This window comes from Lysinibacillus contaminans (genome assembly GCF_001278945.1).
In the GTDB taxonomy this organism is placed as follows: Bacteria; Bacillota; Bacilli; order Bacillales_A; family Planococcaceae; genus Lysinibacillus; species Lysinibacillus contaminans.
In genome coordinates this window covers 346,030-807,402 of sequence record NZ_LGRV01000003.1, presented here as the reverse complement: position 1 = coordinate 807,402, position 461,373 = coordinate 346,030, and the positions used below count along the sequence as shown (strand labels likewise).

The 461,373-nt window shown below is 37.9% G+C and carries 428 protein-coding genes, 1 other RNA gene, 5 pseudogenes, 4 riboswitches and 6 other annotated features (2 of these 444 cut by a window edge); of the genes and pseudogenes, 93 read left to right on the top strand and 341 right to left on the bottom strand.

The genetic code is table 11. The features are described 5' to 3' along the window. The 4 genes in view from AEA09_RS06190 to AEA09_RS06180 are tightly spaced (at most 4 nt apart) and all read right to left on the bottom strand, a layout consistent with a single transcriptional unit that may run on beyond the window. Window positions 1-216: the 5' portion of an ABC transporter ATP-binding protein gene (locus tag AEA09_RS06190; RefSeq protein ID WP_053583005.1), read on the bottom strand. The gene continues 543 nt to the left of window position 1, outside the view; only the first 216 of its 759 coding nucleotides appear in the window; its start codon is at window positions 214-216; its stop codon lies beyond the left edge, outside the window. 4 nt (window positions 217-220) lie between these two features. Continuing rightward, the gene (locus tag AEA09_RS06185; protein WP_053583004.1) at window positions 221-2,539 is read right to left on the bottom strand and encodes an ABC transporter permease; all 2,319 of its coding nucleotides are present in this window, start codon (window positions 2,537-2,539) and stop codon (window positions 221-223) included. After that, entirely contained in the window at window positions 2,532-2,702 is a 171-nt protein-coding gene (locus AEA09_RS19835) for a hypothetical protein (RefSeq protein ID WP_156312065.1), read from the bottom strand. The genes AEA09_RS06185 and AEA09_RS19835 overlap by 8 nt, the downstream gene beginning before the upstream one ends. Beyond that, window positions 2,695-3,339 carry a TetR/AcrR family transcriptional regulator gene (locus tag AEA09_RS06180; RefSeq protein ID WP_053583003.1) on the bottom strand — a complete coding sequence of 215 codons (645 nt, stop codon included), beginning with the start codon at window positions 3,337-3,339 and terminating at the stop codon, window positions 2,695-2,697. Before AEA09_RS06180 ends, AEA09_RS19835 begins: the two co-directional genes overlap by 8 nt. Window positions 3,340-3,737: 398 nt before the next feature. Between AEA09_RS06180 and AEA09_RS06175 the strand changes: the two genes are divergently transcribed. After that, window positions 3,738-4,235, top strand: coding sequence for an RNA polymerase sigma factor (locus AEA09_RS06175; protein WP_053583002.1), 498 nt, complete (start codon window positions 3,738-3,740; stop codon window positions 4,233-4,235). Next, window positions 4,225-4,872: a zf-HC2 domain-containing protein gene (locus AEA09_RS06170; protein WP_053583001.1), complete on the top strand. Its 648-nt coding sequence runs from the start codon at window positions 4,225-4,227 to the stop codon at window positions 4,870-4,872. Before AEA09_RS06175 ends, AEA09_RS06170 begins: the two co-directional genes overlap by 11 nt. Before the next feature lie 206 nt (window positions 4,873-5,078). Here the strand turns inward: AEA09_RS06170 and AEA09_RS06165 are convergent, their stop codons facing one another. Beyond that, on the bottom strand, window positions 5,079-5,798 hold the full coding sequence (locus AEA09_RS06165; RefSeq protein ID WP_053583000.1) for an ABC transporter permease: 720 nt from the start codon (window positions 5,796-5,798) through the stop codon (window positions 5,079-5,081). Continuing rightward, entirely contained in the window at window positions 5,795-6,658 is an 864-nt protein-coding gene (locus AEA09_RS06160; protein ID WP_245622794.1) for an ABC transporter ATP-binding protein, read from the bottom strand. Before AEA09_RS06160 ends, AEA09_RS06165 begins: the two co-directional genes overlap by 4 nt. Window positions 6,659-7,305: 647 nt before the next feature. Between AEA09_RS06160 and AEA09_RS06155 the strand changes: the two genes are divergently transcribed. Together AEA09_RS06155 and AEA09_RS06150 are read left to right on the top strand one after the other, a co-directional pair. Beyond that, a complete protein-coding gene (locus AEA09_RS06155) occupies window positions 7,306-8,076 on the top strand; it encodes an SDR family NAD(P)-dependent oxidoreductase (protein ID WP_053582999.1) in 771 nt (256 codons plus the stop codon). 21 nt (window positions 8,077-8,097) lie between these two features. Further along, on the top strand, window positions 8,098-8,829 hold the full coding sequence (locus AEA09_RS06150; RefSeq protein WP_053582998.1) for a glucose 1-dehydrogenase: 732 nt from the start codon (window positions 8,098-8,100) through the stop codon (window positions 8,827-8,829). Window positions 8,830-8,865: 36 nt separating this feature from the next. Here AEA09_RS06150 and AEA09_RS06145 read toward each other — a convergent pair whose 3' ends face one another. Beyond that, window positions 8,866-9,462, bottom strand: coding sequence for a TetR/AcrR family transcriptional regulator (locus tag AEA09_RS06145; RefSeq protein ID WP_053582997.1), 597 nt, complete (start codon window positions 9,460-9,462; stop codon window positions 8,866-8,868). 320 nt (window positions 9,463-9,782) lie between these two features. After that, on the bottom strand, window positions 9,783-10,631 hold the full coding sequence (locus tag AEA09_RS06140; RefSeq protein WP_053582996.1) for a pyridoxamine kinase: 849 nt from the start codon (window positions 10,629-10,631) through the stop codon (window positions 9,783-9,785). A 220-nt stretch (window positions 10,632-10,851) separates the two neighbouring features. Between AEA09_RS06140 and AEA09_RS06135 the strand changes: the two genes are divergently transcribed. Continuing rightward, window positions 10,852-11,403: an ECF transporter S component gene (locus AEA09_RS06135; RefSeq protein WP_053582995.1), complete on the top strand. Its 552-nt coding sequence runs from the start codon at window positions 10,852-10,854 to the stop codon at window positions 11,401-11,403. A gap of 884 nt (window positions 11,404-12,287) precedes the next feature. Here the strand turns inward: AEA09_RS06135 and dut are convergent. The 3 genes from dut to AEA09_RS06115 form a co-directional block, all read right to left on the bottom strand. After that, complete coding sequence (gene dut, locus AEA09_RS06130) at window positions 12,288-12,722, bottom strand: dUTP diphosphatase (RefSeq protein WP_053582994.1); 435 nt, start codon at window positions 12,720-12,722, stop codon at window positions 12,288-12,290. A 35-nt stretch (window positions 12,723-12,757) separates the two neighbouring features. Beyond that, window positions 12,758-13,519 (bottom strand): dCTP deaminase domain-containing protein, encoded by a 762-nt coding sequence (locus AEA09_RS06125; protein ID WP_053582993.1) that lies wholly within the window; start codon window positions 13,517-13,519, stop codon window positions 12,758-12,760. A 303-nt stretch (window positions 13,520-13,822) separates the two neighbouring features. Further along, window positions 13,823-14,077, bottom strand: a complete 255-nt coding sequence (locus AEA09_RS06115) for a helix-turn-helix domain-containing protein (RefSeq protein ID WP_053582991.1) — start codon at window positions 14,075-14,077, stop codon at window positions 13,823-13,825. A gap of 799 nt (window positions 14,078-14,876) precedes the next feature. Here AEA09_RS06115 and AEA09_RS06110 point away from each other — a divergent pair. Continuing rightward, window positions 14,877-17,033 carry an ATP-dependent helicase gene (locus AEA09_RS06110; RefSeq protein WP_053582990.1) on the top strand — a complete coding sequence of 719 codons (2,157 nt, stop codon included), beginning with the start codon at window positions 14,877-14,879 and terminating at the stop codon, window positions 17,031-17,033. A gap of 57 nt (window positions 17,034-17,090) precedes the next feature. Here the strand turns inward: AEA09_RS06110 and AEA09_RS06105 are convergent, their stop codons facing one another. The 7 genes and pseudogenes from AEA09_RS06105 to AEA09_RS06080 form a co-directional block, all read right to left on the bottom strand. Continuing rightward, complete coding sequence (locus AEA09_RS06105; protein WP_053582989.1) at window positions 17,091-17,462, bottom strand: recombinase family protein; 372 nt, start codon at window positions 17,460-17,462, stop codon at window positions 17,091-17,093. Between the two features lie 147 nt (window positions 17,463-17,609). Continuing rightward, window positions 17,610-18,254, bottom strand: a complete 645-nt coding sequence (locus AEA09_RS06100) for a hypothetical protein (RefSeq protein WP_053582988.1) — start codon at window positions 18,252-18,254, stop codon at window positions 17,610-17,612. Window positions 18,255-18,437: 183 nt separating this feature from the next. Continuing rightward, window positions 18,438-19,697: an IS66 family transposase gene (gene tnpC, locus AEA09_RS06095; protein ID WP_245622793.1), complete on the bottom strand. Its 1,260-nt coding sequence runs from the start codon at window positions 19,695-19,697 to the stop codon at window positions 18,438-18,440. Beyond that, window positions 19,694-19,963: a hypothetical protein gene (locus AEA09_RS20700; protein ID WP_245622792.1), complete on the bottom strand. Its 270-nt coding sequence runs from the start codon at window positions 19,961-19,963 to the stop codon at window positions 19,694-19,696. Before AEA09_RS20700 ends, tnpC begins: the two co-directional genes overlap by 4 nt. A gap of 68 nt (window positions 19,964-20,031) precedes the next feature. Continuing rightward, window positions 20,032-20,349, bottom strand: coding sequence for an IS66 family insertion sequence element accessory protein TnpB (gene tnpB, locus AEA09_RS06090; protein WP_281176740.1), 318 nt, complete (start codon window positions 20,347-20,349; stop codon window positions 20,032-20,034). Window positions 20,350-20,381: 32 nt separating this feature from the next. Further along, window positions 20,382-20,576 (bottom strand): hypothetical protein, encoded by a 195-nt coding sequence (locus tag AEA09_RS06085; RefSeq protein ID WP_053582986.1) that lies wholly within the window; start codon window positions 20,574-20,576, stop codon window positions 20,382-20,384. Between the two features lie 216 nt (window positions 20,577-20,792). Then, window positions 20,793-22,096: pseudogene (locus AEA09_RS06080) on the bottom strand (IS4 family transposase). Between the two features lie 319 nt (window positions 22,097-22,415). Here AEA09_RS06080 and AEA09_RS06075 point away from each other — a divergent pair. Continuing rightward, window positions 22,416-25,415 carry a metallophosphoesterase gene (locus tag AEA09_RS06075; RefSeq protein ID WP_053582985.1) on the top strand — a complete coding sequence of 1,000 codons (3,000 nt, stop codon included), beginning with the start codon at window positions 22,416-22,418 and terminating at the stop codon, window positions 25,413-25,415. Between the two features lie 210 nt (window positions 25,416-25,625). Here AEA09_RS06075 and AEA09_RS06070 read toward each other — a convergent pair whose 3' ends face one another. After that, entirely contained in the window at window positions 25,626-27,029 is a 1,404-nt protein-coding gene (locus AEA09_RS06070) for an aminotransferase-like domain-containing protein (protein ID WP_053582984.1), read from the bottom strand. A gap of 132 nt (window positions 27,030-27,161) precedes the next feature. Here AEA09_RS06070 and AEA09_RS06065 point away from each other — a divergent pair, with 132 nt between their 5' ends. Further along, window positions 27,162-28,325, top strand: a complete 1,164-nt coding sequence (locus AEA09_RS06065; protein WP_053582983.1) for an aminotransferase-like domain-containing protein — start codon at window positions 27,162-27,164, stop codon at window positions 28,323-28,325. Window positions 28,326-28,421: 96 nt separating this feature from the next. Here the strand turns inward: AEA09_RS06065 and AEA09_RS20430 are convergent, their stop codons facing one another. The 8 genes from AEA09_RS20430 to AEA09_RS06035 all read right to left on the bottom strand — a co-directional run bounded on the left by AEA09_RS20430 (window position 28,422) and on the right by AEA09_RS06035 (window position 35,233). After that, window positions 28,422-28,544, bottom strand: coding sequence for a hypothetical protein (locus tag AEA09_RS20430; RefSeq protein ID WP_281176699.1), 123 nt, complete (start codon window positions 28,542-28,544; stop codon window positions 28,422-28,424). A 363-nt stretch (window positions 28,545-28,907) separates the two neighbouring features. Continuing rightward, the gene (locus AEA09_RS19485) at window positions 28,908-29,144 is read right to left on the bottom strand and encodes a hypothetical protein (protein ID WP_082332574.1); all 237 of its coding nucleotides are present in this window, start codon (window positions 29,142-29,144) and stop codon (window positions 28,908-28,910) included. 165 nt (window positions 29,145-29,309) lie between these two features. Continuing rightward, a complete protein-coding gene (gene bioB, locus AEA09_RS06060) occupies window positions 29,310-30,308 on the bottom strand; it encodes a biotin synthase BioB (protein ID WP_053582982.1) in 999 nt (332 codons plus the stop codon). Further along, a complete protein-coding gene (locus AEA09_RS06055; RefSeq protein ID WP_053582981.1) occupies window positions 30,305-30,898 on the bottom strand; it encodes a biotin transporter BioY in 594 nt (197 codons plus the stop codon). The genes bioB and AEA09_RS06055 overlap by 4 nt, the downstream gene beginning before the upstream one ends. A gap of 3 nt (window positions 30,899-30,901) precedes the next feature. Next, window positions 30,902-32,269, bottom strand: coding sequence for an adenosylmethionine--8-amino-7-oxononanoate transaminase (gene bioA / locus AEA09_RS06050; protein WP_053582980.1), 1,368 nt, complete (start codon window positions 32,267-32,269; stop codon window positions 30,902-30,904). Next, window positions 32,190-32,954: a dethiobiotin synthase gene (gene bioD, locus AEA09_RS06045; RefSeq protein WP_053582979.1), complete on the bottom strand. Its 765-nt coding sequence runs from the start codon at window positions 32,952-32,954 to the stop codon at window positions 32,190-32,192. The genes bioA and bioD overlap by 80 nt, the downstream gene beginning before the upstream one ends. 433 nt (window positions 32,955-33,387) lie before the next feature. Beyond that, window positions 33,388-33,807: a universal stress protein gene (locus AEA09_RS06040; RefSeq protein WP_053582978.1), complete on the bottom strand. Its 420-nt coding sequence runs from the start codon at window positions 33,805-33,807 to the stop codon at window positions 33,388-33,390. A 13-nt stretch (window positions 33,808-33,820) separates the two neighbouring features. Then, the gene (locus AEA09_RS06035; protein WP_053582977.1) at window positions 33,821-35,233 is read right to left on the bottom strand and encodes a SulP family inorganic anion transporter; all 1,413 of its coding nucleotides are present in this window, start codon (window positions 35,231-35,233) and stop codon (window positions 33,821-33,823) included. Window positions 35,234-35,553: 320 nt separating this feature from the next. On the opposite strand from AEA09_RS06035, the gene AEA09_RS06030 reads away from it, so the two are divergent. From AEA09_RS06030 to AEA09_RS06020, 3 genes are all read left to right on the top strand, one after another. Next, a complete protein-coding gene (locus AEA09_RS06030) occupies window positions 35,554-36,096 on the top strand; it encodes a recombinase family protein (protein ID WP_053582976.1) in 543 nt (180 codons plus the stop codon). Window positions 36,097-36,376: 280 nt separating this feature from the next. Next, window positions 36,377-36,841: a hypothetical protein gene (locus AEA09_RS06025; RefSeq protein ID WP_156312063.1), complete on the top strand. Its 465-nt coding sequence runs from the start codon at window positions 36,377-36,379 to the stop codon at window positions 36,839-36,841. 287 nt (window positions 36,842-37,128) lie between these two features. Next, a complete protein-coding gene (locus AEA09_RS06020; RefSeq protein WP_053582974.1) occupies window positions 37,129-37,815 on the top strand; it encodes a response regulator transcription factor in 687 nt (228 codons plus the stop codon). A gap of 46 nt (window positions 37,816-37,861) precedes the next feature. Here the strand turns inward: AEA09_RS06020 and AEA09_RS06015 are convergent, their stop codons facing one another. After that, entirely contained in the window at window positions 37,862-43,015 is a 5,154-nt protein-coding gene (locus AEA09_RS06015) for an AAA family ATPase (RefSeq protein ID WP_156312061.1), read from the bottom strand. A 473-nt stretch (window positions 43,016-43,488) separates the two neighbouring features. Further along, entirely contained in the window at window positions 43,489-44,478 is a 990-nt protein-coding gene (locus tag AEA09_RS06010; RefSeq protein ID WP_053582973.1) for an HD-GYP domain-containing protein, read from the bottom strand. A gap of 357 nt (window positions 44,479-44,835) precedes the next feature. Here AEA09_RS06010 and AEA09_RS06005 point away from each other — a divergent pair, with 357 nt between their 5' ends. Both AEA09_RS06005 and AEA09_RS06000 read left to right on the top strand, forming a co-directional pair. Further along, entirely contained in the window at window positions 44,836-45,534 is a 699-nt protein-coding gene (locus AEA09_RS06005; protein ID WP_053582972.1) for an ABC transporter ATP-binding protein, read from the top strand. Next, window positions 45,527-46,648 carry an ABC transporter permease gene (locus AEA09_RS06000; RefSeq protein ID WP_053582971.1) on the top strand — a complete coding sequence of 374 codons (1,122 nt, stop codon included), beginning with the start codon at window positions 45,527-45,529 and terminating at the stop codon, window positions 46,646-46,648. Before AEA09_RS06005 ends, AEA09_RS06000 begins: the two co-directional genes overlap by 8 nt. Before the next feature lie 369 nt (window positions 46,649-47,017). Here AEA09_RS06000 and AEA09_RS05995 read toward each other — a convergent pair whose 3' ends face one another. The 4 genes from AEA09_RS05995 to AEA09_RS05980 all read right to left on the bottom strand — a co-directional run bounded on the left by AEA09_RS05995 (window position 47,018) and on the right by AEA09_RS05980 (window position 50,579). Next, window positions 47,018-47,452 carry a YfmQ family protein gene (locus tag AEA09_RS05995; RefSeq protein WP_053582970.1) on the bottom strand — a complete coding sequence of 145 codons (435 nt, stop codon included), beginning with the start codon at window positions 47,450-47,452 and terminating at the stop codon, window positions 47,018-47,020. A 444-nt stretch (window positions 47,453-47,896) separates the two neighbouring features. Then, entirely contained in the window at window positions 47,897-48,934 is a 1,038-nt protein-coding gene (locus AEA09_RS05990; RefSeq protein ID WP_053582969.1) for a hypothetical protein, read from the bottom strand. Window positions 48,935-49,069: 135 nt separating this feature from the next. Continuing rightward, window positions 49,070-49,534, bottom strand: a complete 465-nt coding sequence (locus tag AEA09_RS05985) for a MarR family winged helix-turn-helix transcriptional regulator (RefSeq protein ID WP_053582968.1) — start codon at window positions 49,532-49,534, stop codon at window positions 49,070-49,072. Between the two features lie 160 nt (window positions 49,535-49,694). Further along, window positions 49,695-50,579 (bottom strand): AraC family transcriptional regulator, encoded by an 885-nt coding sequence (locus tag AEA09_RS05980; protein ID WP_245622791.1) that lies wholly within the window; start codon window positions 50,577-50,579, stop codon window positions 49,695-49,697. Window positions 50,580-50,679: 100 nt separating this feature from the next. Between AEA09_RS05980 and AEA09_RS05975 the strand changes: the two genes are divergently transcribed. Next, window positions 50,680-51,594 carry a DMT family transporter gene (locus AEA09_RS05975; RefSeq protein WP_053582966.1) on the top strand — a complete coding sequence of 305 codons (915 nt, stop codon included), beginning with the start codon at window positions 50,680-50,682 and terminating at the stop codon, window positions 51,592-51,594. A gap of 195 nt (window positions 51,595-51,789) precedes the next feature. Further along, window positions 51,790-52,836 carry a Cj0069 family protein gene (locus tag AEA09_RS05970; RefSeq protein WP_053582965.1) on the top strand — a complete coding sequence of 349 codons (1,047 nt, stop codon included), beginning with the start codon at window positions 51,790-51,792 and terminating at the stop codon, window positions 52,834-52,836. Window positions 52,837-52,871: 35 nt separating this feature from the next. On the opposite strand, the gene AEA09_RS05965 is transcribed toward AEA09_RS05970, so the two are convergent. Continuing rightward, entirely contained in the window at window positions 52,872-53,504 is a 633-nt protein-coding gene (locus tag AEA09_RS05965) for a LysE family transporter (RefSeq protein ID WP_053584626.1), read from the bottom strand. A gap of 185 nt (window positions 53,505-53,689) precedes the next feature. Between AEA09_RS05965 and AEA09_RS05960 the strand changes: the two genes are divergently transcribed. After that, a complete protein-coding gene (locus tag AEA09_RS05960; RefSeq protein WP_053582964.1) occupies window positions 53,690-54,058 on the top strand; it encodes a rhodanese-like domain-containing protein in 369 nt (122 codons plus the stop codon). 47 nt (window positions 54,059-54,105) lie between these two features. Here the strand turns inward: AEA09_RS05960 and AEA09_RS05955 are convergent, their stop codons facing one another. Together AEA09_RS05955 and AEA09_RS05950 are read right to left on the bottom strand one after the other, a co-directional pair. After that, window positions 54,106-54,846: a tetratricopeptide repeat protein gene (locus tag AEA09_RS05955; protein ID WP_245622790.1), complete on the bottom strand. Its 741-nt coding sequence runs from the start codon at window positions 54,844-54,846 to the stop codon at window positions 54,106-54,108. 66 nt (window positions 54,847-54,912) lie between these two features. Beyond that, window positions 54,913-56,631: a methyl-accepting chemotaxis protein gene (locus tag AEA09_RS05950; protein WP_053582962.1), complete on the bottom strand. Its 1,719-nt coding sequence runs from the start codon at window positions 56,629-56,631 to the stop codon at window positions 54,913-54,915. Window positions 56,632-56,843: 212 nt separating this feature from the next. Here AEA09_RS05950 and AEA09_RS05945 point away from each other — a divergent pair, with 212 nt between their 5' ends. The 3 genes from AEA09_RS05945 to nspC all read left to right on the top strand — a co-directional run bounded on the left by AEA09_RS05945 (window position 56,844) and on the right by nspC (window position 59,768). Beyond that, window positions 56,844-57,050 carry a hypothetical protein gene (locus AEA09_RS05945; RefSeq protein WP_053582961.1) on the top strand — a complete coding sequence of 69 codons (207 nt, stop codon included), beginning with the start codon at window positions 56,844-56,846 and terminating at the stop codon, window positions 57,048-57,050. 352 nt (window positions 57,051-57,402) lie between these two features. Beyond that, the gene (locus tag AEA09_RS05940; protein ID WP_053582960.1) at window positions 57,403-58,632 is read left to right on the top strand and encodes a saccharopine dehydrogenase family protein; all 1,230 of its coding nucleotides are present in this window, start codon (window positions 57,403-57,405) and stop codon (window positions 58,630-58,632) included. Beyond that, window positions 58,629-59,768: a carboxynorspermidine decarboxylase gene (gene nspC, locus AEA09_RS05935; protein ID WP_053582959.1), complete on the top strand. Its 1,140-nt coding sequence runs from the start codon at window positions 58,629-58,631 to the stop codon at window positions 59,766-59,768. The genes AEA09_RS05940 and nspC overlap by 4 nt, the downstream gene beginning before the upstream one ends. 70 nt (window positions 59,769-59,838) lie before the next feature. Here nspC and AEA09_RS05930 read toward each other — a convergent pair whose 3' ends face one another. From AEA09_RS05930 to mce, 5 genes are all read right to left on the bottom strand, one after another. Further along, on the bottom strand, window positions 59,839-60,324 hold the full coding sequence (locus AEA09_RS05930) for a chemotaxis protein CheW (protein ID WP_053582958.1): 486 nt from the start codon (window positions 60,322-60,324) through the stop codon (window positions 59,839-59,841). A 24-nt stretch (window positions 60,325-60,348) separates the two neighbouring features. Beyond that, window positions 60,349-61,464 (bottom strand): M20/M25/M40 family metallo-hydrolase, encoded by a 1,116-nt coding sequence (locus AEA09_RS05925; RefSeq protein ID WP_053582957.1) that lies wholly within the window; start codon window positions 61,462-61,464, stop codon window positions 60,349-60,351. A 166-nt stretch (window positions 61,465-61,630) separates the two neighbouring features. Continuing rightward, on the bottom strand, window positions 61,631-62,593 hold the full coding sequence (locus AEA09_RS05920; RefSeq protein WP_245622789.1) for a hypothetical protein: 963 nt from the start codon (window positions 62,591-62,593) through the stop codon (window positions 61,631-61,633). A gap of 176 nt (window positions 62,594-62,769) precedes the next feature. Further along, a complete protein-coding gene (locus AEA09_RS05915; RefSeq protein ID WP_053582955.1) occupies window positions 62,770-64,317 on the bottom strand; it encodes an acyl-CoA carboxylase subunit beta in 1,548 nt (515 codons plus the stop codon). Window positions 64,318-64,322: 5 nt separating this feature from the next. Then, window positions 64,323-64,736, bottom strand: a complete 414-nt coding sequence (gene mce / locus AEA09_RS05910) for a methylmalonyl-CoA epimerase (RefSeq protein ID WP_053582954.1) — start codon at window positions 64,734-64,736, stop codon at window positions 64,323-64,325. On the opposite strand from mce, the gene prli42 reads away from it, so the two are divergent. Next, the gene (gene prli42, locus AEA09_RS20545) at window positions 64,684-64,956 is read left to right on the top strand and encodes a stressosome-associated protein Prli42 (protein ID WP_342667617.1); all 273 of its coding nucleotides are present in this window, start codon (window positions 64,684-64,686) and stop codon (window positions 64,954-64,956) included. The two genes, mce and prli42, sit on opposite strands and share 53 nt — an antisense overlap. A 20-nt stretch (window positions 64,957-64,976) precedes the next feature. On the opposite strand, the gene AEA09_RS05905 is transcribed toward prli42, so the two are convergent. From AEA09_RS05905 to AEA09_RS05860, 10 genes are all read right to left on the bottom strand, one after another. Further along, the gene (locus AEA09_RS05905) at window positions 64,977-65,954 is read right to left on the bottom strand and encodes an aromatic acid exporter family protein (RefSeq protein ID WP_053584625.1); all 978 of its coding nucleotides are present in this window, start codon (window positions 65,952-65,954) and stop codon (window positions 64,977-64,979) included. Between the two features lie 160 nt (window positions 65,955-66,114). Beyond that, window positions 66,115-66,555: a BrxA/BrxB family bacilliredoxin gene (locus tag AEA09_RS05900; RefSeq protein ID WP_053582953.1), complete on the bottom strand. Its 441-nt coding sequence runs from the start codon at window positions 66,553-66,555 to the stop codon at window positions 66,115-66,117. 184 nt (window positions 66,556-66,739) lie between these two features. Beyond that, window positions 66,740-67,831 carry a methylmalonyl Co-A mutase-associated GTPase MeaB gene (gene meaB / locus AEA09_RS05895; RefSeq protein ID WP_053582952.1) on the bottom strand — a complete coding sequence of 364 codons (1,092 nt, stop codon included), beginning with the start codon at window positions 67,829-67,831 and terminating at the stop codon, window positions 66,740-66,742. Further along, complete coding sequence (gene scpA, locus AEA09_RS05890) at window positions 67,831-69,984, bottom strand: methylmalonyl-CoA mutase (RefSeq protein ID WP_053582951.1); 2,154 nt, start codon at window positions 69,982-69,984, stop codon at window positions 67,831-67,833. The genes meaB and scpA overlap by 1 nt, the downstream gene beginning before the upstream one ends. Continuing rightward, the gene (locus AEA09_RS05885) at window positions 69,981-71,684 is read right to left on the bottom strand and encodes a methylmalonyl-CoA mutase family protein (RefSeq protein ID WP_053582950.1); all 1,704 of its coding nucleotides are present in this window, start codon (window positions 71,682-71,684) and stop codon (window positions 69,981-69,983) included. Before AEA09_RS05885 ends, scpA begins: the two co-directional genes overlap by 4 nt. A gap of 118 nt (window positions 71,685-71,802) precedes the next feature. Continuing rightward, window positions 71,803-73,140: a dihydrolipoamide acetyltransferase family protein gene (locus tag AEA09_RS05880; protein ID WP_053582949.1), complete on the bottom strand. Its 1,338-nt coding sequence runs from the start codon at window positions 73,138-73,140 to the stop codon at window positions 71,803-71,805. Window positions 73,141-73,520: 380 nt separating this feature from the next. Then, complete coding sequence (locus AEA09_RS05875) at window positions 73,521-74,504, bottom strand: alpha-ketoacid dehydrogenase subunit beta (RefSeq protein ID WP_053582948.1); 984 nt, start codon at window positions 74,502-74,504, stop codon at window positions 73,521-73,523. Further along, window positions 74,504-75,520 carry a thiamine pyrophosphate-dependent dehydrogenase E1 component subunit alpha gene (locus AEA09_RS05870; RefSeq protein ID WP_053582947.1) on the bottom strand — a complete coding sequence of 339 codons (1,017 nt, stop codon included), beginning with the start codon at window positions 75,518-75,520 and terminating at the stop codon, window positions 74,504-74,506. The genes AEA09_RS05875 and AEA09_RS05870 overlap by 1 nt, the downstream gene beginning before the upstream one ends. Before the next feature lie 73 nt (window positions 75,521-75,593). Then, window positions 75,594-77,021: a dihydrolipoyl dehydrogenase gene (gene lpdA / locus AEA09_RS05865; RefSeq protein ID WP_053582946.1), complete on the bottom strand. Its 1,428-nt coding sequence runs from the start codon at window positions 77,019-77,021 to the stop codon at window positions 75,594-75,596. Window positions 77,022-77,232: 211 nt separating this feature from the next. Further along, entirely contained in the window at window positions 77,233-78,327 is a 1,095-nt protein-coding gene (locus AEA09_RS05860) for a Leu/Phe/Val dehydrogenase (protein WP_053582945.1), read from the bottom strand. A gap of 304 nt (window positions 78,328-78,631) precedes the next feature. On the opposite strand from AEA09_RS05860, the gene AEA09_RS05855 reads away from it, so the two are divergent. After that, on the top strand, window positions 78,632-78,868 hold the full coding sequence (locus AEA09_RS05855) for a DUF2627 family protein (RefSeq protein WP_053582944.1): 237 nt from the start codon (window positions 78,632-78,634) through the stop codon (window positions 78,866-78,868). Window positions 78,869-78,928: 60 nt separating this feature from the next. On the opposite strand, the gene AEA09_RS05850 is transcribed toward AEA09_RS05855, so the two are convergent. From AEA09_RS05850 to AEA09_RS05820, 7 genes are all read right to left on the bottom strand, one after another. Next, window positions 78,929-79,669, bottom strand: coding sequence for a glycerophosphodiester phosphodiesterase (locus AEA09_RS05850; RefSeq protein ID WP_053582943.1), 741 nt, complete (start codon window positions 79,667-79,669; stop codon window positions 78,929-78,931). Next, a complete protein-coding gene (locus AEA09_RS05845; protein ID WP_053582942.1) occupies window positions 79,662-81,233 on the bottom strand; it encodes a flagellar assembly protein A in 1,572 nt (523 codons plus the stop codon). Before AEA09_RS05845 ends, AEA09_RS05850 begins: the two co-directional genes overlap by 8 nt. A 362-nt stretch (window positions 81,234-81,595) precedes the next feature. Beyond that, window positions 81,596-82,876: a hypothetical protein gene (locus tag AEA09_RS05840; protein ID WP_053582941.1), complete on the bottom strand. Its 1,281-nt coding sequence runs from the start codon at window positions 82,874-82,876 to the stop codon at window positions 81,596-81,598. A gap of 339 nt (window positions 82,877-83,215) precedes the next feature. Continuing rightward, window positions 83,216-83,410 (bottom strand): hypothetical protein, encoded by a 195-nt coding sequence (locus AEA09_RS05835; RefSeq protein WP_053582940.1) that lies wholly within the window; start codon window positions 83,408-83,410, stop codon window positions 83,216-83,218. Window positions 83,411-84,396: 986 nt separating this feature from the next. Beyond that, complete coding sequence (locus AEA09_RS05830; protein WP_053582939.1) at window positions 84,397-84,600, bottom strand: hypothetical protein; 204 nt, start codon at window positions 84,598-84,600, stop codon at window positions 84,397-84,399. A gap of 448 nt (window positions 84,601-85,048) precedes the next feature. Continuing rightward, window positions 85,049-85,759: a hypothetical protein gene (locus AEA09_RS05825; protein WP_053582938.1), complete on the bottom strand. Its 711-nt coding sequence runs from the start codon at window positions 85,757-85,759 to the stop codon at window positions 85,049-85,051. Between the two features lie 236 nt (window positions 85,760-85,995). Continuing rightward, on the bottom strand, window positions 85,996-86,352 hold the full coding sequence (locus tag AEA09_RS05820) for a hypothetical protein (protein WP_053582937.1): 357 nt from the start codon (window positions 86,350-86,352) through the stop codon (window positions 85,996-85,998). Between the two features lie 559 nt (window positions 86,353-86,911). On the opposite strand from AEA09_RS05820, the gene AEA09_RS05815 reads away from it, so the two are divergent. Then, a complete protein-coding gene (locus tag AEA09_RS05815; protein WP_053582936.1) occupies window positions 86,912-87,130 on the top strand; it encodes a hypothetical protein in 219 nt (72 codons plus the stop codon). Window positions 87,131-87,307: 177 nt separating this feature from the next. Here the strand turns inward: AEA09_RS05815 and AEA09_RS05810 are convergent, their stop codons facing one another. The 13 genes from AEA09_RS05810 to nusB all read right to left on the bottom strand — a co-directional run bounded on the left by AEA09_RS05810 (window position 87,308) and on the right by nusB (window position 100,575). Then, window positions 87,308-88,021 (bottom strand): tyrosine-type recombinase/integrase, encoded by a 714-nt coding sequence (locus AEA09_RS05810; protein ID WP_053582935.1) that lies wholly within the window; start codon window positions 88,019-88,021, stop codon window positions 87,308-87,310. Between the two features lie 168 nt (window positions 88,022-88,189). After that, window positions 88,190-88,981, bottom strand: a complete 792-nt coding sequence (gene spo0A, locus AEA09_RS05805) for a sporulation transcription factor Spo0A (RefSeq protein WP_053582934.1) — start codon at window positions 88,979-88,981, stop codon at window positions 88,190-88,192. A gap of 444 nt (window positions 88,982-89,425) precedes the next feature. Next, window positions 89,426-90,373, bottom strand: a complete 948-nt coding sequence (locus tag AEA09_RS05800) for a SpoIVB peptidase S55 domain-containing protein (RefSeq protein WP_053582933.1) — start codon at window positions 90,371-90,373, stop codon at window positions 89,426-89,428. Window positions 90,374-90,499: 126 nt separating this feature from the next. Further along, window positions 90,500-92,191, bottom strand: coding sequence for a DNA repair protein RecN (gene recN, locus AEA09_RS05795; protein ID WP_053582932.1), 1,692 nt, complete (start codon window positions 92,189-92,191; stop codon window positions 90,500-90,502). A 44-nt stretch (window positions 92,192-92,235) separates the two neighbouring features. Beyond that, complete coding sequence (gene ahrC / locus AEA09_RS05790; RefSeq protein WP_053582931.1) at window positions 92,236-92,685, bottom strand: transcriptional regulator AhrC/ArgR; 450 nt, start codon at window positions 92,683-92,685, stop codon at window positions 92,236-92,238. A gap of 101 nt (window positions 92,686-92,786) precedes the next feature. Further along, window positions 92,787-93,605, bottom strand: coding sequence for a TlyA family RNA methyltransferase (locus tag AEA09_RS05785; protein ID WP_053582930.1), 819 nt, complete (start codon window positions 93,603-93,605; stop codon window positions 92,787-92,789). Then, complete coding sequence (gene dxs, locus AEA09_RS05780) at window positions 93,602-95,506, bottom strand: 1-deoxy-D-xylulose-5-phosphate synthase (RefSeq protein WP_053582929.1); 1,905 nt, start codon at window positions 95,504-95,506, stop codon at window positions 93,602-93,604. The genes AEA09_RS05785 and dxs overlap by 4 nt, the downstream gene beginning before the upstream one ends. A gap of 165 nt (window positions 95,507-95,671) precedes the next feature. Then, window positions 95,672-96,553, bottom strand: a complete 882-nt coding sequence (locus tag AEA09_RS05775; protein WP_053582928.1) for a polyprenyl synthetase family protein — start codon at window positions 96,551-96,553, stop codon at window positions 95,672-95,674. Between the two features lie 3 nt (window positions 96,554-96,556). Further along, window positions 96,557-96,790 carry an exodeoxyribonuclease VII small subunit gene (xseB, locus tag AEA09_RS05770; protein ID WP_053582927.1) on the bottom strand — a complete coding sequence of 78 codons (234 nt, stop codon included), beginning with the start codon at window positions 96,788-96,790 and terminating at the stop codon, window positions 96,557-96,559. Continuing rightward, window positions 96,787-98,145: an exodeoxyribonuclease VII large subunit gene (xseA, locus tag AEA09_RS05765; protein ID WP_053582926.1), complete on the bottom strand. Its 1,359-nt coding sequence runs from the start codon at window positions 98,143-98,145 to the stop codon at window positions 96,787-96,789. Before xseA ends, xseB begins: the two co-directional genes overlap by 4 nt. 292 nt (window positions 98,146-98,437) lie before the next feature. Next, window positions 98,438-98,902 carry an HNH endonuclease gene (locus AEA09_RS05760; protein WP_053582925.1) on the bottom strand — a complete coding sequence of 155 codons (465 nt, stop codon included), beginning with the start codon at window positions 98,900-98,902 and terminating at the stop codon, window positions 98,438-98,440. 295 nt (window positions 98,903-99,197) lie between these two features. After that, window positions 99,198-100,055, bottom strand: coding sequence for a bifunctional methylenetetrahydrofolate dehydrogenase/methenyltetrahydrofolate cyclohydrolase FolD (folD, locus tag AEA09_RS05755; protein WP_053582924.1), 858 nt, complete (start codon window positions 100,053-100,055; stop codon window positions 99,198-99,200). 139 nt (window positions 100,056-100,194) lie between these two features. Then, the gene (gene nusB, locus AEA09_RS05750; RefSeq protein ID WP_053582923.1) at window positions 100,195-100,575 is read right to left on the bottom strand and encodes a transcription antitermination factor NusB; all 381 of its coding nucleotides are present in this window, start codon (window positions 100,573-100,575) and stop codon (window positions 100,195-100,197) included. Window positions 100,576-101,058: 483 nt separating this feature from the next. Here nusB and AEA09_RS05745 point away from each other — a divergent pair, with 483 nt between their 5' ends. After that, window positions 101,059-101,892 (top strand): MerR family transcriptional regulator, encoded by an 834-nt coding sequence (locus AEA09_RS05745; RefSeq protein ID WP_053582922.1) that lies wholly within the window; start codon window positions 101,059-101,061, stop codon window positions 101,890-101,892. Window positions 101,893-102,010: 118 nt separating this feature from the next. After that, window positions 102,011-103,180: an MFS transporter gene (locus AEA09_RS05740; RefSeq protein ID WP_053582921.1), complete on the top strand. Its 1,170-nt coding sequence runs from the start codon at window positions 102,011-102,013 to the stop codon at window positions 103,178-103,180. A 47-nt stretch (window positions 103,181-103,227) separates the two neighbouring features. Here the strand turns inward: AEA09_RS05740 and AEA09_RS05735 are convergent, their stop codons facing one another. The 19 genes from AEA09_RS05735 to AEA09_RS05645 all read right to left on the bottom strand — a co-directional run bounded on the left by AEA09_RS05735 (window position 103,228) and on the right by AEA09_RS05645 (window position 122,463). Continuing rightward, complete coding sequence (locus AEA09_RS05735; RefSeq protein ID WP_053582920.1) at window positions 103,228-103,638, bottom strand: Asp23/Gls24 family envelope stress response protein; 411 nt, start codon at window positions 103,636-103,638, stop codon at window positions 103,228-103,230. A gap of 412 nt (window positions 103,639-104,050) precedes the next feature. Continuing rightward, on the bottom strand, window positions 104,051-104,758 hold the full coding sequence (locus AEA09_RS05730; protein ID WP_053582919.1) for an ECF transporter S component: 708 nt from the start codon (window positions 104,756-104,758) through the stop codon (window positions 104,051-104,053). After that, entirely contained in the window at window positions 104,725-106,389 is a 1,665-nt protein-coding gene (locus AEA09_RS05725) for an ABC transporter ATP-binding protein (protein ID WP_053582918.1), read from the bottom strand. Before AEA09_RS05725 ends, AEA09_RS05730 begins: the two co-directional genes overlap by 34 nt. Then, window positions 106,362-107,243 carry an energy-coupling factor transporter transmembrane component T gene (locus AEA09_RS05720; RefSeq protein WP_053582917.1) on the bottom strand — a complete coding sequence of 294 codons (882 nt, stop codon included), beginning with the start codon at window positions 107,241-107,243 and terminating at the stop codon, window positions 106,362-106,364. Before AEA09_RS05720 ends, AEA09_RS05725 begins: the two co-directional genes overlap by 28 nt. Beyond that, the gene (locus AEA09_RS05715) at window positions 107,240-108,079 is read right to left on the bottom strand and encodes a DUF4430 domain-containing protein (protein ID WP_053582916.1); all 840 of its coding nucleotides are present in this window, start codon (window positions 108,077-108,079) and stop codon (window positions 107,240-107,242) included. Before AEA09_RS05715 ends, AEA09_RS05720 begins: the two co-directional genes overlap by 4 nt. Before the next feature lie 26 nt (window positions 108,080-108,105). Then, window positions 108,106-109,596, bottom strand: coding sequence for an S-layer homology domain-containing protein (locus tag AEA09_RS05710; RefSeq protein ID WP_053582915.1), 1,491 nt, complete (start codon window positions 109,594-109,596; stop codon window positions 108,106-108,108). Between the two features lie 128 nt (window positions 109,597-109,724). Next, entirely contained in the window at window positions 109,725-112,733 is a 3,009-nt protein-coding gene (locus AEA09_RS05705; RefSeq protein ID WP_053582914.1) for an S-layer homology domain-containing protein, read from the bottom strand. 157 nt (window positions 112,734-112,890) lie between these two features. After that, window positions 112,891-113,092: riboswitch (cobalamin riboswitch) on the bottom strand. A gap of 501 nt (window positions 113,093-113,593) precedes the next feature. Next, on the bottom strand, window positions 113,594-114,952 hold the full coding sequence (gene accC, locus AEA09_RS05700; RefSeq protein WP_053582913.1) for an acetyl-CoA carboxylase biotin carboxylase subunit: 1,359 nt from the start codon (window positions 114,950-114,952) through the stop codon (window positions 113,594-113,596). 15 nt (window positions 114,953-114,967) lie between these two features. Continuing rightward, entirely contained in the window at window positions 114,968-115,453 is a 486-nt protein-coding gene (gene accB, locus AEA09_RS05695; protein ID WP_053582912.1) for an acetyl-CoA carboxylase biotin carboxyl carrier protein, read from the bottom strand. A gap of 200 nt (window positions 115,454-115,653) precedes the next feature. Beyond that, entirely contained in the window at window positions 115,654-116,211 is a 558-nt protein-coding gene (locus AEA09_RS05690; protein WP_053582911.1) for a SpoIIIAH-like family protein, read from the bottom strand. Window positions 116,212-116,223: 12 nt separating this feature from the next. Continuing rightward, the gene (locus AEA09_RS05685; protein WP_245622788.1) at window positions 116,224-116,553 is read right to left on the bottom strand and encodes a hypothetical protein; all 330 of its coding nucleotides are present in this window, start codon (window positions 116,551-116,553) and stop codon (window positions 116,224-116,226) included. Between the two features lie 283 nt (window positions 116,554-116,836). Then, window positions 116,837-117,748: a stage III sporulation protein AE gene (locus tag AEA09_RS05680; protein WP_053582909.1), complete on the bottom strand. Its 912-nt coding sequence runs from the start codon at window positions 117,746-117,748 to the stop codon at window positions 116,837-116,839. 12 nt (window positions 117,749-117,760) lie between these two features. Next, the gene (locus AEA09_RS05675) at window positions 117,761-118,138 is read right to left on the bottom strand and encodes a hypothetical protein (RefSeq protein WP_053582908.1); all 378 of its coding nucleotides are present in this window, start codon (window positions 118,136-118,138) and stop codon (window positions 117,761-117,763) included. A 5-nt stretch (window positions 118,139-118,143) separates the two neighbouring features. After that, window positions 118,144-118,353: a hypothetical protein gene (locus AEA09_RS05670; RefSeq protein WP_008179863.1), complete on the bottom strand. Its 210-nt coding sequence runs from the start codon at window positions 118,351-118,353 to the stop codon at window positions 118,144-118,146. 81 nt (window positions 118,354-118,434) lie between these two features. Next, window positions 118,435-119,436, bottom strand: a complete 1,002-nt coding sequence (locus AEA09_RS05665) for an NAD(P)H-dependent flavin oxidoreductase (protein ID WP_053582907.1) — start codon at window positions 119,434-119,436, stop codon at window positions 118,435-118,437. A gap of 467 nt (window positions 119,437-119,903) precedes the next feature. Beyond that, the gene (gene efp, locus AEA09_RS05660) at window positions 119,904-120,461 is read right to left on the bottom strand and encodes an elongation factor P (RefSeq protein ID WP_053582906.1); all 558 of its coding nucleotides are present in this window, start codon (window positions 120,459-120,461) and stop codon (window positions 119,904-119,906) included. Between the two features lie 17 nt (window positions 120,462-120,478). Beyond that, on the bottom strand, window positions 120,479-121,540 hold the full coding sequence (locus AEA09_RS05655) for a M24 family metallopeptidase (protein ID WP_053582905.1): 1,062 nt from the start codon (window positions 121,538-121,540) through the stop codon (window positions 120,479-120,481). A gap of 1 nt (window position 121,541) precedes the next feature. Beyond that, window positions 121,542-121,976 (bottom strand): type II 3-dehydroquinate dehydratase, encoded by a 435-nt coding sequence (gene aroQ / locus AEA09_RS05650; RefSeq protein ID WP_053582904.1) that lies wholly within the window; start codon window positions 121,974-121,976, stop codon window positions 121,542-121,544. A 61-nt stretch (window positions 121,977-122,037) separates the two neighbouring features. Next, window positions 122,038-122,463, bottom strand: a complete 426-nt coding sequence (locus AEA09_RS05645; RefSeq protein WP_053582903.1) for a hypothetical protein — start codon at window positions 122,461-122,463, stop codon at window positions 122,038-122,040. A gap of 318 nt (window positions 122,464-122,781) precedes the next feature. Here AEA09_RS05645 and AEA09_RS05640 point away from each other — a divergent pair, with 318 nt between their 5' ends. Further along, a complete protein-coding gene (locus tag AEA09_RS05640) occupies window positions 122,782-123,714 on the top strand; it encodes a DUF1385 domain-containing protein (RefSeq protein WP_245622787.1) in 933 nt (310 codons plus the stop codon). Between the two features lie 44 nt (window positions 123,715-123,758). Here AEA09_RS05640 and AEA09_RS05635 read toward each other — a convergent pair whose 3' ends face one another. Together AEA09_RS05635 and AEA09_RS05630 are read right to left on the bottom strand one after the other, a co-directional pair. Further along, window positions 123,759-124,046: a DUF1450 domain-containing protein gene (locus AEA09_RS05635; RefSeq protein ID WP_245622786.1), complete on the bottom strand. Its 288-nt coding sequence runs from the start codon at window positions 124,044-124,046 to the stop codon at window positions 123,759-123,761. A 22-nt stretch (window positions 124,047-124,068) separates the two neighbouring features. Further along, window positions 124,069-124,518, bottom strand: a complete 450-nt coding sequence (locus tag AEA09_RS05630) for a MarR family winged helix-turn-helix transcriptional regulator (RefSeq protein ID WP_053582902.1) — start codon at window positions 124,516-124,518, stop codon at window positions 124,069-124,071. Window positions 124,519-124,637: 119 nt separating this feature from the next. Between AEA09_RS05630 and AEA09_RS05625 the strand changes: the two genes are divergently transcribed. Continuing rightward, entirely contained in the window at window positions 124,638-126,056 is a 1,419-nt protein-coding gene (locus tag AEA09_RS05625) for a DHA2 family efflux MFS transporter permease subunit (protein ID WP_053582901.1), read from the top strand. A 309-nt stretch (window positions 126,057-126,365) separates the two neighbouring features. Here the strand turns inward: AEA09_RS05625 and AEA09_RS05620 are convergent, their stop codons facing one another. The 3 genes from AEA09_RS05620 to AEA09_RS05610 form a co-directional block, all read right to left on the bottom strand. Continuing rightward, window positions 126,366-127,268: an NAD(P)H-dependent flavin oxidoreductase gene (locus AEA09_RS05620; protein ID WP_053582900.1), complete on the bottom strand. Its 903-nt coding sequence runs from the start codon at window positions 127,266-127,268 to the stop codon at window positions 126,366-126,368. Window positions 127,269-127,406: 138 nt separating this feature from the next. Continuing rightward, entirely contained in the window at window positions 127,407-129,977 is a 2,571-nt protein-coding gene (locus AEA09_RS05615; protein WP_425411995.1) for a vitamin B12-dependent ribonucleotide reductase, read from the bottom strand. A 203-nt stretch (window positions 129,978-130,180) separates the two neighbouring features. Next, window positions 130,181-131,011 carry a lipoate--protein ligase family protein gene (locus AEA09_RS05610; RefSeq protein WP_053582898.1) on the bottom strand — a complete coding sequence of 277 codons (831 nt, stop codon included), beginning with the start codon at window positions 131,009-131,011 and terminating at the stop codon, window positions 130,181-130,183. Window positions 131,012-131,293: 282 nt separating this feature from the next. Here AEA09_RS05610 and AEA09_RS05605 point away from each other — a divergent pair, with 282 nt between their 5' ends. Beyond that, the gene (locus tag AEA09_RS05605; RefSeq protein ID WP_053582897.1) at window positions 131,294-131,677 is read left to right on the top strand and encodes a rhodanese-like domain-containing protein; all 384 of its coding nucleotides are present in this window, start codon (window positions 131,294-131,296) and stop codon (window positions 131,675-131,677) included. Window positions 131,678-132,103: 426 nt separating this feature from the next. Continuing rightward, a riboswitch (glycine riboswitch) is annotated at window positions 132,104-132,180 on the top strand. 195 nt (window positions 132,181-132,375) lie between these two features. Then, window positions 132,376-133,716, top strand: a complete 1,341-nt coding sequence (locus AEA09_RS05600; protein WP_053582896.1) for an amino acid permease — start codon at window positions 132,376-132,378, stop codon at window positions 133,714-133,716. Window positions 133,717-133,808: 92 nt separating this feature from the next. Here AEA09_RS05600 and AEA09_RS05595 read toward each other — a convergent pair whose 3' ends face one another. Next, window positions 133,809-136,685 carry a hypothetical protein gene (locus tag AEA09_RS05595; RefSeq protein ID WP_053582895.1) on the bottom strand — a complete coding sequence of 959 codons (2,877 nt, stop codon included), beginning with the start codon at window positions 136,683-136,685 and terminating at the stop codon, window positions 133,809-133,811. Window positions 136,686-136,841: 156 nt separating this feature from the next. On the opposite strand from AEA09_RS05595, the pseudogene AEA09_RS20225 reads away from it, so the two are divergent. Then, a pseudogene (locus AEA09_RS20225) lies at window positions 136,842-137,227 on the top strand (IS3 family transposase); the annotation flags it as partial. Window positions 137,228-137,468: 241 nt separating this feature from the next. Here the strand turns inward: AEA09_RS20225 and AEA09_RS05590 are convergent. The 11 genes from AEA09_RS05590 to comGA form a co-directional block, all read right to left on the bottom strand. Continuing rightward, complete coding sequence (locus AEA09_RS05590) at window positions 137,469-140,444, bottom strand: hypothetical protein (protein ID WP_053582894.1); 2,976 nt, start codon at window positions 140,442-140,444, stop codon at window positions 137,469-137,471. Between the two features lie 213 nt (window positions 140,445-140,657). Then, window positions 140,658-142,121 carry an aminomethyl-transferring glycine dehydrogenase subunit GcvPB gene (gene gcvPB, locus AEA09_RS05585; RefSeq protein ID WP_053582893.1) on the bottom strand — a complete coding sequence of 488 codons (1,464 nt, stop codon included), beginning with the start codon at window positions 142,119-142,121 and terminating at the stop codon, window positions 140,658-140,660. Then, on the bottom strand, window positions 142,114-143,460 hold the full coding sequence (gene gcvPA, locus AEA09_RS05580; protein ID WP_053582892.1) for an aminomethyl-transferring glycine dehydrogenase subunit GcvPA: 1,347 nt from the start codon (window positions 143,458-143,460) through the stop codon (window positions 142,114-142,116). Before gcvPA ends, gcvPB begins: the two co-directional genes overlap by 8 nt. Window positions 143,461-143,485: 25 nt before the next feature. Then, entirely contained in the window at window positions 143,486-144,589 is a 1,104-nt protein-coding gene (gcvT, locus tag AEA09_RS05575) for a glycine cleavage system aminomethyltransferase GcvT (protein WP_053582891.1), read from the bottom strand. Between the two features lie 213 nt (window positions 144,590-144,802). After that, window positions 144,803-144,895, bottom strand: a riboswitch (glycine riboswitch). A gap of 149 nt (window positions 144,896-145,044) precedes the next feature. Beyond that, window positions 145,045-145,560, bottom strand: coding sequence for a shikimate kinase (locus AEA09_RS05570; RefSeq protein ID WP_053582890.1), 516 nt, complete (start codon window positions 145,558-145,560; stop codon window positions 145,045-145,047). A 197-nt stretch (window positions 145,561-145,757) separates the two neighbouring features. After that, entirely contained in the window at window positions 145,758-146,186 is a 429-nt protein-coding gene (gene comGF / locus AEA09_RS05560) for a competence type IV pilus minor pilin ComGF (RefSeq protein ID WP_053582888.1), read from the bottom strand. Continuing rightward, window positions 146,183-146,497, bottom strand: coding sequence for a hypothetical protein (locus tag AEA09_RS05555; RefSeq protein ID WP_053582887.1), 315 nt, complete (start codon window positions 146,495-146,497; stop codon window positions 146,183-146,185). The genes comGF and AEA09_RS05555 overlap by 4 nt, the downstream gene beginning before the upstream one ends. Continuing rightward, window positions 146,494-146,937 carry a competence type IV pilus minor pilin ComGD gene (gene comGD, locus AEA09_RS05550; RefSeq protein ID WP_053582886.1) on the bottom strand — a complete coding sequence of 148 codons (444 nt, stop codon included), beginning with the start codon at window positions 146,935-146,937 and terminating at the stop codon, window positions 146,494-146,496. Before comGD ends, AEA09_RS05555 begins: the two co-directional genes overlap by 4 nt. Further along, window positions 146,934-147,290 (bottom strand): competence type IV pilus major pilin ComGC, encoded by a 357-nt coding sequence (gene comGC / locus AEA09_RS05545; RefSeq protein WP_053582885.1) that lies wholly within the window; start codon window positions 147,288-147,290, stop codon window positions 146,934-146,936. Before comGC ends, comGD begins: the two co-directional genes overlap by 4 nt. A gap of 12 nt (window positions 147,291-147,302) precedes the next feature. Next, window positions 147,303-148,376, bottom strand: coding sequence for a competence type IV pilus assembly protein ComGB (comGB, locus tag AEA09_RS05540; RefSeq protein WP_053582884.1), 1,074 nt, complete (start codon window positions 148,374-148,376; stop codon window positions 147,303-147,305). Then, window positions 148,354-149,373, bottom strand: coding sequence for a competence type IV pilus ATPase ComGA (gene comGA, locus AEA09_RS05535; protein WP_053582883.1), 1,020 nt, complete (start codon window positions 149,371-149,373; stop codon window positions 148,354-148,356). The genes comGB and comGA overlap by 23 nt, the downstream gene beginning before the upstream one ends. Before the next feature lie 313 nt (window positions 149,374-149,686). On the opposite strand from comGA, the gene AEA09_RS05530 reads away from it, so the two are divergent. Then, the gene (locus AEA09_RS05530; RefSeq protein WP_053582882.1) at window positions 149,687-150,397 is read left to right on the top strand and encodes a helix-turn-helix transcriptional regulator; all 711 of its coding nucleotides are present in this window, start codon (window positions 149,687-149,689) and stop codon (window positions 150,395-150,397) included. 118 nt (window positions 150,398-150,515) lie between these two features. Next, entirely contained in the window at window positions 150,516-150,758 is a 243-nt protein-coding gene (locus tag AEA09_RS05525; protein ID WP_010859821.1) for a DUF2626 family protein, read from the top strand. A gap of 251 nt (window positions 150,759-151,009) precedes the next feature. Here the strand turns inward: AEA09_RS05525 and AEA09_RS05520 are convergent, their stop codons facing one another. After that, a complete protein-coding gene (locus AEA09_RS05520; RefSeq protein ID WP_053582881.1) occupies window positions 151,010-151,654 on the bottom strand; it encodes an MBL fold metallo-hydrolase in 645 nt (214 codons plus the stop codon). Between the two features lie 166 nt (window positions 151,655-151,820). Between AEA09_RS05520 and AEA09_RS05515 the strand changes: the two genes are divergently transcribed. Continuing rightward, a complete protein-coding gene (locus AEA09_RS05515; protein WP_010859823.1) occupies window positions 151,821-152,000 on the top strand; it encodes a DUF2759 domain-containing protein in 180 nt (59 codons plus the stop codon). Between the two features lie 162 nt (window positions 152,001-152,162). Here the strand turns inward: AEA09_RS05515 and AEA09_RS05510 are convergent, their stop codons facing one another. The 4 genes from AEA09_RS05510 to rpmG all read right to left on the bottom strand — a co-directional run bounded on the left by AEA09_RS05510 (window position 152,163) and on the right by rpmG (window position 155,350). Next, a complete protein-coding gene (locus AEA09_RS05510) occupies window positions 152,163-154,058 on the bottom strand; it encodes an LTA synthase family protein (RefSeq protein WP_053582880.1) in 1,896 nt (631 codons plus the stop codon). 285 nt (window positions 154,059-154,343) lie between these two features. After that, window positions 154,344-154,550: a YqgQ family protein gene (locus AEA09_RS05505; RefSeq protein ID WP_053582879.1), complete on the bottom strand. Its 207-nt coding sequence runs from the start codon at window positions 154,548-154,550 to the stop codon at window positions 154,344-154,346. Then, window positions 154,543-155,136, bottom strand: a complete 594-nt coding sequence (locus AEA09_RS05500) for a 5-formyltetrahydrofolate cyclo-ligase (RefSeq protein WP_053582878.1) — start codon at window positions 155,134-155,136, stop codon at window positions 154,543-154,545. The genes AEA09_RS05505 and AEA09_RS05500 overlap by 8 nt, the downstream gene beginning before the upstream one ends. A gap of 64 nt (window positions 155,137-155,200) precedes the next feature. Next, window positions 155,201-155,350, bottom strand: a complete 150-nt coding sequence (rpmG, locus tag AEA09_RS05495; protein WP_053582877.1) for a 50S ribosomal protein L33 — start codon at window positions 155,348-155,350, stop codon at window positions 155,201-155,203. A 159-nt stretch (window positions 155,351-155,509) separates the two neighbouring features. Between rpmG and AEA09_RS05490 the strand changes: the two genes are divergently transcribed. Next, entirely contained in the window at window positions 155,510-155,944 is a 435-nt protein-coding gene (locus tag AEA09_RS05490; RefSeq protein WP_053582876.1) for a hypothetical protein, read from the top strand. A gap of 2 nt (window positions 155,945-155,946) precedes the next feature. Continuing rightward, a complete protein-coding gene (locus AEA09_RS05485) occupies window positions 155,947-156,453 on the top strand; it encodes a hypothetical protein (RefSeq protein WP_053582875.1) in 507 nt (168 codons plus the stop codon). A gap of 38 nt (window positions 156,454-156,491) precedes the next feature. On the opposite strand, the gene AEA09_RS05480 is transcribed toward AEA09_RS05485, so the two are convergent. The 9 genes from AEA09_RS05480 to AEA09_RS05440 all read right to left on the bottom strand — a co-directional run bounded on the left by AEA09_RS05480 (window position 156,492) and on the right by AEA09_RS05440 (window position 165,479). Next, window positions 156,492-157,070, bottom strand: coding sequence for an anthranilate synthase component II (locus tag AEA09_RS05480; RefSeq protein WP_053582874.1), 579 nt, complete (start codon window positions 157,068-157,070; stop codon window positions 156,492-156,494). Next, window positions 157,070-158,452 (bottom strand): anthranilate synthase component I, encoded by a 1,383-nt coding sequence (trpE, locus tag AEA09_RS05475; RefSeq protein ID WP_053582873.1) that lies wholly within the window; start codon window positions 158,450-158,452, stop codon window positions 157,070-157,072. Before trpE ends, AEA09_RS05480 begins: the two co-directional genes overlap by 1 nt. Before the next feature lie 65 nt (window positions 158,453-158,517). After that, window positions 158,518-158,769 (bottom strand) — a binding site (T-box leader). Between the two features lie 45 nt (window positions 158,770-158,814). Continuing rightward, the gene (locus AEA09_RS05470; RefSeq protein ID WP_053582872.1) at window positions 158,815-159,885 is read right to left on the bottom strand and encodes a mechanosensitive ion channel family protein; all 1,071 of its coding nucleotides are present in this window, start codon (window positions 159,883-159,885) and stop codon (window positions 158,815-158,817) included. Between the two features lie 72 nt (window positions 159,886-159,957). After that, the gene (locus tag AEA09_RS05465; protein WP_053582871.1) at window positions 159,958-160,830 is read right to left on the bottom strand and encodes a hypothetical protein; all 873 of its coding nucleotides are present in this window, start codon (window positions 160,828-160,830) and stop codon (window positions 159,958-159,960) included. A 272-nt stretch (window positions 160,831-161,102) separates the two neighbouring features. Continuing rightward, on the bottom strand, window positions 161,103-161,762 hold the full coding sequence (gene phoU / locus AEA09_RS05460; RefSeq protein WP_053582870.1) for a phosphate signaling complex protein PhoU: 660 nt from the start codon (window positions 161,760-161,762) through the stop codon (window positions 161,103-161,105). A gap of 13 nt (window positions 161,763-161,775) precedes the next feature. Next, window positions 161,776-162,609: a phosphate ABC transporter ATP-binding protein PstB gene (gene pstB, locus AEA09_RS05455; RefSeq protein ID WP_053582869.1), complete on the bottom strand. Its 834-nt coding sequence runs from the start codon at window positions 162,607-162,609 to the stop codon at window positions 161,776-161,778. A gap of 12 nt (window positions 162,610-162,621) precedes the next feature. Next, window positions 162,622-163,500, bottom strand: coding sequence for a phosphate ABC transporter permease PstA (gene pstA / locus AEA09_RS05450; RefSeq protein ID WP_053582868.1), 879 nt, complete (start codon window positions 163,498-163,500; stop codon window positions 162,622-162,624). Between the two features lies 1 nt (window position 163,501). Then, a complete protein-coding gene (gene pstC, locus AEA09_RS05445; RefSeq protein ID WP_053582867.1) occupies window positions 163,502-164,449 on the bottom strand; it encodes a phosphate ABC transporter permease subunit PstC in 948 nt (315 codons plus the stop codon). Between the two features lie 61 nt (window positions 164,450-164,510). Continuing rightward, window positions 164,511-165,479 carry a PstS family phosphate ABC transporter substrate-binding protein gene (locus AEA09_RS05440; protein ID WP_053582866.1) on the bottom strand — a complete coding sequence of 323 codons (969 nt, stop codon included), beginning with the start codon at window positions 165,477-165,479 and terminating at the stop codon, window positions 164,511-164,513. Window positions 165,480-165,764: 285 nt separating this feature from the next. On the opposite strand from AEA09_RS05440, the gene AEA09_RS05435 reads away from it, so the two are divergent. Continuing rightward, a complete protein-coding gene (locus AEA09_RS05435) occupies window positions 165,765-165,959 on the top strand; it encodes a hypothetical protein (RefSeq protein ID WP_053582865.1) in 195 nt (64 codons plus the stop codon). 115 nt (window positions 165,960-166,074) lie between these two features. On the opposite strand, the gene AEA09_RS05430 is transcribed toward AEA09_RS05435, so the two are convergent. After that, window positions 166,075-168,279 carry a peptidoglycan D,D-transpeptidase FtsI family protein gene (locus AEA09_RS05430; protein WP_053582864.1) on the bottom strand — a complete coding sequence of 735 codons (2,205 nt, stop codon included), beginning with the start codon at window positions 168,277-168,279 and terminating at the stop codon, window positions 166,075-166,077. A gap of 401 nt (window positions 168,280-168,680) precedes the next feature. Here AEA09_RS05430 and AEA09_RS05425 point away from each other — a divergent pair, with 401 nt between their 5' ends. Further along, on the top strand, window positions 168,681-170,576 hold the full coding sequence (locus AEA09_RS05425; protein WP_053582863.1) for an S-layer homology domain-containing protein: 1,896 nt from the start codon (window positions 168,681-168,683) through the stop codon (window positions 170,574-170,576). 125 nt (window positions 170,577-170,701) lie between these two features. Here the strand turns inward: AEA09_RS05425 and AEA09_RS05420 are convergent, their stop codons facing one another. The 3 genes from AEA09_RS05420 to AEA09_RS05410 form a co-directional block, all read right to left on the bottom strand. Beyond that, entirely contained in the window at window positions 170,702-171,307 is a 606-nt protein-coding gene (locus tag AEA09_RS05420; RefSeq protein ID WP_053582862.1) for a superoxide dismutase, read from the bottom strand. Window positions 171,308-171,563: 256 nt separating this feature from the next. Then, a complete protein-coding gene (locus tag AEA09_RS05415; protein ID WP_053582861.1) occupies window positions 171,564-172,043 on the bottom strand; it encodes a DUF456 domain-containing protein in 480 nt (159 codons plus the stop codon). 65 nt (window positions 172,044-172,108) lie between these two features. After that, the gene (locus AEA09_RS05410; protein WP_053582860.1) at window positions 172,109-173,740 is read right to left on the bottom strand and encodes a Na/Pi cotransporter family protein; all 1,632 of its coding nucleotides are present in this window, start codon (window positions 173,738-173,740) and stop codon (window positions 172,109-172,111) included. Between the two features lie 195 nt (window positions 173,741-173,935). Between AEA09_RS05410 and AEA09_RS05405 the strand changes: the two genes are divergently transcribed. The 11 genes from AEA09_RS05405 to AEA09_RS05355 all read left to right on the top strand — a co-directional run bounded on the left by AEA09_RS05405 (window position 173,936) and on the right by AEA09_RS05355 (window position 183,476). Then, a complete protein-coding gene (locus tag AEA09_RS05405) occupies window positions 173,936-174,445 on the top strand; it encodes a DUF1189 family protein (protein ID WP_053582859.1) in 510 nt (169 codons plus the stop codon). Between the two features lie 52 nt (window positions 174,446-174,497). Further along, a complete protein-coding gene (locus tag AEA09_RS05400; RefSeq protein WP_053582858.1) occupies window positions 174,498-174,839 on the top strand; it encodes a hypothetical protein in 342 nt (113 codons plus the stop codon). A gap of 96 nt (window positions 174,840-174,935) precedes the next feature. After that, complete coding sequence (gene ispG / locus AEA09_RS05395) at window positions 174,936-176,051, top strand: flavodoxin-dependent (E)-4-hydroxy-3-methylbut-2-enyl-diphosphate synthase (protein WP_053582857.1); 1,116 nt, start codon at window positions 174,936-174,938, stop codon at window positions 176,049-176,051. Between the two features lie 12 nt (window positions 176,052-176,063). Continuing rightward, window positions 176,064-176,636 carry a 5' nucleotidase, NT5C type gene (locus AEA09_RS05390; RefSeq protein ID WP_053582856.1) on the top strand — a complete coding sequence of 191 codons (573 nt, stop codon included), beginning with the start codon at window positions 176,064-176,066 and terminating at the stop codon, window positions 176,634-176,636. Window positions 176,637-177,062: 426 nt separating this feature from the next. Then, the gene (locus AEA09_RS05385) at window positions 177,063-177,557 is read left to right on the top strand and encodes a hypothetical protein (RefSeq protein ID WP_053582855.1); all 495 of its coding nucleotides are present in this window, start codon (window positions 177,063-177,065) and stop codon (window positions 177,555-177,557) included. A gap of 350 nt (window positions 177,558-177,907) precedes the next feature. Then, window positions 177,908-179,098 (top strand): YbfB/YjiJ family MFS transporter, encoded by a 1,191-nt coding sequence (locus AEA09_RS05380; RefSeq protein WP_053582854.1) that lies wholly within the window; start codon window positions 177,908-177,910, stop codon window positions 179,096-179,098. A gap of 402 nt (window positions 179,099-179,500) precedes the next feature. Continuing rightward, window positions 179,501-179,965, top strand: coding sequence for a MerR family transcriptional regulator (locus AEA09_RS05375; protein ID WP_245622785.1), 465 nt, complete (start codon window positions 179,501-179,503; stop codon window positions 179,963-179,965). A 42-nt stretch (window positions 179,966-180,007) separates the two neighbouring features. After that, on the top strand, window positions 180,008-181,336 hold the full coding sequence (locus tag AEA09_RS05370) for a hemolysin family protein (protein ID WP_053582853.1): 1,329 nt from the start codon (window positions 180,008-180,010) through the stop codon (window positions 181,334-181,336). A gap of 181 nt (window positions 181,337-181,517) precedes the next feature. Beyond that, window positions 181,518-181,922, top strand: a complete 405-nt coding sequence (locus AEA09_RS05365) for a hypothetical protein (protein WP_053582852.1) — start codon at window positions 181,518-181,520, stop codon at window positions 181,920-181,922. A 138-nt stretch (window positions 181,923-182,060) separates the two neighbouring features. Continuing rightward, a complete protein-coding gene (locus AEA09_RS05360; protein ID WP_053582851.1) occupies window positions 182,061-182,516 on the top strand; it encodes a helix-turn-helix domain-containing protein in 456 nt (151 codons plus the stop codon). Between the two features lie 225 nt (window positions 182,517-182,741). Continuing rightward, a complete protein-coding gene (locus AEA09_RS05355) occupies window positions 182,742-183,476 on the top strand; it encodes a metallophosphoesterase family protein (protein WP_053582850.1) in 735 nt (244 codons plus the stop codon). Between the two features lie 22 nt (window positions 183,477-183,498). Here the strand turns inward: AEA09_RS05355 and cyoE are convergent, their stop codons facing one another. After that, window positions 183,499-184,449: a heme o synthase gene (gene cyoE / locus AEA09_RS05350; protein ID WP_053582849.1), complete on the bottom strand. Its 951-nt coding sequence runs from the start codon at window positions 184,447-184,449 to the stop codon at window positions 183,499-183,501. Between the two features lie 299 nt (window positions 184,450-184,748). Between cyoE and proC the strand changes: the two genes are divergently transcribed. After that, a complete protein-coding gene (gene proC, locus AEA09_RS05345) occupies window positions 184,749-185,549 on the top strand; it encodes a pyrroline-5-carboxylate reductase (protein ID WP_053582848.1) in 801 nt (266 codons plus the stop codon). A 55-nt stretch (window positions 185,550-185,604) separates the two neighbouring features. On the opposite strand, the gene AEA09_RS05340 is transcribed toward proC, so the two are convergent. The 5 genes from AEA09_RS05340 to AEA09_RS05320 form a co-directional block, all read right to left on the bottom strand. Beyond that, complete coding sequence (locus AEA09_RS05340) at window positions 185,605-186,258, bottom strand: alpha/beta hydrolase (RefSeq protein WP_053582847.1); 654 nt, start codon at window positions 186,256-186,258, stop codon at window positions 185,605-185,607. 275 nt (window positions 186,259-186,533) lie between these two features. Further along, the gene (locus tag AEA09_RS05335) at window positions 186,534-187,094 is read right to left on the bottom strand and encodes a hypothetical protein (protein ID WP_245622784.1); all 561 of its coding nucleotides are present in this window, start codon (window positions 187,092-187,094) and stop codon (window positions 186,534-186,536) included. A 300-nt stretch (window positions 187,095-187,394) separates the two neighbouring features. Further along, window positions 187,395-189,572, bottom strand: a complete 2,178-nt coding sequence (locus AEA09_RS05330; protein WP_082332571.1) for a bifunctional diguanylate cyclase/phosphodiesterase — start codon at window positions 189,570-189,572, stop codon at window positions 187,395-187,397. A gap of 364 nt (window positions 189,573-189,936) precedes the next feature. Continuing rightward, complete coding sequence (locus AEA09_RS05325) at window positions 189,937-190,638, bottom strand: O-linked GlcNAc transferase (RefSeq protein WP_053582846.1); 702 nt, start codon at window positions 190,636-190,638, stop codon at window positions 189,937-189,939. 132 nt (window positions 190,639-190,770) lie between these two features. Then, window positions 190,771-191,247 (bottom strand): thioredoxin family protein, encoded by a 477-nt coding sequence (locus AEA09_RS05320; protein WP_053582845.1) that lies wholly within the window; start codon window positions 191,245-191,247, stop codon window positions 190,771-190,773. Window positions 191,248-191,443: 196 nt separating this feature from the next. On the opposite strand from AEA09_RS05320, the gene AEA09_RS05315 reads away from it, so the two are divergent. Together AEA09_RS05315 and AEA09_RS05310 are read left to right on the top strand one after the other, a co-directional pair. After that, window positions 191,444-193,747, top strand: coding sequence for a YhgE/Pip domain-containing protein (locus tag AEA09_RS05315; RefSeq protein ID WP_053582844.1), 2,304 nt, complete (start codon window positions 191,444-191,446; stop codon window positions 193,745-193,747). A 77-nt stretch (window positions 193,748-193,824) separates the two neighbouring features. After that, window positions 193,825-194,334 carry a PCYCGC motif-containing (lipo)protein gene (locus AEA09_RS05310; RefSeq protein ID WP_053582843.1) on the top strand — a complete coding sequence of 170 codons (510 nt, stop codon included), beginning with the start codon at window positions 193,825-193,827 and terminating at the stop codon, window positions 194,332-194,334. Between the two features lie 44 nt (window positions 194,335-194,378). Here AEA09_RS05310 and AEA09_RS05305 read toward each other — a convergent pair whose 3' ends face one another. After that, a complete protein-coding gene (locus AEA09_RS05305) occupies window positions 194,379-194,915 on the bottom strand; it encodes an isochorismatase family protein (protein ID WP_053582842.1) in 537 nt (178 codons plus the stop codon). 199 nt (window positions 194,916-195,114) lie between these two features. Between AEA09_RS05305 and AEA09_RS05300 the strand changes: the two genes are divergently transcribed. Then, window positions 195,115-195,852, top strand: coding sequence for a YwaF family protein (locus AEA09_RS05300; RefSeq protein WP_053582841.1), 738 nt, complete (start codon window positions 195,115-195,117; stop codon window positions 195,850-195,852). Window positions 195,853-195,866: 14 nt separating this feature from the next. Here the strand turns inward: AEA09_RS05300 and AEA09_RS05295 are convergent, their stop codons facing one another. Together AEA09_RS05295 and AEA09_RS05290 are read right to left on the bottom strand one after the other, a co-directional pair. Further along, window positions 195,867-196,319, bottom strand: coding sequence for a GNAT family N-acetyltransferase (locus tag AEA09_RS05295; RefSeq protein WP_053584619.1), 453 nt, complete (start codon window positions 196,317-196,319; stop codon window positions 195,867-195,869). A 179-nt stretch (window positions 196,320-196,498) separates the two neighbouring features. Continuing rightward, window positions 196,499-197,215, bottom strand: a complete 717-nt coding sequence (locus AEA09_RS05290) for a YwaF family protein (protein ID WP_053582840.1) — start codon at window positions 197,213-197,215, stop codon at window positions 196,499-196,501. 192 nt (window positions 197,216-197,407) lie between these two features. On the opposite strand from AEA09_RS05290, the gene serC reads away from it, so the two are divergent. Beyond that, the gene (serC, locus tag AEA09_RS05285) at window positions 197,408-198,496 is read left to right on the top strand and encodes a 3-phosphoserine/phosphohydroxythreonine transaminase (RefSeq protein ID WP_053582839.1); all 1,089 of its coding nucleotides are present in this window, start codon (window positions 197,408-197,410) and stop codon (window positions 198,494-198,496) included. 71 nt (window positions 198,497-198,567) lie between these two features. Here serC and AEA09_RS05280 read toward each other — a convergent pair whose 3' ends face one another. Then, a complete protein-coding gene (locus AEA09_RS05280) occupies window positions 198,568-199,488 on the bottom strand; it encodes a VanZ family protein (RefSeq protein ID WP_053582838.1) in 921 nt (306 codons plus the stop codon). 451 nt (window positions 199,489-199,939) lie between these two features. On the opposite strand from AEA09_RS05280, the gene AEA09_RS05275 reads away from it, so the two are divergent. After that, window positions 199,940-200,470, top strand: coding sequence for a DUF3841 domain-containing protein (locus AEA09_RS05275; RefSeq protein WP_082332570.1), 531 nt, complete (start codon window positions 199,940-199,942; stop codon window positions 200,468-200,470). 147 nt (window positions 200,471-200,617) lie between these two features. Here AEA09_RS05275 and AEA09_RS05270 read toward each other — a convergent pair whose 3' ends face one another. From AEA09_RS05270 to AEA09_RS05260, 3 genes are read right to left on the bottom strand one after another with little or no spacing between them, the layout of a single operon-like run. After that, a complete protein-coding gene (locus AEA09_RS05270; protein WP_053582837.1) occupies window positions 200,618-201,046 on the bottom strand; it encodes a Fur family transcriptional regulator in 429 nt (142 codons plus the stop codon). Further along, complete coding sequence (locus AEA09_RS05265) at window positions 201,043-201,906, bottom strand: metal ABC transporter permease (protein WP_053582836.1); 864 nt, start codon at window positions 201,904-201,906, stop codon at window positions 201,043-201,045. The genes AEA09_RS05270 and AEA09_RS05265 overlap by 4 nt, the downstream gene beginning before the upstream one ends. Before the next feature lie 14 nt (window positions 201,907-201,920). Then, window positions 201,921-202,667, bottom strand: a complete 747-nt coding sequence (locus AEA09_RS05260) for a metal ABC transporter ATP-binding protein (RefSeq protein WP_053582835.1) — start codon at window positions 202,665-202,667, stop codon at window positions 201,921-201,923. 106 nt (window positions 202,668-202,773) lie between these two features. Between AEA09_RS05260 and AEA09_RS05255 the strand changes: the two genes are divergently transcribed. Beyond that, window positions 202,774-203,010 (top strand): endonuclease IV, encoded by a 237-nt coding sequence (locus AEA09_RS05255; RefSeq protein ID WP_053582834.1) that lies wholly within the window; start codon window positions 202,774-202,776, stop codon window positions 203,008-203,010. 446 nt (window positions 203,011-203,456) lie between these two features. Here AEA09_RS05255 and AEA09_RS05250 read toward each other — a convergent pair whose 3' ends face one another. The 3 genes and pseudogenes from AEA09_RS05250 to AEA09_RS05240 form a co-directional block, all read right to left on the bottom strand. Then, the gene (locus tag AEA09_RS05250; RefSeq protein ID WP_053582833.1) at window positions 203,457-204,350 is read right to left on the bottom strand and encodes a deoxyribonuclease IV; all 894 of its coding nucleotides are present in this window, start codon (window positions 204,348-204,350) and stop codon (window positions 203,457-203,459) included. A gap of 12 nt (window positions 204,351-204,362) precedes the next feature. Then, window positions 204,363-205,664, bottom strand: a complete 1,302-nt coding sequence (locus AEA09_RS05245; protein WP_053582832.1) for a DEAD/DEAH box helicase — start codon at window positions 205,662-205,664, stop codon at window positions 204,363-204,365. 246 nt (window positions 205,665-205,910) lie between these two features. After that, window positions 205,911-206,216, bottom strand: a pseudogene (locus tag AEA09_RS05240) (antibiotic biosynthesis monooxygenase family protein); the annotation flags it as partial. 579 nt (window positions 206,217-206,795) lie between these two features. On the opposite strand from AEA09_RS05240, the gene vrrA reads away from it, so the two are divergent. The 6 genes from vrrA to AEA09_RS05210 all read left to right on the top strand — a co-directional run bounded on the left by vrrA (window position 206,796) and on the right by AEA09_RS05210 (window position 211,836). Next, window positions 206,796-207,380, top strand: coding sequence for a VrrA/YqfQ family protein (gene vrrA, locus AEA09_RS05235; RefSeq protein ID WP_053582831.1), 585 nt, complete (start codon window positions 206,796-206,798; stop codon window positions 207,378-207,380). A 290-nt stretch (window positions 207,381-207,670) separates the two neighbouring features. Further along, window positions 207,671-208,639 carry a 4-hydroxy-3-methylbut-2-enyl diphosphate reductase gene (locus AEA09_RS05230; protein ID WP_053582830.1) on the top strand — a complete coding sequence of 323 codons (969 nt, stop codon included), beginning with the start codon at window positions 207,671-207,673 and terminating at the stop codon, window positions 208,637-208,639. Between the two features lie 404 nt (window positions 208,640-209,043). Next, window positions 209,044-210,093: a TRAP transporter substrate-binding protein gene (locus AEA09_RS05225; RefSeq protein ID WP_053582829.1), complete on the top strand. Its 1,050-nt coding sequence runs from the start codon at window positions 209,044-209,046 to the stop codon at window positions 210,091-210,093. 324 nt (window positions 210,094-210,417) lie between these two features. Then, complete coding sequence (locus tag AEA09_RS05220; RefSeq protein ID WP_053582828.1) at window positions 210,418-211,179, top strand: SDR family NAD(P)-dependent oxidoreductase; 762 nt, start codon at window positions 210,418-210,420, stop codon at window positions 211,177-211,179. A 67-nt stretch (window positions 211,180-211,246) separates the two neighbouring features. Then, window positions 211,247-211,465: a hypothetical protein gene (locus AEA09_RS20220; protein WP_053582827.1), complete on the top strand. Its 219-nt coding sequence runs from the start codon at window positions 211,247-211,249 to the stop codon at window positions 211,463-211,465. A gap of 173 nt (window positions 211,466-211,638) precedes the next feature. Beyond that, on the top strand, window positions 211,639-211,836 hold the full coding sequence (locus tag AEA09_RS05210) for a YwbE family protein (protein ID WP_053582826.1): 198 nt from the start codon (window positions 211,639-211,641) through the stop codon (window positions 211,834-211,836). Window positions 211,837-212,000: 164 nt separating this feature from the next. On the opposite strand, the gene hslO is transcribed toward AEA09_RS05210, so the two are convergent. From hslO to ccpN, 18 genes and pseudogenes are all read right to left on the bottom strand, one after another. Continuing rightward, entirely contained in the window at window positions 212,001-212,879 is an 879-nt protein-coding gene (gene hslO, locus AEA09_RS05205; protein ID WP_053582825.1) for an Hsp33 family molecular chaperone HslO, read from the bottom strand. Window positions 212,880-212,899: 20 nt separating this feature from the next. Next, window positions 212,900-213,892, bottom strand: a complete 993-nt coding sequence (locus tag AEA09_RS05200; protein WP_053582824.1) for an LLM class flavin-dependent oxidoreductase — start codon at window positions 213,890-213,892, stop codon at window positions 212,900-212,902. A 33-nt stretch (window positions 213,893-213,925) separates the two neighbouring features. Beyond that, window positions 213,926-214,147 (bottom strand): DUF896 domain-containing protein, encoded by a 222-nt coding sequence (locus AEA09_RS05195; RefSeq protein WP_053582823.1) that lies wholly within the window; start codon window positions 214,145-214,147, stop codon window positions 213,926-213,928. Window positions 214,148-214,250: 103 nt separating this feature from the next. Beyond that, window positions 214,251-215,204, bottom strand: coding sequence for an LLM class oxidoreductase (locus AEA09_RS05190; protein ID WP_053582822.1), 954 nt, complete (start codon window positions 215,202-215,204; stop codon window positions 214,251-214,253). A gap of 31 nt (window positions 215,205-215,235) precedes the next feature. Continuing rightward, entirely contained in the window at window positions 215,236-215,715 is a 480-nt protein-coding gene (locus AEA09_RS05185) for an RrF2 family transcriptional regulator (protein ID WP_053582821.1), read from the bottom strand. A gap of 503 nt (window positions 215,716-216,218) precedes the next feature. After that, entirely contained in the window at window positions 216,219-216,818 is a 600-nt protein-coding gene (locus AEA09_RS05180; RefSeq protein WP_053582820.1) for an NADPH-dependent FMN reductase, read from the bottom strand. 492 nt (window positions 216,819-217,310) lie between these two features. Next, window positions 217,311-218,045: an urease accessory protein UreH domain-containing protein gene (locus tag AEA09_RS05175; RefSeq protein ID WP_053582819.1), complete on the bottom strand. Its 735-nt coding sequence runs from the start codon at window positions 218,043-218,045 to the stop codon at window positions 217,311-217,313. Window positions 218,046-218,169: 124 nt separating this feature from the next. After that, the gene (locus AEA09_RS05170; RefSeq protein WP_053582818.1) at window positions 218,170-218,517 is read right to left on the bottom strand and encodes a DoxX family protein; all 348 of its coding nucleotides are present in this window, start codon (window positions 218,515-218,517) and stop codon (window positions 218,170-218,172) included. Window positions 218,518-218,594: 77 nt separating this feature from the next. Then, window positions 218,595-218,789 carry a Rossmann-fold NAD(P)-binding domain-containing protein gene (locus AEA09_RS19475; RefSeq protein ID WP_082332569.1) on the bottom strand — a complete coding sequence of 65 codons (195 nt, stop codon included), beginning with the start codon at window positions 218,787-218,789 and terminating at the stop codon, window positions 218,595-218,597. Between the two features lie 639 nt (window positions 218,790-219,428). Beyond that, the gene (locus tag AEA09_RS05160; RefSeq protein ID WP_053582817.1) at window positions 219,429-219,653 is read right to left on the bottom strand and encodes a hypothetical protein; all 225 of its coding nucleotides are present in this window, start codon (window positions 219,651-219,653) and stop codon (window positions 219,429-219,431) included. A 14-nt stretch (window positions 219,654-219,667) separates the two neighbouring features. Beyond that, window positions 219,668-220,790, bottom strand: a pseudogene (locus AEA09_RS05155) (Nif3-like dinuclear metal center hexameric protein). Window position 220,791: 1 nt separating this feature from the next. Continuing rightward, window positions 220,792-221,484, bottom strand: a complete 693-nt coding sequence (locus AEA09_RS05150) for a tRNA (adenine(22)-N(1))-methyltransferase (RefSeq protein ID WP_053582816.1) — start codon at window positions 221,482-221,484, stop codon at window positions 220,792-220,794. Window positions 221,485-221,697: 213 nt separating this feature from the next. Then, the gene (gene cccA, locus AEA09_RS05145) at window positions 221,698-222,048 is read right to left on the bottom strand and encodes a cytochrome c550 (protein ID WP_053582815.1); all 351 of its coding nucleotides are present in this window, start codon (window positions 222,046-222,048) and stop codon (window positions 221,698-221,700) included. A gap of 334 nt (window positions 222,049-222,382) precedes the next feature. Continuing rightward, window positions 222,383-222,946: a VIT1/CCC1 transporter family protein gene (locus tag AEA09_RS05140; RefSeq protein ID WP_053582814.1), complete on the bottom strand. Its 564-nt coding sequence runs from the start codon at window positions 222,944-222,946 to the stop codon at window positions 222,383-222,385. A gap of 387 nt (window positions 222,947-223,333) precedes the next feature. Continuing rightward, window positions 223,334-224,461: an RNA polymerase sigma factor RpoD gene (rpoD, locus tag AEA09_RS05135; protein ID WP_053582813.1), complete on the bottom strand. Its 1,128-nt coding sequence runs from the start codon at window positions 224,459-224,461 to the stop codon at window positions 223,334-223,336. A 32-nt stretch (window positions 224,462-224,493) separates the two neighbouring features. Further along, a complete protein-coding gene (gene dnaG, locus AEA09_RS05130; RefSeq protein WP_082332671.1) occupies window positions 224,494-226,329 on the bottom strand; it encodes a DNA primase in 1,836 nt (611 codons plus the stop codon). 209 nt (window positions 226,330-226,538) lie between these two features. Continuing rightward, window positions 226,539-227,351 carry a pyruvate, water dikinase regulatory protein gene (locus AEA09_RS05125; protein WP_053582811.1) on the bottom strand — a complete coding sequence of 271 codons (813 nt, stop codon included), beginning with the start codon at window positions 227,349-227,351 and terminating at the stop codon, window positions 226,539-226,541. 17 nt (window positions 227,352-227,368) lie between these two features. Beyond that, window positions 227,369-228,001: a transcriptional regulator CcpN gene (gene ccpN / locus AEA09_RS05120; RefSeq protein WP_053582810.1), complete on the bottom strand. Its 633-nt coding sequence runs from the start codon at window positions 227,999-228,001 to the stop codon at window positions 227,369-227,371. 746 nt (window positions 228,002-228,747) lie between these two features. Between ccpN and AEA09_RS05115 the strand changes: the two genes are divergently transcribed. Continuing rightward, a complete protein-coding gene (locus tag AEA09_RS05115; RefSeq protein WP_053582809.1) occupies window positions 228,748-230,133 on the top strand; it encodes a glycine--tRNA ligase in 1,386 nt (461 codons plus the stop codon). A gap of 157 nt (window positions 230,134-230,290) precedes the next feature. Here the strand turns inward: AEA09_RS05115 and AEA09_RS05110 are convergent, their stop codons facing one another. Further along, a complete protein-coding gene (locus AEA09_RS05110) occupies window positions 230,291-232,006 on the bottom strand; it encodes an HD-GYP domain-containing protein (RefSeq protein ID WP_053584617.1) in 1,716 nt (571 codons plus the stop codon). Window positions 232,007-233,142: 1,136 nt separating this feature from the next. Here AEA09_RS05110 and AEA09_RS05105 point away from each other — a divergent pair. Next, the gene (locus AEA09_RS05105; RefSeq protein WP_053582808.1) at window positions 233,143-234,579 is read left to right on the top strand and encodes an S-layer homology domain-containing protein; all 1,437 of its coding nucleotides are present in this window, start codon (window positions 233,143-233,145) and stop codon (window positions 234,577-234,579) included. Window positions 234,580-234,600: 21 nt separating this feature from the next. On the opposite strand, the gene recO is transcribed toward AEA09_RS05105, so the two are convergent. The 27 genes from recO to AEA09_RS04970 all read right to left on the bottom strand — a co-directional run bounded on the left by recO (window position 234,601) and on the right by AEA09_RS04970 (window position 261,845). Then, a complete protein-coding gene (gene recO, locus AEA09_RS05100; RefSeq protein WP_053582807.1) occupies window positions 234,601-235,395 on the bottom strand; it encodes a DNA repair protein RecO in 795 nt (264 codons plus the stop codon). A 105-nt stretch (window positions 235,396-235,500) separates the two neighbouring features. Next, a complete protein-coding gene (gene era / locus AEA09_RS05095; protein WP_053582806.1) occupies window positions 235,501-236,418 on the bottom strand; it encodes a GTPase Era in 918 nt (305 codons plus the stop codon). Then, a complete protein-coding gene (locus tag AEA09_RS05090; RefSeq protein WP_082332568.1) occupies window positions 236,405-236,818 on the bottom strand; it encodes a cytidine deaminase in 414 nt (137 codons plus the stop codon). Before AEA09_RS05090 ends, era begins: the two co-directional genes overlap by 14 nt. 117 nt (window positions 236,819-236,935) lie before the next feature. Then, a complete protein-coding gene (locus AEA09_RS05085; RefSeq protein WP_053582805.1) occupies window positions 236,936-237,286 on the bottom strand; it encodes a diacylglycerol kinase family protein in 351 nt (116 codons plus the stop codon). 2 nt (window positions 237,287-237,288) lie between these two features. Further along, complete coding sequence (ybeY, locus tag AEA09_RS05080; RefSeq protein ID WP_053582804.1) at window positions 237,289-237,762, bottom strand: rRNA maturation RNase YbeY; 474 nt, start codon at window positions 237,760-237,762, stop codon at window positions 237,289-237,291. A gap of 12 nt (window positions 237,763-237,774) precedes the next feature. After that, window positions 237,775-239,892 carry an HD family phosphohydrolase gene (locus AEA09_RS05075; RefSeq protein ID WP_053582803.1) on the bottom strand — a complete coding sequence of 706 codons (2,118 nt, stop codon included), beginning with the start codon at window positions 239,890-239,892 and terminating at the stop codon, window positions 237,775-237,777. Between the two features lie 273 nt (window positions 239,893-240,165). Further along, entirely contained in the window at window positions 240,166-241,122 is a 957-nt protein-coding gene (locus AEA09_RS05070; RefSeq protein ID WP_053582802.1) for a PhoH family protein, read from the bottom strand. A 2-nt stretch (window positions 241,123-241,124) separates the two neighbouring features. Further along, complete coding sequence (locus tag AEA09_RS05065; protein WP_245622783.1) at window positions 241,125-242,237, bottom strand: sporulation protein YqfD; 1,113 nt, start codon at window positions 242,235-242,237, stop codon at window positions 241,125-241,127. Then, window positions 242,221-242,484 (bottom strand): hypothetical protein, encoded by a 264-nt coding sequence (locus AEA09_RS05060; protein ID WP_053582801.1) that lies wholly within the window; start codon window positions 242,482-242,484, stop codon window positions 242,221-242,223. The genes AEA09_RS05065 and AEA09_RS05060 overlap by 17 nt, the downstream gene beginning before the upstream one ends. Window positions 242,485-242,538: 54 nt before the next feature. Next, on the bottom strand, window positions 242,539-243,027 hold the full coding sequence (locus AEA09_RS05055; protein ID WP_053582800.1) for a hypothetical protein: 489 nt from the start codon (window positions 243,025-243,027) through the stop codon (window positions 242,539-242,541). A 27-nt stretch (window positions 243,028-243,054) separates the two neighbouring features. Beyond that, entirely contained in the window at window positions 243,055-244,059 is a 1,005-nt protein-coding gene (gene floA, locus AEA09_RS05050) for a flotillin-like protein FloA (RefSeq protein WP_053582799.1), read from the bottom strand. 3 nt (window positions 244,060-244,062) lie between these two features. Further along, the gene (locus AEA09_RS05045; RefSeq protein WP_053582798.1) at window positions 244,063-245,391 is read right to left on the bottom strand and encodes an NfeD family protein; all 1,329 of its coding nucleotides are present in this window, start codon (window positions 245,389-245,391) and stop codon (window positions 244,063-244,065) included. A gap of 444 nt (window positions 245,392-245,835) precedes the next feature. Next, window positions 245,836-246,009 carry a 30S ribosomal protein S21 gene (rpsU, locus tag AEA09_RS05040; RefSeq protein WP_004227078.1) on the bottom strand — a complete coding sequence of 58 codons (174 nt, stop codon included), beginning with the start codon at window positions 246,007-246,009 and terminating at the stop codon, window positions 245,836-245,838. Between the two features lie 115 nt (window positions 246,010-246,124). Beyond that, window positions 246,125-246,796 (bottom strand): deoxyribose-phosphate aldolase, encoded by a 672-nt coding sequence (gene deoC / locus AEA09_RS05035; protein ID WP_053582797.1) that lies wholly within the window; start codon window positions 246,794-246,796, stop codon window positions 246,125-246,127. A 703-nt stretch (window positions 246,797-247,499) separates the two neighbouring features. Further along, window positions 247,500-248,840, bottom strand: a complete 1,341-nt coding sequence (gene mtaB / locus AEA09_RS05025; protein WP_053582795.1) for a tRNA (N(6)-L-threonylcarbamoyladenosine(37)-C(2))-methylthiotransferase MtaB — start codon at window positions 248,838-248,840, stop codon at window positions 247,500-247,502. Between the two features lie 15 nt (window positions 248,841-248,855). Further along, window positions 248,856-249,593: a 16S rRNA (uracil(1498)-N(3))-methyltransferase gene (locus AEA09_RS05020; protein ID WP_053582794.1), complete on the bottom strand. Its 738-nt coding sequence runs from the start codon at window positions 249,591-249,593 to the stop codon at window positions 248,856-248,858. 80 nt (window positions 249,594-249,673) lie between these two features. Beyond that, on the bottom strand, window positions 249,674-250,615 hold the full coding sequence (gene prmA, locus AEA09_RS05015) for a 50S ribosomal protein L11 methyltransferase (RefSeq protein WP_053582793.1): 942 nt from the start codon (window positions 250,613-250,615) through the stop codon (window positions 249,674-249,676). Window positions 250,616-250,636: 21 nt separating this feature from the next. Beyond that, complete coding sequence (dnaJ, locus tag AEA09_RS05010; protein WP_053582792.1) at window positions 250,637-251,758, bottom strand: molecular chaperone DnaJ; 1,122 nt, start codon at window positions 251,756-251,758, stop codon at window positions 250,637-250,639. Between the two features lie 135 nt (window positions 251,759-251,893). Beyond that, the gene (gene dnaK, locus AEA09_RS05005; protein WP_053582791.1) at window positions 251,894-253,735 is read right to left on the bottom strand and encodes a molecular chaperone DnaK; all 1,842 of its coding nucleotides are present in this window, start codon (window positions 253,733-253,735) and stop codon (window positions 251,894-251,896) included. Window positions 253,736-253,805: 70 nt separating this feature from the next. Further along, entirely contained in the window at window positions 253,806-254,375 is a 570-nt protein-coding gene (gene grpE / locus AEA09_RS05000; protein WP_053582790.1) for a nucleotide exchange factor GrpE, read from the bottom strand. Window positions 254,376-254,395: 20 nt separating this feature from the next. Continuing rightward, complete coding sequence (hrcA, locus tag AEA09_RS04995; protein WP_053582789.1) at window positions 254,396-255,427, bottom strand: heat-inducible transcriptional repressor HrcA; 1,032 nt, start codon at window positions 255,425-255,427, stop codon at window positions 254,396-254,398. Window positions 255,428-255,516: 89 nt separating this feature from the next. Continuing rightward, a complete protein-coding gene (hemW, locus tag AEA09_RS04990; RefSeq protein ID WP_053582788.1) occupies window positions 255,517-256,662 on the bottom strand; it encodes a radical SAM family heme chaperone HemW in 1,146 nt (381 codons plus the stop codon). Window positions 256,663-257,127: 465 nt separating this feature from the next. Further along, window positions 257,128-257,994 carry a DUF4179 domain-containing protein gene (locus AEA09_RS04985; RefSeq protein WP_156312055.1) on the bottom strand — a complete coding sequence of 289 codons (867 nt, stop codon included), beginning with the start codon at window positions 257,992-257,994 and terminating at the stop codon, window positions 257,128-257,130. 566 nt (window positions 257,995-258,560) lie between these two features. Continuing rightward, window positions 258,561-259,097 (bottom strand): GNAT family N-acetyltransferase, encoded by a 537-nt coding sequence (locus AEA09_RS04980; protein WP_053582786.1) that lies wholly within the window; start codon window positions 259,095-259,097, stop codon window positions 258,561-258,563. Between the two features lie 49 nt (window positions 259,098-259,146). Beyond that, the gene (locus tag AEA09_RS04975) at window positions 259,147-260,880 is read right to left on the bottom strand and encodes an ABC transporter ATP-binding protein (protein WP_053582785.1); all 1,734 of its coding nucleotides are present in this window, start codon (window positions 260,878-260,880) and stop codon (window positions 259,147-259,149) included. Window positions 260,881-261,291: 411 nt separating this feature from the next. Further along, window positions 261,292-261,441 (bottom strand): hypothetical protein, encoded by a 150-nt coding sequence (locus AEA09_RS19820; RefSeq protein WP_156312053.1) that lies wholly within the window; start codon window positions 261,439-261,441, stop codon window positions 261,292-261,294. 128 nt (window positions 261,442-261,569) lie between these two features. Further along, window positions 261,570-261,845 carry a winged helix-turn-helix transcriptional regulator gene (locus AEA09_RS04970; RefSeq protein ID WP_053584614.1) on the bottom strand — a complete coding sequence of 92 codons (276 nt, stop codon included), beginning with the start codon at window positions 261,843-261,845 and terminating at the stop codon, window positions 261,570-261,572. Between the two features lie 420 nt (window positions 261,846-262,265). Between AEA09_RS04970 and AEA09_RS04965 the strand changes: the two genes are divergently transcribed. Beyond that, a complete protein-coding gene (locus tag AEA09_RS04965) occupies window positions 262,266-263,021 on the top strand; it encodes an SDR family NAD(P)-dependent oxidoreductase (protein WP_053582784.1) in 756 nt (251 codons plus the stop codon). 93 nt (window positions 263,022-263,114) lie between these two features. After that, window positions 263,115-264,380: an MFS transporter gene (locus AEA09_RS04960; RefSeq protein WP_053582783.1), complete on the top strand. Its 1,266-nt coding sequence runs from the start codon at window positions 263,115-263,117 to the stop codon at window positions 264,378-264,380. A gap of 443 nt (window positions 264,381-264,823) precedes the next feature. On the opposite strand, the gene AEA09_RS04955 is transcribed toward AEA09_RS04960, so the two are convergent. The 7 genes from AEA09_RS04955 to AEA09_RS04930 form a co-directional block, all read right to left on the bottom strand. Further along, complete coding sequence (locus AEA09_RS04955) at window positions 264,824-265,780, bottom strand: SDR family NAD(P)-dependent oxidoreductase (protein ID WP_053582782.1); 957 nt, start codon at window positions 265,778-265,780, stop codon at window positions 264,824-264,826. An 87-nt stretch (window positions 265,781-265,867) separates the two neighbouring features. Further along, window positions 265,868-266,437, bottom strand: coding sequence for a TetR/AcrR family transcriptional regulator (locus AEA09_RS04950; RefSeq protein ID WP_053582781.1), 570 nt, complete (start codon window positions 266,435-266,437; stop codon window positions 265,868-265,870). 118 nt (window positions 266,438-266,555) lie between these two features. Beyond that, window positions 266,556-266,708: a hypothetical protein gene (locus AEA09_RS19815; RefSeq protein WP_156312052.1), complete on the bottom strand. Its 153-nt coding sequence runs from the start codon at window positions 266,706-266,708 to the stop codon at window positions 266,556-266,558. 163 nt (window positions 266,709-266,871) lie between these two features. Continuing rightward, window positions 266,872-267,297, bottom strand: a complete 426-nt coding sequence (locus AEA09_RS04945; RefSeq protein ID WP_053582780.1) for a GatB/YqeY domain-containing protein — start codon at window positions 267,295-267,297, stop codon at window positions 266,872-266,874. 609 nt (window positions 267,298-267,906) lie between these two features. Beyond that, the gene (locus tag AEA09_RS04940) at window positions 267,907-268,941 is read right to left on the bottom strand and encodes a DUF1835 domain-containing protein (RefSeq protein WP_053582779.1); all 1,035 of its coding nucleotides are present in this window, start codon (window positions 268,939-268,941) and stop codon (window positions 267,907-267,909) included. Window positions 268,942-269,074: 133 nt separating this feature from the next. Continuing rightward, window positions 269,075-269,491, bottom strand: coding sequence for a YhfM domain-containing protein (locus AEA09_RS04935; RefSeq protein WP_053582778.1), 417 nt, complete (start codon window positions 269,489-269,491; stop codon window positions 269,075-269,077). A gap of 298 nt (window positions 269,492-269,789) precedes the next feature. Further along, window positions 269,790-270,557 carry a formate/nitrite transporter family protein gene (locus AEA09_RS04930; protein WP_053582777.1) on the bottom strand — a complete coding sequence of 256 codons (768 nt, stop codon included), beginning with the start codon at window positions 270,555-270,557 and terminating at the stop codon, window positions 269,790-269,792. Between the two features lie 341 nt (window positions 270,558-270,898). Between AEA09_RS04930 and AEA09_RS04920 the strand changes: the two genes are divergently transcribed. Next, the gene (locus AEA09_RS04920; protein WP_053582775.1) at window positions 270,899-271,102 is read left to right on the top strand and encodes a hypothetical protein; all 204 of its coding nucleotides are present in this window, start codon (window positions 270,899-270,901) and stop codon (window positions 271,100-271,102) included. Window positions 271,103-271,200: 98 nt separating this feature from the next. Here the strand turns inward: AEA09_RS04920 and AEA09_RS19810 are convergent, their stop codons facing one another. Together AEA09_RS19810 and AEA09_RS04915 are read right to left on the bottom strand one after the other, a co-directional pair. Then, window positions 271,201-271,350, bottom strand: a complete 150-nt coding sequence (locus tag AEA09_RS19810) for a hypothetical protein (protein WP_156312050.1) — start codon at window positions 271,348-271,350, stop codon at window positions 271,201-271,203. A gap of 121 nt (window positions 271,351-271,471) precedes the next feature. Continuing rightward, window positions 271,472-271,882, bottom strand: a complete 411-nt coding sequence (locus AEA09_RS04915) for a GNAT family N-acetyltransferase (protein ID WP_053582774.1) — start codon at window positions 271,880-271,882, stop codon at window positions 271,472-271,474. A gap of 1,357 nt (window positions 271,883-273,239) precedes the next feature. Between AEA09_RS04915 and AEA09_RS04910 the strand changes: the two genes are divergently transcribed. Genes AEA09_RS04910 through AEA09_RS04900 form a run of 3 tightly spaced genes read left to right on the top strand, consistent with a single transcriptional unit; the run spans window position 273,240 to window position 276,916 of the window. After that, entirely contained in the window at window positions 273,240-274,697 is a 1,458-nt protein-coding gene (locus AEA09_RS04910; protein ID WP_245622782.1) for a spore germination protein, read from the top strand. Between the two features lie 30 nt (window positions 274,698-274,727). Beyond that, a complete protein-coding gene (locus AEA09_RS04905) occupies window positions 274,728-275,807 on the top strand; it encodes a GerAB/ArcD/ProY family transporter (RefSeq protein WP_053582773.1) in 1,080 nt (359 codons plus the stop codon). Continuing rightward, on the top strand, window positions 275,804-276,916 hold the full coding sequence (locus tag AEA09_RS04900; protein WP_053582772.1) for a Ger(x)C family spore germination protein: 1,113 nt from the start codon (window positions 275,804-275,806) through the stop codon (window positions 276,914-276,916). The genes AEA09_RS04905 and AEA09_RS04900 overlap by 4 nt, the downstream gene beginning before the upstream one ends. Window positions 276,917-277,081: 165 nt before the next feature. Here AEA09_RS04900 and AEA09_RS04895 read toward each other — a convergent pair whose 3' ends face one another. The 5 genes from AEA09_RS04895 to gpr form a co-directional block, all read right to left on the bottom strand. After that, window positions 277,082-277,732, bottom strand: coding sequence for a FusB/FusC family EF-G-binding protein (locus AEA09_RS04895; RefSeq protein ID WP_053582771.1), 651 nt, complete (start codon window positions 277,730-277,732; stop codon window positions 277,082-277,084). A 150-nt stretch (window positions 277,733-277,882) separates the two neighbouring features. After that, window positions 277,883-278,164, bottom strand: coding sequence for a CD3324 family protein (locus AEA09_RS04890; protein WP_053582770.1), 282 nt, complete (start codon window positions 278,162-278,164; stop codon window positions 277,883-277,885). A gap of 870 nt (window positions 278,165-279,034) precedes the next feature. Then, a complete protein-coding gene (gene lepA, locus AEA09_RS04885; RefSeq protein ID WP_053582769.1) occupies window positions 279,035-280,861 on the bottom strand; it encodes a translation elongation factor 4 in 1,827 nt (608 codons plus the stop codon). 99 nt (window positions 280,862-280,960) lie between these two features. After that, complete coding sequence (gene spoIIP / locus AEA09_RS04880; protein ID WP_053582768.1) at window positions 280,961-281,827, bottom strand: stage II sporulation protein P; 867 nt, start codon at window positions 281,825-281,827, stop codon at window positions 280,961-280,963. Window positions 281,828-282,033: 206 nt separating this feature from the next. Continuing rightward, complete coding sequence (gpr, locus tag AEA09_RS04875) at window positions 282,034-283,050, bottom strand: GPR endopeptidase (protein ID WP_053582767.1); 1,017 nt, start codon at window positions 283,048-283,050, stop codon at window positions 282,034-282,036. A 163-nt stretch (window positions 283,051-283,213) separates the two neighbouring features. Between gpr and rpsT the strand changes: the two genes are divergently transcribed. After that, window positions 283,214-283,462, top strand: coding sequence for a 30S ribosomal protein S20 (rpsT, locus tag AEA09_RS04870; RefSeq protein ID WP_053582766.1), 249 nt, complete (start codon window positions 283,214-283,216; stop codon window positions 283,460-283,462). Between the two features lie 97 nt (window positions 283,463-283,559). Here rpsT and AEA09_RS04865 read toward each other — a convergent pair whose 3' ends face one another. Together AEA09_RS04865 and holA are read right to left on the bottom strand one after the other, a co-directional pair. Continuing rightward, window positions 283,560-284,594, bottom strand: a complete 1,035-nt coding sequence (locus tag AEA09_RS04865; RefSeq protein WP_053582765.1) for an acyltransferase — start codon at window positions 284,592-284,594, stop codon at window positions 283,560-283,562. 58 nt (window positions 284,595-284,652) lie between these two features. Then, complete coding sequence (gene holA, locus AEA09_RS04860; protein ID WP_053582764.1) at window positions 284,653-285,663, bottom strand: DNA polymerase III subunit delta; 1,011 nt, start codon at window positions 285,661-285,663, stop codon at window positions 284,653-284,655. A 164-nt stretch (window positions 285,664-285,827) separates the two neighbouring features. Here holA and AEA09_RS19470 point away from each other — a divergent pair, with 164 nt between their 5' ends. Next, entirely contained in the window at window positions 285,828-285,965 is a 138-nt protein-coding gene (locus AEA09_RS19470) for a YqzM family protein (protein ID WP_082332565.1), read from the top strand. Window positions 285,966-285,998: 33 nt separating this feature from the next. Here AEA09_RS19470 and AEA09_RS04855 read toward each other — a convergent pair whose 3' ends face one another. The 12 genes from AEA09_RS04855 to AEA09_RS04800 form a co-directional block, all read right to left on the bottom strand. Further along, on the bottom strand, window positions 285,999-288,191 hold the full coding sequence (locus tag AEA09_RS04855; protein ID WP_245622781.1) for a DNA internalization-related competence protein ComEC/Rec2: 2,193 nt from the start codon (window positions 288,189-288,191) through the stop codon (window positions 285,999-286,001). Between the two features lie 95 nt (window positions 288,192-288,286). Beyond that, window positions 288,287-288,856 carry a ComE operon protein 2 gene (locus AEA09_RS04850; RefSeq protein WP_053582762.1) on the bottom strand — a complete coding sequence of 190 codons (570 nt, stop codon included), beginning with the start codon at window positions 288,854-288,856 and terminating at the stop codon, window positions 288,287-288,289. A gap of 235 nt (window positions 288,857-289,091) precedes the next feature. Then, a complete protein-coding gene (locus AEA09_RS04845; protein ID WP_053582761.1) occupies window positions 289,092-289,739 on the bottom strand; it encodes a helix-hairpin-helix domain-containing protein in 648 nt (215 codons plus the stop codon). A gap of 875 nt (window positions 289,740-290,614) precedes the next feature. Further along, window positions 290,615-291,355: a class I SAM-dependent DNA methyltransferase gene (locus AEA09_RS04840; protein ID WP_245622780.1), complete on the bottom strand. Its 741-nt coding sequence runs from the start codon at window positions 291,353-291,355 to the stop codon at window positions 290,615-290,617. Between the two features lie 2 nt (window positions 291,356-291,357). Beyond that, window positions 291,358-291,702 carry a ribosome silencing factor gene (gene rsfS, locus AEA09_RS04835; RefSeq protein ID WP_053582759.1) on the bottom strand — a complete coding sequence of 115 codons (345 nt, stop codon included), beginning with the start codon at window positions 291,700-291,702 and terminating at the stop codon, window positions 291,358-291,360. Beyond that, the gene (gene yqeK, locus AEA09_RS04830; RefSeq protein WP_053582758.1) at window positions 291,699-292,271 is read right to left on the bottom strand and encodes a bis(5'-nucleosyl)-tetraphosphatase (symmetrical) YqeK; all 573 of its coding nucleotides are present in this window, start codon (window positions 292,269-292,271) and stop codon (window positions 291,699-291,701) included. The genes rsfS and yqeK overlap by 4 nt, the downstream gene beginning before the upstream one ends. Beyond that, window positions 292,240-292,830 (bottom strand): nicotinate-nucleotide adenylyltransferase, encoded by a 591-nt coding sequence (locus AEA09_RS04825; protein ID WP_053582757.1) that lies wholly within the window; start codon window positions 292,828-292,830, stop codon window positions 292,240-292,242. Before AEA09_RS04825 ends, yqeK begins: the two co-directional genes overlap by 32 nt. Before the next feature lie 9 nt (window positions 292,831-292,839). Beyond that, window positions 292,840-293,142: a ribosome assembly RNA-binding protein YhbY gene (yhbY, locus tag AEA09_RS04820; RefSeq protein WP_053582756.1), complete on the bottom strand. Its 303-nt coding sequence runs from the start codon at window positions 293,140-293,142 to the stop codon at window positions 292,840-292,842. A 5-nt stretch (window positions 293,143-293,147) separates the two neighbouring features. Then, window positions 293,148-293,978 (bottom strand): shikimate dehydrogenase, encoded by an 831-nt coding sequence (aroE, locus tag AEA09_RS04815; RefSeq protein ID WP_053582755.1) that lies wholly within the window; start codon window positions 293,976-293,978, stop codon window positions 293,148-293,150. A gap of 29 nt (window positions 293,979-294,007) precedes the next feature. Then, window positions 294,008-295,111, bottom strand: coding sequence for a ribosome biogenesis GTPase YqeH (gene yqeH, locus AEA09_RS04810; RefSeq protein WP_053582754.1), 1,104 nt, complete (start codon window positions 295,109-295,111; stop codon window positions 294,008-294,010). Continuing rightward, window positions 295,108-295,629: a YqeG family HAD IIIA-type phosphatase gene (locus AEA09_RS04805; protein ID WP_053582753.1), complete on the bottom strand. Its 522-nt coding sequence runs from the start codon at window positions 295,627-295,629 to the stop codon at window positions 295,108-295,110. Before AEA09_RS04805 ends, yqeH begins: the two co-directional genes overlap by 4 nt. A gap of 36 nt (window positions 295,630-295,665) precedes the next feature. Continuing rightward, window positions 295,666-296,448, bottom strand: coding sequence for a phosphatidylserine decarboxylase (locus AEA09_RS04800; protein WP_053582752.1), 783 nt, complete (start codon window positions 296,446-296,448; stop codon window positions 295,666-295,668). 136 nt (window positions 296,449-296,584) lie between these two features. On the opposite strand from AEA09_RS04800, the gene pssA reads away from it, so the two are divergent. Next, entirely contained in the window at window positions 296,585-297,085 is a 501-nt protein-coding gene (gene pssA, locus AEA09_RS04795) for a CDP-diacylglycerol--serine O-phosphatidyltransferase (protein WP_053584612.1), read from the top strand. Between the two features lie 90 nt (window positions 297,086-297,175). Beyond that, entirely contained in the window at window positions 297,176-297,883 is a 708-nt protein-coding gene (gene sigK, locus AEA09_RS04790; RefSeq protein WP_053582751.1) for an RNA polymerase sporulation sigma factor SigK, read from the top strand. Window positions 297,884-298,428: 545 nt separating this feature from the next. Here the strand turns inward: sigK and mtnN are convergent. From mtnN to recD2, 16 genes are all read right to left on the bottom strand, one after another. Further along, complete coding sequence (gene mtnN / locus AEA09_RS04785) at window positions 298,429-299,121, bottom strand: 5'-methylthioadenosine/S-adenosylhomocysteine nucleosidase (RefSeq protein ID WP_053582750.1); 693 nt, start codon at window positions 299,119-299,121, stop codon at window positions 298,429-298,431. 61 nt (window positions 299,122-299,182) lie between these two features. Next, entirely contained in the window at window positions 299,183-299,812 is a 630-nt protein-coding gene (locus AEA09_RS04780) for a YrrS family protein (protein WP_053582749.1), read from the bottom strand. 108 nt (window positions 299,813-299,920) lie between these two features. Further along, window positions 299,921-300,409 (bottom strand): transcription elongation factor GreA, encoded by a 489-nt coding sequence (greA, locus tag AEA09_RS04775; RefSeq protein WP_053582748.1) that lies wholly within the window; start codon window positions 300,407-300,409, stop codon window positions 299,921-299,923. Between the two features lie 223 nt (window positions 300,410-300,632). After that, window positions 300,633-301,271, bottom strand: coding sequence for a uridine kinase (gene udk, locus AEA09_RS04770; RefSeq protein ID WP_053582747.1), 639 nt, complete (start codon window positions 301,269-301,271; stop codon window positions 300,633-300,635). Continuing rightward, window positions 301,271-302,551 carry a peptidase U32 family protein gene (locus AEA09_RS04765; RefSeq protein ID WP_053582746.1) on the bottom strand — a complete coding sequence of 427 codons (1,281 nt, stop codon included), beginning with the start codon at window positions 302,549-302,551 and terminating at the stop codon, window positions 301,271-301,273. Before AEA09_RS04765 ends, udk begins: the two co-directional genes overlap by 1 nt. 14 nt (window positions 302,552-302,565) lie before the next feature. Beyond that, complete coding sequence (locus AEA09_RS04760) at window positions 302,566-303,498, bottom strand: peptidase U32 family protein (protein WP_053582745.1); 933 nt, start codon at window positions 303,496-303,498, stop codon at window positions 302,566-302,568. Between the two features lie 5 nt (window positions 303,499-303,503). Next, complete coding sequence (locus AEA09_RS04755; protein ID WP_053582744.1) at window positions 303,504-304,136, bottom strand: O-methyltransferase; 633 nt, start codon at window positions 304,134-304,136, stop codon at window positions 303,504-303,506. Window positions 304,137-304,726: 590 nt separating this feature from the next. Next, window positions 304,727-305,848 carry an endolytic transglycosylase MltG gene (gene mltG, locus AEA09_RS04750; protein WP_053584611.1) on the bottom strand — a complete coding sequence of 374 codons (1,122 nt, stop codon included), beginning with the start codon at window positions 305,846-305,848 and terminating at the stop codon, window positions 304,727-304,729. A gap of 524 nt (window positions 305,849-306,372) precedes the next feature. Further along, window positions 306,373-306,900 (bottom strand): DUF1292 domain-containing protein, encoded by a 528-nt coding sequence (locus AEA09_RS04745; protein WP_053582743.1) that lies wholly within the window; start codon window positions 306,898-306,900, stop codon window positions 306,373-306,375. Window positions 306,901-307,137: 237 nt separating this feature from the next. After that, window positions 307,138-307,446: a DUF1292 domain-containing protein gene (locus tag AEA09_RS04740; RefSeq protein WP_053582742.1), complete on the bottom strand. Its 309-nt coding sequence runs from the start codon at window positions 307,444-307,446 to the stop codon at window positions 307,138-307,140. A 17-nt stretch (window positions 307,447-307,463) separates the two neighbouring features. Continuing rightward, window positions 307,464-307,880 (bottom strand): Holliday junction resolvase RuvX, encoded by a 417-nt coding sequence (ruvX, locus tag AEA09_RS04735; RefSeq protein ID WP_053582741.1) that lies wholly within the window; start codon window positions 307,878-307,880, stop codon window positions 307,464-307,466. Window positions 307,881-307,882: 2 nt separating this feature from the next. Beyond that, on the bottom strand, window positions 307,883-308,149 hold the full coding sequence (locus AEA09_RS04730; RefSeq protein WP_053584610.1) for an IreB family regulatory phosphoprotein: 267 nt from the start codon (window positions 308,147-308,149) through the stop codon (window positions 307,883-307,885). Between the two features lie 87 nt (window positions 308,150-308,236). Beyond that, window positions 308,237-310,897, bottom strand: a complete 2,661-nt coding sequence (alaS, locus tag AEA09_RS04725) for an alanine--tRNA ligase (protein ID WP_053582740.1) — start codon at window positions 310,895-310,897, stop codon at window positions 308,237-308,239. Window positions 310,898-310,977: 80 nt separating this feature from the next. Further along, window positions 310,978-311,190, bottom strand: a binding site (T-box leader). A 322-nt stretch (window positions 311,191-311,512) separates the two neighbouring features. Further along, window positions 311,513-312,946: a 4-hydroxyphenylacetate 3-monooxygenase, oxygenase component gene (hpaB, locus tag AEA09_RS04720; RefSeq protein ID WP_053582739.1), complete on the bottom strand. Its 1,434-nt coding sequence runs from the start codon at window positions 312,944-312,946 to the stop codon at window positions 311,513-311,515. 187 nt (window positions 312,947-313,133) lie between these two features. Further along, the gene (locus AEA09_RS04715) at window positions 313,134-314,840 is read right to left on the bottom strand and encodes a polysaccharide deacetylase family protein (RefSeq protein ID WP_156312048.1); all 1,707 of its coding nucleotides are present in this window, start codon (window positions 314,838-314,840) and stop codon (window positions 313,134-313,136) included. 69 nt (window positions 314,841-314,909) lie between these two features. Continuing rightward, complete coding sequence (recD2, locus tag AEA09_RS04710) at window positions 314,910-317,351, bottom strand: SF1B family DNA helicase RecD2 (RefSeq protein ID WP_053582737.1); 2,442 nt, start codon at window positions 317,349-317,351, stop codon at window positions 314,910-314,912. Between the two features lie 196 nt (window positions 317,352-317,547). On the opposite strand from recD2, the gene hisA reads away from it, so the two are divergent. The 4 genes from hisA (at window position 317,548) to AEA09_RS04690 (ending at window position 320,156) form a co-directional block, all read left to right on the top strand. Continuing rightward, a complete protein-coding gene (gene hisA, locus AEA09_RS04705; protein WP_053582736.1) occupies window positions 317,548-318,315 on the top strand; it encodes a phosphoribosylformimino-5-aminoimidazole carboxamide ribotide isomerase in 768 nt (255 codons plus the stop codon). Then, window positions 318,312-318,599, top strand: coding sequence for a hypothetical protein (locus AEA09_RS04700; RefSeq protein WP_053582735.1), 288 nt, complete (start codon window positions 318,312-318,314; stop codon window positions 318,597-318,599). Before hisA ends, AEA09_RS04700 begins: the two co-directional genes overlap by 4 nt. A 129-nt stretch (window positions 318,600-318,728) precedes the next feature. Further along, window positions 318,729-319,442: a GTP pyrophosphokinase gene (locus AEA09_RS04695; protein WP_053582734.1), complete on the top strand. Its 714-nt coding sequence runs from the start codon at window positions 318,729-318,731 to the stop codon at window positions 319,440-319,442. 48 nt (window positions 319,443-319,490) lie between these two features. Then, a complete protein-coding gene (locus AEA09_RS04690) occupies window positions 319,491-320,156 on the top strand; it encodes a VTT domain-containing protein (protein WP_053582733.1) in 666 nt (221 codons plus the stop codon). Window positions 320,157-320,175: 19 nt separating this feature from the next. On the opposite strand, the gene AEA09_RS04685 is transcribed toward AEA09_RS04690, so the two are convergent. The 4 genes from AEA09_RS04685 to cymR are packed head-to-tail and all read right to left on the bottom strand — an operon-like array spanning window position 320,176 to window position 323,647. After that, window positions 320,176-320,835, bottom strand: a complete 660-nt coding sequence (locus tag AEA09_RS04685; protein WP_053582732.1) for a tetratricopeptide repeat protein — start codon at window positions 320,833-320,835, stop codon at window positions 320,176-320,178. Between the two features lie 50 nt (window positions 320,836-320,885). Then, a complete protein-coding gene (mnmA, locus tag AEA09_RS04680; RefSeq protein WP_053582731.1) occupies window positions 320,886-322,010 on the bottom strand; it encodes a tRNA 2-thiouridine(34) synthase MnmA in 1,125 nt (374 codons plus the stop codon). A gap of 21 nt (window positions 322,011-322,031) precedes the next feature. Then, entirely contained in the window at window positions 322,032-323,177 is a 1,146-nt protein-coding gene (locus AEA09_RS04675) for a cysteine desulfurase family protein (protein ID WP_053582730.1), read from the bottom strand. A 50-nt stretch (window positions 323,178-323,227) separates the two neighbouring features. After that, a complete protein-coding gene (gene cymR / locus AEA09_RS04670) occupies window positions 323,228-323,647 on the bottom strand; it encodes a cysteine metabolism transcriptional regulator CymR (RefSeq protein WP_053582729.1) in 420 nt (139 codons plus the stop codon). Window positions 323,648-323,782: 135 nt separating this feature from the next. On the opposite strand from cymR, the gene AEA09_RS04665 reads away from it, so the two are divergent. Beyond that, window positions 323,783-325,075 carry a replication-associated recombination protein A gene (locus tag AEA09_RS04665; RefSeq protein ID WP_053582728.1) on the top strand — a complete coding sequence of 431 codons (1,293 nt, stop codon included), beginning with the start codon at window positions 323,783-323,785 and terminating at the stop codon, window positions 325,073-325,075. A 529-nt stretch (window positions 325,076-325,604) separates the two neighbouring features. Here the strand turns inward: AEA09_RS04665 and AEA09_RS04660 are convergent. The 23 genes from AEA09_RS04660 to hisS form a co-directional block, all read right to left on the bottom strand. Beyond that, window positions 325,605-327,764, bottom strand: a complete 2,160-nt coding sequence (locus AEA09_RS04660) for a methyl-accepting chemotaxis protein (RefSeq protein WP_053582727.1) — start codon at window positions 327,762-327,764, stop codon at window positions 325,605-325,607. 326 nt (window positions 327,765-328,090) lie between these two features. Beyond that, on the bottom strand, window positions 328,091-328,606 hold the full coding sequence (locus AEA09_RS04655; RefSeq protein WP_053582726.1) for a hypothetical protein: 516 nt from the start codon (window positions 328,604-328,606) through the stop codon (window positions 328,091-328,093). A 221-nt stretch (window positions 328,607-328,827) separates the two neighbouring features. Then, entirely contained in the window at window positions 328,828-329,214 is a 387-nt protein-coding gene (locus tag AEA09_RS04650; protein ID WP_053582725.1) for a hypothetical protein, read from the bottom strand. Between the two features lie 98 nt (window positions 329,215-329,312). Further along, window positions 329,313-330,074: a tRNA threonylcarbamoyladenosine dehydratase gene (locus tag AEA09_RS04645; RefSeq protein ID WP_053582724.1), complete on the bottom strand. Its 762-nt coding sequence runs from the start codon at window positions 330,072-330,074 to the stop codon at window positions 329,313-329,315. A gap of 363 nt (window positions 330,075-330,437) precedes the next feature. Further along, window positions 330,438-331,418, bottom strand: coding sequence for an N-acetylglucosamine kinase (locus AEA09_RS04640; protein ID WP_053582723.1), 981 nt, complete (start codon window positions 331,416-331,418; stop codon window positions 330,438-330,440). A 79-nt stretch (window positions 331,419-331,497) separates the two neighbouring features. Next, window positions 331,498-332,580, bottom strand: coding sequence for a DUF871 domain-containing protein (locus AEA09_RS04635; RefSeq protein WP_053582722.1), 1,083 nt, complete (start codon window positions 332,578-332,580; stop codon window positions 331,498-331,500). Window positions 332,581-332,613: 33 nt separating this feature from the next. Beyond that, window positions 332,614-333,885, bottom strand: coding sequence for a PTS sugar transporter subunit IIC (locus tag AEA09_RS04630; RefSeq protein ID WP_053582721.1), 1,272 nt, complete (start codon window positions 333,883-333,885; stop codon window positions 332,614-332,616). Between the two features lie 47 nt (window positions 333,886-333,932). Beyond that, window positions 333,933-334,253 carry a PTS sugar transporter subunit IIA gene (locus tag AEA09_RS04625; RefSeq protein ID WP_053582720.1) on the bottom strand — a complete coding sequence of 107 codons (321 nt, stop codon included), beginning with the start codon at window positions 334,251-334,253 and terminating at the stop codon, window positions 333,933-333,935. 12 nt (window positions 334,254-334,265) lie between these two features. After that, a complete protein-coding gene (locus AEA09_RS04620) occupies window positions 334,266-334,577 on the bottom strand; it encodes a PTS sugar transporter subunit IIB (protein WP_053582719.1) in 312 nt (103 codons plus the stop codon). A gap of 279 nt (window positions 334,578-334,856) precedes the next feature. Continuing rightward, window positions 334,857-336,044 carry a GNAT family N-acetyltransferase gene (locus AEA09_RS04615; protein ID WP_245622779.1) on the bottom strand — a complete coding sequence of 396 codons (1,188 nt, stop codon included), beginning with the start codon at window positions 336,042-336,044 and terminating at the stop codon, window positions 334,857-334,859. A gap of 32 nt (window positions 336,045-336,076) precedes the next feature. After that, a complete protein-coding gene (ptsP, locus tag AEA09_RS04610) occupies window positions 336,077-337,795 on the bottom strand; it encodes a phosphoenolpyruvate--protein phosphotransferase (protein WP_053582718.1) in 1,719 nt (572 codons plus the stop codon). After that, window positions 337,789-338,058: an HPr family phosphocarrier protein gene (locus tag AEA09_RS04605; protein WP_053582717.1), complete on the bottom strand. Its 270-nt coding sequence runs from the start codon at window positions 338,056-338,058 to the stop codon at window positions 337,789-337,791. Before AEA09_RS04605 ends, ptsP (AEA09_RS04610) begins: the two co-directional genes overlap by 7 nt. A 19-nt stretch (window positions 338,059-338,077) precedes the next feature. Further along, window positions 338,078-338,794: a sugar isomerase domain-containing protein gene (locus tag AEA09_RS04600; protein WP_053582716.1), complete on the bottom strand. Its 717-nt coding sequence runs from the start codon at window positions 338,792-338,794 to the stop codon at window positions 338,078-338,080. A 4-nt stretch (window positions 338,795-338,798) separates the two neighbouring features. Beyond that, complete coding sequence (locus tag AEA09_RS04595; RefSeq protein WP_053584608.1) at window positions 338,799-339,521, bottom strand: GntR family transcriptional regulator; 723 nt, start codon at window positions 339,519-339,521, stop codon at window positions 338,799-338,801. A gap of 14 nt (window positions 339,522-339,535) precedes the next feature. Next, window positions 339,536-340,711: an N-acetylglucosamine-6-phosphate deacetylase gene (gene nagA, locus AEA09_RS04590; RefSeq protein WP_053582715.1), complete on the bottom strand. Its 1,176-nt coding sequence runs from the start codon at window positions 340,709-340,711 to the stop codon at window positions 339,536-339,538. Window positions 340,712-340,951: 240 nt separating this feature from the next. Next, on the bottom strand, window positions 340,952-342,823 hold the full coding sequence (locus tag AEA09_RS04585; protein WP_053582714.1) for a PTS fructose transporter subunit IIABC: 1,872 nt from the start codon (window positions 342,821-342,823) through the stop codon (window positions 340,952-340,954). 173 nt (window positions 342,824-342,996) lie between these two features. After that, window positions 342,997-343,908: a 1-phosphofructokinase gene (gene pfkB, locus AEA09_RS04580; protein ID WP_053582713.1), complete on the bottom strand. Its 912-nt coding sequence runs from the start codon at window positions 343,906-343,908 to the stop codon at window positions 342,997-342,999. Continuing rightward, entirely contained in the window at window positions 343,905-344,657 is a 753-nt protein-coding gene (locus tag AEA09_RS04575) for a DeoR/GlpR family DNA-binding transcription regulator (RefSeq protein ID WP_053582712.1), read from the bottom strand. The genes pfkB and AEA09_RS04575 overlap by 4 nt, the downstream gene beginning before the upstream one ends. A gap of 321 nt (window positions 344,658-344,978) precedes the next feature. Next, on the bottom strand, window positions 344,979-346,691 hold the full coding sequence (gene ptsP, locus AEA09_RS04570; protein WP_053582711.1) for a phosphoenolpyruvate--protein phosphotransferase: 1,713 nt from the start codon (window positions 346,689-346,691) through the stop codon (window positions 344,979-344,981). Further along, window positions 346,685-346,954 carry an HPr family phosphocarrier protein gene (locus AEA09_RS04565; RefSeq protein WP_053582710.1) on the bottom strand — a complete coding sequence of 90 codons (270 nt, stop codon included), beginning with the start codon at window positions 346,952-346,954 and terminating at the stop codon, window positions 346,685-346,687. Before AEA09_RS04565 ends, ptsP (AEA09_RS04570) begins: the two co-directional genes overlap by 7 nt. Before the next feature lie 996 nt (window positions 346,955-347,950). Beyond that, a non-coding RNA gene (ssrS, locus tag AEA09_RS19465) (6S RNA) lies at window positions 347,951-348,153 on the bottom strand. Between the two features lie 193 nt (window positions 348,154-348,346). After that, the gene (gene aspS, locus AEA09_RS04560) at window positions 348,347-350,116 is read right to left on the bottom strand and encodes an aspartate--tRNA ligase (protein ID WP_053582709.1); all 1,770 of its coding nucleotides are present in this window, start codon (window positions 350,114-350,116) and stop codon (window positions 348,347-348,349) included. 19 nt (window positions 350,117-350,135) lie between these two features. Further along, complete coding sequence (hisS, locus tag AEA09_RS04555) at window positions 350,136-351,401, bottom strand: histidine--tRNA ligase (RefSeq protein WP_053582708.1); 1,266 nt, start codon at window positions 351,399-351,401, stop codon at window positions 350,136-350,138. Window positions 351,402-351,554: 153 nt separating this feature from the next. Continuing rightward, window positions 351,555-351,797 (bottom strand) — a binding site (T-box leader). A 163-nt stretch (window positions 351,798-351,960) separates the two neighbouring features. Here hisS and AEA09_RS04550 point away from each other — a divergent pair. Next, window positions 351,961-353,532 (top strand): N-acetylmuramoyl-L-alanine amidase family protein, encoded by a 1,572-nt coding sequence (locus AEA09_RS04550; protein ID WP_053582707.1) that lies wholly within the window; start codon window positions 351,961-351,963, stop codon window positions 353,530-353,532. 46 nt (window positions 353,533-353,578) lie between these two features. Here AEA09_RS04550 and AEA09_RS04545 read toward each other — a convergent pair whose 3' ends face one another. The 8 genes from AEA09_RS04545 to recJ all read right to left on the bottom strand — a co-directional run bounded on the left by AEA09_RS04545 (window position 353,579) and on the right by recJ (window position 362,728). Beyond that, on the bottom strand, window positions 353,579-354,472 hold the full coding sequence (locus tag AEA09_RS04545) for a manganese catalase family protein (protein WP_053582706.1): 894 nt from the start codon (window positions 354,470-354,472) through the stop codon (window positions 353,579-353,581). 50 nt (window positions 354,473-354,522) lie between these two features. Next, window positions 354,523-354,738 (bottom strand): DUF2642 domain-containing protein, encoded by a 216-nt coding sequence (locus AEA09_RS04540; protein ID WP_053582705.1) that lies wholly within the window; start codon window positions 354,736-354,738, stop codon window positions 354,523-354,525. Window positions 354,739-354,815: 77 nt separating this feature from the next. Next, window positions 354,816-355,256 carry a D-aminoacyl-tRNA deacylase gene (dtd, locus tag AEA09_RS04535; protein ID WP_053582704.1) on the bottom strand — a complete coding sequence of 147 codons (441 nt, stop codon included), beginning with the start codon at window positions 355,254-355,256 and terminating at the stop codon, window positions 354,816-354,818. 96 nt (window positions 355,257-355,352) lie between these two features. Further along, window positions 355,353-357,548 (bottom strand): RelA/SpoT family protein, encoded by a 2,196-nt coding sequence (locus AEA09_RS04530; RefSeq protein WP_053582703.1) that lies wholly within the window; start codon window positions 357,546-357,548, stop codon window positions 355,353-355,355. A gap of 204 nt (window positions 357,549-357,752) precedes the next feature. Then, window positions 357,753-358,667, bottom strand: a complete 915-nt coding sequence (locus tag AEA09_RS04525) for a pseudouridine-5'-phosphate glycosidase (protein WP_053582702.1) — start codon at window positions 358,665-358,667, stop codon at window positions 357,753-357,755. Window positions 358,668-358,671: 4 nt separating this feature from the next. Next, complete coding sequence (locus tag AEA09_RS04520) at window positions 358,672-359,763, bottom strand: carbohydrate kinase (protein ID WP_053582701.1); 1,092 nt, start codon at window positions 359,761-359,763, stop codon at window positions 358,672-358,674. 107 nt (window positions 359,764-359,870) lie between these two features. Continuing rightward, window positions 359,871-360,383: an adenine phosphoribosyltransferase gene (locus AEA09_RS04515; RefSeq protein WP_053582700.1), complete on the bottom strand. Its 513-nt coding sequence runs from the start codon at window positions 360,381-360,383 to the stop codon at window positions 359,871-359,873. Window positions 360,384-360,409: 26 nt separating this feature from the next. Further along, window positions 360,410-362,728: a single-stranded-DNA-specific exonuclease RecJ gene (gene recJ / locus AEA09_RS04510; RefSeq protein ID WP_053582699.1), complete on the bottom strand. Its 2,319-nt coding sequence runs from the start codon at window positions 362,726-362,728 to the stop codon at window positions 360,410-360,412. 420 nt (window positions 362,729-363,148) lie between these two features. On the opposite strand from recJ, the gene AEA09_RS04505 reads away from it, so the two are divergent. Both AEA09_RS04505 and AEA09_RS04500 read left to right on the top strand, forming a co-directional pair. Continuing rightward, window positions 363,149-363,943, top strand: coding sequence for a MerR family transcriptional regulator (locus AEA09_RS04505; protein ID WP_053582698.1), 795 nt, complete (start codon window positions 363,149-363,151; stop codon window positions 363,941-363,943). 109 nt (window positions 363,944-364,052) lie between these two features. Beyond that, window positions 364,053-364,885, top strand: a pseudogene (locus tag AEA09_RS04500) (lysostaphin resistance A-like protein). A gap of 211 nt (window positions 364,886-365,096) precedes the next feature. Here the strand turns inward: AEA09_RS04500 and trpA are convergent. Genes trpA through AEA09_RS04470 form a run of 6 tightly spaced genes read right to left on the bottom strand, consistent with a single transcriptional unit; the run spans window position 365,097 to window position 370,899 of the window. Continuing rightward, window positions 365,097-365,888, bottom strand: coding sequence for a tryptophan synthase subunit alpha (gene trpA, locus AEA09_RS04495; protein ID WP_053582697.1), 792 nt, complete (start codon window positions 365,886-365,888; stop codon window positions 365,097-365,099). Continuing rightward, window positions 365,888-367,096: a tryptophan synthase subunit beta gene (gene trpB, locus AEA09_RS04490; RefSeq protein ID WP_082332563.1), complete on the bottom strand. Its 1,209-nt coding sequence runs from the start codon at window positions 367,094-367,096 to the stop codon at window positions 365,888-365,890. Before trpB ends, trpA begins: the two co-directional genes overlap by 1 nt. Then, entirely contained in the window at window positions 367,093-367,710 is a 618-nt protein-coding gene (locus AEA09_RS04485; protein WP_053582696.1) for a phosphoribosylanthranilate isomerase, read from the bottom strand. Before AEA09_RS04485 ends, trpB begins: the two co-directional genes overlap by 4 nt. After that, window positions 367,707-368,498, bottom strand: coding sequence for an indole-3-glycerol phosphate synthase TrpC (gene trpC / locus AEA09_RS04480; protein WP_053582695.1), 792 nt, complete (start codon window positions 368,496-368,498; stop codon window positions 367,707-367,709). The genes AEA09_RS04485 and trpC overlap by 4 nt, the downstream gene beginning before the upstream one ends. Beyond that, window positions 368,495-369,526, bottom strand: a complete 1,032-nt coding sequence (trpD, locus tag AEA09_RS04475; RefSeq protein ID WP_053582694.1) for an anthranilate phosphoribosyltransferase — start codon at window positions 369,524-369,526, stop codon at window positions 368,495-368,497. Before trpD ends, trpC begins: the two co-directional genes overlap by 4 nt. Then, on the bottom strand, window positions 369,526-370,899 hold the full coding sequence (locus AEA09_RS04470; RefSeq protein ID WP_053582693.1) for a chorismate-binding protein: 1,374 nt from the start codon (window positions 370,897-370,899) through the stop codon (window positions 369,526-369,528). Before AEA09_RS04470 ends, trpD begins: the two co-directional genes overlap by 1 nt. Before the next feature lie 118 nt (window positions 370,900-371,017). Then, window positions 371,018-371,234 (bottom strand) — a binding site (T-box leader). Window positions 371,235-371,571: 337 nt separating this feature from the next. Between AEA09_RS04470 and AEA09_RS04465 the strand changes: the two genes are divergently transcribed. After that, on the top strand, window positions 371,572-373,257 hold the full coding sequence (locus AEA09_RS04465) for a methyl-accepting chemotaxis protein (protein WP_053582692.1): 1,686 nt from the start codon (window positions 371,572-371,574) through the stop codon (window positions 373,255-373,257). A 587-nt stretch (window positions 373,258-373,844) separates the two neighbouring features. Here AEA09_RS04465 and secDF read toward each other — a convergent pair. After that, window positions 373,845-376,112 (bottom strand): protein translocase subunit SecDF, encoded by a 2,268-nt coding sequence (secDF, locus tag AEA09_RS04460; protein ID WP_053582691.1) that lies wholly within the window; start codon window positions 376,110-376,112, stop codon window positions 373,845-373,847. A gap of 301 nt (window positions 376,113-376,413) precedes the next feature. After that, a complete protein-coding gene (locus AEA09_RS04455; RefSeq protein WP_053582690.1) occupies window positions 376,414-376,722 on the bottom strand; it encodes a post-transcriptional regulator in 309 nt (102 codons plus the stop codon). Window positions 376,723-376,815: 93 nt separating this feature from the next. On the opposite strand from AEA09_RS04455, the gene AEA09_RS04450 reads away from it, so the two are divergent. Continuing rightward, on the top strand, window positions 376,816-378,333 hold the full coding sequence (locus tag AEA09_RS04450; RefSeq protein ID WP_053582689.1) for a putative polysaccharide biosynthesis protein: 1,518 nt from the start codon (window positions 376,816-376,818) through the stop codon (window positions 378,331-378,333). Here the strand turns inward: AEA09_RS04450 and AEA09_RS04445 are convergent. The 8 genes from AEA09_RS04445 to AEA09_RS04410 all read right to left on the bottom strand — a co-directional run bounded on the left by AEA09_RS04445 (window position 378,330) and on the right by AEA09_RS04410 (window position 385,415). Further along, entirely contained in the window at window positions 378,330-378,965 is a 636-nt protein-coding gene (locus AEA09_RS04445) for a DUF421 domain-containing protein (protein ID WP_053582688.1), read from the bottom strand. The genes AEA09_RS04450 and AEA09_RS04445 overlap by 4 nt on opposite strands. Window positions 378,966-379,062: 97 nt before the next feature. Further along, window positions 379,063-379,338, bottom strand: a complete 276-nt coding sequence (gene yajC, locus AEA09_RS04440) for a preprotein translocase subunit YajC (RefSeq protein WP_053582687.1) — start codon at window positions 379,336-379,338, stop codon at window positions 379,063-379,065. Window positions 379,339-379,468: 130 nt separating this feature from the next. Beyond that, window positions 379,469-380,614 (bottom strand): tRNA guanosine(34) transglycosylase Tgt, encoded by a 1,146-nt coding sequence (gene tgt / locus AEA09_RS04435; protein WP_053582686.1) that lies wholly within the window; start codon window positions 380,612-380,614, stop codon window positions 379,469-379,471. 118 nt (window positions 380,615-380,732) lie between these two features. Beyond that, window positions 380,733-381,773: a tRNA preQ1(34) S-adenosylmethionine ribosyltransferase-isomerase QueA gene (queA, locus tag AEA09_RS04430; RefSeq protein WP_053582685.1), complete on the bottom strand. Its 1,041-nt coding sequence runs from the start codon at window positions 381,771-381,773 to the stop codon at window positions 380,733-380,735. Window positions 381,774-381,791: 18 nt separating this feature from the next. Further along, the gene (gene ruvB / locus AEA09_RS04425; RefSeq protein ID WP_053582684.1) at window positions 381,792-382,796 is read right to left on the bottom strand and encodes a Holliday junction branch migration DNA helicase RuvB; all 1,005 of its coding nucleotides are present in this window, start codon (window positions 382,794-382,796) and stop codon (window positions 381,792-381,794) included. A gap of 18 nt (window positions 382,797-382,814) precedes the next feature. Next, a complete protein-coding gene (gene ruvA, locus AEA09_RS04420; protein ID WP_053582683.1) occupies window positions 382,815-383,435 on the bottom strand; it encodes a Holliday junction branch migration protein RuvA in 621 nt (206 codons plus the stop codon). A 149-nt stretch (window positions 383,436-383,584) separates the two neighbouring features. Beyond that, window positions 383,585-384,448 carry a phosphotransferase gene (locus tag AEA09_RS04415; RefSeq protein ID WP_245622778.1) on the bottom strand — a complete coding sequence of 288 codons (864 nt, stop codon included), beginning with the start codon at window positions 384,446-384,448 and terminating at the stop codon, window positions 383,585-383,587. 4 nt (window positions 384,449-384,452) lie between these two features. Beyond that, the gene (locus AEA09_RS04410) at window positions 384,453-385,415 is read right to left on the bottom strand and encodes a LysM peptidoglycan-binding domain-containing protein (RefSeq protein WP_053582682.1); all 963 of its coding nucleotides are present in this window, start codon (window positions 385,413-385,415) and stop codon (window positions 384,453-384,455) included. A 141-nt stretch (window positions 385,416-385,556) separates the two neighbouring features. Between AEA09_RS04410 and AEA09_RS04405 the strand changes: the two genes are divergently transcribed. After that, the gene (locus tag AEA09_RS04405) at window positions 385,557-386,090 is read left to right on the top strand and encodes a transcription repressor NadR (protein ID WP_053582681.1); all 534 of its coding nucleotides are present in this window, start codon (window positions 385,557-385,559) and stop codon (window positions 386,088-386,090) included. Between the two features lie 86 nt (window positions 386,091-386,176). Here AEA09_RS04405 and AEA09_RS04400 read toward each other — a convergent pair whose 3' ends face one another. The 41 genes from AEA09_RS04400 to AEA09_RS04205 all read right to left on the bottom strand — a co-directional run bounded on the left by AEA09_RS04400 (window position 386,177) and on the right by AEA09_RS04205 (window position 430,658). Next, window positions 386,177-387,340 carry a globin domain-containing protein gene (locus AEA09_RS04400; protein WP_053582680.1) on the bottom strand — a complete coding sequence of 388 codons (1,164 nt, stop codon included), beginning with the start codon at window positions 387,338-387,340 and terminating at the stop codon, window positions 386,177-386,179. Between the two features lie 229 nt (window positions 387,341-387,569). Beyond that, complete coding sequence (locus tag AEA09_RS04395) at window positions 387,570-387,959, bottom strand: thiol-disulfide oxidoreductase DCC family protein (protein WP_053582679.1); 390 nt, start codon at window positions 387,957-387,959, stop codon at window positions 387,570-387,572. Between the two features lie 22 nt (window positions 387,960-387,981). After that, window positions 387,982-388,860, bottom strand: a complete 879-nt coding sequence (pheA, locus tag AEA09_RS04390; protein ID WP_053582678.1) for a prephenate dehydratase — start codon at window positions 388,858-388,860, stop codon at window positions 387,982-387,984. A gap of 103 nt (window positions 388,861-388,963) precedes the next feature. After that, a complete protein-coding gene (locus AEA09_RS04385; RefSeq protein WP_053582677.1) occupies window positions 388,964-389,419 on the bottom strand; it encodes an ACT domain-containing protein in 456 nt (151 codons plus the stop codon). A gap of 24 nt (window positions 389,420-389,443) precedes the next feature. Continuing rightward, the gene (gene obgE, locus AEA09_RS04380; protein ID WP_053582676.1) at window positions 389,444-390,733 is read right to left on the bottom strand and encodes a GTPase ObgE; all 1,290 of its coding nucleotides are present in this window, start codon (window positions 390,731-390,733) and stop codon (window positions 389,444-389,446) included. A 5-nt stretch (window positions 390,734-390,738) separates the two neighbouring features. Next, entirely contained in the window at window positions 390,739-391,266 is a 528-nt protein-coding gene (locus tag AEA09_RS04375) for a Spo0B domain-containing protein (RefSeq protein ID WP_053584605.1), read from the bottom strand. A gap of 147 nt (window positions 391,267-391,413) precedes the next feature. Further along, window positions 391,414-391,713 carry a 50S ribosomal protein L27 gene (gene rpmA, locus AEA09_RS04370; RefSeq protein WP_342667613.1) on the bottom strand — a complete coding sequence of 100 codons (300 nt, stop codon included), beginning with the start codon at window positions 391,711-391,713 and terminating at the stop codon, window positions 391,414-391,416. Next, window positions 391,710-392,066 (bottom strand): ribosomal-processing cysteine protease Prp, encoded by a 357-nt coding sequence (locus AEA09_RS04365; RefSeq protein ID WP_053582675.1) that lies wholly within the window; start codon window positions 392,064-392,066, stop codon window positions 391,710-391,712. Before AEA09_RS04365 ends, rpmA begins: the two co-directional genes overlap by 4 nt. 16 nt (window positions 392,067-392,082) lie before the next feature. Beyond that, complete coding sequence (rplU, locus tag AEA09_RS04360; RefSeq protein ID WP_010860053.1) at window positions 392,083-392,391, bottom strand: 50S ribosomal protein L21; 309 nt, start codon at window positions 392,389-392,391, stop codon at window positions 392,083-392,085. Window positions 392,392-392,405: 14 nt separating this feature from the next. Beyond that, window positions 392,406-392,482: a sequence feature (ribosomal protein L21 leader region), on the bottom strand. Window positions 392,483-392,527: 45 nt separating this feature from the next. Then, window positions 392,528-393,145 carry a zinc metalloprotease gene (locus AEA09_RS04355; RefSeq protein WP_245622777.1) on the bottom strand — a complete coding sequence of 206 codons (618 nt, stop codon included), beginning with the start codon at window positions 393,143-393,145 and terminating at the stop codon, window positions 392,528-392,530. Next, the gene (locus tag AEA09_RS04350) at window positions 393,129-393,680 is read right to left on the bottom strand and encodes a peptidoglycan DD-metalloendopeptidase family protein (RefSeq protein WP_053582674.1); all 552 of its coding nucleotides are present in this window, start codon (window positions 393,678-393,680) and stop codon (window positions 393,129-393,131) included. Before AEA09_RS04350 ends, AEA09_RS04355 begins: the two co-directional genes overlap by 17 nt. A 277-nt stretch (window positions 393,681-393,957) precedes the next feature. Beyond that, the gene (gene minD, locus AEA09_RS04345; RefSeq protein WP_053582673.1) at window positions 393,958-394,755 is read right to left on the bottom strand and encodes a septum site-determining protein MinD; all 798 of its coding nucleotides are present in this window, start codon (window positions 394,753-394,755) and stop codon (window positions 393,958-393,960) included. A 1-nt stretch (window position 394,756) separates the two neighbouring features. Next, entirely contained in the window at window positions 394,757-395,425 is a 669-nt protein-coding gene (minC, locus tag AEA09_RS04340) for a septum site-determining protein MinC (RefSeq protein WP_053582672.1), read from the bottom strand. Between the two features lie 27 nt (window positions 395,426-395,452). Then, the gene (gene mreD / locus AEA09_RS04335; RefSeq protein WP_082332562.1) at window positions 395,453-395,977 is read right to left on the bottom strand and encodes a rod shape-determining protein MreD; all 525 of its coding nucleotides are present in this window, start codon (window positions 395,975-395,977) and stop codon (window positions 395,453-395,455) included. After that, window positions 395,977-396,888 carry a rod shape-determining protein MreC gene (gene mreC, locus AEA09_RS04330; RefSeq protein WP_053582670.1) on the bottom strand — a complete coding sequence of 304 codons (912 nt, stop codon included), beginning with the start codon at window positions 396,886-396,888 and terminating at the stop codon, window positions 395,977-395,979. Before mreC ends, mreD begins: the two co-directional genes overlap by 1 nt. Window positions 396,889-396,901: 13 nt before the next feature. Further along, entirely contained in the window at window positions 396,902-397,921 is a 1,020-nt protein-coding gene (locus tag AEA09_RS04325) for a rod shape-determining protein (protein ID WP_053582669.1), read from the bottom strand. A gap of 318 nt (window positions 397,922-398,239) precedes the next feature. Further along, a complete protein-coding gene (gene radC / locus AEA09_RS04320; RefSeq protein ID WP_053584602.1) occupies window positions 398,240-398,911 on the bottom strand; it encodes a RadC family protein in 672 nt (223 codons plus the stop codon). 32 nt (window positions 398,912-398,943) lie between these two features. After that, window positions 398,944-399,537: a Maf family protein gene (locus AEA09_RS04315; protein ID WP_082332669.1), complete on the bottom strand. Its 594-nt coding sequence runs from the start codon at window positions 399,535-399,537 to the stop codon at window positions 398,944-398,946. Between the two features lie 100 nt (window positions 399,538-399,637). Further along, complete coding sequence (locus AEA09_RS04310) at window positions 399,638-400,267, bottom strand: hypothetical protein (protein WP_053582667.1); 630 nt, start codon at window positions 400,265-400,267, stop codon at window positions 399,638-399,640. Between the two features lie 393 nt (window positions 400,268-400,660). Further along, on the bottom strand, window positions 400,661-401,920 hold the full coding sequence (locus tag AEA09_RS04305; RefSeq protein WP_053582666.1) for a bifunctional folylpolyglutamate synthase/dihydrofolate synthase: 1,260 nt from the start codon (window positions 401,918-401,920) through the stop codon (window positions 400,661-400,663). After that, on the bottom strand, window positions 401,917-403,212 hold the full coding sequence (locus tag AEA09_RS04300; protein ID WP_053582665.1) for a bifunctional folylpolyglutamate synthase/dihydrofolate synthase: 1,296 nt from the start codon (window positions 403,210-403,212) through the stop codon (window positions 401,917-401,919). Before AEA09_RS04300 ends, AEA09_RS04305 begins: the two co-directional genes overlap by 4 nt. Before the next feature lie 274 nt (window positions 403,213-403,486). Beyond that, entirely contained in the window at window positions 403,487-403,891 is a 405-nt protein-coding gene (locus AEA09_RS04295) for a hypothetical protein (RefSeq protein ID WP_053582664.1), read from the bottom strand. A gap of 92 nt (window positions 403,892-403,983) precedes the next feature. After that, window positions 403,984-404,084: riboswitch (cyclic di-GMP riboswitch) on the bottom strand. Between the two features lie 122 nt (window positions 404,085-404,206). Continuing rightward, the gene (locus AEA09_RS04290) at window positions 404,207-406,852 is read right to left on the bottom strand and encodes a valine--tRNA ligase (protein ID WP_053582663.1); all 2,646 of its coding nucleotides are present in this window, start codon (window positions 406,850-406,852) and stop codon (window positions 404,207-404,209) included. 173 nt (window positions 406,853-407,025) lie between these two features. Next, window positions 407,026-407,291, bottom strand: a binding site (T-box leader). 265 nt (window positions 407,292-407,556) lie between these two features. Beyond that, window positions 407,557-408,246 (bottom strand): valyl-tRNA synthetase, encoded by a 690-nt coding sequence (locus AEA09_RS04285; protein WP_082332560.1) that lies wholly within the window; start codon window positions 408,244-408,246, stop codon window positions 407,557-407,559. Window positions 408,247-408,280: 34 nt separating this feature from the next. Further along, window positions 408,281-408,727, bottom strand: coding sequence for an SRPBCC family protein (locus tag AEA09_RS04280; protein ID WP_053582662.1), 447 nt, complete (start codon window positions 408,725-408,727; stop codon window positions 408,281-408,283). 449 nt (window positions 408,728-409,176) lie between these two features. After that, window positions 409,177-409,719 carry a TlpA family protein disulfide reductase gene (locus AEA09_RS04275; protein WP_082332559.1) on the bottom strand — a complete coding sequence of 181 codons (543 nt, stop codon included), beginning with the start codon at window positions 409,717-409,719 and terminating at the stop codon, window positions 409,177-409,179. A gap of 385 nt (window positions 409,720-410,104) precedes the next feature. After that, the gene (gene hemL / locus AEA09_RS04270) at window positions 410,105-411,397 is read right to left on the bottom strand and encodes a glutamate-1-semialdehyde 2,1-aminomutase (RefSeq protein ID WP_053582661.1); all 1,293 of its coding nucleotides are present in this window, start codon (window positions 411,395-411,397) and stop codon (window positions 410,105-410,107) included. After that, complete coding sequence (gene hemB, locus AEA09_RS04265; RefSeq protein WP_053582660.1) at window positions 411,398-412,378, bottom strand: porphobilinogen synthase; 981 nt, start codon at window positions 412,376-412,378, stop codon at window positions 411,398-411,400. Window positions 412,379-412,383: 5 nt separating this feature from the next. Continuing rightward, window positions 412,384-413,139 carry a uroporphyrinogen-III synthase gene (locus tag AEA09_RS04260; RefSeq protein WP_053582659.1) on the bottom strand — a complete coding sequence of 252 codons (756 nt, stop codon included), beginning with the start codon at window positions 413,137-413,139 and terminating at the stop codon, window positions 412,384-412,386. Next, window positions 413,129-414,061 (bottom strand): hydroxymethylbilane synthase, encoded by a 933-nt coding sequence (hemC, locus tag AEA09_RS04255; RefSeq protein WP_053582658.1) that lies wholly within the window; start codon window positions 414,059-414,061, stop codon window positions 413,129-413,131. The genes AEA09_RS04260 and hemC overlap by 11 nt, the downstream gene beginning before the upstream one ends. 18 nt (window positions 414,062-414,079) lie before the next feature. Beyond that, window positions 414,080-414,907 (bottom strand): cytochrome c biogenesis protein CcsA, encoded by an 828-nt coding sequence (ccsA, locus tag AEA09_RS04250; protein ID WP_053582657.1) that lies wholly within the window; start codon window positions 414,905-414,907, stop codon window positions 414,080-414,082. Window positions 414,908-415,185: 278 nt separating this feature from the next. Further along, entirely contained in the window at window positions 415,186-416,559 is a 1,374-nt protein-coding gene (gene hemA / locus AEA09_RS04245; protein ID WP_053582656.1) for a glutamyl-tRNA reductase, read from the bottom strand. 224 nt (window positions 416,560-416,783) lie between these two features. After that, window positions 416,784-419,705: a vWA domain-containing protein gene (locus AEA09_RS04240; protein ID WP_053582655.1), complete on the bottom strand. Its 2,922-nt coding sequence runs from the start codon at window positions 419,703-419,705 to the stop codon at window positions 416,784-416,786. Between the two features lie 17 nt (window positions 419,706-419,722). Next, window positions 419,723-421,168, bottom strand: coding sequence for an S-layer homology domain-containing protein (locus AEA09_RS04235; protein ID WP_053584599.1), 1,446 nt, complete (start codon window positions 421,166-421,168; stop codon window positions 419,723-419,725). Between the two features lie 93 nt (window positions 421,169-421,261). Then, complete coding sequence (locus tag AEA09_RS04230) at window positions 421,262-422,914, bottom strand: hypothetical protein (RefSeq protein WP_053582654.1); 1,653 nt, start codon at window positions 422,912-422,914, stop codon at window positions 421,262-421,264. 166 nt (window positions 422,915-423,080) lie between these two features. After that, window positions 423,081-423,254, bottom strand: a complete 174-nt coding sequence (locus tag AEA09_RS19455; protein ID WP_082332558.1) for a YjfB family protein — start codon at window positions 423,252-423,254, stop codon at window positions 423,081-423,083. Between the two features lie 120 nt (window positions 423,255-423,374). Further along, window positions 423,375-423,959: a ribosome biogenesis GTP-binding protein YihA/YsxC gene (yihA, locus tag AEA09_RS04225; protein ID WP_053582653.1), complete on the bottom strand. Its 585-nt coding sequence runs from the start codon at window positions 423,957-423,959 to the stop codon at window positions 423,375-423,377. Window positions 423,960-423,963: 4 nt separating this feature from the next. Beyond that, window positions 423,964-426,288 (bottom strand): endopeptidase La, encoded by a 2,325-nt coding sequence (gene lon / locus AEA09_RS04220; protein ID WP_053582652.1) that lies wholly within the window; start codon window positions 426,286-426,288, stop codon window positions 423,964-423,966. Window positions 426,289-426,524: 236 nt separating this feature from the next. Further along, a complete protein-coding gene (gene clpX / locus AEA09_RS04215; RefSeq protein ID WP_053582651.1) occupies window positions 426,525-427,796 on the bottom strand; it encodes an ATP-dependent protease ATP-binding subunit ClpX in 1,272 nt (423 codons plus the stop codon). Between the two features lie 218 nt (window positions 427,797-428,014). Beyond that, window positions 428,015-429,304, bottom strand: coding sequence for a trigger factor (tig, locus tag AEA09_RS04210; protein ID WP_053582650.1), 1,290 nt, complete (start codon window positions 429,302-429,304; stop codon window positions 428,015-428,017). A gap of 364 nt (window positions 429,305-429,668) precedes the next feature. Beyond that, entirely contained in the window at window positions 429,669-430,658 is a 990-nt protein-coding gene (locus AEA09_RS04205) for a CDC27 family protein (RefSeq protein WP_053582649.1), read from the bottom strand. Between the two features lie 236 nt (window positions 430,659-430,894). Here AEA09_RS04205 and AEA09_RS04200 point away from each other — a divergent pair, with 236 nt between their 5' ends. Beyond that, a complete protein-coding gene (locus tag AEA09_RS04200) occupies window positions 430,895-431,350 on the top strand; it encodes a hypothetical protein (protein ID WP_245622852.1) in 456 nt (151 codons plus the stop codon). Between the two features lie 39 nt (window positions 431,351-431,389). Here the strand turns inward: AEA09_RS04200 and AEA09_RS04195 are convergent, their stop codons facing one another. Beyond that, window positions 431,390-432,400, bottom strand: a complete 1,011-nt coding sequence (locus AEA09_RS04195) for an LLM class flavin-dependent oxidoreductase (protein WP_053582647.1) — start codon at window positions 432,398-432,400, stop codon at window positions 431,390-431,392. Between the two features lie 165 nt (window positions 432,401-432,565). On the opposite strand from AEA09_RS04195, the gene AEA09_RS04190 reads away from it, so the two are divergent. From AEA09_RS04190 to AEA09_RS04165, 6 genes are all read left to right on the top strand, one after another. Further along, window positions 432,566-433,408 (top strand): DUF2785 domain-containing protein, encoded by an 843-nt coding sequence (locus tag AEA09_RS04190; protein WP_053582646.1) that lies wholly within the window; start codon window positions 432,566-432,568, stop codon window positions 433,406-433,408. 822 nt (window positions 433,409-434,230) lie between these two features. Then, a complete protein-coding gene (gene qoxA / locus AEA09_RS04185; protein WP_053582645.1) occupies window positions 434,231-435,151 on the top strand; it encodes a cytochrome aa3 quinol oxidase subunit II in 921 nt (306 codons plus the stop codon). Between the two features lie 27 nt (window positions 435,152-435,178). Continuing rightward, window positions 435,179-437,122 carry a cytochrome aa3 quinol oxidase subunit I gene (gene qoxB / locus AEA09_RS04180; RefSeq protein ID WP_053582644.1) on the top strand — a complete coding sequence of 648 codons (1,944 nt, stop codon included), beginning with the start codon at window positions 435,179-435,181 and terminating at the stop codon, window positions 437,120-437,122. A gap of 1 nt (window position 437,123) precedes the next feature. After that, entirely contained in the window at window positions 437,124-437,723 is a 600-nt protein-coding gene (qoxC, locus tag AEA09_RS04175) for a cytochrome aa3 quinol oxidase subunit III (RefSeq protein WP_053582643.1), read from the top strand. Then, a complete protein-coding gene (gene qoxD / locus AEA09_RS04170; RefSeq protein WP_053582642.1) occupies window positions 437,723-438,007 on the top strand; it encodes a cytochrome aa3 quinol oxidase subunit IV in 285 nt (94 codons plus the stop codon). The genes qoxC and qoxD overlap by 1 nt, the downstream gene beginning before the upstream one ends. 128 nt (window positions 438,008-438,135) lie before the next feature. Continuing rightward, window positions 438,136-438,726: a hypothetical protein gene (locus AEA09_RS04165; protein WP_053582641.1), complete on the top strand. Its 591-nt coding sequence runs from the start codon at window positions 438,136-438,138 to the stop codon at window positions 438,724-438,726. Window positions 438,727-438,977: 251 nt separating this feature from the next. Here AEA09_RS04165 and AEA09_RS04160 read toward each other — a convergent pair whose 3' ends face one another. From AEA09_RS04160 to AEA09_RS04150, 3 genes are read right to left on the bottom strand one after another with little or no spacing between them, the layout of a single operon-like run. Continuing rightward, entirely contained in the window at window positions 438,978-439,712 is a 735-nt protein-coding gene (locus AEA09_RS04160; protein ID WP_053582640.1) for a response regulator transcription factor, read from the bottom strand. Next, window positions 439,696-441,486: a sensor histidine kinase gene (locus AEA09_RS04155; protein ID WP_053582639.1), complete on the bottom strand. Its 1,791-nt coding sequence runs from the start codon at window positions 441,484-441,486 to the stop codon at window positions 439,696-439,698. The genes AEA09_RS04160 and AEA09_RS04155 overlap by 17 nt, the downstream gene beginning before the upstream one ends. Continuing rightward, entirely contained in the window at window positions 441,476-442,627 is a 1,152-nt protein-coding gene (locus AEA09_RS04150) for an autoinducer 2 ABC transporter substrate-binding protein (RefSeq protein WP_245622776.1), read from the bottom strand. The genes AEA09_RS04155 and AEA09_RS04150 overlap by 11 nt, the downstream gene beginning before the upstream one ends. A 139-nt stretch (window positions 442,628-442,766) precedes the next feature. On the opposite strand from AEA09_RS04150, the gene AEA09_RS19805 reads away from it, so the two are divergent. Then, window positions 442,767-442,937 (top strand): hypothetical protein, encoded by a 171-nt coding sequence (locus AEA09_RS19805; protein ID WP_156312040.1) that lies wholly within the window; start codon window positions 442,767-442,769, stop codon window positions 442,935-442,937. 325 nt (window positions 442,938-443,262) lie between these two features. On the opposite strand, the gene rhaA is transcribed toward AEA09_RS19805, so the two are convergent. The 8 genes from rhaA to AEA09_RS04110 form a co-directional block, all read right to left on the bottom strand. Continuing rightward, on the bottom strand, window positions 443,263-444,519 hold the full coding sequence (gene rhaA, locus AEA09_RS04145) for an L-rhamnose isomerase (RefSeq protein WP_053582638.1): 1,257 nt from the start codon (window positions 444,517-444,519) through the stop codon (window positions 443,263-443,265). Window positions 444,520-444,546: 27 nt separating this feature from the next. Next, window positions 444,547-444,861: an L-rhamnose mutarotase gene (gene rhaM, locus AEA09_RS04140; RefSeq protein WP_053582637.1), complete on the bottom strand. Its 315-nt coding sequence runs from the start codon at window positions 444,859-444,861 to the stop codon at window positions 444,547-444,549. After that, entirely contained in the window at window positions 444,858-446,318 is a 1,461-nt protein-coding gene (gene rhaB / locus AEA09_RS04135; protein ID WP_053582636.1) for a rhamnulokinase, read from the bottom strand. The genes rhaM and rhaB overlap by 4 nt, the downstream gene beginning before the upstream one ends. A gap of 18 nt (window positions 446,319-446,336) precedes the next feature. Further along, window positions 446,337-448,400, bottom strand: a complete 2,064-nt coding sequence (locus AEA09_RS04130) for a bifunctional rhamnulose-1-phosphate aldolase/short-chain dehydrogenase (protein WP_053582635.1) — start codon at window positions 448,398-448,400, stop codon at window positions 446,337-446,339. Window positions 448,401-448,476: 76 nt separating this feature from the next. Then, window positions 448,477-449,544, bottom strand: a complete 1,068-nt coding sequence (gene rhaS, locus AEA09_RS04125; protein WP_053582634.1) for a rhamnose ABC transporter substrate-binding protein — start codon at window positions 449,542-449,544, stop codon at window positions 448,477-448,479. Between the two features lie 46 nt (window positions 449,545-449,590). After that, window positions 449,591-450,595, bottom strand: a complete 1,005-nt coding sequence (locus tag AEA09_RS04120) for an ABC transporter permease (RefSeq protein WP_053582633.1) — start codon at window positions 450,593-450,595, stop codon at window positions 449,591-449,593. Between the two features lie 2 nt (window positions 450,596-450,597). Next, window positions 450,598-451,632 carry an ABC transporter permease gene (locus AEA09_RS04115; RefSeq protein WP_082332557.1) on the bottom strand — a complete coding sequence of 345 codons (1,035 nt, stop codon included), beginning with the start codon at window positions 451,630-451,632 and terminating at the stop codon, window positions 450,598-450,600. After that, window positions 451,617-453,128 (bottom strand): sugar ABC transporter ATP-binding protein, encoded by a 1,512-nt coding sequence (locus tag AEA09_RS04110; protein WP_245622775.1) that lies wholly within the window; start codon window positions 453,126-453,128, stop codon window positions 451,617-451,619. Before AEA09_RS04110 ends, AEA09_RS04115 begins: the two co-directional genes overlap by 16 nt. A 284-nt stretch (window positions 453,129-453,412) precedes the next feature. Between AEA09_RS04110 and AEA09_RS04105 the strand changes: the two genes are divergently transcribed. Continuing rightward, window positions 453,413-454,264: a DUF6612 family protein gene (locus AEA09_RS04105; RefSeq protein WP_053582631.1), complete on the top strand. Its 852-nt coding sequence runs from the start codon at window positions 453,413-453,415 to the stop codon at window positions 454,262-454,264. Between the two features lie 691 nt (window positions 454,265-454,955). On the opposite strand, the gene AEA09_RS04100 is transcribed toward AEA09_RS04105, so the two are convergent. Both AEA09_RS04100 and AEA09_RS04095 read right to left on the bottom strand, forming a co-directional pair. Further along, window positions 454,956-456,422, bottom strand: a complete 1,467-nt coding sequence (locus AEA09_RS04100; protein WP_053584596.1) for a protein adenylyltransferase SelO — start codon at window positions 456,420-456,422, stop codon at window positions 454,956-454,958. A gap of 68 nt (window positions 456,423-456,490) precedes the next feature. Further along, window positions 456,491-457,018, bottom strand: coding sequence for a D-glycero-alpha-D-manno-heptose-1,7-bisphosphate 7-phosphatase (locus tag AEA09_RS04095; protein WP_053582630.1), 528 nt, complete (start codon window positions 457,016-457,018; stop codon window positions 456,491-456,493). 163 nt (window positions 457,019-457,181) lie between these two features. Between AEA09_RS04095 and AEA09_RS04090 the strand changes: the two genes are divergently transcribed. Further along, window positions 457,182-458,033: a DegV family protein gene (locus AEA09_RS04090; RefSeq protein WP_053582629.1), complete on the top strand. Its 852-nt coding sequence runs from the start codon at window positions 457,182-457,184 to the stop codon at window positions 458,031-458,033. A 138-nt stretch (window positions 458,034-458,171) separates the two neighbouring features. Here AEA09_RS04090 and AEA09_RS04085 read toward each other — a convergent pair whose 3' ends face one another. The 4 genes in view from AEA09_RS04085 to mtnK are tightly spaced (at most 15 nt apart) and all read right to left on the bottom strand, a layout consistent with a single transcriptional unit that may run on beyond the window. Next, window positions 458,172-458,705, bottom strand: a complete 534-nt coding sequence (locus AEA09_RS04085; protein WP_053582628.1) for a 1,2-dihydroxy-3-keto-5-methylthiopentene dioxygenase — start codon at window positions 458,703-458,705, stop codon at window positions 458,172-458,174. A 15-nt stretch (window positions 458,706-458,720) separates the two neighbouring features. Further along, on the bottom strand, window positions 458,721-459,386 hold the full coding sequence (locus AEA09_RS04080) for a 2-hydroxy-3-keto-5-methylthiopentenyl-1-phosphate phosphatase (protein ID WP_053582627.1): 666 nt from the start codon (window positions 459,384-459,386) through the stop codon (window positions 458,721-458,723). A 15-nt stretch (window positions 459,387-459,401) separates the two neighbouring features. Then, window positions 459,402-460,598 (bottom strand): 2,3-diketo-5-methylthiopentyl-1-phosphate enolase, encoded by a 1,197-nt coding sequence (locus tag AEA09_RS04075; RefSeq protein ID WP_053582626.1) that lies wholly within the window; start codon window positions 460,596-460,598, stop codon window positions 459,402-459,404. Window positions 460,599-460,611: 13 nt separating this feature from the next. After that, a protein-coding gene (mtnK, locus tag AEA09_RS04070; RefSeq protein ID WP_053582625.1) for an S-methyl-5-thioribose kinase crosses the window boundary here: on the bottom strand, window positions 460,612-461,373 show its 3' portion. It continues 414 nt past the right edge of the window; 762 of the gene's 1,176 nt are visible here — the last part of the coding sequence; its start codon lies beyond the right edge, outside the window — the gene reads right to left on this strand; its stop codon occupies window positions 460,612-460,614.

Below are 461,373 nucleotides of genomic sequence, written 5' to 3'. Positions count from 1 at the left end.
TAAATCCCTCTCGTCAAAAATGACCTTTCCGCCGTTTACGCTGTCCATTCCACTCAGCGCAAACATCAACGTTGATTTCCCCGAACCTGAAGGTCCCATTACTGCAACAAACTCGCCCTCATTTATTTCAACAGACACTCCGTCGAGAACATTGTGCTGTTCATCGCCCTCGCCGAAAGATTTTACTATATGATCACCGATAATAATCTTCTTCATATGCCTACTCCTTTATATTTTCGGAAATTTTTACTTGTCCCGCGCCTGAAGTGCCGATCATTGTTGCGATAAGTACCGCGCATATCATCAATAGCGGACTAAACAGATACGCCGAGAGCGGATTGACCGCAAACTTAAACGTCGACGCTCCAAACAAGGAAATAATCGCGCCCACAAGTACTTCTCCGAGAGTATTTGCCAGAAGTGTGCCGAGAACAATTCCGACAATTAGAACGAATACCGAACGTGAAACATACTGCGCCTTAATATCTGAGTTTGTAAAACCGAACGCCTTCATTACTGCAATGGAATATCTGTCTTTTGCGACAAGCATTTTCATAAATATCAATGTAACTAGGACCGTTATAACCAGCGCAACGACGATCGCAGCATTGGAGGCCTTGTCGACGGAGCTTATTGTCGAGCCGAATGTCTGTGTAACAAATTCATCAATGTCTGAAACCTTTGCAAAATCAATCATGTCCGCATATTCCGAAACCTTTTTTTCGACTAGAGAGTTATCCGAAAGCTCCGCACAGATAATGCTCCACATAATGTCTGCCGAATTGTCGGTAAAAACAGCCTTTGCGGTTTTTCCGCCGTTGGTAATGTCGGAATATATTCCGCTTATCGTGAGTTTTTTCTCTTTCCCCTCAATCACTAGTGTAATGACATCGCCGATCTTTTTGCTCAGCTCATCTGCGTTCAAAGTCGAAAGTGCAATTTCTTTTTCTGCGAAGGGTGCTCTGCCCTCAGAATATTCAATAGGGAATATCGAATGGTCGCCGAGTTCAACTTTTATATTTCCCTCCGATTCGTCTTCCATTTTTACTTTGAATGTTTTTGTTGTAAGGACGGTATACTTCGAAATCGTATTGTCGCTGTTCATCTTCTTTATAATTTCAGCACCTTTTTCAGAGATATTGTCGGTCTGCTGAATATCAATGCGCATATCGTAGTTTCCAATCCCCATATATTGAATGAATCCTTTTGAGGAAATCGTGTTGTAAAGGTTTTGCGGAACAATAATGATAAATGACGAAATCACAAGCACTGCAAGCATCGTGGTGTAAAATCTTTTCCTTGCGAGAACATCTTTGATACCAAGGAAAATATTCGTGTGAAGCAACCTGTTTCTACTCAGGTAAAAACCCTTTGTGCCCCTGTTTTTTTCCTGTGTAGTACCATAGCGTATTGCTTCCGCAGCGGATATTTTCCGAAAGCGTCTCAGCACGAAACTTACATATGCAATAATTGCTAGGAATACAAGCAGTATGCCGAGTATGCCGAAAAGTACGGCAAAAGAAGAATTTTCGCTTTCGCCCATATAAAGTCGTATATTTTCAAGAAGAATACCTTTAAACATAATCGAAAGTGCCAAACCAAGAATACTCCCAATCGCCGCAATCGCTGCGTATTTCGCTAGATAAATCTTTTTCATGTCAGAAACTCGCAGCCCTATTGCCTTCATGACACCAATCTCGCGGTAGTCGTCTTCGATTTTAGCAAGGAGCGTAAAGCGTATGCACATAAATGCAATTGCAACAACAAGTGCGCTTATAAGAAGTATGACAGCAATCATCATCCCGTCGGAAAGTGCATTTATCAATTTTAAAAGTGGATATGTAATCGTTGGTCCGTTCGCTTCAAGTCCTGCGGATGCATAAGCCATTTCAAATGCACCAAGCGCCGACAAATCCTTTAATCTGAACTCAATCAGATACTCGATACTTCCCAAGCTTTTTATAGCAGCGTAGTCATTTTTGCTGACGAGAAATCTCTTTGAGGCGGAGAGAGTAGAATTCATCTGCGAATCGCGGAGAAATCCTGCAACGGTAAATTCCTCCCTGCCTATAACTGCCTTGTCACCGACCTTTGTGGTGTTGTCCTTCATATAGGTTACTGGAACATAAAGCTCCCCATCGGATACGTTGATAATGTTTCCGTTAAGATCAAGAAGATAATCGAATTTATCACTCTGTATGCTGAAACCGTTATCCTGAACACTATTCGCAAGCGAACTACCGCCCAAAATAGTCTGCGCACCGTCTAAATTGAGAAATTCTATCACCTGAAAATCATCGACTTTGTTATTTCGCTCTGCAAAAGTTGTAAGCCGCGCAATATCAATTTCACCTGAATGCATCTGCATAAAATGTGGAGTTTTAGCTTGTTTCATAAGCGTATCTAGTGCGCCCGAAAGATTGATGACAAGTATCGCCGCGAGCGAAACAAGCATAGCCGAGACAGCAACAAATATCATTGTTGTCAGCGTAATTACTTTGCTCTTTAAAATGTCATTGCGAATTATTCTGTTATACATAAGCCACCTCTTTTTCAAGCTTTTTTACTGGCGATTCCTTTCCCGTCTGCTCAAAAACATAAACCGCAATCCCAAATGCCGTAAGCCCGCTTCCTATCGCTAAAATACATTGTCCCGACCACAAAAGATGAAATTTCCTGAAGGATTGCTTAAAATTATTCATCTGTGCCACCATTTCCGCTACCAAACATCTGCATAACGACGGATATTAGACTTCCGCTTTCGGCACCAAGTAGCCTTTCAACGTTAAAAACAAAGGCTTGCATGCGGGAAGCGCGCTCATCGCTCGTCATTTCAACCATATCATCATCAAAAACGGTATTCATATATGCCACAACCATTTCCATACATTCATATGGGAATGGCGTGCTGAACAGTCCTTGCTCAATGCCCTCGCGGATTATTCCCGTCAGTATCGGGGGAACGCCGTTGATTATGACCTTTTGTATTTTCTGATGCATAAGCGCGTTTTGCGGCTTATGAATGTGCTCCATAATTTCCTCACTGCTTTTGCCACTTATATTCAGAGCCATTACAACTCCAATAATGCGTTCGTTTAAGGAAAGACTTTTGTCTGCACCAATTTTCTGTGCCGCGCCTAAAAGACTGACACTAATCCGCTCAATCAGCGCGTCCATAATATCCTCCTTCGACTTGAAGTGATAATACAGCGTTCCCCGCGCAATTCCGACCTTTTCGAGAATATCATTTGTACTTGTGCCGTCAAAGCCCTTCTGCCCAAAAAGCTCATCTGCCGCGTCAAGAATTTCGTTCCTACGTTCCTCAGCTTCTTTTCTCATTTTCACCCCTCCTTACAAACCGACTGTCTGTCGATAAAATTATAACATTCTACTTTAAGTTGTCAATATACTATTCTTAATTTTCTAACAATTAATTCAGAATTTGAACTGTTGGAATTTCCGGACTGATCATACCGTTATTCTCATTGAACATTGAATAATGAACAGTGTTTTACTATGAAAATGACAGCTATTTCAATTCCCCACAATAAAAACATTTTAGAATATTCCAATCTTTTTCATTGGTGGAAAATGATAAGATAAAATTATTGAGGCGCAAAAATGAATAAATAAAAAAATTGTTGTAACGAATCAACAAATTTTTGGATATATAGATGATTGGCTTTCAAAAGACTTGGTTCAGAATAGCAAAATTCTCATTAGAAAGGAGGTAAATCGTGGATAAAGAAAATATATATCAAGAATATGGGGACTTTATTTTCAGGTATTTATTAACCCTTACAAATGATAGTCAATCTGCTGAAGAATTAACGCAAGAGACGTTCTATCAAGCCATTAAGTCCATTGACAACTTTCATCATAACGGAAAAGCAAAATTTTCAACATGGCTATGTTCAATCGCCAAAAACGTGTGGTTACAAGAAATGAATCGCGAAAAAAACAAGCACCAGTTGGTGAACTCATTAAGTGATGAAACGCCTAACTTTTATAATTTAGAAGATGAATATTTTAAAAACGAAGACAAAATTAGTTTTTATAAAAAAGCGCAACAACTAAGTGAGATAAACCGTGAAATACTTTATCTCAGATTATTAGGTGATTTATCTTTTAAAGAGATTGGCTCCATTTTGGGAGGAACAGAAAACTGGGCAAGAGTAACATTTTATCGTGCAAAACAACAAATCAGAAAAGGTGGGGAAAATTATGAATCATAGCGTTTTTAGAGATTTAGTCCCGAGCTACATAGAAAATTTAACAAGCGAAGAGACAAATCAACAAATAGAAAAACATATGGAACAATGTGAGGATTGCCGACAGTATGTAAAGGACATGCAGGAAGACTTGTTGGTAGAACGTACCCATGAGCAAAAAAAGGAGGAGAAAAATATCGACTTTTTAAAAAAGGTACGATCAAAAAACAGGAAAAAGATTCTCATTATTGTAGGATCACTACTATCCATTTTCATTGGTTGTTTCTTCTTCTTTGACAACATGTGGATTGCAGATGAAAAAGATGTGCAAACAACAGTTCAACAACAAGGTACAACGGTTACGCTGTCCTTTCAAACGAAAAATGACAAGCGATATATTTTACCAATGAGTTATAGGGGACAGAAGTATATCGAAGAGATCATTATTTATGAAAAATGGAATGATTTTTCAGAAATATCCAAGATAGTAAAAGACGGAAGTCCTGTCACATTTATATTTTTAGATGAAAATACATTATCACTGGGCAATGGTGAAGAAAAGAAACTGACAGACGAAGACAAAATACTCATTCGATATAAAAATAGTACAGAAGAGATCCTATTAAAGGATTTATACAATCCTGAAAATAAAAGAAAATGATAGGAACATGGATAAACTAGTAACTACATTAATCCTAGTTTATTCACCGACCAATATAAAATCCCGCAGAAAAGCTAGCAAGTCAGCTTTTCTGCGGGATTCTCTTTTTCACTTAAAGTATTCTAATTCTTTCATTATACTTGCTTCTATTCTTTCTCTCAGTTCATCTTGCGAAAAAGGAACTTCAAATCCAATGTGGATGAGGATTATTCAGTCGTATGCAATCGTCCGAGTCTCCATGTACATAACAATAAAGCAATTAAAATCGTTAACATGAACGGGAACATAGACATCATCTCCCATTGATTTGCACTTAAATTCAAATAGCCCCAAGTTGCAGGAAACACCTTACCAATCATTTGCATGAAATTTGGCAGCATATCAATAGGAAACATAATTCCTGAAAGCATAACGGAGGGTAGAAATACTAGCTGTGAAACCATTGTTAACTTTGAAGTACTTTTCACAAACAATCCGAGTATCACACCTACAGAAAGAGAGGTAATAATAAAAAGCTCCAGCGTCACAAAATAGCGGAATAGATTTGAAGGGACACTCGCATCAAAGACAATTTGAGCGATAAAAAATAGAATAATGCTCATAATTGATAGATGAATCAGTCCAGAAATGAAATTATTTACCGCTCCTGTCCAAAGTGGTACGCCACCAACCCTATATGCTTTCCTTATATCACTGTTGTAAAACTCTACAAGAGATGTAGGTGTACCTATAATTGCACCCATTGTTACACCAAAAACCGTCATAGATTGAATAAGCGTTTTATAAGCATTAGGATCAATTGAAGTAAAAATGCCACCCATGAATAAAAAGAAAATGAGTGGGATAATATAATAAGTTAGTAATATACCTTTACTTCGAAAGTCCAACTTCCATTGCAGGCCGATTCCATATAGAAATGCACTCATACCTTTACCCCTTTCGCAATATGCATAAAACTTTGTTCTAAGCTAGTGTGTTCAATTTTTAAATCCTGCATAGAATTGTTTTGCTCTCTTAACAATGTTGTTAATTCATATAATCCGTCTTCTAGTTTATTCGTCTCGAATATCTGGTAACCTTGTTGTTCTCCTATATAGGAACAAGATACGAGATCAACCATTTCTAGGGGATTAGCTAATTTAATATGCACTCTATATTTATCTTGATTTTTCTTTGTTAGCTCATACACCGTACCTATAAAACCGATATCACCGTTCTTCAGTATTGCCAGGCGATCACAGAGTTCCTCAACTTCAGCCATGTCATGACTTGACATGACAACTGTTTTCCCTCTTTTTTTAAGTTCTTTTATTTCTGCATGCAATGCTACCCGCCCCTCTACATCGAGACCTGCTGTAGGCTCATCAAGAAAAAGTATATCCGGATCACCAATCATTGCCATGACTAAATGTAATCTCCGTTTTTGACCTGTTGATAGTTCTTTATATTTCTTATTTAAAATCAAATCTACATTCAACCTTTGAACAAGTGCCATATCAATAGTAGTAGAGTGCCATTTGGTAATTAGTTTTATTGCTTCAATTACTTTAATGTTCGGAGGCAATGATGCTGTTTGAAGTTGCACACCAATTTTCCCGTGAGTTTCTATCGTTCCATTATACTTACGAAGTCCTTCCATACATTCAATAGTTGTGGTTTTCCCAGCTCCATTGGTGCCAATTAAGGCAAAAATCTCTCCACGTTGAATGGCAAAAGATATGCCGTTAAGTACCATTTTATCGCCATATTGCTTTGTCAATGAGTCGATATTAATTATCGTAGTCACCAAAATCCCTCCACTTTTGAAATGCAAACACTAAATCAATAAAAGTAAGCCACGATTACTTGATTAAGATGATAATGAACATACTATTTCAGCTATTTATAAGGCATTCATTTGTACAGAGAAACGCTTCTTATTCATTATATCTAATATTTATAAATATAGTTAAATATTACAAAATCAAACTATTTTATTGGAGGTGTCAATATTTTCATGCAAATGACAATCCCATGTGATAATTTATGTGAAATTATTACATAAAAGGATGTATTCTTTTTTCAAAAAATGTTTCAGTGGTCAAAAAATCCCGAATAGGGTCACTTTTTTAAAGTGTCCACTATTCAGGTTCAGTTCAGTACCAGGAGGTGCTGCGTATTTAATATACTTTTTAAATCTCAGAATTACTTTTCAATTACGTCGCATGTCGATTTCATCCAAAATGTTAACAAAGCCTATCAAGTAAAACCTCATTTCAAAAAATCTTCAAATTTTACTTTACATTTACATGTAATATGTCTATAAAACCATACTTCTTTTTTGTTGACGATCGTAATGCTTCTCACATTACCATACATTTTAAATAACTACTTTAAGCAGTTTTTCGCTGTTTAACACATAAAAGTAGTTTAATTGAGAGGGTGGGAGAAAAAATGGGACGATTACAAAATAAAGTTGCTATCATTACAGGTGCTGCTAGTGGCATGGGGTTAGCCGCTGCACAGCTATTTGCAAAAGAAGGTGCAAAAGTTGTTGCAACCGACATTACACAGGATATTTTAAACGAAAAAGTAAATGAAATTGTAGCAAACGGAGGAGATTCCATTGCACTAACATTGAATGTTGCTGACCAAAACTCGTGGCAAAAAGTGATTGATGAAACAATCGCAAAATACAGTAAGATTGATATTTTAGTAAATAATGCAGGCATCCATATCGCAAAAGGTGTACTTGAAGCTGAGCTAGACGATTGGAATAAAGTAATGTCCATCAACACGACTGGTGTATGGCTTGGTATGAAAGCTGTTATTCCATACATGCAACGAAATGGAGCTGGCTCTATCGTCAATACTTCATCTATCGCGGCAATTATCGGTGGTATTGCAGATGGTGGTGGAGCTGCCTATAGTGCTTCAAAAGGAGCCGTTCGCGCACTGACAAAACATACTGCACAAAACTTTGCAAAAGATAATATTCGTGTGAACTCTGTACACCCTGGCGCAATTTATACGGGCATGGCAGCGGCTGCAGGTATTAAGGCGCAAGAAGAGATGGGCGCACATTATCAAACGTTCGCACCTTTAGCACCGCATGCAGGTGAAGCAATCGACATTGCAAATGCCTACTTATATTTAGCAAGCGACGAAGCAAAATTTGTTACGGGAATTGAATTAGTTGTTGATGGTGGCTGGACAACTAACTAAGAATTGGAGGTGCTGATTAATATGGGACATTTAGATGGTAAAGTAGCAATTATTACAGGTGCTGCACGAGGAATGGGCGCAACTCACACGCGACGTTTTGTCAAAGAAGGAGCAAAAGTTGTTTTTACGGATATTTTAGAAAAAGAAGGGCAAGCATTAGCCGATGAACTTGGTAATAACGCTTTATTTATAAAACATGATGTAACAAACGAAGAAGATTGGATAGAAGTCGTACAAAAAACAGAGGACATATTCGGACCTGTAAGCGTACTTGTCAACAATGCAGGTATAGACTTGCCAGAAGTGAACTTAGAAGATGTACCAATTGCAACTTACGAAAAAGTAATTGCGGTCAACCAAAACTCGGTGTTTCTCGGCATGAAATCTGTAACGAGTTCGATGAAAAAGGCTGGTGGTGGATCAATTGTTAATATTTCATCGTTAGCTGGTATTATCGGGGCATATAAAAAAATTGCTTATACTGCTTCTAAATTTGCTGTTCGTGGTATGACAAAAGCTGCTGCACTTGAGCTAGGTGTTTATAAAATCCGTGTCAATTCCGTACATCCTGGTTTCATTAAAACGGATATGACCAAGCATTTAATCAGCCCCGAGCTTGAACAGGCTTTCCCTCTTCGTAAAGCTGGGGAACCAGAAGAAGTAACAAACTTAGTACTTTATTTAGCTTCAGACGAATCTAGCTACTCTACTGGTTCTGAATTTATCATCGATGGTGGCTTAGGCGCACAATAATCAATTCACTTGAAAGGGCGTGTAAGTCACGTCCTTTTATTTTTGATGTGCCATAATACGAACCGTTTGTATTGGAAACTGCAAAGCTTGTACTAAAAGCTTAGAAAATTCTTCACTTTCTATTGGGAAATCTGCTATGATCCAATCTATTATTAAGCCAATAATACCGTATGCAGTATAACGATTCATGACATCATTATTCATTGCACCGTTCGTCAAATCGAAATCATCCTTGTATAGTTGAATGATCACTTGTTTCATACGCTCACTAAAATCAATTTGAATATTTCCCCCAAGCAATCCTTGGTAATACCTTCTATATTCCTGTAAATGCTTTAGCGTGTAAATCGGTTCGTTCACCATATACTGCACTTCAATCGTTTTCTTCCCTACATACGGCTGTCGATATACCTTTTTTAACTTTCGAAATAAAAAGTCAATAATCTCATGCAACAAATCATCCTTTTTTTTATAGTGGCTATAAAAGGTTGCTCGACTATATCCAGCTCGCTCAATCATGTCTTTAATCGTAATTTGTTCATACTTCTTTTCTTTCAACAATTCAAAAAATGCATCATACAAATCGAGCTTTGTTCTTTGGACCCTTCGATCTAAATATTGAAAATCCGCCATGCCATCACTCCACTCTTTATAATGAATTGCGAGTCTTTATATGAATATAGTATAAGAGTTAAACTTATTTACAATTCGACAGTAAGGGTAAGAAAACACTGAATGTTGCCTTTAATTATTCCCGTTATTTTTGAATTGCTTCTAGCGATCCTAAACTTTCTTGTACTCACTCAACTGTTAATTGATGAATCACAATAAAGCGGTTAGCTTTGGTTCAGAGGACACTCTTTTTATTTTGAGCGCCCACAAGAAATCTCTATGCACAATTAAATGACTGGGTCAGTTCAAAGCATACTCATGTTATAAAGAGTCTGAGATTACTAAAGCAGCATTCGCAAAAATTGTTCAAAATTCACGCCTGCCTCACGCGGAACTTGCTCCTTCGACGTAGCTTCAATTGCAGCGGCTAAAAACGTCTCTGCCAACTTCATCGATTCTACTAAATCCTGCCCGCGCATCATGCCACCCATAATGACTGATGCAAACAAATCGCCTGTGCCTGAATAACTCTCACCGTTATAGTCGCGGATACTATAAAATAAACGATCTGCATCGACATACATATTGCCTACATAACGCTTGTTCGCATCTACTGGCGGCGGATTTAAACCGGTAATAATGACATTTGCCCCAGTTGCCTGCTGCAGCTGATGGCCCGCTTCATCTAGCGCCTGAAAATAATCTGAATCGTCTTGATAGCTCTGTAGCTTCTCATACGACAAACCTGTAAGTAAGCAACACTCTGTAACATTTGGTGTAATAATGTCTGCACGCTTCACTAGCTCCTTCATACGATCAAGCAAGTCGCCTGTAAACATTTTATACACCTCGCCCATATCCCCCATCACTGGATCGACAAGCAGCTTCGTTTCACTCGAATGAAACACGCTTAAAAACTGAAAGATGTTATCGATTTGCTCTTTTCCTGTCACAAAGCCTGTATGAATGCCATCAAAAGTCGCACCAAGCTTGCTCCACTCATCCACAAAAATGTCCATCTTTGACGTTAAATCCTTACAATAAAAACTCGGATACCCTGTTTGCGCCGTTAAAATCGCAGTTGGCAATGGTACTGCCTGAACCCCCATCACTGACAGCACAGGTATCGCAGCTGTTAACGAGCACTTCCCAAAGGATGAAATATCCTGAATTACTGCAACTTTTTTCATCATACTCTCCACCTAACTAATACTGCTTATACTCTCTTCATCGTATCATAATTAGAAAGATGCGAAAATACACTCAACTTCTTTTCGAGAGATGAAAATTTTTATACATGAAAAATCAATCTGACCTTTAATATTTTTACTAAATTGACACTTTTATAATAGTCAGTCCTTTGCTAAAGTAGGAATTATCAAAAAATTCATTATAGTGAGGAAGATACAGATGCAAAGTGTACAAAGACACACCTATATAAAACCACGCACTGATACCTTTGATTTAGTGATTACAGCAATTTTAGCAGCACTTGTTTTCGTTGCCACCATGTTCATCAATATCAGACTCCCATTCGGTCAAGGCGGGCTTATCCATTTAGGAACATCCATGCTTTTCATCTCGGCGATTTTATTCGGCCCTAAAAAAGGGGCACTTGCTGGAGCAATTGGGATGGGATTATTTGATCTTGTAGGTGGTTGGTTAATTTGGGCACCAACCACAATTATCTCTCGCGCATTACAAGGCTTTATTGTTGGGAAAATCGCTTGGTCTAATGGATATCGAGGCGACAATATGGGGTTAAACATTTTAGGAGCAGTCGTTTCAATGCCCGTGATGATGGCCGTATACTACATCGGGCAAGCAATCATGTTCAAAAGTTGGATTGCGCCCCTGGCATCAATGCCAGGGGACCTAATCCAAAACGTTGTCGGTTTACTCATCGCGATTCCAGTATGTATCGTGCTGAAAAAAACACCGTACTTCAAAAAGAATTTTTAGTACGTTCAAAATAAACACGTCATCTATCTTGCTGTTTTGCTTGCAGCATAGATGACGTGTTTTTATAATTTTCTAAAATACACTTTCCTGAGGAACCATGATTTATAACTTATATTCCGCGATCGCTGTAAGACTTGGACATATTGATGTAGCGACAACTCTAAACATATATAGTCACTTATATCCAACAACGAAAAAGGAGCTGTTATCGATATAGAAAACGACTTCAAACCTGTTCGAATTTTTTCTAATCTAATCTTCTAAAATACCTCTAATCTAATGTGTATAAACTTTTCATTTTATATTATCAGTATTCTCGAAAAACGAAAAACATCACAAAGTCTTATGTTTAAAGGATTTGCGATGTTTTTCAACTGGTTCAAACTTTTTCTATCTGAATCATATTACGTCCCAGGAGGGAATCTAGCATCCTGCTAAAGCATTGATATTACTAGATTTTCATTTATGATGTGTAGAGAAAAATATATGAATATTTATTCTATATTTATGCATACTATCTTACTGAATCAGCTGCTCTTATAATTTTCATTTTTCAATACCAATGTTACGAGTATTTATTAAGTTCATCACACTTAGATCGCGATCCAACAAATCATTTACTTCTGCTGCTACTTGCTGAACAAATTCATCGAAGTGTGTGTTTATCTTAAAAGCTCAACCTTTGATTTCCAAGGTAGTTGAGATGTATTAGTAATGAGGGATTCGAACCCCCGACCGACTAAAGTTAAACTACTATTGGGATGCTGCACCTTATCAATCAAACTCATTCATATCAAAGGCTTGGACAGATTATAATTTACAGTTTATTTGTTGTAGAGATTAGAACAAAACTCTAACAAAGTTTTACTTATATACTCAGCATATTACTTTGTACCAGTAGAACCAAAACCACCAGTCCCTCTATCAGTATCACTTAGTACAGCAATTTCTTTAATTTCCACTTGCATTACAGGAGCAATAACCATTTGTGCAATTTTCATATGCTTTTCAACAACAAAATCAGATTTGCCATGATTAATTAAAATTACTCCAATCTCTCCTCTATATTCTTCATCAATAGTACCTGGAGAATTTAATACAGTAATACCATGTTTTAAAGCTAAACCGCTTCTTGGTCTAATTTGTGCCTCAGTGTTAGAAGGTAATTCAATTGAAATACCTGTTTTAATTAATTTATACTCACCAGATGAAATAACTACATTTTCAATAGAAAATACATCAAAACCTGCGTCTGTTGGATGTGCTTTAACAGGTAATTTAGCATCTGCAATACTTCTTTTTATAAATAGATTTTGCATGAATTTAAGCTCCCTTTCTTAAATGGGTTATACCTCTAGAAATTAGATAGCCATTTAATTACTTTTGGCAAATGTTTAATTAGTTCTCCAATAATAGCCCCTAATACCAATAGCATTGCCGGATGCATAATAAAATTATTAAGTTTCCTCAAGGGAGTATGAGCTTTTAATTGTTTATATGGATCTGATCCAGACATGTTATTGATAATTCTAAATGGTGTTCTATGGTCTGTTCCATCTAAATATTGTTTTTGATCTATAGTCAACCTACTCATATCAAACCTTTTATATATATCTTGTCTACTCGCAGCAATTTCAACATGATCTTTAGAAGCCTTTTTATTAAGATAATCAAAGGTTAGTGTAACTATACCATCTCCAACATCTATGCTCTGATCATACTTTGAGTTATTTGTCATAGAAATTAATGATAAACCACACCATTTAGGATCTAATGTAGTAGAGATATTACTTAAACCTTTAGCTGATAAAGAAACTCTCGAATGATATGTTCCACTAATTTTTCTAGACACCCATATCGCTTCTTGAGTTAAAATGTTTACAGTCTCCCCTCTAGGTATCTTTATCACCCCATTATTAGCTGCTAGTGTACCAGGAATTTCAACTTGAGTTTGTGATGCCCCATCTCCTATTACTTTCCTCTCTGCAGAATACCAAGCATATTCACTTGCAGTTAGATTTATAGAGCTCCCATTTATATTCTCCAACTTCAAAGGATGTATTGCTAAATCTTTAGCTTTTATAATTTCTTTAAATATATCTCTGTTACTAAGCATAGTTTCCTCCATTGTCATTAAAATATATATGCTTCAAATTAGATAAAACTTTTCTCTTTGAGCCTACCATTAATTATAATGGTATGATATTCAAATTACTGCAAATACTTCAATAAAAAATATGTGCTCTTAAAAGTTAATAATTCTATTTTTTCATTATATTGATTGTCAGTATAAATAATATTGTCAATTTCAACAAAAACCTTCTCCAAGAAACAATTCACAGGATTATAAACACACACTGTCTGATTCTCACCTTTATTAAACTTAACTGCTTTTAATAGCGTTCTATCGCCAAATTCCTTATTCACTAATCACTTTACCTACTTGTTGCCTTGTCAGTCCCACAAGCTCTCCAATCTTCTCTTGTGAAACGCAAGAATAACCATCATTATCTGTAAAACTAGCAATTACTAATAAAACCTTTAAAGCAGATGGAGATAAATCCCTTAATCTCCCAGATGCATTAAAATCTTTATCTAAAGATACATATACTTTGAAGTGTTCCTCATCATATTTATCTTGCATACAATGTAATAGAATGAATGGCTGTTGCATTTGCTCTTTTTCTGAATATGTTTGAGAAATATAATTTTTAGCTTTGTCACATCAGTTGCTGAGTCTTTCGAGCGCTAGTCATGCTCATAGAGGCTCGATGTTAAGCCTATCGAAGGATATTGTAATAAAGTACTTTCGTGAAGAGAGTGGATCAATCCTTAAGATGTGAAGTGGTCATAACTCGCAACAAAGAATGAATCGAACCCACTCAAAAAGATCCAACACATGCTCCTGCGCCCCTGAACAAGCCATTTGACACGTTTATGACTGCTTCACCTCAGCTCATTAAAAAGTTGATTTTACTCAATTTCTATTGAGCAAAGTGAAGTGGCTTCAAACCGTATAAATTAAAGGTTAAATAGATTAGGTTACGTTCATGCACCCTTAGAGATTCACCCTGTCAACTTAGAAGAAAGATACACCTTTAATGCTGTTCTCAGTGACTTTTCTGTGATTCCAATATAGCGTAGAGTTGTTTTCTGCTAGCTGTGGTTAAAGATTTTTATTAGTGTAGCCACATCTTTTGTTGCTTTTAGTACGTGTATCCAAATGTTTTTCCCATTGTATGAGTACTAATGGACTGATTCCCAATCATATAAATACGGTAAGCTTGTGTAGTTGTAATGTGTCCTTCGCCTTTTATACTTGGAAACAAATACATCATATTTACTGATAATGTAGTAGGTGAAGGAATGTTATACAACATTATCATAATTGAATAATTAACTAATTTAACAAAAAATACCTTTGGATGATATAATCTCACTAAACTATTTCAATTTAAAGAGGTGAACAAGTCTTGTTTGAAAAATTATTAAATGCACTAAACGAAAAACAACAACAAGCTGTAACAGCTACTGAAGGGTATATAAGAATTATCGCAGGTGCTGGTTCTGGAAAAACTAAAACATTAGTAAATCGCTATGCTTATTTAGTTGAAGCCTTGGGTATATCTCCTAAAAATATTTTATGTGTTACTTTTACAAATAAGGCCGCAGCAGAAATGAGAAAAAGAGTAAAAAGCCTTTTAGGTAATAGCAATGATGGATCTTTAATTTGTACATATCATGGCTTTTGCGTAAAAGTTTTGAGAGAAGACATTCACCATATTAACTATCCGAAAAATTTTATGATTCTTGATGAAGATGACCAAAAAGATATTTTAAAGGAAGTTTATGAGGAATTAGGATTAACAATTAAGTTTATGAAGTTTGACGATGTCCTTAAGGCTATAGGTTTCTTAAAAATTGGATATGACTATGTAGAGTCATTAACAAACCCATTAGCTAAAATTGAAATACCTGCTGAAACTCCTATGCTTTCAAAAGTAATCTCTTTGTATTTAAAGAAGCAAAGAAAGTACTTCGCTTTAGATTTCCAAGATTTAATTAACTTTGTTCTTTACTTATATGAACAAAATACTGAAGTTCAATTAAAATGGCAAAATCAATTACATTATATTCAAGTAGATGAATTCCAAGATAGTAGCGGTAAACAAATTGGATTAGTGAATATATTAAGTGCTACACATAAAAATCTATTTGTTGTTGGCGACCCAGACCAAGCAATTTATACTTGGCGAGGTGCGAAGCCTGCGTATTTAGTTAATTTCCATAAAACTCATGAACCTTGTGAAACTATCATCCTGAATGAAAACTATCGTTCAACACCTGAAATTTTAAATCTAGGGAACTCAATTATTAAAAATAATAAAGTTCGAATCGACAAAGACCTTTTCACCTATAATAATAACGGTGTAGATGTTATCCATTATCATGGAAAAAAGGAATTTGAAGAAATAAAATATATTTCAGAAACAATAAACTCTCTTGTAGAAAAGGATGGAGCTAAATATAGCGATTTTGCTATCATCTACAGAGCTAACTATAATTCCCGTTTTGTAGAACAAGGTTTTATGAGAGCTAATATTCCTTATACAATGTTCAGCGGTTTCAAGTTCTTCCAAAGAGCAGAAATTAAAGACTGTATAGCTTATTATAAAATGGTCCTCTACGCAGATGATTTATCATTACTAAGAACGATTAATAATCCTAAACGCAGCTTCGGTAAAACTAAAATTAATTGGTTAAAGCAACAAGCAGAAAATGATAATTTATCGTATTATGAAACTCTTCTAAAATACAAAGAAGAACCGAGCTTCAATAAAACTAAAGTTAAACAGTTTATAGATACAATTGAAAAATATAAAAAATTGTACAGTAGTCTAACAATTTCTGAGTTATTAAGAGGTCTATTAGATGATTCTGGCTATGATGAGGAATTACGTTTAAGCGGAGACCAAGAAAGAATTGATAATGTAAGTGAATTACTATCATCTATTATTACTTTAGAAGCCGAATACGGAGAAAAATTAGAATTAGACGATTATTTACAACAAATTGCATTATTTAGTGATAATGACAGAGAAGTAAACAAAAATTCAGTAAAACTTATGACTATTCATACAGCAAAGGGGTTAGAATTCCCTTATGTATTTTTAGTTTCGTTTAATGATGGAGTATTACCATCTTATCGTTCTTTAGATAAAGGGAATGAAAATGGTCTTGAAGAAGAACGACGATTAGCTTACGTTGCTATCACAAGAGCTATGAAAGCATTTTATATGACTGAATCAGAAGGATTAACGAATTACGGTAAAAGAAAGTTTCCTTCTCGATTCCTCTTTGAAATAAAGCAAAATCTTTTTACTCGTTTAGGTGTCATTGAACAAGAATTAATAGACGAAGCAATGGAGGCTTTTAAACAACCAAGTGAAGAAAAAGAAGTTATTAGTACTGAAAAGTTTAACGTGAATGATAAAATTCTTCATTCAGTATTTGGCGAAGGGATTATAAAAGAAATAAATGAAGATGATAATCAATATATTATCCATTTTTCAGAAAAAGATATTTCTCGACCACTTTCTATGAACTTCAAAGGATTAACTAGGGTATAATCATATATTACGATGCACAATGATAACTGTGCATCGTCTTTTTATATTAAGATTCACTTATAATTTTATATACATTAGTCTACCAATGTTATATTCCTTTACAATATCAATTGCACGTTCACCAGCTTCAAATAATGCTCGAACTCTTTTCTTTGTTTTTTCACCAATTAGTGGTCTTCCACAAATTCTCCCTCTCTTATGTGCCGCTTCTAACCTTGCTTTTATTCTTTGCTGAATATATCTCCTTGTGTTGCTGCTTTTCATTGCATTAGATAACTCCACACGTTCATACTTCCGACTCGATACTTTCTCTACATATAAAACTAGTGCCACTCCTCTTTGTTCTGCATAATTCTGAATTGTACGCTCCTGCATGTCTAAATTTTGTTCTTCTGTGCTTACACGGTAATAACCAATAATTCTATTCAATACATAAACCACCATTATTTAGACTTATACCTTTTATGTACCATTTATAATAGCCGCGTTTATTAACGAATCCACTAAAAAAGTGAGCACAAACGTTAATTTATACTCTGGTCTGAAAATGTCTACTAAACGAAGGTTTTATAGATGTCAACGTATCTTATATTTATTTAAAATTTCTCTAGATTCCTCTAGGATTTCTTTCATCTCTTTTACAATAGCATCGCATCTTTGTAATGTAGGAGAATCGAGTAACTTTACATTATTTACTTTTTTTACCACCACCCTTACACTACTGTATGCATGATTCCATTTCTCAAATATATACATCGTTATAGTAGATATACTGAATAAAATAGGTAGTGTATATGTATAATTTATATCAGCAAGAGTAATCTTAAAAAATCCTTCTAATTCCTTAATAATAAAAGATTTATTTGAGTTTTCTTCTGCATTAGGAACATAAAACTTAACAAGTGCATTTATAATGATTATCGAAAAAACGCTAAAATATCCCGATATTTCTTTTAAAGCTATAAAAGTACTTTTAGATACATAGTATTTCTTGAATATGTAATAGTAAATTAAAAGAGTAAATAAAATAGAAATTACGGCTGGCATTAGAAAAACAAATGTCGTCCACAAGATACTAGTAAAATATTCTCCATGGTTCCTAATATGTATAACTAAACAAAAAATAAATGCATATAAAAATGTAATTAAAGTTAATCCCATATAGCTTAATACAAATGCAAAGGAATTTTGTTTCTTTTTTTTGTACTCTATATAATCCATAATCCCCCACCTACTTCAACTACATTTCATTTTCTCATATTTTGTCGTATAAATAAAACTCCGATTTCATTTACATGCCGAGTAGAATCAGAGTAAGCCCGAATTCAAAAAAATAAGCGCACCTCACGGCACTTACGACAAATAGCCAGCTTTCAGATGATTTTTTTCAGATAGCTGGCTTGATTATGCACATGTAGCTCGAATCGACCCGAACCAAGGCATGTATTCTTGTAATAATTCTGGTTGTTGATGAATTGGAATATTAGGTAAATCCGTCAAAATCTTGACGAGGTATTTATAGAAATCTACGCCATTGGCTTTTGCGCCCGCCTCACTGACAGAGAAGAGCCAGTTCTTCCTTCCAATCACGGTTGGACGGATCGCATTTTCGGCTGGGTTATTATCGATTTCGATTTGCCCATTATACAAAAATACTTTTAGTTCATTTCTTCTGTTCAACGTATACTCTGTTACTGTGGCTAATGCGTTTTTGCCAAAGAATTGAGACTTTTCGAGCCAGTTAAAGAACTTCCGAATGATCCGTTTTGCGTAGCGCCATCTCATGTTTTGACGTTTCTTCGGTGACAGCCCCTTGAATTTTTGCTCTAAGGCATAGAGCTGATTACAGTAGGCCAAACCAATTCGTCCGTTCTTGCTATCGACTTTTAACCAATAACGTCGAACGTGCGCCCAACAGTTGGCGAATGTAATGTTGGGTAACTTATCATAAGCGGAATAGCCATCACAAATAATGGTGCCCTCAAAGTTGACCAAATATTTTTCTAATACCGTTCGGCTTCTCGTTAACGCATGTTCAAATAGAATGATTACTGGCCCCTCAGTTGGGACTGTTCGGAATATCCAGTTATACGCGTTTGATTGCGCTCGCTTTCCATCAGAACGATTCAATACTTGGGCAACCGTTTCATCCATATGAAGCAGCGTTTTGACCGAAAGAACATTTTTTATCTCGTCATAAATTGGTAATAGCCATTCTTCCGCAGCACAAATCACCCAATTCGAAAGATTTTTATCATTGGTGATTAACCCCGTATGTGCCCATTCTTTTACTTGACGATAAAGTGGTAGGTAGAGTGAGAATTTATCATAAATGACTTTCGCCAACACCGTTGGCCCTGCAATGCTACGAGGAATCGCTGCCATCGGCGCTTTCCCACGCTGAATAAACTGATTTTGTTCACGATCTTTTTTACATTGCTCACACTCATAGGCATGCTCAATATGCTGCACACGCACAAACTTGGCCGGAATAAACGCTGCTTCTTCACGGGCAATTGTGGAGCCGATTTCATGTAGCTGACTTTGGCAACAGTCACATTGGAGATTTACTGGATGATGGTGAATTTCTTCCACTTCCACACCTTCTACGAATGAATCGTTACGCTTTTTCTTTTTATTTAAACGGGTCACTGTATACGTCACAGTTTCCGTGCTTTGTTCTTCTGTTTGCTCAGATACATTAAAAGACGGATCCTTATCGAATAATGAACATTGTCCATCTGGTGCTTGGTATTTTGACTTCTCCGAGCGCGAACCATAAATCGTTTGGTTAACTGGCGAACTTGTTCAGACAAGTATTTATTTTGAGCGAGTGACACATCTAACTTTTTAGAAAGCCCTTCGTTTTGTTGCTTCATAAAAGCGAGTTGCTCCTCTAATAAGTGAATTAATTTTTCTGTTGTTTCCATACTCATCTTGTTCACCACATTTCCGTTCAAATAATAGGTGGTTAATTATACCATTTAGAAAGCGGTGATTAAAAGACACTTTTTGTAAATTTCGGAATTGCCCTCGGTTGTTGAAGAGATAAACCTTCCAATAACCAACGCAATTCTTGTTGGGATAGATTTCGTACTTCCTTTTCATTTTTGGGCCATTGCAGCCTGCCATTGTCTAGACGTTTATAAATACGCGCAAAGCCGTCACCGTCAAAATAAAGATACTTATAGCGGTCCTTACTTGTACCTGAAAATAAGAATATCGAGTCACTATAAGGGTCTAGTTCAAACGAGTCCTGAACGAAGGTCGCTAGACCGTCAATCCCTTTACGCATGTCAGTTTTCCCGCAGACAATTTAACTATTTTGCACGCGCGTAAAATCGTGCTTCATTTTTGAATCAGCTCCTTCATTACAGCTTGAATGATGTGCTCATCTACGCCATTGAAGAAGGAGATTTCGCCCGCAGCAGTTTTAATCACACAGCTTGGCCCAGCTGTCTGTTGGAAAGAATGAGTCGAGGGTGTTTCAGTTGGTAGGGGATCCAGTTTAACTGGAATAATGGTTAATTTGTTAGTTGACATAAGGAAAGCACCTCCTTTCATAGATACATCTATCGTACCGGAGGTGCCAGGTTGTTTATATGCGTTATTTGATTACGGGCTTACAGACTAACAATTGTTTGAGGGTTTATTATTAACATGAATGGGATCAGTATATTTCTTCAGGTTCATTATAATGAAAAACAACCAAAGTACCTCCCTCTAGTAAAGGATACTTTGGTTTAAATAGTAAATTACTCAAACTTCGCACAATGAAATTGGTAAATAAGCCTTGATATAACTAGGAAGGCCGGTAATCCATTGCTGAAGTTGACTTTTGATGAGCTTTTGAATCTTGTGATTGATATGTTTCAACGCACCTTCAAAAAGCTCGATTAGTTGCTGTAATGCTACAGCCCAATCCTTTTCGTTGATTTCATCGCATAATTCATAAAATAGTCCGCCTATTGTGCGTTGATCCGTGTGACAGAGATTTTGCCATGACAGAACATTGTAACGTGCAAAAACAATGGTTGTATGACTAATGAGCAAGTCATACGATGTGCCTTGGAATTCTTTTTGTAGGCGTAGAGTGATTTCGTCGCCTTAAAGAAGACTTCGATATCCCAACGCATCCCGTAAATCCGGATGATTTCTCGTTTCGAAAGTGTAAAGTCAGTGCTGAGAATCGCCAGCTATTCACTTTTCTTATTACGGTTTTGGATGAAGACAATCTTTACAGGTACGCCATTCTTCAAGGTAACTTGGATGGAATGTAAAATGTCTTTTGGCCCTTGTACAGGCATCGCAACGTTGTACAGCTCTTTTAAAGAAAAGCTACGGTCGTTTACTAGATAATGTTGTTTCGTTGGTTTGACCATGCCTAGGGCAATCACGGATTGAACTAGTGGTGCGTGTGTAAACCAGCTACCCATGAGCACATACTGAGCCGTTACACCTGCTTGTAAAGCACGATCAATCATATTTGGCACAAGAGACGGTGCTATTTCTAATGCTTCGATCCGGCGCTTATAGCCAGAAGTACGCTTATCAATCTGTTCCGAAATGCCATTCATTTGTGCCTTTTTTGAACTCAGTAAAGCAAAATCAACTGGCATAAATGTCGCACCATCTGACCAGCCCAATGTAAGCATCTGAAAGCCTTTATAGAAACGTTTACCGGTCGAAGAATGGTCACGACAACGTGCGAGTAATTCTACCTTTTTACTGCGATTGCGGTCGTACATGGAGTCATCTACAATGAGTACTTTTGGTCGATCTGCGTTGGTAAGCTCACTTACTTTTTGGATGGTGTGTGCACTCAAAAGCGTAAAAAATCGACGCCATGCAAACTTCGAATAGTTTAAGAAACGATAAACTGTATCTTTCGCTGGATATTGGTCACCCCTCTTACTTTGACGTAAGGTGAACCAGCTTTTGTGTTGAAATACGAGACAAAAGACAAGGTGAAACAAGTAGCTTGTCGAAAAGCCAAAGCCTTTTATAATCCCTGCGTTTCGTAAATGTTTATTGATTTCTAATTCACGAAATACGTGATGAATTTCTTTTGGTAGTTGATTATTTTGGTAGTTTCTGTTTTATCATAGTGGAAGCACCTCTTCTGCTTGGTAGTGTTTTCTAGACAATCACACTATACCAAAGAATGAGATGCTTTTTGTATACCTAAAAATAGTGTCAAGGAACATAAAACCATTACAGTGCACCTTACAGCCAACTGCTTGGGGCTGGTTTATCTAGCCGCGAAGTTTGAGATATTACTATATTAAATTTCAGTTATCGATACTTAATTAAACTTTCCCTAATATGATTCATGTTATAATTCAATAAATAACCAATTGTGTTTTTTAAAGGAGATAGTTTATGATAACCTTCGGAATTTTACATTTATCAGATTTACATATCAGTTCTAAGGAAGACCCTAGTAATAAAGAACTTCGTCAAGAACTAATTAAAGACATAAAAAAAATGCAAACTACTAAGAATATACGAATAGACAGTATTGCGATGACTGGTGATGTAGTAGATAAAGGTGGAGATCCTAGAGCATTTGATTTAGCTTTAGAATTTTTTGAAAATCTGTGTAATGAATGTGATATTAAGAAAGAGAATATAATTTTTGTCCCTGGAAATCATGATATTCCTAGAAGAAGCAGATTAGTAACCTCATTAATTGAGGATGATTTTTATGATGAAGATATATCAACTGAACATTGGGAATCTTTAAAAATACGATTTAAAGATTTCGAAAATTTCACCACCCTTTTAACGGGAAGAACAGATTTTATTGATAGTAACTTAGGGAGTGGGACAATCACGCTTGATATAAATAATTTTAAAGTTAAGTTTCTTTTATTAAATTCTTCTTGGAGTACTGTCGGGGAAAGTGATTATAACAATTTACTTATTGGTAAATGGCAACTTGAAAGACTTAAACAACTATCAAAAGCTTCCGAGAATGGTGACTTAACTTTTTTATTAATGCACCACCCAATAGATTGGTTAAGAAATGAAGAAAAAGATCTATTAACACAAAATCTTATCAATAACCAAGATTTATATACTAATTTTATTCTTCATGGTCATATCCATGACGGGAAATTTGAATCATATTCAAATCCAGATGGTACTATAAGAAGCTTGGTAACTGGTATTGGATATCCTGATAAATCTCAAAAAGGACCAGGAATATCAAAAAATAGTAAATGCAGATATTCAATTTACAATTTCAATTTAGATGAAAATAAAATTCAATTTTATTTACGTGTCTCTAATGAATACGGGAAATTTGTATCAGATACTAATCTTTATGCTAAAGCAGGAGACAATGGTGAATTTGAAGATTATATAAGATTCCCCTCGTATAACGAACAATTTCAATTAGCAACAATCAAACAAACTTATGATATTTCAAATGTCAAGGTCGATTCCATTAAAAGGGTTTCTGATTGGGTTGGACGAGAAGATGAATTAAAATTAATAAAATCAAAAAATTTATCAGCTTTAGCAATTACAGGTACAGGAGGACAAGGTAAATCAGCATTAGCTTCTGAAATATTAAGGCGTTACACTCAAAAAGGAAATACTCAATTTGACGTCGGAATATGGATTGATTGTAGGGAGTTACCAGATTCATTACACTATAAAATAATTGAAACACTTGATAAAATTTCGGGTGGAAAAGAAAGCTCCTTACTTTATAAAGATGAACAATTAAAAGATACCGTTAAAAGGTTTGGAGATTATTTATCTAAACATAAATTATTACTGGTGTTTGATAACATAGACGCTTATATAAGATTGGATACTGAGGGTCCAGCAGTTGAACTCGAACCTTTTTTAAATTGTATTTTAGAAACTAACCATAATAGTCTAGTGATATTTACCAGTAGACCTTCATTAATTCATCATAGTTCTGACTTTTATAACCTTCGATTAGGTGGATTGTCTGAAAAGGATGGTATTGAATTTTTCAAAAAAAGAGATATTAAACTAGAAAATAATAACTCCATTGACTATTGCAAAAAAATTATTGAATTAACTAAAGGACATCCTTATTGGCTTGGATTAATTGCTGGTCAATTAGATAAAGGTAGCGATAATTTTAAAACTCTTGTGCGAAATTTTTCACTTAACAATGTTCCAGAACGAAGAAGAATTCAGGAATATTTTAAAAATATATGGGATCAACTAAATAATGATAGACAAAAATTATTGAGATATTTGGTAGAGGCACACAGGCCATTAACTGACTCAGAAATATTAATTTTGGACAAAGGACCTCATAAAATAAGACAAGAGTTGCGTAGACTTGAAAGACTTGGCTTATTGGAACCTCATTCAAATCTCCATGACGAAGAGGTTCTATATCAAGTACACCCACTTGTAAGGGAATTTATTCATGAAACTTTTACTACTCAAGCCCAAGAACAATTCGTCCAAAAAGTTTTGTATGTATTTTTACCAAAAACAATAGTGGATATGTTATTTACTAATCCTTCAAACATTACTGCTATTGAATCTGTTACCCCTTCAGCTATACTTGAATCTTTAGAGACATGCTTAAATTCAAGAAATACTTCAAAAGCACTTACTTTAATAGAACAGTATCAATATATAATACAAAACAGCGGCTTCCATCACCAATTTTTGTCAGTTGGATGTAGAATTTTAGATAGCATAGATTGGGAAGAAGAGAATTTAGTTAACAACTTTAGATCACAACAATTTTTAGATAATATTATTAATCAACTCATTCATATGGGAGATAGTCGATTTGAAATTTATTTAAAACAGTATGAAAGCTTAGTAGAATCAAATACTAAAAACTATTTGAAATATCTAGCCTTATTAGCGGATGTTGAATGGAAACTAAGAAATTATGAATCAACTATAAAATATTCATTTCAATACGAAGATTTAGCCGGGAAATTAGATGATACAACCGGTATCATTGACGTTAAATATTCAAGAGCTTTAGCTTTAAGAGATTCTGATAAAGCAGATGAAGCTTTAAGCCTCTTTAATGAAGTTAGAGAAACTAGATCCGAAGATGATAAGGAATACTTAGGGAATTGCGCCAAATGTTATCATAAATTAGGTGATTACGATAATGCAATTAAATATCTCAATAAATCACTAAAATTACTTTTAAAAGATAATACCTATCAATCACGTACTAATCTTGGCTATGCTTATCTTTGGTTTTCCGAAATTATGTATGATCAACATAAAATCAGTGAAGCCAAAGAATATCTTGAAAAAGCCGAACAAATTTGGCGTGAATACGCCCCAGGATTACTATATATTGTTGAAGATAAATACAACTTGTTTGCCGCCAATAAAAATTGGGTAAATGTCTAAAATTTTCATTTAAATTATAAACGCATTACAAAAAAGCGTTACATTTAAAATGTAACGTTTTTTATATTTATACAAATAATTTATCAACTTCTTTATAAAGATTAACAGTAAAATAGGCTTTTTCATGTTTAAATAATATACTTAAAAAATTTACTGTTCCATATTCACTCTTTAAAAACGAGTGCCTTCTTAACGAAACATTCCCTCCACTCAATCAACAAACGCATAATCCCCATCACTCTCCAGCAAATCCTTCAACACCTTCAACCCCTGCTCAAGTTCCGCACTACTTTCCGGTGCCGTCACTGCCAATCGCACAGCATTCACAGGCTTCGCATTTCCAACAGCAAAACGTTCAGCCGCATATACTTGTACACCCGCTTTTGACGCGAGCAGTTCGAACTGCATACCTGTAAATTTCTCCGGCAATAGGAGCCATCTGAAAATACATTCCGTATCCCCTAGTACTTGATAATCACTTAAGTAATGATCGACAAGGGCGTTTTGCTCTTTGGTATACAATCGCTGCTTTTCTAAAATGGTATGGGTGATCCCTTCTTGGATGAGCCTAGATGCTAGTTCCACCATCATTGCTGATACGGAAATATTCATATTATAAAGCGTCTCCACAATTTTCTTTTTATAAGCTACTGGTGTGACGATAAATGCTAATCGTAGTCCTGGTGAAATGGCTTTTGACATACTTGCGATATAGATGACCTGTTCCGGTGCATAGCTAGCAATCGGTGCTACAAGATCTTCCTTCAACAGACTATAAATAGCATCTTCAATCACAATTAAGCCCGTCTGTCTCGCTACTTCGCCGATCATTTTTCTTGTTTCAATAGACATCGAATGTGTCGTTGGATTATGAAAATCAGGAATGACATATAAGCCTTTGATATGCTCATTTTTGCATGCATACAAAAGCCCTTCCTTTGTTATTTCTCCGTCCTTTTGCTGAATGGCAACTAGCTGAATACCTAGCATGTTAGCAGCTGTTTTAATTCCGGCGTAGGTGATTGGGTCAGTACCTATCCGATCTCCCGGTTGAAATAGCGCTAGTAACGATCCCACAATGGCATTTTGCCCACCCGCTGCCAGTATAATGGGCTGGTCAGTTTGATAGCCTACCTTTTCAAAAAGACTCTTTGCCGCTTCTGTTTGCCAGGCGCTCCCCTCTGGTCGTCCGTACTGAAATAACTTACTGAAGTTCGGATTACTCAACATTTTTTTCATATACTGCGTAATTTCTTCATTCCCATGATTTGCTGGTAGTACTGAGCCCATTTCGATCATGTGGGAAGAACCACTTGCTGGTAGCAACATTTTATTTGTTGTCGCATCAGAGGAAACAAATGTGCCACTACCAATGGATGCGTAAATAAGCCCCTTTTGTCCGCATAGTTTAAATGCTCGTGAAATCGTGCTTAAATTAACATCCAAAAAGTCGGCAAGCTCTCGTTGTGGTGGGAGCTTTGTTCCAGGTGCAAGCTTTCCTTCTATAATTTCTTGCTCTAACTGATCTGCAATCGCTATATAAAGTGGTACCGAAATATCGCTTAAATCCGGCTTCCAACTCATAGGGTACTCTTCAAATGAATTTACTGGCATAATTGGTTACTCCTTTGATGTACTTAATTTGCATACAATATTATAATTGTCTTGCATACAATCATAATATTGTATGCAACAGATTACAATGGTATAATTTCTAAAAAATCAGAAAAAGAGGAATGATTCATTATGCAATACTCAGATAGAATACTAAATACCCCTTCATCATTTATCCGCAATATTTTAAAAGTGACAGATTCAAAAGACGTGATTTCTTTTGCAGGCGGACTTCCAAATCCAATCTCATTCCCAATCGATGCATTGAAGGCATCTGTTGACCATGCGATTGGTGAAAATGGTAGTAAGCTATTCCAATATTCTTCTACACAAGGCTATGCGCCTTTACGTGAATACATCGCAGCAAAATATCAACGCGTACATGGATTAGATATTCAGCCAGAAGATGTATTTATCACAACAGGTTCACAACAAGCACTAGAATTAATCGGAAAAGTACTGATTAACAAGGGCGACGGTATTATCATGGAAGAACCAGGTTACCTAGGGGCTATTCAAGCATTCACTCTAAGCGAGCCAACGTTTTATCCAGTGACACTTGAAAACGACGGTCTGAACCTAGAAGAGCTAGAAAACGCTCTACAACAAAAAAATGTGAAATTCGTTTATACAGTACCGAACTTCCAAAATCCAACGGGTCTTACATACTCAAAAGAGAAACGTGAGCAAATTTGCGAGATACTCTCAAAATATGATGTAGCATTGATCGAGGATGATCCATACGGCGAGCTTCGTTTCCAAGGCGAACCCCTTCCATACATCGGTGCCGGTAAATTAGAGAACAGTATTTTACTTGGCTCATTCTCTAAAACAGTGACACCAGGTATGCGTTTAGGCTTTATCATTACGAAAAACAAAGAGTTAATGCAGCATATTGAAACGGCAAAACAAGCGTCTGACTTGCATACAAACATTTTCTCTCAATATGTCATTTATGATTACTTAGCAAATAACGAATATACAGAACACGTAAATAAAATCATTGCTCTTTACAAAGAACAATCAGATACTATGCTTGCGGCGATGGATGAGTTCTTCCCAGCACATGTAACGTATACAAAACCTGAGGGTGGAATGTTCATTTGGGCAACGATGAATAACGGAGCTACAGCGTTAGAAGTGTTCGAAAAGGCGATGGAGCAAAAAGTTGCCTTCGTTCCAGGTGACCCATTCTATACTTCCAAGACAGGTGTTAACACACTGCGTCTCAACTACACAAATGCCACTCCTGAAGTTATTCGTGAAGGCATTAAACGTTTAGGTAGTATTCTATAACACCGATTTGGCGTCTCATCATTCGTGAGGTGCCTTTTCTTATGTATAAAAAAATCCCGTAGCCACTAAATCGCTACGGAATACTTAAATGGCGTACTATTTCGTATAAGTTAAGACAGCGTTCCTGTCGAATCCTGCCATTGCTTTTATTGCTTCATCTTTGTCTGCATACTCAAAAATACGAATATTCTTTTTCTCAAATACAGTAATAACCCACATTATTAAATCCCCCTTTTTATTTTTTGTAATATAACAATCACTTAAAATGTGATACGTAGGTCAAACTGACTTATAAAAACTTCTTGCTTAATTCCTATTATATGTCGGATTTTTCAGTAATGAATCTATATGTGAAATTTTTCACAAATCATTCAAATTCAAAACGCTTTCATTGAACAATTTGTGAAAGCTGCAATTTTTAATGCATAAAAGTTCTTTTTTGTTTACCGTCTTAAACAAACAAAGGCCGATTATTTCAACAAGTATTTTGCAATATGCCTTAATACATGGTGAAGAAAAGCATCCAAGCAGCACTCGATCCAAATAATATTATGAACCCCGAGAGTATTTCCCCCATGCATTTTAATGCTTGAGCGAACTTGAGGCCAGGTTGAGCGACTTCGGCTCCAGGTTGAGCGACTTCAGCTTCATGTTGAGCGACTTCAGCTCCAGGTTGAGCGACTTCAGCTCCAGGTTGAGCGACCTCGACTTCAGGTTGAGCGACTTTGGCTTCAGGTTGAGCGACTTTGGCTTCAGGTTGAGCGACTTCGGCTCCAGGTTGAGCGACTTCGGCTCTAGGTTGAGCGACTTCGGCTTCATGTTGAGCGACTTCAAGCCTCCGTCGAAAATATCTAGACTTTGATCAAAAATTTATACTTTCTTACTCAATAAGAAAAACCGAATGAGCGCCTTTTCCACGACGCACATACGGTTTTTCAATTTCGATAATAATTTTGTAGTAGTTTTTAATAAAGATGTTAGATCTTACGAACAAAACGCTTCTTCTTGCTTTTGTGTTAACTCAATTTCAAAGCCTAAATCTTCTAACATGCGGTAATCACTGTTCGCTTCTTGTCCCTCAGTTGTTAAGTAATTCCCTACGAAAATACTATTCGCCGCGTACATACCTAGTGGCTGAAGTGACCCAAGATTCACTTCACGACCACCTGAAATACGAATTTCTTTCGATGGATTGATATAGCGGAATAGCGCCAACACTTTTAAACAATACCGAGGATTTAATTCTTTTGTACCTTCAAGCTTCGTGCCATCAATTGCATTTAAGAAATTGACTGGAATTGAATCTGCATCTAATTGATGAAGAGCACGCGCAATTTCCACAACATCCTCCCTCGTTTCCTTCATGCCAATAATGGCACCTGAGCAAGGTGAAATGCCGTGTTTTTTGGCAATTTCAACCGTATTCACACGGTCCTCATACGTATGGGACGTTGTAATATACGAGTGATGACGTTCGGATGTATTTAAGTTATGGTTGTAGCGATCGACACCCGCTTCTTTTAATTGCTGTGCTTGCTCATCTTTTAGTAAACCAAGGCAAGCACACACTTTCAATCCGTACTTTTCTTTAATTTCTTCGACTGCTTCACTGACCACATTAACGTCCTTACGTGTTGGACCACGACCACTTGCCACAATGCAATATGTACCAATTTTATTTTCAAATGCACGTTTAGCCCCTTCTAAAATTTCTTCTTTCGTAATGAAGGGATATTTTTCTATCGGTGCTGATGATTTTGACGACTGCGAGCAATAACCGCAATCTTCTGGGCAATATCCACTCTTTGCATTTAGTATCATATTCAGCTTTACTTTTTTTCCATAATAATACTTACGAATCGCAAAAGCACCATCCATTAATTTTAATAGCTCATCATCGTCACTATTTAATATTGCTAATGCCTCATCATTACTAATGATTTTCCCTGTAATAACTTCCTCTGCTAACTGTAACCAATTCATAATACACTCCCCTTTTTCACTTGTACTATTTTTAACGCTCTCGAAGAACGAAATACTTTATAAAGTCGTTCAGCTAAAAGTGCAGCTGCAATTGCTAAGCAAAAGTCTGCGACAATGCTATTTAAAAAGCCAACTAAGAAAATATGTGACCAGCTCGTTTTCACGTGTAACCAGAAATTCAACGATACATATAAATAAGGTACGGCCACTGCATAAATAATGATGAGGCCTACAATATTTGCACCAATAAAGTGTTTTTTCGTTGGTAACTCTACTTTTTCAATCATCCAACCGATGACAAGCGCGGCAAGCGCAAAGCCAATCAAATAACCAAATGTGGGTTGTAACACATATGTGATGCCTCCACCTTGTGTAAAAACCGGTAATCCAGCTAAACCAATACCGATATACACTAGCTGGCTTTGAAATCCATGGCGACTACCAAGTAAGCACCCTGCTAAAAAAACAAAAACAATTTGTAATGTAAACGGCACTACCGGTAACGGTACTTTAATAAATGCACCAATTGCAGTTAAAGCAGCAAACATCGCAATCATGACGAGTGATAGCGTCGATTGTCGTTTCAACATACATTAGCCCTCCCTCTCCCAAAAGAATTGCTCCATTATTTCTTTCGTCGTCTCAATCATGAAACTCATCTCATCATCCGTAATCACATACGGAGGCATAAAATACAAAATATTCCCAAGCGGACGAATGAGTAACCCTTTAGCTAAAGCTCGTTTGTAAATTTGATAACCTATGCGCTCCTCACTTGGCAGTGGCACTTTCGTTTCTCGATTCGCTACAAGCTCAATTGCCCCTACAAGCCCAACTTGCCTATATTCTCCAACATACGGCAAATGACAAAAAGCTTCTGTTGCTAACTTGCGCATTCGTTCACCTTTTGTTTGCACAATATCGATATAATGCTCTTCTTCAAACATCGTCAATACTTCTAGTGCTACACGGCAAGCTAATGTATTGCCGGTATAACTATGTGAATGTAAAAATGCTTTCATTGTGCCATAGTCATCATAAAAAGCGTCATATACTTTATCTGTTGTTAACACCACGGATAACGGTAAATATCCACCCGTTAATCCTTTTGACAAGCACATGAAATCCGGCGAGATATTCGCTTGTTCACAGGCAAACATTGTCCCTGTACGTCCAAAACCTACAGCTATTTCATCTGCTATTAGATGGACATCGTATTTTGTACATAATTCCCGCAGTCGTTTTAAATAAATAGGCGGATACATTTTCATACCGGCTGCTGCTTGAATAAGTGGCTCAATAATAACGGCTGTAACTTCCTCATGATGTTCTGCAAGCTTTTCCTCTACAAAGCCGATGCACTGCGCTTGGCAACTCTCTGGCTTGTCTTGAAAAGGACAACGGAAGCAATCAGGTCCCTGCGCACGTACTGTATCCAGTAAAAGTGGCTGATACACTTCGTTATAAAGATCTACCCCACCGACTGACAAAGCCCCCAGCGTTTCACCGTGATACGCATCCGTTAAAGCAAGGAAGCGTTTTTTCTTCGTCTTACCGCTTTGCATATGATATTGAAAGCTCATTTTCAATGCGACTTCAATTGCTGCCGATCCGTTATCTGCAAAAAACACTTTATTTAAACCCTCTGGTGTTAGAGCTACTAATTTTTCCGCAACCTTAATAGCTGGCTCATGCGTAAAATTTGCAAAGATTGCATGTTCCAATGTAAAAGCCTGCTCACTTAATGCTTTGCTAATACGCGGATTGGCATGCCCAAATAAATTCACCCACCAGGAAGACACCGCATCTAAATATCGATTGTCGTCCTCATCATAAAGCCAGACACCTTGTCCTTTTTTGATAACGATTGGTGGGAACTGTTCATAATCTTTCATTTGTGAGCAAGGATGCCATACATGTCGTAAATCTCTTGTTTGTAATTCTGATAATGCTTGCTTCATGACGTAACAGCCTTTCCCATAATGTGGTGTGTTCGATGTTGTATGAGACAACCTCTCCAATATCTTTTAGCTTTGGTATCGTTGCATGTGGTAATGGCTGATGTTGTAAAATTGTCTGGATATTATTTTGCTCCATCGAGGTACTTGTATTGCTGTTAAAGACTAGCCCAAGCACTTCGATATGTCGTGTACGTAACGCCTCTAGTGTAAGTAACGTATGATTAATCGTCCCAAGTGTCGTACGCGTAACAACAACAACAGGTAGTTTACTTTGTACAATGACATCAAGCAGTGTTGTATTCCCTAGCACATCTAACGGTACAAAAAGCCCTCCTGCGCCTTCACAAATCACAACATCATTCACTTGCTGTAGGACTTGTATTTGCTCTAATAAACGCCCACCGTCTATTTGCTGTCCCTCCAGTTGTGCAGCAAAATGCGGAGAGGCCGCTTCTTTGAATGAATATCCATTCAAACTCTCTCGTTCAAGCGATTGCAAAGAATACTTTTGATACATCATCGTATCGTAGTAATAGGACTCCCCATTATCAATCACTTCACCCGTTTGTACAGGTTTATACGGTGCCACCCGAAGACCATGCTCCTGTAATTGGCGCATTAACAATGTGGTGACACACGTTTTTCCAACATCGGTATCTGTTCCAACAACCCAAAAATGTTGCATCGTTAACCTCCCCCTTAATTTAAGTTAACCCATTATATAAAATAAGTTAACACATTTATTTTCATTTTGTAAATGCTCTTTCTAACTTTTCACAAAAAACCCTCTTTTATCACTAAAAAACGGATAATATTAAAGTAACTTGATTCATCACCAGAAGTCGTGGATGACATTTGATTAAATAGCGTATCGAGTATAGATTGCTTGTTGATTGGAGTGGAGGTTGGGCGAGTGAAGCGGCTCAACGGACGCCCCTCGGAAAGCGTCCAACCGGAACGGAAATCAACCCCAAGTTATGGTGATGAACCAGTAACTTTTATTAAACTATTTGGTATTCAAAAAAAACACTAGATGCTTACCCTCTAAAGGTAAAAATCTAGTGTTTTTTCATTATTTGTATTGCTTAGGAAATATAAAGTAATTCACTTACCGCATCTTATTTAACCATTAATACAGGGCATTGCACGCGTTTCATGACTTTATGACTCACGCTCCCTAACACCATCTCTTGCAAACTATTTAATCCTCGACTACCGATAACAAGGAGATCTACATTGTGTGCATTCACATACTTCACAATCTCAGGACCCGGTGTACCACGAAGAATCGTGATCTTATAGCGAATTTGCTCTTCCTTACAAAGTTGCTCGATTTTCATCGTCTTTTGCCTGCGCATAAGCTCTAAAGCCCCAGTAGAGCCTGCATGCAGTATTTCATTTTTTACTTTTTCAAAGTCTGCTACGTATACGATATCCACGAGTGCTTCTTCATGAAGCTTCGCGATTTTACATGCCTCTTGTGCTGCACGAAATGCATTTTCCGAGCCATCTACTGCAAGAACGATATACTGATACATAAGCAACGCCCCCTTATCCAAGTAATTGTTTATATAACTTTGTACTTAACGTATTCAAGCCTCGTACTTCTACTTCTTTTCCTTGCTCCTCTAGCTTTGTCACAACTTTTAGTAGGCTACCAACTGCCGACTCATCCCATAAATGGCTGTTTGAGAAATCTAGCACGACCGTAGATGCTTCCACATGCTCTAGTGCATTTTGAAAGCTCTCAGTTGAAGCGAAAAAAAGTGGTCCTTCTATATAATACACATTTTCTTTGATTGACATTTTTATTTTTGAAATTTTCGCCACAAAGAATATAGCACTTATAAAGACGCCAAGGATGACGCCAATTGCTAAATTATTCGTCCATACAACAGTAGCTACCGTTACGAGCATAACAAAAGCGTCCGCTTTCGGTGCAGTCATTAAGTATTTGAACGAGCCCCAATCAAATGTGCCAATACATACCATGACCATAATGCCGACTAATACTGCCATCGGAATTTGCACTACCAAATCGCCGAGCACAATGATTAAAAACATTAAAAACGCACCTGCCATAAATGTTGACAGACGACCACGTCCACCAGATTTTACATTGATGACCGATTGCCCAATCATTGCACAGCCTGCCATACCCCCGAAAAATCCTGTTATAAAGTTTGCCAATCCTTGTCCACGTGCCTCTTTATTCTTATCACTTTTCGTATCGGTCATTTCATCAAGAATCGAAGATGTCATCAAAGATTCCAGTAAACCAACAATTGCTAATGCCACAGAATAAGGCAAAATAATACGTAAAGTTTCGAATGTCAACGGAATTTGGGGAAAGAAAAAGGATGGTAGACTTTTCGAAATTGTCCCTACATCACCTACTGTTTTCAGCTCAAAACCATTAAACATCGCTATCGCTGTTAAAACCACAATCGCAATTAACGGCGCTGGTATTGCTTTCAAAAAGCGTGGCACCAAATAAACAATGATAAGCGTAACGGCAACAAAGATATACGTCGTCATCCCGCCCCCAAAAATATGTGGTATTTGTGCCATAAACATTAAAATAGCGAGTGCATTAACAAAGCCAATCATTACTGCATTTGGAATAAAGCGCATAAGCTTTGCAATTTTAAAAACGCCAAATAACATTTGAATAATCCCTGTCAAAATGGTTGTAGCTAGTAAATAATCAAGACCATATTCTTTCATCAAGGGCATCATAACAAGTGCCATCGCCCCTGTAGCTGCTGAAATCATTCCTGGTCTGCCACCAAAAAACGCTACAATTACAGCTATACAAAACGAGGCATATAAACTTACCATTGGATCGACCCCTGCAATAATTGCGAAAGCTAGTGCTTCTGGAATAAGAGCAAGTGCAACCACAATGCCAGATAAAATATCTCCTCGTATATTTCCAAACCATTGTTGCTGATATGTTTGCATATATGTACTCCTTCATTTCAATTAACCTCGGCGTAATTATACCTGCCGCTGCGCTTTTGGTACAAAAAACAATGCGTCTAGATTTTGAATTGTGCATAGCTCTGCGTAATGCAGGTCAGCCTCCACTTTCAAAACCCATGACTTCAATCCGAGACTTTAACTGATTCAAAGGGTGTTTAGAAACCCATTAAATAGATATTTATCCCACCAATTATGGGAGATAGGAATCCTACACTGAATCATGTTAAAATTAACTCAACTATCATAGCATTTAGATTCCCAAAAAGGAACCTTTATGGAACGATTCGGAGCGATAATTGATGATTTATGGCTATAAAAGACCTCTCCTAAATGACGAACAAGCTGAAAAACAACTCGTGAATATAAATTACGATCAAATCGTGTGCGAGCAACATAGCTCACCAAAGAAACGACACGCGCTTGAGCAACTAATGATGGAATGGCAGCAAGATGATATCGTCATTGTGCAGCGTCTCGCAGTTCTAGCAGACTCCATGCATCAACTACTCGATATTCTGCATGTTGCCAAAAGAGACGGTGTTACTCTACAATTTTTACACGAAAAGATCACTAGTAATAATTTATACGACATGCAACTCGTCAATCTAGTTGAGCACTTCGCAAACTTCCAATCGGAAAATATAAAGCAAGCGACTTCACTCGGACTTGCTTTAGCAAAGAAAAACGGTAAAAGCTTAGGTCGTCCGAAAAAATCTGATAATAACTTAAAAAATGCTATGACGATGTATCATAGCGGCGACTACACGCTAATGCAGATTAAAGAACAAACAGGTATCAGTAAATCCACACTATATCGGTATTTAGATCATTTTGAGAGATAATCAATCTCCATTATTAAAGAACTCATAATGAGCAAATTAGTAAAAATTCACTTCCATCTAATAAAAGGGAGACTGGATCCTATCAATGGATGTAAGTATTCTTTATAAAAAGCTCATTGATTGAAGTAGAGGTTGGGCAACTCCTGAGAGATCAGCGTCAGAGGTAGAGCCCCTGGAAAGCGCCCAGCCGGAACGGAAATCACCCCCATGTTTTGGCGATGAACCTTTTTAAAGGGTTTTTACCATTTCATGTAGTATTTAATTATACGGGGGTGGCTGTTTGTTAAGACTATTTAAGGAAGCCGAAAAGACTATGGATACATATGAGCGCGCAGGTTTCATTTTGAAATCTCTGCTCACCTATGAATTAAAAGATTTACCCGTGCGCTATGAATTTTGGTATCGTGTCGCACTTCGACTAGAGGAATATCGAACGTTACAGAATGAACACCGCGCGAAAATTTCGATGTACTCTGCAGTTGGTCGCTTTCATCAACTACAATATGAGGCGACAAAGCAAAGGTATGCAAAACTTGAAAGACTTACGGATATTTATAAAGTGTTTTGTATTGAAGAGGAACGTGACAACTTAAATCACCGTCTTTCCTTTTACAAAGAAAATATCACATCACTATATGAACATATCCACAATAAAGAGCTTTATAGTTACTGTGACCACGTGCAACATCAGTTTTGGGAAGCAGTAAGTGAAGACATACTAAACACAATTGCCCACCTAGACTAAACTAGGCGGGCAATTTCATTTCACTAATTTATCTATTTCTCTCTCAATTAAACGCTGAAGTCGCGCGCGATTTACCTACACAAAGCTCTTTAGCACATGGAGCAGATCATGATACATCTTCCCTATATCAAGTAAGTAAAATTGGGGGAATCACTCTTGTAATGGACGCTGTTATTCGTTTTTCATATGTTCTATTTCCTAGTAAATAATAATCATTTCACTGGGTCTCCATTCACTTATTATACAAAATTTAGTATATTAAAAAGATAGAAAGGAGGGTCGAAGAAATGACCAATGAAAAAATATTGATTGTAGAAGATGATGTCGATATCATGGAAGTGTTATTTCTTTCTATTAAAAGTGCAGGCTATGAAGTAATACAAGCCTCAACCATTTCTAAAGGTTGGGAAGCTGTTCAAACGCAACATCCTGATATGATCTTACTTGATGTTAATCTACCCGATGGTAATGGATTTGAGCTAGCGGGAAAAATTCGTGAAATTTCTGACGCTGTCATCATTTTTTTGACAGTAAATAGCTTAATTGAACATAAACTAGAAGGCTTTGATGTGGGTGCAGATGACTATATAACAAAACCATTTATTCCAAAAGAATTAATAGCACGTATTCAAGCACATTTAAAAAGAAAAATACCTTCACAAAAAGAAAACATCCTACATACCGGTAATTTAAGCATACATTATGACCAATTGGATATTTATAAAAATGGTGAATTACTTAATTTATTTACAAAAGAGAAAAAGCTATTACTTTATCTTATTGAAAATGCCAATATTGTATTAAGTGTCGACCAACTCATTAACCAGGTTTGGGGATATGATGGTGTAGCAGACTCAAAAACCCTTTCTGTCCATATCAGTACTTTACGACGAAAAATTGAGGATACACCTGCTAAACCACAGCAAATTCAAACCATTCGAGGATTCGGCTATAAATTTGTTGATAAACCATAAAAAAGCGTCTAGATTAAAATACACTAGACGCTTTTATTTTACTTCATTAAGATCGTACTATCTCATTCTCACTCTTTTCTGCTATAAGTGGTAAGACAAAGCTAAAGCGTGACCCCTTATGTTCTATGCTTTCAGCAAAAATAGTCCCATTATGTTGAGCAAGTATATTCTTGCAAATAGCAAGTCCAATCCCATTTGAATTCTCATGATTAATATTCGATGCACGGTAATAATTGTCGAAAATGAAAGCTAATTCGCTTTCAGGAATCCCAATACCACTATCTTCTATCGAAAAGATTAGATTCTCTTCCTCAACAAACATCGAAAAACGAACACTTCCATCATCTGTATATTTTATGGCATTTAACATCAAATTTGTAACCACTTGTTTTATCCGATGTACATCAATTAATACACAAGCTTCCTGATTCCCATATAGATTTGCACTATAATGCAAACCAGATTTTTTTATTTCCTCTTCGTATTGTTGTTCAAATTGTGCATAGAGTTCAGCCACTTTTATTTTCGTGAATGTATACTCTGCCCTTCCTGATTCTAAATTTGCTAAATCGAATAAATCTTGAATTAATAGATTTAATGATAATAGGCTTTCCCTACTTCTCAGTAAATATTTTTCTATTTGGTCTTCTTCAGAAATAACACCATCTAATATTAATTCAATGTAGCCTAAAGTAGATGTTAAAGGGGAGCGTAATTCATGTGAGATACTGTGCATTAAAGTTTTTCGCTCAAGTTCATTTTTTTCTAAACGATTATTTGCGTTTTTTAAATGTTTATTCATCTCATCTAATTCTTTTGTACGTTCTTGCACGCGATTTTCTAATTCCTCATAGATTTGAGCATTTTCAATTGATACGGCAATTTGCCTAGAAATCATTTTTAACAAATCCACCTGGGTAGAATTAAATGCATCTGTCATTAATGTATTTTCTAAAAATAATAGTGCAATTACTTCGCCTTTATGATGAATCGGTAAACAAAGAATGGACTTTGCTGTTGGTGGAAAACCTTTTAACGTATTATGACTTTGAGCATTCTGGATAATGATATGCTCTTCGCTTTGTAAAACATAACGTACAACAGCCTGCATACTTTCGTTGAGAAGATTGATGGCTTGATTTTCAAACATCGTAAAAGCTGCTTCACTCGCTTCTGCTTTTGCTAAAACAACTAATTGATTTTTAACATTTCTGATAAAATAACCAATATCCGCTCCTGCATGCTTTAATAAGGTAAACAACATTTTTCGCAATAAGTCTTCCATACGAATTTCTTTTGCAAGAGACTGTGTTGTCTCGAAAACTGTTAGCATATCAAATGATAGTGGCACTTCATTTTGAGACTGCACACGAGGCGTAAAATTCACCTCATATAGATTCTCCCAGAGTTGTGCAACTGTCTCTGCTCCCCATTGTCTCAAGTTCTGAATGCCGCGTAAAATATATGCTTGTGCCATTTCTTGATTTTGATGGGACACATAGTAATTTGCTGCACGTTCACAAGCAACTGCCTCATCCTGTACAAAGTGATGCATTTTGGCTAATTGAATCGCACGATCATAATAGAGAACTGCTTCTCCCTCAAGCCTTTTCATACGACAATTTTCCGCCAATAATAATACATATAGATGTTCAAAATTTTGAGGTGCAAATTTAGACCACTTTTTGAATTTACGTATACTTTGTCTAATTTCACGACGATACACGCTTTTCTCCTCATTTGAGCATGTCCGCTCATGTATACTATGAAATTGCCACAAAGCACGGTAAAAATAATACAGAGGTGATAACAGTAAAGTATAAGTATCTTTCACAGGCTGATTTAATGCCTCCATAATCACTAATGCTTGCTTTTCATTTCGAAATAAAAAAGACATTTGTAGACGTATGGCATAATGCATGATCGTAATGGCTGGCTGATCTTTTATTGTAAGTGGATAGTCCCAAGTGACAGCTATATCAGAATGACTGAGTACATCCATCCATAATTTTAATTCTTGCAAAAAATCGACAGACAATTGCATAGTATTTGTGGGGAAAATCTGTTGCTGACGTCTTATTTCAGCGCTAAGTTCTTGAATTGAATCCCCACGTATAAGTTGCGTTGCACAAATAAAACAAGAGCTGGCAGACACAAAATGATGCCTTCCTATATCTTGAGAATTCTGCTGGGCTTTCGTGATATATTGAATATTTTTATCATAAGAATTAGTCCAATGATTAATAAACACACCATATACAAAATAAATATGACCTTTTATATACATATTATTTTGATTGTCCGCAATTGTAATCGCCAGTTTTGCAAACCTAGAAGCTTGCTTAATATCCCCAAATGCCACATTTAATAATATGGCATAATTGATGAACACGATAGCGCTCGATGAGGACGTACCGTATTTTAACAGAAGGCGCATTCCTCTCATTAATAACATACCTGTTAAATTTGCATTAAGTACATAGGAATTACCTGTCATATTAATAATCATTTGAATTAATAAATCGATTTCTTTATTTTCTATTGGCGGTAAGTTTAATAATTTTTGAGTAGACTTATTTTTCAATGCGGCCTTTAACAATAACAACTCTTTGGCCAATTGTAACTTTGTCGGTTCTTCTCGAATATTCATTTCGCTTACACGTAAACCCTCAAAACCTGCTTCCACTCCAATAATTTTATTTTCTGATTCAATGTATAACATTGTTTTCAAATTATAAATCGTTAATAATTCTAATACGGTTGAGGAATGATTCAAGGCCTCTTGTAAATGTATTTCAGACAATTCATAATGCCCTATTAAGTATTCACATTCACCTAATTGTGCATATATTTCTAAAGACTGCTCTCGTAATTCACTCCAATGATTAGGGGGTAATAATTCAACGCTTGTTGTCAAAAAATATAATGCATTTTCAAATAGCCCTGCTTTTTTAGCATTAAAACCTAGTGTAAAATTCCACATCGCTATGTATTGTTTCTCTTCAGCACTTAGTAGATGTTTGCAGTAATTAAAATGTTTTACAGCTTCGTTCAAATGAAGGCTTCCCTCGATATCTTGTTCATTTTCTGTCAGTAATTTACCAATGTTATAATGTATTTTCGCTCGTTCTTCATTTGGTAAGCTATAGTAGGCTACTTGCTGAATGCGATCATGCACAATTCTAAATTTCAATGAAAACGCATGTAAAATCCCTTCATGTTCAAACGTACTTGCCCATTTAAAATGCGCATCTAATGATACGATAAACCCTTGTTCCATAAGGATAGCTAATTCATTTAATAAATTTTCCGAAGAAATAGATAAAAGTTTTGCCAACGAACTAAACTCAAATTGGGTACCAAAGCACGCAACAATTTGTAAAATCTCACGCGTATCCTCTGCTAAAAACTCGATTCTATTTTCGATAAATAACAACAATTCATTGTTTAAAAAATCTTGATTTAACTTTTCAAGATTGAGTTGCCACTTTTTCTCCTGCTGTTCAAAGTATATGATATGATCCCGTTGAAAAGTTCGAAAAGCTTCCTTTACAAATAACGGGTTTCCTTTCGTTAAAATCTGAAGTTGCTTTGCTAACAGTGAAAAAGTATTTGTTTGCGCGTTAAGAGACTCTTCCAACCACATTCTTATTTCTTCTTCAGATAATAATTGAAGCGTAATAGTTTGATAGCTTTGTAAATGAAATTGCCAATCTACAAACTCTTTGAAATCGGATATACCTTCAGGTCGATATGTGCCAATTAATAAAAAATAGCCTGCACGATGCTGCTCATAAACTTGCTTTAACATCTCAATAGAGCTACTGTCCGCCCATTGAATATCATCAACAAACCAAACAATCGGTCTTTTCTGCAAGGCAAACGTCAATAAGATCTTCTGAATAGAGGAGAAAATAAATGCATGTAGCTGCTTTGTGGTTCCTTGCTCATCGGGCATGACAATACTACTAACATCTGAAAACCACTTAAGCTCAGGCATTAGCAACATCAGTTGGTCCGTATAAACTAACTTTACCTCACTAAATAAACTTCGCCATAAATCGACGGATTTTTCACCTTCTACATATACTTGTTTAAGTAAACTTCTTAATGGTTGAATCATAGGTGCAAAAGTTGTCTCTTGCTGTAGTTGGTCATATTTACTTTCAACAAAATAACCTTTTGAAGACACGATTTCATTTTTCAATTCATGAACAAAGGCCGTTTTTCCATAACCAGAGCTTCCAGAAACAAACACAATTTTTTTATCACCATTTTCAACCTGCCGATAGGTATTTTGAAGCTCCTCAATTTGAGTTTCTCTTCCAAACAAATTACTCGTTAGTCCCATATTTAAATTAACATCCTGCAAACCTAACTCGAAGGATTCGAGTGTCTCCCCCTTTTTAAATCCATGCTGAATTTTTAATAAGTCCTCTTTTAGCCCAAAGGCACTTTGATAGCGTTTTTCAGGATCCTTTTCAAGTAGTTTTTCTATTACTTTTACTACTTCCGGTGATATTTCAACATTTAGCTTTGTCAGCGAGGTAGGCTTTTTAGTAATAATTTCATAAACTAAATCAACAGAATCCATTGCTTGAAATGGGAGCTGTCCACTAAGTAGTTCATAAAAAATAACACCTAAGGAATATAAATCAGTTCGATGATCAATATCTCTATTTAGCCGTCCTGTCTGCTCTGGAGAGAAATATGGTAGATGCTCCATCCGCTCATGTGGATTATCAGTTGCTATAGGCAAATCCAAATCATACTTCGAACTGTACTCTGAACTAATTAGTTTGATTTGAAACGAAGTTGGGTTTATAAGAATGTGTTGCGGATTTAAATTTTGGAAAAATATACTCTTCTGCTGTAAGTCGATACAGGCATTTGCTAATTCAATCGCAATTCGTAAAAAATGATGAATAGAAAGAGTATTCACACTTTTTAAGCCAATTCCATTAAAGTCCTCAAAAAGAATAGCAAATTGTTTGTCAACGTATTCTAGAGTTATTGGTTTTAATATCCAAGGGTTTTGTTCTTTTGCAAACAATGAAAATTCATATTGCAACTTTGCTCTTTTCTCCGCTGAACTTTTATGTAAACTCTTGATCAGAAGCGTACTGTCAAACTCACTCATATACTTTCTCTGTAAAGTCCAATCCACTGTAGATTGTAAAATCATATTTTGACCAACCATTGCCTACACCTGCCTATATCTCTATTATGATTGCACTATTTACTTCGTCACAGCCTAATAATCTTTTAAATTCCGCTCTATATCTACTTATCTAAATTCTTCACCCGCAAAACTAGAGATACATTTTCTCAATAGTTGTTCGCAAATGTCTTATAAATTTGATTTGTGCTCTTGGCATTAGATTGGCTCAAACTCTTTATATAAAAAATGGTTCGTCATCATAACTTGGGTTGATTTCCGTTCCAGCTAGGCGGCGTCCAATGAGCCGATTTACTCTCATCGACAAGCAATCTAAAATCGATACGCTCTTTAATCAAATATCTTCCCCGACTTTTGGTGATGAACCACAAATAAGAATAAATACTTTTGCGCAGTATTCTCGTGAATATTGTTCTTTCAATTTTTTAATAGCACCTCTTAAATAATTGAATACTCAGAAATTATAAAGTGCAATTGTTCATGTAATTCAGCATTTAATGAACAGTCCGTCGAAAGTCCGAAGGTAAGATAAACAATTTATTCATATCCAGTCTTTTTTCAGAAGGCAACAATGGATGGATTCCAATAAAGTCTACAAATCGCTCAAAAAGCTCTTCATCCAATAAATGTTTTTCCTTATACATCGTAGCGATTGCTTCTGCAGCACCTATTTCATCTTTGTATGGTTGATTTAGCGTGATAGTGGAGTATATATCTATTAATTGCAAAATCAAAACTTCCATTGGTAGTGCGGCAGCTGTTAATCCCTCTGGATAACCTGAGCCATCTATTCGTTCATGGTGTAACTTTGCTAAGTAGGCTACGGATTCTAACTTTACCTCACATAATATCTCATAACCGTCTTGTGTATGTTCTTTCATCTTATCAAATTCTTTGTTTGAAAGCTTATCTTCTTTTTTTAAGATATCAATAGGCGTTTTTAATTTCCCGATGTCATGAAATAAAAAGCCGATCGCATAATTTTCTAAATTTCGTATGCCTTCCCTTTTGGCAAATAACGTACATAGCGTAAAAACATCTATCGCATGCATATATGAATAGTAATCATGTCTTCCTAAAGCAAGTAGCATTGCTCGGTAGCGAACATTCTTCATGTATTTTTCAAATAAATCACGTACATAAATAATATCTTCCAGATCTTTCGGTGCATACCCATAGCGAATTTCAGGGCTTAATTCTGCTAATGCTAGTAAAAAATTCGGGTTATGCCTTGAATCCTCAATGACAATTTTTTTTTGCAATTCAACTACATTTTCAGGAACTAATAAATTTTCTTCTTGCAGACACTCTACTTCATTAGATTGAATACATACAAATTGTATCCTATGTTTTTTCAATAACGAAATAATTCTTGGATTTAATGCACTGCCTTTTTTCATAAGTATTTGATTTCCTACAAAGAGATCCTTCCCCAGCACCAATCCATCGTGCAAATCCACGATTTTCATTTTAGTGACTTCCAAAATAAACACTCCTTCTGTATTTGGTCTTACCTAAATATACAAACGTAAGGTTAAATTCAGGTTAAATTTTTCAAAATTTTAAATTAATTTAAAATATAGTAAATAAATTTACAATCCATGAGGATAAACATAAAAGATTTTATCAATTCACTATTTTTCTTAATGGTAAAGTACGAGGTTTTCTTTTAAGAAACAACCTACAAAATCCTTATTTCATCATACTAATTTCGTATATACCACCAGAACATGGATTTCTGGTATGGATATTTAAAAAAATTTTTTTCAGATAATTCATTATTAAACGAAACTCTTTCTACATATTTTCCGTAAGCATATGTAGAAAAGGAGTCGAACTATATGAGCATTGAAGTTGCTATACATAGAGGCGGGTACCAAGAACAGGAAGCAGTTATTTCTAATATTGAATTTAATGTACAAAGTGGTGAGCTTGTTGGGTTAATTGGTTCGAACGGAGCTGGCAAAAGTACAACACTTCAGGCAATTATGGGGGTCCTCCCCTTTATGAAGGGGCAAGTCTCGATTGATGTATACGGTTATGTGCCGGAGCGACCAATAATATATGAGTATTTTACTTTATGGGAACATATTGATTTTTATATGCGCACAGTTGGGAAAGAGCAAAATTTGACGGTACGTGCGCATGAGTTACTAGAGATATTTCATTTAGCAGACAAGTTGCATGAATTTCCAACCTCTTTTTCGAAGGGTATGCAACAAAAGGTGATGCTCATTTTAGCGTTCCTTGAAAACCGTTCAACATATATTTTGGATGAGCCGTTTATGGGACTAGATCCACAGGCCATGCGTAAGTTACTACATATTTTAGAGGACTTAAAGAATGAAGGCGCGGCAATTTTAATGAGTACCCATGCTCTGGATACCGCAGAAAAAATTTGTGACCGCTTCGTGCTGATTGACAATGGGTATATTTTACAGAAAGGAACGCTAGAAACACTGCGAGTAACAGTAGCACTGGAGAAGGGATCACTTCTGGATGTTTTTGATGCGTTACTTGAGGGCAATGCCCATGGTTAATTTATTTCAAACAAGAAGAAAATTAGAGAGACAGAATAACGTCAAGCTTCTCGCAAGCATTGTTGACTGGACAATTGCACTCTATATGATCTTACCTGGAGCTATTATTGGCTTTTTTCTATATAAAGATTTTGTCACGGATGTAGAAACACTTTGGGTGGCACAAGTTCCACTCGTTATTTGGATGGTGCTATTATTTTTCATCACAAGTATGCCAACGATTCGGACATATTTACAGCGTGCAGATCGCTTGTTTTTAATACAGGACAGTAGGCAGATGACCCAGTTAAAACGAGCCGGATTCACTTGGACATTGACAAAACATTTGTGCCGAATTGTCTTTTTTCTCGCATTACTAGTACCAATCTTCATAAAAGTCCATCACCTGACAACACTAGATTTACTGATTTATCTACTGCTATTTTTCACTGCAAGCTTTTGCAAAAACTTGGTCCACTTACGAATACAAATAAAGTGGCAGCAATTCTGTATTTCATTTGTTGTCTGGGTGGCTGGTATCGCGTTATTTTTATACGTATCACCCGTAGTGATTGCCCTCATATGCATGGTACTTTGCATTGTCAATTACATGTATTATGAACGACATTTTGTGCAAAGCATGAAGCATTTCGACCAATTAGTTGAACTCGATCAAGTCGAATTTTACAAATGGCAAAGTACCATTTTCAATACAGCACCAGAACTTCGCAGCATGCTGGCACCAAAAATGAAGAAACCTCGATTTTTATGGACAAATTCCAAGCGTATGTTTAGTCACTCAGATTATTTTATCGAGGAATTACTATGTAAAACGATGCTTCGTCAATCGCAGTATAAATGGGGCTATCTTCGTCTATTATTTACGGGCATTGGGTTCATTATAGTAGTACCAGTTTGGGTAAAATTTGTACTTTTAATTTTACTTTTCTTCGGCCTACGCACCTACATGAAGTCTATACTCCAGCAAACATTTGAACATAAAGTATGGACGATTTTTCAAGTATCCGAAGAGCAAATGCAACGAGCACGTACACGTCTACTAAAAGGCTTCGTTGATTTCCCTATTCTAATAGTCTTTGTAATGGTTGTTGTTTATTTAACTGGCTATTCGTAAAATGTAGTGGATATGTAACTTGCTATGTTTTCTTTTATTTACATTGGTAAGATTTTTTTCAGTAAAGAGAAAAGAGAGTTGAATATAATAAAAAAGTCCAAAAAAATTTAAAAAGGACGGCGGGACTGCCCCCGACAGTATAGACAAATAAAAAAAGCATCTTCGATTTAAGATATACTACAACGGCAATCGTAGAACAAACTGGCAAAGACTTTAAAAAATATTATAACTATATCCGAATTCAATCGAAACTAAACAACCAGTTGCCGTTACAATACCGACAACTGGTTGGATAAATGATTTTTTGACCTTCGTCTCATATACAGTGGCAGTATCATTGTATATTGAGGCTTTTATATTACATTTATGCTAATTCAATCCCTTAGTTGACAGAGTAAATTTTTGTAGATAATCCGAACTAAGGCTATAAGAAACAACTTTCTCCTTGTACTGCTTGACTACATCCACGTGATTATCGGAACTATAAACAAAGAAATTAACATCTTTTTTGCCACTTTTTACGTTGATGACAAATGGTTTAACATTAGTCTCTGGATGTAAAAATAATTTTTCATTGCCTGGAAATATATAATGTTTTTTTAAAAAGTTGGCTTCATTAAAGTATTCAGTATATTTATTTTTTTCTTCCTCTTCTAAATTCTTTCCGTTAAATGTTACAGTAACATCTTTTGAATCCAGTTTTTGATGAAGTTCAAATTTACTTAAAAGCCATGCCACAACTGCACTTGGAGGACTCATTAACACTTTAATAAGAATTCCAAACACTACCAAAATCCATATCATATCATATCAACTCCTTCAGTAGTGATATCTGGTTACTAATATACCTATAGGTACTCATTTTAATAGCATACAATATAGTATCACAAGAGTAGTAATTGTCAAACGGCGGCTTTTCTTCAATAAGACAACATAACGAGCCTCAACAATCGGGTGCTTTAATGGAACAAAAATAAACTACCATATTATTTCTATTAAAGTAGTAGGTTGATTTCCGCGGTGGGATGCTCGCTTTCCGCAGGCAAGCACTCGAGCACCCTCCGCTATAATCAACAAAAAAGCAGGTACAAATGCTAGTATTGAAAATAAAAAATAAGCAATTCCTAGTAATGAACAACCCATTATTCCCCTAATCAACACACCTGATCTCACTACTTACTACGAATACGCTTTTAATTCAAAATGAAAAGGTGAATGCCTGCATCTAAGCTGGCACCCACCTTTCCCTTATCCATTATTCACCATTCCCTGCACAAGTGTATTTCTAAATTCCTGCACTTGATCGGCTTTGATCGCTACTTTTTTATATTGTTTTTTTATGCCAAACATAAAAGTCACATCAATAGGTTCCTTCATATTTAATATAAACTGAGGGTGCACCTTGTCAAAATCACGAGCCACAAAATCAATCGTATCTTTTGATAATTTACCCTCTACTATCTCTTTGTCTTCAATTATTTCTTCGATATCCGCAAAACAAATTTCTGTTCGCTTCATTAAACCCATTGACAAATATAGCTTATCTTGCGTTACATAAACAGGATTTAAGCGTATCGCCTGCATATCTGCTAAAAAAAACACAACCGAATATATATTGAATATCAGTAAAATAATTGAAAGTACCATTGATTTTTCATGAAGCCACCAATGGATACCCATTGTCTCAATGACGATGGCATGAATAATCATAATTTGAAAAGCGATATAACTAGAATTTTGATGCAAGGTAAGACCAGGTTTTACTTTTCTCTTCCAGCTAGCTAAAGCATAATAAAACATTAAAAACTCCGCACAGATTATTTGAATAATTGGATGCTTTGGTGCATGTTGTTCAACAGATTCTGCAAATGAAAACATATCTGGCAATGTACTCGCCCTAACATCTGCTATAATCTTGGGCATGTAGCGAACAAGTGTCACCACGAGTAGTACTTCCAAAAGGAGTAGCGCGCCTTCAATCGCAAAACCAACCCATGTAACAGCAACAAAAGGTTTTAAGTACTCCATCGGGATTATAAAACGCGCAGCAATACAGCCTGTAGCAGCTAATAGAATTGCTTGTTTAACAGAAAATTTCCGTTTATATAGCATAAATAATACGGGCATTACAACGACAAAATCAATCAATGACCCTACAACAACACCCTGTGATTCACCCTTGATAATGGATAGACCAAAACCAGTATTGTACAGCGTGTAATTACTTACTAATACTAATAGTAAAAATGCTAACCATACGTTCTGCTTCTTCTTTAATGCAACCATTCGTATCTCTCCCCCACTACACTTATTGTTTCCTACACGTCAAAATGGAATCAGCTGTGTTAATAGTTTTCTTAGGCATCTCAAATTGAACGGTAACATTCACATCTCAACAACAAGTCCTCTAGAAAGTCTTTCTTACTCTTCATTTATTGCCCTCTCTTTCAACACAATTCCATTTAACTTCTCAATTATGTATTTCAATTGCTCTAATTCACTCATTTCCAACTTTGAATAATATTTCGAAACGATATACCGTTTTATTTCTTCCTCTTTTTCGAAATACTTGACGCCTGCTACATCTAATTGCACAAAGATTTCACGGCGGTTTTCTGAGTTAATTTGTCTTGAGAGGTAGTTCTGCTCCTCTAGCTTACTAACAAGCTGACCAACAGCACTTGATGTGATATTCAGGAATTGTGCAATTTGACCAATCGTCACATTCGAATTTTTTTTAATAAAATCAATAAGGATCATTTGCTTTGCTGATAGATCATCTGTCACTAAATGTTGGTGTACTTTTATAAAATGGCTATCCATCGAATAAATCGCATCATTAATATCCTGAACTAGCTGATATGTTTTTTCTTGTTGTTGTGTCATTTATCCTCAAATCCTTAAAGTGTAATTAATAGTAAAGGTAACTTTACTATTAATTACACTTTACCATCTCATCCACAATTGTCAATGACTGTAATAAAACGGATGCATACGATTTGCATCCGTTTTACCTATTTTAAATTCGCCTGTGTATCCTCGCATTCTACAAAAATGCTTTCCGATATGCATAAGGTGTGTATCCCGTATAACCTTTAAATTTTTCAATATAAAAACTTACTGTACTAAATCCAGTTTCAACAGCAATTTCTGTAATGGAAAGTTCCTTGTTCCGTAATAATTCCATGCTTTTCTGTAGTCGATAATGAAGTAAATACTCAAATACTGTCATGCCAACCATTTTCTTAAAAAAACGGCTACACTCTGCACGACTTAAAAATACATGTGCTGCCAGTTCATCTAGTAACACTTTTTCCATAAAGTGTGTATGTAAATAATCAATCATCTGCTTCACTCTCTCATGCTGCACAATGTTTGAAATGCTTAATTGTTCTTCCATCAATGCAGATTGCTCCAACAAGGACTCCCATATATGTAATAGCCCACGCCATACCTTCAGCTCGTAAAACTGCTTTCGTTCCTTTAATAATTTCGCTACAGCCTCTATTTCACACGCCACATCATCAGACAATTTCACAAAAGAACGTCTCCCCTCAATCACATACGGTAATACAAATTGAGTAGCAATGATACTTTCTTCATGTCCAGCAAGCATAGATGGATCCACATTTATACAATAAAATATGGCCTCATCCACCTCAAAAGGCTTACCCTCATGAAAACGGCCCGCATTCACAAATAACCCTTCGCCCGCTTCCAACACAAAAGACTCATGCCCTACTCGGTATAATATGCGACCTGTTTTTACGTAGACAAATTGAATTTCCTTGTGCCAATGTAATGGTAAAAAATCTGTCCTGTCTAACCGTAAAACTGTTTCATATAGTGCCACAGGAAATGATTTTGAACCATGTGAGGTTAATTCCTGCAAGTCCTTCGCTAATTTTATATAAGTTAACGCCAATTTCATCACCTCAATATATTGATATTTTTAAAGCTAAACACGATATTTTTTCCTGTTAGTACTTACTATAATCAGTATATATTGATAGTTTAGGAGATGTTACAGCATGAATCAACTAGTACAGAAAAATAAAACAATTGGTTTTATCCTCGTTATTTTAGGCGCAAGCTTTTGGGGTATTGGTGGTACGGTAGCACAACGTCTATTTCAGCAAGAAAATATTGAGGTAGGCTGGCTTGTTTCAAGTAGACTGTTACTTGCAGGTATTTTACTCATTTTTATCTACAAATTCACGCATAGAAAAGACTCTATTTTTGTCATTTGGCGAACGAAAAAAAATGCGTTTAGACAGATTCTGTTTAGCTTAGTCGGCATGCTTGCCGTGCAGTATACATACATGGCTTCTATTTCGCTTGGTAACGCAGCTGTAGCGACAATGCTACAATATTTAGCACCACTTTTCATTATGGCGTACTATTTACTAACTCGGCAAAGTTCGCTAACTAAGCACGATGGAATTGCTGTAACATTAACACTGATTGGAACATTTCTGTTGCTGACAAACGGCTCGCTTTCCACTTTTTCTGTTCCTACGATGGCTATTTTATGGGGTGTTTTATCGGGGCTCTCAGTTGCATTTTACACATTGTATGCTGTACCTCTCCTGCAGCAGTTCCACTCGCTCCTTGTCGTTGGTTGGGCAATGCTCATCGGGGGCGCTACCATGAGTATTTTCCATCAACCGTGGCAGATTAATCTATCGTCTTGGACATTTGAGACAATTGGCTACTTCACTTTTATCGTGATTTTTGGCACGATGTTTGCCTTTTGGTTTTACATCGAAAGTTTACACTATCTATCACCAAAGGAAACGAGTTTACTTGGTAGCTTAGAACCACTTGCAGCGGTCGTGACAAGTGTCGTGTGGCTACATATCGACTTCGGATTTTACCAGTTACTAGGAACACTTTTAATATTATGTATGATTTTATATCTTACTACCTTTCAAAAAAACACCTAAAAACGCAATAAAGTGTCAAAAATACTCTTGCAGCGCTTTTAAATCAGAAATTTCAAAAAACAAAAGGATATTAATGCCTATATTAACTTTTTAAATCTGTGAAATTATACACAAAAATTACATATTTCATGTAGCAAATTCTCTACCTTGTACCTTATACTGAAAATAATATTTAATTACTAAGGGAGAATTTAGATGGAGAGAAAAGTGATATTTTTTGAAGTGCAAGGCGGCAGTGATAAAGGAGCAGACGGCTATCGTAAAGATACAATGCCAATGGTTGATGCTTTAAAAGAACGTGGTCAGGATGCTGAAGTGATATTCTTTGATGTTACAAAAAAAGATGAAATTTTCAATTATGTTAAAGAGAATGGTATCGCTTATATTTCACGCATTAACCCAGGTAATCTTCAGCATGAAGCGGAGTATTTCGATATGCTACGTGACTTATGCGCAGTTGGCGTAATCGGCATGCCACATCCTGATGCGATGATTGGTTATGGTTCTAAAGACGTTCTCTCGAAATTAGTGTCGACAAACCTCGTGCCAGACGACACGTTTGCCTATTACACAATCGAAGCATTTAAAGCACAGTTCCCATCAGCACTTGCTATCACTGAACGCGTATTAAAGCAAAATCGTGGTTCAACAGGCGAAGGTATTTGGCGCGTAAAATTAGTAGAGCCACTTGCTGAAGGTGTTACAGAAGTGCCACTTGATGCAGCAATTAAATGTACCGAAGCGAAAGACAATCATGTAGAATACTGGAAGCTTGGCGAATTCATGTCATTTTGTGAACAGTATATTACGGGACAAAACGGTATGTTAATCGATATGCGCTTCCTACCTCGTATTACAGAAGGCGAAATCCGCTTATTTATGCTACATGATAAACCAGTTCATGTTGTACATAAAAAGCCTGCTGATTCTGAGGATGCCTTTAGTGCTACACTTTTCTCAGGTGCACAATATCGCTATGATTCACCAGAAAAATGGGAAGATCTTGTACAAAACTTCTTAACTCAGCTGCCTCAGGTGACAAACTTACTTGGCAACTATAACCTACCACTCATTTGGACAGCGGACTTCATGTTGGATACAGACGACGCAGGCAATGACTGCTATATTTTAGGAGAAATGAACTGTTCATGTGTGGGCTTCACGTCTGAGCTAACACTTGCACATCAGGTAGCTGAAGAAATTTTATCTTGTATTGGTGACATTGGAATGATTTCAGCTTAAATGTTAAAAAAGTGCGACAAAAGCGTCGCACTTTTTTATATATAGACTCGAATAGCTGTGACAAATTCATACATGAAATAACAAGCAAAGCCCAGCAATAGTACTCCTGCAGCAATCGTTAGCCATTTAATGGCGGTACGATTCATCGCCTTTCGTGTCAACGAAATAATGGCCATTAAGCCTACATCATGAAGTAAAATACCACTTAACACACCGGCTGCGACAATGAGGAAATTTTTCGGTTCTCCTTGATCATACGAATTTGCGAGTACAACTCCAAAAACATTCACCCAAAAAACGAGATTCCCCGGTGATACTGCTACAAGTAAACCATTACGATAAGAACTAAAAAAGGATTTTGTCACCTTTTCCCCCGATAATGTAATTCCTTGATCGGCATTTTTAATGGAATCAAACCCTAAAAACAGTAAAAAACCTGCCCCAATAAGCCACATTGGGATTTGAACAATCGGCATTGCTAATATAGAGGCAAGCCCCATGTACAAAGCACAAATTAACAGCAAATCAATGGTCATGCCACCTAGCCCAACCGCCCATCCATGCATAAACCCATTCTTTAGCCCTTGCTTCGTCATTTCTACGGTAATTGCACCTACTGGCATTGCGATTGCAAGCCCTACCAATACATACGCTACATACAAACTCAAAGAAACAGTTCTTTCAAACAATCAAATACGCTTCATTCGTCCGTTTATAAGATTATAATAGCATAAATATACATAATTTCAATTAATTTTAAATTATTATTCACCTTTAGGGCCATATTGACTTTTTGTATTTCTCAACGTATTATACCCTGGCAGGTATCAAATAAATTCATGGAGGATTTCCCATGCAGAAAATATTTATATCACTTATAGCCTTATTGTTGATAGCTGGTTGCTCTAATAGTCAAGAATCCTTTGAAACGATTGATATTACTACGATTGAAGATAAGGTCGCGGATGGTTGGAAAATTGTAGATGTTCGTGAGGTTGAAGAATTCGAGAATGGGCACATTCCAAATGCTATTAATGTTCCACTTTCTTCAATATCGCAAGGTGAACACAGTGTACTTGAGCAAGATCAGAAATACATCGTCATTTGCCAAAGTGGTAATCGTTCTCAAAAAGCAAGTGAACAACTACATAAAGCAGGCTTTCAAGTACTCAACGTCAAACAAGGCATGGGCTCTTGGACAGGTGACATCGTTAGTCCATAATGAAAAATGCGAAGCTCCTCTTAATAGTAAGAGAAACTTCGCATTTTTTACAACATTTGTTTTTTCCACTGCGCAAGTACATCTTTAGACTTCGCAAGTTCAACTTTTAATGCAATCTGCTTGGCACTGCAACGCTTTTCTGCCTTCAACCATGCCTCTTCAAGCGCAGGTAAATAGCTTAAGTTTTTCGTGGATGCCACAAGCTGCAACAAAATATTCCCTTGAATAAAATGCCAGCGTGGGTTCATTTCATCTAACAGAATCGCCTCTTCAATCAAGCGAAGAGCTAAATAAGGGCTTGCCTCTATACGATTGATGAACTTTGCAAAGGCACCCCAGTACAGTGCTTTATTTGGTTGCAATTTAATCGCTTCTGCATATTGTGCCATCGCTTTATCATTTTCTTTCGCTAATAAAAAATACTCAGCCATCGTATAATAGGCATTGGCCTGCGTCTCCACTGGTCCTGCTAATAATTCATCCACAACCTTGCCAAATTGCTCCGCATCCTGACTACCAACATACGCAGCAACTGCATCACGCTCTGGATACGATTCATCCGTCCGCTCAACACTTTGCTTTAACTTCTCAGCAGTCGGACTTGGCATATTTTCGTAGCCATTAGCTTGTAGAAGTGCTACATGCTGTTGCACCGTGGCAAACGATGGATCCGTCGCAAATGATTCAACCTCTAGTAGTGCTTTCGCTACTGCATAACTTCCCTTCACTTTCCCACTTACAAATAATTCATTGATATATTGCACTTGCTCGTCAAACTGTTTAATCACTATAAAATCCTCACCTTCACTTAAAGAAAAAGTCTTTCGTTAAGTTTACCATCTTTAAAGAGAAAATTAGCTATTTTCTTTCAATTTGAAAGTCTCAACATATTTTTCGAGTTCCTGTGCCATGAGAGTAGTTTCATTCGAGCTTTGAGCCACCTCATCTATGCTATCGGTTGTTTGCTGGGCAGCAACGGAAATATGATTCATCGTTTCTTCAATTTCTTGTATAGTCTCAGTTAATTGTTGAATCATGTGCACAACATGTGTAGATTTCTCTGTTTCTGCTGTCATCAAATCAGAAATAACTGTAATTTCATCCACTGTTTCTGCAACTGCCGATGAAATATCACTGAGTGACTGCGCTGTTAACAGAACTGTCTCTGCGCCTTTTTCAATGTGTTGCGTATTGTTTGTTGTAGAAGAAATTACATGCTGAATATGTTCCATAATGTCTTGAACGAGTTTTTCCACTTCTAAAACTTCTCGATTAGATTGTTCCGCAAGTTTTCGTACCTCATCTGCAACTACCGCAAAGCCTTTACCTTGTTCGCCAGCTCTAGCCGCCTCAATAGATGCATTAAGTGCTAATAAGTTCGTTTGTGTAGCAATACCCGCAATAGAGTTCGTAATATCTTGAATTTTCGTTGTTGATGTAACTAAATTTTGAATTGTATGACGTACTTCTTCTGAACCGCTACGAATTAACTCCATATCGTGACTAATGTCCTTTGCACGAAGCTCCCCTTCAGCAGCAATTTTCATTGTTTGATTGGAGTTTTGAACAGTATAATCTGCTTTTGTTTTCATATTTCGCATGTCTTCAGCAAGAGATGTTAATATTTCTGTTGCATTTACTGCATGATGCATGCCATCCGTTACGGCCGCTGTTACTTCCCCAATGTTATTGGCTACGCCCTGGACGGTATCCGTCATTTCATTCAGCGTAATTGTAGTTTCACCTGCATTACCCGTCAATTGATGAGAAGTGGAACGCATTGTTAATAGTATATTTTGCAAATTAACTGTCATTCGATTTAAGGTGCGACCTAAATCTCCCACTTCATCATGACTTTTCACCTGTGATTCAGAAACTGCTAAATTTCCGTCTGCAATTTGTTTCGCCTGTTCAATCAGTTGGCTAATCGGCTTCACTTTTCGACGAATTAAGAACCCCGTAACAATCGAAGCTAAAAGCATTGGAATGATGCTAAGTAAAATTCCGTTACGTACGACATCCCAAGTTCTTTCTTTTACAATGTTCGCATCAAAATCAATTACACTAATGGCAATAATTTCTTTGCTCGTATCATGATCTTTAAAAATTGGTGCATATCCTGATAGACGATCCATTCCCCCAAACGTATATGGTTCAGAATAGGTTGGATGTTTCATCTCAAGTAACATCTTAATGGCTTCTTCATCTATCTGAAAAGAATCACCAGGTGCAAAGCCCTTAGCGGCAAGCTGATCATCAAGTGCAAGCAATGTTCCGTCAAGATTTAAAATATACTGTGTTTGGAAAATATCTTTATGACTGGTTGTCCAGTTAAGTTCACTACTGATTTTATCCATCACTGCACGATCTCCTGTAAGCGCTTTATCGATATCCACAGGACGAATTAAACCTGTCGTAATATTGGCACAGCCATATGCCTCCACACCAGCAGCATCATATAATTTATTATAGGCAGTTATGTATGTAGCGAGCGAAGTAATGCCAAGCATTACAACAAGAATTCCAGCAATAATTGTTCCGAGTTGAAAAGTTAATGAATTTTTTAATTTCATGATTCATTCGCTCCCCTTTCTTGTAAGAATCTATGTAACTTCATAATTTTCTACCATCATACTACAGAAAGATGTATTTAAAAAGAATCTTTTATTCTTTTTTTAGTTTATAATCGCAAGAAAAACTTTCTTAATTATCTGAATTATGAGATAATAGCAAGAAAATCTCCTTACCGCAAGAGGAGCAAATTACATATAAGGGGGGTATTGATATGAGCAAATTCACTAACTTTTTATCGCTTTTCATCGGAAATATGTTAACGCTTGGAGCAATTTTTGTGTATGCTACTCAAAGTCAAACGAAAGTCGAGCTTGGCACGTATGGATTAGTGATGGTGCTCTTTAGTACTCTCTTAATCACTGTTTTTTATGTATGGAGTGATACGAAAAAACCTATGATAAATCGATTTTTAGAATGAATTATACCATACTCTACAATCCCAGCTCTTTTAAATAGGTTATGTTAATCAAGGATATTGCGATTCAGCACAACTTCAACATTGCCTGAAATATTAGCTGGTAAATTCTGCCAGGACTCGGAGATAACCTATAAAACTTTAAATGAAGGTGACTCAAGTAAAAATTGAGCCACCTTCTTTTTTGTACTAAACGCTTCCATTTTTAAAGAACTCCTCTTTGAAAATGGATGTTTTTTGTTGAAAAGTATATTTTTTTGTAAAAAAAATAAAAACAATGATTGTGACTTGAAAAAATTTTCTGTATAATCAGCTTGTTTGAAAAATACATTTATATGAACCTGGGGGTAGACAATTGGGTAAAGCATTGATTATAGGAGCTGGCGGAGTTGCCAGTGTGGTAGTTCACAAGTGTGTACAGAATTCGGAGGTATTTGAAGAAATCTGTATCGCAAGTAGAACTGTTTCAAAATGTGACGCTCTAAAAGAAAAACTAGATGGCGGAAAGACGATAATTCATACCGCACAGGTAGATGCAGACAATACCGACGAACTGATCGAGCTTATTAAAGGCTTTGGACCAGACGTAGTCATTAACGTTGCACTGCCTTACCAAGACTTAACGATTATGGATGCTTGCTTAGCTACAGGTGTGCACTATGTGGATACTGCAAACTACGAGCCACCTGAAACGGCAAAATTTGAATATAAATGGCAATGGGCTTATAAAGAAAAGTTTGAAAAAGCTGGTCTGACTGCGCTACTTGGTAGCGGCTTTGACCCAGGCGTAACAGGCGTTTTCACAGCTCATGCACAAAAACATGAATTCGATGAGATTCACTATATCGATATCGTCGATGCAAATGCCGGTGACCACGGCTATCACTTCGCAACAAATTTCAATCCAGAGATCAATATTCGCGAAATTACAGCGAATGGTCGTTATTGGAGAGAAGGCGAGTGGATTGAAACAGCACCACTTGAGAAAAAAGAAGTATATAACTTACCAGAAATCGGCCCTAAAGATATCTATCTTCTGTATCATGAAGAACTAGAGTCAATCTCTAAAAATATTAAAGGTTTAAAACAAATCCGCTTCTGGATGACGTTCTCTGAGAAATACTTAACACATTTAAAAGTGTTAGAGAACGTTGGTATGACATCGATTGAGCCTATCGAATATGAAGGCAAGATGATTCAACCAATTCATTTCTTATCGAAAGTATTACCAGACCCAGCTTCACTTGGGCCACGTACAAAAGGAAAAACAAATATCGGCTGTATCGTTCGTGGACTCAAAGATGGCAAGGAAAAAACATACTATGTATACAATGTGTGTGACCATGAAGAATGCTATAACGAAGTGGGTTCACAGGCAATTTCATACACAACTGGCGTACCAGCGATGATTGGCGCAATGCTTGTGATGAACGGTACATGGCAAAAGCCAGGTGTTTACAACGTCGAAGAGTTCGATCCAGATCCATTCATGGATGCATTAAATAAATGGGGTCTTCCATGGCAAGAAAGTCATAACCCTGAGCTACTTGACCTTGAAGAAAAAGCTACGGAACTAAGCCGATGAAACCTATTGACTTCACAAAAGTCCCTTCCCCTGCATACGTAGTGGATGAAAGACTATTAACTAAAAACCTAGAGCTTTTAAAATCTATTCAAGATCGTACGGGTTGTCGTATTTTACTTGCACTTAAAGGATTTTCGATGCATTCGACATTTCCTTTAGTCGGTGAATACTTAGCTGGTATTACGTCAAGTTCGCTATTTGAAGCGCGACTAGGCTATGAAAAAATGGGCAAAGAAGTCCATGTCTATGCACCTGCTTATGTAGAACATGAAATGGACGAACTACTTGGCTATGTTGATCACATTGTCTTTAACTCATTCAGCCAATGGGCACAGTATAAAGACAAGGTTCAAAATTTCGGTACGTCAATTGAATGCGGTATTCGAGTTAACCCTGAATACTCTGAAATTGAAACTGCACTTTATGATCCTTGCTATACAAATTCTCGCCTTGGAACAACCTTAGCAAATTTCGACAAGTCACAACTTGACGGTATAGACGGCTTACACTTCCATGCAATGTGCGAGCAAAACTCTGATACGTTGGAACGTATTATCAAAGTTGTAGAGGAAAAATTCGGTGACGTCTTGCACCAAATGAAGTGGTTAAACTTCGGTGGTGGTCACCATATCACACGTGATGATTACGACGTAGAGAAACTTGTTGGCATCATTAACTACATTCAGGATAAATATGACCTACAAGTGTATTTAGAGCCGGGTGAAGCCGTAGCCCTAAATACAGGCTATTTAGTGGCCACAGTACTGGATATTCAGAAAAACGGCATGGACTTAGCTATTTTAGATACATCTGCCACATGTCATATGCCAGACGTACTAGAAATGCCCTACCGTCCTGTTATTATCGACGCAGGGCAACCAAATGAGCTAACACACACGTATCGTCTTGGAGGGCTTACATGCCTTGCTGGGGATGTTATTGGGGACTATTCATTTGAAGAGCCACTTAAACCAGGTGATCGTTTGGTTTTCACAGACATGGCCCATTACTCCATGGTGAAAAACCATATGTTTAATGGTGTAAACCTTCCTTCAATCGTTTCTTATAATGACGAGGAAGGCATCAAAATCATTCGTGAATTTAAATTTGAAGACTACAGCGGTCGTCTTTCTTAATTAATTTAACGCAATATTTCTCATCTTCGTTTTATTACTAGGATGATCATAAAAAAAAAACGTAGAGCTCTTAAGCTTCTACGTTTTTTTCATTTTCAATCATCTTGTGTAAGTAGTTAATAATCTGACGAATACCATCAAGTGAGTTTACCAATACTTTCGGATCCACAAAAGTGATCATACGATTTTCTAGATTTGCAACGGCTGTAAAATAGCGTGTCTTTGAATAATTAACAAGACCTACTTGCTTTAAAACAGACTCATCAAAATCAAGAATTTCCTTCGCTTCCGTCACAAGTAAACCATAATTCACCACATCCGTATTTAATATGATAATACGAGAAGCATCCCCATTCGTCGAACGATTATATAAAATCCGCTCAAAATCGAGCACAGGGATAAGCTCCCCACGATTTCTCGTAAAGCCTAATAAATAATTCGGCAAATGAGGAATAGGTGTTACACGGTCTAGCTTTTCAATGGATATAGCCTGCTCTACGGGTACTGCATATTCTTCAGTCCCACATGCAAACACAACAGCCTTTATACTTTCCATACGTTCACATCCTTCAATCTGATGTTAATTTTTTGTAGATTCCTTTACGATTTCCACAAGTAAATCTGCCAATTTCTCTAGTTCTTCAACCGGAATTTTTTCATTAGTAGTATGAATATCTTCGTAACCAACAGACAGATTTACTGTCGGAATACCGAAGCCAGCGATGACGTTCGCATCAGAGCCACCACCTGAAATGCCAAGCTGTGGTGTACGGTCAATATTTCGTGCAGCTGCCATGGCCACTTGTACAACCTTATCTGTTTCAGTCACACGGAAGCCAGGGTACATTAACGTCACTTCCACCTCAGCACGTGCACCAAGTGAAGCCGACACCTGCTCAAATGTATCTTGCATATGCTTTGTTTGTGCATCTAGCTTATCTTTGTCTATCGAACGAGCCTCTGCTAAAATCGTTACTTCATCACAAACGATATTTGTTGCTTGACCACCTTCGAAACGACCAATATTCGCAGTTGTTTCTTCGTCCAAACGACCAAGCTTCATTTGTGCAATACATTTCGATGCAACTGTAATCGCAGAAATTCCTTTTTCCGGTGCGACACCAGCATGTGCCGTTTTACCGATGATTTTAGTGAAAATTTTCGCTTGATACGGTGCTGCTGTTACAATCCCTCCAACTTTACCGTCGCTATCAACCGCAAAGCCATATTTTGCATTAATTTTTGAAGGGTCTAATTCTTTTGCTCCAACAAGACCACTTTCTTCACCTGCAGTTATGATAAATTCAATATCTCCATGCGGAATATCTTGCTCTTTTAAGCGTTTTACCATTTCAAATAAAGCTGCAAGTCCAGCCTTATCATCCGCACCTAAAATTGTTGTACCATCAGAAACGATATAACCGTCTTCACGGATAGACGGTTTAATGCCTTTCCCCGGAACAACTGTATCCATATGTGAAGTAAAGTAGATAGGTTCTACATCTAATGTACCCTTTAATGTTGCAATTAAGTTACCTGCCCCATGGCCATTACGAGTATGAGCATCATCTTGCTCCACAGTAAATCCAAGCGCTATTAATTTATCTATTAAAACCGGCGCAATCTCTTGTTCATTTTTTGTTTCTGAATCGATTTGTACGAGTTCAAAAAACTCTTCTACTAAACGACTTGTCATATTGTAGGACTCCCTCGGTTTTTATATTTTCCATGTTATAGTATCTTCTACATTTTATCATAATGAACGTAAGGTTAAAATCAAACGCTTTGCCTAATGTACTAAGTTTAGGGATAGATAAAAAAAGTCTGTGAGAAAAACGGCTGAACGCTTCCCACAGACTCTATTAAGCTTGTAAAATTTCTATTTGCTCCTGTTTGAGCTTCGCTAAATATTCATCAGCCTTATTTCGCTTGTCCTTTAAACGCCTTATTGTATTGTGGACATCGTCTTGTACTCGCGAAACCTGCTCTCTAGCTGTTGATATTTTAGAATGTACCGACCATGCAGAAAAAATATCATCAAAAAAGTAGTCTGCAAATTTTACAAATCCATCTGTTTCGACATGCAATGATTGCGTATTCATTTTTTGCACATCTAGTAGTTCGTTTTGGAAGCGTTGCAAAGCTATTTGTGCATTGTGAAGATAGCTCTCGGACTTATCGAGCGCATCATGCTTTAAATGAGTCGCCAGTAATCCACCTCCGAAAAAGGTATCCCATGTTGAATAACTTCCTGCCGAATGAAGAGAAGCCGCCGCATGCCCTAGTGCTGAGAGTGCTACATCGCCTGCTTTCTCTGCCTCAATAATTTCTTTAATCAATTGCTTTGTCAGGATTTCCTCATCAACTATCTGCTCAAGTTTCTGCGCTTTCGCAGGCGCATGTATTTGTAGATACCCTTTTTTCTTTGCCTTTAGATGAGATAAAGCCTCTTGTAGCAATGGTTGTTTGATTTGTGCTAATTTTTTAGTTACTTGTTCGAGGTCTTTTATTAAATCTTTATCTATCTTTTTTGCTTCTTTTATTTTTAATTCTAGCACTGCCGCTTTATCTATTTTTTCTGCACGAAGCTCGTCCTGTTGACCCGTCCATGTACGAATCATATTCATAAACGAAAAACCTTCTAGCTTATCGAGTTTCAGGCGAATTTTATTGAGTGCCGCTGTGTTACCAGCAATATCCTGCTTCGCATGCTCGATTTGCCCTTCAATCAGAAGTTCCTGCTCACTGAGCCTTTCATAATTTCGGATTTGTGCATGAATCATTTCTTGCTCTTTTTGTAGTTGCAGCCATTCCACCCGCCTCATCTCCCTCTATAATATATACGGATGAAAAGGATAAAAGTTTCAATTTTCTGTTATTTTTATCACATTTCTTTATTATGAGCAATTTTCTATTCTCTTTAAGCTAAATTATCAAACTCAAACCCTATCAAAACAAAAACCCAGCACCAAAATGGCTACTGAGCTTGTCCATCCAAATCTTATAGTGGAATGTTTCCGTGTTTTTTCTCTGGACGTGTTTCTTGTTTGTTTGAAAGCATGTCTAATGCTTGGATCAACTTGATACGAGTATCGCGTGGGTCTATTACATCGTCTACCATACCACGAGATGCTGCAACGTATGGGTTTGCAAACTTTTCTTTATACTCTTCGATTTTTGCTGCACGCGTTGCTTCTGGATCTTCTGATTTCGCGATTTCACGTGCGAAAATGATGTTTGCTGCACCAGCAGCACCCATAACAGCGATTTCAGCATTCGGCCAAGCGAATACAAGGTCAGCGCCGATTGCTTTAGAGTTAAGGGCTACATATGCACCACCGTATGCTTTACGAGTGATTACTGTAATTTTCGGTACAGTTGCTTCTGAGTATGCATAAAGGATTTTTGCGCCGTGACGAATGATACCACCGTGCTCTTGTTTAACACCTGGGAAGAAACCAGAAACGTCTTCAAATGTGATGATTGGTACATTATACGCATCACAAGTACGAATGAAACGAGCTGCTTTATCTGAAGAGTCAATATCAAGACCACCAGCTAAAACTTTTGGTTGGTTACATACAAGACCCACTGATTCACCTGCGATACGCGCAAAACCAACTACTACGTTTCTCGCAAATTCAGCGTGAACTTCCATGAACGAACCTTCGTCCACTACCTGTTCAATAACTTTACGTACATCATATGGACGAGTTGTTTCGATTGGCATAACATCCACGATTTCTGGACGGTAATCGTCACCCTCTGGCTTCGGTTGACGAGGTGCTTTTTCTTTATTGTTTTGTGGTAAGTAGCTAAGTAATTGTTTAATTTGATCGACAGCAGCTTCTTCTGAAGGTGCACGGAAATGAGCATTACCACTAATCGCATTATTTACTTTAGAACCACCAAGGTCTTCAGCAGAGATTTTTTCACCAGTTACTGTTTCAATTACTTTAGGTCCAGTAATGAACATTTGAGATGTTTTATCAACCATTAGAATAAAGTCAGTAATCGCCGGTGAGTAAACAGCACCTCCTGCACAAGGTCCCATGATAACTGAGATTTGTGGGATTACACCAGAATAAATTGAGTTACGGTAGAAAATGTGACCATACCCATCAAGAGAAAGTACGCCTTCTTGGATGCGCGCGCCGCCTGAATCGTTGATGCCGATAAATGGTGTACCATTTTTAGCTGCAAGATCCATTACAGTAGCCATTTTTTTAGCATGCATTTCACCAAGTGCACCACCGAATACAGTGAAATCTTGAGAGAATAAGTATACTGGACGACCGTTAATTTTACCGAAACCAGTTACAACACCATCACCGGGACCTTCTAACTTCTCCATACCAAAGTCTACTGTTCGGTGTGTAATAAATGGGTTAATTTCGAAAAATGTACCTTCATCTAGTAATAATTCAATACGCTCACGAGCTGTTAATTTTCCTTTTTCATGTTGCTTCTCGATGCGCTCATAGCCGCCACCTAGTTCAATTATCGTCTTACGGTCATACAGGTCATTAATTTTGTCGAACATATCCATATTAATCACTTATCCCCTTTTCCACTTTTATCGCATAATTCGTATAGCACACCGAATGATGATTTTGGATGCATGAAAGCAACCTCAGCACCACCTGCACCCGGTCCTGGTTCTTCTGACAAAAGACGTACACCTTTTTCACGAAGCTCAGCCATGCGCTCACGAATTCCTGTTACACCGAATGCTACGTGGTGAATGCCTTCGCCACGTTTCTCGATGAATCCGTGAATCGCACTTTTTTCACTCATTGGTTCTAGCAACTCAATTTTCACGTTACCAGCATCGATGAACGCAACACGAACCTGTTGAGATTCAACTTCTTCTACTTTAAGTAACTTTAAGCCTAAAATTTCTGTATAATATGTAATGCGTTCATCAAGATCGCGCACCGCAATCCCGATATGGTCTACTTTCTCCATGGTGACATCTCCTTCTGTTATGGTACATACCTATTTTACAGATTTTTTTGTCAAAACTCTACTACTTGAGAATTTTTTCAGATTTGCTAAACTATTTATAAGAAAAGAAGGAGAGAACGAGCATATGAGCAATAAAAAATTTCAAAAAATCGTTGTTTATGCAATGATTATTATCATGTTAATTTCATCGCTTGCTTTTGGTTTATCAATGCTGGTATAAGTAAATGAGGCGCGTCCACACTACTGTGTACGCGCATTTTTTACCTTCAACCCTTCAAAAGACTGCTTAATTTCTAAATAACGATCCATCTCCTCGATAAACTGGTAGAGTGCTGCTTGTGCTAAAAATTCCTGATGATCTTTAGGCAGTGGTAACTGCGCAAATTCCTTCTTCACAAGCTCTAACTTTTCTCGAAAATGATACGCTGTATTTCCAGAATGTACGTTATCTGCCAAATCCTCCATGAAGTCCGCTACAAGATCGGCCTCTTGTACTATAACAGGAAGTGCAGTCACTTTTGGTAATACACGTTCAATTATTTCAAGTTGCTTCTCACGCATATCAAAATAAACATAATAATTATTTTCACGTCGCAAAAAATGATTTTCTACATCTTTAAACGCTAGTGACTTCGCAGTATTTAATGCTTGAACAGCCTCAATAATTTCTCGGCCGTCCCAGAGGGTATCACCCTCTCTTAAGTAGGAAACAATTTCTTTGAAAATTTTGCGGTATAGTTCTTCCACATTGACACGGTAATACTCTAACTCTTTACCTATATCTCCCATATGCATATTAATCACTATTCCCGTGGTGAAACCAATAGCCATTAATGCGAGTTCATTATAAACCAGCCCCATTGAAAAGCTTTCAGCTGAGTAAACATGCAAAATAATAACCGCACTCGATACAAAGCCGTCTTCCACCTTTAACGACACGATCGTCGGGATATAGAGCAGTAGCATCCCTGCTAAAGCAAGTGGATGATAACCAAATAACTCAAAAAACATAAATGCATAAAGCATGCCAACAATACCTGAAACAAGGCGTGTATAAGCGGATTCAAGAGATTTCTTTTTTGTCGGTTGTATACATAAAATTGTCAAAACGCCAGCTGAAGTATTAAAGTCTAAGTTGAAATACTGTGCAATAGCTATCGCAATAGCCGTACCAATTGCAGTTTTTAATGTACGATAGCCGATTGAAAATTTTCTCAGGGTCAACTGCCTCCCATCTATGCAGGCTTTATAAGGATTTTACATCCATTACAAAATTAGCTTACCCCTCAATCCTCCGACTTATAAATATGAGCCAATATTGCAAAAATTAAAAAGAAATTGAGGCTAAAGCGCATAAAGCGCCTTAGCAAAACTTTACTTAAAGCTCATCACAATATTCTTCGAAGTTTGCTTGCAGATTTGTCACAACGGACATTGGATCATGACCTTCGATTTCATAACGGCCAACTTCTGCTACTACTTGTCCATCTTTTAATAGAACAAATGATGGAGAAGATGGTAGGTGGTCTTCGCCGAAGTGATAACGAGCCGCCGCCGTTGCTTCTTTATCTTGCCCAGCAAATACAGTTACAAGGTGGTCTGGACGTTTATCATAATGTACGCAGTTTGCTGCAGCTGGACGAGCGATACCGCCGGCGCAACCACATACTGAATTCACCATTACTAAAGTTGTTCCTGGGCGTGCGAAAGCCTCTTCAACAGCTTCCGGTGTACGAAGTTGTTCGTAACCAGCAGCCTCCATTTCTCCGCGCGCTGTTTTTAAAATTTCTTGCATAAATAAATCATAATCCATGTTCATAAATGATACGCTCCTTTCAAGTTTGAGCCAATGATCGCTGCAAAAGTATCCATAAGAAAGCTTTTTAGGTTACCTTTGCGCCGCTAGTATTCAACAAAATTTTTGTCGAATTGATACATCTCTTATCATAGCAGTAAGTTACGATTTTGTGCACCTACTTGCGCTTAAAATGAGTGCATTATTTCTATATATTGTCGTCGCAGAACAAACTATCAACACCTTGAGTAACCGTCAATTGTCCATTAAGGATTTGACGCTCAAGAAGCTGTACTTGTTCTTTACGTGCAGGATCACCATAAAATGAATCAATTAAATGGTCGGTAATCATCGATTGGAACCATTCTTTTGTTTGATTTTGACGTCGAATTGACCAAAAATTATTCGCTACGACTGTTTGTTTAAATTCACCAATCGTGTCCCAAACTTTGTCTAGTCCTCGGTTTTCCCATGAGCTGACTGGTAATGCAGTAGACATCCACCCTGGAGTTGCAGGTTGTAAGAAGTGTAAAATTTGCTTATACTCGGAAACAGTCTTTTTCGCAAGACGTACATTGTCACCATCCGCTTTATGCACAACAATCGCGTCAGCTAACTCCATAATGCCCTTTTTCATACCTTGTAGTTCGTCTCCAGCGCCCGTTAAGACAAGCAATAAGAAAAAGTCAACCATACCTCGGACGTACGTTTCACTTTGCCCAACACCGACTGTTTCAATTAAAATCACATCATAGCCCGCTGCCTCGCAGACAAGCATTGTTTCACGCGTCTTTTTGTGGACACCCCCAAGGGTACCTGCTGACGGTGAGGGACGGACGAATGCATTTGGCTTTTTCACGAGCTCTTCCATCCGTGTTTTATCACCTAAAATACTGCCTCCCGATAATGAAGAACTAGGATCGATTGCAAGAACTGCTACCTTTTTCCCCATGTCACATAGCATCGTACCGAAAGCTTCAATGAACGAACTTTTCCCTGCACCTGGCACACCAGTAATTCCAATGCGGATACTGTTTCCTGTATGCGCTAGAAGCTCTTGTAATAGCTCTTGTGCTTGTGCCTTATGATCAGCATTCGAGCTTTCAATGAGCGTAATTGCTTTCGACAGTTTCGTACGAGAGCCTGCACGTACTTCACGGGCAAGCTCTTGAATATCTATTTTTTCTACTTTTTTCTTTCGGAATTTTTTAGGTGTACCGGATTGCATACCGTCGTGAGCTGCCTCAACGCCATCCATAACAAAAAGCGCACTTTCTTCTATTCCTTTGTTTTTGTCCATTATTCAGACACTTCCTCATACCCTAAACGTTTGTAGATTTCTTCGATAATTTTTTGTGCAGATACTGGAATTACTGTACCTGGTCCAAAGATTGCTACTGCGCCAGCTTCATAAAGGAATTCGTAGTCTTGTGCTGGAATAACGCCTCCAACGATAATGATAATATCTTCGCGACCTAGTTTTTCAAGTTCTGAAACTAGTGCTGGCACTAATGTTTTATGTCCAGCAGCTAATGATGATACGCCAATACAATGAACGTCATTTTCTGCTGCCATTTGCGCTGTTTCCTCAGGCGTCATAAATAGTGGCGAGATATCTACGTCAAACCCTAAGTCAGCATAGCCAGTCGCAATAACTTTTGCGCCACGGTCATGGCCATCTTGCCCCATTTTTGCGACAAGAATACGCGGGCGACGGCCTTCATTTTCTTTAAACTCTTCAGTCATTTGTTGAACTTCTGTAATTTGCTCTGCGTCAGAGAAGTTTGCAGAATATACACCCGAGATTGAACGAATAATCGCTTTATGACGACCAGAAACGGCTTCGATAGCATCAGAAATTTCACCAAGAGAAGCACGTGAACGCGCTGCATCAACTGCTACGGCTAGTAAATTTTCTTCACCATCTTGTGCTGCTTTAGTCAGACGCGCTAAATGTTTTTGTACTTCTGCTTCATCACGAGCTGCTTTCATTGCATCTAAGCGCTCGATTTGTTTTTGGCGTACAAGAGTGTTGTCAATATCAAGAATATCGATTGGTTCTTCTTTATCTAGACGGTATTTGTTTACACCGACAATTGTTTCTGATTTAGAGTCGATTTTCGCTTGGCGTTTTGCCGCTGCCTCTTCAACTTTCATCTTTGGAAGACCTGTTTCAATTGCTTTCGCCATTCCACCTAGCTCTTCAATTTCTTCGATTAAAGCCCATGCAGATTTTGTGATTTCATCTGTTAATTTCTCAACATAATACGAACCGCCCCATGGATCGATTACTTTCGTCATACCCGTTTCTTCTTGTAAGAATAGCTGTGTATTACGAGCGATACGCGCAGAGAAGTCTGTCGGAAGTGCGATTGCTTCATCTAATGCATTGGTATGTAGGGATTGTGTATGCCCCATCGCTGCTGCATTTGCTTCGATTAATGTACGTGTCACATTATTGAATGGATCTTGCTCAGTTAAAGACCAACCAGACGTTTGTGAGTGCGTTCGTAAAGCTAATGTTTTTGAGTTTTTCGGATTAAACGTAGACATCATTTGTGCCCAAATACGGCGAGCTGCACGCATTTTAGCTACTTCCATGTAATAGTTCATGCCGATTGCCCAGAAGAACGATAATCGCGGTGCAAAGGCATCGATGTCGATACCTGCTTTAAGACCCGTACGTACGTATTCGAGGCCATCCGCTAGTGTATATGCAAGCTCGATGTCGTTTGTCGCGCCAGCTTCTTGAATATGATAACCAGAAATAGAAATCGAGTTGAATTTCGGCATAAATTTCGCAGTAAACTCGAAAATATCTGCAATAATTTTCATCGACATTGCTGGTGGATAAATATAAGTATTACGCACCATATACTCTTTTAAAATATCATTTTGGATTGTTCCTGCTAATAAGTCAGGTGAAACCCCTTGTTCCTCAGCAGCTACGATATAGAATGCAAGGATTGGTAAAACCGCACCGTTCATTGTCATCGAAACTGACATCTGATCTAGTGGGATTTGGTCAAATAGAATTTTCATATCTTCTACAGAGTCAATAGCTACCCCTGCTTTACCTACGTCACCTGTTACACGTGGGTGATCAGAGTCATAGCCACGGTGCGTTGCTAAGTCAAAGGCAACAGAAAGACCTTTTTGACCCATCGCAAGGTTACGTTTGTAAAATGCATTCGATTCTTCTGCTGTTGAGAATCCAGCATATTGACGTACTGTCCAAGGACGTGCTACATACATAGTAGGGTATGGTCCGCGTGTGTTTGGTGCAAGTCCAGCCACGTCATTTAAGTGTTTTGCATCTGCGATATCTTCTTTTGTGTAGATATCTTTTATTTCAATACCTTCATTCGTCATGAACATTTCTTCAGACGCCTCAGGTGCATCCGCTGTTAATACTTTTTCGATTTCAACTGTACTAAAATTTGGCTTGCTCATCGCTCTACCTCCTTCATGCTAGCAGACACAGAGTTTAATTTTTCAATGATGTTTTGTCCCGCAAAAATAAAGCCATTTAAGCCATTTGCTAACCATGCTTCTTCTTCGTCTTTAAATTTACCGGCTACGTCTACTACAACACCTTCAGGTTTACCCGCTAAAATTGCCGGTAACAATTCTTTTGTATTGTCGTCGTTTGCTGCAATCACAACATATTTCGCTTCTGTTGTATGTAACCAAGCTACTGCTTCATCTGCTGTTGCAATTTGACCACTTAATTCTGGTACTAAACCAACTGTATTTAAGAAACCCGATACGAAATCTGCACGTGGTTTCGAACTTTTTAGTGAACCTAATGTTAAGATTCCTGTTTTCGCGTCAGCCGCAGTCATTTCAGCACGTAATTGCTCAAAAGGAATAGCAATGCGCTTAATATCTGCAAACAGTGGATTTGTTGCGTTTTCAAGAACGTCTGCTGGATTTGCATAAATATTCGTACCGATTAATGATTGTTTACGTGTTTGTACTGCTTTTACACGTGCTTGATAAGAAGCTTCTAACTCTTCTGCTAATTTACCAGATGCTATGTAAGCGTCAATACCACCAGCTGCTTCAATATCTAAAAATAATGCCCATGCCTCTTTCACAAAGTCCGCAGTTAAAGATTCTACAAAGTATGAGCCACCTGCTGGGTCAGTTGTTTTTAAGACATTCGTTTCTTCTCTTAATACTAATGATACGTTACGCGCAATACGAACAGATTGCTCTGTTGGTTTTGTTAGCGCATCGTGGGGGTGAACTGTAAAGATATCCGCACCGCCAATTAGACCTGAAAGCGCTTCATTTGCTACACGTAGTAGGTTGACATAAACGTCTAATTTAGAGAAACTGCGAAGTGAAGTTTCCGCTAATGTTGGTATTTTTATATTTTCTGTGACACCATATGCTGATGAGAACGCTTTCCAAAGAACTTTAAAAGCACGAAGTTTTGCGACTTCTGTAAAGAATTGCGTATCAACGGCAAATGAAACGTAGAATTTCTTTGCAAATGCTTCAAAGTTTTCTGCTTGTTCTGCATATTTTGCTGCTGTTGCAAGCGCATAAGCTAATTCTTGTACAGCATGTGCTCCTTGATTGTGATAGAAGATTGTATCTGCGCCATAAGTTCGTACATTTGGGAAATCCGCAAGTATAACTGGCTCTTTCGATACAATATAACCTTTTACTGCTTCTCGTTTGCTAGCATCAATTTTATTGAATACTGCTAGTAATGGGTCATTAGCATGTTCAACCGTTATTTTAAATGAATATTCCGATAAATAAGTAGCTAATTGTGCTATTACTTTTTCAGACCAATCAAAGTTTACACGACTATCAATTGTCACAACTTCATTACCTCGAGCTAAGCTTTCATCAAGTTGACCAAAGAAGGCTTCACTAGAATCTGCATACACTTGCTGAGCCACACTAAATACAGAAGAATTTTGTAGGGAACGGATTGTGGCAACTTGTTTTTCAAGATCTTCACCAAGTTTTGCAACAAGACTTTCTTGTGTGTATAGTGGTTCAAGTGTAATTCCTTCACTTGTTTTCGTTAAAAGAGACTCGAATGGTTTCCCTTTTAAAGCTTTGATTGCTGCATCTTGCCATTCTGAATAGGATGGCTTTTCAAATTCAATATTTTTCATGTTGTTTGACATGCGGTCGCTAATAGCTTCCCCCCTTAGTAGTTTCTATTTGTTATTCTACCTTACAAATTGCGTGTCGAAAAGCATAAAAAAACCGGAAACCGTTATATAACAGGTTTCCGAGTAAATGTCAGTAGACAGACGTCGAAGATTTATTTGTGTTTTCGAGGATTTCTTTCACTCTATTTAGAAATTTCCCACAAATCAAACCATCTAATATCCGGTGGTCTAAAGATAAACATAAATTCACAATATCTCTTGCAGCGATCATACCACCATGTAAAATGACCGGCTTTTTAACAATACTTTCCACTTGAAGAATAGCTGCTTGAGGGTAATTAATGATGCCCATAGACTGCATAGAGCCAAAAGCGCCCGTATTATTTACAGTAAATGTTCCACCCTGAATATCATCCATAGCTAATTTTCCAAAACGTGCTTTTTCTGCAAGGTCATGAATTTCTCTTGCGATGCCTTTTATCGATTTTTCGTCAGCGTGTTTTATAACAGGCACGAATAATGCATCATCCGTCGCCACAGCAATGGAAATATTAATGGCATGCTTTTGAATTATTTTGTCATCTGCCCAAACAGTATTCAACATTGGGAATTCTTTTAATGCTTGCGCTACTGCTTTCACAAAGAACGCGAAATACGTAATATTATAGCCTTCTTTTTGTTTAAACTCAGTCTTTATACTATCACGATAGGTCACTAATTCGGTTACATCTACTTCCATCATCATCCATGCATGTGGTATTTCCTGTGCACTACGAACCATATTATTTGCGATAGCACGGCGCACCTTCGTTACTGGAATTTCAATATCCCTACCTTGTGCTGCTGGTTGTGGTGAAGTTGATTTTTCGTATGGGTTTGTTGCAGGTGCAGATGAAATAGTATCTGCATTCGTTTGGATTGATACAGTTTGGGATGGGATATTTGTCGATATGCTCCCTGCATCTATATACTGCTGTATATCTTTACGCGTTATACGGCCACCCTCACCTGTTCCCATAACTTGATCTAGTTCAACGTTGTGCTCCTGAGCTAGACGTAGCACCGCAGGAGAATAGCGTGCTTTATCAGAACGTACTGTTTTCTCCGTCTGTACCAATGACGGTAATGGTTTTGGTGTTTCTTGTTTTTTCTGTACACCTGCATTTAAAATAGCTGAGCTCACCGCTGACTTTTTTGGTGGTGGTGGCGGTGGTAATTCGCTGTCACTAGCGATTTCGATGGAACAAACGACTGAACCAACTGGTAGCGTTTGCCCTTCTTCCGCTAGAAGCTCGGAGATAACTCCTTCAAAGGAAGATGGAATTTCAGCATTTACTTTATCTGTGACAACTTCTGCTAATGGGTCATATTTTTTTACCGTATCGCCTGGCTGTACGAGCCACTTTTCAATCGTGCCTTCTGTTACACTCTCTCCAAGCTGCGGCATTGTAATATTTTGAATCGCCATCATCTATTCCTCCCATCAATTACGCCTCGGCGTAATTGTACCTGCCGCTACGCTTTCGGTACAAAAAAATCTGCCGCTGACGCTTCGTTATCACTTCGCTTTCGCGCAGATAAACATTGCGTCCAGATTTTGAAGTGTGCTTGGACCTGTGTGATGCAGGTCAGTTAGCCATTGCTCCTGTCGCCCCGCTTTCGGGCAGATAAATTGTCGCATGGATGCGACGTACTTAGGCTAACATCCTTAGCTACCTTTCAAAATCTGTGACATCCGCCGGAGGCTTTAACTTTATTCAGTAAGCGTTCCTTCGCCCACTGAATAGACAATACAAATCAGTATTCATCTCACCACCTATTGAGGTAGGAATCTTCTACTGAAAAATGTTAAAATGCAGCTAATTCGCGCATCGCTCGTTCTACTTTATCAGGATTAATCATAAAAAACTTTTCCATTGTCGGTGCATATGGCATAGCAGGTACATCAGGGCCTGCCAAACGCTTAATGGGTGCATCTAATTCAAATAAGCAGTGTTCAGCAATTATGGCCGCAACTTCGCTCATAATACTACCTTCTTTATTATCCTCTGTGACTAGTAATACTTTGCCTGTTTTACTTGCCGCCTCTATAATTGCTTCTTTGTCCAGTGGATACACAGTGCGAAGATCTAAAACATGAGCAGAAATACCGTCTGCAGCCAGTCGTTCCGCTGCTTGCAAGGCAAAATGCACCGCTAATCCGTAAGTAATCACTGTGATATCTTCACCCTCACGTTTAACATCTGCCTTACCAATCGGCAACGTATAATCATCTAATGGTACTTCACCTTTAATAAGACGATACGCACGTTTATGCTCGAAAAACAACACTGGATCTTCATCGCGAATAGCTGCTTTTAATAAGCCCTTTGCATCGTATGGTGTTGACGGAATAACAATTTTCAAGCCTGGCGTTCCAGCAAAGAGAGCTTCCACTGATTGTGAATGATACAGTGCTCCGTGAATCCCACCGCCAAATGGTGCTCGTATCACAATCGGACAAGACCAATCATTATTCGAACGATAACGGATTTTCGCTGCCTCTGACACAATTTGATTCACTGCTGGCATAATGAAATCCGCAAATTGCATTTCTGCTATCGGGCGCATTCCGTACATAGCCGCCCCAATACCAACACCTGCAATAGCACTTTCAGCAAGTGGTGTATCTAAAACACGATATTCACCAAATTGATCGTAAAGTCCAGCTGTTGCTTTAAATACGCCGCCTTTACGACCAACATCCTCCCCTAAAATGAAAACACGTTCATCACGTTCCATTTCTTCCTTCATCGCTAACGTAATTGCATCAAGATAAGACATAATTGCCATTACACGTCACCTCCGTCCGTTGGTGCATACACATACTTCAAGGTATCCTCTGGTTTTGCATATGGTGCTGCTTCTGCATAATCTGTCGCATCATTCACCTCAGCCATCACGCGATCTTCTATTTCAGCACGAAACGCATCGTTCATGATACCCGCTTCACGCAAATATTTTTCAAATAAAACCACTGGATCTTTTGCTCTACCTTCTGCAATATCTTCAGCAGTTCGGTACTGGCGATCATCATCATCTGAAGAATGTGCTGTTAAACGGAAGGTCACCGTTTCTATTAAGCTCGGGCCACCTCCATTACGCGCACGCTCAGCTGCTTCCTTCACAACTTTATATACTTGCAATGGGCATTTACCATCTACAGTAATACCCGGCATTCCGTAACCAATAGCGCGGTCCGATACTTTTGCACAGCCTAACTGCCGTTCTACCGGCACAGAAATCGCATACTGATTATTTTCTACCATTATAATGACTGGTAACTTATGCACACCCGCGAAGTTAGCCCCTTCATGAAAATCGCCTTGGTTAGACGATCCCTCACCAAGCGTCACAAATGTTATGAAATCTTCTTTTTGCAGACGTCCCGCTAATGCAACACCCACTGCATGTGGCACTTGCGTCGTTACCGGTGATGAACCCGTTAAAATACGATTTCTCTTTTGTCCAAAATGCCCAGGCATTTGACGCCCCCCTGAGTTTGGGTCTTCTGCTTTCGCGAAAGCTGATAACATTAAATCTCTCGGCGTCATTCCGAAATGTAAAACTACACCCATATCCCGATAATACGGTGCAATATAGTCTTTATTTTTATCTAGTGCGAATACAGCACCCACTTGTGCCGCTTCCTGTCCTTGACAGGAAATTACAAACGGAATTTTTCCTGAACGATTTAATAACCACATACGTTCATCTAAGCGTCTTGCCATTAACATTGTTTCAAACATGGCAAGTACATCTTCATTTGTTAACCCTAATTCTTCATGTCTAATTTGAACTTCTTGCATACGAACACCCCTTTCGTATTGTTAAGCAAATCATTAGTTACTCAGGCACTGCCTGCTCACCGCTGACATCTTGTTAAAAATGAATGGCACGATTATCTACAGCTAACGCAGATTCCACTAAAACCTCATTTAATGAAGGATGAGGATGAATCGCTTGGCTAATTTCCCACGGTGTGGCATCTAACAGTTTTGCAAGCGATGCCTCCCCAATTAAATCTGTCACATGTGGTCCTATCATATGAATACCCAAAATATCGTTAGTTTGTTCATCTGCTATAATTTTCACAAAACCGTCTGTTTCACCATTGACTAGCGCCTTACCTATCGCTTTGAATGGGAATTTCCCTATTTTCAATGCATACCCTTGCTCAATAGCATTTTTTTCAGTTAAACCGATACTCGCCACTTCGGGATAGGAGTACACACATTTTGGGACTTTCAATGGATCCAATGCTTCTGTTTTCCCTGTTGCAATATGTTCAATTGCCAACAATCCTTCATGTGAAGCAACATGCGCAAGTTGTAACCCACCAATAACGTCTCCAATTGCATACATATGGGACTCTTTCGTTTGGTATGTTTCACGCACTTTGATAAAACCATTTTCTACTTCAATGTCTGTATTTTCTAAACCAAAGCCTTGTGTATTTGCTTCCCTTCCTACACAAAGTAGTAACTTATCTGCCTTGAACTGTTCTTCTTTTCCTTCTACATGCGCAGAAATGAAAACGCTATCATTTTCAACTTTAAAAGTAGAGACATTTAACTTTGCATTCGTAACAAAGCGTACGCCTCTCTTCTCGAGTTGCTTTGTTAATTCCTTCACTACATCCGTATCTTCCGCTGGTAAAACCGTTGGACCGAATTCCACAACCGTTACGTCAACACCAAAATCACACAACATCGAGGCCCATTCAATCCCAATCACACCACCACCAATGATTAGTAATGACTTTGGCAATGTAGACATCATTAGTGCATGGTCTGAGTTCATCACATAGTTGCCATCAACCTGTAGTCCATCTATTCCCCTTGGCTTCGAGCCTGTTGCAATAATTACATTCGCAGGTAGCAGCATTTCATTTTCTTCACCATTATAAAACTCTACAGAGATCGTGCCAGGCATTGGTGAAAAAATGGAAGGCCCTAAAATTCGACCGATTCCTTCGAACACATCGATTTTCCCTTTTTTCATTAAGGTATTCACACCTTGACTAAGCTGTTCAACAATTGCTTGCTTTCTTGCCTGTACTTTGTCAAATTGTAATGTTACCCCTTCTATTTCAACACCGAATTCAATTGCCGTTTTATTGGCCATTCGATAGACCTCAGCACTACGTAGAAGCGCTTTACTAGGAATGCAGCCTTTGTGTAAACATGTACCACCAAGCTTTTCACGTTCAACTATTGCTGTTTTAAGACCTAGCTGAGCTGCACGAATAGCTGCTACATAACCCCCGGTACCGCCACCAACAATCACAACGTCATAATTTTGAGCCATAAACAATTCCCCCTTTTATCTATAAAGAGGAGAGGTCGATCAATTACACCTCCGCGTAATTGCGTCAGGAGACATTATATTCATTCAATCGGCATTTGCAATTGCCACTTCGATTTCAGTGCAAAACATTTGTGGCTGAAAATTCGTTTTTGTCACTAAGAATGTTTGATGAATGAAGATAAATCGACTTCTCATGACTAATTTGCTGTCATTAACGACCGTGTAAAATATTTTTCTCATTTTTTAAAAACTGGCTACGAGATTTTGCCACTCGCGCAATTCGATCTTCTGCTAATCGATTCGCTGCTATATATGTCGGTATATTGTCTCTCTTTGAAATACTAAATATTTTTTCGATACTATCATAAATACCCTCAACGCGCTTCATTGCACGATCTTTGTCATAGCCGTAAAGCTCATCTGCTACGTTAATAACGCCCCCTGCATTAATTACATAATCAGGTGCATAAACAATACCGAGTTCATGTAATTGATCGCCGTGACGAGACTCCTGTAATTGGTTATTTGCAGAACCAGCAATTACTTTTGCTTTTAACTGAGGAATTGTGTCATCATTTAAAATTGCACCTAGTGCACATGGTGAGAAAATGTCCACGTCTTGCACGTAAATCTCATCTGGTGAGACTGCTGCTGCACCGAAATCAGTTACAACACGGTCTATTGCCGCTTGATTAATATCAGTAACAATTAGCTTTGCGCCTTCATTATGTAAATACTCGCAAAGTTTATAAGCTACATTTCCGAGCCCTTGAACTGATACTGTACGTCCATCTAATATATCTGTGCCAAATGCTTCTTTTGCTGCTGCCTTCATACCACGATATACGCCGAAAGCCGTTACAGGAGACGGATTACCAGATGACCCAAAAGCAGGTGAAATACCTGTTACGTAATTTGTCTCTTCGTGGATTAAATCCATATCTGTAACAGTCGTACCAACGTCTTCTGCAGTAATATAACGTCCGTTCAACCCTTGAATAAAACGCCCTAATGCACGAAACATTTCTTCATTTTTATCTGTAAAAGGATCGCCAATGATTACAGTCTTCCCACCACCAAGATTTAAGCCGGCTGCTGCGTTTTTATACGTCATGCCACGCGCTAAACGTAGTGCGTCCTCAATCGCATTTTCCTCAGTAGCATATGTCCACATACGCGCACCACCTAGTGCTGGTCCAAGTGTTGTATCATGGATAGCAATAATTGCTTTTAGTCCTGATGCTTCATCTTGGCAGAATACTACCTGTTCATAATCATACTTTTCCATATACTTGAAGATTTCCATAAAAACAGCCCCTTTGCTTCAGAAAGTTTACATGAGATGCTAATCTTATCAATCATAAATAATAGTAAAAATTATTTGAAATGGAAAACTATGTTCCATTTAATTTTACAATACTGACAATTTCATAATTTCGCAACTATTATTACATTTTCTCTTTTAAGAAAGAATCTTCTAAAGATTCAGTATATTTACCTCTTATTTATTCCACATTAAACATGTTTATAGCCTTTTTGCTAACCACGACATTTCTTGACATTCCTTCGTCCGCAGGTACAATTAGAAATAGGTAAGAGGAGGGACATGCATGGCTCGTTTTGCTGCATTTATCGTAATGCTAGTTCCCGGTCTTATGGCTGCGGGTGGCATTAAATTTATGCGTGATACATTATTCGGTAAGCTCATCTCACCTTTCCCATTTTTATGGCTACAATTTGTTGTTGGCATCATTTTCTTCGTTGTCGGCTTTGGCTTTTTCGCAGGATTTTTACTACACCGCGATCGAAAAAAAGGAAAAGTGGCTCCACGCTTCCAAAAAAAATAAAAATAGCTATCTACTAAACCGAACTGTTTAGTAGATAGCTATTTTACTTTCACAATAGTGCTATTTAATGGAAGCAGCACGTTTTTGTTCTTTTATCACTTTATCCGGAAAATCTGTAATCCAACCAATTACAACCGGATGCGGATTCACTATAAATTTTTCGCTACTATCAATGGCGTAAAAGCGACATTTTTTCTCGTTTGCTACACAGGCCTCCAGATAGCGAGGCTTATAATATTTTTTATGTGCATGCACACTGTCAATCGCCTGATAATCCCTTAATAAATCCCAGTTTAACTTTTTCGTGGCAATTAATGCTGTTTCAAATTGCGGCGCATGCTGCTTCACCACTTTCAACAACTCATAATGAAAGGATGAAAAATGACTACCTACAGGCAATTTAAGCCCCTTTAGCATGCGAATAAGTGCATCTGTATTTTCTAACATTGTAGATTTCAGCTCAATGTTAAGCGGCATTTGACGCTGATTTGCCCATATTAAAACCTCTTCAAAAGTTGAAATTTTATATGTGGAAAAAAAGCGTTTCCATGGCTTACCTAATTTAAACCGTTGTAACTGTTCGAGACTACATTCATTCACGAGCTTATTACTACCTGCTAATCGAGAAAGCTGTGGATCATGATACACAACCGGTACGCCTTCCTTTGAAACTTGAATATCTAACTCAATACCGTCAGCACCAAGTTCCCAAGCCTTTTCAAAAGCTCTCAAACTATTCTCTAGTGCATGTGCTGAAGCACCTCGATGGGCAAAGACAGGTACGTAGTCATCACTACACATTTAATTCACCAAACTCTAATATAAATTTACCGTTTGTCATTTTACTTAGGATAGAGGATTTTTTTCCAATTTGAATATAGGTTCCAGAATAAGCTTCTTTCGTCACCGTGATTTCTTCTTTTCCCGCATGCCTTAATTCATCCATCATTAGCTTAATTTCACGATCAATTGTAACAGCTTCTGCTTTCAATTTAGACAAAGCTTGCTTCGTTTCTTCAAACGCTGCAACTTGCTGTGTATTCATTTGCTTGATGACAGGTAGCAGGCTTTTAATTTTATCTTCATAGCTTGTAATTTCTGTCTGTAATTGCTTCAACTGTCCAGCTCTCTCTTGCATTTTGGCATAGCTTTCCTGCTTATTGACACTCTCAATAACTAAATCTGTTCTACGTTCTAGACGATTCCCAGATATAGCTGTGACAATTGTGCTTTTCGCTACTGCTCGACCGCCGATGATTTTCCCTTTACGTTCATCCACGAAAATAGAATGTGCTTCAAGCTGTGAACCTAATGCATAAAAGCCAATGTGAATACTATCTGAAGCGACTAAATTGGCTTCATTCACATGCTTTACAAAGATATTTCCACCCGCTTCAACACGCGTCGAACCCAGACCAAAAATGCCTCCTCGAATATAGACATCCCCTTCAATTGACTTTATGAGCTTAGCACCACTTACGCCTTCAGCCCCTTCAATAGAAATGTCCCCGGTTGCAATGACTGTATAACCTGCAGTGATAGTACCTCGAATACTTAATGAACCATTAAACTCAAGGTTTCCTGTTTCTACACCTACATCACCATGGATTGGTAAATGTCGATTGACACCAATCATGCCTTTCACATCATCTAAAACACCAGCAATCTTTGAACGAATAACGATTTTACCTTCTTCTTCCACTTCGTATGCCGATTTTTTATCGTAGCGAATCGGAAAATCTCGGCCGGGTGCTGCCGGTATGATTTCACCTAATATGTTTTTCCCTGGTTCACCTGCAGCAGCAGGAATTTTCTCGCCCAGCCAAGATCCTTCTGAAATTTCAGAAATAAAGTTCATATCATAGTAATCTGCTTTTCCATCATCACGAATGACAGGCTTTCTCTCAGGCTTTGGTAAGTATGTAATCTGTGCATCTGTTCCTGCTACAGGTGATGAACCTTGAGCAATTAAAAATGCCTTTCCTGGTTCAATCATTGAAATATCAAAATCTAATATGCCCTCAACAATATCATTGTCAGCGAGTGCCTCTAGAATTTGCTGTTTCAACTGATCCTTGTTTTTTTGAATATAATCCATTGTTTCATATATAAATACAGAGGCAGACATTTTATCTCTTGCAATCTCAGCTTCTACATTTGGAAGCCACCGCCCAATTTCAACTGGACTTACGCTCTCTGTCGTTAATACATTTTTTAATACAGAAAAATTGGATAATTTTAATCGGGGATGATTTCGTAAAATTCCATCGAAATCTTTTAAAGGAAAGCCAGCACTAAAAGTAACTATATACACTTTTCCATTATCTTCAGATATTTCAAAATTATCATTTCGAACTAAAATCACGTTATCTCCTCCTTCCCTCTATATGTAATAAGTATATACAATCTATTTACATTTGTTTAGAGACATTTGACCCTGCCTACAAGGAAAATACTCCTATTTATATGTAATTTATCATATTTAATTTATTTTCATGGAGTTTTCTCTATAAGCATGGTTAAAATGTCTATCACTTTAATTATACAGATAGTCAACTAACACTAGTTTATATTATTTGTAAATTATCCCAAAAACCTAATGATTATTTCTTCTACATGATCATTCTACTATTCCTGTTGATAGCTAAACTGCTTTTCAACAGTACAGCAAATAATTGTAAATACAAAAAAATGGGCCATCCTATTGTAAGGACAGCCCATTGTGCTTTAATATCGAAGTTTTCGCTTATCTGTTTTAATGATGGACGACGCGATAATGACGAAGCCAAGCATTAATATAAAGATTAAATCGAGTAAACCCGTATGCATCGACACAGTAAATACTGTAATCACAAATGCGTAGGCTACTGAATGGAAACTACGAATGCCGCCCTGCTTCACTTTATTATAGATTAGTGAAATTAATACACCATACAATAAAAAGCCAATTGCTACTAATAAATAACCACCGTCTAGGAATAGCTGACCAATAAACGTTGGTGTTGTTGTTCTGGTTTCGCGAGTTATATTTTTACCTTTTTCTATACTTATTGAATTTACAACTTCCGTTACCTTCATACGAGGTGAAATTTGTTCACCTGGTAAAATAGTATTAAAGATACCACGATGCAATTCACCATTTAAGTAGCCTTCCTCTTTTGTATACTCAATAATTGTACTTAATACAATATGACCTGTTACACTCTCCGCATTTAATGCAAGCATCCATTTTGGTGTTAAGTTTACCTTTTGCTCAGCAGTTAACAGTTTCTTTCTTTCCTCTACTGACAATTCAACTTCTGGTTGGTCACGCCTATTATGTTCCTTCGTTATATCTTCTGTAAGGACACGTATGAAGCCAAACATCGAGAATGCCACAGCAATTACGAATAATGCTGAAAGGAACCATGTCAATTTCACACGTTTTACAACGAAGTGGAAAATAATAATACCTGTAAATAACATAATTATTAACGGCGTACGATAACCCATTAATAAAAATAAGAACATTACAACCGCGAAAATCGAACCAAAAACTAATGCCTTTTTCCATGTCATTTTCTGCTCTAAAATCATTTTGTACGAAAGTAACAACAAAACCCCGAACCATAGTAACTGACTAAAGAAATTTAACTTTGGATCCAGGTTACGACGATTTTCCTCATCAGAAATCCCTAAGCCACCGCCAAAAATCATCATTAAATAGGAGCCTAATCCGAGTATTGTTAAGAAAATAACAAAGTGAATCACATATTTACCTAAGAACGATAATCCAAATGATGGTATCGTCCACTGAAGCTTATCAATTAAATATACACCTATGTAATAGCATACAAGCGCTAAAGTTACAACTGGCCAAATCGACTCTCGGATATTAAATAGTTCAAATCTATGCCAATCGAATAAGCTTGTAAAGAAATACAGTAATAATATAAAAGGCAAGAAGAAATACGGTGAAAACGTATCTATTTTATTAACCTTTGTTAAAACTTTTTTTAGTTTTTCCATATATGTAATACATCCAATTTAGATGTTATTTCCCTCCCCTAGGATGAACCAGTAGTAGCTTAACACAACCTCGTCCATTAATTTTTTTACAATATACATAAATTCAATTATAGCATGCTTACGCCTAGACTTGCACAAAATATTTCATAAAAAATCAATAATTACCTTTTTATTCAAAAGTTAATGTACAACATTCTTTTACAAAAAATAACACACTTATTTTACCTCAACAGAAGTTTATCGGTAATAATCCTGTATGGTGTCATTGCCTACAACCTAACCACACCAATATCTAACTCATCATCTTTCCATTGCAAATATTTAATGAACACCCTCTATTTAATTTCCGTAACCCCACATCCAAGTAAGGATTGTGACAATATATGTGAATGAAATTGTTAACCATATTGCATTTTTGTCAATATTCGCTTTGCTGTCTTTAAAAAGTTTTTGTATAATAATCACCAAATTCACACAAAAAACTACTGCAAATATTGGGTTTAAGAAAAAACCTAATGCCATAAATGTCTCCATATAAAGCTCTCCTCTCGTTTCATACTGCAACTGCCCGATTCTGAATAAAAATTCTAACCATTCTAATCTTACTCGGTTACATCTGATTACACACTAATAAAAAACGAACTAAACACTTAGTTTATTCCTCTTTTGATTCCATTTCATTTGCCCTAATGTAAAACATATCAGAATATTTGGATATATTATAGATTCATGGACACGCTTCGGTTAATTCAATAGAATTGAGATTACGAGAGGACGAGTCCGTCAATAGACCAAAATACCCACGAACTATATCGTAAAGAAAAAAGGCTAAAAACGTCTATAACCCTCTCTAACCTCCGTTGAATTACCCTAATAATCCCGTTCAATTTAGCGACGCTATTCCATCAATGATAAATACTTCACTTAGCGATGCAAAACGCCTGTCAGCTTGATTTAGAAAGGCAAGACAATGCGCTGTGCGTTTGTTTAATCAAAACTGTTTTCTAAACGATTGGTGCTATTCAATTGTCGAAGCAGTTTAGTTGAATAAGAAGGCGTAGTGGGTTATTTTAATATAGTTATACCAAAGTAGAATTATAAATTTCATCTCTATACTGATTGAATATCTGAAAGATAATGTTCAGCTTTACGTATAGGAAGGAGGAACATACTTTTGAAAGTATTTGATTTGTTTGCATTACCCATTCTAGGTGGCTTATTTCTTCTTTTATTAAGTTTCATCTATATAATTATGGGTGGGGTGTTCCGAAATAAAAAAGAAAAGTAATTCTGGTTATTTTATTAGATTTGAATTATTTACTGGCTCCGCAAGTATTGTGATTGAGGTTTTATGTCGGCTTATTTATTCAGGATATTACGGAACAATATGAGGAAATTAATAAATAGGATAATCCACTAGTGATTACGATAAAAATAAGAAAGCTAGGCGTGTCAACGCCTAGCTTTCTTTGACCATTATTGGCGCAGACTCTAGCGTTGTGTATATTGCTAGTCATAATTCAATTGATTGCTACAAAAACAAAAAATTCAATCGCTATATATAACGCTGTTGATCCGTAATGCCAATAACGCAACTCTGAATCTTCACCGAAAAAATATGCGTCTACTTGCTTAGCATTATTAGCGGCTGCTATCGTTAGTAATTTAATGTACGCCTTCTTATATTTTTCGCTCAAACGACTGTACTGGTACTTTGTGTTCAATTACTTGTTTCATGAAAAAATCCCAAAAAACGAATCAAGCTACAATAAGTAACGACCGCATTTGCTAGTGACATGGTGACGTCTTTGCGCAAAAATGAATGCCTATGTTTCAGAAACTAACTTAACAGAATCTAAATCATAGACAGCCATTGCCACATAAATCCGTCATTTGAGGTTTATGTATGCCCTTGTTAGTGTGAGATTGCTCTCGATACACTTAGTTCCTACTTCTGCCCCCGAAACGTCTTATCGTCTGACACACACTCTCATAACGTGTATCGTAAATTCTTATCCTAAAGAATAAAGCAGCAATCTCAAGAGAGTTAATTTATTCAAGGATAGGAAACTGAATAAAACATGATTGCTGTTAAACCAACATTCATGGGTTTTAAAAAGGGTGTCTATAAGTCTAAAAAAAGGGATGGCAAGCATCCCTCTTAAAAAATCATTACTTTATTATTTGAATAAAATCGCTCTTGCCCGTTACTAAATCATATACCAATTTAAAATCATTGCTGAAAGGAATTCCGTTATCATCATCAGTGCTTCCAGAAACAGTAAAGGATATTTCTAATCGATTGTTCTTATTTTCTGTTACACTGTAGTGTTTTGCTCTGCCACCTGCCCCATAGCCTCCTTGCTCTACTTGTCTAACATTCATTTTAATGTTCTCGTTAATCTTATCCTCTACATCTTTGCTTGCAAGTCTTCGAACTTGAGGGTATTTAGTAAGATGGTCATAATTAGCCCACGAGATGTGCGCACCATTCTCTTTTACTTGCTTCTGAATTAAATCTGTCGGCACTACCTCATATTTAGAAAGGTTTGACTGCTGTACTCGAACGCCTCCACCTAAATCGTAGACATTCATATTGCCTTCCTTCGTAATTTTATGCACTCGCCACATAGAACCTTTCTTAGCATTCAAGTGGAACTGTACTGGATTTTTACCGTCTCGTTTATAAAGCTTTGTATCTTTTAAGAATGTGATTCTACCAATTTGAGTACTCGTTAATTCACTTGCTCCCCACATGATCTTTTGAGTTGATTGTTGAGTTGATGTTTCTGCTAGAGTTGATGCTTCTACAGAGTTTCCTGCGATCGGTGAAAACAGCATTATTGCTGTTAATGCTCCTGCACTTAAAATACGGTTTTTCATTTATGTGTCTCTCCCTTTAGTTGAATAGTGTACCAGTATTTTCATAGCATCGCTTTCAGATTCTACCTAATGTTTCCTAAAAATATATTTAGATATAATTACCTCATTATTTTCCGTAAAATATTACTAAAAGTAAACCTAAATTTAATAGTAATTTGTTCCAATTACAAAGGGAAGAAGCCTCACATTGATTATGTTGTCTGCTCATTTCCTAAATACTGATTTATGTCTATTTCTTACTTACAGTTAAAACAAGAACAATTACGTTTTTCAGTGCAAGCTTTTTTTGGGGACTCTATTTGCTCTGTATCTTCATACTTTTTAAAATCCCCGTTTTCATCATATTTTCTTTGAATTCTTATTAAATCAAATGAAAATAGAAATTCATCAACTTTACACAGTATTTCCATTTTGTACTTCTCTTTTGCTACCTCCTTTACGACTTCTTCAGCCCAGTCCCAACGAAAGTATCTCCAATGGCTGCCTAATCCTTTCGAGAGATTTTTGGGAGGACGAAGATACCATATAAGTAGGTATTCTAAAACCAATAAATGCTGATCACTGATATCTTGAGGTGGTATTATCACATCCATGAATTTAACTTCCGAAGTAAGCGTGGTAGTCCTGTTAATGGAATTATTGATGTATCAGTAAGTTTCCCAAAGAATGTAAAAGCTGATGATACGCTGATTCAACAAATAGTTGAAGATTCTATAAAGAAAGTTTCTGAAACAAAAAACGAGACAATTAGCGAAGAAAATATAACAATAAAAATTGAGAAATACTAACGGAAAAGTTTTTAAAGGATACAATCAACCTTAAAAGTATAGTTATTTTTTAAGATTGCGAAAAAATGTACTTAAACAAACTTGTGTTTTAATTTAATTAGAATAGGACTCGCGTGAATGATTCCTCTCCCTCTCTATCGACTCTCACAGGCTCGTTAAATACTTCTAAGAGTTTACTATGGTTGTTGTAAGCTAACTCGAAATTGAATCTGTTTCACCTCATCGTTCCACCATGCTTTAACGGTCAATCTTTCTTGTTAGTGTTTCACATTCATCTCACTCCAACATTTGTCAATATGTTACACTTTTCTATACAAGTGGTTATTAAGTTATTAAAAATAATATAAAAAAAAGGAGGATTAATATGTATAGTGACAAATATGATAATGAAAGTAATGAAATCTACAGTTATAAAACCTACAATATTTTTGCTTATATTATAGGTATTTTATTATCACCATTGTTAGGGGTGATTATGGGGATTGTTGGTGTAACACAGCGTAAAAAATATGCGTGGAGTATTATTATCATTTCTATTCTCGGTTATATTCTGAATTTTTTCTTACTTAATAGGTTACTATAAACATTAGGCGAAATTTTCAAGGATTCAATTTCCAAAACAATAACTAATTCTTTATCAAAGCATCAATCTAAGGACTTGCTTGTATGATTTAATCTCATATATGCAAGTCCTTTTGTTATGCTCTCACAATCTCTCCTGTAACTCCATACACATCTTTCTTGCTCCTCTAGGGAACAGCTATAGGCTATCGCTGTATCTATCCCTATGCCGTATCCAACGCTTTAAATCGACAGACATCTTATGACCAAAAAACACATATCTTTCATGTCCATTTTTTGCATTTTTCACAATAATGGATTTTGTTCTAAAATCAATATCCTCAGGCATTAGTAAGCAACATTCAGTGGCTCGTATCCCTGTATCAAGAATCAATAGTAGTTGTATCCACGTTCTATACTCATGGAAAAGAGTAACATCATATGCCCCTAGCATTAATTTCAATTCCTCAGGTGAAAGAAGCTCCTTCTGTTTACGCTTTGGTTTAATCTGCGCCACTGTTTTTATAGGATTTTCTGAAATCTCATTCTCTACCTTCAAGAAATTGAAAAACACTTTCATATTCCTCGTATAATTCGCTATTGTCGTATCACTTATAGGCTTTTTATAGTCTGTTCTCCTGTCAGGATGGTTGATATTATGTGACTTATCCGAAGCTGTGACAGTGTATTTACCACGCTCTCTTAGATACTTGATGTAATGTCTAACATGACTGGATTTCACCTTTGAAGCGTCTGTGATATTGAGTTCTTGCTTCGAGTAGTTCTTAAAGAGCGTTAAAGTTTGTTCATATGACTTCAAGGTCTTTGGTGACAAATGTTTAGCGTCACAATGCAACATAAAGGAATCCAGTTGTAAGTCTAATTCAGTAATCGTACTCTCTTTTGAACGCAAAAAAAGACACCCTCTCACTCTTGATTTTCTAGAAAACCAATAAATGAAGGCGTGTCAAAATTAACACATTCGTATTTAGTTAATTATAGGTTTTAAAAAGTAGTTTATTGCTTTATACATCTAGTTGTCTAACAACTATAACTACTATAAACGTTAATTTATCAAAGCCTAGCTCGCCATCATATCAATGCGAATCTTGTCCGCAATCATAGCGATGAACTCCGAGTTAGTTGGCTTCGACTTTAAGTGATGCACTGTATAGCCAAACATCGACGAAATGGATTCATAATTACCACGATTCCATGCAACCTCAATTGCATGACGAATCGCACGTTCTACACGTGATGGTGTCGTATTGAATTTTTTTGCGATTTCTGGATACAAAATTTTTGTCACCGAACCTAATAATTCAACATCTTCATACACCATCTGAATAGCCTCACGTAAATAAGAGTAGCCTTTAATATGTGCTGGAACACCTATTTCTTTAATGATCGCCGTGATTGTACTATCTAATTGATGTTGATTTAATTTTTGTGGAGCTGAAGGCTGTAAAATGCTAGCCTTTTTCGGTAACGCGGCTTTTTGACCTGCGCAATGCAATATCTTTTGCACAAGTTGGTCAAATTCAAAAGGCTTCAACATAAAATACGAAGCGCCTAAATCGACAGCCTGTTTCATGACATCCTCTTGCCCAAATGCAGTTAACATAATCACTTGAACGGATGACATTTTTTCACTTTGATACATTGCTTCTAATACTGCTAATCCATCAAGATGAGGCATAATAATATCCAGTAATAAAACATCTGGTGAATACTCTTCAAGCATCTGAATACAAATCTTCCCATTTGAAGCTGTTGCAATTACCTCTATTTCAGGATGATTTAGAAAATACAACTCCATAGTTTTCAATAATTCACGATTATCATCTGCGATTGCCACTTTTACTTTTGTCATTCCAATTCCTCCTTTTGGATTTTGCTTTGAAACTTCTGTCAAAGCATCGAACCTTTACCCCTTTTATGCGTTTTAGACACATTATGGAATTTTCGACATTTTTGATCAAATTCCTTTTTCTTTTCCAAAAATGAGTACGTAGTCTGAGAGATTCTTTGCAAATCGACAATTAACTGTATTTTACAACAAATAACTGTATTCCCCTAAATTTTGTCGAATAGTCATTAACCCTATTGTAAAGAAAAATACTTGATAAAACTACTCTTTTTGCTAAAACATCGATATTCTCTGCTTGCATATGTATGAAATACCTAATGAGTGAGATAATATTTTGTATATGGAAATAGTGGATGTGTTAAAAATGAGTTAACCATTTTTAACACATCCCTCTATTTTTGATAAACATTTCACGATGAATGCATCTGACTTGGATTCATCTATTTTCTAGGATGATCTTTCCAACATCTCTACTACTGTAATTGCAGCACCTTTTTTTGGTTCTTCCACAAACATATGCGTAACAGCGCCTACAAAACGGCCTTCCTGAATAATCGGGCTACCACTCATTCCTTGTAAAATGCCTCCTGTTTTCTCAATGAGCTTCTCGTCAGACACAATGAACTCGAGTCGCTCATTTTCGACCTTCGTAATATTAATGGTAAACGACTCAACTTTACTACCCTCGATTGCCGTATAAATTTCTGCTTTCCCTATTTTTATATCCTTCTCATGCATAATTTCAATCGCTTTTGGCAACCTTTTTTGATAACCAACTTCCCAACGTCCAAATATTCCATAAACCGTATTTTTCTCAATACTACCTAATCGTTCCTGTTGTTTTTCAATTGATGAAATTTTATAACCTGGTTGTCCAGGTGTACTTTTACGGATTTGATGAATGGAGGCTAAAAAAATCGAGCCATCATTAAAAACAGGAGCCTTTTGTAAGGTTGAGTCTACAATTTGATGACCAAGTGCACCGTAGTTTTGTGTCTCTGGATCAATATATGTCAGTGTGCCTATACCATCTGTTTCATCTTTTAAGAAGGAAATTACATTATCTGCCTCATTCTCTTGCAATTCTAATATTTGCTGTTTACCTTCACTTTGAATAGTCCACTGCTGCTGACCATTTTTCTTTATGGCTTGTTTTGCATCAGCAAGCGTCTTAACAGACATATCGTCTATTTTTTCAATGACAGCCCCTCCTTTCATCCATTGATTAGATGCTAATAAAATGTCATGCGCAACGAATACATGGGATAATTGAAGCTGTATACCGATAGCTTCACCCATTGGAATAAGTTTTTTCGCTGCGAGTGCTTGAATAGGCATAAATAACAAAACAAGAAGCATGGGCAGTGTGACAAATTGACGCCAACGACGATTCATATGACACCTCCTTTTCAATATTGTCTTGTTACTATGTGTTGTTGTGTCATTCTTATAAGCGGTAAATATTTGTGTAAAATGAAAAAAGCCTAGAAACGGTTCATCCTGTTTCTAGACTCCTTCTTATTAACGCATTTTACTTTTTCTCTCATTTGCCATATTTAAAAGTTCATTCGCATGTTGCAAGGTTAATTCGGTGATTTCTGCTCCAGACATCATGCGACTTACTTCTTCAATACGAGCTTTTGTATCAATTTCTGCTAGAGATGTAAATGTACGATCGTGTTCGACTTCTTTTTTTATAAAGTAATGATGATCTGCCATCGCCGCTACTTGTGGTAAATGCGAAATACATAAAACTTGCGAATTTATGGAGATTGCCGCAATTTTTTCTGCAATAGCTTGTGCCACACGACCACTCACGCCTGTATCCACCTCATCAAAAATAATTGATGTCACACCGTTTGAAGATGAGAAAATTGTTTTTAAAGCAAGCATCATACGCGATAGTTCCCCACCTGATGCAATTTTTGGTAAAGATTTTGGCGGTTCTCCAACATTTGTCGAAATATAGAAAACAACTTGGTCTTTGCCGTTTGCATCAAAACTTGGTAACAAATCAAAATTTACGATAAACTTTGCTTTTTCCATATGTAATTCACGTAATTCTGCCATTATCGCTTCACTAAGTTCGATTGCAGCCTCTTTACGCACAGCTGATAAATGTTCTGCTAAGTCCGTTAAGACTGTTTCCATTTCAAGTACTTTTCGTTCTTTTACTTGCAAAATTTCATCGCGGTTTAATAATTCATTTAGTTCGTTTTTAATTTTTTCATGATAAGCTAAAATTTCTTTAACTGTAGAACCGTATTTTCGCTTTAAATTTTGCATTAACGCAAGACGTTGTTCAACTTCGTTTAAACGAGCTGGGTCAAATTCTAATTCATCAAGAATATTTTTGATTTGATAAGCCGCATCTTGCAATGCATAAAATGCTGTTGTCACGGCTTCTGATGTTTCTTTAAAATGCTCGTCAATAGCTGCTACATCGTCTATAGCACCCATAGCAGTACCAATCCAGTCTAAGCCCTTAGATTCCCCTTGAATCGCTTCATAGGCCGTGCTGGAACGCTCAAAAATTTTATTAAAATTCATAAGGCGACGACGCTCATCGAGTAAATCATCTTCCTCACTGCTATTAATATTGGCATCATCGAGCTCTTTTATTTGAAATTGATATAAATCAATTCTTTGTGCCATTAACTGCTCATCAATTGAAATAGATGCGAGCTCTTTTCGAAGCGTACGGTACGCCTCATAATGTTCACTATACTTCTCTTGAATCGGTGCTAATCGCTCTGCCGCAAATTGATTGAGTAAATAAATATGTTGCTTTTCATCCATCAATTCTTGATTTTCATGTTGTCCATGAATGTCAATGAGACTTGAACCAATATCTCGCAAAACAGAAAGCGGGACGAGCTTACCATTGACACGACATACACTTTTCCCAGAATCATTCAGATCACGTCGTAAAATAATCGTGTCTTCTTCTACTTCAATGCCTGCTTCATCCAGTTTTTTATAAATAGGATGCTGGTCAGAAGAAACTTGGAATAATCCACCGATTTCTGCCTTTTTTGCTCCATGACGGATAAATTCAGAATTTCCCCGACCACCCGCAAGTAAATGCACAGCATCTATTATAATGGATTTTCCAGCACCTGTTTCCCCTGTTAAAACTGTTAAACCATCAGAAAAGCTCACCGTTAAATCTTCGATGATGGCAAAGTTTCGAATACTAAGCTCTCTTAACACAAAATGTCACCTCTGTATCAAATTCACCTTACTGTACATCTAGTTTACAACATTTCTAATAATCGATTTTTTGTATTTTCTCGCTCACTATCATCGCGACAAATAATTAAAATCGTGTCATCACCAGAAATTGTTCCTAAAATTTCTGGCCAATCTAAATGGTCAAGCAAGGATGCAATCGCATTTGCGTTCCCTGGTAAAGCCTTCATTACAAGAAAGTGGGATGCTCCATCGATGCTTATGAAAGCATCAGCAAGTGCACGATGTAATTTTTGCACAGGATTAAAGCGTTGATCTGCCGGTAAGCTGTACTTATAACGACCATCTTGTAATGGTACTTTCACTAAATGTAATTCTTTAATATCTCGTGACACAGTTGCTTGGGTTACGTTATACCCTGCTTCTTTTAAGAAATCCACCAAATCGTCTTGTGTCTCTATTTCATGATTGGCAATAATATCTCGAATTCGAATATGTCGTTGGCTTTTATTCATCTAGGTCACCTCTAATAAATAATTAACTATTTGTATATTTACACTAACATTTCAGAGGCAAAAGCACAAGAAAAAACACGGCTCGGATGCCCGAGCACGTGCTATTTAAGAGTGCTATGCGCTTCTTCAACGAGTGCATTAAAATCTGTATATGCCTGGATTTCTTCCTCACCTACAGGGTTCACTAAATGGAATAAAAATTCAATATTCCCTTCACCACCTGTTATCGGAGAGAATGATGCATCTTTGACAACAAAACCGACTTCCGTTGCCATGGCTGCTGTTTTTTCAAGAACATTTAAATGCACCTTTTTATCGCGAACAATCCCTTTTTTACCGACATTTTCTTTACCTGCTTCAAATTGAGGCTTCACTAATGCCATAACATCCCCGCCAGGCATTAACACTGTTTTTAATACAGGTAAAATAAGAGATAGTGAGATAAAACTCACATCAATTGTCGCAAATTCTGGTAAACCTGCTGTTAAGTCAGCTGCTGTCGTATAACGGAAATTGGTTTTTTCCATCACCGTTACACGTTCATCTGATCGAATTTTCCAAGCAAGTTGATTGGAACCAACATCTAGGGCATAGCAGTGTCTTGCGCCATTTTGTAGCGCACAATCCGTAAAGCCTCCCGTCGATGAGCCAATATCAAGCATTAGCTTGCCATCTACAGACATATCGAAAATTTGTAGCGCTTTTTCTAATTTCAAGCCACCACGACTTACATATTTTAAATCTGATCCTTTTACTTGTAGTGGTGCGTCAATCGAGATTTTTTCACCTGCTTTGTCAATGCGAATCTCATTGGAAAAGACGAGCCCTGCCATAATGGAGCGCTTCGCCTTTTCGCGAGTTTCACATAAACCGCGTTCTACAAGTAAAATATCTACTCGTTCTTTCGGTTGTTTTGTCATTGTAATTTCAAACCTACTTGCTGTTTATGTTGTAATAGTGTGTGAATACGGGTTACTGTGTCTTCTGCGGTCATGTGAATTTCTTTGAGTAACTGATCAACATTTCCATGCTCAATAAAGTGATCCGGAATACCCATACGGTCAATCAATGCATGTTGATAACCGTGATCGTGTGCGAACTCTAATACGCCACTTCCAAACCCACCTTGAAGAATCGCTTCCTCAATCGTTAAAATTGGCTTGTTGTTTGTTAAAATACGGTGCAACATATCTACATCCATCGGCTTAATAAAACGAGCATTGACTACTTCCACTTCTACACCTTGTAGTGCTAAAGCTGCTGCCGCTTCCATTGCCATTGGTATCGTTGTACCGAATGTTAAAATCGACGCATCTTTCCCTTCACGAAGCACTTCCCAACTACCGATTGGTAATACCTTTAGCTCGTCATCCATTGGTACACCAATACCGTTACCACGAGGATAACGTAGTGCAATTGGTCCGCCATCATACTCAATTGCTGTTTTCACCATATGCTGGCCTTCATTTTCATCTTTTGGCATCATAATGGTCATATTCGGAATATGACGTAAAAAGGCAATATCGAACACACCTTGATGCGTCTCACCATCAGCACCGACTAGGCCGGCACGGTCAATCCCAATAAATACATTTAAGTTTGGACGTGCAATATCGTGCAATACTTGGTCATACGCACGTTGCAAGAACGTGGAATAAATCGCAAGGAAAGGCTTCATTTTTTGCGTTGCAAGCCCTGCAGCCATTGTTGCTGCGTGTTGCTCGGCTATGCCGACATCAAAGAAGCGATTCGGGAAGTCTTGTTGGATACCTTGTAATTTAGACCCTACTGGCATTGCTGGTGTGATTGTCACAACACGCTCATCTTCATGAGAAATTTTACGTACCGTTTCAGCAATCAGACTACTCCAAGCAGGACCTTTTGTAACTGATTTGACAAATGCACCTGTTTCCATTTTATAAGGTCCAGTCCCATGCCAATTTCCGATTGTATCATCTTCAGCTGGTTTATAGCCCTTACCTTTTTTCGTAATCACATGTACGAGCACTGGGCCCTTAACTTTTTTCGCATACTGTAATGTTGTTTCAAGTGCTTCAAAATCATGTCCATCAATTGGCCCTAAATATTTAAAGCCTAGTTCTTCAAAGAACACACCTGATACCACTAAATACTTCAAGCTATCTTTTACACGCTCAGCTGTTGCAGCTAGCTTACCACCGAGTACGGGAACTTTGTTGATGAGTGATTCTAGTTCTTCTTTTGCTTTTGAATATTCTTTCGCTGTACGCAGACGACCTAAAACACTGTGTAATGCACCAACGTTCGGTGCAATTGACATTTCGTTATCGTTTAATATGACAATCATATTGGTTTTTTCATGTCCTATGTGATTTAACGCCTCAAGCGCCATCCCACCTGTAAGAGCACCATCACCGATAATTGGTACAACGTAATTTTTTTCTTTTTTAATATCACGTGCTGCTGCCATTCCCATGGCTGCTGACAAGGAAGTCGAGCTATGACCTGTTTCCCATTCGTCATGTTCACTCTCCACAAGCTTTGGAAAACCACAAAGCCCTTTGAACTGACGTAAAGTGTCAAATTGACTGGCACGACCTGTCAAAATTTTATGCACGTATGCTTGGTGGCCGACATCCCATAAAAACTTATCTTTTGGACTGTCAAACATCTTATGAAGCATGATTGTAAGCTCCACAACACCTAGGTTTGGTCCGATATGACCACCCGTGACAGAACATTTTTCGATTAAGAAAGATCGAATCTCTTTTGCAAGCTGTTCTAACTCTTTCTTATTTAAGTTTTTTAAAAAGGATGGACTAGAAATCTTATTTAAATCCACCTTTCTCACACACCTTTTCAATAAATTATTCACCGTAATCGCGTTTCCACCATTATAACAGTGTTATCGTTATGCTAAAAGTACGAACACTTTTGTTTACCTCTTTTGCAAACTTTCCCTCACCTATTCTAGCATAACCCTTGCTTAAAAAGCCTTGTTTTTCTCTCAGTTTTTACGATGAACAATATAAGCTGCAAATTCACGCAGTATACTTGCATCTATATTTAATTTTTCAAGTGCCGCAATGGCATAATTATAATGTTCAGCAAGCTTTTCTTTCGCACCATCTAATGTAAGAAGCGCTGGGTACGTACTTTTTTCACTTGCCACATCTTTACCCGCTGTTTTCCCTAGTTCTTCTGTTGTACCTTCAATATCCAAAATATCATCTTGAATTTGGAAGGCTAAACCGATATGATGCGCATATTCTACTAAAATTGCACGTTCTTCTGGCGTTGCATCCGCTAATACTGCACCTGATTCAATACTAAAGCGAAGAAGTGCACCTGTTTTATTGACATGCACATGCTCAAGTTCGGTTAAATTCAATTGACGTTTTTCACCTTCAATATCTAAAACTTGGCCACCTACCATTCCTTCAGCGCCAGCAGCCACGCTTAACAGATTGACAAGTTCAATACGTTTTTCCGCTGAGAGATTCATACGTGCTAACACACCAAAAGCAAGCGTATTCAACGCGTCTCCTGCTAGCGTTGCAAGCCCATCACCATATACTTTATGGTTCGTTAATTTTCCACGGCGGTAATCGTCATTATCCATACTTGGCAGATCATCGTGAATGAGTGAATATGTATGAATCATTTCAATCACTGCACCAACTATAAAAGCATCCTGTTTGTCTTTTCCATAAAGCTCTAAGACAGCCAGTACAAATAGTGGACGAATGCGCTTCCCACCTGCTTTAAGTGAATATACCATTGATTCTTTTAAATTAGCAGGTGCCTCAATTCTTTCTACAAGTGCATACATCGTCGCTTCAACTTGTGGTGTGTTCAATTCAATAAATTGCTTTAACTGTTCATTCATGAATTAATTCTCTCCCTTTAGCGGATCAAATGCCTCTGTCTCTCCTGTCTCTTGGACAATTGAAATGAGCTGCTCTTCGGCATTTTGTAATTTACTATGACAAAATTGTGATAATTCCATGCCTTGTTTATATAAATCAATCGCATTTTCTAGAGGCACATCGCCTTGTTCTAACTGACGAACAATTTCCTCTAATGCTGTCATCGCCTCTGCAAAAGTTTGTTGTTTTTTAGTCACTTTAATTCCCCCTCACTGTTTAGCTTAACGTCTTTTACTTCAGCTATAACTTTACCGTCATAAAAAGACAGTGTCACGGTATCATTTGGCTTTAAGTCAGCAGATGATTTTAGCATTTTATCCTCTTTATAGGCTACTGTAAACCCTCTCGTCAATATCGCAAGTGGATTGAGTGCTTCAAGCGTTCTTACCGATGCCCCGAATTGTTGTTTTTGCTTTGCGACATATTGCTGGGCCGCACGCGTTAACTGCAGTGTAGACACTTCGAGTTCTCGCCGATGGAAGGCTAGTGCTTTTTTGGGAGAATGCTGCTGTACTGTGCCGTGTAGCTTTTGTAGTTGGGATGATTTTTTCATCAAGTCTACTTGCATGGCTTTTTGAAGCCCCGTATCCAATTGGGCTAATTTTTCTGTAAATGGACGGTATAATCTTTCCGGCATCGCCAGTGGATAGGATTGTTGTAGTTTACTTAGACGTTGACGCTCCGTTATAAGTTGCATACGCACTATTTGATGGAGTTGTGATTTTTGTGTCAATACACGCTGAAACAATTCTTGTTGATCTGGTACTGCCATCTCTGCTGCTGCAGTTGGAGTAGGTGCACGCAAATCCGCGACAAAATCAGCTATCGTTGTATCCGTTTCATGTCCTACCGCACTTATAATCGGAATACGACTATCAAAAATCGCTCGAGCAACCGCTTCCTCGTTAAATGCCCATAAATCTTCAATCGAACCACCACCGCGCCCGACAATTAACACATCACATTGAGCCTCTCTATTAGCATTCTCAATGTTTTTTACAATACTTGGACTAGCTTGTGCTCCTTGCACGAGAGTTGGATAAATTAGAATTTCAGCAAGTGGGTACCGACGCTTTAAAGTCGTGCAGATATCTCGAATTGCCGCACCAGTTGTCGACGTTAATACACCAATTTTCCCAGGAAACTTTGGGATTGGTTGCTTCCATTCCGGCTTAAATAGACCTTCCTTTTGCAACTGCTCCTTTAACTGATTAAATGCAACAAACAAGCTTCCAACACCATCAGGTTGCATTTCCTGCGCGTACAGTTGATAGGTGCCATAGCCTTCGTAAACATTTACATCCCCGCGGATAAAGACTTGCATCCCTTCCTTCGGTTCAAACGCAAGCTTTGTAGCAGCTGTTTTAAACATCGTCGCCGCAATACGAGCCCCGTCATCCTTTAACGTAAAGTAAATATGTCCAGACTGATGAAGTTTCACATTCGATAGTTCACCTTTCACATACACATCTCGTAAATGTGGGTCGGCATCAAATTTTCGCTTAATATATTTCGTTAACGCTTTTACTGTTAAATAAGAAGCTGACGACATTTTTTTCGGCTCCTTTTCTTAGATCAAGTTTTCACCAAAACTATAGTTATCATAACATTTTTTGCGGAAAATGACGTGTAAAATATCGATTTACAGAAGAAAAGTGCATTCGTGCACGTTCGTTACTATTGCTCAGACAAAACATTCGCACACGACGAGCAATTGAGAATTCGAAGTATCCCCCATGATATAGCGCTTCAGTTAAGATGACGACTATGCCTTATGTTATCCACTCCAACAAAAAAGGATGGTAATTGTTTTTTTGAGTGCCATCCTTCTCGACATTTATTATTTATCGATACATTGAACCTCGGCCCCAAATGAAGCGTCCACCAGTATGTGCAGTTTGCCCATGTAGCTCACTATCAACAAGTTGTAGTTGCCCAGGTTGTTCATGATGATGCCAAGTGTAGCCCTGTGGTGTTACACCTTGTTGTAGATTTTCAAGGTCCATATCACTTAATCCAAGCTGATTCGCAAGTGCAAAATTTGCGTGAATAGCTCCAGCAAACTGTTCGTTAGCTTCTTGGAAATGCAATTGGTCATTATTTAAATAATGTGCTTCTGGAATCTGTGCCGTATACGTCTCTGGAAATACATCTGAAATAATTTGATCATTGTAGTGAATTTCCGCACGGTCGAATGGCACTCCCGATACAGGGTGAACATCTCCCTCAAACGTTGCATTAATTGCTTGAATATTAGTAGCATGTGCAACATCTGCAGGTGTTAACAAATCAAACGCTGTAATACCCACTGTCGCCACAATGAACATTTGCGATAAAATAACAGTAATCCATTATTTAATATACTATATTATACAATAATGCTTATATTTAGAGAATCGACATGACAGTAAAAAGCCTCCTAACGAAATTGTCGTCAAGAGACTTGTTTCTTAATAAAAAATTAACAATAATATACCTATCAAAAAGCAATAGTACGTAAAGTAGCTAAGCTTACCATTCTTTGGTTTTCGCTGTCCACGCAGAAAGAGAGTGTCTCAATATAATTTGAGACACTCTCTTATCCTACTAAACTACATACATTTTTTATTGATTGGCAAGCTTATTTTCTGCTGCTTGCACTGTATTGAATAGTAACATTGTAATTGTCATTGGTCCTACGCCACCTGGTACGGGTGTAATATGGGACGCAATGCCGTTTACATCGGTAAAGTTTACGTCGCCGCAAAGCTTGTTGTTTTCGTCGCGGTTAATACCGACATCGATTACAACTGCCCCTTCTTTAACATGCTCCTTCGTAATGAAGTTTGCACGACCGACTGCTGCAATTAAAATATCCGCTTGTTTTGTGAATGAAGGTAAATCCGGTGTTTTTGAATGCGTATACGTCACAGTTGCATCTTTTTGTAAAAGAAGTTGTCCCATTGGTTTGCCAACGATATGACTACGACCGACGATTACCGCATGTTTACCTGCAATTTCAATTCCTGAATATTCAAGAAGCTTCATAACTCCAAACGGCGTACATGGTAAAAAAGTTTCTTGGCCAAGCATCATTTTCCCAACACTTACTGGCGAGAAGCCATCAACGTCTTTTTCAACAGCGATGGTAGCAATAACTGTGTCCTCATCAATATGTTTTGGGAGTGGTAATTGTACTAAAATCCCGTGAATGTCTTCACGCTTATTTAATACTTCAATTTGTTCTAGTAGAGCCTCTTGTGTTGTTTCCTCTGGTAGTTTCACAAGCTCAGAAAACATACCAATTTCTTCACAAGATTTTTGTTTATTTTTCACGTATGTAGCTGAAGCTTGGTTGTCACCTACTAGCACTACTGCTAGACCTGGCGTCAACCCTTTTTCTTTTAAGCTAGCAACGCGATCTGCTACTGAAATTCGAATTTCTTGACCAATTTCTTTACCATTAATAATTGCACTCGACATAAACTTTAGTTACTCCTTCCAATTTTCAACTCTCAAATACACCTCGGCATTATGTAAAACTGTCACTTCGCTTTCGCACAAAAAACATTTATAACATATGCCAGAGGATTAACTTTAATCAGCATGCTGCTTAAAGGGATTATTGTTCTGTAAATTTAGAAAGTACGCCATTAACAAATTTAGACGATTTTTCGTCGCCAAATGTTTTGCATAACTCGATTGCTTCGTTAAGTACTACTCGATTTGGTGTTTCTTGCATGTATAAAAGTTCGTATACAGCTAGACGTAAAACAGTTCTCTCAATTTTGGGTAGACGGGCAAGTGACCACTTTTCTAATTGTTGCTCTAGTGCCGCATCGATTTCCTCTAAATGTTCAGCTGTTCCGTTTACAATCTTTTCGTAAAAAGCATTTGTTGGTTGGCCTTTAATGTGCCCCATTGCTTCTTCGACTGTTAGATCCGTATTGTCTAGCTGAAACAAAACTTGCAACGCTTTTTCGCGTGCTTCATGTCGTTTCATGTAAAGCTCTCCTTCATAAGTGGCATTAAGAATTATAATAGCATAAATTCATGCAAGAAACATGGTTTAGCGCAAGTTTTCAATAATCTGAAACCTTTTCAAAGCAACTTTACGCATGTTTTTCTCAGCTGAAATTAAAAAGCCTACCATTATTTTTAAAAATCTCATGAATGGTATACTAAAAAATATCAAAATCTATCATTTTGAAGTGACATGTACAAATATTTTTCAATTTACTCACAATGAGTAAACCCACAAACATTTATTACCATTATCGAATTTAATTGAAATTGCCCTTCCCATAAGTCGGAGATGACATTTGAATAAAGTACATATTTATTTTAGAATGCTTATTGGGCGAGTGTAGCGGTTCATCTGACGCCCCGCGAAATGCACCCAGCCGGAACGGGAATCAACTCAAAATTTAGGTAACGAACCATTAAATTAGATTTTTTTAGTTATCACTTTGCAGGAGGCTTTTGGATGAAAGATAACTACTATACAATCGGCGAAGTTTCGAAATTAGCTAACTTGTCTGTGCAAACGCTTCGCTACTACGATCAAATTAATTTATTCAAACCGGCTTATACAGATACTTCGAGTAGTTATCGCTATTACAAAGACGAACAGCTATTTTATTTAGATATTATAAAATCATTAAAGTATATTGGCATCTCCCTTGAAGACATTAAAAAGGCACTTCATCTAACACCAGAGGAGCTCCTCGTTTTTTTAGAACAACAAGAACAACGTATCGAAGAAAAAATTACTCGTTTGAATGAAGTGAAGTTCACACTATTAAAAACTAAAAAGCAAACACAGGAGCAAATTGATATCCCCGTATTTGGTGAAGTGTACTTGCGAAGTGAAGAAGAAATGCCGATTCTACAGGTGCAAACAACGGAGCTTACTCCTACCCACTTACCAAACGCATACTATAGTACACTTACGAAAATATTAGAAAATGAAGGTAGCGTGCTCAATAGTCGCTATGGTTGCATTTATCAACTTGCAGACTACAAACATGTAGATGAAATCATGTACGATGCAGTATTCACTCCCCTTTTAACTGTACGTACTTTCTCAAAATTATCGGCGGACGTTCAACAAACAATAGTACCAGCTGGAACATATTTTTGTATTGCGTTCATTTATAATCCCGAAACGTATTTTTCTTATTATGAAGCATTAAAGAATTATGTAGAATCCCATCAGTACCTTGTAGAAAATAAAGTGTTTGAGCTTTATATGCCCGCCACATTGGCCACCTCCCAGGAAAAAGAATTTATCGTCGAGTTGAAAATAAAGAAAAAATAACCAATCTATTAACTTAAAACAATTCCCTTGACTCTATAGTTACTATAGGGTTTATTTTAAAGTGTATGTTCAAAAAAACGCTATTGCGATATTCTATATTGAAATGAAGGAGAACACCATGACAAAAACACAAAAAGTCACCTTAAGTATTTTACTCACAAATTTATTCATCGCCTTTTTAGGTATCGGACTTGTTATTCCAGTTTTACCAACTTTAATGAATGAACTAGGCATTACCGGCACCGTCGTCGGCTATATGGTCGCAGCATTTGCCATTACACAATTGATCGTGTCACCAATATCCGGACGCATGGTAGACCGTTTCGGTCGGAAAATAATGATAGTCTCAGGTCTATTTATTTTTGGGCTATCTGAATTTTTATTTGGTTTAGGTAAAACAGTCGAAGTCTTATTCATATCACGGATGCTTGGCGGTGTTAGTGCTGCCTTTATTATGCCAGCTGTTACAGCATTTATTGCGGATATTACGACAATGGCACAGCGTCCAAAAGCACTTGGATTTATGAGTGCAGCCATCAGTACTGGCTTTATCGTCGGACCAGGAATCGGCGGCTTTTTAGCGGAAGTGGGTACACGTGTGCCGTTCTTCGTAGCCGGTATACTTGGTGCATTTGCTGCTGTTCTATCTCTTATTCTATTAAAAGAGCCAGCACGTGCTGTAGATGATACAGATACAGCTCCCTCAATACTTGGAAGCTTTAAACGTATTTTCAGTCCACTATATTTAGTCGCTTTTGTTTTAATCTTCGTATTATCTTTTGGCCTTGCTGCTTTTGAATCACTGTTTAGCCTATTCGTCGATCATAAATTCGGCTTCACACCAACGGATATTGCAATTATTATTACGGGTAGTGGTATTGTCGGGGCAATCGCGCAGCTCGTACTGTTTAATTGGCTCACACAAAAAATGGGTGAGATTAAGCTCATTCGTTATTCCTTGGCGTTGTCAGCTATTATGACATTTGCGATGACAATTGTGGGTAGTTATGCGGCGATTTTATTTGTTACATTCTTCATCTTTGTAGGCTTCGATTTAATCCGACCAGCCATCACTTCCTATTTATCCAAAATCGCCGGAAATGAACAAGGCTTTGTTGGCGGCATGAACTCAATGTTCACAAGTCTTGGGAATGTATTTGGACCGATTATCGGGGGCATTTTATTCGATATTAACTTAAATTATCCGTACTATTTTGCAACAATTGTATTAGTAATAGGCGTTGGCCTCGCCCTATTTTGGAAAAAGCCAAAGCATATTCAGCTATAACTATCAAAAAAAAACCGTTTACGACATACGTCATAAACGGTTTTTTCTTATTCTTGAACAGCCACTTCTTCTTTTTCGAAGTGAATACCAGTAATATGGACATTTACTTCTGCTGTTTCAAGTGCAGTCATATTTAAAATCGCTTGGCGAATTTGTGATTGTACGTCTTTTGCAACTTTCGGAATGCCGAAACCATATTTCACTGAACAATAGACATCAATTGAAATTTCCCCAGTTTCTGTTACACCTGATTTAATACCTTTATTGTGTACTTTTTTACCAAAACGTTCCACAACTCCAGTTGCAATATTACCACGTGTTGCAGCGATTCCTTCTACTTCATTTACTGCAATACCCGCTACAATTTCGATTACTTCTGCAGCGACTTCAATTTTTCCTAATTCTTCTTTTCCAGACGGCGTTGGTTGTACAAATGATTGTCCTACTTTCTCTGCCATGCAAATCATCCTTTCCCTTACACAATACATAATACAATTGCTGTTATTACGCTTATTATACTATAAAATGGTTCACTTGGCGTGATTAAGGCGTTATAAATTATCTGTAGCGCATTCGACTTGAATAACCACACGAAAAAATTCGATAAATAAGAAAAGCGAAGAAATCGTAAAAGATTCCTCCGCTAATATACTTTGTAACGCTGAATATGTCGTTTTTTTCTAGGAATTTCGCAGATTTGAATGTATTGTTGTTCCTTCAACTAATTTAAAATTCTTATATCTTAAATAATATGAGAACTAACAAATTCTACTACCTTCTTAATACCAAATAATACTCTACTTAACTATTTTCTTCATGCAATTGTTATTTGTTCTCAGGGGAGTGTCATGTGCGTGATTTGCACCATCTCTATTGTAAAATGTTATATTTAATTTTAATGCGCTTTAACTTTTCGCCAATAGGTTTTGCGAGTAAAAGAAGAAAGATTACATTCGACACAGCGTATATAATCGTAAACGGCAAAGCGGTACCAAGAGCTGCTACATAGGCTTCCCATGAAAAAATACCGGAAAATGAAATAACGCCCCATACATCCATCCCAAAGGAAAAGAGCCCACCTGCAAAAACACCAAATAAAATCAGTGCAACTTTTTTCTCCATTACACCTGTTTTACCAAGTACCCCTGCTAGAAATCCAATCATCCCCCACATAAACATTTGAAATGGCGTCCACGGTCCTTGTCCAAAGAAAATATTCGAAACAATTGCTGAGAGTGCGCCTGTTAAAAAGCCTGCCTCTGCGCCTAAATAAATACCTGTAATAATTGTAATAGCCGCCACCGGTTTAAAGCCTGGTACAACTACAAATATCATACGCCCAGCTACGGAAATTGCAGCCATAACAGCAATTATTAAAATTTCACGGGGCTGTGGCTTCCGCCTTTCAAACTTTATGAATAGTGGCACACATGCAAGTAATACAATGACAACTGAAATAAAATAATATTTTCGGTCATTTAAATACACGACACCAGCATATAACACAATTGGTATGATCACGAAAATAACTAATGTTGAAATGATTAGACGGAGACGTTTGTTGTCGCTTTTTTGCATAAAGTGATCACATCCTCACAAGTTATGGCATTTTTGAAAATCCCTCGTGATAAACGGTGTGCTGCCGTTGTATAAAAACTGTTACCGCTATAGAAAGTACGGGGATCTCCTTCTGATACAAGATTCCCATCAAAAAATAGCGCGCAACGACTACTGTATTCTGCTGAAAATTCAATATCGTGAGTGACCATGACAATCGCAACGCCCTGTTTTAGTAAAGCATGTAATATATGCGCAAGTGCTTTTTTGGCATGCGCATCAATTCCTTTTGTCGGCTCATCTAATAATAATATTTTCGGATTCAGTAATAGTAACTTGGCTAATGCTAGTTTTTGCTGTTCGCCACCACTTAAATCATAGGGATGTCGATCCATCAAATGTTGTAAGTCCAATAAAGAAATAATTTCTGCTAATTTTTCAGCTGATGCTTTCATCGCAACCTTTTGCATACTTTCAAGTTCTTTACGTACTTGCTTTTCCACAAACAATGTTTTCGGATCCTGCGGTAATACAGCTAATTGCTCTCTATACAAATCACTATTGCGGTATTTTTTTAACTTCTGACCATTGACAAACACATTACCTCGGTAAGGCTTTTCCAATCCAGATAATATTTTTAGAGCTGTGGATTTCCCTGTCCCATTCCCTCCAATAATAGAGAGCATTTCACCAGCACGTACATGCATTTGAAAACCGTGCAATATATCATCGCTATTTTTTTCATAACGAAAAGCAATATCCTTTGCCTCTAAAACGACGAGGCCCAATTCTACATAATTCTCATCCACGCTGACGCAATTTTGTTCAACAGGCTGTTGTAATAACCATTTTCGCCCTTCTCGGATCGTTAATGGCGCATCTCCTTCTTGGTCACATGCGTTAAAAATACGCATTGCAGTCGGAAGTGCATCATGCATTGCGTGATTTTTGGGGATATCCGTTAATAGTTGCTTTGGATGTCCAGTATAGATAATTTCACTATGATCCATCAGAACTACTTTGTCCGCAAGTGGAAGAACTTCCTCCAAACGATGCTCAATTAAAATAATGGTTAACCCTAACTCTTGGTTTAATTTATGTAACGTCGTGATAAATTCCATTGCTGCAATTGGATCTAATTGAGATGTTGGTTCATCTAGTAGAAGCAATTTTGGTTGCATCGCCATCACAGCTGCCAAATTTAATAATTGCTTCTGCCCACCAGATAGACCAACTGTTTTTTGGCGAAACCAGCTTTGAATACCAAAAAAATTAGCCATTTCTGCGACACGTCTACGTATTGTTAATGTATCTAGTCCCAGATTTTCTAAACCAAATGCAAGCTCATGCCATACTTTATCTGTTACTATCTGATTTTCAGGATTCTGTAGAACATATCCCACCTCTGCAGCAGCGGTTTTCATATCTAAATCCTCTAATCGCTCATTCCGATAAAGAATGTCGCCACTTTTTTTCCCATGAGGGGCAAGTTCACGCTTTAGATGTTTTAGTAGAGTACTTTTCCCACATCCCGACTGCCCTATTAGAACAACAAATTCCCCTTCTTCTATCGTGAGGTTAATATTTTTCAAAGCTGAGTCTATTTCTTCTGGATAATAAAAATTTAAATTGTCGATCTTAAGTAGCGCCATTTAATGTTCTCCTTTATTTCAATTACGATTGGGATAGCTAATAACACAGCATACACACTATAAAACCCTACACTCGTTAGAGACCATTCCATCTCTGAAAATGTGGGATAAAAGTAAAATGTCGTATAGCCTAAAAAGCTACCAGCTACACTAATCCCTGCAAGGAGAGTAATAACTCCCAATAACCATCCATCCCGTTTTTCAAATACAAATAATGAAAATGTAGAGCGCTCTGGCAATCCATACCCTCTAGCCTTCATAGAATCTGCTGTTTCAATCGCATTTTCTAACGCCCATGTGATTAGAATCGATAGTATACGAGTGACACATTTTATACGCTCCCATACACTCCCCGATGTATAATCCATGCCAATTGTTTTTTGTGCTTGTGTGATTATATGGATTTGATGTTTAAAACGTGGGACTAGTCGCATCGTAATCGAAATAGTTAGCGCTAATACTGGTGAGAGCTTACCAAAAAGATATAAAAATTTGTCAGACGTCATCACACCATTATAGCTATTAAACCAAATAATTACAGCTAATATCATAAGGGCCATAGCCATCCCATAACAAATGGCTTCCATCGTTACCGCATTGTCGTTCACGTATAGTATGACAAGCTCGCCATTATGACTAATTAGGGGATTAATAATTGCCATAATGAAAAACAAAGGAATATACATCATCAACTTTTTCCAAAAGCCATGTCGCAGAAGTAAAAAGTTCAACAACACGGCTTCCATAAATGTGAGCACTAAATAAATGGGATGCATAAAAAACATCGCCATACCAATAACCGTCATAAAATAGTAGAAAAGAACAAGCGGATGATACATTTCAAAAGATTTCATCTTTCACTCATCCGATTTTGCCCCAAATCACGACCTAAATCTACCGTGTAATGCCATTCGATGATATCTCCATCTTTTAAAACATATTGATTACTCCCGTAATTAGGGAAATGTCCATTCACCTTATACATCCAACCACTTAACTCTCCTGCACTAAATTCATATAAATGATTAATACCTTCTATATAAACACTGTTGTATATATTTTCGTTAGCACCTTGATATTCCATTTGAATATTATGCTCCTTCACTGCGCGCGAAAGTATGGTCCAAACTGTATCCTTTTCACTTAATAACTCATACTTAATAGTTTTTAAAATAACGCCGTCTTTCGGAACGTATTTTTCATTTTGCAACGTTGGGTCTAGCAGTTCCCAATTTTCTAGTAGCGTTTTTGCAAAGATCGCAATGGTTACATGTTTTTTTTCTTCTACGGGCTTAATCGGCTGTTCTGTATTTGGCTTCGGTGTTGGAGGCTTTGGTGTCACAGTCGTCGTATGATTTGCCTGAGCATCCTCTTTTTCTTTACCTGCATTATTCTCTGCCTTGTTTGCTAATCGGTTCTGCTGTGAACGGTTGTCAGTACTTGGCTGTTTTTCTTTTTCCTCCTCTGATGTACGTTCATCCGAGGGCGTTGTTCCTTCAACACTTTCACTGTTAGGGTCTTCTTGTGCATCGGGCTTTTTATTCTCACTTGTAGTTGTATCATCCTGTTTATTGACACTTTTTTCATATGTCTCCTGCTCCTGATGTTTTTCAACTGTCTCAATCGTGCAAGCTGTTAAAAAACATGTTAGCAATACGAATAACAAAGAGATTAACCATTTCTTTTGCATTAATCGTCACCAGCTTTATCTATTTTTCATTGTATAATTTTGTAGAAATTCACGAAGATTTTGGCAGCATGCGCACGCTTTGTGGGATTACCTGGCTTATACTGGCCATTCTCACCAGACACAATTCCAAAATCATAAAGCATCGAAATTGCCTGCACGCTTTCTACATCATAAGAACTAATGTCACTAAAAGGGGCATTTTGCTGAGGCGTATAAACTTCACCTTTTTGATGTGTGTATGCACGGGATAACATTAAGGCAAGCTGCGCACGTGTTACTTTTGCTGAAGGATTATATTTACCATTACTGCCTTTCACGATACCCGCTTCGTATGCTGCAGCGATTTCCTTTATTGTTGCTGCCGGGTATGAGGATATATCTGTAAATGGCGCACTACTCTTGGCCTCTAATTTTAATGCTCGTACGATTAAAGAAGCCGCTTGCGCTCTTGTTAAATCTACATTTGGCTTAAATGTGCCATCCTGGTAACCATTGAGAAGCTGTAAACTTACAGCCTCGTCAATAAACTCCTTCGCCCAATGTCCTACTGTATCGCTAAAGCTCGATTTTGTATCTCTCATATCATATAACTTTGTCTGACCATTTTTCATACGCAGTAATGCAGCAAGGGTATAATGTGCCTGCTCAGTTGCCATCCCATCTGAAGTAACCTCACTGAGTGCATGCTTAAATCCACCATCTGTCGCAATATAAAAATCTAAAAAACGCGGAAGGACTTTCTTAAACTTAGGATCCTTCGTTGGCTCAATATTTAGACTAGCTAATGCCGTTAACACTTGAGCAGCACTTTCTGAATTGGCTATTCCCAAACTTTCAAAGCTACCTTCTGCTGTTTGTATCTGACCCATTGCCTCTACAGCTCGCTCGATAGCCTGCGCAACATTTTCACGGTGCTTATATGCGGATAATGCTTGTATCGCCATTCCTGTCATATCAGGGTCTGCCTTCTTACCAGATAAGGCAAAACCACCATCTGCTAACTGTTTACTTAAAATATTGTCTATCATTTTTTCTCGACTGTTTGATGCATTTTTCGGTAGGTCATACTGCCATGAATCTAATGCAATTAACGCAAAAATCGGACCATTAACCCCTTGCCATGTCACCTTGTCGAAATCAGCAAGCTTTTCTAGTAAATTATAGCCACCTACATCCCTTGCATCCTTGCCAATTGCCGAAAGTGCCAAAATCACACGTGAATACTCTGTATATTTTCGGTCATGTAAATTGCCTTTTACTGCCTGTACTTCTTTCACCAAATTTTTATAGTACTTCTCAAAATAAGTACTCGGAACTGGGTAGTTTCCTCTAGCAAGACCAACGATAAACCACTCATGGCCGAAAGTTGGATTTGGTATGGTTTCAACTATATATTTTCCTGAATTTTGATAAGCTCCCTCTATTGAAATTGCAGCTTCAGCTGGTTGAGTCACTACAGGTAAAACAATCGATGCTACTAACATAAAAATAATGATCCATGATTTTAATACGCGCAATTCGTCCACTCCTTTATACTGGAAAAAGGGCGTCCTTATGAAGCCATTATTACAGCTTACATCAGGACTAACCCCTTTCTTTATTTGTTTTCGTGAAGTATCTCTAGCTTCATCTATTATTCTAAGTTTTACATCATCTCTGCTATTACTAATGTGCGTTTTACGACTTTCACAAGCTGAGCTCTCGTTAAGTTTCCTCTCGGATCAAAGTTGCCATTTTCTTTACCACTCATAATATCAAGTGATTTCACTAAGGCTACACTTTCTTGGAATTCTTTTGAAATATTGGCTTGGTCTTTATAGTTCGTTGCCCCTGCGTCAGTTGCTTGATGATTTACATAATCTAAAATACGTGTAGCAAACGCAGCAGCTTGCTGACGTGTGATTTTTGCTTCAGGGTTAAAAGTATCTACGCTCGTACCTTTTGTAATACCAGCTTCATATAAAGCTTGAACATAATCGGCATACCATTTCCCTTTTGTGTCCGAGAATTGTGATTCATTTTCTGCCTGTAAACCTAATGCACGAGCAATAATCGCAGCAAATTGACCACGTGTTACTGATTCATTTGGTGCAAATGAGCCATCTTCACGACCTGTTACTACATGACGCTTTGCTAAAAATTCAATTTCATCTTTATTAAAAGCATTATTAATATCATTAAATGATATATTTTTTGTACTCACTATAAATATTCCGTTCGTTTTCGTTTGGAATACGATCTGTCCGTCTATGATTCTATGCGGAACAGCTTGATACTTACCATCTACTAATTGTAGTAAAACTGTATCTTTTGCAATATCGCCAGCTGAAATTGTTACTTTTACATAGTCTTTGTATGCTTTAATTGCTTCAGTTTTACCGTCTGAAGTTTGAACAACTATCTTAACATCGATCGTTGTTTGACCATTCACTTCTTCTTGCTTTGCAGATATTACTAAATTATAGTCGTCGCCTTCTATAGCTAATTTCACTGGATCTACCATCGCTTTAGGGACTTCGATTCTAACGTTCTTCCCATCTGTTACGACTAATTTTTTTGTTGTCTGATTTTGTAATTGCGCCTTAACACTAGCTGCTGAGATTGTTGCTTTCGTTTCACCGTCTTTTGTTTCGCCAATAACGACAACATCCTTGCCATCATTTTCAACTGAAACATTAGGTTCTTCGTCTGGTGTTTCACCTGGTTTCTCTTCAGGTTTCTCTTCAGGTTTCTCTTCAGGTTTCTCTTCAGGTTTCTCTTCAGGTTTCTCTTCCGGTTTTGGTTTGTTTGAATTATCTTCTTCAACACCACCACCGACATCTTCACCTAAATCGCTAGTATATAGCCATTCAATATTGTCGCCCGCTTTAACATCAAAATTATCAGCACTTATATTAGGGAATACACCGTTTACGCGATACATCCACCCACTTAATGGACCACGGTCAAATTCATTTACTCCACCAATACCAACAACATACACGCCATAACCTGTCTTACGTGTATTCAGTTGAATACCGTATTGTGTCGTTGCACGTTGCAACACATCAAATACTGTTTCATTTTCTTTCACTTCTATTTGTGTTGTGGATAACGGCACTTCTGAAGAAGAAATAGTAATTGACAGGTTTACATCTTTATATGCTTCCACCGGTGGTTTAATATCATCTTCAGGGTTCGTTGGTGGTGTTGTACCTCCATTCCCTCCATCAGGATTCGTTGGCGGTATCGTGCCTCCACCCGAGTTACCCAAGTCATCTTCAAATTCCACATCCCTCATGTCATATAAAGATGTCTTTCCTTCTTTGAAACGCTTGTAAGCTACCAAGCCATATGTTGCTTGTTCTGTCGCCATAGGATTTATTCGATTACTTTGTTTGAAAGCACCGACTTCATGATCATAAAAATTCATCATTGCTGGAATAATCCCAGCTCCATTGTTTTTTAGAAACTCTTTATCGGCATCTATCCCCAATGCCGATAAAGCCACCAACACCTGTGCCGGACTTTGTACGTTTTCGCGCCCCCAAGAGTCATAACCGCCATTTTCCTTTTGAAGCTCTTTTAATTTAGCTAACGCTTGCACTATCGCCTTATTTGCATCAGCTTGCCCTTTATAAGGAATAAGTGCTTGTATAGCCATCGCTGTAACATCTGGATCTGGTGTTCCCACCGATAAAGCAAAGCCGCCACCAGGAATTTCTTTTTTCACAATATAATCTACTAATTTTTCACGTGTAGTAATATTCGTCACATTACCAACTTGTGGAATTTCATATCGGTATGTATCAAGTGCAATTAAGGCAAATATTGCTCCGTTCACACCTTGAGCAATAACTTTGTCGTAATCTGCCATCTTCTCTAATAAGTTATAACCACCAACATTTCGCGGATCTTTTCCAATTGCTGTTAAAGCAATAATAAGGCGTGAATACTCAGTATAGCTTCCTACTAACGTTCCATTATTCTTTTGAAGCTGATCCAATACATCGTTGTAATATGTATCAAAATAACTCTTTGGTATAGAATTATTATCACGAGACAAAGCCAACATTGTCCATTCTCTAAAGAATCCAGGGGTAGGGTATTGATCGATTAAGTATTGGCTAGCCTTTCCAATCACAACTTCAATCTCCGACATGATATTTTGGGAAGGGGCACTTGTCACCACAACTGTGACAGGCACTAGGCTAATAATATTACTCTCATTCGTATTTGTTGAGTCTTGACTATACTTTTCAGCAGAAATCTTATGTTCACCAATCGTCTCAAATTCAATTGATGCTTGACCATTTTCATCTGTTTTAAAAGAACTTGCTTGATCATCAATTAGAATTATTGCATCTACTACAGGCTCTTGGGAGTCCTTTTCATTTATAGTTACTTCAAGTTTCTCACCAAGTGTAATAACCTGATTAGGAACCGTTATTTCCGTAGCTATAGGTTCGTTCACTGGAATAACTGCATCTACCGCAGGTGGAGTTATCTCTTCCGTCAGCTCTGCTTCATTTACTACTACTGTTTTTTCATATTCTATTTCTGTTGTTGTCGTACCTTCTTGTTGCCCTTCCGCTTTTACAGCAGCTGGTGCTAATAACGACAATGTCAGAATGAAAATAGTCACTATTTGTAGCCATCTCTTCATTAAGTTCATTGTTTTCCTCCGATATTGTTAATGTGAACGTTGATGCTTCTGAAAGCATAAAAAAACTATTTTTCATAAAGAAAAATAGCGGTAAACAGCTTAAGGCATAGATAAAAAAATATACGCTCGTCCATTTGCCGTATATTCTTCTAGCCTCCGAAAAGATTTTATACGATCAGAAAAGGTAGGTCTCCTGGCTCATGCATCACTTTACTCTAAGAACCTTCCCATCTACTAGAAGCATTTTTCTTCATTCGACAGTGGCTAAATCTTATTTCATCTGCATTTACAGTTGCGGAAACAGCTTCGGTTTTTCACCGAATTCCCTATTAAGCTGACTAGTCAGCACCTTCATCCTACAATCATTATTCACTTAATATACAGTCTACCATATTATCAGAAAATTACAATAGACGTCAAAAGAACCCTAAAAAAACTACACATATATGACAGAATCCTTCATAAATAAAAAGGGAAGTCAGATTACAAAATAGAAAAAAGGCTATAATTCAGCTTCTCTTCCCCCCTCTTGGAATTCAACATATTCCCTTTTGCACAATCGAAGAATGACTTTCCCAACATCCTTAAGTAATTCTCCGTATATCATTTCCTCCTATATTTCGGAATGAATACTATGTAATACTTACAATTTCATCTTGTGTGATAAGCTGTTGTCACTCGATATGAGTAAAGATTCCCCTTATTTACTTTATGTGTGCCGATACCCATTACCCGTTATAACAAAAGAAGACCTTTGTTTACAACTCTATAAGTAATATTTGCCCACGTGCAGTGTACGTCATTTTCAAAAGAAATAATAAAAAAAGCGAAGAAATCGTAATAGATTCCTTCGCTAATATACATATTAATTATTTAGTTACACCTAATACGTCGTTTTCTTCTAGGAATTTCGTGTTGAATTTCGCAGATTTGAATACGTCGTTATTCATAAGTGCTTCGTGGAAAGGAATTGTTGTATGAATACCAGGTCCAGACACTTCAAATTCACTAAGCGCACGATTCATTTTCGCAATGGCTTCCTCGCGCGTATCCGCATGAACGATTAGTTTTGCTACCATTGAATCGTAGTATGGAGGGATTGTATAACCTGCATAAACAGCAGAATCAATACGTACACCGTAACCACCTGGTGTGATATACGTATCTACAGTACCTGCTGATGGCATAAAGTTTTTGTATGCGTTTTCAGCATTAATACGGCATTCAATTGCCCAACCACTTAATTTAATATCATCTTGTGTGAATGGAAGTTTCGCACCAGATGCTATTTTTAATTGTTGTTGTACAAGATCGACACCAGAAATCATTTCTGTTACAGGATGCTCTACTTGGATACGAGTATTCATCTCCATGAAGTAGAACTTGTCCTGTTGGTAATCATAGATGAACTCGATTGTACCAGCACCTTCATAGTTGCATGCTTCTGCTGCTTTCACAGCAGCTGCACCCATTTCAGCACGACGTTCAGGAGATAGTGCAGGAGATGGAGCCTCCTCTACTAATTTCTGCATACGACGTTGAACTGTACAGTCACGTTCGCCTAAATGTACAACATTACCATGTCCATCCGCTAGAACTTGGATTTCGCAGTGACGGAAGTACTCGATGAATTTTTCTAAATATACGCCAGGGTTACCGAATGCTGCAGCAGCCTCTTTTTGCGTAATTTCAATACCTTTAATAAGGTCTTCTTCTGTACGTGCTACACGAATACCTTTACCGCCACCACCAGCAGTTGCTTTGATGATAACTGGGTAACCGATTTTTGCAGCCCATTCACGGCCAGTTTCGATATCTGGTACGATACCAGTACCCGGAACTAGAGGAACGCCCGCTGCTTCCATAGTTGTACGCGCAACGTCTTTAATCCCCATGATTTTAATAGAATCAGATGAAGGACCGATGAACTTAATGCCCGCATTTTCACATGCTTCAGCGAAATCTGCATTTTCAGATACAAAACCGTAACCGGGGTGGATTCCGTCTGCACCTGTTTTTTGCGCTACGCTAAGTAATGCTGGGAAACTAAGGTAAGAATCTTTTGATAATTTAGGACCGATACAATATGCTTCGTCTGCTAATTTTACGTGTAATGCTTCTGCGTCTGCTTCAGAGTATACGGCAACAGATTTGATGCCTAACTCTTTACAAGCACGAATGATACGAACAGCGATTTCGCCGCGATTTGCAATTAAAACTTTTTTCATAAATGTATGCACTCCTTACTCAGCTTTTACAAGGAATAATGGTTGACCGTATTCTACTAACTCGCCGTCTTTTACAAGAACTTCAACGATTTCGCCTTTGACTTCTGCTTCGATTTCATTGAATAGTTTCATAGCTTCTACGATACATACGATTGTTTCATCGCCAACTTTTGCACCTATTTGTACGTAAGCTGGTGTTTCAGGGTTTGACGCTGCATAGAAAGTACCAACCATTGGAGATACGATTTTATGTAACGATGGGTCGTCGTTAGCTGGTGTTGCTGCTGCCGCTGGTTCTTCAGCTTTCACTGGTGCTGCTGCAGGTGCTACTTGTTGTACAACAGGTGCTGCTACATCTTTTTTAGGTGCCACTGCTTCAGTCACAACTACACCGTTCTTTTTCAATTTAACTTTTGCGCCTTCAACTTCATATACGAACTCATCAATTGAAGAAGAATCTACTAATTTAATAATTTCACGAATTTCTTGAATTTTGAACATGTCTAACTCTCCTTATTAAATAAAATCTACTACAGGTACTATTCTATCTGCTTTCTTGATAATTTGAAATAGTTAAATGAAAATTAAGTAAATACAAACAAAATAAAAGGCTTTCTTATACTAAACGAAAGCCTTTTCATTATACTGATATATAACAATAAATAGAAAACAAACAGAATATTCCTTTTTTTCTCTATATTTTAAAAATTGTTTGCCTTAAATTCTACTTGCACTTTGTTAGCGCCTTCCATCTCTGTTTTTACTAGATAAACAATTTCTTCAACCTTGGCAGCTGATAACTCTTCTGCCATTACAGTTACAGTTACTTTTTCTCCCTCTGCTCGAACAAAGGCATCTGAATAGCCTAGTGATTTCACAAGCATTTCTAACATAGCTTCTGCTGATTCTAGTTTAATAAGGTTATCAATATCATCGTAAGCTTTACTTTTTTCTTCAGCTGTGAATTCCTCCGAACCTATTTTTTCTGTCCATTGCTCACGCAGCTGGCTTCTCTCGTCACTAACTGTCATACGCATCTCTTCAAATAAGTGACTTGGTGATGAAACTTCTTGTGTCAAACTTTCTTTCGTACCATCCGTATCGGTTACACCCGTGATCGCTGTTTCTTGTAATGTATCATCACTAAATATAGTTAAACCATTAAATTGTTTTGCCGGATCAACTAAGTAATATACTGAAATAACAGCTACTAAACTCAATAATGTCATAAACCAAACCGTTCTTCTGCGTACGCGCATCAATCTTCCCCCTTATTTTTCCATTGGAACAATAATAATTCGATGAATTGGCATTTGCATCACTTGACTGACGACAGCGCGAATTTCATTTTTCACAAAAATATCAGCAGCACCCTCTGAGACAATGAGCATGCCAGTAACATCTTTCGCGCCTTGGTCAGTACCTCTAAAATATTGACTGAATAGGTTATTTTCATCTATGTCAGCCGTCATCTGTCCATAATAAAAATAAACTTTAACCTCCCCGACACCTTGCATAGCCTTTAGCGTCTGTTCAAGCTTTTCCTCATTTGTATAGGTTGCTTTTTTGTCGGTTGAATTCGTTTGACTGCTTGGAAGCATAATGAAAAGTCCTACGGAGGCGACAATCAACACTATGACCATTAATGGTATTGTTTTTTTGCGTGTCTTTTCCACATCACTTGTACATTGCCTCCCTTCATCACACTCTTTTTCAAGTGTATGTACGCTTGTTTCTTCCTATGAATTAATAAATGGAATCTTTAATATCAGTTGTAAAAAAACTAATGTAATCACAAGCTTCGTAAGAGAAATGATTTGTTTGTCATCCGTTAAAAATACGAATATCTGACAAATAAAGAGCAACATCAATAAAAGTACCAATCTATCTCCCTCCAACCATTATCTGTACGAAAACGATGAGGAAAAAACAAGAAAACATAAACGAAAAAGCAATTAAAAAGGAAACAGCGCATAGTGTAAACAAAGATTTGCTAACCTGTTCAAGTAGCTTGCAAATATCATCAAAAGCAATCGGCTCTAAAATAGCAGCCAAAAGTTTTAATGAATACGCACTGACTACTAGCTGAACTGTCGGAATAAAAGCAACCGTAACTACTGCAACGAAGGCACTAATGCTTGTAATAGAAGTCGAAAATTGCGACATTTGCTGAAACATTGAAAAACTATCGACAATAAATGAACCGACAATCGGAATATTTTCTTCGATCAATTTTTTTACCGGCTCCGCAACTGCTCTATTGACGCTAAAGGCAGCCACACCGCTTGCCGACATTAATATGATGTAGCATATAACAGATGCCGACACAATACTCAAAATCGTAAAGCGAATGAACTCTGCAATTCTCGTAAAAGAAATATCCTTCACAATCACACTGCTTACATCAAAAACAACCGCCAATAATACCGCTGGAATAAGCCATTTAGCACTTACAATCGTCAATACTTGTACAAAAAATAGAATAAAAGGCTGCCAAGAGGCAATTGCCATGACGCTACTTGAAAGTAAAAAGGTTGAGGTTAAGATTGGATAAAAAGCCATGAAGATATGTGATATTCCTTGTGCAATTTCATCAATCAAGCGAAATGAATCGACAACGACTGGTCCTACAGTTGCCAAAACAATAAGAAAAAATAATATCCTTGTCCCTTTTTCAAACTCTGGTAATACCATATTTACAATGAGAATGATCACGACATAGCCACATAAAATAAGTGTCATCTTGAGCAAGAGAAAAAATGGGTCCGTTAAAAACGATAATATTTGCGCCTGCAATGGCTTCGCTCCTTAGTTTAGCCTTTGTAAAATAGCCGACACCTCCTGCAATACCTCCATAAATTCTTTTAACCAGTACAGTAATATAACGATTTTCACCGCATCTAAAACAATCCCCCCTAGCACTTTATAGCTGTGCTCGACTAGTAAGAGCGATACCCATTGCCCCACATAGAAAAGACTGGCACTAACAACAATTGCCTTTGCATACGGTAAAAACGCCATCAATTCAAGTAACTGTTTTACAAATGGCATAAGTAACGTTGAGAACAATAGACTAAACAACAAAAACGCAAACATGACACTAATTAACGCATGGAGTGGCTGTATAACTTCTTTTATAAGCATTAATAAAAGCAGCATGACAACAGCTACGATGACAATTTGCATCTACACTACCCTGATGAGGTCAACCACTGGAAAAAGGTTAATATTTCAGTGAAAAACAGTCGTAGAAACCGCAGTAGCTCTGCTGTCATATACAAATATGCAATGAAAAATAAAAAAAATGAAAACTCCTTTTTGCCTGTTTGATCAAAAAAAACATGAAGAAGCGCAACAACTAGTCCCACTCCAGCGACTCTCAATACGTCTTGTAATTCCATCCATACGCCCCCTCGTGTACAGCAATATATGACGTTGCACAAAAAAAAAGACCTCTACACAAAGGTATAGAGATCATTTCTTCATATGAATTTTGCTAAGATTTCCTTCACGGAACCTGATTGCACTAAATAACTATTCTCACCCATCCAAAGCGATAGATATTCTTTGTTGCCTTGCTTCATACTCTCTTTACGAATAGTAGACGTCAAATCATTTTGCAGAGGATATGGTGCAATAGCTGCGTCCTTCATACGTTCAGTGAAATCATTGATTAATCCACGTGCGGCCTTACCTGTAAAGGCACGTGTAATCGTCGTTTGCTGTGGCTTTGAATTCAGTACTGCTGCTTTATATATATCATTAGCTTCACATTCTTCTGCTACTAAAAGAGCTGTACCAATTTGCACTGCCTGCGCCCCGATTGCTAGCGCCTCTGTCACGTCTGCTTTGCTGATAATCCCACCAGCTACAATAATAGGTATGTCTATTACACCTACCACTTGACGTAGCAGCTGATTACGTGAAGAAAGTTGCATCGGCTCCGTAAAAGAGCCACGGTGTCCCCCCGCTTCACTACCTTGTAATACAACTGCATCCATGCCAGCCGCTTCTACAAGCTTTGCCTCCTCTAAGGTTGTTGCTGTGCCAATCACATAAATATTTTTTTCTTTAAGACGTTGTATAATACGTTCCGTCGGAATTCCGAATGTAAAAGAACAAATCGCTACGTCTTCATCTATTATTGCTTGCAACTGTTCTTCAAATACGTCTTTCGACATAACACTTTGTACTGGCGAAAGCCCAAGTTCCTCATAAAAAGGTTGCAGGGCCATACGTGCCTTTTGTAATACATCGATATCAATACGAGGTTCCTCTAGAACAAACAAATTCACCGCAAACGGCTTTGTGGTAAGCCTTTTGACTTCTTGAATAAATGTTTGTGTTTGCTTTCCATCTAAATAACCTGCCCCTATAGCACCGAGAATACCTGCTTCTGCACAAGCTGCCACAAAATTCGGCGAGGTTACCCCAGCCATTGGTGCTTGAATAATTGGATATTGCATGTCAAACCTATGTAACATATCTCTCACCTCTTCATTTTATTTATAGTTCATCACCATAACTTAGGGTTGATTTCCGTTCCGGCTGGGCGCTTTCCGGGGGGCGTCCGATGAGCCGCTTCACTCGCAAGCTCGCTCCAGGGTCTCATCTGGGACGCTAATCCCCCAGCCTCCACTCCAATCAACAAGCATTCTAAATCAATACGCTCTTTAATTAAATATCATCCACGACTTTTGGTGATTAACCTATTATATAATACTTCCAATTATAAACATCTATCTGAAGATACAATATCACTCTACTAAAATATATACTATTCCTTATGAAAATGTCACAATTTTTCGAAAGTAAAATATCCATTATTGAAAAGCAAAATAAAAACCTACCCTTTTAATAATAAAGAGTAGGTTTTTTTGAATTAAATATATTCGGCAGATTTTTAGCTATTTTTTAATAGCGTTCTAATTGTTTGCTGAATAGAGTTGATTTACGCACGAGATACGTAAGAAGAATCAGTAGTATTGATAATCAATACGTCACCTTGGTTAATGAAGAAAGGTACTTGAACAGTAAGACCAGTTTGAAGTGTCGCAGGTTTTGTACCACCTGAAGCTGTATCTCCTTTAATACCTGGTTCTGTTTCAGTTACTTCTAGCTCAACAGTGTTTGGTAATTCTACACCTAGCATTTCACCTTGGTAAGATTGGATGTGAACTTCCATGTTCTCTTTAAGGAATTTTAGCTCATACTCAATTGCAGATGAAGCTAATTCTGTTTGATCATAAGATTCTAAATCCATGAATACATGCTCGTCACCTTGTGCATATAAATATTGCATTTTACGGTTGTCGATTTGTGCTTTTTCAACTTTCTCACCAGCGCGGAACGTTTTTTCTTGTACGTTACCATTACGTAAATTACGTAATTTTGAACGCACGAATGCAGCACCTTTACCTGGTTTTACGTGTTGGAAATCCAAAACACGGTATAATTGTCCATCGACAATAATTGTTAGGCCTGTACGGAAATCGTTTACTGAAATCATTTGTTTTCCTCCATTAATTATAAAATAATAAGTTCTTTTGTTGAATGCGTTAGAAGTTCATTTCCTGTTTCTGTGATTAAAATATCGTCTTCGATACGTACACCACCGATACCTGGTAAATAAACACCCGGTTCAATCGTTACAGTCATACCTGGCTCAAGCACCGCTTCTGAACGTAATGACAGACCAGGTCCTTCATGTACTTCAAGGCCAATCCCATGTCCTAATGAGTGACCGAACGCCTCACCGTAGCCTTTTGCTTTTAAGTAATCACGTGCAATCGCATCCGCCTCAATACCTGTTAAACCAGGACCAACTTTTTCAACTGCTAAAAGCTGCGAAGCGAGTACAGCATTGTACATATCTACTAATTTTGCAGAAGGTTCGCCGACTGCCACTGTACGTGTAATATCAGAAATGTATCCATTATACAGTGCACCAAAATCCAGTGTGACAAAATCACCTTTTTCGATAATTTTATTCGTCGCCACACCATGTGGTAATGCAGAACGAAGACCTGATGCTACGATCGTATCAAAGGAAGACTGTGTTGCTCCTTGTTTACGCATGAAAAACTCTAATTCATTCGAAACCTCAAGCTCTGTTTTACCTGGCTTGATGTAATTTAGAATATGTGTAAATGCGTGATCAGCAATTTCACACGCAACCTTAATAATATTAATCTCTTGCTCCGTCTTAATCAAGCGAATTTTTTCAATTAGTCCGGAAATCGGCATTAAATCTGCTTGAATCACACTTTTATAAAGTTCGAACGTGCCATAGCTTACAGTATCTTTCTCAAATCCCAATGTTTTGGTACCCATTACTTTTACTTGTTTCGCTATTTCTTCAATGATTGTCGCTTCATGTTTCACAATGCGAAAGTCTTGGATCTGTGCAGCAGCTTGCTCTGTATAGCGAAAGTCCGTTATAAAAACGGCATCATTTTGAGAAACAATTGCTACACCCGCAGATCCAGTAAAATCAGTCATATAACGGCGATTATACTCGTTCGTAATTATAATACCATCGATTTTTTTTTGTTGCATTTCTGTACGTAGTTTTTGTAGTTTCAACAAATTATTTCCCCTTTTCGATAAATGTGCGTAATGCAAGCTCATATCCTTTCGTGCCTAACCCGCAAATTTGACCAAGACAAGCTGGTGCAAGATACGAATGATGACGGAACGCTTCACGCTTATGAATATTAGAAATATGTACCTCAATGACTGGTACTGTCACACCTGCAATGGCATCATGTAGCGCAATACTTGTATGGGTATATGCACCTGGATTAAAAATAATGCCATCATATCGTTCGTCCTCTGCTTCATGCACCCAATCCACTAAGACACCCTCATGATTAGACTGACGGAAATCTACTGTCGCCCCTAGAGTTTTCGCAAGCTTTTGTACGTTATTTTTCACATCTTCTAACGTTTCATACCCATATATTTCCGGCTCTCTTTTGCCAAGTCGATTTAAGTTTGGTCCATTTAAACATAATAACCTCAAGCCTATTCGCCTCTTTCTATGTACCTGCCCTTTATTTTATCATACCGAATATTTACGGCAACTAATTTCCTTTTTGTGCCGTGTGCTCTTTCATGTGAAAATTTGCTGTTTCCAGTAAAAAGCGTAATAAGCAAATTACAACAACAATAAATGGAATCGATAATTTTTTAAAGGATGCAAGCTGTAAAGGTAAATCAAGAGCAAACCACTCAATTGTAATCGTAAATAGTAGCCCTAATAAAAGAGATGTTAAAACGGCAGGGATTATGTGAACGAATTGCAAACTAATATATAAGAGAAGTGCCACAACAAATAAAAGCAGCGTTAACGTACTCCACTGAAACAACTTCGAACTCCCCTCAAACAGTTCCCATTTTTTATAAAAACCAATTGGATTCCATTTAATTAAATGAAAATAATGGAGTCCCTTCAAACAAATTGCTAAACTAATTGCACTCACGATTGCTGTAATACTAGCTATTTTCAATTTTACTCCCCCTAATTTGAATTACTCAGATGTGTTCTTTACAAGCAATGTAGTTCTATGCCGGAATAATCCAAGCATGCATAGAGATACTCGTAAGAACAAAATAATACAACTAGTGTAGCCACATAAAAAAATTGCTATGCGTTCCTCTAGAGGTTTTTCTCTAAATTTAGTACAATAATACAGGTAATAAAGTTACAGCCTCCGGTAAATGCCACAAATTTTGAAAGGATCAATCATCCGAGTACGATTCAAAATATAGTCGGCAATTATGCCAAGGCGAAGTTGAAATAATTTTTATAGAGAGTGGTGTCAGCCTTGAGCAATTCACCTGTATACGGGGGACAAGCACAGTTAGAAGGTGTGATGTTCGGAGGAAAGGAACATACAGTTACAGCTATTCGCCGTAACGATGATTCCATCGATTATTATCATTATAAAAAAGTTCAAAAACCAATCCTACAAAAGCTGAAGAAAATTCCTTTTGTTCGCGGTGTTGTTGCACTAATTGAATCTGCAGGTATCGGATCTCGACATATGCAGTTTTCAGGAGATCGCTATGATGTAACTCCTGGTGAGGAAGAAGAAAATGTAGAGGAAGGCTCTAAGCTCCAGATGATTTTAGGGGTCGCCGTTGTCGGTGTACTATCCTTTTTATTTGGTAAATTTGCCTTCACGTTAATACCAGTCTTCTTAGCAGAGCTATTTTCAAAATGGGTAACTGGTAAAGCTGGACAGATTTTACTAGAAAGCGGCTTTAAGCTTATTCTATTATTGACGTACTTATACTTAATCTCGTTAACACCAATTATTAAACGTGTATTCCAATATCATGGCGCAGAGCATAAAGTCATTAACTGCTATGAGTCTGGTGCTGAAATTACAGTTGCGAATGTACAGGCACAATCTCGTTTACATTATCGTTGTGGTAGTAGTTTCATATTATTCACTGTAATTGTAGGGATGTTCGTGTATTTCTTGGTGCCCACCGATCCATTATGGTTACGTATCGTCAACCGCATTCTATTGATTCCGGTTGTACTTGGGATTTCTTTTGAAGTATTACAAGCTACCAATGCTTGTCGTAACATCCCAGTATTACGTTTCCTTGGTTATCCAGGTTTATGGCTACAATTATTAACTACACGCGAACCAAGTGACGATCAAGTAGAAGTCGCTATCACTTCTTTCAATAAATTACGTGAAGTAGAAAAAAACCCAAAAATTGCTTTAGAATTAAATCACGATTAATCAAAACTGCTCGCAAACATTGCGAGCAGTTTGTTTATATTTATCTATCTTCCCCTAAGTGTTTGATTCATTTTCTCGAGCAACGAATCTTCATTCCTCGCTTTAATAAGTTTGCCGTTCACAATGACAAATAAACTTCGATCACAAATTCGGCAATTTGATGTGCAACCCTCTTCGATTAACTCGATGTCTTCACGATTTAGAAGCTCATCGTATATATTTTCACCGTGTAGAGACATATTTGATACACACACCATTACTGGCTGCAAAAAGCCATCATCATTCATAATTACTTGTTCTTGCGAAGTTTTTTTCAAAAAAGAAAAAACCATTCCTTATTCCCCTTCTCAGTCATTAATCTTCTGTTCTCTCTATATAACGCTCCGCATTTTTTGCAATCCTTCCCAGTAATGCAAAGGCGTGTTCTTGCTCTTCCTCAGTAAGGTCACTTGTTAAGATCATTTTCCATTGATCTAAAATAGCCCTCAATTGCTTTTCAAATTGACGTGCCCTCTCTGTCAAATACAGCTTTTTAGCACGCTTGTCCATCATATCTACTTCTCGTCTCACATAGTCTTCTGCTTCTAACTTGGCAACAGCGCGTGCAGTTGTCCCTTTATCCATCTTAAGAATAGAAGCTACTTCATCCTGTGAAATTCCTTCTCGGTAAAATAACACAAGTAAAAATTGATATTGCCCCGCACTTAGCTGATAGGGTTTTAATTGCTCATTCATATAAATATTTCCATATCGATATAACATCGAGTTTAATTGCCCGATTGATTCTGGTAATTGGTTTAACATACTTTTAACTCCTTTCAAAATAAGAATAAGTTATATTAGTTGCGCTTGCAACTAATAGCGTTTATTATATTTGTACCAACTAAATTAGTTGCACACGCAACTAGAAAGAAGGATTTAATATGCAACAAACAATTCAGTTAGAGCCGAAGAAGCGAACAATTATGCTTATCCTCTTAGTTCTAGGCTCCTTCACCTCTTTACTCAACCAAACATTACTGAACGTTGCTATCCCAAAATTCAGTATTATTTTTAATATCGAGCTTAGCACGGCACAATGGCTAGTGACTGGATTCCTATTAATAAACGGGATTGTCATTCCAATGAGCGCCTACTTAATTGGTAAATTCACAACTCGTCAATTATTTATTGGCGCATTACTCATTTTTGCAACTGGGACTTTTATTAGTGCCATGGCATCAAGCTTCTACATGTTATTAGCTGGACGATTAATTCAAGCTGTTGCTGGAGGCGTAATGATGCCTTTAGTGCATATTGTTATTTTCAGTCTATTTCCACCGAACGAACGTGGCAAGGCAATGGGGATGATTGGAATCGCCATGACGTTTGCCCCTGCGCTCGGACCAACATTGTCGGGCTGGCTCCTACAGCATTACTCGTGGAGAGCATTATTTTACGTAGTATTACCATTTACATTACTGAATATTATACTGTGCTATTTCTTTTTAAAGAATGTAACAGAGACGACATCACCACGCTTTGATATTTTCGGTGTATTAGCATCTACTATCGGCTTTGGTTCATTACTTTACGGTTTTTCAATGGCAGGTACACTAGGCTTTGGCTCTACAACGATTCAAGTCATTATTGGTGTCGGTTTATTATTTATCACACTCTTTATTTGGCGTCAATTAACAACTGAGCATCCAATGCTAAATCTTCGTGTTTTCACGCATAAGCAGTATTTATACGCTACACTCATCGGTGCATTCATTGCATTAGCAATGTATAGCGTGGAACTACTAACACCTGTGCTACTACAGCAGATAATGCAGAAATCTACACTTCAAACAGGGCTTTTACTATTGCCAGGGGCCATTATTATGGGGATTATGTCACCAATTGCTGGATCTATACTAGATAAACGTGGTATTCGACCGCTAGTTTTAGTCGGCTTAACAGTTGTTTTCATGACCGCTTTAGGCTACACGCGCATTACATTAGACACTAATGCGATAGTCATTTCTATCATTTATACATTATTCTTATTCGGCATATCGATTATGATGATGACCATGACAACATTTAGTGTCAATCAATTGTCACCTGCACTTAGCCGACACGGCGCTGCAGTGACAAATACTACACGTATGCTAGCGGGTTCCATTGGGACAGCACTATTAACTACTATTTTATCAACAGTAAGTGCTCGCTCCTATGAAAAAGTACAGCATCTGCCTGACGCAAACATGCAAGCACAGCTCTCTGGTATACATGCAGCATTCTTTGTCATTATGGTGGGAAGTATCATCATGCTATTCCTTGCAGTAAAATTAAAAAGAAATGTGAATCACAATTAACTACAAAAAGCTTGTCTCTGTCGATTTCTCGGCAAAGACAAGCTATTTTTTTGTAATATTTATATTCAATTGAATCAATTTCATAATTCCTATTTCCGTCAATAAATACGAACATTGCAAAGATAAAAAAACATGATCGTTCGCATCGTTTCGCTACAGGAGGACGCTTTCCGCTCCACTGAAATATTCGTAATTTTTCCTAGAAAATCTATTTATGAAATTGACTCAATTATCATATCATTCTTTATCGGTTTTAGCTTTCCGATCACATCATCCTGCAGTTAATAACTTCTTTTAGGACATGAAACGTCATCTTACTAAGGCGACTTTTTCTTTAGCAAGCTCATATTCCTTCTGTAAAGTAGCCACTATTTCTGCTATAGATTCCTTTTTGTCTATATTCGTCACGCCGTGCCCTGCAGACCAAATATCTTTCCATGCTTTCACATTAACAAGATGCGTCAGGTCAATATCCTCTCTCGGCTTTAGTGTTGCAGGGTCAATCCCTTCCTTTAGAAGCGATGGAATTAGTACATTTACATGCACACCACTAAAGGAGTCTGTATATAGAATATCATCGGTCGTACTTTCAATGAGCATTTCTTTGTAAGCTTCTGGTGCATTCCCCTCATTGCATGCAAGAAAACGTGTACCCATATATGCGTAATCTGCCCCAATAATTTGCGTAGCTAGCACTTCTTCACCTGTTGAAATAGAACCTGACAAAATAATCGTTCCTTTATAAAATTTTTTAACAGCGGAGACAAAGCCAAATGGACTGAGTTGCCCTCCGTGTCCACCTGCTCCTGCACAAACCAAAATCAGGCCATCCACACCTGTTGCTGCAGATTTCTCGGCATGCTTCACATTGGCGACATCGGCATATACTTTGCCACCATAGCTGTGCACAATTTCAATAACACGCTTTGGGTTGCCAAGTGACGTAATAACGATCGGTGGTTGATAGGTCTCAATCAATTGTAAATCATCCTCGAATCGTGGATTGGCAATAGGATGACAAATAAAATTCACTGCCCATGGCTCGGTTGGCAATGCATCTTTGATTTCTATTAACCAGTGGGCGCATGTTTCTACTGGCCTAGCGTTTAGTAATGGAAATGATCCGATAAGACCTGCCTTGCTTGCTTCTATCACCATCGCAGGATTTGATACTAAAAACATCGGCGCAACAATAATTGGTAACTTTGACATACTCCATCCCCCTTATCAAACAACTTATATTCTAAATATTCTGTTTAAAATCAAAATATCCTACTTTATTTATATATTTTCTTCATAAAAAAAGTGCCTATCCGTCAAATTTGACTGGATAGACACCTTTTAATTATTTTAAAGTCCACATTTCAGCTGTGCACCACAATTTGTACATGTGTTACAGCCGCCCATTTCTTCGACTGTTCCTTTACGACAAACAGGGCATGTATTCCCAACATCTGAACCAATTACTGATGTAGATGTAAGTGCTTGAATCGTATCAACTAATACGACTGGACGCGCTATTTGTTCTTCCACTAAATCTTCGCCAAATGATAGCTGGTCCATATCATTTTCTTCGGCTTTTAGTGTTAATACTTGTGAATCACGGCTTCCATCAACGTAAACCGTACCACCTTTAGCGCCACCTTTATATAGACGCTCGTATACTTTTTCTACTTGTCCAACTGTATAGCCTTTTGGCGCGTTTACTGTTTTAGAAATAGAAGAATCAATCCATTTTTGAATAATACATTGTACGTCTGCATGCGCTTCTGGTTTTAATGCCATCGCTGTCACAAACCATTCTGGTAATTCGTCTTCTTTTGCTTCTGGATGACGATCTAAATATTCTTGGACGATTTCGGCTTTCACTTCAATAAATTTACCTAAGCGACCTGAACGGTAATACGTAAATGAGAAGTATGGCTCGAGCCCAGTTGCTACGCCGACCATCGTTCCTGTAGATCCTGTTGGCGCTACCGTTAGAAGATGAGAGTTACGAATACCAGTTGCTAGAATTTGCTCTTTTACATGTGCAGGCATGTTTTGCATGAATCCAGTTTCTGTAAATGCTTTACGTAGACGAGCTGTTTCTTCGTCGGTTGCCCCTACTAGGAATGGGAAGCTTCCACGCTCTTTCGCAAGCTCTGTCGATGCCTCATACGCTGTTTCCGCAATTGTCTTGAAGATTTCATCAACCAGTTCATTACCAGCTTCTGACCCGTACTCTTTCTCACAATAAATAAGTAAGTCTGCTAAGCCCATTACACCTAAACCAACACGGCGCTCACCAAGAGCTTGTACACGGTTTTCTTCTAAGAAGTAAGGCGTTGCGTCAATTACGTTGTCTTGCATACGTACCCCGACACGTACTGTCTCACGTAATGCTTCATAATCGACTGTTTGATTTTCTTTAATCGCAAACTGCGCTAAGTTCACAGCTGCTAAGTTACACACAGAATAGGGTGCAAGTGGTTGTTCCCCACAAGGGTTTGTTGCTACTACTTGTTGACCATAAGCTTTTGCGTTAGTCATTTCATTCGCATTATCGATGAAGAAGATACCTGGCTCTGCAGAATAAGTTGCACAAATATTAATTAAATTCCACAACTCTTTTGCTTTAATCGTACGGTATGTACGTACTTTATAGCCCATCTTCTCCCACTCACGAACGTCTCCAACTTTATGCCATTCACTATTATAAATAGCCATTTCTTCTTTTGTATATTCTTCAACTGCTGGGAAACGAAGCTCGAAATCTTCGTCTTTTTCAACAGCGTCCATAAAGTCTTTTGTTAATGTAACAGAAATGTTTGCCCCAGTTAAAAACTCTGAGTTATGAACAGTGTAAGTACCACCGTCACGTAATTTATTTTCTGCTTCACGGATAATTGCCTCATCGAATCCACCGTATCCTGGGATTGATTTATAGTTAACAATTCCTTGATACATCGCTTCATCTTGTTGAGATAAAGGCTTAAAGTTTAATTTTTCTTTTGCTAATCGAATAATCGATTCATCAGTCGTATTTTCGATTAAGTAACGTAAAATACGCGGATTTTGCATTTTCGAAATAATGAATTCCACAATATCTGGATGCCAGTCTGCTAGCATAATCATTTGTGCACCACGTCTTGAACCACCTTGCTCAACAAGGTGAGTCAGCTTAGCGATGTCATCTAGCCATGATACAGATCCTGAAGATTTACCGTTAACACCACGAGCTAATGTGTTACGTGGACGAAGTGTAGAACCGTTTGTCCCAACACCGCCACCACGACTCATAATTTCCATTACTTGCTTACGATGGTCACTGATACCTTCACGTGAATCCGCCACAAATGGCATAACGTAACAGTTAAAGAATGTTACATCTGTTTCAGAGCCTGCTCCGTAAAGAACACGGCCAGCTGGAATGAACTTTAGTGATACTAATTGCTCGTAAAACTTCTCAAACCATTCTTGACGTTTCTCAGCTGTTTTTTCTACAGAAGCAAGTCCAGTTGCATTTCGTTTTGCAATTTGCTCATAAAAAATTTCAAGAGGCTTTTCTAGCACTTCGATTGAGCGCGTAATCACACCCGTTTCTTGCTCTATTGGATCATCTAAAACGCTACGATAATCTTCCTCAACTAAAATATCTGCTGTTTTTGCAGACCAATCTATTTTTTGGATTGTCCCTAAACCACGTGCAGGAAATTTTGGATCTGCCTTCACCGTTAATACGACGAAATCACCAGCTTTTAGCGTTTTCTTTTCCGTATCTTTAAAAGAATAACGATCAATCATGACAAGTCTCGATACACCTTTATGCGTTATGTGCATGTCTGGTGTTACCGGATGAACTTGTGGGAATTGCTCAATGTCCTTATTTAATTGTTCTATTTGTTTGTTTACTTCGGGTTGATGATTAGTGATTACCATCATTTAGCCTCCCTTATTCTATACCTTACAATAATAAATACACAATATCATGTGTGATTAAACACTACATATTGTGTATTGCTCATTTAAAAAGATACTATATATAGTTTTTTAATTCAACTCTTGCAATTCAGGCCATTTTAATAACTACTTGGCATGACACGGTTTGCACACTAAAAAAAATTTTTAATAAGCTACTTTTTTTACTTTTTAAAGTTCCAATCGTCATGCGCATACTTTTTATCTTCAAGTGCTTGTACATATTTCAATTGCCCCTCAGAAAGTGTAAATGGTTTTAACTCAATTTGCAACGTTTTTGCAAAACCATCCCGGAAAGCTTCCACACACTGCTCGATTGAAATCGGCTCATTGACAAGACTATTAATGGATACTGCTTTCTCTGGTAACTTTTTGCGCATACGTTCCTTGGCTTCTTCGCTGTCAAAATTAAACACCGACAATAATTTTTCTTCATCTAAGTCAAGTAAAATCGCACCATGCTGTAAAATAACACCTTTTTGACGTGTTTGTGCACTCCCCGCTACTTTTTTCCCTTCAACGACAAGTTCATACCAACTCGGGGCATCGAAACACACTGCACTTTTTGGCTTTTTCAAATCAGCCATTTGTTCTTCCGTAGCTGGCACACTGAAATATGCATCCATCCCTAAATTATGAAAGCCTTGTAAAATCCCTTCACTTAGTACACGATAAGCCTCTGTCACTGTCTCTGGCATGTTTGGATAGCTTTCCGTTACAATGATGCTATATGTGAGCTCATGCTCGTGTAAAACGGCTCTCCCACCAGTTGGACGGCGTACAAAGCCAAGCCCTTGTGCCCGAACAGCCTCTAGATTAATATCTTTTGACGCCTGCTGAAAATAACCGATAGAGAGTGTTGCTGGCTCCCATTCATAAAAACGAATAACTGGAGGAATCAGTCCCTCACTATGCCAATCTAACAACGCCTCATCTAAGGCCATATTAAAAGAAGGACTACATTTCCCTGAATTTAGAAAATACCATGTTGTCATATCATCAGCTCCTACACTATATATGTATAATATAATCAAATTATCTTTTACAACTTTGCTCCTTTGCTTAGACCTGTATTAGACGTCTCAATTAGTCATTATCACATAGATGAGAGGTAATGTCGGCTACTATTCGCAAAGGACTTTGATATTATTCAGCAAGAACTAAATTACCTGCTAAAAAATGTTTAAGCATAATGTAGTTAATTTTATCAAACTCATTGGACTATCGCCACCGCATCTTTTATAATAGTTAAGAAGATAGAAAGGGGTAAGAACATCTTGCAAATACTTATTACAATTGGTGTTATTTTACTGGTTTTGATAGCATATATCGGGATTAATGCGATGCGCCTAAAAAAAGCAGTTACCAATTTAACACAAGAACAATTTATTGAAGGCTATCGCAAAGCACAATTAATCGATGTGCGCGAACAAAAGGAATTCGATGCTGGTCACATCCTTGGGGCTCGTAATATTCCTTCTACTACACTACGTCAACGCCATAAAGAAATCCGCCCAGATTTACCAGTATATTTATACTGTCAAAATACAGGCCGTAGCGCTCGTGCTGCATTATTTCTAAAAAAACGTGGCTACAACCAAATTTACCAACTTGAAGGCGGATTCCGCACTTGGACTGGTAAAGTAAAAACAAAAAAATAACAAAAAAGAGCTTGCATCTACATTGGATGCAAGCTCTTTTTATGGAAAAAAAACGAGTTTCTTCTATTATAATGTCATTGTCTAATAATTAGCTCATCATTTCTGCTTCATTAAGTCTTTTATCATGTATTGGATAAAAAATACGTATCAGCATGTTGTAATATAAGGGTTTACTATTTTTAAATTTCAACACTACATAGAAAAAATAGTAAAGAAACAAAAACAAGCAAACATCTGCTCTTTATCGTTTTAAAATACCATGTAATCACAACATTCTTCTTATTTCAAAATAGAAAAAATATTTACTTCTTGAATTAAGTAGATTTCACTGTTACGATTAATAGTATCTTAGAATAATACAAACACATGTTGATATCATTGTTATCAACCAAATATGCAATGAATGCTATGGATTAAACTATAGCAGGAGCAATTTCTGGAGAGAGCGCATATCGCGTCGCCGAAGGGTTCACTATCTCAGGCAAAAGGACAGATGAGTAATAAAGACAAACTTTCTTGATAAAAAGAAAGTTGTACCAATTAAATGTTTACCAATAAATATTTTTTCTGTAAAACTAATATTTATGATATGCATATGGTATTTGTTATTCTACTGTTTAAGAGACTAGTGTAGCCACTAGTCTCTTTTTTGTTGCTTGTGTTATTTTCAATGCTTACATCATCTTGGAGGGGTCATCTTGGAGCAACAACAGTTAAAACGTGAATTAAAAAATCGCCATGTTCAATTAATTGCCATTGGTGGTACGATCGGTACAGGCTTATTTCTTGGCTCAGGTAAAGCAATTGCTTTAGCAGGACCTTCCATCATCCTAGCCTACTTAATTGTCGGTACCGCACTATTTTTCGTCATGCGTGCACTCGGTGAATTACTATTATCGAATGCTGGCTACACATCATTCACTGATTTTGCAACTGAATACATTGGTCCATGGGCAGGCTATGTCACAGGCTGGACATACTGGTTCTGTTGGATTATGACTGCCATGGCAGATATTATTGCTGTTGGAGTCTATACAAATTATTGGTTTGATATACCACAATGGGTACCAGCAATTGGTTGCTTAGTATTATTATTAATTTTAAATTTATTAACGGTAAAACTCTTTGGCGAACTTGAATTTTGGTTTGCTCTAATAAAAATCATTACGATTGTTGCACTTATAATTATTGGTGTATTTATGCTTATAACAGGGTTTCAAACAAGTTCAGGTACTGTTTCAATTGAAAACCTATGGGCACATGGAGGATTGTTCCCGAACGGCGTCACTGGCTTTTTAATGGCCTTCCAAATGGTTGTATTTGCCTTTGTCGGTGTGGAGTTAGTCGGCGTTTCCGCTGCCGAAACAGCGAATCCGCAAAAAAACATTCCATCTGCAATTAACAAAATCCCACTACGTATTTTACTGTTTTACGTAGGTGCATTATTCGTTATCTTATGCATTAACCCTTGGAATGAAATGTCCGCTGAAAGTAGTCCGTTCGTACAGGTATTTACATTAGCGGGTATTCCAATTGCAGCCGGAATCATTAATTTTGTTGTACTAACATCGGCTGCCTCTGCAGGGAACAGTGGCCTATTCTCAACAAGCCGTATGCTGTATAGCCTAGGAAGCAACAAACAAGCTTCACCAGCATTTGCTAAATTAAACAAAAACAGCGTACCTAGTAACGCACTGATCGTGTCTACAATTGTCGTGTCAGTTGGTGCATTATTAAGTAAACTGATGCCAGAGAATGCCTTTAGTGTAGTAACTACGATAAGCGCTATCTGTTTCATATGGGTTTGGAGTATTATCCTAATCTCACATATCATTTACAAGCGTAAAAACCGTGCATTGCATGAAGCATCTATTTTCAAAGCACCACTAACACCATTCATTAACTACGTAGTATTAGGCTTCTTTGTGTTTTTATTAATCATTATGTTCTTCTCTGAGGCAACACGTACAGCACTGCTCCTAACGCCTGTATGGTTTATCATGATGTTTGTAATTTATAAAGTTAAAAGGAAGAACTAAAAAAACTGTAGATAACCCCATTCTAAATGAGTTTATCTACAGTCTAAAGCTAGCATCCTAACTGGAGGATGCTAGCTATTTTTATTACAATCTTATTTATCACCCTTATACATATCCGTATATAGAAGTTCTAATTTTTTTGACAGTTTTGCAAAGGCTGTTTCCCAAGCTTTACGGGCAGTATCACTATTTTCTGCTGTGATTGCTTCATATAGGGTATGCACCTCTGCTACCTTTTTTAAATCCGCCTCAGCTTGTGTTAGCTTCGAATAGTTTTTCACGACACTTTTTTCAGAAGCACTCAGCTTGTCATATGCCGTTCGAATGATCGTCACATCAGCTTGCAAGTTAGCCTTGTATACACCATTTTGAAGAAGTGTATTGATGGACTCCACTAAGCCAAATGCCGTTTCATTCGCCCCTTGTTGTCCCTTTTCCGCTTCAATAATCTTTTGGCGAACATTTTCACTCACTAGATTCATTTGCTTTGCTGTAAGCTTAGCGAAAGCTTTAACGACCGTTGCTGGCGATTTTTCGAATGATTTATCGTACTGCTTCATAAACGACTCCACTTTTTTCACATCAGCTTCAGCAGTTTTTAAAATAGAGGCGTTCGTTATAAGCTTTTTATCGCTTGTACTAAGTTTTTTATATTGTGCAGAAAGCTGTTGAATTCCTTCTATAGTCACAGTATATAAACCGTTGGAAACCATTTTTCCGATATCAGTATTTAACGTGACAATATCTGATGCATTGCCATCTGCAGGACGTTTATCTAGTAGTAATTGATATTGCTCTTTTGCTAAATGCTGCTGATTTGCAGGTAATTTTGCATAAGCCTTTTCTACAGACTCAATTTTTTTCGCTTGCTTGGCAACATCCGTTTCTTCACGAGCGGCTTGTACTTTTTTATGGAAGGACACTACGGCCTTAACATCTTTACTTGCTGCTGTTAATAAATAATAATTCGTGACATACTTACGCGCAGCAGATGAAAGATTTTTGTAAGTAGTTGTTGCTGTATTTACTGCTGTTTCTAGTTGTGTGAACGAATATTTTGTTAGGTCAGCAAACTTTGCGATATCAGCTTTTAGCACTTCAGCTGCTGCTTTATCTGCTGGCTCTTTCCCGTTATTATCAACCGTCATATTCGGTGGATTATTTAATAGCTTATCTTCATTATAGACAAGAGATTGTTGCAAACTCGTCAGCTTATTATAAGCCTTTAAAGCACTGTTATAACTCGATTCTAGTTTACTTTCTTTCACACCATTTATGGCTGTGAGCGCATTATATTCCTCTATTTGCTTAATAATTTTTTCAGCTGTCTTTAAGTCTTTTTGTAACGTCACGATGGCTGCATAACCTATGACTTTAGCCTCTGAATTTGTCGTTAAATTTTTATACGAAGCGATAATTCGGTTTACATTGCTCACATGAGCCTGCCATGTTTCCGCTGTCGGATTTATTGGATAGATATCATCTCCAATATAGCTATCTATCTCTGTATTTATAGTAGCAATTTGAGTTTCTTCTGCATTTTCTGCTTCTAGTAATTTCGTTACATAAGTATCTGGCACTAACTGTAGCTGTTTGTAAGTTAACTTTTCATATGCGGTACGAATGGATTTTGCAGTCGTCACTTGCTTGTCTGGTGCAATATTTCCTGACAATTTTTCAAAGAGTTTAATAAATTGTGCTATCTTTTTGATATCTTGCTTCGCTTCATTTAAAATCGCTTGATTTTGTACCGTTGTTTGGTAGCTTTTTGAAAGCTTCGCAATGTCGGCTTCAATCTTCTCAACGGCCGCTTGTAATGACTCCACACTAGTAGGTACGTATTTAATAACATTATTATCATAGTTTAATAAGTCAACAATCGCTTGACTCAGTATTCTCACTTGGGCAATGTCTACGATATCTGTTGGTTCTTTCATCATAGCTCTAATATTATTATATAAAATATCCCCAACATCTAAGCTACGCTGCAATAAATCAAGCTTGTCATAGGCCTCTTCAATGTCTTTTAAATGTTTGGGCAGGTCTTTATCACTAACGTCGACCTTATTCACTTTTTCATTTAAGGCATTGATAGCTTCTACATCAGCAAGTGCTCGCTTAAGTACAACATAATTTGTCACATTTGCCTTTGCAGCATCTGCCAAGGCTTGATACTTACTTTCTAGTGCCTTTACTTCTGCTGTAAATACTGCTAAATCTGTAAAGTTATATTTGCTGTCGCTTACACGTAACTTTCCAATATCCTCAATCATTGTGTTTGATGCCTCGTTGGACACCGTCAGCATATGCGAAAAATCTGACACCACTACAGATGTTCCTACCTTCGCTGTTGCCTTGACAATAATATTAATCATTTTTTTGTCTAATGCATCTGCTGGAACTTTATACGTACGATCAGTCGCACCGCTGATAATTGTAAATTGTTCCCCCACTTTATAAAACCATTGATAGCTATATGTAATTTGACTACTTTCTAACTCGGCACCCGCTTTATCTGTTACGTCCGCCCCAGTTATTTTTACTGTTTCACCTGGTGCTACAAAGCTTGAAGCTGAATGCCCTTCAAAAGTTGGAGCCGTAATAGCAAGAGCTAGTTCCTTTACTACACGAGAATCACCTTCGTATTTATTGCTATTCGTATCTGTAGCTTCTACAGTAATCGTTTTACCTGCAGCTTCTGCTGGCAACTTAAAGGTAGCTTGCGTTGCACCGGAAATTGGCTTTCTCGTCGTTGACCCACCATCACCTGATTTTTCTTCAATATAATACCATTGATAACCTTTGATAGTCGTACCTACCGGCAAGTTAGAAATTGACGCTGTCAGTGTACCATTGACACTAGCAGTCCCTGTAATTGTAATACCTGATAAATTTTCTGCTCCCGTTACTGTTGGTGCCACAAAGATCACTGGGATAGCCGCTACTGCAAAAAGTAATTTTTTATTCAATATTTGTTCAGTCCTCCTCTATCCTTCTAAAACCTATATCGGTCACATTCCGTGGAACTTTATTTGTTTCACACAATCTACATAAAATGAGGTGTTTTCTACTGGATATTTGGTTCAATTCAAGTATCTTGAGCGTAGGTTTAGCCTAGCCGCATTCAAATGATTTTTGAGCACACTTATTCCGCATATCATATGTTTCTTTCAAGTATTCAAGGTTTATATAATAGCGAGATTATCGCCTATTTAATTGGTGCTGGCTAAGATACTGATTTCCTATTGACTACCTTATCCCAACTAGGTACTTTACCTGAGGGCTGTAAGCTGCATAGGGACCACGGTTCGGTGTACAACGTCTTATCAATATCAACGGCAAAGGCGTTATCATGAGCGAGTCCCGTAAAGGTACGCCCTCTGATAATGCCCCATCTAATCCATTAAAGTCTGAAACATTCTACTTAAACAGCTTAAGAAATACTACGAAGGCAATCGTAGAACAAACTGTCAAAGACTATATAAAATATTTTAATTATATACGAATATAGGCGAAACTAAACAACCAGTCACCGGTACAATACCGATAACTGGATGGTAGATACTTTTTGACCTCTGTCATATATACAGGGGTCCATCCCTTATTGAACGCCAGCTCTTTTTACGAAAAAAACATTAGATTCTTCTATAAAGAATAACAATAGCTGTCTAATGACTTACATTAAGAAGAAATTCATATTGGAATTTTATGACTCAACAAGAAGTAGCGAACGCTAACTAAGTCTTTTCTGCCTATAATGAAGGCTCATCAAATAACTGATTATACAGCTTAGCTAGCTTATTGTTTAGCTTATTATAAGCACGTTTAAACTCTTCTCTAGCAAGTTCACTATCAGGGGAATTAACAATCGCCTCTTCTTGCATTCGCACTTCATACACTTTATCCAAATCTTTTTTCGCACTATTTAATTTTGAAATATTTTTCACATACTTTTTATTAGTCGCATCTAAACTATCGTACAAAGATAGTAAATCATTAACTTCTCCTTCGAAATTGGGATTTTCTTTATAATCCCCTCCATCAAATAGATTATTAATGCTCTCAACTAGCGTAAGCGCACTTCCCTGTTGGTTTTCTACATCACTAAAAATATTACTAATTGCAAGATACAAATCGTTAAATTCTTTATTCAACATTGATAATTGAAGATTATTCAATTTTTTAAAATCATTTACAACCGTCAAAGGCTTCTTAAGGATATTTTTTTGAGCGTTAGTGGCAAATTGTTGTACTTTTTTCATATCTGAAATAGCAGTAGTTAATATTTTTCCACTTAGTATTTCTTTTCTTTCTGTTGTAGAAAGTCGTTTATAAACAATTTCTAGATTTCGAATATCTTCAAAACTCTTTACATATTCACCGCCAACAATTAAATCTTGAATATCACTTTCAACTTCTTGTACTTTAGTACTAAAATCACTTGAGGTATTAGTAAGTCTTTCTTTAAATGCTAGATAACCTACTTCCGAATCCCCAAAAATAAGTTGTTGTTGAAACGCTGGTAACTTTAAATAACTTGACTCAATCGTTTTAGCTTTTGTTAAAAAGCGCTCATCACTTTTCTCAAGCATTGCTTCGTTCATTTTTTTCAAAAATGCGTCTATACTTTTCACATGTTTAGTTGCATCTGTTAACACGTAATAATTAGTCACATATTTTTTATATTTGCTATCAATTTTTTTATATTGAAGTGTAGATTCCGTTACCTCTGTCTTATATTCATTATATTTGTCTAAAGTAGGTAATGACGCAATGCTAGCTACTAAATCTGATGTAGCAGCTTCAGCTTCGTCATCATTAAGTTTATCATCATCTTTAAGATTGCCACCTAGTAAAACATCTGCATTTCCAACTAATAATTGTTGGTCTGGTGTTAATTTTTGGAAGGCAGAAGAAGTGGTTCTGAATAATGAATTGTACTTAAGTGTAGTACCTTCAGTACTTTCCATTTCATCTAGTTTAGTAATATTTATAATCACCTTTTGAGCAGCACGGATATCAGTTTCAAGACTTTTCAGGATATTGATATTATTAACAGTTAGTTTTTCTTCCTTTGAAGACTTATTATATTCTGAAATAAGCTTTTTAACTTCTTGCGCTAATTTGTCCAATCTTGGATCATCTTTGAAGATTGCATCAACACCACTCTTATCTGCTACAGAACCAAGTAATGCCATAATCTTTTCAGCTAATCCTGTTGTAGGATCGACTGGTGACGAACCAGGAACTAGTCCTTTTTTTCCTTCTTCAATTATCTCCATTGTTTCCGATGTCACTAATAATTGTTGGCGTAATGATAGCGCTTTATGAGCTTTATCTGCTGTTTGTGCAAGTGTCTTCTTTTTCTGAGGAATGGTCGTTGCTACAATTTTATCTACTTTTGCTATAAATCCTGAAACAGCTTTCACATCAAGTTCCGCTTCTTTTAAAATAGTATGATTTAGTACGAGAGAAGCATATTCTTTTGATAAGTGTTCTGTCTTAACCATTTCTTTAATCGCATCTACTTTAACTACCAAATCTTCTATTCCACCTGTTGTAGTATAAATTGGCATGGAAGAAACTAATCCATCAATCGAGCGTAATGTAACAATGTGATTTTTTATGATATTTGTCGCAGTTTTTAACTGGCTATTGTTATTTAACAATGCTTCTGCCTCAGTAAGTTGCAAAATGGCATCACCTAATAGTGAAGATTGTAATAGATTTAAATTATCAACCGCTTGGCGAGCTGTATTTACAGTACTTTCATTTGCATTAGATTCTAATTTCCCGATCATTTCAACCACTTTATTAACTAAAGCTATATCGTCTAATGCCTTTTGTAAAACGTCATAATTTGAAACTTTCATTTTTGCAGCTTGTGTAAATGATTGATAAATCTCATCTAATTCTTGAATTGCATCCATAGGAACATATTCATTTTTCGTTTTTGACTTATCAATTATCTTATCAATTTTATCTATAAGTGAAGCTATGACATCTGTAGTTACGGTTACGTTTTTTGTACTTATTGAAATTGTTTGATCCAAAGCTTTCGCTGTTACTTTTACAATTATTTCTTTCATGTTTTTTTGTAATGCATCTTCGGGAACTACGTACGTACTACCTGTCGCTCCAGGTATTTCAGAGTAAACCCATCCGCCATCATGACTCTGCACTTTATACATCCATTGATATGTATAACTCACTTTTTCTTTTGGTATATTATATTCTGCTTTGCCAATATCTTTTACATCAATATCAGTAACTGAAAGTGTGTCTCCAGGTAATGTAAAGAAAATTGAATCACCTGATTCATTTATAACATCAGATCCACCAACAATAAGAGCAAATTTCTCTTGGAAAGCAAGTTCTAACGGAAAAATGCTCACTTCAGTAGATTCATATTTTTTTATTCCGTCGAAATCTGTCGCCACTACCTTAACTTGCTTTCCCGATGCTTCCATAGGAACAGTGAAGTTTGAACTTTTAGCTCCAATTATTTCTGATTCCTTTAAGCCATCTACATAATACCATTGATATGAAGAAATAATTGTGTTGTCCGATAATTTTGAAACATTAGCGTTTAACACACTATTTATAACATTTCCCCTATTATCATTTGACTCAATAAAAATATCTGAAGTTGAAGCAGCTAAAACGGTTGTTGGGATTAACACAGCTGCAGGTATTGTAGCTAAAATTACTAATTTAGATTTATTCATAATATATCCTCTTCTTCCATATGTATTAGTACCATAATACCATCAAATTACCTCTACTTTCAATAAATGGGTAATCGAAAGTATAATTGAATTCAATTTTTCAACTTCACAAATTCCTAGAGGATAAATTAATCACTACTTGTTTAAAAAATAAAAAATGCACGCTATTCGTTTGATACTGAATAGCGTGCATTTTTATTTATTTCAATCTAATTATGCTTTTTGATAACGAAGCACTGGTGTACGTGCAGCGCGTGTTTCGTCTAGACGAGATATTACTGTTGTGTGCGGCGCTTCTTGCACGATGGATGGATTTTCTTCTGCTTCTTTCGCGATTTGAATCAGGATGTCGCAGAAGGCATCTAACGTTTCTTTTGATTCTGTTTCTGTTGGCTCAATCATTAACGCTTCTTCCACATTTAATGGGAAGTACGTTGTTGGTGGATGGTAGCCAAAGTCTAACAGACGTTTTGCGATATCTAGTGTACGTACGCCCAATTTCTTTTGACGACGACCTGATAACACGAATTCATGCTTACAATGACGGTTATACGGTAAGTCGAAGAACGGCTCTAGGCGACGCATCATATAGTTTGCGTTTAGTACAGCGTATTCTGTAACTGCTTTTAAACCATCTGGACCCATAGAACGGATGTATGTGTACGCACGAACGTTAATACCAAAGTTGCCGTAATATGGTTTTACGCGACCGATAGATTGTGGACGGTCGTAATCGAAGTGGAATGTGCCCTCTTCTGTTTTCACTAGTACTGGTTTAGGTAAGAATGGAATTAAGTCAGCTTTAACCCCGACTGGACCTGAACCTGGACCACCGCCACCGTGTGGACCTGTAAATGTTTTGTGTAAGTTTAAGTGAACACAGTCAAAGCCCATATCACCAGGACGTGCTTTACTCATAACGGCATTTAAGTTTGCGCCGTCATAGTAAACTTTACCACCAACGCTGTGAATCAATTCAGCCATTTCAAGAATATTTTCTTCAAATAAGCCAAGTGTATTTGGATTAGTTAACATAAGAGCTGCCGTATCTTCACCAACAACACGACGTAAATCTTCTAAGTCTACAAGACCGTTTTCGTCAGATTGTACCGTGATTGTTTCAAAGCCCGCTACTGTTGCAGAAGCCGGGTTCGTACCGTGCGCTGAGTCCGGCACGATCACTTTGTTACGATGACCTTCACCATTTGCTTCATGGAAGGCACGAATCATCATTAATGCAGTCCATTCACCATGTGCACCTGCTGCTGGTTGTAATGTCACTTCATCCATCCCAGTAATTTCTACTAAAGAAGTTTGTAGTTCATATAGAAGTTCCATTGCGCCTTGTACAGTTGACTCATCTTGTAATGGATGGACATTGGCAAAGCCAGAAAAACGCGCAACAGATTCATTGATTTTCGGATTGTATTTCATCGTACAAGAACCTAGTGGATAGAAGCCTGAATCTACACCGTGGTTACGACGAGAAAGTGCTGTATAGTGTCGCATAATATCAAGCTCTGATACTTCAGGTAGTTCAGCCGCTTCTTCGCGAATTAGATTAGTTGGGAGTAAGTCAGCAAGATCAACATCTGGCACATCAAGTGCTTCTAAGTTGTAGCCTACACGACCTTCTTTTGTAATTTCAAAAATGAGTGATTGATTTTCGTTATGCATTGAGAGCCCCCATTTCTGCAACAAGTGCATCAATTTCTTCCTTCGTGCGTAATTCAGTTACCGCTATTAACACATGATGCTTTAATGATTCGTAATCTTTCCCTAATGGGTAACCACCAATAATGCCTTTTTCGATTAAGCCTTTATTAATTTCCTTCACACATTTATCCGTTTTTACAACGATTTCATTAAAGTGTGCGCCTTGGAATGCTACTGTGAAACCGGCTGCTTCAAAGGCATTTTTCGCATAGCGTGTTTTCGCAATATTTTGTGTTGCCATTTCACGAACACCTTGCTTACCAAGAGCCGTCATGGCAACTGCAGCTGCAAGCGCAAGAAGTGCTTGGTTCGAGCAAATATTAGAAGTCGCTTTATCACGACGGATATGTTGTTCACGTGCTTGTAACGTTAATACATATCCACGGCGTCCTTCACCGTCCACTGTTTCTCCAACAAGACGACCAGGAACTTTACGCATTAATTTAGTAGTTACGGCAAAGAAACCACAGTGCGGACCACCGAATGCTTCTGCAATACCAAAGACTTGGGCATCCCCAACACAAATATCAGCTCCTAGTTTTCCAGGAGGTGTTAAAATTCCTAATGCAAGAGGGTTTGAAGATACTACGAATAAGCTTTTTGCTTCGTGCGCGATATCACCAATCACTTGTAAGTCTTCAACTTGACCGAAGAAGTTTGGATATTGAGCAATTACAGCAGCTGTATTGTCATCAATCAAGTTTTTCAGTGCTTCAACGTCTGTCACACCATCTTTATGTGGAATTGTTACGATTTCAATTGATTGACCGTATGCATATGTAGCGACAACATCACGGTACTCTGGGTGAACCGTTTCAGACACAAGAATCTTTTTACGGCGTGTATGACCAGCAGCAAGCATACCTGCTTCAGCTAAAGCTGTTCCACCATCATACATAGATGAGTTTGCAAGGTCCATGCCTGTAAGTTCTGCAATCATTGTTTGAAATTCAAAAATAGCTTGCAATTCACCTTGAGAGATTTCCGGTTGATATGGTGTATACGCCGTATAAAACTCTGAACGAGAAATTACATGGTCTACGATAATTGGTTTATAGTGGTTGTAAACCCCTGCACCAAGGAAGGATACGTTAGCATTTGTATCTTTATTTTTCGCTGCAAGTGCTGTTAGTTCTTTAAGTAAAGCCGATTCTGATTTTGCTTCTTTAATGTTATAAAGGCCTTTGAAACGCACTTTTTCTGGAATATCCTCAAATAACTCATCAACTGATGATACACCAACTACGTCTAACATTTCTTTTTGATCTTGTTCCGTCATTGGTAAATAACGATGTTTCATAAGTGTAGGTCCCTCTTTTCAAATTTTATTTTGAACGCTTGTAAAACGGTGTTTCTACAGTAACTACTTTTAAATACTTCCCACGGATCTCTATTTCCAGTTCCGTTCCGATTATTGCGAATTGGCTGTCAATTAATGCGTTACCAACGTTACGTTTTGTTGAAGGCAACTGAGTACCGGTTGTTACTTCCCCAATTTCTTGACCATCTTTAAACACTTTGTAGCCATGACGCGGAATGCCTTTGTCAATCATTTCAATTCCAACAATCTTACGGGGTAGACCGTTTTCCTTTTGTGCCACAAGTGCATCATGACCAAGGAAATCATCTTTATTTAATTTCACTGCAAAGCCAATACCTGCTTCAAGAGGTGAAATCGTCGGTGATAACTCTTGACCATAAAGTGGTAGACCCGCTTCAAAGCGAAGTGTATCACGGCAACCAAGTCCTGCTGCAACAACACCTTTATCTTTACCTGCTTCTAAAATTTTGCCCCACAGTGCTTTAATATCAGAAGGTGTACCGTACAGCTCAAAGCCATCTTCACCTGTATAGCCACTGCGTGATACTAATGCTTTATGTCCCGCAATTTCAACATCCTCTTGGAAGCGGAAATATTTAATAGCGCTTAAATCAGTCGTTGTTAAAGATTGCAGTACTTCTTCTGCTAATGGTCCTTGCAGAGCAATTTGTGCATAAGCATCTGATTGGTTATCAATTGTTACATCAAATTGATGTTGATTTTCCATCATCCAATGGTAATCTTTTTCAATGTTTGATGCATTAACGCATAGTAGATAATGATTATCAGCTAATTTATATGTTAATAAATCATCCACAACGCCACCGTCTTCGTAACACATCGCATTGTATTGCGCTTGACCTATTGCAATTTTTGATATGTCGTTTGACAATAAATTTTGTAGGAACTCAAGTGCCTCTGGACCTGTCACGAGAATTTCACCCATATGTGATACATCAAATAAACCTGCACGGTTACGAACCGCATCGTGCTCCTCTTTAATCGAAGAGAACTGCACAGGTAATTCCCAACCACCGAAATCAATCGTTTTGCCACCATATTTTGCATATTCATCGAATAAAGGTGTCCGTTTTAGTTCATTCGTCATTTTTATTGCCCCCTTAATTTTTTTGGGTTTCATTTCAACTTTTAGCAGTTCGTCTGTTTTTAGACACAAAAAAAGACAGACGAACCCCTTTTGAGGATTCTCTGTCCTTGCACCTGAAAGTTACACCGCACTTACTCGCATATGTTGACCCATATGCCAATAAGCAGGCTTTCCCCTTTGGTGGCTGTTATAACACAGCACTCTCCAGAGTTGCGTCTTGTACGAGTCCTTTTACCTGAGAGATTCATAGCCCTTTGCTACTTGCTCCTTCGGTGGCGTCTACACGCTCTCTCCCCGCACAATCATCCGCCCAAGAAATATCTTGGTACTATTTAGTATTCAATGTACTTAAAATGAAATGTCCTTATTAGTCTATATCCTAACATTGATCATAGTGAAAAGGCAATCATTTTTTAAACCGACTCAAAGAACGAACGTTTTGCAGAAAACAGACATCATCGTTCGCCTTTCAGTCTTTTCACTTGGAATACTAAATACTCAAGAATTTGGCGTATTGTTCTACCTTCAGTCAGTACTTGTATATGCCCTGCCTCACGATAAAACTTTCTTCTGTAGTGATACAGTTCTTCTAATTCTTCTTTTGTCGAACTTTGAACAATTGGCCGTCTAGGATCATGCTGAATTCGTTTGTAAATATCAGTGAATGACGCATCTAAAAAGAAAACAAGTCCACTACGTCTCATAATTTTGCGATTCTCTTCTTTGACTGCAACTCCACCACCAGTGGAGATAATACAGGCTTCATCTCGAAAGTTTTCTAAAAACTCCGTTTCCATTTCTCGAAAACGCGTTTCTCCGTATTTTTCGAAAATTTCCGGAATCGTCATTCCCTGTTGTCTTACAATTTCATGATCCATATCATAGTAGGGGAGCTTCAACAAGTAGCTCAAGCGCCTCCCAAGAGCACTTTTTCCGCATCCCATAAAACCAACTAAATATATTTTTCGCATTCGAATCACCTTCTTATAACTACGATTCTACACTGTCAGACAAAATTTGTCCTAATAAATTTATTGTAGCACGAACATTGACATTTTCGAGCGCATTATATGTTCGAAAATGCATTTCATATGACATACAATACGTAAGGACAAATGTAGTTACAAAAAATAATAAAGCAATTGCGATAGGAAAAATAGTCCCTTTTTCATTTTTCGATAATCGGAACATAATAGGTTCGCTCCTTTTTAATGCCGTTCGGAAATTCCACTACAATCGTCAGTTCTTCATCTTCATAGTAAAACTGACAGGTTTTTATTCCAATCAGCAACGGTTCATGCCCAAGATTATCCACTTTTTTTCGAATAATATTTTGATAACGCTCCATTGAATACAAACCATTTGGGGTTTGAAAAGTAATTTTAGAATTTACTTCATTTACTTCAAATGATGTGACATCCACAAAATACATATTCACATCATAAACGAAAAGTTCCCACTTCGTTTGTTCAATAGCCATTACAGTTGACTTCATTTCTGTAACCCACAGCATAATAAGTACAAAAATATGTGAAAAAATCATAAAAACAACTACTTGAAATAACGCTTCTAACAGCGTATAGCCCTTTTCATTCATAGCACTTCCCCATTGGCGTTAATACACTTTGTTCGATTTCCCTTCGTATTTTGGAAAGTTACACAAATTTGTTGCCCATCGAAACTCCAATGGTACGCAACCCCCTCAATCATTTTTGTCCCTTCGTTTATACCCTGATAGTGACTTATCTTTACACCCTCATAGGCTGTCTCTGCAGCAAAAACCTCAAGCTTTTTATGATGTAGATTTGTCTTCATCGTGTAGCTAATCGGTATCAGTGTACCGCAAAGCAACATGATAATAACGACAGATAAAATCGTTTCAACAAAAGAATAACCGTTTTCATTCATTCTACCCGCACCCGTCCTGCCCCTAAAGTAATGACAACTTTTTTATCGCCAATGGGTGTTTTAAAGTATAATGTGCCTGATTGACTTACATTGCCATTAGCTTTATACCTAATCGTGACAAACGAACTTGGACCAGACAGAAATTCTACATTTTTAGGAAAAGGCCTTTGGTAGACAGTTATATTATATAAAGTTTTATTTATACTATAGCTATTGGTTGGTGCTGAAAATTTAATCGAAAAATGTTCTCGTTGTTCTACACTAGACATCTGTATAAATTGAATATCTAATTGTAGCTGTGTATAGAAATGTTCAATTTCCTTTGCTTCAGTTACTTTCATTGAAATTCTTGTCACAATCCCTGTTAAGCACATCACGATAAACAGCACGAATAACATTTCTAAGAGCGTAAAGCCCTGTTCATTTTTTAAACGTTTCATCCGTCACTATCGCCTGTCCCTGCCGTTGATGACTGGGCGGGTGCGTTCAATAATTTCACTTCACCCTCATTTGTAATCACAATTTCTTCTTTATTTGGACATGTTGTTTCATTCGCTTTTAAATATCCCTTATCCACTAAATCTTGTAATGTCGGATAATCCATTAAATCTACCCGGTAAGCCTCTACTTGACCTTGTACCATACTTACATACGCATCGCATCCCTTTTTATCAATCGTTGCGAAGTGTTTGGAAATATTAGGTACAGTTATTAAAATCAGTATAGATATAATGAGTAGAACAATTAGCATTTCAATCAGTGTGAAACCATTTTGTTGTTTTAATCGCCTCATTTTTTCGCCCCCTTATACTAAATCAATCATTTTATAGATTGGTAATAACAAACTTAAGTACGCCGCTACAATACATAACGCAATAACAATAAAAAATGTTGGTTGTAAAAGAGCAATCATTCTTTGTAGTAATTGCTCTTGTTTTTCATCTAATAGCTCGCTGTATAGCATAAGCTCTTTCCCCAAATAGCCACTTCTCTCACCATGCTCTACAAACGTCGGGAAATCCTTTTGCCAAATCGACATCCAAGAAATTGCTTGTGCTAAGGTGTCACCGTAAATAACTCTTTCCTTCACTAGAATTGAAAAATACTGTACAAATGGTTGTAATTGTTGTTCCTCTAATATTTGTAAACTTGCCTGCAATGAAAAGCCACTTTGCAATAAGCTTCCTAAATGTTTAGAAAAATCCTTTGTCATTGATAATTTTGTATAACCTCGAAGTAGAGGTATTTTTAACAAAATGTTTAACTGCTTTGAGACAGGCTGGCGTTTGACAAAAAACTTAAAAAATACGACAATGCAAATTATCATAATTCCTGAAATGACTAACGCATCTGGAACATGTAATAGTCCATTTGATAATGCTAAACTAGATTCCCCGCCTCCATTGCCGCGGCTAATAACCATATTTTCAATATTTGGAAAGAAAAATGTCCGAAAAACTAAAAATAGGATCAGTAAAAAAATGATTAGCGCGACCGGATAAACAAGTAATTTTTGTATTTTCTTTTTAGTTGCTTCTGCCAGAGCCATTTGCTTTGCTACACCCTGTAGCGCTTCAATCATATGCCCATTCTTTTCTGCAATCGAAATTGCCACTAAATATGGACTCGACAACTGGAGAGCCTCGAGTACTCCTGTTACACCAGCTCCTTGTCTAAGCTTGTCATCGACTAATTGCTGTACATCCTCATACGCCTCTACATGATGCGGTAATAATATGGAAATAGAATCCGCAAATAGATAGCCTTCTTGCATGAGGTTACTTAGACGACTGAAAAACTCAGCTTCTTCTTTCACTTTTCGCTTTGTAGCATTTATATAATGAACATACAACCTGTCAGTAAACGAGTTTACATTCATCTAGCTGCACCTCTAGTAATTCTTTTTGCCCTGCGATTGTTACCATCCTTGGCAATTCATAAGTCTCTTTACGCATAATAGCGGCAATCGCTTCGCTCAGATAATTATCACTAAGTATTTCATATAGTGCACTACGCTCATCCCGCTTATTATGTGTTTGTATTAAAACTTGACCGACAATTCCTACTACTGTTTGTCTAAGTTCTTCAATCGACACACCTAAATCTAGCAAACGGTATAAAGCATTTACAGAATCTTTTGCATGTATAGTCGACAGGACTAAGTGCCCGGTTAATGCCGCTTCAATCGCAATTTTCGCTGTTTCTTTATCACGAATTTCACCAATCATGATGACATCTGGTGAGTGTCGCAATATTGCTTTCAAGCCAGTTGCATAGGTAACCCCTGCCCGCTCATTTACTTGAATTTGCAGTACATGCGCTTGCGTATTTTCAACAGGATCTTCTAAGGAAATAACATGACGGTGTAAATTTGTAGAACAATGATGGATCAGAGAATATAAAGAAGTTGTCTTACCAGAACCAGTTGCACCACTAAATAAGACAATGCCCTGTGTTTGTTCGACAAGCTCTAATAGTTTTTTTGCTGATTGTTTTGAATAACTTAGGGAAGTAAGTGGGAATGCATGATTTTGTAAAAGAAGCCTAATGATTAAGCTTTCTTTTAAAAATGCGGAAGGAAGTGTGGAGACGCGGAAAGCAAATTGCTCTTGTTCAAGCGTTTTTTGGAAAGAGCCGCTTTGAGGTTTTCGCCGTTCACTAATATCTAATGCGGATAAAAATTTATAATAGGAGATAATCCGTTCTGCTAAATCATAGGGAAGCTCTCCAGCTTGTAGTAACTTGTCATATTTCCGAAAATAAATTAAATACATACCGTCTTCCGGGACTAATAATAAATCAGAAGCACCGAAATGATAGGCCTTTAGTAGTAGTTGCTCACATTTTTGTTCGACAACCGATTCAAAGTTTTGCATCAATGCACCTCTCTTCTGGTTCGTTCGAATATGACCGCCCTATTCGTTACCCATAGTATAGTGAGAAACTCATTATGAGAAAAGACCTTTTCACAAAATAAAAATTTGTTAGAATATTATCCTACCAAATATGAATTTTAAAGCTATAATGTGGATATCTCCTAAACATCTTGTCGATAATTGTTTATTTTCCGTAAAATGTCCAATATTTTCATCAAAATCGACTGTAACTTTTTCAATAATACAATATAATAGAATTATCATTATTATTTTCCATCTGTATGTTTTCAAAAAAGAAATTGAGGTGAAGCATATGATCCATCCATTAAAAATTACGAGTACATTAGCTGATGAAACTCGTTACTCTATTTATGAATACATTTTAAAAGAGAAAAAAACCGTGACTGTTCAAAATATTGCAGATGTATTCGGTATTCATCCTAACGTTGCGCGCTTGCATTTAACTAAACTATCTGAGATTAATATTATTTCTTCTGATTTTGCGAAAACAGGTAAAGGTGGTCGACCTGGTCGCGTTTATAAAGCTGCCGAAAAAGGTGTATCACTTAGTTTTCCTAGACGTGATGATGATCGTTTATTAAAATGGACAATTCAGCTCATTCAGGAATTGGGACCTACTGCCATCGTAAAATGCCAAGGGATTAGTTATCAAGATGGCTACCAACAAATGAAAGGTTATTTAACTGCAGAATTAAAATTAAACAGTTCGATTAGCTTTGAACAAAAGCTTCATTTTTTAACGGAAAATGCAGCATTAGTAGGGTATATTCCGCAAGTACAACAAACTGCGCAGGGCAAAAAAATGATTTTCTCTATTTTTAACTGTCCCTTCCAATCACAATTAAACGCGCATTCTGAAGTTGTTTGTAAGCTACATGAATCCTACTTAAAAGGGCAACTAGATGCATTATTCTCAAACAATGAATTTGTACAAATATCAAGTATGGTACATGATTGTGATTTATGTAAATATGAAATTAACGTGACAGAAAACGAAGGTTAATTCAAAAATCCATTTGTTTGTCACAATCAAGCATAAATTCCAGTTTACAGATACCTTTCATATCATTTATAATGGGTATGAGATTATTGTGTCGTGGGCAGAAGGAGGGGAAATCTTCATGGATAATATGTATAAAGTTATGGCTTTCTGGACAGGTATATTCGCAGTTATGTTCTACCTTGGTGGTATGAACGAGGTATCGCTATTATTCGTAGGTAATACAGGTTTATTCTTATTATTAGGCTTCTTAAACCTTTCAGAACGCATGTACATGTACATTTTCGGAGCGTATTTAACAGTATTCTTCGCAGGCTTCACGTACTATACAACATTCATTCACGTACCTGGTGCGGGACATTAATACAAGTAAAGCACGTCTCATAAGTATTTGAGACGTGCTTTTTCAATGAAATATATTTTTTATTCATGTTTCTTGTCTTAAACGACCGCTAAATACTAAAGGAAAATCCCCTCTACATCCTATTAGACCGAGACTTGAATAAGGCGATCAATCCTAGTCGAAATATAAGGGGATTTTTTTACATTCAGATAATTCAGTCTACTTTAACATTTCTGTTGATTTTACTTCCACCGGCATTCTAACCGATAATATTAAAAACCATTTAAAAATGGATTTGTTTCCATCTCCGCGCCGATTGTTGTGTAATTTCCGTGCCCCGGGTAAACAATTGTATCCTCAGGCAGTGTTAACAACTTATTATGAATAGAAGCTAGTAAAACTTTCGTCGAGCCGCCAAGTAAGTCTGTACGTCCTACCCCCTGCTCAAATAGTGTGTCCCCAACAAGCGCAAAACCATCTTGATTGAAAACATACGAAATACTTCCTGGTGAATGCCCCGGAGTGAAAATTGCCTTGAAAACAAAATTACTGATTTCAAACACTTGCTCCGCTTTGATGATATTTTCTTCAGCTGGTTTTGTTACAACATAATCTGGTAGCGCTGCATATTTACTAGAACCATTCTTCGATGGGTCATCTAGCCAACTCACTTCTTTTTCATGAATCCAGACAGGAAGGCCAAATGCTTCTCTCACCGCATCAACAGCGCCGATATGGTCGAAATGCGCATGTGTTAAAAAAATGCCTAAAGGCTTTAGGCCATTACTTCTTATCACTTTAATAATGCGCCCTGCTTCTTCACCTGGATCAAAAATCAAACATTCTTTTTCTTTATTTGATACGATATAACAATTCGTTTGGATTGGACCAAGTGAATAGCTACGTACATTCATCATCTAATCACCTCAATTAACTATTATACATTCATTGCCACAATTTGACGATAAAAGTTCATACTTTTCTCTATTATTGTTCTCGACAAAAAGAAGGATAACGTTTACAATTAAGTAGGAATATTGTTAACGACATTCATTTTCTGATGTCGAAAGGAGTGTCTTTTTAATGAACTTATTAATGGTTATTTTTGGTCTAGTAGCGATCTTAGCTGTCGTTGGTACATTCCAAGCAATTAAAGAAAAGAACCTTTTAAGCGTTGTTTTCAACTTATTAAGTGCAGCTGTATTTGGTTGGTTCACAATCATGACAGTTATCCACAGCGGATACCCACCAACATTACACTAAGATTCAGACAAAAAAGAGCAATCTCTATATAGAGATTGCTCTTTTTCAATGCCCAAATTTAGAGGTAGCTTCTCTTAGCATCTCACCCCTTCTATCTCACCTAAGTCCCACATTAAAACAAAAAAGGGATATCTCAATTATTAGAGACATCCCCTTCTATTGTTATTTCACTGCATCTTGTTTCAAGTTACCCGTCTTTTCATCATAGAATCGAAGTAAGTCTCCGTTGATGATTGCATCAGAGTTTTCTAATTCCATTGTTGCACGGTCTGCATATGATTTACACGGCTCGCCATCAATTTGTTCGCCTGTTGCCTTATCGTAGCAAGCTTCACCTGCATATACATATTTGTCAGTAACGAAACGTCCGTCACGGAAGATAACGAAATCTTCATGCTCAGGAGAGAATAAATCTGCCCCCATCTGCATATCTTTCGATGTTTCAATACCTAGCAAGTGTAAAATCGTTGGACGAATATCTATTTGACCAGATACTTCTGTCATTTCTTGTCCTTCACCAGAGCCAGGAATATGGATGAATAAAGGCACTTCTTGCAACATTGCATTATCGTAAGGTGTTAGTTCTTCTTTGCCTAAGTACTGCGCCATTGCCTTGTTATGATTTTCAGAAATACCATAGTGGTCGCCGTACATTACGATAATTGAATTTTCATAAATCCCTTGATCTTTTAAATCTTGGAAGAAGTCCTTCACAGCTTCATCCATATAACGAACTGTTTGGAAGTAACGGTTCAATGTACCTGAGTTTGAAGTATATTCAGGAATCATTATGTCCTCTTCATCCAATGTAAATGGATAGTGGTTTGTTAAAGTAATTAAACGTGAATAGAAAGGCTGAGGCATTTCTTTCATTAATGCTGCCGATTGCTCAAAGAATGGAATGTCTTTCATACCCCAGTTTACTTCTTGCCCTTCTTCAACTGTATACGAATCTACATCATAAAATTTATCGATTTTTAATGATTGGTACATCATGTCACGATTCCAGAACGATTTGTTGTTCGGGTGCATCACACTAGTATAGTAACCATTTTCACCAAGTCGTTCAGCCATTGAGTTATATGTGTTCCCACCATGTGTGAAGAATACAGCACCTCGGCCAAGACCAAATAATGAGTTTTCTACAATAAACTCTGAATCAGATGTTTTTCCAAGACCTGTTTGGTGATAGAAATTACTGAAGTAATACGTATCTGGATCTTTAGTTAATTCGTTTAAGAACGGTGTAATCTCATGTCCGTTCATTTCATTGTTAATGACAAAGTTTTGTAAAGACTCCAAAGATACAGCAATTACGTTGCGGTCTTTATACTTACCAAATAAGTCTTCGTTCACAGCCGCTTGGTTTGAACGAACATAGTTATTCACTTCTACTAATTCACTGCCATCAGCTAATGCGCGTTGTGCAGAAGATTTCGTTTGAATGTAAATATCATACAAATGATAATTATACGTACCAATGTTTTTCACAAGTAATTCACGGTCGAAACTACGAGTTAATAATTGTGGTCGTTCTGTTTCTGCTAAACCTAAGTTTAAGAATGTAACAGCTACTGCTAATACAAAGAACGCACGACGGAATTGTACATTCACTTTAATAGCTTGCTTCATTATTGGTAAATATTTATTTGCTAATACTAAAATAATCACATCAGCAAAAAATAATATATCCCAAAAGTTAATGATAGATGCTGCTGATGATCCTAAATCACCAAAGTTACTTGTCTGGAATAATACCGGTAACGTAATAAAGTCATCATAGAAACGATAGAACCCAACATTACCATATAAGACGATTGACAAAATCACACTAATAGAAATTATATATCTATTTCTTGCTTTCGGTGATTTAAAGAATAACGATAAACCATACACAAATAATAAAAAGCTTAGAGGGTTTATAAACAAAATAAAATGCTGCATAGCATTCTCTAATTTCATATCAAAACTTGTGTGGTATACAATGACCGTTTTTATCCAAGTTGCTACAATTGCTAGTATCATAAATGAATGTTTAGGCCACTTAATTGATTTCATTCCTAACATCCTCCCTATTTCTCTTAAGTTAAAGTTATGCACTAACAACAACTCTTTATAGAAACAAAATATATCTTAATCCATTTTTAAAAGATACGCAACAGATATATTTTATGATTCATTTTCTCCTAAAATGCTTGTTTTGTGCACTATCTTTAATATATACGTTTTTTCAAAAGAAAAGTTTCATCAAAAACATAAAAACAGTGGACAACCACTGTTTTCATACAATTCAAACGTCTTTTATCTAATTCTTGTACCCTTATTTATAGAGAGAAATCGATCTTATTTATTTTGCTCTACTTGTAATCTTGTCGCTTCTTGTCGAAGTAATAACAATGCCATTTGATAGTCTTTTATATCGAGTACATTCGCTTTATATAATTCTCGAATTTCATCTTCCATTAGTGCTAAATCACCAAAACGATCTAGCGTATATATATATGTGCCATATTTTTTTAGTAAGTCATAAATATCCATCATCTTATCCATTTACGCTGTACTCCTCTCTTTGCGCTACACAGTCGATACGCTTTGTCGGTGTGAGTAGGACATCAACCGGACAGTCATGCGCTTCTCTAGGTACTTCCTCACGTAATTGCTCATCAAAAATAAGCGATAGAACCTTACCGCTATAGTTTAATACATAGCGATCATAATAGCCACCACCGTACCCTATTCGGTAGCCACTTTTGTCAAAAACAACTCCTGGAACGAGCAATACATCTATCTCATTTGCGTCAACAAATTCACATCTATCAGTAATTGGCTCACGCAAATGCATGTAGACCGTTTCCAACTGTGCAAAAGAGTCAATCACATAAAACTCCATTGTTCTAGTCTTTGGATTACATTTTGGCACTGCTACTATTTTCCCAAGTTGCCATAGTGCCTCAATTAGATGGATTGTATCGACTTCTGGCTTATTAGAAATCGTCAGTCCAATGGTTTTTGCTTCTATAATAGAAGACTCTTGCAACACTTTTTTCGCCACCAAAAAAGACTGATCACGGTATAGAGCCGCTGACATGTCGGCAAGTGACTCTCGCACCTCGTTACGAAGATTTGTTTTTTTCATGCGCGTTTCCTCCAGTTAGAAAGTAAAAAGCCAAAACCACACGTGGTTTTGGCTAAATGAGCAATTACTTTGTTTCACGGTGAGTAGTGTATTTCTTCTCACGAGAGCAATATTTTTTAAGTTCAAGACGCTCTGGATTGTTACGCTTGTTCTTTTTAGAAATGTAGTTACGTTCGCCGCAATCTGTGCAAGCTAAAGTAATATTTACGCGCATTATTAACCCTCCCACTCTATATCAAGAATAAAAATTTGAGCATGATTTATACGACTAATCCATTATAACACAAATCGAAAAAAAATCTACCTTCATTTCAAATTAGGTTTGCTTGTGTTAAAATTACTAGTAATTACATATTTTAACGAGGTGAATAAAATGGATTTATCCATCATACTTATGATTTTTGGAATCGTTCTTATACTCTTTTCATTCTTTATGAAAAGTTCCACAAAGAAAATTGAGCAAGATGTAGAAGAACTATCCATCTCTATTTTCCAAGAAACAAATAATTTAAAACGTCGCCTAAAAATGGTCGAAGAGGAGCTTCTACTAGAACCAGAGTTTCAAGTGAAATCACCAAAAGCTCAGAATCAAAAGGTTCAACAGGTGATGCAAGCTGTTCAACAAGCTGCAAGCCAATCTTCCATCAAACCTGTGCAAACAACACAAAGTGCCAAGCCTATTCACCAAATTATTGTTAGTCAAGTACTCGAATTAAATAAGCAAGGATTAGCGATTCCTGATATTAGCATGCGCTCTAACTTAACAGAAGAGCAAGTTCGACAAGTCCTCGCTAACGGAGGTCGTTAACAATGAATACATCTTCTATTCGTGCTTTTGGTATGGCAATTTTTCTAGTCGGAGCCATGCTCGCACTAGCTGAACGATTTGATGTCAATATCGGTTTAGCTACAAGTACTTCATCTTCTGATAAAGAAGTTACCAGTCTACAGAAAAAGTTGGATGCTGCTAATAAAGAGATTACTTCATTGAAAGAGCAACTACCGAAAAAGGCGACTGTCAAATCAGAATCAGCAGATGGAGTGGTAAATGATCGTGCATCTGACGGTGATGAAAAAACAAATGCATCTTCAAAGCCTAAAGACGCTAAAACGATGACGCTACAAATCTATAGTGGCATCACTCCATATGTCGTGGCGCAAAAGCTTGAAGACGGTGGCATTATTTCGAATAGTGTTGAAATGGAACTCTTACTTGCCAATGCGAAATATTCACGTAGTCTACAAATTGGCTCGTTTGAAGTAAATTCTTCGATGTCTAACGAAGAAATTGCCAAGCTCATTACAGGAAAAAAATGATATGAGTAATCCCCTAACCTCGCAGTTAGGGGATTTTTTTAGATCGTTTGAAATTGTTCAATGAAGGCTAACACCATTTGACTGCCCTCCTTTGTACCGATTGATTCAGGATGAAATTGAAGACCAAATACCGGATAGTGTTTATGTTGGATTGCCATTATTTCACCGTCATCACTCGAAGTAGCCGTCACGATGAAATCCTCGTGTAGTGTACTCGGCTCAATACTGAGCGAATGATAACGCATTACTTCAACGTCATTGTCTAAATGAGCAAACAAGCCAGTGCGCTCATAATTTAATGTCGATAGTTTACCGTGCATTATGTTTTTTGCCTGAGCAATAGTACTACCAAATGCTTGCCCTATCGATTGATGACCAAGACAAATGCCTAAAATCGGAAATTTTGTGTAGAGTTCTTTCACAACATCTACCGTAACACCCGCTTCATCAGGAGTTCCCGGCCCTGGAGACAAAATAATTGCCTCTGGCTGTAATGCCTCTATCTCCGCAATTGTCAGTTCATCGTTTCGCACTACTTTCACGTCCTTACCAAGCATGCTTACTTGCTGATATAAGTTATATGTGAATGAATCATAATTATCGATTAATAGAATCATTATTTTACCTCCAGTAGCGCGCGGGCTTTATTTAATGTTTCCTCGTATTCAGATACCGGCACAGAATCATACACAACACCAGCCCCAGCCTGAACGTGCGCACGGCCATCTTTGACAACCATCGTACGAATGGCAAGTGCTAAATCCATATCCCCTGTAGAAGAAATATAACCAACCGCACCCGCATACACACCACGTTTCACAGGTTCCATTTCATTAATAAGCTGCATCGCGCGAATTTTCGGTGCGCCAGATACAGTACCAGCTGGTAAGCAAGCACTGAGTACATCTAATACATGCACCTCATCACGCAAATCACCCATAACCTCCGACACAATATGCATCACGTGCTTATAACGCTCAATATTCATATATTTTACTAACTTTACCGTACCAATTTTTGAAATGCGACCGATATCATTGCGTCCAAGATCTACAAGCATGCGATGCTCTGCAATTTCTTTTTCATCATTTAGTAGGCCTTCCGCAATGGCTGTATCCTGCTCTGGAGTCTTCCCGCGTGGTTTCGTACCAGCAATCGGGTTCGTCGTCACTTTGCGGTCCTTTACTTTCACTAAGCTTTCCGGTGACGTCCCTAAAATCGTATACGCACCGTAATCCATATAAAACATATATGGCGACGGATTCGACGTTCTTAGCTGACGGTATAAAGCAAATGGATTACCCGAAAATGGTGATGTAAAACGTTGCGATAATACTATTTGAAAAATATCGCCCTTCACAATATGTGATTTTGCACGTTCCACCATGGCAACAAATTCTTCTTTTGGAATCATCGGATGAAAATCTAATTCTCCCAAATCCATCACACCATACGTTGTACCTGCATGTAGTTGTGTTTCCATTTCAGCAATTGCTGCATCCATTTCTTTAATTGAACGCCCCTCACCAAATAAATCAATCGCGGCTAACGTAATTTCTTGCTTTAAATGATCGAACACGATAAACGTATCATAGAAAAATACGTGAACATCTGGCATATCTAAATCATCTTGCAAGTATTCGCCGATTTTTTCTGCGTAAAATGCTGTCTCGTAACCAAAAAGGCCAATTGCTCCACCGAAAAAACCAAATGGATAATCTGCTTCATGAAATGGCATTACTTGCTTTAACTTTGCTAGTACGTCACCGCTCGAGTTCACAATATTTTCATTCTTGGCGAATGTATAGCCATCTTTATCTCCAACAAGTTCCGCAATCGGATTAACGGCGATGAATGAATACCGACCACTCTCCTCATGCTTTGCGGATGATTCAAATAGCATTTTATGTTTTCCTACAAGTGATTGATAGACCGAAATTGGCGTCATCATATCCCCTTGCAATGCCTTCATGGCAAAATTTCTAAGCTCAACTGTCATACTCATTCTCTCCTTCGCTCTGCTCTGCTACACCCAATAATGCATATAAAAAGGCCTTTCCATCAAAAAAGGACGGAAAAGCCGTGGTGCCACCTTCATTGGTCTATACAAGACCCACTCAACTATACCCTGTAACGTAGGCTTACGCTAACCCCTACTTTCCAATGCTCTTTAACGTTTAAACGCCAAGGCCATTTTCGCTAGGTTCAGGGCTAGAGCTCCGAAGTCCATTCACTAATCGCTTTGTACTAGCTTCCACCAACCGCTAGCTCTCTCTAACAATTCAAATAGCTACTACTCTTCATCAAGGCTGATTACTAATTTCTATTGTAAAAGAAAAAGTCTAACAATTCAATTTATATTTATTTATGCAACCCATATTCTCCAATTGGCTCAGCAAGGGCAATCTGTTGCTCTTCGAAAATTTGGCGAATTGCAAATAAAATATCCTGTCGCACAGCAAGCGTATCTGCTGTATCATTCGTCACCACAAAAAATCGAATAAGGACACGATAAGAGGTTGGATAAAATTCATCTATAAATACATGAATTATTTCTTTCTCCGTTTTCGCATGCAGATAAATTTGTTGGTGAATCGTGCTTAACGCATTGCGCAAATTTGCTTCTTCATTTTCAGCCGATACATAAAGAAACTGTTCGCATTTACGTTTTTCACGTTTGCTCAAATTATAAAGAGGACGATTTACCAAGTAGGAGTTTGGCACATAGACAAGCCCTTTATCACCTGTTTGGATGAGCGTACTCCGAAGATTAATATCTTCAATCGTCCCTTCAATTTTTTGATCTTCTGTTGCAATCCAATCACCAATTTGAAATGGATTATCAAGTGCAACTGACATTCCACCAAAGACATGCGCCAGTGTATCACGTATACCAAAAGCAATCGCCACACCAGTCAAGCCAATCCCAGTTAAAAAGCCATTTAAGTTAAAATTCCAAAGAGAAGCAATAGTAAACATGGCTAAAACCATGATGAGTACTTTCGCAATGCGCAAGAAAAATGGCATGAGTACATTTTGCTCATCCTTAATACTAAGAGGGACAGGTTCTCTTGTATAATAATGCAATACATCGTACACACCTTTAAAGGCAAAAAATACTATTAACGACATTACAAAACTCTTCGTCGAATCAGGTGAAAAAAATGACCTTTCGAACAATCGCGCCAAGCTAAACACTATGATCGCTGACATAAACGCATAGCGAATTGCTTTACTAAACTGAGCAAGTACAGTCGCATAAAACAGCTGTGAACGCTTCTTCAAAACCGCTACACATCTTGTAATAATTCTTTTTAAAATATAATGCTGAAACAACCAGCCTACAGCACAAACCCCAATTACAATGAGGACATCTATCCACACTGGCATTGCAATATCCGTTTGTAACCATTTCCATTTCAATGAATCCATTTCATTCTCCTTTATATATGTACGTTTACAAAATAAATTGCTCTTTTCACCTTCGAAAGGAGCGTGAATTCACTAAAAAATCGCATCCTCTGCAAAAAATACTTTATCGGCAAACCAAAAATATTGCTCTTTAAAATTATTTTCTTGCATGGCTATGACTGAGACATCTATGTGATATTTATGAATCATTTCTTGCATCATTGTTTTCACACTCGGCTCTACTAAACGTCGCCCATCAATTGGCACACCTTCTGTGAATATAATGATATCCGCATCTGTACACTGTTGTTTTTTTTGTAGCAACCCTTCGACAAACTGTAAAACAGGTATGATGGCTGCTTCACTGGCAACATCACATTCAATAAAATCAGTAAAGTAAGATAAATTTAACCTTCCTTTTTCAAATCGATAATGCCCATGAACAAGATTATTATACGGTACAATATATAAATCACGGTGCTCACGATGTGCAGTGACGAACAATGGTAAAACCATGCTTTTACAAATTTCAGTATACTTCGCCATTCCTTTAGTTTGTTCTAAGCAAATTATAATTGGACCTGGCTCTTTTTTATACTTGGCGAACGGGACATGAAAAACATTGCCCTGTTTCGTTGTTTGATGCTTTAGATCATTTAGTTTCGCATCATTCCATTTACGTTCATAATACAACCGTTGCTCCTCGCTATTCGCTAAACGTTCTTCCAATTCAATAGCAGGTATATTCCCTTCGATTTCATGAATGATTTCCACTAAAGCTATTGCAAATACTGCCATATTTCGTAACGTTTCACTATTGAAAAAATATTCAACAAAAAAAGATTGTTCTTCTTCACTTAACTCATCTACGTGTAAATTTTTATATAAAAAGAGCAGCAATTCGCGTTGCTCATCTGTTAAAGTTCTGTCTAGTTTTTCTACGAATGTTTCTACATTATGCTCCACGAAACAGCACCTCCAATATAAACTTTTTTAAAATCTTTTCTATAGTATATCCATTTTCGTTTTTTGACAACAAAATACACACCACAGTATATAACGAGATTGTGGTGTGTAACGTTGCAAAATCTGCTTTATCTTTCTGCTTCATCGTTGTAAGGGACCTGAAAAATGCATGAATAATGTTCATTCCATCAGTTACCTCAATCTATTATTAAACTTTCGCTTAGTATCTACAAAAAAAGAGAACGGCTTCTAACTCGCCATTCTCTTTCCCATTAGTTATTCAATTCATAATGTTTGCCTTTGATTAAGTAAAATAAATGTTCAGCAATATTTGTGGCATGATCCGCTGAGCGTTCTAAATAGCGGCAAATAAACGTCAAATGTGTAATTTGGTGTATATGTGCAGGATTTTCAGCACCAGCACGAAGTAGTAAGGTCACAGTTGCACCATATAAATCATCGACATAATCGTCTAGCTCAGCAATTTCCTTTGCCCTTACTGTATCTTCTTCTGTAAATGCTGTAATAATATTCTCTAGCATTTCCACTGTTTTATTGCACATCGTTTGCAGATTGTTCGTCGGGAATATAAGAGGATCTTTGCCAATGCGAATCGTTTCTTTTGCAATATTCACAGCATAATCTCCCACTCTTTCCATATCCGATGCCGCCTTTACAAGCACCATCAGACGGCGTAAATCTGTCGCCACTGGCTGCTGTTTAGCAATGAGTAAAATAACACGGTCATTAATTTCTTCTTCTAGACGATTAATGACTAAATCATCTTCTAATATTTTTAAAGACTTTTCTAAATCTTGTTCTAATAATGCATCAAAGGCAGTTTTTAATGCATGGATACTACTAGTAGCAATTTCTACAAATTGCTTTTGTACCTCTTGCATTTCTTGCTCAAAGCGTTCGCGTACAATCATCTAATCTTCCTCCTTAGCCGAAGCGTCCCGAAATATAATCTTCTGTACGTTGATCTGCCGGTGTTTGGAAGATGACATCCGTTTTATCGTATTCAATCACTTCACCACTTAAGAAAAAGGCTGTTCGGTCTGAAATACGTGCAGCTTGTTGCATATTATGTGTCACGATGACAATGGAATAATCTTTTTTCAGCTCTTGTACAAGCTCTTCTACTTTTAACGTCGAGATTGGGTCAAGTGCAGATGTTGGTTCGTCCATTAAAATAACATCTGGCTCAACAGCTAAACAACGTGCGATACAAATACGTTGTTGCTGACCACCCGAAAGACCATATGCATTTTGGTTTAATCGATCTTTCACTTCATCCCAAATAGCGGCACCTCGCAGTGACTTTTCAACAATTTCATCCAGTATTTTTTTGTTTTTAATGCCATGAATACGTGGACCATAGGCAATGTTATCGTATATAGATTTTGGGAACGGATTTGGTTTTTGGAACACCATCCCCACTCTCGTACGCAGCTCTTCCACTGTATAATCCTTATCTAAAATATTTCGCTCACGGTATAAAATTTCACCAGATGTTCTAACAATCGGCACAAGCTCTACCATCCGATTTAACGTTTTTAAATAGGTAGACTTCCCACAACCAGAAGGGCCAATAATTGCCGTTACTTCATTTTCATAAATACCTAAATTAACGTCCTTCAAGCCGTGGTGATCGCCGTACCATAAATTTAAATTTCTCGTATCATACACAATATTACCCGCCACTTCCGTTACTGGCTTTGCACCCGTTTGAATCTTTTTGACAAATGTTTTTTCTTCTTGGATTTTCAGTACCATTTGGTCACCTCATTAATAACGTTTTTGAAATTTATTTCGAATAAAAATGGCTATAGAGTTCATCAGCAATAGCACCGTCATCAACACTAAAATACCTGCTGAAGCAACGTATTGGAATGCTTCTTGTGGACGTTTTGCCCAATCGTAAATTTGCATTGGCAAAGCCGTAAATTGACTCAATAAACCATCCGGTAAAAACTGTAGAATAACCGGAATCCCAAGTACAACAAGCGGAGCTGTTTCACCAATCGCACGTGATAAGGCTAAAATACTCCCTGTTAATATCCCAGGAATAGCGGCTGGTAGCACCACCCGAAGAATCGTTTGCCATTTTGTTGCGCCCATACCATAGGATGCTTCGCGCTGTTCACTTGGTACTGCTCGAATAGCTTCCTGTGCCGCTACAATGATGACCGGCAAAATGAGTAAACTCATCGTGAAGCCTGCTGCTAAAATACTTTTCCCAAGTTCCATCATACGAACGAAAATTGTTAACCCAAGTAGACCAAATACAATGGAAGGTACACCTGCTAAATTTGAGATATTCATACGAATAAAATCATTTATCCTATTTTTCTTTGCATATTCCTCTAAATAAAGCGCCGTCCCTACACCAAGGATAATGGACACAGGTGCTACAACACCCATTAGCCACAAGGAACCAACTAGCGCTGCCTTAATGCCAGCTTTATCTGCAAACCGTGAAGCGAAATTTGTTAAGAAGTCTATATTTAAATAGCCAATTCCTTGCGTCACAATACGAAATAACAAAATAGCGAGCGTTATAAGCGCGAAAATTGTTGCTAAGAAAAACAACGCCTTCCAAACTTTATTGAATGTAATACGCTTCGTCATTCGTTTCATGACGGCCGTCTCATCTATATAGCGCATGCTAGTATACCTCCCGGAAGCGTTTCGAAATATAGTGAGCTAGTAAATTCATCACTAATGTGAAAATGAATAATGTGAAACCAACTGAATAGATCGAATAATAAATGGTTGTGCCATACCCTGCGTCACCTGTGGATACTTGTACGATATAGGCAGTCATTGTTTGAATTGAATCCGTAACATTTAGATCAAACTTCGGCGTTGATCCTCCTGCCAAAGAAACAATCATCGTTTCACCTATTGCCCGGGAAATAGCAAGTACAACTGAGGCGATAATCCCAGACAGTGCAGCTGGTAACACTACTTTTATCGCAACTTCAAACTTCGTTGCACCAACTGCTAATGCTCCTTCGCGCATACTATTTGGCACACTGGACATCGCATCTTCAGATAATGACGTAATCATCGGTAAAATCATGACACCTACGACAATCCCAGGACTAAGTGCATTGAAGATTTTAAGACCTGGAATTAATTCTTGTAAAATCGGTGTGACAAATGTTAAGGCAAAAAAACCGTAAACAATCGTTGGCACACCAGCTAGCACTTCTAATATTGGCTTTATCGTACGTCTTGCTTTCTCACTCGCATACTCACTTAAATAAATCGCTGAACCTATACCAAATGGCACTGCTACGATAACAGCGATAAGCGTTACCTTCAACGTTCCCGCAATTAGAGGTAAAATCCCAAACAACGGTTCCTTTCCTGAAAACGGTAGCCACTGTGTACCAAATAGGAAATCCGTAATCGACACACGCTTGAAAAATTCAAACGTTTCAAAAATAAGGGTGAAAACAATGCCAAATGTCGTCAAAATAGAAATGAGCGCTGCAGAAAATAATAGAGCTGGCATGGCTTTTTCCACTATTTTCTTTGTTTTATGATTGCGTGAGTTCGCAATTAATTGCTGCACAGATGATGACTTATTTTCTTTTTGAGAAACCATGGGGTGCTCCTTTCAAGCAAGTAAGGGAAAGAGTATACTCTCCCCCTTCAAGCATAGCTACTTATTTTAAGCCTTCTAAAGTTGTTAAACCTTCAGCATACTGTTCATCTGGAAGACGAACATAACCTACCGCTTCCGCCATATCTCCTGCATTTTCAAGCGTATATTTCAAGAAATCATATGCCGCTTCGTTATCTTTGATAGAATCATTTTTTACGTATGTGAATAGTGGACGTGAAAGTGGTAAGTAGTCACCCGTTTCAATTGTGTCATGTGTTGGTTCTACACCGTTTATTTTAACAATGTTTAATTTATCTTTATTTTCAAGATAGTACGCGAAGCCGAAGAAGCCGATTGCGTTTTTATCGCCTGCTACACCTTGTACGAGCATATTATCATCTTCTGATAATGTCGCAGCGCTTACTAAATCTGCACCGTCTAAAATAACTTCATCGAAATAATCATACGTACCAGAGTCAGTACCTGGTGAATAGAAGATAATTTCTTCAGCTGGCCAAGAAGGATCTAAATCCGACCATTTTTTCACTTTACCATCTTCTGTCCAAATTTGTTTTAACTGTTCTACTGTTAAATCCTTTGCCCAATCATTTTCAGGATTTACGACTACTGATAAACCATCATTAGCTAGCGCTAATTCAGTATAGGCAATACCTGCCTCATCAAGTTTAGCTTTCTCTTCATCTTTTATATAACGAGATGCATTTGCAAAGTCTGTTTCCCCTGCGATGAATTTTTCAAAACCACCACCAGTTCCCGAAACACCTACCGATACTTTGACATCCGGCTGTGCACCTGCATACTCTTCTACAACCGCTTCAATAATTGGCGCTACTGTAGATGAACCGTCCCCAGCTACGGATCCTTGCAGTTTTTTGTCATCTGCTTCTTGTCCAGAATTTGCCGCCGAATTTGTTTCTGCATTGTTACCTGAGTTATCACTGCCACATGCACCTAGCATTAATGCTGAACCCATTACCGCTGTCATCGTTAAGTACTTCCACTTTTTCATCTCATTTGCCTCCGTCACTAACGTTTTTTATAGTTGTTTTCCTTACATTCTTTACTATAAAGGCTGATTGTTGAAGTCGTATAAACCATTCGTAAAAGAGACGTAAAGGAATGTAATGTTTTGTAAACCATTGTAAATGTAGGTTTACAAATGAAATAAATTGCTTCTATTTTAAATAAGGCTATAATGAACAATTGTGTTAACAGTGACAAATAAGAGCCTAAGGGAATTTAAGCGGCTATCCTGCTAGCCTAGACACTAATAAACAATAAGGAGTTTGACATTGTGAAAAAACATTCAAATCTACAAAATGCCGACTACTTCAAAACGTATTTAACACTAGTAATGGATCATCGAGAACTTTCTTTACAGGAAGCAGTAGATTTTATGATACAGTCTTACTTCAGTAATAACGTAGAACTTTATGGCGTGCAATCAAAGCAACAATTTGAACTAGCTATACAACAATTATCTGCATAAAAAACAAGCTACTTTCTGTATTTAAGAAAGTAGCTTGTCTTCAGTGTTCATTTGAATTTTTCAGCATTCACAAATAAAAAAAAAGCTGGGCTATAAATAGCCTCAGCGATTTTTCTTATTCTTGCTCATCTTCACCAATTTTATCTTCTGTGATTGCTGGAAGAATTGGTTGTTCCACATTACTTTCAGAAACTTTAGTCGATTCATATTTTTCCTTTAGCTCGTAATACTTATCGAGTGAACGTTTAGCAATGACGTTCGCATGAGGCAAATAAATATTAAAGTTAGTTGTTGCCCATGGAATAACGACTGCATAGGCAATTTCAGGGTTTTCAAGCGGTGCAAAGCCAACATGCGTTAGGTTAACTGTATTCGTACCGTAATAATCTGTTAATGGTCCGTAATATACTACCTCAGCTGTCCCTGTTTTACCTGCTGCTGTGTATGGCGCATTCGCAAATTGTCCCCGAGCAGAACCTTGCGAACCAGCATATACACGACGAAGGCCTTCTTTCACATAGTCAATCTCTTCTGTTGGATTATCAATGCGGTTTAAAATCGTTGGTCCAATTTCTGTTTCCAATGGACCAAGTTGTTGTCCATCTTTTGAAGGCCCACGTACTTCCTTCACTACATGCGGTTGAATTCGATAGCCACCATTTGCCACCGTTGAAATATACTGCACTAATTGCAACGGAGTATACGTATCGTACTGCCCAATTGCTAAATCGAGTGTTTTACCACCATACGTTGGACCAGATGGACCCATCACACCACTAACTTCATTTGGTAAATCGATACCTGTTTTGATCCCTAAACCAAATTGCGCATAATTATTACGCATTTTCGAGAAAGTATCGTCGTTCAAACGTAACGGCATATTGTAGCTATATGGCGTCCCGTTAATTAGCATCGCAATTTTAAACATATATACGTTAGACGAACGTTCAAGCGCCGTTAAATCATTCATTGAGATATAACCACTACGATTAAAAATGGAACTCTTTACTGGCGTACCTGCTAAGTGAATTGGTTCATCTCCTAATGTAGTACCCATAGAAATAACACCTTGGTTATAACCAGTTAATACCGTTGCTGCTTTAACGACAGAGCCTGCTTCATAGGCCGTTGTAAACGAACCATAAGCATAATCCACTATTACATTTTTCCCTGTATCCGGATCCTTCTCGATTTTCTTACCTACCATCGATAAAACATCGCCTGTATTTGGATCCATCATCACTAAAAAGGCGCGGTCTAATAAGTATGAACTACCCATAGCTTTCAAAGCGAGTAACTCTTCTTCTACAATTTTCTCCGTTTCCGCGAGCAGTTCACTATCGAACGTTAGTACTAAATCCTTACCTGGCTCACCCTCGTACGTTGTAATCGTATCAACAACTTGCCCTTTTTTATTCGTAATATTTTTGACAACTGTTTTTTGACCTTGTAGCAACTCTTCATACTGCGCTTCGATATAACTTTCACCCACTCGGTCATTTCGCGAATAATCACGCGCTAAGTAGTAATCAAGCTTTTCGTTTGGAATCCCTTTAGCAGGAAGTGTAGTACGACCTAAAACAGACAGTGTTGACAGTTTTACACGCTTCCAATCCGTTGTTGTATTCACTCCTGGTAATTCTGTTAGACGTTCTGATACACGTGCAAATTCTTCATCTGTTACGTTTTCACTTTTAATAATTTGCGGTGATAAGTTGTAGCCCGACGCCATTTCTCGGTAGATCGCTAGCACTTCTAAATCAGCCTCTGTTAGTTGCGCTAATTCCTCGTCAGTAATACGTTCACGAACAAGTTTATCAACCGCAGCGTTCGCTTCACTTGTGGTAATATTTTCTCGGCTATTAATTTCTGTTATTTCTTCATCTGTTACTTTTGCATAGGCTTCTTCATGATTTTTCAAAATCCAAAAATCATATCTATCACGCATCGTCACACGATTCGTTGGTTGCTCGATTAAAGCGGCTAATTCCTCTGCAATTTTTAACATGTCTTCCGATTTGGTCGTTTGCATTTTCGTATACGTAATCGCATTTTCAGGCTGATTATCGACTAAGATTCGTCCGTAACGGTCATACATACGGCCCCTCGGTACACTTGTATTCACAGGCACTTCCTCTGTACGCTCTAGAATTCGCACATAATCTTCACCTTTTACAATTTGCATATAACCAAGTCTAAAAATCAACATTGAAAATACGATAAATATAGAAAAGAAAAGGACATTCATACGAAATGTTAAATTGGAGTGATGCTTTGCTTTAACACTCGACGCGCGACTCTTTCCTTGCGTTTTGCGCATATAGATCCCCTCCTTCATACATGTCTGCTCAAATACACGATACTAAGTATACCACCCAAAGCCACAGCAGAAAAGCATGGTCTTTCACTAGCGAGCATTAGCCTTAATTACTTCATTTGGCCTTTAATTAAATTGTACTTACTCAATAAGCTCCCTTTCAAAATCCTTAATCATCGTTAAAACTTTACTTTTATTCATTTGTTGTTTCTGCACCCACAAAAATATGCAAAGAAGTACGCATCTAATAGACGGACTTCATTTAAGATAAGTTTCATGTATTTGCTGGTTTTATCAAAGTATATTTCATAATGCACTATATTGTTCGACAACGTTCTTTAACTAGATTACTATATAACGAGGATTAAATTCCCTATAATACAAGTTAAAGGAAGGTTGGTTTTGTGAAAAAATATGTCCTAAGCTGTATCCTCATTATCTTAGTAGTAAGTTCCCTCAGTATACCTAAGGGTAACGCACAAACATTTGATGATCCTACCCATGGTCCGGGGTTAAATCTTTTAAGTGAAAAAAATGCATTATTACCTGAAAGTGATGGTAAATACTATCCGTACCGAAAAGTCACACGAGCTGAATTTGCATTTTCCCTTGCTAAAACGTTCGACCTACCTACTGCAACGGGTACTTCTTTTAAAGACGTTCCTACTACCAACCGCTATATTTCCGGCATTCAAAGCGCAGCGAAAGCAGGCATCGTCACTGGTTATACAAAAACCAATGAATTTAAGCCAAACGAATTGATTAGTCGCCAACAAATGGCGGTCATGATTAATCGTACATTAGATTATTCACAAGTACCGAAAAAAACTACAAAGCTAACGTTTACAGATACATCAAAAATCGCTGTAGATTATCGTGATGCTGTAGCAACTGGTGTTGCATTATCCATTATAAAAGGTTTAGAAAACAACACTTTTGGTCCACAAGAAAACGCGACGATTGCACAATCCGCAACATTTATTTACCGTCTTAACAATTATATAGCGACACAAGTAGTTGACACGCAACCCTTTAGTACGGCTACTATTCAAAAAGATGGCCAATATGCAACTGTACAGAAGTTCGACACTTCAAGTGAAGCCATTCAAGCGATGCCTGCAAACGGAGTCGTACTGAAGCAGGGTAAAGTCATCTCAATGTCAGCAGGAATTGCTGTATTAAACAAAGAAGTCGCTTATGACATTACCCGTACAGATAAAATGCCTCTCGCAACTAATACAGAACTTGGTTATGTTAAGAGTGACGGTAACAAGGTAACAGTTACAATTGGTGGTCGCACAGGTACATTATCAATAGATGATATTACCCTAGTACCCGCACATCCGGCATTAGATCGATCTTATTATGAAGTAGTGAATGGTGAGTTAGTGTTTAAAATCTATTCTCATAACAATAAGCGTAAAGAGGGCGATAATGTGATTGGTGTTGCCCCTAACTTTATGAAAGCAGGAACTCGCTACTACAGCACAGACGGCATTTCCTTTACAAACGAAGATGGTAAGCATGTAGGTGATGCCTATAATTACTATCAATTTTTGCCGATGCGCACAAAAACTGCTTACACAGCAAAAGAAATTGATGCGTATATTGTACAAGAGTTGAAAAATCGTGAAGCAAAAGGCTCAAGTAGTTATGTAGATGCTACTAAAAAAAGCAAACTTCTCAATGCAGGAGTCACTTTAAAAAAACTCGAAGAGCAATATCAAATTAACGCCATTTTGATATTAGCAGTTGCAATGAACGAGAGTAACTATGGCATGAGCAACGGCGCACAAAATAATAATAACTTCTTCGGTATCGGTAAAACATCCAGTGCAGTAGTCGGTAATGTGTATGCTACTGCTGAAGAAGGACTTTCGGCATTTGCTATAATTGTAAACAAGGACTTTATTGCACCAAGTGGTGATATTGAGACCTACGGATATGGTGCGGTACTCGGATCAAAAGCAGTTGGCATGAATGTGAAATATGCCGCAGATGCAAACTGGGGGGCTAAAGCTACAGCTCACTATTATGCACTTGATAAAGCGTTGGGCTTTAGAGATGCTAAACAAAATTACAAAATCGGTTTTACTATCGATCCAGACTATCCGTATCTAAATGTTCGCACAGGTCCGTCTGAAACTTTTAAAAAGTTATACAGCTATAAACGCTTCAACCTACCAGTATTAGTATATGGCGAGGAAAATGGATGGTATAAAATCGCATCCGATACATTACATGACCAAGCTGTATACATTATAGGAGATTATTTAAGATTACAAGAAACTACTAAATGATAGATTAACTACAGCAATTTCGTTTCCATACAAAAAGGGTGTCTCGAAAATTATCGAGACACCCTTTTTAATTTTACCTCTATATTCTACTCTGCAGAAACAACCTATTTTTCTTTATAAATTGATTATTTAGCAGCTTGGAATTTAGCTTCTACTACATCCCAGTTTACTACGTTCCAGAAAGCACCAATGTAGTCTGGACGACGGTTTTGGTAGTTTAGGTAGTAAGCATGTTCCCAAACGTCTAAGCCAAGGATTGGCGTTTTACCTTCCATAATTGGAGAGTCTTGGTTTGGAGTTGAAGTTACAGCAACTGAGTCGCCATCAACGATTAACCAAGCCCAGCCTGAGCCGAAACGAGTTGTTGCAGCTTTAGCAAATTCTTCTTTGAAAGCATCAAAAGAACCGAATTTAGCATCGATTGCTTTTGCTACTTCGCCAACTGGTGTATTAGAACCGCCTGGAGCGATTACTTCCCAGAATAATGAGTGGTTTGAGTGACCGCCACCGTGGTTACGTACTGGTGTTTGTTTGTCAGCTGGAAGTGCATCGATGTTAGCGATTAATTCGTTAAGATCTTTCCCTGCAAATTCAGTACCTTCTACCGCTGCGTTTAAGCCTGCAACATAAGTATTGTGGTGTTTAGTGTGGTGAATCTCCATTGTTTTTGCATCAATATGTGGTTCTAATGCGTCATAAGCGTAAGTTAATTGTGGTAATTCGAAAGCCATGTTTGTGTTCCTCCCTATAATTAAAGAAATAATTAGTACATCCTTAGATTATCAAAATTGGTCAAACCATTCAATGAAAATTACCTCAAATCATAGATTTCAGCCTTTTGACTGAAAAACCAATCAGAATACTTACTTCCCATGATTCAAATTATCTAAACCTATTAAAACAATTATGACTCACCGGAATTTTGATGATGATCCCTATGAAATCTATAAATCCTTATTAGATAGTAAACTTTTCTGCTTAGTAAAGTTAAATTGCGATAAAAAACACAACAATCATAGCTACTTGAATAACCGCTTTCGCCACAGTAGATGTTAAAAAACCAACAAGTGAGCCTACGCCACTTTTTACAGCTTCTCCTACTGCGCGACGTTCTACAACAAGTTCCGCGATGACAGCGCCTAAAAATGGACCGATTAATATCCCAGCAAAAGGAATTACAAATGGACCAATTAACAAACCAATTGTACTACCCCACATGCCGGCATTCGAGCCACCAAACTTTTTAATGCCAAATGCATTCGCAACAGTATCTGCGCCAAACAATAACACAACAAATAATATTTCAATGATCCAGAACCACCAGCTAAGCTCCGCAAACGAGAAAAACGCCCCGTATAATAAAAATCCTCCAATTAAAAATATCACGCCCGGTATAATAGGATATACTAACCCGACAAATGACACGATGAAACAGGCAATCACTAATATCCATCCAACTATTTCCATATCTTATTCTCCTTCTGACACACATTGCCTACTATACGTGCTACGACAAAAAAAGTTTCAAATCATCAATGTCGAATACCTAAAATAGAATCCGCAATATTCACCGCATGATCGCCAATACGCTCTAAATTACTGACTATATCCGTAAAAACAATCCCAGCAGTTCCATTACATTCGTTGGTATTTAAGCGCGCAATATGCTTTTGACGCAACTTATCTTCCATGTCGTCAATCAAGCTTTCTAGTTCCGTTACTTCCTGCGCAAGACTCAGACTAGCTGTATCTAGCGCCTCCATGCTTTTACGCACCGCTTCAATTGCCAAACTAAACATGCCAATCAGATCCTGTCTTGCTGATTTACTTAGGATCACCTGATGATGCTCTTTATATTGCAGTAATTCCAAAATATTTTCAAAATGGTCACCAATACGCTCAATATCACGTACATTTGTTAACAGCATATGATGGCGCACAGAATCAGCACGCGATAACGATTGCTTGGATACCATGACTAAATAGTTCGTTATTTCTTTATCTAGATTATTTAACACCGCTTCAAGCTGTAAAACAGTAGGAATATGTTCTTCATCACCTGTTTTCATATAGTGGAACGTTTCCTCTAAACCTCTTAGTGCATGGTCGCCCATTCGAAGAACTTCCTCTTTCGCCTGCCCCAGTGCAATGGACGGAGAAGAGTCGATAAACGAAGGATCCAAATGCTTTGCTGTAAAGTCAATATCGCCACCTGTCCCTGGCATAATTTTTGTTACGATTGTCGCTAATACCGCTATAAATGGTAGTTGAAGCATTGTGTTGAATATATTAAATGAACCATGGGCCACAGCGATTTGCATGCGTGGTTCCAAGTGAAACATTTTACTGATCCATTCAATATAGTGCAAAAATGGCGTTAAGAAAATAATAAAAATAATCGAGCCAATGACATTAAATAAAACATGTGCCGCGGCTGCTCTTTTTGCGTAAATTGAGGCACCTACCGAAGCTAATACAGCTGTTATGGTTGTACCGATATTTTCACCAAATAATACTGGTAGAGCTCCATCTAGCCCAATCAATTGCTCAGCAAATAAGCCTTGCAATACGCCAACCGTTGCTGTCGAACTTTGCACGATTAATGTAAAAACCGTTCCCACTATAACGCCCAAAATAGGCTGGTCACTAATATGTACGGTTAGCTCAGCAAAAGTAGTTAAATTATGAAGGACCTGCATGCTTCCTCCCATTAGTTCAAGCCCTAAAAATAAGCCCCCAAAACCAAAGACAATCTGCCCGACATGATGATAACTTGCTTTTTTGAAGAAAAAGATGAGTGCTGCACCAATCGCCAATAATGGATAAAAATACATACCAAGATTAATACCAATTATAAATGCCGTCACGGTTGTTCCAATATTAGCCCCCATAATGACACCTATTGCTTGCCGTAACGTTAAAAAGCCCGCACTAACAAGTCCGACTGTAATAACGGTCGTTGCCGAGCTCGACTGAATACAAACCGTTACCACTATCCCGACTAACACACCTATTAGCGGATTTGTCGTAAAACGGTTCAACCACTCTCGTAATCTATCATCTGCAGATTTCTGTAAACCTTCGCCCATTAATTTAATGGAAAATAAAAATACACCTAATCCACCTAAAAACTGAAATAGCATACTCTGCCAATCTATCGTCAATTGTGTCCGCTCCAATTCCCATATCTCTACTTGTCTAACCCTAATGATTAATAGATAAACTATAAAAAGTAAAGAAATCATTCAACATCTTTACAAAATGTTAACAATTTGCCACAACCTTATCCCACTACATGCACGTTTCTTTTATTGTAACGCTTCAACATGTTAGAATAGCGAATGGAGGAGATATTTTTCATGAAACACTCACAACTATTTATCGATAGCCTGATTCATCCAAAAAAACTAGCAGCCTATCGGTTATTACCAATTGGTAAAGTCATTCAATATACATTTTTATTAATTTTACTTGTCACAGTCTTTTCATTCGGAAGATTTACTGCTGGGGTAAACGTTGATAATTTTGACATTAGTGGCTTAACAGCATACATAGAAGAAATTAAATGGTTGTTATATCCTGCAACATTTCTAATGCTTTTTATCTTCACGACTATGCTTATTTTTGCTCAAATTGCTCTCTATGCATTTGCTGGTTTATTCTTTTTGAAGGTCATGAAACGCCGGGGAGAATACCGTAATGTATGGCGCACGACAACCTTTGCGATTACATGGACAACATTGATAAGTTTACTAGCTGCTTATCTACCAATTAGTGAAACAGTGACTTCTGTTTTCTCATTATTATTAACACTAACTCTATTAATAATTTCCTTTACAAAGTACCCAATTCAACCAATAACAAAATAACGTGCATGATTCCCCCCTTTTCTCAATATAGTGTAGGAAAGGAGGGGGTTTTTTGCGTGCATTACTATTAACGGCAATTATTGTGCTTGTTGCATTCATAGTGAAAATAGATTTAACTGAAGGCACATTGCCACTAGCATCCTTTTATCCAAAAGAAACGGAAGAGCTTTGTGAAGATCAACGTGAACCTATCTACATCAGTGTACAAGTAATTCAAGGTGACACCATTCACAGTCTATTTGCCATTCAACCCGCAAAAGTACCCATGACCTTCCCAGAACGCTTACAGCTCTTTTACCAATTAAATCCACATTTACAATTACAGGAACTTGTCCCTGGTGAAAATATTAAACTTCCACTCTCATATGAACTCGAAAACTTATGCGGAAAATGAAAAGTTAACGTTTCTTCCTTGTTCTTATTTTCCTACACTGCTAAAATAAATGTCAGTGACGGCCAAAAGTAGCGGCCCGAAAAGGAGAGAAAGTTAATGAGTGAAATTTGTCACCGTACAAAAACACGTCCAGTACGTGTCGGTAATTTAACAATTGGTGGTAGTAATGAATTATTCATTCAAAGTATGTGTACTACTAAAACACATGATGTCGAGGCAACAGTAGCCGAAATTCTACGTTTAGAGGAAGCGGGCTGTCAGCTTGTTCGTGTAGCGGTGCCAGATGAACGCGCGGCCGATGCAATCGCCGACATAAAAAAACAAATTCATATTCCATTAGTAGCTGATATTCATTTTGACTATAAATTAGCGTTAAAAGCGATTGAAAATGGTATTGATAAAGTACGTATTAACCCAGGTAATATTGGGCGTAAAGAAAAAGTAGAAGCGGTTGTAAACGCAGCAAAAGCAAAAGGTATTCCAATTCGTATTGGGGTAAACGCTGGTTCTTTAGAGCGTCACATTCTAGAAAAATACGGATATCCTACTGCTGATGGTATGGTAGAGTCTGCGCTACACCATATTAAAATTCTTGAAGACTTAGACTTCCACGATATTATTGTGTCGATGAAAGCTTCTGATGTAAACCTTGCGATTGAGGCATATGAAAAGGCATCTAAAGCATTTGACTACCCTCTTCACTTAGGGATTACAGAATCAGGCACACTATTCGCGGGTACTGTGAAATCAGCTGCTGGTCTTGGTGCAATTTTATCGAAAGGCATTGGGAATACTTTACGTATTTCTTTATCGGCTGACCCTGTAGAAGAAATTAAAGTAGCACGAGAATTATTGAAATCATTCGGCCTAGCATCTAATATGGCAACACTTATCTCTTGCCCGACTTGCGGTCGTATTGAAATAGATCTAATCTCTATTGCAAATGAAGTAGAAGAATACATTTCTAAACTAAGTGTACCTTTAAAAGTAGCGGTTCTTGGTTGCGCAGTGAATGGTCCTGGTGAAGCACGTGAAGCTGATATCGGGATCGCTGGTGCACGAGGTGAAGGTCTGTTATTCATGAAAGGCAAAACAGTCCGCAAAGTACCTGAAGCAACAATGGTAGAAGAATTGAAAAAAGAAATCGATAAATTAGCTGCAGAAATGTTAGAAAAACGTGAAGCAGAAGAAGCAGCAAACACAAAAGTCTAAGGTGGTGCAAGCATGACAAAGCCTCGTTTTGGTATTGATATTGACGGAACAGTAACGTGTCCAGGCACACTCATTCCGCATATTAACAAACAGTATAATGTCAACATCACACTTGATGATGTCTGTGAATATGATTTTTTATCCGCGTTCCCTCATCCGGTGGATCGCGCAGCTTTTCAAACATGGTTTAAGGAAAACGAACCGTTTATGTATGAAGTATCAGAAGCAGCAAAAGATGCTAAGTACATTTTAAATACTTGGCGAAATAACTACGAGCTGTATTATATTTCTGCTCGCGGTGAAAACGTATCAGATATCACAGTAAATTGGTTCAAATCGCAAGAAATTCCTTACGATCATATCGAGCTAATTGGTAGCCATGACAAACTAGCTGTTGCTAAAAAACATGGCGTCCAAGCATTCTTCGAGGACAAACATGATAATGCCGTAATGCTCGCTGAAGAATTAAAGATACCTGTCGTTTTATTCGATACACCTTATAATCGCCTTGCCGTGCCTGACAACGTTGTACGTGTCTATAACTGGCAAGAAGCGAATCAATATATTACAAACTATTTTAAATGAAAATGAGTCGTGTTCAACATCTTGTTGACACGACTCATTTTCTATTTACTATTTCAGATTTCTACTATCCCCCGTAACCAGCGTTCCACAAAAACCTCGAACGTAATTCCATAATTTTCATATACATTATGATATACGAAATACACACCTAATCTATTAAGTAACTCATCATTAATTTTTATATAGGCCACCTCCTTAATAAGGGAAATTATTTAAAAAGTCACACCTAAAAGTTGAAAAAAAGTAAATACACCTATTGCACTTAATCTGAAGCAACTCTTTCCCTGAATCCAGTAAGTTATGTAACTCTTCTACTTATCAGCTTAGTCGTTGCTAAAATGTCACAATCTTCTACCTACATGCCCTTTTTTCCAAATTTTTTTTCGTTAAGATAAAGGTAACAACTTGTAAAATAGGAGGGTACTTGTGAAATTGATTAAAAATATAGTTTTTATCATTTGCCTTAGTGTTCTTTTGACGGGCTGCGGAGATAGACTCTCAGAAATTAAGGATGCTGCATCTGGCATAAATGCAACAGCAAATTCAGCAGCAAGTGCGCTAGGCCAAGATGTCCACTCTGTAAGGGAAATTACAATTTCTTACAACGATGAAACTTTCACGATAAATGATTTATTTAAAACTATATTACGTGATACACGTTGGGAATATGACGCACACGAAGGAAAGATTCATATTAAGGGGACATGGATTGACCCACTATTCTCCGATCAACAATGGGATGACGTCTATAAAAAACAATTAGCGGAAACCGGAGAAATCACGGTGACATGTAGTATTCAAGATGGCCAAATTAATAGCGCTTTCACAGATGTAAAACTCGTATTCGATGAGGAGACTATCCTTCAGATGACGGGGGAAGATGCCCTTTACCATCTATATGAGACCTATTTACAAAAATAAAAAAACAGCTTTTCTAACGGAATTTCCGTTCAGAAGAGCTATTTTTTATGCTCGCGTGAAAGATCTCAATATTCTTTCTAGTCAAACTATTATATACTAAAATAATAGGTCATTACCAAAACATGTACTTTACTGAAAATAAACCCATTATAGGTGAGCACATGGAACGGAAGGCGGCGACTCCTAGGGAATCAGCGAGCAACTTGAGACCCTGCAGGAGCCAAGCGACGAAGCGGCTAAAGGCTCGCCTCCTGGAAAGCGTCCGCCTGTAGTGGAACGTGCTGTCCTGTACAGATTTTGGTGTTGAGCCAACATAATAGATATATATTTTTTCACAGAGGGGTTTTGCTATGAATAGAAAACATGCAGGGGTTTTACTAGGGGGAATCCTATTGCTAGTTCTTGCAATGGGTATAAGTCGCTTTGCATTTACACCAATATTACCGTTTATGCGAAGAGACACGGGATTCACACTTGAAACAGCAGGTTACTTGGCGTCAAGCAATTATGTTGGCTATTTTATAGGAGCATTATGGGCTGGGTTTTTATTCCGCCGCAAAAAAATGATTTTACTCGTGAATGTATTATTAAATGTTGCGTCTGTTATTTGGATGGGCTTAACTGAAATATTCACACTTTGGCTGTTGTTACGACTAATTGCTGGCATCACAAGTGGATTCATTTTCGTGTTAACTTCGAGTATCATTATGGATTATTTAGCACAGGAAGTACTTACGAAATGGTCTGGCTATTTATTTAGTGGAATTGGTCTTGGTATTGCTATTTCAGGACTATTCGTACCTTATTTAGAATTAGCTTACACATGGAAAGGTGCATGGCTTGGACTTGGGTTGCTTTCCCTTGCATTCTTCTGCGTAACACTTGTCACGTGGCGCAATTTAACGATTCAGGATGGTGTCAAGAAAGTTAAGGCATCTAATGGCAAAATGACAGCAGGGTTTATGCCATGGCTCATTGCTTCCTACGGGTTAGAAGGGCTTGGTTATATCATTACAGGGACATTTTTAGTCGATATTATACATAATATCCCTTCCCTTTCATCCTATTCTTCCTATAGTTGGGTTGTAGTCGGACTCGCTGCAGTACCCTCTGCCCCGGTATGGATCGTACTGTTATCAAAATATTCACCGGTACATATTTTAACGGTTGCGTATATCATGCAGGTGATTGGGATTTTACTACCGGTCTTTTCGCAAACCGCACCAAGTGTATTACTGTCGTCGTTTTTATTCGGCTTGACATTTGTTGGGATTGTAACATTGACTACGTCTTATGCAAGACAGCTATTTCCCACACAAAGTAACGCAGTCGTTTCCGTTTTAACAACATTTTATGCACTTGGACAAATTATTGGACCGATTGTCGCGGGCAAGTTAGCAGCATATTTCGATAGTTATAAAGCTGCCTTATTATTTGCAGGTGTAATGGTTTTTGCTGCTCTCATCGTTATGTTAATTGGGCATATTAAAACACAGTTACGTGCTGAGAACAGTAATACCGTGACCACAATTGAAACATAAAATTGATGGAGTACACTAAAAGAACAAAACATTTCTGTCTTTAGGGGAACATTACCAAGGCATATTACACTGTAACTCCTTGTTGTTTTCCGAAGCTTTCCGCGGGGCGTATATAGCGAGTGAAGCGACTCATCGGACACCCCCTCCCCCGGAAAGCGTACAGCCGGAACGGAAATCAACCCCACATGGCAAGTACAGATTTTAATTTAGAGCCTTTTTTACGAATATCTTATTTCAAAAAAAGCTTCCATATGAAAATCTCATTTTTCATGCCGGGATTTTTCGTAATTTTACATTTTTGCTCATTGACAATTTTTTCAACACTATGAGTACACTATGCGTTTATCGCATAGTGTATTTTTTTGTTCAATCTTACAAATTTGAAATGTCGTTACTTATTATTTGTATAGTATAAAATCATCACGTTATAATCAAAGCATCACGTTATGGTTTGGAGGTGTTCATATTGGGACAGAAAAATTAAAAATTGGTGAACTTGCTGAAAAGACAGGTATCACAAAAAGAACAATTGATTATTATACTAATATTGGCTTGTTAGAAGCAGAACGTTCCGCATCCAACTATCGTTATTATGAATCATCAATGATTGACCGTCTCCAATATATTGAACAACGTAAACATGACGGTTTATCGCTTGAAGAAATCCAGGCTGAATTACAGATCACACCTTACGAAGAAATCGATGTGCAAACGATTCGCTTAAAAATGCAAAACTTAGAGCACGATGTAGCATCTCTGCTCGCTCATTTTGACAATCAAGATCAAAAAAATATTCAATCGATTAAAAAAAATGTTTCAACAGAAAGTATTGCGCTCATGCAATCTTTACTACTACTTATTAATTAGGAGGTGACGTTCTGTTTTTTTTTGTAGAAACAGAACGACTATTTGACCATACTTAACTTATCAATTTTCATTATTTTATTAGCATTAACAGCATTTTTCGTTGCGACGGAATTTGCCATTGTCAAAGTACGAACATCAAGACTTGACCAGCTTATTGCTGAGGGCAATAAGAAAGCAATCCCTGCAAAGCATGTTGTTGACCACCTAGATGAATACTTATCTGCCTGTCAGCTAGGTATTACGGTAACTGCCCTTGGTATCGGGATGGTCGGAGAAAAAACATTCGAATTTATGCTGCATCCCCTATTCGATATGATTGGGATATCAGATAAATACATGAGTATATTCACGATTGGTTCGGCATTTGCCATTGCAACGTTCCTACATGTAGTTGTAGGTGAATTAGCACCAAAAACTGCCGCAATTCAAAAGGCTGAAACCATTACATTACTCTTTGCTAAACCAATTATGACCTTCTACAAAATAATGTATCCGTTCATTTGGTTCTTAAACGGCTCTGCTCGAGTACTTGTTGGTCTCTTCGGCATGAAGCCCGCTTCTGAACACGAACTATCACATACTGAAGAAGAATTACGTTTACTACTTTCTGAAAGCTTTAAAAGCGGTGAAATCAATAAATCCGAGTTAAAGTACGTAAACAACGTCTTTGAATTTGATGAACGTATTGCGCGTGAAATTATGGTGCCACGTACAGAAATTATTGGGATTGAAAAAAATGACACTTACACGAATATGATTCACTTTATTGCCTCAGAGAAATATACGCGCTACCCGATTTATGACGGCGATCGTGATAACATTTTAGGTTTTATTAATGCCAAAGAGTTATTCGCGCACGGTTTAATCGACAAAATTACTGACGAAACACTTGTACTAGATGATTTTATCAACCCAGTTATTCATGTCATTGAGACGATTCCAATTCAGGAATTATTAGTACGCATGCAAAAAGAACGAATCCATATGGCTATTTTAATGGATGAATACGGTGGCACGTCTGGTCTTGTAACCGTTGAAGATATTTTAGAGGAAATCGTTGGTGAGATTCGTGATGAATTTGATGACGACGAAATTGCTGATATTCGAAAAATAAGCGACAATCATTATATTTTAAATGCAAAAATGCTTGTAGAGGATGTTGAAAATTTACTAAATGTAACACTAGATGCAGAGGATGTCGAGACGCTAGGTGGTTGGTTCTTAACCGCTAATAACGGCAATAAAACTGCAGAAAATATTGAGTTAGAATCCTATATCTTTAGTATATACGAGCAAGAAGGACATCAATTACATTACATTGAGGTCCGTCCTTTACAAAAAACGATGCCTACAACTTCTGAAACAAACTAATATTAATGATAGTTTATTTGTAGTCTAAATAGAAAACCAAAGCTATTCAGACTACAAATTGCTATCAATAGTCCATTATTAGAGCGCTATTCCGTCTAAAAATTTCATACTGTTCCTTTTTTATACATAACACTATATAATTAAAGGTATTGATAGTATCTTTTTTTCAGGGGGCATAGTTATGAAATTATTCAAACTTTATCATTCAGATGGAATTCACATTATTACAGATGTAAAAAAACACAAAACAAATATTGAATTAAAAACGATTACAGGCGAAGCTTTATACATCATTGTTGTGACCGACGAAAACTATACTGTATATGATGACCGTTTCGCTGGTGCTTCGAAACAGCTAAATTCTGTAGAAGCTTTTGATATTGACGGTAGTTTCCGTAGTCTAGACTTTGATAATATGCGCAAGCTTTTCAAGGAAGCTTTTACAAAGTTACTAGATGAAATTGCAGATTGTGTAAACGACAAAGATGAGCTTGTAGACATCGATACACTACGACATAAAGTAAGTGCACAAATAAAGGGAATTCACTTTCGTGTTATTTCTGACACAAAAAAATATGAATATTAATGACATCCTCTCACTATCTTCTTACTAGTTAGTGAGTTTTTTCTGTCTTAAACGGTATATTACAATGAAGCAGGATAACTGCTTTTTCATTTTTTCGTGTATACTGAATGATAACAACCTAAAAGAAGGGGTATTTTTATGCATCGCGACCAACTTATTGCACTCATCTCTGATAAACTAAAACTAATTCGTACCGAAAAGCAATTTACTCAAGATCAAATGAGTGATTTACTCGGTCTCTCAAAAAAAACGCTCGTCCAAATTGAAAAAGGTCGCATTCAAGCTGGTTGGACCACAACTGTTACTACTTGTGCTCTCTTTCGTGAAAGTTCCATTTTGCAGCATGAACTTGGTGGAGATCCGCTTGAAGTCGTCGATTTAATCGCCAATCATGGTACATTACAGCCAAAAGAAAAAACAATGGGTGGATATATATGGTGGAAAAACATCTCAGAACACAGTGGCTACCGTCTACAGCAAAACGCTATTAGCAATCACTATCGTATTTTAGATACGAACAACTACCGTCTTCTATCAAGCTTTGACGAAGAAATAGCGAAAGAAGCTTGGGCAAAAACCCTACAGAACCCATAAAAAATGCGTGGAAGCCTTTCATTAGACTTCCACGCATTTTTTACACCTCTAATATAACCAATATTACACGATAAAAGCAGCTCTCCACCCCTTTACAACGCTATAGATGACTAAATAATGAAAAGAATCACCCTATCATTAAATAAAAGTAAAAAAGTCGAATTTTGCAAAAATATTCTTTATACTAAATAATAACTGCTCATGTACTGGAAGGGATGCTATTTTATGACACGGATACTGGCCATTAGTGATATTCATGGTGAACTAGGGCTTTTTCAACAACTATTAGTGAAAGTAAATTATAATGCGACACAAGACCAATTATTTTTACTTGGCGATTATATAGATCGAGGTCCTGCTTCAAGTGGAGTTTTAAATTTAGTAGCGGAATTAAAAGCAAATGGTGCGCGTGTATTAATGGGCAATCACGAGGCCATTATGCTAGCCGCCTGTCGTTCTGGTCACCCTAAGCCTTGGATGCACTGGATTACTGTCTGTGGTGGCGTAGAGACCCTTACAAGTTATGGCTATCAGGCACAAGATTTCGAAGAGGCCATTAAAGCAAATGCTTTACCCGCTTTTATTCGTACTTTACCGAAGCTTGAAGAACATTTACAACTTATCGAAACATTTGAAACGTATATTGAATTAGAGGATGCTATTTTTGTACATGGTGGCGTTGTACCCGATATGGCGCCAAAAGATACAGAGAGAAATCAGCTTTTATGGATTCGAGAAGAATTTCATGCAGGCTATCGAGGTGAAAAAACAGTGATCTTTGGTCATACACCGACCTATAAACTGTACCAAGATGCTACAAATTATAGCGTATACTTGGGAGAAAATAATATTATTGGCATTGATGGTGGTGCTGTATTTGGCGGTCAACTTCATGCAATTGAATGGCCAAGTCGTCACATCACCTCTGTTACAAGTGAAAAGCCAACAAGCACAGAATAAGTGCTTGTTGGCTTTTATATATTTAATACAGTTTAAAAATGACCCCTACTAGAGAATAGACAATAACTGTTGTGAATAAAATCGTCATGTGTATTAAGGAGAACACAAACATCTTTGTTGCCCATTTCACCTGATCTTTATTGCTATGATAGCCGTAAATACTCATGATCAACCATGCCACACTTAGTAGTAATGCCACTAACATAATTCCGATACTTATCGAGCCAAATAAGAAGCTCGATAAAATAAGTAGAATTAAATAAAAATTCGTTTGATAGTAAGTACGACGCATTCCTTTAACCACTGGTAGCATTGGTACACTCGCAGCTTCATAATCAGCACGCTTACGAATGGCAATTGCATAAAAGTGCGGCATTTGCCAAATAACCATCACAAAAAAGAGACCGAATAACGCTGGATGTGTAACGTCCGAAGAAACAGCAGCCCAACCAATTAAAGGTGGTACAGCACCCGAGATACTACCCACTTCGGTATTATATATCGTATGACGCTTTGTCCACATTGTGTATGGCACAACGTATAAAAAGACGCCTAGGAAACCGAATAATGCGGCCAATGGTGAAGCTAATGCTAAAACACCTATACCTGCAACAAGCATTACAATTGCTAAAAACAATGTTGCTTTGGCAGTCATTTCTCCAGTTACAGTTGGTCGATTTTTTGTTCGAGGCATAATTGCATCAATATCGCGGTCATACACGTTATTAAAAGCTCCTGCTGCCCCAATAACAAGTGCTGAACCAATAGTCGCAAATAGTATTTCAGGAATATTCTCCTTCAACGACATTTGATTTTTATACATCCCCAGCGCCAAACCAGCCCACATTGGAATTAAATTGGATTTAATAATCCCCGTCTTAACTGTCTGTGCTAAAATATTTGAGCGTGATTGCTTCACTACAGTGATTTCTGCAGATTGTGGATTACGCTCTGTTTTCAGATTTTGTTCCATTCAATTTAATTCCTTTTCTCTATAAATTTCTAGCCGCATTCTTCCCCCGATAGAAAGCGACAATTTTCGCATAATACATATTAAATTATCATTCTACCCCTTTTAGAGCAGGTATGTCTCTATGTTCACATAAAGTACATGATTTCATACTAGTGAAAAGACATGACTCACTCTATGATACCATCGACCGACATGAATTTGAACAGTATTGCCTCGATTCTTACACATTGCTATTCAAGAATAATATTCTGTTCTATACTAGTAGGGATGTTCTTTAAAGATAAAGGAGTGTACAGCACGTGAAATACGGATTTATCGGCCTCGGTAACATGGCCACAGCAATTATAAAAGGCATGTGTAAGAGCGAAGATTTCGAATCATCTTCTATTCATGGCTTTAATCGTACAATTGCCAAAGCAACTACTTTAGCTACCACTTATGGTATTCACGCAAATAATTCTATTGAAGAGTTAATGGCAAATTGTGACGTCATTATTCTAAGCGTAAAACCACAAATGTTACCAGATGTTTTACCTGAAGTGAAGAAACACTTACTAGATCGACATATTATTGTATCTATTGCAGCAGGCAAAAACATTTCTTACTTCCAAGAAAACTTGTCAGCAACGACGCCTATTATCCGTGTAATGCCAAATATTAATGCAATAGTTGGTGCTTCAACAAGCTGCTATACAGCAAGTGAGCAAGTAACAGATGCACAACTACAATTAGTGACATCCTTGTTTGAAACGGTTGGTACTATTATTGAAGTACCTGAGAATTTATTTTCGATTTTCACAACGATTGGTGGCTCTTCCCCAGCATTTACGTATATGTACATCGATGCATTAGCACGGGCAGCTGTGCGTGAAGGCATGCCAAAAAATATGGCCTTAGATATTGCTGCAAATGCAGTACTCGGCAGTGCAAAAATGATCTTACAGTCACAAGAACACCCATGGGAACTTGTCGACCGAGTTTGCTCACCAGGTGGGACAACTATTCAAGGTGTGTCTTCGTTACAAAGTAATCATTTTGAAACAACGATCCACGATGCAGTGGCAGCCGTTACAAATAAAGACCGTAACTTATCTAAATAAGTGTAAAAAGAAGCCGAGACGATTGTGATGATCGTCTCGGCTTTTCAACTATCCATTACTGCATATTCTCTTGTAATCCCTCGGCTAAAAACGCGACGATATCGCGCATATTTTCCGGTGTTACACCATGTCCATCTGGATATTGTTTAAATGTGACATTTGCTCCGAATCGCTCAAAAGTTTCTTTACTTTCAACGCCCCATTGTGGTGGGATGACGTAATCATAATCACCATGCGAGATGAAGATTTCCAGGTGATCCACTGGGCGAATAGCATATTCTTCTGTAACAAATTTGGGTGTGTAACCACTAAGAGCCACTACTCCGCGTATTAAATTACCCATAGAAAATGCTAGTGACTGCGCCAAAATAGCACCTTGGCTAAAGCCGAGTACATACACCTTATTTGGGTCAATTTGATATTCGTCAATGGCCTCTAACATAAAACGTTGTAATGCGACTAACACTTTATCAAAAATGGCACGATCAGGCATACCGATTTCTTGAATCGTGAAGAATGCATATCCTGGTTTTTGTGTAATGGGCCCTCTTAAACTAATAATATGACACTGCTCTTTAAAATCTTGCACTAGCTGAGGAAGATCTTCCTCATTACTTCCCATTCCGTGAAGTAAAAAGATAGCTGGATATTTTTTATTGGGGTCTAAATTAGACGGTTGTGTATGTATAAATGTAAATGGTGAATTCATGGACAAAATTCCTTTCAATTGAACTTACTTCAATCTTATCATATTAAACAATTATCCTGCACAAATGTTGTATTATTAATTTGGCTCTACACCAAAATCTGCACTTGATAGCACATTACACTACAGGCGGACGCTTTCCGTTCCATGTGCTTATAAAAAAGTAGACTTTCTTTTATAGTAAGGACATGTTTTGATAATGACCCATTAATTCCTTACAAGAAAACGCTTTTCAAATAAATAAGACTCCGCTATCTAAGAAGAGAGTCTCTTTACCATTATATTAATCTTGTTTTATTTATAAGGCCATCTGTATGATACGCAATATACCCATTAACAATACGAATTGTTTCCTGCGGGTCGGCATCAAATAAAACCTTTGACTGCTCTGGTGTTGACACAAGTACCGTCAATAAATCCATACGCATCGAATGTCCAGCTGAGCTATAGGCATAATCATAAATAATATCTTCTTCGGTTAAATTTTCTGTTTCATACTGCTTGTGAAAAAGTTCTGTTGCATCATCCATTTGCTCTGCTACTTGCTGACGTACACGCATTTGTTGCATCAGTAACTCTTCTTCAAGCTTTTCCGCCTTCAACCATTCTTTTTGCTCAAGCATTTTCGCAAATTCTCGTTCCCAAGCCTGCTCGTTTTCAGTGAAATATAGCATATTTATCATTAACATATCCCAAAATGCTGTTTGTGACGTTGCCGATTCACGCTGTATCGCAATGGTTTCCTTCAAATGCTGTTCTACTTTTGTAATATTCATATTACGTACTAAGTGATTACATACTTTTTCAATAAATTTATTTGCTACTTCTTGTGCCATCATAAAAACCCGTCCTTTATCTCAACAAATCGTTACGTAACTATCATACCATGATTGTCGAATATAAATAAACGGGCATTGTTTAGCCGCGTAAATGTGGTTGTTGGAATAATAAACTCTTCACAAAGATCATCTTCTGATACTAGCAAGGCAAAGACGATTGGGTTTTCATTCATCGAGTCACTTATTCAATTCCAAAGTTGTTTCATACTTTTTTCCCTTTCTTATTTACCCAATTAAACATCCCCGTTTCAATGTGAAACGGAGATGTTTATGAACCTTATTTTTTTTGCCTGCACTCTTTTATATTTCAATTAATGTAAGTTGTCCTAAAATACTTTGAGCATTATTTTGAATTTCATGAAAATTCTCTTGTAATAACTTTGGTTGTATCGGTTTACTAAATAAATAACCTTGTACTGTTTCACAATTACTCGCCATTAAATAAGCAAGTTGCTCGACTTCTTCAATTCCCTCTGCAACGACGTTTAACTGTAGATGCTTCGCCATTGAGATGATCATCGCCACAAGTGCCTCATCCGTAGAATTCGATTGGATTTTTTGTACAAATGATCTGTCTATCTTTAAACAATCAATTGAAAAATCCTTTAAATATGATAGTGATGAGTAGCCTGTTCCAAAGTCATCAATTGCTATTGTAATCCCCAGCTCTTTTAAATTGCGTAATGCTGTAGTCATTTGGTCAATGTTGATGGTCATACTCTCTGTGATTTCTAACTGCAAACATTGCGGTTCCAACTCTGTTTTCACAAGTACTTCTTGTACCATCTCTACTAAATCCTGCTGGAATAACTGTCCTAACGATAAGTTGACTGCTACTTTCAGTGGCGGCAAGCCTTCTTTCTCCCACAGTTTCACTTGATAACAAGCCGTTTCCAGTACCCATTGTCCAATCGGAATAATTAGCCCTGATTCTTCTGCAATTGGAATAAATGTCCCAGGCGAAATCCACCCTTTTTCAGGATGTTGCCATCGTATCAATGCCTCTACTCCTGTAATTCTCCCTGTCTGCAAATCGATTTGCGGTTGATATTCTAAAAATAGTTCATCATTGTCTAGTGCTTTATGTAAATCGTTCTCTAAAATAAGCTTGTCCGTCATACCACTAGACATTATTAACTCATAATACAGGATACGCGCAGGTATTTTACCCGCTTCAAGCATTGCATATTTTGCATGCATCAACAACTCTTCTTCTGTATTGGCATCTGTTGGGTAAAGGGAAATACCAATATTTAAATTGACGTTAAGTGAAAAATGCTGTAAATGGATAGGCTCTGTCATAATTTCTTGTAATTGTTTACCTAGATGCATCAAAGACTGAGTGTTTTTTTGATCATCTATAAAAACGATAAAATAATCTTCCCTTAAAATACTAAGGATATATTTTTCTGGCAAGAATTTTTGTAATCTCTGTGCAACAATATTTAACATTTGATCTGCATAGGTATTACCAAGCGACGCTTTAATGGTAGAAAAACGATCTACTTCTATCGCCAAAACAGCCTTTTCCGATTGATCTATGTATAAATTCTCCTTTAACTCCTCCAATAAATATCGCTCATTCGGTAAATTCGTAACATCATCGTGGTAGGCCATAAAATGCATCTCTTCTTGTGATTTCTTTAAATGTTCCTGCGTCCTTAACAACTGCTGAAATGGTTTTTCTATGGATGCATAATAAATTGCCCTAAAAAATAGATAAAACGCAGATAACTGAAAAATATGTCCTATGAAATTTTTAATATCGTATACATCAATATAGGTTGTAAATAAGATATCACTAATAATTAAATAGACTGAGCCCCCAAGGAATAACGATATTCTGCTTGGCGCCAATTTATAATTGTTTATCAAAAATAGAATTAAAACTAGTTGAAAAAAAATCGCCATATATTGCAAATTGTTCTTAAGTGCTGTTGGGCCATTACCCTCTTCTACAAGAGGTGGTAAAAAAGGTGTTGGTAAATAGATAAATACAACACAAGCACTTATAAAAAAAAGTGGAATACTAAATATAATCCAACGATAGTATGCATGTATCTTTTTTTCCTTCATACTGAAAATAGCAAGTAAGCCAATAGGTAAAAGTAATCGTGCTAGTATATAAAACCAAGTTGGAGCATAAGTCGTACTTTCCATAATAAAAAACGGCATACCTTTATAAGAGAGCGCATGTACTATTTCAAGTAAACCAATCGTTAAAAATAGCGCACCCAAATACAGGCGCTTATTAGATTGTGCATACGGGGAAATCAACCAAGATTGAATGGCAATTGTAATTGTCACTACAATAATGAGAATTTCAATCATTAAGTGAATCGTCACATAATTATTTTCTCCAAAGACCCCGTAAAATTCGTCACTCCAAAAACCAATAATCGTGAGTAAAATGAGCGTTAATATTAAAAAACGAAGTCCCTCTTTGTAAAAAGATAAGTCTGCCCCAAATTTTCGCATATTTACGTACCTCCATTCTATTTATTTTAAAATTAGAGATGCAATTTGAAATATTTAGTACAGTAACTAATGCTTAAAATAAATAGCTTTATAAGGTTTTATTTCACACTAACATTATAATAATATTACCACGAAATACAATTATTGTAATAATAATTATTAAACTATTCCGGAAATAAAGGTTGTCAGTAAAATGAACGCTTAAAGCAGATTGTTTAGGTTTTCACAAAAATAAAGGCACTATCAAACAACCTATCTTTCGAATAATAATATACTCTTAAAAACGAGGGATTTTAGTAGATTTTTTATAAATTTTACGTAGAAAAGAGTTGTCTCAGTGACTTTTGAGACAACTCTTTTCATTTTACGAAAATACATAACTATCCATATTATCAAGCGTATTTTGAATAGCATCTTTTAACGATAATTGATGTTCGCCACAATGAGCAACTGCCTCTTCTAAAGTTAATGCAGCATTGGCGATAAACGGCGCCATTTGTAAATCTTTCGCTAATTGAATGAGTACCAGCGCTTTGTTCCATTTCCAACGCGCATTCGTAGGATCTAATTGAATCGCTTGCTCTAAATAACCTAGCGCATCAAATGGCATCCATCCAAAGCGGTGCATCGTTTGTCCTGTCATACCCCAGTATAATGCCTTATTTGGGTTCGCTTTAACAGCTTGTGTGAAGCAATGTACACTTTCATTGTAATGGTGTGCAAATAAGAATAGCTCAGCTTGTGTGAAGAAAGACTGTGCCTTTTCATCTTCTGTGCCCGTTGTTGCCACTTCTTCTAGTTCCTTTACACGCTGCGTAAACACCGTTTCGTCTTTTATAGCGCGTATCTCTGTTACCAAGTCAGAAGCAGGATAGCTTTCATCGGCACGCTCTTCCTCTTGCTCCACTACTGCTAGTGTCGGTTTAGGATATGAAGCAAAATCATATTCCACTAATAATGCTATGTATTTATCGGCTAATTCCTTTTCATGTCCATCCGTTACTTGCTTAGCAGCTTCATAGCACTTCATCAGCTCACCATTGTAAAAATAATCATCCATTGTCATACATATTTCCCCCATTATTCACAACTTGTTTTCCGTACGTATAGTATACACTACCAAAACTCATCACAAGAAAATGCTCTGATAAATTAGAAAAATCCCTTACAACTAACATGTAAGAGATCCTGTACTATCTTATTTTAAAACTTCCGCATCAAAAAATGCGCGTAAATCTGCTTCTTCTAAAGCACCTAGGAAACGAGCTACCTCTTTCCCATCTTCAAAACGAATGAATGTTGGTGTTGCTTCAATATTATATTTATCCCATAATTCAGGATATTCAAGAACGTTTAATTGCGCAATGTCAATGCCAAGTTCATCAGCGATAGGCATTAATACAGGTGTAAACGCTTGACAGTGTATACAATCCGGACCGAAGAAATAGGCATTCACATCTTCACCTGCTGCAATTTTCTTTTCAAGTTCATCAGGTAACATAATGTTTTGGTAATTTTCATCATCCAATTGATCAATTGTTTCTTGTTGTAGCTCTTTATCGCCATATGGATTATTTGCGCCTGATAGCTTTTTGTTGTTAGACATATTCGTTAGGACAATCACTGCTGCAAATAACAAAACAATAATAGAGCCAATAATAAGTAGCTTTTTCACTAGATTGTATTCCTCCCTTTTTGACACTAAAACACCCTATTTTTAGTGCATTCGCGATTGATTATAAAGTGTTTTTAATTCATAGTAAACTAATTTGTCTTTTACAATTATCTTTTACATTATTTCATCATAATTCAATTCATTTTTGGAATCCTACTTAATATAAAATCAAAATGAATGTGAAGTGATTTATTGCATGAAATCCTCTATCCAACATATTTTTCAAATTTACAAAACAGATATCAAGAACATTCTAACAAATTGGGTAACAGCGGTCATTATTAGTGGTCTGATCTTTTTGCCTTCTCTTTATGCATGGTTTAACATTTATGCTTCAATGGATCCATATGCAAACACAGCCAATATGAAAATTGCCATTGTCAATGAAGATACGGGAGCAATCGTCAACGGAAAGGATTTAAATGTAGGTAATGAAATAATCACGAATTTAGCTGCAAACGAAAATTTTTCTTGGCATTTTATTTCGAGAGCAGAAGCACTAGATCAACTAAAAGATGGTGACTATTTCGCAGCCATTATCGTACCAAATGATTTTTCGCAAAATTTAACTTCCATTATGACCGATACACCTACTAAAGCCCAGATTGACTATTACGTAAATGAAAAAATTAACCCGATTGCACCAAAAATCACCAGCAAAGGTGCCAGTGTAATTAGAGATCAAATTTCAAGTGAATTTGTATCAACAGTAAATGGAACGATTTTCGATATTTTTAATACAGTTGGTATCGAAGTGGAGAAACAAATTCCTGATATCAATAAATTCGAGAATTATATTTTTTCCATTGAACAACATTTACCCGAAATCGAATCAATACTTACTCAATCAACAAACGATGCAAAAGCAGCACTAAAATTAGTAAATGGTGCCCTAGCGCAAATTCCTGAAGTACAAAAAGTCACAGATACCGGACTTTCCTCTATAGATAGTGGCTTAACACTTATTAATAAAGTAGATACAATGTTGCAGAATTTATCGCCCATTGTCATAGAAAATTCAGCGACGATCCAAAGTATAAAAACTAATTTTAACCAGTTACTTGAACAACTTCAAAATATGCCTTCTAACGGCACTAACGTAAGTCAAATTCAAAAACAACTATTGGAAGCTCAGCAACTTGTAAATAATAGTATTCAATCCATGGAGACCCTACAAAAAGTAACTAGTACTGAATCAGCAGCACGTGAACAACTAGAAAATTCTATACAAAATACAATTACACAATTACAACAAAATACTTCTGAAGAATCGACACAACTAGAGACTAATAAGTTAATTCAACAACTACAATCTGTGCAAAAACTATTACAAACGAATTCAAATTTAGAGGACTACCCTTCCAAATCGCTCACGCAGCTCAATCAATTAAAATCATTATTAACGGAAGTGTCTAACAATGTACAACAGCTAGACACAACAAATGGTAGTAGCGAATCCATCAAAAATGATATTGCTCATTTACAACAAGTTGCACAAAATATTACGGACCATTTAGATCAATTTTTCAACGACTATGTCAATCAATTTGAAACACAAATCAACTCAACTTTAGCTGGGGCAAAAAACACCCTAACAAGTGCCTCTACAATGTTAAATAAAGTCCAAAATGCGATTCCACAAGCAACACAACTGTTAAAAAACACACAAGGGACTTTGTCGACTGCCTCGAATATACTCGATCAAGTTCAACCAAATATTCCAACGCTAAATAAGAAAATTGTTGAACTAGCAGAGGAGCTCCGTACTTTAAACAATGAAGCAGATATTACCGAAATCGTTCAGTTACTAAAAAATGATGTCAATGCAGAACGAGATTTCTTCGAGGAGCCCATTAAATTAGAAGAACACAGAATGTTTCCAATCGCTAATTACGGCACGAGTATGACACCTTTTTACACGGTACTAGCGATTTGGGTTGGCTGTTTATTGCTGATTTCACTTCTTGCGGTAGATATACACCATGGAAAAACATACAGCATACGAGAAGTCTATTTTGGACGCTTACTTACATTCGCAACGCTTTCCTTTTTACAAACAATCATTATTTCAACAGGTGACATTTTATTGTTAGATGGTTCCATTAGTGCTCCACTTTACTTTGTACTATTCTCGCTCTTTATTAGCTTTGTATTTGTTACAATTGTTTACACCCTTGTAACCGTTTTCGGGAATATTGGCAAGGCTTTGGCTATCGTAATGCTCGTCTTGCAAATTGCTGGTTCAGGTGGGACATATCCTGTTGAACTTTTGCCTAAATTCTTTCAAATTATTAATCCATTTTTACCCTTTACGTATGCGATTGAAATGATGCGAGAAGCCGTTGGAGGTATAATTTGGGGGAAAGTTTTTATTGATATGGGTGTTATGTTATTCGTGTGGCTCTTCTTTATTCTTTTTGGTTATTTCTTCAAAAAACTGCTAAGTGAAAAGATGGAGAACTTAATGAGGAAATCCCGAGAATCAAATATATTCCACTAAATGTCTTTAACCTTCTACCAGCAGCCAATCAATCATGTTATAATGTGGGCATTGTATACTTGTAGGAGGTATTATACTTGAAAAAATTAGCATCTATTTTTATGGTATCCTTATTAATTTTAAGTGCTTGTGGGGCAGAAAAAAATACAGCTGAGGAACCAGAAGAACCTGCACAACAAGTAGCTTCACATGAAGGGCACGAACATGCTTCTGGTGATATTCAAGAAGAGACAACAGGTGCAGATGTTTTACCATCTTTTTTAGATAGCCAAAACGAAAATATTCGCTTAGTCTATCAAATCGCTGGACAAACTACTGAAATTTTAGAATGGATTCCTTGCTATTGTGGTTGTGGCGAATCCGTTGGTCATAAAAGCAACTTAAATTGTTTCATTCAAGAAAAACGTGAAGATGGTACGATCGTTTGGGATGACCATGGTACACGTTGTCTTGCTTGTCTTGAAATTGCTTTACAATCAGCGAAAATGCATAAAGACGGCAAGAGCCTAAAAGAAATCCGCGAAGCTATTGATGAGGCTTACAAAGAAGGATACGCAGAACCAACACCAACAAAAATGCCAGTATAACATCAAAGTCGCTAATGCGACTTTGATGTTTTTTTGTCATACTTTTATTTCACAAGTTTTAACACTGTTTTAAAATGTTCATGATCTGCTCTTTGCAGTAGTTCGTATAAAATCATTTCTGTACTCGTAGGCAAAATACCAAGTGCCTGCATTTTTGAAAGTCCTATTTCCTTATTCAATTTCGTACGCGAAGACACCGCATCCACCACGACCTCTACCTCAAAGCCCTGCTCCTTTAGCTGTCTTGCTGTTTGATAGACACAAATATGCGTTTCAATACCCGTTAATATGAATTTCGTACGACCACTCGCTTTGACTGCATCGATAAAGACCTGTTCCCGACATGCGCTAAAATCCATTTTAGCAATCGCTTGACCTTGCATATGCTGTGCAATATCCAGAGCTGTCCCGCCTAAACGACTTGGGTTTTGTTCAAGCCAAAGGATAGGTACGTCTAAAGCTTGCATTGCTTGTACGAGCTTTGAAACATTTTGAATAACTTCCTCACTATTATCTACGATTGTTGCTAGTTTGCCTTGTACATCGATTACAACAAGACAGGCTTCATCTACAGTAAACATTACACAACACTCCCTATTTTAGATTTCTACATTATTATAACGAATTTCACTCTATTTATCATTTTCGTAAAATAGGGAGCCGTTAATATTGCAACTATAGTACTCCAGGTACATTATTTCTCCAACAGTAGATAAAAGGAATCTGCACTTCCATTCTTGAATATTACTTTAAGAACCAATAGGAAGGAGTTACTTATATATGCCTGTATCTGTACTTTTACTTTTTACTGGAGGATTTCAATTATATGACCGCATCCATTTTGGTTGGTTACTAAGTATTTGCCTTGTCGTATCTATATTGACGAGGTATTACCGACAAGCTTCACTGTCTACACGTCTAAAAATACGGAAATCTCTCGCCTGTATCATCTTGGCGATGGAGATTGTAAAAGATTTATATCATGTTTCACAAGGTACTTTTTCATTTTATTATTTACCATTACATTTATGTAGCTTGGCGATATTCATTGTTTTTTGGCACGCATTTCTTCCAACTAAAACGAATAAAGAAATGCTCTATGCCCTGGTGTTTCCAGGTGCACTTGCTGCCCTTATTTTTCCTGAGTGGACGACAACAGCAATCTTTTCCTATATGCATAATCATAGCTTTATCATACATGGCCTTTTAATTGCTTATCCAATTTTGCTCCTTGCTACAGGCGAACTTGTTCCAGATTGGCGTCAATTACATAAGGTGGCAATTGCTTTGTCTATTACGGCGTTCCCAATATATTTCTTTAACAAGTATTACGATTTGAATTTCATGTTTCTGAACACCCCCTCACCCGGCTCTCCTCTTGTTTTACTAGAGCAATGGTTCGGAAATCCTGGCTATTTAATAGGCTTTGCTGGGTTGATTATTGTTGTTTGGTTCGTGATGTATGCGCCTGTTAGTGTCATGAAAAAAGTATTGTATAGGAAGACTCATGTAAGTTGATCTTTATACGTTTTTTATAAATATTTTGCCATCGTGATATCCGTGTTTTTATAACCAACCTTTTCATATAGGGCAATGGCTGTTGTATTGTGTGCAAATACGTGTAGAGCAATTTTATGAATGTCGAGATTTTTAGCGACTTCTTCGAGAACCTTCAACGTTTGATGCCCATATCCCCTACCGCGATATTGTTCAAAAATGACGAAATCCAAAATAAAAGCTGTTTTCCCCAACAATGTTTCACTTAATTGGAACCATAAGTAACCAACTTTTTGACTAGCTTCGGAATTTAGGATGGAAAAAAGATATTCGTTTTCTGTATTCACACCTTTTGGCAATAATCTTTCAAACGCTTCTTTCGATAATTGCTCTGACTCCGCTTTAGCCCAGGCACCTGCTGCAACCTTATCTACTGCGTAGTCGGTAATGGCACTTGCCATATAATCCTCAAAATCAAGGTTGTTCATGTTTTGCAATTGGATCATCTCAATCATCCCCTTCCATTCTTCTTTTAGCTTGTATTCTGATTGCATCAACATTTAAATTTTATACTAATCTACCATACTCGTTCATTGCAAATTGTATGCACCAAAGCAAAAAAGGCTGACTTCAATATAATTGAAGTTCGCCTCTATCTTTTAAACTACTATTGACGCTTTTTCAAAAAAACAATTGGCAATAACAGTAGGATCCAATAAACGATGACAAGACCAATGAATCCGATTATATAATACTTTTCTCCAACAATGTCCTCGAGTAGCACTAAAGGTGTCCCTGCTGGTGGTTCGTTTAAAAACATAAAATTCGTCCCCCACACCACATTCAAGACGTAAATAAGCGGTACGATGATACATAAAAATAAGATTGGTTGCCATATTTTACGAATGGATAGCTGTAACTCTTGTGCTGCTAACATCGTCACAGGATACGCAAACAAAAGAAGATGAAATAAAAAACTATGGAAATGTAAATAATTAAATGCTGATACATCCGTCCAATCTGGTGTTAATAACGACATGAATGCACCTGGCAACGTCAAACAATAGAGCAACATATCTACAGAATGACCTTTCCGAAATGCATGAACAAGTACGATAAAAATGCCCAATCCGCAAAGATGAAATGGCAATGATCCATACCAAAACGCATCTTGCCCTACTAACACTAGATTTTTGATGCCCTCAAGCATCAAAATAACAAGTGCCCATATAATACGAATTTTCCTCCGCTTTTTCAAATCCGCCTGACGATAAATTTTAAACATTATAAAAATAACAAGTGCCGTTAACACCAACCAACTCACATGATACCAATCAAACAATTGGAAGCCATTTTCTAATGATTGAATCGCATCTTTTAGCATACCAAACACCTCGCTGCAATCTAAAAAGGGAATTGATTTTCAATACTCTATTTTATAGATTGTATGGGAATTGTGTGCGTGCCTGGCACGAATATGACAAACAAAATATTTAGAATCCTGTCTTTTCGCAAGGGATTTAAGTTATAATTCCATATAAAGAGTTTTCATTAAACAAACAAGGAGTGTACAATTTTGACACAACGTGCATACAATTTTAACGCAGGCCCATCTGCTCTTCCAGTAGAGGTATTAGAAAACGCCCAACAACAACTAATAAACTTCCGTGATTCTGGTATGTCTATTATGGAGATGAGTCACCGCAGTGCTATTTTCGACGAGGTACATAACGAAGCCATCGCTCGCTTGAAAAAACTTTACGCAATTCCGGAAAATTATGAAGTGTTATTCCTACAAGGTGGGGCAAGCCTTCAATTCACAATGATCCCTATGAACTTCTTACAAGCTGACAAACAAGCAAGCTATATCATGACTGGTGCATGGTCAGAAAAAGCCTTTAAAGAAGCGAAATTTTTCGGCACACCTGTACAAGTAGCAAGTACAAAAGAAAACAAATACCGCAATATTCCTGCGCTTGAAGATATCCAATTCGGTGCTGATGATGCATACGTACACTTAACATCAAACAACACAATTTACGGTACACAATGGAAAGAATTCCCTGAAACAGGCAATGTTCCATTAATAGCAGATATGTCTAGTGACATTTTGTCTAAGCCTGTTGATATAAGCAAATTCGGCATCATATACGCCGGTGCACAAAAAAATCTAGGTCCTTCTGGTGTGACAGTAGTCATTATTCGCAAAGATTTACTAGAAAAAGAGAATGCTAACGTTCCTACAATGCTTAAATACACAACGCATGCAGACAGCAACTCTTTATACAACACACCTCCAACATTCGGTATTTATATGTTAGGTGAAGTATTGAAATGGGTTGAAGAAAAAGGCGGCGTAGAGGCAATTGCAAAGCACAATGAAGCAAAAGCAAAAGTCATTTACGATGCAATCGACAACAGCAACGGCTTCTACACTGGCCACGCAACACCAGAAAGCCGTTCATTAATGAACATTACTTTCCGCGTTGCTGACGAAGAGCTTGAAAAACAATTGCTAGCTGAAGCAAAAGCAGCTGGATTCGTTGGATTAAACGGTCACCGTTCAGTTGGCGGCTGCCGTGCATCAACTTACAATGCAGTGCCATTAGAAGCATGTGAAGCATTACGTGACTTCATGGTTGAATTCCAAAACAAAAATCAATAAGTATAAAAAACGACGAATGATTACAGTTTGTAATCATTCGTCTTTTTCGTATTTAAATGAGATGATCAATTCTACCAATACTTCATTTCTTTAAATGTAACATCCCATAGCCTCACATTTCCTTCAATTGTGATTCCGAGTTCATTTACATCATCTAATGCCACTTCAGAAGAGCCTACTCTGTTTTCACTGTTAATAGAATAGACATCCACCTCTTCACCATTAACAGATATAATGATCTCCCTATTGAAGTCACTCACATTATCAGGAATCCCATAATTTAAAGAAAGTATAATGTCTTTCCCACCTAATTGGTAGGTGAAATTTTTTGCTGTATCACCTTCAGTACTAAAGAAGTTTATTTTTGGTTCGATTTTTTCATCATCAATTTCGAAACTAGGAAGGTTGTCATTCATTATTTCATTAGCATTTAGTCCAAATTCATTTAAAGCTGTAGCCGGTCCTTCTATTTTTGTAAACGCTTTGTTTATCAACTCTGAGAAGCCTATGACTCCGATTGAAAGGATGACAACGGACACACCAGTGACAATAAGTTTTCTCCGACTATTTTTAGAACGAACCCCAATTTTATACGCACAAAAACCTATAGTTGCACCTAGTGTATTTACTATTGCATCCATCAAATCAAAACTTCCTAGAAAAGTAAGCATTTGCAAAGTTTCAAGTACTAGAATTGACAAGAAGAACAATGAAATAAATCTAAAAAATTTACATCGATATAGCATAGGGATCAATATACCAAAAGGAATAAATCCGGCTAAGTTACCAAAGTTAAACAACCACAATTGGAAATATGCCAAATCAGACATAGTCGGAAATTTTAAAGGAATCTCAGTAGGAATAATATAATATTGATACTCATGATTGCCGATTGCACCTATTCTACCGAAACCCAAAAACATAAAGTACAATATCAATGCTGAATAGGCGATTAATATAGTAAAGATTATCTTTTGTTGCTTCGTTTTCATTTTATACCTACCTTACACATTATAAATAGCATAAAATTACTATAACATTCGGTATAGGTAGTGTAAAATTATAGGATAAAAACACCTCTTATTCCTCACATTTATTTTCATTTTCATACCTGAGCATCCGATGGATTATCTTCAACTTTATTCCGTAGTATTGACATATATACACGTAAAATAGGTATGTCTCATTGAAGAAAGCCTTGCCATACCTCTTTCAATAAAAAATTATGCGTCTGGTCTTTACCGATATTCTTAGACAATTCGACCAACAATTTATACTCAATACGCGTTAAATGAACTTTTCCCCACCAACAAAACTTTATTTGTCGAATAATCGATTTAGAGTTCCCCCTCTTAGACAAAGGCTTTTTCAAAACAATGATAATGTAGTGTAAAATAGTTCAGAAGTTAAAGATTCATATTGTGAAACTATGGAGGAATATTTTTGATTGTATACACTGTTCAACCTGAATATCTTTATAAAAAAATGCGAGCGCAAGGATACTTAGAAGGAGATAAGAAATTTGCTATGTTTCCCGGAGCCTACGAATGGATGGTAGGTCAAATGAAAAAGCGCATAGCCAATTGTGGCACAGAAAACTACCCTATATGGTTATGGCAAAGAAGACCAAACAGAAATGAGCGTGCACTTGCAACAAAAGGTGAAAGATGGGTTATTTTAAAATTAGATGTTCCAGAAAATCAAATTTTATGGTCATCATTTGATGAATGGCATAGCGTTCTAAATGATAGTCCAATAACTTATGACGAAAAAGAATGGGATTTTTTTGAAGAAAGAGGATTTCCAAAAGAAGAAGTTGCAAAAACTTGGGAACGATTATTTGACCATAAATGGTTAGCAAGTAGACCGACTGAATGGGCGGGCAATTACAAAGAAAAATGGTTTCAAGGTGTTACACCTCGAATTACAATGGAGCAAGTTAAGAAAGTTTCAAGGTTTATCGGCAAAGGATAATGCCTATAGCTATACGAAAAAGTAAATTAGGTCGGGATTTAAATAGGATAAGGCTGTTTCCCCCGTTTATTGAATAGCAACAATCTTTTAGAAAACAGCCTAGACAAAAAAACGACTCATTCTACTAGAGAAAATGAGTCGTTTTTTTTATTCTGCAAGCATTTCAAGTTTGCATTTCGGACATTTCCCATAAATTTCGAATTTATGGTTTTCTATTTCATAATCAGGCAACTTTTCGCCAAGCATTTCCATCGGACAAATATGGAGCTCTTTAACATTACCGCAATCCATACAGATAAAATGATGATGATGATGCTCTGATTCACAATGCATACGGAAATTACGCTCACCAGATAATTCTGTTTCTTCTAAAATGCCGAGCTTCACAAATGTTGAGAGATTGCGATAAATCGTATCAAAGCTCATACCAGGAAAGTCTTTTTTCAGCACAAGTAATAAATCACGAGCGGTTAAATATTTTTCCGTCTCAGCAAACATATCTAATATTAACTCACGCTTATCTGTTTTTTTATAGCCGTTCTCTTTTAAAATTTCCCACGCTCTTGAAATATTCACAGTGCTTCCTCTCCTTGTTTCGCTGACATTTTTAATGACATTTTCTTACCTAAAATCACTAGTAATAAAATGAGAATCGAAGTAACCACAATCGTGCCGCCTGGTGCTAAATCTAAATAAAATGCACTAACTAAGCCTATTAAAACTGCTGTTTCCCCAAAGATAATCGAATAAATAATTGTTTGTTTAAATCCTTTTGCCAAGCGCATTGCTGCGGCTACTGGTAATGTCATCAGCGACGAGACAAGTAAGATCCCGACAATACGCATACTCGCGGCAATCACAAGTGCTGTCACAATCATGAATAATAAGTGAACCCAGCGTGCTGGTAAACCGCTCGCCTTTGCATATTCCTCATCAAACGATAGCACAAATAATTCTTTAAAGAAGAAGAACAGAAAGGCCACCACAACGACAGCAATTGCCAAAACGACATATAAATCTTGACGTGACACTGCCGATACCGAACCAAATAAATAGCTCATTAAATCCGTACTAAAGCCGCTTGCAAGTGAAATGAAAATCGCACTAATACCAATCCCACCCGACATAATAATCGGAATAGCCAGCTCTTCGTAATGTTTATAGAGACGGCGTAAGCGTTCAATTAAAATCGAACCACTCACAGATGCAAGGATTCCTAAATAAATAGGATTGAGTAATGCAAATGCTGCCACTGACTGGCTTAAATACAAGCTCCCCGCAATCCCAGCTAATGTAACATGTGACAAGGCATCTGCAATCAGTGAGAGCCTGCGGACAACGATAAATACTCCTAAAAGTGGTGCGATGATGCCAATTAATAGTCCGGAGAAAAAGGCATTTTGTAAAAATTCATAGTTAAAAATCGCTTCAATCATTGTGCCTTCTCCTTCTAGTGAATCTTTCTCACAGAATGGCCATACCAAGCTTCTCGCGCATCCTGTGAAATATTATCAAATTCATTTTTGTAGCCGTGGAAGTGAATCGTTTGGTTCAAACACGCCACGTGACTAATACGGTTCGACACTGTATCCACATCATGCGTGACAAGAATCATTGTAATTCCTTGTTCCCGATTTAATTTCACCAGCATATCATAAAATGACTGTACATTCTCATGATCAATCCCAACGGTTGGTTCATCTAAAATAAGTAGCTTTGGCTCACTTATTAACGCCCGAGCAATAAATACACGTTGTTGCTGCCCACCAGAAAGCTCGCCGATATTTCGCTGCATAAAGGCATCCATGCCAACTGCTTTTAATGCTGCTCTCACTTTATCATTTGCATCTCTTGTTGGACGCTTAAATAGCCCTAATTTTTTAGTTAAACCACTTTTCACAACTTCTTGTACAGTAGCTGGAAAACCAGAATTAAAGGCATTGGATTTTTGAGACACATAACCAATCCATTCACGATGTTTAAAAGTCGAGCTAGACTCACCAAATAATTTAATCTCTCCAGACATTGGTTTGAGTAAACCTAAAATTATTTTTAATAGAGTAGATTTTCCAGAACCATTCGGACCAAGTAGCGCTAGAAAATCTCCTTCTTCCACTCGGAAAGAAATGTTTTTTAAGACTTGTGTATAGTCATATTGAAATGACACGTTCTCAATTTCGATTAACGGTTTTTTCATGCATTTTCGCTTCTTTCTAATTCAAAATCATTACGATTTACAAAAATTTAGTATAGATGAAAGTACAGCATTTGTAAAGAATATACGACTAAAAGGAGGCTTCGCTTTGAGTATTCAATTTTTACAGCAACTAGCACAAAGTACGGATAAGGAAATTGTTGCATTTGCACGTGCCGAAGGGTTTGATATTAGCACTTCTGAAGTGAAAAAACTTCGACCTTATTTAGAAAAATTTTCATTTTCTTGGCTCTTTGTCGGTATTCCTAAGGACATTCTTGTAGAGGTCGAAGCTGTTTTAGGAAGGAAACGTTCTCGTCAATTGATAGCACTCTTTACAAAATAATTTATAGGAGCTTTTCAAAACACTAGCTAACCATCATTCAGGGTGAAAACTCCGACTGATGGTTGTTTTGGTTTAATATCTATTAATGTGTATAGGTCCTTGCATTTGTTAATATTAGAGATAATTAGATTTTTTCGTGTGTTGATATATTGTTTTGGTTGTTGGATCAACTCGTTGAATGCTGATATTCTTGTTATGAGCGCTGAATTATCCCGGTGATCGCTGATTTCCTTGCTATGAGTGCTGAATTATCCTGTTGAACGCTGATTTCCTTGCTATGAGTGCTGAATTCTCCTGTTGATCGCTGATTTCCTTGCTACGGGTGCTGAATTTTCCTGCTGATCGCTAAATTACCTCATAACCGTAGTATTATCTTACTCTTTACGATAGAAAATAAAAAACAGCCCGAAGATCAGTTCAAACTGACTTCGGGCTGTTTTATTGACTTATCCGCGTAAGGCATCGATCAATTCTGGTTTGAACTCTCCGCTACGTAGCATATCAATTTCATATTTATATGGTGACGTTTTTGATTTGGCATCGCTATTTAGTGCAACAAATGGTGTTTCTAAAATTTTAGGTACATCCATTAATTGTGGATGATGCACGATATAATGTAGCGCGTCAAAACCAATATGGCCAAAGCCGATATTTTCATGACGGTCTTTGCCTGCACCACGAACATTTTTAGAATCATTGATGTGTAATACTTTAATGCGGTCAATACCGACTATTTTATCGAATTCGTTTAACACGCCGTCAAAATCTTCTACGATATTATAACCAGCATCATGTGTATGACATGTATCAAAGCATACAGATAAACGCTCGTTATTTGTTACACCATCTATAATTTTAGCAAGCTCTTCAAATGAGCGACCACATTCTGTTCCCTTTCCTGCCATCGTCTCTAAAGCGATTTGTACGGGGAAATCCTGTGATAATACTTCATTTAAGCCTTCAATTATTTTTGCAATCCCTGCATCTGCCCCTGCTCCTACATGTGCACCTGGATGTAACACAATTTGCGTAGCTTCAAGTGCTGCAGTACGTTCGATTTCAGACTGCAAGAAATCCACACCTAGACGGAATGTTTCAGGTTTTTCTGTATTTGCTATATTAATAATATAGGGTGCATGCACGACAATATTAGACATACCATTTTCTTTCATATGCAGTAAGCCGTTCATAATATTAAGTTCTGATATCGGCTTACGGCGCGTGTTTTGCGGTGCGCCGGTATAAATCATAAAGGTATTAGCACCGTAAGAAAGAGCTTCCTTACTGGAACCAAGCAACATTTCCTTGCCACTCATAGAAACATGTGAGCCAAGTAACATCTAAACGCCTCCTTATTTTTTACCGCGCGCTTTTATGCGACGTTCACGTTTTTTAATTTTATCCATTTCCCACTTCATGTTACGTTTGTAGCCTGGTTTTACTTTCTTCGGCTTACGTACCAATGCTTTAGCTTTTACATCAATTTCATTTTCATGCTTAACACGATTTTTACGGGCATGACGCTCTTTTAACTCTGTCCATTCACCGTCTTTTACGTCTTTTTGCACAAAAGGAACACCCATTTTTTCGACACGTGCTATTGCATCTTCATCAGACGGCTCGAATAATGTAATTGCAGTTCCCTTATTACCAGCACGAGCTGTACGGCCAACACGGTGGATGAAGAACTCTAAATCTTCCGGAATTTCGTAGTTAATAACATGGGAAATCCCTTGAATATCGATTCCGCGAGCAGCAAGGTCAGTTGCTACGATATATTGATAATCTAGATCACGAATTTGCTTCATCATACGGCTACGTTCACGTGGCGCTAGGTCACCGTGAATTTGTCCACAACGAATACCATTTTCAAGTAAATAGCCCGCTACGTGTTCAGCTGTTTTACGTGTATTCGTGAAAATAACTGCTAAAAATGGATTGATGCCTTCAATTACATCTAGTAAACGTTTGTTACGTGATTTAGAACGAATTGGTACTAATACAAAGTCAATACCTTCTGCCACAGGGCGTTTGTCGTTCATATGCACGTGAACAGGCGCATCCATATATTTTTTCAAGAATGGTTGTAGTTTTTCTGGAATTGTAGCTGAGAACACATACATTTCCAGTTTGTCCGGCATATGTGAAGCAAAACCGTCGATGTCTTCAATAAAGCCCATGTCGAAAGCTAAATCTGCTTCATCCACAACTAAAATTGGTGCAGTATGCACAAATAACGCTTGCTCTTTCACAAGATCACGAATACGTCCTGGAGTACCAACAACGATTTGTGGCTGCGTTTTTAACTTATCAATTGAGCGTTGTTTGTCCGTACCCCCAATAAATAATTTCGCTTGAATATCTGTTCCTTCTATTAACTGATTTAACGCATCGAAAATTTGTTGCGCTAATTCACGTGTTGGTGATGAAATAACAGCTTGTACCTCCTGTTTTGACACATCTACACGTTGCACAATCGGAATTAAGAAACTATGTGTTTTCCCTGTACCCGTATGTGCTTGGCCAATTGCACTTTTCCCTTTAAGAATAAGCGGAATAATTTCCTTTTGAATTGGCGTTGGTTCTGTGAAGCCTAATTTTGCAATTGCATTTTGCAAAAATGGCTGAAAATTATAATCAGTATATTTTGACATAATTCGTACCTCCTAACATCTAACCTATTGTACCATGAATCGTATATTTAAGTGTGTTTACGTACGATAAACACTAATAATTATTATAATATACTTTCAATCCTTAACCAACTTACTTTAAATAGCGATTTAATGCAATGAAAAAGAGTATTTGGACAAATTATCATCAAATAATTTCAAGGACATCCTTTACGAATGGTCTTGTTGAACTTATATTAAATGAAAGGTTATCGAAATACTGCCCTCTTATATTTCAGAAACATAGTCTCGTTCCACTTTACAAACACGTAACGAAAATCGACTATAACACTCTTCTTTTCCACGTTGTTGTGCGATTTGATGTGCAGCATTCGCTTTCCAAGCACCGATATCTTCAATTGTCTCCCAATAAGAAACCGTAATCCCCAGATCTGAATCTCTCGCACTTTCAACTCCTAAAAAACCCTTTTGTAGACTAGCTAATTCATCCATTTTTGATGCCATTGCGCTGTATCCTTTGTCATCGTCTGTACGCTCCGAAGCAAAAACAACTGCATAATAAGGTACAGGAAATGCTTTAGCTAACTTACTCCTCTCTCACAACACTCCTTTTATGTAGAAAATCTATCTAACTTACATAATAGTAACAATAAGAGGTTTAAAATCATATTTGCAATCAACCTCATTACTTAGATTACCATTTTATGACCACTTTTCACTCTAACTGTAGATGACTACTTCGCATAGTGTATTATTTGGTTTTACTGTTTCGTTCAAATGAAGAACAATAGCATGGAAAGATTTCTAATCAATGTAACTGATGAAAAGTCGAAGGAACTTTGCAAGTTAAGAAAACATAAAATAACTGTAGCTATATTCAAGGATGAACTACGTAACTTCAACACATATTTTAATAACTTGAAAGTAAAAACAAAGAATTTACCTAAAACTTTTTTCTAAAATCAGGATTAAGTAAGTTGAATCCGCCTTTTTTACCCTAGAACTAAAAAAAATTAGGCTATATCTATTAAAAATGTTTATTTCAATTAATTTGTTCACAGGTGTTTTCAGAACGATAACATGTGCATTTGCATATCATATTTATAATCAAGACTGTCGTCAATGACAAACTTGCGACGAAAGGAGAACAACATGGTATTTCGACCAAATTATCCGTTTTCTATGTATCCCGGCGCAATGCGTATGCCGATGCAAATGCCCATGCAGATGCCCATGCAAATGCCCATGCAAATGCCGATGTCACCACAATCTTATTTACCTCCTGGTGGGTTTCCTTTTCAACCACGAATCCCGAGTGGTTTACAAATGCCCGGCGGTTTTGCGGGCATGGGAGGGCAAATACCTGGTGGTTTAGGTGCTATGGGCGGACAAATACCTGGTGCTGCGGCAGCTGCTGGTGCAGCAATGCAACCACCATCAAAAATCGCATCATTTTTCCAATCAGCCGATAGCTTGTTTAACTCAGCAAAAACGTATACCCCTTATATCCAACAAGCGATGCCGATGATGAAAAACATCCCGTCACTTTTTAAATTATATAAAGGATTTTCAGGGTTACCCGCAGCTGGAGCAGTTGCAGGCGCTGGAGCTGCCGCGGTAGCTGACGTTGGTGCTTCACAGTCAAGAAGTAGTCGACGTTCATCAACTCAAATTGCACCATCGATACCACTTGAACCCATTCCTTCTAAACCACGCATTTTCCAACCCCCAATATAGTCCGATTGATCCCGCCACTTCCATAAGTGGCGGGATGATTGCAGTTCTAGGATCCTACTTAATAGGTATTTGCATTAAGTAACTCAAGCTGATATCACAGATTTTATAATGGCTAATGGAACTGTATCACGTAGAGCTAAGTGCGACAAAAATATGGAAAGATTGTTTAGCTACGCCGAATCTTAGTAACAGGTACAATTTCTCCGAGTCGTAATTGAATGAACGTTTCTTTGTATTCATCGTGCCTGTCCGTTATAATAGTGGTACGTAAGCTTGAAAGGAGTCACAACATGCAAGTACTAAAAATTAATCCACGTGGCTATTGTTACGGCGTTGTTGATGCGATGATTATTGCACGCAATGCTGCGCTTGATAAATCTTTACCAAGACCTATCTACATTCTAGGGATGATCGTACACAATAAACATGTCACAGATGCCTTTGAAGAAGATGGTATCATTACATTAGATGGTGAAAACCGCTTAGAAATTATTGAACAAGTTGAGACGGGTACTGTCATTTTCACAGCGCACGGTGTTTCACCTGAAATTCGTGAAATTGCAAAACGTAAAGGCTTAGTATCGATTGATGCGACATGCCCAGACGTAACAGTGACACATGATTTAATTCTCGAAAAATCAGCAGAAGGTTACGATATTATTTATATCGGAAAAAAAGGACATCCTGAGCCAGAAGGTGCGATCGGTGTTGCACCAGACCACGTTCATTTAGTACAATCTTCAGCAGATATTGATGCATTAGATTTAAAGAATGATAAATTGCTTGTAACGAACCAAACAACAATGAGTCAATGGGACGTTGTACATTTAATGGATAGTTTAAAAGAGAAATTCCCACATATTGAAGTGCATAAAGAAATTTGTTTAGCAACGCAAGTTCGTCAAGAAGCTGTTGCAAAACAAGCGGGTGAAGCCGAGTTACTAATTGTTGTCGGTGATCCAAAATCTAATAACTCCAATCGTCTAACACAAGTTTCTGTTGAAGTTGCTGGTACACCGTCCTACCGTATCGCAGACGTATCAGAACTTAAGATCGAATGGTTAAAAGGAATTGAAACAGTCGCTGTTACAGCTGGTGCTTCAACTCCAACACCAATTGTCAAAGAAGTTATTGCTTTCTTAGAACAGTTCGACGAAAACGATGAATCTACACATGTCATCAATCGTACGGTAACACTCGACAAAATCTTACCGAAGATCAAAACGCCAAAACCAGTCGAAAAAATCATGCCATATTAAGGTGCCAAAAAAGCTCTTGAGAGTGTGACAGCTTATCCACGTTAAAAAACCCAAATTGTCCATTGACGACAATTTGGGTTTTTCTCTATTTACCATTATAATAATTCACCGGACGACCAACACCGCTCTCCACTTTTTCAAGCGTGCCATGAAGCAACTACACCTCGCCCTAATTGAGTCACTGTCTAATTCCCTTACAAATTAATAAAGCGAAAATGTATCCCATCGCTAAAGTACCGGGTATTAATTTCCCAGTTGTATAGAAAAGTATGAGACATGATTTTTCCTTTCATCGATAACTTATAAAATTTCAAAATCATAGTCTCACCTCTGACTATATTTCAGCGGACTTCTTATGTTAGAATAGCAAAAACAAAAGAAATTACTAACAATTTGGTGTAAATATGAAAAAAATTATTATTTTATCAATATTATCGGTCCTACTATTAACGATTGCTATCAATATTCAACAAGGCCTATTATTTGCCAAGCCACTTCCATACGACGATGAACAAAAAGGGTTAAATACGCAAATTACAATTCGTCTAAGTCACGTCGTGGCAGAAAACACACCTAAAGGACTAGCGGCAAGTAAATTCGCTGAGCTTGTTGAAGAAAAAACGAATGGTGTAGTAAAGGTCCAAGTTTATTCCAATGCTTCGCTTTATAATGACGAAAATGAATTTAAAGCATTGCAAAATGGCGAAGTCGAAATGATTATCCCCACTTTTTCAAAGATGACTTCATATATTCCTAAATGGCAAGTTCTCGATTTACCTTACCTATTTAACACGGATCAGAAAGTCCACGATGTACTTACCGGCCCTATAGGTGATCTATTACTAGAGGAACTAAAGCCTTATCAGGTAAAGGGACTTAGCTTTTGGCATAATGGATTTAAGCATTTAACATCGTCTGATGATCCGATTCACACATTTGAAGATTTACAAGGTTTACGTGTGCGTACTATGCCTAGTAAAACACTTGAAAAACAATTCGAAACTGTTGGTGCAACGCCAGTACCTATATCCTTTAGTGAAGTTTTCAGCGACTTAGAGGCCCATGCTATTGAGGCACAAGAAAATACAGCTTCAAATATTTACTCAAAAGGCTTTTATAAAGTACAGCAACATATGACATTAACCAATCATGGGATTTTAGGGTATGCAGTTTTGATGAACGAAAATTTTTGGCAAACGCTCCCTACAAAAATCCAAAAACAAATTACTGAAGCTATGGAGGACACGACAGACTGGCAATTTGAACAAGCCATTTTAGTGAATGAAAAAGATTTACGTAAGCTTCAGCAAATGGATGATTTTGAAATTTATGATATGAGCGCAGAAGAATTAGCTCACTTTAAAGAAAAACTGGCACCTGTTTATGATTACTACTACGCTAATATCGATGATGATAAAGTGTTAGAGCAAATTCAACAAATCGTTTCACCATAACTAATTTTGGTCATTAATGATGAACTCCTCACCTCGTGTGAGGAGTTTTCTTTTTCTATAAAAAACTACTAAGAAGAAACAGTTTATAAAAATGTCCCAAACCATTGATATACCTATATTTACATCAGTTTTAGAGTTACTACTATATATAGTCTCAAAAACGGTAGACGAATTTGACTTATAGCAGGAAAAACGCGTTTTGGCCGGTGACGTAATAATAAAATAGAAAACCTAATGACAAGTAGATTTTTTGTAAAAGAAGGAAATTACACCCCCTTGTCGAAATTAGTTACTTTACACAATTTTGCAATGGAGGGGTATTTTATGTCAAAAATAATGCAAGATAAAGTTGGGATTGTGACAGCTGCTGGAAGTGGTATTGGAAGAGCTAGCGCTATTGCCTTTGCACAAGCAGGGGCCAAAGTAGTCGTTTCAGATGTCAGTGAAGATGCAGGGATTGAAACAGTGAAACTCATTAGAGACAATGGGGGTGACGCTATTTTCATCTCTTGTAATGTGGCAGAAGAACAACAGGTCATTGATTTAGTTAATAGCACTGTAGAACATTTCGGTCGTCTGGACTGGGCGCATAACAATGCAGGCATCGGTGCCCCATCAAAACCAATAGGCGACACTGACTCAGCTGACTGGGACCGCTGTATTCAAGTGACAACAACAGGTATGTATTATGCACTGAAACATCAAGTGAATGCTATGGTGAAAACTGGTGGCGGAGCTATTGTAAATACAGCCTCTACATCCGGTTTAATCGGCACTGAGAATTTGGCAACATACAGTGCAGCGAAATGGGCAGTCAATGGACTAACAAAGTCTGTTGCACTTGAATATGCAAAAAAAGGAATTCGTGTTAATTCCATTTGTCCGGGCATGACATTAACTCCCGCTGTAGAACATTGGGCAAAGGAAGTCCCAGAGCAAGCAAAATACATTGAAAATGATATCCCGCTTGGTCGTATGGGCAAACCAGAAGATCAGGCAAATGCGGCTGTTTTCCTTTGCTCAGATCAAGCCGCCTATATTACAGGAGTAAATTTACCAGTCGATGGTGGACAAATCGCAAAATAAAATAAAACAGTATGTGAAACCTCCGATCTACTCACTCGTATTAAGTAAGTAGATCGGAGGTTTTTATATGGCTACTTTTTCATTTACATATCCTAAATTACTAGACGGACTTTCTAATATTCCAATACTAAATGAACAAAACGATGCTTTTTGCGTACTGCAAAAAGTTGAACGTTCATCTGATGGTAAAGCACTTAATGTTTTGCTCCTTATTGCTGCGCAACAGTCACTTCCATTTCATTATGAAACACGTACAACACTCGGGGCTCCCCTCTTTCAAGTGTAACCCACCCTATTAACAAAAGGGTTGAGTCATCAACTTATTATGCCCGTTGGATCCGATGACGCTTTATTTATTGCATTATTGGCTACACTTTATCAATCGCTGTTTGCTTATAATAACTAACATTATTTTTATGTTATAATATTAGTTATTCTAATAGATGTGAGGCATTTAACATGAACGGACAAAATCGAAAAGATATTCACCCAGGTCTTGAGGTCAATATTATTCTCAAAAAGGACCAACGCACAGGAGTCAAAACACGCGGCATTGTCAAAGATTTACTGACAAACTCAGCCCGCCACCCACACGGCATCAAAGTACGCCTAACAGATGGACAAGTCGGTCGTGTATGTGACATTTTTCAGAAATAATGCTTAAGGCTATCTCTATACGGAGATGGCTTTTTTTAATACTACACGCTCGTCCTTCCTGCTATACATTTAAGTTTGTTTATATACATACCTTCATTACACCTGAAGTTAATATTTCAGTCCGTACTATAATTACTTCATCTACCTTCTGACTTGTAAATTTATTAGACCGCCGCTTCCATTAGTCCCTCTAGGTTCTCTTTAGTGAAATGATAAGTTTCATTACAGAAATGACAATTTGCTTCAGCCTGTCCGTCAGTTTGAATCATGTCTTGAATCTCTTCGCTTCCTAAACTTACGATGGCATTGGCAACTCTCTCTTCCGAGCATTGACACTGGAATTGAACGGGCATTCTTTCTAGAACTTTTACATTCCCTTCGCCTAGTACTTGCTCAAGAATTTGTTCCGGCGTCATACCTTCTGCAATCATTGAAGAAATTGGTGCAATTACTTTCAGACGTTCTTCTATTGCGCTGATTATTTCATCCTCTGCCCCTGGCATGAGTTGAATGATGAAACCACCTGCAGTTTGAATTGTGTTGTCAGGGTTCACTAGTACACCTACTCCTACAGCAGAAGACGTTTGTTCGGAATTAAAAAGATAAGATGTGAAATCTTCTCCTATCTCACCAGATATAATAGGGATTTGTCCTATAAAAGGTTGCTGTAATCCTATATCTTTTGATACTGTCAGCAATCCATTTGTACCTACTGCTCTTTTCACATCTAGTTTTCCCTGTTCATTAAGATCGAAATGAGTATGAGGATTGGATACATAGCCTCTAACTTCTCCTTTGGCGTTTGTATCAACGAGAATTGTGCCAATAGGACCCCCACCATTGATTTTCACTGTTATTTTTTCTTCACCTTTGAGCATTGCTCCTAGCATCACACCAGCAGTCATAGATCGCCCTAATGCAGCCGAAGCAGTTGGCCAAGTATTATGACGACGTTGTGCCTCTCCCACTGTTACGGTTGTATTAACTGAATATGCACGTACTTGATCATTATAAGCTAGCGCTTTTACTAAATAGTCTTTCATTTTCTTCTTCCTTTCTTTCTTTAAAACAATTCCTGTGCTAATAATTTATAAACATTTAGTCGTTTCTCTTGTGAATGAGGGATGCTGCAAATCATCGCTTCATCAAATCCATAGTGAGCTTGCTCTTCTTGTAACAATGTTGCGATTTCTTTTACATCTCCCACTAAATGGATTTTACGATTTTCTTTAATCATCATGCGATCCATTTCCGTCAATGGATAATCACAGGCTTCTTCAGGCGTCAAAACTTGCCCAATTTTGCCTTTCAAAAACATTAAACGCCAAATATCTTGTGGCATTGCCTCATACTCGGCTTCTTCTTTTGTTTCAGCCGTTGTCACCATATAGGAAACATTGATTTCTGGTTTCTCCATAAAAGCTGAAGGTTGAAAATTCTTTTTGTATACATCTAAGATTTCCTTAGTCATTTCGCCATTAAAAAATTGTGCAAAAGAATAACCAACGCCCCTGCGTCCAGCCTGAACAGCACTGTTGCCGCTTGAACCCAATAGCCAAGCTTCCGGCAAAATGACTTGAGACGGTGTTGCGATCGTTTTATTATACAAGCTATCTTCAGGTACCTCGTCGTTGATCAACTGCAGGGCAGTATCAAATTTTTCATACATATTATCTATCATCGGTTGGCGTCCTTCAGATAAAGCATAAATGGAGTAATTATCCCCTCCCGGAGCTCGACCAACGCCAAAATCAATACGGCCCGGTGAAAATGCACTTAGTGTTTTAAACACCTCCGCCAGTTTCAATGGGGAATAATGCATCATCATCACTCCGCCAGTTCCAATCCGAATATTTTTTGTTTTAGCAGTCAAATAGGCTGTCGTCACCTCAGGGGCTGAACTCGCAAAAACAGTTGTTGCATGATGTTCTGCCATCCACATTCGATGATAGCCTAATTCATCTCCTAAAATCGCTAGTTCCTCCGCCTTTTTTAAAGCGTCTGCTGCCGTGTTCCCTTTCGTAATGGGTGCTTGGTCCAAAATACTTAATCTCATTTAGATATCGTCCTTCCAATAAGCTTATTCTTCTCATAAATCCGTTTCCTTTTCTTTGCGCAACTTGTCTGGTGTGACATCATTGCCAAGTGGATCGAGCACAGTAATTCCTGAAAAAGTGTCGAGAACTTGTCCGCGAATTGCGCGTAAGTAATCTTCACGCAATACTTGCTGCTCAACCCGTTCAGCATTTGTCAAACCTTCTTCACGCTGTTTTTTCGCTAATTCATTAATACGCCCTAAGTTATTTATCATCTTATTCCATCTCTATTCTCTTCAATAATTTTTCTTATAATTCAAGCATATTTGATTACTTATCATACTCACACTCTTTACAACTACCCTGTTATCCAATCAGTTATGTAGTCAGTGTTGGAAAATGCGGTACCACATACTCTCCCAATTCTTGAATCACTTCAGCCGTAGGACGATCTCCATTTTTCAAAGCAAGTATGACATGATTAATCCCTATCTCTTGTAAAGCATAAAGGTAATCGATTAAAAACTGACGACCGGATGTGAAACCGACTTTTATCGGAATTGGGCTAGGTGAAGCCATTGGATTCTCTGATAAGTTAATAACTAAAGGTTGAGAAAATGGCTTAAATCTTCCCGTCACTTTCCTCCAAATCTTGATAAGCTCTTGCTGTCGATTCGCCTCTTGCGCATAAAACATCCAGCCATCCGTGTTTTCTGCTAACCATTCAATTGTTTGCCCAGAATATCCTGTACCCAAAATAGGAATATCGGCTAAAAGTGGCTTAGGAACCACATCACCCTCTGTTAGTCCTACTCGATTTGACTGTATTATTGGGAATGTTTCTTTCCACACTTTTCTCATAACCAGTATGGACTCCCTAAACAATTCTGCCCGATCATCACGTTCTACTTTAAATGCAGGAAATTCGATTGGACGGTCTCCTGTTGCAACACCAAATAAGAGGCGTTGTTTAGACATATCATCCAAAGAAGCAGCTGACTTTGCTAAGTGAAGCGGATGTCGCAATGACGTGACAATACTTGCCGTGCCAAGCGCGATTTTATTCGTATGTGCGGCTACGTATGCAAGCAATAGGAAAGGATCGTGAATAACGCCATTATCCCCAAAATTGGGATCATAGAGCGGTGAATCCCTTACAAATAAAGAAGCAAACCCTAGATCTTCCGCTTTTTTGGCTAGCATCATTTGTTCTGCTAGATCTATTTTCTGAAAGTTATCCGCAGACAACTCCAAAGGAAACGAAAGGCCAAGCGTCAATTTATTCTCTTTAAATGTTCTTGCGAAGCCATTATGTGATTGAAATTCCCCCATACTTACTCCACCTGACTATGATGCTTTTCTATTATAAAACCATTTTTTCTTTTACCCATTCTTGTAGCAACTGCACTTTTGGTTGATAATTTTCATTTATTTCTTCATATAAGGATGCAACTGTTTCACGCTTTAACACGGATTTCCAAGAAGACTCGGCTTCTTCCATTAAGTTCGTTAATAAGCAGCAACTATTTTCTTCTTCTATATCCAACATGCCATGCATAACTCCACTAGAGGAATAAAGAGATTGTTGTCCCTCTATAGCAAGATAAATATCGTAAACGCGAATATCTTCAGGTTTTTTCCTTAATTTAAATCCGCCTTTGACCCCTGGTACTGAAGTAATCAAGTCTGCACTAACTAACTTCCGCAACAATTTTTGAAAATACGTTGGTGAAGCTCCCAATTGTTGACTGATCGCTTCTCCAGGTAATACTGCTTTATCCGGTAACATGTTTAGGATAAGAATGGCATACACTGACTGTTCGACTCCTGTTTTCATCTGCATTTAAATCACCGCCTGTAATCTAATATTTTTCACACCTTCAACAAATACTAAAACGGATAATCATTATCCACGTTAGTCTAACATGACATTATTTAAAAGTAAACTTTTCTATACTGTTGCTCTCTTATACCATGTTCCTAACCCTATCTACATCTTAAATATGGGAAGCTACGCTATTTACTCCGAAAATATCCTTAGATGTATAGAAGTATTCCCAATTGAAAACGGTGCTTTAACAGTAGTTATGACGATTTCTCAGGATGGCGAATCGCTAATAGAATTTATGTGTACGACTATGAAACTTTTATACCACCAAGGACATATTGCAGGGATAGTGAAGGCCGTTTCCTTATTATTAACTACAAATAGTTTTTAGCTGACTCCAAGTATTTTCAAGACGTACATTTTACGAGCATCTATGCCAAATCCATATTATTTTTACTTTTAGCCATAAAAAAAGGCAATATGCGCACGAGTTCATGCACATATTGCCATCTATTTTATTAGCGGATTGTTTTTAATGCTGTAGACCAAGAAATAACTTGATCTAACATTTGGTTAACTGAATCTGCTTGCACTTCTTTTGGTTTAAATACTGTACCGTTTTCGAAGTCTGTAAATAATGATAATGCAGGATGTACGCGAACATCCGCTACTAATAATTCACCAAGAATGCCACGTAAATGCTCAGCAGCACGCGCTCCACCAACTGAACCGTAAGATACGATACCAGCAGCTTTGTTATTCCACTCATCACGTAAGTAATCTAATGCGTTTTTAAGTGCACCTGTGATTGAGTGATTATATTCTTGAACGATGAATACAAAACCGTCGCACCCAGCTATTCTTTTTGACCACTCAGCTGCACCAGAAGCATCTCCACCTGGCTCACCTAATAGTGGCAATTTAAAATCTGCAATATCGATAATTTCGTATTCAGCGTCACCGCGTTTTTCTGCTATTTCTTTAACCCATTGACCTACTTGTGGACTAACTCGCCCTTCACGTGTACTACCTAATACAATACCAATTTTCAACATTTCATTTCCTCCTTGTTGTTCTTCAGTAACATTCGAACCGAATAGTTTTTTAAAAAAACTCATTGAAATACCTCTTTCTCATTTCTACATGCAACGTGTTTGGGAAGACACTCTAAATGTAAATCCCTTCTCGTTATGCATATCTATACCATGTACATATTTTTGTTGAATTATTCTTTCTTATAAAAATATCTCGAATACGAGATATAAACTAAAAAAATTGAACATATGGTGACTGCAGTTCACTTAATATGCTTGCATTTTTTTTCGATGAATCAAGAAAAAGGTTACATATTGGAATCGAATATTATCTTGAATTCGAGATAAATTTATCACATTTCCAATATCGTTGTCAATCGATTAAACCTCAAAATATTGAATTTAACTTTCGGCTCTATACAAAAATCTGTATTTGCAGAGGAATCCCACTCCCATTCCGCGGGCAAGTCGCAAGCCTAGTACAGCATTTACCCTTGAAAATGATGTACTAAACATTACAGCCGAAATCACCGACATGATACGCCACACAATATTACATCTATCTATATCTTCGAATTATATTTCCCAATAGGTAATGGTGTCGAACACACCAATAATGATTAAAATAGTTCCCGCTATGAGTTGCACTATGTTGCCAATCTTCCTACTGTTTTTCATGATCAGCTTCTGTGTATCAAGGGCTCTGATTAATAGAATAAGTAAAATAAGTGGGATAGCCGTAGCAATTCCAAAAATCCCTGGTAATAATAAGCCATATGAAGTTGAAACTACCGTCGGCATTAGCCATACGAAAAAGAGCACAAACATCGTTGGACAAAAGGCAATTGAAAAACTAGCGCCTAGAAGAAATGAGCCGAATTTACCTTCTTTTAAAATAAGGGGCATTCGTGATGATATACGGTCAATAAACTTCAATTTTAGAAACCCTATCAAAATAAGCCCCGTTATGATCATCAAGGGACCAATAGCTTTTCTAAACAGAGGAAAATACAGGGTCATTTCCGTTTCAAAGGATTGCCCAAATAACCAGGCAAAAAAACCTATGCCACTAAAGACAACTACTTTTCCTAAAATAAAAAATCCGATTTCTCCCCAGCTACTTTTCATCTGAATAGTACGATTTCCATAAAGCGTAATTGCACTTATATTGCCAGTTAGCTGACAAGGTGCTAGTGCCCCAATCAAGCCTAGTAGTATCGCGATAATTAAAGGTGAATGCTCATATGTATTTAAAAATAAGGTAATAGGTTCACTGATAAATTGACTAATTTGCGACACGAGACTATACATTTTTCCGAACTCCTTCTTGTCATGCGGTTGCTATTATTTTAACATTTTTCCAGACACTAGAACGACGAAATAAGCCACAACTTAGTGTCATGACTTATTTTGCAAACCTTTTACACATACGTTACTATCCAGTAGTGATAGATAGTAAAATAATTGCAAGTATGCCAAGAACAGCAATCGGTAGTGTGTCCTTCAAGCTATCTTTCACACGAATATGTGTGAGTACGCCACCAAAGCCTGTTGCTACTAATAGCACCGCGCCAGCTAGTAATGCGGTCTGTTGCCAATAACCGACGATTAGTAACAAAGCGGCTACTACTTCCACCAGCCCTGTCACAACACGGAACCACTGTGGAAGTCGCCAATGATCGAAATTTTTTGTATGCATCGTAGTACCAGATATTTTCCCAACACCGGCCATGAAAAATGATAAAGCTAATAACCCCTGCAATATCCAACCGAAAACTTCCATTACAAATCCCTCCTTATCTAATTAAAGACAATCGGCATTTTATGAATCCATTCATCCTCAATAGCTGCTTCAATCATTCAATGAGCAACATTTGCACGGGACACACCCATTTTTCCTTTCGTGCTACCAAAAGAAATGGCATAACCTGTGCCACCACTTTTCACGTTCGGATTGATGATACGAATAATTGTCCAATCAAGGGAAGAGCCTGCGAACAGTTTAGCGATACCTTGCATTTCCTGATAGCCAGTTGGGTAGAGTAACTTTGCCATTATACCTGGTACAACTGTTACTATTTGTTTTTTCCTCCTTCGCTTGAATAGAGGGTGTACCCAGCGTAATAAAACGCTTTTTTCCTTATCGCTCCATGGTCGAAATAATGCCTTGATGCGCAGCTGTGATAGGCAATGCCTCTATTTTTCTACTCATCGAAAGTGCTGGTCCTAGTGTACTTATTACTACATCACTCTGCTGAATTGCTTCATCTATTTTAATCGTTTCGTTGTATTATCTAACGTTGATTCGTAAATTCAAAGCACCTTCTCGGCGAATAAAAGCCGTCACTTGATTTCTTACCTGTAATGCGAATCGTACCACTTGTGCTCTAATTGCACCGTTTTCGTCAAATTGTACAAGATTCATGTTTACCTCCAACAGTATATGATTATCCAACAGATGTTGTAGTTTAATATATTAAAATAAGGCTTGTCTCACAACCAACAAAAAAAACTATGTATTCCTAATACGACATATTCAACAACCTACCCACGTCTATTTACACACCTCGTTAAATAAAAAACATCTTTAAGTGGCAAAGTCTACACTTAAAGATGTTTTCATTTTAGAGTAAGAATTAGTGCAAGCATTACGTTTTTCGGATACGTATCTTAAGCAAGTTCTTTTAGTTCATACTATTGCTTACATTCAAATTTATAGCTTGTGGAAAGGAAGCTTTTTTCTTTTGAGACAATTGCTTCGCCCCCATCCTTCTCACATTGTTGCGTCATCTCATCGATTCTCTTGTCATTCATATTATTAGTCATCAGTGTCATTCCGATGCCGAACACAGCAATCATCAGACCTATAACAAGCCAAAGTTTACCGGCACCATTGCCAGCAGGTCTTGTATTTGCCACACAAATACCCCTCTCTATACAAATAAAAACGGTTCTGTTATGTACCTCTGATTGTACAAATTCTACCGTATATTTCTTGTCAGCACATAATGCAGCCATTTTTTGCGCAACGCCAGCAATCATTACCTTTTCAACATGGTGACCAGGGTCAACAATTTGCAAACCAATCGCTTGGGCGTCCTGTGCCGTATGGAAATACATATCCCCTGTTAAAAATACATCTGCCCCAGCACGTTTAGCTGTATAAATATACTTATTGCCGTCGCCACCAACAAGGGCAACCTTTTTCACTGTTGAATCTAAATCCCCTACTACGCGTACAGCTGGCACATCTAGCTGCTTCTTTGCAAACTCTGCAAATTCACGCAGTGTCATTTCTTTAGGTAAATAGCCAACACGACCTAGCCCCATAATATTTGTTTGTTGATCTAAACGAATAAAGTCATAAGCTGGTTCCTCGTATGGATGTGCATTCAGCATTGCTTTTAAAACCTTATTTTTAATAGGTGCAGGGAAGACGACTTCCACTTTTACTTCTTGTTCGACATGTAATTCACCAATAACACCGACATGAGGATTGGCGCCTTCAAGAGCGCGAAAACGGCCTTCTCCAGTCGTTGTATAGCTACAAGCCTCATAGGCACCAATACGCCCTGCTCCAGCCTTTGCTAGTGCCTCACGTAAGCTTTCAGCATGAGTTGTTGGTACGAATACAGCTAGCTTTAATACATCTTCCGCATATGTCTCTTCTAAAATAGAACGGTTCTCTAATTGCAATGTATCTGCTAGTAAATCATTAACGCCGCCTTCAGCTACATCTAAATTCGTATGTGCTGCATAGACGGCAATATCATGTTTAATAAGCTTTTCATATAACTTACCTGCTGGATTGTCTGTACGAATATTAGCTAGCTTGCGGAAAATTGGGGGATGGTGCGCAATAATTAGCTCACATCCATTCGCAATCGCTTCATCAGCCACTGCTTCATTGACATCAAGCGTAACTAAAACCTTAGTAATTGGCTTATTTAATGATCCAATTGCAAGTCCAATTGGATCATTCTCCATACATGCTAGTTTTTTCGGTGACCATGTTTCAAATAATTGTATGATTTCTTGTCCGTTGACTGCTTTCACATTACAACAACCCTTCTACTAAGTTTAGAAGATGCGTTAATTCCGCACGTTTTTCATCGATTTCAGGTGTTTGCTCTGCTCCTTCAATCGACTGTAGCACACGTTGCCAGTTTTGTTTTTCTCGCGTCCATTTCTGCACAAATGCTGGTGCTTTGCGTAGCATTAGTTTTGGACCAAATAAAATTTCAGCTTCTGTTAGTTTCATCGACCCACGTTGTAAAACGACAATTTCATAGATTTTTTCATCTTCTTCAAGAATGGCTTCATCCTGAATTGCCCAGTTGTTTGCTAGTGCCCACTCACGAATAACTTTCGCATGAATATTCGGCTGTAAAATAAGACGAGTAACACCGCGTAAACTTTCTGGATGTTTCTCTAAAATCGATACGATGAGTGGGCCACCCATACCTGCAATAGTTACCGTATCTACTTTATCCGCTGCTTCAACTGCTGCAAGTCCATCTGCTAATCGTACTGTTATTTTTTCTGTTAATCCTTCTTTTTTCACTTGTCCTACTGCTGATTCAAAAGGACCTTTGACAACTTCACCCGCTACTGCACGAGTTGCAACACCTTTATGAATTAAATAACATGGCAAATAAGCATGGTCACTGCCAATATCGGCTACAACCGCACCTGTCGGAACAAATTTAGCCACTGTTTCAAGTCGTTTTGATAATTTTTGAGCATTCATCTTTTTACCGCCTACCTTAAATATAGTCAATTCTAGTATGTATGAAATTGTAGAAAAAAACAAATGGAGATGCTTCAAAAAACTTTTGAGGCATCTCCGTTCTACGCACAAGTGGAAGCCATCAAATGCACCTCCCATTAATACGCTTTATTTAATTGCAGAAGCTGTGTCAAAAGTGAATGTACGCACTTTTAACACAGCCCCTGTAAGAAATTATTCTAAAGTTGCAATGTACTCAGCGATTGCTTTTGCTTCCGCTTCGTTTTTCATTCCTGCTGTCATTGGCGTTCCTTCAATACCGTTTGTTAATACATCAACGATACGGTCCTCTGGTAAGCCGTGTAGGTTTGGACCCATACCACCAGTTAAGTCACCACCGTGACAACCGATACAAGATTGTACTACTGCAGAACCATCATCAGTTGCTTCAGTTTTTTCGCCTCCGCCTTCAGCTTCAGCAGCAATATCTTTCTGGTTACCAGCGCCTTGTAAAGACATGAAGAAAATAAGACCAATACCAAATGCCATAATTAAGATGTAAGGAACGATTGGATTGTTTTTCATGTGTTTCCCCTCCTCATTTTCAAATCTACTTCTATTATAATATAGAATCAGTCAACATCTAATATTGTACTGCATAACACTGGAAACGAAAAGCCCTATTCGCTAAGTTTTCCTTTGTTTGTAACATTTTCGACATTTCTGCAACATTACCAAAAAATATGACTTGCTATCACCAGTTATTAGATATTAAATTAAATATCTTCCATTTATTTCAGTTCCTCATCTAGGAAGCATAGTATTTTACTATCGCCGCTTCCTTACAGAACAGAGTATTAGCTTTCATTGTAAAACCCTTTCAACGGATTTAAGGACCGATAAAAGGGTTTTCATCACACTACATTAAATTCATGACATAATAGCCTATAAGTACGACTAAACCAAGAACTCCTGAAATCGTGAAATAAAGGAGCCTCATTTTAATACCTGACCATAACCATACGATACAGTTCCCTGCAATCAAGCTAAATAGTACTAAATTATTCCCACTAAAATAAGTTGTACAAATTTGAATGGATGCGCAAAATAATAAAATTGCAGCAAAGACATGAAACACAGGTGCTAACAAGCCGTTTGTCTTCGCAGTCTGAAACGCCACAATAAATAAAACAATGGCGGCAATCGCTACAACAATTGATAAGATTAGAGTAAGTGATGGTACTGTGAAATAGACAAATAATAGAGCAATGATACCAATAAATACGCTTGCAGCTACGACCAGTATTTTTCGTTTTTCTGAAGACAATACCGCGCGATTAGGATTCGCCTCTTCTATCGCCTCTAATTCGTTCCCTTCCGCATAGAGCGTTGTTAAAAAATCACAATAATGTTCAGGTAATAGCTTATTTTGCTTCCAAAATAAAATCTCATTTAATATTATTTTTTTACGAGGATTTGTCATACTACATTCTCCAAACATTGTTTAATAATGGTTGTACTACAATTTTATCTCACGTTATGTAAAATGACATCTGTATAAAGTAGCAATAAACCAAACTTATGACCCGTTCTAATTATATATTTTCAATTATTTCGAACCTTTTTATAAGCTATTAGAGTGATTATTTCTTGTATTAAATATATTTTATCAGGCGCGTTGATTAACCAACTTTACCATTACCAATAAAGTGGTAGGTTTATTCTGCTACGGGCGCTCGCTTTCCGCGGGCAAGCAAAGAACAACCTGATATTTTATATCAGCATTACTATCATGGTAGTATATGCTTTAAATATTGCACAATAATAACAAAAAAGATACCTTCATTTGAAGGTATCTTAATTCATCGTATTATTCTAAGAAATCTTTTAGACGTTTAGAGCGTGACGGATGACGTAACTTTCTAAGTGCTTTAGCTTCGATTTGACGAATACGTTCACGTGTAACGCCAAATACTTTCCCTACTTCTTCTAATGTGCGTGTACGACCGTCATCTAAACCGAAACGTAATCGAAGTACGTTTTCTTCACGGTCTGTTAATGTGTCTAACACATCTTCTAATTGCTCTTTTAATAATTCATATGCTGCGTGATCAGAAGGTGATTGCGCCTCTGAGTCTTCAATGAAGTCTCCCAAGTGTGAATCGTCTTCTTCCCCAATTGGTGTTTCAAGAGAAACTGGTTCTTGTGCAATTTTTAAAATTTCGCGTACCTTTTCAGGAGTTAAGTCCATTTCTTCCCCGATTTCTTCAGGTGATGGCTCACGACCTAAGTCTTGTAATAATTGACGTTGTACACGAATTAATTTATTTATTGTTTCAACCATATGCACGGGAATACGGATTGTACGTGCTTGGTCAGCAATGGCACGTGTAATCGCTTGACGAATCCACCAAGTAGCATACGTAGAGAATTTAAAGCCTTTACGATGGTCGAATTTCTCAACTGCTTTAATAAGCCCCATATTTCCTTCTTGGATTAAATCAAGGAATAACATCCCACGCCCAACATAACGTTTTGCAATCGATACAACAAGACGTAAGTTTGCTTCTGCTAAACGTTTACGTGCTTCCTCATCACCTTGCTCAATACGTTCAGCTAATTTAATTTCTTGACTCGCTGAAAGTAAGTCAACACGGCCGATTTCTTTTAAATACATACGGACAGGGTCATTGATTTTAACACCTGGTGGTACACTTAAATCATTTAAATCGAAAGTTCCTTCGCTTGCTTCTTCTTTCAGCAAACTTTCTTCTTCGAATTCTTCTTTACCGATAATTTGAATATCTTTACTTTTTTCAAGATCTTCAGCGAAATGAAAAACTTCTTCGTTTTCCAATTCATAAGGGGTTAATCTCTCAGCGATTTCTTTCATTGAAATCTCGCCATCAGATTTCGCCTTTTCTTGTAATAATTTTTTTGTTTCATCTAGTGTAATTTCTACTTCTACCTCTTTTGAACGTTCAGACTTGTCCGCCATAAACCTTCCTCCTTCTAAACAACCGAATCGGGTTAAATCGCCGATAACGATTTTCTTAAATGAATAATCTGTTGGGCGATTTCAAGAGCACGTGCATACTCGTGCATCTTCTCCGCTTCCTTCGACTCATGCATCTTTTCATTAATTTCTTGTTCAATACGATATTTTTGAAGCTGACGCAAAGAGTCTGTTACCTCTGCCTCTGCCTGATCAGGGTCACGCTCTACTAAAGACGCTTCCATGACAATTTTACGTAATTCCGGGTCATCCAGTACTTCAACAAAGCGTTGATAATCAGGATGCCCAAATTCCTCATAAAATCCAATTAATCGAACAAAAACAGCCATATAAGCATCTCGTACAAATGGTTCTTTCTGTTCACTACGTAATACCCTGTCCACTACATCTATATTATGAAGCATATGGGCCAGTAATAAACGTTCAGCACGTTCTGCTGCGTCCATAGGCTTTTGTTGTTGCGTGACTGGCATCAATGGCAAAGCTTGTTTTTGCACTTCAGTCTTTACTGAACGTACCTTGCTCGCCTCTAACTTTCGAAACTGTGCATAAATTGCTTCTTCCGAAACATTTGTTTCATTTGATAGCTGCCTTATATATAAATCGCGCTCGACTGGTGAAGACCTGCCCACAAGTTGTTCCAGCACTTCTTGTATATATTGAAGCGTATCATTTTCAAACTGAAAATTTTTATTGCGTCTAGCATGCATCATCATGAAAGCAATATAAGCATGCGGATTTTCAAGAATTTGTTCCTTAAAGGCTTGACCACCTTGACTCCGAATATACTCATCGGGGTCTAGTTTGTCAGGTAAAACCGCAATATTAACATTCATACGTTCAGCTTGCAGTAATTCTGCAGCTCGTTTCGCCGCATCAAACCCAGCATGATCACCATCATAGCAAATCGTAACTTGCTCTACTAAGCGCTTTAGCTTTGTGATATGCTGGCTTGTTAGCGAAGTACCCATCGTAGCTACAGCATTTGTTATACCCGCTGAACTAGCTGCTAACACATCCATAAAACCTTCCATCAATATAACTTGACGATTTTTGCGAACCGAGGTTCGTGCCCTGTCTAGGTTATAAAGCACCTCACTCTTATGGAAAATAGGTGATTCTGGACTATTTAAATATTTCGCCTCTTCCCCTGTCGACGATAATATCCGCCCTGAAAACGCAATTATTTTACCATTTTCATCACGAATGGGAAACATAATACGACCTCTAAAACGATCAAAATAGCGCTCTTCTCCTTCACGCTTAATGATTAAGCCACTTTCTGATATTTCTTGTAAGTTATAACCTTTCCTTTCAAGAAGTATCGTAAGCGCATCAAAGCTTTGGAGCGACCATCCAATGTTATTAGATTCGATAAGTTCCCTCGTAAATCCTCTTTCTAGCAAATAATTTAACGCTTCTTCACCATCTTCTGTGTTGAGTAGCAAATGTTGGAAAAAATCTGCCGCAAAAGCATGCGCTTCTTTCATGCGCTCTTCTGTTTTAGATACTGTTTTCATTAATTCTGGCATACTAGGTTGAATGTCTAAATGTATACCAGCTCGCTCACCAAGCTTTACAACGGCGTCTGGAAACGAAATATTTTCAATGTCCATGACAAAAGTAATGGCGTTACCACCTGCACCACATCCAAAGCAATGAAAAATCTGCTTATCGATAGATACAGAAAAAGAAGGTGTTTGTTCACCATGAAATGGACAGAGGCCAAACCAGTTGCGCCCACGCTTTGTGAGTTGCATATATTCACTAATGACATCCACAATATCCGATTGCGTTCGAATCTGCTCAATCACTTCTTCTGGAATCTTCCCAGCCAATTTCATCACCATCTTTAAATTATGTTCTAGAACACAATTCGCTATTAATTTTAAAAACCCTTTATTTCTCGACAAAAAAATAAGGATTTTCTCTTTTCAAATATTTTTACCACAATTCTATTATTATAAAACAAATTCCGACTTTTATCTATATATTTTTGCATCGACTCAAAAAAACCGCCTCTTTCTTGCTGAGGTGGTTTAAATAATATAATAATTAGTTATTTATAAGTCGCGATATATTCGATAATGACATTCGCTGTTTCTTCTACAGCTTTGTTCGTTACATCTATTACCTGACAGCCAATGCGATCTACAATTTTCTCGAAATATTTAATTTCTTCTAGTATTCGATTATGCTGTGCGTAAACTGCGTCATCATTTAACCCTAAAGAAATTAATCTTTCTTTTCGAATATAATTTAATTTTTCTGGAGAAATAACTAATCCAATACACTTGTTTGAATCAATCATAAATAACTCATCCGGTGGATCTACTTCAGGTACAAGTGGTACATTCGCTACTTTATAGCGTTTATGCGCAAGATACTGCGAAAGAGGTGTTTTTGAGGTACGTGATACCCCAATAAGTACAATATCTGCTTGCAATAAACCTCTTGGATCTCGACCATCATCATACTTTACCGCAAATTCAATCGCTTCAATTTTTTTGAAGTAATCATCATCGAGTTGATGCACAATACCAGGCGTTTCCAATGGTATTTCTTCCATAAAAGCGGCCATAGATTTTAGCCCAGGTCCTATTATATCAACCGCATGAATTTTTTCTTTTTCACAGAGCTCATTCAAAAAAGTACGCATTTCCTGCTGAACAAGTGTATAAACAATAAGTGCATTCTGTTTGACCGCTAAATGTACAATTTTACGAATGAGTTCTTCTGATTGAATATGAGGAAAGCGTCTAATAATTGTCTCTTCAAAACTCGGTCGAAACTGGCTAATGATTGCCTTTGCTACGTGATCGCCAGTTTCCCCGACTGAATCTGAAACAACAAAAACAAGAAGTCTTTTCATGTTGTTCACCTTCAATTTTAGACATTTTGTGCAAGCGATAAAAATGCACGTGTAATCGTCGTTTTCGTTAAGCGCCCTACAATTTTCAAACCTTCTGCATGTGGCTCAACAACTGGTAGAGAATCGACCGCACGCTCAATCAATTTATTTGCTGCGACAATTAATGAATCTTTTCTTTCACAATAAGAAATATTGGGCATACGCGTCATAATAATATGGACAGGAATTTTATTTAAATCCTGTGTGCCTATACTAGTACGTAATAAATCTTTACGAGAAAGTACCCCTGTCAAATACTCATTCTTATCCACTACAAATAGCGTACCAACATCTTCGGCAAACATAAAACAAATTGCATCATAAACCGTCATTGTTTCAGGCACAACTACGGGTAGTGAATGAAATTCATTCACTTTCAATTTATTAATGCTATCCGTCATTTTTACGGATGTTTTTTTCCCTGAATAGAAATAGCCAACTCTTGGTCTAGCATCTAAAAAGCCAGCCATTGTGAGAATTGCTAAATCCGGTCTTAATGTCGCTCTTGTCAGACCGAGACGTTCTGCAATGTGTTCCCCTGTAATTGGGCCATTTTCTTTCACAATTTGTAAAATATCTTCCTGACGTTTATTGAGTTCGATTGGATTCACCGCCTCAAATCTAATAGTGTTATACTCATGCTCAATTATTATATACTATTTTAATCGTTATTGCGAAGAAAAGAACTACATGCTACAATATTGACACAGACGCTAGCTCCGCATGTATTTTCGAGCGATAATTTGCGTCATCTATAGGCGATGATAGGAAAAAAGTATCTGTTCTACCTAAAAGCGAGTAGAGAATGGTGAAAGTCTACACAGAACACAGAGAAAAGGCATTCCTGGAGCTATTTTTTTTGAAAAGAGGTTTTAAATATTTGTCTACTAGGCATAAACTATGCAAGTTCACAAAGTATTTAAAACAATCAGGGTGGAACCGCGGGTAATAGCACTCGTCCCTGGGCATTTACTTTGCCCGGAGACGGGTGCTATTTTTTAATTTAGCCACTGGCTAAATTAAAAGTTTCCTCCGGCGGATGTCATAGATTTTGCAGAGGAGTTAATCGCGCTTGCACGATTAAAAATCTAGACGTAAATGTGCCGAGGTAAAATTAACTAAACTCCTTTTTTGGCTCTTTACCGTAATCTGTACCTGACTCTAATAGAAGTGTTGTTTGGAGCAAACGAATCTCGCGATACTCCTGCAGAAAAGCAAGTCAAACAAGACCACACAGGAGCTTGCAAGCGAGGAAACTTGCGACTTGCCCGCTGAAAAGGAGTGGGATTCATCTGCAAGTACATGTTTTGGTATAGAGCCCCTTTTTACTATTACAAATTTCAAGGAGGCTATTAAAATGGCTGGTAAATCAATGGAAACAATCGTATCTTTAGCAAAACATCGAGGCTTTGTCTTCCCAGGTTCTGATATCTATGGAGGCTTAGCAAACACTTGGGATTACGGTCCACTAGGTGTAGAACTTAAAAACAACGTAAAAAAAGCTTGGTGGCAAAAATTCGTTCAAGAATCTGAACACAATGTAGGTCTTGACGCTGCTATTTTAATGAACCCTAAAGCGTGGGTGGCATCAGGTCACGTTGGAAACTTCAATGACCCAATGGTTGACTGTAAAGCATGTAAAGCGCGCCACCGTGCAGATAAAATCATCGAAGACGCTGCACTAGCAAAAGGCGATGAAATCATCGTGGATGGTATGACATTCGACCAAATGAAAGAAACAATGGTGAAATACGACGTAGTTTGCCCTGATTGTGGCAAAGCAGATTTCACAGACATTCGTCAATTCAACTTAATGTTCAAAACTTTCCAAGGTGTAACAGAATCTTCATCAAACGAAATTTTCCTACGTCCTGAAACAGCACAAGGGATTTTCGTAAACTTCAAAAACGTGCAACGCTCAATGCGTAAGCGTACACCATTTGGTATCGCACAAATCGGTAAATCATTCCGTAACGAAATCACGCCGGGTAACTTCACATTCCGTACACGTGAATTCGAACAAATGGAACTTGAATTCTTCTGTAAACCTGGCGAAGACCTTGAGTGGCACTCATACTGGAAAAACTTCTGTAAAGACTGGTTATTAAACCTAGGTATGAAAGAAGACTCAATGCGCCTTCGCGATCATGAAGACGACGAGCTTTCACATTACTCAAATGCAACAACAGATATCGAGTTCAAATTCCCATTCGGTTGGGGTGAACTATGGGGCGTTGCTGACCGTACAGACTTCGACTTAAAACAACATATGGAGCACTCTGGCGAAGATTTCACGTACATCGACCCAATAACAAACGAACGTTACGTGCCATATTGTATCGAACCATCTCTAGGTGCTGACCGCGTAACATTAGCATTTTTATGTGATGCTTATGATGAAGAAGCACTTGAAGGCGATGACAAACGTACAGTTCTACGCTTCCACCCTGCTTTAGCACCATTTAAAGCAGCAGTATTACCACTTTCTAAAAAACTATCAGAAGAAGCTGGCGATCTATGGGCTGATCTTCGTAAAGCATTCCCAGTTGATTTTGACGAGTCTCAATCTATCGGTAAACGCTACCGTCGTCAAGACGAAATCGGTACACCATTCTGTATCACATACGACTTTGATTCTAAAGAAGATGGCCAAGTAACAGTACGCCACCGTGATTCTATGGAGCAAACACGCATGCCAATCGCTGATGTGAAAGCATATATTGAGAAACATCTTCAATTCTAATTTAGTATTTTTCAATGGTAACATGCGTGTTCTGCGACGAAAGTGCTACGGCAGTCGCAAACACTCTACGCATTCCTATCACTGATGTTAAGGCACATAATGAAAAACATTTACAATTCTAACGTAAAAGGGAGTCGCTAGCTGCGGCTCCCTCTTTTTATACCTTTAAAGTTGTAAACAATCGTTCTTGCATCTTTTCCTCGAATGAAAATTTCTTCATACTCATACCTACTAAGCTAACAAGTAACTCTTCGATATCTGTTAATGTGTAGTAGAGGAATGTTCCCTCACGCATTGGCCGTACACGTTTATCTACAGCCAGCTCATCAGCGATAAAATACGCAACATTCACATTACAGTGCTCCATCAACTCCGTTATACGCTGATCATCACAAGGAGTAATAAAAAACGGTACAATTTTATCAATATACAAAATACTTTGTACAAGTTTTATAAAGAAATTTTCTCGAAGTGATGTATCCACCACTAAGATAGTTGTTTTTTCATGTTGATAGTCCATATATAACACACTTAATTGTTCTTCTAAAAGTGTCTTTAAAATATTTATTGAATTTCTATACTTCGTCATATCCGTTTGAATTTCTCTCGTTAATAAGCGGAGAATACGAAATGCTGGTAAAAATATTTTCAGAACAATTTCTTTTGGATGGAGATGGTCAATTAACTTATTAAAGTAAATTTTCAAATTATTTTCTTCACCACGAATTAGCTGTTCAACAAATAAGTTGAAAATTTCTTCAAAACTGTCTGCACGATAGTCGATCATTTTCATAATTTTAATGCTGTTATTGAGTGGTAAATTCATCGTTGTTTGCTCATCCAACAACTTTAATTTCGGAAGTGTTGGAAACAAGTCATAGACCAGTTCCACTTGTGCCGAGCGATTATCCGAAAGTAACACGAGCGAGTTAACCGGATAAATGCCTAAACATTCTACAAATTTATGCATGAATTTTTCGTTATACAAGTGACGTTCGCGATACAAAACAGCTAATGCATCCGTCGCGCCATATCCTGAATGATATACGCGCTTTGACGTCATAGCGGAAAACACATCGATAATTTGTAGCGCCTGTACACCTTCACTTAGTTCATCCGCACAAAGATTGTTCGGATAACCTCTTCCTGCAAAACGTTCATGATGATCACGCGCAAAATAGGCAATTTCTTCTTCACCATGTTCTATCAATAGTTCGTAGCCTCTTGTCGTATGTGTTTTCACGATCTCAAATTCATCTTCATTTAGTTTGCGCTTTAAGTTCAAAATTTCTTGCGGTATAAATACTTTCCCAATGTCGTGGAATAAATAGCCCCTTGCCAACGTCTCGATATCCGTTAAACCAAGATGACGGGCGAAGACTATTCCTAACACAAACACATCAAAAGAATGGACATAAGAATATTCATCCCATTCTTTCAAGCGCATTAATAAATCATAGCGATGCTTCTCTTTTAATATTTTTCCGAAAATATTTCTGACAAAGGCTGTGTCCTGTAAACTTTTTAATATTTGGCCGTAGCGTAATTCATGGACAACATTTTCCAAAGTTATCGTAAATAAATTGTTAATTTTTTCTTGATACTCATCTATCTCATTCTGCGCAAGAAGTGGCGCAAACACATCTTCATACTCTTGTACACGTACCTTACCTAAATCATGCACAATCCTTACCGAGTCTGTCGGTAACCTAACCGTGAGTGTATCCACTTTTCTAAGCTTAAGCAACACAATAATCCGCTCAGTTAATACTAAATCTTGTTTGGCAAGCAAACGATAATCGACAAATATATCCTCCGCTAAAATATCGCCAGCTAGTACTTCATTAACACTCAATGTCACTTTCGTAAGCATATTTTTTGCCACATACACGCAAACCTACAGCATTATGTGACCTCCCCTCCTTTTTTTCATAAACTACGTTAATCTTAAAAGCGCACTTTATACGCTTTGCTGATAGAGGTACTTTCCAACTTTTAATTGCTGAGTTGTATATAATTCATAATGACATTTGACCCAAATAAGGAACATTACGCCCTACCCAAAACAATGTAACTTACTATATAAAAATAACTACAATTACTTTATTTACCTCTTTACATTATCATAGGTTAATTTGTCTTTTCAACCTTATTTATAGTACGAGTATGATCAGTTTTTACTATGAAAATGATATTAACTAATCGTTAAGTGGGTATTTATAATTATTTTTCATTCGAACTTAGTATACCCCTTCTCATCTTTTCAGTATCAATAGAACTTTCTTTACCATAAAAAAATAGATTAATTGATAAAAAATAATAATCTTTAGATATTTAGAATAATCAGAGAAAATAATATTTTTTACCAACAGTTTAGTAAATTCTGAATAATCTGTATGTATTTTCCGCATCAACCAAATATAATTCTATAAAAAGCAGGGCTATCACCTTAATCCTCAGTTACTATTTACTAGTACGACTTTAAATTATTTTAGAAAAATAAGTTGAACTTTAGACTCCTGCAAGAAATACAATCAAACCAAGACTCTGTATGGAGCGTAGCGAAACTGTTTTTTACGACGAAAGCGAAGTGACAGGAGCAAGGAAAGCGAGCATCTATAGCAAAAGTTAACTTATTACTTTAAAAATGATGAATAAAATCGGTTAATCGACTAACCTGGTTCAGTATATATAGACTCACTACTTCAAAAGCAAGTCATACCCCTATCATGTAAAAATAGTTATAAACTTATCTCTTTTCCACTTAAAGTTACACTTATATCTATTAACTAGGATAATATTACCACTACCCAACGTTAAGTAAATTTGTTATAAATTATATATTATAGTTTATTTTTAATCATAAATAATGAAAATATATCATTTGCAAAAATAGAAATGAATACTAATACATACAAACATCCAAAATAATACATTGTATTCTAGTTATATTTCTGTTGATTAAAAAGACACTTTAAACAAATAATCTAGTTTTTTGGAGGAAATGAATTGAATACAAAACGTTTTTATCATTATGCAATGGCTGCTACGTTAGCAACAAGTGCCATTGTCATTGCCGCACCTGCGAGCGCTGCCACTACATTCCCAGATGTAAATTCATCTACAGAAACAGGAAAAGCAATACTCAACTTAGCTGAAAGAGGGATTATTTCAGGATATCCAGACGGTACATTTAAGCCTGCAAACTCGATTACACGTACACAGGCTGCAAAAATTTTAGCTGGAATTTTGGAACTTGACACTAAGAATGTAACAAACCCGAAATTTAAAGATGTAAAACCTGGTGATGCAAACTATGGTGCCATCGCTGCATTAGCTAACGCTGGAATTATTAGTGGCTCAAATGGTTATTTCAATCCAACAAAAAATATCACACGTGGCCAAATGTCAAAAATGATTGTACGAGGTTTCGATTTAGAAATTGCTGAAGACACAAACATTCCATTCACTGATGTGGTAGCTGGAAGTGAATACGAACCGTACATTCAAACACTATTTGCTAATAATATTACTAAAGGCACAACGCCGACTACTTTCGGACCACAAACTAATGTAAAACGTTCGCAATTAGCTACTTTTGTAGTGCGCGCTGAAAACACTCTAAATAGTGCAACTGTTTACGCAAGCAAATATAACCAAGACTATATTTATGCATCTTATGGTGGCATTACTCCTGCTGAAGATATTTTCACTTGGGATGAAGAACAAGATATGACGGATGCTATTACAATCAAGCCATTAAAAGAAGGTACAGGCAAATTAGTCATTACTGGCTTTACTGAAGAAGACGAAGATTTTTTAGACGTATTTTTCTTAGTACATGTTGAATCCGTTAACGGTAAACTTCAAGCAACACTGGAAGAAGTAGATGAAGCGGATTACTTAGAAAATATGCCACTTACGTTAGCGGAAGGTGATTTAAACTTTGTACCAACAGATGTGAGTATTAAAACAACTGATGGTCAAGCATTATCAAAAGACGCATATGCTTTCGAAGTTAAAGATAAAGTAACAACACTATCCATTTTCGAAAACGGCGAATATAAGGTAACATTTACTGCCGGCACTCGTCAACAAACTATGATTGCTGATGTTTATTCTTTTGACTTCGTTCGTATGATTGATCTGTACGAAGTAACAAATCAAGTTACTTTTACGGCTGATGACTTAGCACTAGAGCCAAAATCAGTAATGTTTAAAGACCTAAGTGATGAATGGGATACAGATTATAAAGTTCCTGTAAAAGCTACAATCCAAAATGGAGTACTTCTTGTTACACCAATATCAGAAGGTCCAGCTCTTTTAAAAGTGACTGGTAATGATGGTAAAATAACTTATATCTATATCGAATTTATGAAATTTGCCGGTGAGTGGGCTAGTACCCATGTAATCGATCCAGATGAATATGAAGATTTCATAGACTAAAAAAACGCCAGAAGACCGATGTTATTCGTCTTCTGGCATTTCTGTTTTTGCAGGTATAGGTCGTGGTTGCAATTCTGGTGTTCGCTCTAATTGTTCTATAAATTTTTTCGTTTTAAATCGTATACCCGTTTGTTCTTCATAAATCGTGGTTACAATTTTTTTAATAAAATATTTCGTTTCTTTTTTCAGCTCTAGCTTGCCAATTTGATCAATCGGCACCGTGTAAAACATACGAATCAGCTTTAATTGCGTTGGTGTTAATCTTATAATATACGGATCTTGCGCGTAACAGCGATGACATAAAAAACCACCTTGCGTAAACGAAAACGCAAATTCCCCATCTACCGCACTACATGAGGCACAAGCATGCAAAATTGGTTGCACACCGGTAAAGGGCAGCATTTTCCATTCTACAAATAGTGTAATTGCTTCTGGATCATAACCATCCTCAATCGCCTGTAACGACTGAAGTAGCACATCAAATGCATATGGCTCAGGCTTTCCTTCTTCCACTACTCGCTCAATAAGCTCCATAATATAACTTGCATACGCTGTCGCTATGATATCTTCACGAATATGACGCATCGAATTTAGATGCTCTCCTTGTTGCAATGTCCCCATTCCCGTATGATGCTGTACCATAAACATACCGTATGTAAATGGCTGTGTCACAGAGGCAAGCCGACTTGATGGCTTTTTTGCTCCGCGAGCCATCGTTGCTACCTTACCCGCTTCACGCGTTAACAATGTCACAATTTTATTGGACTCCCCATACGCACGTGCTTTTAATACGATTGCTTCCCATTTATAAAGCAACTGTCATCCTCCTTCTTTTTAAAAACCTACGCAAGAAAATGCGCCAAGCACAAAGGCCAAGCGCATTTCTTCATCAAACTTCCATCAATAGGAGTTGTCCTTTATTTAATACTCATCATCACGGAAACCGAAGTCTCGTAGATGCGTTGATTTGTTACGCCAATCTTTTTGCACTTTTACCCACAGCTCTAAATACACCTTCGAGCCAAGTAGCATTTCAATATCTTTACGTGCGCGTGTACCAACCTCTTTTAATAGAGCACCACGTTTACCGATGACGATCCCTTTTTGAGAGTCACGCTCTACCATAATTGTTGCTTGTACTCGAATCATACCTTCTTTTTCTTCGTCAGGTTTAATTCTGTCAATGACAACAGCGATTGAATGCGGTATTTCTTCACGTGTTAGATGTAATACTTTTTCACGGATTAGTTCAGAAATAATGAAGCGTTCTGGATGATCCGTCACTTGATCAGCAGGGTAATATTGCGGCCCCTCTGGTAAATATTTTTCAATCGTCGTTAACAGTGCATCGACGTTATTACCTTCAAGTGCTGAAATTGGAATAATTTCTGCGAAATCGTATTTTTCTCTATACGTTTCAATGATTGTTAATAATTCATCTGGGTGAATTTGATCGATTTTGTTAATGACTAAAAATACCGGCGTTTCATTGCCTTCTAACCATTCTAAAATGAATTCATCACCTTTACCGAATTTTTGTTCGGCATTCACCATGAATATAATACCGTCTACTTCGCGCAAAGTGTTTTTTGAAACCTTTAACATGAATTCGCCCAGTTTATGTTTTGGTTTATGAATACCAGGTGTATCAATGAAAATAGTTTGGCTATTTTCTTGTGTTAAAACACCTTGTACTTTATTACGCGTTGTTTGTGGCTTATCGCTCATAATGGCGATTTTTTGGCCAATCACGCGGTTTAACAATGTTGATTTCCCAACATTAGGTCGTCCAATAATCGAGATAAATCCCGACTTAAAGCCTTTTTTACTTTCCATCATCGAGTAAATCCTCCGTTGTAAATGCAAACGGTAATAATTCGCCAACTGACGTTACCGTAACATCACCTTTTAAATTTGTTAAATAAACAGGCATAGATGGCGCACAAAATTCCATCATCACTTGACGACAAGCTCCACACGGCGCACACGGTCCATCTGTATCAGCTACAATTGCAATTGCTTCAAAATCATAGACACCTTCTGATACTGCTTTGAAAAATGCCGTACGCTCCGCACAGTTTGTCATGCTATAGCCCGCATTTTCAATATTACAGCCGTGTATCACGTCGCCGTCTTTTGTCAGTAACGCCGCCCCTACTTTAAATTTCGAATAAGGAACATACGCTTTCTCACGTGCAATTTTAGACTCTTCAAGTAATGAATGCATATCGATTGTCATAGATGCCAATTCTCCTCTACATAAATGTATAGTGGTCCATCAATTACGCCCGGGACTTTAACATGTTTCAGCAAATGTATGTACTTGCTGCTAAGCTTTCGATACAAAAGAATCATGTTAAATCCATTTCGGTAAAAAGATTAGTAAGCCGATTATAGCACTAAATACAGCAAACACAAGCACTGCGCCTGCTGCGATATCCTTTGCCTGCTTGGCGAGCGGATGAATGTCTGGTGACGCTAAATCTACCACTCGTTCAATAGCGGTATTCATCATTTCAAGTGCAAACATCAGTGCTATTAATAATAACACAATGATCCATTCTATACGTGATAAACCTGTGAAATATCCTGCAATTAGCACTATCATAGCACTTACTAAATGCGACAGGAAATTCTGCTCCTTACAAGCAGTCACTATACCTTCACAGGCATAACCGAACGAGCGAATAAATTTGCGACCATCCATTATTATCCACGTCCTAAACCATATGATTGTAAAATTTCATCTTGTTTGCCGAACATCACTTTTTCATCCTCCGGCACCATATGGTCGTAGCCAAGTAAATGTAAAAAGCCATGTACTGCTAAAAAGCCTAGTTCACGTTCAAACGAATGACCGTACTCCTCAGCTTGTTCTTTTGTACGATCTGTTGAAATAATAATATCACCCAAAATTCGTGGCATACCTTCAAACGTTACTTCCATTTCACCTTCACCTAACTCTTCAAGTGCAAACGAAATAACGTCTGTTGGTTGGTCTTTACCACGGTATTCGCGGTTAATTTCTCGGATCGCCTCGTTCGTCACAAACGTTACCGATACTTCCGTTTCTGGCTCGATTTTTTCAATGGATGCCGCATGCTGTAAAAGCTTTTCGACTAATGCCATATGCTCTTTTGTTACTTCATTTGTTTCATCTGTAAAATCAATTGTTAAAATCATAGATGCCTCCTACTAGTCTGCCTTTGGATATTCAATACGCGAATGGAAAATACCATTCAACGTTTCACAAAGTACTTGCTCTATACATTTTAACTCTTTTATCGAAATATCGCATTCATCAAACTGATTATCTTGCACTCGATCATCAATAATTGACCGTACCAACTTGTGAATCTTCTCAGCATTCGGCTCTTTCATCGATCTTACAGCCGCTTCCACGCTATCAGCTACGCTAATAATCGCTGCTTCTTTCGTTTGCGGTTTTGGTCCTGGATAGCGGAATGTCGCCTCATCAAACACCTTACCTTGTTCCTTTGCTTTAAACAGGAAAAACTTCAACAAGCTTGTCCCGTGATGCTGAAGGGCAATATCAATAATTTCCTGAGGCATTTTATAGCGTTTTAACATGTCCGCTCCATCTGTTGTATGAGCAATAATAATTTCCGCACTCGTTTCAGGTGGCATTGAATCATGTGGATTGACACCAGACATTTGATTTTCGATGAAAAATGCTGGGCGTTTTGTTTTACCGAGATCATGATAATAACAACCGACACGAGCTAGTAGTCCATCTGCACCAATTGCCTCACACGCTGCCTCAGCTAGATTCGCCACCATAACACTATGATGATATGTACCTGGCGTTTCCATTAGTAGTTTTTTCAGCAATGGATGATTTGGATTCGATAATTCAATGAGTCGTAATGTCGACAACAAACCAAATGCTGACTCAAAGAATGGTAGTAAGCCCATTGTCAACGCACCTGATAGTAGTGCAGATGTAATCGCTGCGATAAAGTAAAACATCAGCTCTGATATGCCATATGACGACTGTGTCATTAGTAAATAGAATGTAATGAATGCCATATTAACTAATGAAATAACACCAACTGCTTGTAAAATATGCGAACGTTTTTCAACACTCCGCATAAAGAATAAACTAGCAAAGCCACCAAAGATAATATATAGCGTCACTTCCATTTGCATGACAGATGAATAACCTTCTTGGAACATGACACCAGCGGATGCTGCGGTCATCACTGTCACAAGCACTGCAGCCCGATCATCTGCAAGTAGTCGCACAAGCATTGTCGCAAGGGCTGTCGGGAATAAAAATGCGATCGTCACATCAAATTCATCCGCAACTATGCCAATAAATTTCATTAAAACAATCGATAAGCTATAAACAATCGCTGTTACAAGTAAGGCATTACGCTTTTTACGCTCATCTGTTTCCAGGCGTTCAAACAAAATAAACATAAATATCATTTGTATAAAAATCAAAATGACAAGCCCTGCTATCGGCTTCATTGAAGCTTTATTACTCACCATTCCTAGCAGTTCTAATTGACGATAGGCTTCATTGTCGATGACTTGTCCTTCTTGTACAATAATTTGTCCTTGCAAAATACGCGTAGGCTCCACAGCTTCCTTGGCTTGCTCAACGCTAGCCTTCGTTTGTTCTTTGTTTTCCGTTTCCGTTTCGATAATACTTGCACGTCCAATTAATACGACAGTGCCTAAAATTTTATCAGGATATCCTCGTTGAGCACGGATTTTTTTTTCAAACTCATTTTGAGCAGTTGGTAAATCTGCCGTACGAATGGGTTTATTTAAATACTCATTCACGAGTTTTGATAGCTGAGTACTCGATTTTGTTAAATCTGTTTCACTTTGTATAAGTAAGTTCTCAAGCTGCGTATCAGTAAATGTCACTGGCATTTGTTCAAAATCAATTGTTTCTAGTTTTTTTCGCAGTAATGCTACTTGGTCGCTTTTAGCAAGCGGCTCTTTACGACTTTCAATGTCGGCTTTCACCTCTAGCACATAGTCAAATAACGATGTGACAATTGCAGCCCGTTGTTTCGCAACATCTTCTGAAAATTGATAGACCGGCGTTACTGCATTTGCAGCCTTCTCACGCTCTTGTTGCGTCTTCACGGTGTCTTCTATAGTTTTAGTAGATCGAATCGTTTCTGGCGCAAGCTGTAACGGTTTAAAATCATATGTAACACCTTTGACATCGCCAAACATTAAAGAAAATTGTAAGGCTCCTGTTAAGATGAGAACAGCCATTAAAAAATAACGAAAACCAATTAGTTCTGTTATTTTTCGAAGTTGTTTTTCCATTTGGCACCTCCTCTATCAATCTCTATCATACCAATTCAAAAAACATTTTTCTCGAAAAATAAATAATTAAATAAAAAACAGCTACACAAATTCGTGTAGCTGTCACATTTTTTTAGCAATTACGCCATGCGTAATTTTACCTGTCACTGTGCTTTCAGAACTGAAAACAATTTCTAGTGTGACACATAAAACATTTGGTCACCCAAAATTTGAAATACCGAACTTGCAATCATCCCATCGCTTATAGATATGAGGGACCTCTATGGAATCATATTAAAGAAGTTGATCCTCGTAAGCTTGGATAATTTTAGCGACTACTGGATGACGCACGACATCACCTTGCTCCAAAATTTGGAAGTGTATATCTTTTACATACTTTAATGTACGCTCTGCAACGATCAAGCCAGACTCTGTATTTTTCGGTAAGTCCATTTGTGTTTTGTCGCCTGTAATTACCATTTTGGAGCCAAAACCTAGACGTGTTAAGAACATTTTCATTTGCTGATGTGTTGTATTTTGCGCTTCGTCTAAAATAACGAAAGCATCATCTAAAGTACGACCACGCATATACGCTAAAGGAGCAACTTCAATAGTACCGCGTTCGATTAGACGTTGCGTTTGTTCGGACCCATAAATGTCATTTAACGCATCATATAGCGGACGTAAATATGGATCGACCTTTTCTTTTAAATCACCTGGTAAAAATCCTAGAGATTCACCCGCTTCTACCGCAGGGCGCGTTAAAATAATGCGCTTCACTTGACCATTTTTCAAAGCTTGTGTTGCCATGACAACGGCTAGATATGTTTTCCCTGTACCAGCAGGACCAATAGCAAAAATAACGTCCCTGTGACGAATCGCTTGTATGTATTCCCGTTGACCGATTGTTTTCGCACGAATAGGCTTCCCTTTCGTTGTGCGAGCAATCTCTTCATCGTATAGTTCTGCAAAATATTCAATAGTACCTTTTTGAGTCATTTCAACCGCTGTTGCTACATCTCGTTGATCGATATTAATACCTTTACGAATTACTTTTAATAACGCGTGCAGAAGCTGTGTCGCTTGTTCTTTCGCTGCCTCTTCACCAGTTAGCTGAATTTGCGCACCACGTGTAATGATTTGGACATGAAACGCTTCTTCAATTAATTTCAAGTTTGCATCGGAAATACCGAGTAGCATGATAGCTTCGTTTGGATTATCAACTTGTAATACAGTTAACTGTTCAGACATAATCATTCTCCTTGTAAGGCATGTATTGGACTTGCAATGTTTTCATTTACTAAAAATAGAACTTTCCCTTCAACTGTACCATCACCCCACTTTAACTGTAAAAGGTTTTCTTTTTTGATGACAGTTTTTGAAGGTAGTGATCGAATCATTTTTTCATGAAGTAACGGTAAAAGTAACGACTCAATTTTTGATTCATCTAGCTCCACTTCCATTTTTTGCGTTTGTTGTTCTTCTACAATAGATACGTACGGATCGAGCCAATTTGGCAGTTCTTTCTTCTGCACATAATCCACCTCACCGTGGACACCAGTAATTAATACGCGCCATCTCTTCTCTTGCATTGTCTCCATAGTAATCTTAGTCGGAATTTTAAATGTAGATTCTAACCAATAGTCCGCATAAACCTCTCCCTCTGCACCCACAAAGACTTTGTCCTCACCACTATCAATCACGCCAGATACTAACACATCACCGTCATATGCCGTGTCATTGACCGAAACTTTGCGTTCACCATGTTGGATATTAAAATTCGTAATGACACCATTTTTCGTTGCAACCAAATGTGTTGCAAGCTGTTCCTTTTTTTGCTCTGTTTGCTTTGGTGATTCCTGTGGTCGTAACACAACGCGACCACCACTTTTTTCAATGTGCACCCACGCAAGTTCACGATGCTTTTCTAATAACTGTTGACGGATCATTGAATCCGACGGTACTTTCGTTTTAGACATGGGTGTTTCTAGTTGAAAGGTCTCATGAAATGTTTTTTCTATTTGCTGCCTTATTTCAGGTGAATCCGCCTCGACATCAATGCGCCAAACCACCTGTGCACAGAGTAGAGGGATGATGACCATTATAATTAATCCCAGTACTGTCCAAAGTTGCGCACGAAAAACTTGCATTTCATCTGCATAATGAACGGTCATTTTCAGTTTATAACGTTTTCTTGTCCGTCGGATTTTCGATAGATAAGCCATATTTGTTTCAAAAGTTACCTCTTGATCACGAAACGTGACATGTTTAAGTTCAATCTTTTGCCCATGCAATGCTTGTATAAAAGGATGAACATTTTCATGGCGCTTTATACGTATGATAATCGGTCTATGATTCCATATCATTGTTCCTGTCCTCTTCCTGTCTAATTTTAATATGCATTTCTTTTAAGTCGACAATAGTGAGTTGGAGCATTTCTTCTTTGATGGCATCTATTTCAACTGATTTCCCACGAATTGTAACTTGATAATGTGCATATATAAACGAACATGATGATGCATCAGCATGTAAAAAACGATATGGACCGATAATTTTCAATGATTCGTACTGTGATAATTCAATGAGTGGCGTTAATTGAAATAATTTTTTCATAAAAAATGCCTCCTTCTTCGGCAATATATGCTGCGAGGAAGGAGGACATGCTAGTTATTTTCTTTTTGCTTTTGGTGGCCCTAATACTTCAGCCATAACAATTGCCTGCATAAGCGATTGTTTAGAAGTCGGAAGTTTGAACGTTTTATTTGTAGACGTTACCCGTACTTCTTTTTTACCCGCCGCCATACGACCAATGCTCGAACGTTGCATTTTACGACCTGGCACTTCTGTGGGTATAAGTGGTGGTGCCACATAACTCGGCGTTTGTTCCACTACTTCAACTGGTATAGGCTTCACACGCTTTTTCCGGACGTCCGTTTCATCTTGAACATCCCCTAAAAATGTACGTGCAAAATCTTCAAAGGATTGCGTTTTCATTGTTGGACGATTCGTCTTCGGCTCTTCTGCATTCATGACTACAGGAGGTTGCTGCTTAGCGTCCTTGTCAAACGATGGCATTTGTTTTTGGTCTTTATTTTTTGCTTTACCGAAAAGAGAGGTGACTATTGCAATGATGGCAAAGAGAATTAATTGTTCCATTGGATAGTATTTACTCCTTTCCGTATTTTACGATTGTGGATCATTTTTTTCAGGCTTATCTGTGCTGACCTTCGAAATGGAATCACGCATTGCTGTATCTGCTTGAATATTACGGTAATTCATGTAATCCATGATACCAAGGTTACCAGAACGTAATGCCTCTGCCATCGCTTGTGGTACTTCAGCTTCAGCTTCTACTACTTTAGCCTTCATCTCTTGAACACGAGCAATCATTTCTTGTTCGTTAGCTACGGCCATTGCACGACGTTCTTCCGCTTTCGCTTGGGCAATATTTTTATCTGCTTCCGCTTGCTCAATTTGAAGCTCGGCACCAATGTTTTTACCGATATCAACATCAGCAATATCAATCGATAAGATTTCGAATGCCGTACCAGAGTCTAAACCTTTTTTCAACACTGTTTGAGAGATCATATCAGGGTTTTCCAATACAACTGTATGATGTGTAGCACTACCAATAGTGGAAACAATACCTTCCCCGACACGTGCTACAATTGTTTCTTCACCAGCACCACCGACTAAACGCTCGATGTTCGCACGCACTGTAATACGCGCTTTTGCTTTTACTTCGATACCATTCATCGCTACACCTGCAATAAACGGTGTTTCAATCACTTTCGGGTTAACCGACATTTGTACAGCCTCTAATACGTCACGTCCAGCAAGATCAATTGCTGCACAACGTTCGAATGATAACTCAATATTTGCACGGTGCGCTGCGATTAATGCGTTTACTACGCGGTCTACGTTACCACCTGCAAGGTAATGACTTTCTAATTGATTGATCGTTACTGGTAAACCTGCTTTATGTGCTTTAATTAACGGATTTACGATACGTGATGGAATTACTCGACGTAAGCGCATCCCGATTAATGTGAAAATACTAACACGAACGCCTGCTGCAAGAGCAGAAATCCATAGTGCCACTGGTACAAAAGTGAAAAATACCGCAATGACAATGAATAATAATACAAGTCCGACTATTGGACCAATTAAAGCTAAATCAAAACCCATTTGTTATTCCTCCATCTCTTTTTCTGTTTGTCTAACTACGATGCGAGAGCCTTCTACTTTAATAATCTCTACATACTTGCCTGTGTCAATGTAACTACCTTCAGACACGATATCGATGCGTTCACTGCCCAATTGCATTGTTCCAGCTGGGCGAAGAGGTGTAATCGTCTTTCCTACTTTACCAAGTAAATCTGTCCGATTGACATTTGATACGTACCCCTCTTCTGTAGATGTCGAATCTTTCAGGACAAGCTTATTAAAAACATGCATCTTTTTACCAAAAAACTTCATCAGGATCACCATCCCTATAATTGCTACCACAAGCGCTATAAAAATCGCCAATATCATCTGAGACATATTCGCACCAGCTAATAGCAAACTAAGTATTATTAAAACGCCCCCTAAAATACCAACAATACCCCCAGGGACAAAAAACTCCGCAATGACAAGTGCCAAACCGGCAATAAATATTAATAGCGTTTCATAACCAGCAAAGCCTGCTACTAAATGACCGAAGAAAAATAGGCCAAGTGATGATAACCCCATTATACCTGGAACACCAAATCCTGGCGAATACAATTCCATAACAAGTCCTAAGCTCGCGATCGACAGCAAAATCGGTACGATAATCGGATTCGTAATAAATCGCGCAATTTTTTCAGAGAAAGTTTGTTCAATAGGTACTATATCGCTACCCTTTAAATCCGTTGCCGCTAATAGCTCTTGGAAGTTCGAAACAGTCCCTTCTGAATAGCCGACTTCAAGTGCCTCTGATGCTGATAACGTTAACAGGTTATCGCCTCCAGCTCTGTATTCTGGAAGATTAATTCTTGTATCCGCCATAGCTAAAGCATAATTCGGATCACGACCAGATGTTTCTGCTGCAGCCTTCATTTGTGCAAGCCATGCACTATTGGCCTTTAAATCTGCCGCATTTCCTGCCGAATCAATGACAGCGGCCGCTCCAATTGTCCCATTAGGAACCATGTATATTTCATCTGCATGCAAGGCCAAAAATGCTCCCGCTGAATGGGCATCTTTATTGATATACGCTATTGTACGGATTGATGTTTCATCCATAAGCATGGCGATATCACTTGCTGCATTAACAAAACCGCCAGGCGTATGTATGTCGAGTATGATGGCTTCTGCATAATTGTCCTCTGCCTCTTTAAAAGCTCGTTCTAAAAATGCGTGAAGACCTCGTTCCACTTCATCGTGAATTGGTACGTGGTACACCTTACTGCTTGCAAAGGCCGTCGTCATCGGAAACGCTAACAAAAATGCCATCCACATCACTAGTATATAGCTAATGATTCTCTTTTTTCGCATCTTTTCCCCTCCCTTCTGACATGTCACCTACTTGTTATACGGACTACAATGAAAAAAGTTTCACAAATTCACGTATTTTTATTACGGCTCTTTTCCAAAACATGCACTTGGCAAAGGAACATATAGTATCCGCACTTGCCGCAAAAAAAAGAGCAGTATCCTTTTTCACGTTCATGCGGCGTAGTAGCCGTGAATGAATCAAGTATCACGTCAAATTTAACAAGATTCGATTCAAGTATAGAACCTCTATCTTATATGTAAAAAACCGAATGAAATCGCAATCGACTTCATTCGGCCTTTTCTCGTATAGAACGTAAAATCAAAGCTAAATGCAAAATACCTAGTACAAATCACAAACGCGATTTATACTAGGTATATCATTGTCTGCTCAGTGAATCATGAATTGCGTGTTTTGAACGTAGGGATTTTTAATGGGAAATTAAATTACCACTTACGTTTACGTGCAGCTTCTGATTTCTTTTTACGTTTAACGCTAGGTTTTTCGTAGAACTCGCGCTTTCTAACTTCTTGAATTGTACCACTTTTTGATACAGTACGTTTGAAGCGGCGAAGAGCATCTTCAAGCGATTCGTTTTTGCGAACGACAGTTTTTGACATCTCTCTTTCCCTCCCTCCGAACACACGTCAACACAGACTCAGGTCAATCGCCTATTGCTGTGTACTAAAGAATTATACCGTATTGTCTAATAATGGTCAATAGAAAGTATACGATTTAATACTGAGAATCTGAAATTAATCCATTCATGATCGCTACGCCTGAACTTGCACCTATTCGAGTTGCACCTGCTTCAACCATTTTTTGCATATCTTCTAGGCTTCGAACTCCTCCTGATGCCTTTACACCAAGGTCTGGTCCAACGGTTTTACGCATTAATGCAATATCCTCTGCAGTCGCTCCGCCAGTAGAAAAACCAGTCGATGTTTTCACAAAATCAGCACCTGCTGCTACTGAAAGTTCACATGCTTTCACTTTTTCTTCATCTGTTAACAAGCAAGATTCAATAATTACTTTAACAATTGCACTACCTTTTGCCGCTTCAACAACTGCAGCAATATCAGCTTGTACTAGTTCATAGTTTTTATCTTTTAACGCACCAATATTAATAACCATATCCACTTCTTTTGCACCGTTCGCAATCGCATCCTTAGCTTCAAATGCCTTTACAGCTGATGTGTTTGCACCAAGTGGGAAGCCAATAACCGTACAAACTAAAACTTCAGTGTTTTGTAATAGCTCACTACATAATTTTACCCAAGTTGGATTTACACAAACAGAAGCAAAACCAAATTGTTTAGCTTCTGCACAAATTTTTTCAATTTGTTCTTTCGTTGCTTCTGCCTTTAATAGTGTGTGGTCAATCATTTTTGCATATTTTTTTGTCATGTGAGATTCTCCTTTTAAATTCAAGTTGTACGTACCTCATTGGCATAATACCATTTTTTCATTTGGTCGTCTAATTTACTATGTACCAAAATCCAGAAAAAAAAGCATTGTCCATCGTCGAAATTCAACAGAACAATCCTTTTTATAGTGTTGGAAACTTTTTTGCGTTAATAATTTTCTTGAATACCCATCAATATATTGGACTATTATTTTTGATTTTAGACCGCCATACACCTGATAATAGAGAGCATCCATAATTAAAATTGCCTCAATAAGTTGACATGAAATATCTATTAAATAATGTTCTCCCTCTACAAAACATCGGAGGATACGAAGGTCGCCATCATACATAAAACCCGTAAACACTTCTAATTCTTCACTTGAGCCATTGTATACCTCGTCATAGGATGACTTAATTGTACTTTTAAATCTCACGTAAAGATAATTCAAAGTCTAATAAAGTCATACGTAGCAAGACACGATTTTTTTCAAATGTAAAAGACTGAATACGATTCGGATCAAAATTACGAAACTTTTTTAGAAGTCCCTACAACACCATCTGGAATAGCGACTTCTACAAATGTTATATTGTGATTTTTCTTCTGCTGTAAATTTAGCCATAAAAAAACACCCCAATTGATTAGATTGTGTGTCTAATAATTGGGGTGCTGTTCATACTTAGCTTGCTGATTTTTAATTTAATCTATTCTGCAACAACTGTGTCTAACACGCGCACAAATTGGCCTTGTGAAAGCGGATAGCCGGCTTTTGTGATTTTCACTTTGACAAGTTGTCCAATTAAGCTTTCTGGCCCTTCAAAGGCAACTTTTAAATAGTTATCAGTATAACCTGTTAATAAGCCTGCTCCTTCACTGCCTTCATGCACAAATTCTTCTGGAATCACTTCTAATACTTCATCTTCAAAACGAGAGGCATACTCTTTTGCTAATTGATCGTTTAATGCGATTAAACGGTGCACGCGCTCGTTTTTGATGTCCTCGTCGATTTGGTCGTCCATACGTGCAGCTGGTGTACCTGTACGTGGTGAGAACGGGAAGACGTGTAATTCAGAAAACTTATGGTCACGAATGAAATTATACGTTTCCATAAATTCTTCTTCTGTTTCACCTGGGAAACCAACAATAACATCAGAAGTAACTGCTAGATTCGGTAATGCTTCATGTAGTTTCGTTAAACGTTCTCCGAAAAATTCCATTGTGTATTTACGGCGCATACGTTTTAGTACTGTGTCCGAACCTGATTGAATTGGAATGTGTAAATGGTTGACCACTATATTTGATTCACGTAGCACATCAATTACTTCATCCGTTAATTGACTTGCTTCGATTGAAGAAATACGAAGACGTTTTAAGCCAGTTACTTGCGCCTCTAAGTCTCGTAACAGCTGGGCTAAATTATAATCTTTTAAATCTTGACCATAGCCACCTGTGTGAATACCAGTCAAGACAATTTCAAGATAACCCGCTTCTACTAGTTGCTGTGCTTGGTGAATAACTTCTTTTGGATCACGTGAACGCATTAAACCACGTGCCCAAGGAATAATACAAAACGTGCAAAAGTTATTACAACCTTCTTGAATTTTTAGTGATGCACGTGTACGGTCTGTAAACGCAGGTACGTCTAACTCCTCATACACACGGTTTTTCATAATATTACGTACTGCGTTAATTGGCTGACGCTCGTTACGGTATTGCTCGATATACCCAAGCATTTTCGTACGGTCTTGTGTCCCAACGACAATATCAACACCTGGAATCGCCATAATTTCACCTGGTGATGTTTGTGCATAACAACCTGTTACACAAATAACAGCATCAGGGTTTTGTCGAACCGCACGTCGAATTACTTGGCGAGATTTTTTATCGCCTGTATTTGTTACTGTACATGTATTAATAACATAAACGTCGGCTTGATGGTCAAACTCCATACGCTCATATCCTTCTTCTTTGAACAGTTGCCAAATTGCCTCTGTTTCGTAATGGTTTACCTTACAGCCAAGTGTATGAAAAGCCACTTTTGACAAGGTTAAACACCTCTTTCATTCAAATTCATATGATATTGCAGACAGTGCGTATAGTGGCGCTGTTTCTGCACGTAAAATTCTTGGTCCAAGTGACATCGTTTGCGCACCGGCTTGGATAAATGTATCCGCTTCCTTTCGCGAAATGCCTCCTTCTGGACCAAAGATAATTAGGACTGATTTCGATTTCTTATCATACACGTTTTTTAATTTCTCCGCAAACCTCGTGCGTTTTTCAGCCTTTGCATCTTCCTCATCTGCAATAAAAACAGCGTCATAATTCCCTAGTAACTGAACAAGTTGTTTAAAGCTAACAGGTTCATAGATTTCCGGAATATGCGTACGATGTGACTGCTCGGCAGCTTCTTTCGCTATTTTTTGTAGACGCTCCTGCTTTTTCGCACCTTTTTTAGCATCCCACTTCACAATCGAACGCTCTGCTTCAAAAGGTAGTAAAGCAAACATACCAAGCTCTGTCGCTTTTTGCGTAATCAGTTCCAACTTATCGCCCTTTGGTAAACCACACGCCACTGTCACGTTTACAGGTAATTCTGGTGATGGAATAGTGCGATCTGTCGCTTGCACCAGTACATCGTCTCCATCAAACGCCACAATTTCACAAATATGCGCTGTATTCTGGGCTACGACAACGACTTCTTCGCCTTCTTTCATACGCATGACACGCGCAATATGGCGGGCGTCCTCACCTGTAATACGTGCCTCCTCAATTGGAGTTTCAATGAAATAACGCTGCATTTTTAGTCTCTCCTCACATGAAGAAAACGCCAATCGTGAATAAGTCGAGACTCCTCACGATTTGGCGCTTCTAAGTCAACTTATTGTGGACGACGTGCAATAATCGCAACCCAATCTTCCATCATTAATACTTCCTCAATAACAAAGCCAGAATTTTCTAGAGCCACTTTCACATCATCACGTTTAGCGCCGATAATGCCTGAAGTGACATACAATCCACCAGGTTTAACAATTGAGAATGCATCGTCAGTGAAGGACATAATAATCTCTGCTAAAATGTTGGCCACAACTACATCTGCTGGTTCTTTTACAGTATCTAATAAGTTACCATGGAATACTGAAACCGTATCAGATACTTTGTTTAGCTCGACGTTTTCTTTTGCAGAACGTACAGCAACCTCATCTAAATCAAGGGCGTGCACGCTTTTAGCCCCAAGCATCGCCGCACCAATTGAAAGAACACCCGAACCTGTACCGATATCAACGACAGTATCTCCTGGTTTCACAACTTTTTCAAGTCCTTGTAAGCACATAACTGTCGTTGGATGCGTACCAGTACCAAAAGCCATACCAGGATCTAATTCGATGATTAATTCATCTGTAGAAACCGGTGTGTATTCTTCCCAAGTAGGTACGATTGTGAAACGTTCAGAAATTTTTACAGGGTGATAATATTGCTTCCACGCTGTCGCCCAATCTTCCTCGTTTACTTCAATGATCGATACAACATTATCTCCGATATCGATGTTGTAGTTAGTCAAATTGGTAATAGCTGCTTTAATTTCTTCCACTGTTTCATTTAAAAAGCTAGACTCTGATAAGTAACCTTTCACAATAACGCCTGATTTTGGGAAATCATCTTCATTTAGCGCATAAATTTCGCCAAACTGATCTTCACGTGGCTTTGCATATTCAGCTGAATCTTCAATTACGACACCACTTGCACCTGCTTCATGCAAAATATTCGAAATTGCTTCAACCGCTTCATTTTTCGTATGAATGGATAATTCTGACCACTTCACGTAAATATTCAGCTCCTCTAACTATTCACCTTGGAATTTTTTCTTAATTTTATCGAACAGTGAGCTTCCTTGTTCTTCAGGAATATCTCCACTAATTTCGGCAAATTCACGTAGTATTTGTCTTTGTTTTTCTGTTAATTTTTCTGGTGTCATGACTCTAACTGTCACGTATTGGTTACCCATACCGTAGCCATGTACATTTTTCACACCTTTGTCTTTTAGACGGAATTGCGCACCTGATTGTGTGCCGGCCGGAATACGTAATTTAACTTTCCCGTGAACAGTTGGCACTTCTATTTCATCCCCTAGAGCTGCTTGTGGGAATGTTAACTTTAATTCGTAGTAAATATCGTCGCCATCACGTTCAAATTCATTATGTCCTTGAACGCGGAACATAATGTATAAGTCCCCTGCCGGGCCACCATTAATGCCTGGTTCACCTTGACCAGATACACGGATTTGTTGACCATCATCTACACCGGCTGGAATCGATACTTTGATTTTTTTACGTTTTTGTACTTTTCCTTCACCGCGACAAGTCGAACATTTACTTTTAATGATTTTACCCGTTCCATGACATGTCGAACATGTACGACGATTCATCATACGACCAAATGGTGTATCCACCGCTTGGTTCACTTGACCAGCCCCGCTACATGTCGAACATGTTTCTGCCTTTGTACCAGGACTTGCACCTGAACCGTGACACGTATCACATGTTTCATCTTTTGGAATTTCGATTTCTGTTTCTTTCCCAAAAATCGCTTCCTCAAATTTAATGTTCATGCGATATTGTAAATCGTCACCTTTACGTGGTGCATTTGGATCTTGACGACGGCCACCACCGCCAAAGAATGAACTGAAAATATCCTCGAAGCCGCCAAAGCCGCCGCCATTGAAGCCACCGCCGCCAAAGCCCGCAGTCGGATCTTCATGGCCAAATTGGTCATAGCGTGCTTTCTTTTGGTCGTCACTTAATGTTTCATACGCTTCAGCGATTTCTTTGAACTTTTCATCTGCCCCTGGATCTTTGTTGATATCAGGATGATATTGTTTTGATAATTTACGGTATGCTTTTTTTATCTCATCTTTCGAAGCTGATTTCGTTAAACCAAGCACCTCGTAATAATCACGTTTCTCCATGCTCCACACTCCGCTCTTTTTGCATAAAATCTATTGTAACATGCAGTCAAAAAAACTGCCTTATTTTTTTGATAATGGTAAAGAGAAAAGCCAAAGCCGCGTACGGTCTTTGGCTTTCTCTTAAAACGAGTTCACTTATTTGTCGTCTTTAACTTCTTCAAAGTCAGCATCTACGATACCATCGTCTTGTTTGCCTGCGCCAGCATCTGGGCCTGCTTCGCCACCTTGAGCCGCCTGAGCAGCTGCTGCAGCTTGTTCGTACACTTTCATAACTAGAGGTTGTAGAACACCTTCTAATTTTTCTTTAGCTGATTTGATACCTTCGATTTCACCAGCTTCAAGAGCCGTTTTCAATTCGTCACGTGCATCTTCAACTGATTTTTTCTCGTCTTCAGTAATTTGCTCACCAAGGTCAGTGATTGTTTTATCCACTTGGAATACTAATTGGTCTGCTTCGTTACGAAGTTCAACTTCTTCTTTACGTTTAGCATCTGCTTCTGCGTTTGCTTCAGCATCTTTTACCATACGTTCGATTTCTTCTTCAGTTAAACCTGAATCAGATTGAATTACGATAGTTTGCTCTTTTTGTGTACCAAGGTCTTTTGCTTTAACAGATACGATACCGTTTTTATCGATGTCGAAAGTAACTTCGATTTGTGGAACACCACGTGGTGCCGCAGGGATATCTGCTAATTGGAAGCGACCTAACGTTTTGTTGTCCGCTGCCATTGGGCGTTCACCTTGTAATACGTGAATGTCTACAGCTGGTTGGTTGTCAGCAGCAGTTGAGAACACTTGTGATTTAGAAGTTGGAATTGTTGTGTTACGGTCGATTAATTTCGTGAACACGCCACCCATTGTTTCAATACCAAGTGAAAGTGGTGTTACGTCAAGAAGTACTACGTCTTTTACGTCACCAGTTAATACGCCACCCTGTACAGCAGCACCCATTGCTACAACTTCATCTGGGTTTACGCCGCGGTGAGGCTCTTTACCAGTTTCTTTACGTACAGCTTCTTGTACAGCAGGAATACGAGTTGAACCACCAACTAAGATTACTTGGTCTAGTTCTGAAGCAGAAAGACCTGCATCTTGTAATGCTTGACGTACTGGACCAACTGTACGGTTTACTAGGTCTAAAGTGATTTCATCAAATTTAGCACGAGTTAATGTTACTTCTAAGTGAAGTGGACCTTCAGCACCAGCAGTGATGAATGGTAATGAAATTTGAGTAGATGTTACACCTGATAAATCTTTTTTCGCTTTTTCAGCTGCATCTTTAAGGCGTTGCATTGCCATTTTGTCTTTAGAAAGGTCAATACCGTTATCTTTTTTGAACTCAGCTACAAGGTATGCGATTACAGCGTCATCGAAGTCATCTCCACCAAGTTTGTTGTCACCAGCAGTTGCTAGTACTTCGAATACACCATCACCTAGTTCAAGGATAGAAACGTCGAATGTACCACCACCAAGGTCAAATACTAATACTTTTTGGTCTTGGTCTTGTTTGTCTAAACCATAAGCAAGTGCAGCAGCTGTTGGTTCGTTGATAATACGTTCAACTTCAAGACCTGCGATTTTACCAGCATCTTTAGTAGCTTGACGTTGTGCATCACTGAAGTAAGCTGGTACTGTAATAACTGCTTTCGTTACTTTTTCACCTAGGTAATCTTCAGCGTAGCCTTTTAAGTATTGAAGGATCATTGCTGAAACTTCTTGAGGTGTATATTCGTTACCTTCTACAGTTACTTTTTCAGAAGTACCCATTTTAGATTTAATAGAGATAATAGTGTTTGGGTTTGTTACTGATTGACGTTTTGCCACTTCACCAACTTGGCGTTCACCATTTTTGAATGCCACTACAGATGGTGTTGTACGGTTACCTTCTGGATTTGGAATTACTTTTGGTTCGCCACCTTCAAGTACAGATACACAAGAGTTTGTTGTTCCTAAGTCAATGCCGATAATTTTGCTCATAGTAAAATTTCCTCCTAATATTCATATGCTTTAGTGTGCTACTGATTATATTGTTCAAATAGTGGATTGACTATTCGTTCACAGATACCATTGTAGGACGTAATACGCGGTCTTTTAAGATATAACCTTTTTGAAGTTCACGTAAGATAACGCCTGCTTCTTTTTCACTATCTTGTTCTTGCATTACAGCTTGGTGGAAGTTAGGATCAAATGCTTCCCCTTCTGCTTTAATAACTTGTAAGCCTTCTTTTTCTGTTGCTTCGACAAGTGAACGGTATACCATTTCGATTCCTTTCACAATTGAAGTAGCTTCTTCAGAAGTTGCTTCAACTTGCAAGGCGCGTTCAAAATTATCTAATACCGGCAATAAATCCGATAATAATTTTTGGGCACGATATTTTTCAGCAGCTTCGCGGTCAAGTTGACTACGACGACGCATATTATCAAAGTCAGCACGTAGGCGAAGGTGACGGTTTTCCTCGTCTTCTAGCTTCGCTTGTAGTTCAGCAATTCTCGCTTCATACTGTTCTTCGATAGTTAGCTCTACTTGCTCTTCTACAGCTGTTTCTTCAGTTGTTTTTTCGTTTTCAGCTTGTACATCTTCTTGCACAAGGTCCTTTTTTTCAGTTGTTTCAGTCACGTTTAAGTCCTCCTCATTAATCAATCACTACGATTCGTCCTTGTAAGAGCATTTGATAAATCCATGCGCATTACATCTAGTAAAGCAACTACACGTTTATAATCCATACGTGTAGGACCAATAATAGCAATGGCCCCCTGCTGATCTTCACCAATTGAATAAGTGGTCGTAATGACACTACAGTTTTCCATTTCCATCTGTTGATTTTCCGAGCCAATACGAATATGAATACCCGATTCTTTCGGATGGAATAGCGACTGCACTTGGCTCGTCGTTTCCATTAAGTCCAGTAACATACGGACTTTATTTAAATCATGGAATTCCGGTTGGTTGAACATATTCGTTTTGCCACCGTAAAAAATTTTACTTTCTGGATTATGCATCGTTGCAGCAACAAGTGAGTGGATAAAGTCATCCGCTGACCGTACATGTTGCTGTAAGACAGCTAACACTTCTGCTTCCAGCTTTACATGGATTTCTTCTAATGAAATACCGATTAATCGTTCATTTAGAACGTTAACCATCTTTTCAATATCAGAAGCTGTAAAACCTGCTGGCAAGTTAAACATACGATTTTCAACATGGCCATTATTCGTCACGATAATTGCAACTGCTGTGTCGTTAGAGAGTGGCACAATCGAAAATCGTTTCACACGATGTCTTTGTACATCGGGTCCAAGGAGAATCGATGTATAAGATGTCAGTTCTGATAATATATTGGCTGACTTTCGTATTACCTGTTCTACTTCTACTATACGATTATTAAAAATCGACTGGATTTGTTGAATATCCTGTGGATTAATGGACTGAGGATTCAACAAATGATCAACATAAAATCTATACCCCTTGTCCGAAGGCACTCGTCCAGAGGAAGTATGTGTCTTTTCTAAAAAGCCTAGTTCCTCTAAATCCGCCATTTCGTTTCGAATAGTGGCTGGACTATATGTGATCTCTTTTTTCTTTGAGATTTGGCGAGAACCTACCGGCTGTGCAGACTTTATGAAATCATCTACGATTACTTGCAAAATCTGTAATTGCCGATTTGTTAGCATGATTTTCACCTCTGTTAGCACTCAACTAAGAAGAGTGCTAATACTATTAATAAGTTATCAAATCCCTCATTTTATGTCAACGATATCGCTCAATCTTCTAATAAAAATTCTTGAAAAACTTCATTTCCAACAAAACGACCTTTTCGAGTGAGGCGAATTCCATTTTCATCATGTTCCAGCAAGCCCTCTGCGACAAGCTTTTCAATCACTTGCCCGTATCGTACATGCATAGACTCACCGAATTTTCCTTCATATAGTATGTGTGAAACGCCATCTGTTTTACGCAATCCTAAAAACATTTGTTCCTCACGTTTTTCAGCATCCGTTACTTCATGTTCATAAATTATTGGTAATTCACCAATCTCCAATGTATCCATATACTTTTTCAATGGTCCATGATTCGAATAACGTACACCATTTAGATACCCATGCGCTCCTGCGCCAAAACCAGCATACTCATCATTTTCCCAATAAATCTTATTATGAACCGAGGAGAAACCTTCATACGCGAAATTACTAATTTCGTATTGATGTAATCCGTGTGCCTCCATTTCTTGCATGAGCACATCATACATCTCTGCTTCTAAATCTTCGGTTGGCAATTTCAACTTACCTTTCGCGTGTTGGTTATAAAAAATCGTTTTTGGTTCCACAATAAGTGAATAGGCTGAGAAATGCGGCAGCTCTAATGCAAAGGCTTTTTCTAGAGAATCGCGCCACTGCTCCATCGACTGTCCTGGCAACCCATACATTAAATCGATGCTAATATTTCGGAAGCCCACTTTTTTCGCCAACGCAATCGTTTCGTATACATGCGCATTGCTATGTGTACGACCAATTTTTTTTAGCAAGTCTTGGTCAAATGACTGTACGCCCATGCTTAAGCGGTTTACACCTCCGTCAAACAGCGCACGCATTTTTGCCTCCGACAACTCATCCGGATTTGCCTCTGATGTAAATTCTGTTACACCATCCATCGGAATATACGTACGAATCAATGTAAGCAGCCTCGTTAATTGCTCGGGTGATAATGCAGTCGGTGTACCGCCACCAAGAAAAATTGTTTCAATCTGTGTAAAGCTTTCGGGATGCTTGTCTACAGTAAGCGCCATTTCCTTACCTAAAGCCTCTATATATTCATCCACAGGTTGATTTTTAAAATAGAATTTATTAAAATCGCAATAATTGCAAATTTGGTGACAAAAAGGAATATGAATGTAAATACCTCGCGCCATAACTATCCCTTCTTTCTAACTCTCTCATTTTTTCATTCCTTCATTATAAACAAACACTTACAAGAACGCTATGAATCCCCTTAGGCAATATGGTGATAATAAATAAAAAATCGATTTCCCATTGATCCGGAAATCGATTAAGTATCTATTAAAACAGGATATTATTCAAGAAACCGTAAGTGAGGGGACGAATCAAATCGTTTTCTTAAAGGATGATAATGTAGTGTGTTTTGTATAAGGATACGGTTTATATTTTACAAATGACGATTCCACCGTTATTGCTGTACCTCATATAAAGGATGATTTGACTTTCCCTTTTACAAAAGATAAAGGATGATTTGACTTTCCCTTTTACAAAAGATGTGGGCATACTCTTTCTTGGAAATTATTTATGTTTGTAATATTAGATTCTTAACGTTTTGTCTAGTCCAATATTCGTTTTCTTCTATTAATTTAATATCCATATCATTTTCCAATTTGAATAGACGGACCTAGAGCCTTATCATCCGTGGCAATAGGTATTAAATAATAAATATCATCAGTTAAATACAGTGCATCAAAACGATTTACTGAAATAGCATTCTTTTTATCATCCAACATAAAACCTGAGTCCCAACGCCAAGACTTCCCCGATGCAGATTCTATTTTAAAATCTACTGTTTCAGATGGACTTTTCGCTAGGTAATAATAAATCGTTGTGGAAATCGGTGTGGAGACCACTTTTGTAACTGTTACTTCATTGCCATTTGTTAGAGGGATTGTTTCATTTATAGAGAAGATCTTTTTATCTGTTAGTATTTGCTTTTGTGATGCTTCCACTTGAAAATCCCAAGGCTGATCAATCGATTTTTCCAAGGTCCACTTGTCATAACTTATATCAAGTATCAGTTTCTCATCTTGCGGAAGCTCACTAACCTGAATACTGCTGTATATCGTATACTTCGATTCATGTTGTTCAATGGTCTGCCCTCTATTTCTTACAGTAAAATCCTCCCCATTGACATGCACTTGCGGAAAAAAGAAAATTTGATAATCAAAATTTATGCTATCTTCTGGCTCGAAAGTTGCATTGAATAATAGCTGATTATCATCCACCATTACCTCATTTAATGTCAATTTCCCAAAACTGTTTTCAGTTGTTTTACCAATGACCGTTTTATAGTCATCAAAATTTTTAACTGTTTCTTCGCCGAAAAGACCTGCAACAAATGAGAGATTGGCAATAATCACACTACCAGCAGCAAGGACAAAAATAGCTACTATGAGCCATTTCTTCCGTGCTCGAATTCCTATTGGCTTATCTTCAATTTGACGCGTATCACCGTACATCATGTACACCTCTTTTTTTGATTAATACTGTCTGCAACATATTCTTATTTTTTATTGTAGTGACAAACTGCACATTATATAACCAATCGAGCATTTCTACATGACAATCAAGCAATTTCTACGCGGCTATCTTGCAATTCTACATGGCAATCAAGCACATTCTTCTTTCTATTAAGCATACCCCCTAGTAAAATTCAAATGCCCATCACTCTTTGAAAAATTACTCATCATTCTTTACTGACGGTTGATTGTGAATGTGTTTTCGAAAAATACTGTGGAGGAATCCAGCGTACGTCTGAATTACAAATCGAATACTTTTTCATGACGCTTTTGTATGTGCTACATAATATTTTCTTCCGTGATGACCAAAAACCACGTCCCCCCTTACTTGCTAAATTAGTACCTACATACTAATACGAATCCATCTCACTAATCCTGTCACACAAAAAATAGGGCTGCCTAAAAGTGGGTAAAATACTCACTTTTGGACAACCCTTTCTTACGTATTTTGAAAAGGAGGAATTGAGCTCGTTTTTAACGGGCGAATCGTTGAGCCTCCTTACTCCCTTTTATTCAAAAAACACACTTGGATATTCAACAACGCCAGAAACATTGTCAAGCGCATGCTCTTCCAACGGCAATGCCATGAATGCCTCATCTGGTACATCGAACGGTGGATTTATGTCCCACAATGAAGCTTTCTTGAAGCCAAACTTCGGATAATATTCCGGATGGCCCATGACAATGACAGATTTATAACCAAGTTCCTTTGCCTTATTTAACGCTTCGTGCATTAACCTTTTTCCTATGCCCTTTTTTTGATATTCAGGAAGCACTGAAACCGGCGCAAGTGCAAGGGATTCCACTGCATGTTCTTTATTGACAATTTTCATTTTTGACAATAAAATATGCCCGATAATTTCTTTCGTTTTATCATCGACAGCAACTAAAGATAATTCTGGGACGAATACTTCTGCCCCTCTAATTCTAGCAACTAATTCATGTTCTGTTTGGTCGCTCAATTCCATACCTTCAAAGGCAGTCTTTACAACTTTTTCTGTCGTTACGTAATCTTCAATTTGTTCTTGTCTAATAGTAATAGTCATGGTTGTCTCTCCTAAATTCTAATGTTATCAGAGATGCAGCAGCACCCATCTACGCCAATTGATGCTCGGCGAATTCACGATATAATGCATGTGACTTCGTTAATTCTTGGTGGGTTCCTGCACCCGTCACCTGTCCATTTTCAATAAAAATAATGTTATCTGCATCGACAATGGTTGATAAGCGATGCGCGATGACGAAAGTTGTGCGTCCTTCCATCAATCGTGATAATGCTTGCTGCACAACTCCCTCAGATTGGCTATCTAAGCTCGCCGTTGCTTCGTCCATCATTAGAATTTTGGGATCCCGTAAAAAAGCACGCGCAATAGCAATACGCTGTCTTTGTCCACCCGACAATTTGACACCACGCTCACCGACTTCTGTGTTTAATCCTTCTGGAAAATCTTTAATAAATTGATCGGCGTAGGCCATTTTTGCAACTTCCCATAGGCGCTCGTCTGATATTTGGTCGGAGGCACTTAACCCATAACATAGATTTTCACGAATAGTGCCAGCCATCATCGCACTCTCTTGTGAAACATAACCGATTTGACTACGCCAAGAGGAAAGTGATAGCTGATTGATGGGCGTATCACCAATATAGATAGCACCTGAAGTAGGCTCATAAAATCGTTCAAGTAGTCCAAACATCGTTGTTTTACCACTGCCACTTGGTCCAGCGAATGCAATCATCTGCCCTGGCAATGCCTCAAAGGAAACATTCTTAAGTACTGCATGTTCATCATCATAACCAAATGATACAGCCTGTGCATGAATTGGTTTATTAGAAATATCCATTTCTACCCCTTCTTGCCCCTCTTCTACTGGTAAATCTAATATCTCAATAATTCGCTCTGTTGCCCCTTTGGCTTTTTGAAGCTGAGTGAAAAACATGGCAAAGGACGTAATCGGGAAAATAATTTGGAAAAGGTATAATAAGAAAGCAACAAGTGATCCAGTCGACATTGTTCCATTTGCAACACGCATGCCACCGTAACCAATAATGATCACTATGACGACCATGACCACTAAATACATCAGCGGTCCTATAAAAGCCGTAATCCGTGATTCCTTCAGTCCATATTGCAATAACTTCTGGATGCCATTTAATCCTTTTGCTTCCTCATTTTGTTCAGCTGTTGACGATTTCATTAGCCTAATTTCACTCAAGGTTTGTTGGATAGCCCCTGAAAAGTTTGCAGTTTCATCCTGCATACTCTTTGAGACTTTCACCATCTGTCTCCCTAAAGGGGTCATCACTGCTATTACAATCGGAACCGCTATTAACATCATGAGTGTCATTTTCCAATCCATAATGAGTAGAATCGTAACAGCCCCAATAATAGAGATTATGCCTCCAATGAAGCTTGGAAAATGATCTGAAATTAACTCTCTAACAATACTTGTATCGTTGACAATTCGACTGACAGTTTCACCACTAGTCCCTTTATCAAAATAACTAACGGGTAAACGCGTAATCTTTAACCACATACGATCACGTAACCTTGCCACTACTTTTTGACCAACCGAACTTAGCAAATACGTCCCTATGCCGCTAATAATCGCTTGCGCTATAAAAGCGACACCAATTCCAACGATAAGAGGAATACTTAATGAAGCGACTGAGAACCCATCTACTAATTCCTTCGTTAAAATCGGAACGACTAATCCAGCAAGCGTCGTAATAACACTCGCTACTAAACCCATAGTAAGCGCAACCTTCGGGATTTTCGTTGACACAATCAGTTTAAGAAATGGTTTTATACTATTTTGTTGTTTTTCCATAAACACATACTCCAATCTTAGCGATATATTAGCAATTATAAGTAGTTGAATGAAGAAATGCACGAAAGCGCCCCGACCTGCCAGAGGAAAGGACAATTTAGCATTACATAACTAAACCCACTTCGAATTTTGTAGAGCAATTATTTTTCAGTGGTCTATAAAGAGTTGATTATTTAAAATGCCCCTCCTACTTACCTGATAGAATATCCAACGGTTCACTATTCATAGCTATTGAATATAACCATACTTACCGCCTTCACCTTTATAAAAATATAAATACATAATAGCTTTTTCTAAAATAAAGTGAATGTATATATGAGAAATAATGTCACCTTTTTAATTTCGTTATGAAAAAACAACCTCTAAACTTTGCTCATTTTCAAAATTATCAAGTCTTGTTGAAACATATAGTCAAGTTTCTGTATGACCATCTATATCAGAAACTTCTTCAGCACCAAAAGCTCCCTCGAAAAACCCCACATAATACCAATCTTTATGCTCTTTTCTACATTTTTTTGTAATTTTAATCGCTTTAGGTGTCCCTCCAACAAAAATTTCCAAAAAAAAAGAGTTCTTCTTGTAAAATGTCAGTTGCGTTAAAACATTTTACAAGATGAAAAACCTCTTTTTGCTAAGCATTATTCGTTTTCAAAACTATCTATGTATAAAATTGCAGATAAATATACAACCTACAACCATTTTTCAGCCCAAGACTCCACTCTTTGAAGTGCAACTCCTAAATCATGTCCCTTCCTAGTTAATGAATACTCAGAACGTATGGGACGATCTGTAATGATGTTACGTAATATAATTCCAGAATCCTCAAGTTCTTTCATGCGTTCTGTTAACACACGTTTACTTAATTCCGGAATTAAAGAGCAGACTTCACCAAATCTCTTTGGTTCTTCCATTAAAGAATGGATAATCAAACACATCCACTTTTTCCCTATAATGTGATAGGCCATCTCAATTTTATTGCAAATCGCTTCTTCCTTATGCTTATCAAGCAAAACGAACGCCCCCTTTTAACATGACTACTTTTTATGGTAATTTTTTATAACAAAGTAATTATTTATTAAATCTTATCACAAAATTCTTTCTATTTAAAGTCACTAAAATAATTAAGTTCATATTATTGACACATTCTATTATTCGAGTTATAGTTGCACATAAGTAACTTGTGTACAAAAAGTTACTAAAGTTTTTCAATTTAGTAACTTCGAAATTGAAGTTACTATTTTATATGAAAAAATTCATATAAATCTAATTTGGGCTTTGGGAAATTTATTAGGTTCAATGAAATGATAAATTGATAGAAAGTCCAATAAAACTCAATATCGTTGTTGGGTACATATCAACTATGTTTTTAATAAGGAGAAATTGGTATGAAAAAACTTAATGGAAAAGTAGCGATTATTACAGGTGGCGCAGGCGGTATCGGTATGGGAATGGCAACTGCCTTTGTAAAAGAGGGAGCAACAGTTGTAATTGTGGACTTAAATGCAGAAGTAGGAAATGAAACTGTTAAAACATTACAAGAATATCAACCAGAATCTATGTTCATTCAAGCAAACCTTGCAGAGCACGATAAACTAGGAAACATTGTGACGCAAGTTGTTGAGAGATACGGCAAGCTAGATATTCTAGTAAACAATGCACATGCATCAAGAATGAACTCGATTGCTGATACAACTCAAGCAGATTTCGATTTATCATTTAACACTGGATTCTATCCAACATTCTACTTAATGCAAGCAGCACTACCATATTTAAAAGAAACAAAAGGGAATATCATCAACTTTGCGTCTGGAGCTGGCATTAACGGAGATGTTAACCAAGCCTCTTATGCAGTTGCAAAAGAAGCGATTCGTGGAATTACGCGTGTAGCTGCAAATGAATTCGGTCCATTTGGTATCAATGTAAACATTATTGCACCAATTGCTAAATCACCGGGTATGCTTCAATGGGCAGAAGAAAATCCAGAATATTACCAAGGTATGCTTTCTAAAATCCCTCTAAGAAGACTAGGTGAAATTGAAGACGATATCGGTCGCGTTGCAGTATTCTTAGCAAGCGAAGATTCTGCTTATATTACGGGTCAAACAATTATGGTAGATGGTGGATCAATTAAATTACGCTAATCAATATTATTTTTCCCTTTTTAATCACAGTAATAATTCTGTTTCGTGTGAACGGGACGGTAATTAAATAAATTATAGAATGAGGATTACATCATGAATCAACAAAAGAAAAAAATCCACTATGCTTGGTGGTTATTAATCGGTTTATCTATCATGGTAGGTGTAGGTAAAAACGGTATTTCTACTGCAGGTGGATTATTCTTAACACCAGTTACTCAAGACTTAGGCATTGGAATGGGTAGCTTAACATTATACTTTAGTATTGCCTCCATTGTCACAATGATTTTCTTACCTATTGCAGGTAAATTAATGGCTAAATATGATATTAAATTAATTTTAATAGTTGCGATTATATTAATGGCTGGTTCATTCGCAATGTTCGGATTAATGAGTTCAGTATGGGGCTGGTACTTATTCAGTATCCCAATGGCAATTGGTTCAGTTTTTATAACACAAATAGCAGGCCCTGTTTTAATCAATAACTGGTTTAAGAAACATAATGGTTTAGCAATCGGAATCATGGTTGCAATCGGTGGTGTATTGGGTGCAGTCATTCAACCAACAGTAGGTAATTTAATTGCTACCCAAGGCTGGAGATTTACGTATATCGCTTTAGGTATAGCTGTAGCGGCCATTATCATTCCAATCATATTATTAGTGATTCGAATGTCTCCTCAACAAAAAGGTTTACAACCATTAGGTATGGATGAAGTAGAAACAAATGAAGGTTCTTCTGCTCAACAAGTTACAGCAGTAGGTGTTACAGCTGCAGTAGCAAAAAAATCTAGCGCATTTTTTGCATTATTGGCGTTCTTCTTCATCATCACATCAATTGCTAGTTTTAGTCAACATATTGCCCCATTCGCAATGGGTATTGGCTATGACATCAAATTTGCTGGTAGTGTACTAGGTGCAATGCAAATTGGCGTATTAGTAGGTGCTTTATCTTTTGGTGTATTAAGCGATAAAATTGGTGCAAAAAGCACAGCGGTATTCGCTATGTTATTAGGATTAATTCCAGTTGGTATTTTACTAACGGTCCCTGAAAACCCAACACTATTTACTGTGGCTATCATTATTTTTGGTTTTGTTGTTTCATCTCTTGGAACATTAGGTCCACTTTTAACAACAGCGCTATTTGGTAGTAAAGATTACAGTCAAATCTATTCTACTGCTGCAATCGGTTTAGCAGTAGCTGGTATTGTTGCATTACCTGGATATGGCTTCGTTTACGAAATTACTGGTAGCTATACATTTGTTCTGTATGGTCTTGCTATTATGTTAGTTTTAAATGCACTATTAGTACTATTAGCATTTAAAGGGAAAAAGAAATTAGAAAAAGCAGGTTTATGGAAATAATCTCTCTATGAAATTATTTTAACATAACATAGATTGTTAGATTGAGTTCAACTGTGAAAATTAAATGACACTTTGTACTATAACAAGCTATGCTGTTATAAAACTGATGCCATCTCCTTTATTACTTGTATAAGTAGTGAAGGATAGATGGCTATTTTTTATTAATAATTCTCATAAAATTCAACATCATACTAGCCTCTTCGCAAATTTTGGTAGTCACAGAATCTAGCATTTCTATACCTTTAGATTATTACTTAATAAGACGTCATGAATCCCAATGAGGTTCTTCCTATAAATGAATTCACCTTTTTTCTACGTCACAATGTAACATATTTATTGATTTATCTGCAAACAATTTAACCATACAAATTAGTGCATTGTTTTTAAATTAAAACACTTAGCATGTGTAAGGATATAGCCAAAATCTCTATGATGAATACATATTAATATGTGACACTTTGTACTTTTTTATCTTTTTTCATCCATACGATCGTTTCTTGTAGACCTTCCTTATAAGAAGTATAAGATAAAGCACCTATTTCATTTTTACACTTCTCCCCACTCAATAACACCGGTACCTCCGTTAAATACATCATTTCCACCATTTCCTTCATAAAGGGCGAAAAGGTGCCAATCAAGCGAATCATCCCTTTTGAAACTGTACGAACGTCTTTTTTATAGCCTGTTATTTCACGTATAATTAACATTAGCTCCTGCCCCGTAATAGAGGGAACACCTGGAACATTCCAGTTTTGATTGTAAGCATCAGGACGCAGAGCAAGCTCTACCATCGCCTTTGCACCATCAAATGTATAAAGAAATTCTCTCGCTTTTTCCATGTCACCGACGAAATTGGCCTTTTTATTATTTACGACACTTTTTAGTGTTTCATAGAGAATCGTATTTTCTGCATTTGGTCCATATAAATCAGGCATATGAACAATTAATGAGGGAACACCACTATCCTTCAATCTATTTTCCATAGCAAGACGTATTTTTCCCTTTTTCGTGTGTGGCTCCTTAACCGCCTCCTCCTTCACTAAGTGTGTAGTTTGCCTACCATAAGCATAAATATTATCCACAAGCGCAATTTTCGCCTGTTGCATTTTGGCAACCTCAATCATTATATTTAAACACTTTAGATGCTTGTGTTCCCATTCTTGATACGGAAAACTAGCTGCGTGAAAAATGATATCTACCCCTTGTGCAGCTTCCAACAGGTCCTGTTTGTTTAATGCATCCCCTGCAAAAATCGTGACATTCTCTTTATGTTGAAAAAGAGAGGCTAGTTTTTCTTTTCCTCTTGCAAAAGCAATCACCTCTATATCTTTTGATACTAATTCACAGACAAGCGCATATCCCATTCCACCTGATGCACCTACTACTAACGCTTTTTTCATAACACAACCCCCTTTTAATTAACCACTGGTCAATATAGTGCAAAAACAAACTCTAGATTTACAAAAATCAATCCAGAGCGACCCTACTTATTTTAAAGCTTTGACGATAAATTCAGCATGTAAATGAGCAGCCTCTTTCGCTTCATCAAAGCTCACAACGTAACCCCGATAATGGGCAACAAAACCATGTAGCGCCATAAATGCTGAATAGATATCTGAAATCAACAATTGATCATCGGATAAAGATTGTACCGACTGAGCGAATTTTTCGTAGCTGAGATTGGCAGCCTCTTGGGATAACCCATCTACTTCATTACTTCTTAGCATAAACATGTATTCGTATTGGCTCTGATGGTTTAACCCAAATTCCATAAAGCCCAGGAATACATGATAAAGTTTAGTCTGATTATCATCTGTGCCATTTACTGTCTCATCTAAAAAATGATTTAATTCAGCAAAGTATCCCTCAATAATCACGTAAAATAACTCCGCTTTATTTTTAAAATGATAGTAAATTGCACCGTGACTACAGCCAAGTTCTTTCGCGATACTGCGCATAGATACTTGATGGAAATCCTTTTCAATAAATTGCTTTCTTGCTTCTTCAACAATCATTTCTTGTGTCAATTCTTGTGATGCAGGTTTACGTGGTGACATAATTCCCTCCTTATACTGACCGGTGGTTAATTAACAGTATAGTATATTCTAATTATTTTGACAACAAAGGGAGGTAAAGCCTTACGATTATTAATGCGCAATTACAACTTGAAAGAATTTAATCCAAAATAAACTTTACAAAACGAATCATTATTTTCGGGATAAACATAAGGATATTCCAAATGATTTCGAATACGATCGTACCAGAAACCTCATCCACTATGTCTTTTATAAAATTTTTTGCGAGTTCTTTTAGTTTTTTCTTTCTCATTTCTTCCTCTTTATCTACCTATAATTTCTAAATTACTTTTAGTTGCTCTTGTATATACTACCACCAATTTAATAGGGATTCCTCGTTTCCCTACATCTTTTAACATAAATCTCATCAGTAATATGAAAAAGATGGCTTTGCAAAGCCATCTTTTTTCCCCATTTTAAATTAAGCTTTTCACAACTTTTGAAATAACAGCGCCTTCTGCTTGACCATTTAATAATGGTTTGGCAATTTTCATGGCATCGCCCATACTCATGCCCTTTGTAACACCTGCTGCAGTTAACTTTTCTACAATTTCATCTTCTGACAACTGCTTCGGAAGGAATGATTTTAAAAGCACTAACTTCGCTTCCTCTTTTTCAATTAAGTCTGCACGGCCAGCTGATTGAGCGCCTTCTAATGCTTGGTTGGTTTGTTTTACTTCACGGTTGATAATAGCAAGCTCTTCATCATGTGACAACGCCTCGCCCTTTTCCTTCTCAGCAGAATCTAACGCTGATTTCACAAGTGTTAATACGCCTTTTGCTAGTACATCTTTTTCTTTCATTGCCTTTTTTAGTTGTTCGAATACTTCAGTTTTTAACATATGGGTAGCTCCTTCAAGATTATTTTATCGTTTCTATTGTATCATAATCGCCCATTTTACTACTTGAAGGGGATTGTCCTAAAAGAAAAAATGGAGCTTATTTTATTACTTTTCCTTCATAATTTTATATTTAGGCACATGAACGCCCATTTAGCTCTTCATTTGCTTTTTAAAGCCCGTTACCGCAAAGAAAAATATCACAATGGTTTAGCCGATTACCACAAAAGAGGTGCAACTATAAACTAAAAGGCGCAGCTTGTGTGTCATCGAATCCGATTACCGTATGCTAACTTTTTCTGCTTTTGTGAGCATCTAATAAGTTTGAACAAAAAAACCACAGCCTCAAGGGGTGTGGTAATGTAAATGATGCTCATTTTATTAAATTATCTTACTTGTTTAAGTATAAATACATCTGCCCTTGTGTCTACTATATCGTGCTTTAATACGCTTACTTTTGCGTTCTTCCTTTCTCAAAAAATATATACTTATCTATTTCACTGTTTACAAATTTATTAGTTCATTGTTCTATATTGCCAACTTACATAAGTTTCTTAGCAACTCTAGTATTCATTCTCCCTACGATTTTTTAGGAAGTCAAAACATCCAAAATTAATGATTCGTCAAGTACTCATCATTCAATTTCACTTCGTAATAGCGCATAGCCTTTAAATTTCCTTTGTAAGAAAAAACACCTTGCTCTATTAAACTACGAAGGCGGTATTCTATCCATTTTCCCCCTACAAATTGCTCCATATGCCCAAGCACTTCCCCAATTAAACGGGCCGACTTCCTATACTCAACCTTACCATCTTCCAAATACATGCGCTGTGCACATTCTATAATGAAACTATCATCGCGGCTCTCATCGAGATTGTACCAAAGTTCTTGATGTTCCCATGTCCGAATAATATTTTTCTCGTTCGCAAGCATCAGCAAGCCTTCTTTGCAAAGTGCCTGACGTTTTGCCTTTTGCAAAGGGCGCAATTCATATTGCTCATAAAAAAGACGTAAATTTTCTGAAGTTACTTCTCCAGATGTTTTCGGATAGCACTCCTCCACTAACTGTGGATACGTATAGATTTCATGGAAAGCCGTAAACGTATCCAGAACGAATACCGTATTCAGCTTATCCTTTAACCACGCTAAAACAAGACGCAAGCCGGTTTGCTCATGTGCATTCTGGCAAGTCCAAATGACAATATCCTGATTAGATGAAATGTTCATCACTTTTTCTACAGCTTTTAGCATGCCGTGCATATAATGTTCAAGCCCATCATCCTCAAGAATGTAACGCTCCTGGAACCATCTGAAACGATCCTCAATACCGACTTCTATATGTAAATCCTTCACTGGACCAACCGATAAAATATCTGGCAACACAATGATCTCCTCTGTCAGTTCATAGTCCGTATCTCGCATTGCTATGCTTAAGCTCCCACCTGGTGAATCACCAAAGACAATATGTACCGTTTGTGCATTTTTCGTCACTTGCTCTTCCTCTCCTATCTTAATGATAGACTGTTGCATTGCCCTCATCTTTTCCTCACTCAACTCGCTATTACTTAACAATAGGAAAAGCATCGACTTTGCGTCTTCTGCACTCAACCCTTTAATTGCTTGTTTCAACCGATTAATATTTTCCAAATATCCCCACCTCTTTACCTATAATATACATAGAAAATTTATTGCTTCTATCCATTAAAGATTTCAGCTAACTTTCAAATACGGAGCAATTAGCATTATTTGAAGCAATGAAACTAGAATTATTTCCAGAGAATTATTTAACTAAATCAATTAACTGATTAGTAATTTCTTCTGAGATGGAATACCTAATGTGTGTATCATCAACATTCATTAAGGTGCTTTTTTGTCCTTTTTCCCCTACCCATAAATGATAACCTTGCTTATTTCTGTCAGTATAAATGACTTTTAAATCAAATTGAGGTTCTTCCATATCCGCTATACCTTCTAACTTTACAGCGTTTGTGATGGCATTCTTGAATATATCAAGAGTTTCTTTATCTTCATATACTATATAAAAATCCGAATTCACTTTACCGAAACCACTAGATTTTGAGATACTTACCTTTGATAAATCTTCATCTGCAAATCCGTTATTATCATTTGATTGGCAACCCATGAGAAATACAGATATTAAAGACAATGTTAAAACGAGTAACATAATTTTTTTCATACATCATAACCTCCAATCCTATTGTATTTAGACAATGCAAATCCTTTTAAAGATTCATTCTGTTAAATTTAATCAGATTAGATACTAGATACTAATTTTCAATAAACAACAACAAACTTTACGGAATGAGCCAATTATATGTTGATTGACATCAAACTATTAAGGAATTGGCGTCTCTTGAAAAAATATCATTTTCCATTTATCCTTTTTCAACTTCCAAATCAGACACTAAAAAATTTATCTCGTCATGCTTATCTTATACTTCTGTATCTACTACAGGCGACATTGATGTAGTCATTTATGTATTGGATTCCTTTACATTCATCCAATACATAAATCCAATCACAGCGCCACCAATAATATTGCCTAGCGTCACTGGCACTAAATTCGCTACCATACCACTAAACGACACTAACTCCCCGTGTGGAATCATTAGTGCAAGGCTAAATAACGTCATATTCGCAACACTATGCTCAAATCCTGATGTTATGAACGGGAAAATACAGCAAAAAATCATAGCAATTTTAGCTATTTCCGTTTTCAATTTATAGTTGCACCATACGGCCAAACAGACGAGGAGATTACATAAAATCCCTCGGCATAGCAGTGCCACGAATCCAGCATTCATCTTTACAGTGGCTAGCTTTTCAATATAGGCAGCCATATCGCCAACTGCAAGCCCTGCATAAAAAAATAACACCGCAGCGAACAGTGAACCGAAAAAGTTTCCAATATAGCTAAACGTCCAAATACTTAGCATTTCTACTGGTGACGTTTTTTTCGAAAGCGTACTTACAGTGAGCACTAAATTATCACCCGTAAATAAATTTGCCCCGCCCATCATTACCATACTTAGCGCCACACCAAACGCGAGCCCCTGCACAATTTTCATGCTTGGCACACCTGTGGGATCAAATAGACCTCCTATCGTCACAATGAGTAATACACCAAAGCCAATATAGAGGCCACCCAAAATGGTTTGTAAAAAATAATTACCTGGTCTTTGCTTCATCATTTGCACTTTCGATTCTGCAACGGCATTCATCGCAAGCATAGCTGCTTTCATAAAGAATCAACCCCTCCACTTACCTGCACCTTTTCTATTACTAGCATAACTCATTTTTATCATCCTCAAAATAAGTAATTGATAAATATTGGTTATTATTTAAATATTTGATTGAAAATAATAACCACATTTAGTCGCTAAACTAACTGAAATTTCTTATATTTCTTTTCCTCATCTTCAATATTTTCAACTTCTTCTTTTGTACTGTTTCCACAAAGTTTATTGTTCCTTGTTATAATATAAAAAATAACTAAAAGAAAAAATGGAGTAAATCGGCATTTTATTTTCCGACCAAACATTGGATTTGAAAAAATGAAAGTGTAAGCAAAGGGGATGAGGATTTGAAAAAGGATCAAGTACATTATCTTTTTTTTCCTGTGATTTATTTTATTCTTGTAACGGGTGATCAATTTTTTTCAAGTAGTGATATTAAATGGGGCGAAAATTTGTCTCTTATGTTACTTAGTTTTGTAGTGCTGTACTTAGTATTACTATTTATTAATTGGGCGGAAATACCTTACGATTGGGGAAAGAAAGATAAATGAAATTGTTGATAATTAGTGATTTTATATAAAAACATTCATCTGTCGCCTTCGTTTGACGTAGATGTATCAATCACTTGGTATACAATCGTAGTTAATGACTATAAACAGCGTTCCTTGTACGCTAAATCCTCAATAACCTTGCTATACGCACTTACATACTGACCACATTTTAACATCCGTCCGCGCACCTTTATCTCTTGATGTGTTGCCTTTATTATTAGAGCCGGAATACCGTCACCAAACTCCAAGTTTCATCATCCAAGTAAATTGGTTTTTTACAATATACAAAGAAATAAAAGAAAGAGGGGGAATAAAAAAATCCACTCTTTTTTGGAGGGCGGGTTTAAGTGGATTCAACTATTTGATTCGTTACTCATAAAACAACATCATTCCAGGTGCATCAATATCTCGTTCAACAAATCCAAGCTTATGATAAAATAGTTGCTTCCCTTTTGCACAAGATAATTGAATCCATTTTATATCCTCACGTTTACAATGTGCTAATAAAGCTTCCATCACTGTTGTACCAATCCCTTGTCGTTGGTAAGTTGGATGAACCATGACGTCACAAATAAATGTTTGGTAAATACCATCCGAAATAATACGACCATACCCAATTAATGCCGTACCATCATAGATTGACATGCTAAACCAACTATTACAAATTGCTTGATACAGTTGGTCATACGTATATAATCCTTTCGCATTCCAACCAGTCGCTTTGTGTAATACTTGATAATCTTCAAATGAAGGATTTTTGTCACATAGTTTGTACATCATGATCAACCTCCTCAATATCTTTTGAATAAATATACAATAAAAAGAATTTAAATTCAATCAGGTGCACAAAAATTACTAATAAATAATAGCAAAGACCACCCACAATTAGACATCCTTATTCGGATAAATCAACAGTTTGAGGTGATCTTTTTCTTACTTCAATAAAACTGGTAAAATTAAATTTGAATAATATATAATATGTTGAAAAAATAATAACTAATTCTATTCAATAATCACCTATCCAGTAGACACAAAAAATCTACTGGTTAGTTTTTTTGTGTTCAGTATTTTCACTCACCAATAATTGCTGCATATATTATTAGGAATTTTGGGTCATTACTAAAACTTGTCCTTAACTTTTAAAAAAGTAACAGTCATGGAGCATCTTATGCATTTTGCTAAAATATCTTCATTCACAAGTATCCGACAAATAATATTGTATCTACACTAACAAAACAACCGAAAAACAGCTAAAAAAGTATAAAAACAAAGCAAAATGGAGCCATATTCGCTCCGATGATCATGCTGTAAAATAAAACAAACAGGACAATAGACTTATACTCATTCTAATGAAACAGGCTATAAAAATGCTTAATTCGCTCTAAAAAACGCAACATTGAATACCTTTTTCTTCCGAATGAATCATCTTAATAGCATCTGTCACTTATCATGTTATTTTAACGACATGATAAGTGACAGGTGCTTTTTTGAAAAACGCCGCCTTCCCTTACACATATTTTAAGTAATTGGCAAGGAACATTAATCTATATATCAATGAAGAAACGCTTCGAAAAAAGAGTGAATATTTTTCAGAAACACGTATAAATGCCCATATAACTATGTTTCTATACGAAGAATCGCATCAGCTTTTTTTAAGAATTCGAGCAGCTAAAAAATTGTAATGCCGAATATAAATCAGCAAACGTTCTTTGTTGAACTTTCCTCAAATCACATTTTTTCATCAAAATATTTCGAGGTCATTTTCGTTTTAACATAGAAAGTTTTACTGATGACTTAAAATACTTCGAATTTATACAAACTCGCGATTTTGATATACGATATATTTTTAAATAAGCGCCATTTCAGGTCTTTAGTCAGGTTTGGCACATATTTATATTTAAGTCGTATATCAATTTTGGCAAATGAGCTTTTTAACGTTTGAAAAATATTCTAAAAAAATTGGTTGTTTAATATTCGCTCGTGAAAATCGAATGCAACCTCACGATTTTCCCCTACTCAGAACTCCGGCAAATGTTTTACAAGGACAGAATTTGGTGTAGAGTCGAAATTTTAATACATAATTTTTCAAAAAATGGACAATCTAATTTTATCTATTTAGAGAAAGGCGTGTGGTACTTTGAAATATAAGTTGGTACGTACCACGAAAGTTAATATGCAGTATAAAAAGGCTCCTACGGTGGAGAGTGTTTTAGCTGAGGAGACGGTTAAAGCTTTAAGGGAAATTACAAACCATATTCAAGATGCCGTTTTCAAAGATATTCCCACAAAAGAAGGTATGGTTACGATTATTCATTCCAATTCTCTCGTTGAGAAGAGAACATTACAAGAGGTAGTACTAGTTCCTTTATGTAATCATATCCATCAAATTCATCAATTAGCTACACCCGTCGATTTAAAAGAATTTAAAGGTATTATAGAAAAAATCGGTGGTGGACATACGCTACTGTACTTTCATCAAACACATCAATTACTTTCGTTGAACACTTATAGTGCGCCTACACGTACAATAACGGATACTGCAACAGAATCAACTGTCATTGGACCACAAGATGCATTTACAGAATCATTAGACACCAATATTTCTTTAGTGAGAAGACGTATACGAAACCCTATGCTGAAAAATGAAGACCGTATATTAGGAACAGAATCCAATTTTAGAATTTCCATATTGTATATTGAGGATCTCGTAAACAAAGAAAATTTAGATACGTTAAAACAGCGAATAGATAAGGTGCATTACCCGATATTTACGGATATCTCGATGTTAATGCAATCTATTGAAGATAACCCTTTATCACCTTTTCCACAGTATTACATGAGCGTACGACCAGATAGTATTAGTCAGTATCTCCTTGATGGAAGAATCGTTGTTTTTATGGATAATAGTCAAGCAGCCATCGTTGGTCCTACATCATTTTTCGAAATGTTCATATCTATTGAAGATTATTATAACCGTTGGACAATGGCGTCCCTTCTAAGGATGCTTCGTTTTTTTGGTTTTTTCTTGACAATCATGATAACACCAACTTATATCTCTGCATTAGTTTTTCATCCGGAGCTTCTTCCTTACGAACTTTTATTGAATCTACAAGAGTCAAGAAGTAACGTTCCTCTCCCACCACTCATTGAAGTATTGTTCATTGAGTTAATCATTGAAGTTTTAAGGGAAGCTGGATCGCGAATGCCTACGAAAGTCGGACAAACAATTGGTATCGTAGGGGGTATTGTAATTGGTACTGCAGCGGTAGACGCTGGACTAGTAAGTAATATATTAATTGTCTTAGTCGCGATTTCTGCATTACTTTCTTTCCTTCCACCCATCTTTTTAATGAGTAATACGAGTAGATTTGTTCGATATATTTTTATTTTTTCTGCAGGTTTTTTTGGGATGTACGGACAAATGCTAGCGTTTGCTTGGTTATTCGCTCATTTACTAAGTTTAAATTCATTAGGAACACCATATATGACTCCTTTTATTCCCCGGAAGGCTACAGATTTATTGGACAGTATTGTTCGATTTCCAACAGCCTATTTAAAAAATCGAAAGGGAATATCAAGAGCGCAGAAAAAGTAAAAAGCTTCATGGAAGTTGAGGTAATTTAAGATGAGTACACACACGAAGAAAATTTTGAATGGCTATCATGTTGTTTTTTTGGCGCAAAGTGCAATGATTGGTTCTGGAATACTTACACTACCTCGAGAACTTAGTTCTGTGGGCTATAGTCAAACATTTCTCCCTATTTTATTTGGAGTGTTTGCAAGTTTAACATTGTGGCCCATGGTTTGGCTTAACTTAAAGTATCCTAATGAAAACTTATTTCGCATCAATGAAATATTACTGGGTAAGGGGTTAGGGAAGATTCTCAATGTATTGATCATTCTTCAGTTCACCCTTTTCATTGCGGGAATTATTAATAAATATATGCACCTTATTCAAAGTACAGCTCTCCCAGAGCAAACGATTACTAAGCCGGTTCTACTTTTTCTATTACTTCTTATTTACATCGTAAATGGAGGGATAAAATCCATCGCAAGATTTTGCATGCTAACCTTTTTTCTAACGATAGGTATTTTTTATTTTACGTATTGGGCTGTTCAAAAAGGAGATTTCAGTCATTTATTCCCATTATTTAATTTCAATGGCAAGGAACTTTTTGAAGCGATGGGAAAAGGCTATCTAGCTGTTCTGGGATATGGAGCAATCATGTTTTATTTTCCGTATATTGTAGATCAAAAAAAAGCGTTCAAACATGTGTTAACAGGTATTTGGATAAGTATAAGTCTTTGTTTTATAACTGTCCTCATAAGTGTTATGTATTTTTCAGAATGGCAGTTGAAACATATAGAATTCTCCATATTAAATCTGTTGAAATCTGGAGAGCTTTCTTTTGTAGAAAGATTCGATATTATTGGCGTGACATTATGGGTATTTCTAATTTTGACTACAGTTGCAGTATATTTATGGAGTGCAAAGGAAGGCATAGTTTCCCTGTTCTCTAAAGAAAAGAAATATTATATATATGTACTCACAGCAATTGTTTTCCTAATTGTGCGAATACCCTTTCCACAAGAATTCCAAGACAAATTTTTTACAACCGTTAATTATATTGCTTATTTTTTGATTGTTTGGCCTTCATTTTTGAGTATCATCTACTTACTTCGAAAAAAGCAGGTGCAACCATGAATAAAAAAATTCTCTTATTTACCACTTTAATTGGACTTACTTTTTTAGTAGGCTGTTCAAGGGCAGAACACAAAGTACCTCTGGAAGAGATCGGTCTGGCCGGCATTATGGCATTTGACTATATTGATGAAAATAAGGTGCAGTTAAGTGTAGCCATCCCTCAACATTCTCCTGGAGCAAAGGCAAGTACTCAGGTTTTCTCTGTTCCTACTGAATTACTTTCTAAAGGCATCGTCGATATAGAGGCGCTTTCAGATAAAAAGATTTTATTCAACCAATTACGTGTGGTTCTTATTAATGAGGAATTCGCTCGAAAAGGAAGAGTAGAAAGAATGATTCAACATTTATACAGAAATCCTGAGCCAGGTAACAAAGTGCTAATTGCAATCGTTAAAGGTTCTAGTGAAGAATTGATTAACGCTGATTATCCAAACAAACCAGATATTAACTATTATATAAATGATTTATTATTGCCAACTATCAATACTGCATTTAATCCAAATACGAATATTCATGATTTTATATATACCGCAACAAATCCAGTATTTGATCCCCTCCTGCCTATAATAGAAAAAAAGGATGACAAACTAGAAATTACAGGTGTCGCTTTATTTAAAAATAATAATATGTTTGAAACCTTAACACCAGAAGAAGCGTTCATCATCCAAGACCTTATAGGGAAAAAAAAACTTGCTCCACTCTCCGTTGAATTAAATCAAGGACATGGCAAAGAAAGCCTAATGCTAGAGCGAGTAAAAAGTAGGGTGAAAATGAAGAGCAATAAAAATATAAAGTCGCCAAAGCTAACAATTTCATTGTTTTATAAAGGTACGCTTGTAGAGTACACAGGCGAACGAGAAAATGATTTACATTCTCCAGAAAGCTTGTCAAAACTAGAAAAAGATATAAATAAACAAGTCGAGGAAGAAGTCAAAAAAACATTAAACAAACTTAAAGAACTAAAGGTGGACCCAATTGGTTTAAGTGAAAATTTCCGTATGTACTATGACGGGAAGTGGACGAAAGAAATGACGGAAGAGAACATTAGTAAGTTAGAAGTGGATATCCAAGTTAAGACGTCAATTATTAGTACAGGTACTTTAGATTAACACAATATTAAAGCATAGCTAAAAGGATAAAGGCCACATATTCCTTGCAAGAATAGATGATCTTTATCTCTTTTTAACGTAAGCACCGAACATATCCCACCTTTTACAAATCTCCTGATTGGTTTAGGTAACGTAATATTCGTGTGGAAAGATTCATTTCAAAAGTTATTTAAGTAGAGATTCTTTTAAGAAGTCCTTCAAATAAGAATCATCTGTAATGTTTTTATTACATTGACTACTATCTACGCAAATAAGGTTTCCGATAGACTTATAATAATCTGGATTATTTAGTTTTTTCGCCTTTGTTACGGTAGAAAAATGAGTAACTTCCCCGTGACAATGGCAAATGGAGCAAATATTTTTCTTTGTTGACGGTGAAAATGTACACTCTATCCCGACTAATTGTCCCTCTAGCTCATAAAGTAAATACTTTTTATTTGATCTACTATCATTCCAACTTAAGTAAGTTAAGCGTTTTAAGTCTACATTTGATAAATCAGGTAGCTTTAGTTTTTTACTTTTTGGAAATAGTTTTTTTAGTTGTTGCTCGGTAACGGTTGGGAAGGGTAACAAATAGTTAACAAGTTGCTCTAGAGCTTGTTCATACTCTTCAACTGTTTTAAGTTTAGAAAAATCTAGTATATTTTTTTGCGAAGCTGTCATATTTGGAATACAGTTCAGTATTTTTTCATTTGATAAATCATAAACAGAGGCTAGAACACCAGCAGGTAAATGTTGCTTAGTACTATCTTTGATCCAAGCAACTTGTTTACTGATAAAGTTGAACTGTTCGTTTTTAATAAATCTTTCGGTCATCAAGTTTCACTCCTAAATTTATTGCTATTGTTTTGGTACACTTATTTTAATGGAAAAAATGATGTTCTAATAGTGCTAGAATCATTTAGAAACGTTTTATACATAAAGTACCCCCTTGTAAATGTAGCCTAACATTTACAAGGGGGTTGATCAGTACTTAGTATTATTGTTATGTGAGTAGACAATTTTTTTTATTGTTTCAACGGAGAGATAAAATTCCTGTGCTAGTTGCTCAATACGAGTACCTTTTGTGAAAGCATCTCGAATAGCTGCATTACGGTAGTCTAACCGCTGTCTAGTCCCACTCGACGTTCCCCATTTTTGATAATCTTTTTCAGGCTTAGGAATATAAAGTGTTTCCCCTTGTACATATTTTTGAATTTCTAAAATTAGCTTTTCAGGTAAAACCTTCTGTGCGTTTGTATACTTCAATTTTACTCGCTCCTTATTATAAATTCGAATAAGGGAGCAAAGCCAATTGTTTAGAAAAGCTTGTTTAGCGATAAAATTAAATTTTTCGCCCCATGCAAAGTATCGCCTTTCTTGTTACTGGCTTTGCATGAGTGTGAGAAGTATCAGACAATCGTAATGGATTCTCCAACTGTAAGCACCCCCTTAAAGAATGAATTTACTGAAACGTATATTGCCTTGAAGTATTATGGAATTTTTTCGAATTGAAATTAATGAGTTCTCTTCAATCTTCCATTATATATAAAAATCTCTTTAGCTCAATACCCATTATCGCCAAAAAGTATACAAAAAAGTATCTGTGACTGGTCTTATGTCAGCCTTACAAGCATGTTTAGATACAACTAAAAAGTCCACTAAAAGAAAAAAGGCTTCAAAATCACGAAAAATACGCTCAGTTAAGTTTTTTTCAATGAAAAAGACCATTCCCTTAAGAAATAGTCTATGTATTACCATCAGGTATGTTGATTAACTAATTTTATCCAATTTCAATGATAGAAAAAGTTGATTTCTGCTGCGGGCAAGAGGGAGCTGGTTACGGAACAAAAGTATTCAGCTACGCTCAGATTAAGAAATTTCTAGCAAATTCAAGTGCTTCTTCAAAAGAATCAAATTGAAAATATTCTAGTTCGTTGTTAAGATCATACCTGTTATTCCTTTTACAAATGACCATTTTTATGTACATTTCAAAAAAAAAGAAAGGAATTCCAACGATATATCATCTTCCATTGTTCAAAAGTCTTAACTTTTAAAACAATGGAATATCGGTGGAAATCCTTACTAAAATAGTTTTATTTTAATTTCAACAAATCTTAATACATTGATGTGAAAACGTTATTTCGAATCATCCATCTTCAAAACTGCCATGAAGGCTTCTTGTGGGACTTCGACCGAACCAACTTGTTTCATACGTTTCTTACCTGCTTTTTGTTTTTCAAGTAATTTACGTTTACGAGAAATGTCACCACCGTAACATTTTGCAAGTACGTTTTTACCCATTGATTTAATTGTTGAACGAGCTACAATTTTTTGTCCAATTGCTGCTTGAATTGGCACTTCAAATTGTTGACGTGGGATTAATTCTTTCAGTTTTTCTACGATTATTTTACCACGTTCATAAGCAAAATCACGGTGAACGATGAAGCTTAGTGCATCGACTTGTTCACTGTTTAGAAGGATATCCATTTTTACAAGCTTAGATGTTTTGTAGCCAATTAACTCATAGTCAAAAGACGCATAGCCTTTTGTATTTGATTTTAAGTAATCGAAGAAATCATAAACGATTTCCGATAGTGGCATTTCATAAATGATGCTAACACGGGAAGTGTCGATATAATCCATTGTCATGAAATTACCGCGTTTGATTTGACAAAGCTCCATAACAGCTCCAACGTAATCATTTGGTACCATAATTGTAGCTTTAACATAGGGTTCTTCAACGCGGTCAATTTTTTGTGGATCTGGCATCATCGCCGGGTTATCGACCTTCATCGATGAACCATCTGTCATGTGCACATCGTAAATTACAGATGGAGCCGTTGTAATTAGGTCAATATTGAATTCACGCTCGATACGTTCCTGTATGATTTCCATGTGTAAAAGTCCTAAGAATCCACAACGGAAACCGAAGCCAAGTGCTTGTGATGTTTCAGGCTCATATTGAAGCGCGGAGTCATTTAACTCTAATTTTTCTAACGCATCACGCAAGTCGTTATATTTCGCTGTGTCAATCGGGTATAAACCGCAATATACCATTGGATTTAAACGACGGTAACCAGCTAAAGCTTCTGTTGCTTGGTTATTTGCTAATGTGACAGTATCCCCTACGCGCGTGTCGCCAACGTTTTTAATAGATGCTGTTAAGTAACCAACATCGCCAACAGTTAATTCTGCTTGTGGCGTGATTTTCGGTGTATGAATACCGACTTCAATAACTTCGAATTCTGCACCAGTTGCCATCATGCGGATTTTATCGCCGGGTTTTACTGTACCATTCATAATACGGATAGAAATGATAACACCTTTGTATGGATCGTACACAGAGTCGAAAATAAGTGCTTGTAATGGTGCTTCAGGATCGCCTGTTGGTGCTGGTACTTTTTCTACGATTTGTTCTAAAATGTCTACAATCCCGATCCCTGCTTTAGCAGAAGCTAAAACCGCTTCAGAAGCATCTAGACCAATAACATCTTCGACCTCTTGACGTACACGCTCTGGATCTGCTGCAGGTAAGTCGATTTTATTGATGACTGGTAAAATTTCAAGTTCATTATCAAGCGCTAAGTAAACGTTTGCCAACGTTTGCGCTTCGATGCCTTGTGCAGCATCCACGACTAAAATAGCGCCTTCACAAGCCGCTAAACTACGTGATACTTCATATGTGAAATCGACGTGTCCTGGTGTGTCGATTAAATGGAGTGTATACACTTCACCATTTTTTGCTTCATATTTTAGTTGTACTGCATTTAATTTAATGGTAATTCCTCGCTCACGTTCTAAATCCATTGAGTCGAGTAGTTGTGCTTTCATTTCACGGGAAGTCAGTGATTTCGTTTGCTCTAAAATACGGTCAGCAAGCGTAGATTTCCCGTGGTCAATATGTGCGATAATAGAGAAATTCCGAATATTCTCTTGTCTCTTTAAACGTGCTTCTCGGTTCATATCTTCCACTCCTAATTAAACTATACTGAATTATAGCAGTCTCACGCTAGTTTGCGCAATGTCAGAGTGAATTTAGCTGTAAACCAAGAAAAAATTGCTTTAAAATGTGTTCTCTTTGGCAAAAGCAGTAGAAATTGCTTTCCCAAGAATCGCAATTGCACGATTTAACTCTTCTTCCGTATTTTCTACGCCACCAAGTTCAACGATTATCATTTCTTTCGCTAAGTCCTGATTGTAGAGACCATTTCCACCTTCACCGTCTTTCGAGATAACACCTCGTGAAATATTTGGAACAAGTTTATTCATTGCAGTCGATAAACTATCCGCATAAGCTGTATTCCATCTAAAGTTTGGATGCTCCTCTCCTACAACTAAGGCAATTTTTGCATAAGATTCGTTATTATAAGTTATCGTTGATGCCTTCTTGGATATTCCATCTCTATGCAGATCAAGAATAAGATCATAGGATTGTTCCTTTAAACGATTTGCTAGATACGGGCGTACCGTACTGTAAGCGGCATTCATATTCTTTCCCTCTTTCTTCAAGAGCGTCATTACATCCACATCCAACACATCCGTTTGTAAACCATTCGACTGGAAATTATTGGTGATAACATCCTTGAATTTATAAATATTTGTCTGATTGTCATAATTCACTATTTTTCCACTGACTTTTTGCACCATTGGTCCATACGCTTCATGTGAATGCGTAAACAGAATTAACACTTGAAACGGATCCTTTGTACTTTCCGGTTTTGTACTTTCCGGTTCTGTATTTTCCAATTCTGTACTTTCCAGCATAGTTTCTTCAGCTGAATTTGTAGCAGCAAACACCATCTGTGTATCCTCTGCCGCCTTTTTTACCGGAGTCGATGCCTGCTTATTGAACGGAAGTTGCCCTGCAATGACGGGTAATACGAAAAAGAACAATAGTAGACCAGTTGACCATTGTAGTTTTTTTAGCAATTATCACACCCTCCTCCCCATATGGTATGGAGGGAATGTGTCATTTAGAACGATGAATTCCAACTCATCAAAATCACTTCTATTTTCCTAATTTTCGCTTAAAGTTGCTTGGTACAGCTCAGTTTGAAGTTGAATCTGTCGAGCAAAAAACCGATGACTTTAACAAAAAACAGCCGACGTTTAAGCGCCAGCTATGTTTTGTCAAATTATAAACCGTCTGCCCATTTTGTGAGCATCGATGAAATAAGTTTTGCATATTTTTCAACCCAAAAATCTGCTTCTTTTGGCGTTACCATTAACTTTGCATGAGAGCCAGCAAAAGTTTCCTCAAATAGTTGATGCCTTTCTTCCTTCGACCAAGTTGCCCATTCGCCAAATATTGGTTCTACAAGCGACATATCAAGTTCTTTATTAGTATCTGGTTGCCACGAAGAGAGCGACAATTTAGATGAAGGCTTATTTCTTTCTTCGACACGTGCCGCTATAGACCGTAGCATTTGTTCTACCGCATCTGCAATTAATACCGGCGCATCTACCACAGTTGGTACGCCAATCGCTGTGACAGGGATACCAAGCACCTCATATGAGATTTCTTGACGTTGATTGCCAACACCCGAACCTGGATGTATGCCAGTATCCGTTAGTTGAATCGTTTTACATAGCCGATCACTTGCTCTACTAGCGAGTGCGTCAATGACAATTATCAAGCTTGGGTGAATACGTTCTGCAAGCGCCGCAACAAATTCGCCAGTTTCATAGCCTGTCTGTCCTGTCACACCTGGTGCATACATCACAAACTTATCATCGATTTGTTCAAGATTATGCAAATGGTCGATGACAAATGGACCAACCGCATCAGGTGTAATCGTGCGATTGCCCAGCCCAATAATTAAAATTTTGTCGTCATCTCGCCAAGATATCTTGTCGTGAAGTTTTTTAAACCGCGTGAGTAACGCCTCTTCAAGCTCTTGAAAGCCTTCCTTGTCTTCTATTGTGAGCGTCGGTACAGAAAGTGTTATATATTGCCCTTTCTTTTTACCAATGCTCTTTTCACCCTCATCGTTGACCTGCACATCTGTTATTTTAACTCGCCCTTCAGTCTGATCTTCAATATGGACGCCACTCGTTTGTTTAAGTGTGTCTTTCTGTTCCTTGGTTTGATGTAAGACAATTTCTTCTGATTCATCAATTAAATCTGTACGTTGCCAATTTAGTTTTTGCATATCATTCACCTCGCATTTTAGTTTGCTCAAACTGTCAAGTAAATATTCTTTGCATTTAACTATTGCAATTTGGGCGTGCGTTTGTTAAAATGATTTTTGTTGTATTGACACAAGAAATCAATGAGAAGTTATCATCTCGTACCTAATTTAGGAGGTGAAAGATATGCCAAACATTAAATCTGCGATTAAACGCGTAAAAGTTAACCAAAAAGCTAACGCTGCTAACACTCAAGTGAAATCTGCAATGCGTACTACAGTTAAAAAAGCTGAAAACGCTGTTGCTGCTAAAGCTGAGAACGCACAAGAACTTTTACAAGCAGCTTACAAATCTTTAGATAAAGCAGCTTCAAAAGGACTTATCCACAAAAACGCGGCGGCTCGTAAGAAGTCTCGCCTAGCTAAAAAAGCGTAAGTGTTTATAAAGACCAGTTTACTCTTCATAGAGTAGCTGGTCTTTTTTTTTATTTAAGGATAAAAAAACGTCTATCTACACCGATAGACGTTCATAGTTATACAATTTTACGCAACCCCGGAATCTTTTGAATGATCCATACACTGAGTGTAGAAATGACTAAAACAATTAGCACTTGCAGCGGGATTGCTAGCATTGGTTTCATAAAGAGTTCACTACCCTCAAAAAATAGTGGACGCACTTTATCTAACACCATGGCATGTATTAAATAGATACCGAAGCTCGTTTGACCGATGAGCTTTACAAGTCGGCTCGTTTCATAAGTACCACTATCGGCCTTATGATTGACCCAATATTTCAAGAACACAAATAACGCAATACTCATCGCAATAACGTTTGGGCTTGAATAGGAGAATGCATAGCTTGTAAATTGCCCCTGTGCCTCTGTTAATGCATTTGTTCGTACGATTGTTTCGATAGCACCAATGACACCAATTCCGTAAATGAGCATACGCCATTTTTTCGCTAACTCAAATTTCGCCAAATAATAGCCGAGTAAAACGAAACCTATGTACTCGCTTAACGGGAAAAAAAGTGTAAAGTCATTGCTGAAAATATAAGAATAGTAGCGGAATCCCCCGTAAAAAAGTATCCATAACCCAACTACATAACCAATCATTTGACGAGTCGCATGATTGATGAAAATATTGAATACAGGAATCAGTAAATAAATTCCAATTAACGCATAAAAATACCATAAATGATAGTACACTTTATTATTGGAAAATAGGATTAAAAATTCTTTCACGGAGTATCCCGGATTCCACATATACGTAGCCCACGCATAATACACAAGAGACCACACGATAAACGGTAGTAAAATTTTATTTGCGCGTTTTTTAAAGAAATCCCCGAGTGGCTCTTCTTTTCGCCCAAGTAATAATGCCCCACTAATCATTAAGAAAATCGGTACACACCAACGAGACAGTGCGTTAAAAATGATACCTGTTTGCCAATCACCTGCATCTATTTTGCCATATAACACTACATAAGGTGTTGCAGCATGCAATACCAGCACACCTAGAATTGCAATGGCGCGTAAAGTGTCCATATAATGTATTCGTTTTTGCAAGTTCAAAAACCCCCCACGACATTATACAACCATTTCTACCCATCCATATAGTTATTTTTTACAAAGGCTTCAGTAAGAACAGCTCTAAATACCGCTCACGATTACCACCAGCCGTTTTTAATTGCAAATCGACTTCAGCTAGTTGATACAAAGCCTTCAATAAGCTTTCCTCAGATGGACGATTTCGTTGTTCAACCATTAGCTTCACACGATACGGATGAATTTTTAAATTCTTAGCAATTTGTTGTGGGTGGTAGCCCTTTTTTTGCAAATAAAAAACATTCGACATCGTGCGTACATTGGAAGCCAGTAAACCAACTAGCATAATAGGTTCTTGTTTTTGACGCAGTAAATCATGATAAATAGATAACGCACTAACGGGATCATTTGCAAAATACGCATTTAACATTTTAAAGGCATCCTGCTCAAGCGTCTTTGCCACTAAGTCCTCGACTAACACTGGCGTTATTTCCCCACTTTCACCTAAATACAGCGACAACTTTTCAATTTCCATTTGCAGCTGTAGCATATTCGGTCCAACCATGGTTACAAGTTGTTCAAGCGCTTCCTGGGTAATCGTTTTCCCCTCAGCCTTCACAAGACTTTTAATCCACACTGCTAAATCTTGCTCTTTTGGCGTTTCTGCCTGTACGAAAAGTGCATGTTCCTTCATCATTTTCGTTACTTTTTTTCGTTCATCTAGCTTTTCATAGGGCGCAATAAAGACAGTCACTGAAAAATCAGAAGGGTTTGCAAGCCACGCCTCTAAGCGTTTCACATCATGGTCTATTTTTTCTTTACCCTTTTCAGTTGCCTTTAAAAACGATGCATTTTTTGCAACGATAAGTTTTCGCTCTGAGAAAAACGGGATCGTATCCGCCTCATCCATCACTGCATCTACCGGTACTTCCTCCAAATCAAACATACTTATTTCTATATCTTCTTCGGGGCCAAGTGCCTCTTTTAAACGTCGTACCGTTTCATCTATAAAATAAGTTTCTTCACCAACGAGCAAATAGACTGGCGAAAGTTCACCTTTTTTAATGTTGTTCCAAACTGTTGAAATCATAATTTTCCCTCCATATAGCAATACAAGTAGTATACATGATTTACGCATGATTGTGACTTTGACCGAATTGTGTCTATTCTTACAAACACTGCTAAATCTTGTATTCGATATAGATTTTATGTAAACGATGTCTTATAATAAATAACAGAATTGGAGGGATAGCAATGAATCCATTTGAAGGTAAAAATGTACAATGCAAACGTAACGACGCAATTGATTCTGGTATTGGTTTTGCAATACCTTTCGCAGTCTTCACGGTTATGTTTGTCATCGCAACAATAGTAGATTTCGTATCAATGTAATCCAGCACTTATACTTTCGAAAAAGACCTTGTTTTATTGGACAAGGTCTTTTTCTATATCCACTAACCAACTACCATCACGAATACGTATTTCTATCGTGCCATCTGTCCCTGTTATTAAAGTCGGCAAATCTCGGCTTATAAAACGCTCAACAACGATATCGTGCGGGTGACGATAACGATTATTAAGTCCCGCACTAAAGATAGTTAACTCTGGCTTTAGAAGTTCAACAAACGGTTCAATGCTTGACGTCTTACTACCGTGATGTCCTGCTTTTAATAGCGTCATATCAGCGAGCTGACTGCCGTAAAGCCTGATAAGCTGTTGCTCCCCATTTTCCTCTAAATCACCTGTTAACAGTGCTTGAAACGACGCCTGTTGCATGTACAGCACTATTGAATCATCATTTCCTTCATAATAAACATCCTGTGGCCATAAATAATGAAAGCTTGTCTCTCCTACTTGCCACACCGTGCCCTGCATTTTTTCCTTTACCGTTACTCGTTGCTTTGCTGCTTCAGCTAGTAAATCATTCATGACAGGTTTGCCAAGCGAACCCGGGGTTACATGAATTTCACGCATCCGTATTTCCTCTAATACCTCTTCAGCGCCTTCCACATGATCGGCATCCGCATGTGTCACGATAAAAATATCAATGTCTCGTATCCCTTTTCCCTTTAGAAATGGTACAACAACCTGCTTTCCGACCTCGTAAGGGCTGTTTGAAGCCTTCCATGCCTCTTGCTCAAAGCGTAACACTCCGCCTGCATCAACGACGTATACAGCCCTTCTAAACGGTAATTCAATAATCGTACAGTCACCCTGTCCTACATTTAAAAACGTTAGCTTCGTCTCGTTATACAATAATGGCGCTAGATGAATACAAAAAACAGGCACCAGTAGCGCAACCGCAAACCTGCCATACCTCCGTTCCTCTAACAAATAAAATCCTACGAGGACACTGATAAATGCCACGCACACAAGCCATATCGCAGGCTTGCCCGGTGACCATAACTGAAACGGCAACGCCTGCACGTATAAAATCGCCTCCGTCAGCCATATACGTAATGGCTCATAGACAAGGAACAATAGCTTCGCCACAGGCATCGAGACATACGTCACAACAAGTAGCACAATATTAACAGGTAAAATAACAAAGGAAAATAGCGGTACGAAGACAATATTCACTAAAAATGAGGAAATTGAAATCTCATAAAAATGATGGAGTAACAAGGGGTAAACAAGTAGCTGACAGACGAACGTTAATAGAAATGACTGCATAAACCAGCTTTTTGCTTGTTTAAAAATAACACCTGAGTAAATAAGACTTGCCGTTGCTAAATACGACAACTGAAAGCCAACTTGAAAAATAACGCCGGGCTCAAGAAGGACAAAGCCGATAAAACTAATGGCCAGTGCATCATCAATCGGTACACGCCACTTCACATAGCGCATAAGCATGACAAATTCCACGACCGAAACCGCGCGCCAAACCGACGGCGCACCACCCGCTATAAAACCGTACACTGGCAATATAATAAGGAGTACAATCGTCGCTATTTCCTTCCGCACACCAACGCGAAGTAACCCTTCGTAAAATAACCACGATACAAGTGCTACATGAAGGCCTGAAATCGCAAATAAATGCGTAATACCAAGCTTTTGGTAGGCACGCTGCAATTCATCGTCCACATTGTCTTGTAAGCCAATCAGTAGTGCCTGTGCTTCTGCGACAAGTGAAGGCGGAAAAGTCGCCTCAATATGCTTTTTTAATTGAAATCGCTGCTTCGCGAGAAACGTGCGAATTGACCTCTCCTCCGATACAAGCGTCCAGCTCGTTACTTCGAATGTGCCGCTAGCGCCTTTACTCACAAGATAATCTTGCATAGAGAAGGCATATACATGCGCTGGTGGATCGGGTGGCACAAGTTCACCTTGCACGCGATACGTAAAGCCAGTAATAGGGGTTGTCTCATAATACTTCTTCTCTTGCTCAGTAGGAAAAGTGTAGACAGTATACAACTTCTCACCTGTTTCAGTTTTCGTAAAGCCACGTAACTTTTGCCCATTAATTTTATATTCACTTGTCCAAGTTAGTTGAAAGATTGACGGTAAAGGGGAAGGTTCCGTCAGTTGAATGAAAGAAACGAAGAAAAAAGGAAGAAAGCCAGCACCCACTACGAGTGCCGAAATAATGCGCCTCTCACCTTTTATAGTAAGCCACACAGCTAAAAAAAGTATTACAACAAGTAACCAAGCTGACCTGTGCGCCGCTACCGACGCTACAAGTACAGCGAGTGCTACATAAATCCATTTATGCGCTACATCATTTTTCCAAATAATTCGCTCACCCTCTGTTCATATGGGAGTAATTTTTCTGCTGGCATACCACTTGCACGCAGTTCATTCAGCATATCTATGTACAAAGCTAGTTTGTCATCGCTTAAAAAATCAATTTTGCGTTCATCAAACGGTACATGTACCACTTCCACACTAGCTTTTTTAAATAATTCCTGTGCATACGGATTATTTTTATAATCAGTTGCGTAATAGATGCGATGGATACCTGCTTGAATAATTGATTTTGTACATGGTAAGCAAGGGAAATGCGTCACATACAGGTCAGCACCCTTTGTCGGTGTACCGTATTTTGCACATTGAAGCAGGGCGTTCATCTCTGCGTGTACTGTTCGCACACAATGATTATCTACTACATAACAGCCTTCCTCGATGCAATGCTCATCGCCTGTAATCGAGCCGTTATAGCCCCCTGCAATGATACGTTTATCACGCACAACAGTTGCGCCTACTGACAGTCTTGTACAAGTACTGCGCAGTGCAAGTAAATGACTTTGTGCCATAAAAAATTGATCCCAAGTAATACGCTCCATATGACTACCTCCAAAATATTTTCTTCCTAGTATCTAGGCTATAGCATTTTTCTACTATAGTTTAGCCCTTTTTGAAAAGAGCCGTCAATACAACCGAATTTATTTGACTCATCATCATAACTTGTGGTTAATTTCCTTTCCAGGTGGGCGTCCGATGAGCCGCTTCAATCAACAGCAACCTAAAATCAATATACCCTTTAATAAAACGCCATCCCCGACTTTTGGTGGTGAGCCTTTATTTGACCGAAATTGAATCCTTTAGTTTTTCATACGTTTTGTCACCGATCCCGGTAACTTTTTTTAAATCCTCAATCGTTTGGAAGCCACCGTTTTCTTCCCGGTAGGTGATGATACTTTGTGCCTTCGAGGGGCCAATACCAGCAAGTGTCGTGAGTGTCATCTCGTCTGCCTTGTTTAAATTGACTTTGCCATCTTTAGCGCTTCCGCCACTAGTAGACGAATCAGCAGTTGGCATCGAAATAAAACCTGACGTCACTTCGTCAAGCTGCTCACCCTTCTCAGGAATATAAATGACCATCTCATCCTGCACTTTTTGCGCATGATTAATATGCTGCGTATTTGCATCCGTCGTATAACCACCAGCAAGCTGCACCGCATCAATAATACGTTGCTCCGCGTTTAATGAATAGACACCAGGATATAACACAGCACCTTTTACATCGACAAGCACCTGTTGTAAGACCGCTTCTTCTACAGGTTCTATCGTTTTGGTTTGTTCAGTAGGTTGGATTGTTTCGATGAGCTCTTCTTGGGGAGGTGAAGAGTCAGTACTCGAAAAATAGAAGTAACAAAGTCCAATGATAACTAGTATGCCAGGGAGCAGCACACTTTTGCCGTACTTTTGCCATAAAGACTGGATCATCAAAAACATCCTTTCTATGCAAAAGGCAAATCATATGGAGTCAGCTATATCATACAATATTTCCCTTTCGCTGAGAAGACGTAATACTCATATATATGGGTCTAAACAAAAATCTGAACTTGAGAGCACTGTAACACCTAAGTTGTTTTTCGAAGCTAACCGCTCGCTTTCCGCAGGGCGAGCGACGAGCCTACCCGGCAGGAGTTGAGCGGACACTTCTCCAAACAACAGCATTTTCATACAATTCCATGCTTTTCGTTTTTAATATAGGGACTACCATGCAGATGGTGTTCCCTATGATTTCAAACCAAGGACTACTATGCAAGTAATATTTCCAATGATTTTAAGCCTCATTACACTTAACACAAGTCCATTCATGATGCATCGAACTTCAAGCTAGGTGCGAATACTACACAGTTTTTCATGCGGACATCTTGAGTTGAGCTGATGGTATTGTCATTCCATTTGTAGAAAAAAGAAGTTCATCACCAAAAACGGGGAATGTCATTGTGTATTAACTTTAGATTGCCTGTTGATTGGAGTGGAGGCTGGGCGAGTGTAGCTGACGGCATTCGCCTTTCGCTACAGAGCAAAGCTTCCTAGGGGATCAGCGTCACAGATGAGACCCTGGAGCGAACGCAAGGGGAACAAAGGCTAAAAGCGTCACATCCTGTGACATCGCCTTTGTGACCAACATCGTGTTGCCCCGAAGCTGGCTCATCGGACGCCCCACGGAAAGCGCCAACCGGAACGGAAATCAACCCCACATTATGGTGGTGACCCTATTTATTTCATTTCCTTTGAAACGATTGAAGTGAACCCTATTTTAAAACACAAAAAACAGCTTGCCGGAAATTAATCCAACAAGCTGTTCGTTATTTGACCGCACGAATAAAAATGCGTTCACTTTCATATTCTGGTGCTTCATCTGTAAAATCAGCCGTTACTTCAACATCAGTAAAGCCAATATCACGAAGCCATGTCATATACTGTTCAACTGGGAATGTACGTTGGTTATGTTCCTCATCGAAACGTTCGTACAAGCCACTTGCCTCATCGCGCACGTAAAACGTCATTTGATGCACAACAGAGTGGTCAAACTCGCCTGGCTCTGTATGCCACACATAGCTAATATCACCATCATCATACGTAAAAGGTCCATCTAAAAAGACATCATTCATCTTAAATAACGAATGCACATCAAAAAATAGTTGACCCCCGTCACGTAATGCTGCGTAAATACGTTCTAGCGTCGCATAGACATCTGCTTCTTCCACGACGTAGTTCAATGAATCAATCGCAATCGTCACAGCGTCTAGCGCCTCAAAGCCGTCTAATTCATGCATTGACATGCAATAGAGGGGTACATGTAAACCTACTGCAGCAAAACGCTCTGCTGCCATCGCTAACATATCCTCTGATAAATCAATTCCACTCACCTTATAGCCGACATTTGCAAGCATCAGGCCAAGCACACCCGTGCCACAGCCGATATCTAAAAGGTTCGGGAACTCTTTGCTCGGTGCATACTGCTTGATCCATTCCACATAACGATCATATGGAATATCTGTTTGCAGTTCATCATACACCTCTGCAAATCGTTCATAACTACTCAAACTTACGCTTGTGGAATGTCTAGTTGCGGTGCATCGCCCCATAGACGTTCTAGGTTATAGTAAGAACGCTCATCTTTGTGGAATACGTGTGCTACTACATCTCCAAGGTCTACTAAAATCCAACGTGCGCCATCAAAGCCTTCCACGCGACGGATTTCATGTCCTTCTTTTACGGCTACATCTTGTAATTCACGTGCAATCGCTTGTACTTGTCGATCTGAATTACCGTGTGTAATAATGAAGTAATCTGCTAAAAGTGAAATTCCTTCCATATTTAAGACGACAATATCCTCACCATGTTTGTCATCGATTGCTTTGTATGCTGCTTGTAATAAAGTTGAAGTCATCCTTCACTTTCCTCTCTTTTCATCATATCGTTATAACATTCTATTGAAACTGGATAAATTGCTTGCTTCGTATCGATTAAAAAAGATAGCGTATGACGAACACAAGCTCCTACTGCTTTATCCAGGTCTTTCTGTGCCTTTTTACGCAGACGATCGACACCATCAAATTTACGATTCGGTTCAATCATATCTGCGACAAAAAGAATTTTTTCAAGCTTACTCATACCAACGCGCCCCGTCGTATGAAAACGAATAGCATTCAGCACATCTGCATCGGTAATGCCAAACTCGCTTTCTGCAATATACGCTCCTACTGGTCCATGTAGTAGTTCACTACCCCAACCTAGGAGGCGTTGATCTAAATTTTCGTCACGGACAATTTGCTCCATCCAATCGATATCTGCATATTTCGCAATATCGTGAAGAATGGCCGCTGTTTCCGCTTTTTTTGCATCTTCATCGAAACGCTCAGCTAAGCTAATAGCTGTTTCCATCACACCAATTGTATGAATATAGCGTTTCTCAGGCATACGAGGTTTAATCGCCGCTAAATACTGTTCGCGTTCCATAAAGACCTTCCTCTCGTATGAACGACTCTACTGCTTCTGGCAGTAAAAATGTAACCGTCCCTCCAGTAGCAAGGCGTTCACGAATTAGCGTAGACGATAAATCGATTTGCGGTACATCCACCATTATAACAGGGTAATCCGTTTTCGCCGCTGTCCCAGGACGTCTTACGCCCACGAACTGCACGAGCTTGACCAATTCTTCAATACAATACCATGTATGAAGCGTATCAATCATATCCCCACCAATAATGAAATAAAACTTCACGTTCGGCTCTCTCGCACAAAGCGCAGCAAGTGTCTCATACGAATAGGACACGCCACCTTTGACCACCTCAAACAACTCTGTCCGAAAATGTGGATATGGTGCTATTGAAAGCTTTACCATATCAATACGCTCGGCGTCGCTTGCGTCATGACGTGCCTGCTTATGTGGTGGTAGCGCGTTTGGCATAAAACGAACCTCATCTAAATCCAGCGCATGAAAGACTTCATTGGCCATCATTAAATGCCCGATATGAGGCGGATTAAATGTTCCACCTAGTAAACCGACTTTTTTCATCGTCTCACCTTACTTCGCTGCTTTTGGTAACACAATCTTTTTATTGTTGCGTGATTCTTTATATAAAACAACTGTTAAACCGATTAATTGAACAAGTTCAGCACGTGTACCTTTTGCAAGAGCCTCTGCCACTTCTTGTTTGTCATCTTCACAGTTATCTAAAATACGAACTTTAATCAGTTCACGTACTTCTAATGCTTCACGAATTTGTTTTGTCATTTCGTCACTCACGCCGCCTTTTCCTACTTGGAAAATCGGTGTTAAATGATGTGCCTCCGCACGTAAAAAACGTTTTTGTTTACCTGTTAACATAAAATCTATTGTCCTCCCAATTGCTCTTGTAATTGCGCAATCATTGAATTTGTATTTGGGTATTCACCAAGCCAATAATTAAAAGCGATGGCCCCTTGATGCACGAACATCCCAAGACCTGTTACTACACATGCACCTTTTTCCTCAGCCGCTTGCAAAAAAGGCGTCATTAATGGATTATACACAATATCCGCAACAATTGCGCCCTTTGTGAGTCGATTAAGTGAAAATGGCATCGAAAAATTGCCCGTGGCAAGTCCAGCCGACGTCATTTGTACTAAAATACCGAAGTCAGCTAAGCTTTTCTCTGCCTCTGCCAATGAAATCGCACGGCCTGTGCCCATCTCATCAACAATTGTCTGAGCATTTTCCACCGTGCGATTGGCAATCGTCAAGTTCGTATAGCCTTGTTGTTGCATCGCAAAAGCAATTCCGCGAGCCGCACCACCAGCACCAATCAGTAGTACAGGCTTGTCTTTATGATGTGCACCAACCGCTTCTTCAAGCGAACGGACAAAGCCAACGCCGTCCGTATTATAACCTTTTAACTTGCCGCCCTTAGTGCGAACAACTGTATTGACCGCACCCATTTTTTCTGCTAGCTCATCTAACTCATCTAAATAGGGAATGATGGCTGTTTTATGCGGAATTGTGACGTTCCAGCCACTTGCACCTAAAGTTTTAAAGCCCGCAACTGCCGCTTCTAAATTTTCTGGTGTTACATGTACTGGAATGTACGCCGCATCGATTGTCATTTCTTCAAACCATGCATTATGCATTGCTGGTGATTTCGAATGCTCGATGGGATCACCAATAACCGCAAACCATTTCTTCATTTCCTGTCCCTCTCTCTACTACATGTTTACTAAATTAGTGACGGACGAATCGATACTTGTACACCTTTTGGCGCGTACGCTGCAATCACTACATTCGCATGCTGTACTGTAATCCAGCCAAGGCCAGAGAACACAACATCCGTTTTCGCTTCTTTAATCGAAAACTCATGACGCACTAATTCTGGTAGCTTGTCGATAAAGTCAGCTGTTGGTGGTGCAAGTAATTCACCCTTATGCTCAGCATATAATGTATCAGCCTTTTCAAGCTTCGTACGGTGTATAGGTAGGTCATTGGCAATGTGTACCGTAAAGGCTGAGCGTTCCCCTTGAATAAAATCAAAGCGCGCTAATGCACCAATAAATAACGTTTGACCTGGATTTTGCTGATACACTTTTGGTTTAATTTCTTTTTTGGGCATAATATATTTTAATTCACTTGCATCAATATGGTGTGCCATTTGGTGGTGATTAATGATACCTGGCGTGTCATATAATGAACTACCGTCGTCAAGTGGAATTTCGATCATATCCAGTGTTGTCCCAGGGAAATGCGATGTCGTAATAACTTCACCTTCACCCGTTGCTTGTTTAATAATGCGATTGATGAACGTTGATTTTCCAACATTTGTACAACCTACGACGTATACATTTTGACCATTGCGGTATTCGTCAATTGCTTCCATCGCTTCTGTCATACCTTTTCCTTTGTGTGCACTAACTAAAAGCACATCAATTGGTTGTAGACCAAGTGCTTTCGCTTCACGTTTTAACCAGTTGATAACCTTTTTAGGGTTCACTGATTTTGGCAGTAAATCTACTTTGTTGGCCACAAGTAGTACCGGATTTTTCCCGACGAAGCGGTGAAGTCCTGGTAACCAACTTCCATTGAAGTCAAAAATATCGACGATTTTGACGATTAAGCCCTGCTGTGTTCCAAGGCCGTTTAAAATACGTAAAAAGTCGTCATCCGTTAATGACACTGGTTGAATTTCATTATAATTTTTCAAACGGAAGCAACGTTGGCATATAACCACGTCTTTTTCTAAGGATGATGGGGGTGCGTACCCGATTGCTGTTTTATCTTCTGTTTGAATTGTTGTACCACAGCCAATACAATTTGGCATTTCGTTCATTCTTTGTCCTCCCAAGTCATTTTACCTTTTCGTTTCAAATCGTTGAACACACGTCGTTCAATGAAACGATTGAATTTTGTTACAAAGCCGTCTGATTGTGCAACAGGCTTTACTAAAATTGTGTGCAAACCTAAACGATTAGCGCCCATCACGTCTGTTAGTAGCTGATCTCCCACCATTACTACTTCATTCGGACGAAGCCCTAATTGAATAACAGCGCCATAAAACGCATTGCGCAGCGGTTTTCTCGCTTTATGAATATACGGAATGTCCAGTGGCTCTGCAAATGCTTTTACACGCGCCTCATTATTATTCGATGCGATAATAATACGTATACCTGCTTCTTTCATAATACGGAGCCATACAATCAACTCTTCAGTTGCATCTGCACGATCCCATTCTACAAGCGTATTATCTAAATCTGTAATAATCCCTTTAATTCCTAGGTCTTGAAGTTTTTCGGGTGTAATATCGAAAACACTCGAGACAAATTCATTTGGTAATAAAAAATTATACAAAATAGTAACCCCTAATCTAAACGTATTATTACACTATTATAGCATATTTGCGAACGCTTCACCCATTCGAATAGGACTTCCTTTGACAACATTTTCTGTAAACGCAATCGAATCCTTTTCAAATAACATGACAACTGTTGAACCAAATGAAAAATAGCCAACTTCTTGACCTTTTTTCCAATATTCTGTCCTATTCGTAAGGACAATCGAATTTACAAACGTTGCACCGACTTTAATAAACGCTACTTGCTTTCCATCTTCAAGTTTAAGTTCTGTCACTTGGCGGTAGTTATGCGAAATTGGTTTTTTGCCGTATGTTAAACCTAGATGATTTACCGGATAAGATGTGTTGCCTAGCGTATACTGGCGTAGCACTTTACCATCAATCGGGCTATGAATTCGGTGATAATCCGCTGGGCTTAAATAAAATACGATATAATAACCATCTGAATAATGCGTTGCACGCTCATTATTGCCTAATAAATCTTGTAATGAATACGGTTTTCCTTTTACCTGAAACGTCATATCCCACTCAATACGTCCAAACGATTCGATTTTGGCATCTACTGGGCTAGCAAAGGTAGACGGACTTTGTGCAATTGGACGTGCTTCTTCTAGTAGTTCTCTTGTAAAAAAATCATGTAAACTTGAAAATTGTTGTGGTTTTTTTGAAACTTCTTCAAGGTTAATATCGTATACTCTCATATAGCTTGGAATTATACGTTTACTCCACTTCGCTTTTGCAATTGTTTGTAAAAGTTGGGAGGATTGTTTACCATTCGTTAATTCAATTAAACGTTGATATAGTTTTTCTTTCATAAAGCAAAACTCCTATCGATTAAATTTGACTGTCATTTTTATTTCATTCGAAGTATAATGATACAATATCTTAAGTGCAAAGGAGTGATCCCCCTTGTTTTTTTATCACAAGTTGGTGGATACTACGGTTAAGAAAATGAAATCGCACGCAGCTAACTTCATAACAATTAGTAATATGTCCTTTGGTGGTGCAGCAATTATGGCCACTTTACATGAATATTATAGTTATAGTGTCTTGTTTATCTTCATTGCCGCTTTACTTGATCGTTATGATGGTAAAGTAGCACGTGCCCTCGGACAAGAATCCGAATTAGGTAAACAATTGGATTCTATGAGTGATATTATATCATTTGGCGTGGCACCTGCATTATTAATGTATGAAGTTGTCATGGTTGATTTTGGTTTTGTAGGCATGATGATGACCGTTCTTTACATCGTCTGTGGGGCAATGCGTTTAGCACGCTTCAACATTAGTGATGCAAACGGCTATTTCACAGGGTTACCTATTACAGCTGCAGGAACCATACTAACATTGACGTACCTCGCTGCAAATACGTTCCACCCAGCCTTTTATCTTTTCCTGTTTCCCATACTAGCATTACTCATGATTAGTACATTTACGCTAAAAAAAGTGTAACAGCGACATTGCTGTTGCACTTTTTTTCATTGAACTCAGTTTCTCATCATATAATGTCGAAAAATGATGGTGAGAGGATGAAAATACACAATGAGCGGATTTTTTACTTCTTTAATGCAGCTGTGGTTTGAGATCCCTGCTTTACTTGGCTATTTAAAAGGCAAAACATTTCATAAGCCTTTTACAAAGGAAGAGGAGGCGGCTTGTCTTGAAAGGTTTTTAAATGGTGATGAACAAGCACGGCTCGACTTAATCGAACGTAATATGAGACTCGTTGCACATGTCGTAAAAAAGTTCCATCCGAAGCACGAGCAATTAGATGATTATATTTCCATAGGTACCATTGGGCTTATGAAAGCTGTAGAAAGCTATACGCCTGACAAAAAAACACGTCTTGCCACATATGCAGCACGTTGTATCGAAAACGAGATACTAATGCATTTACGCACACAAAAAAAAGTACAAAAAGATGTGTCGTTGTTTGAACCAATTGGAACGGATAAGGATGGTAATGCACTGCAAATCAGAGATTTATTGCAATGCGATGAAGAAAGCGCTACAGAAAAGTTGGAGAATAAAGAGCATGTAGCACAACTCTACCGCTACCTTCACATGCTCGATGAAAGAGAATTAGAAATTGTCACGCTTCGGTATGGCTTAAATCATCAGGATGCCCTAACACAAAAAGAAATCGCCGCTCGTCTGCATATTTCTCGCAGCTATGTATCTCGTATCGAAAAGCGCGCCCTCATTAAACTTTATCAATTTTATAAGCGCGATCAAAAGCATATCGAATAATTTATTGTAAAAGGTTGCTGTGGGAAATTCAATGAAAATAATTGATTTGGAGGTTCATTACTAAGGCACGAATGCTGTACAGTTATACAAGCGAACACCTTACGCACTGCTGACGGTATTTTCCATGTCATTTGTAATCAATACGAAAAGTAATAAGTGGCATTTGATTAAAATTTGTATTTATTTTAGAATGCTCGTTGATTGGAGTGGAGGTTGGACGCCCCCTGGAAAGCGTCCAGCCGGAACGGAAATCAACCACACATTATGGTGATGAGCCTCTAAATCCCTACGAACGACAGAAAGCTCCTTTGCTGTCGCAAAGGAGCTTCATACACAAATTAATGGATTGTTTCACCAAGTTCAGCTGAAATTAGTAAACCAACTAGCGTTGTTATTATTACTACACCTGCTGTCAAAAGTAACATCGTCAATGCCTCCCACCTGAATTTGCATAGAATTTATTGATTTAAGTGTAGCATTGGCATGAAAAAAACACTGTGATTTTTCTCACTGCCAATGCTATTTTTATGTCCATTTTGTGTAGATTAAAGTGATGCAATGGCTTTTAACACAACTTGTGTCGAATGCTTTGCTGCCACCGGTAAAAACTCATCAAAGCTAATGTTTGATTCTTTCCCTGCAATATCCGACAGCGCACGGATGACTACAAATGGCGTACCAAATTGGTAGCACACTTGCGCTACAGCAGCCGCTTCCATTTCTACTGCTTTCATTTGCGGGAAAAAGCCACGTACTGTTTCTACGCGCACTGGGTCATTCATAAAAGCGTCACCCGAGCAAATCAGACCTACACCGTATTGATGCTCACCAACTGCTTTTACAGCCTCTTCTGCAACTCGGATTAGCTTATCATCTGCTTTAAAGCCAGCTGGCATACCCGCCATTTGACCAATTTCATAGCCGAAAATTGTTACATCCACGTCATGATGACGTACTTCATCAGAAATCACGACTGCACCTACTTCAAGCGTCTCATCATAACCACCTGCTGAACCTGTGTTAATGACTACATCTGGCTTGAATTCATGCAATAAAATTGTCGTCGACATAGCTGCATTTACTTTTCCGATACCGCTTTTTAGAAGAACAACCTCTTTACCTTCATACATACCTGTTGTGAATTCACTACCTGCTAGTATTGTTTTTTCAGTATTTTCTAAAGATGCGCGTAAAAGTTCTACTTCTTCTTCCATTGCGCCGATTACTGCGATTTTCATTAATAATTTACTTCCCTTCTTCATTTGACTCTTCTAAAAATAATCAAAATGAATGCTTTCGTCAATAGGCACCTTCCACTGTGTTCAATACTTCAAGCTTCACAGGAAGCCACCCTTCGTTATTTACCCATTCCATGCTGACACGGTACATTTCTGTTTTATCTTTCGTTGAAACGGTTGCAATGGCTTTATCTGCACCACCATTATTTTGCAAACGCCAAATAATCATATTGTCTTTTTCGATACCTGTCACACCTGTAATCGTTGCTACTTTTTCTTGCCAATCGACAGACTCAGGATTATACGACGATACATGCCCTCCAGTTTGCGTTGTAGGCGTCGGTTGCCAACTTTCATCTGTAATGACACGATCGACAATTGGATCGTCTGACGGTGTTTCTACAGCCGTTTCCTGCTCCGGTTGTTGTTCCTCTTCTTCTTGTACTGGTGGCTCTTCTTCATTCGATACGATATCCTCTTTAGAAGACTCTTCTTCGTTTTCTTCTGGACTTGTTACGACAGGATCTTCTTTCACCGTATCTTCTATATTGTCTTGCCAATTAAATATATACAAAGTCGTAATAAGAATTAAAACAGCAACAACTCCAATTAGCACATTTAACCATTTATTCAGCTTTTTACTCGGAGCTGGTTGCAGATGGCGACCGCTTCGTGTTTTTTTTTCACTCATGTAGTCTCCTCCTCCCTAGCCAATATTTTATCAAGTTCTAACGTGCTTGCATAATAAAAACAGCTAGCTTCTCTCAAAAAAGAAAAGCTAGCTGCTTGTACATATTACTTATTTAATTGAAACAATTTTCACTTTCATTTCGCCGCCAGGAGTTTGGATAGTCACTTCATCGCCTATTTCTTTCCCTAGTAAACCTTTAGCAATTGGTGATTCATTTGAGATACGGAACTCCATTGGATCTGCTTCTGCTGAACCAACGATTGTATATGATTCCTCATCAGTCATAACTTTTCCGTTAATGATTTCTACAAAAGTAACAGTTTTCCCAAGTGTTACAACACTGTTATCAGTTTCATCTTCAGTTATAATAAATGCATTACGAATCATTGATTTTAATGTTGAGATACGTCCTTCTAAGAAAGCTTGCTCTTCTTTCGCTGCGTCATACTCAGCATTTTCAGAAAGGTCCCCGAAGTCACGCGCGATTTTAATGCGTTCTACGATTTCTTTACGTGTTTCTGTTTCTAATTTCACTAATTCTTCTTCTAATTTTCTCTTACCGTCTGCAGTCATTGGATATTGTTTTTCATTTGACAAGATAATTCACTCCTTAATTCTTCAGTATAAAAACATAAAACTCGACCAAATGCACCGAGTGTTACGCCACTGCTTGAACATAGTGACAATAACATAAGATGCATTTAATCGAATTTTATTATTTTTATTCATTTTCAAAATGCTCTTTGACCTAATAGTATGCATTCAATGCAATTATATGCATTTACAAACATGAAAATATTGTCAATACCACTCTATCTTATTACAATACGTTGTCAGTTTCAAGAATAGTTTTAATTTTCGTCACTAATAAGTCAATAGCAACTTCATTTTCCCCGCCTTCGGGAATGATAATATCAGCATAACGTTTCGTCGGTTCAATGAATAAATTATGCATCGGACGAACCGCTGCTAAATACTGTTCAATGACTGAATCCGTTGTACGTCCACGTTCTTTGATATCACGCATAATACGACGAATAATTCGCAAATCTGAATCTGTATCGACATATAATTTAATGTCCATCAGCTCACGTAAACGTGCATCCTCTAGCACTAAAATACCTTCTAGTATAATAACGTCCACAGGCTCTACGTGAATGACTTCTTTCGCACGTGTATGCTGTACATAGTCATAGACTGGTTTGTCAATCGCTTGACGGTCTAATAGCGTATTAATATGTTCGATTAGTAAATCATTATCAAACGCAAGAGGGTGGTCATAGTTTGTCCCTAGACGCTCCTCAAACGTTAGATGGCTTTGATCTTTATAGTAATAATCTTGTTCGATTACTACAACTGAATGACCACGGAAAACATCATAGATGGCATGTGTCACACTCGTTTTACCTGAGCATGATCCACCAGCGATTCCGATAACTACTGGACGCTTCTGTGCCATTATTTATTCTCCTTTCGCATCATATTGTGCGGCATTAGTGGTGTGTCACATTTAAATTTCACAATTTGTAATGGGTGACGTGCCGCATCTAATGAATTGCCGTCCTCATCCCAAATTTCGCCCATTGTGATACGGAAGTTTTCAATTTCTGGACCGAAGAACTCAACCTCATCACCAGGTTTGAAGTAGTTACGTTGTTGCATTGTAACGATTTTCGTTTCAGGGTCATGGTCTAAAATAAGCCCTGCAAACTCATAGGTTGTTTTGCGACCATGTACGCCAAACATTTGCTCTTCTTGACCCGGTGCATCATGGAAGAACGCTTCCGCTGCATCACGGTTAGCACATTTATCTAGCTCTTCTAGCCATTCACGTTTAATTTTGAAATTATCTGGGTCTGCACAGTATGCGTCAATCACTTTTCGATAGACAGAAGTTACTGTCGCAACATAGTGAATTGATTTCATTCGGCCTTCCACTTTTAATGAGTCAATACCTAGCTCAATCATATGTGGAATTGCTTCGATTAATTTTAAATCTTTCGGGCTCATCGCAAATGGAGAGTCATTTTCATCAAATAGTGCTTTTTCTTCGCCATCTTCTAATTCATATAAATCATAATCCCAACGGCAAGATTGACAGCAACCACCACGGTTTGAGTCACGTGCAGTCATATGATTCGATAGAACACAACGGCCAGAATAAGCGATACACATTGCGCCATGCACGAATGCTTCGATTTCAATATCGACTTTTTCCTTCATCAGCTTCATTTCTTCGCCACCGACTTCACGTGCTAATACGACACGGTGTAAGCCTTCCTCTTTCCAGTACTGCACAGCTTTCCAGTTTGAAAGAGATTGTTGTGTAGATAAGTGAATTTCAAGCTTAGGTGCACTATTGCGACATGTTTCGATAATAAGCGGATCTGCTACAATAATCCCCGTAACACCTGCTGATTCAATATCTTGTAAATATTGTTCTAAGCCATCCATATTTTCATTATGAGCAAAAATATTTGTTGTTACGTATATTTTCGCACCATATTTGTTTGCGAACTCTACACCTTCACGCATTTCCTCAATCGAGAAGTTACCTGCATTTGAACGAAGTCCAAATTCACGTCCTCCGATAAATACTGCATCTGCGCCGTAGTGTACAGCAATTTTTAATTTTTCTAAACTACCTGCAGGGGCAAGTAGTTCTGGTTTCTTTGTTATGACACGTTTACCGTCGACGATTCCACGGATTTTGTCATTTTGCTCTAATGCTAATGCCATTGTCTTGCCACCTCCTAGTACACAGTTTCTTTGAAGATAAAGCCAGTATCAAGTGGTCGAATAGCTGGTTGGATCTCTTCAATTGTTGCTAGTAATTCATCTTTAATGTCTTCATACGCATCTTCTGACTCGTCAAAGTATACATCAATTGCTTTACGATATGCTGCCGTCACGGTTTCGACATATTCAGGTGTTTGCAGTACGCCTTCGATTTTTAATGAATCAATGCCGGCTTCAAATAATTCGCCTAGTTCGTCAATAATACACATATCGTTTGGACTGAAAATATGCGTACCGTTCACGTCCTCATAAATCGGATATTTGTTGTTACGTTCATCATCATGCAAGAACATACTACGGTTTTCTTTGCGATTTTCGATTTCCATTACTTTATCTTGGTATAAGAAATAATGTCCTAATAGTGGACGTTTCGATTGGAACATGCACGTCATTCCGTGCACTTGTACTTCAACTTCCACTTCAGCATTTTCTTTAATCTCTAAAACTTCATCCAATGAAAGTTCACGCGCAAGTACCGCACGTACGGCACCTCGTTTACCCCAATAATTCGCAGTAAACCAGTTTGTCGCTGTTGTTTCAGGATTCCAGTGAAGCGGAATTGTAACACCTTGCTCACGACATAAAATAATTACTGCAGGGTCGCCATAAATCAGACGGTCCACGCCAATACGTTGCATTTCTTTTAAATATTCGCCTAATGCGTCTATTTTTTCATTATGAAATAAAGCATTTACAGCTACATACACTTTTTTACCTGCAGCATGAATCAGATTTGTTGCTTCTTCTACTTCGCTCACAGAAAAATCTCCTGCTAGACGAAGGCCAAATTGTTGTTCACCAATAACAAAAGCATCTGCTCCAGCAGTTATAAGTGCTTTTACATGGTCCACCGACTGCGGTGTGACAAGCAATTCAGGTTTTTTCATTCTAGTCACCTCTTCAAACATAATAATAATCCATCACCAACTGGTAAAAATGCACTCGTATAATCTGGATGGTGCATAATCCAATCTGTGAAATTTTTCAAGTTACGAATCATCGTTCTTTTACGACGTGGTACATCCTTTAAATCCAAATCTGATAAGCCATGCATATACATATTATCGATATACAGGACGCCTCCTGATTTTACGAGTGGCGCATATTTTTCAAAAAATCGTTGATATTGCCCCTTCGCTGCGTCAATAAATACTGCATCAAACGTCGTGTGAATTGCTTCGTCATCCACTTCTAATGCGTCACCCTCAATGACCGTAATACGGTCCGACACAGTAGAGCGTGCAATATAATCTTTCGCTCTCGTCACACGATCCACATCACGTTCAATAGTCACGATTTGGACTTGCGGTAAAGCTTCAGCCATACGTATCGCCGAATAGCCAATTGCTGTGCCAATTTCTAAAATCTTTGTCGGATTTTGAATGCGCAGTAGCTGATTCAGTGCATCAATGCCTGCAAGCTGCATAATCGGCACATGATGTTCTTCCGCATACGCTTCCATTTCTAAAAGCAAGTCATTACGTGGCTGAATGAACGATTGTATATAAGCATCTGATAATTCCATAGTTAGTTTAACACCTCAAAATGCTCTTCTACATCCGATGGTGCTGACCGCAACCTCGGGAGGTATGAGCTATTAGCCTAGATGATTTTCACAACGTGGAATACTCCGTTGTCCATACATCATCAACTTTTACTACAAAAAGAAAAGGACCAAACGTGATGTCTTGGTACTTTGCCATACAAAAATGAGCAATTGTTTTTCGAATACAATCAAAACAATTGCCACCACGTATATATTGAGTCGATTACGCCTCGGCGTAATTGCGTCCAGATTTTGAATTGTGCTTAGGCATGCACGATGCAGGTCAGTTAGCCGTTGTCGCATGGATGCGACGTACTTAGGCTAACATCCTAAAATTGACTCCTTTCAAAATCTGTGACATCCGCCGGAGGCTTAACTTTATTCAGCAGGCTTATAAATGCCTACAAAAAAAGTCGAAACCTGAAACATCTCTCCACCTATAAAATTAGGTGGTTTTTGCTGAATACAGTTAAAATCACAACTTATAATAGCATGAAAATAGAAGGAAAGCTATTTTTCTTTCCTTCTATCCCTCTCATCACACTATGTTATTTACTATATTCCTAAAACTACTCTGCCTTACGTAAATATTTTTCTACTTTTTGTAAATGTTCGTCATACGTTTTCGAGAAGTGGTTAACCCCTTCTTTATCCGCTAAGAAATAGAAATAATCTGTTGAGCTAGGATTTAATGTTGCTTCAATTGAAGTTTTCCCAGCTCCAGCAATCGGACCTGGTGGTAATCCTTTGTTTTTGTAAGTATTATATGGATCTGCTACTTCTAAATCTTCATATAATACACGGTCTTTATGTGAGCCAAGTGCATATAAGACGGTTGGGTCTGTTTGAAGTGGCATGCCCTCATCAATACGGTTGTAGAACACACTTGCAATTGTTTCACGGTCTGTTTGCGCTGTTGCTTCTTCTTCAAGTAGTGAAGCAAACGTTAATAATTCATGGACAGTCATTTGTTTTTCTGCTAGTACATCCGTATAATTTTTCACGACATTATTCATCGCTGCAACCATTTCTTCTACAATCGATTCTAATGAAGGATTTTCTTCAAAATATGAATATGTTGCAGGATATAAATAGCCTTCTAAATCATAACGAATAGTATCTGCTAATACCGCCTCTGTTACTAAATCAGGATAATTCGTCATCATTTGCTGTACAAATTCATCACTTGTTACTAAATCCATAAATTCTTTTTGTGTATACGAAGTTTTCTTTTCGATTACATTACCAATTTGCTCTAATGTAAAGCCTTCTGGTATCGTCATTGTAAAGACAGGCTCACGGTATACTTTCCCGGTTTTTAAACTTTCAATCAGCTCGTCCAAAGTCATCGCTTGCGTTAAATCATAATTGCCGGCTTGGAACTGTGATTCATTATTAAACTTCGCATAATATTTAAAAACACGTGCATCTTTAATAATGCCTTTTTCCTCTAACAGTGCAGCAATGGAGCTTAAACTCGAACCAATTGGCACTTCAACGGCAATTGTTTTTGTAGCATCCGGGTCTACTGGCTTTAGTGCACTTGACACGTAATTGTAGCCTATCAAGCCTATTATCCCTATTACTAATACAAAAATAACTGCTATAATAGCGACTATTTTTCTCACTTTTTTTACCTCAGTTTTTCTTTCTTGCATTTTTTCAAACATTTCCTGTTTTTTTTCTTTCATTTCTTGCTTTTTAGAACCGTTATCCACGGGTTTCCCCCCTATCACTACCCATTATCATACTAGAAATCGACTTTTACGACAAATACAAATCGACAATTAGGTTAAAATCACCATATAATACCTCTACTTATTACGTTATTTATGTGAAAAAGGATCCTTATCATAATTGAGGGCACTGAAAAAGCGGTTCTCCCAATAAAATTCTAATAAAAACCAATCAGTAGGATTTAGGGCTCTGGCGTTCACCGCCGTTCAAAATCCTTAACAAAAATGTTATACTCCTACAAATAATTACTATAAAAAGAGGCTATTCGCCATAACTTGGGATTGATTTCCGTTCCTGCTGGGCGCTTTCCATGAGGAATCAGGTACTTGCGGCCAGTGCGAATGTACACAGGATTTTTAAATTCGACTTATATATTCATCTATTTTGCTAGCCTAGCCAACTTTTCTTTGTTTCTATCTGTCTAAACTTTAAACTAATATAAAAACTCCAAGCAGCATTTCGCCACTTGGAGTACCGTTTACAATTCGTTTAAAACGTCTTCTACAAATGCCCATTCCTCGTCTGACTCAATCGGTAACAGATCTGTAATCTCGCCATTTTCGCCTGGCACATACTGTGCTGCAAAAATATCACGTTCTTCAAACGGCTCATCATTTGCTGGTACATAAAGTACATACGACTTATTAAATGCCTCAGAATCAAATGTATGGACAACCTCACAAACTTGGTCATTGCCTTCTTCATCCGTTACAGTAATAAGCTGAGGTTCTTCCTCAAACTCATTTAATAATGTTAATACTACTTCGTTGATCATTTCCCACTCTGCTTCTGTTTCTACCTTTTGCAGATTTGTCATTTCACCGGTGTTATCATCATAATCAAACGTCATCGCTGAAATATCACCAGGAATTTCATTGCCTTCTGCATCGATTAATGAAAACAGCACGTACGATTTTTCCTCTGCATCAAATGTAAACACGACACGACAAGTTTGTTCTTTGCCGTCCTCACCAATTATCATAAATTCTTGAATTTCTTCGTTCATTTATAGCACCTCCGATATTCATTAAGAAAAGCGTATTCGCGCCCGTTTAGCCGCGACAAGCGCTGGAGGAAGTCTCTTCGCGTGCTTGCACGCGAAGAGACTTTCGAAGCGACCTCGAGCGGCGTGTTGCTGTCGCTTCGCTTTCGCACAAAAAAAAATCTGGCGCGAATGCCTAGACACTAAAAAAACAAGGAAAGCACTAGCCATCCTTGTTTCAACCATTACAAAACGTGACGATTATTCTTCGTCTTCGTCCTCTAAAGCGTTAAGTACGTCTTCTACCATATCCCACTCAGCTTCAGTTTCGATTGGTGTTAATTCACCATCTTCACCGTTTTCAGATGGTACGAATGATGATACGAAGATTTCTACAGAACCGTTTTCATCTTCTTCAGCGCCTACCAATGAGTAAAATACATATGATTTGCCGAATTCAGGTGATTCGTGTACGTGAATCACTTCGCAAAGTTGTTCGTTACCGTTATCATCAATAACTGTAATATGTTGTACGTGTAAATCTTCTTCATGGTTGTGTTCTTGAGACATAATAGTCACCTCATAAGTTAATTTTTGCTATCTAAATAGCCTTGTAAAATTAGTACAGCTGCCATCTTATCAATGACTAGCTTGCGCTTTTTGCGACTGACGTCAGCTTCGATTAGCATGCGCTCGGCAGCCATCGTCGTTAAACGTTCGTCCCAAAGTTTGACCGGCAATGAAAATGTCTCTTCTAATAACTTTTTATAGTTTTCAGAAGCTTCACCGCGCGGGCCTACCGTATTATTCATGTTTTTCGGGAAACCTACAACAAATTCTGTTACAGTGTATTCCTTTACTAATTCAGCGATGCGTTTTATACCAAACTCACCATTTGCTTCATCAATTTTTACGGTTTCAATACCTTGTGCCGTCCAGCCAAGTGCATCACTTATTGCAATGCCCACTGTTTTCGACCCAACGTCTAATCCCATAATTCTCATTTCTAGTCCTCGTTATTCTTTTTAATGTAAAATTTAACAAGCTCTTCCAGAATTTCATCACGCTCAAGCTTGCGAATTAAATTACGAGCATCCTGATGGCGAGGGATGTATGCCGGATCACCAGAAAGTAAGTAACCTACAATCTGATTGATAGGGTTATACCCCTTTTCCTCTAATGAAGAATGTACCTTCAACATTACCTGCTTAACTTCCTGTTCCATTGACTCTTCTGGAAAACTAAATTTCATCGTTTGATCAAATGAACTCATGACCAGCACCTCGCTTTCAGAAATAAGGAGATGTGCAACAACGCTCATCTCCTATTTCTCTTTATTATAACCGATTTGGCGTATTAATTAAATGGATTTAATGTAATCATACACAGAAAGTAGCGCTTCATCAAGTTTTGAAGCTTCTTTTGCGCCAGCCATCGCCATATCCGGGCGTCCGCCACCTTTACCGCCACAGCTTTCAGCGACCATTTTGACAATGTTTCCAGCGTGATAGTTTCCACCAACTAAATCTTTTGTAACGCCAGCACAAAGCATAACTTTATCGCCGTCGATCGCGCCTAATACAATTACGGATTTCTCCATTTTACCTTTTAAGTCGTCCATCATTTGACGAAGTTGGTTATTGTCTTTTGCATCCACTTTTGTAGACAGGACTGTGACATCTCCAAAAGTTTGCGCAGCATCAACGATTGCACCCGCTTGTGCATTTGCAATTTTTTGTGATAATGCTTCATTTTCGCGTTGTAATTCTTTGTAGTCTGCTTGTAACGATTGTACGCGCGTTACGATGTCTTTTGAATTTGCTTTAAGAAGTGCAGCCGCTTCATTTAGAAGAGCCTCTTCCTCTTTTACAGCCTCGTAAGCTACTTTACCACTTACAGCTTCAATACGACGAGTCCCTGCGCCGATACCACCTTCAGAAACAATTTTGAAGAAACCAATTTCTGAAGAACGTTTTACGTGAAGGCCACCACAAAGTTCAATTGAGTAATCGCCTATTGATACGACACGTACAACATCGCCATATTTTTCGCCAAATAGAGCCATAGCGCCCATTGCTTTTGCTTCGTCAATACCTTTTTCTTCAATAACAACTTCAATATCTTCCCATACTTTTTCGTTCACGATGCGCTCAATTTGTTGTAACTCTTCTTTCGTTACTTGTCCAAAGTGAGAGAAGTCAAAACGTAAACGGTCAGGACCAACGTAAGAACCAGCTTGGTTGACATGGTCTCCTAATACATCTTTTAACGCACGTTGCATAATATGTGTAGCTGTATGGTTTTTTATAATAAGATTACGTACATCACGATGAACAGACGCTTTCACAGCATCTTCTATGTTCATCTCGCCAGATTCAACAAGCACAGTGTGTAACGGCTGTCCGTTTGGTGCTTTTTGAACATCTTTCACAACTGCTGTAAAGCTATCATTTGAGATGACACCGCTATCCGCAATTTGTCCACCCATTTCAGCGTAGAATGGTGTTTGCGCTAACACAACAAGTGCTTCTTGACCTTCAGATGCTACTTTCACTACTTGGCCATCAACAATAATTGCTGCAACAGTTGTCTCAACTTCTAGCGTATCATAACCAACGAATTCACTTGCTACTGTTAAGTTCGATAATACTTCGCTTTGAACTTGCATTGAATCTACATCTTGTCGAGCAGCACGTGCGCGATCACGTTGTTGTTTCATTGAAGATTCAAAACCTTCGTGATCCACTGTCATGCCTACTTCTTCTGCGTACTCTTCTGTTAACTCGATTGGGAAACCATATGTGTCATATAAACGGAAAGCATCTGCACCTGGAATGTAAGTATGACCAGCTGCTTTTTGCGTTGCTACAACATCATTAAAGATCGCCAAACCACCATCCAATGTTTCATGGAAACGGATCTCTTCATTTTTAATAACACGTTGAATGAATTCCGCTTTTTCTGTTACTTCTGGGTAGAAGTCTTGCATAATGCTACCTACTGTTGGTACTAACTCAAACATAAATGGCTTTTCGATGCCGATTTGTTTTGCATATCGTACTGCGCGACGTAATAAACGGCGTAATACATAGCCACGACCTTCATTTGAAGGAAGTGCACCATCACCAATAGCAAACGCTACTGTACGGATATGGTCAGCAATAACTTTAAATGGTGTATTAACATCTTCTTCGCTACCGAAAATTTCTTGTAAATCCATTTCGTGCGGACGTTTGTACGTACGGTTTGAGAATTGTTCAATTTTCTCGATAATTGGCATGAATAAATCTGTATCGAAGTTTGTTGGTACATTTTGTACAACGGATACGATACGTTCTAGACCCATCCCTGTATCAATATTTTGCTTTGGTAGTGGCGTGTATGTGCCATCTGGATTGTGGTTAAATTGTGAGAATACTAAGTTCCAAACTTCAAGATAACGTTCGTTTTCGCCACCTGGATACATTTCCGGATCATCTGCATCATTACCGTAAGCTTCTCCGCGGTCGTAGAAAATTTCAGAGTTTGGACCTGATGGACCTTCACCGATATCCCAGAAGTTACCCTCTAAACGGATTAAACGTTCTTCTGGAATACCAATTTCATTTTTCCATACATCATATGCTTCTTGGTCTTCTGGGTGAATTGTAATAGATAAAAGTTCTGGATCAAAGCCCATCCACTTTTTGTCCGTTAGGAATTCCCACGCGTAATGAATTGCTTCTTTTTTGAAGTAATCACCGATTGAGAAGTTACCTAGCATTTCGAAAAATGTATGGTGACGCGCTGTTTTCCCAACGTTTTCAATATCGTTTGTACGAATTGATTTTTGTGCGTTTGTAATACGTGGATTGTCGGGAATAACACGACCATCGAAGTATTTTTTCAGTGTAGCAACACCTGAGTTAATCCAAAGTAATGATGCATCATTAATTGGTACAAGTGGTGCTGAAGGCTCATGATTATGGCCTTTTTCTTTAAAGAATTCTAAATACATGCGGCGAATTTCTGCTGCTTTCATGTGAAAATTTCCTCCTCTTATCTACGTAAAATGACGATATGAATCCACTTATAGACGCAAAAAAGCCCTCATCCCCCAAAAAAAGGGACGAGGACTTATAATCATCTCGCGGTACCACCCTAGTTGTAAGTTATTAAAACTTACCTCTCAAGCACTTGTAACGTAAGTGAACGGCAGGGGTTAGCTGCACTCAGGAGTAGCTTTCGGCATTTGCTTGTTGTGAGGATTTTTTCAGCCTAGAAATCCCTTTCTGAACACTTGCAAATACGTACTTGTTCCATCATCGTTTTTTACTATTATATAGTGAATTATAAAAAAGAATGCGAATTGTGTCAACGTTCACCTATTAATAATAGTCGACAAAAAATTGATAATAGTGGAGTATACAAATTTCTACTTTTAATTTCAGCCTTAATGAATAATGTTCATATCTAAAGTCATTAAAGTTAAACATTTATATAAGTTGAAATCAATTTTCTTTAATTCGCTTCTTAATTGCAGTTTCATATAGATTGTACCTTAGAAAACGTAATCCTTGTTAAACATAAAAAATAACTTACGAAAACCAACGTGAGTTCACAAGCTATTTCTCCTATTTATCAATTACGAAACCCGTTAGGTCTTTCGCAAAAAATCCTCCACCCGCTTTACAAGATGCTCTCTGCTGTATGACTGATAAAGAATACCTGATAAACGCACCGGATCACCAAAGAAAAATCGTTCATACAATGTTTGTCGGGTGCCGAAGCTACTCATCGTTAAATCCCAAGCGAGTCGGAATTTTTTCACCCGTTCCTCTCCACCATCACCAAACGACTGTAAATACTGTTCAAGATCACCAGCATCTGCTTGAAAGGCTTTTTCAGTTGGAATCGACATTAAACCACTCGCACCGAGTGATTGAATAATTTCCGTAAAGGTCGGATATACTTTCGGGAAAATTTGAATCGCTACTTGAAGCGTCGGATGATCAGGTCTCATATATCCAAAACAATCTCTCTTTGCCTCTTCCTCTGATTTTATCAGCATAGCCTTCATCGTTTCTAAAGTTACAATCACTTCAACAACCTTTTGCTGAACATGCTGATAATCTCCTATATTAATCGTATCGACAATTGATTGCACAATCCCTAAAATAAATTCCGTCTTAGCAATTTGTCGGGACAGTACTTGATGTAAAGTAAACGATTGGAAGCCACATACATTCATAAACTGATTGGCCACTTCCACATTTTCGTAATAAAAAACACGCTCCCACGGGACAACAACATCATCAAACACAACAATTGCATCCATTTCCTCAAAACGTGCACTTAATGGGTGATCAAACGTCGACGTTCCACCGACAAAAGATTGTCTACAAAGGAACTTCAATCCTGTTGTATTACTCGGGATTGAAAAACCATAACCCTTGCCTTCATCATAGCCATTTGTCGATAACACAAGCAGTTCATCGGTAATTCCGCCTTGTGTAGCTAACAGCCTCGCCCCTTTAATGACTAACCCCTTGCTCGTTTTACCTACTATTTTTGCCGCAATCGTCTTTTCTTCATTTTCGAAATAAAATTTTTGCCGATTTACCTGTGGCTCGATAAATGTATGTGTCATCGTCAGATCGTTCTCACGTGCATATTCATAAAAACTAAGAAGATGCTCAGGAAAACAATTAGGTTTATCTTTTAAAAATTCAGCACCTGATGCTAGCGCCATTAACGTCGTATTCATATAATCTGGGCTACGTCCCATGAAACCATGATTCGATAATGCCCATTCCCGTGCTGCTAGTCTTCTTTTCACTAAATCGTCCTTCGTCACTGGCAGTAAAAATGACATGCCGACTTGTTCACCGCTCGATGGTGACAAATATGTCATCATGTCTTGCTGCGTATCGCCATGTTGCAAATCAAAAAGCTTTGCCTGACTTTGCATAACCCCTTTAAACGCTGGATGCTCCGACACTTTCCCAGTTACAACTTCCCCGTCTAACGAAATATATGTCTTTAATGCATCTATACGGTCAATATACTGTTGTCCTGTAATTGCTGGCATATACACACCCCTCTATACTTCACCTATTGTTTAATACTCATTTAATATATGAACTTTCCCGATAATTCGTTCCATACTTACACGAGCTGCATTATATTAACAGATCAAAAACCGATAATTGTATTACTTTATGAATTCACCTAGAATAATAAAAACCCATTCCAGCCAATTGCGGAATGGGTTTTTATTATTTCGCATAAGGCGAAACCATTTTTTGATATTGTGCAAAGGTTGTTTGCTGATCGCTGGATAATCGCTTAATTTGGTAAAGATCATCATACGGGTTGTTGTAGCCAGGTTTTGTTGAAAATGCCATCGTAAAGCCGGCATCTTTGACTGCGTAAATAGTATTTGAATTATATTGTCCAAATGGATAAGCAAATGCTTTTGCATCTGGAATGATCGTTAAGCTTCGTTTTAAGTCCTGTACCACTTCACGGTAAGGAATTAATAGCATCTTTCCTGTTCGTCCAATCATATCATGCAAATTATAAGTGTGTGATTCATACGTGAACACATCACGCATATTATCCATGTCTTGTTTTGAAATTGCCTGCAAATCTGTATAGTCGAATGCTTGCTCAGCTGATGAATATTCATTACGATACGTAATTAAAAACTGTGTCGCTTTGAAGCCATATTTTTGCAAAATCGGGTACGCATATTCACGTGTTGATAATAAACCATCGTCAAATGTAAGGACAACCGAATACGCCGGTAATGTAATTTCATTGCGCATAAATTGCTGTAATTCGTAAATACTTAAAGTTTCATAATTTTTACTTTTTAAATACTGCATTTCATTCGCAAATTGAACGTCTGTCATCGTTGTACTTACATTTTCGAAACGGCCAAGCTCATGTTTTTTCAATAAATGATGATACATTAATACAGGGACACCACGGTCTAAAGCAACCTTCGAGCTATGGATATAGCCTTCTCGACCTCCGATTGTCGTAACATACCAACTGCCATCTTTACGTAAAATCGGATAACGTCGATTCGTATCAAGTTTCGCAAATGGTATCAATTTCCCATTTGAACGATCGTAAATTTCACTATTCCCAGAAATAGGAATGAAATATTGATTTTTCACCGCACTGTCTTTGCCGATATTTTTATAAGAAGGTGTATTCACAAATTTCACTTTTGTTTTTTCCACATAAACAAACGTTTTGCCCCATTGGACTTTTACATACGTAGGGTCTTCTGCATTTACTACTTTCAATTGTTGCCCCTTTAACAAAGTAGCAATAACCATGGTTTTATTTTCTCGGCGCAAATCGTATAAGGCTACATTCTCGGTTGCCTCTATATAGCCATTTGGGGTAACTTGTACAGGTGGAGCTGTTGGTTTATTTGGTACAGGAGGTGTTGTTGGTTTACCCGTCGTTACCTCGTTTTTCTCCTCCACTACATACTTGCTATGTACAAACCCCAATCGACTGTTCACAGCAATTCCATACCAGTCGCCACTTTTGCTGTATATCGGGTATTTCACGCCTTCTGACAATGTCGCAAATTGGACAAGCTTACTACCCGTATTATCAAAAATCGGTGTTACGCCAGTAGCCGTAATGTGATTAGTTACTTTGACCGCCCATTTCACATCATTTTTATACGTCTTAGCGGGTACAATGGTTGTGTAACGCTTACTCACAAAGCCATCATAATCACCCCAACGAATTTGCCACCAATTGGAACCGTAATCTTTTTTCACAACAAAAGTTTGTCCTGCTGATAGGGTTCCGACTTGAATCAGCGAACCCGAGCGATTATCATAAACAACCGTCTCCTCATTGGTTTGAATGACCGTACCACTAGCCTGTGCTTCTAACGTAAATGGTATCAACGTTAAAAGCATCAGTACTAATGCCATACACTTTAATCTCACTTCTATTCACCTCATACTAATAATTACCAAATTATAACATAAATTTCAAAAAGGTCAAAACTACCTTTTTCATTTAGCTTCGTCCATAAAATCATATGGAGAAACTCCGTCCATTCCAATCATCGGATGAATATGTGGCATTGTTTCTACTGTTAGATGCATTGCTCTCACAGTATTTTCTACATCAGTTGTTTCATCAATTTGTGTAGGTTCTACTACTTTTATAACATCCTCTGGCATATCCATTGGGTTTAAACGTGCGCGAAGTGACGTAAATCGTTGCAAATCATCTGTACGCAGTAAACCGTTCGCTAACACATCAGGCTCGCCACATAAAATTAAGAAATTTTTCGCTCGTGTAATACCCGTGTATAGCAAATTACGTCGCAACATTTTGGAGTAACCACGTACCACTGGCATGATCACAGTTGGGAATTCCGAACCCTGTGACTTATGAATGGAACAGCAGTAAGCAAGCGTTATCTGATTTAAGTCACTACGTTGATAAGTAACCTCAATACCATCAAACGACACAACAAGTAAATCTTGCTTTTCAATCGTTTCCTTAGCTTTAATAATACTAATGACCTCACCCATATCACCATTAAAAACATTGCTTTCAGGCTGATTGACGAGCTGTAACACCTTATCCTTAATGCGGTAAGTCACATCACCGAAAACAAGCTCTTTTCTTGTGCCAGTATCATTTGGATTCACGAGCTCTTGAATCATCTTATTTAAACTATCGATCCCAGCCGGTCCTTTATACATCGGTGCAAGCACTTGAATATTACGGATTTCTTGACCCTTCGCTACAGCACTTTGCACAACCTGTGTCACGACACTTGCCACTTGCTCCGAGGATGCCTTAATAAATGAACGATCCGATGTTTTTGCCGTTAAGTTTTGCGGAATCGTGCCACGTTTAATTTGATGGGCAAGTTCAATGATCGTTGAACCTTCTGCCTGACGATACACATCAGTCAGTTCAACCGTAGGGATTTGTTTAGAGGCAAGTAAATCCTTTAAAACTTGTCCAGGTCCAACAGGAGGCAATTGATCTTGGTCGCCAACAAATACAACCTGTACATCCTCATGCAAGGATTTTAATAATTGATGGGCAAGCCACGTATCGACCATAGACATTTCATCGACAATTATGAGTTTTCCGGTTACTTCACGCTCAGTTTCCTCATCCTTCTCTTGCCCTGTAAAGCCGAGTAAACGGTGAATTGTCATCGCTGGAAGCTCCGTCGATTCTGACAAGCGTTTTGCAGCACGTCCAGTCGGTGCACATAAAATAATGGGGAACGGCTCTTCTTTTTGCGCATATTCCTTTGGATTGAGTGACAAACCATGTAATTTTGCATACACTTCAACGATACCACGTACAACTGTTGTTTTTCCTGTTCCTGGTCCACCTGTTAAAATCATGACTGCAGAATTAAGTGCTTGCTCAATTGCGCGAGCTTGCGTTTCCGCATATGTCACTTTTAGAAATTCTTCGGTCTCACCAACGGCCTTGCGAATTTCATCCTTACTAAAATGTGTCGCTTTTTCATTGCGATCAATTAAGCCTAAAATTTTTGAAGCAATGCCCACTTCTGAAAAATAAAGAGAGGGCAAATACAACCGAGTTTCCTCACCACATATTTTGCTTTCTTCGCGCATTTCAATACATGCTTTAGAAATCATTTCATACGGAATGTCCTCTCGTTGACTCTGCTCTAGCATACCCTTTACTTGTGGTAACAGATGTTCAGCATCCAAATACACATGACCATCCGAAAGTGCCGCCGTATTTAAAACATGGAGTACAGCTGCTTTAATCCGATCTGGATGATTTCCAGTAATACCAAGTTTTGAGCCTAATTCATCTGCACGGAAAAAACCGACTCCTTCAACATCTTCAATAAGTCGATATGGATTTTCCGTTAACCTTTGAATCGCTTCTGTACGATACGTTTGATAAATCTTCATGCCGAGCTGTGGACCAAAGCCCCATTCATTTAGTTGAATCATTACACGCTCTAAACCTAAATTTTGTTCAATCGTATTTCGAATTACTTCTTTTTTTTCCTTGGATAAACGAGGTACAACATCCAACGCACTTGAGTCTTCTAAAATGAGACGCAGTGCATTTGCTCCAAGTTTTTCAACAATCGTTTCAGCTGTTTTCTTGCCAATCCCAACAAATAAATCACTCGATAAATAATGCACAATTCCCTGCTCTGTAGCCGGTACTTCCTTGGCAAACGTTTCAATTTGAAATTGCACACCGTACTTCGGATGCTGTTTGAGCACACCAGTGAAGCGATATTGCTCGTCCATTTGTAGCGGTGGGAGATAGCCTACAATAATAATTTCTTTATCTTCATACTGTAAATTTGTCTCTTGAATCTTCACACGCACGATCGAGTACATATTTTCTGTATTGTGAAAAATTGACACGATGGGACGCCCGAGTATAAAAAGCTTATTCAGCTCAAATAAATCTAGATTTTCTGTCATAATCGGTTCGTCCTTTCTCGTTCATAATCAATCTTTTCATTTTACCACAGCATACCGGGTAAATTCACTTTATGATAGAAATATATCAAATTTTTTAACATTTTTTTGACAATTCATAGCACTCTGCAATTTATAGGATGAACATGCTATGATAAAGACTACGAACATCGTAATAGAAGGAAGGATTGTGAAATAATTGGAATTCAGACCTTGCATCGACTTACACGATGGCAAAGTAAAGCAAATTGTCGGCAGTACGCTCGGCCATACAGATCAAGAAGTAGTTGAAAATTTCATATCTGAATATGATTCGAACTATTATGCAAAAATGTTTGCACAAGATAAATTAACAGGTGGTCACGTCATTATGCTAGGCGGTGGTAATGAAGAAGCCGCACTTTCAGCATTAGCAGCCTATCCTAGAGGGTTACAAGTTGGTGGCGGTATTACTGCTGATAACGCCGAAAAATATATTGATGCAGGTGCGTCACATGTTATTGTAACGTCGTATATTTTCCATGATGGGAAGCTCGATACTGAGCGCCTCGAAAAACTAGTAACAACAGTTGGCAAAGAGCATCTAGTTATTGATTTAAGTTGTCGAATGCGCGATGGAAAATGGTTTGTCGTGACAGACAAATGGACAAAATTCAGCGATTTTGAAGTAAATGCTGAATCGATTGCTTATATCGAAGAGTTTTGTGATGAGCTACTCATCCACGCAGTTGACGTAGAAGGCAAAAAAGGTGGCATGCAAGAAAGCTTAGTCCGTGATTTAGCCGAGTGGACATCTATTCCAACGACGTATGCAGGCGGTGTACGTTCACTTAACGATTTAGAGAAATTCAAACAAATTGCTGATGGTAAACTCCATGTCACAATCGGTAGTGCTCTTTCTATTTTCGGTGGCGATTTAAACTACTCAGACGTTGTAAACTATTGCAGAAAGGGTGAAATACAGTGAAATTAATATACAAAGATTACGTTTTCCCATTCCATGAAACAAATTTAGAGCGTATTATCGATGGCAAATATTTTAAAGTGAATACTTTAGACGACTCACTTTCACTACACATACAATTAGATAACGAACAAATGTTATTAGAGTTTTCGAAATCTCTAAAAGCAACATGTGGCTTATTACGCGATCAAGAAACTGAGCCCTACATTGGTACATATATCGATTTACAAGTATTTGTCGAAGAATTCAATAAACGCTACAACTTAAACGCCAAAATAATTACGTAAATAGACAATCCTATCCTTCTTTTTTTGAGGGATAGGTTTTTTAATGGAGTGCTTATTTTTATTTACATAACAATTTTGCTATTCTTAATAAAGGTATGACTATTTGTAGCAGAAAGGATTACACGACTAATGATAACTGAACGCGAAGTAACTACCTTTAAAACATTTCATACAGAGATTAAACGCTTCTTTTTAGCATATAAATTTGCACTGAGTGAAATTGAAACGAAAATAAATATTTTAAAAGAAGAATTCAAAATGATTCATGATTATAATCCGATTGAACATGTATCCACACGTTTAAAATCATCAAAAAGTATTTTGCTAAAAGTACAGAAAAAAGAACTTCCACCTACAATCGATGCAATTCGAGAAAACATTCGCGATATTGCAGGTGTACGTATAACTTGCTCTTTTGTTGAAGATATTTATAAGGTAAGTGAAATGCTCCACAATCAATGTGATATAGAAATCGTGGACGTAAAGGACTATATTGCAGACCCAAAAGAAAATGGCTACCAAAGTTTACACCTTATTGTAAAAATTCCGATTTACATGTCCGATCGTATGGAAAAAATCTACACCGAAATTCAAATCCGGACGATTGCAATGGATTTTTGGGCAAGTTTAGAACATAAAATTTACTATAAATATAATAAAGACATGCCTGATCATATCCGAAAAGAGTTAAAAGATGCTGCCCTTCAAGCAGCCGAACTCGACCGTAAAATGGAACGTCTTAATAAAGAAATAAATATTTTAAAAGAACATGATATAGAGCCTTCACTTTTTGGCGATACACCTATAGTAGATTTAGCAAAATATTTATCAGGTGTTAAGTAAAATTTCTCACAAGTTAAAAAGTAGCCCAGAAAGGAATTCTCCCCAATTATGCAGGAAGCCTTCACCTTTTTAAAAACAATCGACACAGAGTTATTTCGATACATTGAAGAATATGGTCTTGTGATGTATGTTGTTTTGTTTTTTATCGTTTATGCGAAAACTGCCTTTGTCGTTTTGACCTTTTTACCCGGAGATTCCACAGTCTTTGCCAGTGGTACGATTGCTGCAACCGGTCATTTAAATGTTTGGGTGCTGTTTTTATTATTTTTCTTCGCAACCATCATTGGTGATACACAAAATTATACAATTGGCATGTTGATAAAACGAGCAAAAGCAAAATCAGGACGGTTTTCATTATTGAAATACATTCCAGAACAAACGATCACAAGAGCTACGAACTTTTTAGAACGCTACGGTAAAATAGCCATCACATTTTCTCGCTTCGTACCACTAATGCGTACGACTGTGCCTTTAGTAAGTGGCTTTACTTCATTTAAATTCCGAGATTTCTTTTTACACAATTGCCTCGGAGCACTTATTTGGACAATCGTTTGGTTATTTACAGGTTTTGCACTTGGTAACATCCCGGCAGTAGCGGATAATCTTGTGATATCTCTCATCCTTATTTCATTTACAGGGCTTATCCCTGCGATTATCGCATTCTCTGTGGAGTATATTAAGAAATACGCAAAAAAAACTCGTCAGCTTCAATAGCTTAACGAGTTTTTTCTGATTAGTTAAAGCGTTGTGCAATCATATCGTAAATATAGCGCGCTTGATCATATTCAGGTTGTAATGTGAATGCTTGTTTTAAGTGATACATCGCATCCTCTGTTTTTTCAGTTGATACGGCATATAACACACCTAAATTATAATGTGCATCGGCATTATTCCAGTCCTGCTCAATAATGAAGTCTAGTTCCTTCTTCCCTTCATCGAACATCTCTAATGCACATAAAACAATTGAGTATGCTAAACGGATTTGCATATCTTCTGGAGCTAATTCCGCTGCACGTTGTAAATATGGTAAAGCTAGCTTTGGATTTTCTAGCTTCTCAAAGCATTTACCCATCATATAATAGACGTCAGCACCTTGAATATTATGCTGTACCGCCATCTCATACAACTTCACTGCTTCTGCATAACGTTCTGCATTGTAATATAAATTTGCTAAGCCATAGTACGCTGTTGCAGTTGTTTCATCAACTGTAATCGCCTTTTGGAAGAAACGCTCTGCACGTTCAGTATCATCTAATACTGCTAATAGATTGCCAAAGTTCACGTAACCAATTGCATTTTCTGGCTCTGATTCAATGGCTTGCGTAAAAAGTTGTGCTGCATCCTCGTAGCGTTTCTCTTGAAATGCTAAAATACCTTGTTCATTAAAATCCATATTTTTCACCTCTACGTAGCGAAAGACTGCCTAAGCAGTCTCATCGCAAGTTATCCTACATATGTTAGTTTTTCGTTGTTTTTAAATACTTCATCAATTGTACCGCCACCAAGACATACTTCGCCGTCATATAAAACGACTGCTTGACCTGGTGTAATTGCACGTACTGGCTCCGCAAATGTAATATGTGTACGGCCGTCTGCTAAAATTTCCACTTCAACCGGTGTATCCGTTTGACGGTAGCGGAATTTCGCTGTGCAAGAAAATTTCCCGGGCAATTTTTTTGTCGAAGTATAGCTCATTTTCACCGCTGTTAACGAAGTCGAGTACAAGGCATCATGGTGGAAGCCTTGACCAACAAGCAATACATTACGCTCTAAGTCTTTTCCAAGAACAAACCACGGCTCACCGTCGCCACCAATACCGAGGCCATGACGTTGACCAAGTGTGTAATACATTAGCCCGTCATGTTGTCCCATTACCACGCCATCCATTGTCTCCATTTTTCCGGGTTGTGCTGGTAGGAATTGACTTAAGAACTCTTTAAAATTACGTTCGCCAATGAAGCAAATGCCTGTAGAATCTTTTTTCTTTGCTGTCGCAAGACCTGCTTCTTCCGCAATTTTACGCACTTCTTTTTTCTCAATATCACCGATTGGGAACATCACATGAGCTAGCTGTTCTTGTGATAATTGATTTAGGAAATACGTTTGGTCTTTATTTTCATCGACACCACGTAGCATTAATACTTCTCCATCACCACTGCGATCAATTCGTGCATAATGACCTGTCGCAAGATAATCTGCTCCAAGGCTCATAGCATGGTCAAGGAAGGCTTTAAATTTAATTTCCTTATTACACATAACGTCTGGATTTGGTGTGCGTCCTGCTTTATATTCTTCTAAAAAGTATGTGAAAACTTTATCCCAGTATTGCTTTTCAAAATTAACTGCATAGTACGGGATTCCAATTTGGTTACATACTTTAATTACATCATCATAGTCTTCTGTAGCTGTACAAACTCCATTTTCGTCTGTATCATCCCAGTTTTTCATAAATATCCCGATTACTTCATAACCTTGTTGTTTTAGCAGGTATGCAGCAACCGAAGAATCTACCCCACCCGACATGCCGACAACGACACGTATTTGTGAAGGGTCACGTGTTTCTTTCATTCGAGGTCACCTTTTCTTTTATTAATTCACCAGTCTTTTCACAATAGCTGCTGTTTTTTCCGCTGCTTGTTTTACATCTTCTTCCGTTAAGCCTTGACCGAAACTAAAGCGAATCGAATTACGTAATTCTTCAGCACCTTTACCGAACATCGCCACTAAGACATGTGACGGGTCAATTGAACCTGCTGTACACGCCGATCCACTTGATGCACAAACACCCGCCATATCAAGATTTACTAAAAACGATTCAACTTCCATCCCAGCAAAGCTTACATTGAATACATGTGGCAACACTTTCTGCGTATCGCCATTCACATGGAATGTAAGTGCTTCTTGTATAAAAACATCTAGCATAATTTGCTTAAAGCGATTGTACAATGCGCGCTTTTCCTCACGCAACTCACTTGCATTTTGTACAGCAGTAGCAAAACCAAGTACAGCCGGTACATTTTCAGTACCAGCACGACGTTTTTTCTCCTGTGCACCGCCATATGCATAACTTGCAAGGGGGGTACCAGCTTTTTGATATAGGAAGCCAATACCCTTTGGTCCGTTAATTTTATGTGCTGACACACTTAATAAATCAACGTGTAAATTCGCTACATCAATATTTTCTACGCCATAAGCTTGTACAGCATCCGTATGAAACGTCGCCTTATGGTCACGTAAAACCTCACCAATTTCAGCAATCGGTTGAATCGTACCAACTTCATTGTTGCCATACATAATTGTAACTAAAATCGTATCATCGCGAAGTGCGTTTTTAACTGCTTCTACAGAAACTATGCCTTTAGAATCTACAGGTAAATACGTTACATCATAGCCTTCACGCTCAAGCTTTTCACAGCAATGTAACACTGCATGATGCTCAATTTGTGTCGTAATGATGTGCTTACCCTCTGTACTACGCGCATAAGCCGTACCAAAAATAGCTGTATTATCAGCCTCTGTACCACCACTCGTTAAAATGATTTCACCAGGCTTTGCACCTATCGATTGTGCTAATACATCACGTGCATTGTCTATATACTTACGTGCCTCTCGACCTGCCCTGTGAACACTCGATGCATTGCCGTATACTTCACGCATCGCGACCGTCATGGCATCAATCACCTTTTCATCCATCGGTGAAGTCGCCGCATGATCAAGATATATAAATGAACTCATTTTTATTACTCCTTTAAAAATCAAATACACTTGGCTGAATGAAGATAAAGTTAAATGTAGAACATATAACCGTCTGTTGCATTTTCTTCTGTATATTGCGCAAGATCTTCAATTGATGTTGTGTCTAAAACATTTTTCACTGCATCACGAATACGTAGCCATAACTCACGTTGAGGTGCTTCCTCATTTTCAATTCCTTCTACAGGTTGAATCGGTCCTTCTAGTACACTAATGACGTTTGCAGCTGTAATTTCACTTGGTGGATTTGCTAACATATAACCACCATACGCACCACGTACACTTTTCACTAAACCAGAATTTCGTAACGGCGATACTAATTGCTCTAAATAAGCTTCTGAAAGTTCTTTTTCTGCTGCAATTTTGCGCAGTGGTATTGGCCCCTCACCGTAGTGTTTTGCCAATTCAATCATAATTGTCAGCCCGTAACGGCCTTTTGTCGAAATTTTCATTTTATCACCCTCATTTAGTCTAGTCAAAATACTAAAATCAGTATATCATAATATCCTCTCGTAGAACTCGGATATACTCCTCTAAGTATATGTTATAATACAAATTAGAACAAACGTACGAAAGGAGGGTTCCTTTTGCATAACGAACCACTGGCTTATCGGATGCGTCCGCGCACACTCGATGAAATCGTAGGTCAACAAGATTTCATCGGCCATGATACAGCACTTTATAAAATGATTCAAAACGGACATGTCCCATCGATGCTTTTATATGGTGAGCCCGGTATCGGAAAAACGTCCATTGCCAATGCTATTGCAGGTAGCTCAAAACTACCATTCTTCTCGCTAAATGCCACTCGCGCTGGCAAAAAAGACGTCGAAGACATTGTACAAGAAGCAAGAATCGCTGGAAAAGTTCTTCTTTTTTTAGACGAAATCCATCGCTTCAACAAACTGCAGCAAGATACACTTTTACCACATGTCGAGAATGGCTCGATTGTGCTAATTGGTGCAACAACAGAAAACCCCTATCATGATGTTAATCCCGCGATTCGTTCACGTTGTGGCGAAATTCATCAACTAACACGACTAACAACAGCTAATTTAATCGAACTGATTGAAAAGGCATTAGCCGATGAAAAACGAGGACTTGGCAAATATAACTTCGCACTTACAGACGAACAAATTACTCGCATAGCGAACGCCGCAAATGGTGATGCACGAAAGGCACTGACATTACTCGAATCTATTTACTATGCGAGTGATGAAGTCGAAGGACAAACTATCGCTGCTGATCATATCATCGAACATCTAATCGGACGGATTGGTGTATATGGCGATAAAAACGGCTCTCATTTTTACAACTTATTATCAGCACTACAAAAATCAGTGCGTGGTAGTGATACCAATGCCGCACTCTTCTACTTAGCACATTTACTTGAAGTAGGTGATTTAGTTGCTGTCAGTCGTCGTTTACTTGTGATGGCGTATGAAGATATTGGCCTTGCTAATCCTGATGTCGGACCGCATATGCTTGCAGCCATTCAAGCAGCCGAACGACTCGGCTTACCAGAAGCTCGGATTCCACTTGCAAGTGCTGTCATCGAAATGTGCCTAGCTTCCAAATCAAACTCAGCTATCCAAGCCATTGATGCGGCGATTGCGAGTATTCATGAAGGGAAAACCGGCGATATCCCACTTCACTTACGAGATGCTCACTATTCAGGCGCTAAGGAATTAGGCCACGTCGGCTATTTATATCCCCACAATACGCCAATAGGTACATTTGGTGGTTGGGTAGAGCAACAATATTTGCCCGACGAATTAGTTGGCACAGAATTTTACAAACCCGTCATTGCTGGCGAAGAAAAACGCATGGCTGGCATTTATGAAAAACTGAAAGTATTCCATAATCAAACAAAAAAATAACAATAGAAAGCATGCTCGACAGTGAGTATGCTTTCTATTGTTATTGATAAAACCCTATATTTTAACTTAACTATGATCATTCGGTTTCGTGAAGGGTGACTCGTTTCACCTAGGTAAGATCAACTTTCATTAAAAGCGACTCAGATGAGCTACCTTTCCCCCTATTCGACCAACATCCTTTTTCAACTCATTAAGTTGCTATAATCTTTCTGCCGTTACAACATCGAAATCATTAGGCTTTAGTTTTTATAGCATAATCTGAGCACACTATTGCGTTCTTTCATATACCTAGTGCCTATTGCTTGAACTGCTGAGCGTAAAATTATTTTTTCAATTCATCTTCACAGTCTCTCGCATCTCGATTCGCTTAGATCCAACCTGTCTTACATCATGCATTCAGACATTCCCTAGCTACCACAATTCATTTACTAAAAGTGCATCAACTACCTCTTCGTATGAAGTATAGTCAATCTTAGTTTTCGTCGCCATATATACCTCCGCAAACAAGTAGCTATATCGAGATATTATACTATTTCACTTGGAATTTCGATACAGCATGTGCCAGTGTCCCAATTACAAGTGATGCACGCTCCGTATCAAAACGTGCACGCTGAATTTGTGCCATCATTTCCTCTGTTGACTGTGAAACAATGTTCACAACGCGTACATTTTGCTCGCTGCTTGCGGCAATGCTTTGGATAATATCTTTCATTTGATCTGTTTCACGATTTTGCGAAGCATTATTGGACATCTTCATAAGCACTTCATGAACTTCTTGGATAAAACTTGCGCCTTGCTCTACCTCCGCACTACTTACCCCTATGGATTGTTGAATTCTAGCAGAGCTATTTTCGATTAACTGTAACGTTGTCTGAATTCCCTCAGTTGCTTGTTTTGTTTGGGTAGATAATTTCCGAATTTCATCCGCTACAACCGCAAACCCTTTTCCATGTTCTCCCGCTCGCGCCGCTTCAATCGACGCATTTAAAGCTAATAAATTTGTTTGCTCGGCAATGGCATTGATGGATAACACAACACTACCAATGCTTTCAGAAGCTTGCTGGAACGTGGACGTAAGCTGTAACGTATCTTGCACTTTCCCAACAATTCCTGTCATTTTAGCATTGATATCCGAGACTTGTTGCTGCGCGACATGCAATTGCTCTTCCGAACCAGCTTCCATGGCAAACATTTTCTCTTGAATTTCTTCAATTTGCCCCATTGCTTGCTGCACATCATATAGCTGTTGTTGAATAGCAACATGCATTTCCTTCATTTGAACTAACACGAGCGTTGAATCTGTCTCTACCTGTAATGTACGCTCTCGCAATATTTGGTTCGTTTCTTCAACATCATTTGAAGAATTTTGTACCTTTGCTAATAGACTACCTTGGCTATCTACAAAATTATTTAAGGCCCGCCCCATATCCCCAGTTTCATCTCGGGTTAGCATTTCTTGTGGTGTTCGTATCGTTAAATCGCCTGCGCCCTCTGCAATCTTCTGTACCATCTTCGTCATATTTTCAAGTTGATGAGTAATCGGTGCTAAACGCCGTTTCAGGAAATACGATGCTCCAGCTGCCCCATATACGACATTAATACAAAAAATGAGCAAATCAGGTAAAGAAAGTGCAGAGAGTATTTGAAATAATAAAATGTTCATCATCATAAGGGCTAAAAAGCTACTCGCCAATTTATAGCCAATCGAGCGCTCGTTATACACTTCTTCCAAATCTGCCTCACACATCATACCCCACTGATCTGGCGAATGTGGTAATTGAAATAGGACACCACTCCCTACGACCGGTATATGGCGATAATCTGCATAACCAGGAAAATCTACACACATATTGTGACCTTTAGCAATTGTCCTTGATATGCCTGAATGTAATTTTTGCGTCGCAGGATTTAAAAAAGTTAGCTCGAATTCTGTGTGGCGAGCTACTTTGACAACTCCCCACTCCTTCGTCTCAATTCCCGATTTCAGATTACCACCAAACCCAAAAGTGCTATCCTCAAATCGACTACGAGAAAGGGCAACCCCCTGCTCAATCTTAGGGTCGAAATTCGATTGTGCCATGAATAAATAATTATCTCCTGAATTTGGAAACATGTGTCCTGCCTCACGTTGAATTAAATCACCAAGTACATCATTTGGTACTCTAGCTGCTAACACACCGTATAAGTTACCGTCCTTTAAAACAGGTTGTAAAAACAGCAATGTCACCGCATCATGAAAACGAGAAGATTTCGCGCCTATTTTTTCAGTTATGGGATCAATAAACGGTCCATATAATATTGGTGTTTTCGTTTGAATAACGTGTTCAATCGCCTTATTATACACAGGATCACTTGTCATGCTATAACGCTGACCGATATGCGGAGAAAAACTCGAAGCTACTACTTCCGCTTCATTATTCATTAAAAATAACTCTGTAAAGTAGCTACTTTTTTCATTAGATTCTGTCAAGAAAGTATTCAGTACATGCTGTTCAGTTTGGACAATAACCTGTACTCGATTTTCCAAAGACAGCCATCGATCGCTTGTCCAACTTTGCAATAAATCAACTCGTGTTTTAGTGATGCCCTCAAACATTTCTTGTTTCGTTTGCGCAGTTTTTTTATTTAACTGATAATTCCACCATAAATAGCATCCCTCTTTAAATGGTATCCAACCAAATACACCCACAAGCACCACTCCTACTAAGTGTTATAATTCCTCACATGATTTATCTTTATTACCAAAAAAAACTACCAAATAATAAACAATGATAACATATGTAACATCAAAACGGAATAATTGTTAGAAAATTTTAAAAATAAGGGGCGTGACTGACTGTTTATACAATCATCCCGTCTAGATCGTTTTATTCTCCATATAGAGCTTTTATTATTCATGTAACAAACACTCCATAAAATTATTCAAATATAGTAAAATAATTCACTAAATTAGTTAAGGGAAAAGAAAAACCATCATGACTATGATTTGTCATGATGGTTTTTATAGTAAGAACTTTAATCTATTTCAATATCAACAAACTGTTTAAATTGTTGCAAGCATTGTTTGACGTTACCTTTTTGCGTCAAAACGTCTTCACATAGTAAAGTTGTTTTGGGATCGTCACCCACAATTTCTGCATAAAGAGATAGAATAGCAGTTAAAAACTCTTCACTTTCTTCTTGTTCAATATTTGGTAAAGTGCGAGCAGCTGTTTCTAGCAGTTTCTCTACTTTTACTGGTGTTTTTTGTAGTTCATTAGAAGAGTAATAAATAGCAGTTGCTAAGAAATAACACAATTTTGCACTACAATCGATAAATAAATACCAGTACGTATTTGTTGATGGTATTTCACCGTTACGTCCATCAATATAGTCTTTATAAAATGTAGTTACTTGCATGTACATTTGATTTAGTTCTTTCATTGCTTTTCTATAATTATTCGAAGTATCAATATAATCAAACACAATGCTATTCATTTTGTCTTGCAACTTTACAATATCTAAATGATCACGTATTACTTGAATTTCCATCTCTTCACTCTCCCATGTTTCATTGTTTTTTAAAACGACATTTCCACTTCCCCTTAAAGCAGTCCTGTACATTCCAAACAAAAAATCACCTGTTGTCTATATCTATTGGAATTATTCAAATTATAGCAATAAACTAAAAGAAGTAGTGGGCTCATGAAGAAAATAAGGCAATTCCGTGAATTAATAGCATTTTATAAACGCGAACTCATTTTTTGGTAGATTTATACTCTTTGTACATAGTATTCAAACAGAGCCTTTTCGTTTTTAACATTAATTATTTCCATAATACAACCATCTACGTATTTTCTTATCCTTTTATTTGGTACATAAAAGTAGACATTATTATTCACAAGCCAATTGCTTAACGTGAACTCGCCGGTAGATTCCTGATCAATTAAAATATGTTTATGGCGAAGGACATCTGCCATTTTATAAAAATTTTCTGATAGCTCATAGGCGGAGACATCAAAATTAAAAATTGGCACCACCACTTCTGCTGGGTCAAAAATATGCAATGTTTTCTGTTCTTCATCAATCGCTAACTCAACCGTACTAATTTCATCGAATAAATTTAACCCTCGATATTCCATTTGATAAATTTGCTCCATATGAACGCCTCCTCTTTTTTGACGTTCCTATTGTAACATAAGAAGACCATAAAAAAAGACATGCTAAATCGTAATTCCGCATGTCTTTTTTCCTTTATTTAATCTTGAACGCGAGTGATTTTCACGTCTGCTAAAATCGTATTAATGACCCAACTCGCAGCGATTAAACCAGCTACTGATGGTACAAAGGCATTTGAAGATGGTGGCATTTTCGCTTTACGAATGGCTGCATCAGGTTTCCCTACATGCTCTACTACATCCTGGCGAACGACAATCGGACTTTCATCTGAGAATACAACTTTCACACCTTTATGAATTCCCTCTTTACGAAGTTTCGTACGAATCACTTTTGCTAGTGGATCCGTATGCGTTTTCGAGATATCCGCAATTTGGAAACGTGTTGGATCCATTTTATTGGCAGCACCCATACTTGAAATGATTGGGATATTGCGTCTCAAACATTCCTTCATAATATGAATTTTATAGATCACCGTATCACTTGCATCAATAACATAATCAATCCCTTGTGCGAAGAAATCTTCATACGTTTCCTCTGTATAAAACATATGCATATCAATGACTTCACATTCAGGATTAATATCAGCAATTCGCTCTTTCATGACAGCCGATTTTGACTTTCCGACAGTCGAAAGGTAAGCCACTAATTGACGATTTATGTTTGTAATATCAACATTATCCTTATCGACTAAAATAATGCGCCCAACACCGCTTCTTGCACAAGCTTCTGCTGCAAATGAACCGACACCGCCAACCCCTAAAATCGCAACCGTTGTATCTTTTAATTTCTCGAGCCCTTCTGAACCAATAGCAAGCTCATTTCTTGAAAATTGATGTAACATAACTACACTCTCCATCTATATGAATTTTCTCTTCATTAATTAATAATACCGCTGTCTTTGAGCCGACTGAATAATAGTAAACCTAGTTATATACTAAGGTAAAGGCAAATCTATTTGTATATTTTATCATGAAATTCTTCAAGTGAAAAATAGTATCTAAAAAAAGTACCCTTAGACAAGGATACTTTACAGTTTCAAGCAATATTTACTTTTATTAAATTCATCACCAAAAATGAAAAATAATATTTGATTAAAATGTGTATTGATTTTAGAAAGCTCATCGGACACCCCCGTAAAGCGTTCAGCCGGAACGGAAATCAACCCCAATTTATAGTAATGAGCATTTTTATTATGTAGAATCACTTACACACCCCATTGTGTGTATTTTTCATGGAACGTTTCTACAAAATTCGTATCGACTTGGATACCCTCTATTTTTAATGCACCGACCACAGCTCCACCAATCGGCTCTAGCAATGTTGAGATAAAGCGTAACGGTAGTTGCTCAATAGTTGCTAATTGTTCTAACTTTGGTAAGAACAATGTCTTGTTGGAAAATACACCACCTGCTAATACCACTGGGACGGCTCCATTGTCCCAAGACATCATATGGTAACACGTTTTGATTGCATGATAGAACTTTTCACACGCTTCATGAATAATGGCATTTGCTACAACATCGCCTTTTTCAGCAGCCTCATGAACATATCTACTTAACGGCGCAATAATTGTCCGTGGATGCTCTTCGCTATAAATACAATCAATCAATTGTGCCACGTTATCCACAGAAAAATGCTCTAATAAAGCACTACATAATGCTGTTGGCAACGTTCTCTTATCATAGCTTTGAAATACCGCCCTAAGCGCCTGAATACCAAGATCGTAACCACCACCCTCATCATCAAATAAGTATCCCCATCCCCCAACTCGATGTACAGCATGCTGGCAATCATAACCCAACGTAATGGTGCCTGTCCCTGCAATTTGTACAATACCTTCTTGTCCTAGGGTTCCTGAATAGAGAGCAATTAAGGCATCATTTTCAATGACAATAACAGCGTCATTCCCGATATATTCACGTAGTATCGCCTCTACAGTCTTTTCCGCATTTTTTTCCTTCACACCCGCCATACCAGCGAAGCAACTGTGAATGGTTGCAAATACTTGTGGGTTTTGTACTTGCAATGACTCTAACAGATTGCGAATCGTAGCTTCAAAATGCTGTGCATCCATTGCAGTAGGATTACTCCGTCCAGTTACGATTTTTGCGTGCACATGCCCAAACTCATCACTAATAACAGCTGTTGTTTTTGTCCCACCGCCATCAATCGCTAATACATACATTGCCCTTCCCCCTAACATCCCTATCAATAAAAGGATTGAGCTAATACCTCTAGGCTCAACCCTTTTATGATCATACTTATTATTTTGTAAAACCAAATGACGACCACGGTTGAATTTGGTTAAGTAGGAAACGCTCCTCTTCCACTACTTTGGCCACTACATTCGTACAACCCGAATTCGGCATTTCCTTTAATACGACTTGCAATTCCCCTTTGTAACGAACATCCAAATCATTATCGATTGTGACATCACCTGGCTCTAAATCATGTGTATCATGAGCAGGGAAGTTATCGTTTTTATACTTAACTCGCGATTGTGTACTACGAATGACATATTCTGAAACATCACCACGATTAAAGTGTGGTTCATTAAAGATCACCGCTTTTTCTAATACACTCGTTTCTGCTGCAGGTATGACCTTGAGCTCTAGCTTATTTCGATTTAATTGCCCTAAAGCCCGAAGCTCTTCCTCTGAAGCGTACATATTTCCAATAATACAATCATCAATTAAACCCGTATGCCACAAATCCTTAGCTTGAACAGTAATTGGTAGATGGCGATGCTCCTCTAATGATGGCAGACCATGTGGCGTCTCCTCCCAAGGGCCAAACTTAGCATATTGAGATGAAATCATAGCTGCCGTACGAATATTATGATCCTTAAACAGCTTCGATGCCGTCAAAAAATGATGACGAGCTAGCCCCGTATACTGTCTTGGATAAAAATTATGACAGCCGGTAATATTCTCTCTGTTCGGTTGGTAAGATAAAATATTTTCGACATACTTTGTGCCATTACTAATATTTAACTCTACTTTCAAATTGCAAGCATCCAGTGACATAAATGCTTCCTCTTGACCTGAAAAACCCATATCTAAACGTAAAGCCGCTAAATGATAATGCTCTTTAAAATAAGCAATATCTCTATACGTTAAGCCTTGTTCTTCAAAAACTTGCGGCGCAATATCAGCAGAAATATCAAAGCCGAGTTGTTTAGCAAATAGATTGATTTGTTGAAGTTTTGTTCTTTCCTCATCATTTTTCATAGACATTAAGCAAGTGAATATACGGTCAAAGCCGTTGTTATGTGCTAGCTGAATATAATTTTGCATTTCCTCTAATGAGCTATGTTGAGGATAAATGGAAATTCCTAATCTTCTCACTTTGTATACCTCCACTGATAATCAATTAAAATTTTATTGTTTTATTTCAACATTCTCTGTTTTTGCAACGCGGTTAGCCATTGCAACGAACGGTAGGTAAATACAAATCGATACAACGATCAACACGATACTAAGCGCAGCACCTTGCCATGATTGTGTAACTAAGAATCCATTAATAATCGGTGGCGTTGTCCATGGTGCCGCAATTGTTGCTGCTGGTACTAAGCCCCACTTTGTTGCAAAGTAAGCGATTGAAACGTTAACCATTGGCGTTAAAATGAATGGTACGAATAAAATCGGGTTTAATACGACTGGTAAACCGAATAGTAAAGGTTCATTGATATTGAATATACCTGGTGCAGCTGATAATTTTCCGACTGTACTGTACTGCTTGTTCTTTCTGGCTATTAAGAAGATTGCGAGAATTAAGGCGATAGTCGTACCTGAACCACCCATATTAACGAATGCATCTAGGAATGGTTTGTTAATGATATACGGTGCTACTTTGCCAGCTTCAAGTGCTAATAAGTTAGCTTCGATTGCTGGTAGGTTAATAGTTTGTAAGAATGGATCAATAATGTTGGCACCATGTACACCTAGAGTCCATAAGAACGTTGGAATGAATGCTAAAATTAAGGCTGCAGTCCACGAATTTGTTAAACCCATAAACGGCTCTTGAATTGTCGAATAGAATGTACCTACAATATCCGGGATATCGAATCCTGCTGAAATTATAGTACGAATTAATGCAAATAAACCAATAGTAATCATAGCTGGCAGCAAAGCTGCAAATGATTTAGCAACTGCTGGCGGTACGCCATCTGGCATTTTAATCAGCAGCTTACTATTTCCAGATAATTTACAAAACACTTCTGCAGAAAGCAACGCGGCTATGATAGCGATAAATATTCCGCCGGTTCCTGTTGTTAAGCCAGTTAAGCCACCTTCACCAAAAGTTCCGAATGTCATATAACTTGCAAAACCGATAACTCCTGCCGAAAGGCCATCTTTGTCATAACCTTTTGCTAGGTGATAAGCAATACAGAATGATAACAAAAGGGAGATAATTCCGAAAGTAGCCCCCCATACATTACCGCCCCATTGTGTCCAAGTTTCATGCTTCCAAATGGAATCAAGTGCATTTTGGTAAAACTTAATAGGTAAGGCATTAATTAATACTGCAAACGATCCAACAATTGTTAGTGGCATTATCGTAATAAAGCCGTCACGGATTGCAACTAAATGACGCTGACTACCAACTCTTGCAGCTACCGGTACAAACTTCTCTTCTAAAAATCGGAACATCTCACACACTCCCTTTTGTTTTTTATCATTAACATCCCTTTTTGATGTTATTCCCCTTTGATACGTTCATATAAATCTATCATTTCTTTTGCTAAATCTCGAAAAGTTATTGCATTCATTAAATGATCCTGTGCATGAATAAGCAACATGGATACTTCTACTTTTTCGCCTCTAGCTTCTTGTGTCAGTAAACCTGTTTGTGAATGATGTGCTGCTGTTAAAGATTCATTCGCCAATTCAATCTTTCTTCTCGCCTCTTCAATCTCACCTTTTTTTGCTAATTGAATGGCTTCCATACATTCACTTTTTGTATTGCCACTATGCACAATTAAGCCCATAACGGATTCCATCATTACTGTTTCTTCCATATGTCTGCCTCCTCACCCAATTAGCTTTAAAGCTTGTTTTAATACATTTTCACCATTCATCATGCCGTAATCTGCCATGTTGATGACATCGATTGGTACATTCTTTTCCTTGTACTTCGATTCAAATGTTCCTTTTAAATAACGCACTTGTGGTCCTAGTAATAACACGTCGACGTTTTTGCTTTTTAAGATTTTATCAACTTCATTTTCAGCGATGGCATAAATGTCTGCCTCGATATTTTGTTCCTGTGCTGCCTTTTGCATTTTTGATACAAGTAAACTAGTACTCATTCCCGCTACACAAACTAACATAATGTTTTTCATATTTAGCACTCCTTCTATTTGATTAAATTCGTTCCTGCAAATCTAGAGTATCCACAGAAAGCTTTAACATTATTTATGCCTGTAAAATCCCACTAAATGTAATCGCTTTCTTACACTGAGAATAGCACCGATTGGTATATACCACAACAGTTTTTTACACATTTTTTCCCAAATATACAAACTGAATTTACTGGGCTATCGTCACAATACTGGTAAATAAATGATATGACACAACTGGTATAGTCCACTTAAAATTTCAAAAAAATTTTCTTTAACTACCTAAAAGTACTCATAAAAAGCTGGTCGACCACTAGGGATAGTTCCTTGCCAATTATCGATTACTTCTTTTGTCACTCCTCCGTTTGCATAGCGTAACGTATCGTTAACAGTTAGATATCCGACCATCATCGCTGAAAACACATGGATAGGTAATGCTAAGATATGCTTATCCTCGACCAAATTTTCATCCATTTCTTCTACATGACCATTTTTATTTATTTTATAAAGATTTTCATTCCAAGGTCCAAATGTATCTTTAATATAAACATACAATGGTTGCCGAATGTCTCCCCACGGATAGCGTTTCAAAAATTCAAAAACATACACTATTCTTACCATGACATCTTTCGTAATTTCCTGTTTAAATTGAGGTTGCTCAAAATGAAAACCAAAGTGACTATTATTCGATGTTACGCCTTCAATTGTCTTGACACTCGCAGTATGTGACGTAATAAAGCGCCATATAGCTTGTTCAGCTACACTATCTTCTGCTACAAAATCTTTAATCAAAAAGGTTAAATTACTAATTTCATAGCGTACATAACCTGCAATTTGATGGTCACGGTAATAGGCAGCTAAGTGACTGTTAGGCTCCCTTCTGGCTAACCGTTGCCACCACGCCCCATCGCGCTTCATACTACCGTTATTTTTTATGGCTTGCTCATTAAAGAATTGTTGAATCTCCTGAAAAACCACCTCTTCCGGCCATTCAAAGCTCATCCGTTTTACAACATCCACTTGGTGACCAAAGTTGGGAAACGCTTCGTTTGGAATCGAATAATGCAGTTTTTCAAAAAATAATTCCCATCCAAAATATCGGTAAAATGATACTGAAAAAGGGGCTAACACAGATATAAATTGCCCATTTTCCCGCATTTCCTTTAATGACTGTAGCATTAGCTTCTTCATAATCCCTTGGTTACGATGTTCAGGATATGTGGCAACAAAACCAATGCCACCCATTTCATAACTCACACCATGCACCGTCATATTAAGTGGAAGTACCAATAACTGCCCAACAACTTTTTCCTCATTATATGCGCCCAGCGTTAGGCTATGCTCAACCCAATAATGAAAATCTTCTCGACGAGTTCCTGCATATTTATTCGGAAAACAATAATCCCTTAATCGATGTACTTGTTGATAATCTTCTGGTGAAATTAGTTTAATTTCTATAATAGATATCACCCTCCAACTAAAATCACGAAACATTCAATCTATTAATCAGAAACTACGAGATGATTTCGTACATATTGTTCGACATCCGCTGCAGTAGCTAACATCAGTATGTCCTCAACATGTTTCATTAATGGCTCTTTCGCAAGTTTAGTAATTTGTGCCCTAGTCTTTAATATAGCTGATGCATTCATTGAAAATTCATCTAAGCCAAGTGCGAGTAATATAGGAATTGCTATCTCATCCCCCGCCATTTCTCCGCACATACCTACCCATTTCCCATGACGATGTGCTGCATCAATAACATTTTTAATGAGCCTTAAAACAGCAGGATGATATGGTTGATATAAGTATGAGACGTTTTCATTCATACGATCGGCTGCCAATGTGTATTGGATTAAATCATTTGTGCCAATAGAGAAAAAGTCCGCTTCCTTTGCAAACAAATCTGCAATAATTGCAGCGGATGGAATTTCAATCATCATACCGACTTCAATTTTCTCAGACACTGTATATCCTTCATTCTTTAAATTTTGTTGCTCTTCTAGTAATAATGCCTTGGCGGCTCTAAATTCCTCAAGTGTCGCTATCATCGGAAACATAATTTTCAAATTCCCATAAACACTAGCCCGTATTAAAGCACGTAGCTGGGTACGGAACATTTCTTGTTGATCTAAACATAAGCGAATTGCACGGTACCCTAAAAAAGGATTCATTTCTGGCGCTAATTTTAAATAAGGCAGATTTTTATCACCGCCAATATCTAAAGTTCGTACTACTGTCGGCTTGTCTTGCATTTTCTCAAGAACTGCACGATAAACGGCAAATTGTTCTTCCTCATTCGGTAGCTCTTGCCGATTCATATAAAGAAATTCTGTCCGAAATAAACCGATGCCATCACCACCATTTTTGACTACCGTGTCTACATCTTCTTGCTTGCTAATATTACCGGCAATTTCCACAGCATAGCCATCAGCACTCACACTCTGTAATGAACGATATTGTGTAAGATCTCTTTGCTCGTCTTCATATGCTTTTTGTTTGGTGACGTAATATTCGGATAATTCATTCGTTGCGTTTACTATAATTTCCCCATTTGCACCATCAATAATAATAGGCGCACCATGTTTAATAGTCTTCGTCGCTGTTTTTGTCCCTACGACTGCAGGGATTTCCATTGTACGTGCCAAAATCGCTGAATGTGAAGTTCTACCACCAATATCTGTAATAAAGCCCTTCACATACTTTGTATCTAATTGTGCTGTCATAGAAGGTGTTAAATCTTCTGCTACTATAATAACGTCCGAAGTCAAACGGCTATAATCTGGTATCGTCACGCCTAATAAATGTGCCAATACGCGTTTTGCCACATCTCGAATATCTGCTGCTCTCTCCCGCATATATTCATTATCCATCGCCTCGAACATATCTATAAACATTGTAGATACTTCGTGCAAGGCGTATTCGGCATTATTACCTTCATTGATTTTCACTTCAATAGCAGACAGCATCTCTGGATCTTCGAGCAGTAAAAGGTGTGCAGAAAATATAGCTGCTTTTTCTTCACCAAATTTGTGCTCAGCCATTTCACATATTTCTTGTAATTCCAGTTTAGATGTTGCTACAGCATTCTTAAATCTAGTATTTTCTGTACCAGTATCTAACACTTCTACCCTATTAAAAGTTAAATCAGGTTCGATTAAACAATAAGCTTTGGCTAGGGCAATGCCATTGGAAACAGCAATTCCCTTCAATTCTAGCATTCTTCACCAATTCCTTTAGTAATGATTACTTCTGTTACTGTTTCCATAAGTTTGTCGGCGTCCACCCCATTAGCAGATATCGTTACAACTCCTCCAGGTAGAATTCCTTGTGACATTACGCCCATGATAGATTTTAAGTTAACTGATTTTTCTTTATATATAAGTTCTACCTCGGCTTTAAATCCTGTTACGGCAGAAACTAAAAGCGCTGTAGGCCGTGCATGTAAACCTTCTGGCGTAGTTATTTTAAATGTTTTTTCCATCAATAAAACCTCCATTTCATTAAAAGTCAATACGACCCTCATATTTAGCAATCATTGAGCTATTATGCGTTTGATTGCTTGTTACGTTTGTGCTTTCAAAAACAGGCAATACATCCATTTGGTCCGCCATTTTCTCAATCACTTGGCTCAATAAAGTATTTAACATTGTAGAACCAACAACTGTTGAAGCTGGTCCATACTGCATGCCAAATCGACTCAGTACACCATCGCCAACCGGTACATGTGTATCTAGCACAAAATCAACAATATCCTCAAGACGTTTTCCACTTCGATGTCGAGATGGATGGACTTTATAAGCTAATGACTGAAGCGACACCACTGGTATCCCCTGCTCTTTTGCTAATAAAGCAGCCTCTATCGGTGCATTATTACGCCCAGAAGTGGAAATCACCATAAGAACATCCTGTTCATGAAAATTAAATTGTTGTGCATGGCTTTGAATGATTTCAGGATCTTTTTCATTTTTAGAAGAGTTTAATGCCCCCGCATGAAGTGTTAATGGCTCTATAATAATTGGACGAACAGGCACTAAGCCCCCCGCGCGGTAAAATGCCTCCTGCGCCAATAAATGTGAGTGTCCACATCCAAATAATTGTAAAACACCCCCGTTTTGAAGTCGCTCTACTATTACTCGTGAAGCTCTTTCCATACTTACATATTCCTTCTCTAAAACAAGATGCAAAAGTTTTTGTACTTCTTGAAAATAAGTATGCATAGTATCACCTTTTTATTTCACTTATGAATTTGTATCGATCCGCACGATAAATACTACGTACCAATTCGAATGGAACACCATCCGCTAAAAAACTTGTACGTTTTATGATTAACACAGGAGCAGTGTTATTGATTTGCAAATACTTACTGTCCTCATTGGCTACAATCGCAGCCTCCATTTGTTGAATGGCATTACCAATTTTCTGATGAAATTTCGCTTCAATTAATGCATAAAGAGAACCCATAATTTTCTTTTCATCTAATTCAGGATACACTTTAGCTGGAATATACGTTCTTTCTATAGCCATCGGTTTTGAATTTGCACTTCGAATCCTTACTACAAAGAATACCTCTTCGCCTTGTTCTAATAGTAAGTCCCTTGCTATATCCATCGGCGGCACAATTTTTTCAAAGCGTAATACCTTGCTACTCGGCTCCATTCCTCTTGCTTTCATATCCTCAGTAAAGCTTGTTAAGCCCATTAAAGGTTGTTCTAGCTTGGGATTAGCCACATACGTGCCCCGCCCTTTTTCACGATAGAGTAAACCACTATTCACTAAATTCGTAATGGATTGACGTACTGTCATGCGACTTACATCGAATTGCAAAGATAGTTCCCTTTCAGAAGGAATATTTTCACCAATCTTATATTCTTCTAAATAAATTCGTTGCTTTAATATCTCTTCTATTTGTACATAGATAGGTATATGAGAATTTTTATCTAACAAAATTTGCACCATCCTTATAGCTTTTCTTCTTCAGGACTCTCAAATACTACTTTACCTCTACAAATAGTTTTTTGCACATTCAATTGTTGATCTAGTATGACAAAATCAGCATCATAGCCTTCTGCAATACAGCCTTTTGTTGCTAACTGCAACTGCTCCGCTGCATTTGTTGAAGACATCGCTACAAGCTCTTGTAAAGAACAATTCGTCACGGTTTGCATATTTTTCACCGCTAATTCCATCGTTAAGACACTACCAGCCAGTGCTCCACTCGATAAATGTGCTCCTGTTTTTGTCACAGATACAGTTTGACCACCTAAATCATACTCGCCGTAGGATAGTCCTTTTGCACGCATCGCATCTGTAATTAAAATAAGCCCAGATGCTCCCTTTGAACGGTACGCTAACTCCACTGCTTTTGGATGACTATGCACAAAATCAACAATCACTTCCACTTTCACGTTATCTTCTACTAAAACACTACCTACTACACCAGGTTCCCGGTGATGAAAGGGTCGCATTTGATTAAATAAATGTGTCGCTTGCTTAGCCCCTAATTGCACAGCTTTTTCTACTTCTTCCGTAGTTGCATCAGAATGTCCTATCGAAACGACAATCCCTTGTTTACTAAGCTCTTCAATAAATTCAAAGCCACCTTCGATTTCAGGAGCTATCGTAATTTGTTTAATACGTTCGCCGCTCAATTCCTGCCATCGATTGAATTGCTTAATAGATGGTAGCTTAATATATTCAATAGGTTGTGCTCCGGCTCGTAAGGATGAAATATACGGGCCCTCAACATGCACACCAAGAAGTTCCGCCTCATTTTCATCATTTTCATATAGCGCTATATTTGCTAATGCCTTTTCGATAGCAGAACCAGCTTGTGTCATCGTTGTTGCTAAAAAGCTTGTTACACCCTCTTTGACTAACGAATGTGCCAAATTATGAAGCGCGTCATCTGTTGCATCCATCGCATCATTACCCGATGAACCATGAATATGCATATCAATATAGCCTGGGAACAAGAGCCAACCTTTGCCCTTCGCATTGATTACTTGGTCTGCTACTACTGTTAATGCTTTACCGACTCTTTTAATTCGACCATTTTCAATGAATACATCACCATCAAATGGAACTTGATCATGATTCACAATGGTACCGTTTAAAATTAAAAATGTATTGGCCAATTTTACACCTCCATCAAAAAACAATTTCTCTCCCCAACAACAGGTATAGTTGTCTATACCAATTATAAAGCGTTTACAAATAAAAATAAAGCAATTTTTACTGTTATATGTAATTTTTTCTTATTCTATACTTTATTACCGTAAATTTAGTATTTTTAATTTAATAAAAAGACAGTTTAACAAATTAAGGGCGCCCCATTAGTCAGCTCAGCTAACTAATAGGGCGCCCCTTCTTATAACTTATATTTTTTCTTCAATTGGTTTTTTCCAGAATCCAATCATTAGTGCTGTTACAATAGAACCAATTAAAAGTGAAATCGCATACATAAGTGGGTTTTTAATAGCCCACAATACGAAAATACCACCGTGAGGCGCTTGTGATTCACAGCCAAAGAATAGCGCTAACCCACCAGCTAGAGCCGCACCCACTACCGAACTTACAATTACACGGATTGGATCAGCTGCTGCAAATGGAATTGCTCCCTCTGTAATAAATGAAGCACCCATAATGTAGTTTGTTTTACCTGCATCACGTTCAGCTTGTGTAAATTTATTTTTAAAGAATGTCGTTGCTAAAGCTAAACCTAATGGTGGAACCATACCACCGATCATTGTTGCTGCTTGTGGTGCAAAGTTACTTGATGCAGCCATAGCGATACCGAATGCAAATGCTGTTTTGTTTACTGGACCACCCATATCAACAGCCATCATACCACCAAGAACAAGACCTAAAATAACAGCATTAGCACCTGATAGACCATTTAAGAAATTCATTAATCCATCCATTACTGCTGCGATAGGTGTATTTACAACAAACACCATGATTAAACCAACAATTAGAATACCGAATACCGGATACAACAGCGTTGGCTTAAGCCCTTCAAATGATTGTGGTAAATAAGAAAATACTTTTTTCAATCCAAGAATTACATAACCTGCAAGGAAACCTGCAATTAACCCACCTAGGAAACCTGCACCTCCTGATACTGCAAGTAGACCACCGACCATACCTGGAGCAAATGCTGGTCGATCACCAATCGCACTTGCAATAAACGCTGCTAGAACAGGAACCATGATTGAAAGTGCACTTCCACCACCAATTAAGTTTAAAGCCTCTGCAAGTGCACCTTTTGTTTCATATCCACCGAATAAAAAGGCTAAAGCTACTAATAATCCGCCACCAACAACAAATGGTAACATATTAGAGATACCATTCATCAATGGTTTATAGAAGTATTCTTTAAATCCGCCTTCAGATGTTGCCGCTTCAGTTTTTCCAATTGATTCACCTGTTGCTTTATAAATAGGTCCATCTTGATTTAGAGCACGATCAAGTAACTCATCTGTTTTACGAATACCCGCTGCAACAGGAACTTTAATGACATGCTTACCTGCAAAACGGTCCATTTCAACTTGCTTATCAGCCGCAACGATAATCGCTGTTGCTTTTTCAATTTCTTCTGCCGTTAATGCACCTTTAACACCAGTTGAACCATTCGTTTCAACCTTAAATGCAATGCCTCTTTCTTTCGCTTTTGCCTTTAATGCATCGGCTGCCATATACGTATGGGCAATACCTGTAGGACATGCTGTTACTGCTAGAATTAATTTTTCATCTTCTTTTCCACCTACAGTTACTTCTTCTTCTCCGTCTTCTTCTTTTTCTTTGGCATCAATAATATTGATAACATCTTCTGGAGATTGTGCTGCTAATAAATCTTCACGGAACTTAGCATCCATCAATAAGGAAGAAAGACGAGATAATGTTTCAAGATGCTCATTATTTGCACCAGCACTTGCTGCAATCATGAATAAAAGGTGTGCTGGTTGTCCATCTAATGATTCATAATCTACACCTTTTACTGATTTTGCAAATAAAATCGATGGTGTTTTTACTGCGTCTGTTTTTGCATGGGGAATCGCAATTCCTTCCCCAATACCTGTAGTACTCTGAGATTCTCTCTTTAAGATTGCTTCTCTATATCCGTCTAAACTATTTAAACGACCAGCTTCATCTAATTTTTTTGTCATTTCATCAATAGCTGCAGATTTGCTAGTAGCAGCTAAATCGATAATAACGGTATCTTTTTTTAATAAATCCGTAATTTTCATAGTTGACCACCTAACCTAAAATTTTCTTGATAGTTCCTTAATCCAATAAAGAATCAATTTTTCTCTAGTTGCTAAATCTTGGCTAAATGCAGTTGCACGTTCTGTTACGACGGCAACTTGAAATGTTTCAATAAAGTCTTGATCTTTCGAATATGTCCCAATAAAACCTGTTACTAAATTTTCTTGATAGTCACTTGATCCAATAAAGAATCAATTTTATCTTTAGTTGCTAAATCTTGGCTGAAAGCGGTTGCACTTCCTGTTGCGACAGCCACTTGAAATGCTTTAATAAAGTCTTGATTTTTGGAATATGTGCCAATAAACCCTGCTACTAATGAATCACCAGCTCCTACAGAATTAAGCACTTTCCCTTTTGGAACGGTAGCACTATATACTTCCCCGTTTGTAAATAAAAGAGCTCCATCACCAGCCATAGAAACAATCACATTTTCAGCTCCCATTTCTACAACCTTTTTACCGTAAGGAATTACCTCATCAACAGTTTTAATTGCTACTCCGAACAATTCACTTAACTCATGATGATTCGGTTTAACTAAAAATGGCTTATCTTGTAATACTTCTGCAAGAACTTTACCACCAGCATCAACCACTACTTTCACTCCGCGTTTACTATATTCTCTTGTTAAATCTGAATAGAATGTCTTCGGCAGTGAAGGGGGGATGCTACCAGATAAAACCAGCATATCTCCTTGTTGCAATATTTCTAACTTCTTAAATAAATCCTGAATATTTTTTTCGGTCAGGACCGGTCCTTGACCATTAATTTCAGTTTCTTCGCCTGTTTTCAGCTTTATGTTTATCCGAGAGTCTTCTTCTACTTTTACAAAATCAGTATGAATACCTTCACTTTCTAACGTGTTTTGAATGAATCCTCCGGTGAAGCCTCCTAAAAAACCTAATGCTTTAGATGGTACGTCAATCGTATTTAGAACACGTGAGACATTAATCCCTTTTCCACCTGGAAATTTATTTTCACGATCGATTCGATTTAAATGACCTATTTGAAAATCGTCCACCTCAACGATAAAATCAATGGATGGATTAAGTGTTACTGTATAAATCATGATGTCACAACCTTCATGTTTGTTTTATCTAAGTATTCTTCCATAGCTTCATTATCCAGATTGCTTGTTATAATACCTGCCTCTTCAATCTCCGCTACTTTTGCAAAGAATGTTTCTGTGAACTTACTTTTATCTGCCAAAACAAACGTTTCTTCAGCTAACTCCATTGCAATTTTCTTCAGAACAGCTTCTTCTGGATCAGGAGTTGTAAATCCAAACTTTACATCTATACCGTTCATACCTAAAAAACACTTATCAAATCTAAACTGCTTTAAATTCTCTTGAGCTACAGAGCCAACTATAGCTTTAGTATTAGCTTTTACCCTACCGCCTATTAAATAAGTCGTTATATTTGCTGAAGTTAATGCATCAACATGCATTAGACCATTGGTTACGATTACTATTTTTTTATTCATTAAAAACGGAATCATCTCTGAAACTGTCGTTCCTGCATCGAGATAAATACAATCCCCATCACGAATCATACTTGCCGCAGCTTCTGCAATTAGTTGCTTATCATGAAGATTTTTGGATGATTTATCTTGCATATTAGGTTCATCAATCTTTGAATACGGAAGAGTTGCTCCTCCATGAATTCTCTTCAAAAGTCCTTGCTCTTCTAAAAGCGCCAAATCTCTCCTAATTGTTGATTCTGATGACTTCGTTCTTTGTACTAAGTTCTGCAGATCAACTACCCCATTACGAGATAGTATATCTAAAATTATATGATGACGCTCCGCTGTTATCATAACCCTACACCCTCTTGTTCATTCATTCATTCATTCATTCTCATTACGTTTTATATTATAGTACAACAAATAATCAAAATCAATCATTATCAATCAAAAACACCCAAAATAGACTACTTACTATTTCATTTCCCTTATTATGTGTTGATCATCAAAATAAAAACGATAAAATATTTCTACTTAGCCTTATACGAAAAATCAACTCTTCTTCATTCGTAAAACCCTTCAATTTTTCTTTTTATTGTAAAAAAAGACTGTATACAAATTCGAAATTCTTCGAGTTTATCTACAGTCTGAATTGTGTAAAATATTATTTAGGCACTATTTCAATAAATACTTTTTCACGTAACCTTCTACTTCATTAGCAGTCGTTAATGTACATATTTGCTCAAGATGTCCAACTAATTCCGATTTAGATAGTTTGGCAATTTGCGCACGTGTATTTAAGATTGATGGTGCACTCATAGAAAACTCATCTAATCCAAGTGCCAACAAAATCGGAATCGCTATTTCATCTCCGGCCATTTCACCGCACATCCCTACCCATTTACCGTGTTGATGGGCTGACTCGATGACTGATTTCACAAGTCTAATAATAGCAGGGTGATAAGGTTGATATAGATAAGAAATCTTTTCATTCATACGATCTGCTGCTAAAGTATATTGTATTAAATCATTCGTTCCTATCGATAGGAAGTCTGCCTCTTTAGCAAACAAATCAGCAATAACTGCTGCTGAAGGAATTTCAACCATCATACCTACTTCAATCGACTCAGATACAGGAATTCCTTCCTCTATAAGCTTTTGTTTTTCCTCTAATAACAAGGCTTTTGCTTCTCTGAACTCTTCTAATGTTGCAATCATCGGGAACATTACCTTCAAATTACCGTAAATGCTGGCTCTTAATAGGGCACGTAATTGCGTACGGAAAATGTCTTGCTGATCTAAACATAGACGAACTGCACGATAACCTAAAAATGGATTCATCTCATGCTCTAGCTTTAAATAAGGCAGAATTTTATCGCCGCCAATATCTAATGTACGCACTACAGTCGGTTTACCTTGCATTTTTTCAAGAACAGTTTTATAAGCAGTAAATTGCTCTTCTTCATTCGGTAATTCTTGACGATCCATATACAAGAATTCTGTACGGAATAGACCTATTCCATCTCCACCATTTTCAATAATCAATTCAACATCTTCTGGTTTCCCGATGTTTCCAGCGATTTCAACATGATGGCCATCAGCACTCACGCTCTCTAAAGAACGGTATTTCTCAAGTAATTGTCTTTCCTCTTCGCTCTTTTTCTGTTTCTCTAAGTATTCATTTAGTACTTCTTCAGTAGCATTCATAATAACTTTACCAGTCGATCCATCGATAATAACTTGAGCCCCTTGAACGATATCTCTTGTAGCCGTTTTAGTACCTACAATAGCAGGAATCTCCATCGTTCTCGCTAAAATAGCTGAGTGCGAAGTTCTACCACCAATATCAGTAATAAAACCTTTAACAAATGTTTTATCTAATTGGGCCGTTAAAGAAGGTGTTAAATCTTCCGCTACGATTATTACGTCTGTTGATATGCGGCTAAAATCCGTAATCTCAACACCTAACAAATGTGATAGCACCCTAGTTGAAACATCACGAACATCCGCTGCACGTTCTTGCATATATTCATTATCCATTGCTTCAAACATTTCAATATACATATTGGACGTTTCTTGTAACGCAAATTCTGCATTCCATCCATCATCGATTTTTGCTTCAATTGCTTCAAGCATTTCTGGATCTCCTAATAGCAATAAGTGTGCTGAAAAAATAGCCGCCTTTTCTTCGCCAAATTTTCTATCAGCTATGTCACGAACTTCTTCTAATTCTGATTTTGCTTTTTGAAAAGCTTCTTTCAGTCTAATCTTTTCAGCATCAATATCCGTAACCCGTACTTTTTCAAAAGATAAATCAGGTTCTATCAAGCAATAAGCTTTTGCCACGGCAATGCCATTTGAAACAGCAATTCCGTTTAATTCTAACATTCTTCACCAATCCCATTTGAAATGATTACTTCAGTTACTTTATCCAATAGTTCTTTAGCGTCCGGACCCTCCGCTGAAATATCTACAACAGAACCTGATGCAACCCCAAGAGCCATAACGCCCATAATTGATTTTAAATTTACAGTCTTATCTTTGTACGTCATTGTTACTTCAGACGCAAACGGCGTCACCGCTGTTACTAATAATGTTGTTGGTCTTGCATGTAAACCTTCTGATGATGTAATTTTGTACGTTTTTTTCATTTGTATTTCCTCCTAAAAATTATTTCAAATCACTTCGACTTTTGTATATTTTAATTATTAAGTCATTACATTATGGATTGTTGCATTTTCTTCATCTCTAAGAGGTTAACGCATGTTCAAGAAGCATTAATGGTTCAATTGTAATTGGACACACTGGAACTAAACCTCTTGCACGGTAACATGCCTCTTGAGAATAGCCACAACCAAATAATTGAAAAAGCCTCAGCTTTGAAACTTTTCTGCTAGTGCTCCAGCAACTTTTCTATATTTTACTGTTCATGTTTTATCACGAGGCTTAAGTATCTCTGTTAATATAAAATTGATTAACATGAAGGTTTTTGGATGATTTGTCTTGAATATTAGATTTATCAATCTTTAAATACGGGTGAGTTGCTCTTTCAAGAATTAGCTTCAAAAGTCCTTGTTCTTCAAAAAGCTCCAAATCTCTTCTAATTTGTTGATTCAGATAATTTCGTTCTTTGTATTAGCCTCTGCAAGCGAACTACACCATTACGAGATAATAAATCCAGAATAATTTGATGGCATCCCGCTGTTATTATAACCCTACACCCTTTTGTTCATTCATGCTTATTACGATGTAATTATAGTACAAAAAAATATCAAATTCAATCATTTTCATTCAAAATCAATCAATTTAACTCACATTCTTTTTTATTTCATTTATTATGCGTTGATTATCAAAATAAAAACACTAAAAAAATTTAAACTTAGCCTTACACAAAAAATAAACTCTTCTATTTGCGTAAAGCCCTTCAGATTTTATTTTTTATAAGATGAAAAAAAGACTGTAGGCAAACTCTAAATCCTTCGAGTTTGCCTACAGTCTTTTTAATTATCTATACCGATTAGCTAAAATTCGATTTATTGAGTTCCCACTCCTAGGAAGATCGGGATGACTAATAACACATGTTCTTTTAAATGTAAAAAGCCATCAATTCTAATCGAATCAACAGCTTAAACAATTATTAAACTAAGACGAATCCCAATTATGCCGTAATGCAAGAAAAACATTCGTTTTGAACCCACGTTCTTGCAGGTGGGTGCCCGCTTTGTAACTTTAAACTTCCCGCTCACTTTGGGGCTTGTTTGCTGACACAAAATAGAAGGCTCCCAACGATTAATTGTTCGGTCAAAACTGTTTATAAGAGTATGCAGCTAAACGAACATATCAGGATTCGTATTACAGTTATAATAACATTAATTTTCAGATAATTCAAACTATATTCTATTAATAATTACGCATTCTTTCGAAATCACAAAAAAATACCTAGATTCCCGACATTTTCTGTTAAGGAACCTAGGTATTTAATAGTATCCGGCCGATGTCACTGATGCTTCTTACCTGAAACAACACGACAGTAGCAGATACAATTATTTTCTAAAAGGTTTAATCGCTAAGCTTAACTCGCTTAGTTGGTCTGGAGATACTTCGCTTGGTGCTGAAGTAAGTAAGCAACTTGCACTCGCTGTTTTAGGAAATGCAATTGTATCACGTAAGTTTGTACGGCCAGCAAGTAGCATAACGAAACGGTCAAGACCGAATGCAAGACCAGCATGTGGTGGCACACCGTATTCGAATGCTTCAAGTAGGAAGCCAAATTGCGCTTTCGCTTCTTCTTCTGTAAAGCCAAGTAGTTCGAACATTTTCTCTTGTAAGTCACGTTCGTAAATACGTAACGAACCTCCACCAAGCTCATAACCATTTAACACGATATCGTACGCTTGTGCACGTACTGCTGATGGATTTGTATCCATTAATTCGATATCTTCGTCGAATGGACGTGTGAATGGGTGATGCGCTGCATAGTAACGGCCGTCTTCTTCTGAGTACTCGAATAATGGCCAGTCAGTGATCCATAAGAATGCAAATTGTGATTCGTCGATTAAACCAAGATCTTGGCCTAATTTCGTACGAAGTGCACCAAGAGATGCCGCTACTACTGAAGGTTTGTCAGCAACGAATACTAAAATATCGCCGATTTCAGCTCCCATGCGCTCTATTAGAGAAGCTGCTAATGCTTCATCAAAGAATTTAGCAATCGGCCCGTTTAAGCCTTCTTCAGTTACTTTTAACCAAGCAAGACCTTTTGCTCCGTAAATGCCAACGAATTTTGTAAGCTCGTCCATATCTTTACGAGAGTATTTGTCTGCCGCACCTTTGATGTTGATACTCTTTACTTGTTTGCCTGCTGCTACTGTATCCGCAAATACTTTGAAATCACAGCCGTCAAAAACATCATTTAATGCAACTAATTCTAAACCGAAACGTACGTCTGGTTTATCTGAACCGAAACGATCCATTGCTTCTTGATATTTCATGCGTTGGAATGGTGCAGGAATGTCGATGCCTTTTACTTCTTTCATAACAGCTTGAATTAAACGTTCGTTCATTTCTAATACTTCTTCTTGTGTTAAGAAACTTGTTTCGATATCAACTTGTGTGAACTCAGGTTGACGGTCAGCACGTAAATCTTCGTCACGGAAACAACGAGCGATTTGGAAGTATTTTTCAAATCCTGCTACCATTAATAATTGTTTAAATAATTGTGGTGATTGTGGTAATGCATAGAATTCACCTTCGTGAACACGTGATGGTACTAAATAGTCACGTGCGCCTTCAGGAGTAGATTTTGTTAAGATTGGTGTTTCTACTTCTAGGAAGCCTTCGTTTTGTAAAAAGTTACGGATTGTACGTGTCACATCCGAACGCATTTTGAATGTATCGAACATCACTGGACGACGTAAATCTAGGTAACGGTATTTTAAACGAATATCTTCTGCTACTTCAGTACGGTCTTCAATTTGGAATGGCGTTGTTTTCGCAGTGTTAATAACGATTAAGCTTGTCGCTTCCACTTCAATTTTACCGTTTGGTACGTTCGGGTTAATCTGATCTTCTGAACGAAGGATAACTGTTCCTTCAATTTCAATTACATATTCGCTACGTACTTTATCTGCTAGTGCATGTGCTTCTGCAACATCTGGACTAAATACAACTTGTGTAATCCCTGTGCGGTCACGCAAATCAATGAAAATTAATCCACCAAGGTCACGACGACGTTGCACCCATCCTTTTAATACGACTTTCTCGCCTTGTAACACTTCAGAAAGCTCGTTACTAGCATGTGTTCTCTTTGCCATTTGTAATTCCCCCAACTATTTATTTACCTAATAGATAATTTACTAATTCTGAAAACGCGACTTTTTGTTGTTCGCCTGATTCCATATGTTTAACTGTAGCTGCTTGTTCTTCAAGCTCTGTTTCACCAAGTACGATTGTGTATTTTGCACCTAGACGATCCGCTGATTTCATTTGCGCTTTCATCTTACGGTCTAAGTAATCCATTTCCGTTGAAATACCCTTCGCACGGAATGAACTTGTTAGCTCCACTGCTTTTAGCTTCGCCTCATCACCCATTGCAATCATGAATACATCTAGTGCAGATTCTGTATCAAGCGTTACGCCTTCCGCTTCAAGCGCTAATAATAAGCGTTCGATACTTAAAGCAAAACCGATACCAGGTACATCCGGTCCGCCGATTTCCTCGACTAGGCCATTATAACGACCACCACCACAAAGCGTTGTAATTGCACCGAAGCCAGAAGCTGTCGACATAATTTCAAACGTTGTGTGATTGTAGTAATCAAGACCACGCACTAGATTTGGATCCACTTCATAAGAAATACCAAGTGTATCTAGGTACGCTTTCACTTTTGCAAAGTAGGCTGCTGATTCTTCCGTTAAGAAGTCCGTTAATGCAGGTGCAGTAGCCATTAATGAATGTTCACGATCTACTTTACAATCTAAAATACGCAGTGGATTTTTTTGTAATCGATTTTGACAATCCGAGCAAAACTCTTGGATATGCGGCTCAAAATGATTAATAAGCGCTGTACGGTGCGCATCACGCGTTTCTTTATCACCTAATGAATTAATGACTAATTTTAAGTCCTTTAAGCCAGCTGATTCATATACATCCATTGCCAGTGCAATAACTTCTGCATCGATGGCTGGATCAGCACTACCGATTGCTTCCACACCAAATTGTACGAATTGGCGGTAGCGACCAGCTTGTTGGCGCTCATAACGGAACATTGGCCCCATATATGAAAGCTTTACAGGTTGGTCAGGTGAACCGAACATCTTGTTTTCTACATAAGAACGGACTGCTGAAGCTGTACCCTCTGGACGTAATGTCAATGAACGACCACCACGATCTTCGAATGTATACATTTCTTTTTGCACGACATCCGTTGTTTCTCCAACGCTGCGTGTAAATAAATCCGTTTGTTCGAAAATCGGTGTGCGAATTTCGTTGTAACGATATACACGACATAAATCACGAATAATCGACTCTACTTTTTGCCATTTTTCCGATTGTCCTGGCAAAATGTCTTGTGTACCACGCGGCACTTTAAAATTCATGCAAAATACCTCCTCTTTGATTTGCTTATAAACGAGTTTAAGTGTGGACTGAGTGACTCTAATGCGAAGATGAACGTTTTCACCCAAGGTTGAGCGACTCCCTACCATTATTGAGCGCCCCAATCAAAAAAAGCCCTCGCCCCTTGCATATCTGCAAGGGACGAGAGCTATATATGCTTCCGCGGTTCCACCCTAGTTGACGCACAAAAAAACGTGCATCCTCCTCATAATCGGATAACGGCCGATTCCGTCTTTTCCTACTAAGTTAAACTTTTCAGAAAAGAGCCTCTCAAGTGTTGTTCACGTAATACATTTTTGTAGGAAAGATTGCAGCCTAGGTCTTTCCCTCTCTTATCCAATAGAGGTATACGCTACTCGCTTGGTCATAAGCGTTCAATCATTTTTTGATTACCCCTTATGTTAGTCACATCGACAGGTAATGTCAACTGTTTTCGTTTTTTTCAAGCAACAGTCAACAAAATAATGAATTCCGTGACCTTTTTCACACGAATTTCATATTATGAATATGATAAAATAGCACGAGAAAAGGAGGAATCCTATGATAAAAAAACAAATACATATTGCTTTCATCTTACTGTTACTATTCACGATTACGATTCCAAGTATGCAATTTGGACAAAAAGCTTCCGCTGACACAAGTGATCTGAAAGTAACAGGAACAATCCTTCATTTACGCGAAGGACCAGGTCTTTCCTACCCTATCGTTACTACGCTAAATGAGGGAGATACCCTTACTTCTATTGAACGTCAAGAGGACTGGATTCAAGTAAAAACTGGTGATTACGAAGGTTGGGTTGCTTCTTGGTTGACTACTCCAATAAAAGCTGATCAAACAGTCGATAAAACTGTCATTGCCCAAGTAGATCGGCTAAATATTCGAACAGAACCAGATATTTCATCGGTCGTGCTCGGTCAGTTATCTACAGGCAACCAGGCTGTACTTATACAGGAATCTGGTGAGTGGGCGAAAATTAACTGGAATGGTTTAATCGGGTGGGTATCGACTAGCTACGTCACAATTAACGAAACAACTGAAAAAATGACTGAAAAAACAACTGAGAAAACAGCAGATGAAACAACTAATACTACAACTACTACTTCTAAAAACACTACTTTCACTGTATTGGTTGACTCATTAAATGTACGTAAAAAGGCCGATTTAACAGCAAAAAAAATAGGCACTGTCTCAAAAGGACAAGTCTTTAAAGTCCTGAAGTTGGAGCATAATTGGGTGCAGATTCAATATAATGATAAAAAAACAGGTTGGGTATATAGCTTTTATGGGACATTTTCTGATACGGCTAAAACCTCTTCGACTAGCTCATCAAAAGAGAATATCGGCTCTGTCACTATCATTTATAACGGGACAAACCTTCGAACGGATGCTACAACAACTGCAGAAGTAGTCGAACGTGTTGATGCTGGTGAAACCTATCCGATTATCGGAACAAAGGGTGATTTTTACGAAATACAGCTAGATAATAAAACCGCATACGTCGCAAATTGGGTTGTGTCTACAGATGAAAAAAATACAGCTGTCAATAAAGAGAAAAATACTACTCGTAAAAAAGGGACTTTAAATGGCATAACAATAGTTGTCGATGCAGGTCATGGTGGTAACGACCATGGCACAACAGGATACCGCGGAACAGATGAAAAAGGAATTACATTAAAAACAGCTTCCTTATTGGCTTCAAAACTTAGTGCTGCTGGAGCTAATGTTATCATGACTCGTGAGTCTGATGAATATGTAGATCTCCGTAAGCGTGTATCGATTTCACATCAACATGAAGCAGACGCCTTTATTAGTATCCATTATGATGCAACGGATGACAGCTCTATTTCAGGCTTCACCTCGTATTATTTAAACGATAATCAGAAAGGCCTTGCTGAAGCAGTTCATAATGGGCTCGCTAGTAAAATCGATTTAAGAGACCGTGGCGCACAGCCTGGTAACTACTTAGTACTGCGTGAAAATCGTCAGCAAGCTGTTCTTGTTGAACTTGGCTTCCTTAGTAATGCTGGAGAGGAGCGCGCTATTACAACAGCTAAATTCCGCGAACAAGCATCTCTAGGCATCTATCAAGGCATACTTGATTATTTTAATTAAAATAATTAGAAAATGAGCACATCCACAAAAAGTGGTGTGCTCATTTTTACATGTTTTCTAGTAAGCGCTTTGCAATTTTTTTAAACTCTTCTGGCCCAATGCCCGGAGCAAATTCTTCTGGCATGTCATCTAAATTTGGGATATCATAGCCCTTTGGTGAACCTTCCTGAACATATAAACGCTCCCCCGACAGTGGATTAGTCCCCTTCCAAATACGGTCGATATCTTTATAGTCACCGACATTATTCCATGTGAAAAGTACATTACCATAACCCATATCCTCATATTTTCGAGCGTAGTCAAACACACGGTTATCGAGATTAGGAATCGGAATTAGCTTTGAGACCTCTACCCCTGTTGCCATTTCGATTGCTCGTGCATAAGCAAGCACATGCGTTCCACCACGCACAAGTAAATAGCCAATCATCTCTCTTGCCGTAGGATGATCCGTCATTTCATACACACGCATTTTATGGGTTCTCGCCCCGCACTCCAAAAAGAAATTATGCAGTAAATCCAAGACTAAATTGCCGCTCGTAAATACATTTGCTCCTGTCCACGGTGCCCCCATCGAATCGACCGCGAGTGATGTTTGAGCAGAGGCAATAAATGCTGCTGTTGAACGCATATCCTTGCCGTTTTGTAACGGTGTTAAATCGGGTGGTGCGGTGAATGAAGAACTCTTATTAAGTAAATTAATCGTATTGGCAACAAGCTCTACATGGCCAAATTCCTCTGCCGTAATACTCGCAACTAAATCGTAAAATGGCTTCAATTTCTTTTTCCCACGAAAATTGAAAGACTGATACATATAATTATTCAAGGTCGACATTTCGCCAAACTTTCCACCTAGCAGCTCTTGGACAGCACTTGCAGCATTCGCATCTCCGTACTCTACTTCTGGCAAATCGATCACTAATTTATTCACTCGTTGGAACAAAAAAGCACCTCCATTTTTCACAATATGTGAAAATAAAGGTACTTATACACTTATTTTCTTCTCACAGCTAATGTTACCCACACAATTTCTTCCATACGAATAAAAAAGGGGACTTGGCAAACTTCTACAACAATATGATCAGGTAACACAGAGGTTAACATACCTTGCTGTACATTTTTCACCGTTTGGACAACAATAGGCTGCCCCACTAGCATTCTTACTGTTTCATATAAATAAGGATTTGAAACACTCCCCATTTGCGACATCGAATTGCACTTCCTTCCTAATGCTAAAATGACCATAATCTATTTTAGTGTATGAAGGCAATGCATAAAGTGTGTTATTATTTCGACTCTAAAAGAATAGTAACAGGGCCATCATTCGTAAATGCAACGTCCATCATTGCACCAAAAATCCCTGTTTCAACTTGTAAGCCGTATTCACGAAGGGCATCATTGAAAGCCTCCCATAGCGGCTCTGCAATTTCTGGTCTTGCCGCACCTGTAAAGCTTGGCCGATTTCCTTTTTTCGTATCACCATACAAGGTAAATTGTGAGACAGATAAGATTGCTCCTCCATGCTCTAAAATCGAATGATTCATCTTACCATCTGCATCTTCCCAAAGACGTAAATTGGCGATTTTTTTTGCAAGGTAGGCAATATCCTCTGTTGTATCCTCGTGCGTGATGCCTACAAGAAGTACATAACCACGATCAATTGCGCCCGTGACTTCTCCATCAACAGTCACGGATGCTGCTTTACTGCGTTGTAAGACTACTTTCATTATTTGAAACCTCAATTCTATTAAAGTCACTTCGATGTAGTTGCCACTACAGCTTGGCATACCATTATTCAGCACTTGTTAATCTACTAAATATGGTTAATTTATAACACGTTGCACAGAATAAATATCAGGAATTTGTTTAATACGTTCCACGACTTTATGCAAGTGCGAAATATTTGAAATCGAAATCGTCAAATGGATGGTTGCTATTTTGTCACGATCTGCACGACCGCTCACAGCTAGAATATTTGTTTTCGTTTCGCTGACAATATGCATAACTTCGTTTAAAAGGCCTGGACGATCGAAGGCAGCAACCTCAATATCAACAGGATATTCTTTTTTCTCTGGAGCTAGCCCATCTTCCCATTCTACTTCGATTAAACGGTCTTGCTCACCCTCGACTTGAATGTTCGGACAATCTGAACGATGGACTGAAACCCCACGTCCCTTTGTAATAAAGCCAACAATTTCATCTCCAGGTACCGGTGTACAACAACGTGATAATCGAATGAGCATATTTTCGATATCTTTCACAATAACACCTGATTCCGTGCGTCTTTGCGGAATTGGATTTTTCATTTTTTGTTCAATTTTTTCAAGTGCTTCTTCCTGCTCACGCTCTTTACGGCGTTTTTCAGCAAGACGATTGACAACTTGCTGTGCTGTAATACCATTCACAGCGACATTCGCATATAGATCTTCTTCATTTGTATAGTTCAGTTTGTCACAAACACGTTTGAGATTTTCAGCAGACAATGTTTCCTTGATGTCATAACTTTGCGAGCGAATTTCCTTCTCAATCATCTCTTTACCTTTAACGATGTTGTCTTCACGTAGGTGACGTTTGAAAAATTGTTTAATTTTATTTTTTGCTTGTGATGATTGCGCAATTTTTAACCAGTCACGGCTTGGGCCAAAGGATTGTTTTGACGTTAAAATTTCAATGATATCCCCCGTTTTAAGTGGCGTATCCAATGTGACCATTTTGCCGTTAATTTTTGCGCCAATTGTACGATTTCCGACTTCTGAATGCACACGGTATGCAAAGTCGATTGGTACTGAACCAGCTGGTAATTCAACGACATCTCCCTCAGGTGTAAATACGTAGACCATATCCGAGAATAAATCGAATTTTAATGACTCCATAAATTCTTCTGCATTTGAAGATTCATTTTGGAATTCTAATATTTCACGGAACCACGTCAGTTTTTGGTCAACATTTTGCTTCTCAATATCAACCTTTTTACCTTCTTTATATGCCCAGTGCGCAGCAATCCCGTATTCGGCAATTCGATGCATTTCCTTCGTACGAATTTGCACCTCAAGTGGATCTCCGTAAGGTCCAATCACAGTCGTATGTAGTGACTGATATAAATTTTGTTTTGGCATCGCAATATAGTCCTTGAAACGACCTGGCATTGGCTTCCAGAGTGTATGCACAATTCCTAACACGGCATAACAATCTTTAATGCTATCAACGAGCACACGAATCGCTAGTAAATCATAAATTTCGTTAAATTGCTTTTTTTGTAACACCATCTTGCGATAAATACTATAAATATGCTTAGGGCGCCCATAAATATCCGCATCAATTTCTACATCAGTAAGTTGAGACTTCATTTCGCCCATTACATTATCTAAATAGGCCTCGCGCTCATCACGTTTCTTTTTCATAAGACTTACAATGCGATAATATTGTTGAGGATTTAAGTAACGTAGAGCTGTATCTTCTAACTCCCACTTCACCGTAGAAATCCCAAGACGATGTGCAAGTGGCGCAAAAATTTCAAGGGTCTCTTTCGAAATACGACGCTGTTTTTCAGCAGGCAAATGCTTTAACGTCCGCATATTGTGTAGACGGTCAGCAAGTTTAATCAAAATGACGCGGATATCCTGAGCCATTGCAATAAACATTTTCCGATGATTTTCCGCCTGCTGTGCTTCTTTCGATAAATATTTTATTTTTCCGAGCTTCGTTACGCCGTCAACGAGCATCGCTACATCTTCACCAAATTCACGCACTAAGTCGTCGCGCGTAAACTCTGTATCTTCTACTACATCATGCAAAAAACCGGCTGCGACCGTTTCTGGATCCATTTGTAGTTCAGCTAAAATACCGGCAACTTGTACCGGGTGAATAATATACGGTTCGCCAGAGCTACGGAACTGCTCAATATGCGCGTCCCTTGCTAATTCATATGCTTTTTTTACGAATGCGACGTTTTCGTCATTCATATAGGATTTGACTAAATCAAAAACATCTTGAGGAGTCAAAATTTGCTCTTTCGCCATTATATGTCCACCTTGCTCGTCAAATTTTTCAGATTAGATATAACTTCAATTGTATAAAACATCGAGGGCTATTGTAAAGGGACTGTGTCATATAGTTTAGTTATTCTCGTGAACAGTTTGAAAACTGGAAATAATTTTCTATAAAATGAACAAAAAGACCCCCCACTACACTTCAAAGCGTAGCGGGGGGTCTTGTGTATACGTTTATTTTGATTGATTGAATGCAACAGCGATTTTCGCACCGACTACTGCATTGTTTTTCACTAATGCAATATTAGCATCTAGGCTCTTGCCTTCTGTTAATTCTTTTACTTTTCCAAGTAAGAATGGCGTTACGTTTTTACCTAGGATGTTGTTTTCTTCTGCTTCTTGTAAAGCTTTTTCAACAATGTTTGTAATGAAAGCTTGATCCATTGCGTCTGCTTCAGGAATTGGATTAGCAATTACTGCTCCACCCTTTAGACCTAATTCCCATTTAGCATGTAACATCGCTGCCACATCTTCTGGTGTATCTAATTGGAAGTTAACATCAAAGTCACTTTCACGTGTGTAGAATGCTGGAACCTTCTCAGTACCGTAACCAACAACTGGTACACCTTTTGTTTCAAGGTATTCAAGTGTTAAGCCGATATCTAGAATTGATTTTGCACCTGCACAAATTACAGCTACGTTTGTTTGTGCTAATTCTTCTAGGTCAGCAGAAACGTCCATTGTTGTTTCAGCACCGCGGTGAACCCCACCAATACCACCTGTTACGAAGATTTCAATACCCGCTAACTCCGCACAAATCATTGTTGCAGCAACAGTTGTCGCGCCTAATTTTTTCGTTGCTAGTAAGTATGCTAAGTCACGGCGAGAAGCTTTTGCAACACCTTGTGAATTCCCGAACATTTCTAGTTCTTCATCAGATAAACCAATTTTAATTTTACCATCGATTAATGCAATTGTTGCTGGAACCGCACCATTGTCACGGATAATTTGCTCCACTTCACGTGCAGTTTTTACATTTTGAGGGTAAGGCATACCGTGTGAAATGATTGTAGATTCTAAGGCAACGATTGGTAAGCCTTTCTCTTGTCCTGCTTTTACTTCTTCTGATAATACGATGAATTCTTTCATGTTGTTATTCCTCCATTTCATTTTTCAAAAGGTCTTCTGATAATTCTGGTCTGACAGTATATGGGGAAGCGAGTGTATTTTTTGCATTGGTTAGTCCTGCATCAATACATGCTTCCAATGGTTGTTTTGTTAACCAGCTATGGATTACTCCGCTGACAAATGCATCACCAGCACCGGTTACATCTTCAATTTTCGTGATTTGTTTTGCAGCAAAATGGCGTGGCCCTATGGCATTCGTTGCCGCAAAGACACCTTTTGCTCCTGCTGTAATAACGGCGTGAGTAATACCCGCATTCAATAGGTGTCGTAATGCATTTGCATAATCTTTCTCAGTATGTATTGCATGACCCACAATTGTTTCTGCCTCGTCCGTGTTACAAATAAACCATGTTACGCCTTTCAATGAATATGGTAATCTATTCATTTTCGGCGAAGATACTGGCACAATCACTAAAGGAATTTCTCTTGCTATAGCAATATTTTGAATATATTCCACTGTTTCCTTCGGACAATTTAGGTCAATAATAAAGCATCCTGCATTCATCAGCATTGTCTCATGCTGTTTTAACAGAGATGGCACTAATAAATCGTAAACATCCATATTGGCAACCGCTAATGCTAGTTCACCTTGTTCATCCATTATTGCTGTGTACGAGCCTGTCGAAGCGTCTGGCAGCTGCTCTACATAACGTAAATTCATAAAAGCTTCAGAAGCTTCTTGAATGGCTTGCCAATCAGAATCCTTGCCTGCTGTCGTTAACATCGTGACATCATGGCCAAGGCGCCCTAAGTTTTCCGCAATATTGCGCCCAACGCCACCCACACTAGAAGTAGAGCTCGAAGGGTTTGACGTTCCGAGTTGAACAGTTCCCTTAACATGAAACTTTCGGTCAAGATTTGCCCCGCCGATGCAAACGATTTCATTTTCTTCCGGTAAAATATAAGCACGACCGATAATTTTCCCTTGCTTCGTTAAACTCGATACTAAATTTGCAAGTACTGGACGTGACAAATTCATCTTATCTGCCATATCTTGTTGAGACATAAACGGATTTTGACGAATTAGTGAAAGTACAGCTTGCTCTCTCTCATTCATAGCATCACCTTTTATTATATTTGTTTGAATTATAAACTTTTGTTTTTAGGAAGTCAATGAAAAAAATGGACATATCTCATATTCTTATGAGATACGTCCATTTTTTATTAGTATTGAATTAATGTTTTGATGCTCAAGTCACCTAGTTTTGCACGACCATTTAGTTCAGTTAATTCGATTAAAAATGCGCAACCAACCACTTCGCCGCCTAATTGTTCGACTAAACGTACAGTTGCTTCAATTGTACCACCAGTTGCTAGTAAATCATCACAGATTAATACTTTTTGACCTGGTTTAATGGCATCTTTGTGCATTGTTAATGTGTCGCTTCCGTATTCAAGACCATAGTCTGCACTGATTACTTCACGAGGTAATTTCCCTGGTTTACGAACAGGTGCGAAACCAATTTCAAGTGCATAAGCGACTGGGCAACCAATGATGAACCCACGTGCTTCAGGACCCACAATAATTTCAGCACCTATTTCTTTTGCATACTTCACGATTTCGTCCGTTGCATATTTGTAAGCAGGACCGTTATCCATAATTGTTGTAATATCTTTGAAACTAATGCCTTCTTTCGGCCAGTTTTCAACTGTTGTAACATATTGCTTTAAATCCATTCGTTTGTTCCTCCTACGAAACCTGTTTAGTCTAACCGTTCATCAAACCATTGCTTTAGTTCTATATAAGGAGCATAAACAAGTTTTTGCTCCATATCAATCTGTTCGGAACGTTGTTTGTATGACGGTGCATCGGATAGCGCTTGTTTTGGCACATTCTCGTTGACAGTCGTCAGTCCATTCTCCATTCTAACAAAATCCAACTCAAAAAACACCTGTGACATAAATTTTAATGCATCAAGTGGCCAACCTGTATGCTTAGCAAGGTCATCTAAATGCACATTCAATGGAAATGAAGGGCGTTTTTTCAAAAATTTATAATACCAGCTAAATTGATCGCGCGTTGGCATGCCATTGAAATACTGCGAATCTGGCATATAAAAATGTGCATAAATACGCGAAGGCGCTGTTTTTTTCAATACGTTTTCTAACAGTTGAACATTTAACGGCAAATCGAGTAAGACGATAAAATTCGCTTGCTCCACATTTGATAGGGTCTCATCAACATGCAAAATTGGAACACCCAAAAGCGATTGATAATATGTAATCGTTTCAGGGCGAAATGCTAAAAATACAGCTTCTTCCTTTGGCACTGTATTGAGCCAACGAGACGTTTGGCGAATACCACGAATATCGAATAACTGCCACTCAGTCGTTTGTACATCCTCAATCATAAACTGTGGCTTTTTACGACCTTGCCATTCATTGATTTGAAGATCCCCAATAAACGATACTTTAATACCATACGATAGTTCATCATGTAGATGTCCTTTATTAAACCCAACACTATCCAATTTTTCAAAGCCATCTGTTAATTCCATTTTAATATGATTTTCTGCAGCACCTATTTTACGCATGGATGCAATTTCTACGTTTTCTAGCACATACACTGGTTTCGGGAAATCCGTACCAAATGGGCCTAGCTTTGCAATTTCTTCAATTGCATCTGTTGAAATTTCATCAATTTTTAGTGGAATATCAATGTTTAGTACCGGCGTTAATTGTTCCTCAGTTAAACAAGCCCTAGCCTGTGCATCAAGTCGTGTGCGCAGTTCATCGACATGTTCTAGCGGCAAAGTCATTCCCGCTGCCATTGGGTGACCACCAAAATGCGGCAAAATATCACGGTTTTTTGCTAACTCATTGTATAGATGGAATCCTTCAATACTACGAGCCGAACCTTTTGCAGTCCCTTTTTCAGGGTCTAGCGATAACACGATTGTCGGGCGATAATATAACTCGACGAGACGTGATGCAACAATGCCAACTACACCAGGATTCCAGCCCTCGCCTGCAACGACTAATACAAGTGAATTCTGGATTTTTTCATCCGCTTCAATCATTGCTGTCGCCTGCTCTGTAATAGCCTTCACTATATCTTTACGTTCGGTATTACTAGCATTCAACTTTTTAGCAAGTGCTGTAGCCTTTGTAGCATCTTCTGCCATCAGTAATCCCACACCTGGCGCCGCTTCACCGAGGCGACCAACTGCATTTAAGCGTGGACCAAAGTAAAAGCCGATTGTTTCTTCATTGATTTTTGACTGATCTGCACTTGAGACCTCGCACATTGCTTGTACCCATGGACTAAGCGAGCGTTGCATTTCTTCAATACCACGCTTTACTAAATAGCGATTTTCATCGACCATTGGCACTAAATCTGCAACCGTACCAATTGCTACAAATTCTAATAAATGGACTGGTAATTCACCATATAAGGCATGCGCCAGCTTAAACGCTACACCAACACCCGCAAGCTCGCCAAATGGATAATGTCCCTTAGGCATACGCGGATGTAGGATGACATCAGCTGGTGGTAATTCCTCGCCTGGCTCATGGTGATCGGTCACGATGACATCCATGCCAAGCTCCTTCGCCACACGAATTGGCTCTACACCAGAAATACCATTATCGACCGTGATAATCAGCTGCACACCTTCTGCATGTGCCTCACGGAATAATTCCTCACTCGGGCCATAGCCATGTAAAAAACGATTCGGAATTTTAAACGACACATCCGCACCAAGATCGAGTAACACATGCAACATAACTGTCGTACTCGTCACGCCGTCCGCATCATAATCTCCATATACTAAAATTTTCTCTCCATTTTCAAGTGCCTGCTCAATACGTGCCACCGCTTCAGCCATACCATGCATAAGATATGGATCATGAATATTTGCTTCCGTCATATTTAATATGCTTTCTGCTTGCGCTGATGTTTCACAGCCACGTGCTGCTAAAATTTTCGCCGCAATGGCCGAAAGCTGTAAGTCATTTTGTAATTGTTGGACAAGTTGTTCGTCAGGACGTTCTACTTGCCACCTTTTTTTCGGTTGAATCATTTTTTCACTTCCTCACGAAGCATATTATACCGAAAATGAAGAAGACACGCACTATCCTTCAATTTTCACGGCAACTTCCATCACTTTGCCAAGTCGATCTGTCTACAAAGAAAAAATCTATTCTTACTCTGCAACATTAATGAAAAGTAATTGTACATGAAGATTTTTTCCCCACTATAGTACTTCGAGGTATTAGCTAATGTAGGCTTTAATTTCCCGTACAACCTTCTACTATTTCCCAGTATAATAATTGTAAGAATATTTCAGCATTCAATAATTTAAAGAATGGGCAGGTTGGAGGAATGTAAAAGCTATGATGCCTAACTTAGTAATTATAATAAAACTTATATTATTGTTTTTTGACGTACCGATAATATGAAACATCATAAAGAATATATAGTAATGATAAAGGAGAGTATAATGTACACAATTGGACAAGTCGCAAAATTTTTAGGTGTATCTAGAGATACCTTAAAATTTTATGAAGAAAAGGAATTAGTAAAGCCTAAGCAAAATATTGAGAATGGGTATAGAAAATATAATCATTTTGATATATATGATATAACAACAGTAAATTTCTATAGAGAAATTGATATTGAAATTAAAAAAATCCAGGAATTAAGAAAAAGCAAGAGTATAGAGGGCATAAAATCATTATTAGAAGAGAAAGAACAAGTTGTTTTAGAGGAAATAGAATATAAAAAGCTTCTTTTAAAAAAGATTCAGATCGTAAAAAAAGATTGTGAAAAAATCAAACAATCCTTAGGAGAATATACAGTAAAAGAAATGAAGCCTTTAGAAATAAAAGGAGAAATAGAACATTTTACTGCGTATGATGAATATGAAACTCTAAAAAAGAGCACAGACAGCTTAAAAAAAGCAGTTACCCTAACATCTATAAGAAGAGTCATACGTTTCAATGAAGAAGGAATTATAAAAGATAAGTTTATAATTGTAAGAAAAGTAGAAGCACTTGATAAAGAAGTAGAAGGTGAAATTCTATCTCATCCAAAATGTATTTATACAGTTATTGAAAATGGAAGATGGTCAACTGGTGGAAAAAATATTGATCATAACGTGGAAGCTAGTTTAAGAAAAATAGCACTAGAAAAAGGGTATGAACTTTTGGGGCTAGTTTATATAAATCTACTACTTACCACTTATGAAGAAGGACTTGAACGTGTATTTTTAGAAATTTATGCACCTATAAAATAATGTAGATATGTATTGACCTGTGAGTAACTCCTAGGTTTAAGCTGAAGGTATTAGTAAATATGAGCATTATTATATTTATGAAATATTTTGTTTGAAACGGGGATTATGCATGAATGGAGAAAAGAAACTAAAAAAACCAGTAGCAAGTTTTATTTTACTAACCAATATCATTTTTTTACCCCTTTTTTTCTTGTAGGAACCACACACATGTTGGGATTTCCTACATGGGTCATTGATGTAATGTTCTGTATAGCAGCTTGGTCTTCAACTTTTTCTTTTGCAGTGCTGTTTAAAAAGATCTATCCTGAGCAGAGTTTTATACAATTTGTAAAAGAGAAATTCAAGCATAAACTCAAATTTTCTGTCATTCTTACTGCAAGTATGATTCAAACTTTCATATTTTTGTTGATTTTGATGATTTTATCTAATAATAGTGAAGCAGATTCTATTTTTACTGTTTCTTCATGGGGAATGCTAATTTATTTCTTTTTAAAAAGCCTTCTTTCTGGGCCACTAGGAGAAGAACTAGGGTGGAGAGGTTTCGCTCAAATTGAGCTTCAAAAGAAGCATTCATCATTAAAAGCTTCGATAATCATTGGATTTTGGTGGGGTATTTGGCACCTACCCATATGGTTTACTACAGGGCTTGCAGGCATTGGTTTAATCAAATATATACTATTCTTTATGATTGCAATCATGTCTACTAATATCGTCATGACAGCCTTTTATAACTTAAATCAGAATTTAATTATTCCAATTATCATCCACCAATTTTTTAATCTTTTTATTGGCTTAATAAACGGGAAATTAATAGATTTAATCATGTATAACGCAATTTTTTATTTAGTAGTAGCAGTTTTAATCATCATTATAAATCCAAAGAAAGTTTTGTATGGAAAGGAAAATACAAATATTATTAATGAAAAGCACTATATGATTTAGCATTCGTTTGTACAGCTATACACTTCAACTATCGGGAACGTCTGAACAAGGTTTAATAAAATTATCAAACTTTTTTATAAAGAAATGAATCGAGTACATTAAATAAGAACTAGACTTTTTGATTAGTCTAGTTCTGTATGAAAAATGCAACATTTTAGTAAGTCATTGTATATCAAATGTATTTTGAAAACTATTGATTTTTAATAAAACGTTAAAGAGTAGACTTCTCTAGCACACCTTTTGAGGCAGCGACTAACGCTTCCACTTTGGCAAAATCACCTTCATGTAATGCTGTAACAATCGTACTGCCCACGATCACACCATCTCCAAGCGCACCCATACTCACCACTTGCTCAGGTGTGGAGATTCCAAAGCCTGCAAGGACAGGAATCGGACTTGCCTCGCACAACCTTGCAAAATGCCCCTCTAAATCATTGGCAAAACTTGCACGTGCCCCTGTAATTCCATTAACCGTCACCGCATAGACAAAACCTTGACTTGCCGCAGCGATTTTTGCAATGCGTTCAGGTGGACTTGTTAATGATACAAGTTGCACAATATCCACGCCTTGTGGATTTAATGTTTCCCGTAATATGTCACTTTCTTCAAGTGGCACATCTGGTACGATTAATCCTTTAACCCCACCTGCCGCACAAGCAATCCCAAACGCCTCTAAGCCATATGCTAATACTGGATTAAAATATGTCATCACAACAAGTGGCACCGTTATGTCTTCACGGAAAAATGCTAGCTCTGCTAATACGTTTCGCAGCGTTACACCTTTCGCTAAAGCACGTTCACCAGCCTGTTCAATCGTCGGACCATCTGCCACAGGATCTGTAAACGGAATACCTACTTCAATTGCAGTCACACCGATTGCTTGCAGTTTTAAAATTGTTGGCTTTAATGTCTCAAGACCGCCATCACCTGCCATAATATACGGCACAAATGCTTTATGGCCCGCTTCTTTTACTTTAAGAATTGCCTGCTGTAATGTTGTCATTATGCCTCACCTCCAAGAACTGCACGCACCGTATGTACGTCTTTATCGCCACGACCAGATAAGCACACAACAATGACTTCATCCGCTGTCATTGTTTTCGCTAACTTCGCTGTATACGCAATCGCATGAGAACTTTCTAACGCAGGTAAAATACCTTCAGTACGACAAAGTAATTGCAATCCTTCAAGTGCCTCACTATCTGTAATTGAGTCAAATTTCGCACGACCGATATCATGTAAATAACAATGCTCCGGACCCTTCCCTGGATAATCAAGCCCTGCTGAAATCGAGTGTGCTTCTTGCACAAAGCCATTTTCATCCTGCAATAAATACATGTACGCACCATGCAGAACACCCAACTGACCTCCAGCAATCGCCGCAGCATGTTTACCTGAATCAAGCCCACTTCCTGCCGCCTCTACGCCGTACAATGCCACTTCTTCATCATCAACAAATGGATGGAACATACCAATTGCGTTACTACCTCCACCTATACAAGCAACAACTGCCTCTGGTAAACGGCCTTCCTTTTCAAGTATTTGTGCTCTTGTCTCTACTCCAATCACACGTTGGAAGTCACGCACAATTTTTGGGAATGGATGAGGCCCTAATGCAGAACCTAAAATATAATGTGTATCCTCAACATTCGTCACCCAGTAACGCAGTGCTGCATTTACAGCATCCTTTAATGTTTTCGAGCCACTTTCCACCGACACTACTTTTGTACCAAGTAGCTCCATACGGAAAACATTTAACTGTTGGCGTTTAATATCCTCTGCCCCCATAAAGACGACACATTCTAAATTTAATAGCGCACAAGCTGTCGCTGTTGCTACACCGTGTTGACCTGCCCCTGTTTCTGCAACGATTTTCTTCTTGCCCATACGTTTTGCAAGTAGAGCTTGCCCAATTGCATTATTAATTTTATGGGCACCTGTATGATTTAAATCTTCGCGCTTTAAGTAAATTTTTGCACCACCGAGTTCCTTCGTTAAGTTCTCTGCGAAGTACAACGGTGTTTCACGCCCTACATAATCTTTTAAGTAATAATTCAGTTCATCCGTAAACGCTTTGTCCGCCATTGCCAGATCATAAGCTTCTTCTAACTCTATAAGTGCAGTCATTAATGTTTCTGGTACATATTGTCCACCAAATTTACCGTAGCGTCCCTCTTTTGTTGGCACGCTATTTGCTATTGTATTCGTCATTTCACTCTCTCCTTCTTTGCTGCCTGTAAAAACTCCTCAATCTTATCTATATCCTTGACCCCATCCGTTTCCACGCCACTTGACACATCCACCATAAACGGATCAACGAGCAACACAGCCTCTTCGATATTTTCTAGTTTCAAGCCACCCGCTAAAATAAGTTTTTCTTTTGGAATACCTGCCGTTTCCAGTAACGTCCAGTCAAATGTATGGCCACTACCACCTTTAAAATCTGTTCCTGGTGCATCAAATAAATAATAATCAACATCGTACTGCATAGCCGCCTGTACATCCTTAGCAGAGTGCACTGACAACGCCTTAATCGCTGGATAGCCTTGCTCACGAATAAAGTCTGGCGTCTCCTCTCCGTGATACTGCACGTAATCTAGAGGCACACCTTCCACTGCTGCTCGAAGCTCCTCTGCTGTCGGATTGACAAACACACCAATTTTCAATACCCCTTCTGGCACATGCTTTGCCAGTTCGTGTGCCTGATTAATTGACACTAGTCGCTTGCTCGGTGCAAAGACAAAACCAATAGCATCTGCCCCAGCACTTACCGCTGCTTTCACATGTTGTTCTTCCTTTAACCCGCATATCTTTACCTTTGTCATATGGATAGGCCTACTTTACTTACTTGCAAACTTTTCAGCGCTGTCCCTGCATCGCCACTACGCATTAATGACTCTCCGACTAATACTGCACTTGCACCCATCGCTGCGACAGTTTTCGCATCGTCACTCGTCCAAATACCACTCTCACTAATAAGTACACGTTCCTCTCCGAACGGGAAAGCATCGGCAATTTCTCGTGTACGCTCTAAGCTCACTTCAAATGTACGTAAATCTCGGTTATTGACTCCAATCAGCTTTGCTCCTACCGCAACTGCACGTTTTAGCTCTTTTACATCATGTACTTCCACTAATACTTCAAGGCCTAAGCTTGTTGCATAGCCATATAAATCACGCAGTGCCTCGTCTTCTAACGCCGCAACAATGAGTAAAACAATCGATGCGCCAGAAGCTTTGGCAAAACGAATTTGCACTCGATCTATCATGAAATCTTTACAAAGAAGTGGTGTTGGTACAGCATTTGCTACTGCCGTTAGATCATCAAATGACCCTTTGAAAAATTCTTTGTCTGTTAGTACAGAAATCGCAGCAGCACCCGCTTTTGCATAGATTTTCGCCTGCGCCACCGGGTCTGCCCCTTCAGCTATCAATCCCTTTGACGGTGAAGCGCGCTTCATTTCTGAAATGACCTGTAATGTATCTGATTTTCGTAATGTCTCGAAAAGTGACACTCGCTGTTTTTCTGTATGATTTGCTAATGGATCTGGCTGTTCAAGAAGTGCTCCCACTTCTATTTTTTTTTGTTCAAGAATTTTCGTTAAAATATTCATAACCCTACCTCCAATTCTTTAATTTTTTCACTGTAGGCAACAACTGCCTCTAATTTTTCAAGTGCGCGTCCACTATAAATACTGTCTTTTGCCATGTCGACACCTTCTTTGACTGTGAGTGCTTTGCCGTGTCCAAATAATCCTATACCCGCATTAAGCAACACGGTATCTAAATATGCACTTTGCTCACCTGCTAACAACTTACGCATAATGATGGCATTTTCGTCTGCGTTGCCTCCACGAATTGCCTCTAGTGGTGCATAGCTTAATCCCGCATCTTCTGCTGTTAGTGAGAATGGAATTAAATCACCTTTGTCGACTAAAACAAATGTATTTTGACCCGCTAGCGATGCCTCGTCTAAGCCTTGCGGACCCGAGACTACCAACGCACGTTCACGGCCAAGCATTTGCAAAACGGATGCATACTCCATTACAAAATTCGGACGATTAATGCCCGTAAACTGCGTAGCTAGTGGCACCGGATTTGTTAATGGACCTACTAAATTGAAGATCGTCGGCTTACCTAGCGCACGTCGGACTTCACCGATGCGCTTTAATTTCGGATGAACATTAGGTGCATATAAGAACGCAATGCCCTCTTGTTCTAGTAGTTCAATTGTTTGTTCAATCGTTATATTCGTATGAATCCCAAGTGCTTCTAACACGTCTGAACTGCCAGAAGCAGACGAAATTTTGCGGTTACCGTGCTTCGCCATTTTAACGCCTGCACCTGCTAACACGAACGCGGATGTCGTACTGATGTTAAACGTATTTAAACCGTCGCCACCTGTACCGCAATTGTCCATATAGACTCCCGCTTTTGCTGGCACATCTAGCGCAAAGGAGCGCATGACAACAGCCAGTGCTGCTACTTCATGAGCTGTTTCACCCTTTGCCGATAGAGCAGTTAAAAAGCTCGCTATATCATCTTTCGGTGTCTCTTCTTGAAACATCCACTTTGCAGCTTCTAACATCTCCTCATACATTAAGTGCTCATTCAGTTGTACTTTTTGGCGTATTGCTTCCATTAATTTACGCTCCCTTCATCTTGTAGCAGTTGTAAAAATAGCTGTTCCTCTTCAGCTACTTGTTCGACCATTTCTTCAACATTTGTATCTTTTGTTACCGTCACAGCTGTTTGCATGTGAAGTGTTTCTTTTTCGACGACGATTGATTTACCCGTTAAAGCGAAATCTAGATGACCGTTAAAGCCTATAAAACCAATTGCTCCACCAAATATTCCAGCTGTTTGAGCTGTTTCCTCTAAATACGCCATCGCCTGCTCTTTCGGTATACCTGTTAATGAAAGAGCTGGTAATGCTGCTTTTAACACGTCTAACGCATGTAGCATCGGCAATATTTTTCCTTCTAAGTGTGATGTCATATACAATGCTTGTTTCGAACGCTCAATACGCATCGCATCAATAATTTGAAGTGAATCTCTGAAGCAAACCGACTGTAGTTCATGCTGTACAGCTGTCACCAATGCTGTATGTGATTTTCTTGCCCGAACATTTTCAAATAGCTTACGTTCATTTTCAAGATCCTCTGCATTCGTAAGACCACGCTTATACGTTCCTTCTGTTGGCGAAGCAATGACGCTATCACCCTTTACTCGAATTAAACTTTCCGGTGAAGTTCCCATTAAAATATGGTCATCGAATGTCACATAGTACATATAGGGGGCTGGATTTTTTTTACGTAACTTGCGATAAAGTGCAAAGGTATCCCCCTCTAAGTTCGCTAAAAATCGCTTCGACAATACAACGCGTGCATTTTCACCGTCCAGTACTTCTTTTACTTTCACCAATGCCGCCTCAAATTGTTCCATAGATGTCGATTCAAGCGGTTGATACACACATGTCGTATCCTCACCTTCATTTGCTGTTAACAGTTGCTCTGCAAGTTCTTCAAGGTTTGGCTCCTTTTTCTCCGCATCAATGTTCGTATGAATAAGCGTCACTTCATCTGTCACATGGTCGAACACCACAATCGTTTCATACACATGGAAATGGACATCTGGTAGTTGTAGCTGTTCATGTTTAGCTGTAAATGAAGAGGCCGCTCCGTAACCAACATAGCCTACAGCCCCCCCAGAAAACGGAAACTGTATCGTGTTTGAAACACGTGGCATTAAGCGTTTTAGCAGTACAAACAAATCACCTTTATGTGTATAGATCTGGCCTGTTTTATAAGAGAATTCCTGTATTTCATCACCTATACCTTTATACGTTTTACGGGGATTCGCACCTATAAATGAAAAGCGACCAGCACCTTCATGTTGCGCAGAACTTTCAAGTAAAAATTTATGTTGTCCTTGAAGACGTCTAAAAATTAAGATCGGTGTTAGTGAATCTCCATTAATTGTTTTCATCTTTGTTCTTGAACTCGTTGATTGCATAATTACCAAACTCCTTTTTCGAAATTTGAATTCGTTGGAGGCTTTAATTTTACCTTCCAGCATTTGAACGTTTACGTAAACAATAAAAAAGCCCCCTGCAAATAGGAATTTCCTAATTGCAGAGGACGATTTTGACCGCGTTGCCACCTCAAATTAGAGCAATATTGCTCTCACTTATGTGCATAAATGCACTCCCTATAACGTAGGAACACGTTTGCTAAAATGGTATTAGCAACTCTCATAAGTCCATTCACATAAGCTACAAATCAGTTCACACCAACCACTGACTCTCTTTTTTGCACACTTACGCTACTACTCTTATTCAACAATTTCTCAGCTATTCTCGTCTACACTCTGCTCATCTGTTCTAAGGATGATCTCGCTCCCGAGACCTTCTACCTTTTTCCGAACGAAAAGTTAGACTTATTCTATGCTAATCTATTAGAATTGTCAATCAATTATTAGGAAAACATGATTTATGTAACAACTAGTCATTTGCATACTTATTCTAGTAAATCGACATGCATAAAACCTAACTATAATTTATTTCCTACTAAATATATTTCTTCCGTATTACTTTGTCGTTTTTCTAGCATTGACCAACTAAATATATCAAGCTATATTAATTTTAGAACTATAATTTACCAATAAACATAGAAGGTAGGATTACTAATGTCTGTTCGCAAAAAATTAAATATTGGCTTTATTTCACTTACACTTTTCCTATTAGTTTCTAGTATCATTTCATTCATTCAATTTAAAGCAATCGAGGGTAATCTAGAGGAGGTTCTCGACCAACGTATTGTACAGATACAGTTAACTGATGAAATTCAGCAGGCAGTTGCCTCACATGGGATGTTTTTACGTGCGTATATTTTAGATGAAAATTCTTCTAACGAACAAAAATTAAAAGAGTACGAAGTAAAACTGACAGAAACCATTAATAAGCTTTCTGGTATGGTCCGCTCTGATTTGACAACAAAAATTATGCAACAAATCGATTTGTTACATAAGGATTTGTTAATTAACTCTAACAAGGCTGTTCAAGCATTTAATAATAACGATATTGACCTTGCGTTATCCTATATAAATGGTGAAGTGATGAAAGATAACAGTGAGATTTATTCACTTACTACTGAGTTAAGGGATTACCAAAATGAACAGCTATCTAAAATTGATCAAACCGCTAAAAATACTGTGTCGCGGGCAATTGTTATTTCACTTGTTATGCTCGTTTTAAGTGCGATTGTCGGCCTTTATTTTATGTACTTTGTGAAAAATTCAATCGTTATGCCACTTCGCAAAGTAATTGCTGCTGCTGACACATTAGCACAAGGTGATTTAACAACAGCCAATGTCGACCACTCGTCAAAAGATGAAATTGGCACGCTAGCAACAGCAGTGAATACGTTAAAACAAAATTTATATGCTCTGGTACAAAATGTACAGGACAGTGCTTCACACCTATCAGCTGCCTCTGAAGAGCTAACAGCAAGTACTGAGGAAGTAACAGCAACTTCGACTGAAGTCACTCAGCGTGTACAAGAAACAGCAACACATCTATCTTCTTCTGCAACCGCATCACAACAAAGTGCTATTGCCATGGACGAAACATCTGCTGGCGTGCAACGAATTGCTGAAGCTACTCAAAGCTTACATCAAAATGCTATTAACATGACAAATACAGCTAGTGATGGTGGTCAAACAGTCGATACAGCCAAGCAACAAATGACGACTATTTCTGAATCGACTAGTCGCATCGCGGATCTAACACAGAAGCTAAGTAAGCAATCTGAAGAAATTGGACAAATTACGAAAGTGATTACTGCGATTACAGACCAAACAAATCTGCTTGCCCTAAATGCAGCGATTGAAGCTGCTCGTGCTGGTGAGCATGGGAAAGGCTTTGCAGTTGTCGCAGATGAAGTAAGAAAGCTTGCCGAAGAATCAAATCAATCAGCTGGCCAAATCGTCGCTCTAACGAATGAAATCCAAGCGGATACCCGGAATGTAGCAGCAGCAGTGAATGAAGGGCTTACTTCTGTAAAAGATGGGGTCATTATGATTAACAATGCTGGTGATGCCTTCTATTCCATTACGACATCCATTCGCTCCTTTACGGATCAGATTGAAGATATTTCTGCAACATCTCAACAAATTTCAGCAAGTGCAGAGGAGGTTGCCGCTTCTGTTACAGAAATTGCAGGTAGTGCAGGAATTTCAGCAGACAACGCACAAATAATTGCAGTAGCTATCGACGAGCAATCTTCTACAATGCAAGAAGTTAATGCTGTCGCAGTTGAATTAAGCGAGAGCGCTCAACAACTCCAATCTTTACTCCAACGTTTTAAAGTATAAAAAGCAACGCCCACATTTTCACAATGTGGGCACTTTTTCATATTCGTTTGCGTTATTTTTCAATACTTACTTTACCAAAGACACCAATTCCCAAATATCCTTCCAAAACAAATAGAAGTGATAAGTTTGGAGAGCCTTTTGCTCCTTACTATTTACTATAGTAAAAGTCCAACTGCTCGTCGCGGAAGTCATTACCGATAATTTGTTATTACAAATAAATTATACTAAATAGAATATCTTTACACTAACAGCCTGTAAAACAATATGAAGGTTATTTCTCAGTAGTTGGGAGTATCAGGCTTACTAAGGACAATATGATTTGTTAGCCATAAAATATAAATAACTCCTACATATTGAAGTACAGGTATTATTGGATTTATTAAGCTCTCTAATCCCAAAAATACTGCACAAAATGCTTGAATCCCCATATCAAAACCACTTTACTTAACATCAAAAGATCAATCTGTATTTTCGCTTAGATTAATCATTAGCGTCAATCCTAAATAACTATATAGACGAATATATTTATTCGGTAAACAAAAAAGAAACCTTGCCCACAATATGGAAGCAAGGTTTCTCAAATAATTTTATACAAGTGGCTCGTCTGAACCCCATTGTTTTTTCTCTTTTTTAATCAGTTTACCATCTGTTTTTTTCATCTCACGAATTTTGAGTGTGTACCAGATTTGTGCTGCGATACAGATAGAAGAATAAATACCTGTAATTAAACCAACTAATAATGCGATCGAGAAGTTTTGGATAGATGGTGCACCAAAAATAAGCAATGCCACAACAACGATGATAACAGTTAACACTGTATTCACCGAACGTCCCATCGTTTGACGAAGTGATTTATTGACAATATTCGCCAGTACTTCGCGGTCCGTAATCACATCATGTTGACTTAAGTTTTCACGCATACGGTCAAATGTTACGATTGTATCATTGATAGAGTAACCGACAATCGTCAGTACAGCGGCAATAAACGTAATATCCACTTCTAGACGGAAGAAACTGAATACCGCTACGATTAGGAATACGTCATGTAGTAAGGACACGATTGCCCCAACACCCATGCGCCATTCGAAACGAACAGCTACGTAAACAATAATACCTAGTGCTGCGAGAGCTAGTGCATAAATTGCATTTTTCACTAGTTCTTTTCCGACAGTCGCAGATACTGCACTTACAGTAGGTTCATGACCGTAATCTTTTCCAACGACTTTTTTGAATTTTATAATATCATCTTGTGATAAGTCGTCTTTATAGCGAACAACCGCTGTCTTTTTTTCTTCACCAGAAAGAACAATATCCTCTGAAGGGAAGTCAATGCTATCTAGATATTGTGAAACTTCTTCTTTAGTTAATGTTTCATCTGCTAAAATCTCAACACGTGTACCACTTGAGAAGTCGATACCGAGATTTAGGCGGAACACACCAAGAACCACAAGACCTGCCACTAATATCGTTAGTGAAAGCGCATAGAATTTTTTACGATTGTGCACAAAGTCAAAGCGGTCAAATTTTGTTGATAAATTTAATGCACCAATATTTTCATCTAAACTATGTTGCTTCGAACGTGGAATACCGAACCAAGCTGGATTGTCGAAGTAACCGCTGTTGACAAGTAGACCTTGTAACACACGAGAACCCCAAACAGCCGTTAAAAAGCTGAGTAAAATACTAATGATTAACATTGTTGCGAACCCTTTAACAGAGCTTGTCCCATAGAAGTATAGCACTGCTGCTGCTAATAATGTAGTTAATTGCGCATCAACAATCGCTGATAATGATTGTTTCGATCCTAATTGGAACGCTTGTTTTGCTGAGTGACCAACACGTAGTTCCTCACGAATACGCTCAGCTGCAAGAATATTGGCATCCACTGCCATCCCAATACCAAGTACGATAGCTGCGATACCCGGTAGTGTTAATACCCCATTGATCCAGTCAAATACGACCAGTACTAGGAACGTGAATACTGATAATGTAATAATCGAGATAAAACCAGGTAAGCGATAATAAAATAGCATAAAGATAAAGATTAATGCTACCCCGACAATACTTGCAAAAATCGTACTTTTCAGCGCTTGGTCACCAAATTGTGCCCCTACTGAAGTAGAATAAGTTTCTTCAAGTTTTACTGGTAAGGCCCCTGCATTTAGAATATCTGCTAAATTTTTTGTTTCTTCAACTGTGAAGTTACCACTAATCATAACGTCCGTTGTATTTAATGTTTGGGTTACTGTTGCAGCTGATGCATAGCGAGGTTTCGCTTTTTGTGATTCTGCTTTATACGAATCGACACCCTCTTCAAAGTCTAACCAAACCACAAGTAAATTTTGACCAGCTGGTTTTGCCGCAATTTTACTAGTAATATCCGCAAACTTTTTCGCATCTTTTAATGTTAACGAGACGATTGGAAGATTTTGTTGGTCAAATGAAGCACTTGCACCGTTTGCCTTTAAATCATCACCATCTAATAATAAATTATCGTCGACATCACGGAATGTTAAATTCGCTGATGTAGATAATAGTTCACGTGCCGTTTCTTGGTCTTCGACACCTGCTAATTGAACACGAATACGATTTTCGCCTTCAACTTCAATGTGGGGCTCACTTACACCCATCTTATTAACGCGCTCACCAAGGGCCGTTGCGGTTGCTGTCACAACCTCAGGCGTAATTTTTTGACCTTCTTTTAATTCTGATACTTCATAAAGAACCTCAAAACCGCCTTGTAGATCAAGACCAAGCTTAATGTCCTTTAAGACGCCTCCTACAGTCGTACTAATGGTAGCTGTAAAGATTACCAAAAGCAGTACGAATGCAACAATACGACTTCTTAATTTCATTTATAAATCCTCCTCGAATAGGTGTAAGTCATGAACTTACACTACAAACAAGTATATTAGCCAAACCTTTTGAAGCGATTATTCCTCCTTTTCTTTTAGAATAATGGTGCCTGTGCTTCAAAAGATTGCTTCACTTATTTCACTCGTTCAATAACGCGCAAGTATGTACAGCTCGTTTTTTTAATAATGCTTGTACATATTAAAAAAGCGCAACATAACTATTATGAAACACGTTGCGCTTGGTGTCAATTCAACACTCGTAGTATTCTTTTATTCTTTCGAAATTTCTACATATTTATTCTTAGTGTTTAGTGGGTCCTAGTAAAAATTGTAGCTCCTCCGCATTAATATCTGCAAACCAATTATCTTTTTGTAAAAACTCTACTTGATTAAAGGACACAATGTCGGATGGCGATACATTAAAAACCGTTGCAACAATTTCATAAAGATGTAGCTGTTCGACATCTTTCTTTCGCCATTTCTTTTCTACACAAAAACGCCATAGCTCCTCGGCAGTAATCGTATTGTATTGATAATATTTAAATTCCTCAATTTTAGTATCTATAGCCGGACGGATTTTTTCAAATAGTTGTGCATGTTGCATACTCATTTTGAATCATCTCCAATCAAAGTTGTATCGAAAGAAGTGTTTGCATACAAATAGTGTAAATGAATTTTTGCGGCTTGAGAAGGGACGGATGGCATGAGTTCTTTTGTACGAGGTACATTGTTTTTAATGTTTGTGATCTTTTTATCGAAACTTTTTGGCTTCTTTTATAGAATGCAGTTTATGCGCATTGCTGGAGAAGAGGCAGTCGGTATTTATATGACCGCCTATCCTGCGTTTATTTTTTTCCTCTCGCTCATTCAACTCGGACTACCTATCGCTGTAGCGAAAATCGTTGCCGAGCTGCTTGCGCAAAATAAACGTGAAAATATTCTTGGCGTTATGCGTACAGCAATACTTTGGTCATTTATCGGTATGATCGTTTTTATGCCACTACTCGCACTTACTATTCCATTCATCTCTACTACTCTTTTACATAATGAACAAACGACATATACGCTATGGATTGCACTCTTCGCCGTGCCTGTCGCTGTTGGATCTGGCTTACTGCGCGCCTACTTACAGGGCGTCGCAAAAATTTCACCAACAGCATGGGCACAAATGATTGAACAAGCTGTACGTATTGGTTTTATTACCTTTATGCTACCTTTTGTTGCTAGCTATAATAATGCTGCAGTTACTGCTGCTTCTGCGATGGGTATTACATTACTAGCGGAAGTCGTTGCTTTCTTGTATTTATGGCTTCACTACACTGTTTCTAAAAAGAGACTATTAACGCGAAAAGGCGAAGTACAATCTTATCCAGCTACACCTATGCTTCGAATTGCCATCCCATCAGCTGGGAGTAAATTATTCGGTTCGTTCACTTGGTTTTTAGAGCCGATTATATTTTTAAAAGCTTTAACAATGGCAGGCTTATCGGCATCTGCGGCGACCATATTATACGGCGTAATATCAGGTGTATTAGTACCGTTACTCCTATTTCCAGCATTTGTATCTGTCGCACTTTCTATCGTGTTAATTCCGGCAGTCAGTGATGCTGTCGCACGCAAGCACAATGCTCTTTTACAGGAGCGTGTTTCCGTTTCATTGCGCTTGTCTTCACTCGTCGGTTGTGTTGCTGCCACATATTTTTTCATTCACGGCGACGAACTTGCAGTGAATCTTTTCCACTTAGATGAAAATCGTGGCTATATAAAAATTTTGGCACCTATTTTTTATTTTTATTATATTCAAAGTCCTTTGCACTCCATTTTACAAGCCATTGGGGAAGCAAGAGCTGCGATGATGAATTCAATTTACGGTGGGTTAGGTAAATTATTTGTCATGTTCGTTCTTGCCTCACAACCTGGCATTCAAGAAAAGGGAGCAGTTGTTGCCATTGGTTTTGGCGTGTTAATGACATCATTTTTGCATATCGCTACTGTTCGTCAACGTAAAAATTTACGCGCTGGTTTTCGCATGTTTGTTGTGCCATACAGCTGCTTTATTGCCGTTTGTATTGCCCAGTATTTTTTGATGCAAATCATGCCTCTACCATTTATTTTAAGTAGCTGTGTCACGTTATTTTTACTCTTTACGTTTTTACTCGTATCCAATCAACTGCGCTTTTCTGATTTACGCTATATCCGCAAGCTGGCAAAACGTGTTTAATGCTCTTTCAATTGTACATGAAGCTTATTGTCCTCCAATATACAAAAAAAGACTGTACTAGGATCTTTCACATTTTGTTTCGCTAACTCTGCTAATAACCAATCTACATCTTTATGCAAAATCGTTAAATGTCTTTCTTGAACATCACCATCGACAATAAGGGGATAGACAAAGGCTTTCTCATCCTTTTTATAGACGGACAGATTGCCAGAGGGCTCTAAATAGGCATATGCAATCTCTGATACAGAACCGACGCCATTTTCTCGTAGTTGCTGGCATAAATCGTCTAAATTATAACGTTGCTTGCGCATTTCATGTTCAAAAATCACACCGTCTCGTACAAGTAGTACGGGATCGCCGTCAATTAAATCACGAATTTTTTTATTCTTTAATGATAAATAAGCACTCAAAATCTGAATGATTAACAAAATAATCATCGGTAGAATGGAATCAAACAACGGATTTTCTAAATCATCGAGTGCAAAAGATGCAACTTCTGCGATAATTACAAAAATAACTAAATCCATGACCGATAATTCGCCTACTTCTCGTTTACCCATTAAACGAAAAATCACTAAAATTAGCACATATAAAAAACACGTCCGAAATATAATGATTAAATAATCTTCCATACAGGCACCCCCATACTATCAAGGTGACCTTACTCATCATTTTTTATACAAAAAAAGACTTACAACATGTTCATACATATCGTAAGTCTTTTCATTATTATTTCTTTAATAAGTCGTCATTAACAATACGGCCGATTGCTTGACGATCGAATTTCACACGTACATTATCAGCAATGTTTAATGTTACAACTGTATCCTCGATTGTATCTACAACACCGTGTAAGCCACCGATTGTAACAATCTTATCTCCACGTTGCAGACTGCTTTGCATATTTTGTGTTTCCTGCTGTCTTTTTTTAGCAGGGCGGATTAAAATAAACCACATCGCAACGAACATCAATAAAATTGGTAATAAACCTAATAATTGATCCACAGTTCTTGCCCCCTTTCTATTTCACACTTTCTTAGTATAGACCATTCTACCCTAAAAAAGCGATGTCAAACCACAAAAAAATTCTATTTTACATAACATTTTTCTAGTAAAGGTAAAATTACGCTTAGAATTAGAAGTTTTTCGCATTTGGTTCGTTAAAGCCATATTTTTCGAAGAATTCTTCACGGAAGTCTCCAAGTCGGTCTTCACGAATCGCTTCACGCACTTGCTCCATTAGATTAAGAAGGAAACGTAAATTATGGTACGACGTTAATCGAAGTCCAAACGTCTCTTCCGTACGGATTAAATGACGGACATAGGCACGAGAATAGTTTTTACAAGTATAGCAATCGCAGTTTGGATCGATTGGTCCAAAATCACGTGCATACTTCGCGTTTTTCACGACTAAGCGACCTTCAGATGTCATCAGTGTACCGTTACGTGCAATACGAGTTGGTAACACACAGTCAAACATATCAATCCCACGAATAGCCCCGTCAATAAGTGAGTCTGGTGAACCCACACCCATTAAATAACGTGGTTTGTTTTCAGGCATTAGTGGCGTTGTGAATTCTAACACTCTGTTCATGATATCTTTTGGTTCACCAACCGACAAACCACCAATCGCATAGCCCGGGAAATCAAGCTCTACTAATGCTTCTGCCGAACGACGACGTAAATCTTCATATTCGCCACCTTGAATAATGCCAAATAATCCTTGGTCTTCTGGACGAGCGTGTGCTTCTTTACAACGCTTTGCCCAGCGAGTTGTACGATCTACCGATTTCAACATATATTCATGTGTCGCAGGGAATGGTGGACATTCATCAAATGCCATCATAATATCAGAACCTAAATCATTTTGGATTTCCATTGCTTTTTCTGGGCTTAAGAAAAGCTTGTCCCCATTTAAATGGTTACGGAAATGTACGCCTTCTTCTTCGATTTTACGGAATTTGCTAAGCGAGAACACTTGGAAACCACCTGAATCTGTTAAAATCGGGCGATCCCAGTTCATGAATTTATGCAGGCCACCTGCTTCTTTCACGATATCATTGCCTGGACGAAGCCATAAATGATACGTATTTGAAAGAATAATACCGGCATTCATTTCTTTTAGTTCTTCCGGTGACATTGTTTTTACTGTTGCTTGTGTCCCTACTGGCATAAATGCTGGTGTTTCAAATGAACCGTGTGGCGTATGCACGATACCAAGTCGCGCGCCCGTTTGCTTACATGTATGAAGTAATTCATACCGAATTGCTGGTTGTGTCATAAAATAAAAACCCTTTCTTTTCTTGAGTAAAAACAGCGGCTCGCACGATGCGGGTTAGTCAGTCTTGGGCTAAGAAAATGCCGCTCTTAGACTGATTTCCACTGATTACAAATGTTAATTACTTTTTTGGTCGAATAAACATCGCATCGCCAAAACTAAAGAAGCGATATTTTTCTTCCACCGCTTGGTTGTATGCACTTAAAATGGTTTCTTGTGTCGCAAGCGTACTCACAAGCATTACGAGTGTTGATTTTGGTAAATGGAAGTTTGTAATTAAACCATCTACGACTGTAAATTCATACCCTGGGTAAATGAAGATAGAAGTCCACCCTTGCTCTGCTCGCACTTCTCCGTCATATTTTGAGCCAATTGTTTCTAATGTACGTGTAGAAGTTGTACCGACAGCTACGATATTACCACCGTTTGCTTTGACACGGTTAATCGCCTCAGCCGCTTCCTCCGTGACACTATAAAACTCAGAATGCATTGCGTGGTTTTCAATGGAATCTACACTTACCGGACGGAATGTTCCAAGCCCAACATGCAGTGTAATGAAAACAATCTCTACACCTTTTGCTTTTACTTGTTCCAATAATTCTTCTGTGAAATGAAGACCAGCTGTTGGTGCTGCTGCAGAACCGCGCTCTTTAGCATATACCGTTTGATAGCGTTCTTGGTCATCTAATTTTTCACGAATATACGGAGGCAGTGGCATTTCACCAAGCTGCTCTAAAATTTCATAAAAAATACCGTCATATTTAAACTCGAACAGGCGACCGCCATGTTCTAATTCACCTGTACATGTGGCAGTCAGTAAACCATCACCGAATGTAACCACTGTACCGATTTTCACACGTTTTGCAGGCTTCACAAGTGTTTCCCATTCATCCGTACCTGCCGTTTGTTTTAACAGCAGTACTTCAATATGTGCACCTGTTTCCTCTTTTACACCCATTAAACGAGCTGGTAACACACGCGTATCATTTAACACGAGGCAGTCTCCTGCATGCAGCTCATCTAAAATATGCGCAAATTGATGATGTTCCACTTTTTCTGAACCTGGTGTAACAACCATTAAACGGCTTGCCGTACGGTCCATAAGTGGTGTTTGCGCAATTAGTTCCTCTGGTAATTCAAAATCAAAATCTTCTACACGCATTGTAAATACTTCCTTCTTCTATGTTTGTTGAGGATATTCATATCCAAAATGTTCGTAGGCAAGATGTGTGGCAACGCGCCCTCTTGGTGTACGTTGGATAAAGCCAATTTGCATTAAATATGGCTCGTACACATCCTCAATCGTCACGCGTTCTTCACCAATGGATGCTGCCAATGTATCTAAACCTACTGGACCTCCACGAAAGCGCTCAATCATATTAGTCACAAGTTTATTGTCAATATTATCGAGCCCTCTCGGATCGACTTGTAACAACTCAAGTGCTTGTTTCGCGAGCCCCACAGTTATCATACCATCTCCAAGAACTTGTGCATAATCTCGCACTCGCTTCAATAAACGATTCGCAATACGTGGTGTCCCCCGTGAACGTCTCGACATTTCTCCAGCCGCTTCTTTGTCAATATCCACTTCGAATAAATGCGCGCTACGCATAACGATTTCAGCAAGCGAAGCATCATCATAATATTCTAAACGTAAAAGCACACCAAAGCGATCTCGTAGTGGTGCCGATAAAGCCCCTGCTCTAGTTGTTGCGCCAACAAGTGTAAACGGTGGTAAATCTAGTCGTACAGAACGTGCCTCCGGACCTTTTCCGACAACGATATCTAGACAGAAATCTTCCATAGCTGGGTACAACACTTCCTCAATTGCGCGAGGAAGACGATGGATTTCATCGATAAATAATACATCTCCCGGTTCAAGCGAGCTTAAAATCGCCGCTAAATCCCCAGGTCGCTCAATAGCTGGACCACTCGTCATACGCACATTGACGTTCATCTCATTGGCAATCACAACAGCTAGTGTCGTCTTACCAAGCCCAGGAGGACCATACAAGAGCACATGATCTAAACTTTCCTGACGAAGCTTTGCCGCTTCAATGAAAATTTGCAGATTTTCTTTTACCTTATGTTGTCCAATATACTGCGACAGGCGCTGTGGACGTAAGGATAATTCAAATTGTTCATCAAAAGTACCAGCTTCACCATCAATTATACGTTCCGACATGAGCTCACCCTCCTTTCGTTATGTCAATTTCAATAGTAATTGTAATGCCTGTTTCATATACGCATCTGTTGTTTGTAGCTTTTCATTATCTTCAAGCAGTGGACGGATTTTTTCCAGTTCTTTTTCAGAATAGCCAAGCGCCATTAATGCGAGTAACGCTTCTTCTAATTCATGTTTATGTGGATTAACGCCAAATAACGGTAACTCATTCTCCGTGCTTGGCAATTCAATCGTGTCTAAAAGTGCGCCTAGCTTGCCTTTTAAATCGAGTATCATTTGACGAGCAGTCTTCTTCCCAACTCCAGGGAATTTCACTAAAAATGCCTCATCTTCGCGTTCAATCGCACTAATAACCTGCTGCGGATTACCTGTCGCTAAAATAGCCAGTGCTCCCTTTGGTCCAATGCCTGACACTAAAATCAGTTTGCGAAATAGCTCACGTTGATCTAAAGTGGGAAAACCATATAAAAGTTGTGCATCCTCACGCACATGCAAATGGACATAAATTTGTTGCTCTGTTGCACTTGTACGAAAAGCAAATGGATTTGGGGTATTTAACTGCCAACCAATCCCTTGTTGCTCAAGCACAATATATTCAGGCGTAATACGTGTTACTTGTCCTTTTAAATAATCATACATATAAAATCCCTCACATTCATCGTTATCGATTATAGCATATAGCGAACGAATGCTCGACAAAAAGAAAAGGCAAAAGCACCCGCCTACACCCGACACGAAAAAGAGTGACCGTCATATCGACGACCACTCTCAGCTATTTTCGTATGATATTATGTCTCTGCAAATCTATCGCTGTCGTACCACAGTCTTGGCCAATATGTGAGCGCTCTTTTTGTAAATGGAAGTAAATAATCTAAAAACACTATTTGTTGATTTAGAGGTAAATCCAACACATACAACCATTCACGTAATAGCTCATTAGGAAATTTCAAACGATGTAGTTTTCTTTTATCTAAGCGCTTAAGTTTTGGTAATTCAGCCAATACTTTCTCTAAATCATAATCCACCGCGGGTAACACACGGTGCAACCATAAAATATATTCGTCATCCGGCTCACCTAAATGGGCTAAATCAAAATCAATAAAACGCAATTTACCATCAGTACACCATAAAAAATTGTGATGCACCACATCTCCATGCAAAAGCGTTAATTCCTTTTCCTGAACATCTTCCATTTCAATAAGTCGTATAGCTTTTTCAGCATATTGAAGTATTTGTGTAACCTCTTCCTTCGTTAAAAACGCACGCAACTCCTTACGACGACTTTTAAAGCGCATTAAACGCATTTGCCATTTTAAGAGCTGTGAGTGCTGATACAAACCAGGCACTTGATTCCATGCTACATTTTTAGACGTGTCATGCAGTGAAATTAATAAATCAAGCGCTTGCTTTCGATCTTTTTTTTGCGAAAAATCCGCACTATGACTACCTTCTTGCCATAATTGTACAATAAGTTGTTCATCATCACTCGGTACTAACGGCAAAGCAAGCGAAGGCTCAAACTGAGCTAATTGCTGATGAATCTTCTTTACTTTTTCAGCAACTTCTAATTGCTTCGCTCTTTTCACAAAATAATAATCCGACCGATATTTATATTTCCAAATATTCGGTTTTAACTCTTCAACAATATACACGTTCTCACCATCGATAAGGCGTCATCCCACCTGGAAAAAATTGCGGTGGCATCCCCGGCGCAAATGGTGGGCATGGCGGTGGACACTGACATTGATCAACTTGCCAATTCGGCATCATCGGCGGCGGTCCACAAGGCTGATTCATCTGATGGTTGTGTGCATTATTTACATTAAATAATGAAGAAAATGAGCTCGACTCTTGTAAATGACCAGCCCCTACCATATCACAGGCAGGCATTTGGTATGGTGCCTCTTGTTGATGCATTGGCATATGCATTCCTTGGTGTGGCATCGGCATTGCCATCGGCGGCATATGCCACATCATCTGATGGTGTATAGGTTGGTGACAACTCGAACAATGTGGCATCATTGGCATTTGTGGCATGATGTGCATTGGTGGTTGATGGCAACTCGGACAATGTGGTACATGTGGCATTTGTGGCATGATATGCATTGGTGGCATTGATGGTTGAGGTGCTGGTGCTGGTGCTGGAGTTGGTTTAGAAACTGGCGGTGGTGCTGGTGCTGGTGTCTGAATATGGATTGGTGGTAAAGCTGGGTGTTCCATTTGCGGCATGACTAATTGCTGATTCCAATTCATCTCTAAAGGCTGTTGCATCCACATCATCGGTGGTTGCTGCATAGGCATCGGCATTGGCATCGGGAATGGAATTGGGATCATTTGTGGCTCAGGCATTGGCATAGGTGCTGGTCTTGCCGGTGGTGCAGGTGCTGGGGGTGGGGTAGGTTTTGGCACCTCCTTTTTAACACCTTCCTTTACATGATGCTTTGGTTGAACTGGTGCTTCTTTGTGTATTCTTTCAGGCAAAATAATTTCCATGCCGGGCACAATATAATCGGGGTTGGCAAGATGGACATTGAGCCGTTTCAAATCTTCAAACGAAATGCCGTACTCTTTCGCAATCTTCCACAATGTATCTCCCTTTTGAACAATATGAATACGCACTTTCTTCCTCCCTTCCTCTCTTCGTATCATATGTGCGAATCTCCAATTGGATACAAAAAAATCACGCATTACCCAAAAGCTTCATGTTACACTAATCACTAAGGAATTCATTTCCTTCATTACTAGCAGAGGTGATCTCTTATGAAAAAAATGTTAGGCGAAGAACGCCGACTGCAACTACTTACACAATTAAAAAAAAGCAAGACACCGATTACTGGAACAGATTTAGCGAAATTTGCAAATGTTTCTAGACAAGTTATTGTTAATGACATGACGCTCTTAAAAGCACGAAACGAACCAATTATTGCGACAAGCCAAGGCTACCTATATATGCATCCTGATCAGCTTAGTCAAACTGTGGAACGTACAATTGCATGTTTCCACTCTTCAGAAGATGCGAAAGATGAGCTACTAACAATTGTCGACCGTGGCGGTACGGTAAAGAACGTCATTGTTGAACATCCCATATACGGCGATATTACAGCTTCCATTATGGTATCTAATCGATATGATGTAGATAAATTTGTACAGCGTGTTCAAGATACAAAGGCTAGTTACTTATCAGAACTTACTGGGGGTACACATTTGCACGTCATTTCTGCACCTTCCACTGAAATTTTAGATGTCATTGAAAATGCATTACGTAGCAAAGGCTATTTAGTGAATGAACAATAGTCTTACAACTATAGAACAGTGGCTGTCGGCTACGCTTGCCATGTAGATAGAGGTTGTCTTAAATGACTTTTGAGACAACCTCTTTTTCATAGGAACATCGTTGAATCAAAAAATGTGCGATGGATTTGTATTTTATTATCATCTTCCTCGTGTAACTGCTCGACAATCTCATCCATGAATGACTTGGAGCCACAAAGATAAATGTCTGCATTTTTTTGATGAGCCGTTATTGGCAATATAGCTAAATGTCCATCCGTATAATTATCTTGATAAGATACTTCATACTTGCCATTTATGAACTGATTCATTTTTCGTTGCAGTACTTCTTGATAAATAACGACTTCTTGGTTTCGTGCATATTGGATGAATATAATCGGATTTTCGATATCCTCCTCCAATGAATCCACTAAATGTTTTAATGTCGCCGTTCCAATCCCCTCACATATAAATACAATCGGGTTATCCGTTTTCTTTAGCACAAACAAACCTGCTGGAGAACTAATTTCTAGTATATCCCCCTCCATCGCCACATCCAGTATGTAATCTGTCACACGGTCATTCATGTGAAAGTTAAGGCTTGGATACATCGTTAGTACATAACCACCGAGTTCTTTTTCTTCGGCAACTGCATATTGATGATTCAAAAAATACGTTTCACCTGGCATTTTGATACGGACAGAAACGTATTTACCCGCTTCTGTAACCGGTACAATTTTTCCGTCAAGCGGCACGATATAAAGCACCATCGCTCCATCGTTTTTCAGCTCTTTCTTCACAATGCGAAACGGCTTAAACAAACGCCAACCACCCTCAAGCTCGACTGCCTGATATAATTCTTTTTCGACCTGAATAAACACATCAGCGATACGATTAAATGCTAATTGTAATGCTGCGATACCTGCTTCTGTCGCTTGATTACCAAGTGCCTCTTGAATAGAATCTACTAAATGCTGCCCAACAATTGGATAATGCTCTGGTTGAATACCTAAACTCCGATGCTTATGCGCAACCTGCATAACAGCTGGCACAAATCGATCTATATGCTCAATTTGCATAGCAGCACTATATACTGCATCTATCAATGATATTTTGGATCGACCTGACTTCTGAAGAATCTGATAAAAAATATGTAATAACTCAGGTACATTTTTTTGCAATTTTTCAATAAATATCTTTTTGATTATTTCTCCATTTACACTTATTGCCGATGCTATTTTCTTAATTTCATTTATCGTCTCTAAAGAAAGCATACTTTCACACCCTTTTATGTCAAATTTACCCTCTTATTTAATAGTTTAGCATGTTTAGATAAGCTAGGTAACGTCACTTTATACACTTTTTTGTTCAAAAAACGAGAAAATCATTTCACAAAGTAAACATCTTCCTTGAATTCTAAATAAATGAAAAAGTCTGTGTAAAAAGTTTTGTTTCAACTTTTTACACAGACCTTAAAGAAAGGTATCTATTTAGTTACACTATTTATAAAAATCGATTTCTTTGTTCTGCAGTTGGCAGCATGCACGCTTCCTTTTGTCCAAATAAACGATAACGATTTTTCGCAAAGAGTCGGTAGAAAAGATTACGTATAAAAGGCGGTACAACGAGTAAAGCATAGAATAGTTGCCAAGCACCATCTAGATGGCGACAAATTTTCAAAGCAGCCGTGGACTCCGTATAAACACGGCCATCTTCAATCAAAATCACACTATCCACTTCAGTTGGAATTTTGTATTTCGCAAATAGTGCTTGCCCCGCTTCACTCTGAATCGAAGCAAACTGAAAATATGCAGCTTTATCTCGCTTCATTATAAACTGCACACTGCTATCGCAAAAATTACAAACACCGTCAAATAAGAGTATGCCACTCATTTAACCGCCTCCTGTCCGAATTTCACACCTCTTCTGGTGTAATATACGTAAAGTATGTGCCAAGGGACTTCACTTTGCAACCAAGAGCAGCTAGCTCCTCCATCGCCCCGCGCATCATCGGCTCTTTTTCATCTGCCAACACATCAATCATGAAGAAATAATCACCAAGTCCTGTTTTTAAAGGCCGAGATTCAATTTTACTTAAATTTAATTGGCGCCATGCAAAAACAGATAGCACTTGGTGTAGTGCTCCTGAACGATCCGTAGGTAAGGTAATCATAAAGGTTGTTTTCGCTTGACTATCTGATAATTCTTGCGGCAGACGTTTATTTTGCTTCGATAATACGAAGAAGCGCGTATGGTTGAAATGGAAATCATGTATGTTTGCTTGTACAATTTCTAAACCATATTTTTCAGCAGCTGAAGCATTCCCAACTGCCGCGATGCACTCATTCGGATTTTCAGATATGTACTTTGCTGCTGCCGCTGTCGATGTTGTTTGATGTAATGGCACATCGCTAAAACGGTAAAATAAGTACTTATGACATTGTGCTAACGCATGCGGATGCGAATAGACGCCCTCAATGGATTCCCAGTTTTCCTTTTGTGCTTTATTGACCATTAAATGTTGTTGGATTTTTGATTGTAGTTCCCCTGTTACATAGAGCGTAGCCTCGTGGAATAAATAATCAAGCGTTAATGGTACCGAGCCTTCTAATGCATTTTCAAGCGGCACTACCGCTAAATCCACCTTGCCCTCTGCCACTGCCTCAATACATTCTGGAATTGTCGCACACGGTACGAGCCATTCATTCGGAAAGATTCCCTTCGTCGCTAAATATGTAAATGATGCTTCTGGTCCTAAATAAGCGACTCGTTTTTCCCATTGTTGCTTTGTCATCGAAATTACCTCCTTCGCTACCACTTGTAGCACATAAACCATTCATAATTTTCTAATAAATATAGGTGAAAAGAAAGGGCGCACTAGAATGCGCCCTTTTCTATTATAATGCACCTGAACTAATAACTTCTGCTGATTCTACAAAATCAAGGCGTTTTAGTTGTTGCATTAAATCATCTAACTCACAGCTCATGCTCGTCACATCTAGTGACAGTGTTACATTTGCACGACCTTGAATCGGAATTGTTTGGTGGATTGTAAGTACATTACAATGTGTGATCGTCACAGTTTCCAATAGCTTTGCTAGCGTTCCTTTACGGTCCTGAAGCTGTAGAAAGATTGTTAAAATCCGTTCTTGCACAATAGAGTGGAAAGGAAAAACAGCATCACGATATTTGTAAAACGCACTACGCGATAAATCTACTTGCTTTACCGCATCCCATATGGAAGATACCGTACCACTTGAAAGTAAGTGTTTCGCCTCCAAAGTTTTTTGCATAGCATCTGTCAAAACGTCTTCACGAACTAAATAATATCGCTGGTTAGCTACGTTTTTCATACTCTTCCCCCTAAAACCTATTCTTTAGTCGACAAATTCAAATTCGAACTCTAGTAAGCGTACGATATCCCCATTTTGTGCGCCACGTTCACGTAATGCCTCATCGACACCCATACCACGTAATTGGCGTGCAAAACGACGTACTCCGTCTTCTCGGCTGAAGTCAGTCATTTTGAAGATACGTTCAATCGCATATCCTCCAAGAATGAATGTACCGTCAGGATCACGAGAGATCTCGATTGAATCTGCTTCAGATTGGTGTTTGTAAAGTACCGTTGCATCTGATTCTTCATCAAGATCTTCGAATAATGGGAATTCAGGAGTCACTTCTAGTAAATCAGCAATTTCAAATAAAAGCGGCTTTAAGCCTTGTCGTGAAACTGCAGATACCGGGAAGATCTTCACATCTTCGCCCACTTTTTCTCGGAAAATTTCTAAGTTTTCTTCTGCACCTGGCATGTCCATTTTGTTTGCCACAATAATTTGAGGACGCTCTGTTAAACGAAGATTATATTGTTTAAGCTCCTCATTGATTGTTAAGTAATCTTCGTAAGGGTCGCGACCTTCCATACCTGACATATCGATTACGTGCACGATAACACGTGTACGTTCAATATGACGTAGGAATTGGTGACCTAGGCCAACACCTTCGTGCGCACCTTCGATTAAACCTGGTAAATCGGCCATTGCAAAGCTACGGTGATCATCCGTTTCAACCATCCCTAAGTTCGGCACAATTGTCGTGAAATGGTATGCACCTATTTTAGGCTTTGCCGCAGAAACAACGGATAGTAAAGTTGACTTACCTACACTTGGGAAGCCTACTAAACCTACATCTGCTAGTACTTTCAACTCTAATATAACACTTAATTCCTGTCCTGGCTCTCCTTTTTCAGAAAGTTCTGGAGCAGGATTGGCTGGTGTTGCAAAACGACAATTCCCTCGACCACCACGACCAGCTTTTGCAATAACCGCTTGTTGACCATGCTCGACTAAATCGGCAATGACAACGCCTGTTTCTTCGTTCATTACAACTGTGCCTGGTGGTACTTTAACGATTAAATCGTCTGCACGCTTACCATGCATCCCTTTACTCATACCATGCTCACCACGGTCAGCCTTGAAGTTGCGTTTATAACGGAAATCCATTAACGTACGCAGACCCTCTTCAACTTGAAAGACAACGTTCCCACCGTGACCGCCATCGCCACCAGCTGGACCACCATTCGGTACAAATTTTTCACGACGGAAGGCTACCATACCATCTCCGCCGTCTCCACCTTTTACATAAATCTTGACGTGATCGACAAACATTTAATTCACTCCCTGCTTGCACTCAATACATATATCCAAGACGTATTTGTCTCTTCCACTGTTTGAATGTCGAATTGTTTCAAACCTTTTTCGGTGAATGCATCAGCACTCCAAAGCCCATTTAAAGTAAACGTCACGGCAAATATATCGTCCTCGACACGTACATCAATCGCTAAGCTCTGTTCAGTAAATGGATCTAATGTATCATAAACATGAATAACTGTTTTATTTAAGTATTCTACAACTGCCTCATCAATATCGTTTGTGACAGGTTTGCTAATCTCACCACTAATTTTCATCGGCAACGAAGGATAGCGCCAACTTGCTGTTTGTAGCCATTCCATCGTTTGTGGTAATTGTAGTCGATTTATACTAGAAAGCACCCGTAACTGTTCAGAGAAATTTTGAATAAGCTTCTTTGATTCATCGATTCTACCTAAATCTAAATTCATACGGATTAGTTGAAGCTGATTCACATAATCATGATTTGCAAAACGTAATACTTCACTAATGGTTAGTGATTGACTGTTCATCCCATTCACTCCAATAAAGTTATCTTCATTAGTATAACAAGTTTTATCGTTTTTTTCTCTTAATTCCTCACAACAACTATGATTTTTGAAGAAAAAAAAGGACTGCAATAAATGCAGCCCTCCGCTTTATGATCATATTTATGAAAATTAAGCTTGTTGAGTTTCTGGGTATACAGATACTTGTTTGCGATCGCGACCTAGGCGTTCGAATTTTACAACACCGTCAACTTTAGCAAATAGTGTATCGTCACCACCACGACCTACGTTTGTACCTGGGTAAATTTTTGTACCGCGTTGACGGTAAAGAATTGAACCACCAGTTACGAATTGGCCATCAGCACGTTTAGCGCCAAGACGTTTAGACTCAGAGTCACGTCCGTTTCTTGTAGAACCTACTCCTTTTTTCGATGCGAAAAGTTGAAGGTCTAATGCTAATAACATTTTCATTGTGTTCCACCTCCTACTTTGTTGTAGTTGATTTGGATATATTGCCCGTAATTTTGCACCATAGAATACACTTGGGCAGTCATTACTTGGACAATTAACTGTAGTTTTGCATCAATTTCGGGTTCTAAATCTGTTGGTAGGTTTACCTTAAGGTAGCCTCCACCTTCAGCTGCTTGTTCAACTTCTGGCTGTAATTGTAGTAGTGCATATATCGCATTAACCGTACCAATGGCAATGGTAGATGCTCCTGCACATACTAAATCTTTACCAGATTCGTCGTATTCAGCATGTCCTGAAAATTCAAATGCAGACACATGTCTATTTTCATCATGATGTATCGTAACTTTTATCATTTGTTACACCTCACAATTAAGCGTTGATTGACTCAACAACTAATTTTGTATAAGGTTGACGGTGACCTTGTTTACGACGGTAGTTCTTTTTAGCTTTCAATTTGAAAACAACGATTTTCTTTTGACGGCCTTCTTTCACAGCTTTAGCTGTTACTGTAGCGCCTTCTACGAATGGAGCTCCAACTTTAACGTTTTCGCCACCTACGAATAAAACTTTATCGAAAGTTACAACTTCGTCAGCTTCTACGCCTAATTTCTCAACATAGATTTCTTGACCAGCTTCTACTTTGATTTGTTTACCACCAGTTTCAATAATTGCGTACATTTTACTGCACCTCCTCTTAGACTCAGACTCGCCTGCTTATGAAGGTGATCACAAGGATACTTAAACCTTCCCAGAGCGGTTGTAGTAGCACGGGTGCTACAAACAATAACATTAAAATATTACCACATAGATTCTATTAAGTCAACCGGTACATTACATATTTCTCAAATGCTAAACGATACTTCCGATACTTCCATTCTTTTATTATTTGGAGCCAAACAAAAAGGCAAAGAATAACTAAAAAAATAGACTGTGGCAAGTAATTTATCGTTATCAATAATAGCACTGTCACAAAAAACAGGGAAAACGAATGATAAAATTCAAATGCTTTAGCACTCGGATAAAAAATATAAAGAAGTGCAAGTATAATTCTTCCCCCATCTAAAGGTATGACCGGTAATAAATTAAAAACTAATAAGACGAGTTGAACATTTATCAATCGGATCGCAATTAAATCAGGCGTAAAAAAAGCAAAACCAATCCCTAATAACGTAGCGATTGGTCCTCCTAAAGCAATCCACAAAAGCGATTTCCCATCAACAATTGTTGGATTTTCAAATTCAATTTCTCCTCCGTACGGTGCGATTACACACGATTTCACCTTTACGCCACAAAGCATAGCAGCAAATAAATGCCCTGCCTCATGCCATAAAAGCGCACCTAAAATGATAGAGTAATACGCAATTTGCCCACTAAAAATCATGAGAAATACAAAGGGTATACATAAAATATGCAATTTAATTTTCATTTTCATCCGTTTGAAGCCACTGGACAATTTCTTCTAGAGTGTAATGTATATTATTTTTTTCAATGGACATATATAATTGCCCCGACTCTTTCATACCAATTAAATCATTCGATTTTACAGATGTATAAGGTAATTGCGCCAAACTGTCCAGCATACCGTACGAAACTGTTGTGCCATCAGCATAACTTATCGTCATCGTCTTTCCTGTATACTTTGTATGCCCAGTAAACACGACAAGCCCTTCTTGACCAGTATATACAGGCAGTCCTACTTCATACTGCAATAAATAGCCCTCTTCAAATTCTTCCGCGTTGGCGAACGATAATAAATCAGATTGTCCAATATCACTGGACACAGTAATCTTCTTTTCTTCTTTTTTCAGGAGGCTTTGTCCTAGCTCACTTAAATACGTCATATCTGCTGATGTTGTAACAAGTTGTCGTATCGGTGTTTTAAGGATGCCATTGTCCTCTAAGCGAATAACAAGCATAATGGCAGCTACAAGTAACGTCATAACAATCCATTTCCATTTTCTAAACAAGCCTTCATCCCTTTTTTCACACTATATGAGGCAGCATGTCCGTTCATGCAGAACAAATGCACTAAAGCGCTCATTAACATTTGACAAGCGTTGGAAATCCCGAAGCAAAAGTAAGCGTTCCACCACTTTTATCCGAGGGAGCAGACCGCGACCACGAGGATATAGCGCGGTTTCCTATACGACAACTTTTCCTTAGACTATCCACAGCCAGAAATCTATAATTCCTTTTTAAAAAATAAAAACCTTTTCGCATAAGCACGCGAGAAGGTTTAATAATTTATCTAGAAAATAATGATTTCAATTTCGAAAACATACCTTTACTATCTTCTTCAATTGCCATTAAAGGAACAGACTCTCCTAAAATACGACGCGCAATATTACGATAGCCTAAAGATGCTTTATTCGCAGGGTCCATAACAACTGGTTCTCCCCTGTTTGATGATGAAATGACACCTTCACTATCAACGATAATGCCTAATAAATCGATTGATAAATGCGTTGTAATTTCATTGACATCGAGCGTTTCGCCGCTTTTCATCATATGATGGCGAATACGATTAATAATTAGTTTAGGTGCTGTAATTTCCTCTTGCTCTAGTAAACCGATGATACGGTCTGCGTCGCGTACAGCAGAAATTTCTGGTGTCGTTACAACAATGGCATGATCCGCACCAGCAACAGCATTCCGATAACCCTGCTCAATACCAGCTGGACAATCTATTAAAACATAATCATAATCTCTTTTTAATTCATCTATTAAACTCTTCATTTGCTCAGGCGTCACAGCGTTTTTATCTGTCGTTTGAGCAGCGGGTAATAAAAATAGTTTCTCATCAACACGTTTATCTTTCACAAGCGCTTGATGTATTTTACAACGTCCTTCAACGACATCGACTAAATCATAAATAATACGATTTTCTAAACCAAGAATAACGTCCAAGTTTCGCAGTCCGATATCCGTATCGACTAAACATACTTTTTTACCTTGAAGAGCCAATGCAGTTCCAAGATTGGCAGTAGTTGTAGTTTTCCCTACACCGCCTTTACCTGAAGTTATTACGATTGCTTCACCCACATTAGCTTCCCCCTTTAGACGCAATTAAGAATGGTCGAATATTTTTCAATGTATGAATTTGATCGTACATAATGCGACCATCATTCCCTATAAATGCACAAACCATCTCTGTTCTATTCATTATTTTCACTTGTTCATCTGACATCACTTCAACTTGATCAGCAATCATTATATGTGTGGCTTCAAAACGAGAGGCAGCAATAATCGCTTCCTCATTGCCCTGCACACCAGCATGCACAATTCCTTTTAACTTTCCAAGCACATATACATTGCCGCCAGCTTCTACACGACCGTTTGGATTGACATTACCCACAATAATAATATCTCCAGGTGCACGAAGGATTTGACCAGATCTGACAACACCTACATATGTATCTTGTTGACTCTCTAATATTTTCTGATTACTTTCATGTACAGTTAGCACATCACTTTGCACCTTCGAAACCGAAAGTTGCTCAGATTGTTGGACAATCTCTACTAACTCTTTTAATTGCTCATCAGAACAGTAACGGTAACCTAGATGTAATTGTACATCTACTTTACCGTCGATACCGCCTTCTGAAACTTTCCCTTTTAGTTCCTCTACTAAATCAACATATGCGCATTGATCGTCTAAACGTAGGATAAAACCATCTTTTGTTCCCTTCATATGAACAAATTGTTTTTTCATGAATGTCTCACCTCACGTTGCTCGTTATTACGAAACTTCACGCGCCCTTTGTAAAACACGTGCATTAATTAGATACTTGAATGCCCAACCAAGAATCATTAAAAATAACATGTTGGCAATCATTGTAGGTAGCAACCGTGATTGTAAAAAATCTACTAGTGGTATCGATGTAAAACCGATTAAATAAAAGAATTGATAAAGTACAAATTCTAAAATAGCTACCAAAATAAGTGAAATACTAGTAGTGACTACTAGATGCTGATGAATAACTTTTACGATTGAACCAGCTAAAAAACAAATAAGTGGATATAACACAGAGTATAATCCAATAATATCAATGTAAAAGACATCATACAAGACACCAAAAAAAAGACCATACATCACCGCGCGCTGACGGCTGTAATAGATGGAAATAAAAATCAAATATAGTATTAAAAACCTCGGAACTAAATAATAAATATGCCCACTCAACTCAATCGGTGAAAGCATCGCAAATTCTGGTTCTAATAAAAATAACAGAACCGCGACAGAAGGAATGAGAAATCGAACCATCATTCTTCCTCCTTTTCGCTGTCCTCTGGTGAATTCGTTAAATCTTCATTTGTCGCATTTCCATCAGCACCATCAATAACTGTTGATGTACGTTTTGCGATCATGACATACTCTAAAATTGAAAAGTCGGCAGATGGTTTTACATATGCCATTTTTGTTAAGCCGTAATCATCAGTACTTACCTCTGTAATTTCACCAATCGGTATACCTTTTGGGAAAATACCACCTAGCCCAGATGAAACAACTTGCTCGCCCTCTTTGACCATTAAGCTTGAATCGATTCGCTTCAAAATAAGTTCATTACGCTCTTCATCAAAGCCCTCGATTAAACCGTACGCTTCTTTTTCCCCTAAGACCATTGCTGATACACGGTAGTTTGGATTATTTGTGTACAAAAGTTCTACCTCAGATGTGAAAGGTGTCACCAAAGTAATTTTACCAATTAAACCACTCGCTGTCATAACCGCCATATTCTTAGTCACACCATGTGAAGAGCCTTTATCTAAAATAATTTTCTCTTCCCATTGATCTGGATTTCGGGCAATCACAGTTGCCTGAATCGGATTAAACGCTTTTAAACTTTCGGATTTTTCAATCTGCTCAAATTTTTTAATGTCAGATTTCAATTGTAACGCCTCTGTTTGTACAACTGCAAATTCTTCTAAGCGTGCTTTCAAGCGTTTGTTTTCTTCGTACGTATTTAAAAGAGAGTCAATGTTATTAAAAATACCGGCAATATAATTGGCCGGCCTCGCAACAATCGATTGTGCGACGCCGACAGTATCTTTAATAATTTGTTCTGGTAAAGTTGCGTTTGTCCGATCACGTAATGAGAAGCTAATCAATGCCACAAGAAAAATCATGCCCACGAGCAACAATATTACTTTCTTATTGAAAAAAAAATGTGGCATTGCCTAAACCTCCTTAACCTTTACCTTGTTGTTGACGAATTAAATCAATATGATCCAGTGCTTTACCAGTACCAATTGCAACACAGTCAAGTGGATCTTCTGCGATGAATACTGGCATATTTGTTTCACGGCTTATGACTTTATCTAAGTTCGTTAATAACGCACCGCCACCAGTTAAAACAATACCGCGTTCCATCACATCAGCAGATAATTCTGGAGGTGTTTGTTCAAGTGTTTTCTTTACGCCATCAATAATAGCTGTCACTGCTTCACGTAATGATTCTGAGATTTCAACTGAAGAAACTTCAATTGTTTTCGGTAAGCCTGTTAAAAGGTCGCGACCACGGATGTCCATTTTTAGTTCTGGACCTTCAGCACTTGCCGTACCAATTTCCATTTTCACAGCTTCTGCTGTACGTTCACCGATCGTTAGGTTATACGTCTTTCTGATATATGAAATAATCGAATGGTCCATTGCGTCACCGCCGACACGAACTGACTCACTTGTTACGATACCACCTAAAGAAATAACTGCCACTTCTGTAGTACCGCCACCAATATCAACGACCATTGAACCAGTTGGATCCCAAACAGGTAAGTTTGCGCCGATAGCAGCTGCAAACGGTTCTTCGATAGTGAATGCTTCTTTTGCACCAGCTTGTCGAGACGCGTCGATTACCGCACGTTGTTCAACTGATGTAATGCCATAAGGCACACAAATCATAATATTTGGTTTTTTCCAGTTACCACCGGAATTTTTCGACGCTTCCTTTAAGTAGTACTCTAGCATCGCTCTTGTAATTTCAAAATCAGCAATAACGCCGTCTTTCATTGGACGAATCGCTACGATAGAGCCTGGTGTACGACCAATCATATTTTTTGCGTCATTACCAACTGCAACGATATCTCCTGTTTTTGTATTTTGTGCTACAACTGAAGGTTCGCGTAAAACGATCCCTTTTCCTTTAATAAAAACTAGTGTATTCGCTGTGCCTAAGTCAATCCCGACATCTTTACTTCCAAATCCAAACAAATTGTGTACTCCCTTTCTATTTAAGTCATACTTAAGTTTCGTTGACATAAAATCATACCGCTCATTATAACGTAAAAACGCAAGAATATATAGTGTCACATGCCTCTTCTTACGCAAAATATACTAATTTATTTTTCCTACTAGAATTAAATGAGCATGTATAAATAAGCATATAATTTTTTTTCGTATAAAACAACGTCTGACACCTTGCCAATTTTTGTGAATATCTTCTACAATCACACACGTACAATGACGTTCTATTACACAAATAGTTTCTTTAATTACACGAAAAAAACTCTGCAAGAAATTCTTGCAGAGCTAAAAATAACCTTTTTCCTTCAAACTAATGAATTGATGATCACCAATAATCACGTGATCGACCAAATCTATGCCTATAATATAGCCCGCTTCTTGAATTCTTTTCGTTACCTCAATATCTTCTGGGCTCGGCGTTGGCACACCACTCGGGTGATTATGCGCACAGATGATGGAAGCTGCTGAACGTTTCACCGCTTCACGAAAAATCTCCCGTGGGTGCACGATACTCGCATTAAGACTTCCGATAAAAATCGTTTGCTTATGAATGATTTGATTTTTCACATTTAAAAATAAGCATACGAAATGCTCTTGTGTGAGCGATGTCATATCGGGCATTAAGTACGCAGCTGCATCTTGCGGGGAACGAATTGTATACTTTTCATCGACTTGCTTTTGTGATAAACGTCGCCCCAATTCAATGGCTGCTAGTAGCTGAATCGCTTTTACTTCACCAATACCTTTAATCGTCATCATTTCTTCAATCGTCGCATGTTTTAAGTGATGTAAACGTTCAAACGAACTCAGCACACGATTCGCAAGTGAGAGTACTGATTCTTCCTTCGTCCCAGTACGCAATAAAATGGCAAGTAACTCTTGGTTTGATAAACTCATGGCCCCTTGTCGTAATAACCTTTCACGTGGACGATCTGCGATATGTACGTCCCGTATCATCATCTCTGGTAAAACACCTATAGGCAAAAACCTCACTCCTTCGCAAATTGGATAATGTTTCGTGCTACCAATTGCGTAAACAACGCTGCAAGTGGTAACCCAACAACATTGTTATAATCTCCTTCAATTCGCTCAACTAAAAGTGTGCCAGCCGTTTGAATACCGTAACCACCAGCTTTGTCGTATGGATCATTAGATGCAACATATGCTTCGATTAACTCTTGTGACAAGTTGTTAAAAATAACTGACGTTTCTTCCACAAAAGTCGTCTCTTGTCCATTTGGTTCCAGTATGGCAACCGCTGTCATGACCGCATGACGTGTGCCTGATAATCGTGATAAGTGTGAAATGGCCTCTTCACGCGTTGTTGGTTTATGCAGAAGCTCATTGTCAAAAACGACGATCGTATCTGCACCAATGACTGTTGCTGTTGGCATTTTTTTCGCTACATCGCGTGTTTTTAACAAGGCCACACCTTTCACATAATCTTGCATCGTCGTTGCTTGTACGCTTGTCTCCACTACATCACTTGTCACGATGTCAAAAGGGACCTCTAACATAGCAAGTAATTCCTTACGTCGTGGTGAAGCTGAAGCGAGTACAAGCTTATGATTTGTTTCAAACATCATCTTTCACATTCCTCCTCAATACTCATCATAAAGGAGAAATGATCTTTTGAAAATTTTCAAAAAAACGAGATAATATCCTTTTTGTTATATTTCCAATTTAAAACTTCACTTGTAGGCAGGCATTTTTCGACTTATAGTGCGCAAAAACTTGTAAGCGAACAATGTTCAAGTCTTTTGATATCTTGGATGCTGCCGTGCCAATCGTTTGCCAATCAGCAGGTAATGTAGAATCCTTCGCTGTTTCTTGAAAATTAAATTTTGCAGCATTTTTATCAGCTAATACAACAGGCAGTTCAGCAATCTTTGCATCTGTACAATTTCCACTTACTACGCTAAAGGCCTTTTTAAAGGTTGGAGGTTTTTCCAAAAACGTTAACTTACTTTCTTCAATAACCATACTTGTCCAAACATAAAACTTACCATCAACTTCAACAATAGTACCTTCCGCTAAGGTTGGATACTCTGCTAAAAATACACTCGCACTTTCATAATTCGAAAACACCCCAGCTTGACTAGCGTAAAACATTGATGAAGCAGACGATTCTACCGCAGTTGGGACAGTCTTGTCTCCACTTACACCTTGACTTTCTCCCTCTTTTTTTTGTGAAATTTGATTGCTTGCTTGGAGAACGCCTAAAAATATAGCTACACCAAAAAGACCTACAACGCCCCCTATCAATATCGCCTGAATGATTTGTTTTCTAATAACACGACTTACAATTTTCATCCGTTCATCACCTCTACCTTCAACCTACCAAAATAACGATAAAAAAAGACGAGACTGTTGTCGTCTCGTCTAAAAAATTTATCGCTAGTATGTAGCAAAAAACGTCTCTATTCTTCATAACTTGCCACTTTTTTAATTTTTCATTCGATATGAGCAAAAGCGCACTCTAAAAATACCAAATCTATTTTAAAAGGGATTCATCATCATGAATGGTGTTGATTTCCGTTCCGGCTGGCACTTTCCGGGAGGCGTTCAGCCGGAACTACATCGATTGAAAGAATCCTGTCTTCCCTTATAGCTAGTAGTTGCATGAAGCGGAAAGCAACTACCACTTTAATATATAGAAATAAATGTTTGTAAATTTACTCATTATGAGTTTTTCATTAAAAATCACTACAAGTCATCACTTAATAATGCACTTCGAATTTCTGCAAGCAAGTATAATGAACCTGATACGATTGTACGGTTTTGCATTCGGGATTGCTCTTTGATAAACGTTATACTATTTTGTAAAATGTACTTTTCTTTGGCGTTTGAAAGCTGGAGCAATTCTTCTGCTGGCATAGCACGAGGGTTGTCAATATCCACAAAATAAAAACAATCACTTACCTGCTCAAGCTGACGTAACACGGCTTCTACGTCTTTATCGGCAAGGATGCCGACCACAAAAGTAATCGATTCTTCTGGTAGATCTTCTCGAATAGTTGCGACTAATTTCTCTGCACTAGCCGGGTTATGCGCCCCATCTAAAATTACATATGGCAACACATCTTCATACCGCCCTAACACAGTTGCTCGCTGAACACCTGCAGTAACGCTTTGAAGGATTACTGGTATGTTTAACGCAGTAGCAACCTCAAAAAAGGCTGTAATTGCCAAAGCCATATTATGCGCTTGATGTGGACCTTTCATTTTTCTTTTAACAATCGTCAATGTTAAGCCATTTTCATCATTCGTATACATTTCACCCGCCGTTGTCGACTCAATATAAAATTGATCACCCAACTCCAGAACGGATGCTTTTTTCATATGTGCTTGCTCATAAATAACCGCTTTTGCCTCTTTAGACATTTCACCAATTATGACAGGTCTATTTTGCTTCATAATACCCGCTTTATGATGGGCAATACTAGCAATCGTGTTCCCTAAAAACTTCGTATGCTCTAGCGCAATGCTCGGAATAATGGACACAATCGGCGTTACGACATTCGTGCTATCGAGTAAACCGCCCATTCCCGTTTCAATTAGTGCAACATCTACACGGCTATTCACAAAATGCAAGAAAGCTGCAACAGTCAATAACTCAAAATCCGTCAACTTCCCGCTTAGTCCACCCTGTTGCATCTGTTCAAAAACGAAGTCCATTTCCGCTGAAGTAATTGGCATACTTGCCACTTGAATTTGGTCATGCACATCTAGAATACAAGGCGACATAAATTTGCCAACACGTAAGCCATGCTCTTTCGCAATTGCCTCTATAAAAGTAAGGGTAGAGCCTTTGCCATTTGTACCAGCTATATGCACAACTTGAAGTTCCTGCTCTGGATTCCCCACAAGTTTTAATGCTTCTTGTATTGCTGTAAGCCCTGGTTTGATAACATCATCACTTTGCACCGACCATTTTTCTTTATACAGATCAAATTGCGGAATCATCGCACTGCCACCCCTTGCAGTAATTTACGTGCTTCCGCAATAAAATACAAAGAACCTGTAATGACTAAAATATCATCTTCATCCCTCTCCTGCATTTCTGCACCAAGAACACCGCGCCAATCTGAGCTATAAGCTTTCTTTGAATGCCGCGATAACGCCGCTAGTTGCTCAGCTGGCATCGCATTCGGTAATGGGATTTGCGTAAATGCCATATAGTTCGCTACCTCATCCATTAACGCAATACTATTGGCGTGATCTTTATCGGAAAGAGCCGCGTAAACAAAATGATAGTTTCGATTTGGATAGACGTCTTTTAGTGTTTGAATGAGTGCTGCCGTGCCTTCTGAATTATGCGCGCCGTCAAGTACAATATTGTGGGCAACTTGTTCAAAACGACCCGCCCACTGCGCTGTTTGTAGCGCCTTACGCATTGTAGCTCCTGATATTTTCACGTGACCATTTTCTTGTAGTACGAACATCGCTGTCATGGCGAGACTGGCATTTGCCATTTGATGTGCACCTGCCATTTTCAGTTCAATATCTTGCAACTTAATATCCGCTTTTTCATAATAAAATTGCTGTGAGTATTCACTTTGCTGTTTCGCTTTTACCGTGAAATCTTCATCTAAAATAAAGCACTTGGCGTGACGTTCGGTAGCTACTTCTCGTATAACAGCAAGCGCTTCTTCATTTTTCACCCCAACAATAACCGGTACGCCCTCTTTTATAATACCAGCTTTTTCAAAGGCTACTTTTGCATAAGTGTCTCCTAAAAACGCTGTGTGTTCTAACGAAATCGTCGTAATAATTGAAGCGAGTGGCGTGATGACATTTGTGGCATCTAAACGTCCTCCAAGTCCTGTCTCAATCAACGCAAAATCTACTTGCTCTGCCGCAAAATATTGGAACATAATCAACGTCACGACTTCAAAAAAACTAGGATACTCGCCATTGTAATGCGTATCAATAATTTGTGCCACAGCATTCATATACTGCAAAAACTCTGCATCTGAAATTTGTTCCCCGTTAATTGTCATACGCTCATTGACACGTTCTAAATGCGGTGATGTAAATGCACCTACTTTATAACCAGCTCCCTCTATCATTTCACGCAGTGCATTTACCGTGGAACCCTTCCCATTGGAACCTGCTAAATGGATCGCCCTTAACTGATCCTGTGGGTTGTCTAAACGCGCCAGCACCTCTCGCATCATGACTAGTGGCGCACGTTTATGGTCAACTGCCTTTAGTTTAAAAATAAAATCTACACATTGTTCCATCGTTGTAAACAAAACAAACACTCCTTATGTATGCAATAGCTCTATTTTAGTACAAAAAGTGCCTGGCACACACACAATTCGCATTCAAAATCTGTGGCATTCGCCGGGGTTCCACAATTCAGTCGACGTTAGAACGTTCTTGAATAAAAACTAACCCCCGTATTCATAACCATATATTAAAGATGGACGACTTCCACTGAATAAAGTTAAAAACACACAGCGAGCCGCTCTGTTAAAAACGAATCTCTGTGTGTTTTTAAATTAAATTATTTTTCAACTGACACTACTACTGCACCTGATATTGCATCCCTAATAAAGCACCCATGTCATTTAATATAATCTTTGCGTCACTATTTAAAAGAGGTAGAACTTCCGGTTTTTGCACTAACTCAAATGAGTTCTTTAATGTTCTCTTTAACATTGATATATCGAAATTCGTACAATATTCATTAATTTTATTGACTGTTAATAATTCTGTACGCGTTAACTGCTTATTCGTTCCATTGTGTCCTTTGCTTTCTGCGACTATATGCTTAATTAGCACTTGCGCATTTGTGTTGAGCAGGCGATAATATTTTGCTTCTGATAATTTCAGAAGATTCGCCTCTATCATTGATCTCGCACTAACAAATTCCAAGTCGTCACTGGCTTTATTTACTTTAACTATAATTGTTCCGACATTTCCCGACATTGTTAACCTCCGGCATATAATTTTTTTGCATAAAAAAAGACAATTCTAACTTAGATTAGAATAGCCAAGAGAATTAATGATATATTCATAACTCCGGTAACCAGGCTATCATAACGTGGAGATTCATAAAATCTTCTCGCCTTAGACCCTAGGCTTTGCGCCCCACACTTCGGATAGTTCGCCTTTGTCTTTTATACTAATTTCCACTAATTATACTACTTAATTAGTCCCTTTTCAATGGATTTTTTTCATTACCAAACAATTAGCAATAAAAAAATAACGGATGACTAAAAAGCCATCCGCTACAGGTTCAAATTACATATTTTTAAGTTCTTCTAAACGTTTTAACACTACTGCGTGCTTGCCTTCGTAGTCTGCTAATTTTTCACGTTCAGCATTTACTAAAGCTTCTGGTGCTTTTGATACGAATTTTTCATTTGAGAGCTTTCCAGATACAAGCTTAACTTCTTTCGCCCATTTTTCTAGCTCTTTTTCAAGACGCACGATTTCTTCTTCTAAGTTAATAAGTCCAACAAGTGGTAGGAATAGCTCTGCCCCTGTGACAACAGCTGTCATCGATTGACCTGGCGCTTCTAAACCTTCACCAATCGTTAATGTTTCTGGATTACAGAATTTTTCTAAATACGCTTTATTTGCTTCAAGTACAGCTACAGTCGCTGCATCTTTTGCTGAAATGAATAATGGTACTTTTTTGCTCATTGGTGTGTTAACTTCCGCACGAATATTACGTACTGAACGTATAATATCCATAAGCAGTTTCATATTATCCGCTTCTTCTGCGAAGTGTAAGTCTTCACTTACTGTTGGCCATGCCGCCACTGTAATAGACTCTCCTGTATGCGGTAAGTGTTGCCAAATTTCTTCCGTGATAAATGGCATGAATGGGTGTAGTAAACGCATAGTTTGGTCTAACACATACGCTAAAATTGAGCGCGTTGTTTTCTTCGCTGCTTCATCTTCACCATTCATAGGTAATTTCGCCATTTCGATATACCAAGAACAGAAATCATCCCAAATGAAGTTATAAAGTTCACGGCCCACTTCACCAAATTCATAACGTTCAGCTAAAGAAGTAACGCGTTCGATCGTTTCATTTAAGCGCGTTAAAATCCATTTATCTGCAACTGATTTTTCACCAGTTAAGTCGATTTCATCATATGTCATGCCGTCCATATTCATTAATGCGAAACGAGAGGCATTCCAAATTTTATTGGCAAAGTTCCATACCGATTCCACTTTTTCCGTTGTATAACGTAAATCTTGACCAGGTGATGAACCAGTTGCTAAGAAGTAGCGAAGTGAGTCTGCACCGTATTTTTCGATAACATCCATTGGATCTACACCGTTACCAAGAGACTTACTCATTTTACGACCTTCACCGTCACGTACTAAGCCATGAATTAACACGTCTTTGAAAGGACGCTCGCCTGTAAATTCAATGCCTTGGAAAATCATACGTGATACCCAGAAGAAAATAATGTCATAGCCTGTCACAAGTGTGCTTGTTGGATAGTAGCGTTTGAATTCCTCATTCGCTTCATCGGGCCAACCCATTGTCGAAAATGGCCATAACGCAGATGAGAACCAAGTATCCAGAACGTCTTCATCTTGTGTCCAGTTTTCAGCATCTGTTGGTGCGTCTTTCCCAACGTAAATTTCACCTGTTTCATTGTGATACCAAGCTGGAATTTGGTGACCCCACCATAGTTGACGAGAGATACACCAATCACGAATGTTTTCCATCCAGCGAGAATATGTGTTTTCAAAGCGAGATGGTACAAAGTTTACTTTACCTTCTTCATCTTTTTGTAGCTCAAGAGATGCATCTGCAAGTGGTTGCATTTTTACGAACCATTGTGCAGACAGATATGGCTCTACTACTGCGCCAGTACGCTCAGAATGACCTACAGAGTGCATATGCTCTTCAATTTTGATTAATACACCTGCTTCTTGTAAATCAGCAACGATTTGCTTTCGGCATTCGAAACGGTCCATACCGTTATACTTCCCGGCAAGCTCATTCATTGTTCCATCTTCGTTCATTACTAAAATACGTTCTAAATTATGACGGTTACCAACTTCAAAGTCGTTCGGGTCATGCGCAGGTGTCATTTTCACAACCCCAGTACCGAATTCCATGTCTACATAATCATCAGCAACAATTGGAATTTCACGGCCAACGATCGGTAAAATAATCGTTTTACCAATTAAATGTTGGTAGCGTTCATCGTTCGGGTGAACAGCAACACCAGAGTCACCAAGCATTGTTTCAGGACGTGTTGTAGCTACTTCTACAAAACCTGAACCATCTGCTAGAGGGTACTTCATGTGATAGAAAGCACCTTGTACATCTTTATAAATGACTTCGATATCAGAAAGAGCCGTTTTAGCAGCTGGATCCCAGTTAATAATACGTTCACCACGGTAGATTAAACCTTTTTCATAAAGTTTAACGAATACTGTTTTTACTGCATCTGAAAGACCTTCATCTAATGTGAAACGTTCACGAGAGTAATCAAGGCCCAGACCTAACTTCGCCCATTGTTCACGAATATGACCAGCGTACTCTTCTTTCCATTCCCATGTTTTTTCAAGGAATTTTTCGCGCCCTAAATCATAACGTGTAATATTTTCTTCACGAAGTTTTGCTTCTACTTTCGCTTGTGTTGCAATTCCCGCATGGTCCATCCCTGGTAACCAAAGCGCATCATAGCCTTGCATGCGTTTCATACGGATTAAAATATCCTGAAGAGTCGTATCCCATGCGTGGCCTAGGTGTAGTTTCCCTGTCACGTTCGGTGGTGGAATTACGATTGAATATGGTTCTTTTCCGCTTTCAGGTTGAGCTTCGAAAAACTTACCTTTTAGCCACCATTCATAGCGACCAGTTTCAATCGATTGCGGATCATACTTTGTAGGCATTGAAATATTTTCTGTCATGTTTGTTCCTCCTGTTTTTTGAAACGATCAAATTCGCCTCTAGCGAATAAAAATGCGTCTAGATTTTTAACTGTGCAAATACAATCCAAGATCTAGCACATCTGCCAGTGGCTTATTTGCCTAAGAAATGAATATCATTTTTTTGGACAAATAAAAAAACTCCTAGCGTCTACTAAAAGGACGAAGGAGTTTTATGTTCGCGGTACCACCTTTAATTCCGAGATGGTCTATAGTCAAGCGCTCGCTACAGCAAGTGCGCTTGATCAAACCGGCTCTCGGCTCTCAATTCGGTAACGGTGTTTAACCGGCTTTAACTACTGTTAGTTCACTAAAGCTGCTCTTGGGCTACGTTCAACTGTGCACAAATGGAAACTTTCCAGCTACCGTTTCCTCTCTATAAATGTGCGGGCAATTTACTCTTCCCTTTCCATGCATCGCTATTCAACTTACCACATTGTACCGCAATAGCTCGCATTTTTTCAAGTAGTTTAGTTAGTTTCGACTAGTAACTTAGAAAGGAAGTGAAATTTTGTATGCGACGTAAATACAATCCTTGGTTTTTACCACCCTGGCTACGAAATATTCGTTTTTACTGCCGAACAATCATATTGCCAATTTGCGGTTTCCAATTTATACGCGTCATCATCATTCCAACAACTGGAGATTTTATCATTTTAATATTTTTGATACTTCTTTCTTATTTATTAATGAACGACATTATTTGATGGACGTACTTTTAGCAATGTGTAGTTCTCTGTTAAGTCCCAAATCATTGGCGCTGATTCCTGTTGCCACGAGCTAGATTCCTTGACAACAATTTGGCTCACGGATTCCTTCGCTAGCACAACCTCTTTCTCAATAGCTAGCGCGATTTCTTCCGCAACAGGTACAGGTGGCGCATCAATAACATGCGCAACTGCTATTACTTGCTCAGGCTCACTAAAAGTACTCGTTATCGTCCATTCTAGTTGACATGTTTGGTTATTTAGCGACGGTCGAATGTCTTTCACCATCAAGCTATCAATCGATGCATCTTTCGGTAAATCAACATGTAACGGTACAGCATATTCAAAATATCCTGTATCTCCCTGAAGATCGAGTGCATCAATTTTCACCAAGTCGTCCATATCCATTAATGCCTGTTCTTCTTGAAAATCAAAACGCACATGTGCTGTCACATGATAAATTCCAATTAACCGTAATGAATCTTCTAATTGTTTCGCCTGCCACTGGGGCGTAATCTGCACAGCAGCAATTTCTGTCGGGCAACCATACCCAGGAAAACAAAAAGTCTCAGTCATATTCCAAGTTTTATGTTCGATAATAATCCCTCCTTCTGCATCATATGAAGCTACAAAGGGATGTATGACCACACAAAAAAAGGGGTGTCTCATGGTTTGAGACACCTCCTTTTATACCCTTACACTATTACGCGTGTAGTGCTTTAATTTTATTTGCTACACGATCTGTTAGCATTTGCGTTGCTTTTGGCACTATAGGCTTAAAAATCGGATTTAATATAGGACCAGCTAAGCCCCCCGCGTTCACCTCTAAGTAACCTGTCATGCGTGTGTTGTTTTCATCAATGCTTTCTGCTAAGAAATAACCATTCCCTGTGAAATTATCTGAAAGTCCTTTTAAATTGAACGTTACTTTGGATGGAGCTGTCCATTCTAAAATATCTATTTCAACTTCTACTGTTTTTTTAAGTACGCCAACGTTACCTTTAAATATCCATGTAGACTGCTTGTCATTAATCATCGTATGCGCGTTATAGCCAGGGACAAGCTTCGCCCATTTTTCCATATCACTTACAAAATCCCATACATTTTCAATTGCTACGGGTACTTCCACTATATGCGTGCCTGTTGCCATGTCAATTCACTACTTTCTTTTATGAATAGCTTTATTATAAACGATTTTGCCTACAAATTGCCTATGCGAAAAGGCGGATTTATGACTAGTAAAATTTAACAAACTTAATTCAAAACATATACAAATAATAAGGAAGTACCAGTAGGTTTCTATATACTCCTTAGGGAAAACAATTATTAAACTAAAAACATTTCTAAAGCAATCTTGTATATTTTATTTTCTCATCTTGTAGCAGCTTTAAAAATGCTTAGTCATTGCCCTTCTTTGCCTTTGCTAATAATAACATCGCTAGCAAATTTATCATCGTCCTTTCTTTTTACCTATAGGTTAGATGAACAACTTCACTAAATCATTTTAACTAAATATAAAAAACGTCGAACTTTTATCGTCCAACGTTTTGATTGAAAAGCCAATTAATTATGTATCTCAAAATAAGCATCGTAATTCTCTTAAAGCTGTGACACCAAGTCATTCAGCTGATCTCGGTTGACCTCACCTTGAATCCTGTATTGAACAACCCCATCTGAATCGATAATTAATGTTGTTGGATAGCTAATAATTCCAAAAGATTTCTGTATAAGACCTTTCTCATCTAAAAAAATCGGGAACTTTATATTATATTGTTTCCTAAACTTTTCCGCAGATTTAGCACTTTTTTCGTCAGAGGTCATATTTATCGCGAGAAATTCCACATTCTTCGGAAGTTTCTTATAAAACTTATTTAATTCAGGGACCTCATTTATACAATAGCCGCACCATGATGTCCAAAAATTCAAAACAAGAATTTTACCTTTGTAATCCTCCATTATTGTTTCAGATTTATCTAAGCGAACGAGTTTAGTTTCGTATGCTATTTGCTCTGTCCCGTCTTCTGTTTTAATCAGAGCATTAAATGTTTGGTCGTTTGCAAACTCATTTTTTACGACAATCCCTATTAGAGTAACAATTAACACAAGTGAAATGATTAAACCAATCCTTTTTTTAGCCTTCATAACCTACTCCTCCATGCTATATTATTGGTTCATCACCAAAAGTCGTGGATGACATGCTATTACTTGATTGTTTGTTGATTGAAGTGCAGGCTGGTGACTCCTCCGGGAAAGCGAGACAGTCGAGACCCGCACGAAGCGAATACGAAGGAGGAGGCTCGACGCTCGTCCGCGGAAAGGGTCGAGCCGGAACAGAAATCAACCACAAGCTATGATAAAGAACCATATTATTGAAAATTCACTATTATTATACAAATATTAGAATACTATACTTTACACAATAATAAAAGACAGAATGAGGAGGAATCATTCACAAAAGATAGTTAATTGCATTTCTTTAAAACAAAAAAAGCCACCCATAACGGATGGCTTTATAAATACAAATATATTAACGTGCTAATTGTGCAAATACTTTATGGAAAGCTTCCACTGTTTGCGCAATATGCTCTTCTGTATGTGCTGTTGAGATGAATAACCCTTCAAATTGTGAAGGAGGTAGGAAAATACCTTCTTCTGCCATTAAACGGAAATATTCAGCAAACAATTGTAAATCAGAAGTTTTGGCAGTAGCAAAGTCGATCACATCTTCATTTGTGAAGAAGAAACCAATCATCGAACCTGCTCTGTTTACTGTATGAGGAATATTGTATTTCGTAGCTGCCTCACGGAAACCTTCTTCTAATTGGTCACCTAGTTTTTTGAAGTAATCATAAGAACCAGCATCTAAACGAGATAATGTTTCATATCCTGCTGTCATCGCAAGTGGGTTCCCTGAAAGAGTACCTGCTTGGTAAATAGGACCGGCAGGCGCAACTTGCTTCATAATTTCTTTTTTACCGGCGTATGCCCCTACTGGAAGCCCTCCACCGATTACTTTACCTAAACAAGTGATATCTGGCTCGATGCCGAAGTAACCTTGTGCGCACCCATAATCTACACGGAATCCTGTCATTACTTCATCGAAGATTAGAATCGTGCCGTGCTCTTTTGTTAAGTCACGTAAGCCTTGTAAAAATTCTGGTTGCGGTGGTACAACACCCATATTCCCAGCAACTGGCTCAACGATAACTGCCGCAAGTTCTGAACCGAAACTTTCAAACACTGCTTTAACCGATGTTAAATCGTTGTATGCAACTGTCAATGTGTTTTTCGCGATATCTGCAGGTACCCCTGGACTATCTGGTAAACCAAGTGTTGCAACACCTGATCCAGCCTTGATAAGCAGTGAATCACCATGACCGTGGTAAGAACCTTCGAATTTCAAAATTTTATCTCGACCCGTAACACCACGTGCGACACGAAGTGCTGACATCGTCGCTTCTGTCCCTGAAGATACGAAACGAATCATATCCATGGCTGGCAGACGGTCTAATACTAATTTAGCTAAACGATTTTCAGTATAGCTTGGTGCACCGAATGAAGAACCCTTTGCCGCTGTTTCAGCAATAGCTTTAACAACTTCTGGATGCGTATGACCTAAAATAAGTGGACCCCAGGATAGTACGTAGTCAATATATTCATTGCCATCGATATCTTTAATAATTGCACCTTGACCAGATTCCATGAAGATTGGATCCATATTTACTGATTTGAATGCACGTACTGGACTACTAACGCCACCAGGCATTAGATTTATCGCTTCAGCATATGCTTGTTTTGATTTTTCGTAAGAACGAGCCATTTATTTCTCCTCCAACCAGCGTGCTGCCTCTTTTGCATGATACGTAATAATTAAATCTGAACCTGCACGTTTCATACCTAGTAATGTTTCAAGCACAACTTTTTTCTCATCAATCCAGCCGTTTATTGCAGCTGCCTTCACCATTGCATACTCACCAGATACATTGTAAGCAACAATCGGTAATGCAAAGTTATTTTTCACATCACGAATAATATCTAAATAGCTAAGTGCTGGCTTTACGATTAAGAAATCCGCACCTTCCGCTACATCAGATTCTGCTTCACGGAACGCTTCTAAACGATTTGAAGGGTCCATTTGATACGATTGACGATCACCAAATTGCGGTGCACCATCAGCCGCATCACGGAACGGTCCGTAATAACTTGAAGCATATTTTACCGCATAGGACATAATTGGTACATTTTCAAAGCCAGCTGCATCTAAGCCTGCACGAATAGCTGTAACGAAGCCATCCATCATGTTCGAAGGCGCAATAATATCGGCACCCGCTTGTGCTTGTGATATTGCTGTACGCGCAAGTAAATCCAATGAAGGGTCATTTAAAATTTGCTCCCCTTCAATGACACCACAATGTCCGTGGTCTGTATATTCACATAGACAAGTATCTGCAATAACTAACAGCTCAGGATGACGTTCCTTGACAAGGCGAGTAGCCTCTTGCACAATACCATGATCGTGGTAGGCACCGGAACCAACAGCATCTTTTTCTGCAGGTAAACCAAATAAAATGACAGCAGGAATACCTAAAGCGACAACTTCATCGATTTCTGCCCCTAAATTATCTAATGAAAACTGAAATACACCTGGCATTGAAGATACTTCATTTTTAATATTTTCGCCTTCCATGACAAAAATCGGATAAATTAGATCTTCTTTGTGTAAGTATGTTTCTTTTACCATAGCGCGCATTGTAGCATTTGCGCGCAGACGACGATGTCTTTGAAATTGTAATTGTGTCATGTTCTCTATTCCTCTACTTTCGTTAATTCCTCGAGTACAGCCTGCATCGTATATACACTCGGCTTCACATCTACAGTAGCGCCGTGATTCGTAATGGCCGCCTCCGTAATATGACCAATTGCAGCTACGCGAACCGCTTCCCAGCCGACAACAGAGGCTACATCTAATGCGTACACATCCACAGCTGATGGACTCGCAAAAATGACGGTAACATCCTTATTTTCACGAATGCTATCAATAATGATTTGCTTGTGATCATGTCGTTCAAGTGTTTCGTAAATCGTCCATTCCTTTATTTCGAATGGTAAACCATCCTTTAATGTTTTCTTCGCCTTTTCTCCACGAATAAACAAACAAGTCGGATTATCTCCTGCTACACTTGGGAATTCTTTAACAAATACATCAGCACTAAAAACAGTTGGCATAAAACTAATATTAAAACCTAGTTCCTCTAAAGCCTCTGTTGTTTTTGTTCCAATTGACGCAATCTTCCCTTGAAAATGCCATGCGCTTAAATTAAATCTCTTCATCTTACTAGCAAATGCATCCACTGCATTTTGACTTGTGAAAATAAGCCAGTTAAATTGGCGTGCATACTCTAGTTGCACTTCATCATTTCGATCTATGAATTCGCAAGTTTCAATCAATGGGGTAACGATTGCTCGGCCACCTAGCGTTGTAATTTCTTCGATGATTGTGCTCGTTTTAGATGTACCCGTCAAAATAATTATTTTACCTTGTAAAGGTAAATTATTTTGCATCTTGCTCTGCCTTTACACGTTGGATTAAATCAAAGGCACCTTGCTCCGTTAAAATATCCGCAAGCTCTTTACCAATCGCCTCTGCGTCAGATCCAACTACAGTCTCTTTATAAACAACTGAAGCATCTGGTGCTGCTACTAACCCTGTAAGCGTAATTTGATCCCCATTTGTTTTTGCATACCCTGCGATAGGTACTTGACAACCGCCGTCCATAGCTGCTAAAAACGCACGCTCAGCATGTGCTTCTTTCCATGTCGCACTATCCGTAAGTTTCGATAACTCAGCTAATAATTCCACATCATCTTCGCGACATTCAATGCCCAAAGAACCTTGTGCAACAGCTGGTAGACAGTCTTCAATAGTTAAAAACTCTGTTACAACATCATCGCTCCAGCCAAGTCGCTTTAAACCTGCTGCTGCTAAAATAATTGCATCGTATTCCTCTGTCTCAAGTTTCGCTAAACGTGTGTCAACATTTCCACGAATCCATTTAATTTCTACATCTGGACGTAATGTCAATAGTTGTGCACTACGACGAAGTGAACTTGTACCGACAACAGCGCCTGCTGGAAGATCTGCAAATTTCACATGTCCTTTCGAAATAAACGCGTCACGTGCATCTTCACGAGGTGGGATACAGCCAATGACTAAACCTTCTGGTAACACAGCAGGCATATCCTTCATAGAATGCACAGCAAAGTCGATTTCTTTGTCGTAAAGTGCTTGTTCAATCTCTTTTACGAATAATCCTTTACCACCAACTTTTGATAATTGTACATCTAAGATTTGGTCACCTTTAGTCACAATTTCTTTCACTTCAAATTCAAATGGTGCTCCAGCCGCCTTTAGTTCATTAATGAACCAATTCGTTTGTGTTAATGCTAGCTTACTTCTTCTTGAACCTACGATAATTTTTCTCAACAGTCTCCAACCTTTCTTCTAATACCATAAATGGAATCGCGATAAACTACTACCTAAAAAGAAATTTGCGACAACTAATAAATAAGCGTAAATATGTACCCACGCATAATTTGTGCCGGTCAGCTTACCTTTACGATTCACATATAAAATACAGCAATAAAGTACTAATAATATAAAGGACCCAATAATTTTAGCGTCAAAAATAAAAAAACTATCTAGCGTTAATAGTGCCCACTCAAACCCTAAAATCAAACTTACAAATAACAATGGAATCCCGACAAAAAACGATACATTTATCCAGTTACTCGTTTGCTGTAAAGACGGCAAACGCGTCCATAAATGCGTAAACTTTTTCTTCTTTAATAAACGATATAATACTAAATACAATGTCGAGAACACAAATGCTAGTGTAAATGCCGCGTACGATAAAATCGCAAACGATATATGAATAAAAAGCATTTCCGAGATTAATGTCTCACCTACTGCTCCAGTCGGACGTTTCGGCATAAATGTAAAAATACTCGCAAACACAAAGCCTAGTATATTAATAATAAATACCGGTAAATCCACTCTCGCAATACAATGAAGAATAATCGATAACGTCACGAGTAACCATGAGTAAAAGAGAATGCCTTCATACAACGATAAAATAGGAAAACGCTTTAGTTCAATAATAGTTAACAAAATAATTGTGCTTTGAATCACCCATACAAATGAAACAAGCCAAAAAGCAATTCTCCTTGCACGTATTTGCTTATAAAAGTAATCAGTAAAGTAAAATACTAGACTGATCGCGTACAAGACGATCATTACCTCATAGAGCCTTGTCATTGTCAAATCAGCCAATAAATATCCCTTCTTTATATAGAAAAGTGCTAAAGCGCCTGTCTACACCGCGTTGATAAAAATGCCACGTCTTGTGGCGATATCGACATAATTCATATAGTGTGAGCCTGATACGTTGGAGAATCTGAAGTGAACGTGCGCATTTACACTTTTACTTCAGGATTCAAAACGACCTCTGGCGGTGTGCGCTTTAGCCTAGACATTTTTAAAAAATAAAAACGTTTTCGTATCCTTAGTTTACCACACAGATACGAAAACGCCTCATATAAATTCATTTATTAAGAGTACTTTGGTTGCATAGAAGCCTGCTGTTGCTGCTGTTGTTGCTGTACTTGCTCTTTACGTTGCAGCTCTTGCTTGTTCATTGAATCAACTTCTTCTTCCACCGCATCTTCAATACCGAATATTTGTTGGAATAAACGTAACTGTTCATTTGCTTTTGGTGAATTCGCTATTTCTTTCGCTTGCAAAATAGGCTCTTTTAATAATTGATTAATTATGGATTTCGTATGTTTACTTAAAATTTTACGTTCACGATCCGTTAAATCAGGCATTTTATTTTCAATACTCAACATAGTTTCTTCTTGAATTTGATTCGCTTTTTTTCGCAGTGCTGAAATAACCGGCACGACACCAAGTGTTGCAAACCAATCTTTAAACTGTACAACTTCTTTGCCAATCATTTGAGTTATATCAGTAGCAGCACGCTCACGTTCCGCTAAATTCGCCTCAACAATACCTTGTAGATCATCAATATCGTATAAGAAAACATTCGGTAAATCGCCTACTTGGGGATCTATATCACGCGGCACTGCAATATCTACCATGAATAACGGTTTACCTTTACGTAATCGATCAACAAATTCCATCAATTCATAGTCAATGACATAATCCGATGCACCAGTTGACGTAATTAAAATATCTGCTTCTAGCAGCGAGCATTGTAATTCTTTCATCGATTTTGCCTCACCATGGAATTTTGCTGCTAAGCTCTCTGCTTTTTCAAACGTACGGTTAATGACTGTTACTTTACCTACACCACTCCCGTATAAGTTTTCAATCGCGAGCTCACCCATTTTACCAGCGCCCAAAATCGCTACATGCTTACGTCCTAATGAACCGAAAATTTTCTTAGCAAGTTCCACTGCTGCATAAGATACCGATACCGCATTTTCACCGATAGCCGTTTCATTATGTGCACGTTTTGCAAAGGTTACCGCTTGTTTAAATAGTTGATTGTAGACCGTACCAGTCGTCCCAATTTCTTGTCCATTCAAGAAGCTTTTTTTCACTTGACCTAAAATTTGCGTTTCGCCAAGGATCATTGAGTCAATCCCAGCTGTCACCTTGAATAGGTGCTCTAATGCCGCATCCTCTTCACGAATAAATAAATGAGCAGAGAAAGTCTCCACGGGCAAGTTGAACCAATCTGCTAAAAATTGCTTCACAAAGTGTCGTCCTGTATGTAATTGATCTACGACCGCATAAATTTCTGTGCGGTTACATGTCGAAACAATGACGTTTTCCAATATACTTTTCTGTTTTTGTAGCGCTTCCATTGCCTGTGGTAGCTCACTCTCAACGAATGACAGCTGCTCACGAATTTCAATCGGCGCTGTTTTATAATTCAAGCCTACTACGATGGTATGCACGAATAACACCTCACACGTTCTAATTCATAAATTTTATTATAACATAGTTCGACAGTAGTTCATCTATAATTTGTGAACAAGCAATGAAGAACTTCTTACATTAGAATTATTATAAACTAAGTTTATCAAACTATACGAAGCGTTACAATAAATGTGTTTCACATTAATGTATTATTTATAAAAAAACTGCCCCTAGAAATAGCAGGAGCAGCTGAACTTGCCTATTAATTTGAAACTTTCACCTTTTTCGAAGATAGTAAATTATTGTCTTTATCGTAGGCTAAAAACTCGACTTCTGTATTGATTTTAAAGTCTTGCATAACCTGTACAGTTTTCGTTAGCATAAAGACGTTATCACTTCGCTTCGTTAAATCAAACTGAATATCACCACTGACAGATGAGTAACGCACAACAACACGTTCTACGCCTGGGCAATCAGATGGGATACGTGCGTTCATCGTAATATTACCTTTACGAATTGTCACTGTCGATGTATCAAATAAGTCTCCGCCATTTATACAGCTCGGGTATACTTTTTTACATAAAATCGAGTCAATGATGACTTGGTATGCCTTGTGCAATTGCATATTACTTGTAACGTGGAAATAAGTTCCGCCAGTATCTTCTGCTAATTGCTTCAATACTTTTTCATTAATCTGCGATTTTTTCCCCATGCTTACTGTATAAACTTTAACCCCTTGTTTTTTCGCTGCGGCAATTGATTCATTCAAGCTAGATTTGCTCGTTTTGCCATCCGACACGATTACAATTGATTTAGATGTTTTCTGATCAGCTGAGAACTTCGTTAAAGCTAATTTAACACCCGTAAAAATATCTGTCGCACCTGAGTCTTTTTGATCTTTAAATAAGCTATGTTTTAATACAGTTTCTGTATCGCCTTCTCTTAATACTTGCGCTTTCGTATTCGTTTTAATAACGATACTATTTTTGGCATTAATTTGTTTAATTAGCTCATTCGTCTTTGTACCTCGGTAGTTTGTTGGGTCAACTGCACGCATCGATGCAGAATAATCGACTACATACGCTACTTCAGATGCAAGAGAACATGTATTTTCAGAGAAATATGGATTCGTGAAAATTTGTTTTGAGATGGTCTTATTTGTAATGTCCTTTAAAATCGTTGCATAACGTGGATCGACTTTATTGACTAATTCTGCTTCTATTTTAGAATCTCCGTAAAGAATTGAATCAAAATAAGCTACTGCTGTACCAGGGTTACCTGTACCCGTTACGTAGTCTGAAGTGTTCGTTACAAACGAAGCCGTTTTTTCAACACCATCAAATGTAATTTTCACCGTACCTTGATAGTCCGTCACAATATCTCCACCAGGACTTACAAGTGTCACCATTACTTTTGTATAGCGATCTTTCCCATTAGGTCTTGCAGCTTCATCAGCACTTTCTTTCAGTGCCTCTACACGTTTTTTATACGCTTCTACTTGACCAAGTAATTTACCACCTTGATATTTAAGCAATACAGTACGGTCATAGTTACTTAAATTACTTAAAATAGCATAGATTTTCATGACACTATCATAATGCTCAATTGTTAGCTTTTTTTCCTCCGGCATATGACTCATTAATTGAATAATTGAGCCTACCGGGTTGATATTTTCTACTTGTGACGCAATCGCATCATCAATACCTTGAATACGATAAATCGGATTACCCTTGTCATTAATCATATACATAAGTTCAGTCTTAGCTGGTTTCGTCACCGAATTATCGATACGATGTTGCAGTATTTGTTCAAATAAGAACACCGAAATATCATAGTTTTCAAATTGCAATTGAGCATTTTCGTAGCGGAGCGCTGGATAGCTTGGGTCACTACCGCCATACTGCACATATTTGTTTTCGACTGCCCCTACAGCATTCGTTACATTTGTTTGTTGCCCAATACTAAATGTCTTTTCATCTGAATTTGGATTTAATGGTACTGGACCATATACATCAACAAGATTTTCTGTAAAGACGTCAGGTTTTTCTTCAGCCTTATCAAACGGTGGTGGATCTTTATCTGGATCACTTGAATTTTTCGGATCATAGACTTCAAAGTTAATGCGCATTTCTGCCTTTGGTGCATAACGAACATTAGCATTTAACTTTTCACCAACAAGACATTTCATACTTGGATCTGTGTTGTTTATTAATTCAAAGGAAATTACATCACGTGCAGATTTTGTTAACTCTGGTGCAACAACGATAGCAGATACAGTCGAGCCATCAGATTGAACATTTCGAACAGCTTCCCCACTTGCATCGACAATCTTTGCACCATGCGAAGATGTTACACGGAACGTATACGATTTATCATCTGCAATCGGATCACCATTACATGCTTTTAATGAAACCGTTATCAACGTTTTATCTACACCATTTGCGATTAAGTCTGGATTTTCTATATCTATCGATTGCAACGCATTGTTTACATATGGTGGTCCTACAAAATCATTGTCATTATCTTTAGGCTCTTCAAAATCTTCACTTGTTGAACCCATAAAGCCCGCTGGTAATGTAATTTTGTGATTATCACGTCCAGATGCTGCCTTTTTTAAACCTTGTACAGCAAATGAAGCATTTTGTACGCCACGATATAAAAATACTGCTAAATCGCCACGTGTTAGCTTTGTAGAAGGATTAAAATCAGCAAATGTTTTTTTACCAGTAGACCCTGTTGAAATATCATTTGTATATAGATATTGCACAGCTTGTGGCTCGTCTAAGTCTAATCCTTTAAACGCTGCATAAATGCGCGCAAAATGTCCACGCGTAATTGTTTTCGTACGATTCGTAGCAACAAATGTGCCTTCTAATGGTAAGAAAAATTCACTATAGAAGTTATAAGCAACACTTTCGTTGTAACTTAATGCATAGTTTTTATCTAGTTTAGAGAACATCGTCACAACATCTCGTTCAGCAACCTGTCCATCTGGCAAGAAATTATTTGCGGCATTTGTAGACATTAAGTCGTTATTTATCGCCCAAGAAATCGCTGCATATTTACTATTTGTCGTAGGAACATCTTGAATAGTCGTAGCTGCTTGTGTCATTGTTGGTGCAACAGTGACAAATGTTAGCACGAAACAAAATAGTAATAAAAGAGCTTTTTTCACATACCTCATTTATTCAAATCCTTTCCTTAATCGAAGAATAGTACGTCATCCCTATGATTTTGTTTCAAGTCATTTTCTAAATAGTTTAAGAAACGCTCAAGTACAACCGAAGCCTGCGCACGCGTTAATGACTGGTTTGGATTAAATCGTCCTGTTACTGGATCACCCATCATTAAACCTAGCTCGTTAACAATATAAATACCATCACGTGCGTAATCTGGAATTTGTGCATCATCTGCAAATTTAGTAATATAGCCCGGCTCTGGCGCTTTATTTTCCATACCTAAAGCACGTACAAAAATTGCAGATGCCTGTGCACGAGTAATTGCATTATCTGGTTTAAAGTATTCTGGCGTTACTCCGTTGATAATGCCTTTATTCACTGCTGATTCAATATAAGCGTAGTCTTTCATTGTGCGTTTCACATCTTTGAAAATACTAGTTGTAGATGGTTTTTTCGATTTCTTTTCTTCCATTACACGTAAATCTACCGCTTTCCCGATTGCTATAGTAAAATCGGAGCGTTTCATCGGCGTGTTTGGCGAGAAGAAATTGCTCGCATCTTGATAAATACCTAATGAATATAACTTTTCAATGCCATCCTTCGCGTAATGGTTTGAAATATCGCGAAATTTTGGAATGATTAGACGCTCAATCGTCGGCATATATTCTGCATCTAAGTTTAATGTGCCCCTTGCACCCGAACCTAAATTATACGTATATTCAGACACAACATCTTTTTCACTTACTACCGCGTAACCTCCATCAAAGCTTGATAGATCAGCAGGATTCTCTTCATAGTTTAAAACTCGTGATTTGCTAGTTGATAGGCGATTTTTCACATGCCCTGTTGTACCATCACTATTCGAAATAACCGTCTCTGTAATTTGTGTTTCTGTGGCACCCCAGAAATTTTCATACCCTACATGACGACTATCTGTTTCGATAGTAATTGTTTGAGTTGGTTGATTTTTCTTACCTGAAGATGTATACGTTTTTCGTGAAATAACATTACCTGAGTAATAATCAGATGCTGCACGATTATCCGTTACTGTACCTTGTGAGAATTGATAATCAGCTAATGTGTACGTGACACCAGCAATGGCAATTTTCTCTGAATATTTTTTCACTACACCATTCGCCGTTTTTTGACCAATCGTTGTGTGATCGACCACATCAGATTCATATGAAACCGTACGTGAAAGTGTATCTCCACTGTTAGAAGTTAGTTTCATATTATACGATTCAGTTATTTTTCCCTTAGATTCTTTTTGTGTGATTTTCACATTTTTACTTGTGCCTGTAAATACGACTGGTTTCCCTGAGATAAATACGGCTTCTTCATATGTATACTCATTTTTAACTGCTCCAGTTGTTTCTGGAGAAGCGGCTGATGCATCTACTTGTATTCCCATCATCATAATGATGAGAGCAAGACATGATATACAAAGACTTTTTACATACTTTTGCATGAGATGTTGTCCCTCTCTTTCATCTTTCAACCTATTCACTAGAATTGAAAGCGGCGATGGCATGTGAAAAATCTCCACATGCCGCCTTCACTATTAATCGACTAAAATAAAGTAGCCTTTTACAAAATTGTTCGACATAACGACTAAACGATCTGAGGGTTTTAAGTCGGATGGCTGAATAACTTTGCCTGCTTTAATAATTGTCGCTTGATCGATATCCATATCGATTACTTCCCCTGCTTCGTACCAACTTCCGTTCATCCATTGACTAACACTCTTCACATTAATCATTGCAGGGAACGTTGATTTTACTGATTGAAGTTTACCAACTAGCATTCTCTGTGCTACTGGTGTTGCATTGTCTAGCATATGAATTGCTTGTACATGACCATCCTTCACATAGAAGTAACCGTATTGGTCTTCGTAAAGATATAACTCAATATCTGGAACGATTGTATATGTTTTGGCATCGTCATTAACTTTTGCCTTTGTCGAATTACTAATCGATAATACTTGCCCATCTGTATCTTTAAAGACGTTCGATTCAATCTTTATTGCATCATCGATTTCAATTAAATAACCATCAGCCTGTACTAATTTACCGTAGTACAAATCATGTGATGCTAAGTTCGGTGACATAAAGCTATCACTTGTCACTTGAACAACTTGTGCATAATGATCACGAACTGCACCATCAGAAACAACAAATGCTGTACCATATGCCATTAAGCCCGTCGGTTCAATTAAACGTCCATTACGAATTAAAATTGAGCCATCATGATAATACATACGCCCAGCTGATTTCAGCGTTAAGAACTGATAGCCTGTATCTACAGAGGTCATCGCTTCATAGTACGTACGTTCATTGTTTTGAAGCACGACAATTTTCTCAATAACTTCCTTACCAAATTGCTTTACTGTTGCGTAATACGCTTCACTACCAATGTAATTCTTCAGCTGACCTTTTTCTATTTTTTTATTGCCAACATAGATAGGTACTTTTGAAGCGAAAGACATAGTAGACAGTGCAGAGGTTGGACCATTTCCAAATTGCCAGTTCTCTAAAGCGTGTTGATTCTTCACCGTTAATTTATTGCTATTTGCATTGACCGTTTGAATTTCGCCCTTATACAGGTTTTCAACCAATGTCCCAGACACACTAATTTCTACCTTTGAAACAATAGATGTACTAGCGTTGTTTAGCTTTAGCTTAACGCGATCACCAATGTACAACGAGCTAATGTCCACAGCGGATGAATTCTTTTGATAGGCTGTATCTTTATTGATATAATAGGTTGTTTCTTTTCCAACATCCGGTTTCACCATAATGAACATACCGTTTGGATCGATACTTGTTACTACACCTGCGATTGTTTTGGCATTTTGTGCAACCGTAGTAGACTCCTCTGAGATATTCGAAGATCCACGAAGAGCTACCACACGTCGAAGCGAAATCTCTGCCTCCACCTTCATGCCCATTTTAAAGCCTTCAATCGTTGTTTGAGTGTTATTAATATAAAGAAGAACACTATTGTTGATATTGAATGTAACTGTACGCCCACTATCATTTTGTAAGGTAATTTTACTAAGCTGTTTTTCTACTTCTCCATCAGCATTTGTATGCTCTGAATATGTAACATCCACAAATGTCCCAGTTACTTGCTGAGCCGCTTGTGCAGACTGCCCTGATGGTAAAGCTACCATCATAAGTAAAAGAATCATAAGTATGTATGATATTTTTTTCAACAATTCCTGCCTCCCTAACTATGTATTATTCATGAATAGTATATCGTATCTACTTATACATTTCTTATTCAATAAGTTGTATTTTCCCACCGGAATTTAAAACTAACTTTACTCTATTGGATATAAAGATAGAGGTAGCTTCCAACTTCAAGCTACCTTTCCATTATCAGACTTGAATGTCAATTGTATGTCCCGCTGTCGGATGTGGAGCATCTAACATTTCTACTAGCTGTTCAGTATTCTGTTGTTGCAAGTCCATTGCTTGTTTTGTAACAGCTAAAGATACATTTTGCATTAAATTTGTTTGGCTCATGGCAATTGATAAAGCTGCGATATCCATTTACACACCACCTCCTATCTACATTATCGGTCAATCATTTCATACATCAAGTATTTTTACAGATTTCTACATAAAAAAACATCTACAACGTATTAATTAGACGTTGTAAATGTTTTTTTGTTACATCATTTTATTTTCGATTTCTCGCCAAGCTTCTTCAAAGCCTAACCCTTTTTCAGAAGAGAAGACGATAAGTGGATCATTTTTATCCATATCGAGTGTTTCTTTAACTATTTTTTTGTGCTTATCCCATTTACCTTTAGGAATTTTGTCCGCCTTTGTTGCAATGATAATACATGGGATATTGTAATGCTTTAAGAAATCATACATCATACAATCATCAGCAGTCGGTGGGTGGCGTAGGTCGACAATTTGGACGACCGCCTTAAGCTCTTCGCGTCCTGTAATATAACGCTCAATCATCTTACCCCATGCTTCACGTTCTGTTTTGGAAACTTTTGCATAACCGTAACCTGGTACATCGACAAAAAATAACTGCTCTTCGATTTTATAAAAGTTTAGCGTTTGCGTTTTTCCCGGTTTAGAAGAAATACGCGCCATACTCTTACGGCCAATCATACGGTTGATGAATGATGACTTCCCAACATTTGAACGCCCTGCTAATGCAAATTCTGGCAGTCCATCCTCTGGATATTGTTCTGGTCTCACGGCACTAATGACCAGTTCGACATTGTGGACTTTCATGTAATTAAAAACCTCCGTCTAGTGCAAGTGCTAATACTTCATCAGCAGTTGACACTAGTTTAAATGTTAGTTGCTCGCGAACGATTTCAGGAATATCCTCAATGTCGCGTTCATTGTCTTTTGGACAAATAATTGTTGTCAAGCCCGCGCGATGCGCACTCAATGACTTCTCTTTCAATCCACCAATTGGTAAGACACGACCACGTAGTGTAATCTCACCTGTCATACCGACTTCACGGCGTATTGGTCGATTTAAAATGGCAGATGTAATGGCAGTTGCCATCGTAATACCAGCAGATGGACCATCTTTTGGTACAGCACCTTCTGGCACGTGAATATGAATATCATGCGTTTCAAAATATTCTGCATCAACACCAAGCTCTTTTGTTTTTGAGCGTACATAGGATAATGCAGTTTGCGCTGATTCCTTCATAACATCACCAAGCTTACCAGTCAGCTGCAATTTCCCCTTGCCAGGTGTTAAGGAAACCTCTATTTGAAGTGTATCACCACCCACAGTCGTATACGCTAATCCTGTTGCGACACCAATTTGGTTTTCCGTTTCAGCTTGTCCGTAACGGTAACGATGTTTACCTAGGAATTCTTCTAGTGTTTTAGAATTCACAGTAACACGTTTTTTTTCACCAGAAACGATAATTTTTGCCACTTTACGACAAATCGATGCGACTTGACGCTCAAGACCACGCACTCCAGCTTCGCGCGTATAATAGCGAATTAAATCAAGAATCGCTTCATCTTTGAAAATCACTTGCGTTTTTTTCAATCCATGCTCTTCTAATTGCTTTGGAATTAAATGATTTTTTGTAATCTCTGTTTTTTCGATTTCGGTATAACCTGCAATCGAAATAATTTCCATGCGGTCTAAAAGCGGCCCAGGAATTGTACTCAAATCATTCGCCGTTGCAATAAATAGCACATTCGATAAATCGTAAGGCTCTTCAATAAAATGATCACTAAATGCACTGTTTTGCTCAGGATCTAATACTTCAAGCATCGCTGCCGAAGGATCGCCCCTAAAATCATTCGACATTTTATCGATTTCATCTAGTAAGAAAACAGGATTCACTGTTCCTGCTTTTTTCATCCCTTGAATAATACGTCCTGGCATCGCGCCAACATACGTACGACGATGGCCCCGGATTTCTGATTCATCACGTACACCACCTAATGAAATACGGACAAAATTTCTGTCTAAGCTTTCTGCAATCGAACGTGCAAGTGAAGTTTTCCCAACACCTGGAGGGCCCGCTAAACAAAGAATAGGTCCACGTAATGATTTCATTAGCTGACGCACAGCTAAATATTCGAGCACACGTTCTTTTACTTTTTCAAGACCATTATGATCTCGGTTTAAAATCTTCTCAGCATGACTTATATCCATCCGGTCTTCTGTCTTCTTTGACCAAGGTAATGATACCATCCAATCGACATAGTTTCGAATAACACCACTTTCAGCACTTGCTGTTGGTAGCTTTTCATAACGGTCTAGTTCCTTTGAAACAGCTTCTTTCGTTGCTTCTGGCATGCCTGATTCGTTCATGCGTTTGCGTAAAGCCGCGACTTCACCTGTTTTACCTTCGCTGTCTCCAAGCTCTGTTTGAATGGCTTTCATTTGTTCGCGCAAATAATACTCTTTTTGTGTGCGTTCCATCGATTGCTTGACTTTAGCACTTATTTTCTTCTCTAAATCAAGTACTTCCTGCTCATCATGTAAACGGATAATTAAATGATCTAAACGCTTTTTCACATTTAACATTTCTAATACTTCTTGTTTATCGGAAATTTTTACTGGTAAATGCGAGGCAATAATATCGGCTAATCGACCAGGTTCTTCAATATCCGTCACTGTATCAATTGTTTCTGTCGTAATCTTATTTGATGATCTCGCATACTTCTCAAAATACGTAAGAAGCGTGCGCATTAACGCTATTGTCTCCACATCTTTATCTGCAGATTCTTCCTTTACATCTATATCAACAGTTGTATAGTTTTCTAACGCTGTGTAATTAGACCAAGAAGCACGAGCAATGCCTTCCACTAAAATACGAAGTGTTCCATTGGGTAATTTCAGCATCTGTTTGACATATGCCACTGTGCCGAAATTATATAAATCTTCTTTGCCCGGTTGTTCGTCATGCATTTCCTTTTGCGTAACTAATAAAATTAATTGATCTTCTAGCATTGCTTGCTCAAGCGCTGCTACAGAACGATTCCTACCTACATCAATATGTAATACCATCGTAGGATATACTAAAAGTCCACGTAAAGGTAATAGGGGTATATTGGTCGTTTTTTGTATTGTTACCATGCGGGCATTCACCTCCATCAAAATTTTCTCACTCACAATCCCGCAATATTAGTATGTGTTTAAATAATTGATTCACACTAATAATTCAAAGTATCCATTTATATAAACACTTATGTATGAACAAAAAGCTGACTGTCGAGCTGTGCGAGAATTGCACAATCGAAGCCAGCTAATTTACTCTTTAAGTCATAATATTGGATAATCAAACTTCGAATATAACTTCGAAGTTTTCTCTATTATGCTGAAGTTTTTTTGTCATTACCTTCATCGAGTACAGTGCCATCTTCAAGAAGCAATTTCGGTTTCTCTTTATCCGTAATTGTTTTTGCTGTAATGACGCATTTTTTCACATCATCACGCGATGGTAGTTCATACATTACTTCAAGCATTGTTGACTCAATAATTGATCGAAGACCACGCGCACCTGTTTTACGGTCAATTGCTTCTTTGGCAATTTCAGAAAGCGCACCTTCATCAAACTCAAGTTCAACGCCATCAAGCTCAAGCATTTTTTGGTACTGCTTCGCTAATGCATTTTTCGGTTCCGTCAGAATTTGTACAAGCGCAGATTCATTTAGTTGCTCTAAGCTTGCCAAAACTGGTAAACGGCCGATAAACTCAGGGATTAAACCGAATTTAAGTAAGTCTTCTGGAATTAGTTTGGCCATTAAAGAACCTTCTTCTATTTCCACTTTGTTTGGATCGGAGCCAAAACCTATAATTTTCTCACCTTGACGACGTTTAATAATCGATTCGATGCCATCAAAAGCTCCGCCTACGATAAATAAAATATTCGTCGTATCGATTTGTAAAAATTCTTGATGTGGGTGTTTACGTCCGCCTTGAGGTGGTACGCTTGCAACTGTGCCTTCTAAAATTTTTAGAAGAGCCTGTTGTACACCTTCACCAGAAACATCACGTGTAATTGATGGGTTTTCTGATTTACGTGCTACTTTATCGATTTCATCAATATAGATGATACCTTTTTCAGCACGTTCGATATCATAATCTGCAGATTGAATTAGTTTTAATAGAATATTTTCTACGTCTTCTCCTACATAACCCGCTTCTGTTAATGAAGTTGCATCTGCAATCGCAAAAGGAACATTTAGAATACGTGCTAATGTTTGTGCCAACAATGTTTTACCGCTACCAGTTGGGCCAATTAACACAATGTTCGATTTTGCTAATTCTACGTCATCAATTTTACTATTCGTATTAATACGTTTGTAGTGATTATAAACCGCAACCGCTAAGGCTTTTTTAGCACGCTCTTGTCCAATAACGTACTCATCTAAAATCGATAAGATCTCTTTTGGTTTTGGAACATCTTTAAATTCGATTTCTTCCTCAACACCTAGTTCCTCTACAACGATTTCTGAACAAAGTTCGATACATTCGTCACAAATATAGACACCTGGTCCTGCAACTAATTTACGTACCTGTTCTTGTGGCTTACCACAGAATGAGCATTTTAAATTGCCTTTTTCATCATTAAATTTGAACAATATGTTTCACCCCTATTCAAGCAACAATCTTACAAGATAATTGAATCATTATCAAATATATTGATTGCTTAAAATTTAGCATCGTGTGCAAAGTCAAACAACAATACTATGTATAAAAATCTATAAGTGATAAAACAAGGCACGGTTAAATGCCGTACCTTGTCTCATAATCATCTTACTATACTATATAATTTACTCGATAGAAATATATCTAAATCTTATTCAGTAATTTTAGCGTTTTCCACTAAAAGCTCAACTGTTTTTTGAATTTTGATATCATTTTCAAGAACTGCAGTTCCGCCTAAAGCAGAAGTGATTTGTTCTTTAGTCATGTTAAATTGCGCAGCCATTTTTTCTAATTCAGCGTCGATGTCTGCTTCAGTAGCTTCAATTTTCTCAGCTTCAGCAATTGCTTCAAGTGTTAGAGAAACACGTACGCGGTTCTCTGCTTCTTCTTTCATTTGTCCACGTAAGTCTTCTTCTGTTTGACCAGAGAATTGGAAGTATAACTCAAGGTTCATACCTTGTGATTGTAAACGTTGACCAAACTCTTGTAACATACGGTCAGTTTCAGTTTGGATCATACCAGCTGGTACTTCAAATTCTGCGTTTTCAGCAGCTTTTTCAACTAATTCGTCGCGAAGTGTAGCATCTGATTCTGCTTGTTTTTGTGCAGCAGTTTGTTCTTTGATTTTAGCACGTAAAGCATCAACACCGTCTACTTCTGGGTCGATTTCTTTCGCGAACTCGTCGTTTAATTCTGGAAGAACTTTTGTTTTTACTTCTTTTACAGTTACTTTAAAAGTAGCTTCTTTACCAGCTAATTCTTCAGCGTGGTATTCTTCTGGGAAAGTAACAACTACGTCTTTAGCTTCGCCAGCTTTAGCACCTACAAGTTGTTCTTCGAAACCAGGGATGAATGAACCTGAACCGATTTCTAGTGCGTAATCTTCGCCTTTACCGCCTTCGAATGGCTCTTCACCTACGAAACCTTCGAAATCGATAACAGCAGTATCGCCAGTAACGATTGCTTCATCTTCTTTAATTTCAAGTTCAGCTTTTTTTGCTAATTGAGCTTGAATTTGCTCTTCTACTTCTTCATCAGTTACTTCAACTGGAAGCTTCGCTACTTCGATTCCTTTGTAGATACCAAGTTTTGGTTCTGGTTTTACAGTAACTTGTGCTGTAAATGAGAAATCTTTGCCATGTGCGAAGTTTTCTGTACCAGAAATTTCTGGGTAATCTACAGGTGCAATACCAGTTTCGTCGATTGCTTTAGCGTAAGAATCTGGAACGATGATTTCTAGTGCGTCTTGATATAATGCTTCGATTCCGAAACGTTGTTCGAACATTTTACGAGGCATTTTCCCTTTACGGAAACCTGGTACGTTAATTTCTTTTACAACTTTCTTGAATGCTTGTTCCATTGCTGCGTCTACTTCTGTAGCTGGTACTTCAATTGTAAGAGTACCGATATTTCCTTCTTGTTTTTCCCATTTTGCTGACATGTATAAAAACCTCCAAATATTCGAATTCACCTCGGCCTATTTGCATACAAAATTTGAAGCGTGCTAGGGTCTGACAACTCAGGTCATTTAGCCTTTGTACTTGCCGCATAAATGCAACATATTTAGGCTAATTACCTCCTAACTATTCAAAAATCTATGACATCTGCCAGAGGCTTTACTTTTACTCAGCAAGTGCTCTTCACACTTCTGAATGTAACTTCCCACTTACATTTGTCTTACTACGTATAATATAGTATTAGACTCTGTAAAAAAAAGTTTAATTTCAATGTTAGACAATTCATTCGTAACTACGATTTTGACAACCACTTTAGTATATCATAGATGCGCATAGTTTCAACTTTTTTCACACATCTTGCAGTTCTGATAGCTTTTCAAGCATTTGCAAAAAGTCCATAATTTCATAGTCCATTTCCTGTACTTTACCTAGCATCGATTGCACGAAATCAATATAACTATAAGCGATATCATCGGTTTCAAATGGCAACCACTCAAATGGATAAGTGACGATTGCATGCTTTGCCATTAGATATTGTACCATCTCAAGTGTCGTTGGGTCTTGTTCTAATTTGTTTTCTACAATTTTTTTCACTTGAGCATATTGTGGCAATTGAGTAGGTAATTGTAAATGCGCGGGGTTTACCTTTTTAGCGCGCTCGAATTTCGTCACATTAACTTCAATAGATACCTCTTGCTCCACAAGTAAAATTAACGCTAAACTTCGGACGAAAGGATGGATGTTTTCACATTCAATAATTTCTTTTAACTCTTGTTTTAGTTGACGTATATTCGTATCAATAAGGCGATGCAGGCGCAACGCTTGTTCATTTGGCTTTAATTCACTAAATGTAGTTATGTCAAATTCATGTTCTTCAATCAGCGCCTGTACCTCTTCTTTTTGTTGAAGATTTTTAGCGACCTCCATATTTAATTCCTTAAGACGTTCAAATTTTTCAAGTTGCGCAGGAGGCAATGCATTTTCTTCTATTAAAGCATCAATCAGTGCTTCGACTTGATGATATTCCTTAAGTTGCATACAAACGGTAATATATAACTCCATCACTTCTACATACAATGAAGTGCCCATTGCAAGTAATTGCGCGCAAACATCCTTAGCCTTTTCATATGCTTTAAGTTCATATAAGGCATATGCATAAGCACTTAACGTAGCTTCATCACCTTCTTCATATAAAAAAGCTTTTTCGAAACATTCTACCGCTTTCTCATATTGGTACTCTTCCGCAAAATGATGACCTTCTTTAATTAACTTTTGCGCTGCCCCAGGAAAAACAATAATATTATCATACTTAATAATTGGTCGTTTATGATTAACCATTCTTCTCACCTCCACCTCTAAATTCTTACTAGTATGCATCATTCAATAGTTTACAAAACCCAAATAATGTTTATCTTTCTTTATTTTCCAATTTTTTATATACATATTTTATGACAAAGCGTATTATATAATAAAAATCCCCATTAAGACAAAAATGAATAAATCCTTTTCCATTTAATAAGTTGTAGTCTTACTAGGGAAATTAGTTCCTTTAAGGAGTGAAAAACTTGCAATTAATGGATATAGTTAAAGAATTCGATAGTCGTATCTCTCCTAAGTTTCAAACACTACCTATAAAAATTTCCTGTTTTTCAACTGCAAAAGACGACCACACCGAGTACTCAATTGATTTCGACTTTTTTACAAATACCAAGATTAATACGTATACCAAAGAAGCGATCACGTATATTACAAATATTCAAGGCGAGATTCCTGGTTCTATTGCCATCGGACATCGAGACGCGGAATTACTGATTGTCCCTCAATCTGTCCAAATAGAATGTAGCTACAAGCTTTTAAGCGTCGATATTAACGATATGAAACAAATATTACAACATCCACAGCCTATACTTCATTACAGCGAATGGGTAATTGACGCTATTAAACATGCCAATATACTTGTGGATTTAAAAACAAATAAAAACTCAACTACTGAATGGCCATTAGGGATTAAGTCCGCAGTCTTTCTATAAGTAGCGTCTTAACATACTTTTCAAAGAAGTATGTCTTTTTTATTTTAATGAAAAAGATTCAGCTAATAAACGGGTACCATTTACTCTCGATTCTACCGTTGGATAAAACGACAACACCATCACTTCATCTACTCCTGCCTCTACTGTAACACGCTCTAGCTGTTCGGCAATTTGCACAGGCGTTCCAAAGAGCATTGCGTTTTTCATGCGTGTTGCTGCATGTTCCTCTGCTAATGTAAATGTGTGCGCATGCGCTTCCTCAAGCGTAGGAAAATTCCCAATCGGTGTTCCAGAAAAAATACGTGCCCAAAATAACTGAGCAGGTCGAGCCAAGTAATGTGCCTCTTCCTCCGTCTCAGCAGTAATAATACTAATCGAATAAATCCCATGTGGTGCGGCAAACCAATTCGATGGTTGGAACGTTTCTTTGTAGTGACGTAACGTTGAAACCGCTATATCAGGTGCCATATGTGCCGCGAATGCAAAGCCCAGCCCTTTATTGGCCGCGAATTGTACACCACCATTACTAGAACCGAGCATAAAAATATTCGGCAGCTCCGATGAAGGTGAAAAATTAATCCGTGCAAATGGATGCTCAGGTGGAAAATCTCTTTGGAAATAATGTAGCAGCTCATCCAAATTTTCAGGAAAATCATATTGATATACTGCTTCTCTCGAACGTCTTAAAGCGAGTGCAGTCAAACCATCAGTTCCTGGCGCCCGTCCGATTCCTAAATCAATACGTCCAGGGTGCATCGCGGCAAGTAACGCAAAGTCCTCTGCTACTTTTAATGGGCTATGATTTGGCAACATGATGCCCCCCGCTCCAACACGGATTGTTTTCGTATGAGCCGCTGCATGGGCAATCAAAAGAGCCGGAGATGGACTAATTTGATTGCCCGCATTATGATGCTCCGCAAACCAATAACGTGTATAACCTAACTCTTCTGCTAATTGTACAAAACGAACTGTATGTGCAAGTGCTTCAGTCGCTGTTTGGTCTTGTAGCATCATACCAATATCTAATATTGATAATTTAATTCTCCCCATTGTTCATCATCCCTACTCATGTATTTATCCCCTTATCATATCAATTTTCTATCTTTTCTGGAATTCAAGAACACTATATTATTCTCGCTTTCCACATAAGAGTAACCAAAAATACACTTAACAACGCTATAATGAAACAAGATACTTACTGTTGGAGGCTTTGACATGGAACTAAAAGAAACATTACAGTCATTTTCAACAATGACATTCGCTGCTCGTCAAGCACTTCTCCTTGAAGATGGCGAAACACTTTTACAGCAAATGCTTACGCATATCGGTTCAACCGACGCTGAATTGCGTGATCATCTCATTTACCGAACATTTATCACTTTACTTAGCGATAATATGTTACAAGCACATCAACTGCAATTTTTATTTGAGACAGCAATTGGTGATGAATTTTTATATTCACAAATCGGTGAAGAACATACGGATAGCGTTTTTACACGCTCATTCTCAGCCTTACTTGTTGCAGGTATCCTCGCAAAAGATGCAGAGCTACTAGTTTTAGAGGATGAAGGGCTAAGTATTTTCTTTAAAAAAATCGGTCGTTATTTACTATTAGAAAAAGATACACGTGGTCACGTCGAAGGAAAAGGCTGGGCACATAGCATTGCACATGGTGCAGATTTAGCAAAAGTGACTATTGAACATCCAAAATTCGACTTACAATATGCACCTTCGATCCTGCATGCACTTAAATTAGCAACTTGGAAAGATAGTGTTTATGTCAACGACGAAGAGGAACGCTTAGCGAATATAGTTGAAGCATTACTTAATTGCGGCTACTCGGAAGATGCATTGATAGAATGGGTGGAGCAAGTTTTCGATAAATTTGAAATGCATTTACTAACACAAGGTTATAATGATAGTTTTTTCAGTGGGCGAACATGTACGCTAAACGTTATGAAAACTCTATATTTTGCCTTAAAAATGAATAATCAAGCTCCTAAGCTCCAATCTGCTATATACGGACAAATAGCCAAATGGTTAAAGCTTGGTGCTTAACTAAGCACATAATTTTCTACAAAGAGTATCCAGATAAATTGGGTACTCTTTTATTATTCTACTAAAATAAAAAATACCTATATTTGTATAATAATGAAATAATATAATTATATCTCCATAATTAATTTTATCGACCAAAAACCACCATGGATATCATTCCTTTAATAGGAATATCACCCTCTTTTATCTATAAATATGTGTTTTCACTTACTCCTTTTCATAAAACATATCAACTATTCCGAATCTAAATTCCTTATAAATCAACGATAATATTACAAAATAGCGTCTAAAATGTGAACTGTTATTTTTCTTTCGAAATTTATTTACTTAGTTAAACATCATAAACTTAGTGTTTTCAACGTTTTCACAGTGTTTAATGGACCAATCCTTAAAATCCCAATTACAAAATAGTAATTTTCGTTCAAAAAATGTTCATAATCAAAGGCATAGATTTGATAATTATATAACAAAATAATGTCTTTTCCGTATGACGGGGCGTATAATCCAATTTGCAAACACCGACAAGCCTATAGTCATTGGGTAAGAATTAATTACCAATTCATACTCACTGACATGCTAGATTATGGGTCGACATCGATAATTCACCCTATATACTCGTCTGCTTTGCCAATACATGCATTGACCAATCAAATAAAGATTTTTCATTTCCTATTGAAAATGCATTGTAATTTCTATTCTATTTGATTGGGACATTAGATTAAAAGAGGTGAGTACAACCCTACTATTCGTAATTTTTTTTAAAGCAAATCCATACACACCTATGAATTTTAGGAATTGCCGCTTTATAGAGAGGAGTCAAACATGAACAAAAAAACGAGCTTAATGTTTTTAGCTTTCGCAGTCCTTGCAATTCTTAGTGGTTGTGAGCCATTAACAGTCTTTGATTCAAAAGGACCACATGCTGAAACATTATCAAACACAATCATTTTATCCATTATTACAATGGCATTCATCTTACTTATCGTGTACGCGCTTTTAGCATTTATGCTGACAAAATATCGCGCTTCGAAAACTCCTGATGATTATGAGCCACCACACGAAGAAGGTAGTATGGCACTTGAAATTACATGGACAGTTATTCCGATTATTATTGTAACGGTCTTAGCATTCATTACTGTGAAAACAACCACTTCTGTTGAAACAACACCTGAGGGGTATGACAACACAGAACCACTTGTGATTTATGCATCATCTTCAAACTGGAAATGGCACTTTAGTTATCCAGAAGAGGGCATTGAAACAGTAAACTATGTAAATCTTCCTACAGATCGTCCAATTGAATTCAAGTTATATTCATACGGGCCAATTACAAGTTTCTGGATTCCACAATTGAATGGTCAAAAATATGCCATGAGTGACATGGTTAATACGATTCATATGGCTGCTGACGAAATTGGTTCTTTCATGGGTCGTAACTCGAACTTCAGCGGTCGTGGCTTCGCACAAATGGAATTTGAAGCTCAAACTATGACGCAAGAAGACTTCGCCGAATGGGTTGCTGATGTAAAAGCAAATGAAGAACCACTAACAGAAGAAAAATTCGAAGAACTTTTAGCGGCTGAACACGTTGGTCGTTCAAGTTACTCATCTACTCACTTAGAGTTTAGTCCTCCTCCAATGGAACATTCTGAAATGGATATGACAGATGAGGAAATGGATCACTCTAATATGGACCACACAACTGATTCACAAGAAGAATCAAAAGAAACACATGCACACTAAAATTCAAACCCGAAAGGAGCGCATCCTATGAGTATGGAAGAAATATTCCATCCAATGCAAGAGCCAATGATTTTAATGGCTGCTATTAGTATTGTAGTTGGTGCAATTGTTGTTGTAGCTGGCCTTACGTATTTTAAAAAATGGGGCTATTTCTACAAAAACTGGCTATCTACAGTTGACCATAAAAAAATCGGTATTATGTATATCGCCGTAGCGCTTTTAATGCTATTCCGCGGTGGTGTCGATGCACTATTAATGCGTGCACAAACAGCTGTTCCAAATAACGGACTTCTTGATGCACAGCATTACAACGAAATTTTCACAACACATGGTTTAGTCATGATTTTATTTATGGCGATGCCTTTCGTTATCGGTTTAATGAACATCGTTATTCCATTACAAATTGGTGCACGCGATGTTGCCTTCCCACGTCTGAATGCAATTAGCTTCTGGTTATTTGCAGCAGGTTGTGGCTTACTGAACCTATCATTTATCGTAGGTGGTTCTCCAGATGCAGGTTGGACTGCTTACTTCCCACTGGCAAGTACAGAATTTAGTCCAACTGTCGGAAACAACTACTATTCTTTAGCACTACAATTATCAGGGCTTGGTACGTTAATGACGGGTGTTAACTTCATCACTACGATCATTAAAATGCGTGCTCCTGGTATGAAGCTAATGAAAATGCCAATGTTTACTTGGTCTATTTTAATCACAAACGTTATTATCGTATTTGCTTTCCCAGTATTAACTGTAGCACTTGCACTAATGATGTTAGACCGTCAATTTGGTACACAATTCTTTACAATGGCTAATGGTGGTATGGATATGCTTTGGGCCAACCTGTTCTGGGTTTGGGGACATCCTGAGGTTTATATCGTTATCCTTCCTGCATTCGGTATTTTCTCAGAAATCATTGCGACATTTGCCCGTAAAAACTTATACGGTTACAAATCAATGGTCATGAGTATGGTTGTCATTTCTTTACTGTCATTCTTAGTATGGGCCCACCATTTCTATACAATGGGTCACGGGGTTATGGTCAACGGCGTCTTCTCTATTACAACAATGGCGATTGCTGTACCGACCGGGGTTAAGATGTTTAACTGGCTACTCACAATGAGGCACGGTAAGATATCATTCACCACTCCAATGCTTTATGCACTTGGCTTTATTCCAATCTTCACAATTGGTGGGGTTACAGGGGTAATGCTTGCAATGGCAAGTGCCGACTATCAATATCATAATACGATGTTCTTAGTTGCCCACTTCCACTATGTATTAATTCCAGGTACAGTATTCGGTGTACTTGCAGGTTACCACTTCTGGTGGCCAAAAATGTTTGGTTTCCGCTTGAATGAAAAATTAGGTAAGTTAGGTTTCTGGTTAATCGCTATTAGCTTTAACGTTACATTCTTCCCGTTATTTATCCTAGGTTTAGACGGTTACGCTCGTCGTATGTACACGTACTCAGAATCAACAGGTTACGGTCCACTTAATATGCTATCGTTCATCGGTGCACTTGGACTTGCTGCTGGTTTCCTAGTTATCGTTTATAACATTTTCTACAGCTGGAAAAATATGCCACGCAACGAAAAAGCAGATGTTTGGGATGGTCGCTCATTAGAATGGGCTACTCACTCTCCAGTACCAGAATATAACTTCGCGGTAGTACCAACTGTTACGCAATTAGATGAATTCTGGTTTGCTAAAAAAGAAGGTCGTGACATCACGGCTGGTAAATTTGAAAAAATTCATATGCCAAATAACTCTGCTGCACCATTCTGGATGAGCGGATTCTTCTTCTTAGCTGCATTCTTTGCAGTATTTAGTGCTTGGATTCCAGCAATCATCAGTTTACTTGGTGTATTTGGATTCATGATTGCTCGTTCATTTGAAAAAGATCATGGTCGCTATATTTCAGTTGAGGAAATTATGGAAACTGAAAAACGTTTGAGAGGTGACAAATAATATGAAAATTGATTCTTCACTTCCATTAGAATATAGTACAGAGGAAAATCGCCTAAAAATCTTCGGATTCTGGATTTTCCTAGGCGCAGAAATCATGTTATTCGCCACACTTTTCACTGTGTATTTCGTCCTTGCTAACCGTACAGGTAATGGCCCTACTGGTTCAGAAATATTTGAATTAACACCTGTTTTATTTGAAACATTCTTGTTATTAACAAGTAGTTTCACAATCGGTCTTGGTATTCACGCAATGCGCCTTGGCAATAAAAAAGCGATGATGACATTCTTCATCACTACACTTGTATTAGGTCTTGGTTTCTTAGGTATTGAGATTTTCGAGTTCATCACTTATGTACATGAAGGCGCAACAATTACAACAAGCGCATTCTTATCTGCTTTAATGACTTTACTTGGTACACATGGTGCCCACGTAACTTTCGGTTTATTCTGGGGTATTGCGATTTTAATTCAAGTTGCAAAACGTGGCTTAAACGCACAAACAACGAACAAAGCGTTTATCTTCTCACTGTACTGGCACTTCCTAGACGTTGTTTGGATTTTCATCTTCAGCTTCGTCTATCTGAAAGGACTGATTAGCTGATGAAGGAATTATTCCCAAAACAACATGTGATGGGCTTCGGCTTCTCACTATTACTAACAATCGTAGCACTATCTGTAGTGACATTAGATATGTCCTATAACATTGCATTTACTATTCTGCTAGTTACAGCTCTTGCACAAGCAACTGTCCAATTAGTATTATTCATGCACATTGGTGAATCTGAAGATAAAAAAACGTTATATACATCTATTTTATATGCAGTATTCGTAGGTGTCATAACAATCATTGGTTCATTATTAACAATGATTTGGGGTTATCAATAATATTAAAAAAGCCGAGAAAATGGTCATCATTTTCTCGGCTTTTTCTTTTTCTTAAAACATTTAACATCGTCCCGACACATTGACACCTTATAATTTAAGAGAATACATAATGAAAGGAGGCTTTATCGATGACATCAAACGTCAATTTGTGGATGAACATTCCTAACCTTTACACAAGCTCATCATCAACAGGCACGAACTCGACAACGACTAGTGACTTTGTTTCTTATTTACTGAACGCAACGGCTTCAACAGACAATAATAGTACAACAGCAAACAGTATTGAAGCATCACTATCCGAGTTATCTTATGGACAAAACACAGCATCACATAGCAACTTGTATGGTAATTTGACTGACACATCTACTTCTACTACACAAACAACATCAACAATGTCCGATTACTTACAAACCATTTTCCAAGCGCAACAGTTAAAATCATTAACAACTGCGAAGGAAAAATTGCAAACCGAGATGATAAACTTCGCTGCAACTGTTGATGAAAATATCTCTCTTGCTGACCAGCAAAAGATAGAAAAAATGAAAAATAACATTTCAACATTGAGTGACTATTTAACAACCAAGACAAGCACAATTTCAAGTGAAAATAACTTGCTGTCTTCCTTTACAAGTAGTACTTCACCCAACAGTACATTGCTTTCTACCTTGTCAGCATCGTCTGCACTTTCACAATATTTACTATCAAAAAACGAGGTCTAACTAAAGATTAAGCTTGGTTAGATATCTACTTTACAAACAACTATGTTGTAAATTCGTAAAAAGCCAGCTTCCGATGGACATTCGGAAACTGGCTATACTTATTTACCGCACAACTGGAAAACAGATTTGACTACCACTTTATTTTGAAACATAGTCTTGCATCCTTATCACTGGTTCATTTTTTAGCAAGTTCACAAACTTCAAATTTTCATTAAGATAGGGAATGAAGAAACATGCACTTATTCGACTTTTTAATTATTACGTAGTTGTGAGGGTAATAGCCCATAATGCTTTTTAAATAATCTACTAAAATATTTTGTATCATTATAGCCAATTGTTTCAGAAATCGCATACACTTTCATATTCGTAGATTGCAATAAGTTTAGTGCTTTTTCCATTCGCTTTTTGGTTACATAATCTAGCACCGTGATGCCCGTTTTCCGTTTGAAATATTCGCTAAAGTACGTAGGATTCATAAATACTTGTGCTGCGATTTTTTCAATTGTTATTACTTCACCTAAATGGTCTTGAATCCACTGCGTCGCCAATTCTATAGAAATATTTTTAACATTGGTTTGACTTGCCGTACCATTTTTCAATACAGTAGCTTTAATTTTATTTAAGCACTTTTTCATTTCTTGGCGATCTACTGGCTTCAATAAGTAGTCCATAGCGCCCTCTCGCATTGCACTTTGAATAAATTCAAAATCATCATATCCACTTACGACTACCGAACGATAACTTTTCCCTGTCATTTCATTAAGGCGTGCTAATAATTCTAAACCACTCATAACTGGCATTTTCATGTCTGTAAACAATACATCAAAGTGTAAATTACGGGCTTCAATGTCTTGCAAGCATTCCAAACCGTTCATATACGTACCTACAACTTCCCATTCATCTCCATTATTTAACACTAACCTCTCTATTCCTTGTCTTATACGACTTTCATCATCAACAATAACGACTTTAATGTTCCCATTCATTTTGTTGATCACTTCCCCCGTCTATCGGAATTTTAAGTATAATTTTTGTGCCTATGCCCAACAAGCTGTTAATTTCCAATCGATATTCACTACCATAATGCAGCACAAGGCGACCATTGACATTCGTCAATCCAAAACTATCATCCTTGTTAATAATATGTTCTGATACTAGTTGTTGTTCCAAAAATGTTAAACGATTTTGCTCCATGCCTATTCCATTATCTTCTACGACAATTATCATAAGTCCTTTTTCACTTGTCACATTAATTTGTATTTTCAAAACCTGTCCTACTATAAAGGCATGTTCCAATGCATTTTCTATTAAGGGCTGTAACAAAAACTTAGGAAGTATTTTATCTTTCAAAATGGGATCGACTTGTATCATATAGGTTAAAGATTCTTCAAAACGAGCCTTCTGAATCATCAAATAATCATCCGCATGGCGCAACTCCTTTTGCAACGGTACTAATTGATCTTTATTACCAAGTGAATAACGTAACATTCGTCCTAAATTAGTAACCATATCTACAACAAGCTCTTGCTCTCCCCCCTCTACCATAAAGGCGATATTCTCTAATGTGTTATACATGAAATGTGGGTTAATTTGTGATTGTAACGCATATAATTCTGCTTCTTTTTGCTTTAATTCAATTTCGTATTTTTCATCTATCAGCTCTTCAATTTCATGCAACATTTTCGTAAATGCCTTGGATAATGTCCCTACTTCGTTATTGTATTTATCTGGCAAATAAATATCAAAATTACCTTTTTCTGCTTTTTTCATTTCTTTTACGAGTCTTTGAATTGGTTTGGCTACCCCCCATGCCAATAAAATGGAGCTGAAAATTGCTAACGAAATAATCGCAATAAATGAAATGACCGTTAAATTTTTCACCAAATCCGCTTCCTCTGTTAAATGCTCGACCGGTATGGAATGTAGAAATGTCCAGCGATTATGAACACTTTGTGCACCGCTATATAATATAGAATCCGATTGAAAGCTACCATTCAAAATTGGATATTGCTTCATTTCTTTATCAATTGTCCCGATTAGCCTGGCGTTAGAATGATATATAATGTATTGCTTACTATCAACCATCCACATATTTGCTTCATCCTGCTCATCCACTGTACTGAGCGTCTTTTGCATAAATTCCAGATCTAATGCTACAAAAAGTGTGCCTAAATTATTTCTGTTTTCATAATCAATAATTTGCTTAACGAGGAGCACATATGGCTTATCCCCATTAAATTGGATTGCGGTTTCATGTGGAAAAAAAATCTGCTCTTCAGTCGGCAATATATAAGACTGTCCATAGAAGCCGATTTTGTCTTTCGTAGAGTAACCAGATGTATACGTCAATCTCGTATATTCAAATAGACGATTATTGGATGCTATAAATGCACCAATAATGTATTCCCGACTCCCTTCCATAAAAGCCCCTGCGAGATAGTTTTCTACTTTATGTATGTCCTGCCGCATACTCGAAACATTTTGGTAAGAAGGATTGCGTAATATCGTCATGACATCTGTCTGGCTGTAGAGTTGACTCATTTCATCATAATATTGGTCAATTTGTCGCTCTAAATTATTATTTGCTTGATTGAGTAGCCTAGGTACATACATACCAACCTGACGCTCCACCGACAATACATATTGGCTGTAAGCAATATAACCTAATAGCGCTGTTGGTAATATCGTAATAACAATATAGGAAATTAGTAATTTATTGCGTAAGCTAAAATTTCGAAATCGCCATCGATTAAAATTCATATTGATCTACATTCTCCTTTGTAAAATCAATAGGCTCACCCATGATAATGCGCCTTTGTTGCTCTTCAAAGCGAATCGCACCCACACGCTGAATAACATCATTATCTGTAATCGGCTTATTTGTCAGTAAATACTGTGTTAAAGCAATCGTTAAATAACCTAGTTTTTTGGGGCTCCATAATGTTGCTACTTGCGCAGAACCATCATGTAAATAAGAGCGCATTAGATTTGGCGTCGATAAACCAACAACCGCAACTTCCCCAACTTTCTGTGTATCTTTCACAGCCTGTGCCGCAGCGGGTGGTCCTACAGAAGAATTTCCTATAATCCCCTTTAAAGATGGGTAATTTGCTAATAATGTTTTGGCTACTGCATATGCTTTTTGTGGATCATCATTTGTAGATACGACTTCTACTAGTTTCATATTTGGATAATATTCCTTCCACTGAGTTTGAATCCATTTGACCCATTCATTATGATTATTCGCAGAAAAGGAACCAGTCATAATCGCAAATTCACCGACTTCATTTGTTTGCAATGCTAGTTGATCCATTAAATGCCTACCCAAGTTTTCAGCATCTACCATATCCACAAACAAATCTCTTGTAGACATTTCAGCATCCGCATCCCAAGTAACTACCTTAATGCCCTTTTCTCGCGCACGTTGTAGTACAGGCGACAAACTTTTACTATCTATAACTGAAACTGCAATCGCATCAACTTCTTTTTGAATTGCTTTTTCTACAATTTGCATCTGGATTTCAGCCTTTGCCTCAGTGGGCACATCATAAATAAGTTCAATATCAAATTGCTTTGCCGCTTCTAGCACACCTTCATAAACAGATTCAAAATAAGGGATATTACCGACTTTAGGAATGTAAGCGATACGGAAATGTTTTTTTATCTCCTGTTCTTTCAATGTCTGCTCTTCTTCCACCTTCTTAGCCTCATACAATATAGTGTAGCTTTCTTTTGGCGCACAGCTACTGATCATACATATGGCTAGTAGCAGAAGTATCCAATATTGTTTTCGCATAATAATCCCCCACTTAATTTGCGGATTTTCCAACCAAATATGATGGTACGCAAGCGTTGTTGCACCATCGCGCTTTTTAAATAATTCAATGAAATTGGCTAACATCCTATACTCCTACCATACTTTCAATACTACCTACTCAACTCATCATGGTAGTCTTATTAAACCGACATGACTGAATGTTCAGAAAATTTATTTGATTTATAAATAGTTTACAATATTAATTGTAAAGGGGACAATTACTTTGAAGAGAAACAATTATGCAAAGCCGCGAATCGGCCTATACTCTACAGGCCTTGAAGCTTATTGGACACAATTTGAAGGCTTGCACGAACGCTTACTTACTTATAATGCGTTTATTGCCCATCCATCAACGTTTCCAGGCACAAGTGATCCTTTTAAATTTACAACCTAGCCCTCAGCTCAACTATGCACTAACAAATACTGGGGAATGGCTAGCCAATTGTGGTGCTTGTCCTATCCCGAATTTACGACTGCCCTACATAGTGCAAACATTCGTTATGAAATCGTTAACGGTCTATTAGGTCAAACGCAATCCCGATGCATATTTTGACGCTTTGTTTAAAGAAGCACCGACACATCATTGCGCCATGTCAATTGGGCATAATGCCTCGATTTTTGTGAAAATGGCGAAGCTTTTAGGTAATGAACAAGTTGTCATCTAATATGAAATGCAGGAAGAAAGCATTCTTTTCTTCCTGCATTATTTTATATAGCTTTTAATTTCGAATGAGTAACTCATTTTTTTCATACAACTCTACTTGTTCCAACCAGGCTTCACCTACTGGTACATTCATTTGCTGGCAGTAATAATCCCAAACTGCACCAAAAGGATATGTTTTAAATTCCTCTAATAGTGCTAATCTTGCGGTATAATTGCCCTCGTCCTGGTAGCGTTTCAGTAAATCATGAGGCATTAATAGCGCATACAATAGTGCCTTCACCATATTTCTTGTGCCCATTGTCCATGCTGCAATTCGGTTAATGCTTGCATCAAAGAAATCAAGCCCTATCTTCACTTTATCTATAGCATCATTGCGAATAATTTCAATTGCAATTTCCTTTAATTCATCATCCAAAATAACGACATGATCACTATCCCATCGCACTGGTCTTGAAACATGAAGTGCAACCACGTCGGAAAATAATAGCATGGAGGAAATCTTATTAGACACGGTTTCTGTCGGATGATAATGGCCTGTATCCATTAAATAAATCTTATTGTTTTTCAGCGCATAGCCCATATAAAACTCATGCGAACCAACTACATAAGATTCTGATCCAATACCAAACACTTTACTTTCTACAGCATCCAATACATGCGACTGATTTAATGTCTCCTTATAGATCGCATCTAATGACTCCTTCAAACGTTTTCTTGGTGTTAATCGATCTGATGGAATATCTTTAAAGCCATCTGGAATCCAAATATTCATTAATGAAGGGGTACCTAGTTCCTCTCCAAAATAGGCAGCTATTTTACGGCTTTTTTTACAATGTTCAATCCAAAACTGGCGAATTTCTTCTTTTGGATGTGCTAAAGTTAGTCCATTCTGTGCTTTCGGATGTGAAAATAATGTTGGGTTAAAATCTAAGCCAATGTTCATTTTTTTTGCCCAATCTACCCAATTTTTAAAATGTGCTGGTTTCAATTCATCACGATCGACCGCTTCCCCATTTGTTTCGGCATACAATGCATGTAAATTTACTCGGTGATGCCCCGGTATGAGCGATAAAGCTTGCTCCAAATCAGCACGGAGTTCCTTTGGTGAACGAGCTTTCCCCGGATAATTCCCGGTTACATCAATACCACCTGATAATTCACTTTTATTGACCTCAAAACCGCCAATATCATCACCTTGCCAACAATGTATGGAAATCGGTATTTCTTTTAAAGTAGTCATTGCTTGCTCTACATCGATCGACCATTTTGCGTATTTTTCTTTTGCATAAGCATACATTTGTTCTACGGTCATTTCTCTCCATCTCCTTTTTAACGATGTCTAGGCTAAATAAAATACTGGCTTTAATGACACGGCAACTGGACTGTTATCCTCGTTTGTTTTCATTAACGGCGCCATATATTCCCACCATTTTCTACAAATAGCTGTATCACTTATTGCCGCCCATTTTTCTGTATCTTCAATTTCTACATAAGCAAATAAATATCCGTTTTGTTCGTCTAAAAAGATCGAATAATTATGTGCACCATGGGATTTTAACGTTTGTTGCATTTCGTCCCATAGCTCGTCATGCCTTTTTTTATATTCTTCATAGAATTCCTTATATACAAACATCCTGGTTGCTAGTCGTATCATGCAGGCCTCTGCCCCTTTTCCATAATCTGCTTGAATCGTGCTAATATATCCGTCCTAGACACTTCAACCGGCTCGAAAACTTGTACAGGGAAAGAATGAAAAACTAATTGTCTTCCTTCTTGCAGTGATTGAACCTTGTTAACAGCCATCAATTGCAACAAAATATTTCCTATTGCTGTCGCCTCAGCAGGTCCAGCAAAGACAGTACGTTTACTCATATTCGCAGTCATTTGATTGAGCAAATGATTTTTTGAACCGCCACCAACAATATAAAGCGTATCAATGGACGCTCGCGTCATATATTGCAATTGCTCAATTGCCATTGCATAAATAATCGATAAATTCGAAAACACACATGCAGCAAGCTCCCCTATTGTTTGGGGCACTATTTGCATTGTTTCCTCGCAGTATCGCTGAATTTCTATAATCATATTTGAAGGCTTTAAAAAACGGAATTCATTAAAGTTAATAAATTGTAAGTATGGCTCTACTTCAGCGGCCTCCTGTAGCACTTGCTCCAATTCATAGTTTTCATTACTATTACGCAATACTTCCTGTAAAATCCACATACCCATTATGTTTATTAAAAAGCGATAGGTCCCGAAAACGCCCCACTCATTTGTATAATTTTCTCGATAAGCAGTAGGCGTGATAATCGGGGCCATTTTTTCTACACCTAACAGCGACCATGTACCACTACTCAAATAAGCCCAATTTTCTGTAATACTAGGTGTTCCTGCAATGGCTGACGCCGTATCATGGGAAGCTACTGCGATAACGGTACATCTCGGCAAATCAAACGCCTTAAATTGTTCATATTGGAGCTCTCCTATTACTTGCCCAGGGTCTATAAACGGGGCAAATTGTTCTGCCTTTACACCAATCAGCGTCAACAACTCATCGTCAAACACACCCTCTGTCACATTAAAAAGCTGCATCGTCGAGGCATTTGTTCTCTCTAATACAGCCATCCCTGTTAATCGATAGGCTAAATAATCGGGAATGAGTAAAATATATTTTGCCTTTTCAAGTAGCGCTGGCTTTTCTACTGACAATTGAAATAGCGTATTAAAACTTTGCAACTGAATACCTGTTTTCTCATAAATGGCTTGCATAGAAATATGTTCGGCCATTTTCACCATTGCATTTTCTGTGCGCTGATCTCTATAACAAAACGCTTCTTGTATACGCTCGCCATGCTGGTCTATTAACACGTAATCGACTGCCCAAGTATCTATGCCGATTGTAATATTTTCATAGCCTAGCTTTTTCACTTTTTCTAGCCCTTTTAAGATTTCCATCAGCAACTTGTCGACATTCCATTGTGCTTGCCCATCACTTAGCGTAAAGCTATTTGAAAAGCGATGAATTTCTTGTATTGAAAGCTTGTCGCCATTCAAGTCCCCAAGTACCAATCTTCCACTTGAAGCACCAATATCGATTGCAATATGAGTCATGAAAATCATCCCTCCGCTTTAACGTGTAAACGCTGCAGGCACACCACCATCGACCGTTAACATACAGCCAGTCGTTTTTTCCGCCTTCGATGAAGCAAAGAATGCAATGGCCTCTGCGATATCTGCTGGAAAAATATTCACAAGCAACGTTGTTCGTTTTTTGTAATGCTCCTCTAATTCATTTGGTTCAATATTATAAGCTGCCGCTCTTTCCTCACGCCATCTTGACCCCCAAATAGCAGAACCCTGTAAAACAGCATCAGGTAACACCGAATTCACACGAATGCCGTATTCCCCACCTTCAGTGGCAATACAACGTGCTAAATGCGTTTCTAATGCTTTGACAGAACTATAAGCTGCTGCATTTTTCCCAGCATATATAGAATTTTTCGAACCAACAAATACCATGGAACCCCCGTTTGCTTGTATTTTCATTTGCTTAAATGCTTCACGTGCTACTAAAAAATACCCTGTTCCAAGAACATCCAAATTAAGCTGCCATTCCTGTAACGTTGTATCCTCAAAAGGGCTTGAAGTGGCTAAACCGGCATTATTGACAACAATATCTACTCCACCAAATGCTAAAGCTGTCTGTTCAAATGCTTTTTTTACTAGCTCTTCGTTCGTCACATCCATTTGCAGTGCAATGGCCCGTAGTTCTCCGGCTTGCTCATTGATATCAGTAGCTACCTTTTGAGCACCCTCTAAATTTAAATCCGCAAGCACGACATGTGCACCTTCTGCTACAAACCGACGGGCAGTCGCACTGCCAATACCACCTGCTCCACCTGTTATAAATGCGACTTTCCGAGAAAACTCAGCTTCCTTTGGCGCTAGCGTAAGTTTATATAATTCAAGTGGCCAATATTCTACATTAAAAGATTCATTTTCATTTAACGATACGAAATTGCTAACTAAAGTCGTCCCTTTCATCACTGCAATTGCGCGGTGATACAGCGCACTACTAACTTGTGCACTCGCTTTACTCTTTCCAGTTGTCACCATACCAACACCAGGGATTAAAATAACTCGCGGGGCAGCTGCGAACATGACGTCCCCTTCATTTTTATTACGCTCAAAATAAGTTTCGTACTCGACTTTATAGTTCCTAATGCCTTGTTGCAGGAGTTGTTGAAGTTGCTGAACATCACCAGCATTTGCATCCCAATCTATAAATAATGGCTTCATTTTCGTATGCACTAGATGGTCTGGGCAAGCTGCACCAATTTGTGAGACAGTTTTCGCTGCTACGCTATTCACAAATTCTAAAATATCCGTAGAATCATCATAATCTAAAATCATTTGTTGCTCTTTACTCACTTCCCCGCGTATAAGGGGCATAATTGCGGCTGTAAGCTGATGGCGTTGTTCCTTGTCTTTAACACTGAATTTTTCTCCTCCAAAAGGGGACACAGTTTGTGCGTTTTTAATATATTGCTCCGCTTTATTAATCATACGAATGGTTTGTGTATACGCTTGTTCTGAAGTGTCTCCCCATGTAACAAGTCCATGCTTTTCCATTAGTACAAGCTCTGCATGAGGATTTGCAGCGACACCTTGTGCAATCATTTTCGATAGTTCAAATCCTGGGCGAACGTACGGTACCCATACAAAACGGTCACCATAAATTTTTTCTGCAAGCTTTTGGCCGTTATGCGCACAGCAAATGCTAATAATCGCATCAGGGTGAGTATGATCTACATGTCTATACGGTAAAAATGCATGTAATAACGTTTCAATTGACATACGAGGATGCTTGGCATCAATCATACAGTGCGTTAAATAATCGACCATTTCTTCATCCGTCATATACGCTCGTTCCATTAATGGACGAATATCTTCAAGCTTCAAGCCAGTAAAATTTTCCGCTTCCATTGTCGCTAAATCTGAACCGCTTCCTTTTACCCACATCACTTCAATATCCTGACCACGAAAATCTCTTTCCATCGTTTTCATTGACGTATTACCACCGCCCCAATTACAGACAGCTCTGTCTGAACCAATAATATTTGAACGATAGACAAGCTCCTGTAAGCCCGTTAGATTTTCTGCTTTTTCATTTGACCATGCACTTTGCACCATTTCAATTCCTCCCAATAAGTACTACTTGCAATTAAAAAGTCCTCAGCCCACAAGCGGACTGAGGACTTTTTCTAAATTAGTAAACCTCTTTCCATTCAGCAATATTGCCTTTATCAAATTTGAATGGTTCACCTAGCATAATTTGTGTGCCATCACCATCTTCAACGACCACTTTTTCTCCCGTACGCCCTGCTTCAAATTTATCGCCAACTTCACCTGTAATTTCACCATTTACAAGTTCTACAGCTGTATAACCAGCAGCATAGCCAACATCAATTGGGTTCCATAAATACATCCACGGGCAAACACCATTTTCAATATAAGACGCCATTTCACTAGGTAAACCTAGTCCAGTTAAGGCGACTTTGCCTGCTAAATTTTTATCTGTTAATACCTTACCTGCTGCTGCAATACCAACTGTAGTTGGCGCAATGATACCTTTTAAATCTGGGTATGTTTTCAATAGTGCTTCCGTTTCAGATACCGATTTATCACGTAAATCATCACCGTACGCAATTTTCACTAATTCGAGACCTTTGTATTCATCTTTTTCAAGCTCTTTTTGCATGTACTCAATCCATAAGTTTTGGTTCGTCGCTTGTGAAGTAGCACTTAAAACAGCAATTTGACCTTTACCACCAATCATTTCTGAAATGGCTTCAATTTGTATACGACCAATTGCTTCTGGATCCGCTTGGTTTACGTGTGTAGTACGACTTTTTGCGTTTACTGCTGAATCCGTAGATAATACTTTAATGCCTGAATCCATTGCCTTTTTCAACGCTGGTTGTAGTGCATCTGGATCATTTCCTGATAACGTAATTGAATCTACTTTTTGAGTGATTAACTGCTCAATAATTTGAATTTGTGCTTCAGCAGTTGGCTGATCGGGTGCACGTAAAATCGCTTCGCCCCCTGATTCCTTAATCGCCTCTTCAAAGCCTTGCATCATTTTTTCGCCATAAGGATTTCCTGTGTTTTTGAAGATAAATGCATGCTTCAGTGGTTCGCCGTTAACATCTTCTTTTTCAGCTTTTTCTGTATCTGTATTCTTAGTAGTTCCACTTGTATTCCCTTGCGTACAGCCCGCTAAAATACTTAAAAACAATGCAGACATTACTAATAACATTAAAAACTTTTTCATCCTAACACCCCTTAAATGTTTTTAATATATTTGTCTATCCTTATTACTATGATTTACGTAAATCTTTTATCTTTGGCACAACGACTGCAAATAACAGTAGTGCACCAATAACAATCATTAAAGTTTGGGATGGAATATTAATGAGCCCGAGTCCATACTGCAAGTAGCCCACGATGAAAATTGCGATAACAGTCCCTATTAATCTACCTTTTCCGCCAGCGGTACTGATACCCCCTAATGCAGCCATTGCGATCACATCTAATTCATAAGCATTCGCAATATTTGGTCGTGTACTCCCCATACGTGAGGCTAAAAATACAGCTGTCACAGCAGCCATCAATCCTGCAAGCGTATAAACTATTAACTTCGTTTTCTTAACATTAACGCCGGAAAATTTACTCGTCACATCATTATGACCAATTGCAAATACCTTACGACCAAATGTTGTTTTATGCAGCAATAGACCAAATGCGATAGCAATACCAACGAAAACAATTAGTATAAAGGGGACACCATACACATAGCCCCATCCAAAGAAGCCAAACCACTCAGGGAAATTACCAGATGCTTGATCTTCCAAAATAATATAAGCAATTCCTCTATATAAAATCATGGTAGCTAGCGTCACAATAACTGCAGAGAGTTCTGGAAACTTGGTGATTAAGAAACCATTAAATAAGCCACATAATGCACCTACTACTAAACATACGACAATTGCCGCCTCCATTGGTAAGCCAAACACATTGTAAGCTGTAGCCATCCCCACCGAGGATAACGCCACTGTAGACCCTACTGAAATATCAATCTCTTTCATAATCATAATAAATGCCATCGGAAATACGATAAACGACTTATCTAAGAAAACCATAGTGGCATCACGTAAGCTCGTTATATTCAAGAAGTAAGGTGATAACATCGTATTCATCACAAGTACACCTACGAAAATCAGCACTAGTAGCCATTCCCACTGTAAAAATACATGCTTTGCAGTAAGTGGTCTATGCGCTTCTAAGCGTCTATGTACATAAGATTCTTCTATTTTAGATGTCATCCTTACACCCTCCTCCGCAATAAGTTATTTTGCTCCACGCCACGTTTAACCATTACATTTAGTAATATTGCCGCTAAAATAATGCACCCTTCAATCCCCTTTTGCCAAAACGGGGACACATTTAATAATGGAAGGGCATTATTTAAAATCCCAATAAGCATTGCTCCTAAAATCACACCACTTAACTTCCCTGCACCACCAGCAATACTAACACCGCCTAAAATACACGCTGCGATGACACTTAGTTCAAAGCCAGTTGCTGTATCACCTTGTGCAGAAGCAAATTTCGATACCCAAAGCACACCTGATAAGCCAGCTAATCCACCCATAACAGTATAAACAAGTAAAAATATTTTCTTTTCACTTACACCTGTAACTTTTGCAGATTCAGGATTACTACCAACTGCATAAATTTGACGACCTGTTCGTGTGTGTCCAATAAAATAAAAAGCTACAATATAAACGATGATGACGATAACTACAAGCGAATTTATACCCAATATTTTACTCGTAGCAATCCCTACAAAGTTCTCAGGCATTTGATAAGAGCTAATCCATTTCCCATCACTCACCATGTAAGTCATACCTCTGTAAATATTCATCATCGCTAAGGTGGCGATAATCGGTAGTACACCTAAAAAAGAAACTAAGCCCCCAATGACTAATCCGCACACTATTCCGATACCAATCCCCATTAAAATGGCCACTAGTGGGGAAGTTTGTGGATGATTACTTACAAACTGAGCAACAACCATCCCAGAGAGCGCTAATGTTGCACCAATCGATAAGTCAATACCTCGTGTAACGAGGACAAGCATCATACCAACTGCTAATATAAGTAAAATAGCTGTATTCGTCATCATATCGGTCATGTTTTCAATCGTTAAAAAGCTACTATTCCGCATTTGCACCGCGATCATTAACATGATAATAAATGCTAACAACCCAATTTCTCGAAACTGTCCAATTTTAGCAAGCTTCGATTCTTTCTTTTCCACATTCACCGGTAAAGTTGAATCAATCATATTGGTTGACATACATCTTCACCTCCTGGTTGCACTTCTCCCATTGCAGCAGCAAGTATGCTTTCTTGTGATACCTCATGTGCGTCGATTATTTTCACAAGTCTGCCTTCACGCATAACAGCAACGCGATCACTCAAACCAATGACTTCAGGCATTTCTGAAGAAACCAAAATGACACTATAGCCTTCATTCGCTAATTCATTGATGATTTTGTAAATAGCCGCCTTCGCTCCAATATCTACACCCTTCGTTGGTTCATCTAGAATGATGACATCCAAGTCCGTTGTTAGTAGCTTAGCAACCGAGATTTTCTGTTGGTTGCCACCAGATAACGAACTCACAAGATCGAATACACTTAACGCTTTCACATGTAATTTCTCAGCAATTTCTTTTGCCTTAAGTGACTCTCTTTTCTCATTAAGCCAGCCTTTTGTAGAATAATTTTCAAGCGTTGGTAACGTGATATTTCGTCCGATACCCCACTGTAAAATCAGTCCGGATTTTTGACGGTCCTCAGGTAAGTAACCTACACCTTTTTGCATAGCATCTTTTGGATTTTTGAATTTTTCTTTTTGACCGTGGAGATAAATGAAACCGTTATCATATTTTTCAATACCTGCTAATGTTTCACAAAGCTCTGTACGACCTGCACCTACAAGACCTGTTAAACCTAAAATCTCGCCTTTGTGTAACGAAAATGAAATATCTGCAAAGTAACCAATCTTTCGCAAATTTTCAACCCGGAAAACTTCCTCACCAATGGTGTGCTCTTTTTTCGGGAATATTTGATTGATTTCTCGTCCTACCATAGCAATGATTAGATTTTTATTTGTAATATCATCCACAGCCCAACAACCGATATAATTCGCATCCCTTAGTACAGTGACTTTTGATGCTAATCTATACATATCTTCAAAACGATGAGAAATGAAAATAATAGCTGTTCCTTGATCACGTAGTTTCTCAGCGATACGGTAGAGTTCTTCACTTTCACGAGTCGTCAGGGCTGCGGTTGGTTCATCCATAATAATAATTCGAGCATTCGTGGAGATAGCCTTTGCAATTTCAACAATTTGCTGCTGTGCGACACTCAAAGTACCCATTTCTTGTTTCGGATTGATAGCTGAGCCTAACGAGCGCAGGATCCCCTTTGCCTCATCATGCATCTCTTTCCATAAAATCCGTTTTGTTTTTGGGCTTATTTTTTCATGACCCATAAATATATTTTCTGTCACATTTAAGTCTGGATAATTCGTAGCATGCTGATAAATGGCGGCAATCCCTTTGGCTTTTGCTTCGTTAGGATTTGAAAAAGTAATAGGTCTGCCATCTAGCAATATCTCGCCCGCATCTGCCTTATGGACACCCGTTATCACTTTGATGAAGGTCGACTTTCCAGCACCATTCTCACCCATCAACGCATGAATTTGCCCTTTTTCTAAAACAAATGAAACATTATTTAATGCTGTCACACCCGGAAATGTTTTTGTTATATTTTTTAATTCCATTACAATTTCCCCCATAATTTTTACACACCACCTTCTTTAACAATATTCTATATTTTCTGAATATTTATTGAAAGGCGTTATTTATTGGAATTAGGGGGTCATTCTTCGGTAGTTATTTCATGGCTCCAAATAGTAATGAATACATTAATCGTGATCTACTTTGCTATTAAAATAGAGAGCATACAGAGTGCCCTATACTGAAATAAACAATTCTGAAACTTATTTCAATTCCGTTCGTATTGGTAATATAAAACTTTTTTTCGGAAGAATAGGAGATGTGAGAAATGAAGAAAATTTTCACTATACTGAGCGCAGGTGCCGTGGCACTTGTTTTAACAGCTTGTAACAATAGCGCAACGCCAACGAAAGAAACAACAGCGACAAGCTCATTAACATTAGAGCAAGTCTATGATAAGGCAATGGATCGTCAAGCTGATGTCAAGAGTATGAGTGCGAGTATGGACATGACGCAGGTAATGAAATTCGGCGCAGGCGAAGAATCTATGGATATGAACATCGGTTCTCAAATGGAAATTGATATGATTACAAAGCCACTTGCCATGCATTTATCTGGTTCCATGACAATGCCTGATGTTTTTAGCGGAGGCGCTGAAAATTCAAGCCTGCCAATCGAGATGTATATGAAGCAGGACCAAGGATTCTTCATGAAAGATCCAACAACAGAGGTCTGGATGAAATTACCGAGCGAAGAGTTCGATGCAATCCTAGACCAAACAGCCGCATCCGCTAATGCGAAAGAGCAACTTGAACAACTAAAACAATATATCGATGACTTCACATTCGAACAAACAGATGATTCGTATGTATTAACATTAAATGCGAAGGGCGACCAATTTAAAGAACTTATCCAATCAGAAGTGAACAAGTCATTGGGCACTGGAGAAAACCCTCTTGAAGGCTTAACTATCGATAAAGCGAACTATGTGATCCATATCGATAAAGAAACATTCGATACGAACAAAATAGACATGAATTTCGACTTAAAAATGAGCGTGGAAGGTCAAGAGTCCACTATTCAAACAAAGTCCGTTGTTACCTATACAGAAATCAACCATCTAGATACAATTGATATCCCTCAAAGCATTATCGATAGTGCAACAGTAGTTGAAAATTAAACCAATGAAAAAAGCCAGTTGTCGATTTCTCTTCGGCAATTGGCTTTACTTTTTGGCATACCCTCTATCACTGTTTCACATACTATTACCACGAAATGAATGGAACGCTAAAACTACTCGTTTTCAGTATACTTACCAATATTTAAACTATTGCTAACACTAATATTAATGCTCAAATATGTTGATATTACACACGCAAACATCAAAAGTAAAACACCCCAATTTTTCATAATTACCCTCCTCGTAAAATGCGGAATCTCATATGAAATATATTGATGTTCACTCCAATATATTACCTAAATTCAAAAATACTTCAATCTGTCGTTGCAATAAGTTTAACATGTGAGTAAAAAAAGAGAATTCTCTTCTTGTGATTCTTGCGTAACCAAAAACCATTATATTTTTCCTTCCTTAATCCAATTCCAAATACGATAACTTCCAATAATCGAGACTATAAAAATTGATCATCTTTTTATTTCCTGCAAACCTTGTGCATTTATGACTGTCCAAATCGTTGTATTTAACAGGATTATGTTTAGAAAAACAGTTGGAATCATCCAAGCTACTCTTAACTTCAAATTTTTCATAGCTATCACCTCATAAACTTCTTTTCCCTTCAAATAAAGTAATCGCAAAAAGGCGAGGGGAATTTCCCTTCACCTCACATTTAAATAAATTTCGTTCAATTATATTAAGTGCCACAAAAAGTTTGGTAAGGACAACTTGATTGCGGAGGCAGTTTGGCATACTCAGCCTGTTCAGGTGTGTGTGTATATGGGCTAGAAAGAACCTTTAGAAGCCGTTCCATCACACTATAGTCTTCATGTTCCACCGCGGCTTCGAGTGCCTCTTCTACACGGTGGTTACGAGGAATTACTGCTGGATTGTTGTCCCGCATTAACTGATGTGAAGAAGCCTTCGATTCTTGCTGTCTATTAAGTCTCGCCAGCCACTTCTCATACCATTGCTCAAATTCTTCACTGCCAAAAAGGGCCGTATCCTCCCGTTTATCAAACGTTAATGCGCGGAAGGTATTCGTATAGTCTGCATTATACTTCTGCATCAAACTGAGGAGCTCATCGATAAGTGTCTCATCCTGCTCCTCTTCATTAAAGAGACCTAATTTTGCGCTCATTCCAGCTAGCCAGTTAGAGTAATACAACTTAGTAAATTCATAAAGCTCACCCTGCGCCAGATTGATAGCTTCCTCTTGATTATCATGTAATAGTGGTAATAACGTTTCAGCAAATCGTGCGAGATTCCACCCGGCAATACGTGGCTGATTACCATAGGCATAGCGGCCCTGTGTATCAATAGAACTGAACACTGTAGCTGGATCGTAGGCATCCATGAAAGCACAAGGACCATAATCAATCGTTTCTCCACTAATTGTCATGTTATCGGTGTTCATTACCCCGTGGATAAAACCGACTAGTTGCCATTTGGCAATTAGCATGGCCTGTCGCTTAATTACTCCCCGTAGTAAGTTAAGATAGCGATCCTCATCGGTTTTTACGTCTGGATAATGTCTTTGTAGCGTATAATCGGCTAGAGTGCGGAGATCCTCTACTGTGCCCCAATTCGCAATGTATTCAAAAGTTCCGACGCGCAAATGACTGGCGGCTACTCGCGTCAGAACTGCTCCAGGCAATTCCGTTTCACGAATGATAGACTCACCTGTTGTCACCACCGCTAAGCTGCGGGTTGTGGGAATACCAAGTGCATGCATAGCCTCGCTAATAATGTATTCACGCAACATCGGTCCAAGTGCCGCTCGCCCATCTCCTCTGCGAGAGTATGGCGTTCTCCCTGAACCTTTGAGTTGAATATCAACCCGCTCGCCCAATGGAGTGATTTGCTCACCAAGCAAAATAGCTCTGCCATCCCCTAACATCGTAAAATGCCCAAACTGATGCCCCGCATAAGCCTGAGCAAGAGGATGAGCACCTTCGGGAATGCGATTTCCAGCAAAGACCGCTACGCCATCATCACTATTTAGAGCTTGAACATTCAACCCCAAGGAAGCTGCCAATGTACCATTGAGAATAATCAACTTTGGCGAACGTACAGGATTGAGGTCAAGACTAGTAAAAAGTGATTCGGGCAGTTGGGCGTAACTGTTATCTAAGTTCCAACCCGCTTCTATTAATTTTGTCATCGTATCCCCTTTTCTTTCCTCGTTTTTTATCATTTAGTATCTGCTACTAACAATTGATTATACACTTTCTATGCTTTTGAATCCTCAATTATCCAATCTACAGCACTTATTAAGTCCGGGAAAACAGCATCTGCAAGCGGATCACTTTTTCCTAAGAATACGCCTTTTGTTCCCGCCCTCTTTCCTGCAATAATGTCTGTATCCGTATCGCCAACCATGTACGACTGCGATAAATCAACATCAGATTTTTCACTTAGATCTACAATTAATTTACTTTTCGGCTTACGACATTCACACCCTGCTTTTGGCTTATGCGGACAATATGCCACATCATGAATTGTTGCACCTTGCTTCTTTAATTCAGCAATCATATAGTCATGGATTTTTTTGAGCTGTGATTCTTTCATAAAGCCCAAACCCACTCCTCCTTGATTCGTTACGACAAAAATAAATTCAAAGACAGCGTTCAATTTTTTAATAGCTTCTGGCACACCAGGTAGGAAATATAGATCCTGTGGTTTATTCACAAATTTCACTCGGTCCGTTAGCACTTCATTTATGACGCCGTCACGATCCAAAAATACAGCCTTTTTCATTACGCTCACACCTTTACTAATAATAGTTAAATAACACGCTTCATCTTAGACTTTCATTCAACAATTTTTTTTGCATATGATAAGTATAACCAACAAATACATCTATCAATGACGAATGAGGCTTGTTCATTTTTTCATTATTAGAAAGCAGGTGACATTGTAAATGATTGAAAAAATTGCATGGGTAACAGATACATCAGCATATTTAAATGACGGTTTTGTTGAGAAATTGAACATACATGTATTATCAATTAACGTTATATTTGAAGATGGTTCTTTTAGAGAAAAGGTAGAACTAACGCTTACAGAATTTTACGAAAAGATGCGAACTGCAAAAGCTCTTCCGACGACATCTCAGCCTCTCTTTGGGGATATGGTGAATCTTTACAAACAACTAAAAGCGAAAGGTTATTCTTGTGCCATTGCAGTTCATCCTACAAGTTTATTGTCAGGGACGTATGCAGGATCAATAGCGGCAGCAAAACAAGCAGACTTTCCTCTTTATGCGATTGATTCAAAAATCATCTCCTATCCGATGCGGAAAATGCTCGAAACAGGGCATGCTCTCGCAGCACAAGGAGTTAAGGCGAAAGACATTGCTCAAGTACTTGAAGAAATGGCCGATCGTGTAGAGCTATCCGGGATTCCAGCAAATTTAACACAACTCTATAAAAGCGGGCGAGTACCAGGAATCGTCGCTTTACTTGGCAATTTTCTAAAGTTAAAAGTAATTGTATCCTTTCAAAATGGTCGTGTTGTATTAAAAGATAAAGTACGCACCTATAAACGTGCAAAAGAATATGTAACCGAATTACTTCGTAAAGAATTAAACCACTCCACGCTTACAGAAGTAGCAATTGTCCATAGCCATAACGATCGTGACGCAGAGCATTGGAAAGCAGAACTTCAAGCCGAATTCCCTTTCATTCAATTTATAATACTTCCTTTGAGCGCTAGTATTAGTGTACATACAGGAGAAGGCACAACAGGTCTAAGCTGGGTACGGGGCGGTTAACATTATTAGTGGTTGTATATTTTGGTAGAGTCAAATATAGAAAAAACGCTGAAACCTTTATTTCCAAGGATTTCAGCGTTTCAAACTATTATCCCGACAAAACAAGACAAAAGAAAATAGGCTTCTTATATTTTATTATTATACTTTAACATTTTCATCAGCGTATACAGGAACCCAGCCCTCTGTTGTAATAAATAGGCGGATTGCGACTGTTTTGCGATCTTCATCAAGCGTGAAATAATGGGTTGTGTTTTCTGGTACTGAAATTAAATCACCCGCTTCTAAATGCACTTCAAAGAATTTCTCATCTTTGCTTTGGATAATGAAGACGGAATGACCACTGACAATAAAGCGTACTTCATCATCTGTGTGAATGTGCTTACGTTCGAAGTTTTTCAGCATTTCATCTAACTTTGGATTTGAATCAGACAAAGAAATAATATCTGCCGCTTTGTAGCCACGACGTTCTGAAATGTCTTTAATTTCTGCGCCGAATGCAGCAAGAATTGTTTCTTTTTCATCATCTGTTAAATCATATTTTTCTTGTAGTTCTTGTGGTAAATTTGTCATATCCCATTGCTCATAAATAACTTCTTGTGCAGTTAAAAACTGAGCCACTTCTTTTTGGTCTGTAATTTCGTTGTCTGTATCTTGAAATTTAATATATGCCATATCCAATCTTCCTCTCTATTTTGTTAATCGTAGTTTTTCTTCTATAATATTTTTCACATCTATAAATGTTTTAAACGGCTCATACGGAATCGCTAGTTCTTCACATTTTTCAATTAAGAAATCGCGAGCAATGACGAGATCTGCCACTTTTGCCGCCTGTAAGTCTGTAATGGAATCCCCGATAATGATCGTCATTTGATGATCCTGTGCGAGTGTGCGGATCACGGACGGTTTACAACACCCACATCCTTTTGATTGGCACTTTGCATCACACTTATGCGGGAATCCTAACTGAATCGTATTCACTGAAAAGTCTGCTGTATTGCAGTAAATACCATCATATGGTCCATATGGATCCACTAGTGGTTCCAGGAAGAAATCAATTCCTCCACTGACAATATAAAAAGGAATTTGTTCGTCTTTCACGAAGTTCATAAATTCCTTAAAACCCTCACGAATGACGGCATCTTCTAGAATAAATTCGATAATATCTGCCTTTTTTGATGATGGTATCATCGAAAAAATCTCCGTCACACCTTCGACAATCGAAATACGCTGCGCTAAAATATCATCCTTTACACGCTCTGCTTCAGGAGGGGCAAACTCATTCAAAATGCGCAAAATATTATCTGATTCGGTAATCGTTCCATCAAAGTCACAAAAAATAATAGGCTTTGTCATACGGCCATCCCCCTCTTAACGTTGTACCTCTAAAACACCCCATTGATTGATCGCAACCTTTAGTGGTTCAGAAGTTAGTGCAGCTTCTTGTAACGACACATTTGCCACCATAGCATCAATGGCTGCCCGGAATGCTTGAGCACCACGAATAGGGCCATCTGGATGACCAAAAATACCGCCACCTGCATTCACGACTAAGTTTGCACCGAAGTCTTCGTAAAGTTGTGGTACAAGCCCAGGGTGAATACCTGCTGAAGGAACAGAAAATGTTTGTGCGAAGCGATTAGTCTCGTTTAGTTTGTCGTGAATCGCTAGTGCTTCCTTCTTTGGAATCGCAACATTACCATATGGACTTGGATATAACGAGAAGTCGCCACCTGCCATACGCGTTAGCTTACCAACTAATAAGTCATATGAGTACCCAACATCCTGTTGCCCTGCTGAAACGCCAGATAGAGCAGAATGGGCCACAATAGGTAGCGCAATATTGTTATTTTCACGTAACGACTGCATTGCATCTAGGCCGTACGCATGGACATTAAATAATAACGCATTTGCCCCTAACTCTTGCGCACGTTCGGCCTTTTCATGCAATAAATGCGAACGACCAGAAAGGTTCACAGCATATAGCACCTTGTGACCTGTTTTTTCGTAATGCTCATCAATAATTGCTTTCGCTGTTGTTATACGTTTTTCAAATGGCGTTAAAGGATTATCAAATAAAATTTCATCATCTTTAATTAAATCTACGCCACCTGCTAATAAATCTCGGAGCTGATTTGAGAAGAAATCTATATCTCGTCCCATCACTCCCTTGAAGATGGCCATTAATAACGGTCGATTGTGAACACCTAAGAAATCACGTACACCTTGCACACCAAAGCGTGGCCCAGGGAATTGTGCTAGTAGTTCATCATCAAAAGCTAAATCGATTAATTCATAACCTTGGAAAAATGAAAATTTTCCATACACCGTTGTTAAGATTGCTGGTATATCCGGTGAAACATTCGCCGAGGGGTAGTGAATTTTCACAATATCCTTTACTGGACCTTTTTCAACAGAAAGTAGTTCTCCTTTATGATGTTTCAATTGCTCACGCTCTAAATGCGCAATATCTGTCCATGAACCAACCGTTAAACCTAGAGCAAATTGTTCTGCCTTTTGTTCTTGATTTATATCTGTTGGAAATAAGTAAGTAGCTGTTATACCCATGTTGTCCCCTCCATTATGCTTTAAACCAATCTGCTATTTGCTCGATTGATTGAATTGATTGACGATTAAAGATTAAATATTTACCAAGCTCTACGCATTCTCGACGATTTGCTGCACGTAGGCTTTCCTCTTCCTCATGATTAAGATCAGGAATTTGTGCAATACCGATTGCACGGCGGATTAATTCGCAGCCTGCAAAGCCAAACATATCTTCGCGAATTTCATCTAAAACAGCTGTTAAATACCCATCTACTTTCGTATAGCGTTCCTTTGCTTCTGTACGCCATAATGCTGTGAAGCGTTCAACAAATGCATACCACGTTTCAAGCGATTGACGGTAACGATTATATTTAGAAGATTGCTTGCCAATACCGTTAATCCAAAGATTTGCTACAAATTGACCAAGATCGAAGCCGAATGGACCGTAGCACGCAAACTCCGTATCAAAAACAACAGTACGCCCATTTCCGAGCATAATAGCCCCACTATGTAAATCTCCGTGAATTAATGCATCCTTCGTATTTTGGAAGCGACGTTTTAGCTTCGCCACTTCTAAATGCAGCTTTGAGTCCTGCGAAAGCCATACCACATCATCGTGCAAGCTATCTTCAAAGAAGTTACTGTCATCAACTTGATATGGACGATCAAATGTCAATTCTTCAGTTAAATCCGTCATACCTGCATTTATGAATTGTTGAATTTTTTGTTTTTTCGTAGAGGAATCTAAATAAAAGTCAGATGTATAAAACATCGTTGTAGCCATGAAAGCACCGAT

Coding starts and splice junctions, on each gene's coding strand:
- AEA09_RS06185 (WP_053583004.1), bottom strand. CDS start 2,539: ATGTATAACAGAATAATTCGCAATGACATTTTAAAGAGCAAAGTAATT.
- AEA09_RS19835 (WP_156312065.1), bottom strand. CDS start 2,702: ATGAATAATTTTAAGCAATCCTTCAGGAAATTTCATCTTTTGTGGTCG.
- AEA09_RS06180 (WP_053583003.1), bottom strand. CDS start 3,339: ATGAGAAAAGAAGCTGAGGAACGTAGGAACGAAATTCTTGACGCGGCA.
- AEA09_RS06170 (WP_053583001.1), top strand. CDS start 4,225: ATGAATCATAGCGTTTTTAGAGATTTAGTCCCGAGCTACATAGAAAAT.
- AEA09_RS06165 (WP_053583000.1), bottom strand. CDS start 5,798: ATGAGTGCATTTCTATATGGAATCGGCCTGCAATGGAAGTTGGACTTT.
- AEA09_RS06155 (WP_053582999.1), top strand. CDS start 7,306: ATGGGACGATTACAAAATAAAGTTGCTATCATTACAGGTGCTGCTAGT.
- AEA09_RS06150 (WP_053582998.1), top strand. CDS start 8,098: ATGGGACATTTAGATGGTAAAGTAGCAATTATTACAGGTGCTGCACGA.
- AEA09_RS06145 (WP_053582997.1), bottom strand. CDS start 9,462: ATGGCGGATTTTCAATATTTAGATCGAAGGGTCCAAAGAACAAAGCTC.
- AEA09_RS06140 (WP_053582996.1), bottom strand. CDS start 10,631: ATGAAAAAAGTTGCAGTAATTCAGGATATTTCATCCTTTGGGAAGTGC.
- AEA09_RS06135 (WP_053582995.1), top strand. CDS start 10,852: ATGCAAAGTGTACAAAGACACACCTATATAAAACCACGCACTGATACC.
- dut (WP_053582994.1), bottom strand. CDS start 12,722: ATGCAAAATCTATTTATAAAAAGAAGTATTGCAGATGCTAAATTACCT.
- AEA09_RS06125 (WP_053582993.1), bottom strand. CDS start 13,519: ATGCTTAGTAACAGAGATATATTTAAAGAAATTATAAAAGCTAAAGAT.
- AEA09_RS06115 (WP_053582991.1), bottom strand. CDS start 14,077: ATGCAACAGCCATTCATTCTATTACATTGTATGCAAGATAAATATGAT.
- AEA09_RS06100 (WP_053582988.1), bottom strand. CDS start 18,254: ATGGATTATATAGAGTACAAAAAAAAGAAACAAAATTCCTTTGCATTT.
- AEA09_RS20700 (WP_245622792.1), bottom strand. CDS start 19,963: ATGGAAACAACAGAAAAATTAATTCACTTATTAGAGGAGCAACTCGCT.
- AEA09_RS06085 (WP_053582986.1), bottom strand. CDS start 20,576: ATGTCAACTAACAAATTAACCATTATTCCAGTTAAACTGGATCCCCTA.
- AEA09_RS06075 (WP_053582985.1), top strand. CDS start 22,416: ATGATAACCTTCGGAATTTTACATTTATCAGATTTACATATCAGTTCT.
- AEA09_RS06070 (WP_053582984.1), bottom strand. CDS start 27,029: ATGCCAGTAAATTCATTTGAAGAGTACCCTATGAGTTGGAAGCCGGAT.
- AEA09_RS06065 (WP_053582983.1), top strand. CDS start 27,162: ATGCAATACTCAGATAGAATACTAAATACCCCTTCATCATTTATCCGC.
- AEA09_RS20430 (WP_281176699.1), bottom strand. CDS start 28,544: ATGTGGGTTATTACTGTATTTGAGAAAAAGAATATTCGTATTTTTGAG.
- AEA09_RS19485 (WP_082332574.1), bottom strand. CDS start 29,144: ATGAAGCCGAAGTCGCTCAACCTAGAGCCGAAGTCGCTCAACCTGGAG.
- bioB (WP_053582982.1), bottom strand. CDS start 30,308: ATGAATTGGTTACAGTTAGCAGAGGAAGTTATTACAGGGAAAATCATT.
- AEA09_RS06055 (WP_053582981.1), bottom strand. CDS start 30,898: ATGTTGAAACGACAATCGACGCTATCACTCGTCATGATTGCGATGTTT.
- bioA (WP_053582980.1), bottom strand. CDS start 32,269: ATGAAGCAAGCATTATCAGAATTACAAACAAGAGATTTACGACATGTA.
- bioD (WP_053582979.1), bottom strand. CDS start 32,954: ATGCAACATTTTTGGGTTGTTGGAACAGATACCGATGTTGGAAAAACG.
- AEA09_RS06040 (WP_053582978.1), bottom strand. CDS start 33,807: ATGTATCAGTATATCGTTCTTGCAGTAGATGGCTCGGAAAATGCATTT.
- AEA09_RS06035 (WP_053582977.1), bottom strand. CDS start 35,233: ATGCAAACATATCAGCAACAATGGTTTGGAAATATACGAGGAGATATT.
- AEA09_RS06030 (WP_053582976.1), top strand. CDS start 35,554: ATGATTTATGGCTATAAAAGACCTCTCCTAAATGACGAACAAGCTGAA.
- AEA09_RS06020 (WP_053582974.1), top strand. CDS start 37,129: ATGACCAATGAAAAAATATTGATTGTAGAAGATGATGTCGATATCATG.
- AEA09_RS06015 (WP_156312061.1), bottom strand. CDS start 43,015: ATGGTTGGTCAAAATATGATTTTACAATCTACAGTGGATTGGACTTTA.
- AEA09_RS06005 (WP_053582972.1), top strand. CDS start 44,836: ATGAGCATTGAAGTTGCTATACATAGAGGCGGGTACCAAGAACAGGAA.
- AEA09_RS06000 (WP_053582971.1), top strand. CDS start 45,527: ATGGTTAATTTATTTCAAACAAGAAGAAAATTAGAGAGACAGAATAAC.
- AEA09_RS05995 (WP_053582970.1), bottom strand. CDS start 47,452: ATGATATGGATTTTGGTAGTGTTTGGAATTCTTATTAAAGTGTTAATG.
- AEA09_RS05990 (WP_053582969.1), bottom strand. CDS start 48,934: ATGGTTGCATTAAAGAAGAAGCAGAACGTATGGTTAGCATTTTTACTA.
- AEA09_RS05985 (WP_053582968.1), bottom strand. CDS start 49,534: ATGACACAACAACAAGAAAAAACATATCAGCTAGTTCAGGATATTAAT.
- AEA09_RS05980 (WP_245622791.1), bottom strand. CDS start 50,579: ATGAAATTGGCGTTAACTTATATAAAATTAGCGAAGGACTTGCAGGAA.
- AEA09_RS05975 (WP_053582966.1), top strand. CDS start 50,680: ATGAATCAACTAGTACAGAAAAATAAAACAATTGGTTTTATCCTCGTT.
- AEA09_RS05970 (WP_053582965.1), top strand. CDS start 51,790: ATGGAGAGAAAAGTGATATTTTTTGAAGTGCAAGGCGGCAGTGATAAA.
- AEA09_RS05960 (WP_053582964.1), top strand. CDS start 53,690: ATGCAGAAAATATTTATATCACTTATAGCCTTATTGTTGATAGCTGGT.
- AEA09_RS05950 (WP_053582962.1), bottom strand. CDS start 56,631: ATGAAATTAAAAAATTCATTAACTTTTCAACTCGGAACAATTATTGCT.
- AEA09_RS05945 (WP_053582961.1), top strand. CDS start 56,844: ATGAGCAAATTCACTAACTTTTTATCGCTTTTCATCGGAAATATGTTA.
- nspC (WP_053582959.1), top strand. CDS start 58,629: ATGAAACCTATTGACTTCACAAAAGTCCCTTCCCCTGCATACGTAGTG.
- AEA09_RS05930 (WP_053582958.1), bottom strand. CDS start 60,324: ATGGAAAGTATAAAGGCTGTTGTGTTTGCATGTGGGACTGAAGAATAT.
- AEA09_RS05925 (WP_053582957.1), bottom strand. CDS start 61,464: ATGACAAGTCGTTTAGTAGAAGAGTTTTTTGAACTCGTACAAATCGAT.
- AEA09_RS05920 (WP_245622789.1), bottom strand. CDS start 62,593: ATGAGGCGGGTGGAATGGCTGCAACTACAAAAAGAGCAAGAAATGATT.
- AEA09_RS05915 (WP_053582955.1), bottom strand. CDS start 64,317: ATGGATATGTTCGACAAAATTAATGACCTGTATGACCGTAAGACGATA.
- prli42 (WP_342667617.1), top strand. CDS start 64,684: ATGCGTTCATCAAGATCGCGCACCGCAATCCCGATATGGTCTACTTTC.
- mce (WP_053582954.1), bottom strand. CDS start 64,736: ATGGAGAAAGTAGACCATATCGGGATTGCGGTGCGCGATCTTGATGAA.
- AEA09_RS05900 (WP_053582953.1), bottom strand. CDS start 66,555: ATGAACATGGATTATGATTTATTTATGCAAGAAATTTTAAAAACAGCG.
- meaB (WP_053582952.1), bottom strand. CDS start 67,831: ATGGACAAAAACAAAGGAATAGAAGAAAGTGCGCTTTTTGTTATGGAT.
- scpA (WP_053582951.1), bottom strand. CDS start 69,984: ATGAGCAAGCCAAATTTTAGTACAGTTGAAATCGAAAAAGTATTAACA.
- AEA09_RS05885 (WP_053582950.1), bottom strand. CDS start 71,684: ATGTCAAACAACATGAAAAATATTGAATTTGAAAAGCCATCCTATTCA.
- AEA09_RS05880 (WP_053582949.1), bottom strand. CDS start 73,140: ATGGCGATTCAAAATATTACAATGCCGCAGCTTGGAGAGAGTGTAACA.
- AEA09_RS05875 (WP_053582948.1), bottom strand. CDS start 74,504: ATGGCAATTATGTCTTATCTTGATGCAATTACGTTAGCGATGAAGGAA.
- AEA09_RS05870 (WP_053582947.1), bottom strand. CDS start 75,520: ATGCAAGAAGTTCAAATTAGACATGAAGAATTAGGGTTAACAAATGAA.
- lpdA (WP_053582946.1), bottom strand. CDS start 77,021: ATGGCTCAAAATTATGACGTTGTGATTGTTGGTGGCGGTACCGGGGGT.
- AEA09_RS05860 (WP_053582945.1), bottom strand. CDS start 78,327: ATGGAAATCTTCAAGTATATGGAAAAGTATGATTATGAACAGGTAGTA.
- AEA09_RS05855 (WP_053582944.1), top strand. CDS start 78,632: ATGGCTCGTTTTGCTGCATTTATCGTAATGCTAGTTCCCGGTCTTATG.
- AEA09_RS05850 (WP_053582943.1), bottom strand. CDS start 79,669: ATGTGTAGTGATGACTACGTACCTGTCTTTGCCCATCGAGGTGCTTCA.
- AEA09_RS05840 (WP_053582941.1), bottom strand. CDS start 82,876: ATGGAAAAACTAAAAAAAGTTTTAACAAAGGTTAATAAAATAGATACG.
- AEA09_RS05835 (WP_053582940.1), bottom strand. CDS start 83,410: ATGGAGACATTTATGGCATTAGGTTTTTTCTTAAACCCAATATTTGCA.
- AEA09_RS05825 (WP_053582938.1), bottom strand. CDS start 85,759: ATGAAAAACCGTATTTTAAGTGCAGGAGCATTAACAGCAATAATGCTG.
- AEA09_RS05820 (WP_053582937.1), bottom strand. CDS start 86,352: ATGGATGTGATAATACCACCTCAAGATATCAGTGATCAGCATTTATTG.
- AEA09_RS05815 (WP_053582936.1), top strand. CDS start 86,912: ATGTATAGTGACAAATATGATAATGAAAGTAATGAAATCTACAGTTAT.
- spo0A (WP_053582934.1), bottom strand. CDS start 88,981: ATGACAAAAGTAAAAGTGGCAATCGCAGATGATAATCGTGAATTATTG.
- AEA09_RS05800 (WP_053582933.1), bottom strand. CDS start 90,373: ATGAATCGTCGTTGGCGTCAATTTGTCACACTGCCCATGCTTCTTGTT.
- ahrC (WP_053582931.1), bottom strand. CDS start 92,685: ATGAATAAAAGCCAACGACATATTCGAATTCGAGATATTATTGCCAAT.
- AEA09_RS05785 (WP_053582930.1), bottom strand. CDS start 93,605: ATGACAAAACAACCGAAAGAACGAGTAGATATTTTACTTGTAGAACGC.
- AEA09_RS05775 (WP_053582928.1), bottom strand. CDS start 96,553: ATGAATGAACAGTTAAAGCAATTTATTGAATTGAACACACCACAAGTT.
- xseA (WP_053582926.1), bottom strand. CDS start 98,145: ATGTCGTCAGCTTCTTATTTAACAGTAAAAGCGTTAACGAAATATATT.
- folD (WP_053582924.1), bottom strand. CDS start 100,055: ATGTCGAGTGCAATTATTAATGGTAAAGAAATTGGTCAAGAAATTCGA.
- nusB (WP_053582923.1), bottom strand. CDS start 100,575: ATGAAACGACATGAAGCACGCGAAAAAGCGTTGCAAGTTTTGTTTCAG.
- AEA09_RS05745 (WP_053582922.1), top strand. CDS start 101,059: ATGAAAGATAACTACTATACAATCGGCGAAGTTTCGAAATTAGCTAAC.
- AEA09_RS05740 (WP_053582921.1), top strand. CDS start 102,011: ATGACAAAAACACAAAAAGTCACCTTAAGTATTTTACTCACAAATTTA.
- AEA09_RS05735 (WP_053582920.1), bottom strand. CDS start 103,638: ATGGCAGAGAAAGTAGGACAATCATTTGTACAACCAACGCCGTCTGGA.
- AEA09_RS05730 (WP_053582919.1), bottom strand. CDS start 104,758: ATGCAAAAAAGCGACAACAAACGTCTCCGTCTAATCATTTCAACATTA.
- AEA09_RS05725 (WP_053582918.1), bottom strand. CDS start 106,389: ATGGCGCTACTTAAGATCGACAATTTAAATTTTTATTATCCAGAAGAA.
- AEA09_RS05720 (WP_053582917.1), bottom strand. CDS start 107,243: ATGAAATCTTTTGAAATGTATCATCCGCTTGTTCTTTTCTACTATTTT.
- AEA09_RS05715 (WP_053582916.1), bottom strand. CDS start 108,079: ATGCAAAAGAAATGGTTAATCTCTTTGTTATTCGTATTGCTAACATGT.
- AEA09_RS05705 (WP_053582914.1), bottom strand. CDS start 112,733: ATGAACTTAATGAAGAGATGGCTACAAATAGTGACTATTTTCATTCTG.
- accC (WP_053582913.1), bottom strand. CDS start 114,952: ATGAAAAAAGTTTTAATTGCAAATCGCGGCGAAATCGCTGTTCGTATC.
- accB (WP_053582912.1), bottom strand. CDS start 115,453: ATGTTCAAAATTCAAGAAATTCGTGAAATTATTAAATTAGTAGATTCT.
- AEA09_RS05690 (WP_053582911.1), bottom strand. CDS start 116,211: ATGCGCGTACGCAGAAGAACGGTTTGGTTTATGACATTATTGAGTTTA.
- AEA09_RS05685 (WP_245622788.1), bottom strand. CDS start 116,553: ATGCTTCCAAGCAGTCAAACGAATTCAACCGACAAAAAAGCAACCTAT.
- AEA09_RS05675 (WP_053582908.1), bottom strand. CDS start 118,138: ATGCAAATTGTCATCGTAGCTGTTGTCATGCTGCTTTTATTAATGCTT.
- AEA09_RS05670 (WP_008179863.1), bottom strand. CDS start 118,353: ATGGAATTACAAGACGTATTGAGAGTCGCTGGAGTGGGACTAGTTGTT.
- AEA09_RS05665 (WP_053582907.1), bottom strand. CDS start 119,436: ATGTTACATAGGTTTGACATGCAATATCCAATTATTCAAGCACCAATG.
- efp (WP_053582906.1), bottom strand. CDS start 120,461: ATGATTTCAGTAAACGATTTCCGTACAGGCCTAACAATTATTGTCGAT.
- AEA09_RS05635 (WP_245622786.1), bottom strand. CDS start 124,046: ATGGTTTTTTCTTTTTTGAAAAAAACTTCGCAAGAACAAGTAATTATG.
- AEA09_RS05630 (WP_053582902.1), bottom strand. CDS start 124,518: ATGTTAAACCAATTACCAGAATCAATCGGGCAATTAAACTCGATGTTA.
- AEA09_RS05625 (WP_053582901.1), top strand. CDS start 124,638: ATGCAACAAACAATTCAGTTAGAGCCGAAGAAGCGAACAATTATGCTT.
- AEA09_RS05620 (WP_053582900.1), bottom strand. CDS start 127,268: ATGTCAAAGTTACCAATTATTGTTGCGCCGATGTTTTTAGTATCAAAT.
- AEA09_RS05615 (WP_425411995.1), bottom strand. CDS start 129,977: ATGGTAATCACTAATCATCAACCCGAAGTAAACAAACAAATAGAACAA.
- AEA09_RS05610 (WP_053582898.1), bottom strand. CDS start 131,011: ATGACAACATGGTATTTTCTAAATTCAGGGAAATGTAGTCCTTCTTTT.
- AEA09_RS05590 (WP_053582894.1), bottom strand. CDS start 140,444: ATGAATAAATCTAAATTAGTAATTTTAGCTACAATACCTGCAGCTGTG.
- gcvPB (WP_053582893.1), bottom strand. CDS start 142,121: ATGCATAACGAAAATCAATCACTCATTTTTGAAATTACAAAAGAAGGT.
- gcvPA (WP_053582892.1), bottom strand. CDS start 143,460: ATGAAACATCGTTATTTACCAATGACGGAACAAGATCAAAAAGAAATG.
- gcvT (WP_053582891.1), bottom strand. CDS start 144,589: ATGACGAATGAACTAAAACGGACACCTTTATTCGATGAATATGCAAAA.
- AEA09_RS05570 (WP_053582890.1), bottom strand. CDS start 145,560: ATGCGAAAAATATATTTAGTTGGTTTTATGGGATGCGGAAAAAGTGCT.
- comGF (WP_053582888.1), bottom strand. CDS start 146,186: ATGAATGAAAAGGGCTATACGCTGTTAGAAGCGTTATTTCAAGTAGTT.
- AEA09_RS05555 (WP_053582887.1), bottom strand. CDS start 146,497: ATGAATGAAAACGGTTATTCTTTTGTTGAAACGATTTTATCTGTCGTT.
- comGD (WP_053582886.1), bottom strand. CDS start 146,937: ATGAAACGTTTAAAAAATGAACAGGGCTTTACGCTCTTAGAAATGTTA.
- comGC (WP_053582885.1), bottom strand. CDS start 147,290: ATGAGGCGATTAAAACAACAAAATGGTTTCACACTGATTGAAATGCTA.
- comGB (WP_053582884.1), bottom strand. CDS start 148,376: ATGAATGTAAACTCGTTTACTGACAGGTTGTATGTTCATTATATAAAT.
- comGA (WP_053582883.1), bottom strand. CDS start 149,373: ATGCAAAACTTTGAATCGGTTGTCGAACAAAAATGTGAGCAACTACTA.
- AEA09_RS05530 (WP_053582882.1), top strand. CDS start 149,687: ATGATCCATCCATTAAAAATTACGAGTACATTAGCTGATGAAACTCGT.
- AEA09_RS05525 (WP_010859821.1), top strand. CDS start 150,516: ATGGATAATATGTATAAAGTTATGGCTTTCTGGACAGGTATATTCGCA.
- AEA09_RS05520 (WP_053582881.1), bottom strand. CDS start 151,654: ATGATGAATGTACGTAGCTATTCACTTGGTCCAATCCAAACGAATTGT.
- AEA09_RS05515 (WP_010859823.1), top strand. CDS start 151,821: ATGAACTTATTAATGGTTATTTTTGGTCTAGTAGCGATCTTAGCTGTC.
- AEA09_RS05510 (WP_053582880.1), bottom strand. CDS start 154,058: ATGAAATCAATTAAGTGGCCTAAACATTCATTTATGATACTAGCAATT.
- AEA09_RS05505 (WP_053582879.1), bottom strand. CDS start 154,550: ATGGATAAGATGATGGATATTTATGACTTACTAAAAAAATATGGCACA.
- AEA09_RS05500 (WP_053582878.1), bottom strand. CDS start 155,136: ATGAAAAAAACAAATCTTCGTAACGAGGTGCGAGAGTCACTTGCCGAC.
- rpmG (WP_053582877.1), bottom strand. CDS start 155,350: ATGCGCGTAAATATTACTTTAGCTTGCACAGATTGCGGCGAACGTAAC.
- AEA09_RS05490 (WP_053582876.1), top strand. CDS start 155,510: ATGGATTTATCCATCATACTTATGATTTTTGGAATCGTTCTTATACTC.
- AEA09_RS05485 (WP_053582875.1), top strand. CDS start 155,947: ATGAATACATCTTCTATTCGTGCTTTTGGTATGGCAATTTTTCTAGTC.
- AEA09_RS05480 (WP_053582874.1), bottom strand. CDS start 157,070: ATGATTCTATTAATCGATAATTATGATTCATTCACATATAACTTATAT.
- trpE (WP_053582873.1), bottom strand. CDS start 158,452: ATGACAGTTGAGCTTAGAAATTTTGCCATGAAGGCATTGCAAGGGGAT.
- AEA09_RS05470 (WP_053582872.1), bottom strand. CDS start 159,885: ATGGATTCATTGAAATGGAAATGGTTACAAACGGATATTGCAATGCCA.
- phoU (WP_053582870.1), bottom strand. CDS start 161,762: ATGATTGTACGCGAACGCTTTGAGCAAGAAATGCAAGAGGTACAAAAG.
- pstB (WP_053582869.1), bottom strand. CDS start 162,609: ATGGTACTGAAAATCCAAGAAGAAAAAACATTTGTCAAAAAGATTCAA.
- pstA (WP_053582868.1), bottom strand. CDS start 163,500: ATGCGCTATATAGATGAGACGGCCGTCATGAAACGAATGACGAAGCGT.
- pstC (WP_053582867.1), bottom strand. CDS start 164,449: ATGGTTTCTCAAAAAGAAAATAAGTCATCATCTGTGCAGCAATTAATT.
- AEA09_RS05440 (WP_053582866.1), bottom strand. CDS start 165,479: ATGAAAAAGTGGAAGTACTTAACGATGACAGCGGTAATGGGTTCAGCA.
- AEA09_RS05430 (WP_053582864.1), bottom strand. CDS start 168,279: ATGCGCAAAACGCAAGGAAAGAGTCGCGCGTCGAGTGTTAAAGCAAAG.
- AEA09_RS05420 (WP_053582862.1), bottom strand. CDS start 171,307: ATGGCTTTCGAATTACCACAATTAACTTACGCTTATGACGCATTAGAA.
- AEA09_RS05415 (WP_053582861.1), bottom strand. CDS start 172,043: ATGGAAATAGTTGGATGGATATTAGTGATTGCCTGTTTCATCGTGTCA.
- AEA09_RS05405 (WP_053582859.1), top strand. CDS start 173,936: ATGAAACACTCACAACTATTTATCGATAGCCTGATTCATCCAAAAAAA.
- ispG (WP_053582857.1), top strand. CDS start 174,936: ATGAGTGAAATTTGTCACCGTACAAAAACACGTCCAGTACGTGTCGGT.
- AEA09_RS05390 (WP_053582856.1), top strand. CDS start 176,064: ATGACAAAGCCTCGTTTTGGTATTGATATTGACGGAACAGTAACGTGT.
- AEA09_RS05380 (WP_053582854.1), top strand. CDS start 177,908: ATGAATAGAAAACATGCAGGGGTTTTACTAGGGGGAATCCTATTGCTA.
- AEA09_RS05365 (WP_053582852.1), top strand. CDS start 181,518: ATGAAATTATTCAAACTTTATCATTCAGATGGAATTCACATTATTACA.
- AEA09_RS05360 (WP_053582851.1), top strand. CDS start 182,061: ATGCATCGCGACCAACTTATTGCACTCATCTCTGATAAACTAAAACTA.
- AEA09_RS05355 (WP_053582850.1), top strand. CDS start 182,742: ATGACACGGATACTGGCCATTAGTGATATTCATGGTGAACTAGGGCTT.
- cyoE (WP_053582849.1), bottom strand. CDS start 184,449: ATGGAACAAAATCTGAAAACAGAGCGTAATCCACAATCTGCAGAAATC.
- AEA09_RS05340 (WP_053582847.1), bottom strand. CDS start 186,258: ATGAATTCACCATTTACATTTATACATACACAACCGTCTAATTTAGAC.
- AEA09_RS05335 (WP_245622784.1), bottom strand. CDS start 187,094: ATGATGGCACAAGAAGTAGCAAATAAATTTATTGAAAAAGTATGTAAT.
- AEA09_RS05330 (WP_082332571.1), bottom strand. CDS start 189,572: ATGCGAAAATTTGGGGCAGACTTATCTTTTTACAAAGAGGGACTTCGT.
- AEA09_RS05325 (WP_053582846.1), bottom strand. CDS start 190,638: ATGACAATGGATGATTATTTTTACAATGGTGAGCTGATGAAGTGCTAT.
- AEA09_RS05315 (WP_053582844.1), top strand. CDS start 191,444: ATGAAATCCTCTATCCAACATATTTTTCAAATTTACAAAACAGATATC.
- AEA09_RS05305 (WP_053582842.1), bottom strand. CDS start 194,915: ATGTTTACTGTAGATGAAGCCTGTCTTGTTGTAATCGATGTACAAGGC.
- AEA09_RS05300 (WP_053582841.1), top strand. CDS start 195,115: ATGCCTGTATCTGTACTTTTACTTTTTACTGGAGGATTTCAATTATAT.
- AEA09_RS05295 (WP_053584619.1), bottom strand. CDS start 196,319: ATGAACAACCTTGATTTTGAGGATTATATGGCAAGTGCCATTACCGAC.
- AEA09_RS05290 (WP_053582840.1), bottom strand. CDS start 197,215: ATGCTAAAAGATGCGATTCAATCATTAGAAAATGGCTTCCAATTGTTT.
- AEA09_RS05280 (WP_053582838.1), bottom strand. CDS start 199,488: ATGAAAACGAAGCAACAAAAGATAATCTTTACTATATTAATCGCCTAT.
- AEA09_RS05265 (WP_053582836.1), bottom strand. CDS start 201,906: ATGATTGAAGCGATTTTTAACTATGAATTTTTACAAAATGCCTTTTTC.
- AEA09_RS05260 (WP_053582835.1), bottom strand. CDS start 202,667: ATGAAAAAACCGTTAATCGAAATTGAGAACGTGTCATTTCAATATGAC.
- AEA09_RS05250 (WP_053582833.1), bottom strand. CDS start 204,350: ATGTTACTTGGCTCACATGTTTCTATGAGTGGCAAGGAAATGTTGCTT.
- AEA09_RS05245 (WP_053582832.1), bottom strand. CDS start 205,664: ATGTCAAAATATACTGATTATAATTTTCAGCCATTTTTGCAAAATGCA.
- vrrA (WP_053582831.1), top strand. CDS start 206,796: ATGGTATTTCGACCAAATTATCCGTTTTCTATGTATCCCGGCGCAATG.
- AEA09_RS05230 (WP_053582830.1), top strand. CDS start 207,671: ATGCAAGTACTAAAAATTAATCCACGTGGCTATTGTTACGGCGTTGTT.
- AEA09_RS05225 (WP_053582829.1), top strand. CDS start 209,044: ATGAAAAAAATTATTATTTTATCAATATTATCGGTCCTACTATTAACG.
- AEA09_RS05220 (WP_053582828.1), top strand. CDS start 210,418: ATGTCAAAAATAATGCAAGATAAAGTTGGGATTGTGACAGCTGCTGGA.
- AEA09_RS20220 (WP_053582827.1), top strand. CDS start 211,247: ATGGCTACTTTTTCATTTACATATCCTAAATTACTAGACGGACTTTCT.
- AEA09_RS05210 (WP_053582826.1), top strand. CDS start 211,639: ATGAACGGACAAAATCGAAAAGATATTCACCCAGGTCTTGAGGTCAAT.
- hslO (WP_053582825.1), bottom strand. CDS start 212,879: ATGAAAGACTATTTAGTAAAAGCGCTAGCTTATAATGATCAAGTACGT.
- AEA09_RS05200 (WP_053582824.1), bottom strand. CDS start 213,892: ATGAGATTAAGTATTTTGGACCAAGCACCCATTACGAAAGGGAACACG.
- AEA09_RS05195 (WP_053582823.1), bottom strand. CDS start 214,147: ATGATAAATAACTTAGGGCGTATTAATGAATTAGCGAAAAAACAGCGT.
- AEA09_RS05190 (WP_053582822.1), bottom strand. CDS start 215,204: ATGGGGGAATTTCAATCACATAATGGCTTCGCAAGAACATTTAAAGAG.
- AEA09_RS05185 (WP_053582821.1), bottom strand. CDS start 215,715: ATGCAGATGAAAACAGGAGTCGAACAGTCAGTGTATGCCATTCTTATC.
- AEA09_RS05180 (WP_053582820.1), bottom strand. CDS start 216,818: ATGAGTTTTTTTAAAAAACTATTCGGTTCGAATGTTACTGAAGAACAA.
- AEA09_RS05175 (WP_053582819.1), bottom strand. CDS start 218,045: ATGTATAGTCTCGTGTCGCAAATTAGTCAATTTATCAGTGAACCTATT.
- AEA09_RS05170 (WP_053582818.1), bottom strand. CDS start 218,517: ATGGAAGTTTTCGGTTGGATATTGCAGGGGTTATTAGCTTTATCATTT.
- AEA09_RS19475 (WP_082332569.1), bottom strand. CDS start 218,789: ATGGCAAAGTTACTCTACCCAACTGGCTATCAGGAAATGCAAGGTATC.
- AEA09_RS05150 (WP_053582816.1), bottom strand. CDS start 221,484: ATGAATGCTCAAAAATTATCAAAACGACTTGAAACAGTGGCTAAATTT.
- cccA (WP_053582815.1), bottom strand. CDS start 222,048: ATGAAAAACAATCCAATCGTTCCTTACATCTTAATTATGGCATTTGGT.
- AEA09_RS05140 (WP_053582814.1), bottom strand. CDS start 222,946: ATGACAAATCCTCGTAAAAAAATAATATTAAATGAGATTTTATTTTGG.
- rpoD (WP_053582813.1), bottom strand. CDS start 224,461: ATGGCGGACAAGTCTGAACGTTCAAAAGAGGTAGAAGTAGAAATTACA.
- dnaG (WP_082332671.1), bottom strand. CDS start 226,329: ATGGTGATGAAATTGGCTGGGAAGATTCCAGAAGAAGTGATTGAGCAG.
- AEA09_RS05125 (WP_053582811.1), bottom strand. CDS start 227,351: ATGAAAAGACTTCTTGTTTTTGTTGTTTCAGATTCAGTCGGGGAAACT.
- AEA09_RS05115 (WP_053582809.1), top strand. CDS start 228,748: ATGGCTGGTAAATCAATGGAAACAATCGTATCTTTAGCAAAACATCGA.
- AEA09_RS05110 (WP_053584617.1), bottom strand. CDS start 232,006: ATGCTTACGAAAGTGACATTGAGTGTTAATGAAGTACTAGCTGGCGAT.
- era (WP_053582806.1), bottom strand. CDS start 236,418: ATGATGGAAAGTAAAAAAGGCTTTAAGTCGGGATTTATCTCGATTATT.
- AEA09_RS05090 (WP_082332568.1), bottom strand. CDS start 236,818: ATGACAATCGATATGCATTCATTACTTGAAGAGTCTAAAATTGCACGT.
- AEA09_RS05085 (WP_053582805.1), bottom strand. CDS start 237,286: ATGGATGGTCGCAAATTTATTCGCTCGTTCGGTTATGCCTGTGAAGGT.
- ybeY (WP_053582804.1), bottom strand. CDS start 237,762: ATGATTTTAACAATTGATTTTACAGATGAAACAAATGAAGTAACAAAA.
- AEA09_RS05075 (WP_053582803.1), bottom strand. CDS start 239,892: ATGGAAAAACAACTTCGAAAAATAACAGAACTAATTGGTTTTCGTTAT.
- AEA09_RS05070 (WP_053582802.1), bottom strand. CDS start 241,122: ATGTCTGAACAGTTAACTGTATTACAAGTTGATAATCCAAACGAAGCT.
- AEA09_RS05065 (WP_245622783.1), bottom strand. CDS start 242,237: ATGATATGGAATCATAGACCGATTATCATACGTATAAAGCGCCATGAA.
- AEA09_RS05060 (WP_053582801.1), bottom strand. CDS start 242,484: ATGAAAAAATTATTTCAATTAACGCCACTCATTGAATTATCACAGTAC.
- AEA09_RS05055 (WP_053582800.1), bottom strand. CDS start 243,027: ATGGAACAATTAATTCTCTTTGCCATCATTGCAATAGTCACCTCTCTT.
- floA (WP_053582799.1), bottom strand. CDS start 244,059: ATGGGTTTTGATTTAGCTTTAATTGGTCCAATAGTCGGACTTGTATTA.
- AEA09_RS05045 (WP_053582798.1), bottom strand. CDS start 245,391: ATGCGAAAAAAGAGAATCATTAGCTATATACTAGTGATGTGGATGGCA.
- rpsU (WP_004227078.1), bottom strand. CDS start 246,009: ATGTCAAAAACTGTCGTTCGCAAAAACGAATCGCTTGAAGATGCTCTT.
- deoC (WP_053582797.1), bottom strand. CDS start 246,796: ATGACAAAAAAATATGCAAAAATGATTGACCACACACTATTAAAGGCA.
- AEA09_RS05020 (WP_053582794.1), bottom strand. CDS start 249,593: ATGCAGCGTTATTTCATTGAAACTCCAATTGAGGAGGCACGTATTACA.
- dnaJ (WP_053582792.1), bottom strand. CDS start 251,758: ATGGAGAAACGTGATTATTACGAGGTGCTTGGTTTAACGAAATCAGCT.
- dnaK (WP_053582791.1), bottom strand. CDS start 253,735: ATGAGCAAAATTATCGGCATTGACTTAGGAACAACAAACTCTTGTGTA.
- hrcA (WP_053582789.1), bottom strand. CDS start 255,427: ATGCTAACAAATCGGCAATTACAGATTTTGCAAGTAATCGTAGATGAT.
- hemW (WP_053582788.1), bottom strand. CDS start 256,662: ATGGCGCGAGGTATTTACATTCATATTCCTTTTTGTCACCAAATTTGC.
- AEA09_RS04985 (WP_156312055.1), bottom strand. CDS start 257,994: ATGATGTACGGTGATACGCGTCAAATTGAAGATAAGCCAATAGGAATT.
- AEA09_RS04980 (WP_053582786.1), bottom strand. CDS start 259,097: ATGACTATTACTATTAGACAAGAACAAATTGAAGATTACGTAACGACA.
- AEA09_RS04975 (WP_053582785.1), bottom strand. CDS start 260,880: ATGGAAAAACAACAAAATAGTATAAAACCATTTCTTAAACTGATTGTG.
- AEA09_RS04970 (WP_053584614.1), bottom strand. CDS start 261,845: ATGGCCTATCACATTATAGGGAAAAAGTGGATGTGTTTGATTATCCAT.
- AEA09_RS04965 (WP_053582784.1), top strand. CDS start 262,266: ATGAAAAAACTTAATGGAAAAGTAGCGATTATTACAGGTGGCGCAGGC.
- AEA09_RS04960 (WP_053582783.1), top strand. CDS start 263,115: ATGAATCAACAAAAGAAAAAAATCCACTATGCTTGGTGGTTATTAATC.
- AEA09_RS04955 (WP_053582782.1), bottom strand. CDS start 265,780: ATGAAAAAAGCGTTAGTAGTAGGTGCATCAGGTGGAATGGGATATGCG.
- AEA09_RS04950 (WP_053582781.1), bottom strand. CDS start 266,437: ATGTCACCACGTAAACCTGCATCACAAGAATTGACACAAGAAATGATT.
- AEA09_RS19815 (WP_156312052.1), bottom strand. CDS start 266,708: ATGAGAAAGAAAAAACTAAAAGAACTCGCAAAAAATTTTATAAAAGAC.
- AEA09_RS04945 (WP_053582780.1), bottom strand. CDS start 267,297: ATGTTAAAAACTGAAGTATTCGAACAACTAAAAAAGGCAATGAAAGAA.
- AEA09_RS04935 (WP_053582778.1), bottom strand. CDS start 269,491: ATGAAAAAAATTATGTTACTCGTTTTAACATTGTCTTTAATATCTGTA.
- AEA09_RS04930 (WP_053582777.1), bottom strand. CDS start 270,557: ATGAAAGCAGCTATGCTTGCGATGAATGCCGTTGCAGAATCGAAAGTG.
- AEA09_RS04915 (WP_053582774.1), bottom strand. CDS start 271,882: ATGATGTACAAACTATGTGACAAAAATCCTTCATTTGAAGATTATCAA.
- AEA09_RS04905 (WP_053582773.1), top strand. CDS start 274,728: ATGAGTACACACACGAAGAAAATTTTGAATGGCTATCATGTTGTTTTT.
- AEA09_RS04900 (WP_053582772.1), top strand. CDS start 275,804: ATGAATAAAAAAATTCTCTTATTTACCACTTTAATTGGACTTACTTTT.
- AEA09_RS04895 (WP_053582771.1), bottom strand. CDS start 277,732: ATGACCGAAAGATTTATTAAAAACGAACAGTTCAACTTTATCAGTAAA.
- lepA (WP_053582769.1), bottom strand. CDS start 280,861: ATGAACCGAGAAGCACGTTTAAAGAGACAAGAGAATATTCGGAATTTC.
- gpr (WP_053582767.1), bottom strand. CDS start 283,050: ATGCAAAAACTAAATTGGCAACGTACAGATTTAATTGATGAATCAGAA.
- rpsT (WP_053582766.1), top strand. CDS start 283,214: ATGCCAAACATTAAATCTGCGATTAAACGCGTAAAAGTTAACCAAAAA.
- holA (WP_053582764.1), bottom strand. CDS start 285,663: ATGATTTCAACAGTTTGGAACAACATTAAAAAAGGTGAACTTTCGCCA.
- AEA09_RS19470 (WP_082332565.1), top strand. CDS start 285,828: ATGAATCCATTTGAAGGTAAAAATGTACAATGCAAACGTAACGACGCA.
- AEA09_RS04850 (WP_053582762.1), bottom strand. CDS start 288,856: ATGGAGCGTATTACTTGGGATCAATTTTTTATGGCACAAAGTCATTTA.
- AEA09_RS04845 (WP_053582761.1), bottom strand. CDS start 289,739: ATGATCCAGTCTTTATGGCAAAAGTACGGCAAAAGTGTGCTGCTCCCT.
- rsfS (WP_053582759.1), bottom strand. CDS start 291,702: ATGACTTCAACTTTATTACAAGCAGCATACAAAGCAATCGATGACAAA.
- yqeK (WP_053582758.1), bottom strand. CDS start 292,271: ATGGAACGCGAACAGTATTTAGCGGCGATTAAACCTCGTATGCCTGAG.
- AEA09_RS04825 (WP_053582757.1), bottom strand. CDS start 292,830: ATGAAAAAAGTCGGTTTACTAGGTGGAACATTTAATCCGCCTCATATC.
- yhbY (WP_053582756.1), bottom strand. CDS start 293,142: ATGTTAACAGGTAAACAAAAACGTTTTTTACGTGCGGAGGCACATCAT.
- aroE (WP_053582755.1), bottom strand. CDS start 293,978: ATGAAGAAATGGTTTGCGGTTATTGGTGATCCCATCGAGCATTCGAAA.
- yqeH (WP_053582754.1), bottom strand. CDS start 295,111: ATGAACGAAATGCCAAATTGTATTGGCTGTGGTACAACAATTCAAACA.
- AEA09_RS04800 (WP_053582752.1), bottom strand. CDS start 296,448: ATGAAAGAAAAACTATATCAACGTTTAATTGAATTAACGAATGGTAAA.
- pssA (WP_053584612.1), top strand. CDS start 296,585: ATGAAATCGCACGCAGCTAACTTCATAACAATTAGTAATATGTCCTTT.
- sigK (WP_053582751.1), top strand. CDS start 297,176: ATGAGCGGATTTTTTACTTCTTTAATGCAGCTGTGGTTTGAGATCCCT.
- mtnN (WP_053582750.1), bottom strand. CDS start 299,121: ATGAAAATCGCAGTAATCGGCGCAATGGAAGAAGAAGTAGAACTTTTA.
- AEA09_RS04780 (WP_053582749.1), bottom strand. CDS start 299,812: ATGAGTGAAAAAAAAACACGAAGCGGTCGCCATCTGCAACCAGCTCCG.
- udk (WP_053582747.1), bottom strand. CDS start 301,271: ATGGCACAGAAGCGTCCAGTAGTTATCGGAATCGCTGGTGGATCATGC.
- AEA09_RS04765 (WP_053582746.1), bottom strand. CDS start 302,551: ATGGCATTAGCATTAGAGCAAAATGACAAAATCCGTGGAATCGTCGAC.
- AEA09_RS04760 (WP_053582745.1), bottom strand. CDS start 303,498: ATGAAAAAACCTGAATTGCTTGTCACACCGCAGTCGGTGGACCATGTA.
- AEA09_RS04755 (WP_053582744.1), bottom strand. CDS start 304,136: ATGGAATTATCAGATGCTTATATACAATCGTTCATTCAGCCACGTAAT.
- mltG (WP_053584611.1), bottom strand. CDS start 305,848: ATGAAAGAAAAAAAACAGGAAATGTTTGAAAAAATGCAAGAAAGAAAA.
- AEA09_RS04745 (WP_053582743.1), bottom strand. CDS start 306,900: ATGAACGAAGAAATTCAAGAATTTATGATAATTGGTGAGGACGGCAAA.
- AEA09_RS04740 (WP_053582742.1), bottom strand. CDS start 307,446: ATGTCTCAAGAACACAACCATGAAGAAGATTTACACGTACAACATATT.
- ruvX (WP_053582741.1), bottom strand. CDS start 307,880: ATGAGAATTATGGGATTAGACGTTGGGTCGAAAACAGTGGGCATTGCA.
- AEA09_RS04730 (WP_053584610.1), bottom strand. CDS start 308,149: ATGAGTTCATTTGATCAAACGATGAAATTTAGTTTTCCAGAAGAGTCA.
- alaS (WP_053582740.1), bottom strand. CDS start 310,897: ATGAAAGCAGCAGAAATTCGCCGCATGTATTTAGAATTCTTTAAAGAA.
- hpaB (WP_053582739.1), bottom strand. CDS start 312,946: ATGCCAGCAATTACAGGACAACAGTATATTGACCGTATAGATGCATTA.
- recD2 (WP_053582737.1), bottom strand. CDS start 317,351: ATGACAGAAAATCTAGATTTATTTGAGCTGAATAAGCTTTTTATACTC.
- AEA09_RS04695 (WP_053582734.1), top strand. CDS start 318,729: ATGATAACTGAACGCGAAGTAACTACCTTTAAAACATTTCATACAGAG.
- AEA09_RS04690 (WP_053582733.1), top strand. CDS start 319,491: ATGCAGGAAGCCTTCACCTTTTTAAAAACAATCGACACAGAGTTATTT.
- AEA09_RS04685 (WP_053582732.1), bottom strand. CDS start 320,835: ATGGATTTTAATGAACAAGGTATTTTAGCATTTCAAGAGAAACGCTAC.
- mnmA (WP_053582731.1), bottom strand. CDS start 322,010: ATGAAAGAAACACGTGACCCTTCACAAATACGTGTCGTTGTCGGCATG.
- AEA09_RS04675 (WP_053582730.1), bottom strand. CDS start 323,177: ATGAGTTCATTTATATATCTTGATCATGCGGCGACTTCACCGATGGAT.
- cymR (WP_053582729.1), bottom strand. CDS start 323,647: ATGAAAATTTCGACAAAAGGCCGTTACGGGCTGACAATTATGATTGAA.
- AEA09_RS04655 (WP_053582726.1), bottom strand. CDS start 328,606: ATGGAAATTCAAGTAATACGTGATCATTTAGATATTGTAAAGTTGCAA.
- AEA09_RS04650 (WP_053582725.1), bottom strand. CDS start 329,214: ATGGAGCAAATTTATCAAATGGAATATCGAGGGTTAAATTTATTCGAT.
- AEA09_RS04645 (WP_053582724.1), bottom strand. CDS start 330,074: ATGTTACATCAATTTTCAAGAAATGAGCTTGCTATTGGTTCAGAAGGG.
- AEA09_RS04640 (WP_053582723.1), bottom strand. CDS start 331,418: ATGTATGTATTAGCGATTGATGGCGGTGGGACAAAAACAACAGCTGTT.
- AEA09_RS04630 (WP_053582721.1), bottom strand. CDS start 333,885: ATGTTCCGATTTTTAGAAGAGAAGTTTGTACCGGTAGCTGCAAGAGTT.
- AEA09_RS04625 (WP_053582720.1), bottom strand. CDS start 334,253: ATGGAAGAAACAGTAATGATGGAATCCGTTATGGGCTTAATTGTGCAT.
- AEA09_RS04620 (WP_053582719.1), bottom strand. CDS start 334,577: ATGAAAAACATTATGTTAGTTTGTGTAGCGGGAATGAGTACTAGTTTA.
- ptsP (WP_053582718.1), bottom strand. CDS start 337,795: ATGCTAGAATTGAAGGGAATTGCTGTTTCCAATGGCATTGCCCTAGCC.
- AEA09_RS04605 (WP_053582717.1), bottom strand. CDS start 338,058: ATGGAAAAAACATTTAAAATAACTACGCCAGAAGGTTTACATGCACGG.
- AEA09_RS04600 (WP_053582716.1), bottom strand. CDS start 338,794: ATGCATACTTATTTTCAAGAAGTACAAAAACTTTTGCATCTTGTTTTA.
- AEA09_RS04585 (WP_053582714.1), bottom strand. CDS start 342,823: ATGAAAATTACGGATTTATTAAAAAAAGATACCGTTATTATCGATTTA.
- pfkB (WP_053582713.1), bottom strand. CDS start 343,908: ATGATTTATACAGTAACACTTAATCCATCCATTGATTTTATCGTTGAG.
- AEA09_RS04575 (WP_053582712.1), bottom strand. CDS start 344,657: ATGATAACAGCGGAGCGTCATCATATAATTTTAGATATACTATCTCGT.
- ptsP (WP_053582711.1), bottom strand. CDS start 346,691: ATGTTAGAATTAAACGGAATTGCTGTTTCAAATGGCATTGCCGTGGCA.
- AEA09_RS04565 (WP_053582710.1), bottom strand. CDS start 346,954: ATGAAAAAAACGTACAAAATTACATCATCAGAAGGTTTACATGCAAGA.
- aspS (WP_053582709.1), bottom strand. CDS start 350,116: ATGGCAAAGAGAACACATGCTAGTAACGAGCTTTCTGAAGTGTTACAA.
- hisS (WP_053582708.1), bottom strand. CDS start 351,401: ATGAATTTTAAAGTGCCGCGTGGTACACAAGACATTTTGCCAGGACAA.
- AEA09_RS04550 (WP_053582707.1), top strand. CDS start 351,961: ATGATAAAAAAACAAATACATATTGCTTTCATCTTACTGTTACTATTC.
- AEA09_RS04540 (WP_053582705.1), bottom strand. CDS start 354,738: ATGTCGCAAATGGGGAGTGTTTCAAATCCTTATTTATATGAAACAGTA.
- dtd (WP_053582704.1), bottom strand. CDS start 355,256: ATGAAAGTAGTCTTACAACGCAGTAAAGCAGCATCCGTGACTGTTGAT.
- AEA09_RS04530 (WP_053582703.1), bottom strand. CDS start 357,548: ATGGCGAAAGAGCAAATTTTGACTCCTCAAGATGTTTTTGATTTAGTC.
- AEA09_RS04525 (WP_053582702.1), bottom strand. CDS start 358,667: ATGAAAGAATTCATCGTATTATCAGAAGAAGTAAAAGCAGGACAAGAG.
- AEA09_RS04520 (WP_053582701.1), bottom strand. CDS start 359,763: ATGAATGAGAGAGAGCAAGCTGTACTTTCACTAATTCGTCAAAATCCG.
- AEA09_RS04515 (WP_053582700.1), bottom strand. CDS start 360,383: ATGGATTTAAAGCAATATGTTACAACAGTTGAAAACTGGCCGAAAGAA.
- recJ (WP_053582699.1), bottom strand. CDS start 362,728: ATGATTCAACCGAAAAAAAGGTGGCAAGTAGAACGTCCTGACGAACAA.
- AEA09_RS04505 (WP_053582698.1), top strand. CDS start 363,149: ATGTACACAATTGGACAAGTCGCAAAATTTTTAGGTGTATCTAGAGAT.
- trpA (WP_053582697.1), bottom strand. CDS start 365,888: ATGACAACATTACAGCAGGCAATTCTTAAAGTAAAAGAAGCGGGCCAT.
- trpB (WP_082332563.1), bottom strand. CDS start 367,096: ATGACGAATACAATAGCAAATAGCGTGCCAACAAAAGAGGGACGCTAC.
- AEA09_RS04485 (WP_053582696.1), bottom strand. CDS start 367,710: ATGACAAAGGTAAAGATATGCGGGTTAAAGGAAGAACAACATGTGAAA.
- trpC (WP_053582695.1), bottom strand. CDS start 368,498: ATGAATATTTTAACGAAAATTCTTGAACAAAAAAAAATAGAAGTGGGA.
- trpD (WP_053582694.1), bottom strand. CDS start 369,526: ATGGAAGCAATACGCCAAAAAGTACAACTGAATGAGCACTTAATGTAT.
- AEA09_RS04470 (WP_053582693.1), bottom strand. CDS start 370,899: ATGCAATCAACGAGTTCAAGAACAAAGATGAAAACAATTAATGGAGAT.
- AEA09_RS04465 (WP_053582692.1), top strand. CDS start 371,572: ATGTCTGTTCGCAAAAAATTAAATATTGGCTTTATTTCACTTACACTT.
- secDF (WP_053582691.1), bottom strand. CDS start 376,112: ATGAAATTAAGAAGTCGTATTGTTGCATTCGTACTGCTTTTGGTAATC.
- AEA09_RS04455 (WP_053582690.1), bottom strand. CDS start 376,722: ATGAGTATGCAACATGCACAACTATTTGAAAAAATCCGTCCGGCTATA.
- AEA09_RS04450 (WP_053582689.1), top strand. CDS start 376,816: ATGAGTTCTTTTGTACGAGGTACATTGTTTTTAATGTTTGTGATCTTT.
- AEA09_RS04445 (WP_053582688.1), bottom strand. CDS start 378,965: ATGGAAGATTATTTAATCATTATATTTCGGACGTGTTTTTTATATGTG.
- tgt (WP_053582686.1), bottom strand. CDS start 380,614: ATGACACAACCAGCAATTCGGTATGAATTACTTCATACATGTAAGCAA.
- queA (WP_053582685.1), bottom strand. CDS start 381,773: ATGCGTGTAGAAGATTTTGATTTTGAATTACCAGAGGAACTAATTGCG.
- ruvB (WP_053582684.1), bottom strand. CDS start 382,796: ATGTCGGAACGTATAATTGATGGTGAAGCTGGTACTTTTGATGAACAA.
- ruvA (WP_053582683.1), bottom strand. CDS start 383,435: ATGTATGATTATTTAAAAGGACAAGTAACACGTATTACGCCTGAATAT.
- AEA09_RS04405 (WP_053582681.1), top strand. CDS start 385,557: ATGAAAAAAATGTTAGGCGAAGAACGCCGACTGCAACTACTTACACAA.
- AEA09_RS04400 (WP_053582680.1), bottom strand. CDS start 387,340: ATGCTTTCTTTAGAGACGATAAATGAAATTAAGAAAATAGCATCGGCA.
- AEA09_RS04395 (WP_053582679.1), bottom strand. CDS start 387,959: ATGAGTGGCATACTCTTATTTGACGGTGTTTGTAATTTTTGCGATAGC.
- pheA (WP_053582678.1), bottom strand. CDS start 388,860: ATGACAAAGCAACAATGGGAAAAACGAGTCGCTTATTTAGGACCAGAA.
- AEA09_RS04385 (WP_053582677.1), bottom strand. CDS start 389,419: ATGAAAAACGTAGCTAACCAGCGATATTATTTAGTTCGTGAAGACGTT.
- obgE (WP_053582676.1), bottom strand. CDS start 390,733: ATGTTTGTCGATCACGTCAAGATTTATGTAAAAGGTGGAGACGGCGGA.
- AEA09_RS04375 (WP_053584605.1), bottom strand. CDS start 391,266: ATGAACAGTCAATCACTAACCATTAGTGAAGTATTACGTTTTGCAAAT.
- rpmA (WP_342667613.1), bottom strand. CDS start 391,713: ATGAAAATGTTATTAGCATTAGACCTTCAACTTTTCGCATCGAAAAAA.
- AEA09_RS04365 (WP_053582675.1), bottom strand. CDS start 392,066: ATGATAAAAGTTACGATACATCATGATGAAAATAGACATGTGTCTGCA.
- rplU (WP_010860053.1), bottom strand. CDS start 392,391: ATGTACGCAATTATTGAAACTGGTGGTAAACAAATCAAAGTAGAAGCT.
- AEA09_RS04355 (WP_245622777.1), bottom strand. CDS start 393,145: ATGAAAATGAAAATTAAATTGCATATTTTATGTATACCCTTTGTATTT.
- minC (WP_053582672.1), bottom strand. CDS start 395,425: ATGAAAAAACAATTTGTTCATATGAAGGGAACAAAAGATGGTTTTATC.
- mreD (WP_082332562.1), bottom strand. CDS start 395,977: ATGGTTCGATTTCTCATTCCTTCTGTCGCGGTTCTGTTATTTTTATTA.
- mreC (WP_053582670.1), bottom strand. CDS start 396,888: ATGCCACATTTTTTTTTCAATAAGAAAGTAATATTGTTGCTCGTGGGC.
- radC (WP_053584602.1), bottom strand. CDS start 398,911: ATGATACGGGACGTACATATCGCAGATCGTCCACGTGAAAGGTTATTA.
- AEA09_RS04315 (WP_082332669.1), bottom strand. CDS start 399,537: ATGTTTGAAACAAATCATAAGCTTGTACTCGCTTCAGCTTCACCACGA.
- AEA09_RS04310 (WP_053582667.1), bottom strand. CDS start 400,267: ATGAAAATTGTAAGTCGTGTTATTAGAAAACAAATCATTCAGGCGATA.
- AEA09_RS04305 (WP_053582666.1), bottom strand. CDS start 401,920: ATGATTCCGCAATTTGATCTGTATAAAGAAAAATGGTCGGTGCAAAGT.
- AEA09_RS04295 (WP_053582664.1), bottom strand. CDS start 403,891: ATGTCGGGAAATGTCGGAACAATTATAGTTAAAGTAAATAAAGCCAGT.
- AEA09_RS04290 (WP_053582663.1), bottom strand. CDS start 406,852: ATGACAGAAAATATTTCAATGCCTACAAAGTATGATCCGCAATCGATT.
- AEA09_RS04285 (WP_082332560.1), bottom strand. CDS start 408,246: ATGAGACACCCCTTTTTTTGTGTGGTCATACATCCCTTTGTAGCTTCA.
- AEA09_RS04280 (WP_053582662.1), bottom strand. CDS start 408,727: ATGGCAACAGGCACGCATATAGTGGAAGTACCCGTAGCAATTGAAAAT.
- AEA09_RS04275 (WP_082332559.1), bottom strand. CDS start 409,719: ATGAAGGCTAAAAAAAGGATTGGTTTAATCATTTCACTTGTGTTAATT.
- hemL (WP_053582661.1), bottom strand. CDS start 411,397: ATGGCTCGTTCTTACGAAAAATCAAAACAAGCATATGCTGAAGCGATA.
- hemB (WP_053582660.1), bottom strand. CDS start 412,378: ATGACACAATTACAATTTCAAAGACATCGTCGTCTGCGCGCAAATGCT.
- AEA09_RS04260 (WP_053582659.1), bottom strand. CDS start 413,139: ATGCAAAATAATTTACCTTTACAAGGTAAAATAATTATTTTGACGGGT.
- AEA09_RS04240 (WP_053582655.1), bottom strand. CDS start 419,705: ATGAGGTATGTGAAAAAAGCTCTTTTATTACTATTTTGTTTCGTGCTA.
- AEA09_RS04235 (WP_053584599.1), bottom strand. CDS start 421,168: ATGCAAAAGTATGTAAAAAGTCTTTGTATATCATGTCTTGCTCTCATC.
- AEA09_RS19455 (WP_082332558.1), bottom strand. CDS start 423,254: ATGGATATCGCAGCTTTATCAATTGCCATGAGCCAAACAAATTTAATG.
- yihA (WP_053582653.1), bottom strand. CDS start 423,959: ATGAAAGTCCACAATGTCGAACTGGTCATTAGTGCCGTGAGACCAGAA.
- lon (WP_053582652.1), bottom strand. CDS start 426,288: ATGGTAACAATACAAAAAACGACCAATATACCCCTATTACCTTTACGT.
- tig (WP_053582650.1), bottom strand. CDS start 429,304: ATGTCAGCAAAATGGGAAAAACAAGAAGGAAATATCGGTACTCTTACA.
- AEA09_RS04205 (WP_053582649.1), bottom strand. CDS start 430,658: ATGGTTAATCATAAACGACCAATTATTAAGTATGATAATATTATTGTT.
- AEA09_RS04200 (WP_245622852.1), top strand. CDS start 430,895: ATGGATATAGTTAAAGAATTCGATAGTCGTATCTCTCCTAAGTTTCAA.
- AEA09_RS04195 (WP_053582647.1), bottom strand. CDS start 432,400: ATGGGGAGAATTAAATTATCAATATTAGATATTGGTATGATGCTACAA.
- AEA09_RS04190 (WP_053582646.1), top strand. CDS start 432,566: ATGGAACTAAAAGAAACATTACAGTCATTTTCAACAATGACATTCGCT.
- qoxA (WP_053582645.1), top strand. CDS start 434,231: ATGAACAAAAAAACGAGCTTAATGTTTTTAGCTTTCGCAGTCCTTGCA.
- qoxB (WP_053582644.1), top strand. CDS start 435,179: ATGAGTATGGAAGAAATATTCCATCCAATGCAAGAGCCAATGATTTTA.
- qoxC (WP_053582643.1), top strand. CDS start 437,124: ATGAAAATTGATTCTTCACTTCCATTAGAATATAGTACAGAGGAAAAT.
- qoxD (WP_053582642.1), top strand. CDS start 437,723: ATGAAGGAATTATTCCCAAAACAACATGTGATGGGCTTCGGCTTCTCA.
- AEA09_RS04165 (WP_053582641.1), top strand. CDS start 438,136: ATGACATCAAACGTCAATTTGTGGATGAACATTCCTAACCTTTACACA.
- AEA09_RS04160 (WP_053582640.1), bottom strand. CDS start 439,712: ATGAATGGGAACATTAAAGTCGTTATTGTTGATGATGAAAGTCGTATA.
- AEA09_RS04155 (WP_053582639.1), bottom strand. CDS start 441,486: ATGAATTTTAATCGATGGCGATTTCGAAATTTTAGCTTACGCAATAAA.
- AEA09_RS04150 (WP_245622776.1), bottom strand. CDS start 442,627: ATGTTAGCCAATTTCATTGAATTATTTAAAAAGCGCGATGGTGCAACA.
- rhaA (WP_053582638.1), bottom strand. CDS start 444,519: ATGACCGTAGAACAAATGTATGCTTATGCAAAAGAAAAATACGCAAAA.
- rhaM (WP_053582637.1), bottom strand. CDS start 444,861: ATGATACGACTAGCAACCAGGATGTTTGTATATAAGGAATTCTATGAA.
- rhaB (WP_053582636.1), bottom strand. CDS start 446,318: ATGACTCATATTGCAATCGATATTGGTGCTTCAAGTGGAAGATTGGTA.
- AEA09_RS04130 (WP_053582635.1), bottom strand. CDS start 448,400: ATGGTGCAAAGTGCATGGTCAAATGAAAAAGCAGAAAATCTAACGGGC.
- rhaS (WP_053582634.1), bottom strand. CDS start 449,544: ATGAAAAAGTTTTTAATGTTATTAGTAATGTCTGCATTGTTTTTAAGT.
- AEA09_RS04120 (WP_053582633.1), bottom strand. CDS start 450,595: ATGACATCTAAAATAGAAGAATCTTATGTACATAGACGCTTAGAAGCG.
- AEA09_RS04115 (WP_082332557.1), bottom strand. CDS start 451,632: ATGTCAACCAATATGATTGATTCAACTTTACCGGTGAATGTGGAAAAG.
- AEA09_RS04110 (WP_245622775.1), bottom strand. CDS start 453,128: ATGGAATTAAAAAATATAACAAAAACATTTCCGGGTGTGACAGCATTA.
- AEA09_RS04105 (WP_053582631.1), top strand. CDS start 453,413: ATGAAGAAAATTTTCACTATACTGAGCGCAGGTGCCGTGGCACTTGTT.
- AEA09_RS04100 (WP_053584596.1), bottom strand. CDS start 456,422: ATGACAAAATTAATAGAAGCGGGTTGGAACTTAGATAACAGTTACGCC.
- AEA09_RS04095 (WP_053582630.1), bottom strand. CDS start 457,018: ATGAAAAAGGCTGTATTTTTGGATCGTGACGGCGTCATAAATGAAGTG.
- AEA09_RS04090 (WP_053582629.1), top strand. CDS start 457,182: ATGATTGAAAAAATTGCATGGGTAACAGATACATCAGCATATTTAAAT.
- AEA09_RS04085 (WP_053582628.1), bottom strand. CDS start 458,705: ATGGCATATATTAAATTTCAAGATACAGACAACGAAATTACAGACCAA.
- AEA09_RS04080 (WP_053582627.1), bottom strand. CDS start 459,386: ATGACAAAGCCTATTATTTTTTGTGACTTTGATGGAACGATTACCGAA.
- AEA09_RS04075 (WP_053582626.1), bottom strand. CDS start 460,598: ATGGGTATAACAGCTACTTACTTATTTCCAACAGATATAAATCAAGAA.